The sequence below is a fragment of the Actinomadura rayongensis genome, assembly GCF_009831215.1.
GTDB classification, from domain to species: Bacteria; Actinomycetota; Actinomycetes; order Streptosporangiales; family Streptosporangiaceae; genus Spirillospora; species Spirillospora rayongensis.
Genome location: NZ_WUTW01000001.1, coordinates 1,197,423 through 1,651,346, shown reverse-complemented (window position 1 = coordinate 1,651,346; position 453,924 = coordinate 1,197,423). Strand labels below are relative to the sequence as shown.

General features: G+C 73.7%; 426 protein-coding genes, 2 tRNA genes and 2 riboswitches (1 of these 430 cut by a window edge). Of the genes, 178 read left to right on the top strand and 250 right to left on the bottom strand.

Going from position 1 to position 453,924, the window contains the following annotated elements:
* The 5 genes in view from thiO to GQ466_RS07775 are tightly spaced (at most 53 nt apart) and all read left to right on the top strand, a layout consistent with a single transcriptional unit that may run on beyond the window.
* On the top strand, positions 1–522 hold the final stretch of the coding sequence (gene thiO / locus GQ466_RS07795) for a glycine oxidase ThiO (RefSeq protein ID WP_161102021.1). 600 nt of this gene lie to the left of the window's left edge; only the last 522 of its 1,122 coding nucleotides appear in the window; its start codon lies beyond the left edge, outside the window; it ends in the stop codon at positions 520–522.
* Positions 519–719 carry a sulfur carrier protein ThiS gene (gene thiS / locus GQ466_RS07790; RefSeq protein ID WP_161102020.1) on the top strand — a complete coding sequence of 67 codons (201 nt, stop codon included), beginning with the start codon at positions 519–521 and terminating at the stop codon, positions 717–719. Before thiO ends, thiS begins: the two co-directional genes overlap by 4 nt.
* Before the next feature lie 5 nt (positions 720–724).
* A complete protein-coding gene (locus tag GQ466_RS07785; RefSeq protein WP_161102019.1) occupies positions 725–1,507 on the top strand; it encodes a thiazole synthase in 783 nt (260 codons plus the stop codon).
* Positions 1,508–1,560: 53 nt separating this feature from the next.
* Positions 1,561–3,471, top strand: a complete 1,911-nt coding sequence (pknB, locus tag GQ466_RS07780; RefSeq protein ID WP_161102018.1) for a Stk1 family PASTA domain-containing Ser/Thr kinase — start codon at positions 1,561–1,563, stop codon at positions 3,469–3,471.
* Between the two features lie 35 nt (positions 3,472–3,506).
* Positions 3,507–4,355, top strand: coding sequence for a deoxyribonuclease IV (locus GQ466_RS07775; protein ID WP_161102017.1), 849 nt, complete (start codon positions 3,507–3,509; stop codon positions 4,353–4,355).
* A gap of 350 nt (positions 4,356–4,705) precedes the next feature.
* On the opposite strand, the gene GQ466_RS07770 is transcribed toward GQ466_RS07775, so the two are convergent.
* The 3 genes from GQ466_RS07770 to GQ466_RS07760 all read right to left on the bottom strand — a co-directional run bounded on the left by GQ466_RS07770 (position 4,706) and on the right by GQ466_RS07760 (position 7,522).
* The gene (locus GQ466_RS07770; protein ID WP_161102468.1) at positions 4,706–5,473 is read right to left on the bottom strand and encodes a LytR/AlgR family response regulator transcription factor; all 768 of its coding nucleotides are present in this window, start codon (positions 5,471–5,473) and stop codon (positions 4,706–4,708) included.
* Between the two features lie 66 nt (positions 5,474–5,539).
* Positions 5,540–6,802 carry a sensor histidine kinase gene (locus tag GQ466_RS07765; protein ID WP_161102016.1) on the bottom strand — a complete coding sequence of 421 codons (1,263 nt, stop codon included), beginning with the start codon at positions 6,800–6,802 and terminating at the stop codon, positions 5,540–5,542.
* Positions 6,803–6,862: 60 nt separating this feature from the next.
* Positions 6,863–7,522, bottom strand: a complete 660-nt coding sequence (locus GQ466_RS07760) for a sulfite oxidase-like oxidoreductase (RefSeq protein ID WP_202420002.1) — start codon at positions 7,520–7,522, stop codon at positions 6,863–6,865.
* Positions 7,523–7,799: 277 nt separating this feature from the next.
* Between GQ466_RS07760 and aroF the strand changes: the two genes are divergently transcribed.
* From aroF to GQ466_RS07745, 3 genes are all read left to right on the top strand, one after another.
* Complete coding sequence (gene aroF, locus GQ466_RS07755) at positions 7,800–8,840, top strand: 3-deoxy-7-phosphoheptulonate synthase (protein ID WP_161102014.1); 1,041 nt, start codon at positions 7,800–7,802, stop codon at positions 8,838–8,840.
* A 217-nt stretch (positions 8,841–9,057) separates the two neighbouring features.
* Complete coding sequence (locus GQ466_RS07750; RefSeq protein WP_161102013.1) at positions 9,058–9,981, top strand: DMT family transporter; 924 nt, start codon at positions 9,058–9,060, stop codon at positions 9,979–9,981.
* Between the two features lie 41 nt (positions 9,982–10,022).
* Entirely contained in the window at positions 10,023–10,916 is an 894-nt protein-coding gene (locus GQ466_RS07745) for a DUF5954 family protein (RefSeq protein WP_161102012.1), read from the top strand.
* On the opposite strand, the gene thiI is transcribed toward GQ466_RS07745, so the two are convergent.
* The 5 genes from thiI to GQ466_RS07720 form a co-directional block, all read right to left on the bottom strand.
* Positions 10,913–12,151: a tRNA uracil 4-sulfurtransferase ThiI gene (gene thiI / locus GQ466_RS07740; protein WP_161102011.1), complete on the bottom strand. Its 1,239-nt coding sequence runs from the start codon at positions 12,149–12,151 to the stop codon at positions 10,913–10,915. The two genes, GQ466_RS07745 and thiI, sit on opposite strands and share 4 nt — an antisense overlap.
* Positions 12,152–12,271: 120 nt before the next feature.
* Positions 12,272–13,297 carry a 6-phosphofructokinase gene (locus tag GQ466_RS07735; RefSeq protein WP_161102010.1) on the bottom strand — a complete coding sequence of 342 codons (1,026 nt, stop codon included), beginning with the start codon at positions 13,295–13,297 and terminating at the stop codon, positions 12,272–12,274.
* Between the two features lie 124 nt (positions 13,298–13,421).
* Positions 13,422–14,060: a response regulator gene (locus GQ466_RS07730; RefSeq protein WP_161102467.1), complete on the bottom strand. Its 639-nt coding sequence runs from the start codon at positions 14,058–14,060 to the stop codon at positions 13,422–13,424.
* A gap of 29 nt (positions 14,061–14,089) precedes the next feature.
* Positions 14,090–15,268 (bottom strand): MacS family sensor histidine kinase, encoded by a 1,179-nt coding sequence (gene macS / locus GQ466_RS07725; protein WP_161102009.1) that lies wholly within the window; start codon positions 15,266–15,268, stop codon positions 14,090–14,092.
* Positions 15,255–15,971, bottom strand: a complete 717-nt coding sequence (locus GQ466_RS07720) for a lysophospholipid acyltransferase family protein (protein ID WP_161102008.1) — start codon at positions 15,969–15,971, stop codon at positions 15,255–15,257. Before GQ466_RS07720 ends, macS begins: the two co-directional genes overlap by 14 nt.
* Positions 15,972–16,325: 354 nt before the next feature.
* On the opposite strand from GQ466_RS07720, the gene GQ466_RS07715 reads away from it, so the two are divergent.
* A complete protein-coding gene (locus tag GQ466_RS07715; protein WP_161102007.1) occupies positions 16,326–17,159 on the top strand; it encodes a hypothetical protein in 834 nt (277 codons plus the stop codon).
* Here the strand turns inward: GQ466_RS07715 and GQ466_RS07710 are convergent.
* From GQ466_RS07710 to GQ466_RS07690, 5 genes are all read right to left on the bottom strand, one after another.
* Positions 17,156–17,860, bottom strand: a complete 705-nt coding sequence (locus tag GQ466_RS07710) for an endonuclease/exonuclease/phosphatase family protein (protein ID WP_161102006.1) — start codon at positions 17,858–17,860, stop codon at positions 17,156–17,158. The genes GQ466_RS07715 and GQ466_RS07710 overlap by 4 nt on opposite strands.
* Before the next feature lie 5 nt (positions 17,861–17,865).
* Positions 17,866–18,810 (bottom strand): ROK family glucokinase, encoded by a 945-nt coding sequence (locus GQ466_RS07705; RefSeq protein WP_161102005.1) that lies wholly within the window; start codon positions 18,808–18,810, stop codon positions 17,866–17,868.
* A gap of 503 nt (positions 18,811–19,313) precedes the next feature.
* Complete coding sequence (locus GQ466_RS07700; protein ID WP_161102004.1) at positions 19,314–19,751, bottom strand: SRPBCC family protein; 438 nt, start codon at positions 19,749–19,751, stop codon at positions 19,314–19,316.
* A 45-nt stretch (positions 19,752–19,796) separates the two neighbouring features.
* Positions 19,797–20,564 carry a metallophosphoesterase family protein gene (locus GQ466_RS07695; RefSeq protein WP_161102003.1) on the bottom strand — a complete coding sequence of 256 codons (768 nt, stop codon included), beginning with the start codon at positions 20,562–20,564 and terminating at the stop codon, positions 19,797–19,799.
* Positions 20,565–20,597: 33 nt separating this feature from the next.
* Positions 20,598–21,134, bottom strand: a complete 537-nt coding sequence (locus tag GQ466_RS07690; RefSeq protein WP_161102002.1) for a copper homeostasis protein CutC — start codon at positions 21,132–21,134, stop codon at positions 20,598–20,600.
* A 95-nt stretch (positions 21,135–21,229) separates the two neighbouring features.
* Here GQ466_RS07690 and GQ466_RS07685 point away from each other — a divergent pair, with 95 nt between their 5' ends.
* Complete coding sequence (locus tag GQ466_RS07685) at positions 21,230–23,017, top strand: AMP-binding protein (RefSeq protein WP_161102001.1); 1,788 nt, start codon at positions 21,230–21,232, stop codon at positions 23,015–23,017.
* On the opposite strand, the gene GQ466_RS07680 is transcribed toward GQ466_RS07685, so the two are convergent.
* Both GQ466_RS07680 and GQ466_RS07675 read right to left on the bottom strand, forming a co-directional pair.
* Positions 23,014–23,667 carry an NAD(P)H-binding protein gene (locus tag GQ466_RS07680; RefSeq protein WP_161102000.1) on the bottom strand — a complete coding sequence of 218 codons (654 nt, stop codon included), beginning with the start codon at positions 23,665–23,667 and terminating at the stop codon, positions 23,014–23,016. The genes GQ466_RS07685 and GQ466_RS07680 overlap by 4 nt on opposite strands.
* A gap of 2 nt (positions 23,668–23,669) precedes the next feature.
* Positions 23,670–24,317 carry a TetR/AcrR family transcriptional regulator gene (locus GQ466_RS07675; protein WP_161101999.1) on the bottom strand — a complete coding sequence of 216 codons (648 nt, stop codon included), beginning with the start codon at positions 24,315–24,317 and terminating at the stop codon, positions 23,670–23,672.
* Between the two features lie 67 nt (positions 24,318–24,384).
* Between GQ466_RS07675 and GQ466_RS07670 the strand changes: the two genes are divergently transcribed.
* Complete coding sequence (locus GQ466_RS07670; protein WP_161101998.1) at positions 24,385–25,569, top strand: MFS transporter; 1,185 nt, start codon at positions 24,385–24,387, stop codon at positions 25,567–25,569.
* 225 nt (positions 25,570–25,794) lie between these two features.
* On the opposite strand, the gene GQ466_RS07665 is transcribed toward GQ466_RS07670, so the two are convergent.
* The 6 genes from GQ466_RS07665 to ctaE all read right to left on the bottom strand — a co-directional run bounded on the left by GQ466_RS07665 (position 25,795) and on the right by ctaE (position 32,227).
* On the bottom strand, positions 25,795–26,586 hold the full coding sequence (locus tag GQ466_RS07665) for a hypothetical protein (RefSeq protein ID WP_161101997.1): 792 nt from the start codon (positions 26,584–26,586) through the stop codon (positions 25,795–25,797).
* A 114-nt stretch (positions 26,587–26,700) separates the two neighbouring features.
* Positions 26,701–27,828 (bottom strand): glycosyltransferase family 4 protein, encoded by a 1,128-nt coding sequence (locus GQ466_RS07660; protein WP_161101996.1) that lies wholly within the window; start codon positions 27,826–27,828, stop codon positions 26,701–26,703.
* Positions 27,829–27,895: 67 nt separating this feature from the next.
* Positions 27,896–29,521 (bottom strand): cytochrome bc1 complex cytochrome b subunit, encoded by a 1,626-nt coding sequence (gene qcrB, locus GQ466_RS07655; RefSeq protein ID WP_161101995.1) that lies wholly within the window; start codon positions 29,519–29,521, stop codon positions 27,896–27,898.
* Positions 29,518–30,618, bottom strand: a complete 1,101-nt coding sequence (gene qcrA / locus GQ466_RS07650) for a cytochrome bc1 complex Rieske iron-sulfur subunit (RefSeq protein ID WP_161101994.1) — start codon at positions 30,616–30,618, stop codon at positions 29,518–29,520. The genes qcrB and qcrA overlap by 4 nt, the downstream gene beginning before the upstream one ends.
* Positions 30,615–31,532 (bottom strand): cytochrome bc1 complex diheme cytochrome c subunit, encoded by a 918-nt coding sequence (qcrC, locus tag GQ466_RS07645; protein ID WP_161101993.1) that lies wholly within the window; start codon positions 31,530–31,532, stop codon positions 30,615–30,617. The genes qcrA and qcrC overlap by 4 nt, the downstream gene beginning before the upstream one ends.
* A 32-nt stretch (positions 31,533–31,564) precedes the next feature.
* Positions 31,565–32,227 (bottom strand): aa3-type cytochrome oxidase subunit III, encoded by a 663-nt coding sequence (ctaE, locus tag GQ466_RS07640; protein WP_161101992.1) that lies wholly within the window; start codon positions 32,225–32,227, stop codon positions 31,565–31,567.
* Positions 32,228–32,549: 322 nt separating this feature from the next.
* On the opposite strand from ctaE, the gene GQ466_RS07635 reads away from it, so the two are divergent.
* Both GQ466_RS07635 and trpD read left to right on the top strand, forming a co-directional pair.
* A complete protein-coding gene (locus GQ466_RS07635) occupies positions 32,550–32,972 on the top strand; it encodes a response regulator transcription factor (protein WP_161101991.1) in 423 nt (140 codons plus the stop codon).
* A 23-nt stretch (positions 32,973–32,995) separates the two neighbouring features.
* On the top strand, positions 32,996–34,045 hold the full coding sequence (gene trpD, locus GQ466_RS07630) for an anthranilate phosphoribosyltransferase (protein WP_161101990.1): 1,050 nt from the start codon (positions 32,996–32,998) through the stop codon (positions 34,043–34,045).
* Positions 34,046–34,049: 4 nt separating this feature from the next.
* Here trpD and GQ466_RS07625 read toward each other — a convergent pair whose 3' ends face one another.
* Genes GQ466_RS07625 through GQ466_RS07615 form a run of 3 tightly spaced genes read right to left on the bottom strand, consistent with a single transcriptional unit; the run spans position 34,050 to position 36,950 of the window.
* A complete protein-coding gene (locus GQ466_RS07625) occupies positions 34,050–34,331 on the bottom strand; it encodes an Lrp/AsnC ligand binding domain-containing protein (protein WP_161101989.1) in 282 nt (93 codons plus the stop codon).
* Between the two features lie 37 nt (positions 34,332–34,368).
* A complete protein-coding gene (locus GQ466_RS07620) occupies positions 34,369–35,118 on the bottom strand; it encodes a rhomboid family intramembrane serine protease (protein WP_161101988.1) in 750 nt (249 codons plus the stop codon).
* A 35-nt stretch (positions 35,119–35,153) separates the two neighbouring features.
* Positions 35,154–36,950 (bottom strand): DEDD exonuclease domain-containing protein, encoded by a 1,797-nt coding sequence (locus GQ466_RS07615; protein WP_161101987.1) that lies wholly within the window; start codon positions 36,948–36,950, stop codon positions 35,154–35,156.
* Between the two features lie 120 nt (positions 36,951–37,070).
* On the opposite strand from GQ466_RS07615, the gene GQ466_RS07610 reads away from it, so the two are divergent.
* The 5 genes from GQ466_RS07610 (at position 37,071) to GQ466_RS07590 (ending at position 44,097) form a co-directional block, all read left to right on the top strand.
* Positions 37,071–38,459 carry an NYN domain-containing protein gene (locus GQ466_RS07610; RefSeq protein ID WP_337193361.1) on the top strand — a complete coding sequence of 463 codons (1,389 nt, stop codon included), beginning with the start codon at positions 37,071–37,073 and terminating at the stop codon, positions 38,457–38,459.
* A gap of 169 nt (positions 38,460–38,628) precedes the next feature.
* Positions 38,629–39,657 (top strand): C40 family peptidase, encoded by a 1,029-nt coding sequence (locus GQ466_RS07605; protein ID WP_337193360.1) that lies wholly within the window; start codon positions 38,629–38,631, stop codon positions 39,655–39,657.
* 378 nt (positions 39,658–40,035) lie between these two features.
* Positions 40,036–40,199: riboswitch (cyclic di-AMP (ydaO/yuaA leader) on the top strand.
* 337 nt (positions 40,200–40,536) lie between these two features.
* Positions 40,537–40,680, top strand: a riboswitch (cyclic di-AMP (ydaO/yuaA leader).
* Positions 40,681–40,693: 13 nt separating this feature from the next.
* Positions 40,694–41,488, top strand: coding sequence for a CHAP domain-containing protein (locus tag GQ466_RS07600; protein ID WP_161101986.1), 795 nt, complete (start codon positions 40,694–40,696; stop codon positions 41,486–41,488).
* 36 nt (positions 41,489–41,524) lie between these two features.
* Positions 41,525–42,781, top strand: coding sequence for a hypothetical protein (locus GQ466_RS07595; RefSeq protein ID WP_161101985.1), 1,257 nt, complete (start codon positions 41,525–41,527; stop codon positions 42,779–42,781).
* Positions 42,778–44,097: a M48 family metallopeptidase gene (locus GQ466_RS07590; protein WP_161101984.1), complete on the top strand. Its 1,320-nt coding sequence runs from the start codon at positions 42,778–42,780 to the stop codon at positions 44,095–44,097. Before GQ466_RS07595 ends, GQ466_RS07590 begins: the two co-directional genes overlap by 4 nt.
* 39 nt (positions 44,098–44,136) lie before the next feature.
* On the opposite strand, the gene GQ466_RS07585 is transcribed toward GQ466_RS07590, so the two are convergent.
* The 4 genes from GQ466_RS07585 to ctaC all read right to left on the bottom strand — a co-directional run bounded on the left by GQ466_RS07585 (position 44,137) and on the right by ctaC (position 48,429).
* A complete protein-coding gene (locus GQ466_RS07585; RefSeq protein ID WP_161101983.1) occupies positions 44,137–45,384 on the bottom strand; it encodes a L,D-transpeptidase in 1,248 nt (415 codons plus the stop codon).
* Positions 45,385–45,552: 168 nt separating this feature from the next.
* A complete protein-coding gene (locus GQ466_RS07580; RefSeq protein WP_161101982.1) occupies positions 45,553–45,963 on the bottom strand; it encodes a cytochrome c oxidase subunit 4 in 411 nt (136 codons plus the stop codon).
* Between the two features lie 4 nt (positions 45,964–45,967).
* Entirely contained in the window at positions 45,968–47,635 is a 1,668-nt protein-coding gene (gene ctaD, locus GQ466_RS07575) for an aa3-type cytochrome oxidase subunit I (RefSeq protein WP_161101981.1), read from the bottom strand.
* Positions 47,632–48,429 (bottom strand): aa3-type cytochrome oxidase subunit II, encoded by a 798-nt coding sequence (ctaC, locus tag GQ466_RS07570; protein WP_337193359.1) that lies wholly within the window; start codon positions 48,427–48,429, stop codon positions 47,632–47,634. The genes ctaD and ctaC overlap by 4 nt, the downstream gene beginning before the upstream one ends.
* 162 nt (positions 48,430–48,591) lie before the next feature.
* Between ctaC and GQ466_RS07565 the strand changes: the two genes are divergently transcribed.
* Entirely contained in the window at positions 48,592–49,761 is a 1,170-nt protein-coding gene (locus GQ466_RS07565) for an aminotransferase class V-fold PLP-dependent enzyme (protein WP_161101980.1), read from the top strand.
* 76 nt (positions 49,762–49,837) lie between these two features.
* Positions 49,838–50,143 carry a sulfurtransferase TusA family protein gene (locus GQ466_RS07560; protein WP_103563316.1) on the top strand — a complete coding sequence of 102 codons (306 nt, stop codon included), beginning with the start codon at positions 49,838–49,840 and terminating at the stop codon, positions 50,141–50,143.
* Between the two features lie 42 nt (positions 50,144–50,185).
* Here GQ466_RS07560 and GQ466_RS07555 read toward each other — a convergent pair whose 3' ends face one another.
* Together GQ466_RS07555 and GQ466_RS07550 are read right to left on the bottom strand one after the other, a co-directional pair.
* Positions 50,186–51,163, bottom strand: a complete 978-nt coding sequence (locus GQ466_RS07555) for a PfkB family carbohydrate kinase (protein WP_161101979.1) — start codon at positions 51,161–51,163, stop codon at positions 50,186–50,188.
* Between the two features lie 203 nt (positions 51,164–51,366).
* Positions 51,367–51,726 (bottom strand): HesB/IscA family protein, encoded by a 360-nt coding sequence (locus tag GQ466_RS07550; RefSeq protein ID WP_103563318.1) that lies wholly within the window; start codon positions 51,724–51,726, stop codon positions 51,367–51,369.
* Positions 51,727–51,995: 269 nt separating this feature from the next.
* Here GQ466_RS07550 and nadA point away from each other — a divergent pair, with 269 nt between their 5' ends.
* Positions 51,996–53,165, top strand: a complete 1,170-nt coding sequence (gene nadA, locus GQ466_RS07545) for a quinolinate synthase NadA (protein ID WP_161101978.1) — start codon at positions 51,996–51,998, stop codon at positions 53,163–53,165.
* A gap of 7 nt (positions 53,166–53,172) precedes the next feature.
* Here the strand turns inward: nadA and GQ466_RS07540 are convergent, their stop codons facing one another.
* From GQ466_RS07540 to GQ466_RS07520, 5 genes are all read right to left on the bottom strand, one after another.
* Positions 53,173–53,961 (bottom strand): maleylpyruvate isomerase family mycothiol-dependent enzyme, encoded by a 789-nt coding sequence (locus GQ466_RS07540; protein WP_161101977.1) that lies wholly within the window; start codon positions 53,959–53,961, stop codon positions 53,173–53,175.
* Entirely contained in the window at positions 53,958–54,527 is a 570-nt protein-coding gene (gene pspAB / locus GQ466_RS07535; RefSeq protein WP_161101976.1) for a PspA-associated protein PspAB, read from the bottom strand. The genes GQ466_RS07540 and pspAB overlap by 4 nt, the downstream gene beginning before the upstream one ends.
* Before the next feature lies 1 nt (position 54,528).
* The gene (gene htpX / locus GQ466_RS07530) at positions 54,529–55,446 is read right to left on the bottom strand and encodes a zinc metalloprotease HtpX (RefSeq protein WP_161101975.1); all 918 of its coding nucleotides are present in this window, start codon (positions 55,444–55,446) and stop codon (positions 54,529–54,531) included.
* Positions 55,447–55,586: 140 nt separating this feature from the next.
* Positions 55,587–55,865, bottom strand: coding sequence for a PspA-associated protein PspAA (pspAA, locus tag GQ466_RS07525; RefSeq protein ID WP_161101974.1), 279 nt, complete (start codon positions 55,863–55,865; stop codon positions 55,587–55,589).
* The gene (locus tag GQ466_RS07520; protein WP_202419998.1) at positions 55,862–56,665 is read right to left on the bottom strand and encodes a PspA/IM30 family protein; all 804 of its coding nucleotides are present in this window, start codon (positions 56,663–56,665) and stop codon (positions 55,862–55,864) included. The genes pspAA and GQ466_RS07520 overlap by 4 nt, the downstream gene beginning before the upstream one ends.
* Positions 56,666–56,796: 131 nt before the next feature.
* Between GQ466_RS07520 and GQ466_RS07515 the strand changes: the two genes are divergently transcribed.
* Positions 56,797–57,375, top strand: coding sequence for a DUF3043 domain-containing protein (locus tag GQ466_RS07515; protein ID WP_337193358.1), 579 nt, complete (start codon positions 56,797–56,799; stop codon positions 57,373–57,375).
* A gap of 31 nt (positions 57,376–57,406) precedes the next feature.
* Entirely contained in the window at positions 57,407–58,408 is a 1,002-nt protein-coding gene (locus tag GQ466_RS07510; RefSeq protein WP_161101973.1) for an aldo/keto reductase family protein, read from the top strand.
* A gap of 54 nt (positions 58,409–58,462) precedes the next feature.
* Here the strand turns inward: GQ466_RS07510 and GQ466_RS07505 are convergent, their stop codons facing one another.
* On the bottom strand, positions 58,463–58,657 hold the full coding sequence (locus GQ466_RS07505) for a hypothetical protein (protein WP_161101972.1): 195 nt from the start codon (positions 58,655–58,657) through the stop codon (positions 58,463–58,465).
* Between the two features lie 92 nt (positions 58,658–58,749).
* Between GQ466_RS07505 and GQ466_RS07500 the strand changes: the two genes are divergently transcribed.
* The 5 genes from GQ466_RS07500 to sucB all read left to right on the top strand — a co-directional run bounded on the left by GQ466_RS07500 (position 58,750) and on the right by sucB (position 64,989).
* The gene (locus tag GQ466_RS07500) at positions 58,750–59,697 is read left to right on the top strand and encodes a bifunctional adenosylcobinamide kinase/adenosylcobinamide-phosphate guanylyltransferase (protein ID WP_161101971.1); all 948 of its coding nucleotides are present in this window, start codon (positions 58,750–58,752) and stop codon (positions 59,695–59,697) included.
* Positions 59,694–60,446, top strand: a complete 753-nt coding sequence (locus GQ466_RS07495) for an adenosylcobinamide-GDP ribazoletransferase (protein ID WP_337193357.1) — start codon at positions 59,694–59,696, stop codon at positions 60,444–60,446. Before GQ466_RS07500 ends, GQ466_RS07495 begins: the two co-directional genes overlap by 4 nt.
* Before the next feature lie 47 nt (positions 60,447–60,493).
* Positions 60,494–61,981, top strand: a complete 1,488-nt coding sequence (locus GQ466_RS07490; protein ID WP_161101970.1) for a leucyl aminopeptidase — start codon at positions 60,494–60,496, stop codon at positions 61,979–61,981.
* A gap of 101 nt (positions 61,982–62,082) precedes the next feature.
* The gene (gene lpdA, locus GQ466_RS07485) at positions 62,083–63,471 is read left to right on the top strand and encodes a dihydrolipoyl dehydrogenase (protein WP_161101969.1); all 1,389 of its coding nucleotides are present in this window, start codon (positions 62,083–62,085) and stop codon (positions 63,469–63,471) included.
* Positions 63,472–63,507: 36 nt separating this feature from the next.
* Positions 63,508–64,989 (top strand): 2-oxoglutarate dehydrogenase, E2 component, dihydrolipoamide succinyltransferase, encoded by a 1,482-nt coding sequence (gene sucB, locus GQ466_RS07480; RefSeq protein WP_161101968.1) that lies wholly within the window; start codon positions 63,508–63,510, stop codon positions 64,987–64,989.
* A 56-nt stretch (positions 64,990–65,045) separates the two neighbouring features.
* On the opposite strand, the gene GQ466_RS07475 is transcribed toward sucB, so the two are convergent.
* Positions 65,046–65,348: a hypothetical protein gene (locus GQ466_RS07475; protein ID WP_161101967.1), complete on the bottom strand. Its 303-nt coding sequence runs from the start codon at positions 65,346–65,348 to the stop codon at positions 65,046–65,048.
* 138 nt (positions 65,349–65,486) lie between these two features.
* Here GQ466_RS07475 and GQ466_RS07470 point away from each other — a divergent pair, with 138 nt between their 5' ends.
* Both GQ466_RS07470 and lipB read left to right on the top strand, forming a co-directional pair.
* Positions 65,487–66,227, top strand: a complete 741-nt coding sequence (locus GQ466_RS07470) for a Type 1 glutamine amidotransferase-like domain-containing protein (RefSeq protein WP_161101966.1) — start codon at positions 65,487–65,489, stop codon at positions 66,225–66,227.
* A gap of 85 nt (positions 66,228–66,312) precedes the next feature.
* Entirely contained in the window at positions 66,313–67,014 is a 702-nt protein-coding gene (lipB, locus tag GQ466_RS07465; RefSeq protein ID WP_378186513.1) for a lipoyl(octanoyl) transferase LipB, read from the top strand.
* Here the strand turns inward: lipB and GQ466_RS07460 are convergent.
* Entirely contained in the window at positions 66,981–67,478 is a 498-nt protein-coding gene (locus GQ466_RS07460; RefSeq protein ID WP_202419996.1) for a YfbM family protein, read from the bottom strand. The two genes, lipB and GQ466_RS07460, sit on opposite strands and share 34 nt — an antisense overlap.
* 175 nt (positions 67,479–67,653) lie before the next feature.
* Here GQ466_RS07460 and lipA point away from each other — a divergent pair, with 175 nt between their 5' ends.
* Complete coding sequence (gene lipA / locus GQ466_RS07455; protein ID WP_161101963.1) at positions 67,654–68,583, top strand: lipoyl synthase; 930 nt, start codon at positions 67,654–67,656, stop codon at positions 68,581–68,583.
* Between the two features lie 54 nt (positions 68,584–68,637).
* Positions 68,638–69,333, top strand: a complete 696-nt coding sequence (locus GQ466_RS07450; RefSeq protein WP_161101962.1) for a DUF4191 domain-containing protein — start codon at positions 68,638–68,640, stop codon at positions 69,331–69,333.
* Positions 69,334–69,376: 43 nt separating this feature from the next.
* On the opposite strand, the gene GQ466_RS07445 is transcribed toward GQ466_RS07450, so the two are convergent.
* Positions 69,377–69,859 (bottom strand): RDD family protein, encoded by a 483-nt coding sequence (locus GQ466_RS07445; RefSeq protein WP_161101961.1) that lies wholly within the window; start codon positions 69,857–69,859, stop codon positions 69,377–69,379.
* Positions 69,860–70,070: 211 nt separating this feature from the next.
* On the opposite strand from GQ466_RS07445, the gene glnA (GQ466_RS07440) reads away from it, so the two are divergent.
* The 3 genes from glnA (GQ466_RS07440) (at position 70,071) to GQ466_RS07430 (ending at position 73,225) form a co-directional block, all read left to right on the top strand.
* Positions 70,071–71,495: a type I glutamate--ammonia ligase gene (gene glnA, locus GQ466_RS07440; RefSeq protein ID WP_161101960.1), complete on the top strand. Its 1,425-nt coding sequence runs from the start codon at positions 70,071–70,073 to the stop codon at positions 71,493–71,495.
* 207 nt (positions 71,496–71,702) lie between these two features.
* The gene (locus GQ466_RS07435; RefSeq protein WP_161101959.1) at positions 71,703–72,107 is read left to right on the top strand and encodes an OsmC family protein; all 405 of its coding nucleotides are present in this window, start codon (positions 71,703–71,705) and stop codon (positions 72,105–72,107) included.
* Positions 72,108–72,355: 248 nt separating this feature from the next.
* Entirely contained in the window at positions 72,356–73,225 is an 870-nt protein-coding gene (locus GQ466_RS07430) for a phosphatase PAP2 family protein (protein ID WP_161101958.1), read from the top strand.
* 41 nt (positions 73,226–73,266) lie between these two features.
* Here GQ466_RS07430 and GQ466_RS07425 read toward each other — a convergent pair whose 3' ends face one another.
* From GQ466_RS07425 to GQ466_RS07405, 5 genes are all read right to left on the bottom strand, one after another.
* Positions 73,267–76,389 (bottom strand): bifunctional [glutamine synthetase] adenylyltransferase/[glutamine synthetase]-adenylyl-L-tyrosine phosphorylase, encoded by a 3,123-nt coding sequence (locus tag GQ466_RS07425; protein ID WP_161101957.1) that lies wholly within the window; start codon positions 76,387–76,389, stop codon positions 73,267–73,269.
* Positions 76,390–76,477: 88 nt separating this feature from the next.
* Positions 76,478–77,839, bottom strand: coding sequence for a type I glutamate--ammonia ligase (glnA, locus tag GQ466_RS07420; protein ID WP_161101956.1), 1,362 nt, complete (start codon positions 77,837–77,839; stop codon positions 76,478–76,480).
* Between the two features lie 280 nt (positions 77,840–78,119).
* Positions 78,120–78,923: an amino acid ABC transporter ATP-binding protein gene (locus GQ466_RS07415; RefSeq protein WP_161101955.1), complete on the bottom strand. Its 804-nt coding sequence runs from the start codon at positions 78,921–78,923 to the stop codon at positions 78,120–78,122.
* Complete coding sequence (locus GQ466_RS07410) at positions 78,920–79,747, bottom strand: ABC transporter permease subunit (RefSeq protein ID WP_161101954.1); 828 nt, start codon at positions 79,745–79,747, stop codon at positions 78,920–78,922. Before GQ466_RS07410 ends, GQ466_RS07415 begins: the two co-directional genes overlap by 4 nt.
* A 2-nt stretch (positions 79,748–79,749) precedes the next feature.
* The gene (locus GQ466_RS07405) at positions 79,750–80,559 is read right to left on the bottom strand and encodes an ABC transporter substrate-binding protein (RefSeq protein ID WP_161101953.1); all 810 of its coding nucleotides are present in this window, start codon (positions 80,557–80,559) and stop codon (positions 79,750–79,752) included.
* A 153-nt stretch (positions 80,560–80,712) separates the two neighbouring features.
* On the opposite strand from GQ466_RS07405, the gene GQ466_RS07400 reads away from it, so the two are divergent.
* On the top strand, positions 80,713–81,717 hold the full coding sequence (locus tag GQ466_RS07400; protein ID WP_161101952.1) for a terpene synthase family protein: 1,005 nt from the start codon (positions 80,713–80,715) through the stop codon (positions 81,715–81,717).
* Between the two features lie 4 nt (positions 81,718–81,721).
* On the opposite strand, the gene GQ466_RS07395 is transcribed toward GQ466_RS07400, so the two are convergent.
* The gene (locus tag GQ466_RS07395; protein WP_161101951.1) at positions 81,722–82,690 is read right to left on the bottom strand and encodes an ArsR/SmtB family transcription factor; all 969 of its coding nucleotides are present in this window, start codon (positions 82,688–82,690) and stop codon (positions 81,722–81,724) included.
* Positions 82,691–82,761: 71 nt separating this feature from the next.
* Here GQ466_RS07395 and GQ466_RS07390 point away from each other — a divergent pair, with 71 nt between their 5' ends.
* Entirely contained in the window at positions 82,762–83,991 is a 1,230-nt protein-coding gene (locus GQ466_RS07390; RefSeq protein WP_337193356.1) for an MDR family MFS transporter, read from the top strand.
* A gap of 33 nt (positions 83,992–84,024) precedes the next feature.
* A complete protein-coding gene (locus GQ466_RS07385) occupies positions 84,025–85,815 on the top strand; it encodes an NAD+ synthase (RefSeq protein ID WP_161101950.1) in 1,791 nt (596 codons plus the stop codon).
* A 7-nt stretch (positions 85,816–85,822) separates the two neighbouring features.
* Here GQ466_RS07385 and GQ466_RS07380 read toward each other — a convergent pair whose 3' ends face one another.
* On the bottom strand, positions 85,823–87,946 hold the full coding sequence (locus GQ466_RS07380) for a SpoIIE family protein phosphatase (RefSeq protein WP_337193355.1): 2,124 nt from the start codon (positions 87,944–87,946) through the stop codon (positions 85,823–85,825).
* Positions 87,947–88,181: 235 nt separating this feature from the next.
* Here GQ466_RS07380 and panB point away from each other — a divergent pair, with 235 nt between their 5' ends.
* Positions 88,182–89,030, top strand: a complete 849-nt coding sequence (gene panB / locus GQ466_RS07375; protein ID WP_161101949.1) for a 3-methyl-2-oxobutanoate hydroxymethyltransferase — start codon at positions 88,182–88,184, stop codon at positions 89,028–89,030.
* On the opposite strand, the gene GQ466_RS07370 is transcribed toward panB, so the two are convergent.
* From GQ466_RS07370 to npdG, 3 genes are all read right to left on the bottom strand, one after another.
* Positions 89,031–89,744 carry a hypothetical protein gene (locus GQ466_RS07370; RefSeq protein WP_161101948.1) on the bottom strand — a complete coding sequence of 238 codons (714 nt, stop codon included), beginning with the start codon at positions 89,742–89,744 and terminating at the stop codon, positions 89,031–89,033.
* Positions 89,741–90,157, bottom strand: coding sequence for a helix-turn-helix domain-containing protein (locus GQ466_RS07365; protein ID WP_161101947.1), 417 nt, complete (start codon positions 90,155–90,157; stop codon positions 89,741–89,743). Before GQ466_RS07365 ends, GQ466_RS07370 begins: the two co-directional genes overlap by 4 nt.
* 286 nt (positions 90,158–90,443) lie before the next feature.
* Complete coding sequence (gene npdG, locus GQ466_RS07360) at positions 90,444–91,136, bottom strand: NADPH-dependent F420 reductase (RefSeq protein ID WP_161101946.1); 693 nt, start codon at positions 91,134–91,136, stop codon at positions 90,444–90,446.
* A 99-nt stretch (positions 91,137–91,235) separates the two neighbouring features.
* On the opposite strand from npdG, the gene GQ466_RS07355 reads away from it, so the two are divergent.
* Positions 91,236–91,835, top strand: a complete 600-nt coding sequence (locus tag GQ466_RS07355; RefSeq protein ID WP_161101945.1) for a hypothetical protein — start codon at positions 91,236–91,238, stop codon at positions 91,833–91,835.
* Here the strand turns inward: GQ466_RS07355 and GQ466_RS07350 are convergent.
* The gene (locus GQ466_RS07350) at positions 91,832–92,020 is read right to left on the bottom strand and encodes a hypothetical protein (protein ID WP_161101944.1); all 189 of its coding nucleotides are present in this window, start codon (positions 92,018–92,020) and stop codon (positions 91,832–91,834) included. The genes GQ466_RS07355 and GQ466_RS07350 overlap by 4 nt on opposite strands.
* 88 nt (positions 92,021–92,108) lie before the next feature.
* On the opposite strand from GQ466_RS07350, the gene map reads away from it, so the two are divergent.
* From map to GQ466_RS07335, 3 genes are read left to right on the top strand one after another with little or no spacing between them, the layout of a single operon-like run.
* A complete protein-coding gene (gene map, locus GQ466_RS07345) occupies positions 92,109–92,960 on the top strand; it encodes a type I methionyl aminopeptidase (protein ID WP_161101943.1) in 852 nt (283 codons plus the stop codon).
* A 55-nt stretch (positions 92,961–93,015) separates the two neighbouring features.
* Positions 93,016–93,675, top strand: a complete 660-nt coding sequence (locus tag GQ466_RS07340; RefSeq protein WP_161101942.1) for a helix-hairpin-helix domain-containing protein — start codon at positions 93,016–93,018, stop codon at positions 93,673–93,675.
* Positions 93,676–93,697: 22 nt separating this feature from the next.
* A complete protein-coding gene (locus tag GQ466_RS07335; protein ID WP_161101941.1) occupies positions 93,698–94,708 on the top strand; it encodes a DNA polymerase ligase N-terminal domain-containing protein in 1,011 nt (336 codons plus the stop codon).
* Here GQ466_RS07335 and GQ466_RS07330 read toward each other — a convergent pair.
* Entirely contained in the window at positions 94,702–95,322 is a 621-nt protein-coding gene (locus GQ466_RS07330) for an NAD(P)-dependent oxidoreductase (RefSeq protein WP_161101940.1), read from the bottom strand. The two genes, GQ466_RS07335 and GQ466_RS07330, sit on opposite strands and share 7 nt — an antisense overlap.
* A gap of 88 nt (positions 95,323–95,410) precedes the next feature.
* Between GQ466_RS07330 and GQ466_RS07325 the strand changes: the two genes are divergently transcribed.
* A complete protein-coding gene (locus GQ466_RS07325; RefSeq protein WP_161101939.1) occupies positions 95,411–95,809 on the top strand; it encodes a winged helix-turn-helix transcriptional regulator in 399 nt (132 codons plus the stop codon).
* A 99-nt stretch (positions 95,810–95,908) separates the two neighbouring features.
* Positions 95,909–96,625, top strand: a complete 717-nt coding sequence (locus tag GQ466_RS07320; RefSeq protein ID WP_202419995.1) for a metal-dependent hydrolase — start codon at positions 95,909–95,911, stop codon at positions 96,623–96,625.
* A 1-nt stretch (position 96,626) separates the two neighbouring features.
* Here the strand turns inward: GQ466_RS07320 and GQ466_RS07315 are convergent, their stop codons facing one another.
* From GQ466_RS07315 to GQ466_RS07290, 6 genes are all read right to left on the bottom strand, one after another.
* On the bottom strand, positions 96,627–97,634 hold the full coding sequence (locus tag GQ466_RS07315) for a baeRF3 domain-containing protein (protein ID WP_237417788.1): 1,008 nt from the start codon (positions 97,632–97,634) through the stop codon (positions 96,627–96,629).
* A 173-nt stretch (positions 97,635–97,807) separates the two neighbouring features.
* Complete coding sequence (locus tag GQ466_RS07310; protein WP_161101937.1) at positions 97,808–98,455, bottom strand: response regulator transcription factor; 648 nt, start codon at positions 98,453–98,455, stop codon at positions 97,808–97,810.
* Positions 98,452–99,681: a sensor histidine kinase gene (locus tag GQ466_RS07305; protein WP_161101936.1), complete on the bottom strand. Its 1,230-nt coding sequence runs from the start codon at positions 99,679–99,681 to the stop codon at positions 98,452–98,454. The genes GQ466_RS07310 and GQ466_RS07305 overlap by 4 nt, the downstream gene beginning before the upstream one ends.
* Positions 99,682–99,731: 50 nt before the next feature.
* A complete protein-coding gene (locus GQ466_RS07300; RefSeq protein ID WP_161101935.1) occupies positions 99,732–101,804 on the bottom strand; it encodes a bifunctional copper resistance protein CopD/cytochrome c oxidase assembly protein in 2,073 nt (690 codons plus the stop codon).
* Positions 101,791–102,375, bottom strand: a complete 585-nt coding sequence (locus tag GQ466_RS07295) for a copper resistance CopC family protein (RefSeq protein WP_161101934.1) — start codon at positions 102,373–102,375, stop codon at positions 101,791–101,793. Before GQ466_RS07295 ends, GQ466_RS07300 begins: the two co-directional genes overlap by 14 nt.
* An 82-nt stretch (positions 102,376–102,457) precedes the next feature.
* Positions 102,458–103,756, bottom strand: a complete 1,299-nt coding sequence (locus GQ466_RS07290) for a helix-turn-helix domain-containing protein (RefSeq protein WP_161101933.1) — start codon at positions 103,754–103,756, stop codon at positions 102,458–102,460.
* Between the two features lie 105 nt (positions 103,757–103,861).
* On the opposite strand from GQ466_RS07290, the gene uraH reads away from it, so the two are divergent.
* From uraH to GQ466_RS07260, 6 genes are all read left to right on the top strand, one after another.
* Complete coding sequence (gene uraH / locus GQ466_RS07285) at positions 103,862–104,203, top strand: hydroxyisourate hydrolase (protein ID WP_103563366.1); 342 nt, start codon at positions 103,862–103,864, stop codon at positions 104,201–104,203.
* Between the two features lie 108 nt (positions 104,204–104,311).
* Entirely contained in the window at positions 104,312–105,757 is a 1,446-nt protein-coding gene (locus GQ466_RS07280) for an NCS2 family permease (RefSeq protein WP_161101932.1), read from the top strand.
* Between the two features lie 68 nt (positions 105,758–105,825).
* Positions 105,826–106,989, top strand: a complete 1,164-nt coding sequence (locus tag GQ466_RS07275; RefSeq protein ID WP_161101931.1) for a glycerate kinase — start codon at positions 105,826–105,828, stop codon at positions 106,987–106,989.
* 49 nt (positions 106,990–107,038) lie between these two features.
* Positions 107,039–108,157, top strand: a complete 1,119-nt coding sequence (gene ald / locus GQ466_RS07270) for an alanine dehydrogenase (protein ID WP_161101930.1) — start codon at positions 107,039–107,041, stop codon at positions 108,155–108,157.
* Between the two features lie 25 nt (positions 108,158–108,182).
* Positions 108,183–108,773, top strand: a complete 591-nt coding sequence (locus GQ466_RS07265) for a histidine phosphatase family protein (protein WP_161101929.1) — start codon at positions 108,183–108,185, stop codon at positions 108,771–108,773.
* A 128-nt stretch (positions 108,774–108,901) separates the two neighbouring features.
* Positions 108,902–109,201, top strand: a complete 300-nt coding sequence (locus tag GQ466_RS07260) for a metal-sensitive transcriptional regulator (RefSeq protein WP_161101928.1) — start codon at positions 108,902–108,904, stop codon at positions 109,199–109,201.
* Between the two features lie 6 nt (positions 109,202–109,207).
* On the opposite strand, the gene GQ466_RS07255 is transcribed toward GQ466_RS07260, so the two are convergent.
* The gene (locus GQ466_RS07255; RefSeq protein WP_161101927.1) at positions 109,208–109,732 is read right to left on the bottom strand and encodes a MarR family winged helix-turn-helix transcriptional regulator; all 525 of its coding nucleotides are present in this window, start codon (positions 109,730–109,732) and stop codon (positions 109,208–109,210) included.
* Between the two features lie 100 nt (positions 109,733–109,832).
* On the opposite strand from GQ466_RS07255, the gene GQ466_RS07250 reads away from it, so the two are divergent.
* Entirely contained in the window at positions 109,833–111,362 is a 1,530-nt protein-coding gene (locus tag GQ466_RS07250; RefSeq protein WP_161101926.1) for a DHA2 family efflux MFS transporter permease subunit, read from the top strand.
* 67 nt (positions 111,363–111,429) lie between these two features.
* Here GQ466_RS07250 and GQ466_RS07245 read toward each other — a convergent pair whose 3' ends face one another.
* Genes GQ466_RS07245 through ggt form a run of 3 tightly spaced genes read right to left on the bottom strand, consistent with a single transcriptional unit; the run spans position 111,430 to position 114,529 of the window.
* Positions 111,430–112,245 carry an oxygenase MpaB family protein gene (locus GQ466_RS07245; protein ID WP_337193353.1) on the bottom strand — a complete coding sequence of 272 codons (816 nt, stop codon included), beginning with the start codon at positions 112,243–112,245 and terminating at the stop codon, positions 111,430–111,432.
* A gap of 39 nt (positions 112,246–112,284) precedes the next feature.
* Positions 112,285–112,653 (bottom strand): divalent-cation tolerance protein CutA, encoded by a 369-nt coding sequence (gene cutA / locus GQ466_RS07240; protein ID WP_161101925.1) that lies wholly within the window; start codon positions 112,651–112,653, stop codon positions 112,285–112,287.
* Positions 112,654–112,711: 58 nt separating this feature from the next.
* Positions 112,712–114,529, bottom strand: a complete 1,818-nt coding sequence (ggt, locus tag GQ466_RS07235) for a gamma-glutamyltransferase (protein WP_161101924.1) — start codon at positions 114,527–114,529, stop codon at positions 112,712–112,714.
* Between the two features lie 145 nt (positions 114,530–114,674).
* Between ggt and GQ466_RS07230 the strand changes: the two genes are divergently transcribed.
* The 5 genes from GQ466_RS07230 to GQ466_RS07210 all read left to right on the top strand — a co-directional run bounded on the left by GQ466_RS07230 (position 114,675) and on the right by GQ466_RS07210 (position 119,449).
* Positions 114,675–115,469: an NUDIX hydrolase gene (locus GQ466_RS07230; RefSeq protein WP_161101923.1), complete on the top strand. Its 795-nt coding sequence runs from the start codon at positions 114,675–114,677 to the stop codon at positions 115,467–115,469.
* The gene (locus GQ466_RS07225) at positions 115,466–116,428 is read left to right on the top strand and encodes a molecular chaperone DnaJ (RefSeq protein ID WP_161101922.1); all 963 of its coding nucleotides are present in this window, start codon (positions 115,466–115,468) and stop codon (positions 116,426–116,428) included. The genes GQ466_RS07230 and GQ466_RS07225 overlap by 4 nt, the downstream gene beginning before the upstream one ends.
* A gap of 10 nt (positions 116,429–116,438) precedes the next feature.
* Positions 116,439–117,413, top strand: a complete 975-nt coding sequence (locus GQ466_RS07220) for a hypothetical protein (RefSeq protein ID WP_161101921.1) — start codon at positions 116,439–116,441, stop codon at positions 117,411–117,413.
* Positions 117,410–118,666, top strand: a complete 1,257-nt coding sequence (locus GQ466_RS07215) for an adenylosuccinate synthetase (RefSeq protein WP_337193352.1) — start codon at positions 117,410–117,412, stop codon at positions 118,664–118,666. The genes GQ466_RS07220 and GQ466_RS07215 overlap by 4 nt, the downstream gene beginning before the upstream one ends.
* A 240-nt stretch (positions 118,667–118,906) precedes the next feature.
* A complete protein-coding gene (locus GQ466_RS07210; RefSeq protein ID WP_161101920.1) occupies positions 118,907–119,449 on the top strand; it encodes a TetR/AcrR family transcriptional regulator in 543 nt (180 codons plus the stop codon).
* Positions 119,450–119,455: 6 nt separating this feature from the next.
* On the opposite strand, the gene GQ466_RS07205 is transcribed toward GQ466_RS07210, so the two are convergent.
* A complete protein-coding gene (locus tag GQ466_RS07205) occupies positions 119,456–119,752 on the bottom strand; it encodes an MTH1187 family thiamine-binding protein (protein ID WP_161101919.1) in 297 nt (98 codons plus the stop codon).
* A 44-nt stretch (positions 119,753–119,796) separates the two neighbouring features.
* Positions 119,797–120,771: a hypothetical protein gene (locus tag GQ466_RS07200; RefSeq protein ID WP_161101918.1), complete on the bottom strand. Its 975-nt coding sequence runs from the start codon at positions 120,769–120,771 to the stop codon at positions 119,797–119,799.
* 52 nt (positions 120,772–120,823) lie between these two features.
* Here GQ466_RS07200 and GQ466_RS07195 point away from each other — a divergent pair, with 52 nt between their 5' ends.
* Both GQ466_RS07195 and GQ466_RS07190 read left to right on the top strand, forming a co-directional pair.
* Positions 120,824–121,123 (top strand): PadR family transcriptional regulator, encoded by a 300-nt coding sequence (locus GQ466_RS07195; protein WP_161101917.1) that lies wholly within the window; start codon positions 120,824–120,826, stop codon positions 121,121–121,123.
* Positions 121,120–121,911 (top strand): hypothetical protein, encoded by a 792-nt coding sequence (locus GQ466_RS07190; RefSeq protein WP_161101916.1) that lies wholly within the window; start codon positions 121,120–121,122, stop codon positions 121,909–121,911. Before GQ466_RS07195 ends, GQ466_RS07190 begins: the two co-directional genes overlap by 4 nt.
* A gap of 15 nt (positions 121,912–121,926) precedes the next feature.
* Here the strand turns inward: GQ466_RS07190 and GQ466_RS07185 are convergent, their stop codons facing one another.
* The gene (locus GQ466_RS07185) at positions 121,927–122,313 is read right to left on the bottom strand and encodes a DUF7715 family protein (RefSeq protein ID WP_161101915.1); all 387 of its coding nucleotides are present in this window, start codon (positions 122,311–122,313) and stop codon (positions 121,927–121,929) included.
* A gap of 229 nt (positions 122,314–122,542) precedes the next feature.
* On the opposite strand from GQ466_RS07185, the gene GQ466_RS07180 reads away from it, so the two are divergent.
* From GQ466_RS07180 to GQ466_RS07160, 5 genes are all read left to right on the top strand, one after another.
* Positions 122,543–122,616, top strand: a tRNA-Ile gene (locus GQ466_RS07180).
* A 127-nt stretch (positions 122,617–122,743) separates the two neighbouring features.
* A complete protein-coding gene (locus tag GQ466_RS07175) occupies positions 122,744–123,448 on the top strand; it encodes an LppX_LprAFG lipoprotein (protein WP_161101914.1) in 705 nt (234 codons plus the stop codon).
* The gene (locus GQ466_RS07170; protein ID WP_202420260.1) at positions 123,448–124,980 is read left to right on the top strand and encodes an MFS transporter; all 1,533 of its coding nucleotides are present in this window, start codon (positions 123,448–123,450) and stop codon (positions 124,978–124,980) included. Before GQ466_RS07175 ends, GQ466_RS07170 begins: the two co-directional genes overlap by 1 nt.
* A gap of 84 nt (positions 124,981–125,064) precedes the next feature.
* Entirely contained in the window at positions 125,065–126,054 is a 990-nt protein-coding gene (locus GQ466_RS07165) for an alpha/beta hydrolase (protein WP_337193351.1), read from the top strand.
* A 133-nt stretch (positions 126,055–126,187) separates the two neighbouring features.
* On the top strand, positions 126,188–126,829 hold the full coding sequence (locus GQ466_RS07160; protein WP_161101911.1) for an Rv1733c family protein: 642 nt from the start codon (positions 126,188–126,190) through the stop codon (positions 126,827–126,829).
* Positions 126,830–126,836: 7 nt separating this feature from the next.
* Here GQ466_RS07160 and GQ466_RS07155 read toward each other — a convergent pair whose 3' ends face one another.
* The 5 genes from GQ466_RS07155 to GQ466_RS07135 are packed head-to-tail and all read right to left on the bottom strand — an operon-like array spanning position 126,837 to position 131,557.
* The gene (locus tag GQ466_RS07155; protein WP_337193350.1) at positions 126,837–127,265 is read right to left on the bottom strand and encodes a MarR family winged helix-turn-helix transcriptional regulator; all 429 of its coding nucleotides are present in this window, start codon (positions 127,263–127,265) and stop codon (positions 126,837–126,839) included.
* The gene (locus GQ466_RS07150) at positions 127,262–128,686 is read right to left on the bottom strand and encodes an MFS transporter (RefSeq protein WP_161101910.1); all 1,425 of its coding nucleotides are present in this window, start codon (positions 128,684–128,686) and stop codon (positions 127,262–127,264) included. The genes GQ466_RS07155 and GQ466_RS07150 overlap by 4 nt, the downstream gene beginning before the upstream one ends.
* 48 nt (positions 128,687–128,734) lie before the next feature.
* The gene (locus GQ466_RS07145; RefSeq protein WP_161101909.1) at positions 128,735–129,538 is read right to left on the bottom strand and encodes an ABC transporter ATP-binding protein; all 804 of its coding nucleotides are present in this window, start codon (positions 129,536–129,538) and stop codon (positions 128,735–128,737) included.
* Between the two features lies 1 nt (position 129,539).
* Positions 129,540–130,568 carry a FecCD family ABC transporter permease gene (locus tag GQ466_RS07140; RefSeq protein ID WP_161101908.1) on the bottom strand — a complete coding sequence of 343 codons (1,029 nt, stop codon included), beginning with the start codon at positions 130,566–130,568 and terminating at the stop codon, positions 129,540–129,542.
* Positions 130,565–131,557, bottom strand: a complete 993-nt coding sequence (locus GQ466_RS07135; RefSeq protein ID WP_161101907.1) for a FecCD family ABC transporter permease — start codon at positions 131,555–131,557, stop codon at positions 130,565–130,567. Before GQ466_RS07135 ends, GQ466_RS07140 begins: the two co-directional genes overlap by 4 nt.
* 109 nt (positions 131,558–131,666) lie before the next feature.
* Here GQ466_RS07135 and GQ466_RS07130 point away from each other — a divergent pair, with 109 nt between their 5' ends.
* Genes GQ466_RS07130 through GQ466_RS07120 form a run of 3 tightly spaced genes read left to right on the top strand, consistent with a single transcriptional unit; the run spans position 131,667 to position 134,944 of the window.
* Entirely contained in the window at positions 131,667–132,671 is a 1,005-nt protein-coding gene (locus tag GQ466_RS07130) for an ABC transporter substrate-binding protein (RefSeq protein ID WP_202419994.1), read from the top strand.
* A complete protein-coding gene (locus GQ466_RS07125) occupies positions 132,668–133,483 on the top strand; it encodes a siderophore-interacting protein (RefSeq protein ID WP_161101905.1) in 816 nt (271 codons plus the stop codon). The genes GQ466_RS07130 and GQ466_RS07125 overlap by 4 nt, the downstream gene beginning before the upstream one ends.
* A 9-nt stretch (positions 133,484–133,492) precedes the next feature.
* A complete protein-coding gene (locus tag GQ466_RS07120; RefSeq protein ID WP_161101904.1) occupies positions 133,493–134,944 on the top strand; it encodes an FGGY-family carbohydrate kinase in 1,452 nt (483 codons plus the stop codon).
* 32 nt (positions 134,945–134,976) lie between these two features.
* Here GQ466_RS07120 and GQ466_RS07115 read toward each other — a convergent pair whose 3' ends face one another.
* The 4 genes from GQ466_RS07115 to GQ466_RS30660 all read right to left on the bottom strand — a co-directional run bounded on the left by GQ466_RS07115 (position 134,977) and on the right by GQ466_RS30660 (position 140,044).
* Complete coding sequence (locus tag GQ466_RS07115; protein WP_161101903.1) at positions 134,977–135,462, bottom strand: S1 RNA-binding domain-containing protein; 486 nt, start codon at positions 135,460–135,462, stop codon at positions 134,977–134,979.
* Between the two features lie 3 nt (positions 135,463–135,465).
* A complete protein-coding gene (locus GQ466_RS07110; RefSeq protein WP_161101902.1) occupies positions 135,466–139,179 on the bottom strand; it encodes a DUF6531 domain-containing protein in 3,714 nt (1,237 codons plus the stop codon).
* A 95-nt stretch (positions 139,180–139,274) separates the two neighbouring features.
* Entirely contained in the window at positions 139,275–139,589 is a 315-nt protein-coding gene (locus tag GQ466_RS07105) for a nucleoside triphosphate pyrophosphohydrolase (RefSeq protein WP_237417615.1), read from the bottom strand.
* Positions 139,590–139,591: 2 nt separating this feature from the next.
* Complete coding sequence (locus GQ466_RS30660) at positions 139,592–140,044, bottom strand: hypothetical protein (protein ID WP_202420349.1); 453 nt, start codon at positions 140,042–140,044, stop codon at positions 139,592–139,594.
* A 92-nt stretch (positions 140,045–140,136) separates the two neighbouring features.
* On the opposite strand from GQ466_RS30660, the gene GQ466_RS07100 reads away from it, so the two are divergent.
* Complete coding sequence (locus GQ466_RS07100; RefSeq protein WP_161101901.1) at positions 140,137–142,506, top strand: ATP-binding protein; 2,370 nt, start codon at positions 140,137–140,139, stop codon at positions 142,504–142,506.
* Positions 142,507–142,515: 9 nt separating this feature from the next.
* Positions 142,516–143,532: an NAD(P)H-dependent glycerol-3-phosphate dehydrogenase gene (locus GQ466_RS07095; protein WP_161101900.1), complete on the top strand. Its 1,017-nt coding sequence runs from the start codon at positions 142,516–142,518 to the stop codon at positions 143,530–143,532.
* Between the two features lie 13 nt (positions 143,533–143,545).
* On the opposite strand, the gene GQ466_RS07090 is transcribed toward GQ466_RS07095, so the two are convergent.
* From GQ466_RS07090 to GQ466_RS07075, 4 genes are read right to left on the bottom strand one after another with little or no spacing between them, the layout of a single operon-like run.
* Positions 143,546–145,375 carry a glycoside hydrolase family 15 protein gene (locus GQ466_RS07090; protein ID WP_161101899.1) on the bottom strand — a complete coding sequence of 610 codons (1,830 nt, stop codon included), beginning with the start codon at positions 145,373–145,375 and terminating at the stop codon, positions 143,546–143,548.
* Positions 145,372–146,331, bottom strand: a complete 960-nt coding sequence (locus GQ466_RS07085; RefSeq protein ID WP_161101898.1) for a TIGR03885 family FMN-dependent LLM class oxidoreductase — start codon at positions 146,329–146,331, stop codon at positions 145,372–145,374. Before GQ466_RS07085 ends, GQ466_RS07090 begins: the two co-directional genes overlap by 4 nt.
* A gap of 44 nt (positions 146,332–146,375) precedes the next feature.
* The gene (locus GQ466_RS07080) at positions 146,376–147,065 is read right to left on the bottom strand and encodes a response regulator transcription factor (RefSeq protein ID WP_337193349.1); all 690 of its coding nucleotides are present in this window, start codon (positions 147,063–147,065) and stop codon (positions 146,376–146,378) included.
* Positions 147,062–148,192, bottom strand: a complete 1,131-nt coding sequence (locus tag GQ466_RS07075) for a sensor histidine kinase (RefSeq protein WP_161101897.1) — start codon at positions 148,190–148,192, stop codon at positions 147,062–147,064. The genes GQ466_RS07080 and GQ466_RS07075 overlap by 4 nt, the downstream gene beginning before the upstream one ends.
* An 87-nt stretch (positions 148,193–148,279) precedes the next feature.
* Here GQ466_RS07075 and GQ466_RS07070 point away from each other — a divergent pair, with 87 nt between their 5' ends.
* Genes GQ466_RS07070 through GQ466_RS07060 form a run of 3 tightly spaced genes read left to right on the top strand, consistent with a single transcriptional unit; the run spans position 148,280 to position 151,361 of the window.
* Complete coding sequence (locus GQ466_RS07070) at positions 148,280–149,197, top strand: ABC transporter ATP-binding protein (protein ID WP_161101896.1); 918 nt, start codon at positions 148,280–148,282, stop codon at positions 149,195–149,197.
* The gene (locus tag GQ466_RS07065) at positions 149,194–150,642 is read left to right on the top strand and encodes an ABC transporter permease subunit (protein ID WP_161101895.1); all 1,449 of its coding nucleotides are present in this window, start codon (positions 149,194–149,196) and stop codon (positions 150,640–150,642) included. Before GQ466_RS07070 ends, GQ466_RS07065 begins: the two co-directional genes overlap by 4 nt.
* Complete coding sequence (locus tag GQ466_RS07060; protein ID WP_161101894.1) at positions 150,639–151,361, top strand: ABC transporter permease subunit; 723 nt, start codon at positions 150,639–150,641, stop codon at positions 151,359–151,361. Before GQ466_RS07065 ends, GQ466_RS07060 begins: the two co-directional genes overlap by 4 nt.
* A 410-nt stretch (positions 151,362–151,771) precedes the next feature.
* Here the strand turns inward: GQ466_RS07060 and GQ466_RS07055 are convergent, their stop codons facing one another.
* Positions 151,772–152,101, bottom strand: a complete 330-nt coding sequence (locus tag GQ466_RS07055; RefSeq protein ID WP_161101893.1) for a histone-like nucleoid-structuring protein Lsr2 — start codon at positions 152,099–152,101, stop codon at positions 151,772–151,774.
* Between the two features lie 304 nt (positions 152,102–152,405).
* Positions 152,406–153,089, bottom strand: coding sequence for a LysR family transcriptional regulator substrate-binding protein (locus GQ466_RS07050; protein WP_337193348.1), 684 nt, complete (start codon positions 153,087–153,089; stop codon positions 152,406–152,408).
* Between the two features lie 55 nt (positions 153,090–153,144).
* Between GQ466_RS07050 and GQ466_RS07045 the strand changes: the two genes are divergently transcribed.
* Positions 153,145–153,528 (top strand): DUF5997 family protein, encoded by a 384-nt coding sequence (locus tag GQ466_RS07045; protein ID WP_161101892.1) that lies wholly within the window; start codon positions 153,145–153,147, stop codon positions 153,526–153,528.
* Between the two features lie 107 nt (positions 153,529–153,635).
* Complete coding sequence (locus GQ466_RS07040) at positions 153,636–154,868, top strand: MFS transporter (RefSeq protein ID WP_161102451.1); 1,233 nt, start codon at positions 153,636–153,638, stop codon at positions 154,866–154,868.
* A 344-nt stretch (positions 154,869–155,212) separates the two neighbouring features.
* Here GQ466_RS07040 and GQ466_RS07035 read toward each other — a convergent pair whose 3' ends face one another.
* The 4 genes from GQ466_RS07035 to GQ466_RS07025 form a co-directional block, all read right to left on the bottom strand.
* Positions 155,213–156,091: a phenylalanine 4-monooxygenase gene (locus tag GQ466_RS07035; RefSeq protein ID WP_161101891.1), complete on the bottom strand. Its 879-nt coding sequence runs from the start codon at positions 156,089–156,091 to the stop codon at positions 155,213–155,215.
* 173 nt (positions 156,092–156,264) lie between these two features.
* On the bottom strand, positions 156,265–156,561 hold the full coding sequence (locus GQ466_RS07030; protein ID WP_161101890.1) for a Rossmann-fold NAD(P)-binding domain-containing protein: 297 nt from the start codon (positions 156,559–156,561) through the stop codon (positions 156,265–156,267).
* Positions 156,443–156,775 carry a Rossmann-fold NAD(P)-binding domain-containing protein gene (locus GQ466_RS33230; protein WP_474078559.1) on the bottom strand — a complete coding sequence of 111 codons (333 nt, stop codon included), beginning with the start codon at positions 156,773–156,775 and terminating at the stop codon, positions 156,443–156,445. Before GQ466_RS33230 ends, GQ466_RS07030 begins: the two co-directional genes overlap by 119 nt.
* 469 nt (positions 156,776–157,244) lie before the next feature.
* Positions 157,245–157,317, bottom strand: a tRNA-Asn gene (locus tag GQ466_RS07025).
* Between the two features lie 152 nt (positions 157,318–157,469).
* Between GQ466_RS07025 and GQ466_RS33090 the strand changes: the two genes are divergently transcribed.
* Positions 157,470–157,721 (top strand): YtxH domain-containing protein, encoded by a 252-nt coding sequence (locus tag GQ466_RS33090; protein WP_202419993.1) that lies wholly within the window; start codon positions 157,470–157,472, stop codon positions 157,719–157,721.
* On the opposite strand, the gene GQ466_RS07015 is transcribed toward GQ466_RS33090, so the two are convergent.
* The 10 genes from GQ466_RS07015 to GQ466_RS06970 all read right to left on the bottom strand — a co-directional run bounded on the left by GQ466_RS07015 (position 157,722) and on the right by GQ466_RS06970 (position 167,243).
* Positions 157,722–158,216 (bottom strand): hypothetical protein, encoded by a 495-nt coding sequence (locus GQ466_RS07015; RefSeq protein ID WP_161101888.1) that lies wholly within the window; start codon positions 158,214–158,216, stop codon positions 157,722–157,724. It lies immediately after the preceding gene.
* 17 nt (positions 158,217–158,233) lie between these two features.
* On the bottom strand, positions 158,234–159,466 hold the full coding sequence (locus GQ466_RS07010) for an MGH1-like glycoside hydrolase domain-containing protein (protein ID WP_378186511.1): 1,233 nt from the start codon (positions 159,464–159,466) through the stop codon (positions 158,234–158,236).
* 108 nt (positions 159,467–159,574) lie between these two features.
* The gene (locus GQ466_RS07005) at positions 159,575–160,390 is read right to left on the bottom strand and encodes an HAD family hydrolase (RefSeq protein ID WP_161101887.1); all 816 of its coding nucleotides are present in this window, start codon (positions 160,388–160,390) and stop codon (positions 159,575–159,577) included.
* Positions 160,387–161,610: a cysteine protease StiP family protein gene (locus tag GQ466_RS07000; protein ID WP_161101886.1), complete on the bottom strand. Its 1,224-nt coding sequence runs from the start codon at positions 161,608–161,610 to the stop codon at positions 160,387–160,389. Before GQ466_RS07000 ends, GQ466_RS07005 begins: the two co-directional genes overlap by 4 nt.
* Positions 161,607–162,986 carry a phosphoribosyltransferase domain-containing protein gene (locus GQ466_RS06995; RefSeq protein WP_161101885.1) on the bottom strand — a complete coding sequence of 460 codons (1,380 nt, stop codon included), beginning with the start codon at positions 162,984–162,986 and terminating at the stop codon, positions 161,607–161,609. Before GQ466_RS06995 ends, GQ466_RS07000 begins: the two co-directional genes overlap by 4 nt.
* On the bottom strand, positions 162,983–164,140 hold the full coding sequence (locus GQ466_RS06990) for an HpcH/HpaI aldolase/citrate lyase family protein (protein WP_161101884.1): 1,158 nt from the start codon (positions 164,138–164,140) through the stop codon (positions 162,983–162,985). Before GQ466_RS06990 ends, GQ466_RS06995 begins: the two co-directional genes overlap by 4 nt.
* A 155-nt stretch (positions 164,141–164,295) precedes the next feature.
* A complete protein-coding gene (locus tag GQ466_RS06985) occupies positions 164,296–164,874 on the bottom strand; it encodes a TerD family protein (RefSeq protein ID WP_161101883.1) in 579 nt (192 codons plus the stop codon).
* A 35-nt stretch (positions 164,875–164,909) separates the two neighbouring features.
* Positions 164,910–166,019 carry a DUF475 domain-containing protein gene (locus tag GQ466_RS06980; protein WP_161101882.1) on the bottom strand — a complete coding sequence of 370 codons (1,110 nt, stop codon included), beginning with the start codon at positions 166,017–166,019 and terminating at the stop codon, positions 164,910–164,912.
* A gap of 44 nt (positions 166,020–166,063) precedes the next feature.
* A complete protein-coding gene (locus GQ466_RS06975; protein ID WP_161101881.1) occupies positions 166,064–166,642 on the bottom strand; it encodes a TerD family protein in 579 nt (192 codons plus the stop codon).
* Between the two features lie 25 nt (positions 166,643–166,667).
* Complete coding sequence (locus GQ466_RS06970; protein WP_161101880.1) at positions 166,668–167,243, bottom strand: TerD family protein; 576 nt, start codon at positions 167,241–167,243, stop codon at positions 166,668–166,670.
* Positions 167,244–167,414: 171 nt separating this feature from the next.
* Here GQ466_RS06970 and GQ466_RS06965 point away from each other — a divergent pair, with 171 nt between their 5' ends.
* The gene (locus GQ466_RS06965) at positions 167,415–168,650 is read left to right on the top strand and encodes a molecular chaperone DnaJ (RefSeq protein WP_237417842.1); all 1,236 of its coding nucleotides are present in this window, start codon (positions 167,415–167,417) and stop codon (positions 168,648–168,650) included.
* 8 nt (positions 168,651–168,658) lie between these two features.
* On the opposite strand, the gene efeB is transcribed toward GQ466_RS06965, so the two are convergent.
* The 6 genes from efeB to thiL all read right to left on the bottom strand — a co-directional run bounded on the left by efeB (position 168,659) and on the right by thiL (position 175,903).
* Positions 168,659–169,924, bottom strand: a complete 1,266-nt coding sequence (efeB, locus tag GQ466_RS06960) for an iron uptake transporter deferrochelatase/peroxidase subunit (protein WP_202419991.1) — start codon at positions 169,922–169,924, stop codon at positions 168,659–168,661.
* A complete protein-coding gene (efeO, locus tag GQ466_RS06955) occupies positions 169,921–171,054 on the bottom strand; it encodes an iron uptake system protein EfeO (protein WP_161101879.1) in 1,134 nt (377 codons plus the stop codon). Before efeO ends, efeB begins: the two co-directional genes overlap by 4 nt.
* 112 nt (positions 171,055–171,166) lie before the next feature.
* On the bottom strand, positions 171,167–171,637 hold the full coding sequence (locus GQ466_RS06950; protein WP_103563425.1) for a YbjQ family protein: 471 nt from the start codon (positions 171,635–171,637) through the stop codon (positions 171,167–171,169).
* A gap of 121 nt (positions 171,638–171,758) precedes the next feature.
* The gene (rpoD, locus tag GQ466_RS06945; RefSeq protein ID WP_161102447.1) at positions 171,759–172,892 is read right to left on the bottom strand and encodes an RNA polymerase sigma factor RpoD; all 1,134 of its coding nucleotides are present in this window, start codon (positions 172,890–172,892) and stop codon (positions 171,759–171,761) included.
* 70 nt (positions 172,893–172,962) lie between these two features.
* Entirely contained in the window at positions 172,963–174,837 is a 1,875-nt protein-coding gene (gene dnaG, locus GQ466_RS06940) for a DNA primase (protein WP_161101878.1), read from the bottom strand.
* A 55-nt stretch (positions 174,838–174,892) separates the two neighbouring features.
* Positions 174,893–175,903, bottom strand: coding sequence for a thiamine-phosphate kinase (gene thiL / locus GQ466_RS06935; RefSeq protein ID WP_237417613.1), 1,011 nt, complete (start codon positions 175,901–175,903; stop codon positions 174,893–174,895).
* 375 nt (positions 175,904–176,278) lie between these two features.
* Between thiL and GQ466_RS06930 the strand changes: the two genes are divergently transcribed.
* From GQ466_RS06930 to GQ466_RS06920, 3 genes are read left to right on the top strand one after another with little or no spacing between them, the layout of a single operon-like run.
* A complete protein-coding gene (locus GQ466_RS06930; protein ID WP_161101877.1) occupies positions 176,279–176,473 on the top strand; it encodes a hypothetical protein in 195 nt (64 codons plus the stop codon).
* Positions 176,474–176,521: 48 nt separating this feature from the next.
* Positions 176,522–176,917, top strand: coding sequence for a hypothetical protein (locus GQ466_RS06925; protein ID WP_161101876.1), 396 nt, complete (start codon positions 176,522–176,524; stop codon positions 176,915–176,917).
* On the top strand, positions 176,910–177,542 hold the full coding sequence (locus GQ466_RS06920; protein ID WP_161101875.1) for a class I SAM-dependent methyltransferase: 633 nt from the start codon (positions 176,910–176,912) through the stop codon (positions 177,540–177,542). Before GQ466_RS06925 ends, GQ466_RS06920 begins: the two co-directional genes overlap by 8 nt.
* Positions 177,543–177,551: 9 nt before the next feature.
* On the opposite strand, the gene GQ466_RS06915 is transcribed toward GQ466_RS06920, so the two are convergent.
* Both GQ466_RS06915 and GQ466_RS06910 read right to left on the bottom strand, forming a co-directional pair.
* The gene (locus GQ466_RS06915; RefSeq protein WP_161101874.1) at positions 177,552–178,049 is read right to left on the bottom strand and encodes an HIT family protein; all 498 of its coding nucleotides are present in this window, start codon (positions 178,047–178,049) and stop codon (positions 177,552–177,554) included.
* A gap of 335 nt (positions 178,050–178,384) precedes the next feature.
* Entirely contained in the window at positions 178,385–179,080 is a 696-nt protein-coding gene (locus GQ466_RS06910; protein ID WP_161101873.1) for an alpha/beta fold hydrolase, read from the bottom strand.
* A 177-nt stretch (positions 179,081–179,257) separates the two neighbouring features.
* On the opposite strand from GQ466_RS06910, the gene GQ466_RS06905 reads away from it, so the two are divergent.
* From GQ466_RS06905 to GQ466_RS06880, 6 genes are read left to right on the top strand one after another with little or no spacing between them, the layout of a single operon-like run.
* Positions 179,258–179,560 (top strand): urease subunit gamma, encoded by a 303-nt coding sequence (locus GQ466_RS06905; protein WP_161101872.1) that lies wholly within the window; start codon positions 179,258–179,260, stop codon positions 179,558–179,560.
* A 10-nt stretch (positions 179,561–179,570) separates the two neighbouring features.
* A complete protein-coding gene (locus tag GQ466_RS06900) occupies positions 179,571–179,876 on the top strand; it encodes an urease subunit beta (protein ID WP_161101871.1) in 306 nt (101 codons plus the stop codon).
* Complete coding sequence (locus tag GQ466_RS06895; RefSeq protein WP_161101870.1) at positions 179,869–181,590, top strand: urease subunit alpha; 1,722 nt, start codon at positions 179,869–179,871, stop codon at positions 181,588–181,590. The genes GQ466_RS06900 and GQ466_RS06895 overlap by 8 nt, the downstream gene beginning before the upstream one ends.
* A complete protein-coding gene (locus GQ466_RS06890) occupies positions 181,590–182,363 on the top strand; it encodes an urease accessory protein UreF (RefSeq protein WP_161101869.1) in 774 nt (257 codons plus the stop codon). Before GQ466_RS06895 ends, GQ466_RS06890 begins: the two co-directional genes overlap by 1 nt.
* Positions 182,364–182,373: 10 nt before the next feature.
* Positions 182,374–183,045 (top strand): urease accessory protein UreG, encoded by a 672-nt coding sequence (gene ureG, locus GQ466_RS06885; protein ID WP_161101868.1) that lies wholly within the window; start codon positions 182,374–182,376, stop codon positions 183,043–183,045.
* Positions 183,042–183,818: an urease accessory protein UreD gene (locus GQ466_RS06880; RefSeq protein WP_161101867.1), complete on the top strand. Its 777-nt coding sequence runs from the start codon at positions 183,042–183,044 to the stop codon at positions 183,816–183,818. The genes ureG and GQ466_RS06880 overlap by 4 nt, the downstream gene beginning before the upstream one ends.
* Positions 183,819–183,946: 128 nt before the next feature.
* Here the strand turns inward: GQ466_RS06880 and GQ466_RS06875 are convergent, their stop codons facing one another.
* Positions 183,947–184,435, bottom strand: coding sequence for a MerR family transcriptional regulator (locus GQ466_RS06875; protein WP_161101866.1), 489 nt, complete (start codon positions 184,433–184,435; stop codon positions 183,947–183,949).
* A 134-nt stretch (positions 184,436–184,569) separates the two neighbouring features.
* Between GQ466_RS06875 and GQ466_RS06870 the strand changes: the two genes are divergently transcribed.
* Complete coding sequence (locus GQ466_RS06870) at positions 184,570–185,427, top strand: LLM class F420-dependent oxidoreductase (RefSeq protein ID WP_161101865.1); 858 nt, start codon at positions 184,570–184,572, stop codon at positions 185,425–185,427.
* 287 nt (positions 185,428–185,714) lie between these two features.
* Here the strand turns inward: GQ466_RS06870 and GQ466_RS06865 are convergent, their stop codons facing one another.
* The 7 genes from GQ466_RS06865 to ppdK all read right to left on the bottom strand — a co-directional run bounded on the left by GQ466_RS06865 (position 185,715) and on the right by ppdK (position 193,765).
* A complete protein-coding gene (locus GQ466_RS06865; protein WP_161101864.1) occupies positions 185,715–186,161 on the bottom strand; it encodes a carboxymuconolactone decarboxylase family protein in 447 nt (148 codons plus the stop codon).
* A 64-nt stretch (positions 186,162–186,225) separates the two neighbouring features.
* Positions 186,226–187,113, bottom strand: a complete 888-nt coding sequence (sigJ, locus tag GQ466_RS06860) for an RNA polymerase sigma factor SigJ (RefSeq protein ID WP_161101863.1) — start codon at positions 187,111–187,113, stop codon at positions 186,226–186,228.
* Positions 187,086–187,547: a GtrA family protein gene (locus GQ466_RS06855; protein ID WP_337193346.1), complete on the bottom strand. Its 462-nt coding sequence runs from the start codon at positions 187,545–187,547 to the stop codon at positions 187,086–187,088. Before GQ466_RS06855 ends, sigJ begins: the two co-directional genes overlap by 28 nt.
* A gap of 73 nt (positions 187,548–187,620) precedes the next feature.
* A complete protein-coding gene (locus tag GQ466_RS06850) occupies positions 187,621–188,793 on the bottom strand; it encodes an MFS transporter (RefSeq protein ID WP_161101862.1) in 1,173 nt (390 codons plus the stop codon).
* A gap of 39 nt (positions 188,794–188,832) precedes the next feature.
* Positions 188,833–190,173, bottom strand: a complete 1,341-nt coding sequence (locus GQ466_RS06845; protein WP_161101861.1) for a deoxyguanosinetriphosphate triphosphohydrolase — start codon at positions 190,171–190,173, stop codon at positions 188,833–188,835.
* Positions 190,174–190,186: 13 nt separating this feature from the next.
* The gene (locus GQ466_RS06840) at positions 190,187–190,972 is read right to left on the bottom strand and encodes a YdcF family protein (protein ID WP_337193345.1); all 786 of its coding nucleotides are present in this window, start codon (positions 190,970–190,972) and stop codon (positions 190,187–190,189) included.
* A gap of 102 nt (positions 190,973–191,074) precedes the next feature.
* A complete protein-coding gene (ppdK, locus tag GQ466_RS06835; protein ID WP_161101860.1) occupies positions 191,075–193,765 on the bottom strand; it encodes a pyruvate, phosphate dikinase in 2,691 nt (896 codons plus the stop codon).
* A 307-nt stretch (positions 193,766–194,072) separates the two neighbouring features.
* On the opposite strand from ppdK, the gene GQ466_RS06830 reads away from it, so the two are divergent.
* A complete protein-coding gene (locus GQ466_RS06830) occupies positions 194,073–195,950 on the top strand; it encodes a glycoside hydrolase family 15 protein (RefSeq protein ID WP_161102443.1) in 1,878 nt (625 codons plus the stop codon).
* A 64-nt stretch (positions 195,951–196,014) separates the two neighbouring features.
* On the opposite strand, the gene GQ466_RS06825 is transcribed toward GQ466_RS06830, so the two are convergent.
* From GQ466_RS06825 to GQ466_RS06810, 4 genes are all read right to left on the bottom strand, one after another.
* Positions 196,015–196,320, bottom strand: coding sequence for an SCO4225 family membrane protein (locus tag GQ466_RS06825; protein WP_161101859.1), 306 nt, complete (start codon positions 196,318–196,320; stop codon positions 196,015–196,017).
* Positions 196,321–196,400: 80 nt separating this feature from the next.
* Positions 196,401–197,786 carry a glycine--tRNA ligase gene (locus GQ466_RS06820; RefSeq protein ID WP_202419989.1) on the bottom strand — a complete coding sequence of 462 codons (1,386 nt, stop codon included), beginning with the start codon at positions 197,784–197,786 and terminating at the stop codon, positions 196,401–196,403.
* A gap of 159 nt (positions 197,787–197,945) precedes the next feature.
* The gene (locus tag GQ466_RS32235) at positions 197,946–199,349 is read right to left on the bottom strand and encodes a glycoside hydrolase domain-containing protein (protein WP_161101858.1); all 1,404 of its coding nucleotides are present in this window, start codon (positions 199,347–199,349) and stop codon (positions 197,946–197,948) included.
* Between the two features lie 114 nt (positions 199,350–199,463).
* Positions 199,464–199,748, bottom strand: coding sequence for an antibiotic biosynthesis monooxygenase family protein (locus tag GQ466_RS06810; RefSeq protein WP_161101857.1), 285 nt, complete (start codon positions 199,746–199,748; stop codon positions 199,464–199,466).
* An 84-nt stretch (positions 199,749–199,832) separates the two neighbouring features.
* On the opposite strand from GQ466_RS06810, the gene GQ466_RS06805 reads away from it, so the two are divergent.
* The 5 genes from GQ466_RS06805 to GQ466_RS06785 are packed head-to-tail and all read left to right on the top strand — an operon-like array spanning position 199,833 to position 203,129.
* The gene (locus GQ466_RS06805; protein ID WP_161101856.1) at positions 199,833–200,723 is read left to right on the top strand and encodes a metal ABC transporter substrate-binding protein; all 891 of its coding nucleotides are present in this window, start codon (positions 199,833–199,835) and stop codon (positions 200,721–200,723) included.
* Entirely contained in the window at positions 200,720–201,397 is a 678-nt protein-coding gene (locus GQ466_RS06800; protein WP_161101855.1) for a metal ABC transporter ATP-binding protein, read from the top strand. The genes GQ466_RS06805 and GQ466_RS06800 overlap by 4 nt, the downstream gene beginning before the upstream one ends.
* On the top strand, positions 201,394–202,296 hold the full coding sequence (locus GQ466_RS06795; RefSeq protein WP_161102441.1) for a metal ABC transporter permease: 903 nt from the start codon (positions 201,394–201,396) through the stop codon (positions 202,294–202,296). The genes GQ466_RS06800 and GQ466_RS06795 overlap by 4 nt, the downstream gene beginning before the upstream one ends.
* Positions 202,293–202,679 (top strand): Fur family transcriptional regulator, encoded by a 387-nt coding sequence (locus tag GQ466_RS06790; protein ID WP_103563449.1) that lies wholly within the window; start codon positions 202,293–202,295, stop codon positions 202,677–202,679. Before GQ466_RS06795 ends, GQ466_RS06790 begins: the two co-directional genes overlap by 4 nt.
* A gap of 24 nt (positions 202,680–202,703) precedes the next feature.
* Positions 202,704–203,129 (top strand): OsmC family protein, encoded by a 426-nt coding sequence (locus tag GQ466_RS06785; protein ID WP_161101854.1) that lies wholly within the window; start codon positions 202,704–202,706, stop codon positions 203,127–203,129.
* A gap of 39 nt (positions 203,130–203,168) precedes the next feature.
* On the opposite strand, the gene GQ466_RS06780 is transcribed toward GQ466_RS06785, so the two are convergent.
* From GQ466_RS06780 to recO, 3 genes are all read right to left on the bottom strand, one after another.
* The gene (locus GQ466_RS06780) at positions 203,169–203,942 is read right to left on the bottom strand and encodes a TauD/TfdA dioxygenase family protein (RefSeq protein WP_161101853.1); all 774 of its coding nucleotides are present in this window, start codon (positions 203,940–203,942) and stop codon (positions 203,169–203,171) included.
* Positions 203,943–204,005: 63 nt separating this feature from the next.
* Positions 204,006–204,806: an isoprenyl transferase gene (locus tag GQ466_RS06775; protein WP_161101852.1), complete on the bottom strand. Its 801-nt coding sequence runs from the start codon at positions 204,804–204,806 to the stop codon at positions 204,006–204,008.
* Positions 204,803–205,600, bottom strand: a complete 798-nt coding sequence (gene recO / locus GQ466_RS06770; RefSeq protein WP_161101851.1) for a DNA repair protein RecO — start codon at positions 205,598–205,600, stop codon at positions 204,803–204,805. The genes GQ466_RS06775 and recO overlap by 4 nt, the downstream gene beginning before the upstream one ends.
* A gap of 147 nt (positions 205,601–205,747) precedes the next feature.
* Between recO and GQ466_RS06765 the strand changes: the two genes are divergently transcribed.
* Positions 205,748–206,773, top strand: coding sequence for a M4 family metallopeptidase (locus GQ466_RS06765; protein ID WP_161101850.1), 1,026 nt, complete (start codon positions 205,748–205,750; stop codon positions 206,771–206,773).
* A gap of 21 nt (positions 206,774–206,794) precedes the next feature.
* Positions 206,795–207,049 (top strand): protealysin inhibitor emfourin, encoded by a 255-nt coding sequence (locus tag GQ466_RS06760; protein ID WP_235828414.1) that lies wholly within the window; start codon positions 206,795–206,797, stop codon positions 207,047–207,049.
* Positions 207,050–207,053: 4 nt separating this feature from the next.
* Here GQ466_RS06760 and GQ466_RS06755 read toward each other — a convergent pair whose 3' ends face one another.
* Complete coding sequence (locus GQ466_RS06755; protein ID WP_161101849.1) at positions 207,054–207,893, bottom strand: SDR family oxidoreductase; 840 nt, start codon at positions 207,891–207,893, stop codon at positions 207,054–207,056.
* A 76-nt stretch (positions 207,894–207,969) separates the two neighbouring features.
* On the opposite strand from GQ466_RS06755, the gene GQ466_RS06750 reads away from it, so the two are divergent.
* Positions 207,970–208,515 (top strand): TetR/AcrR family transcriptional regulator, encoded by a 546-nt coding sequence (locus GQ466_RS06750; protein ID WP_161101848.1) that lies wholly within the window; start codon positions 207,970–207,972, stop codon positions 208,513–208,515.
* Between the two features lie 51 nt (positions 208,516–208,566).
* Here the strand turns inward: GQ466_RS06750 and leuA are convergent, their stop codons facing one another.
* The 7 genes from leuA to ddaH all read right to left on the bottom strand — a co-directional run bounded on the left by leuA (position 208,567) and on the right by ddaH (position 216,167).
* Positions 208,567–210,273, bottom strand: coding sequence for a 2-isopropylmalate synthase (gene leuA, locus GQ466_RS06745; RefSeq protein WP_161101847.1), 1,707 nt, complete (start codon positions 210,271–210,273; stop codon positions 208,567–208,569).
* A gap of 315 nt (positions 210,274–210,588) precedes the next feature.
* The gene (gene urtE / locus GQ466_RS06740; RefSeq protein WP_161101846.1) at positions 210,589–211,293 is read right to left on the bottom strand and encodes an urea ABC transporter ATP-binding subunit UrtE; all 705 of its coding nucleotides are present in this window, start codon (positions 211,291–211,293) and stop codon (positions 210,589–210,591) included.
* Positions 211,290–212,036: an urea ABC transporter ATP-binding protein UrtD gene (gene urtD / locus GQ466_RS06735; RefSeq protein ID WP_161101845.1), complete on the bottom strand. Its 747-nt coding sequence runs from the start codon at positions 212,034–212,036 to the stop codon at positions 211,290–211,292. The genes urtE and urtD overlap by 4 nt, the downstream gene beginning before the upstream one ends.
* Complete coding sequence (gene urtC, locus GQ466_RS06730) at positions 212,033–213,109, bottom strand: urea ABC transporter permease subunit UrtC (protein ID WP_161101844.1); 1,077 nt, start codon at positions 213,107–213,109, stop codon at positions 212,033–212,035. The genes urtD and urtC overlap by 4 nt, the downstream gene beginning before the upstream one ends.
* Entirely contained in the window at positions 213,106–213,984 is an 879-nt protein-coding gene (gene urtB, locus GQ466_RS06725) for an urea ABC transporter permease subunit UrtB (RefSeq protein ID WP_161101843.1), read from the bottom strand. The genes urtC and urtB overlap by 4 nt, the downstream gene beginning before the upstream one ends.
* Before the next feature lie 73 nt (positions 213,985–214,057).
* Positions 214,058–215,227: an urea ABC transporter substrate-binding protein gene (urtA, locus tag GQ466_RS06720; RefSeq protein ID WP_161102440.1), complete on the bottom strand. Its 1,170-nt coding sequence runs from the start codon at positions 215,225–215,227 to the stop codon at positions 214,058–214,060.
* A 178-nt stretch (positions 215,228–215,405) separates the two neighbouring features.
* Positions 215,406–216,167, bottom strand: a complete 762-nt coding sequence (gene ddaH, locus GQ466_RS06715) for a dimethylargininase (protein WP_161101842.1) — start codon at positions 216,165–216,167, stop codon at positions 215,406–215,408.
* A 267-nt stretch (positions 216,168–216,434) separates the two neighbouring features.
* On the opposite strand from ddaH, the gene GQ466_RS06710 reads away from it, so the two are divergent.
* Entirely contained in the window at positions 216,435–217,058 is a 624-nt protein-coding gene (locus GQ466_RS06710) for a hypothetical protein (protein ID WP_161101841.1), read from the top strand.
* On the opposite strand, the gene era is transcribed toward GQ466_RS06710, so the two are convergent.
* From era to GQ466_RS06695, 3 genes are read right to left on the bottom strand one after another with little or no spacing between them, the layout of a single operon-like run.
* A complete protein-coding gene (era, locus tag GQ466_RS06705) occupies positions 217,003–217,932 on the bottom strand; it encodes a GTPase Era (RefSeq protein ID WP_161101840.1) in 930 nt (309 codons plus the stop codon). The genes GQ466_RS06710 and era overlap by 56 nt on opposite strands.
* A gap of 38 nt (positions 217,933–217,970) precedes the next feature.
* Positions 217,971–221,264, bottom strand: coding sequence for an ATP-binding protein (locus GQ466_RS06700; RefSeq protein ID WP_161101839.1), 3,294 nt, complete (start codon positions 221,262–221,264; stop codon positions 217,971–217,973).
* A gap of 55 nt (positions 221,265–221,319) precedes the next feature.
* Positions 221,320–223,446, bottom strand: a complete 2,127-nt coding sequence (locus tag GQ466_RS06695; protein WP_161101838.1) for an MMPL family transporter — start codon at positions 223,444–223,446, stop codon at positions 221,320–221,322.
* A 101-nt stretch (positions 223,447–223,547) separates the two neighbouring features.
* Here GQ466_RS06695 and GQ466_RS06690 point away from each other — a divergent pair, with 101 nt between their 5' ends.
* The gene (locus tag GQ466_RS06690; protein ID WP_161101837.1) at positions 223,548–223,880 is read left to right on the top strand and encodes a cytidine deaminase; all 333 of its coding nucleotides are present in this window, start codon (positions 223,548–223,550) and stop codon (positions 223,878–223,880) included.
* Positions 223,881–223,888: 8 nt separating this feature from the next.
* Here the strand turns inward: GQ466_RS06690 and GQ466_RS06685 are convergent, their stop codons facing one another.
* The 4 genes from GQ466_RS06685 to GQ466_RS06670 all read right to left on the bottom strand — a co-directional run bounded on the left by GQ466_RS06685 (position 223,889) and on the right by GQ466_RS06670 (position 227,172).
* A complete protein-coding gene (locus GQ466_RS06685) occupies positions 223,889–225,160 on the bottom strand; it encodes a hemolysin family protein (protein WP_161101836.1) in 1,272 nt (423 codons plus the stop codon).
* A 10-nt stretch (positions 225,161–225,170) separates the two neighbouring features.
* A complete protein-coding gene (gene ybeY, locus GQ466_RS06680; RefSeq protein ID WP_161101835.1) occupies positions 225,171–225,641 on the bottom strand; it encodes an rRNA maturation RNase YbeY in 471 nt (156 codons plus the stop codon).
* Positions 225,642–226,679 carry a PhoH family protein gene (locus GQ466_RS06675; protein ID WP_161101834.1) on the bottom strand — a complete coding sequence of 346 codons (1,038 nt, stop codon included), beginning with the start codon at positions 226,677–226,679 and terminating at the stop codon, positions 225,642–225,644.
* 148 nt (positions 226,680–226,827) lie between these two features.
* Positions 226,828–227,172: a histidine triad nucleotide-binding protein gene (locus GQ466_RS06670; RefSeq protein ID WP_103563471.1), complete on the bottom strand. Its 345-nt coding sequence runs from the start codon at positions 227,170–227,172 to the stop codon at positions 226,828–226,830.
* Between the two features lie 349 nt (positions 227,173–227,521).
* On the opposite strand from GQ466_RS06670, the gene GQ466_RS06665 reads away from it, so the two are divergent.
* Positions 227,522–228,025, top strand: coding sequence for a SigE family RNA polymerase sigma factor (locus tag GQ466_RS06665; RefSeq protein ID WP_161102439.1), 504 nt, complete (start codon positions 227,522–227,524; stop codon positions 228,023–228,025).
* Complete coding sequence (locus tag GQ466_RS06660; protein ID WP_161101833.1) at positions 228,022–228,696, top strand: hypothetical protein; 675 nt, start codon at positions 228,022–228,024, stop codon at positions 228,694–228,696. The genes GQ466_RS06665 and GQ466_RS06660 overlap by 4 nt, the downstream gene beginning before the upstream one ends.
* Before the next feature lie 87 nt (positions 228,697–228,783).
* Here GQ466_RS06660 and GQ466_RS06655 read toward each other — a convergent pair whose 3' ends face one another.
* The 3 genes from GQ466_RS06655 to hrcA all read right to left on the bottom strand — a co-directional run bounded on the left by GQ466_RS06655 (position 228,784) and on the right by hrcA (position 231,727).
* A complete protein-coding gene (locus tag GQ466_RS06655) occupies positions 228,784–229,515 on the bottom strand; it encodes a 16S rRNA (uracil(1498)-N(3))-methyltransferase (protein ID WP_161101832.1) in 732 nt (243 codons plus the stop codon).
* A 64-nt stretch (positions 229,516–229,579) separates the two neighbouring features.
* Complete coding sequence (dnaJ, locus tag GQ466_RS06650) at positions 229,580–230,713, bottom strand: molecular chaperone DnaJ (RefSeq protein WP_161101831.1); 1,134 nt, start codon at positions 230,711–230,713, stop codon at positions 229,580–229,582.
* Entirely contained in the window at positions 230,714–231,727 is a 1,014-nt protein-coding gene (gene hrcA, locus GQ466_RS06645; RefSeq protein WP_161101830.1) for a heat-inducible transcriptional repressor HrcA, read from the bottom strand.
* 117 nt (positions 231,728–231,844) lie between these two features.
* On the opposite strand from hrcA, the gene GQ466_RS06640 reads away from it, so the two are divergent.
* Entirely contained in the window at positions 231,845–232,660 is an 816-nt protein-coding gene (locus tag GQ466_RS06640; RefSeq protein WP_161101829.1) for a DUF3097 family protein, read from the top strand.
* Positions 232,661–232,664: 4 nt separating this feature from the next.
* Here GQ466_RS06640 and hemW read toward each other — a convergent pair whose 3' ends face one another.
* Both hemW and GQ466_RS06630 read right to left on the bottom strand, forming a co-directional pair.
* Entirely contained in the window at positions 232,665–233,873 is a 1,209-nt protein-coding gene (hemW, locus tag GQ466_RS06635; protein WP_161101828.1) for a radical SAM family heme chaperone HemW, read from the bottom strand.
* Between the two features lie 30 nt (positions 233,874–233,903).
* Positions 233,904–234,344: an antitoxin YezG family protein gene (locus GQ466_RS06630; RefSeq protein WP_103563479.1), complete on the bottom strand. Its 441-nt coding sequence runs from the start codon at positions 234,342–234,344 to the stop codon at positions 233,904–233,906.
* Positions 234,345–234,537: 193 nt separating this feature from the next.
* Between GQ466_RS06630 and GQ466_RS06625 the strand changes: the two genes are divergently transcribed.
* Complete coding sequence (locus GQ466_RS06625) at positions 234,538–235,407, top strand: hypothetical protein (RefSeq protein ID WP_161101827.1); 870 nt, start codon at positions 234,538–234,540, stop codon at positions 235,405–235,407.
* Between the two features lie 74 nt (positions 235,408–235,481).
* Positions 235,482–236,009, top strand: a complete 528-nt coding sequence (locus tag GQ466_RS06620; protein ID WP_161101826.1) for a magnetosome magnetite crystal formation protein family — start codon at positions 235,482–235,484, stop codon at positions 236,007–236,009.
* A gap of 31 nt (positions 236,010–236,040) precedes the next feature.
* On the opposite strand, the gene lepA is transcribed toward GQ466_RS06620, so the two are convergent.
* Positions 236,041–237,879: a translation elongation factor 4 gene (gene lepA, locus GQ466_RS06615; RefSeq protein ID WP_161101825.1), complete on the bottom strand. Its 1,839-nt coding sequence runs from the start codon at positions 237,877–237,879 to the stop codon at positions 236,041–236,043.
* Between the two features lie 258 nt (positions 237,880–238,137).
* Here lepA and rpsT point away from each other — a divergent pair, with 258 nt between their 5' ends.
* Complete coding sequence (gene rpsT, locus GQ466_RS06610) at positions 238,138–238,404, top strand: 30S ribosomal protein S20 (protein WP_161101824.1); 267 nt, start codon at positions 238,138–238,140, stop codon at positions 238,402–238,404.
* A gap of 60 nt (positions 238,405–238,464) precedes the next feature.
* Positions 238,465–239,010, top strand: coding sequence for an RNA 2'-phosphotransferase (locus GQ466_RS06605; RefSeq protein ID WP_161101823.1), 546 nt, complete (start codon positions 238,465–238,467; stop codon positions 239,008–239,010).
* On the opposite strand, the gene GQ466_RS06600 is transcribed toward GQ466_RS06605, so the two are convergent.
* On the bottom strand, positions 238,946–239,476 hold the full coding sequence (locus GQ466_RS06600; RefSeq protein ID WP_161101822.1) for a hypothetical protein: 531 nt from the start codon (positions 239,474–239,476) through the stop codon (positions 238,946–238,948). The genes GQ466_RS06605 and GQ466_RS06600 overlap by 65 nt on opposite strands.
* Positions 239,477–239,546: 70 nt before the next feature.
* Here GQ466_RS06600 and GQ466_RS06595 point away from each other — a divergent pair, with 70 nt between their 5' ends.
* The gene (locus GQ466_RS06595; protein WP_161101821.1) at positions 239,547–240,407 is read left to right on the top strand and encodes a LysR family transcriptional regulator; all 861 of its coding nucleotides are present in this window, start codon (positions 239,547–239,549) and stop codon (positions 240,405–240,407) included.
* On the opposite strand, the gene GQ466_RS06590 is transcribed toward GQ466_RS06595, so the two are convergent.
* Genes GQ466_RS06590 through GQ466_RS06560 form a run of 7 tightly spaced genes read right to left on the bottom strand, consistent with a single transcriptional unit; the run spans position 240,404 to position 247,231 of the window.
* On the bottom strand, positions 240,404–241,996 hold the full coding sequence (locus GQ466_RS06590) for a bifunctional 3-(3-hydroxy-phenyl)propionate/3-hydroxycinnamic acid hydroxylase (RefSeq protein WP_161101820.1): 1,593 nt from the start codon (positions 241,994–241,996) through the stop codon (positions 240,404–240,406). The two genes, GQ466_RS06595 and GQ466_RS06590, sit on opposite strands and share 4 nt — an antisense overlap.
* Complete coding sequence (locus GQ466_RS06585; RefSeq protein ID WP_161101819.1) at positions 241,993–242,706, bottom strand: dienelactone hydrolase family protein; 714 nt, start codon at positions 242,704–242,706, stop codon at positions 241,993–241,995. Before GQ466_RS06585 ends, GQ466_RS06590 begins: the two co-directional genes overlap by 4 nt.
* Positions 242,703–243,386 carry a class II aldolase/adducin family protein gene (locus GQ466_RS06580; RefSeq protein ID WP_337193344.1) on the bottom strand — a complete coding sequence of 228 codons (684 nt, stop codon included), beginning with the start codon at positions 243,384–243,386 and terminating at the stop codon, positions 242,703–242,705. The genes GQ466_RS06585 and GQ466_RS06580 overlap by 4 nt, the downstream gene beginning before the upstream one ends.
* On the bottom strand, positions 243,383–244,480 hold the full coding sequence (locus GQ466_RS06575) for an alcohol dehydrogenase catalytic domain-containing protein (RefSeq protein ID WP_161101818.1): 1,098 nt from the start codon (positions 244,478–244,480) through the stop codon (positions 243,383–243,385). The genes GQ466_RS06580 and GQ466_RS06575 overlap by 4 nt, the downstream gene beginning before the upstream one ends.
* Positions 244,477–245,460: a hypothetical protein gene (locus GQ466_RS06570; RefSeq protein ID WP_161101817.1), complete on the bottom strand. Its 984-nt coding sequence runs from the start codon at positions 245,458–245,460 to the stop codon at positions 244,477–244,479. Before GQ466_RS06570 ends, GQ466_RS06575 begins: the two co-directional genes overlap by 4 nt.
* Positions 245,457–246,413, bottom strand: coding sequence for a TAXI family TRAP transporter solute-binding subunit (locus GQ466_RS06565; RefSeq protein WP_337193343.1), 957 nt, complete (start codon positions 246,411–246,413; stop codon positions 245,457–245,459). Before GQ466_RS06565 ends, GQ466_RS06570 begins: the two co-directional genes overlap by 4 nt.
* Positions 246,410–247,231, bottom strand: coding sequence for a fumarylacetoacetate hydrolase family protein (locus tag GQ466_RS06560; protein ID WP_161101816.1), 822 nt, complete (start codon positions 247,229–247,231; stop codon positions 246,410–246,412). The genes GQ466_RS06565 and GQ466_RS06560 overlap by 4 nt, the downstream gene beginning before the upstream one ends.
* 145 nt (positions 247,232–247,376) lie before the next feature.
* On the opposite strand from GQ466_RS06560, the gene GQ466_RS06555 reads away from it, so the two are divergent.
* Positions 247,377–247,871, top strand: coding sequence for a VOC family protein (locus GQ466_RS06555; RefSeq protein WP_161101815.1), 495 nt, complete (start codon positions 247,377–247,379; stop codon positions 247,869–247,871).
* A gap of 38 nt (positions 247,872–247,909) precedes the next feature.
* On the opposite strand, the gene GQ466_RS06550 is transcribed toward GQ466_RS06555, so the two are convergent.
* The 5 genes from GQ466_RS06550 to holA form a co-directional block, all read right to left on the bottom strand.
* On the bottom strand, positions 247,910–248,989 hold the full coding sequence (locus GQ466_RS06550; protein ID WP_161101814.1) for an ABC transporter ATP-binding protein: 1,080 nt from the start codon (positions 248,987–248,989) through the stop codon (positions 247,910–247,912).
* A complete protein-coding gene (locus GQ466_RS06545; RefSeq protein WP_161101813.1) occupies positions 248,986–250,743 on the bottom strand; it encodes an ABC transporter permease subunit in 1,758 nt (585 codons plus the stop codon). Before GQ466_RS06545 ends, GQ466_RS06550 begins: the two co-directional genes overlap by 4 nt.
* A complete protein-coding gene (locus GQ466_RS06540) occupies positions 250,740–251,867 on the bottom strand; it encodes an ABC transporter substrate-binding protein (RefSeq protein WP_161101812.1) in 1,128 nt (375 codons plus the stop codon). Before GQ466_RS06540 ends, GQ466_RS06545 begins: the two co-directional genes overlap by 4 nt.
* 197 nt (positions 251,868–252,064) lie before the next feature.
* On the bottom strand, positions 252,065–252,859 hold the full coding sequence (locus GQ466_RS06535) for an IclR family transcriptional regulator (protein ID WP_161101811.1): 795 nt from the start codon (positions 252,857–252,859) through the stop codon (positions 252,065–252,067).
* Positions 252,860–252,877: 18 nt separating this feature from the next.
* The gene (gene holA, locus GQ466_RS06530) at positions 252,878–253,837 is read right to left on the bottom strand and encodes a DNA polymerase III subunit delta (RefSeq protein ID WP_161101810.1); all 960 of its coding nucleotides are present in this window, start codon (positions 253,835–253,837) and stop codon (positions 252,878–252,880) included.
* 270 nt (positions 253,838–254,107) lie between these two features.
* Between holA and GQ466_RS06525 the strand changes: the two genes are divergently transcribed.
* Complete coding sequence (locus GQ466_RS06525; RefSeq protein ID WP_161101809.1) at positions 254,108–255,142, top strand: ion channel; 1,035 nt, start codon at positions 254,108–254,110, stop codon at positions 255,140–255,142.
* 167 nt (positions 255,143–255,309) lie between these two features.
* On the opposite strand, the gene GQ466_RS06520 is transcribed toward GQ466_RS06525, so the two are convergent.
* The 5 genes from GQ466_RS06520 to hflX form a co-directional block, all read right to left on the bottom strand.
* Positions 255,310–257,913 (bottom strand): ComEC/Rec2 family competence protein, encoded by a 2,604-nt coding sequence (locus GQ466_RS06520; RefSeq protein ID WP_237417610.1) that lies wholly within the window; start codon positions 257,911–257,913, stop codon positions 255,310–255,312.
* On the bottom strand, positions 257,910–258,587 hold the full coding sequence (locus GQ466_RS06515; RefSeq protein WP_161101808.1) for a ComEA family DNA-binding protein: 678 nt from the start codon (positions 258,585–258,587) through the stop codon (positions 257,910–257,912). Before GQ466_RS06515 ends, GQ466_RS06520 begins: the two co-directional genes overlap by 4 nt.
* Before the next feature lie 61 nt (positions 258,588–258,648).
* Positions 258,649–259,506, bottom strand: a complete 858-nt coding sequence (locus GQ466_RS06510) for a DegV family protein (RefSeq protein WP_161101807.1) — start codon at positions 259,504–259,506, stop codon at positions 258,649–258,651.
* Between the two features lie 36 nt (positions 259,507–259,542).
* The gene (hutI, locus tag GQ466_RS06505) at positions 259,543–260,757 is read right to left on the bottom strand and encodes an imidazolonepropionase (RefSeq protein ID WP_103563502.1); all 1,215 of its coding nucleotides are present in this window, start codon (positions 260,755–260,757) and stop codon (positions 259,543–259,545) included.
* 562 nt (positions 260,758–261,319) lie between these two features.
* Positions 261,320–262,726, bottom strand: coding sequence for a GTPase HflX (gene hflX / locus GQ466_RS06500; protein WP_161101806.1), 1,407 nt, complete (start codon positions 262,724–262,726; stop codon positions 261,320–261,322).
* Between the two features lie 199 nt (positions 262,727–262,925).
* Here hflX and aceB point away from each other — a divergent pair, with 199 nt between their 5' ends.
* The 6 genes from aceB to GQ466_RS06470 all read left to right on the top strand — a co-directional run bounded on the left by aceB (position 262,926) and on the right by GQ466_RS06470 (position 270,115).
* Positions 262,926–264,533 (top strand): malate synthase A, encoded by a 1,608-nt coding sequence (aceB, locus tag GQ466_RS06495; protein ID WP_161101805.1) that lies wholly within the window; start codon positions 262,926–262,928, stop codon positions 264,531–264,533.
* A 75-nt stretch (positions 264,534–264,608) separates the two neighbouring features.
* Entirely contained in the window at positions 264,609–266,060 is a 1,452-nt protein-coding gene (locus GQ466_RS06490) for an FAD-linked oxidase C-terminal domain-containing protein (protein ID WP_161101804.1), read from the top strand.
* Positions 266,060–267,247 (top strand): FAD-binding oxidoreductase, encoded by a 1,188-nt coding sequence (locus GQ466_RS06485; protein WP_161101803.1) that lies wholly within the window; start codon positions 266,060–266,062, stop codon positions 267,245–267,247. The genes GQ466_RS06490 and GQ466_RS06485 overlap by 1 nt, the downstream gene beginning before the upstream one ends.
* The gene (locus tag GQ466_RS06480; RefSeq protein WP_161101802.1) at positions 267,247–268,524 is read left to right on the top strand and encodes a (Fe-S)-binding protein; all 1,278 of its coding nucleotides are present in this window, start codon (positions 267,247–267,249) and stop codon (positions 268,522–268,524) included. The genes GQ466_RS06485 and GQ466_RS06480 overlap by 1 nt, the downstream gene beginning before the upstream one ends.
* 10 nt (positions 268,525–268,534) lie before the next feature.
* Positions 268,535–269,248, top strand: a complete 714-nt coding sequence (locus tag GQ466_RS06475; RefSeq protein ID WP_337193342.1) for a haloacid dehalogenase type II — start codon at positions 268,535–268,537, stop codon at positions 269,246–269,248.
* 135 nt (positions 269,249–269,383) lie between these two features.
* On the top strand, positions 269,384–270,115 hold the full coding sequence (locus GQ466_RS06470; RefSeq protein WP_161101801.1) for a hypothetical protein: 732 nt from the start codon (positions 269,384–269,386) through the stop codon (positions 270,113–270,115).
* Here GQ466_RS06470 and GQ466_RS06465 read toward each other — a convergent pair.
* From GQ466_RS06465 to GQ466_RS06445, 5 genes are all read right to left on the bottom strand, one after another.
* Entirely contained in the window at positions 270,112–271,767 is a 1,656-nt protein-coding gene (locus GQ466_RS06465; RefSeq protein ID WP_161101800.1) for an ABC transporter substrate-binding protein, read from the bottom strand. The genes GQ466_RS06470 and GQ466_RS06465 overlap by 4 nt on opposite strands.
* Positions 271,764–273,773 (bottom strand): dipeptide ABC transporter ATP-binding protein, encoded by a 2,010-nt coding sequence (locus GQ466_RS06460; RefSeq protein ID WP_161101799.1) that lies wholly within the window; start codon positions 273,771–273,773, stop codon positions 271,764–271,766. Before GQ466_RS06460 ends, GQ466_RS06465 begins: the two co-directional genes overlap by 4 nt.
* On the bottom strand, positions 273,770–274,594 hold the full coding sequence (locus GQ466_RS06455; protein ID WP_161101798.1) for an ABC transporter permease subunit: 825 nt from the start codon (positions 274,592–274,594) through the stop codon (positions 273,770–273,772). The genes GQ466_RS06460 and GQ466_RS06455 overlap by 4 nt, the downstream gene beginning before the upstream one ends.
* The gene (locus GQ466_RS06450; RefSeq protein ID WP_161101797.1) at positions 274,591–275,550 is read right to left on the bottom strand and encodes an ABC transporter permease; all 960 of its coding nucleotides are present in this window, start codon (positions 275,548–275,550) and stop codon (positions 274,591–274,593) included. The genes GQ466_RS06455 and GQ466_RS06450 overlap by 4 nt, the downstream gene beginning before the upstream one ends.
* Positions 275,551–275,663: 113 nt before the next feature.
* Entirely contained in the window at positions 275,664–276,626 is a 963-nt protein-coding gene (locus GQ466_RS06445; RefSeq protein WP_161101796.1) for a hypothetical protein, read from the bottom strand.
* Positions 276,627–276,728: 102 nt separating this feature from the next.
* Here GQ466_RS06445 and GQ466_RS06440 point away from each other — a divergent pair, with 102 nt between their 5' ends.
* Together GQ466_RS06440 and GQ466_RS06435 are read left to right on the top strand one after the other, a co-directional pair.
* Positions 276,729–277,340, top strand: coding sequence for a TetR/AcrR family transcriptional regulator (locus tag GQ466_RS06440; RefSeq protein WP_161101795.1), 612 nt, complete (start codon positions 276,729–276,731; stop codon positions 277,338–277,340).
* A gap of 115 nt (positions 277,341–277,455) precedes the next feature.
* Positions 277,456–279,423, top strand: a complete 1,968-nt coding sequence (locus GQ466_RS06435) for a sensor histidine kinase (RefSeq protein ID WP_161101794.1) — start codon at positions 277,456–277,458, stop codon at positions 279,421–279,423.
* Between the two features lie 202 nt (positions 279,424–279,625).
* Here the strand turns inward: GQ466_RS06435 and dapF are convergent, their stop codons facing one another.
* Both dapF and miaA read right to left on the bottom strand, forming a co-directional pair.
* A complete protein-coding gene (gene dapF, locus GQ466_RS06430; RefSeq protein ID WP_161101793.1) occupies positions 279,626–280,456 on the bottom strand; it encodes a diaminopimelate epimerase in 831 nt (276 codons plus the stop codon).
* A 16-nt stretch (positions 280,457–280,472) separates the two neighbouring features.
* The gene (gene miaA, locus GQ466_RS06425; protein WP_337193397.1) at positions 280,473–281,357 is read right to left on the bottom strand and encodes a tRNA (adenosine(37)-N6)-dimethylallyltransferase MiaA; all 885 of its coding nucleotides are present in this window, start codon (positions 281,355–281,357) and stop codon (positions 280,473–280,475) included.
* Positions 281,358–281,445: 88 nt separating this feature from the next.
* On the opposite strand from miaA, the gene GQ466_RS06420 reads away from it, so the two are divergent.
* Entirely contained in the window at positions 281,446–281,640 is a 195-nt protein-coding gene (locus GQ466_RS06420; RefSeq protein WP_202420239.1) for an antitoxin, read from the top strand.
* A 7-nt stretch (positions 281,641–281,647) separates the two neighbouring features.
* Here the strand turns inward: GQ466_RS06420 and GQ466_RS06415 are convergent, their stop codons facing one another.
* Both GQ466_RS06415 and miaB read right to left on the bottom strand, forming a co-directional pair.
* On the bottom strand, positions 281,648–282,319 hold the full coding sequence (locus tag GQ466_RS06415; RefSeq protein ID WP_161101790.1) for a class III extradiol ring-cleavage dioxygenase family protein: 672 nt from the start codon (positions 282,317–282,319) through the stop codon (positions 281,648–281,650).
* Positions 282,319–283,848, bottom strand: a complete 1,530-nt coding sequence (gene miaB / locus GQ466_RS06410; protein ID WP_161101789.1) for a tRNA (N6-isopentenyl adenosine(37)-C2)-methylthiotransferase MiaB — start codon at positions 283,846–283,848, stop codon at positions 282,319–282,321. Before miaB ends, GQ466_RS06415 begins: the two co-directional genes overlap by 1 nt.
* Positions 283,849–284,034: 186 nt before the next feature.
* On the opposite strand from miaB, the gene GQ466_RS06405 reads away from it, so the two are divergent.
* The 6 genes from GQ466_RS06405 to GQ466_RS06380 all read left to right on the top strand — a co-directional run bounded on the left by GQ466_RS06405 (position 284,035) and on the right by GQ466_RS06380 (position 290,714).
* Positions 284,035–284,829, top strand: a complete 795-nt coding sequence (locus GQ466_RS06405; RefSeq protein ID WP_161101788.1) for an amino acid ABC transporter ATP-binding protein — start codon at positions 284,035–284,037, stop codon at positions 284,827–284,829.
* A gap of 60 nt (positions 284,830–284,889) precedes the next feature.
* Positions 284,890–285,759: a glutamate ABC transporter substrate-binding protein gene (locus tag GQ466_RS06400; RefSeq protein ID WP_161101787.1), complete on the top strand. Its 870-nt coding sequence runs from the start codon at positions 284,890–284,892 to the stop codon at positions 285,757–285,759.
* Between the two features lie 83 nt (positions 285,760–285,842).
* Positions 285,843–286,541, top strand: a complete 699-nt coding sequence (locus GQ466_RS06395; protein WP_161101786.1) for an amino acid ABC transporter permease — start codon at positions 285,843–285,845, stop codon at positions 286,539–286,541.
* A complete protein-coding gene (locus GQ466_RS06390) occupies positions 286,538–287,524 on the top strand; it encodes an amino acid ABC transporter permease (RefSeq protein ID WP_161101785.1) in 987 nt (328 codons plus the stop codon). The genes GQ466_RS06395 and GQ466_RS06390 overlap by 4 nt, the downstream gene beginning before the upstream one ends.
* A gap of 53 nt (positions 287,525–287,577) precedes the next feature.
* Complete coding sequence (locus GQ466_RS06385) at positions 287,578–288,672, top strand: NAD(P)-binding domain-containing protein (RefSeq protein ID WP_161101784.1); 1,095 nt, start codon at positions 287,578–287,580, stop codon at positions 288,670–288,672.
* 89 nt (positions 288,673–288,761) lie between these two features.
* Positions 288,762–290,714, top strand: coding sequence for a S9 family peptidase (locus GQ466_RS06380; protein WP_161101783.1), 1,953 nt, complete (start codon positions 288,762–288,764; stop codon positions 290,712–290,714).
* A gap of 70 nt (positions 290,715–290,784) precedes the next feature.
* Here GQ466_RS06380 and GQ466_RS33085 read toward each other — a convergent pair whose 3' ends face one another.
* A complete protein-coding gene (locus tag GQ466_RS33085; RefSeq protein ID WP_378186497.1) occupies positions 290,785–292,509 on the bottom strand; it encodes a RecX family transcriptional regulator in 1,725 nt (574 codons plus the stop codon).
* Positions 292,510–292,658: 149 nt separating this feature from the next.
* Positions 292,659–293,780: a recombinase RecA gene (gene recA / locus GQ466_RS06370; RefSeq protein WP_161101781.1), complete on the bottom strand. Its 1,122-nt coding sequence runs from the start codon at positions 293,778–293,780 to the stop codon at positions 292,659–292,661.
* Positions 293,781–294,046: 266 nt separating this feature from the next.
* On the opposite strand from recA, the gene GQ466_RS06365 reads away from it, so the two are divergent.
* From GQ466_RS06365 to GQ466_RS06355, 3 genes are all read left to right on the top strand, one after another.
* Positions 294,047–294,907, top strand: a complete 861-nt coding sequence (locus GQ466_RS06365) for an ATP-grasp domain-containing protein (protein WP_161101780.1) — start codon at positions 294,047–294,049, stop codon at positions 294,905–294,907.
* A 61-nt stretch (positions 294,908–294,968) separates the two neighbouring features.
* Entirely contained in the window at positions 294,969–295,352 is a 384-nt protein-coding gene (locus GQ466_RS06360) for a hypothetical protein (RefSeq protein WP_237417609.1), read from the top strand.
* A gap of 3 nt (positions 295,353–295,355) precedes the next feature.
* Positions 295,356–296,507: a glutathionylspermidine synthase family protein gene (locus tag GQ466_RS06355; protein WP_161101779.1), complete on the top strand. Its 1,152-nt coding sequence runs from the start codon at positions 295,356–295,358 to the stop codon at positions 296,505–296,507.
* A 7-nt stretch (positions 296,508–296,514) separates the two neighbouring features.
* Here the strand turns inward: GQ466_RS06355 and GQ466_RS31360 are convergent, their stop codons facing one another.
* Positions 296,515–296,709 (bottom strand): DUF3046 domain-containing protein, encoded by a 195-nt coding sequence (locus GQ466_RS31360; protein ID WP_337193341.1) that lies wholly within the window; start codon positions 296,707–296,709, stop codon positions 296,515–296,517.
* A 73-nt stretch (positions 296,710–296,782) separates the two neighbouring features.
* On the opposite strand from GQ466_RS31360, the gene GQ466_RS06345 reads away from it, so the two are divergent.
* Genes GQ466_RS06345 through katG form a run of 3 tightly spaced genes read left to right on the top strand, consistent with a single transcriptional unit; the run spans position 296,783 to position 304,127 of the window.
* Entirely contained in the window at positions 296,783–301,384 is a 4,602-nt protein-coding gene (locus GQ466_RS06345; protein ID WP_161101777.1) for an ATP-dependent helicase, read from the top strand.
* A gap of 50 nt (positions 301,385–301,434) precedes the next feature.
* Positions 301,435–301,866 carry a Fur family transcriptional regulator gene (locus GQ466_RS06340; protein WP_161101776.1) on the top strand — a complete coding sequence of 144 codons (432 nt, stop codon included), beginning with the start codon at positions 301,435–301,437 and terminating at the stop codon, positions 301,864–301,866.
* 35 nt (positions 301,867–301,901) lie between these two features.
* Positions 301,902–304,127, top strand: coding sequence for a catalase/peroxidase HPI (katG, locus tag GQ466_RS06335; RefSeq protein ID WP_161101775.1), 2,226 nt, complete (start codon positions 301,902–301,904; stop codon positions 304,125–304,127).
* A gap of 19 nt (positions 304,128–304,146) precedes the next feature.
* Here the strand turns inward: katG and GQ466_RS06330 are convergent, their stop codons facing one another.
* Positions 304,147–306,540 carry a preprotein translocase subunit SecA gene (locus GQ466_RS06330; protein ID WP_161101774.1) on the bottom strand — a complete coding sequence of 798 codons (2,394 nt, stop codon included), beginning with the start codon at positions 306,538–306,540 and terminating at the stop codon, positions 304,147–304,149.
* Positions 306,541–307,026: 486 nt separating this feature from the next.
* Positions 307,027–308,241, bottom strand: coding sequence for an ROK family transcriptional regulator (locus tag GQ466_RS06325; protein WP_161101773.1), 1,215 nt, complete (start codon positions 308,239–308,241; stop codon positions 307,027–307,029).
* Between the two features lie 242 nt (positions 308,242–308,483).
* On the opposite strand from GQ466_RS06325, the gene GQ466_RS06320 reads away from it, so the two are divergent.
* From GQ466_RS06320 to GQ466_RS06295, 6 genes are all read left to right on the top strand, one after another.
* Positions 308,484–309,749 carry an extracellular solute-binding protein gene (locus tag GQ466_RS06320; protein WP_161101772.1) on the top strand — a complete coding sequence of 422 codons (1,266 nt, stop codon included), beginning with the start codon at positions 308,484–308,486 and terminating at the stop codon, positions 309,747–309,749.
* A gap of 9 nt (positions 309,750–309,758) precedes the next feature.
* On the top strand, positions 309,759–310,727 hold the full coding sequence (locus tag GQ466_RS06315) for a carbohydrate ABC transporter permease (RefSeq protein ID WP_161101771.1): 969 nt from the start codon (positions 309,759–309,761) through the stop codon (positions 310,725–310,727).
* Complete coding sequence (locus tag GQ466_RS06310; RefSeq protein WP_161101770.1) at positions 310,724–311,566, top strand: carbohydrate ABC transporter permease; 843 nt, start codon at positions 310,724–310,726, stop codon at positions 311,564–311,566. The genes GQ466_RS06315 and GQ466_RS06310 overlap by 4 nt, the downstream gene beginning before the upstream one ends.
* Positions 311,563–313,002: a glycoside hydrolase family 3 protein gene (locus tag GQ466_RS06305; protein ID WP_161101769.1), complete on the top strand. Its 1,440-nt coding sequence runs from the start codon at positions 311,563–311,565 to the stop codon at positions 313,000–313,002. The genes GQ466_RS06310 and GQ466_RS06305 overlap by 4 nt, the downstream gene beginning before the upstream one ends.
* A 101-nt stretch (positions 313,003–313,103) precedes the next feature.
* A complete protein-coding gene (locus GQ466_RS06300; protein WP_161101768.1) occupies positions 313,104–313,568 on the top strand; it encodes an RrF2 family transcriptional regulator in 465 nt (154 codons plus the stop codon).
* 1 nt (position 313,569) lies between these two features.
* Positions 313,570–314,355, top strand: coding sequence for a DNA-formamidopyrimidine glycosylase family protein (locus GQ466_RS06295; RefSeq protein ID WP_161101767.1), 786 nt, complete (start codon positions 313,570–313,572; stop codon positions 314,353–314,355).
* A gap of 48 nt (positions 314,356–314,403) precedes the next feature.
* Here GQ466_RS06295 and GQ466_RS06290 read toward each other — a convergent pair whose 3' ends face one another.
* The 10 genes from GQ466_RS06290 to GQ466_RS06245 form a co-directional block, all read right to left on the bottom strand.
* Complete coding sequence (locus tag GQ466_RS06290; RefSeq protein ID WP_161101766.1) at positions 314,404–314,871, bottom strand: Dps family protein; 468 nt, start codon at positions 314,869–314,871, stop codon at positions 314,404–314,406.
* A gap of 154 nt (positions 314,872–315,025) precedes the next feature.
* The gene (locus GQ466_RS06285) at positions 315,026–315,376 is read right to left on the bottom strand and encodes a helix-turn-helix domain-containing protein (RefSeq protein ID WP_103563544.1); all 351 of its coding nucleotides are present in this window, start codon (positions 315,374–315,376) and stop codon (positions 315,026–315,028) included.
* 117 nt (positions 315,377–315,493) lie between these two features.
* Positions 315,494–316,783, bottom strand: coding sequence for a CinA family nicotinamide mononucleotide deamidase-related protein (locus GQ466_RS06280; RefSeq protein WP_161101765.1), 1,290 nt, complete (start codon positions 316,781–316,783; stop codon positions 315,494–315,496).
* 46 nt (positions 316,784–316,829) lie between these two features.
* Positions 316,830–317,402 carry a CDP-diacylglycerol--glycerol-3-phosphate 3-phosphatidyltransferase gene (gene pgsA / locus GQ466_RS06275; RefSeq protein ID WP_161101764.1) on the bottom strand — a complete coding sequence of 191 codons (573 nt, stop codon included), beginning with the start codon at positions 317,400–317,402 and terminating at the stop codon, positions 316,830–316,832.
* On the bottom strand, positions 317,399–318,802 hold the full coding sequence (gene rimO / locus GQ466_RS06270) for a 30S ribosomal protein S12 methylthiotransferase RimO (protein ID WP_161101763.1): 1,404 nt from the start codon (positions 318,800–318,802) through the stop codon (positions 317,399–317,401). The genes pgsA and rimO overlap by 4 nt, the downstream gene beginning before the upstream one ends.
* 54 nt (positions 318,803–318,856) lie before the next feature.
* Positions 318,857–319,552, bottom strand: coding sequence for a helix-turn-helix domain-containing protein (locus GQ466_RS06265; protein WP_378186494.1), 696 nt, complete (start codon positions 319,550–319,552; stop codon positions 318,857–318,859).
* A 217-nt stretch (positions 319,553–319,769) separates the two neighbouring features.
* The gene (locus GQ466_RS06260; RefSeq protein WP_161101761.1) at positions 319,770–322,460 is read right to left on the bottom strand and encodes a DNA translocase FtsK; all 2,691 of its coding nucleotides are present in this window, start codon (positions 322,458–322,460) and stop codon (positions 319,770–319,772) included.
* Positions 322,461–322,542: 82 nt separating this feature from the next.
* The gene (locus GQ466_RS06255) at positions 322,543–324,231 is read right to left on the bottom strand and encodes an RNase J family beta-CASP ribonuclease (protein WP_161101760.1); all 1,689 of its coding nucleotides are present in this window, start codon (positions 324,229–324,231) and stop codon (positions 322,543–322,545) included.
* Positions 324,232–324,301: 70 nt separating this feature from the next.
* On the bottom strand, positions 324,302–325,240 hold the full coding sequence (dapA, locus tag GQ466_RS06250) for a 4-hydroxy-tetrahydrodipicolinate synthase (protein WP_103563551.1): 939 nt from the start codon (positions 325,238–325,240) through the stop codon (positions 324,302–324,304).
* A 195-nt stretch (positions 325,241–325,435) separates the two neighbouring features.
* A complete protein-coding gene (locus GQ466_RS06245; RefSeq protein ID WP_237417608.1) occupies positions 325,436–326,494 on the bottom strand; it encodes a glycoside hydrolase family 18 protein in 1,059 nt (352 codons plus the stop codon).
* Positions 326,495–326,661: 167 nt separating this feature from the next.
* Here GQ466_RS06245 and GQ466_RS06240 point away from each other — a divergent pair, with 167 nt between their 5' ends.
* On the top strand, positions 326,662–326,943 hold the full coding sequence (locus GQ466_RS06240) for a hypothetical protein (protein ID WP_161101759.1): 282 nt from the start codon (positions 326,662–326,664) through the stop codon (positions 326,941–326,943).
* Between the two features lie 83 nt (positions 326,944–327,026).
* Here GQ466_RS06240 and GQ466_RS06235 read toward each other — a convergent pair whose 3' ends face one another.
* Positions 327,027–327,971, bottom strand: a complete 945-nt coding sequence (locus GQ466_RS06235; protein ID WP_161101758.1) for a DMT family transporter — start codon at positions 327,969–327,971, stop codon at positions 327,027–327,029.
* On the opposite strand from GQ466_RS06235, the gene GQ466_RS06230 reads away from it, so the two are divergent.
* A complete protein-coding gene (locus GQ466_RS06230) occupies positions 327,970–329,355 on the top strand; it encodes an aminotransferase-like domain-containing protein (protein WP_161101757.1) in 1,386 nt (461 codons plus the stop codon). The genes GQ466_RS06235 and GQ466_RS06230 overlap by 2 nt on opposite strands.
* Positions 329,356–329,359: 4 nt before the next feature.
* Here the strand turns inward: GQ466_RS06230 and GQ466_RS06225 are convergent, their stop codons facing one another.
* Positions 329,360–329,707: a VOC family protein gene (locus GQ466_RS06225; protein ID WP_161101756.1), complete on the bottom strand. Its 348-nt coding sequence runs from the start codon at positions 329,705–329,707 to the stop codon at positions 329,360–329,362.
* 101 nt (positions 329,708–329,808) lie between these two features.
* Here GQ466_RS06225 and GQ466_RS06220 point away from each other — a divergent pair, with 101 nt between their 5' ends.
* The 4 genes from GQ466_RS06220 to GQ466_RS06205 are packed head-to-tail and all read left to right on the top strand — an operon-like array spanning position 329,809 to position 333,496.
* Positions 329,809–330,357, top strand: coding sequence for a CGNR zinc finger domain-containing protein (locus GQ466_RS06220; RefSeq protein WP_161101755.1), 549 nt, complete (start codon positions 329,809–329,811; stop codon positions 330,355–330,357).
* A 10-nt stretch (positions 330,358–330,367) separates the two neighbouring features.
* Positions 330,368–330,916: a GNAT family N-acetyltransferase gene (locus GQ466_RS06215; RefSeq protein ID WP_161101754.1), complete on the top strand. Its 549-nt coding sequence runs from the start codon at positions 330,368–330,370 to the stop codon at positions 330,914–330,916.
* A 58-nt stretch (positions 330,917–330,974) separates the two neighbouring features.
* Positions 330,975–332,594 carry an MFS transporter gene (locus GQ466_RS06210; protein ID WP_337193340.1) on the top strand — a complete coding sequence of 540 codons (1,620 nt, stop codon included), beginning with the start codon at positions 330,975–330,977 and terminating at the stop codon, positions 332,592–332,594.
* Between the two features lie 35 nt (positions 332,595–332,629).
* Positions 332,630–333,496: a 1,4-dihydroxy-2-naphthoate polyprenyltransferase gene (locus tag GQ466_RS06205; RefSeq protein ID WP_161101753.1), complete on the top strand. Its 867-nt coding sequence runs from the start codon at positions 332,630–332,632 to the stop codon at positions 333,494–333,496.
* 4 nt (positions 333,497–333,500) lie between these two features.
* Here the strand turns inward: GQ466_RS06205 and GQ466_RS06200 are convergent, their stop codons facing one another.
* The gene (locus GQ466_RS06200) at positions 333,501–334,184 is read right to left on the bottom strand and encodes a uracil-DNA glycosylase (RefSeq protein WP_161101752.1); all 684 of its coding nucleotides are present in this window, start codon (positions 334,182–334,184) and stop codon (positions 333,501–333,503) included.
* Positions 334,185–334,281: 97 nt separating this feature from the next.
* Here GQ466_RS06200 and GQ466_RS06195 point away from each other — a divergent pair, with 97 nt between their 5' ends.
* Complete coding sequence (locus GQ466_RS06195) at positions 334,282–335,049, top strand: substrate-binding domain-containing protein (protein ID WP_161101751.1); 768 nt, start codon at positions 334,282–334,284, stop codon at positions 335,047–335,049.
* Positions 335,050–335,133: 84 nt separating this feature from the next.
* Entirely contained in the window at positions 335,134–337,122 is a 1,989-nt protein-coding gene (ftsH, locus tag GQ466_RS06190) for an ATP-dependent zinc metalloprotease FtsH (protein ID WP_161101750.1), read from the top strand.
* A gap of 1 nt (position 337,123) precedes the next feature.
* Here ftsH and GQ466_RS06185 read toward each other — a convergent pair whose 3' ends face one another.
* Positions 337,124–337,972, bottom strand: a complete 849-nt coding sequence (locus GQ466_RS06185; protein ID WP_161101749.1) for an SCO6745 family protein — start codon at positions 337,970–337,972, stop codon at positions 337,124–337,126.
* A gap of 159 nt (positions 337,973–338,131) precedes the next feature.
* Between GQ466_RS06185 and GQ466_RS06180 the strand changes: the two genes are divergently transcribed.
* Entirely contained in the window at positions 338,132–338,791 is a 660-nt protein-coding gene (locus GQ466_RS06180) for a Uma2 family endonuclease (RefSeq protein ID WP_161101748.1), read from the top strand.
* A 1-nt stretch (position 338,792) separates the two neighbouring features.
* Here GQ466_RS06180 and GQ466_RS06175 read toward each other — a convergent pair whose 3' ends face one another.
* From GQ466_RS06175 to rimP, 15 genes are all read right to left on the bottom strand, one after another.
* Positions 338,793–339,368, bottom strand: coding sequence for a transglutaminase-like domain-containing protein (locus tag GQ466_RS06175; RefSeq protein WP_161101747.1), 576 nt, complete (start codon positions 339,366–339,368; stop codon positions 338,793–338,795).
* Positions 339,368–340,108 carry a 4-hydroxy-tetrahydrodipicolinate reductase gene (gene dapB, locus GQ466_RS06170; protein WP_161101746.1) on the bottom strand — a complete coding sequence of 247 codons (741 nt, stop codon included), beginning with the start codon at positions 340,106–340,108 and terminating at the stop codon, positions 339,368–339,370. The genes GQ466_RS06175 and dapB overlap by 1 nt, the downstream gene beginning before the upstream one ends.
* Before the next feature lie 33 nt (positions 340,109–340,141).
* On the bottom strand, positions 340,142–340,528 hold the full coding sequence (locus GQ466_RS06165; protein ID WP_161101745.1) for a phage holin family protein: 387 nt from the start codon (positions 340,526–340,528) through the stop codon (positions 340,142–340,144).
* Between the two features lie 39 nt (positions 340,529–340,567).
* Positions 340,568–341,896, bottom strand: a complete 1,329-nt coding sequence (locus tag GQ466_RS06160; RefSeq protein WP_161101744.1) for an insulinase family protein — start codon at positions 341,894–341,896, stop codon at positions 340,568–340,570.
* 98 nt (positions 341,897–341,994) lie between these two features.
* On the bottom strand, positions 341,995–344,298 hold the full coding sequence (locus GQ466_RS06155) for a polyribonucleotide nucleotidyltransferase (protein ID WP_161102431.1): 2,304 nt from the start codon (positions 344,296–344,298) through the stop codon (positions 341,995–341,997).
* Positions 344,299–344,559: 261 nt separating this feature from the next.
* A complete protein-coding gene (gene rpsO, locus GQ466_RS06150; RefSeq protein ID WP_161101743.1) occupies positions 344,560–344,829 on the bottom strand; it encodes a 30S ribosomal protein S15 in 270 nt (89 codons plus the stop codon).
* A 204-nt stretch (positions 344,830–345,033) separates the two neighbouring features.
* Entirely contained in the window at positions 345,034–345,987 is a 954-nt protein-coding gene (locus GQ466_RS06145; protein ID WP_161102430.1) for a bifunctional riboflavin kinase/FAD synthetase, read from the bottom strand.
* Between the two features lie 138 nt (positions 345,988–346,125).
* Entirely contained in the window at positions 346,126–347,010 is an 885-nt protein-coding gene (gene truB, locus GQ466_RS06140; protein WP_161101742.1) for a tRNA pseudouridine(55) synthase TruB, read from the bottom strand.
* Positions 347,007–348,119, bottom strand: coding sequence for a DHH family phosphoesterase (locus GQ466_RS06135; protein ID WP_161101741.1), 1,113 nt, complete (start codon positions 348,117–348,119; stop codon positions 347,007–347,009). Before GQ466_RS06135 ends, truB begins: the two co-directional genes overlap by 4 nt.
* Positions 348,119–348,598, bottom strand: a complete 480-nt coding sequence (rbfA, locus tag GQ466_RS06130; RefSeq protein ID WP_161101740.1) for a 30S ribosome-binding factor RbfA — start codon at positions 348,596–348,598, stop codon at positions 348,119–348,121. Before rbfA ends, GQ466_RS06135 begins: the two co-directional genes overlap by 1 nt.
* A 31-nt stretch (positions 348,599–348,629) precedes the next feature.
* On the bottom strand, positions 348,630–348,938 hold the full coding sequence (locus GQ466_RS06125; RefSeq protein ID WP_337193339.1) for a DUF503 domain-containing protein: 309 nt from the start codon (positions 348,936–348,938) through the stop codon (positions 348,630–348,632).
* Positions 348,939–349,179: 241 nt separating this feature from the next.
* Complete coding sequence (gene infB / locus GQ466_RS06120) at positions 349,180–352,224, bottom strand: translation initiation factor IF-2 (RefSeq protein WP_161101739.1); 3,045 nt, start codon at positions 352,222–352,224, stop codon at positions 349,180–349,182.
* A gap of 149 nt (positions 352,225–352,373) precedes the next feature.
* A complete protein-coding gene (locus tag GQ466_RS06115) occupies positions 352,374–352,697 on the bottom strand; it encodes a YlxR family protein (protein WP_161101738.1) in 324 nt (107 codons plus the stop codon).
* Positions 352,663–353,751, bottom strand: coding sequence for a transcription termination factor NusA (nusA, locus tag GQ466_RS06110; RefSeq protein ID WP_161102428.1), 1,089 nt, complete (start codon positions 353,749–353,751; stop codon positions 352,663–352,665). Before nusA ends, GQ466_RS06115 begins: the two co-directional genes overlap by 35 nt.
* Positions 353,752–353,776: 25 nt before the next feature.
* A complete protein-coding gene (gene rimP / locus GQ466_RS06105) occupies positions 353,777–354,382 on the bottom strand; it encodes a ribosome maturation factor RimP (protein ID WP_161101737.1) in 606 nt (201 codons plus the stop codon).
* 195 nt (positions 354,383–354,577) lie between these two features.
* Here rimP and GQ466_RS06100 point away from each other — a divergent pair, with 195 nt between their 5' ends.
* The 4 genes from GQ466_RS06100 (at position 354,578) to GQ466_RS06085 (ending at position 356,610) form a co-directional block, all read left to right on the top strand.
* Positions 354,578–355,078 (top strand): hypothetical protein, encoded by a 501-nt coding sequence (locus tag GQ466_RS06100; RefSeq protein WP_237417607.1) that lies wholly within the window; start codon positions 354,578–354,580, stop codon positions 355,076–355,078.
* Positions 355,075–355,551: a DUF4439 domain-containing protein gene (locus tag GQ466_RS06095; RefSeq protein WP_161101736.1), complete on the top strand. Its 477-nt coding sequence runs from the start codon at positions 355,075–355,077 to the stop codon at positions 355,549–355,551. Before GQ466_RS06100 ends, GQ466_RS06095 begins: the two co-directional genes overlap by 4 nt.
* 194 nt (positions 355,552–355,745) lie before the next feature.
* On the top strand, positions 355,746–356,168 hold the full coding sequence (locus tag GQ466_RS06090; protein WP_161101735.1) for a putative adhesin: 423 nt from the start codon (positions 355,746–355,748) through the stop codon (positions 356,166–356,168).
* Positions 356,169–356,391: 223 nt separating this feature from the next.
* Positions 356,392–356,610, top strand: coding sequence for a hypothetical protein (locus tag GQ466_RS06085; RefSeq protein ID WP_161101734.1), 219 nt, complete (start codon positions 356,392–356,394; stop codon positions 356,608–356,610).
* 9 nt (positions 356,611–356,619) lie between these two features.
* Here GQ466_RS06085 and GQ466_RS06080 read toward each other — a convergent pair whose 3' ends face one another.
* Both GQ466_RS06080 and GQ466_RS06075 read right to left on the bottom strand, forming a co-directional pair.
* On the bottom strand, positions 356,620–357,309 hold the full coding sequence (locus GQ466_RS06080) for an HAD-IA family hydrolase (protein WP_161101733.1): 690 nt from the start codon (positions 357,307–357,309) through the stop codon (positions 356,620–356,622).
* A gap of 38 nt (positions 357,310–357,347) precedes the next feature.
* Positions 357,348–358,442, bottom strand: a complete 1,095-nt coding sequence (locus GQ466_RS06075) for a fatty acid desaturase family protein (RefSeq protein ID WP_161101732.1) — start codon at positions 358,440–358,442, stop codon at positions 357,348–357,350.
* A gap of 229 nt (positions 358,443–358,671) precedes the next feature.
* On the opposite strand from GQ466_RS06075, the gene GQ466_RS06070 reads away from it, so the two are divergent.
* A complete protein-coding gene (locus tag GQ466_RS06070; RefSeq protein ID WP_161101731.1) occupies positions 358,672–359,841 on the top strand; it encodes a lysylphosphatidylglycerol synthase transmembrane domain-containing protein in 1,170 nt (389 codons plus the stop codon).
* 177 nt (positions 359,842–360,018) lie between these two features.
* Complete coding sequence (locus GQ466_RS06065; protein WP_161101730.1) at positions 360,019–360,594, top strand: flavin reductase family protein; 576 nt, start codon at positions 360,019–360,021, stop codon at positions 360,592–360,594.
* Between the two features lies 1 nt (position 360,595).
* Here the strand turns inward: GQ466_RS06065 and GQ466_RS06060 are convergent, their stop codons facing one another.
* The 6 genes from GQ466_RS06060 to GQ466_RS06035 all read right to left on the bottom strand — a co-directional run bounded on the left by GQ466_RS06060 (position 360,596) and on the right by GQ466_RS06035 (position 366,664).
* Positions 360,596–361,831, bottom strand: coding sequence for an ROK family transcriptional regulator (locus GQ466_RS06060; RefSeq protein ID WP_161101729.1), 1,236 nt, complete (start codon positions 361,829–361,831; stop codon positions 360,596–360,598).
* A complete protein-coding gene (locus tag GQ466_RS06055; RefSeq protein WP_161101728.1) occupies positions 361,828–362,598 on the bottom strand; it encodes an ATP-binding cassette domain-containing protein in 771 nt (256 codons plus the stop codon). The genes GQ466_RS06060 and GQ466_RS06055 overlap by 4 nt, the downstream gene beginning before the upstream one ends.
* A gap of 104 nt (positions 362,599–362,702) precedes the next feature.
* The gene (locus GQ466_RS06050; protein ID WP_237417605.1) at positions 362,703–363,986 is read right to left on the bottom strand and encodes a sugar ABC transporter permease; all 1,284 of its coding nucleotides are present in this window, start codon (positions 363,984–363,986) and stop codon (positions 362,703–362,705) included.
* Positions 363,987–363,997: 11 nt separating this feature from the next.
* Positions 363,998–364,783, bottom strand: a complete 786-nt coding sequence (locus GQ466_RS06045; protein ID WP_161101727.1) for an ATP-binding cassette domain-containing protein — start codon at positions 364,781–364,783, stop codon at positions 363,998–364,000.
* Positions 364,784–364,886: 103 nt separating this feature from the next.
* Positions 364,887–365,966, bottom strand: a complete 1,080-nt coding sequence (locus GQ466_RS06040; protein WP_161101726.1) for a sugar ABC transporter substrate-binding protein — start codon at positions 365,964–365,966, stop codon at positions 364,887–364,889.
* A 401-nt stretch (positions 365,967–366,367) separates the two neighbouring features.
* Positions 366,368–366,664, bottom strand: a complete 297-nt coding sequence (locus GQ466_RS06035) for a hypothetical protein (protein ID WP_235828429.1) — start codon at positions 366,662–366,664, stop codon at positions 366,368–366,370.
* Between the two features lie 197 nt (positions 366,665–366,861).
* Here GQ466_RS06035 and GQ466_RS06030 point away from each other — a divergent pair, with 197 nt between their 5' ends.
* Entirely contained in the window at positions 366,862–367,644 is a 783-nt protein-coding gene (locus tag GQ466_RS06030) for a hypothetical protein (RefSeq protein ID WP_161101725.1), read from the top strand.
* 3 nt (positions 367,645–367,647) lie between these two features.
* On the opposite strand, the gene GQ466_RS06025 is transcribed toward GQ466_RS06030, so the two are convergent.
* Complete coding sequence (locus GQ466_RS06025; RefSeq protein WP_161101724.1) at positions 367,648–368,316, bottom strand: aminoacyl-tRNA hydrolase; 669 nt, start codon at positions 368,314–368,316, stop codon at positions 367,648–367,650.
* A gap of 172 nt (positions 368,317–368,488) precedes the next feature.
* Here GQ466_RS06025 and GQ466_RS06020 point away from each other — a divergent pair, with 172 nt between their 5' ends.
* On the top strand, positions 368,489–369,577 hold the full coding sequence (locus tag GQ466_RS06020) for a hypothetical protein (RefSeq protein WP_161101723.1): 1,089 nt from the start codon (positions 368,489–368,491) through the stop codon (positions 369,575–369,577).
* A 4-nt stretch (positions 369,578–369,581) separates the two neighbouring features.
* Here the strand turns inward: GQ466_RS06020 and GQ466_RS06015 are convergent, their stop codons facing one another.
* The gene (locus tag GQ466_RS06015) at positions 369,582–370,172 is read right to left on the bottom strand and encodes an HAD family hydrolase (protein WP_161101722.1); all 591 of its coding nucleotides are present in this window, start codon (positions 370,170–370,172) and stop codon (positions 369,582–369,584) included.
* A gap of 58 nt (positions 370,173–370,230) precedes the next feature.
* Here GQ466_RS06015 and GQ466_RS06010 point away from each other — a divergent pair, with 58 nt between their 5' ends.
* Together GQ466_RS06010 and GQ466_RS06005 are read left to right on the top strand one after the other, a co-directional pair.
* The gene (locus GQ466_RS06010) at positions 370,231–370,884 is read left to right on the top strand and encodes a TetR/AcrR family transcriptional regulator (RefSeq protein WP_161101721.1); all 654 of its coding nucleotides are present in this window, start codon (positions 370,231–370,233) and stop codon (positions 370,882–370,884) included.
* Between the two features lie 177 nt (positions 370,885–371,061).
* Entirely contained in the window at positions 371,062–371,292 is a 231-nt protein-coding gene (locus GQ466_RS06005; protein WP_161101720.1) for a hypothetical protein, read from the top strand.
* Between the two features lie 36 nt (positions 371,293–371,328).
* On the opposite strand, the gene GQ466_RS06000 is transcribed toward GQ466_RS06005, so the two are convergent.
* Complete coding sequence (locus tag GQ466_RS06000) at positions 371,329–371,628, bottom strand: Dabb family protein (RefSeq protein WP_161101719.1); 300 nt, start codon at positions 371,626–371,628, stop codon at positions 371,329–371,331.
* Positions 371,629–371,724: 96 nt separating this feature from the next.
* On the opposite strand from GQ466_RS06000, the gene GQ466_RS05995 reads away from it, so the two are divergent.
* The 3 genes from GQ466_RS05995 to GQ466_RS05985 all read left to right on the top strand — a co-directional run bounded on the left by GQ466_RS05995 (position 371,725) and on the right by GQ466_RS05985 (position 375,295).
* Positions 371,725–373,365 carry a phosphatidylglycerol lysyltransferase domain-containing protein gene (locus GQ466_RS05995; RefSeq protein ID WP_161101718.1) on the top strand — a complete coding sequence of 547 codons (1,641 nt, stop codon included), beginning with the start codon at positions 371,725–371,727 and terminating at the stop codon, positions 373,363–373,365.
* Between the two features lie 77 nt (positions 373,366–373,442).
* Complete coding sequence (locus GQ466_RS05990) at positions 373,443–374,606, top strand: serine hydrolase domain-containing protein (protein WP_161101717.1); 1,164 nt, start codon at positions 373,443–373,445, stop codon at positions 374,604–374,606.
* An 11-nt stretch (positions 374,607–374,617) separates the two neighbouring features.
* Positions 374,618–375,295 carry an endonuclease V gene (locus tag GQ466_RS05985; protein ID WP_161101716.1) on the top strand — a complete coding sequence of 226 codons (678 nt, stop codon included), beginning with the start codon at positions 374,618–374,620 and terminating at the stop codon, positions 375,293–375,295.
* On the opposite strand, the gene GQ466_RS05980 is transcribed toward GQ466_RS05985, so the two are convergent.
* A complete protein-coding gene (locus tag GQ466_RS05980) occupies positions 375,275–376,675 on the bottom strand; it encodes an amidase (protein WP_161101715.1) in 1,401 nt (466 codons plus the stop codon). The genes GQ466_RS05985 and GQ466_RS05980 overlap by 21 nt on opposite strands.
* 69 nt (positions 376,676–376,744) lie before the next feature.
* Between GQ466_RS05980 and GQ466_RS05975 the strand changes: the two genes are divergently transcribed.
* Positions 376,745–377,299 (top strand): TetR family transcriptional regulator, encoded by a 555-nt coding sequence (locus GQ466_RS05975; RefSeq protein WP_161101714.1) that lies wholly within the window; start codon positions 376,745–376,747, stop codon positions 377,297–377,299.
* On the opposite strand, the gene GQ466_RS05970 is transcribed toward GQ466_RS05975, so the two are convergent.
* Genes GQ466_RS05970 through GQ466_RS05955 form a run of 4 tightly spaced genes read right to left on the bottom strand, consistent with a single transcriptional unit; the run spans position 377,296 to position 380,910 of the window.
* Positions 377,296–378,312, bottom strand: a complete 1,017-nt coding sequence (locus GQ466_RS05970) for a PrsW family glutamic-type intramembrane protease (RefSeq protein WP_161101713.1) — start codon at positions 378,310–378,312, stop codon at positions 377,296–377,298. The two genes, GQ466_RS05975 and GQ466_RS05970, sit on opposite strands and share 4 nt — an antisense overlap.
* Positions 378,309–378,845 (bottom strand): hypothetical protein, encoded by a 537-nt coding sequence (locus GQ466_RS05965; RefSeq protein ID WP_337193337.1) that lies wholly within the window; start codon positions 378,843–378,845, stop codon positions 378,309–378,311. Before GQ466_RS05965 ends, GQ466_RS05970 begins: the two co-directional genes overlap by 4 nt.
* A complete protein-coding gene (locus tag GQ466_RS05960; RefSeq protein WP_161101712.1) occupies positions 378,842–380,233 on the bottom strand; it encodes a sensor histidine kinase in 1,392 nt (463 codons plus the stop codon). Before GQ466_RS05960 ends, GQ466_RS05965 begins: the two co-directional genes overlap by 4 nt.
* Positions 380,230–380,910 carry a response regulator transcription factor gene (locus GQ466_RS05955; protein ID WP_161101711.1) on the bottom strand — a complete coding sequence of 227 codons (681 nt, stop codon included), beginning with the start codon at positions 380,908–380,910 and terminating at the stop codon, positions 380,230–380,232. Before GQ466_RS05955 ends, GQ466_RS05960 begins: the two co-directional genes overlap by 4 nt.
* A 55-nt stretch (positions 380,911–380,965) precedes the next feature.
* Here GQ466_RS05955 and GQ466_RS32230 point away from each other — a divergent pair, with 55 nt between their 5' ends.
* Positions 380,966–381,451: a DUF4870 domain-containing protein gene (locus tag GQ466_RS32230; RefSeq protein ID WP_337193336.1), complete on the top strand. Its 486-nt coding sequence runs from the start codon at positions 380,966–380,968 to the stop codon at positions 381,449–381,451.
* Here the strand turns inward: GQ466_RS32230 and GQ466_RS05945 are convergent.
* Positions 381,426–382,109, bottom strand: a complete 684-nt coding sequence (locus GQ466_RS05945; RefSeq protein WP_378186628.1) for a cyclase family protein — start codon at positions 382,107–382,109, stop codon at positions 381,426–381,428. The genes GQ466_RS32230 and GQ466_RS05945 overlap by 26 nt on opposite strands.
* A gap of 23 nt (positions 382,110–382,132) precedes the next feature.
* Between GQ466_RS05945 and GQ466_RS05940 the strand changes: the two genes are divergently transcribed.
* A complete protein-coding gene (locus GQ466_RS05940; protein WP_161101708.1) occupies positions 382,133–382,960 on the top strand; it encodes a HipA family kinase in 828 nt (275 codons plus the stop codon).
* Positions 382,957–383,334 carry a DUF3037 domain-containing protein gene (locus GQ466_RS05935; RefSeq protein ID WP_161101707.1) on the top strand — a complete coding sequence of 126 codons (378 nt, stop codon included), beginning with the start codon at positions 382,957–382,959 and terminating at the stop codon, positions 383,332–383,334. The genes GQ466_RS05940 and GQ466_RS05935 overlap by 4 nt, the downstream gene beginning before the upstream one ends.
* A gap of 1 nt (position 383,335) precedes the next feature.
* On the opposite strand, the gene GQ466_RS05930 is transcribed toward GQ466_RS05935, so the two are convergent.
* The 9 genes from GQ466_RS05930 to dxr all read right to left on the bottom strand — a co-directional run bounded on the left by GQ466_RS05930 (position 383,336) and on the right by dxr (position 395,360).
* Complete coding sequence (locus GQ466_RS05930) at positions 383,336–384,256, bottom strand: hypothetical protein (RefSeq protein WP_161101706.1); 921 nt, start codon at positions 384,254–384,256, stop codon at positions 383,336–383,338.
* 112 nt (positions 384,257–384,368) lie between these two features.
* Positions 384,369–385,202 carry a helix-turn-helix domain-containing protein gene (locus GQ466_RS05925; protein WP_161101705.1) on the bottom strand — a complete coding sequence of 278 codons (834 nt, stop codon included), beginning with the start codon at positions 385,200–385,202 and terminating at the stop codon, positions 384,369–384,371.
* Between the two features lie 19 nt (positions 385,203–385,221).
* On the bottom strand, positions 385,222–386,064 hold the full coding sequence (locus tag GQ466_RS05920) for a GNAT family N-acetyltransferase (RefSeq protein WP_161102424.1): 843 nt from the start codon (positions 386,062–386,064) through the stop codon (positions 385,222–385,224).
* 90 nt (positions 386,065–386,154) lie between these two features.
* Positions 386,155–387,693, bottom strand: coding sequence for an alpha/beta fold hydrolase (locus GQ466_RS05915; protein WP_161101704.1), 1,539 nt, complete (start codon positions 387,691–387,693; stop codon positions 386,155–386,157).
* Between the two features lie 127 nt (positions 387,694–387,820).
* Entirely contained in the window at positions 387,821–389,401 is a 1,581-nt protein-coding gene (locus GQ466_RS05910) for an alpha/beta hydrolase (RefSeq protein ID WP_337193335.1), read from the bottom strand.
* A gap of 216 nt (positions 389,402–389,617) precedes the next feature.
* Positions 389,618–391,261 carry an alpha/beta fold hydrolase gene (locus GQ466_RS05905; protein ID WP_161101703.1) on the bottom strand — a complete coding sequence of 548 codons (1,644 nt, stop codon included), beginning with the start codon at positions 391,259–391,261 and terminating at the stop codon, positions 389,618–389,620.
* A gap of 320 nt (positions 391,262–391,581) precedes the next feature.
* A complete protein-coding gene (gene ispG / locus GQ466_RS05900; protein ID WP_237417600.1) occupies positions 391,582–392,769 on the bottom strand; it encodes a flavodoxin-dependent (E)-4-hydroxy-3-methylbut-2-enyl-diphosphate synthase in 1,188 nt (395 codons plus the stop codon).
* 119 nt (positions 392,770–392,888) lie between these two features.
* Positions 392,889–394,085, bottom strand: coding sequence for a M50 family metallopeptidase (locus GQ466_RS05895; RefSeq protein WP_161101702.1), 1,197 nt, complete (start codon positions 394,083–394,085; stop codon positions 392,889–392,891).
* Positions 394,086–394,124: 39 nt separating this feature from the next.
* Positions 394,125–395,360, bottom strand: a complete 1,236-nt coding sequence (gene dxr / locus GQ466_RS05890; RefSeq protein ID WP_378186639.1) for a 1-deoxy-D-xylulose-5-phosphate reductoisomerase — start codon at positions 395,358–395,360, stop codon at positions 394,125–394,127.
* Between the two features lie 203 nt (positions 395,361–395,563).
* Between dxr and GQ466_RS05885 the strand changes: the two genes are divergently transcribed.
* Positions 395,564–395,848: a hypothetical protein gene (locus GQ466_RS05885; RefSeq protein ID WP_161101700.1), complete on the top strand. Its 285-nt coding sequence runs from the start codon at positions 395,564–395,566 to the stop codon at positions 395,846–395,848.
* 210 nt (positions 395,849–396,058) lie between these two features.
* On the opposite strand, the gene GQ466_RS05880 is transcribed toward GQ466_RS05885, so the two are convergent.
* Positions 396,059–397,285, bottom strand: coding sequence for an extracellular solute-binding protein (locus GQ466_RS05880; RefSeq protein ID WP_161101699.1), 1,227 nt, complete (start codon positions 397,283–397,285; stop codon positions 396,059–396,061).
* Between the two features lie 354 nt (positions 397,286–397,639).
* Positions 397,640–398,002, bottom strand: coding sequence for a hypothetical protein (locus GQ466_RS05875; RefSeq protein WP_161101698.1), 363 nt, complete (start codon positions 398,000–398,002; stop codon positions 397,640–397,642).
* Between the two features lie 363 nt (positions 398,003–398,365).
* On the opposite strand from GQ466_RS05875, the gene GQ466_RS05870 reads away from it, so the two are divergent.
* Complete coding sequence (locus tag GQ466_RS05870) at positions 398,366–399,112, top strand: SDR family oxidoreductase (RefSeq protein WP_161101697.1); 747 nt, start codon at positions 398,366–398,368, stop codon at positions 399,110–399,112.
* Between the two features lie 45 nt (positions 399,113–399,157).
* Here the strand turns inward: GQ466_RS05870 and GQ466_RS05865 are convergent, their stop codons facing one another.
* Positions 399,158–399,670: a helix-turn-helix transcriptional regulator gene (locus tag GQ466_RS05865; RefSeq protein ID WP_161101696.1), complete on the bottom strand. Its 513-nt coding sequence runs from the start codon at positions 399,668–399,670 to the stop codon at positions 399,158–399,160.
* 136 nt (positions 399,671–399,806) lie between these two features.
* On the opposite strand from GQ466_RS05865, the gene GQ466_RS05860 reads away from it, so the two are divergent.
* The 8 genes from GQ466_RS05860 (at position 399,807) to GQ466_RS05825 (ending at position 409,737) form a co-directional block, all read left to right on the top strand.
* Positions 399,807–401,018 (top strand): hypothetical protein, encoded by a 1,212-nt coding sequence (locus GQ466_RS05860; protein ID WP_161101695.1) that lies wholly within the window; start codon positions 399,807–399,809, stop codon positions 401,016–401,018.
* A 62-nt stretch (positions 401,019–401,080) separates the two neighbouring features.
* Positions 401,081–403,342 carry a serine/threonine-protein kinase gene (locus tag GQ466_RS05855; protein WP_272917924.1) on the top strand — a complete coding sequence of 754 codons (2,262 nt, stop codon included), beginning with the start codon at positions 401,081–401,083 and terminating at the stop codon, positions 403,340–403,342.
* A complete protein-coding gene (locus tag GQ466_RS05850; protein ID WP_161101693.1) occupies positions 403,339–404,364 on the top strand; it encodes a protein phosphatase 2C domain-containing protein in 1,026 nt (341 codons plus the stop codon). The genes GQ466_RS05855 and GQ466_RS05850 overlap by 4 nt, the downstream gene beginning before the upstream one ends.
* Complete coding sequence (locus GQ466_RS05845; protein WP_161101692.1) at positions 404,357–405,658, top strand: vWA domain-containing protein; 1,302 nt, start codon at positions 404,357–404,359, stop codon at positions 405,656–405,658. Before GQ466_RS05850 ends, GQ466_RS05845 begins: the two co-directional genes overlap by 8 nt.
* Positions 405,658–406,248 (top strand): FHA domain-containing protein, encoded by a 591-nt coding sequence (locus GQ466_RS05840; RefSeq protein ID WP_161101691.1) that lies wholly within the window; start codon positions 405,658–405,660, stop codon positions 406,246–406,248. The genes GQ466_RS05845 and GQ466_RS05840 overlap by 1 nt, the downstream gene beginning before the upstream one ends.
* Positions 406,245–407,678, top strand: coding sequence for a hypothetical protein (locus GQ466_RS05835; protein WP_161101690.1), 1,434 nt, complete (start codon positions 406,245–406,247; stop codon positions 407,676–407,678). The genes GQ466_RS05840 and GQ466_RS05835 overlap by 4 nt, the downstream gene beginning before the upstream one ends.
* 20 nt (positions 407,679–407,698) lie before the next feature.
* Entirely contained in the window at positions 407,699–408,517 is an 819-nt protein-coding gene (locus GQ466_RS05830; RefSeq protein ID WP_161101689.1) for a glutamate ABC transporter substrate-binding protein, read from the top strand.
* Between the two features lie 113 nt (positions 408,518–408,630).
* Positions 408,631–409,737 (top strand): hypothetical protein, encoded by a 1,107-nt coding sequence (locus tag GQ466_RS05825; protein WP_161101688.1) that lies wholly within the window; start codon positions 408,631–408,633, stop codon positions 409,735–409,737.
* Here GQ466_RS05825 and GQ466_RS05820 read toward each other — a convergent pair.
* The 3 genes from GQ466_RS05820 to GQ466_RS05810 are packed head-to-tail and all read right to left on the bottom strand — an operon-like array spanning position 409,698 to position 411,839.
* Complete coding sequence (locus GQ466_RS05820) at positions 409,698–410,306, bottom strand: hypothetical protein (protein ID WP_161101687.1); 609 nt, start codon at positions 410,304–410,306, stop codon at positions 409,698–409,700. The two genes, GQ466_RS05825 and GQ466_RS05820, sit on opposite strands and share 40 nt — an antisense overlap.
* A gap of 40 nt (positions 410,307–410,346) precedes the next feature.
* Positions 410,347–411,012 (bottom strand): hypothetical protein, encoded by a 666-nt coding sequence (locus GQ466_RS05815; RefSeq protein WP_161101686.1) that lies wholly within the window; start codon positions 411,010–411,012, stop codon positions 410,347–410,349.
* Complete coding sequence (locus GQ466_RS05810; RefSeq protein ID WP_161101685.1) at positions 411,009–411,839, bottom strand: ATP-binding cassette domain-containing protein; 831 nt, start codon at positions 411,837–411,839, stop codon at positions 411,009–411,011. The genes GQ466_RS05815 and GQ466_RS05810 overlap by 4 nt, the downstream gene beginning before the upstream one ends.
* 150 nt (positions 411,840–411,989) lie before the next feature.
* On the opposite strand from GQ466_RS05810, the gene GQ466_RS05805 reads away from it, so the two are divergent.
* Positions 411,990–412,409 carry an HIT family protein gene (locus GQ466_RS05805; protein WP_161101684.1) on the top strand — a complete coding sequence of 140 codons (420 nt, stop codon included), beginning with the start codon at positions 411,990–411,992 and terminating at the stop codon, positions 412,407–412,409.
* 300 nt (positions 412,410–412,709) lie between these two features.
* The gene (locus GQ466_RS05800) at positions 412,710–412,952 is read left to right on the top strand and encodes a type II toxin -antitoxin system TacA 1-like antitoxin (protein WP_161101683.1); all 243 of its coding nucleotides are present in this window, start codon (positions 412,710–412,712) and stop codon (positions 412,950–412,952) included.
* Between the two features lie 916 nt (positions 412,953–413,868).
* Here the strand turns inward: GQ466_RS05800 and GQ466_RS05795 are convergent.
* From GQ466_RS05795 to rlmN, 4 genes are all read right to left on the bottom strand, one after another.
* Positions 413,869–414,387: a PH domain-containing protein gene (locus tag GQ466_RS05795; protein WP_337193334.1), complete on the bottom strand. Its 519-nt coding sequence runs from the start codon at positions 414,385–414,387 to the stop codon at positions 413,869–413,871.
* 1,746 nt (positions 414,388–416,133) lie between these two features.
* The gene (locus GQ466_RS05790; protein WP_161101682.1) at positions 416,134–416,919 is read right to left on the bottom strand and encodes a DUF1963 domain-containing protein; all 786 of its coding nucleotides are present in this window, start codon (positions 416,917–416,919) and stop codon (positions 416,134–416,136) included.
* A gap of 61 nt (positions 416,920–416,980) precedes the next feature.
* Positions 416,981–417,496 (bottom strand): DivIVA domain-containing protein, encoded by a 516-nt coding sequence (locus tag GQ466_RS05785; RefSeq protein ID WP_161101681.1) that lies wholly within the window; start codon positions 417,494–417,496, stop codon positions 416,981–416,983.
* Between the two features lie 379 nt (positions 417,497–417,875).
* Positions 417,876–419,021: a dual-specificity RNA methyltransferase RlmN gene (rlmN, locus tag GQ466_RS05780; protein WP_161101680.1), complete on the bottom strand. Its 1,146-nt coding sequence runs from the start codon at positions 419,019–419,021 to the stop codon at positions 417,876–417,878.
* A 132-nt stretch (positions 419,022–419,153) separates the two neighbouring features.
* Here rlmN and GQ466_RS05775 point away from each other — a divergent pair, with 132 nt between their 5' ends.
* A complete protein-coding gene (locus GQ466_RS05775; RefSeq protein WP_161101679.1) occupies positions 419,154–420,293 on the top strand; it encodes a suppressor of fused domain protein in 1,140 nt (379 codons plus the stop codon).
* 17 nt (positions 420,294–420,310) lie between these two features.
* Here the strand turns inward: GQ466_RS05775 and GQ466_RS05770 are convergent, their stop codons facing one another.
* The 5 genes from GQ466_RS05770 to rpsB form a co-directional block, all read right to left on the bottom strand.
* The gene (locus GQ466_RS05770; RefSeq protein WP_161101678.1) at positions 420,311–421,198 is read right to left on the bottom strand and encodes a phosphatidate cytidylyltransferase; all 888 of its coding nucleotides are present in this window, start codon (positions 421,196–421,198) and stop codon (positions 420,311–420,313) included.
* A complete protein-coding gene (frr, locus tag GQ466_RS05765) occupies positions 421,198–421,755 on the bottom strand; it encodes a ribosome recycling factor (protein WP_161101677.1) in 558 nt (185 codons plus the stop codon). The genes GQ466_RS05770 and frr overlap by 1 nt, the downstream gene beginning before the upstream one ends.
* A gap of 52 nt (positions 421,756–421,807) precedes the next feature.
* Positions 421,808–422,584, bottom strand: coding sequence for a UMP kinase (gene pyrH, locus GQ466_RS05760; RefSeq protein WP_161101676.1), 777 nt, complete (start codon positions 422,582–422,584; stop codon positions 421,808–421,810).
* A 55-nt stretch (positions 422,585–422,639) separates the two neighbouring features.
* Positions 422,640–423,476, bottom strand: a complete 837-nt coding sequence (gene tsf, locus GQ466_RS05755) for a translation elongation factor Ts (RefSeq protein ID WP_161101675.1) — start codon at positions 423,474–423,476, stop codon at positions 422,640–422,642.
* Between the two features lie 75 nt (positions 423,477–423,551).
* Entirely contained in the window at positions 423,552–424,466 is a 915-nt protein-coding gene (rpsB, locus tag GQ466_RS05750) for a 30S ribosomal protein S2 (RefSeq protein WP_161101674.1), read from the bottom strand.
* A gap of 296 nt (positions 424,467–424,762) precedes the next feature.
* On the opposite strand from rpsB, the gene GQ466_RS05745 reads away from it, so the two are divergent.
* Positions 424,763–425,455: a murein hydrolase activator EnvC family protein gene (locus tag GQ466_RS05745; protein ID WP_202419981.1), complete on the top strand. Its 693-nt coding sequence runs from the start codon at positions 424,763–424,765 to the stop codon at positions 425,453–425,455.
* Between the two features lie 494 nt (positions 425,456–425,949).
* On the opposite strand, the gene GQ466_RS05740 is transcribed toward GQ466_RS05745, so the two are convergent.
* A complete protein-coding gene (locus GQ466_RS05740; RefSeq protein WP_337193333.1) occupies positions 425,950–426,876 on the bottom strand; it encodes a tyrosine recombinase XerC in 927 nt (308 codons plus the stop codon).
* Between the two features lie 204 nt (positions 426,877–427,080).
* On the opposite strand from GQ466_RS05740, the gene GQ466_RS05735 reads away from it, so the two are divergent.
* From GQ466_RS05735 to dprA, 3 genes are all read left to right on the top strand, one after another.
* Positions 427,081–427,449, top strand: a complete 369-nt coding sequence (locus GQ466_RS05735; protein ID WP_161101671.1) for a YraN family protein — start codon at positions 427,081–427,083, stop codon at positions 427,447–427,449.
* A 584-nt stretch (positions 427,450–428,033) separates the two neighbouring features.
* Entirely contained in the window at positions 428,034–429,581 is a 1,548-nt protein-coding gene (locus tag GQ466_RS05730) for a YifB family Mg chelatase-like AAA ATPase (RefSeq protein WP_161101670.1), read from the top strand.
* Positions 429,578–430,729, top strand: coding sequence for a DNA-processing protein DprA (gene dprA / locus GQ466_RS05725; protein ID WP_161101669.1), 1,152 nt, complete (start codon positions 429,578–429,580; stop codon positions 430,727–430,729). The genes GQ466_RS05730 and dprA overlap by 4 nt, the downstream gene beginning before the upstream one ends.
* A gap of 450 nt (positions 430,730–431,179) precedes the next feature.
* Here the strand turns inward: dprA and GQ466_RS05720 are convergent, their stop codons facing one another.
* Both GQ466_RS05720 and GQ466_RS05715 read right to left on the bottom strand, forming a co-directional pair.
* On the bottom strand, positions 431,180–431,494 hold the full coding sequence (locus GQ466_RS05720; protein WP_161101668.1) for a DUF2469 family protein: 315 nt from the start codon (positions 431,492–431,494) through the stop codon (positions 431,180–431,182).
* A 1,149-nt stretch (positions 431,495–432,643) separates the two neighbouring features.
* Positions 432,644–433,027, bottom strand: a complete 384-nt coding sequence (locus tag GQ466_RS05715; RefSeq protein WP_161101667.1) for a winged helix-turn-helix transcriptional regulator — start codon at positions 433,025–433,027, stop codon at positions 432,644–432,646.
* A gap of 101 nt (positions 433,028–433,128) precedes the next feature.
* On the opposite strand from GQ466_RS05715, the gene GQ466_RS05710 reads away from it, so the two are divergent.
* Positions 433,129–433,779: an NAD(P)-dependent oxidoreductase gene (locus GQ466_RS05710; RefSeq protein WP_161101666.1), complete on the top strand. Its 651-nt coding sequence runs from the start codon at positions 433,129–433,131 to the stop codon at positions 433,777–433,779.
* A 49-nt stretch (positions 433,780–433,828) separates the two neighbouring features.
* On the opposite strand, the gene GQ466_RS05705 is transcribed toward GQ466_RS05710, so the two are convergent.
* From GQ466_RS05705 to GQ466_RS05670, 8 genes are all read right to left on the bottom strand, one after another.
* The gene (locus GQ466_RS05705; protein ID WP_161101665.1) at positions 433,829–435,298 is read right to left on the bottom strand and encodes an MFS transporter; all 1,470 of its coding nucleotides are present in this window, start codon (positions 435,296–435,298) and stop codon (positions 433,829–433,831) included.
* Between the two features lie 168 nt (positions 435,299–435,466).
* Positions 435,467–435,724: a ferredoxin gene (locus tag GQ466_RS32225; protein ID WP_202419980.1), complete on the bottom strand. Its 258-nt coding sequence runs from the start codon at positions 435,722–435,724 to the stop codon at positions 435,467–435,469.
* Entirely contained in the window at positions 435,721–436,923 is a 1,203-nt protein-coding gene (locus tag GQ466_RS05695; protein ID WP_161101664.1) for a cytochrome P450, read from the bottom strand. Before GQ466_RS05695 ends, GQ466_RS32225 begins: the two co-directional genes overlap by 4 nt.
* A 26-nt stretch (positions 436,924–436,949) precedes the next feature.
* Entirely contained in the window at positions 436,950–437,306 is a 357-nt protein-coding gene (locus tag GQ466_RS05690) for a nuclear transport factor 2 family protein (protein ID WP_161101663.1), read from the bottom strand.
* 31 nt (positions 437,307–437,337) lie between these two features.
* Positions 437,338–438,555: a cytochrome P450 family protein gene (locus tag GQ466_RS05685; RefSeq protein ID WP_202419979.1), complete on the bottom strand. Its 1,218-nt coding sequence runs from the start codon at positions 438,553–438,555 to the stop codon at positions 437,338–437,340.
* Positions 438,540–442,427, bottom strand: coding sequence for a type I polyketide synthase (locus GQ466_RS05680; protein ID WP_161101662.1), 3,888 nt, complete (start codon positions 442,425–442,427; stop codon positions 438,540–438,542). The genes GQ466_RS05685 and GQ466_RS05680 overlap by 16 nt, the downstream gene beginning before the upstream one ends.
* Positions 442,428–442,458: 31 nt before the next feature.
* Complete coding sequence (locus tag GQ466_RS31345) at positions 442,459–450,903, bottom strand: type I polyketide synthase (RefSeq protein WP_237417599.1); 8,445 nt, start codon at positions 450,901–450,903, stop codon at positions 442,459–442,461.
* Between the two features lie 36 nt (positions 450,904–450,939).
* The coding region (locus GQ466_RS05670; protein WP_161101661.1) for a type I polyketide synthase at positions 450,940–453,924 on the bottom strand (2,985 nt) is incomplete at its 5' end.

Here is a 453,924-nt window from a genome sequence, read left to right as displayed (position 1 = left end):
CTGCTCGCCGCCGGGCCGTGGTCGGGCGGGATCGGCGGGCTGCCGCCGGGCGCGGTGCCGCCCGTCCGGCCGGTGAAGGGGCAGGTGCTGCGGCTGCGGACGTCCGGGCCGTTCCTGACCCGCACCTTGCGCGGCCTCGTCCGGGGCTCGGCGGTGTACCTGGTGCCGCGCGCGGACGGCGAGGTCGTCGTCGGCGCCACGCAGGAGGAGCTGGGCTTCGACACGCGGGTCACGGCGGGCGGAGTCTGGGAGCTGCTGCGCGACGCCCGCGACCTCGTCCCCGGCATCACCGAGCTGGAGTTCGCCGAGGTCACGGCCGGATTGCGGCCCGGGTCTCCGGACAACGCGCCGCTGCTCGGTCCGGCGGCGCTGCCGGGGCTCGTCCTCGGCACCGGCCATTACCGCAACGGGATCCTCCTCGCCCCGGTCAGCGCGGAAATCCTCACCGCCGCGCTGCTGGACGGCGAGGTCCCGGAGATCGGCCGCCCGTTCGTCCCGGACCGCTTCGAGGTGCGCGCATGAAGATCATCGTGAACGGCGAGCCCCGCGAGCTGCCGACCGGCGCGACCGTCGCCGACGCCGTCGCGCTCGTCACGGCGGCCCCGTCCGGGGTGGCGGCGGCGCTGAACGACGAGGTCGTCGGCCGCTCGCGGTGGACGGCGACCGCGCTCGCCGACGCCGACCGCCTGGAAGTGCTGACCGCCGTGCAGGGAGGGTGACGACCATGGCGAACCCACGGGAAGACCCGCTGGTCATCGCGGGCGAGGCGTTCGGCTCGCGGCTCATCACCGGCACCGGCGGCGCGCCGAGCCTCGCCGTGCTGCGGGACGCGCTGACGGCGTCGGGCACCGAGCTGACCACGGTCGCGATGCGGCGCGTGGACCCGTCCGCGCACGGCTCGGTGCTGGACGTGCTGCGCGACTGCGGCGTGCGGGTGCTGCCCAACACGGCGGGCTGCTTCACGGCGGGCGAGGCGGTGCTGACCGCCAAGCTGGCCCGCGAGGCGCTCGGGACGTCCTGGGTGAAGCTGGAGGTCATCGCCGACGAGCGGACGCTGCTGCCCGACCCGATCGAGCTGGTCGACGCCGCCGAACAGCTCGTCGCCGACGGGTTCACCGTCCTGCCGTACACCAACGACGACCCGGTGCTGGCCCGGCGGCTCGAACAGGTCGGCTGCGCGGCCGTCATGCCGCTCGGCTCCCCCATCGGCTCGGGTCTCGGAATCCGCAACCCGCACAACATCGAGCTGATCGTGGAGGCGGCGGGCGTCCCGGTGATCCTGGACGCCGGGATCGGCACCGCCAGCGACGCGGCGCTCGCGATGGAGCTGGGCTGCGACGCGGTGCTGCTCGCCACGGCCGTCACCCGCGCGCAGGAACCGGCGCTGATGGCCCGCGCGATGCGCCACGCCGTCGCGGCCGGGCGCCTCGCGCGGCTGGCGGGCCGGATCCCCCGGCGCCGCTACGCGCAGGCGTCGTCGCCCTTCGAAGGACGGACCGGCACCTGAGTCATCCTCAGGGGTGATGAGAGGTTTTCGGGATCCCGCATAAACTCGGTCCGATGGATACCTCGACCGCGGACCCCCTCGTCGGGAGCGTGCTCGACGGGCGGTACCGCATCGAGTCGCGGATCGCCCGCGGCGGCATGGCGACCGTCTACGTCGCGCGCGACCTCCGGCTCGACCGGACGGTCGCGATCAAGGTCATGCACCCGCACCTGGCCGCCGACGAGGAGTTCGTCCGCCGCTTCATCGGCGAGGCCAAGGCCGCCGCCGCGCTGTCGCACCCGAACGTCGTCGCCGTCTACGACCAGCGGACCGACGGCGAGCACGTCTTCCTCGTCATGGAGCTGGTCCACGGCCGCACGCTGCGCGACCTGCTCACCGAGCGGACCCGGCTCGGCCCTCGTGAAGCGCTGGAGATCATGCAGCCGGTGCTGGCCGCGCTCGGCGCCGCGCACCGGGCCGGGCTCGTCCACCGGGACGTGAAGCCGGAGAACGTCCTGATCGCCGCCGACGGGCAGGTCAAGGTCGCCGACTTCGGGCTGGCCCGCGCCGAGACGGCGGGCAAGATGACCCGCACCGGGCTGATCATCGGGACGGTCGGGTACCTCGCGCCCGAGCAGGTCCTGACCGGGCACGCCGACGTCCGCAGCGACGTGTACGCGGCCGGGGTCATGCTGTTCGAGCTGCTGACCGGGCGGCTCCCCTACGAGGGCGACACGCCGCTCGCGGTCGCCTACCAGCACGCCAACGGGACCGTCCCGGCGCCGTCGGAGTTCGTCCCGGGGCTGCCCGCGCCGGTCGACGCGCTCGTCGCCCGCGCCACCGCCCGCGACGCCGCCGAGCGCCCGCAGGACGCCAACGCCTTTCTCGCGGCCGTCGCCGAGGTCCACGGCGGGCTCGCGCCCGACTTCGACGCGCGGCTGGCCGCGTCCGGGCCCCGTCCGACCGCCGTCCTGCAGACCCCGGCGCCGCCGGGCGACGGGCGCACCGCCGTCCTGGACCCGACGGACGGCACCCCGGCCGGGCCCCCGCCGCGCGGCGGGGCGTTCGGCGGGTCCGGCCGCCGCTGGGCGATCGTCGCGGTGGCCGCCGTCGCCGCGATCGTGCTCGGCTGGGCCGTCTGGTACCAGTTCTCGGGGCAGTACGACCACGTCCCCGAAGAGATCATCGGGATGAAGCCGGCCGCCGCGACCAAGGAGCTGCGCGGCCACGGCCTCGCGGTGCGGCAGGGCGACACGGTCTACAGCGACCGCGTGGACAAGGGCGAGGTCGCCGCGACCGACCCCGCGCCGGGCGCCCGCGTCTCCCAGGGCATGACGATCACGCTGCACGTGTCGAAGGGGCATGTGCCGCGCGAGGTCCCGGACGTCAAGGGCCGCACCGAGTCCGACGCCCGGAACCTGCTGGAGAGCAAGGGCTTCCGCGTCGGCGGGGTCAGCTCGCTGCCGTCGGAGACCGTCGCGAAGGGCCGGGCGATCCGGACGAAGCCGACCGCCGGGACGAAGGTCTCCACCGACCAGCCGATCGCGCTGGTCATGAGCAGCGGGATGACCGTCCCCGACCTCACCGGCTGGTCCACCGGCGACGCGAAGAACGCGCTGACGTCGATGGGCCTGGACGTGAAGACCCAGGACCGCAAGCAGGACGGAAAGCCCGGCGGGACCGTCGTCGGCCAGGACCCCGCACCCGGCTCGGGCGTCTCGCGCGGCGACCAGGTCACCCTGTACGTGACGCCGCGCGACTGCCTGATCGGCAACTGGTTCTGCAACGACGGCAAGGGCGACGAGGGCAACAAGATCCCCGTCCCTTCGGTGATCGGCAAGTCGTTCGACGACGCGCGCCGCGCCATCGAGAGCTCCGGCTTCCAGATGCGGATCGGCACCCGCGTCGGCGACCGCGTGATCGGCCAGACGCCGATCCCCGACGCACAGGCCAAGCGCGGCAGCGTGATCACGGTCTACGGCTGAGGCTGCCAGGGCGAGCGGCTAAGCTCGCCGACGCTATGACCTCACCTTTCAGCCCCATCGGGGGCCATGTGCCGGTGGCGGGCGGGCTCGCGTCCGGCGGGTTGAAGTACGCCGCCGAGATCGGCGCGGAGGCCGTCCAGGTGTTCGTGGCGAACCCGCGCGGATGGGCGCTGCCCGCGGGCAAGCCCGCCGAGGACGCCCGGCTGCGCGAGGAGGGCCTGCCGGTCTTCGTCCACGCGCCCTACCTGGTGAACTTCGGGTCGCCGAGCGCCGAGACGCTCGCCAAGTCCATCGCGACCGTCCGGCACTCGCTGGAGCGGGGCCGGGCGATCGGGGCGCGCGGCGTCGTCGTCCACACCGGGTCGGCGGTCAGCCAGAGCTACGAGGCGGCGATGGACCAGGTCCGCGCGCACGTCCTGCCGCTGTTGGACGAGATCCCCGACGACGGCCCGGACCTGCTGCTGGAGCCGATGGCCGGGCAGGGCGCGATGCTGTGCGCCCGCGTGGAGGACCTCGGCCCGTTCTTCGAGCGGCTCGACCGGCATCCGAAGCTCGGCGTGTGCCTGGACACCTGCCACGCGTTCGCGGCGGGCCACGACCTGGCCGCGCCCGGCGGCGTCGCGGCGACCGTGGACGCGCTCGTCGCGACGGTCGGGCCGGGACGGCTCAAGCTCGTCCACGCCAACGACTCCAAGGACGCCTGCGGCTCGGCCAAGGACCGGCACGAGAACATCGGCGCCGGCCAGATCGGCGCCGAGCCGTTCGGCGCGCTGCTGCGGCACCCGGAAGTGGCGGGCGTGCCGTTCGTCATCGAGACGCCGGGACGCGGGGCCGAGCCGCACCGCGCCGACATCGACGTCCTCAAGCGCCTGCGCGTCGCCTGACCGCGGGCGGGGCGCGAAGAAGAAGGCCCAGGCGCCGCTGAACAACCCCCCGACTGTTCAGCGGCGGCCTGGGCCGCGAGGTCACCGCATCCCACCCCCCCGGTACGGAATGCGGCGACTGATCCGGCGTGATCGCTCACGGCGCGGATCTCCAGTTTTGTCCTGTGCGGGGCGCCGCAGCACCGGAGTGACCTCCCGTGGCGACTGCCGCCACTGAGAACACTAGAGGGAGACGGATACCGATCGGGACCCTTGCACCACAAGGCTCGGTAAACGGTGGGTAGTCATCGCTATACGTTCCGTAGCCGCACGACGAGCGGTCGATTTCGCGCGACGAACGGTCGTCCCGCTCAGCCGTCCAGGTCGCCGGCCGGCTCGGCGGCGCGGAATCCGCGCACGAGCAGGTCCCGGACCTGGCGGGTGTGGCGGCGGCTGACGGGCAGAAGTTCGTCCCCGACCTGCACGAGAGCCCGGCCGCCGTCGAACCGCAGCTCGGTGATGTGCGCGGACGACACCAGCGTGCTGCGGTGGATGCGCACGAACCCGGCCTCCTCCCAGCGGCGCTCCAGCGACGCCAGCGGCATCCGCACGAGATAGCGCGCCTCGGCGGTGTGCAGCCGCACGTAGTCGCCGTGCGCGACGACGTGGGTGACGGTCCTGCGGGGCACCAGGCGCGTCCGGCCGCCGAGGTCGACCGGGATCAGCTCGTCGTCGTCCTCGCCCGGCGGCCCGTCCGCCGCGCCGACGGCGTCCGCGACGCGCCGCACCGCCTCGGCCAGCCGCTCGGGCCGGACGGGCTTGAGCAGGTAGTCCACCGCGCCGAGTTCGTAGGCGGTGACGGCGAAGTCGTCGTGCGCGGTCACGAACACGACCTTCGGCGGCGCGGCGAACCCGGTGAGCAGGCGGCTGAAGTCCAGGCCGTCCAGGCCCGGCATCCGGACGTCGAGGAACACCGCGTCCAGCCGCTCCCCCGCCGCGAGCATCCGGCTGAGCCCGCGCAGCGCCGCCGCCGCCTCGCTCGCCCCGGTGACGTCCCCGATGCGCGGGTCCTCCCGGAGCAGGTACGTCAGCTCCTCCAGGGCGGGGACCTCGTCGTCGACGGCCAGGACGCGCAGCATGGAAAGAGATTGCACCGATCACGTTCCGTTCGCAATCGGTTCCACCACGTAAGCGGTCGGATCGCCTCAGGCGGGAAACATCGCCGGGCGGAACTTGGGCACCCGCAGCCGCACCCGCGTGCCCGCGCCCCGGGCCGTCTCGACGACGAGGCCGTACTCGTCGCCGTAGACCTGGCGGAGCCGCTCGTCCACGTTGGCGAGGCCGATGCCGCCCCCGCCGCCGCGCTCGCGCGTCCCGCCCGCCAGGATCTCGCGGAGGCGCCCCGGCTCCATGCCGACGCCGTCGTCCTCGACCGTGATCGCGGCCTCGGACCCGGCGTCGCGGGCGACGATCTCGATGTGGACGGTCCCGGACGCCCCGTGCATCCCGTGCCGGATCGCGTTCTCCACCAGCGGCTGCAACGACAGGAACGGCACCTCGACCGGCAGCACCTCCGGCGCGACCTCGACCGTGAAGTGCAGCCGCTCCCCGAACCGCGCCCGCTCCAGCAGCAGGTACCGGTCGATGGAGCGCAGCTCGTCGGCCAGCGTGGTGAAGTCGCGCGGGTTGCGGAACGAGTAGCGGGCGAAGTCGGCGAAGTCCACCAGCAGCTCGCGCGCCCGCTCGGGGTCGGTCCGGACGAACGAGGCGATCGTCGTCAGCGAGTTGTAGACGAAGTGCGGCGAGATCTGCGCCCGCAGCGCCCGCATCTCGGCCTCGGCGGCGCGCGTCCGCGCGCGGTCCAGGTCGGCGAGTTCGAGCTGGTTGCCGAGCCAGCGCGCGACCTCGCCGACGGCGCGCACCCGGCCGGGCGCGGCGGTCCTGCCGTAGACGGCGAGCGCGCCCGCGACCCGGCCGTCCACCGCGATCGGCGCGATGACGCCGACGCGGATCCGGCACAGCGGGACGTCGCAGTCCAGCGCCTCGGGCGGCAGGACGCGCGGGCGGCCCGACCCGAGCACCGGCAGGGCGTCGGCCAGGACCTCGCCCGCGTGCAGGTGGGCGCCGGTGCCGTCCCAGACGAGCAGCCGACCGCCGCCGGAGCCCCCGCCGTCGCCGTCGTCGGGCTCGGCGTCGCCGTCGGGCGGCACGCCGACGATCGCGACGGCCTCCGCGCCGAGCAGGTGCCGCAGCGGCCGGGCGGCCCGCCGCGCCGACGCCCGGGTCAGCCCGGAGCGCAGCGGCGGCGCGGCGCGCAGCAGCGTGTGCAGCGCGGCGGCGGTGGCGTCGTCGGGCGCCGGGACCGGGGGGCGGCGGACGCGGCGGCGCAGCGCGCACCGGCCGAGCGCGCCGCCGCCGAGCAGCGCGGCGCCGTACCCGGCGAGGTCGAGGACGGACGGTGCGACCATGACGACCGACCGTAACCCCACCGGACCCGGCTTCGCAGGCGATCTCGCCGCGCTCCGGGATCAGGGCGGCGGCGCGTCGTCCGGATCCTCCTGGTAGGAGTAGCGCTGCTCCGTCCACGGGTCGCCGACGTTGTGGTACCCGCGCTCCTCCCAGAACCCGCGCCGGTCCCCGATCATGTACTCGACGGCCCGCACCCACTTGACGCTCTTCCACGCGTACAGGCGCGGCACGACGAGCCGGACGGGGTACCCGTGGTCGGCGGTCAGCCGCTCGCCGTCGCGGTGGGTGGCCAGCAGCGTGCCCGCGTCGAGGAAGTCGCTCATGCGGATGTTGGCGCTGTAGCCGTACTCCGCCCACACCATGACGTGCGTGACGTCCGGGTGCGGGGGCGCCAGCTCGGCGAGCGCCGTGCCCGGGACGCCGTCCCACCGGTTGTCGGGGATCGTGAACTTGGTGACGCAGTGGAAGTCGGCGACGACGGTCGTGCGCGGCAGGGCGTCGAACTGCTCCCACGTCCAGGCGTACTGCCCGCCGGTCGCGGTGGCGCCGAAGACCCGCAGGTCCCACACGTCCGGGCGGAACTTCGGCACCGGGCCGTAGTGCAGGACGGGAAAGCCGCGCGGGACGTACTGGCCGGGCGGGAGGCGGTCGTCCACGCCGGACTCGCCGCCGGACCCGTCGCTCGGTCCGTCGCTGGGAGGCTCATCGGAGGGCGCCATGTCGCGCGCCATCCTGCCATCCGGGGTGAGCTGAGCCATATTCGGCCCCCGGTCCCCCGCCCCCGCCGCGATCGGCTACGCTGAGGCGCATGCGCAACGCGAGCTATTTCTTTTGGCACGACCGGTCCGGCGGGCTGGTCTGCCAGACGCTGCGCTGACAGACCACCAAGGCGAGAGCCCCGGGCCACGCGGCCCGGGGCTCTCGTCGTTCCGGGACCGCCCCCGGCATCCACCCCGCGCGCGCCGCTCCGGCGCGCGCAGAGAAAGAGGAACCAGCATGGTCGTCGTCATGGCCCCGGGGGCCACCGAGGCAGACATCCAGGGCGTCGTCGCGCTCGTCGAGCGGGCGGGCGGGGACGCCTTCGTCAGCCGGGGCGTGGAGCGCACCATCGTCGGGCTGGTCGGTGACGTGACCCGGTTCGGCACGCTCAACCTGCGCGGCCAGCGCGGCGTCGCCGACGTCGTCCGGATCTCCGCGCCGTACAAGCTGGTCAGCCGCGAGCACCACGCCGAGCGGACGGTCGTGCGGGTGGGCGGCGTCCCGATCGGACCCGGCACGATGACGCTGATCGCCGGCCCGTGCGCGGTCGAGACGCCCGACCAGACCCTGGCCGCCGCGCAGATGGCGCAGGCGGCGGGCGCGACGCTGCTGCGCGGCGGGGCGTTCAAGCCCCGGACGTCGCCGTACGCGTTCCAGGGCCTCGGCGAGGCGGGCCTGAGGATCCTCGCCGACGTCCGGACCGAGACCGGGATGCCGGTGGTGACCGAGGTCGTGGACGCCGGGGACGTCGAACTCGTCGCGTCCTACGCCGACATGCTCCAGATCGGCACCCGCAACGCGCAGAACTTCGCGCTGCTCCAGGCGGCGGGCGAGTCCGGCAAGCCGGTCATGCTGAAGCGCGGGATGAACGGCACGATCGAGGAGTGGCTGATGGCCGCCGAGTACGTCGCGCAGCGCGGCAACCTCGACATCGTGCTGTGCGAGCGCGGCATCCGGACGTTCGAGAAGGCGACCCGCAACACCCTCGACATCTCCGCCGTCCCGGTCGCGCAGCGGCTCGGGCACCTGCCGGTGATCGTGGACCCGTCGCACTCGGGCGGCAGCCGCGACCTCGTTCTCCCGCTGACCCGGGCGGCCATCGCGGTCGGCGCGGACGGCGTGATCATCGACGTCCACCCGCACCCGGAGACCGCGCTGTGCGACGGCCCGCAGGCCCTCGTGAACGGCGACCTGCGGGAGCTGGCCAAGCTCGTGCGGACGCTGCCGCCCGTCGTCGGCCGCACGCTGACGACCGCCCCGGACGGCGTCCCGGCCTGACGCGCCGCCCCGCGCCGCACCGGGCACCGGTGCGGCGCGGGTATCGTCGGGGCATGGACTACTGGACTCCGAACTGCGGACCGCCGAGCCCCTGACCCGGGGTGCGGTCCTTTCGGCCTCGCGCGCGTCCGCGCCGACGGCCCGTCGAGTCCTGCTCTGAGACCCGCCCCGGACACGGATCACCCTTCCGATTCGAGTCCAGGAGTCAGGTCTCTCCATGCTCAGAAGTTCTTTCGCGCTGCCCCGCGGGGCCGCCGAGATCCTGCTCGCCGCCTGCCTGTGGGGCACGGCCGGGCCGGTGTCCACGCTCGCGCCCGCCCACACCTCGCCGGTCGCGGTGTCGTGCCTGCGGGTCGCGCTCGGCGGGCTGGTGCTGCTCGCCGTCGCCGCCACCGGCTCCCGCCGCGCCGCGCTCGGCGCCCTGCTGCGCCGGGGCGGGCGGACGCGGGCGACGCTCGTCCTCGGCGTCGTCTGCACCGCCGGGTACCAGACCGCGTACTACACCGCCGTCGGACGCACCGGCGTCGCCGTCGCGACCGTCGTCGCGATCGGCAGCGCACCCGCGTTCGCGGGCCTGCTCCAGCGGCACGGGCTGACGGGCCGCTGGTACGCGTCCACGGCGGGCGCCGTCGCGGGCTGCGCGCTGCTCGTCGGCGCGGGCGCCGGGGCGGGCGCCGAACCGGTGGGCGTCGTGCTCGCGCTGCTGTGCGGGCTCGTCTACGCCGGCTACACGACGATCATCAGCCGCCTGGTCGGGGCGGGCGCCGACGACCGGGCGGTGACCGGCGTGCTGTTCGGCGGTGCGGCGCTCGTCCTGCTGCCCGCGCTCGCCGTGCAGCGCCCGGCGTGGCTGCTGTCGGGGACGGGCCTCGCCGTCACGGCCTACCTGTCGCTGGTCACGATCGCCGTCGCGTACACGCTGTTCGCGCGCGGCCTGCGCGCCACCCCGGCCGCCGCCGCGACGACGCTGACGCTCGCCGAACCGGCCGTCGCGGCGCTGCTCGGCGTCGCCGTCCTCGGCGAACGGCTCGGCGGCCTCGCGCTCGCCGGGCTGGCGCTGCTCGCGGCGGGCCTGGTCGTGCTGGTGGTGCCCGCCCGGCGCCGCCCGGGCGATGGCCGAATCCGACCGGAATTGGTCTGAACCACTCGCCAAACCGGGCCCCGGCGGGGATGATGCTCGGCATGACCACAGGCGACGGCGACGCCGGCGGCAGGCTCTTCCCCGACGACCTCGACCGCCTCGATCCCGTCGGGGCGGTGCGGTTCGCCGACGCGTGCCGGTCCGCCGTCGCCTACCCGGACCTGGTCGCCGTCGGGCCGCTGTTCGCGCCCGCCGAGCGGACCGGGGACGGGTGGCGGATCGTCGGCGCGTGCGACCCGCTGCCCGGCGGCGCCCGCGAAGTGCTCGCCGACGTCCTCGCCGACCGCGCCGCGCTCCTCGGGCTCAGCTACGAGGAGGCGACCGCGTACCTGGCGGCGGCCCGGCACCTGCGCGCGGCGCCGGACGACGAGATCGGCGCGGCGGGGTCGCGGTTCCGGGTCGTCCGGGTGGAGCAGTTCGTCCGGACCGGCCAGGACGGCCCCGAACCGCCCCGGCCGAGCGACCCCGACCCGCGGCCCGAGGTGTTCCCGGTCCCGCCCGCGCGGCCGTGGGACGTGCTGCGCGACGACCCCGGCGCCGACGATCTGCGCGGCCCGCTGCTCGCCGCGCTGTCGCGGGCGGGCCGCGAGCCGTCCCGGGCGTACCGGACGCCGGTCCCGCTGAGCCCGATGTTCACCGTCGCCGAGCGCCGCGCGGACCGCTGGCACCCGAGCGGGCGCCTGCACGACCTGCCCGGCGGGGCGCGGACGGCCCTCGCGACCTACTTCCGGCACGTCGTCCCGGCGATCGAGGCGCCCGACCCGACGGCGCGGGCCGAGTACGCCTACGCCGCCGCGCTGCTGGACGACGGCAGCCGCCGCAACGGCGTCGAGGCGGCCGGGCGGCGGTTCCGGATCGTCCGGATCGAACGCGTCGCGCTGGCGGGACCGGACGGCCCCGAGCCGCCGCGCCCGGCCGACGCCCGGATGCGTTAAGCGGCGCCCGCGTCGCCGTAGACCGGCCGGTGCTCCTGCACCGACGCGGCGAGCTGCTCGGCGAGTTCGCCGACGTCCAGGCGCTTCTCGATCTGGCGCAGGTCGTCGATCTTGGCGCGGGTCTCGGCGCGGCGCGGCGCGAGCATCGTGCAGCAGTCCTCGTCGGGCAGCTCGGAGATCTCCAGGGTGCGGACCCGCCGCGCCTGCTCGATGATCTCGATCTTGTCCATGCCGACGAGCGGGCGCAGGATCGGCAGCTCCACGGCGTCGTCCAGCGCGGTGATGTTGGCGAGCGTCTGGCTGGACACCTGGCCGAGCGCGTCCCCGGTGATCAGCGCGCCGCCGCCGAGCCGCCGGGCGAGCAGTTCGCCGGTGCGCAGCATCAGCCGCCGCTGCGCGATCACCGCGAGCCGGTCCGCGCCGGACGACTTGATCTGCTGCTGCGCCTTGCCGAACGGCACGACGAACAGCCGCGACCCGCCCTGGAACTTGTCCAGCTCGCGGACCAGCGCGTACGCCTTGTAGATCGACTCGGGGCCGGTGAACGGCATCCCGGAGAAGTGCAGGTAGTCGACGCGCAGGCCGCGCCGCATCATCCGGTAGGCGGCGACCGGCGAGTCGATGCCGCCGGACATGAGGACGAGCGCGCGCCCGCTCATGCCCACCGGCAGCCCGCCCTGGCCGGGCAGCCCGCCGGAGAAGACGAACACCTCGTCCCGGTCGACCTCGATGGACAGCGTGTGGTCGGGGTTCTTGAGCCGGACGGGCTGGCCGTAGGCGTCGGCGATCCGCCCGCCGACGTGGCGGTCCAGCTCGGTGGACGTCATCGGGAACCGCTTGTCGCGCCGCCGCGACCGGACGGCGAACGAGCCGGTCAGGCCGTCCATCAGCTCCAGCGCGGCGCGCTCGACGCTCGCGACGTCCTTGCCGACACGCCAGGCGCGATGGGCCCAGACGATTCCCATCACGTCGCTGATGCGGGCGGCGAGCCGGTCCACGGTGGCGACGTCGGCGTCCTTGGTGCGGACGATGAACACGCCGTGCCTGCGGATCACGTCCACCCGGGCGATCGGCCGCACGGCGGCGCGGACGTTGTCGGCGAGGCGCCGCTCGAACAGCTCGCGGTTCTTGCCCTTGAGGACGACCTCACCGAGCTTGATCAGGACGCACGGCTCACCGTCGACCGGCGCGTTCTCCCGCACCGCGTCGGCGGGCGCCGTGTCGAGCGTCGTCATGGGGAAATCCTCCAGCGGGACCGGAAAGGGGGCAGGGGTCCAGTGTGGCCCACTTCCCCCAATGCCGCGACCGGCGCGGATGTTCCCCGCCGGGCGCGCGGCCCGGCGGGGACCCGCCGCTCAGCCGAAGAACACCTCGGACTCGGCGTACCGCTCCGGCGGGACGGTCTTCAGCTCCTTCACCGCCTCCTCCAGCCCGACCCGGACGATGTCGGTGCCGCGCAGCGCGACCATCGTCCCGAACGCGCCCTCGCGGACGGCGTCGATCGCCGACAGCCCGAACCGGGTGGCGAGGACGCGGTCGAACGCGCTCGGCGTCCCGCCGCGCTGGATGTGCCCGAGCACGGTCGCGCGGGCCTCCTTGCCGGTGCGCTTCTCGATCTCGTCGGCGAGGCGCTGCCCGATCCCGCCGAGCCGGACGTGCCCGAACGCGTCCAGCTCGCCGGTCTGGATCTGCATCTGCCCGTCGATCGGGTGCGCGCCCTCGGACACGACGATGATCGGCGCGTACCGGGTGCGGAACCGGCTCTCGACGTACTCGACGACCTGCTCGATGTCGAACGGCCGCTCGGGGATGAGGATGACGTTCGCGCCCGCCGCCATCCCGGCGTGCAGCGCGATCCAGCCCGCGTGCCGGCCCATGACCTCGCAGATCAGCGCGCGGTGGTGGCTCTCGGCGGTGGTGTGGAGCCGGTCGATGGCCTCGGTGGCGATGTTGACGGCCGTGTCGAAGCCGAACGTGTAGTCGGTGGCGTTGAGGTCGTTGTCGATGGTCTTCGGGACGCCCACGACCTGGACGCCGTTCTCGTGCAGGTGCTGGGCCACGCCGAGGGTGTCCTCGCCGCCGATCGCGATCAGGGCGTCCACGCCGAGCCCGGCGAGGTTGTCCTTGATCCGCTCGATGCCGCCCTCCACCTTGACCGGGTTGGTGCGGGACGAGCCGAGGATCGTTCCACCGCGCGGCAGGATCCCGCGCACGGCCGGCACGTCGAGCGCGATCGTGTCGCCCTCCAGCGGGCCGCGCCAGCCGGACCGGAAGCCGACGAACTCGTATCCGAAGACCTGGACGCCCTTGCGCACGACGGCGCGGATGACGGCGTTCAGGCCGGGGCAGTCCCCGCCCCCCGTCAGCACTCCGACGCGCATGCCCTCTCCCTCTCCAGCCACCGTGCTCCCTCCTCGAAAGTGGTGCCCGTCACACAGCCCCTCGTCTGGACGATAGTGCGTGAACGAGGGAAGGGAAGGGAGTACGAGCCGGTAGGAAGCCGGATCAGCCGTCCTGGTCGAGGCCGCGTTCGATGGCGTACCGCACCAGCTCGACCCGGTTGTGGAGCTGGAGCTTGCGCAGCGTGTTCTGGACGTGGTTCTGGACCGTCCGGTGCGACAGGACGAGCCGCGCCGCGATCTGCTTGTAGCTCAGCCCCTTGGCGACGAGCCGCAGCACCTCGGTCTCGCGGTCGGTGAGGCGCGGCGTGTCGGCGTCCGGCCCGGCGGGCGCGGCGGCCAGGCGGCGGTACTCGCCGAGGACGAGCCCGGCGAGCCCGGGGGTGAACACGGCGTCGCCGGCGGCGGTGCGGCGGACGGCGTCCAGGAACTCGTCGCGGCCCGCCGACTTCAGCAGGTAGCCGGTGGCGCCCGCCTTGACGGCGTCCAGGACGTCCTGCTGCTCGCCGCTCGCCGACAGCACGAGCACCCGGACGGGCGGGTCGGCGGCGGCCAGGTGGCGCGTGACCTCGACGCCGCTGATGTCGGGGAGCTGGAGGTCCACGACGGCGACGTCGGGCCGGGCGGCGGCGGCGATCCGGACGGCCGCGCGGCCCTCCCCCGCCGTCGCGGCGATCTCGTGCCCGGCCTCGGCCAGGTCGCGGGCGACGGCGTCGCGCCACATCGGGTGGTCGTCCACGACCATGACGCGCAGCGGGCCGGGGGGCAAATCGGTCACGGCCCCACCTTACGGGCGAGATCGCGTCCATGCCGGGGCACGCTGATCTCGATCTCCGTCCCGGCGCCGGGCGCCGACGCGATCTCGACCGTGCCGCCGAGGTCCCGGACGCGGCCGACGATCGACTGGGCGACGCCGAGCCGTCCGGCCTCCTGCGCGGCGGCGAGGCGACCGGGCTCGATGCCGGGGCCGTCGTCGCGGACGCTGACGACGACGGCGTCCGGGTCGTCCTCCAGCAGCACCCACGCGGGCGCGGACGGCCCGCAGTGCCGGGCGACGTTGTCGAGCGCGGCGGCGACGGCCGCGTCGATCTCGCGGGCGACGGCGGCGGGCAGCGGGACGGGCGTGGCGGGCGCCGCGACGGACACGGTCGTCGAGCCGTGCGCGGCGAGCAGCGCGCCGAGGTCGGCGGTCCCGGCGGGCGGCGCGGGCGCGGCGGCGCCGATGAGGGCGCGCAGCGCGGCCTCCTGCTCCCCGGCGAGCCGGCCGAGCCCGGCGGCCTCCCCGCCGAGTTCGGCGCCCCGGCGGCGGACCATCGCGAGAACCTGGAGCACCGAGTCGTGGATGCCGCGCGCGAGCCGTTCCCGCTCGCGGGTGGCCGCCTCCAGCTCGACGGCGCGGGCGAGGCGCGCCTCGGCCTCGCGGGCGAGCCGGACGACGTGCCCGACGACCAGCCCGGCGAGGAACAGCAGCACGATCCCGTTGAACATCGCGGTCCCGTGCGTGCCGTCGGACCCTGCGAGGACGTGCAGCAGCGCGTTCCCGGCGGCGAGGACCCCGGCGCCCGCGACGCCCCACCGCCGTCCGCCGTGCACGGCCCAGGCCAGCACGGCGGCGGCGACCCAGGAGACCGGGAGGGTGGGCCGTCCGGCGGCGATCCCTTCGGGCGTCTCGACATAGGCGGTGGCCAGCAGGCAGCCGAGCGCGACGGCCATGTCGGCGGCGAGCAGCGCCGGGCCGCGCCGCCGCGCGTCGGCGAACAGGGCGGTCGCGGCGGCCGTCCAGACGGCCATGACCGCGAGCGCGGCCCAGCCGCCCGCCGGACGCGCGTACTCGCCGTGGTTGCGGACGATCATCACGGCGGCGTACGCCAGCGCCAGCCACCGGTACACCGCCACGGCCCGCCACAGCGCGGACTCCAGCCCGCCCGGCGCGCGGGCGTCAGTCGTCGTCATCGGAGGGGCGCGGCGTCCGGCCCTCCAGTTCCGCCTTGACCTCCGCCGCGTACCGGTCGACGTACTCCTGGCCCGACAGCGCGCGGATCGCCTGCATGATCTCGTCGGTGATCTTGCGCAGGACCTCGCGGTCGTCCTCCTGGCCGTAGTACCGCGAGAAGTCCAGCGGCTTCCCGAACCGGACGCCCGGCCGCACGCCCACCTTCGGCGCGCGGCTGCCGGGCGGCATCAGCTCGAACGTGTTGATCATCGCCATCGGGACGACCGGCACCCGCGACTTCAGCGCCAGCCGCGCCACGCCCGTCTTGCCCCGGTACAGCCGGTTGTCGGGGGCGCGCGTGCCCTCGGGGTAGATGCCGAGCAGCTTGCCCTCGCGCAGGATCCGCAGGCCCGTGTCGAGCGCGGCCTCGGCGGCGCTGCCGCCCGTCCGGTCCACCGGGACGACGCCGACGCCGGTGAAGAACGCCTTGCTGAACAGGCCCTTCACGCCCTTCCCCGTGAAGTAGTCCGCCTTGCCGATGAAGAAGATCCGGCGCATCACCGGGAGCGGGCCGAAGAAGTGGTCGGCGAACGACAGGTGGTTGCTCACCAGCAGCGCCGGGCCGCGCTTCGGAACGTTGCCGACGCCGGCGTTCCTCGGCCGCCACACGACGTACAGGATCGGCGACAGGACGATCCTCAGCAGGATCCAGAACCACAGCATTCCGACACCTTCCTCCGTCCGCCCGGGGTCGCGGCGCACACCGTCACGGCCCCCCGCGCGCCAGGGGGTTGCGGGACATCTTCCCATCCCCGTCCGCGCGCTCCCAACGGCCTCCGCCCGAGCGCTCACCAAGGCGCTCACCAAGGCGCGCACCGAGGCGCGCGGCGTTCGCCGTCCCGGCGGGCCGCGCGGGAACGTAGGCTCGGAGAGGACGCGGCCGTGCGTTCGTCGCCCCGGGGGGTTGTCCCCGGCGGCTCAGCGCATACCGTGGGACTCATCTTTTCTGTGCGGAGCGGAGGGCCGAACCATGCCGGTGCTGGCGGTCGCCGCGGAATCGACGGAGGAACCGGCCCCGTGAATCGCCGAGGCAACGGACTTACCGCGGACGCCTACGCGCCGCTCGTCGATCTCGCGCCGCACCTGGCCGACGCGATGCTGACGGCGCTGCGCGACGCGGGCGTGGCGGCGTACGCGACGGGCGGCGGCGCGGGCGACCCGGACGCGGCGCTCGGCGCCCTGCCGGACGTCGCGCCGGACGCCCCCGAGCCCGGCGACGGCGAACCGCTGGACCGGCTGTTCGTAGACGTCGCGATGAAGCCGACGGCCGAGGGCGTCCTGCGCGTCCATCTGACCCGGCTGCGCGACGCGGGCGGTGGCGAGCCGCCCGAGCCGGCGGGGGCGCTGCCCGCCGCGCCCGAGCCCGCGCCCGATCCGAAGACCGAGCCCGAGGGCGGCGCGGCCGTCCGCGACGAGGACGCCATCTGGGCCGAGATCGTCGCGGGCTTCGACGCCGAGGTGCCCGAGGGCGAGCGGGTGCCGTGGCCGGACGAGGAGAACCTGCGCGAGCCGTCCGGCCCGCCCGGCGACGACCGCGCGGGCCGCCTCCCGCGCGCCCGCGTGCTCGATCCCGCCGACGAGGACGAGGACGAGTTCCCGCCCGCCGACGACGAGGGCCACTACGTCCCGCCGCCCCCGGCGCCGCTGCCGCAGGCCGACCCGGTGACCAAGGGCGCGTGGATCGCGCTCGTCGGCGGCCCGCTGTACCTGCTGGTGACCGTCCTGCTGGACTGGGAGGTCCCGGGCTGGGCGGCGTTCCTCGCGGTGGCCGCGTTCATCGGCGGGTTCGTGACGCTCGTGCTGCGGATGGGCGACGAGCCCCGCGACCCCGACGGCGGCGCCGTCGTCTAACCGGGGAGCGTGAGGTCGGCCAGAACCGGCCGGTGGTCGGTCGCGCGCGGGTAGTCGCGCGCGAGCGCCGGGTCGCCGGGGACGCCGCAGCCGGTGATCCCGAACGGCGCGGCGGCGAAGATCCCGTCGATGCGCCGGTGCGGGTCGCGCGCCGGGAACGTCGCGCTCTCCCCCGCCGGGGCGACGGCGTGCGCGTCGCGCAGGTCCGCGCTCAGCAGCGTCCAGGACGGTCCGCCGGGCTCCTCGTTGACGTCCCCGGACAGCACGACGGGCGCGTGGTGGACGTCCGCCGCCCGGTCCAGCAGCCGGAGCACCTCCCGGACGTGCGCGAGCCGCGGTTCCGGCCGCAGGTCGAGATGGGTGCTCGCGGCGGCGAACCGCGCGCCGTCCACCTCCAGCACCGCGACGGCCAGCCCGCGCCGGTGCAGCCCCGGGACGCGCGTCAGCAGGTGGAACTCGCGCGCGACGCGACGGACGCGCGGCGCCGCCAGCACCGCGAGCCCGCAGGCGCGGCGCCCGGCGGCGACCCGCATCCCGCAGGCGCGCGCCAGCCGGCGGCGCCGCACCCGCCAGTCGCCGAAGCGCGGAACCTCTTGGAGGCACGCCACGTCCGGGTCCAGGGCGCGGATCACCCGCGCGACGGCGTCGGCGTCGTCGCGCAGGGACCGCACGTTGTAGCCGAGGACCCGGACGGACGGCACGCCGGTCAGATGCGGGCCAGGTCCGCCGCGCCGACGATCCCGGCGGCGGGCCCGAGTTCGGCGATGCGGATCTCCGGCAGCGGCCGGTGCCCGCGGCCGGTGAGCGCCGCGCCGAACGCGTCCCGGACGGGGTCGAGCAGCAGGTCCCCCGCCTCCGACAGCCCGCCGCCGATGACGAACGCGCCCGGATCGAGGATCGCGCTGAGGTCGGCGAGGCCCTGCCCGGTCCACTGCGCGACGGTCTTGAAGCACTCCAGCGCGGCGGCGTCGCCCTCCCGCGCCGCCTGCGTGATCTGCGGGCCGTGGATCCGCTCGGGGCTGCCCTCGCCGAGTTCCAGCAGCCGCCCGGCCATCGCGGGCGCCACCCGGGCGAGGTCGCGGGCCTCGTGGACGAGCGCGTTCCCGCTCGCGTACTGCTCCCAGCAGCCCCGGTTGCCGCAGCCGCAGCGGCGCCCGTCGGGCACGACGCGGAAGTGGCCGAACTCCGCGCCGATCCCGAACCGGCCCCGGTTCAGCTCGCCGTCGACGATGATGCCGCCGCCGATGCCGGTGCCGAGCGTGATGCAGACCATGAAGTCCTGGCCGCGTCCGGCGCCGTAGCGGGCCTCGCCCCAGGCGGTGGCGTTGCCGTCGTTCTCCACGACGACCGGGAGCCCGACGAGCCCTTCGACCTTCTTCTTGATCGGCTCGTCGCGCCAGGCGAGATTCGGCGCGAACAGCACCGTGGAACGGTCCTCGTCGACGAACCCCGCGGTCCCGAGGCCGACCGCCGAAACGTCCGGGTACTTGCCCTTGAGAAGGTCCACCACCTCGGCGATGACGTGCGCGGTCTCCTCCGGGTCGGTGGAGGGGGTCGGACGCCGCACCTTCTCCACAATCGCGCCGTCGTCGTCGACCACTCCCGCGGCCACCTTCGTTCCGCCGACGTCGACACCGATCGTCAGGCCCATGGACGCTCCTCCTCCACTGTGTTCTCCCCAGCGGATCGGCGCACTGTCCGGTCATGGGGAAGCCGTCGCGGGGCGCGGCGGCGCGCGGGCCGCCCCGCCGGATCCGCGCGGAAGGCTCCGCCGGACCGGGCGCCCGACCGCCCCGGGTCCGCTCGAACGCGGCGGCGACGCCCGGCGCCGCCGCTCGCCGCGACCGGCACACCGCGCGGACGGTCCGCCGCGCGGCCCCGCGCGCGACGGGGCAGTATCGGCATGCGGACGCCCCTGTCGCGATGCGCGGCGCCCCCGCGGCGGTCAGGCTCCGCACGTCACCGGCGACGGCCGGGCCGGCTCGCGCCGCCCGCGCACCGCCGCCGCAGGACGTGGAGGGGCCGCTCTGCCGCTCCGGGGACGTCGCCTGGCTGCTGCTCGGTCATCAGAACATTTTCCACGTGTCGACGCCGCGAAACGGTATCGACCCATGCCGGTAACGAAGCTCTTACTCGCGGCGGGCCCGCGGCGCGCTATGCGCTCTCGATGTGGCGCTTCAGCCCCTTGAGCGCCGAGTCGATGATCCGCTTCTCCCCCTTGCGCTTCACCATGCCGATCATCGGGACCCGGACGTCCACCGCCAGCTCGTAGGTGACCTCGGTTCCGCCGCCCGAAGGGACGAGCGTGTAGGAGCCGTGCAGGCCCGTCACGACCGTGCCCGAGTCCACCAGCCGCCACGTCACCGACCGGTCGTCGTCCCAGGTGTACTCCAGCCCGACCGTGTCGCTGAACGGTCCGCCGTCGAAGGTGAGCCGGGCGCGCTCGGCCCGTCCGTCCGCGCCGGTGGCGTCGATCTCGACGCTCCGGATCCCGCTCGCCCACGCCGGGTAGTCGCCGAGATCGGCGATCACCGCCATGATCGTCTCGGGCGCCGCGTCGATCAGGATCGTGGACTTCGTCCGCTCCGCCATTGCCTGCCGTCCCTCCGGCCTCGTCGCCTGTCGGGGTCCTATCTTTCACACCGAGAGCGCGAACGGCATCCCGCGGGCGCGGAAATGGCCGACGTTGACGCACTCGGTCCGCCCGATCCGCCGCCGCCGGGCCAGCGGCTGGTGGACGTGCCCGAACAGCGCGTACCTCGGCTGCGTCCGCTCGATGAAGTCCAGCAGGGCCCGGCTGCCGCGCTCGAACCGCCGCGCGACCGTGTCGTACAGCAGGTCGGGGACGTCCGGCGGGATGTGGGTGCACAGGACGTCCACCGGGCCGAGCGCCTCGACCTTGGCCGCGTAGGCGTCGTCGTCCAGCTCGTAGGGCGTGCGGTACTCGGTGCGCAGCCCGCCGCCGACGAACCCGAACCGCAGCCCGCCGATCTCGGTGACCTCCCCGTCCAGGACGCGGTGGCCGGGCCGCAGGTGCTCGGCCCACAGGCCGGGGACGTCCACGTTCCCGTAGGTGAGGTACGCGGGCTCGGGCATGGCCTCGAACAGCCGCTTGTACTGTTCGCGGACGGCCCGTTCGATGTGCGGCCAGGCGTCCCCGCCGAGCGACGCCCACCGCTCCTCGGAGAACGCGCGGGCCTCGGCGAACCGCTTGCCGGTGCGCAGCTCGATGAGCCGGTCGGCGGCGTCCTGGCCGAACAGATCGGCGAAGATCCCCTGGGCGTGGTCGTCGTAGTCGAGGAACAGGATGAGGTCGCCGAGGCAGATGAGCGCGTCGGCCCCGTCGGCGGCGCGCGCGAGCGCGTCGGCCCGCCCGTGGACGTCGCTCACCACATGGATCCGCATGATTCGAATGTAGTGCGCGCGCGGGCGTCCGGTTCACCCGCCGGTCGCCGCGCGGACCAGCGCCCGCCACTCGGCGACCAGCGCGGCGTCGGCCGGGGCGCCGGTGGAGCCGTCGCGGCGGACGGCGGTCCCGGCGTGGAACGCGGTGATCCCGGCGGCGGCGAGGGCCGCGACGTGCCGCCGCCGCAGTCCGCCGCCCGCGAGGATCGGCGCCGCCGGGCGCTCGGCGGCGCGGCGGGCGAGGACGGGCAGGCCCGCGTCCACGCCGCGCGGCGAGCCCGCCGAGCGGACGGCGTCCGGCGCGGTGCCGGGCACGCGGACGAGCGCGCACACCTGTTCCCAGGCGCGGGCCGGGTCGGCGGCGTGGTCCAGGACGCGGTGGAACGTCCACGGCCGGGGCGCGACGGCGGCGGCGAGCGCGGTGACGGCGGCCACGTCCACGAGGCCGTCCGCGCCGAGGAAGCCGAACGCGAACCCGTCCGCCCCGGCGGCGGCCAGGGACGCGGCGGCGCGGCGCAGCCGGTCCAGCTCGGCCGGGCTGGTGCGCAGGCCCGCGTTGGCGCGGAGCACCGCGCGGACCGTTTGCTACTCGCGGGTACCATCGGCCAGTGAGGAACCGGTACCGTCTTCCCCGCCCCGCAGTGACAAATCCTTGAGGAGTGGCCGTGCGCGAGTTCAGCGTCCCCGCCCTGGCGGAGGTGCCCGGCACCACCAACCTGACCGACTCGCCGTTCGCGCGGGCCGCCGCGACACCCGGCGCGATCGTGCTGCGCCGCCGGACCGCGACGGGCTGGAGCGCCGTCACCGCGCGCGAGTTCGCCGCCGAGATCACCGGGCTGGCCAAGGGCCTGATCGCGGCCGGGATCGAGCCCGGCGACCGGGTCGGCCTGATGTCGCGCACCCGCTACGAGTGGACGGTCCTGGACTACGCGATCTGGACGGCCGGCGCGGTCGTCGTCCCGATCTACGAGACGTCCTCCGCCGAGCAGGTCGAGTGGATCCTCGGCGACTCCGGCGCCCGCGCGGTGTTCACCGAGACCGAGCAGCACCGCACGACCGTGGCCCAGGCCAGCGACCGGCTCCCGGGCCTGGAGCACGTCTGGACGATCGACGCGGGCGACCTCGCCGACGTGGCCGCGTCCGGTGCGGAGATCGCCGACGCGACCGTTGAGGAGCGCCGCCGGGTCGCCGCCTACGACGACCTGGCCACGCTCGTCTACACCTCGGGCACCACCGGGCGTCCCAAGGGCTGTGAGCTGACCCACGGCAACCTCGTCGCGACGTCCAGGAACGCCATCCAGGGCGCGATCTCCGAGGTCGCCGTCGAGGGCAGCTCGACGCTGCTGTTCCTGCCGCTCGCGCACGTCTTCGCCCGGCTGATCGAGGTCGCGACGATCGAGGCGGGGATCGTCCTCGCGCACAGCGACATCCCGAGCCTGCTGCCCGACCTCGCGTCCTTCCGGCCGACGTTCCTGCTCGCCGTCCCGCGCGTGTTCGAGAAGGTCTACAACGGCGCCGAGCAGAAGGCCGCCGCCGAGGGCAAGGGCAAGATCTTCCACGCCGCCGCCGAGACCGCGATCGCCTACAGCCGGGCGCTCCAGGACGGCCGTCCGGGCCTGGGACTGCGCGCCAGGCACAAGGTGTTCGACGTGCTCGTCTACGGCAAGCTGCGCGCGGCCGTCGGCGGACGCGTCCAGTACGCGGTGTCGGGCGGCGCGGCGCTCGGCGAGCGGCTCGGGCACTTCTTCCGGGGCGTCGGGATCACGATCCTGGAGGGCTACGGCCTCACCGAGACCACAGCGCCCGCGACGGTGAACCGTCCGAGCGCGCTGCGGATCGGAACCGTCGGCCAGGCCATCCCCGGCGTGACGATCCGGATCGCCGACGACGGCGAGGTCCTGGTCCGGGGCGTCAACACGCTCAAGGGCTACTGGAACAACGAGACCGCGACCAAGGAGGCCGTCGAGGACGGCTGGTTCCGCACCGGCGACCTCGGCGCCCTGGACGACGACGGCTACCTGCGGATCACCGGCCGCAAGAAGGAGATCCTCGTCACGGCGGCGGGCAAGAACGTCGCGCCCGCGCCGCTGGAGGACCGCCTGCGCGCCCACCCGCTGATCAGCCAGTGCCTCGTCGTCGGCGACGGCCGCAAGTTCATCAGCGCGCTGATCACGCTGGACGAGGAGGCGCTCGGCCCGTGGAAGGAGCGCCACGGCAAGCCCGCCGCGATGACCGTCGCCGAACTGCGCACCGACCCGGACGTCATCGCCGCGATCGACGCCGCCGTCGCGGACGCCAACAAGTCCGTCTCGCACGCCGAGGCGATCAAGAAGTACCGGATCCTCGGCGTGGACTTCAGCGAGGAGGCGGGCCACATGACGCCGAGCCTCAAGGTCCGCCGGCACGCCGTCATGAAGGACTTCGCCGACGAGATCGAGTCGATCTACACCTAGCCCAGGGCGACGACGGCCTCGTCGATCGGGGTCTCGCCGTTCAGCAGGTCCAGGGTGCGGTGGCGGACGGGCGACGGGAGCAGCGCGGCGACGACGGCGGCCACGTCGTCGCGCGTCACGTCGCCGCGTCCCACGTCCGGGTCGGCGAGCGTGACGCGGCCGGTGCCGGGGTCGTCGGTGAGCCGGCCCGGACGGACGATCACCCAGTCCAGGTCGCGGGAGCGCAGGTCCACCTCGGCGGCGTGCTTGGCGGCGACGTAGGCGGCCCACTGGTCGTTCGCGTCCGGAGCCGGCGCCCGGTCCACGCCCATCGCGGAGATCTGCACGAGGCGCGGCACCCCGGCGCCCTCGGCCGCCTCGGCGAGCAGGACGGCGGCGCCCCGGTCCACGGTGTCCTTGCGGGCGACGCCGCTGCCCGGCCCGCCCCCGGCGGCGAAGACGGCCGCGTCGGCGCCCTCGACGCGCTCGGCCAGCTCGTCGGCCGGGATCTTCTCCAGGTCCGCCACGACGGGCTCGGCGCCGGTCGCGGCGACGTCCCCGGCGTGGTCGGGGTTGCGGATGAGACTGCGCACGGTGTCCCCCCGGGCGGTCAGCAGCCGCGCCAGCCGCAGCGCGATCTTGCCGTGCCCGCCCGCGATCACGATGTCCATGGTCACGATCCTACGGACCGGTCCGCGGCGTCCCCGGAGGCGGGCAGGGAGGCGGGCGCGGTGAGGGCCGCGCGGGCGAAGGCGGTGAGGGTGTCGCGCATCGCGGCCAGCTCGTCGGGGTCGTCGTCCAGGCCGAGGCCCATCAGGTCGGCGAGCCGGGGCAGGGCGAGCGGGATCAGCGCGAGGCCCTTCAGCGTCAGGAGCAGGCGCGCGTCCTCCGGGGACGGCTCCCGGCCGAGCCGCGCCCCGATCTCCGCCGCCTTGTCGCGGCAGCGCTGCCCGCGCCAGCTCTGCTCGGGCAGCGACCCGTCGCGGTGGTGCAGTGACTCCCACATCAGCAGCCGGACGAGGTCGGGACGCCGCAGGTACACGTCGAACATGCCGCCGACGTACTCGACGGGGTCGTCGCCGGCTGACGCCGCGACCTCGGCGACCTCGTCCAGCGCGATCTGCATGACGGCGTCGAACAGCTTCTCCTTGCTGCCGAAGTAGCCGTAGATCCGCTCCTTGTTGACCCCCGCGCTCGCGGCGATCCGGTCGACGCGGGCGCCGGCGACGCCGTGCTCGGCGAACTCCGCGCGGGCGGCGGCGAGGAGCGCGGCGCGGGTGGCGGCGGCTCCGGTGAGCGGCGGTTCGGTCTGGTTCGGCATGGGCCGAGTCTACCGCTGCCAACTGGTTGGTTGACTTCCAACCGGTTGGTTGGCTACGGTTCCCGCCATGACCACCACCGCGCCCCGAAGGGCCGCCCCCCGCCCGGCGGCCGTCGCGCCGTTCGGGCGCACCGCCGCCGTCCTCGCCGCCACCGCCCTGCTCGCCACTTCCCAGCTCTACGGCGCGATCCCGCTGCTCGGCGCCGCCGCCGACGACTGGGGCACCCGCCCCGGCCCGCTCACCTGGCTCGTCACCGCGTTCGGCCTCGGCTACGCGGCCGGGTTCCTGCTGTTCGGCCCGCTCTCGGACCGGCTCGGCCGCCGCCGCGTCATGGTCGCGGGCGTCGCCGCGACCGCCGTCACCACCGCGCTCGTCGCGCTGGCGCCGGGGCTCGCCGCCGCGCTCGTCCTGCGGGTCCTCCAGGGCGTGACGATCGGCGCGTTTCCGCCCGTCGCGATGGCCTACGTCGGCGAGCGCGTCGCCCCGCACCGCCGCCTGCTGACGGTCACCGCGATGACCACCGGGTTCCTGTCGTCCGCCGTCGTCGGGCAGCTCACCGCGCAGGGGATGCTCGCGCTGCTCGGCTGGCGCTCGTTCTTCGGCCTCGGCGCCGTGCTGTTCGCGGTCGCCGCGCTGGCCCTGCGCGCGCTCCTGCTCCCGGACGTCCCGCGCCCCGGCGTCTCCCCCGCCGCCGCGTACCGGGCGATGCCGCGCCTGCTCGCCGCGCCCGGCCTGCGGACGCTCTACCTCGCCGTGCCGGTCGTCCTCGGCTCGTTCGTCGCGATCTACACCGGGCTCCAGCTCACCGGGACCGACGGGCTGCTCGGCCTGCGCGCGAGCGCACTCCCGGTGATCCTCGCGATCCCGTTCGCGACGCCCCGGCTCGCCCGGCTCGACCCGGTTGCCCGCACGGCCGCCGCGCTGGTCCTCGCCGCCGCGGGGACGGCCCTGATCGGCCTGCTCGCCCCCGGCACGACCCTCCTCGCGCTGCTGCTCATGGCCGTCACCGCCGGGATCGGCGTCACCGCGCCGGGGATGATCGACCTCATCGGGTCACGGGCGGGCGCGCACCGCGCCCCGGCCATCTCCCTGTTCACCGCGCTCATGTTCGTCGGCGCCAGCGCGGGGCCGCAGCTCGCCGCCGCGCTCGCCGGCCGGGGCCTCACCCTCATCGCGTTCGCGCTCGCCGCGCTGCTCGCCGTCGCGGCCGGGCTCGTGCGCGCCGCGCGGCGCGGGCTCAACGGCGCCTGATGACTCCCTTAACGGGGCCTTAAGAGGCTCGGCGTCCGCGCGGACCGGGCCTAGCGTCGGAACCGGACCGGCCGCGACGGAGCCGGGCTCCCCGGCCGCCCGAGCGACGGTCACGGGTCGGCCCGATCCGGCTCCCCGCAGACCCCGCCCTGCGCCGCCCGGTCCGCGGAAGCCGTGTCCGGCGTCTCGGACGCCGGACACGGCTCGGCCGTCACACCGCTCCCGTCACACCGTCCAGGGCAGGCGCAGCGCCTCCAGCTCGGGATCGGCGAGCAGGTCCTCGATCAGGGCGCGCGGGCCGACGACCTTCGTCCCCCACAGGTCCCAGTCGCAGTAGACGACCCAGGACCGGTCCGCCGCCCACAGGTTGGACGGGCAGCTCGTCATCGCCGGATGGTCGTACAGGTCCGCCGCGTCGCCGACCCGTCCGGCGTACACGGTCTCCCGGTCCCAGTCGGCGGTGACGAGCGGGCAGTAGTAGGCCAGGCAGCGCGTGTCGGGGCCGTCCGGGCTGTGCCGGGCGAGGACGCCGGTCAGCCGCCGCCAGCCCTCCCGGTCCAGGCAGCCCTCGGCGGGCGGCTCCACGGCCGCCGACCAGCTCCCGGTCGGGTGCGCCTGGCGCAGGCAGCGGTGGCCCGGGTACTCGCCGTCCGGGACGACCGGACCGCCGAACCCCGCCGCCAGCTCCGACCAGCGCAGCCGCCGCCAGCCCGTCCCCGGGTGCCCGCTGCGGCCGAGCCTGCTGCCGGTGACGACGGCGTCCTCCAGCAGCTCGCCGACCTCGGCCTCGGTTCCGTCGGCGCCGGCGAGGCCCGCCGCGCGCACCGACCGGTAGACGTCGTCGTGGGTCGTCGTCACCAGGCCGTCGCGCCACACGTACATCGCGTGCAGCAGCCAGACGGAATCGGGCCGTCCCGGGGGCTCGAACCCCGAGTAGCAGTGCTCCGGATCCATCTCCGCGAGCCAGCCGACCGCCTCGCCGGCGACCGGCCGCCACATGTCCTCGACGTCCGCCATGCCTCGCATCCTGCCACCCGTGCGGCACCGATCCGGCGACGGGAGCGCCCATCGGCGCGCTCCGGCCAGGGCCGCGGGGAACAAATCGGTATATAAAGCCCAGACGGGGATGAGTCAGTCGGAGAGCAGTGCGCCGAGCCGCGCGGCCTGCAACTCCCAGCGCCATTCGCGCTCCACCCACGCCCGGCCCGCCGCGCCCATCGCGCGCGCCCGGACGGGGTCGTCGAGCAGCCCGGCCACCGCGTCGCCGACCGCCTCCGCCGAACGGCCCGGCACCACCACGCCCGTCGTGCCGTCCAGCACCGCGTCCGGCGCGCCGCCCGAATCGCCCGCCACCACCGGCAGGCCCGTCGCGGACGCCTCCAGGTACACGATGCCGAGGCCCTCCACGTCCAGGCCCCGGCGGCGCGTCCGGCACGGCATCGCGAAGACGTCGCCCGCGTCGTAGTGCGCCGGCAGCTCGTCCCACGGGACGGACCCGGTGAACACCACCGACGACCGGACGCCCGCCGCGTCCGCCAGCCGCTCCAGATCGCGCCGGTACGGGCCGCCGCCGACCAGCAGCAGCACCGCGTCCGGCACCGCGCGGCGCACGCGCGGCCACGCCCGGATCAGCGTGTCCTGGCCCTTGCGCGGCACCAGCCGGGACACGCACACCGCCACCGGACGGCCCGCCAGCCCGTGCCGCTTGCGGATCTCCGCGCCGCCCGCGCCCGGCGCGAACAGCGTCTCGTCCACGCCCGGGGCCAGGCGCGCCAGCCGCGCGGCGGCGTCCGCCGACAGCGCCCGCGCCAGCCGCGACCGGGTGTACTCGCCGAGATAGGTCAGCGCGTCCGTCCCGTCGCCGATCCGGCGCAGCAGCCGCCGCGCGACCGGCAGCGCCGCCCAGCCCGTCTCGTGCCCGTGGGTCAGCCCGACGAGCCGCCGCGCGCCCCGCGCCCGCAGCGCCGGGGCCAGCAGCCCGAGCGGCGCCGCCGCGCCGAACAGCACCGAGTCGCAGTCCTCCGCGCGCAGGATGTCCGCCGCGCGCCGCAGCACGCCCGGCTCGGGCAGCATCAGCGACGTCGGATGCCGCACCACCGGGAACGGCTGCGCCGCGTCGAACGCCGCCGCGCCCTCCCACGCCGGCGCGTACACCACCACCGACCCCGCAGGACGCCGCACCGCGAGGTTGTGGACGAACGCCTGGATGCCCCCCGGACGCGGCGGGAAGTCGTTCGTCACGACGAGAGTCCTGGTCATCGGCCCCCCCAGAATACGGCGAGGCCCGCCACCGGAAGTCCGGTGGCGGGCCTCGTCCGCGACGGCGTCAGTGCTCGATCTGCTCGGGCTTCCGTCCGCCCTCGACCTCGTCGTGGCCGTGCTCGTGCTCCTCGACCGGGATGTCGTCGAACGTCCAGGCCCGCTGGAGCCGCGACCGCAGGTGCCCGACCGGGCCCTTGGTGCTCGGCGCCGGGATCCCGTTGGCGTCCACCGCCGGGGCCTCCGGACGCGCGTTCTCCTTCGACAGCAGCACCGCGCGCTGCTCGTCGCGCATCGGCTCGTGCCGCTCGGAGAACTTGCCGTCCGGCGACATGAGGATCGTGCCGCTCTCCACCCCGTGCGCGACGGTCTCGGCGTCCTTGCGCTGGAGGCCGAGGCAGACGCGCTTGGTGATGATGTACGCGATGACCGGCCCGACGAAGAACGTGACCCGGAAGAACCAGGTGGTCGCGTACAGGGACACGTGGAACTTGTCGGCGACGACGTCGTTGGCGCCCGCGACCCACAGCAGGCCGTAGAACGTCACGGCGGCCATGCCGACGCCCGTGCGGACCGGGGCGTTGCGCGGCCGGTCGTTGACGTGGTGCGGACGCTTGTCGCCCGTCACCCACGCCTCGATGAACGGCCACAGCGCGGCGCCGGTGAAGATGATCCCGAGCGGGACCAGCGCCGGGATCAGCACGTTGAGGCTCAGCGTGTGGCCCCAGGCCGTGATCTCCCAGTTCGGCATGATGCGCAGCGCGCCTTCGAGGACGCCCATGTACCAGTCCGGCTGGGAGCCCGCGGAGATCGCGCCCGGGTCGTACGGGCCGAACAGCCAGATCGGGTTGATCTGCGCGAACGTGCCGAGCAGCGCCAGGACGCCGAAGGTGAACAGGAAGTACGCGCCCGTCTTGGCCATGAAGACCGGGTAGAACGGGTAGCCGTACACCTGCTCCTCGGTCTGGTTCTTGACCGGCATCGCGGTGTGCTTCTGGTGCCACATGATCATCATGTGGGCCGTCACCAGGCCGAGGATCAGGCCGGGGATCAGCAGGATGTGCAGCGTGAACAGCCGGGGCACGATGTCCTGGCCGGGGAACTCCCCGCCGAACAGGAACATGTACCCGTACGTGCCGACGACCGGGATCGACTCCAGCACGCCCTGGGTGATCCGCAGACCCGTGCCCGAGAGCAGGTCGTCCGGCAGGGAGTAGCCGAACAGGCCCTCCAGCATGCCGAGGACGAACATCGTGATGCCGATGAGCCAGTTCAGCTCGCGCGGCTTGCGGTACGCGCCGGTGAAGAACACCCGCAGCATGTGCGCCAGGATCGACGCCATGAACAGGATCGCGGCCCAGTGGTGGATCTGCCGCATGAGCAGTCCGCCGCGCACGTCGAACGTGATGTGCAGCGTCGAGGCGTAGGCCTCCGACATCTTCACGCCGTTGAGCTTGGTGTACGACCCGTCGTACACGACCTCCATCATGCTGGGCTTGAACCAGAGCGTCAGGAACGTCCCGGTCAGCAGCAGGATGATGAAGGAGTAGAGGGCGATCTCGCCCAGCATGAACGACCAGTGGTCCGGGAAGACCTTCTTGAGGTTCCGGTTGAGGAACCCGGTGGACCCCAGGCGGTCGTCCAGGAAGTTCAGCGGTCCTTCGACCGCCTTCGGGGCTGTGGCCTCGCTCATCCGCGCTCCCAGAAGCTCGGGCCGATCGGCTCGGTGTAGTCCGAGGTGGCCACGAGGTAGCCGTCCTCCACGCTCAGCGGGAGCTGCGGCAGGGGACGCGCCGCCGGGCCGAACACGACCCGCGCCCCGTCGGTGGCGTCGAACGTGGACTGGTGGCACGGGCACAGGATGTGGTGCGTGGTCTGCTCGTACAGGGCCGCGGGGCAGCCGACGTGCGTGCAGATCTTGGAGTACGCCACGATCCCGTTGACGTGCCAGTTCTCCCGGCCCTTGACGGGCTTGAACTCGTCGGCCGGGATGTTCAGGAGGATGGTGACGACCTTGGCGGTCTGCGTCAGCACCTCGTCCTCGGGCAGGTTCTCCTCGATGCCCTCGGGCAGGACGGTGATCATCCCGCCGGGGCTGGCGAAGTCGCTGACCTTGAGCGGCTGGTTGGTGCCGTCCACGACGAGGCGGACGCCCTTCTTGCCCTCCGCCTTCGCCTTGCGCACCGCGTCGGCCCAGTAGGTGTGCCGCAGCTTCTTCTCCGGCAGCGGGCCGAGGTCGCGCAGCAGGAACAGCGGCGCGATGCCGAGCGGCGCGGCGGCCAGCAGCAGCGTGCGGCGCAGCAGCGGGCGCTTGGTGATCCCGCTGTCCTCGGCGCCCTCCAGGAAGGCGGCGGTGAACGAGGCGCGGTCCTCCGCGCCGACGTTCATGGCGTGCCGCTCCTGGACGATCGGCTTGCTGGTCATCAGGCGCCGCACCCAGATGGTGACGCCGAAGGCCATCGCGAGGAACGACAGCGCCATCAGGCCGCCGAACCACAGGTTCGACTCGCGCGCCCGGTCCACGCCGTGCATGCCGCCGTGCCGGCCGCTCCAGCCGATGAAGTAGACCAGGAACCCGACGCTGGCGGCGAAGGCCAGCAGGAAGAACGTGGCGACGATGCGCTCGGCGCGCTTGGCCGCCTGCTCGTCGATCTCCTCGCCGATCCCGGCGGGCGCCGAGATGTCGTCCTGCGCGAGGAGCCGCGTGTCCTGCGCGGGCGACGGCGTCGCGCCGGTCCGCAGCGGCGTGGTCCCCTCCGGGACGGGCTCGGTCTCGTTGTTGTCGCTCATGACTTCTTCAGCTTCTTCGGCTTCTTCGCGGTGATCCACATGGCGGCCAGCACCAGCAGGCCGATCCCGACCAGCCAGCCCGCGAGGCCCTCGGTCACCGGGCCGATGCGGCCGAGGCCGCTGCCGCCCGGGTTGGGCTCCTCACGCGTCTGGACGAGGTAGGCGATGATCGCCTGCTTGTCCTGCGGGGTGAGCGTGGTGTCGTTGAACACCGGCATCGCCTGCGGGCCGGTCAGCATGGCCTCGTAGATCTGGGTGGGCGTGACGTCGCTCTTGGCGAGTTCGGGCGCGTACTTGCCGCCCGTCAGCGCGCCGCCCTGGCCGGTGAAGTTGTGGCACTGGGCGCAGTTGGTGCGGAACAGCTTGCCGCCGAGCGCGACGTTGCCCTTGCTCGGGTCCACCTCGGAACCGGCCGGGACACCGGGGCCGGGCTGGGCGCTCAGCGAGGTGATGTAGTTGCGCAGGTCCGCGAGGTTCTTCTCGGCCCGCGCCTTCTGCTCCTCGGCCGCCCTGCGCTTGGCCGGGTCCTCGTAGTCGGTCTTGATCGTGGTGTCGAAGTCCGTGATCGGCCTCTTACGAGGAATCTGCGCGCCCGGGTTCATCGCGGGCATGCGGCCGGTGGAGACCTGGAAGTCGACGGCCGCGGCGCCGACGCCGAGCAGGCTCGGCGCGATCGCGTGCCCCTTGGCGTCCTTGGTGCCCTCGGCGTTCAGGCCGTGGCAGCTCGCACAGTTCTTGTTGAAGAGCTGCTGGCCGTTCTTCAGGTCCGCGGCCGCCTGGGTCGCGTTCGCCGCCTCGGCGCGGTCGGCCCGGGGCGAGAAGCCGGCGTAGATGACGCCGATCGCCGCCAGGGCCGCCAGCACGACGGCGTAGCCCGCCCAGGGGCGCCGTCGCCATGCGGTGAACCTTTTCACGGAAATCCCCGTTCGGGTCATGTCGTCGTTGGTCAGTGGAGGTCGAGCAGGTAGATGGTCGCGAAGAGGCCGATCCAGACCACGTCCACGAAGTGCCAGTAGTACGAGACCACCACGGCACTGGTCGCCTGCTCGTGCGTCCATCGCTTGGCGGCGTAGGTGCGTCCCAGCACGAAGAGGAACGCGATGAGCCCGCCGGTCACGTGAAGCCCGTGGAAGCCGGTCGTCATGTAGAAGACCGTCCCGTACGCCGAGGACGACAGCGTCAGGCCGTCCTTGGTGACGAGCGAGTAGTACTCGTACGCCTGCCCGGCGACGAAGTACGCGCCCATGAGGAACGAGAGCACGTACCACTCGCGCAGGCCCCAGCGCTTCACGTTGAGGAGGCCGCCGTCGCGCCCGACCTTGCCGTTCTCCGCCTTGAACACGCCCATCTGGCATGTCACCGAGGACAGGACCAGGATCGTGGTGTTCACAGCGGACAGCGGGAGATTGAGGTCCGCCCCCGGCCATGCGTGGGAGCCGTCCTGGCCGATCGTCACGGAGCGGATCGTGAAGTAGATCGCGAACAGCGCCGCGAAGAACATCAGCTCGGACGACAGCCAGACGATCGTCCCCACGCTGACCAGGATGGGACGATTCTCCCGAGCGTGCGGTGTTGTCTCTATCGCGGATGCCGTTGCCACGGGCAGCATTATTACGTCACCCGGTCGGCGACCCGCGCATGACCCCCCTCCAGCGCACCTCGAGCGTGTCCGCGCGGTCGCCGCGCGGAGCCCCGCGCGGGGGCCGGGAGGGCCGTCGCACCAGCGGTTCCCGGCTGCGACGGGGTGGCTTCGAGGCGGGCCCGGACGGGCAGGGCACGATTCGGACACGGCGGCGGGCCGCCCCTGCGGCGGCGCGGCGCGGGACGGGACGGACGTCGGCGACATCAACCGGTATATCCGAAAGGCGCCGCTTGTTAACACGTGAATCGCATCTCGTGCGGGCGACACCGCTCCGGTACTCTTCGGTGCCATGAGCACCGCCCCGGAGAGCCCGATGAAGGTCCTCGTCTACAGCGACGACGCGAACGTGCGCGCGCAGGTGCGCCTCGCGATCGGGCGCCGTCCCGCCGCGGACCTCCCGGCCGTCGAGTACGTCGAGGTCGCGACCCAGCCCGCCGTCGTCGCGCGGCTGGACGAGGGCGACATCGACGTCGCGGTGGTGGACGCCGAGGCGCAGCCCGCGGGCGGGCTCGGCGTGTGCCGGCAGGCCAAGGACGAGGTCTACGACTGCCCGCCGGTGCTCGCGATCATCGCGCGCCGCGACGACGGCTGGCTCGCCACCTGGTCGCGCGCGGACGCGGTCGTCGCGCTCCCGCTGGACCCGATGGCCGTGGCGCGCTCGGTCGCCGACCTCATGCGGCGCCGCGCGGCGAGCCGTCTGCCGGTCCTGTAACGATTCCCGGGAGGACCACGCACATGGACGCGCGGACGACGTGGCCCGCCCTGCTCGGCGCCCTGATCGACGGCGACTCGCTGTCGAGCGAGGAGACGTCCTGGGCGATGCGCCAGATCATGTCGGGCGAGGCCACGGACGTGCAGATCGGCGGCTTCGCGGTCGCCATGCGCGCCAAGGGCGAGACGGTCGCGGAGGTCTCCGGCCTCGCCGACGGGATGCTCGCGCACGCCACGCCGATCACGGTGCCAGGACCCATCGCCGACCTCGTCGGCACCGGCGGCGACCAGGCGCACACGGTGAACATCTCGACGATGGCGGCGGTGGTCGCGGCGGCGTCGGGGGTGACGGTCGTCAAGCACGGCAACCGGGCGTCGACGTCGTCGTGCGGCGCGGCGGACCTGCTGGAGGAGCTGGGCGTCCCGCTGGACCTGGCGCCCGAGGCCGCCGCGCGCGTCGCGACCGAGGTCGGCATCACGTTCTGCTTCGCACCGCTCTACCACCCGGCGTTCCGGCACACGGCGCGTCCGCGCAAGGAGCTGGGGACGCCGACGGTGTTCAACTTCCTCGGCCCGCTCACCAACCCGGCGCGTCCGTCGGCGCAGGCGGTCGGGGTGTTCCATCCGCGCATGGCGGGGATCGTCGCGGGCGTGTTCGCCGAGCGCGGGAACAGCTCGCTGGTGTTCCGCGGCGACGACGGCCTGGACGAGCTGACGACGACGGGCACGTCCACGGTCTGGGTCGTGCGGGACGGCACCAGCGTCGAGACCGTGTTCGACCCGGCCGACCTCGGCATCGCGCCCGCCCGTCCGGGCGACCTGCGCGGCGCGGACGCGACCTACAACGCGCGGGTGGCCCGCGAGGTGTTCGAGGGCGTGCCCGGCCCGGTGCGCGACATGGTGCTGCTGAACGCGGCGGCGGTGATGGTCGCGTTCGAGGGCGTCCCGGCCGCGCCGGACCTCACGGCCGCGCTCGGCGACGCCTACGGCCGCGCGGCGGCGTCGGTCGACTCCGGCGCGGTGTCGGCGCTGCTGGACCGCTGGGTGTCGACGGCGCGGGCGCTGCGCGGCTGAGCGCTCACTCGGGCAGGCCGAGCGAGAACGCCGCCTCCAGGTCGTGCTGGGAGTAGGTGCGGAACGCGATGTGGGTCTCGGTGCCGCGGATGCCCGGGACCTGGTTGAGACGGCCGGGGATGACGTCGTTCAGGTCGTCGTGGCGGCGGACGCGGACGATCGCGACGAGGTCGTGCTCGCCGGTGATCGAGTAGACCTCGCTGACGCCGTCCAGCGCGGCGATCGCCTCGGCGACCTCGTGGATGCGCGCGACCTCGGCCTTGACGAAAACGATGGCGGTGACCACGGACGGCCCTCCCCGGTAGACGGATCCGTCCGAGACTCTAGCCGCGGGCGAGGCCGACGGCGCGCCGGGACGGCCCCGCGCGGCGCGCGAGCAGCCCGAACAGGGCGCCCGCCACGAAGCCGTAGATGTGCGCGACGAACGCGACGTTGCTCTCCTTGTCGCCGAGCGACAGCCATTGCAGGCCGAACCAGGTGCCGAGCAGCACCCAGGCGGGCAGCCGCACGACGATCGGCGGGACGAGGCTGACGATCCGTCCGCGCGGGTTCAGCACGAGGTACGCGCCGAACACGCCCGCGATGGCGCCGGACGCGCCGATGAGCGGCACGCCCGAGTCCGGCGAGGTGTAGGCGAACCCGTAGACGGCGACGAGCCCGAACAGCAGGTAGCTGAGCAGATAGCGGAGCCGTCCGAGCCGGTCCTCGACGCCCATGCCGATGACGAACAGCGCGACGAGGTTGCCGAGCAGGTGCAGCGCCCCGGCGTGCAGGAACATCGAGGTGAACGCGGACGTCCACGGCCGCTTGGCGAAGGTCGTCTCGCCGCAGCGCTGGACGACGTCGGCGGGCGCGGGCTGCTGCTTCCCGGTCGTCAGCTCGTGCGGGATCGCGCCGTAGTGGAGGGTGAACTCGGTCGCCCGGCACTCGCGGACGCCGCTGTCGCCGCCGTACCAGGTGGCGAAGCTGGCCATCGGCGTGAACAGGTACACGACCACGTTGACGGCCACCAGCAGGTACGTCGCCCAGGGCACCCGGCGGGCGGGCTGGCTGTCGTACAGCGGCAGCGCCATCTGGGACGTCCTCCCCCATCGACGGATTTATCCCGTCACCTTAGTGGGCGCCGGGGCCGGGGCGCGGACGGCTCGACCGGCGCGTACGCCCGGTCGATGCGGGCCCGCAGCCGCTCGGCGCCGTGGACGGGGCACGTCCAGACGCCGTCCAGTTCGACCAGGCGGGCCCCGGGACCGTCCAGCCAGCGCAGGACGCACTCCATCTCCTCCGCGCCCGCACCGCCCGACTCCGCCCCGGCGGGGATGGCGTCCGGGCCGGCGCCCAGCTCGGGCAGGACGGTCTCGGCGGTCGCGATCAGGGCGTCCACGTAGGGCCGCGGGTGGGCGCCGCGCGGAACGGCCCCGGCGGCGGCGAGGCGGCCGTGCCGGACCACGGACACCTCCCAGCCGCCGCCGGGGGCGGGGCGGGCCGCGACGAGCTGCGCGCAGCCCGCGAGCGCGCCGAGCCGCTGCGCGCGGGACGCGGCGCGGACGAACGCGGCGAGCCGGTCGCGCTGCGCGGCGGCCTCCTCGTAGCGCAGCTCGACGGCGAGCCGGTCGATGCGGGCGGTGGCGGCGGCGACCACGGGACGCACGTCGCCCGCGAACACCGACCGTACGGCGGCGGCGTGCGCGGCGTACCGCTCGGGCGTCTCGTCCCCGGTGCAGGGCGCGCCGCAGCGGCCGAGGTCGGCGAGCGCGCAGGTCTGGGCCTTGCCGCGCTCCACCAGCGCGGGCGTGAGCCGCTGCGTGCACTGGCGCAGCGGGACGGCCTCGTGCAGCGCCGCCCGCGCCTCCTCGGCCTGGCGCCGCGAGCCGAGCGGCCCGAGGTAGGCGGCGCCGTCCGGGCGGCGCTCCCGGACGATCGACAGGCGCGGGAACGGCTCGACGGTCAGCTTCAGCCACACGACCCGCTCGGGGAACTTGGACCGCCGGTTGTAGCGCGGCTTGTGCGCGGCGATGAGCCGCAGCTCGCGGACCTCGGCCTCCAGCGCCGTCGCGCACACGATCGGCCGGACGCGCTCGGCGAGCCCGACCATCTCGCGGGCGCGCCAGCGGGTCTCCGAGCCGGTGAAGTAGTTGCGGACGCGGCTGCGCAGGTCGCCGCTCTTGCCGACGTAGAGCACCTCGCCGCGCGCGTCCTCGAACAGGTAGACGCCGGGCGCGCTCGGGACGTCGTCGGCCAGGTGCCGTTTGCTGCGCTGCTCGGGCGTCGGCGCCTTGGCGAACCCGCGCAGCTCCTCCAGCGACGTGACGCCGAACGAGCCGAGCCGCTCGATGAGGCCGTGCAGGACGTCGACGGTGGCGCGGGCGTCGTCCAGCGCGCGGTGGTTCGGGGTCGTCGCGGCGCGGAAGTGCCGGGCCAGCGTCTCCAGCTTGCAGTTCGGAACCTCGTCGCGGGTGAGGACGCGGCGGGCGAGGTCCACGGTGTCGACGACGGGGAAGCCCGGCCACGGCCGTTCCCGTTCCGCGCACGCGGCCTTCAGGAATCCGATGTCGAACGGCGCGTTATGGGCGACGAGAACGCAGCCCTGCGCGAATTCCAGGAATGCGGGAAGGACCTCGGCGATGCGCGGCGCGGCGTACACCATCTGCTGGGTGATGCCGGTGAGCGCGGTGATGAACGGCGGAATGGGCGCGCCCGGGTCGACCAGCGTGCCGAATTCCCCGAGTTCCACGCCGCCGCGCACCTTCACCGCGCCGATCTCGGTGATGGCCGAGTCCCGCGCGGATCCCCCGGTGGTCTCCAGGTCGACGACGACGAACGTGACGTCGGCGAGGGGGGTCCCGAGGTCGTCCAGAGTGCCCTGGACGCCGCTCGGCGCGGGAGGAACGGCTTTGGCAGGCGGCATGACGGCGACGGTAAAGGACGCCACCGACAAACGGCCGTCCATGCGGCGCGGCGGGGCGCCGACATGCGGAATCGGGGGTCGCCGACGGCGGCGCTAGGGTGTTCACTTCCCGGTTAGCAGGTGCCACCGCAGGGAAGTGCTCTGCGTACCGGTGGCGGGTCCGAGAGGAGCGGGATCATCGACAGCGGTCCGGATGCGGAGGGACGGCTGGACCGTCCGCTGCCCGACGCCGTCCGGCAGCGCGTCGTGGAGGCCGCGGCCGAGGTCCTCGGCGCCCTGCCGGCCGACGCGGTCCCGGCGCGGCTGCGCCCGTTCGCCCGGTTCGAGCGCCGCAAGCGCCGCAAGCTCGGCGGGTCGGCGATCGCGGCCGTCCTGGACGCCGACGCCGACTTCCGGGGCCGGGTCGCCGAGGCGCTGCGCGGCGCGCAGCCCGAGCTGGTCGCGGCGGTGGAGGCCGGGGAGCGTCCGCCGGCGGCCGATCCGGTGCAGGTCGCGATGCTGGCGTACCTGCTGCGCCCGGCGGACTGGACCGAGGCGGTCGACGCCGTCCACGCCGAACTGGCGGCGTCCCGGGACGAGTCGCGCGAGCGGGCGGCGGCGCGCGAGCTGCAGGCGCTGCGCGACGAGCTGGCGGCGGCGCGCGCCGAGCGGGCCGCCGAGTCCGAGCGGCTGCGCGCCGACCTGCGCGCGGCCAAGACCGAGAACGCCGACCTGCGGCGGCGGCTGCACGAGACGCGGCTGCGGCTGAAGTCCGAGCAGGCGCGGGCCGAGACGCTCGCGGCGGAGGCGGGCGCGGAGCGGGCGACGGCGCGCGACGCCGCGACGTCGGCCGACAAGGAGCTGCGCCGGATGCGGGTGCGGACCGAGCGCGCCGAGGCGGCCGTGGAGGCGGCGCGGCGCGCGGCGCGCGAGGGCCGCAACGCCGACGACGTGCGGCTGCGGGTGCTGCTGGACGCCCTGGTGGACGCCGCGCAGGGCCTGCGCCGGGAGCTGGCGCTGCCGACGATGATCGAACGTCCCGCCGACGCCGTGCGCGGCCTGGACCCGGGTCCGCCGACGCCCGCGTCGCTGCCCGGCCGCGCCCTCGCCGACGACGATCCGCAACTGCTCGACCGGCTGCTCGCGCTCCCCCGCGTCCATCTGGTCGTGGACGGCTACAACGTCACCAAGACCGGTTACGGCGGGCTGCCGCTGGCCGACCAGCGCGCCCGGCTGCTGTCGGGCCTCGGCGGCCTCGCCGCGCAAACACGCGCCGAGGTGACCTGCGTGTTCGACGGGGCGGACCTCGACGCGCCGGTGCCGATCTCGGCGCCGCGCGGGGTGCGGGTGAAGTTCAGTCCACCCGGGACGACGGCCGACGAGCTGATCGGCGAACTCGTCCGCGCCGAGCCGCCGGGACGGGCCGTCGTGGTGGTCTCGGCGGACCGGGAGGTCGCGGACGCGGCGCGCCGCGCGGGGGCCCGTCCGGCGCCGTCTCGGCTGCTCCTGCACCGCCTCGGCCGGGCCTGACCGCTACCGTGTTCGAGCTGCGGATCGTCACTTCAGGTGATCATGTGCTCACCACTCGCGGACAATTGGCTTGATTTTTGGTTATTAGTGAGGAATCGGTTGTAGGTGGTGTGGGGTCTCGCTAGGGTCGGCCGCTGACGTCGTGGATCGAGAGGGGCGAAGCCGAATCGTGGCCGAAGACGATCTCACCCGGGGCTCCGTGGTGACGCGGAGCGCGCCGGACGTACGCCGGAGAGGCCGCAAGCGCCGTCTGACGGCCGCCGTCTGTCTGACGGTCGCCTTCTCCCTGCCGCTTCCGATGACCGCCCAGGCGGCGCCGAAGCCCACCGAGGCCGAGACGAAGAAGAAGATCGAGAAGCTCAACGAGAAGTCCGACGCGGCCGTCGAGCGCTACAACCAGGCCACCGAACGGCTGAAGGCCGCGAAGAAGAAGCTCGACGCGGCGCGCAAGGCGAGCAAGGCCGAGGAGCAGGCGTTCGAGAAGGAGCGCCAGCACATCGCCGAGCTGGCGGCGACGGCGTACAAGAACAGCGACACCGACGGGCTGGCCGGCTTCGTGGGGAGCAAGGACCCGCAGGCCATCCTGGACCAGTCGTCCATCCTGACGCACCTGTCGCAGAACCGCGACGCCGAGCTGGCCCAGTACGTCGCGGCCGTGCAGCGCCTCAAGCGCGAGCAGGAGCAGGCCCAGCAGGCGTACGACGACTACACGGCCAAGACGAAGGACGCCCGCCAGCAGAAGCAGAACGTCGAGAAGCAGCTCGCCCAGCAGAAGAAGATCCTGGCGAAGTTCGGCGTCAAGAACGACAAGCCCGGCACCGGGGCGGGCGGGACGTACACCGGACCGGCGTCCGGCAGCGCGCGGGCGGCCCTGAACTTCGCCTACGCGCAGCTCGGCAAGCCGTACGTGTACGGCGCCGCGGGCCCGAACTCCTACGACTGCTCCGGCCTGACGATGCGGTCGTGGGGCGCGGCGGGCGTCAACATCACCCGGACGACGAACAGCCAGTGGGCCGCGACCAAGCGCGTCTCGCAGAGCGACCTGCAGCCCGGCGACCTGGTGTTCTTCAACAGCCTCGGCCACGTCGGCATGTACGTCGGCGGCGGGAAGATCATCCACGCGCCGCACACCGGCACCGTGGTGAAGATCGTGCCGCTGTCGTCCATGTCGGGCTACTACGGCGCGGGACGCCCCTGACGGCACCGCTTCCGGACGACCGACGGCCCAGGCGCTCTGACCTGGGCCGTCGTGGTTTTTGTGGAAGATTTGCCTTTCCGGGGGCGTTTGGTACCTTGAGTGCGACTTGTCGGTGTCAGCCAGTCATCGGCGCAGGTCACGACACGTCCCACGTGCCGCGGCCCCGGTGCGGCGCCTCCCAGCCGTCGCGCCCCGCAGGACGGCCGGCCCGGCCGCGTGCGCACGCCCGACGCGTGCATGGCGCCGAGAGCGCGCCACGACGGCCAGCAACGGGATTCCGGCCCGGACGGTTCAGCGCCGTCCACGACCACATGTCAGCGCCGCTCGCCCCCGCAGCAACCTGCGGACCGCACGGGCCCCATCACGCCCCACAGAGGCGAAGCGGCAGCGCCGAATCCGCGATGGCGGAACCGGGGACCCATCCGCCGCGCACCCGAGCAGGGACAGCGCGGCACGGGGTGAATCGGCCCTTTCGAGGGCCGTAGGGCAGCTTCCACGCCCGAACCCGACAGCTAACCCGGCAGGCGTCTGGAAGAAGGAGCGACCCTGTCCAGCAGAGCCGTCACCATGTCCCGCCGTGCACCGATCACGGCACCGTCCGACCCCTCCCCCAGACCCGCCGCACCGGCGGGCACCGCGCTCCCGGCCGTGCCGGGAACCGGAGTCCATGAGCGGACCGCAGCGCGCGGCTCCGTCCACGGGACCACCGGCGCGGACTGATCCCACCGCCCCGCGAGGGGCCGTGCGCAGACCGCGCGTCCCGTGACGCGACAGCGCATCCTCATCCGGGGCCGTTCCCGGCCCCCCTCCCGGCGACCGACGCCCGGAGGAAAAGCCCAGAACCATCATCGGGCGCGCACCGGCGCGCCCACCGCCGAGTCCGCGGGAACGCCCGTCCGGCGTTCCCGCGGAGCCGGGGACCCACTGTGTCCTCATCCGGGGTGAATCGGCCTTCACGGGCCGTAGGGCGGCTTCCACGCCCGAACCCGTCAGCTAACCCGGCAGGCGGTCATGGAAGCGAGGAGTACACCCGCTCATGAACGGCAAGCATCGCAAACCCCGTCCGCTCACCGTCGCGGCGCGCACGACCGGCGCCCTGGTGGCGGGCGCCGCGCTCGTCGGCACCGTCGCGGCGACCGCGCAGGCCGCCGTGCCGGTCCCCGGCAAGGACGCCCCGCAGGGCGCCCTGTCGGTCGCCGGGACGGCCGTCCAGCCCAAGGGCGGCCCGGTGGACCTTCCGCGCGAGCTGAAGGTCCAGCGGGACGAACCGAAGACCGACGCACCGAAGGCCGACGTTCCGTCCAAGAAGGGCGACGGCGGCACCGACGCGCCGAGCACCGGACGGCCCACCGCGCACGACGCCATCCGGCTCGCCGAGTCCCAGGTCGGCATCTCCGAGAGCCGCCACGGGAACACCAAGTTCCAGGACTGGTACATGACCACCGACCGCGCCCGCGAGACCGTCCGCCGCGACGGCGGCTCGGTCGGCGCCTACCGGGGCGCCAACTGGTGCGACATGTTCGTGTCCTGGGTCGGCGAGAAGATCGGGTTCTCCGACCAGTTCGGGTCGGACGCGTGGACCGTCGAGCACGCCGACTGGTTCAAGGAGAACGGCCGGTGGGGCACCAGGCCCAAGCCCGGCGCGATCGTGTTCTTCGACTGGAGCGGCGGCGGCTCGATCAACGGGATCGAGCACGTCGGGATGGTCGTCAAGGACAACCGGAACGGCACGATCGACACCGTCGAGGGCAACGCGGGCAACGCCGTCCGCAAGGAGACCCGCGACACCGGTTCGGTGGTCGGCTACGGCTACCCGAACTACCGGCGGTGAGCCGGACCTTCGGTGAAGCTCACTAGGATCGCCCGCATGACGGACGATCCCGGCGACGATTCCGGCGACGGAGCCCCGCGCCCGGCGTCCGCCCGACGGCGGATCGCCCTCGGCGCGGGGCTCTGCGTCGTTTTGTGCCTGCTCGCGGCGTACGCGTTCGCCGTGCGCGGGCACGATCGCCCGGCGCCGGTGGCCGCGCCGAGCCCGGCCGCCGCCCGCGCGCCGCGTCCGGCCGACGTCCGGACGGTCCTCGCCGACCGGGCCGCCGCCGTCCGGGCCGGGGACCGCGCCCGCTTCCTCGCGACCGTCGCGTCCGCGCCCGCCGCGTTCCAGGACGCCCAGGGCCGCGTCTTCGACAACCTGCGCCGCCTCCCGCTCGCGACCTGGGGCGAGCACTACGAGAGCGCCGACGGGACGACCGTCGCGATCACCGTCCGGTACCGGTTCGCGGGCTACGACCACGCCGACGTCGTCCGCGAGCGCCATCTGAGGTTCGCGTTCCGCTCCGGCGCGTGGGTGATCGTCGGGTCCGGCACGGGCGACGCCCCCGAGATCTGGGACGGCGGCCCGCTCACCGTCGTGCGCGGCGCGTCCAGCCTCGTCGTCGGGGACGCCCCCGGGCTCGACCAGATCGCCGGGCTGCTCGACCGCGCCGTGCCCGCCGTCACCGCCGTCACCGGCCGCGACTGGGCCCGCCGCGTCGTCGCCCTCGCCCCCGCCCGGCCGGCCGTGGCCGCCGCGCTCGCCGGGGACGACCAGGACCTCGGCCAGATCGCCGCGCTCGCGACCGTCGCGCCCGGCGACGACGGGTCGCCGGGGAACGACCGCGTCCTCATCTCGCCCGGCACGTTCGACCGGCTCAACCCGCTCGGCCGCCGCGTCGTCCTCACCCACGAGCTGACGCACGTCGCGACCGGCGGCGCGCACGACGGCCGCACCCCGCTCTGGCTCATCGAGGGCTTCGCCGACTACGTGGGGTACCGGGACGCGAAGGTCTCCGTCCGGGCCGCCGCCGGAGAGCTGGCCGCCGACGTCCGCGCCGGGCGCGTCCCGGCCGCCCTCCCGTCCCGCGCCGCGTTCGGCTCCGGCTCGGACGGCCTCGCGCAGGCGTACCAGGAGGCGTGGCTCGCCTGCCGCATGATCGCCGAGCGGTACGGTGAGGCGACGCTCGTCCGGCTCTACCGGGCCGCCGGACGGCACGACGAGGGCGCCGCGGTGCGCGACGTCCTCGGGACGAGCCGGGCGAAGCTCACCGCCGCCTGGCGCGACTACCTGCGGAGGGAACTGCGTTGAGCGAACCGGACCCACGCCGTCCCCGGATCGCCGCCGCCGTCTCCGCCGCCCTGCTGCTGCTCGCCGTCGCCGCCGTCCTCGCCGCGACCACGCCGTGGCGGACGCTGCCCGCCGGAGCGCCGCACGTCCGGCCCGACCCCGCGCTGGACTTCTCCGCCCCCGAGATCGCCCGCGCACGCGCGTTCGACGCCGCGATCAACCCGCCCGCCTACCTCGCGCTCGGCCTCGGGCTGCTCGCGGTGCTCGTCCTCGGGCTGACGCCGCTCGGCGCGCGGCTGCTCCGCGCGACGGCCGCCCGCGTCCGCCCGTGGCCGCTGCGCGTACTGCTCGGCGTGGTCGTGCTGACGACCGTCCTGCGGCTGATCGGGCTGCCGTTCCGGCTGTGGAGCCACGACGTCCTGGACCGCTACGGGCTGTCGACCCAGGCCGTCCCGGCGTGGCTCGCCGACCAGGGCAAGTCCCTCGCCGTCACCTGGGTGATCTACACGGTCGCGCTGCTGCCACTGTTCGCGCTGCTGCGGCGCTTCCCGCGCTACTGGTGGACGGGCGCGGCGCTCGGCGCGTTCCTGCTCGTCGTCGCGGGCTCGTTCGCCTACCCGGTCGCCGTGGAGCCGCTGTTCAACTCCTTCCACAAGCTCCCGGCCGGGGAGCTGCGCACCGACCTCATGGCGATGGCGGCGCGGGACGGCGTGCCGGTGAAGGACGTGCTCGTCGCCGACGCGTCCCGCCGCACCACCACGCTCAACGCCTACGTCTCGGGGTTCGGGTCGACGCGGCGGATCGTCGTCTACGACACGCTGCTGGCGTCGCCGCCCGCGCAGGTCCGGTCGATCGTCGCGCACGAGCTGGGGCACGCCGAGCACGGCGACGTCCTGTACGGGACGCTCGTCGGCGGGCTCGCCGTCGCGGGCGGCGTGTGCCTGCTCGCGGTGCTGCTGTCGTCGCCGCGCCTGCTGCGCCGCGCCGGGCTCGACCCGCCCGCGCCGGGCCGGGCCGCCGCCGATCCGCGCGCCCTCGCGCTGGTGCTCGCGCTCGTCGCGGCCGGGACGCAGCTCGCCGCGCCCGCCGAGAACCTCGTCAGCCGCCGCATCGAGGCCCGCGCCGACGCGCACGCCCTCGACCTCACGCGCGACCCGGCGACGTTCGTGGAGATGCAGCACGAGCTGTCGGTCCGCAACATCGACGACCTGCGGCCGGACGTGCTCGAACGGCTGCTGTGGATGACGCACCCGTCCGGCGCCGAGCGGATCGCGATGGCCCGCTCCTGGTCCCGGCTGCACCGGCACACGGAACCGCCCCCGCTCGCCCACCGCTGAACGCGGGCGAACGGGGGCGGCCCCGGACAGTGCGTCGGCTCAGGCCGGGGGACGCGACACCGCGCCCGCCTCCGACCCCGCCGGCGTCCCGCCGCCGCCCCCGGCGTTCGCGCCCGCCTCCGCCGCCGGCGCGCCCGCGCGCGGGCCCGTCTGCGACGACTTGTTGAGCGCGCTGCCCTTCAGCCACTTCGTCCAGGAGAGCTGCCAGTAGCCCCAGCCGTTGTCGGGCTCCAGCTCCCGGCTCGTCCCGGTGATCGTGTACGGGTCGCCGCGGTAGGAGAACTTGTAGAACCAGGCCGCATTCTCGTCGCTGGCGTTGACGCAGCCGTGGCTGACGTTGCTGTTGCCCTGGGACCCCACCGACCACGGCGCCGCGTGGACGTATTCGCCGCTGTTGGATATGCGCACGGCCGAATACACCGTCTGCCGGTAGTAGCCGGGGCAGCCCGGCCCGCAGCCCGTCGTGGACGAGTCCATGATGACCGGGTTCGCCTTCTCCATCGTCAGGTGGACGCCGTTGGTCGTCGTGTGCTCCCGCGACCCGCCCATTCCCATGCTCACCGGAATGCGGCGCACCTTCCGGCCGTTCTTCATGACGACCATGTAATGGCTTTTCGCGCTCGCCTTGCTGATGTGCTCGTCGCCGACCCGGAACCGCACGGTCTGGTTCTTGCCGCCCCACAGGTTCTTGGCGACGCGGACGCCCGCCAGATGCGTGCGGAACGTGACGTCGGTGTGCGCGGGCCAGTACCGGCGCGTGCGGAACACGACGGTCTGGTCCCCGAACCAGTGCCAGGCGCCTTCCGCGGGCTTGCTGGACTGGATCTCCAGCCCGCGTTCCACGGCCGCCCTGTCGGTCACCGGGCTCGCGAAGTTGAGGATGACCGGCATTCCCACGCCGACCGTCTCCCGGTTGTTCGGCGCCTCCAGCGAGGACGCCAGCGACGGCCCGGCCTTCGCCGTCCGGAACTTGCTCGTGATGGTGCGGGTCCGCCCGTCACGGCCGAGGCCCGTCACCGTGACCTGGTAGTCCGCGCTCGGCGTCAGCGTCCACCGCGACTGCCAGCTCGTCCGGTCCGGGGACGCGTCCCCGATCATCTGCTCGCCCGCCGACGTGACGGTCACGTTCTGGACCGTTCCGTTCTTGGCCCGCACGGTGATCGGACGGTCCGGCGGAACCGCCGCGCCGCCGTTCTGCGCGGGCGACACCGCCAGTTCCAGCAGATCGCCCCGGACGACCTTCGTTCCCGCGCAGCCGGCCGTCCCCGCCACGAGAACGCCCCCCATCGCCGCCGCGGTGGCCCAGCGGCCTTTTCCCTTTCCTGCTGAGACGCCGACTCGCACCGTCAACTCCCCCGTTGTCACCCCTTGGTGCCAGCGATCTTGCCCAGCAAGAAGGGGGCCGATGCTCGCGAAGAACGCGAAACACCGGCCCCCTGGGAGTGTCTTTGCCGACTAGTGGGCGAAGTGTCCCCGGTAGTACTCGAAAACGAACCCGATGGTCGACATCAGGATCGCCGCGACGCCGAGGAACACCAGCCACCAGCCGAACACGACGCCGAGCGCGATCGCCGCCGCCGACAGCCCGACGAACAGCGGCCACCAGCTGTGCGGGCTGAAGAAGCCCAGCTCGCCGGCCGCGTCCGCGATCTCGCCCTCGGGGTCGTCCTCGTAGAGCGGGCCGCCGTTGGAGTTCTCCAGCCGCCGGATCGTGAAGTGGATGTAGAACCCGATCAGCCCGGCGAGGCCGACCGCGAGCGCCATCGCCGTGGTGCCCGTCCAGTCCCCCGACCACAGCCAGTAGACGACGTCGGTGACGAGGAAGAAGATCGCGCACCCGTAGAACATGAACGCCTGAACGCGCATCGGACTACTCTCCCTTCGTCCCGGCCGTCACGGACTTCGCCCCGACGTGCGGGTGGTGGAGGTCGAACGCGGGCCGCTCGGAGCGGATCCGCGGGATCGAGTTGAAGTTGTGCCGCGGCGGCGGACAGGACGTCGCCCATTCGAGCGAGTTGCCATAGCCCCACGGGTCGTCGACCTCAACGCGCCGGCCCTTCTTCGCCGTGATGTACACGTTGTAGAAGAACGGCAGCAGGGAGACCGCCAGGATGAACGAGAACACGCTGGACAGCTCGTTCAGGCCCTGGAACTCCTTGGCGTAGTCGGCGTACCGGCGCGGCATGCCCTCGGCGCCCAGCCAGTGCTGGACGAGGAACGTGCCGTGGAAGCCGATGAACAGCAGCCAGAAGTGCACCTTGCCGAGCGTGTCGTTCAGCATCTTCCCGGTGAACTTCGGCCACCAGAAGTAGAAGCCCGCGAACATCGCGAACACGACCGTCCCGAACACGACGTAGTGGAAGTGCGCCACCACGAAGTAGGAGTCCGAGAGCTGGAAGTCCATCGGCGGCGACGCGAGGATGACGCCGGTCAGGCCGCCGAACAGGAACGTCACGAGGAACCCGATCGACCACAGCATCGGCGACTCGAACGTGAGCTGCCCGCGCCAGATCGTGCCGATCCAGTTGAAGAACTTCACGCCCGTCGGCACCGCGATCAGGAACGTCATGAACGAGAAGAACGGCAGCAGCACCTGGCCGGTGACGAACATGTGGTGCGCCCACACGGTGATCGACAGGCCCGCGATGCTGATCGTCGCGAACACCAGGCCGACGTAGCCGAACAGCGGCTTGCGGCTGAACACCGGCAGGATCTCGGTCACGATGCCGAAGAAGGGCAACGCGATGATGTACACCTCGGGATGGCCGAAGAACCAGAAGAGGTGCTGCCAGAGCAGCGCGCCGCCGTGCGAGGCGTCGAACACGTGCGCGCCGAACTTGCGGTCGGCCTCCAGCGCCAGCAGCGCCGCCGCGAGGACGGGGAACGCCAGCAGCACGAGGATCGAGGTCAGCAGGATGTTCCAGGTGAAGATCGGCATCCGGAACATCGTCATGCCGGGGGCGCGCATGCACAGGATCGTCGTGATGAAGTTGACGGCGCCCATGATGGTGCCGAAGCCCGACATCGCGAGGCCCATGACCCACATGTCGCCGCCGATGCCCGGCGAGCGCACCGAGTCCGACAGCGGCGAGTAGGCGAACCAGCCGAAGCTGGCGGCGCCGCCCGGCGTCAGGAACCCGGCGATGACGATGATGCTGCCGAACAGGAACAGCCAGTACGCCAGCATGTTCATGCGCGGGAACGCCACGTCGGGGGCGCCGATCTGCAGCGGCATGATGACGTTGGCGAAGCCCGCGAACAGCGGCGTCGCGAACATCAGCAGCATGATCGTGCCGTGCATCGTGAAGAGCTGGTTGAACTGCTCGTTGCTGAGGAACTGCAGCCCCGGCTTGAACAGCTCGACGCGCATCAGCAGCGCGAGCACGCCGCCGATCAGGAACATCACGAACGACGTGATCAGGTAGAGATAGCCGATCACCTTGTGGTCGGTGGACGACATCCAGGAGGCGATCAGGCGCCCCTTGGTCGTCCGCGACGCGGCGATCGGCGCGCTCGGTGCGTGACTGACCGCTGTCACTGGGCACCCCCCGCGGCCTTGGCCTGGGCCTTGGCATTGTTGATGTACGACTGGTACTGCGCGGGCGTCACGACGCGGAGCTGGAACAGCATCCGGCTGTGGTCCACACCGCACAGTTCGGCGCAGCGGCCCTCGTAGGTGCCGGTCTTCTTCGCCGTGAACTCGAACTCGTTCGTGAAGCCCGGCATGACGTCCTTCTTGTACAGGAGCGCCGGGACCCAGAACGAGTGGATCACGTCGTTGGAGTGGAGCCGCACGCGGACCGTCTCACCCGTCGGAATGGTCAGGACGGGCTTGCGCGGCGCGGGACCGTTGGGGTTCACCGGGGTGCCCACCACGGACGCGACCGTCTGCTCCTGCCCGCCGACCTTCTCCTTGTAGTCGAACTGCCAGCTCCACTGGAAGGCGGTGACGTCGACCGTGACCTGCGGGTTCTTCGTGGTCTTCTCGACGTAGTTCTCGTCGCGCGCGGTGTAGAAGAAGAGCACGCCGATGATGACGAACGGGACCGCCGTGTAGAGGATCTCGATCGGCAGGTTGTACCGCACCTGCGGCGGGAGGTCCTCCGAGCGCTTGCGGTGGAACAGCACCGCCCAGATGATCAGGCCCCACACGACCGCGCCGACGCTGAACGCCGCGATCCAGGAGCCCTGCCACAGCTTCAGCATGCGCTCGGCCTGGTCGCTGATCGGCTCGGGCATCCCGAGACGGGACGCCTCGCCGCTGCAGCCGGTGGCGGTCAGCGCCAGCAGGCCCAGCGCGCCGGCGCCCTTCAAAGCGCGGCGACTGCGCACAGGCGTACGCCGCTCCCTAGAGCGGGTCGGACTCACGGATTGCCTTCCCCACGGATGAACGCCCGGTCGTCCGGGCGGAGAGATCAGTTGTCACACGTGCGAGGGACACACTAGCGCGAGGGTCGCGCCGAGCCCCGATCGGGTGCCGGTTAGTGTTCTCGCGTGGCTACACACGGCCCGCACGCCGACCGGCCGGGCGTCTACCTGGACGCGGCGTCGAGCGAACCGCTGCTCCCCGCCGCCCGCACCGCGCTGCTCGGAGCGCTGGACGGCGCGTGGGCCGACCCCGCGCGGCTGTACGGCGCGGCGCGCGGGTCGCGGCTCGCGCTGGACCGGGCGCGGGCCGACGTCGCCCGCGTTCTCGGGACCCGCCCGGACGAGATCGCGTTCACCGCGTCCGGCACGCAGGCCGTCCATCTCGGGATGCTGGGCGCGCTCGGCGGACGGCGGCGCGTCGGACGGCACCTGGTCGTGAGCGCGGTCGAGCACTCCAGCGTCCTGCACACCGCCGAGCGGCACGAGGCCGACGGCGGCGAGGTCACGGTCGTCGGGGCGGACCGGCTCGGCCGGGTGGACGCGGACGCGTTCGCGGCGGCGCTGCGGCCCGACACCGCGCTCGCGTGCCTGCAGTCGGCGAACCACGAGGTCGGGACCGTCCAGCCGGTCGCCGAGGTCGCGGCGGCGTGCCGCGCGGCGGGCGTGCCGCTGCTGGTGGACGCCGCGCAGTCGGCCGGGCGTGTCGACGTCCCGGCCGGGTGGTCGCTGCTCACCGCGAGCGCGCACAAGTGGGGCGGGCCGCCGGGCGTCGGCGTCCTCGCCGTCCGCAAGGGGACGCGGTGGCGCTCCCCGCTCCCCGACGACGAGCGCGAGGCGCGCCGAGTGCCGGGCTTCGAGAACGTGCCGGGCGCCGTCGCCGCCGCCGCCGCGCTGACGGCCCTGGACGCGGCGCGCGCGACCGAGGGGCCGCGCCTGTCCGCGCTGGTGGAGCGCATCAGGACCGAGGTGGCGCGTACGATCGAGGACGTGGAAGTCGTCGGGGATCCGGTCGCGCGCCTGCCGCATCTGGTGACGTTCTCCTGCCTCTATGTGGCGGGCGAGGCGCTGCTGACCGAACTCGACCGGCTGGGATTCGCGGTTTCGTCGGGAAGTTCGTGTACGGCCGATACGCTGCGACCGAGTCACGTGCTGGAGGCGATGGGAGTGCTCACCCACGGGAACGTCCGGGTGTCGCTGCCGCACGGCACGACGGCCGGCGACGTCGACCGGTTCCTGGCCGTCCTTCCCGGTACCGTGACCCGCCTGCGCAGGTCGGCGGGGGTGGGCGGCGCATGAGCGCGGTCCGCCGCCGGGGCCGCGCGGTCCGCGCCGACGCCCCGTTCCACGCCGACAGAGGGAGGCGGACGCTTCCATGAGGTTCCGAGGCCGCACGCGCCGGGAGGCCGCCGAGCCGCTCCCGGCCCCGGTGCCGGAGGCGCCGGCCGGGCCGCCGCCGGCGCTCGTCATCGACGCGCTGGGCCGCAAGTGCCCGATCCCGATCATCATGCTGGCCGAGCGCATCCGGGAGGTCCCGGTGGGCGCGATCATCGCGGTGCTCGCCGACGACGTCGCCGCGCGCACCGACGTGCCCGCGTGGTGCCGGATGAAGTCGCAGGACTTCGTGTGGGAGGAGACGCTGCCGCGCGGCTGGGGCTTCCACATCCGCCGCACGTACTGACCCGGTGCCCCGGGCGGGCACGCCGCCCGGGGCCCGGGGCCGTCAGGCGGGCAGGTGCGGGGCGACCTCGGCGGCGGCGTCCGCGCCGTACGCGCCGGTCAGGCGGTCGAGGAACCCGTCCCGCGTGATCGTGTACTCCTGCGGGCCGGCCGTCTCCAGGACGTAGGCCGCGACGACGTTGCCGACCTGCGCGGCGCGCTCCAGCGGGAGGCCCCAGTGGACGGCCGACAGGAACCCGGCGCGGAACGCGTCGCCGCCGCCGGTCGGGTCGACGACGTTCTCGACCACCACGGCCGGGACGTGGACGCCCTCCTCACCGGCCCGGTCGATCTGCGCGCCCTTGGCGCCGAGGGTGGTGATCCGGACGCCGACGCGCGCCAGCACGTCCGCGTCGGACCAGCCGGTCTTCTCCTCGCAGAGCGCCTTCTCGTACTCGTTGGTGAACAGGTAGGCGGCGCCGTCCACGAGCCGGCGGACGTCCTCCCCGCCCACGCGGGCGAGCTGCTGGGACGGGTCGGCGGCGAACGGGATGCCGCGCGTCCGGCACTCGTCGCTGTGCCGCAGCATCGCCTCGGGGTCGTTGGGGCTGACGAGGACGAGGACGAGCCCGCCCGTCCGGTCGGCGATCGGCCCGATCTCGATGTCGCGGGCCTCGCTCATCGCGCCCGCGTAGAACGTGGCGATCTGGTTCTGGTCGTCGTCGGTGGTGCACAGGAACCGGGCGGTGTGCTTCAGCTCGGACACGTGGACGGACTCGGTGTCCACGCCGTGGCGCTCCAGCCAGGACCGGTAGTCGGCGAAGTCGTCGCCGACCGACCCGACGAGGACGGGCCGCAGCCCGAGCACGCCCATCGTGAAGCAGATGTTCGCGGCGACGCCGCCGCGGCGGATCACCAGTTCGTCGGCCAGGAAGGACAGGGAGACGCGGTCGAGCCGGTCGGGCATGAGCTGGTCGGTGAACCGGCCCGGGAAGGTCATCAGGTGGTCGGTGGCGATGGAGCCGGTGACGGCGATGCGCACTGCGTCGCTCTCCTCGTCGGCGGGTCGGGGTGACGGACGCGTACAGCGTAAGCCCCGGCCTGCGGGGCTCGCCTAGCGGCTCGCCCCGCAACCGTGCCTTTGCGAGTGCTGCATCGCTTCGCGATCTTCCCGCCCGGGGACTCGCCTCCGGCGTCGTCCCCGGGCGCTCAGTTAACGCACTCGCGCGACGGCTGAGGTCGACCTCAGTTGAAGGAGTCGCCGCAGGCGCAGGAGCCCGACGCGTTCGGGTTGTCGATCGTGAAGCCCTGCTTCTCGATCGAGTCCACGAAGTCGATCGTGGCGCCGGTCAGGTACGGGGCGCTCATCCGGTCGACGCGGACGTTCAGGCCGTCGAAGTCCTGGACCTGGTCGCCGTCCATCTCGCGCTCGTCGAAGAAGAGCTGGTAGATCAGGCCGGAGCAGCCGCCGGGCTGGACCGCGACGCGCAGCGCCAGGTCGTCCCGGCCCTCCTGCTCGAGAAGGCCCTTGGCCTTCTCGGCGGCGGCGGCGGTGAGGATCACGCCCTGCGCGGTGTCCTGCGTCGTCTCGCTCGAAACCGTCATTGTTCAGCTCCCGGGTCTCGCTGCGGGCCGCCCGCCCGGGCGGCGCCCTGTCTGTTCGTGGGACGCGTGGCCACGCCTCTTCTCGAAGAACAACGTACCTCGCAGTACGCCCATTCCCTTCGTCCACCAGTGTTTCACGTCGCGTTCGTCCCCGTCGCGGGCCGGGTGTGGGCGGGCGCACACCACCCCGCCGGGCGGGACATCCCGTTTCGTGTGCTTTGATTAGTCGTCAGAGCGACGATAAGTCACGTCGCAGGAGGGAGACTCCCGTGACCACCCCCGTGCAGGACCCTCGCCCTGTAGACCTCCCGCTGCTGCTTCTCGGGACCGGCGCCGACCCCGCGAGCGAGCGCGGCGTCGACTGCCCCGGCGAGCTGCCGCCCGCGTCCGACCCCGATCTCGTGGAGCGCGCCAGGGCCGCCAAGGCCGCCCTCGGCGACCGCGTGTTCGTGCTCGGCCACCACTACCAGCGCGACGAGGTCATCCAGTTCGCCGACGTGACCGGCGACTCGTTCAAGCTGGCCCGGCTCGCCGCCGACCGGCCCGAGGCGCCCTACGTCGTGTTCTGCGGCGTCCACTTCATGGCCGAGTCCGCCGACATCCTCACCGCCGACCACCAGCAGGTCGTCCTGCCCGACCTCGCCGCCGGGTGCTCGATGGCCGACATGGCGACGTTCGACCAGGTCGAGGAGTGCTGGGAGGCGCTGGAGGACGCCGGGATCGCCGACGACGTCGTCCCGGTCACCTACATGAACTCCTCGGCCGACATCAAGGCGTTCGTCGGACGGCACGGCGGCGTGGTCTGCACCTCGTCCAACGCCAAGCGCGCCCTGGACTGGGCGTACGCGCGGGGCTCGAAGGTCCTGTTCTTGCCCGACCAGCACCTCGGCCGCAACACCGCCGTCCTGGAGCTGGGCTTCGCGCTGGAGGACTGCGTCGTCTACAACCCGCACCGGCCGAACGGGGGCCTGCCGGACGGGGCGCTGCGCGACGCCCGCATGATCCTGTGGCGCGGGCACTGCTCGGTCCACGGCCGGTTCTCGCTGGACTCGGTGAACGACGTCCGCGCGCGGGTGCCCGGCGTGAACGTGCTCGTCCACCCCGAGTGCAAGCACGAGGTCGTGACGGCCGCCGACCTCATCGGCTCGACCGAGTTCATCATCAAGGCGATCGAGGAGGCCCCGGCGGGCTCGTCGTGGGCGGTCGGGACGGAGCTGAACCTCGTCCGGCGGCTGGCGAACGCCCACCCGGACAAGAACGTCATGTTCCTCGACAAGACGGTCTGCTTCTGCTCCACGATGAACCGGATCGACCTGCCGCACCTGGTCCTGTCGCTGGAGTCGCTGGCGCGCGGCGAGGTCGTCAACCGCATCGAGGTCGACCCGGAGACCGCGCACTACGCCCGCGCGGCCCTGGACCGGATGCTCGCCCTGCCGTAAGGCGGGTCTACTGGACGGCCGCGTTCCCGGCGAACAGCGCCACGAGCGCGGCGTCCCCGGTGAACGCGAGCGCGGGGTCGCCGGGCGCGCGGCGGCCCCACGCGAACAGGTAGAGGTCGGCGGCGGCGCCCGTGACGGACGCCGTCGCGTCGGCGGGGGCGGGGCCGTCCGCGCGCTCGGCCGTGAAGCCGTCGGCGGTGAACCGCACGTTCCAGCGGGCCCCGGCGTCGGCGGCGGCGAACGTCAGCGTCCCGGCGCCGCGCAGCTCCTTGACGTTCGGGCTGAACGCGGCGGCGGCGCGCAGGTTGGCGAGCAGCTCGCCGACGCCGTCGACCGCGACCCCGGCGGGGACGCGCGCCGCCCGGCCGAGCGCGAGGTCGAGGTCGCAGCGGTGGACGGCCGTCTCGTGCAGCATCCGGCGCGCCCACCATCCGGCCGTGCCGCCGTCGCCCCACGTCCAGACGGGCTCGTCGGGGCCCGCGTCGCGCAGCGCGGTGAGCAGGTCGCGCCCGCCCTCGGCGAACCACGGGCCGAGGTCGGCGTCGTCGTCCGGCCAGGTCACGCCCATCTCCCGGCGTCCGGCGGCCTCCTGCGCCCGGGTCGCCACGAGGCCGCGCGCCCAGCGGTGGACGCCGCCGAGGTGGCGGGTCAGCTCGGCGGCCGTCCAGCCCGGGCAGGACGGGACGTCCACGCCGGGCGGCGCGTCCGCCAGCGCCGCCGCGTACGCCGCGATCTCGGCCTCGGCCGCGGCGCAGTACGCCTCGTGCGGCCAGTGCGGCCCGTCCCGGAAGCTCACAGGCCGGGGGCTCCCCAGACGGGGAACCAGCGGCCGAGGTCGTCCTCGAACGGCAGGTCCGCGCCGACCGCGCCGCGCACCTGCAGTTCCAGCGCGTTGTCGCGGCGGTCGCCGGGCAGCGGCGCGAACGGGTAGAACGTGCCGCGCTTGTAGAGGTAGACGAGCCCGAGGCGCCGCCCGTCCGGCCCCCGGAACCCGACGAGCGAGCACAGCAGGTGCGGCCCGAACCCGTTGGTCTCCAGCGTGGAGTTCACCGCGTGCAGGTCGGTGACCAGGCCCGGCACGTCCGACGGGTCGTGCGTCGCGAGGATCCAGGTGTAGCCGTAGGAGTCCTCGCTGATCTCCACGCGCGGGCCCTGGTCGGCGTCCAGCAGGTCCTGGACGTCGCGCTGGAGCCGGGCGAACGCGCCGCCCTCGGCCGCCCGGAAGCTCACCGAGCCGAGCCCGGTCGGGGTGAACCCGGTCGCGGCCTCCAGCGTCACCGCCGCCGTGGACAGCCCGAACAGCCGGTCCAGGTCGGGCTTGGCCGGCTTGGACCGGCCGAGCAGCGCGTCCAGGAACCCCATGTCACTCCCCTCGGCCGAGCTGGCCCGAGATCTTCTGCAGTTGCGCGAGCCGCTTCTCCAGCGACGGGTGCGTGGAGAACAGCGTCGCGACGCTGGCGCCCTTGCTGAACGCCGGGGCGAAGAAGAACGCGTTGAACGGCTCGGCCGAGCGCAGGTCGCGGCTCGGGATCCGCGCCATCTCGCCGGTCACCTTGGTCAGCGCGCTCGCCAGCGCGGACGGGCGGCCGGTCAGCAGCGCCGCCGCCCGGTCGGCCGACAGCTCCCGGTACCGCGACAGCGCGCGGGTCAGGACGAAGCTGATCGCGTACGCCACCGCGCTGACGGCGACGACCGCGAGCAGGATCAGCCCGGTGTTCTGGTCGTTGTCGCGCCGGTTGAAGCCGCCCCACAGCCCGGCCTCCAGGCCGAACCGGGTCAGCAGCCCGGCGCAGACGCCGAGGAACGACGCGATCGTCATGACGGCCACGTCCCGGTGCGCGACGTGCGCCATCTCGTGCGCGAGGACGCCCTCCAGCTCCACCGGGTCGAGCCGCCGCAGCAGCCCGGTCGTCACGCAGACGACGGCCTTCTTCTGGTTGCGCCCGGTCGCGAACGCGTTCGGCACGTCGGTGTCGGCGACGGCCACGCGGGGCTTGGGCGCGTCCGACAGCGCGCAGATGCGGTCGATCACGCCGTGCAGCTCGGGCGCCTCCTCCGGCGTCACCACGCGGCCGTGCATCGCGAAGATCGTCAGCTTGTCGCTGAGGAAGTACTGCGCGAACAGGAACACGGCGGCGACGACCAGCGCGATCACGCCCCACTTCGGCACCAGCACGAAGAAGGCGCCGACGAACGCGACGTACACCAGCCCCAGCAGGAACATCGTCACCAGCATGCGGGACGTGAGCCCGCGGTCCGGCGCGTAGCGGGTCCGTGCCATCCCTCATCCCCCCTTTCGCGGTCCCCGCGTCCGCGTGGGACGGGGGCCGCCCGCGGCCTGCCGCGCGCCGGGACGACGGGCGTCCCGGCGACCGCGCGGGCCGCGTCGTTCCGCCGGCGCGGGGCCGGCGGGTCCCCGGTTCAGTCCGGGATCAGTCCCTCGTCGCCGAGCATCTGCCGCACCTCGTCGATGGCGGCGTCCACCGGCGGGAGGATCAGCTCCGACGGCTCCAGGCTGTCGGGCGGCAGCGGCTTGCCGACCGTCCGGACGTTCTCCAGCAGTTCTTTCAGCGCCGTGCGGAAGGTCGACTCGTCGCCGCTGTCGATGGCGGCCTCGAGGCGGTCGTCCAGCGCGTTGAGCGCCGCGAGGTCGCCGTCGGCGACGTCGAGCTGCCCCTCGCCCATGATCCGGACGATCACTGCCCACCCCCGGGCTGCTGCGGCCACTGCACCTGCTGCGGCGACGCCGCCTGCTGGCCCGGGGCCTGCTGCTGACCGGGGTTGAGCTGCTTGGGCGCGGGCGCCTGGCCGAGCTCGGCCTTCAACCGCTCCAGCTCCAGGTCGACGCCGGGGCCCGAGCCCATGCGGTCCAGCTCGGCCTGGATGTCGTCGCGCGGGCCGGAGAAGTCCTCCAGGGCGCCGGATTCCAGCAGTTCGTCGATGGCCCCGGCGCGGGCCTTCATGTTCTCGGTCTTCTCCTCGGCGCGCTGGATCGCGAGGCCGACGTCGCCCATCTCCTCGGAGATGCCGGTGAACGCCTCGTTGATCTTGGTCTGCGCCTCGGCCGCCGTGTAGGTGGCCTTGATCGTCTCCTTGCGGGTGCGGAAGGAGTCGACCTTGGCCTGCAGCCGCTGCGAGGCGAGGGTCAGCTTCTCCTCCTCGCCCTGGAGCTGCTGGTACTGGGCCCGCAGGTCGCCGAGCTGGGAGTCCAGGCCGGCGCGGCGCGTCAGCGCCTCGCGGGCGAGGTCCTCGCGGCCGACCTGGAGCGCCTTCTTGCCCTGCTCGGTCAGCTTGTTCTGCTGCTGTTCGAGCTGGTTGATCTGCAGTTCCAGCCGCTTGCGGGAGGTGGCCACGTCGGCGACGCCCCGGCGGACCTTCTGGAGCATCTCAAGCTGGCGCTGGTAGGAGTAGTCCAGTGTCTCGCGCGGATCCTCCATGCGGTCCAGGGCCTTGTTGGCCTTGGACTTGAAGATCATCGACATTCTCTTCATCACGCTCATCGCGCCGGCGCCGGTCCCTTCGTGTGCTGCCCAGTCGCAAACTGGGCTCAATGGCCACTGCTGGGCTTCTATCACCCTACGCGTTAACGCGCGAGGCGGTCACGGAGTTCGCAGCCGGTAGGCTGATCCTCGTGTTCGGACGTCGTACCCAGGAAGCCCCCGAAGATCCTCCTCAGGTAGCAAAGCCGGGAGGCAAGGGGCGCCCCACGCCCAAGCGGTCGGAAGCGCAGAAGAAGCGGCTCCAGCCCATCACCGCGCCGCCCGCCGACCGCAAGGAGGCGTACAAGCGCGTCCGCGAGCGGCAGGCCGCCGAACGCTCCCGCATGCGCGAGGGCATGGCGCGCGGTGAGGAGAAGTACCTCCTCAAGCGCGACAAGGGCCCGGTGCGGCGCCTCGCCCGCGACTACGTGGACTCCCGGCGGACGATCGGCTCGTACCTGATGTACGTGCTGTTCGCGATCGTCGTCCTCAGCCTGCTGCCGATCCCGGCGGCGCGGCTGTTCGGGCTGTTCGCGCCGCCGGTGCTGCTGCTCGCGGTCTTCGTCGAGGGCTTCGTGCTGAACGTGGGCGTCAAGCGGCTCGCGGCGCAGCGCTTCCCGAACGAGAGCACCCGCGGCGTCGGCATGTACGCGGCGCTGCGCGCGATGCAGATCCGGCGGCTGCGCCAGCCGCCGCCGCAGGTGAAGCTCGGGGAGCGTCCCGCCGCCTGACGTCCCGCGCCGGAGTTCTAGGGTGCGGTCCATGGAGTTCCGACACCTGGGCCGCAGCGGCCTCAAGATCAGCGAGATCGCCTACGGCAACTGGCTCACCCACGGCTCACAGGTCGAGGAGGACGCCGCGCGCGCGTGCGTCGCGGCGGCCCTCGACGAGGGCATCACGACGTTCGACACGGCCGACGTGTACGCGGGCACCCGCGCGGAGGAGGTCCTCGGCCGGGCGCTCGACGGGCAGCGGCGCGAGGGCCTGGAGATCTTCACCAAGGTGTACTGGCCGACCGGCCCCGGCCCGAACGACCGGGGGCTGTCGCGCAAGCACATCTTCGAGTCGATCCACGGGTCCCTGCGGCGGCTGCGCACCGACTACGTGGACCTCTACCAGGCGCACCGGTTCGACCACGAGACCCCCCTCGAAGAGACCCTGCGCGCCTTCGACGACCTCGTCCGGCAGGGCAAGGTGCTGTACGTCGGCGTCTCGGAGTGGCGGGCCGAGGAGATCGAGCGGGCGCTGAAGATCGCCGACGAGATGGGCTTCGACCGGATCGTCTCCAGCCAGCCGCAGTACTCGATGCTGTGGCGGGTGATCGAGGACGAGGTCGTCCCGCTGTGCGAGCGGGAGGGCATCGGGCAGATCGTGTGGTCGCCCATCGCGCAGGGCGTCCTGACCGGCAAGTACCTGCCGGGGCAGCCGCCGCCCGCCGGGTCGCGGGCCACCGACGAGAACGGCGGCGCGACCTTCATCCGCCAGATGCTGGACGACGAACTGCTCACGCGCGTGCAGGACCTCAAGCCCGTCGCGGCCGACCTCGGGCTGACGATGGCGCAGCTCGCGGTGGCGTGGACGCTCCAGAACCCGAACGTGTCGGCGGCGATCGTCGGCGCGTCGCGTCCCGAGCAGGTCCGCGACAACGTGCGCGCGGCCGGGGTGAAGCTGGACGCCGACGTCCTCGCCCGCATCGACGAGATCCTCGGCGACGTCGTGATCCGCGACCCCGCCAAGACGGTCAGCCCGCGTCAGCGGCCCTGACCCGGCCCTGATCTGGACCGCTCCGGCCGGGCGGACGCGCCGCCCGGCCGGGGCTCAGGCCTCGTCCAGGGACATCGTGTAGACGGCCGCGCCGTCGTCCAGCAGCACGACCCGCTCCACGCCGTCCGCCCGCAGGTCGCGCCAGTTCTCCCCGAGCCACGACTCGGCGTCGGACCGGGTCGGGAACGTCTCCTCCGCCGCCCCGGCGTCCTGCCCGTCCGCCTTCTCCAGCTTCCAGCTCCAGGCCATCCCGCCGCCTCCGCTCGATCCGCCACCCCGTCGCGGTGAGACTAACCGTTCGTCCGCCGGGCGGGCGCACCCGCCTAGAGTCTCTGATCACCATGCGAATCGAGGTTCTGGGGGACGCCGCCCCCGGCGGGTGGCCGGCGGCGGGCTGCCGCTGCGCGTCGTGCGCGGCGCTGCGGACGTCCGGCGCGGCGCGCGCGCTGCTGAACGTGCTGGTGGACGGCGTGCCGCTGGACGATCTGCCGCGCCGCGCTGTGCCCGGCGGGTTCGAGGCGGGCGCCCCCGGTGGCGGGGTGCTGCTCGTCGCCGCCGGTCCCGGCGCGGTGCCCGAGCCGTCGCCGGGGACGGTCTACGGGGCCGTCCTGCTCGATCTGGCGGACCGTCCCGACCACCTCGGGCTGCTGCGCCGGACGGGCGCGGTGACGGCGGCGACGCGGGTCCTGGCCGTCCACCGCGACCACCGGACGCGCTCCCCCGCCGAGCTGGACCGCCGCCTGCGGCACTGGCTGGACCCCGCGCCCGCGCCGCACCGGACGCTGCTGCTCGGCGGCGCCCGGTCGGGCAAGTCGGCGGAGGCGGAGCTGCGCCTCGCCGCCGCGCCGGACGTCACCTACGTCGCGACCGGCCGCACCGGCGCCGACGACCCCGAGTGGGCCGCGCGGATCGCCGCGCACCGCGAGCGCCGCCCGTCCTGGTGGACGACCGTCGAGACCGGCGACGTCGCGGCCGTCCTGCGGTCGGCGCGGGGCGCGGTGCTCGTGGACGGCCTCGGCTCCTGGCTGACCGGCGCGATAGACGCGGCGGACGCCTGGGACGACCCCGCCCCCGCCGCCGCCCCCCGCGTGGACGAACTGGTCGCGGCCTGGCGGGACACGGCCGCGCGGGTGATCGTGGTCAGCGACGAGGTGGGCCTGTCGGTGGTGCCCGCGACCGCGTCCGGACGGGCCTTCCGCGACCTGCTCGGCGCCCTGAACCGGCGGCTGGCCGACGCGTCCGAGGACGTCGCCCTGGTCGTCGCGGGCCGCGTCCTGGAGTTGCCGTGAGCAGTGGGTTGCGGTTGGCGGTGACGTTGCTGACGGTCGTCCCGGTGCGGGCGGGGCGGGTCGACCGGGACGCCGCCCGGGCCGCGATGCTGTTCGCGCCGCTCGTCGGGCTGATCGTCGGCGGGGGCGCGGCGCTGGTCCTGCTGGTCGCCGAACTGGCGGGACTGTCGCGGCTGCTGGGCGCCGTGCTCGCGGTCGCCGCGTCGGCCGCGCTCACCCGCGCGCTGCATCTGGACGGTCTCGCCGACCTCGCCGACGGACTCGGCAGCGCCAAGCCGGCCCCCGAGGCGCTGGCGATCATGAAGCGGTCCGACATCGGGCCGTTCGGCGTCGTGACGCTGGTCCTCACGCTCGGCGCGCAGACGGCGGCGCTGGCGTCGGCCCCGCATCCGGCCGTCGCGGCGCTCGTCGCGGCCGTCGCGGGACGGCTTGCGCTGCCGTGGGCGTGCCGGACGGCCGTCCCGTCGGCGCGGCCGGGCGGGCTCGGCGCGCTCGTCGCCGGGACGGTCCGCACCCGCGCCGCGCTCGCCGTGTCCGGCGCCGTCCTCGCCGCGGCGGTCGCGACCGGGCTCGTCGCGGGCCGTCCGGTCCACGCCGCGCTCGCGGTCGTCGCGGCGGTGGGCGCGGCGCTGGCCGTCCTCGCGCACGCCCGGCGGCGGCTCGGCGGCGTCACCGGCGACGTCCTCGGCGCGCTCGTGGAGATCGCCGCGACCGTCGCCCTCGTGACGCAGGCCGCGGGCGGACCTTGATCCCCGAGGGCGAAACGGGACGCCGGGTGGGACTAACATCAACCCACGTGACCAGCATCAGCCTTGACAGCGAAGCTTCGGCCGACCTCGACGTCGACGCGATCGTGATCGGCGTCACCCCCGGCGACGCGCCGGACGCGGCGCGGCCCGCCGGGCATCCGGCGGCGGACGCCCTCGACGCGGCGCTCGGCGGCCGGCTCGCCGCGGGCCTCACCGCCCTCGGCGCCACCGGCAAGGCCGGGGAGCTGACCCGGCTGCCGACGCTCGGCGCCGTCCCGGCGCGGCTCGTCGTGGCGGCGGGCCTCGGCGCCGATCCCGACGCCGAGGCGCTGCGGCGCGCGGCGGGCGCGGCCGTGCGGTCGCTGGCGGGCGTCCGGCGCGTCCTCGTCGCGCTGCCCGCGAGCGGCGCGGCCGAGACCGAGGCCGTCGCGACCGGCGCGCTGCTCGGCGCCTACGCGTTCACGACGTTCCGGACGGGCGAGACCAAGGACCCCGTCGCCGAGATCGTCGTCGCGGGCGACGCGGACCACGCGGCGTCCGTCGAGCGCGCCCGGGTCCTCGGACGGTCGGTGGCGCTCGTGCGGGACCTGGTCAACACCCCGCCGTCCCACCTGTCCCCCGACGACTTCGCCCGCAAGGCCGCCGAGATCGCCGCCGAGACGGGCCTGGCCGCCGAGATCCTGGACGAGCGGGAACTCGCCGAGGGCGGCTTCGGCGGCATCACCGGCGTCGGGCAGGGCTCGGCGAACCCGCCCCGGCTCGTCCGGCTCGCCTACACCGCCCCCGGCGCGACGCGGACGCTCGCGCTCGTCGGCAAGGGCATCACGTTCGACTCCGGCGGCCTGTCGCTCAAGCCCGCCGAGGGCATGGACTGGATGAAGTCCGACATGGGCGGCGCGGGCGCGGTGCTCGGCGCGCTCGCGGCCATCGCGGCGCTCAAGCCCGCCGTGAACGTCGTCGGCTACATGGCGATGGCCGAGAACATGCCGAGCGGCACCGCGCAGCGGCCCTCGGACGTCCTCACGATCTACGGCGGCACCACGGTCGAGGTGCTCAACACCGACGCCGAGGGCCGCCTCGTGCTGGCCGACGCGCTCGTCCGCGCCGCCGAGGACGACCCCGACCTCATCGTGGACGTCGCCACGCTCACCGGCGCGCAGCTCGTCGCGCTCGGCACCCGCACGACGGGCGTCATGGCCAACGACGACGCCGTCCGCGAGGGCGTCGTGGCCGCCGCGGGCCGCGCGGGCGAGGCGGCGTGGGGCATGCCGCTCCCGGCCGAGCTGCGCAAGGGCCTGGACTCCCCCGTCGCCGACCTCGCCAACATCAGCGGCGAGCGCTGGGGCGGGATGCTGGTCGCGGGCGTGTTCCTCAAGGAGTTCGTGCCGGACGGCGTCCGCTGGGCGCACCTGGACATCGCCGGGCCGTCGTTCCACAAGGGCGAGCCCTACGGGTACACCCCGAAGGGCGGCACCGGCGCCGCGACGCGTACGTTGGTACAGATCGCCGAGGACGTGGCCGCCGGAATCCTCTGAGGGCCCCGGCGGGTGCCCCGTGCGACGTTTCCGGTCCCGCACGGGGTTCCGAGCCCATAGGTTGAGCGCGGATACCGGGAGAAACTGAGGGGGTCTGCTCGGTGGTGGACGGCGGCGCCTACGACATCGTGGTCCTGGGCGGCGGCAGCGGCGGGTACGCGTGCGCGCTGCGCGCGGCCGAACTCGGGCGTTCCGTGGCCTTGGTGGAGCGCGACGCGCTCGGCGGGACGTGCCTGAACCGCGGCTGCATCCCGACCAAGGCGCTGCTGCACGCCGCCGAGGTCGCCGACCAGACGCGCGAGGCCGCCGCCGTGGGCGTGAAGGCCGTGTTCGAGGGCGTCGACATCGCGGCCGTGCACGCCTACAAGGACAAGGTCGTCTCCAGCACCGTCAAGGGCCTCACCGGGCTGATCAAGAGCCGGGGCATCGACGTCGTCGCCGGCACCGGGACCCTCACCGGGCCCACGACCGTCCGGGTGACGGGGGCCGACGGCGACCGCACCCTCACCGCAGGGCACATCGTCCTCGCCACCGGGTCCGAGCCGCGCTCCCTGCCGGGCCTCACGATCGACGGCGAGCGGGTCGTCTCCAGCGACCACGCGCTGCGCCTCGGCCGGATCCCGGCGTCGGTGATCGTGCTCGGCGGCGGCGTCATCGGCGTCGAGTTCGCCAGCGTCTGGAAGTCGTTCGGCGCGGACGTCACGATCGTCGAGGCCCTGCCCCACCTGCTCCCGCTGGAAGAAGAATCGTCGTCCAAGCGGTTGGAACGCGCCTTCCGCAAGCGCGGCATCGGCTTCCACCTCGGGACGAAGGTCTCCGGCGTCAAGCCCACCCCCGGCGGCGTCTCCGTCGCGCTGGAGGACGGCACCGCGCTCGACGCCGAACTGCTCCTCGTCGCGATCGGCCGCGCGCCCCTCTCCGCCGGAATCGGCCTGGAGACGGCGGGCGTCGCGACCGACCGCGGCTTCGTCACCGTGGACGAGTTCTGCCGGACGAACGTCCCCACCATCTCGGCCGTCGGGGACCTCGTCCCGACGCCGCAGCTCGCGCACGTCGGCTTCGCCGAGGGCATCCTCGTGGCCGAACGGCTCGGCGGGCTCAGCCCGCGTCCGATCGACTACGACGGCGTGCCGCGCATCACCTACTCCGACCCCGAGGTCGCCTCGGTGGGACTCACCACCCGGGCGGCGCGGGAGCGCGGACACGAGATCAACGAGGTGGCCTATGACCTCGCCGGCAACCCCCGGAGCAAGATCCTCGGGACGCAGGGCGAGGTCAAGGTCGTCGCGGCCGTGGACGGTCCCGTCCTCGGCGTGCACATGGTCGGGGCACGTGTCGGCGAACTCATCGCGGAAGGGCAGCTCATCTACAACTGGGAAGCCCTGCCGAGCGAGGTCGCCTCGCTGATCCATCCCCATCCGACCCAGTCCGAAGCGGTCGGCGAGGCACACCTGGCTCTCGCCGGCAAGCCATTGCACGTGCACGGCTGAACGCCGGCACAGTAATTGAAGGAGTCGCAGAGAGCCATGCCGGTCTCCGTCACCATGCCCCAGCTCGGCGAGAGCGTCACCGAGGGCACCGTCACCCGCTGGTTGAAGAAGGAGGGTGAGCGCGTCGAGACCGACGAGCCGCTTCTCGAGGTCTCGACCGACAAGGTCGACACCGAGATCCCCTCGCCCGCCGCGGGCATCCTGACCAGCATCACCGTCGCCGAGGACGAGACCGTCGAGGTCGGCGCCGAACTGGCGGTCATCGGGGACGAGGGCGACGCCCCGTCCGGCGGCGGCGCGCCCGCCGCCGAGTCCGCCGCCGAGGAGGCGGCGCCCGTCCCGGCCGCGCAGCCCGAGCCGGAGCCCGCTCCGGCCCCGGCGCAGCAGGCCCCGCCGCCGTCGGCGTGGCCGCCCGCGCAGCCCGCCCCGGTGCAGCAGCCCGCGGCGCCCGAACCCGCCCCGGTCGCGCAGCGTCCGGCCCCGGCCCCGGCCCCGGCTCCCGCGCCCGCCCCTGCGGCGCAGGCTCCGAAGCCCGAGGCCCCGTCCGGCGACGGCCCGTACGTCACGCCGCTGGTGCGCAAGCTCGCCGGCGAGCACGGCGTGGACCTGAGCACGGTCGAGGGCACCGGCGTCGGCGGACGGATCCGCAAGCAGGACGTCCTGGAAGCCGCCCGCGCGCGGCAGCAGGCGCCCGCCCCGGCCCCGGCCGCCCCCGCTCCGGCCGCCGCGCCCGCGGCGCGTCCGGCGCCGTCCGCGCCCGCCCCGGCGGCGGCGCCCGCCGAGCAGCTCGCGCTGCGCGGCACGACCGAGAAGATGTCGCGGATCCGGCAGACGATCGCCCGCCGGATGGTCGAGTCGCTGCAGGTCTCGGCGCAGCTCACGACGGTCGTCGAGGCGGACATCACCCGCATCGCGCGGCTGCGCGACCGCGCCAAGGCCGACTTCGCGGCGCGCGAGGGCGTCAAGCTGTCGTTCCTGCCGTTCTTCGCGCTGGCGGCGATCGAGGCGCTGAAGACGCACCCGAAGCTGAACGCCGTCATCAACAGCGAGACCGACGAGGTCACCTACCACGACGTCGAGAACCTCGCCATCGCGGTGGACGTCCCCGAGCGCGGCCTGATGGTCCCGGTGATCCACAACGCGGGCCAGCTCAACCTGGGCGGCCTCGCGCAGCGGATCGCCGACGTCGCCGAGCGGACCCGGACCAACAAGGTCAGCCCGGACGAGCTGTCGGGCGGCACGTTCACGCTGACCAACACCGGCAGCCGGGGCGCGCTGTTCGACACGCCGATCCTCAACCAGCCGCAGGTGGCGATGCTCGGCACCGGCGCGGTCGTGAAGCGCCCGGCCGTCATCGACGACCCGGCGCTGGGCGAGGTCATCGCGGTCCGGTCCGTGGTCTACCTGGCGCTGACCTACGACCACCGGCTCATCGACGGCGCCGACGCCGCCCGTTTCCTCGGGACGGTCAAGCACCGCCTGGAGGAGGGCAACTTCGAGGCCGAGCTCGGCCTCTGACGAGTCCCGTACGACGCCCCCGCCGGCCTCCGGCGGGGGCGTCCGCGTCCGTGCGGTCAGGCCCGGCGGTCGGCGACCGCGTAGGACGCCCCCGCCGTCACGGCCGCGACGCCGAGCACGGCGGGCCACGCGCCGACCTTCTTCGCGAGCGGGTGCGACCCGCCGAATCCCGCGAGGTACACCGTCAGCAGCCCCGCCGCCCCCTTCGGCCCGGCGGCGCGTGCCCACTCGCGCGCGCACCACGCGCCGGCCGCGGCGAGCACGACCCCGCCCAGCTCGCGCCGGCGGGTGAAACGGGCGGCGGCATAACCGCCGATGAGACCGGAGGCGGCGACGGCCGCCGAAGGGATCTTCGCCATGCCCCGAGCGTAGCGGCGGGGCGGTCCCCGGGCGCGTCCGGCGTTCTCTTCCAAGAATTCCTAAAGGCGGACACGTCCGGGCACGACGGTCCTAGCGTGACGCCTGACCCACGGCACCACAGAAATGGAGCACCACGGATGAGCACCGACGGGCAGCCGCACATCCTCGCCATCGGCGGGGGCTCGTTCCGCAGGGACGAGCGCGAGGGCATCTGGCCGAGCCCGCTGCTGCGGTACGCGGCGGACCTGACGGGCCAGGACCGGCCGCGCGTCTGCTTCCTCGCGACCGCGATGGGCGACGACGACCGGGTGCTCGGCACCTGCTACGAGGCGTTCTCCCGGCTGGACGCCGAGGTGAGCCATCTCGCGCTGTTCCCGATGCCGAACTTCGCCGACGTCCGGGCGCACCTGCTCTCCCAGGACCTGGTCTACGTCACCGGCGGCAGCGTCGCGAACCTGCTGGCGCTGTGGCGGCTGCACGGCCTCGACGACGTCCTGCGCGAGGCGTGGGAGCGCGGCGTCGTGCTGTCGGGGCAGAGCGCGGGCGCGCTGTGCTGGCACGAGGGCGGCAACACCGACTCGTTCGGCCCGGAGCTGACCGCCCTCACCGACGGGCTGGGGTTCCTGCCGTACGCGTGCGGCGTCCACTACGACAGCGAGCCGCGCCGCCGTCCGCTGCTGCACCGGCTCGTCGGGGACGGGACGCTGCCCGCCGGGTACGCCGCCGAGGAGTCGGTCGCGCTGCACTACGTCGGGACGGAGTTCGTCCAGGCGGTGTCGTTCCGCGACGAGGCCCGGGCGTACCGGATCGAACCGGACGGAACGGGCGGCGCGAAGGAGACGCCGATCGTTCCGCGCCTGCTCACGGGCGGGGCATAGTCTGGACGTCGTGACACAACTGGACGCACGCGAGACGGCCGGGCGACCCCCGGCCTCCGCCGCCGAAGATCTCGCCGAAGACCTCATCGTCGTCCACGCCGGGTTCGGGGACGCCGCCGTCCCGTACGAGGACGGCTGGGCCCTCCAGCGCCGCACCCACGCGCTGCGGGCCGACGACCTGCTGCCCGACACCGTCCTGCTGATGGAGCACCGTCCGGTCTACACGGCCGGCAAGCGCACCGAGGCGGCGGACCGGCCGTTCGGCGACGCGGGCGCGCCGGTCGTGGACGTGGACCGCGGCGGCAAGATCACCTGGCACGGGCCGGGGCAGCTCACCGGGTACCCGATCGTCAAGCTGCCCGACCCGGCGGACGTCGTCGCCTACGTCCGGCTTCTGGAGCGCATGATGATGGCGGTGTGCGCCGAGTTCGGGCTCGAGACCGTCACCGTCGAGGGCCGCAGCGGGCTCTGGGTGCCCGGCACGCCGGACCGCAAGATCGGCTCCATCGGGATCCGGGTGTCGCGCGGCGTGACCATGCACGGCTTCCAGCTCAACTGCGACAATGACATGAGCTGGTTCGACCGGATCGTCCCGTGCGGGATCCGGGACGCGGGCTCCACCAACCTCACGCGCGAGACGGGCCGCCGCGTCCCGGTCGCCGAGGTGCTGCCGGTGGTGGAGCGCCATCTCGCCGCCGTCCTCGGCGCGGCCGGGACGCTGCACCGCACCGTCGCGCAGGTCGACGCCGCCGCTCAGCGCGCCGAGCGCTCCTCCATCGCCTTGTAGACGGCCTCGCCCGCGTCCGCCGCCTGCCGGAAGAACCGGCCGAGCGCGTCGTAGGCGGGCGCCAGCACGCGGTCCAGGACGCCGTCGTCGAACGCGTCGGCGTCCTGGACGTGCGCCGCCTTCATCGCCGTCAGGTCGAACCGTCCGGCGATCGCGCGGAACGGCGTCGCCGCCAGGTACGCCGCGATCGGCGCGACCCGCGCGGGCTCCAGGTAGATGACGTCGCGGCCGAGTTCGTCGGCGCCGTCCTCGGTCAGCAGCCGGCCGCCGCACACCACGTCGCCCTCGGGCTGCGGGCCGTCCCACGGGTCGCCGGTGAGCAGGTAGTGGACGGCCTGCCACGCTCCGCCGAGGTCCAGCGCCGTCGCGGCCGGGCGCGCGCCGCCCGCGCCGAACAGCCGCCGCGCGACGACGGCGGGGTCGGCCGCGCCGTCGAGCACGGGCGGCACCCTGAGAAACGACATGGCAAGGCCCACGGTGGTCCTCCTGCGGCGTGGAATAGCGGGGGTCGGCGTGACGACAGGGAGTCACCCTAGAGAGATCCACGGTGTTCAGGGGAGAAAAGCGGCCAATCGAGTCCCCATCGGTACATGACGGCCGCCGTGCCGGTGACCTCGGCGGGCGACGTAGTCTGGAGCGGTGACGACGGCGACACCTGAGGGGCGCAAACTCCTCCGCATCGAGGCCCGCAACAGCCAGACCCCCATCGAGCGCAAGCCGGACTGGATCAAGACGCGGCTGAAGACCGGCCCGCAGTACCGCGAGCTGACGCGCCTGGTGAAGTCCGAGGGCCTGCACACCGTCTGCCAGGAGGCGGGCTGTCCCAACATCTACGAGTGCTGGGAGGACCGCGAGGCCACGTTCCTCATCGGCGGCGACCAGTGCACGCGGCGCTGCGACTTCTGCCAGATCGACACCGGCCGTCCCGCCGCGCTGGACCGCGACGAGCCGCGCCGCGTGGCCGAGTCGGTCGCGTCGATGGGCCTGAAGTACGCGACGGTGACCGGCGTCGCCCGCGACGACCTCGAGGACGGCGGGGCCTGGCTGTACGCCGAGACCGTCCGGCAGATCCACGCGGCGATCGACGGCTGCGGCGTCGAACTGCTCATCCCCGACTTCAACGCCGACCCGGCGCAGCTCGCCGAGGTGTTCGGCTCCCGTCCCGAGGTGCTCGCGCACAACGTGGAGACCGTGCCGCGCATCTTCAAGCGGATCCGCCCGGGGTTCCGGTACGAGCGTTCCCTGGACGTCATCACGCGGGCGCGCGCGGACGGCCTGGTGACCAAGTCCAACCTCATCCTCGGCATGGGCGAGACGCGCGAGGAGGTGTCCGAGGCGCTGCGCGACCTGCACGACGCCGGTTGCGAACTGATCACGATCACGCAGTACCTCCGGCCGTCGCCGCGCCACCACCCGGTGGAGCGCTGGGTGAAGCCCGAGGAGTTCGTGGAACTGTCCGCCGAGGCCGAGAGCATCGGGTTCGCGGGCGTCATGTCCGGTCCGCTGGTGCGGTCCAGCTACCGCGCGGGACGGCTCTACCAGCAGGCGATCGCGGCGCGCGAGGCCTGACCGGGGGACGGGCGGCGGCGCTGCGCGGGGCGGCGCGCGACTATCCTTGGGCGCATGTCGAAAAAGCCCGTGGACGGGGTTCAGGAGAATCCGGGACGCCTGCAGCAGATCCGCATGGTCGTCAAGATCCTGCGCCAGACGGACCCCAAGGCCCTGCCGATCGTCGTCGCCGCCGCTCTCGGCACGCTGGCCGTCGTCGTCCTCATCGGGCTGCTGGTCGGACAGCTCTGGCTGTTCGTCCCGCTGGCGCTGCTCGCGGCGTTCGCGGTCGGCGTGGTCCTGTTCGGCCAGCTCGCGCAGCGCGCGCAGTACAAGGTGATCGCCGGGCAGCCGGGCGCCGCCGCGGCCATCCTCAACAACATGCGGGGCGGCTGGACGGTCACCGAGGCCGTCGCGGGCAACCGCAACCTCGACATGGTGCACCGGGCCGTGGGCCGTCCGGGCGTCGTGCTCGTCTCCGAGGGGCCGCGCAGCCGCGTGGGCGCGCTGCTCGGCGCGGAGAAGAAGCGCATCGCCCGCGCCGCCCAGCAGGTGCCGATCTATGACATCCAGGTCGGCGACGACGAGGGCCAGATCCCGGTGGACAAGCTCCAGCGCCACCTGATGAAGCTGCCCCGCAACCTCACCAAGCCGCAGGTGGCGGAGCTGAACGGCCGTCTCCAGGCGCTCCCCCGCTCGATGCAGATGCCGAAGGGCCCGATCCCCAAGGGCGCCCGGATGCCGCGCGGCCCGAAGCCGAAGACGCGCTGACCCGTCCCGCGCGGCAACGCCGCGCGGCGCGGTCGGTGTCGCGTCAGAGGCGGACGACGACGGTGTTGGCGGCGCGGTCGTGCAGGCCGCGCTGGTCGCGGTCCCAGATGAGCGCCGGGACGACCGCGATGAGCAGCACCGCGCGGGCGAGGCCCCAGCCGAGGCCGAGCGGACGCCCGTCCAGCCGCGCCACCCGGACGCCGAACAGCCGCTTGCCGATCGTGACGCCGAGCAGGCCGGTCAGCAGCCACGCCTGGACGGCGAACACCGCGAGCGTCACGAGGCTGCGCTGCGACGGGTCCAGGTCGAACGCGCGCGTCAGCAGGGTCGCGACGAGCAGCGACAGCGCCCAGTCGACGAACAGCGCGCCGAGCCGGCGGCCGTATCCGGCGGCCGAACCGCTCCCGCTCGCGGGCAGCCCGAGGCGTTCCCCGGGCTCGCCGAGGTCCACGCCCGCCGACCGGGTGCCGGTCAGCCAGGTCTGCGTCCATCGCGGCGTGGCGCCGCGCCGCCCGTCACTGCTCATGGGAATACGCTATCTGCTCCGGGGTATGGGTGATTCGCGCCCGGCGCGGACCGGAGCCCGCCGTCCCTTCCCGCCGTCGTTTCTTGGGCGGAGTGGTCGTGATCGAAGTCACGACGTGATATGTAACACAGGGGATACACATCAGACACGGCCGGGAAACGGCGGCGCGCCTAGCCTGGGACCCAGCCCAAGAGCGCCCCAAGGAGGCTGAATGTTCAGCAGTGCCGATGAGGTCCTGAGCTTCATCCGCGACGAGGATGTTCGGTTCGTCGACTGCCGGTTCGTCGACCTGCCGGGCAAGATGCAGCACTTCACGTTCCCCGTGGAGAGCTTCGGCGAGAACGTGTTCACCGACGGGCTGATGTTCGACGGTTCGTCCGTCCGCGGGTTCCAGGAGATCCACGAGTCGGACATGCTCCTGCTGCCTGACCCCGCGACCGCCGTGGTGGACCCCTTCCGCCAGCACAAGACGCTGAACCTCAACTTCTTCGTGCACGACCCCCTGACCGGCGAGCCCTACAGCCGCGACCCCCGCAACGTCGCCCGCAAGGCCCAGGACTACCTGCGCGGCACGAACATCGCCGACACCGTCTACTGCGGGCCGGAGGCGGAGTTCTACATCTTCGACGACGTCCGGTTCGAGACGAAGCAGAACGCGGGCTACTACTTCCTCGACTCGATCGAGGGCGCGTGGAACACCGGGCGCGAGGAGGAGGGCGGCAACCTCGGGGCCAAGCCGCCGTACAAGGGCGGGTACTTCCCCGTCCCGCCGATGGACCACTACACCGACCTGCGCTCGGAGATGGTCACCCAGCTCCTCAACGTGGGCATCCACGTGGAGATGCAGCACCACGAGGTCGGGACGGCGGGCCAGTCGGAGATCGACTTCCGGTTCGACACGCTGCTCAAGACCGCCGACAACCTCATGCTCTACAAGTACGTCGTGAAGAGCGTGGCGCGGGCGGCGGGCAAGGCGGTCACGTTCATGCCGAAGCCGATCTTCGGCGACAACGGCTCGGGCATGCACGTGCACCAGTCGCTGTGGAAGGACGGCTCGCCGCTGTTCTACAACGAGGTCGGCTACGCGGGCCTGTCGGACAACGCGCGGTACTACATCGGCGGCCTGCTGCGCCACGCGCCGTCGCTGCTGGCGTTCACGAACCCGACGGTGAACTCCTACCACCGGCTCGTCCCGGGCTACGAGGCGCCGGTGAACCTCGTGTACTCCCAGCGCAACCGCTCGGCGTGCATCCGGATCCCGATCACCGGGTCCAACCCGAAGGCCAAGCGCGTCGAGTTCCGCGTGCCGGACCCGTCCTGCAACCCGTACCTGGCGTTCTCGGCGATGCTGATGGCCGGGCTGGACGGCATCAAGAACAAGATCGAGCCCGCCGAGCCCGTGGACAAGGACCTCTACGAGCTGCCGCCGGAGGAGGCCCGCGCGATCCCGCAGGTGCCGGGGTCGCTGGAGGCCGTGCTCGCGGCGCTGGAGGACGACCACGACTACCTCCTGGAGGGCGGCGTGTTCACGCCCGACCTCGTGGAGACCTGGATCGGCATGAAGCGCGAGTTCGAGATCGACCCGATCCGGCTCCGCCCCCACCCGCACGAGTTCGAGATCTACTTCGACGTGTGATCCGCCGGCGGACGGCCCGGGCCCGAAGGTCCGGCGCGTCCGGCCGAGCCCGGGGCCGTCGGGCCGTCCATCGCGGACGGCCGGCGGCCCTTCCGCGTCTTCGGGGCGTGAACGGCCGGGGGTGACGAAGGGAACACCGGCCGTCCGGCGGGAAGATCACGCGGCGGGGACGCGTTGTGCCGGGGCAGGACGATCAAGGGAGATCTCATGGCCGGCGTGGAAGTGCGGCGCACCGAGGACGGTTTCGAGGCCGTCAACGACCGGGGCGCGCGGGTCGCGATCGGCGCGCCCGACGAGGCCGGGGTGTTCAGCCCGGTCGAACTGCTGCTCGCCGCGCTCGGCGGCTGCGAGCTGGTCACCGTGGAGCCGCTGACGGCGCAGCGCGGCCACCGGATGGTGCGGCTCGCGGCGACCGTGTCGGCGGAGAAGGTGGCGTCCAACCGGCTCGGGACGATCACCCTCGCCTACGACGTGGAGCTGCCGGAGGGCGACGAGAAGGCCGCCGAGGTGCTGGCGGCCGTCGCGCACCGCGTCCACGACCGGTACTGCACGGTCGGCACGGCGCTGCGCGAACCGACGACGGTCGAACAGGTCCTCCCGGCCGTCTCCTGACCCGCGACCGTCATGATCGACGACGGACCGGGTAGGGGCCGGACGCCGCCGCATCCCCCCGCGGCGGCGGAGGGAGCCGCGTGAGCACCGCGTTCGCCGGGCCGGGGACGGCCCGCCCCACCGACGGTTCTAGACCGCCTCCACCGAAGGTCCGGACGCCGCCTCAGGGACCTACTACTCAAGGCTGAGATGAAGACCGTCCGTCGCGGTGATCTCAAGCCGGTGACCTCACGGCAAAGATAGGTAGCATGGCCCAAACCGCCCCAGCACCCCCCAGAGGCCAGCCTCGGCCCGGCGGTCGCGACCGCGACGCCCGGCCCGGCCCGGCCACCGCTCCCGCCGTCTGGCGCGAGCTGCTCCTCATCGTCGTCTTCTACACGGGCTACACGCTGACCCGGCTCGTGCTCGTGTCGGACGGCACCGCCCCCGCCTTCCGGCACGCCGAGCAGATCCTGCGGTTCGAGCGGTTCCTCGGGATCGACGTCGAACTGGGCCTCAACCAGACGCTGCTGCACGTCCCCTGGCTGGCGCGCACCGCCAACGTCTTCTACGCCACCGCGCATTTCGTGATCACGATCGCGGTGGTGGTGTGGGTGTGGCGCTGCCGTCCGGCCGAGTACCGGTGGCTGCGGACGTCGCTGATCACCGCGACGGCCGTCGCGCTGCTCGGCTTCTGGCTGTACCCGCTCGCGCCGCCGCGCTTCCTGCACGCCGAAGGCTTCGTGGACCCGGTGACGGCCCTGCACTCGCTCGGGCTGTACGCCAGCGACGCGTCCGGCACGCTCACCAACCAGTACGCGGCGATGCCGTCGATGCACGCGGGCTGGGCGCTGTGGTGCGGGTTCGTCGTCGCGCGGCTGGCCTCGCGCCGGTGGGTGCGGGTCGCGGCGCTGCTGTATCCGGCGACGACGCTGTTCGTGATCCTCTCGACCGCCAACCACTACGTGCTGGACGCGGTCGTCGGGATGGGCCTCATCGGCGCGTCGCTCGGCCTGGCGTGGCTCGCCTACCACCGGTGCCCGGCGCGCTGGTCGGGGCTGCCGGGCAGGGCGCTGGCGCGGCTCCGCCAGCAGCACGCCTCGGCTCCGGGCACGCCGCGCGAGTCGTCGGCGGCCTGAGACACCGGGCGCCCCGGGGCTCTCCCCGGGGCGCCCGTCGCCTATTCGACGCCGTAGAAGACGCGGTCCACGACCGCGCGGGCGTGGCGGGCGCGGCGCCGGTAGTCCTCCAGCAGTTCGCCGGTGGCCGCGTAGCCGAGCATCTGGGTGATGGACGTCCGCTCGTTGTGGTGGTCGGTCGGCAGCAGGTCGGACGCACGTCCGCGCACGAGCATCATCGCGCCGCGCAGCCGGGACGCCAGCCGCCACGCGTCCGCCAGGGCCTCGGCGTCGGACGCGTCGAGCAGGTGCGCGGCGACGGCGGCGTCCAGCGCGGCGAGCGTCCGGGTGGTGCGCAGCGCGGGCACCTCCCAGGCGTGCTGGAGCTGGAGGAGCTGCGCGACCCACTCGACGTCCGACAGGCCGCCGGGGCCGAGCTTCATGTGCAGGCGGCGCTCGACGCCGCGCGGCAGCCGCTCGGACTCCATGCGCGCCTTCAGCCGCCGGATCTGGCGCAGGGCGTCGTCGTCGATGCCGTCCTCGGGCCAGCGGATCGGGTCGATGAGGGCGCGGAACTTCTCGTTCAGCTCCGCGTCCCCGATGAGCGGGTCGGCGCGCAGCAGCGCCTGGCTCTCCCAGGGCGCCGACCAGCGCGCGTAGTAGGCGGCGTAGGACGCCAGTGAGCGGACCAGCGGCCCCTGCCGTCCCTCCGGGCGCAGGTTCGGATCCAGTTCCAGCGGCGGGTCGGCGGCGGGCAGCGCCAGCAGGCGGCGCGTCTCCTCGGCGACGGCGTGGGCGGCGCGGCCCGCGTCCGCGTCGTCGGCGCCGGGCAGCGGGTCGTGGACGAACATGATGTCGGCGTCGCTGCCATAGCCCATCTCGTGGCCGCCGAACCGGCCCATCGCGACGATGGCGAGCCGGGTCGGCAGCGGCGTCCGGCGCTCCATCTCGATCTTGCTGGTGGCGGCCTGGAGCGCGGCCTCCAGCGTGACGGTCGTGATGTCGGTCAGGGACTCCCCGACCGTCTCGATCTCGGTGAGGCCGAGCACGTCGGCGACCGAGACCCGGAACAGCTCGCGCCGCCGGACGGCCCGCGCCGCCGCGACGGCGTCCTCGGCGGGCAGCGCCCCGCCCTGTTTGGCGACGGGCTGCCCGTCCGACCCGGTGTGCCGGCGGACGCCCGCCAGGACCTCGCTGCGCAGCGCCGCGAGCGGCCGGGGCGTCAGCTCCGCCTTGCTGCCGAGGATCGTGACGGCCTCGGGCGCGCGCAGCAGCAGGTCGGTCGCGTACCGGCTGGTGCCGAGGACGCGCGCCATCCGCTCGGCGACCGTGACCTCGTCGCGCAGCAGCCGCAGGTACCAGGGCGTGGCGCCCAGGGCGTCGCTGACCTTGCGGAACGCCAGCAGCCCGGCGTCGGGGTCGGGCGCGTCGGCGAACCAGCCGAGCATGACCGGCAGCAGCGTCCGCTGGATCGACGCGCGCCGCGACACCCCGGACGTCAGCGCCTCGATGTGCCGCAGCGCGCCCGCCGGGTCGTGGTAGCCGAGCGCGACGAGCCGCGTCCGCGCCGCGTCGGGCGTCAGCCGGGCCTCCTCGCCGGGCAGCTTGGCGACGGCGCGCAGCAGCGGCCGGTAGAACAGCTTCTCGTGGATGCGGCGGACCTCGCGGGCGTGCCGCCGCCACAGCGCGGTGAACTCCCCGACCGGTTCGGCGCGCAGCCCGAGCGCGCGGCCGAGGCGCCGCAGGTCCGCCTCGTCGTCCGGGACGAGATGGGTGCGCCGCAGGTGGTGGAGCTGGACGAGGTGCTCGACGCGGCGCAGGAACCGGTACGCGGACGCGAGCGCCGCGGCATCGTCGCGCCCGACGTAGCCCCCGGCCGACAGGGCGTCGAGCGCGTCGAGCGTGGTGGGGCTGCGCAGCGACTCGTCGGCGCGGCCGTGGACGAGCTGAAGAAGCTGCACCGCGAACTCGATGTCGCGCAGCCCGCCCGGGCCGAGCTTGAGCTGCCGTTCGGCCTCGGCCGAGCGCCGATGCAGGTCGGCCTCGACCCGGCGGCGCATGTCCTGGACGTCCTCGACGAACTTCTCGCCCTCGGCGGCCTTCCACACCAGCGGCGTGATCGTGGCGAGGTAGCGCTCGCCGAGCCCGGGGTCGCCCGCGAGCGGACGGGCCTTCAGGAGCGCCTGGAACTCCCACGTCTTGGCCCAGCGCTCGTAGTACGCGCGGTGGCTGTTCAGGGACCGGACGAGCGGCCCGGCCTTCCCCTCGGGCCGCAGCGCCGCGTCCACCTCCCACAGCGAGCCCTCGACGGTGCTGGCCGAGCACGCCCGCATCATCGCCGACGCGAGCCGGGTGGCGACGCGCAGCGCGGCGTCCTCCTCGACGCCGTCGGCGGCCTCGGCGACGAAGATCACGTCGACGTCGCTGACGTAGTTCAGCTCCCGGCCGCCCGCCTTGCCCATGCCGATGACGGCGAGCCGGCAGGACGCGTGCTCGGGCACCTCGGCGCGCGCGACGGCGAGCCCGGCCGCCAGCGCGGCGGCGGCGAGGTCGGCGAGGTCGGCGGCGACGCCGGACACGTCGGCGGCGCCGGTGAGGTCGAGTCCGGCGAGGGCGAGGAGCTGGCGGCGGTACTCGGCGCGCAGCGCGACGAGCGTGTCGCCGCCCGAGCCGGCCGCGACGGGGTCGGGGGCGGCGGGGTCCGCGCCGACGGCCCGCAGCAGCGCGGCCCGCAGTTCGGCGGCGCGCAGCTCCCGCGACGGCTCCACGTCTTCGTCCCCGGGCAGCGCGCCCTGGCCCGCCGTCGCGGGGAAGTCGGCGGGCGTCGCGCGCAGGACCGTCCAGTGCCCGGGGTGACGGGCGAGGTGGTCGGCGAGCGCGTCGCTCACGCCGAGGACGGCCAGCAGCCGGTCCCGCACGTCGGGCTCGGCCCCGAGCGCGGTGCGCAGCGCGGCGCCGATGCCCCGCTCGTCGGCCGCGGCGAACAGCCGCAGCAGGCCGCCGAGCGCGAGGTCGGGGTCGGCGGTGCCGCCGAGCGCGCCGATCAGCTCGTCCCCCGGCAGCGTGCCGGGGCCGCGGTCGGCCTCGGCCAGCAGCCGCTCCGCCCGGGCGGCGTCGGTGAAGCCGAGCCGCGCCAGGCGACCGGTCAAAGAGGGGCGGCGTTCAGATGTCCACGACTCGCTCACGGCGTCAACCGTAAACCCGCGAAGCCCCGTACGGACGGCCGGACGGCCTTACGAGCCGATCTCAAATCGGCCCGATCCGGCCGCGCCGTCAAAGGATGCTGATCAACCGCTTGCGCTCGAACTGGGTCACCTCGCGCCGGTACTCCTCCCATTCCTGCCGCTTGTTGCGGAGAAAGAAGTCGAAGACGTGCTCGCCGAGGACGTCGGCCATCAGCTCGCTGTGCTCCATCGCGTGGATGGCGTCGTCCAGGTCCTGCGGGAGCGGCTCGATGCCGAGCGCGCGGCGCTCGGCCGGGGTGAGCGCCCAGACGTCGTCCTCCGCGCCCGGCGGCAGCTCGTAGCCCTCCTCGATGCCCTTGAGCCCGGCGCCGAGCATGGCCGCGAACGCGAGGTAGGGGTTGGCGGCGGTGTCGAGCGAGCGGAACTCCACGCGCGTCGCGTGGCCCTTGTGCGGCTTGTACATCGGGACGCGCACGAGCGCGGACCGGTTGTTGTGCCCCCAGCAGATGTAGGACGGCGCCTCGCCGCCCGCGCCCGCCGTGGACCCGACGCCGCCCCACAGCCGCTTGTAGGAGTTCACCCACTGGTTGCAGACGGCCGTGATCTCGGCGGAGTGCCGCAGCAGGCCCGCGATGAACGCGCGGCCGACCTTGGAGAGCTGGAACTCGGCGCCGGGCTCGTAGAACGCGTTGCGGTCGCCCTCGAACAGCGACATGTGGGTGTGCATCCCCGACCCGGGGTGGTCGGTGAACGGCTTCGGCATGAAGGACGCGTACACGCCCTGTTCGAGCGCGACCTCCTTCATGACGAGCCGGAACGTCATGATGTTGTCGGCGGTGGTGAGGGCGTCGGCGTAGCGCAGGTCGATCTCCTGCTGGCCGGGCGCGCCCTCGTGGTGGCTGAACTCCACCGAGATGCCCATGGCCTCCAGCATCGTGATCGCGTTGCGCCGGAAGTCGTGGGCGGAGCTGTGCGGGGTGTGGTCGAAGTAGCCGCCCGAGTCCACCGGGGTGGGCTCGCGGCCGTCCTCGGGCCGGTCCGACAGCAGGAAGAACTCGACCTCGGGGTGGGTGTAAAAGGTGAAACCGAGGTCGGCGGCGCGGGCCAGCGTCCGCTTCAGCACGAACCGGGGGTCGGCGAAGCTCGGCGTGCCGTCCGGCATGAGGATGTCGCAGAACATGCGGGCGACGCCGGGGCTCTCGCTGCGCCAGGGCAGGACCTGGAACGTCGACGGGTCCGGCTTGGCGATCATGTCGGCCTCGTAGACGCGCGCGAAGCCCTCGATCGCCGACCCGTCGAAGCCGATGCCCTCGCCGAAGGCGCCTTCGAGTTCCGCGGGCGCGACGGCGACGGACTTCAGAAAGCCGAGCACGTCGGTGAACCACAGCCGGATGAAGCGGATGTCGCGCTCCTCCAGCGTGCGGAGCACGAACTCCTGCTGACGGTCCAATGCCTTCTCCCTCGGTGGTGCGGTGCCGGCCGGCGCTCACCGGTCCCCCGGCCCCTTCCCGCGCGGCCTCCGGGCCTAACGCGGGGCCGGGACCCCCGATGACGTGGCGCTGGTGCCGACAGGTACGCCTCGCTTGCAGTATGCCCCGCCGCTGTTACCGCGACGTTACGTCCGTTCCGGCGGCCCGGGACCGCCCCACGGGACGCGGTGCGCAACCCGGGCGCGACTAGGACAAACTTTGCCATACGAACGGCCCGCGCCACACCGGCGGTCGGGTGCGTCAGTCCTTACCGGGGCCGGTTCCGCTGTCAGCGGACGAGTCGGACGCGCGTCCCGGATCCACCGCCGACGCGGGGTCCAGGACGCGGGCGAGGAACTCGCGGGTGCGCGGCATCCGGGGTTCGGCGATGACCTGAGCGGCGGGTCCGGACTCCACGATGACGCCGCCGTCCAGGAACACGACGCGGTCGGCGACCTCGCGGGCGAAGCTCATCTCGTGGGTGACGACGAGCATGGTCATCCCCGCCTCGGCGAGCTTGCGCATGACGCCGAGGACGTCGCCGACGAGTTCGGGGTCCAGCGCGGACGTGGGCTCGTCGAACAGCATGACGTCCGGCCCCATCGCGAGCGCCCGCGCGATCGCGACGCGCTGCTGCTGGCCGCCCGACAGGCGCCGGGGGAACGCGTCGGCGCGGTCGGCGAGCCCGACGCGGGCGAGATGGTCGCGCGCGATGCGCTCCGCGTCGTCACGTGATCGTCGCAGAACCTTCATCGGCGCGACCATCACGTTCTCCAGGGCGGTGAGGTGCGGGAAGAGGTTGAACTGCTGGAAGACCATGCCGATGCCGCGCCGCAGGGCGTCGAGGTCGGCGTCGGGGTCGGTGATCTCGGCGCCGTTGACGAGGATCGTCCCGGCCGTCGGCTCCTCCAGCACGTTCACGCAGCGCAGCAGCGTCGACTTGCCCGACCCTGACGGGCCGATGACGCACACGACCTCGCCCGCCGCGACGGTCAGGTCGATCCCGCGCAGGACCTCCTCGTCCCCGAACGCCTTGCGCAGCCCGGTGATCTCGATCGCGTTCATCGCGCCTCCCCGCGCCGCCGTGTCTCCAGCCGCCGGGCGAGGTGGCCCAGCGGGATCGTGATGAGCAGGTAGCAGAGCCCGGCGACGACGATCGGGGTCGTGTTGCCCTTCTCGCTCGCGAGGTCCTGCCCGAACTTGGCGAGTTCCCGCTGGCCGAGGGAGACGCCGATGAACAGGGCCAGCGACGAGTCCTTGAACAGCAGGACCAGCTCGTTGGTGAGCGGCGGGATGACCGTCCGGAGCGCCTGCGGGATGATGATCGTCCGCATCGCGCGGCCGTGCGACATGCCGAGCGAGCGGGCCGCCTCCATCTGGCCGCGCGGGACGGCCTCGATGCCCGCCCGGATCGTCTCGGCCATGTACGCGGCCGAGACGAGCGCGAGCGCGAGCCCGGCCTGCCCGTAGACGCCGCCGGGCAGGTTCGTCCCGGGGAAGGCCAGCGGGACGCCGACGCCGACGAAGATGAAGATCAGCAGCGCGGGCAGCCCCCGGAACACCTCGACGTACGCGACGGCGAACCAGCGGTACGGCAGCACGCTCGACAGCCGCATCAGCGCGATGAGCAGCCCGGCGGCCAGGCCGAGGACGAACCCGATCGCCGTGTAGAGGACGGTGTTGCGCAGCCCGACGGTGATGATGTCGGGGAACAGGCCGCCGATGACGTCGGTGTTGAAGAAGTTCGTCCGCAGCGAGCCCCAGTCGGCGAGGACGGCGAGCGCCGCGATCACGGCGGCGAACACGGCGTACTCCGCGCCGCGCACGAGACGCCGCCGCCGGCGCCGCGCCGCCCCCGCCCGCAGGGCCGTGGTGGGTCCGGTGGCCACGGTCAGCTCCCCGCGGGCATCGGGCCGATCCACTTCTCGTAGATCCGCTTGTAGGAGCCGTCGGCGCGGGCCGTGGCGATCACCTGGTTGATGATCGTGACGAGGCCGGGGTTCTGGTCCTTGCGGACGGCGAACCCGTACTTCTCGCCCGTGTCGAAGTTGCCGTCCAGCGCGTAGGCGGCGTTGGCCGGGTCCTTCAGCCAGCCCTGGATCACCGGGTAGTCCTCGATGATCACGTCGACGCGGCCGGTGCGCAGGCCGTTGAGCAGCGACGCCGAGTCCTTGAACGAGACCGTGTCGACCTTCTGCGAGCGCGCGTACTCCTCGCCCGTCGTGGACGCCTGGGACCCGACCTTCACGCCCGCGTCCTTGACCTCGGCGAGCGTGCCGTACCGCTGCCCCTTCTTGCCCATCAGCGCCTGCGTCGCGGTGAAGTACGGCGCGCTGAAGGTGATGAACCGGGCGCGGTCGGGCCGGATCGTCATGCCCGCCGCCGCGAGGTCGCACTTGCCGGCGTTGAGCGCCGAGCCGGTCTTGATCGTCTCGAACGGCGTGTCGACGATCTTCTGCTTGACGCCGAGCTTCTTGGCCACCAGGTCGATGAGGTCGACGTCGAAGCCGACGATCTTCCCGCCCTGCTCGGACTGGAACGGCGGGTAGGGCAGGTGCGTGCAGGTGGTGAGCGCGCCCTTCCTGACGAGGTGCGCGCCCTGGACGGTGGCGGAGTCGTCGCCGCAGGCCGTGGCGGCGGCCAGGGTGAGCGCGGCGAGGGCCGCGCAGAGCGCGGTGCGGACGGGTCTGCGTCCGGGCATCGGGAGCCTCCTTCGGTTCACGAAGATCAACGCACTCTGCCACGGTCCGTGGCGGAAGGCGAAGGGCGGGGGCCGCGGGGCCGCCCGTCCCCGGTTCCCTTTCCCGGAACTTGACGTGGCGATCGCGGCGCCGGTCCACGACCGCTCCTTACCATGATCAACATTGTGGACGTCTCCTCCTTGCTGCACTCGCTCGGCGACCGCGTGACCGCACCGGCCGGTCCGGTCGTCCCGCGCGCCGACGCGCACGCCCTGGCCGAGCGCCTGGAGGACTGGACGCGCGCCCGCGGGCTCGGCGCGGGCGTCCGGTCGCTGTCGCGCTGCGAACGGCTGGCCGTCCGGCTGTTCCCGGCCGCGCCCGCCGACCGCGTCGAGCTGTTCGCGCGCTGGACGGTCTGGGCCTTCGCCCTGGACGACATCACCGACACCGACCCCGTCGGCCGCAGCGCCAACGCGGTCCACTCGCTCTACGCCGACCTGCTCGGCGCGCTGCGGCGCGGCGCGGCCCGGCCCGGCGCGCGTCCGCTGGAGGAGTCGCTCGCCGAGCTGTGGCGCGCGACCGGCCCGCTGATGAGCCGGACGTGGCGACGCCGCTTCGTGTCCCATCTGGAGGACCACCGGACGGGCTGCGCGCAGGAGGCCGTCGACCGCCGGATGGGCGACGTGCCCACGCCGCGCGCGTACCCGAAGCTGCGGCGGCGCGCCGCGGCGCCGTTCCTGTTCGACCTGATCGAGCCGGTGCTCGGCGTGGAGCTGCCGCGCCCGGTGCTCGGCACGCCGTGCTGGACGACGCTGATCGAGGGCACGGCCGACGTCCTGGCCTGGTGCAACGACGTCGCGTCCTATCCGCGCGAGAGCCGGGACGGCGACGTCCACAACCTCCTGACCGTCCTGGCCGCCGCGTACGGGCTCGGCCCGGAGGAGGCGGGCGCGGCGGTCGCCGACCGCATCGAGGCGCGGACCGAGCAGGTCGCGCGGGCCGCGCGCGGGATGCCGGGCACGCTGGACGTCGTGGGGTGCGCGCCGGAGGACCGCGCCGCCGTGGAGCGCGTCGCCCGCGTCCTGCGCGAGGCGCCCCGCGCGCATCTGGACTGGCTCGGCGAGTCCGGCCGGTACCTGGACTTCCTCTGGGCGGACCTGTCGTCCGCCGCGCTCTGACGGCTCAGCCCCCGGCCGCCGCGAGCGCGTCGCCCGCCGCCGTCCGCGCGTAGAGGACGCGGCGGCCGAGCCGGTGCCCGGTGACGAGCCCGCAGGCCCGCAGGACGCCGAGGTGCTGGCTGACCGCACCGGGCGTCACGCCGAGGCGGCGCGCGATGTCGGTCGTCGCGGCGGGCGTCGCGACCGCCGCGAGGACGGCCGCGCGGCCCCGGCCGATCAGCGCGGCGAGCGCGTCCGGGGGCGCGGCGGGCGCGGTCTCCCAGAGCGTCCCGACGCCGACCGGCGGGTAGCTGAGCATCGGCTGGTAGGGCGGGATCATCACCGACACCTGCGGCCAGACGAACGCGCTCGGCACGAGCAGCAGGCCCCGGCCGAGCAGCGGAACGCGGTAGTCCCACTCGCGGTCGACGGTGAGGACGCCGTCGCGCCACGCCACGCCCGGGTGCAGGTCGGCGAACACGCCCTCGGCGCCGCGCACGCCGAGCGCCTGGGTGCGGCGCAGGACGTCGCCCTCCAGCAGGTCCCGGACGCGCTCCCAGGACGGCGCGAGCGCGATCTCCCAGTACCGCTCCAGCAGCCCGGTCACACGGTCGAGCGTCGCGGCGGGGTCGGCGGCGAGCGCGGCGCGGGCGGCCCGCGCGCCCCGGACGGGCTCCAGCTCGCCGATCTCCTCCGCGACCGTGGCGGGCGGCGTGGCGGCGACCGTGGCCAGTTCGGCGGCGAAGTCGGGCAGCGGGCTCCCCGGCGGCGGGGTGAGGAAGTCGGGAATGTACCCGGTCGGCGGGATCAGGGCGCGCAGCGGCGCGAGGTCCAGGCCGCGCAGCTTCGGCGCGACCGTCCGGACCCACGGCAGGTGCAGGGCGTGCCCGGACGGGTCGGCGAGCACGCGCAGGCTCCGCACGGCCTCCCAGAGCGGGGAGAACGCGAACCGGACGCGCGCCACGTCCCCCGGCGCGAAGCCGAACTCGATCAACCCGACCTCCTCCTTTCAGTCCAGGCTAAATCAGTTGGGCGGGCGCCCGGCCGTCGCGCAGGATCGCGGACGTGGCCTCCCTCGACTCCCCCGCCGCCTCGCCCGGCCGGTTCGCCGCGTTCCTCGCGCCCCGGATCGGCGGGCTCCCGCGCGTCTTCTGGGTGCTCTGGGCCGGGACGCTGATCAACCGGCTCGGCACGATGGTCGAACCGTTCCTCGGGCTCTACCTCGTCACCACGCGCGGCCTGTCGGTCGGCGCGGCGGGCGCGGTCGTCGCGGTGCTCGGCGTCGGGTCGCTCGCCGGGCAGCTCGCGGGCGGGTACCTCGCCGACCGCATCGGCCGCCGCGTCACGCTGACCGGCGGGACGGTCGGCGCGGGCGCCGCGATGCTGGCCGTCGGCTACGCCGGCAGTGTCCCGGCGATCATCGTCGCGGCGCTGGCCTGCGGGTTCTTCCTCGACATGCACCGGCCCGCGTCGGCGGCCGTCGTCGCCGACGTCATCGGGCCGGGCGACCGGCCGCGCGCGTTCGGGCTGCTGTTCTGGGCCGTCAACCTCGGCTTCGCGACCGCGATGGTGCTCGGCGGCGTGCTGGCCGCGCACGGCTACCTGCTGCTGTTCTGGATCGACGCGCTGACCTGCGCGGCGTACGGGCTGCTGGTGTGGCGGGCCGTCCCGGAGACCCGTCCGGAGCGGACCCGCGACGACGCCGGCGGCGGCTTCGGCGACGTGCTGCGCGACCGCGTCCTCGTGGCCTACGTCGGGCTGTCCGCGGTCTACGTGTTCGTCATCCTCCAGAGCATGACGACGATGCCGCTGGCGATGCGGGCCGACGGTCTCGGCCCCGGCGCGTACGGGGCGGCCGTCGCGGCGAACGGCATCCTGATCGTCGTCGTGCAGCCGCTGGTGAACACCTGGCTGGCGCGCCGCGACCACTCCCGGGTGCTGGTCGCGGGCAACGCGCTCGCCGGGGTCGGGATCGGGCTGACCGCGCTCGTCGGCTCGCTGCCCGGTTACATCGTCACCGTGCTGCTGTGGACGTGCGGGGAGATCATCTCCTCGGCCGTCCTTCAGGCGGTCATCGCCGACCTGGCCCCGCCGCACCTGCGCGGCCGGTACAACGCCGCGTACGGCGTCGCGTGGGCGGGCGGCTACCTGATCGCGCCGCTCGGCGGCACCCAGCTCCTCGGCCTCGGCGCGCCCGTGCTGTGGCTGACCTGCGGCGGCCTCGGCCTGGCCGCCGCGCTCGGCCAGCTCGCGCTCGCCCCGGCGATCCGCCGCCGCCACTTCTCGTCAGTTTGACGATACCGGGGGCCGGTGATCTAGGCTGATCGTGTGCCTCAGCTCAGGATCGCGCTCGCGCAGGTGAACCCGACCGTCGGCGACCTCGACGGCAACGCCCGCCTCATCGTGGAATGGGCGAAGCGCGCCGCCGACCGCGGCGCCCACCTCGTCCTGTTCCCCGAGATGATGCTCACCGGCTACCCCGTCGAGGACCTGGCGCTGCGCGGGTCGTTCGTCACGGCGTCCCGGCGGGCGCTGGAGCGGGTCGCGCGGCGGCTCGCCGACGAAGGGCTCGGCGACCTCCCGGTCGTCACCGGCTACCTGGACCGCCGCGCCGACGCCACCGGCGGACGCCTCGGCCAGCCCGCCGGGGCCCCGCTCAACGCCGCCGCGTGGCTGCACCGGGGCGAGGTCGCGGTGCGGTCCGCCAAGCACCACCTGCCGAACTACGGCGTGTTCGACGAGTACCGCATCTTCGTCCCCGGCGACCGCCTGCCGGTCGTGCGGCTGCACGGCGTGGACGTCGCCACGATCGTCTGCGAGGACCTGTGGCAGGACGGCGGCCCGGCGAGCGCCGCCGGGGCCGCCCGCGCGGGCCTGCTGCTGGCCCTCAACGCCTCGCCCTACGAGCGGAACAAGGACGACGTCCGGCTCGACCTGTGCGCGACGCGGGCGCGCGAGGCGGGCTGCGCGCTCGCCTACGTCAACGCGGTCGGCGCCCAGGACGAGCTGGTCTTCGACGGCGACTCGGTCGTCGTCGGCCCGGACGGCGCGCTGCTCGCCCGCGCGCCCCAGTTCGTCGAGCACCTGCTCGTCACCGACCTGGACCTGCCCGCCGCGTCCGGCGACACGACCGCGAGCGCCCACGACGACAGCGACGGCACGACGATCACCATCGACCGGTACGCGCTGGACGCCGCCGCGCCCGGCGCCGCGGGCCCCGAGCCGGCCGAGGTCTTCGAGCCGCTGGACGACCTCGCCGAGATGTACGGCGCGCTCGTGACCGGCACCCGCGACTACGTCCGCAAGAACGGCTTCCGCTCGGTGATCCTCGGCCTGTCCGGCGGGATCGACTCGGCGCTGGTCGCGACGATCGCCGCCGACGCGATCGGGCCGGAGAACGTCCACGTCGTCCTGCTGCCGAGCCGGTACTCCACCTCGCACTCGGTGAGCGACGCCGAGGAACTGGTCAAGCGGCAGGGCCTCAACGCCCGGACGGTCGCGATCGCCGACATGGTCGCGGCGTTCGAGGCGCAGCTCGACCTGCACGGCCTCGCCGCCGAGAACCTCCAGGCCCGCATCCGCGCGAACGTCTGGATGGGCCTGTCCAACGAGCACGGCCACCTCGTCCTCACCGGCGGCAACAAGAGCGAGCTGGCGACCGGCTACTCCACCCTCTACGGCGACTCGGCGGGCGGCTTCGCGCCGATCAAGGACCTCGTCAAGACGAACGTGTGGGCGCTCGCGCGGTGGCGGAACACGGCCGTCGGGACGGACGTGCCGTTCCTGCACCCGTTCCCGGTCGAGCCGATCCCGGACGAGATCATCGTCAAGGAGCCGTCGGCGGAGCTGCGGCCCGGCCAGCGCGACGTCGACAGCCTGCCGCCCTACGACGAGCTGGACCCGCTGCTCGTGGACTACGTCGAACGCGACCTCGGCCACGACGCGCTCATCGACGCCGGGCACGACCCGGACCTCGTCGACAGGATCATCCGGCTGGTGGACCTCGCCGAGTACAAGCGCCGCCAGTACCCGCCGGGGCCGAAGATCACCCCGAAGAACTTCGGCCGCGACCGGCGGCTCCCCATCACCAACCGGTGGCGGGAGCCGTCCGCGCAGTGACCCGCCGCTACTCGCGGTGGTGGTTCTCGCCGGGCCAGGACGGGACGGGCTCGTCGGCCTTCTCGTCCTGCCCCGGCACCACCTGCTCGCACCACACGACCTTGCCCGCCGCCGTCCGGCGCGTGCCCCACCGGTCGGCGAGCTGGCTCACCACGAGCAGGCCGCGCCCGCCCTCCTCGTCGTCGTCGGCGTGCCGGAGCCGGGGCAGCGCCGCCGACCCGTCCAGGACCTCGCAGACGAGCGACCGCTCGTAGAGCAGCCGCAGCTCGATCGGGCCCTTGGCGTCCTTGGCGTACCGCATCGCGTTCGTGATCAGCTCGGTGGCCAGCAGCTCGGTGCTGTAGACGAGGTCCGACAGGCCCCACGCGTCGAGCTGCGTCCGGACGAACCCGCGCGCCCGGCGCACGGCGGCGGGCTCGGAGGGCACCACCCACGACGCGAACCGGTCCTCGGGCAGCCGCCGCAGCCGCGAGATCAGCACGGCGATGTCGTCGCGGTGCTGGTCGGCGTAGACGCCCGCGAGGATCGCCTTGGCCATCTCCTCCATCGGCCGCGTCGCGGTGTCGGCGCCGAAGATTCCGCGCAGCCGGGCCAGGCCGTCGTCGATGTCGCGGCCCCGGTTCTCGACCAGGCCGTCGGTGTAGATGACGAAGACGCTGCCGTCCTCGACCGCGAACTCGCGGCTCTCGATCGTCGCGCCGCCCGCCACGCCGAGCGGCGGCGCGGGCGGGATCGCCAGGTACTCGTTGGTGCCGTCCGGCGCGACCAGCAGCGGCGGCAGATGGCCCGCCGAGGCGATCTCCAGCGTCCCCGACGTCGCGTCGTACACCGCGTACAGGCAGGTCGCGAAGTGCGGCTCCTGCTCGCCCAGCTCGATCATCAGCTCGTGCATGACGTGCAGCGCGTCGGCCGGGGGCAGCTCCAGGTTCGCGAGCGTGTGCAGCGCGGTGCGCAGCCGTCCCATCGTGACGGCGGCCTTCACGCCGTGGCCCGCGACGTCCCCGACGATCAGCGCGACCCGCGCGCCCGGCAGCGCGATCGACTCGTACCAGTCGCCGCCGACCTCGACCAGCTTGCTGCCCGGCAGGTAGCGGTGCCGGACCTCGACCGGCGACGGCGCCGACAGCCCGGTCGGCAGCAGGCTGCGCTGGAGCGCGAGCGCGGTGGCGCGCTCGCGGCTGAACCGGCGCGCGTTGTCGACGACGATCGCGGCGCGGTTGGCGAACTCCATGCCGATCTCGACGTCGTAGGCGTCGAACCGGCGGAAGCCCGGGATCCGCGAGCAGGCGATGAAGCCGAGCAGCGTGTCCCGCGCGACGAGCGGCAGCAGGACCATCGACACGCCGGTCAGCAGCTCCTCGGCGGGCGCGCGGCGCCAGCGTCCGGCGATCTCGCGGGCCGCGTCGGCGTCCAGGACGGGCAGGTGGACGGGCCGCGCGGTCTCCAGCACCTCCCGGTACGGCGTGCCGTCCGGAAAGACCAGGACCTCCCCCTCGGGGAATGTCGCGGTCCACAGCTCGTTCCCGTCGTCGGACGTGACCGCGAGGCGCCGCAGCACGGCCGCGCCGCTCTCGGCGTGGACCTCGTCGGCCGCGACCAGGCTCTCCAGGACCAGGACCTCGGCGTAGGTGCAGTAGTGCGGGACGACGACGTCCACGAGCCCGCGCGCGCTCTGGTCCAGGTCCAGCGAGGCGCCGAACCGGGTGAGCTGGTCGTCCATCAGCGCGCGGCGCATCCGGGCCGGGTCCTGGTAGCGCTCGCTCGGCGGCAGCGCCACCCGGACGAACAGCAGCCCCGACGGCGCGCCGCCCGCGTCCTCGGCGACCATCGGCTGCGCGGTGACGACCGCGTCGGTCGTGCCCGCCTCGCCGCGCCGCACGGACAGGACGGCGGTGCGCTCCTGGCGCGCGCCGATGCCCTCCAGCAGCGCCTCCAGGTCGTCCTTGGCGTCCCCGTCGACCAGGTCGGCCGCCGGGCGGCCGATCAGCTCCGCCGGTCTGCGCCCCACCACCTGCTCGGCGTTCGGGCCGCACTGGACGATCCGGCGCTCGCCGTCGACGCCCAGCACGAGCGTCCGCGAGGCCGAGTCGTCGGTGGGCGCATCGCCGCGCGGGGCCATGACGGATTTCACCTGACGCGCTCCCACAGCCAGTCGTCGGACCTGTCCTCCGCGTCAGTATGGAGCATCTGGCGGGCGGAGGGGAGAAGACCACGCTTACCGCCCTGGAAGCACGCGTTTACGGGCTTTTGTGAACCCTCGGATTGCCTTCCTGGAATCGCCGGGGGTACCCGAATCGTTCTGTTAGTGGCACGATCGTTCAGGTCTGGGTACGCCACCGTGGCGCCTCAAGACCGGAGGTATCTTCATGTCTTCTGCAACCGGCACCGGCCAGCCGTCCGCCCTCTACGGCGGGACGGGCGGACGGCGCGTCACCGTCCGCGACATCGCCCTCGCCAAGCAGCGGGGCGAGAAGTGGCCCATGCTCACCGCCTACGACGCGCAGACCGCCCGCGTGTTCGACGCGGCGGGCATCCCCGTCCTGCTCGTCGGGGACTCGGCCGCGATGGTCGTCTACGGCTACGACTCCACCATCCCGGTCACCGTGGACGACCTGATCCCGCTCACCGCCGCCGTCGTGCGCGGGTCGAAGCGGGCGCTCGTCGTCGCGGACCTCCCGTTCGGCTCCTACCAGGCGGACGTCCCGACGGCGCTGACCAACGCCGCGCGGTTCCTCAAGGAGGGCGGCGCGCACGCCGTCAAGCTGGAGGGCGGCCGGCGCGTCGCCCCCCAGGCCGAGGCGATGGTCGCGGCCGGGATCCCCGTGATGGGGCACGTCGGCCTGACCCCGCAGTCGGTCAACGTGTTCGGCGGCTACCGCGTCCAGGGGCGCGGCGAGTCCGCCGCCGAGCTGCTGTCGGACGCCAAGGCGCTGGAGGCGGCGGGCGCGTTCTCGGTCGTCCTGGAGTGCGTGCCCGAGGAGGTCGCGCGGGAGGTCACCGCCGCGCTGTCGATCCCGACGATCGGGATCGGAGCGGGCGCGGGCACCGACGCGCAGGTCCTCGTCTGGCAGGACATGGCCGGGCTGACGCCGCACACGGCCAAGTTCGTCAAGAAGTTCGCCGACGTGGACGCGGTGCTCGCCGCCGCCGCCACCGAGTACGCGCGCGAGGTCGTGGCCGGGACGTTCCCCGGCCCCGAGCACGCCTATCACTGATCAGGGCGCGGGCGCGGGGAGCTGGCCGGCGGGCCGCTCCCCGTCCCGCGGCCCCGGGACCTCCGGTTCCTCGGGCGGTTTCCTGATCTCGTCGGCGAGGGTCCGGACGGCCGCGCGCAGCACGTCCGGCCCGGCGATGTTCATCAGCAGCAGGCCGAGGTTGAGCGCCTTCTGCCGGTCGGTCATGTCGCTGCCCGCGAGGGCGTCCACGGCCGTGCGCAGGGCCTGCTGGTCCTCGGCGGACACGTTCTGCAGCAGGCCGAGGCAGTACGTCGGCAGCGCGAGCTGCGCCAGCTTGAACGAGACGCCGCGCATGATCTGCCCGGCGACCTCGGCGCGCGTGCTCGCCTGCATCCGGTCCACGCCCCGGTCGGCGGCGGCCAGCAGCGACGTGAGCAGCGTGCTCGGGCCGACGGCGACGTCCTCGTCCCCGACCCGGACGGTGAACACCGCGCTGCGGAACACCATCATCGAGCCGAGGCTCGCGACGAGCACCTGCGTGGCGCCGACGACCGACGGCGAGTGGACGCCGAACTTCCAGCCGTAGGTGCGCATGAGCAGCAGCGACGCGGCCCCGGCGCCGCCGTTGATCAGCACGTAGACCCAGGTGCTCACGACGCGCAGCAGCGCGACGGGACGGTCCCGGTACCGGCTGACCAGCTCGGCGACGCCGACCAGGCAGCTCAGCGAGATCGTGACGAGATAGCCGGTCATCCCGCGGCGCGGCCCCGCACCATCCGGACGACCTCGTCCGCGGCGGCCGGGCCGCCCGTGTGGCCGCCCGTGTGCTCGACGGTCACGACGCCGTCGTCGCGCAGCCGCTCGACCGCGTCGGCGACGTCCAGCAGGCGCAGCCCGGTGCCCCGGCAGATCTCGGCGAAGGTCTGCGGGCCGTGGCCGGACGCGAGCTGGTCCAGGACGCGGCGGCGGGATTGTGCGGGGTCGGGGTCCTCCGGTCTCGGGCGCGACCCGCCCGACGCGTCGGACTCGCCGCCCTCGCCGCGCGGACCGCCCGGTTCGCCCGGTTCGGACCGCGAGACACCGGTGGCGCCCGACGCGAGCCCTTCGCCGCGCCGCCGCGGCGCGAGGAACGCGCTCCACGGATCCGCCGAATGGTTATGCCTCATGGGTCACCTGTCCCCTGTCCCTGTCCGACCGGTCGATCGTAGGCCGCGAGGGCGGCCGGTGGGCGGCGGAACACCGATGGGATCCCCGGATCCGCGACCGGGGCGGCGTCGCCGGACGCGGAGGGCGCGTCCTTCCCCACACCACCACTCTGACGCGTGGAAGTCCGCTGGCGCTCCCGTTACTTCCCCGTTACACACGGACGGACTCCCCCTTCCTTCGCATGAATGAAAGGCGACAAACGCGGCAAACACCAGTGAACCACGCTCGCGTCCGGTCGGCGCGGGATCAGACGTCCGTCACGCGCAGTCCGGCGTGCGCCTTGTAGCGGCGGTTGATGGAGATGAGGTTGGCGGTGAACGCCTCCACCTGGTGCGCGTTGTGGAGTCTGCCCCCGTAGACGCCCCGCATCCCCGGAATTCGGCCCGCGAGCGCCTGGACCGTGTCTGTTGCGTCACGGTCGTCGCCGAGGACGAGGACGTCCAGGTCCATCGCGTCCACGCCCGGGTCCAGCAGCAGCACGGCCGAGACGTGGTGGAACGCCGCGACCACCCGGCTGTCGGGCAGCAGCGCGGCGGCCTGCTGCGCGGCGCTGCCCTCCTCGACCGGCAGCGCGAACATGCCCTTGCCCTTCTCGAAGCCGAGCGGGTTCACGCAGTCCACGACGATCTTCCCGGCCAGCTCGGCGCGCACGGACTCCAGCGTCGCGCGGTGGCCGTCCCACGGCACGGCGATGATCACGACGTCGGACTCGCGGGCCGCGACGGCGTTCTCGGCCCCGCGCACCGGCAGGTCGCCGCCGAGGTCGTCGGCCGCCTCCTGCGCCCGCTCGGCCCGGCGCGAGCCGATGAGCACGCGGTGCCCGGCGAGCGCGAACCGGCGGGCGAGGCCCTTGCCCTGGTCGCCGGTGCCGCCGAGGATGCCGATCGTCAGGCCGCTCACGTCCGGCAGGTCGTGGGGGGACTTGCGCTGCTCAGTCATGATCCCGAGTCTGCCAAACCTTCCTCACCCGCAGGACAGGCGACCCCGCCGCCCGGGGTATCGCGAAACCGCCGTGGCGGGACGTTCCGGTACGGCACCATGGGGTCCGTGGACGGCGACCAGGTCATGATGTTGCGCGAAGTGCTCGCGGCCACCGGCTGGCTCGGCCGCGCCCGCGAGTTCGGCCGGGCCCTGCGCGGCAGCGCCCGCACGCCCGGCGGCCTGCTGCTGGTCGGCACCCCAGCCGGCGAACCCTGGCACCTGGCCGCCCACCTGGACGACGAGAGCCGCCTGAACGACCTGCCGGGCCTGTCCCCCACGCTCGTGCGCTGGTCGCCGCCGCCGGACGCGCCCGCGCACCTGCGCGTCGGGCTGGAGCGGCTGGAGGCGGCCCGACGCGGCGAGACGCTGTTCGTCGTCGCCGCCGGGGAGGCGCCCGTCCCGCTGCTGGAACGGGTGGACGACGCGCGCCGCACCGGGGCCACGATCCTCGCCCTGGACGACGGCGACCGGGAGCTCGGCGGGCTCGCGCACGAGGCGCTGACCGTCCCGTCCGACCAGCCGATGCTGACCTTCGACGGCGCCCAGCACCTCGTCAGCGCCGCCGCCGGGGAGGCCGCCCCGGCGCGGCGGCCCGGCCTGCGCGACCGTCTCGCCCGGCTGCTGGAGACCGTCAGCGGGCCGACGGTCGGCGACTAGTCGTCGTCGGCCGCGTTCCACGACTCGTTGCGGCGGCGCGCCTGCTCCAGCGCGCCCGCGGCGTCCGCCTCGGTGCCGTAGGGGCCCATCCGGTCCTTGTCCGGGCAGCCGGGCCCGTGCTCGACCTTCATGTGCCGCAGGCAGAACCACCAGTCGCCGTCGTCGGCTCCGGTCTGCTCGCTCACTGGGTCCTCCGATCGCGCCGTTGATCACGCGGGCACAGCCATTCGTGCCCCGTCCATCGCCGGTCCATGCTGACTACACTCCATGACCATGACGACGCACCTTCTCCGGCCCGGCCGTGTCTCCCCCCTGCGGAAGGTGCCCGCGCACATCCCGCGGCCGGAGTACGTCGGGAAGAAGACTCCCAGAACCGGTGAGCCGGACGTCAAGACCCCCGAGACCATCGAGCGGATGCGCGTCGCGGGCCGCATCGCCGCGCAGGCGCTCCAGGAGGTCGGCAAGCACGTCCGGCCCGGCGTCACCACCGACGAGCTGGACGCGATCGGCCACGAGTTCCTGCTCGCCCACGACGCCTACCCGTCGACGCTGGGCTACCGGGGCTACCCCAAGTCGCTGTGCACGTCGATCAACGAGGTCATCTGCCACGGCATCCCCGACGACACGGTGCTGCGCGACGGCGACATCATCAACGTCGACATCACGGCGTTCGTCGACGGCGTCCACGGCGACACCGACGCCACGTTCCTGTGCGGCGACGTGGACGAGGAGTCCCGGCTGCTGGTGGAGCGCACGCACGAGGCGATGATGCGCGGGATCCGGGCCGTCCGGCCGGGGCGGGCGCTGAACGTCATCGGCCGCGTCATCGAGTCGTACGCCAAGCGGTTCGGGTACGGGGTCGTCCGCGACTTCACCGGCCACGGCATCGGCACCACGTTCCACTCCGGGCTCGTCGTCCCGCACTACGACGACCCGCGCGCCACGAAGATCATCGAGCCGGGCATGACGTTCACGATCGAGCCCATGCTGACGCTCGGCTCGTTCGACTACGACATGTGGGACGACGGCTGGACGGTCGTCACCAAGGACCGCCGCCGCACCGCGCAGTTCGAGCACACCCTGGTCGTGACCGACGACGGACACGAGATCCTCACGCTGCCCTGACCGGCCGGGGAACGTCGCCGTCGGACATTCGCCCCGTCCCGCCCGGGAGAGCATCGTGAACGTTCCGGAGCCCTACGAGCCGCGCGTCCCGTCCGACAGCATGTCGGAGGGGCGGGCGGCGCTCAGCGTCACCTGGGCGGCGCTGCCGTTCCTGTCGCTCGGCTTCCTGACGCCGTTCACGTTCGGGGCGGCGCTGCTGTGGCGGCGCACCGCGCACCTGCTGGTGTCCACGGCGGTGTACGGGACGGTGTTCGCGCTGATGGTCCTGACGGGGACGCTGCTCGGCCCGTTCACGTTCCTGCTGTCGATCGTGGGCTGCGCGCACGCGTTCCTGATCCGGCGGCAGGTGTTCGACCCCGACGGCCTCGCCGGGGTCGGCAACGACGCGGTGGTGGAGCGCGTGCGACGGCAGCGGATCCTGCGCGACAAGGCGCGGGAGCTGGCGGCGTCCGACCCCCGGCTGGCGCGCGAGCTGCGCATCGGCCGGCCCGACCTGCCCCGGCAGTACAAGGACGGCGGGCTCATCGACGTCAACCACGCCCCGGCCGAGGTGCTGACGCTGCTGCCGGGCGTGACCGCCGAACTGGCCGAGCGGATCGTCCGGGTGCGGGCGGAGACGGGCGGGTTCATGTCGGCGGAGGAGATGGCGGCCGTGGTCGCGCTGCCGCCCGCGATCACCGAGGACGTCGCCGAGTACGGCCTGTTCCTGCGGTGATCGGCCGGGTAGGACCCGGCGGGTGACGAAGAACGACCGGCTGGCGGAGTACCGGCGCCGCCGGGACGCGGGGCGCACCCCCGAGCCCGTCCCGGACGAGGCGCCGCTCCCCCACGGCGACGACGACACGTTCGTGATCCAGGAGCACCACGCGCGCAGCCTGCACTGGGACCTGCGGCTGGAGCGCGGCGGGGTGCTCGTGTCGTGGGCGGTGCCGAAGGGCGTGCCGTCCGACCCCGGGGAGAACCGGCTCGCCGTCCACACCGAGGACCATCCGCTGGAGTACGCGGCGTTCGAGGGCGAGATCCCGGCGGGCGAGTACGGCGCCGGGAAGTCCCTGCTGTGGGATCGCGGGACGTACGAGACCGAGAAGTGGACCGACCGCGAGGTGAAGGTCGTCTTCCACGGCACGCGCGTCCAGGGCCGCTACGTGCTGTTCCGGACGCGCGGCGACAACTGGATGATCCACCGCATGGACCCGCCCGCCGACCCGGACGCCGTGCCGCCGCCCGAGGGCCTGCGCCCGATGCTCGCTCAGGAGCGCAAGCGGCTGCCCAAGGACGAGGACGCGTGGGCGTACGAGTTCGCCTGGGGCGGCCGGCGGCTGCTGGCGCGGATCAGCGGCGGACGGACGCGCTGCACCGACGCGGCGGGCCGTCCGGCCGAGGCCCCGCCGGGCGTCGGGTCGGCGCTCGGCGGGACGCTCGGCGTCCGGACGGCCCTGCTGGACGGCGAGGTAGCCCGCGTCGCCGGCACCGAGGTGTACCTGATCTTCGACCTGCTGCACCTGGACGGCCGCCCGCTGCTGGACGTTCCCTACCGCGAGCGCCGGGAGCGCCTGGACGCGCTCGGCCTCGACGGCGCCCGGCACCGGACCGCGCCCTGGTTCCCCGGCGGGGACGACCCGGGCGCGGCGGTGCTGGACGCCGCGCGCCGGGAAGGGCTCGCCGCGATCGTGGCGAAACGGCTGGACTCCCCTTACCGTCCGGGCAAGGCGTCCGCCGACTGGCGGCTGCTTCCCGCCGGTCAGTAGGCGAACGTGATGCGGCCCCGGTGGGCCTGGCCGGTCTCCAGCTCGTCCACCAGCGCGAGCGCGAAGTCCTCGGCGCTGATGCGGCTGTTGCCGTCCGCGTCGACGATCAGCTCGTCGCCGCCGCGCCGGTAGTGGCCGGTGCGCTCGCCCGGCGCGATCTCGGCGGCGGGCGAGATGTACGTCCAGTCCACGCCGTCGGCGTCGGCGCGGATCAGGTCGAGAAGGTCGGCGTGGGCGGTCGCCTCGGCGTAGTAGATCTCCGGGAAGTCCGGCGCGTCCACGAGGCGGAGGCCCGGCGCGACCTCCAGGCTGCCCGCCCCGCCCACGATGACGAGCCGTCCCGAGCCCGCCGCGCGCACGCCGCCGAGCAGCGCGCGGCCCACGGCGAGGATGTGCGGGGCGGGCGGCGTGCCGTCGCGGGGCGGGGTGACGGCGACGACCACCGCGTCCTGGCCCTTGGCCGCCTCGGCGACGGCGGCCTCGTCGGCGGCGTCGAGGACCACGCCGTCCGTGCCGCTCCGCGTCGCGCCGGTGACCTCGTGGCCCCGGTTCCGCGCCTCGGCCGCGATGCGCGACCCGATCACGCCGGTGGACCCGATCAGCAGGATCTTCATGACCATCTCCTTAGAAAGCGCTGCTGAGCTTGACGGTATCCATCGGATACTGATTACCTCAACGTGCCGAGAGCACCTTGGAGAAACCATGGACGTCAACGGACTGACGGGCGACGCCTTCGACCCCGACTGCCCCACCCGGCTGGTCCTGGACCGCATCGGGGACAAGTGGTCGGTCCTCGTCGTGCTCCTGCTGGCCGACGGGCCGCTGCGCTTCACCGTCCTGCGCGACCGGATCGGCGGCGTGACCCCGAAGGTCCTCACCCAGACGCTGCGGGTGCTGGAGCGCGACGGGCTCGTGGCCCGGGAGGTCTTCGCCGAGATCCCGCCGCGCGTCGAGTACCGCCTGACGCCGCTCGGCCGCTCGCTCCGGGCGCCGATCCGGGCCGTCACCGACTGGGCCGAGGCGAACGTCGGCGCGGTGCTCGCCGCCCGCGACCGGCACGACGAACAGGCGGGGAACCCGGGGGTCGGAGCCGCCGTCTGATCCGTGCGATCCACCATCGGCGCGCCGCCCGTTGCGCAGCCTTTGCGCGGGCTAGAGTCCGGCGTGGCCGGATCGGGGCGAAAGCGGTGATCGACACAGATGATGGGAAAGACCCACGCGCTCAGCGGCGCGCTCGCATGGCTGGCCGCCGCGCCGGTGCTGGGGAGCGAGAAGCTGCTCGGCAGCCATGCGGTGGACCTGTCCCCCAAGCAGCTCCTCGCGGGCGCGGTGGTGTGCGCCGGGGCCGCGCTGCTGCCCGACATCGACCACCACAACGGCCGCATCGCCAACACGTTCGGCCCGATCACCAAGGTGTTCTGCAAGTACGTCGGCAAGGTCTCCGGCGGGCACCGGCAGGGCACCCACTCGATCCTGTTCGCCGTCCTCATGGGCTTCGCGATGACGTGGCTCGCCACCAACTTCGTCTACGGCTGGTGGGCGGCGCTGTTCGTCATCGTCGGGTTCGGGCTGCGCGGCATCGGGCTGGACTTCGAGGGCAAGGAGCCGCAGTCGGCCATCGCCGACTGCGTCCTCGCCGGGCTCGCCGTCTACCTCATGCACGACCTCGACATGGGGTTCGCGGGCTACGCGGTCGCGCTCGGCTGCCTCGCCCACCTCGCCGGGGACTGCCTGACGCCGCGCGGCTGCCCGCTCCTGTGGCCGATCCCGTGGCGGCTGGACATTCCGCTGGTCCCGACGACCGACGGCAAGGTGGAGCGCTGGGTCGTCGCGCCCGTCCTGACGCTCGGCGTCGCGGTCCTCGCGATGCGGTCGGTGCTCGGCGACATCGGGGCGCGCTGGCTGACGCGCGGCTGAGCTAGAACCGGACCACCGCCGCGATCCGGTCGTGGTCCACGAGGAAGCCGTCGGAGACGAACGTGACCTCGCCGCCGTACTCCAGCGTGGTCTCGATGAGGTCGTCGACCAGGTCGTCCACCACGTCCGCGCCGCGCAGCGCGCCGGGCGGGCCGTCGACCGGGACGACCTCGCCGTCCGTCCGCACCGCCGGGGCGTAGTAGCCGCGCTCCACGACCAGGTGTTCGGCGCGGCCCGCCTCGACCAGCCGCGCGACCTCCTGGAGTCCGGCCGCGTACCGCTGGAGCCCGCGCGCGGCCTCCAGCTCGGCGAGGACGGCGACCTCCCGCAGGTCCTCGTAGGCGTGCAGGACGGGCCGCGCCAGCTCGGCGAGGACGGCGGCGGGCGTGCCCTCGTGCGCGCCGTCCACCCGGCCCGCGATCGTGATCTGCGGCCCGGCCAGCTCGTCGAACAGCGCCTGGTGGCGGGTGACCCCGGCGACGAGCACGGGCCGGGCGTCGCGCGTCAGCACGGCCTCCAGCCGGTGGACGGCGTCCCGGACGACCTGCCGGTGCCGTTCCTCGGCGGCGCCGGACCGCTGCTCGTCGGGCGCGGCGGCGTCGAGCGGGAACCCGTCGCCGGTGTGCTCGGCCAGCTCGCCGTCGCGGCCGTCCCACAGCCGGGCGCACCGGTCCGACAGGGACAGGATCCAGTAGCTCGGCCGCCGGGCGTCGGCGGCGAGCAGGTCGCGGGTCGCGAACGTGGTGTCCACGACGACCCGCTCGTCCACCGGCTGGTCGATCATGAACGCGTGGTGCTCGCCGTCCGGCGTCGCGAACAGCACGAGCCCGTCCTCGGCGTGCCGCAGGTCCGCCTCCCCGGCGGCGGCCTCCAGCCCGCGCACGACCTCGTCCACCGCGTCGGGCGCGACGCGCGCGTCCGCCTGGAGACGGCGCCGGACCTCGGTGAGCAGGTTCCGCAGCCGGATCTGGTCGGCGCGGGCGCCGCGCGCCCCCCGGTGCGTGGGCATCAGCACCGAAACGGCCGGAAACGTGCGTGGTTTTCGCAGGTCGGACAGGGTTACGGCGTTCATGGTCCCCCGATCGAGTCGTCCCTCACTGCTGTCACCTTTGTAACGAGCCCGAGGTAAATGGTGCGTAAGAGCCGATCGAGGATCGCGGGCTGATCCGGCCGGGCGACGGCTCAGCCGGGCACGACGAAGCCCGTTTCGTAGGCGAGGATCACCGCCTGGGTGCGGTCGCGGGCCTGGAGCTTGGCGAGCAGATTGCCGACGTGCGTCTTCACCGTCTGGGGGCTGACGAACAGCTCGGCGGCGATCTCGGCGTTGGACCGGCCGCGCGCCATGAGCCGCAGGACGTCGGCCTCGCGCTCGGTGAGTTTGGCGTGCCAGGCGGCGGCGTCGCCGCGCGGGGCGTGCGCGGCGGCCAGGGCGCGGATCGCGGCCGGGAACAGCAGCGTGTCGCCGCCCGCGACCATCCGGACGGCGTGCAGGATCTCGTCCGGGCGGGCCCGCTTGAGCAGGAAGCCGTCCGCGCCCGCCTTGAGCGCGTCGTAGACGTACTCGTCGTTCTCGAAGGTCGTCACCACGATGATCTTGGGCGGGTCCGGGACGGCCGCGAGGATCCGCCGGGTGGCCTCGATGCCGTCCAGCCGGGGCATCCGGACGTCCATCAGCACCACGTCCGGCCGCAGCCGCCGGACGGCGTCCAGGACCTCGGCGCCGTCGTCGGCCTCGCCCGCCACGGTCAGGTCGGGCTCGGCGCCGATGATCGCGGCGAGGCCCGCGCGGATGAGGCGTTCGTCGTCCACCAGCAGGACCTTGATCGTCATGCGTGCGAACCTACCGGCAGCGAGACGGCCACCTCGAAGCGTCCGTCGGCGGGCCCGGCGGTGAGCGTGCCGCGCAGGACGGTCACGCGTTCGCGGATTCCGGCGAGGCCCCGTCCCCCGGACGCGCCCGGACGGTGCCCGGCGTCGGCGAGCGGGTTGCCGACCGCCAGCTCCAGCCGGTCCCCGCGCAGCTCCAGCCGGAACCGGACCGGCACCGGCCCGGCGTGCTTGAGCGCGTTCGTCAGGCACTCCTGCGCGATGCGGTAGGTCTCGCGGGACACCGCCGCCGGGACGCGCGCGAGGTCCGGATCGACGTGGGCGTCCAGCGTCACGCCCGCGATGCGGGCCTGCTCCAGGAGCCGGGGCAGGTCGTCCAGCGTCTTCTGCGGCGCGGTCGCGGCGGGCCGGCCGTCCTCGCGCAGCAGGCCGAGGACGTGGTCGAGGTCCTCCAGGGCCGTCCGCGCGGACTCCTCGATCGCGCCCAGCGCCTCCTTGGCGAACGCCGGGTCGGCGGCGAGGACGCGGCCCGCCGCTGCCGCCTGGAGCGTCACGACGCTCAGCGCGTGCCCGACCGAGTCGTGCAGCTCGCGGGCCAGCCGGTTGCGCTCGGCGAGCCGGACCGCCGCCGCCTCCAGGTCGGCGAGCCGCTCGGCGGGCGACGGGCCGAGGAACCGGGGCGCGAACGCGGCCGTCAGCCGTCCGGCCACGACGATCACCGCGAGGACGCCCGCCAGGAACGCCAGCCCGATCGGGACGAGCAGCGGTCGCAGCGGGCCGCCGCCGAACGGGCCGAGGTAGTTCCGCAGGTCCCAGTCGACGAACGCCGTGAGCAGCAGGGCGCCCCCGAACGGCGGCACCGCGAGGCTGAGCCCGGACACGGCGAACCCGGTGAACAGGTGCAGCGTGAACCACGCGCCGGTGCGGACGCGGGTGCCCGTCGACCGCGCGGCCGACGGCGGCAGCGCGACCAGCGGCCCGCCGACCAGCTCCCGGACGGCCGTGCCCTCCAGCAGCCGCACCGCCGGGACGAGCCCGGTCACGAACGCCCCCGCGACCGGGCAGGCGAGCAGGACCAGCACCGTCTTCGGGAGATCGGCCATCGGAATCGGGCCGAGGACCGTCATCGCGAGCATGAAGTAGGGCAGCAGCAGGGCCCCGCCGACGACGAGGTAGGCCCACCGCCGCCACGTCTCCCGCGCCACGACGCTCCGGAAAACCCGACGCATGCCGCTATTTTCGCAGATCGGACGGCAGACGCCCTCCCCCGCGCGGGGGATCAGCGCTCGCGGTCCCGCTCGGCCAGCCGGGCGAGCCGCGCGTTGTAGGCGGCCAGCTCGTCGTCGGCCGGGTCGCCCCCGGCCTCCTGCGCGCGGTCGGCCCTGCGGTCCTCGCGGCGCGCGCGGCGCTGGTCGTCGAAGAACCACTGGAACGCCAGGATGATCAGGACGATGAACGTCGGGATCTCCCCGAAGCCCCACGCGATCGCGCCCGCCGTGTGCTCGTCCTTGAGGATCGACGTCCCCCACGCCGGGTGCACCGCCGTGTACCAGGCGCGGGCGAGCGGTTCGCCGAGGTTCATGAGCGCGATGCCGAAGAACGCGTGGAACGGCATCGTGACGAACAGCAGCAGGATGCGTCCCGGGTAGGGCAGCGTGCGCGGCGCCGGGTCCACGCCGATCAGGACCCAGAAGAACAGCAGGCCCGTCAGCAGGAAGTGCGTCATCATCGCGATGTGCCCGAGGTGGCTGCGCATCAGCGTCTCGAACAGCGGCGTGAAGTACAGGACGAACGTGCTCGCGACGAACAGGATCGTCGCCACCGCCGGATGCGTGATCAGCGCGGTGAACCGGCTGTGCAGCGCGATCGTCAGCCACTCGCGCGGCCCCCGGTCGCCGCGCACCCGCGCGGGCTTCAGCGCGCGCAGCGCCAGCGTGACCGGCGCGCCCGCGACGAGGAAGATCGGCGTCAGCATGTTGAGGACCATGTGCTGGGCCATGTGGACGCTGAACAGGATCGGCGCGTACCGTCCGACGCCCGTCTGCGTCACCGCGAGGATGCTGACCAGCCCGACCAGCCACGCGGCCGTGCGCGGCAGGGACCAGCGGTCGCCGCGCCGCCGCAGCCGCACGACGCCCGCGAGGTACAGGCCGCCGAGCGCGAGGACGAGCGCCGCGAAGAACAGGTCGAAGACGCCGAGCGTGACGAGCCGGGACGCGGTCACGTGCGGCGGCATCGCGTAGCCGAGCAGCGTCTCGACGGCCGACTCCTCGGTCGTCGGCGCGGGCGGCGCGGAGCGGGCGAGCGCGACGGCCAGCCCCATCGTCGCCGCCATGATCGCGACCTCGGCGACGGCGAGCCGGGCGAACGCGCGGGGCCGGCCGGCCTCGACCGCCGGGACGGTCCTCTCCCGGTGGTACCAGCCGACGACGCCGAGCAGCGCGAACGCGACGATCTTGCCGAGGGCCAGCCGCCCGTAGCTGGTCGTGACGAGTTCGGCCGGGTCGGGCAGCCGGGCGATCACGTTGACCATGCCGCTGGCGCCGACGACGACGTAGCACCACAGCGCCATCCGGCTGAACCGCGCGGTCATGACGCCGAGCCCGGCCCGGCCGGTCAGCGCGTGGACGCCCACGATCGCGAGCCCGCCCACCCACGGCGCGATCGCCACGACGTGCAGCGCGACGCCGGTCGTGGCGACCTGGTGGTTGGCGGCCGACGCCGAGTGCCCGGTGAGCGGCGGCGGCAGCACCGCGACCACCGCGAGCGCGAGCAGCCCGGCCGCCGCGCCGGGGGTGGTGGTCGTCCAGGCCAGCAGCGCCACGACCACCGTGAGCAGGACGACGAGCATGAGCGCCCGGCCCTGCGTCAGCGACCCGACGTAGCTGCTCAGCTCGCTGCCGGTGAGGACGTCCAGGACCGGCTGCCCGAGCACGTCGGCGACCGTGAGGACGAGCGTCGCGCCCGCCGCCGCCGCCCACGTCGCCGCGAACCAGGACGCGGCGCGCAGGTAGCCGATCGCGTCGGCGGTCAGCGGCGCGGCGCCCGGCTCGGCGGCCTTGCCGCGTTTGCCCGCGCGGCGGGCGTTCATCGGCAGCAGCACGACGGCCGCGAGCAGCGCCCCGACGGTCAGCGTCGCGGCCAGGTTCATGACGAGCCGCGCGAACGGCAGCCCCCAGCGCGTCGTGGCGCCCGCGTCGCCGAGGCCGGGGACGACCTTCTCGGTGACCGCGCCCCCCGCCAGCAACGCCACGACCAGCGCCGCGACGGCCGCGGCGGAGGCCAGCGCGGCGGCCCGCACGACCGCCGGGACGCCCTCGCGCGCCGCCGCCGGACGGCTAGTCGTCGCCATCGCCGCGGCCTCCCGCGTCCACCGGGTGCCGGCGCTTGGCGCGCACGACGATCCCGACGCCGATGAGGATGCCGAGCAGGCCGCCGCCCACGATCCACGCCCAGCTCGGGCCGCCGGAGTCCTTCGCCTTCGCGGCGGGCCGGGCGGCGACGGGCTGCCCGGTGCTCTCCGCCGGGCTCAGTTCGAGCGGCGCGTCCCCGCCGGCGACGGTGAAGGTCTGCGCCTCGGCGGTGATCGGGTGCCCGTCCGCCCCGACGACCCGGTACGCGACCGTGTAGAGGCCCGGCGGGACGGCCGCCTTGAGCTTCTGCGCGACCGTCGTCTTCGACCGGGTGGCGGCGCCGTCCTGGACCTGCGTCCCGTCGGCGCCCTTGACCACGACCTTGGCGACCCGGATCTCGTCGCTGAACGTCAGCGTGACCTGCGCGGGCGCGGCCACGGACGCGCCTTCGGCGGGCGTGCTGGACACCAGCCGGGTGTGCGCGGACGCCGGGGCCGCGAACGCGACCCCGGCCCCCGACAGCGCGGCGGCGGACAGACCGAGCGCGGCGAGACGGCGCGGACGGGGCATGCGAGAGATCATGGAAGGGCCGGATTTCTTCGGTGGAGACAGAGGCGCCTCCACCCTACTGAGCCCTTCCGGCTGGTCGGTTTCAGATCCCTGCCGAGGTCAGCGCGCGGCGGTAGGCGTCCAGGCGGGGCGTGTCGTCCGCGCCGGTCTCGGCGAGCAGTTCGGCGAGGTCGAACCACGTCCGCGCGGCCTCCCGGGACGACTCCAGCCGCTCCAGGTGCTCCGCCGCCCGCGTCAGGACCTCCACGGCCCGGTTGCGGCGCCCGAGCCGGACGCACGCCTCCCCGAGGACGGTCAGCGCCCACGCCGTCGCGCGGCGCGGCGTGTCCCCGAGCAGGTCCAGGGCCTCCTCGGCGAGCGCGACGGCCTCGTTCGGGCGGCCGAGCGCGGTCTCGGCGCGGGCCAGCTCGGTCAGGCACGCCGCGACCAGCGCCTCCCCCGACTCCCCGACGCCGATCTCGCCGCGCACCTTGGCGAGCAGGTCGCGGGCCTGCGCGGCCTCGGCCGGACGGGCCCGCAGCAGCAGCGACGCGTAGGTGATCCGGACGCGGGCGACGACGCGCGGGTCCTCCTCCTCGCCCGCGCTGAGCAGCGCCCGCTCGGCGAGCGCGACCCCGGCCTCGTAGTCCCCGCGGATCTCGGCGACGTGCGCGGCCTCCCGGTAGGCGGCGAGCCGGGCGCCCGGCCCGCCCACCCGCTCGGCGCGCTCCACGAGCTGGTCGGCGAGCTGCCCGGCCCGCACCAGGTCGCCGCGTTCCACGAACGCCGCGAGCAGCGCGGCGCCGAGCCGGACGGCCGCGTCGGTCGAGTCGGCCCCGGCGGCGATGAGGCGGCGCAGCGCGTCCTCGGCGACCCGGACGCCCTCGCCCAGCTCGCCGCGCTCGCGCAGGCACCGGCTCAGCGCGACGTGCAGCCGCGACCACTGCGCGAGGTCGCCGTCGACCGGCAGCTCGTCGGCGAGGGACCGCAGCTCCTCGACGGCGGCGTCCAGCTCCCCGGCGGCCTCCAGCGCCAGCGCGTGGCCCCACCGGGCCTGCCGCAGCATGTCCGGGAGCGCGACGGCGTCGCTGCTGGCCAGGACGTCGGCGAACCGGGCGCGGGCCTCCCCCGGCGCGCCGTTGCGCAGCGCGATCTCGGCGTAGTCGAGCGTGACGCGCAGCTCGTCCACGACGTCCTCGCTGACCCCGCTGACGAGGTAGGTCGCCGAGCAGTTGAGCTTCCCGGCGAGGAGGTCGACGACGCTCGGCGCGGGGATCCGCTTGTCGCTCTCGATGAGCGAGATGTAGCTGTCGGACAGCTCGGGATAGGCGAGCTGAGCCTGGCTGATTCCCTGCCGGATCCGCAGCGCGCGGATGCGCTGCCCGAGGGTCTCCCGATCCATCCGTGGCCCTTCCGTCGTCTCTCACATACGCACCACCGAAGGCTATAGCGGACGGGTCGTCGGCGGCAGTCGGATCAACACCCTGAGTGCTGCTGTACTGGCGCCATGACCGTTTCCACGCACGTGCTCGACACCCGGAGCGGGCGGCCCGCCGCGGGCCTGCCGGTCCGGCTCGATCGTTACGACAATGACACCTGGGAGCCGGTGGCGGAGGGCGCGACCGCCGAGGACGGCCGGTGGAGCGCCGCCCCCCGCGATCCGGACGCCGGGACCCCGCCCGGCACCTACCGCCTCCGGTTCGGGTCGGGGGCGTACTTCGCCGAGCTGGGCGAGCCGACCTTCTACCCCGAGATCGGGATCATCTTCACGGCGGCCGACGGCGGCGAGGACCACCACGTCCCGCTGGCGCTCGGGGCCCACGGCTACTCGACGTACCGGGGCGGGTGACCTGCGGGTTCCGGCCGGACGGGAACGGGGACGCCGGTTCGGCCGGAACCCGGCACGGGCAGTTACTGTGTGCCGGTTCTTTCCCGACTCTGCCCTGGAGCGCTCCCGATGTCCCAGCCCAGCGCGGCCAAGCCGCCGTCCCTCGGCGCACGCGGCCCGGTGGACCGCTTCTTCGAGCTGACGGCGCGCGGCACGACCGTGGCCCGCGAGATCCGCGGCGGGATCACGACGTTCTTCGCGATGGCGTACATCATCCTGCTGAACCCGCTGATCCTCGGCGGGGCGAAGGACGTCCACGGGCACGTCCTGTCGATCCCGCAGCTCACGACGATGACCGCGCTGTCGGCGGCGATCGCCACGGTGATCATGGGCCTGGTCGGCAACGCGCCGATGGCCGTGGCCGCCGGGCTCGGCATCAACGCGGTCGTCGCGTTCCAGGCCGCGCCGCACATGACGTGGCCGGAGGCGATGGGCCTGGTCGTGCTGGAGGGCCTGGTGATCGTCCTGCTGGCCGTCACGGGCGTCCGGGAACTGATCATGAACGCGATCCCGCTGGCGCTCAAGCACTCGATCGCGGTCGGCATCGGCGCGTTCATCGCGCTCGTCGGGATGGTGGACGGCGGGTTCATCACGTCCAGCGCGACCAGCCCGCCGCTCACGCTCGGGCTCGGCGGACGGCTCGCCACCTGGCCGTCGGCGGTGTTCGTGCTGGCGCTGCTGCTGATCATCGTCCTGTACGTGCGGCGGGTGCCGGGCGCGATCCTCATCGGGATCATCGTGGCGACGGTCGTGGCGGTCATCATCCAGAAGAACGCGCACATTCCCGCCAAGGGGCCGGGCTCCTGGGGCACGGTGACCCCCGACCTGCCCGACCGCTATTTCTCCGCGCCCGACTTCGGGCTGTTCGGCAAGGTGGACGTGTTCGGCGGCTTCGCCGAGGCGGGCGTCCTCACCGCGCTCGTCGTTCTGTTCACGCTCGTCCTGTCGGGATTCTTCGACGCGATGGGCACGATCCTCGGCATCAGCGACGAGGCCGGGCTCGTGGACGAGCGCGGCCAGGTGCCCCGGCTCGGCCGGATCCTGTCGGTGGACGGTCTTTCGGCCGCGCTCGGCGGCGTGACCAGCTCGTCGGCCAACACGGTGTTCGTGGAGTCGGCCGCCGGGGTCGGCGAGGGCGCGCGGACCGGGCTGGCGAACCTCGCGACCGGCGCGCTGTTCGCGGCGACGCTGTTCCTGACGCCACTGGCCGCCGTCGTCCCCGCCCAGGCCGCCGCGCCCGCGCTCGTCCTGGTCGGCGCGCTGATGATGACACGGGTCGCCAAAGTGGACTGGTCCGACCTCGGGTTCGCGATCCCGGCGTTCCTGACGATCGTCGTGATGCCCTACACGTACTCGATCACCAACGGCATCGGCGCGGGCATCGTCTCCTACACGCTCATCAAGATCGCCCGGGGCCGGCCGCGCGAGGCGGGCGCGCTCCTGTGGATCGTCTCGATCGTTTTCATCCTCTACTTCGGTTTGAACATCGTGGAGCAGGCCCTGGGTGTGGAATAGCACCGAGATGACATAAACGGAGGGAAGGCGTTCACGCCATCCCTCCGCTCGGTGCGAAAGGCTGTGGTGTGGCGTCCGCGGACAACACTCCCGGACCCGGTGGCCGCGGACACGTCCTGCTGGCCTCCGACCGTTTCAAGGGCTCGCTGTCGGCCGCCGCCGTGACCCGGCATCTGGCCGCCGGGCTGCGCCGGGTCCGGCCGGACGTCCCGGTGGTCGAACTTCCCGTCCCGTCGTCGGGCGACGGCCTCGCCGAGGCGGCGGTCGCGGCGGGCTGGCGGCGGGTGGAGGCCGAGGTCAGCGGGCCCGTCGGACGTCCCGTGCGGGCCGTGCTGGCCGTGGAGCGTGACACGGCCGTCGTGGACCTCGGCGAGGCGTGCGCGCCGCGCCTGCTCCCCGGCGGCCGGCCCCGGCCGCTCACCGCGACGAGCCTCGGCGCGGGCCAGCTGCTCGGGCACGCGCTGCGCGGCGGCGCGCGGCGGATCGTCCTCGCGCTCGGCGCGAGCGCCGCCGCCGACGGCGGCGCCGGGCTGGTGCAGGGCCTCGGCGGACGGCTGCTGGACGCCGCAGGACGCGACCTTCCGCCCGGCGGCGCGGCCCTGCGGTCCCTGCACGCCGTGGATCTGCGCGGCCTGCCGGACCTGTCGCGGGTGGAACTCGTCCTCGCCGGGGACGTGACCGGGGCACTGCTCGGCCGCGCCGGGACGCCCGCGGCGGCGCGCGAGGCGGGCGCGGACGCCGACGCGGGCCGCGACGGCGTCCGGACGCTGGACGCGGGCCTGCGGCGCTGGGCCGACGTCGCCGAGGCCGCCGTCCGCCGGTCCGCCCGGGACCGGCCCGGCGCGGGCGCGGGCGGCGGGGCCGGGTTCGCGGCGCTGGCGCTGCTCGGCGCGACGCCGCGTCCGGGCGCGGGCTTCCTGCTCGACCTGCTCGGCTTCGCCGGCCGGGCGCGCGGCGCGCGGCTCGTCGTCACCGGCGAGGGCGCGCTCGACACGCGGACGCTGCGCGGCCGGACCCCGGCGGGCGTGGCGCGGTCGGCGGCGCGGTCGGGGACGCCCGTCGTCGCGGTCACCGGACGGCGCGGCCTCACCGGGGAGCAACTGCGCCGCAGCCGGATCCAGGCCGTCTACGCGCTCGCCGACATCGAGCGGGACGTCGGGCGCTCCATGCGGCACGCCGGTCCCCTGCTGGAACAGCTGACCGTCGCGATCGCCGACGAGTGGCTGCCCTGACTGCCCGCCGCCGTCCCGGGGCATAGTCCGGGAGACGGTTGGAGGGGTCATGAAGATCGGCGTTCCGCGCGAGATCAAGAACCACGAGTACCGGGTGGCGATCGCCCCGGCGGGGGTCCACGAGCTGACGCGCCACGGGCACGAGGTGTTCGTGGAGCGCGGCGCGGGCGCGGGCTCGGCGGTCGCCGACGCCGAGTTCGCCGGCGCCGGGGCCAAGATCGTCGACGGGCCGGACGAGGTGTGGGGCGAGGGCGACCTGATCCTCAAGGTCAAGGAACCGATCGCGCCCGAGTTCCACCGGATGCGGCCGGGGCAGACGCTGTTCACCTACCTGCACCTGGCCGCGTCGCGGGAGTGCACGGACGCGCTGCTGGCGGCGGGCGTCACGGCGATCGGGTACGAGACCGTCCAGTTCGCGGACGGCTCGCTGCCGCTGCTCGCCCCGATGTCGGAGGTCGCCGGACGGCTCGCCGCCCAGGTCGGCGCCTACAACCTCATGAAGTTCAACGGCGGCCGGGGCGTGCTGCCCGGCGGGGTGCCCGGGGTGGCGCCCGCGCGGGTCGCGGTGATCGGCGGCGGGGTGGCGGGGCTGAACGCGGCGCGGATCGCGGTCGGGATGGGCGCGTCGGTGACGATCCTGGACGTGAACGTCAACCGGCTGCGCGACATCGACGCCGCCTACCAGGGACGTCTCGGGACGCTCACGTCCACCGCCTACACGCTCGACCGGGAGGTCCGCGAGGCCGACCTGGTGATCGGCGCGGTGCTGATCCCGGGCGCGAAGGCGCCGAAGCTCGTGTCCAACGACCTCGTCGCGCACATGAAGGCCGGATCGGTGCTCGTGGACATCGCGATCGACCAGGGCGGCTGCTTCGAGGACTCGCGTCCCACGACGCACGACGACCCGACGTACCGCGTCCACGACTCGGTGTTCTACTGCGTGGCGAACATGCCGGGCGCGGTGCCGAACACGTCCACCTACGCGCTCACGAACGTCACGCTGCCGTACGCGCTGCGGATCGCCGACCTCGGCTGGCGGGACGCGCTGCGCGCCGACCCCGCGCTCGCCCTCGGGCTCAACACCCACGCGGGGCGGATCGTCTACGGTCCGGTCGCCGACGCGCACGGGCTGGAGCGCACACCGCTGGAGGTGGTGCTCGCGTCGTGACCGGCGCGCCCTAGAGTGGTGCCCCATGGGCGAACTGATCCTCCTCCGGCACGGCGAGACCGCGTGGAGCCGGGACAGGCGCCACACCGGGCGCACCGACGTCCCGCTCACCGAGCGCGGCGAGGAGCAGGCGCGGTCGCTGCGCAAGGCCCCGGGGCTGGACGCGGTCGTCCGCGTGGTCGCCAGCCCGGCCGGACGCGCCCGCCGGACCGCCGAGCTGGCCGGGCTCGCCGTGGACGCCGTCGACCCCGATCTGTGGGAGTGGGACTACGGCGGCTACGAGGGCATCACGACGGCTCAGATCCGCGAGACGCGTCCCGGCTGGTACCTGTGGGACGACGGCGTGATCCCCGGCGACGCCGACCACCCCGGCGAGACCGTGGAGCGGGTCGGGGAACGGGTGGACGCCGTCCTCGCGCGGTGCCGTCCGGTGCTGGCCGACGGGGACGTGGCGCTCGTCGCGCACGGGCACGTCCTGCGGATCCTCACGGCGCGCTGGCTCGGCCTGGACCCGGCGCTCGGACGGCTGTTCGCCCTGGACACCGGCACGGTCTCCCGGCTCGGCGCCGAGCACGGACGGCCGGTGATCGCGTCCTGGAACGTCCCGCCGGGCTGACCCCGGCGGGTCTTCGCGATCAGCGGGAAACCGGGCGGAGCCGCATAGGATGACGGCGGTGGCGACCGGCGGCGAACCCGACGGCAGTGGGCGCGCACGGCCCGCCCGGCACGATTGCGAGGACGACGATGACGACCGGCCAGACCCCGATCCGCGGCTACACCGCCACCAAGGACCAGCTCCAGACGCGGCTGCGCCGGATCGAGGGCCAGGTGCGCGGCATCGAGCGCATGGTCGACGACGACCGGTACTGCATCGACGTCCTCACGCAGATCTCGGCCGTCCAGGCGGCGCTGGACAAGGTGGCGCTCGGGCTGCTGGACGGGCACGTCCGGCACTGCGTCGCCGAGGGCGCCGAAGAGGGCAAGGGCGACGAGATGTCCACCGAGCTGATGGCGGCCGTCGGGCGGCTCATGCGGCGCGGCTGACCGCGCTCACGCCCGCGGGTCCGGCAGCGGGTCGGCGGTCGGGGCCTCGGCGAGGATCTCGTCCTGCGCGTCGGCGAGCAGCCGGAGCCCGCGCAGGAAGTGCTCGCGCTCGATCGGGGACAGGGCGTCGATCGTGCGGCGCGCGGCGGTCAGCTTGGTCCGCGCGAAGTCGTCGACGACCGGGCGCCAGGGCTCGGCGACGCTGATCACCGTGCGGCGGCGGTCCCGCTCGTCGGCCTCCTTGGTGACGAGCCCGGCGCGCTGGAGTTCGCCGACGAGCTGGCTGGTGGTGGCGGGTTCGAGGCCGATGCGCCCGGCCAGCTCCCCGACGGCGGCCGAGCCGAACATCGCGAGTGTGACCATCACCGGGATGTGCCGGGGCGCGAGCCCCGCGTCCCGCGCGCGCTGGAGGAGCTCCGGCGGCCCGCTCGGCCCGCCGTGCTTCTTGACCCCCTTGACGATGCGGCCGAGCAGCCGCATCAGCGTCACGACGTCCTCGTCGGGCGGCGGGGAAGAATTCGGTGGGCTCATGACTTGAAGTTCAACATATTTCGTGGTGCACTGCCAATACCTTGAAGTTCAAGGCTTCCCCTCCGGGGGATCACGGGGCGCACTGAAAAGGGGGCTCACCATGTCCGAAAGCCCACCCCCGCCGCAGGCCGGGTCGGACCGGCTCGATCGCGGCGTCCTCGTCCTCGGCCTCGTCATCGTCGCCGGGACGATCATGGCGATCCTCGACACCACGATCGTCAACGTGGCGCTCCAGACGCTCGGCAAGGACTTCGACACCGGCCTGTCCACGATCCAGTGGGTCGTCACCGGCTACATGCTCGCGCTCGGCACGGTCATCCCGCTGACCGGCTGGGCCATCGACCGGTTCGGCGGACGGCGGGTCTGGATGACCTCGATCGTCCTGTTCGTGGCCGGATCCGCGCTGTCGGGGGCGGCGTGGAACATCGAGTCGCTCATCGTGTTCCGCGTCCTGCAAGGGCTCGGCGGCGGGATGCTCATGCCGACCGGCATGGCGATCCTGTCCGTCGCGGCCGGTCCGCGGCGGATGGGACGCGTCATGAGCATCGTCGGCGTGCCGATGCTGCTCGGCCCGATCCTCGGCCCCGCGCTCGGCGGCTGGCTGGTCGACAACACCGACTGGCGCTGGATCTTCCTCGTCAACGTGCCGATCGGCGCGCTGGCGCTGGCGCTCGCGTGGTGGCGCGTCCCGGCCGGCTCCGGGGGATCGAACGGACGGTCCAAGCTCGACCTGCGCGGCATGTTCCTGCTCCCGCCGGCGTTCGCGCTGCTCATCTACGGGCTGTCCAACGCCAGCAGCCACGGCGGGTTCGGGAACGCCGCCGTCCTCGGCTGGGTCGCGGCGGGAGCGGTGCTCATCGCGCTGTTCGTCGCGCACAGCCTGGCGCGGGGCGAGCGGGCGCTGATCGACGTCCGGCTGTTCGCCGACCGGACGTTCGCCAACGCCTCGCTCGCGGTCCTGCTCGTCGGCGTCGCGCTCATCGGCTCGCTGCTGCTGCTTCCGCTCTACTACCAGACGGCGCGCGGCGAGAGCGCGTTCGCGGCGGGCCTGCTGATCGCGCCGCAGGGCATCGGGGCGGCGCTCGCGATGCCGTTCGCCGGGCAGCTCACCGACCGGATCGGGGCCGGACGCGTGGTCCCGGTCGGGATCGTGCTGCTCGTCCTCGGCACGATCGGGCTCACGCAGGTGTCGGACCACACGTCCTACGCGCTGCTCGCGGCCATGCTGTTCGTGCGGGGCCTCGGCCTCGGCTCGACCATGATGCCGACGATGAGCTCGGCCATCGCGACGCTCCCGCAGCGCTCGGTGGCCCGGGCGACCAGCTCGCTGAACATCCTCATGCAGCTCGGCGGGTCGTTCGGCTCGGCGCTGCTGGCCGTGCTGCTGTCGCGCGGGATCGCCGACCGCATCCCGGGCGGGGGCGGCGAGGGGTTCGGCGCGGTGCCGGACGCGGTCCGCGAACGGATCGCCCCGCTGCTGTCCGAGGCGTTCCACACGCCGTTCTGGGTGGCGCTCGCGCTGACGGCGGTGCTGATCGTCCCGGCGCTGCTGCTCCCCCGGCGCGGCACGCGGCCCCTCCCGGAGGAGGCCAGGGCCGAGACGTTCGCCGAGATCACGGCCGACGTCTGATCCGTCCGACGGCGGGCGCCCCGCGCGCCCGCCGTCAACGCGCCCGGGACAGCCCGCACGCCCGCGGTCAGCGGGCGCGGGTCAGCTCGCGGGCGCGCCGGGCGTCTGGGGAGTAGCGGTAGCGCTCGGGGACGACCCGCGACGTCCGGTACAGCCCCTTCAGCGCCAGCGTCGCGGCCAGGTCGGACGTGGGCAGCCCCGGCAGCCCGTACATCCGGCGGGCCCAGCGCGGCAGCGTCGAGACGATGAACGTCCCGAGCGGCGGGCCCGCCAGCTTCAGCGGCAGCATCCGGCGCGGCACCGCCGGGTTGAACATCCGGCGGAGCCCGGCGCGGGCCTCGTCGCACGCGAAGATGTGGCCGCGCATCATCGCGTAGTAGTCGCGCATCTCGGCGACGCTCGCCGGGACGTCCGCCGGGTCGAGTCCGACGACGGCGGCGGCGCGGCGCTGCTCGTCCACGAACCGGTCGGCGTCGGCGGTCGTCAGCGGCACCCCGGCGCGGCGCGCGATGTCCAGGTAGGAGTCGACCTCGCCGAGGTGGACCCACAGCAGGTTCTCCGGCTCGTCCACCCGGAAGGTCGCGCCGGTGCGCGGGTCGACGCCGGTGAGCCGGGAGTGCAGGTTCCGGACGCGCCGCCCGATCCGGTCGACCTCGGCGGTCGTCCCGTAGGTGCGGACGCGGACGAACTCGACCGTCCGCGCCAGCCGCGCCCACGCCGCGCTCGGGTCCATCAGCTCGGAGTTCTGCGCGGTGCCCCACATCGTCCGGGGGTGCAGCGCCTGGAGCAGCAGCGCGCGGATCCCGCCGACGATCAGCACCGGCTCGCCCATGACGTGCCAGGTCACCGATCCGGGACCGAACAGCCCGTAGTCCTCGTCCACCCGTTCACGGTAACCGATGACTTACTGCGGCACCACCGGTCACTCGGGGACGGGCAGGGGCGTGCCGTCCTCGTCGTCGCCCGGCGCCTGCTCGGTCTGCTCGGCGATCCAGGCGAGGTAGTCCAGGCTGCCCGCCGAGATCGGCGTCGCGATGATCTCCGGGCTGTCGTAGGAGTGGACCTCGGTGATGAGGCTCGCCAGCTCGTCGAACCGGTCGGCGGTGGTCTTGAACAGCACCAGCCACTCCTCGGCGGACTCGATCGCCCCCTCCCACCAGTAGGTGCTCGCGATCGGGCCGACGAGCTGCGCGCAGGCGGCGAGCCGTTCGGCCACCGCCGAGCGCGCCAGCTCCGCCGCCTCGCCCCGCGAGTCGGTCGTCGTCGTCACCTGTACGTACGCCCGTGCCATGCCGGGAGTCCTTCCCCTCCGGCGCGACCCGAAGCCGCACCGGAGGGCCCGGCCTCCGTCACCGCGCCGGATGGACCACCAGGGCGCTTCCGCCGCCGCGCCGCGTCGGCTCGGCGACGGCCTGCACGACGCCCGGGCGCAGGAACTCCAGGCCGGTCGCGGCGCCGATCGTCCCGACGGGCGGGCTCGGGTAGAGCTGCACGTCGTGGCCCAGCGCGGCCAGCGCCTTGCCGTACCGGTCGATGAACGCGGGCTCGGCGAAAACCTGCGGGGTGTTGCGCTGCGTCGCGCGGGGGGCGGCCAGCGCCTCGGGGAGGGCCATGCCGAGGTCGAGGCGGTTCAGCAGGATTTGCAGGACGGTCGTGATGATCGTGGATCCGCCGGGCGTGCCGACGGCGAGCTTGGGCCGGCCGTGGTCCAGGACGATCGTCGGCGCCATGCTGCTGCGGGGGCGCTTGCCGGGGCCGGGCAGGTTCGGGTCGGGCGCGGCGCCGGGGGCGGGCGGCTGGAGCGAGAAGTCGGTCAGCTCGTTGTTGAGCAGGAACCCGCGGCCGGGGACGGTCAGGCCGCTGCCGCCGAACTGCTCGATCGTCACGTTGTAGGCGACCACGTTCCCCCACTTGTCGGACACGACGAGGTGGGTGGTCTGCGGGCCCTCGTAGGTGAGCGCGGCCTTCTGCGCCGCCGGTTTCGCGCAGCCGCCGTAGGCGCCGTCCGGGGTGCCGGGCGCGACGGGCGCGGGCGCCGCCTTGGCCGGGTCGATGAGGCAGGCGCGTTCTTTCGCGAAGCCCTTGGACAGCAGTTGCTTCAGCGGGACGTCCACCTGCGCCGGGTCGCCGACGTAGCGGCCCCGGTCGGCGAAGGCCAGCTTGGACGCCTCCAGGTACGCGTGCAGCGCGGCGACCGGGTCCTTCGGGCTGAGCTTGAAGTTCTCCAGGATGTTCAGCGCCTCGCCGACCGTCGAGCCGCCGGACGACGACGGCGCCATGCCGTAGACGTCCAGGCCCCGGTAGGTGACGTGCGTCGGGTCCTTCGCGAGGGCCCGGTACGCGGCGAGGTCGGCCGTCGTCATCAGGCCGGGGCGGACCTTGCGCGTCGCCTTCGGGTCGACGGGCGGGTTCGCGGCAGTTGCGGCGATCTCGCGGCCCAGCTCGCCGCCGTACAGCCAGGACGGCCCGCGCCGCGCCAGCTCACGGTAGGTCGCGGCCAGCTCGGGGTTCCGGAACGTTGTTCCGATTGCGGGCGGCTGACCGTCCGGCAGGAACAGCTTCCGCGTCGGAACGATGTCGGCGAACCGCGCCTGGTTGATCGCGGTCTGGTCGTGGAACTCCTGGTCCACCGTGAAGCCGTGCTCGGCGACGCGGATGGCGGGGCGCAGCAGCGTCCCGAGGCTGCGGGAGCCATAAGCGCGCAGCGCGCGGTCCCACTGCGCGACCGTGCCGGGGACGCCGACGCTGAGCCCGCTCGTCACGGCCTCGTCGAACGGGAGGGCCTTGCCGGTCGCGGGGTCCACGAACGCGTCCGGCCCCATCGCGCGCGGCGCGGTCTCGCGGCCGTCGAACGTGTGGACGGTCCGGGTCCGCGCGTCGTAGTACGTCAGGTAGCCGCCCCCGCCGATCGCGGCGACGAACGGCTCGGTGACGCCGAGCGTCGCGGCGGCGGCGACGGCCGCGTCCACGGCGTTCCCGCCCTGTTTCAGGACCTCCAGCGCGCTGCGGCTGGCGTCGAGGTCGACGGTCGCGACCGCGCCGCCGTAGCCGGTCGCGACGGGCTGCTTGTCCGGCGCCCGGGCGGCGGACGGCGCGGCGAGCGCGGCGGCCAGGACGGTTCCGGCGGCGAGGGCGAGCGCCGGGAGTCGAAGCGTACGAAGGGACACGCGGTTCCTCCTGGAAAGTACGGCCTGCGGCGTCTCCACCGTGTCATTGATCTTGGGCCGCCGCCAGCGGGGAACGGACTGGACATCCGTCACACCCGGCCGCTATGTTGTTCTCAGTTCGAGTTAGACTCAAGGAGAGAACGACATGGACGAGGCGGACTTCCTCGCGTCCTACGACCCGCGCGCCTACGACCCCGTCGCGGTGACCGTGGACGTCGTCGCGCTGACGATCCGCGACGGCGCGCTCGCGGTGCTGCTCGTCCGGCGCGGGCACCCGCCGTTCGCCGGCCAGTGGGCGCTGCCGGGCGGGTTCGTCGTCGCCGACGGCGAGGACCTGCCGGACGCGGCCGTCCGCGAACTCGGCGAGGAGACCGGCCTCGCGGCGGGCGACGGCGCCCTCGCCCGCGTCCACCTCGAACAGCTCGGCACCTACGGCGCGCCGGGCCGCGACCCCCGGATGCGGATCGTGTCCGTCGCCTACCTCGCGTTCGCGCCCGAGCTGCCCGGCCCGGCGGCGGGCGGGGACGCCGCCGACGCCGCCTGGACGCCCATCGCCGACCTCCGCCTCACCGAGACCGGCGCGCAGCCGCCCGGCACCACGCGCAAGCTGGCGTTCGACCACGCGCGGATCCTCGCCGACGGCCTGGAGCGGGCCCGCGCCAAGCTGGAGTACACGCCGCTCGCGACCGCGTTCTGCGCCCCCGAGTTCACGATCCCCGAGCTGCGCGCCGTCTACGAGGCGGTGTGGGGCGAGGAACTGCACGCGGGCAACTTCCACCGGAAGGTCCTGTCCGTCCCGGGGTTCGTGGCGGGCACCGGCGGCACCTCGGACGCCCCCGGACGGCGCGGCGGGCCCCGTCCGCGCCTCTACCGCGCGGGCGACGCGCGGCTGCTGCACCCCGCGCTGCTGCGGCCGGGCCGGGAGGACGAGGTCCGATGACCGTCCCCGAGGCGCTGCGGCTGCTCGACCACGACCCGCGCGAGGTGTTCGGCGCGGACGAGGCGGAGGCGGCGCGCGTCTACCGGCGGCTGGCCCGCGTCCTGCACCCGGACGCGCCCGGCGGCGGCGACCGGCACGGCTTCGTCCGGCTCGGCGATCTGTGGCGGCGCTACCACGGCGAGGTCCTGACGACCCCGAAGCGGACGTACCGGCTGGGCCCGCTCGCCGCGCGCGGCGACCTGTGCGCGCTGTACGAGGCGGACGACGTCCTGCTCAAGATGCCGCGCGACCCGGCCGACTCCGACCTGCTGGAACGGGAGGCCGACGCGCTGCGCCGCCTCGCGCGCGGCGAGCGCAAGTACCGCGCGTACGTGCCGCGCCTCGTCGAGTCGTTCCGGCACCGCGACGCCGCGACCGGCGCGGACCGCCGCGTCAACGCGCTCGCCCGGCTGGACGGGTTCGTCACGCTTGCCGACGTCCGCACCGCTCACCCCGGCGGCCTCGACGCCCGGGACGTCGCGTGGATGTGGCGGCGGCTGCTCGTCGGGCTCGGGTTCGCGCACCGGACGGGCGTCGTCCACGGCGCGGTGCTGCCCGAGCACGTCCTCATCCACCCGGCCGACCACGGCGTCGTGCTCGTGGACTGGTGCTACAGCGCCGCGGACGGCGACCGCATCCCGGCGCTCGTCGCCCGCTACGCCGATCGGTACCCGCCGGAGGTCATCGGGAAGCTCCCCGCCGGTCCCGCCACCGACATCTACCTCGCCACACATTGCATGACCGAACTGATGGGCGACGCGGCGCCGGACGCGCTCGTCCGGTTCGCGCGCGGCTGCACCCTGCCCGCGCCCACCGCCCGTCCGGACGACGCCTGGCGCCTGCTCGGCGAACTGGACGACGTCCTCGAACGGCTCTACGGCCCCCGCCGGTTCCGCCCGTTCACGATGCCCGGAAAGTAAGGAGACCCCCATGGGAAGCGGACACTGGTCCACCGACGTCTACACCGCCGCCGAGAACTACCGCCGGTCCACCGGCGCGAGCGCGTTCGCCTACAGCGACTCGGGCGCGGCGCGCACCCACCCGTCGCTCGACCCGAAGGGCGTCGTCCTGCGCGAGAGCCGCGACTCCGACGACCACCCCGAGTCGCTGGCGATCGGCGTCCTGTTCGACGTGACGGGCTCGATGGGCGCCGTCCCGCGCGCCCTCCAGCAGAAGCTGCCGGGGCTGCTCGGCCTGCTGCTACGCAAGGGCTACGTCACCGATCCGCACATCCTGTTCGGCGCGGTCGGCGACGCGACCTGCGACCGCGCGCCGCTCCAGATCGGCCAGTTCGAGGCCGACAACCGCATGGACGACGACCTCGGCCGCATCCTGCTGGAGGGCGGGGGCGGCGGGCAGATGCGCGAGTCGTACGAGCTGGCGCTGCACTTCATGGCCCGGCACACCGCGCTGGACTGCGTCGAGAAGCGCGGGAAGCGCGGCTACCTGTTCCTCATCGGGGACGAGCTGGCGTACCCGCAGGTCAAGGCGCGCGAGGTGTCCAAGCTGATCGGGACGCGCCTCGGCGCCGACATTCCGATCGAGGAGACGATCCGCGAGGTGCAGCGTCTCTACGACCTGTACTTCATCATCCCCGAGGGCGCCTTCCACACCGACGACCCGCGGTTGCGCGACTTCTGGCAGGACTTGCTCGGGCAGAACGTCCTCTACCTGGACGATCCGGAGGCCGTCTGCGAGACGATCGCGCTGACCGTCGGGCTCGGCGAGGACGCCATCGACCTCGCGGCGGGCCTCGACCACCTCGCCGAGCAGGGATCGGCAGCGGGTCCGGCCGTGTCGCGGGCGCTGGCGCGGCTGGACGCGTCGCGGGCGCCGGTCGTCCGGTCGTCCGCGCCGCCCGGGCTCGACCCCGACGCCGGCCCCGCCGCGACGACCCGGCTGTGACGCGGCACGTCATCGTCGTCGACCTCGGGTTCGGCGACGCCGGGAAGGGCACCGTCGTGGACCGGCTCTGCGCGACCGGGCCGGTCACGGCGGTGGTCCGGTTCAACGGCGGCGCGCAGGCGGCGCACAACGTCGTGACGCCGGACGGACGGCACCACACGTTCGCGCAGTTCGGCTCGGGGACGTTCACGCCCGGCGTCCGGACGCACCTGTCGCGGTTCATGCTGGTCGATCCGCTGGCGCTGGCCGCCGAGGCGGCGCACCTGGCGTCCGTCGGCGTCCCCGACGCGCTCGACCGGCTGACCGTCGACGCCGCCGCCCTGCTCACCACGCCGTACCACCGGGCGCTGAACCGGGCGCGCGAGACGGCGCGCGGCGCGGGACGGCACGGCTCCTGCGGCATGGGCGTCGGCGAGACCGCCGCGTACGCCCTGGCCGCCCCGGACGACGCGCCGCGCACCGCCGACTGCCGCTCCCCCGCCCGGCTGCGCCGCCTGCTGACCCTGCTGCGCGACCGGTACTTCGCCGAGTTCCCCGGCGGCGCGCCCGTCCCGCCCGTCGAGGACTGCGCGGCGGCGTTCCAGGCGTTCGGCGCCCGCGTGCGGCTGGTGGACGCGTCGTTCCTGACCGGGCTGCTGCGCTCGGGACCGGTGGTGTTCGAGGGCGCGCAGGGCGTCCTGCTGGACGAGCACCACGGCTTCGACCCCTACACGACGTGGTCCACGACGACGTTCGCGAACGCCGAGACCCTGCTCGCCGAGGCGGGCGCGGACGCCGTCCGCCTCGGCGTCCTGCGCGCCTACGCGACGCGGCACGGCCCGGGCCCGTTCGTCACCGAGGACCCGGCCCTGACCGCCGGGCTCCCCGACCCGCACAACGGAACGGGCCTCTGGCAGGGCGTCTTCCGCGTCGGCCATCTGGACGAGGTCGCGCTGCGCTACGCGGTCACGGCCTGCGGCGGCGTGGACGCGCTCGCCGTCACCCACCTCGACGTCGCCGCCCGCCGCCGCGACCTGCTGCGCTGCACCGCCTACACCTGGCCCGGCCCGGACGGCCCCGAACACGTCACCCGCCTCCCCGCGCTCCCCGCGCGGGAACTGACGGCGCGGCTGCTGCGGGCCCGTCCGGTGTACGCGGCGCTCGGCGACCCGGCCGAGGCTGCGTCCGCCGTCACGGGCGCGCCCGTCGCGCTGCGCTCGCACGGCCCGACACGGCACGACAAACAGGTCGCGGCGCCGCTCCCCTGCGGCTGACCCCGCTAGCGCGCGGACGGCACGGCGCCCGTCGCGCTGCGCTCGCACCGACACGGCGGGACAAACGGCTCGCGGCGCCGCTCCGGTGCGGCTGAGCCCGGTAGCGCGCGGATGACACGGCACCCGTCGCGCTGCGCTCACGCCGACATGGCGGGACGAACAGCTCGCGGCGCCGCTGCCGGGCGGGTGCGCCCGGCGCCGCGACGCAACGTTGCGTGGCGTTCTCGCTAGGCTGCGGCCATGCCGCCACGCAACGCCTCGGCGATCTTCGACGCCGTCCTCGCCCTGCTCGCCGAGCGGGGGTACGCGGGCCTGACGATCGAGGGCGCCGCCGCGCGCTCGGGCGTCAACAAGACGACGATCTACCGGTGGTGGCCGTCCAAGGCGGCGCTGGTCGGCGCGGCGCTGGACCGCGAGATGCCGCTGGACCTGCGCGTCCCCGACGCGGGCTCGCTCGCCGCCGACCTCGCCGCCCTGGCCCGCGCCTTCCTTGACCTGCTCACCACGCCGCCCGCCGCCGACGCGGCCCTGGCGATCCTCGGCGCGGCGGCCGAACATCCCGAGCTGGCGTTCCACGTCCGCGCCTTCTTCGCGACGCGCCTCGGCCCCGAGCACCCCGTCTTCGCCCGCGCGGTGGCCCGCGACGAGCTGCCGCCCGCCGCCGACCCGCTCCTGCTGGCCGACGCGGTCATCGGGACGATCTGGTCCCGCGTGGTCTTCCGCGGCCTCCGCCCCGACCCCGACTTCCCCGCCCAGCTGACGAACCTGCTCCTGCCCGCCTGACGCGGGTCAGGAGCCGGCGAGGTGGCGTTCGATCGTGGCGACCTTGGCGTCGAGGGCGCCGGTCGTCCCGGGCCGGAGGTCGGCCTTCACGACGAGGCTCACGCGGGGCGCGCGGGCGGCGACCGCGTCGGTGGCGGCCTTCACGACGGCCATCACCTCGTCCCATTCGCCCTCGATCGTGGTGAACATCGCGTCCGTGCGGTTGGGCAGCCCGCTCGCGCGCACGACCCGCACCGCCTCCGCGACCAGTTCGCCGACGTCCTCGCCGGTGCCGAGCGGGGTCACCGAGAACGCGACCAGCATCCGCCCGCCTCCTTCCGTCCCGGGTCAACGCCCCGCACTGTACGTCACGCCCGGCGGCCCGCCCGGGGCAGGACGGACGCCGCCGCGAACGCGAGCACTCCCGCGCAGGCGGCGCCCACGACGGTGACCGCCGCGAGCTGAGCGGGCGTGTCGACCGGCCCGTGGAGCCCGGCCGCCGCGCGCAGCGGGTCCCGCAGCACGGCCGCGCCGGGCAGGGCCAGCAGGGCGGCGACCGCCGCGACCGCCGGTGCGCGCCTGGCCGGGGCGGTCGGCCGGACGAGCCGCAGCACCCGGTTGACGAGCAGCGCCGCGCCGGAGAACCCGCCGGTCCCGATCGCGACGAAGGTGAGGAAGAGGACCGGGGTCGTCCCGTGCTCGCCGACCGCCTGGGCCGTCGCCGCCGCGAGCCCGCCCGCGAACCCGGCCGCGACCGCGAGCCCGGCGGCGTGCGCGCGGACGAACCGGAGCGCGCCGGGGCGGCCCAGCCCCACGACCGGCGCCCGGAGGACGCGCGGCACGCGCGGCGCGACGAGGGCGGTCAGCGCGGGCAGGTCGTCGAGCCAGTCGCCGTCGTCCGGACCGTCCGGCACCCGGAGCCCCGCCACGACACCGGCCACGACCAGCGCGGACAGCACCGCCAGGGCGGCGACCAGCCACGGCGTCACGCCGTTCCACAGGGCGCGGTCCGCGCGGAGCGCCACCGCGATCCAGTCGACGGCGACCGTCGCGCCGGCCAGCGCCGACGCGACGATCCCGGCCCGCACGAGCTGCCGGAGCCGCGCGCCCGGCCGCGGGTCGCCGCTACGCAGCAGCGCCCGCGCCCCCGCGAGCGCGACCAGGACCGGAACGAGGAACTGGGTGAACGCCACCACGCCGGTGTAGGGGTCGTCCCGCCACGGGCTGCCGGCCCGCACGGCGTCGACCTGCGTCGTGGCGACGGCGAACGCGGTGAAGGCCAGGGCGGTGACGAGCTGGATCAGGAGCGCGCGGACGGCGCCGCGCGGCGAAGTCTCGACCATGCCCGCCATAGTACACGGCGCGTAGTACTTGGCGCGTAGTAACATCGTCGCCATGCAGATCAACGACGCGCAGACGCTCGTGCTGTGCGTGCTCGCCGACGGCCCGCGCCACGGGTACGCCGTCAACACCGCGATCGAGGAGCTGACCGGGCGGCGGCTCGGGCCGGGCAGCCTCTACGGCGCGCTGACCAGGCTGGAGGCGAAGGGCCTGGTGGAGGCGCTGGACGGGGACGGACGCCAGCGGCCCGTCCGGCTGACCGACGCCGGCCGCGGCGTCCTGGAGGAGGAGCTGCGCGCGATGGCGCGCGTCGCGGCGGCCGGGCTCCGCAGCCTCGGCGTGGCGCCGTCATGACCGCGGGCATGACCCCCGCCCGGCTGCTCGCCGCGCTCTACCCGCCGCCCGTCCGCGAGCGCTGGGGACCCGGCCTGGAGGACGAGATCCGCGCGGCGGGCCGCCGCTCCTGGCCGGACGCCCTGCTGCGCGCCGCCGACCTGTGGCTGCATCCGGCGGTCTGGCCCGCGCGGTCGCCCGCCGAGCGGCGGCTGCGCGCGTCCGCGATGGCCGTGACGGTCACCGCGCTGTGCTGGTTCGTCACGCACGTCGCCACCGAGACCGACGACGCGCTCGGCGGCACCGGCCGCTCGGCGGCGCTGACCGCGAGCACGCTGGGCATGGCGGCGGGGCTCGCGCTGATCGTGCCGCTGCCGCGTCCCGCCGCGCTCGCCGCCTTCGCCCGGCACGCGACCGTCCGGGGCGCCCCGCCCGCCGCGCTCGCGGCCCTGGCCGTCGCGGTCGTCCACACGTCCGGCCCCACGGCCGGCCACACGGCGGGCGTGCCGGGCTGGGCGCGCGGGGCCGTCCTCGCGTGCTGGTGGACGGCGCTCGCCCTCGGCGCCCTGCAGTGCTGCCGCCTCGTGACCGTGCTCGGCGCGGACGCCGTCGTCGCGCCCCGGCCCGCCCGGCTGCGGCTCGGCGTGCTCGTCCTGCTCGCGGCGACCGCCGCCGACGCCGGAGCGGTCCTGGCCCATGTCGCGGGCGCCGGGCCCGACCCGTCCGCCGCGCTGGCCGGAGCGGCGCTCGCTCTGCTGGCGCCGCTCCTGCTCACCCCGCTGCGCGACCTACGCCGCGCGACGACCTGACGGTCAGGCTGACGATCAGGGACGGGCGACCTGGCGCACCACGATCTCGTCCAGCCGCCGCTCCACGATCGCCCCCACCGGCCAGTCGCGGACGAGCGCCCGCAGCCCGGCCGCCTCGTGCTCGGCGTTGGACGCGTCGTACCCCTGCTGTTCGAGGCTGCTGCGCACCGCCTCCGTATAGTCCTCCTCGGTGAACCCCGGCACCTCCCGGACCATCGCGGTCGTCGTCGCGCGATGGGAGTTGAGCCCCGCGAACGCGCGCCCGCACCCGCAGCCGCCGTCCGGATCCCCCTCGTCCCGCGCGCACACGACCCCGATGTGGACGAGCTCCCCCTCGACGCACCAGTCGAAGTCGTTCTGCCGGTACCCCTGCGTGATCTTGGTAGCGGTGAGCAGCTTCAAGGCCGGCCCCCTTCCCCTGAACCCCGCGTACCACGGTACGACGAGGGTCGGACACTTTTTCCGTCCTCTGGTGCGCAATAGCCGGGATCCGCCGAATGGCGCCTGCACGTTCCGGTCTCCTAGACTCGGCGCGAGCCCTCGGGGTTCGAAATACTGTGCTCGCTCACCCGTGTTCCTCGGCGCGACGGCGGCCCGTCGCTCTGTCCGCACAGGTCAGAGAACAGTTGCTGGGGCGGTAGCTCAGCCGGTCAGAGCAGCGGACTCATAATCCGCCCGTCGTGGGTTCAAGTCCCACCCGCCCTACGTCGCGGAGCGGCGGGCTTCCGGGCCCGCCGCCTCCGCCCGGCCGCCGGGTAGCCCTTGAGGATGACCCCGCATCGTCCTTCACGCGGAGTGACGCGGGACACGACCGGCCGGTAAGGTCCCGGCCATGTCGAGACTCCGAAGCCGCTTCGCCGGCGCCGCCGCACTGATGATCGCCCTGGTCACGGTCACGTCCTGCTCGGACGGCGGCGACGGCGGGAACGCCACCGCGAACGAGCCGGACGCGTCCGGGACGCTGCGGCAGGCGGCGCAGACGATGTCCGGACTGTCCAGCATCGGGTTCAAGCTGACGACGGACGGCGAGCCGCAGGTGATCGTCCGGGGCGGCGAGATGAAGCTGCTCAAGAACGGCGACGCGGACGGCACGCTCCAGATCGCCCAGTCGAGCCAGGTCGTCGAGATGCGGATCGTGTCCGTCGGCCAGAGCTTCTACCTGAAGGCCGTCACGGGCGGCTGGCGGACGGTCCCGAAGACGATGGCGGCGTCGCTGTACGACCCGTCGGCCGTCCTGGACCCGAACCGCGGCCTGGCCAAGCTGCTCACCTCCGTGACCGCGCCGAAGGAGGAGGGCACCGAGAAGGTGAACGGCGAGCAGGCGCACCGGGTGCGGGGGGCGCTGCCGAAGGGCGTCCTCGCGGGCCTCATCCCGGGCATCGACAAGGACGTGACCGGCAAGCTCTGGATCGGCGACGGCACCCACCGCCTCCTGCGCATCACGGGCGACCTGCCCGGCGCCAAGGGCGGCACCGGCAAGCTCACGATCGACTTCACCGAGTTCGACAAGCCGTACAAGTTCACGGCGCCCAAGTGATGGAGCGGCGGCGGCTGGCGATCGGCGTCGGCGGCGCGGTGGTCCTGGTCGCCGCGCTGGACGCCTACGTCGTCACGACCATCCTCGTCACCGTCCTGCGCGACCTGAAGCTCCCGGTCGACCACCTGGAGCGGATCACGCCGGTCGTCACCGGGTTCCTGCTCGGCTACGTCGCCGCGATGCCGCTGCTCGGCCGCCTGTCGGACCGGCTCGGGCGGCGCGGCGTCATCGAAGCCTGCCTGGTCGTGTTCGCGGCGGGCTCGGTGGTGACCGCGCTGGCCGCGGCGCCGCACGGCGTGCTCGTCATGACGATCGGACGCGCCGTCCAGGGCATGGCGGGCGGCGCGCTGCTGCCGGTGACGATGGCGCTCGCGGGCGACCTGTGGGAGGAGAAGCGCCGTCCGGTCGTGCTCGGCGCGATCGGGTCAGCGCAGGAGCTGGGCAGCGCGCTCGGCCCGCTGTACGGGGCGGCGCTGGCGAGCGCGGCGAGCTGGCGGCTGATCTTCTGGATCAACGTGCCGGTGGTCGTGCTGGCGCTGGTCGCCGTCCACTTCACCGTGCCGAACGGACGGCCCGCGCCCGCCGACCGGCCCGGCATCGACGTCGTCGGCGGCGTGCTGCTCGCGGCCGGGCTCGGCCTGCTGGTCGTCGGCGTCTACAACCCCGCGCCGGACGAGTCCGCGCTGCCGTCCTGGGGCGTCCCGACGCTGGTCGCGGGCGCCGTCGTCCTCGCGCTGTTCGTCCTGTGGGAGATCCGCGCCCGGACGCGGCTGCTCGACCTGACCGGCACCCGGCGCGGCCCGCTGTTCGCGACGCTCGGCGTGAGCTTCCTGTCCGGCGCGGCGCTGATCGTCACGCTGGTGGACGTGCAGCTCGTCGCGCAGACGCTGCTGGACGAGGACGCGCTCGGCGGCGCGCTGAGGCTGGCGTGGTTCCTCGGCGCGCTGCTCGTGGCGGCGGTGCTCGGGGGCCTCGTGACGGCTCGGATCGGCGAGCGCACCCCGCTCGTCGTCGGGATGGCCGTCGCGGCGGGCGGGTACGCGCTCATCGCGAACTGGCCCGCCGACATGACGGCCGCGTCCTACGGCCCGCTCCCCCGCATGGCGGTCGATCTCGTCGTGACCGGACTCGGCCTCGGCCTGGTGATCGCGCCGGTGTCCTCGGCCGTGCTGCGGACCGTCCCGGCCGCCCAGTTCGGGATCGCGTCGGCGGCGGTCGTCGTCGCGCGGATGATGGGGATGCTCCTCGGCATTTCCGCGCTCACGGCGTGGGGCCTGCGCCGGTTCCACACGCTGACGGCCCATCTGCAGCCGCCGCTGCCGCTGTTCATGTCCAAGAGCGAGTACAACGCCGCGCTCGCCGTCTACACGCAGAAGCTCCAGGACGCGCTGCGGACCGAGTACCAGGAGATCTTCTGGATCTCGGCGGCGCTGTGCGCGCTCGGCGCGGTGGTCGCGCTGGCCGCACCCGGCCGCCGCGCGGAGGTCCCGGCGCCCCGGCCGTCGGCCGATCAGCTCTTGACAGGCCCGTGACAGCGGGTTCAGGCTTGCGATCCGGCTGACCGAGGGGTCAGTCGGCCCGTCCGCTCACGGGGGAGAACGCCGATGGATCCGCTCGTGGAACACAGGCCGGGGACGACGGTCCGCGCCCGGCTGACCGCTCGCGGGCTGAAGCTCACGGCCGCCCCCGTCCTCGCGCTGTGGCCGCTCGGGCAGCGCGGGCTGCGCCCGGCGTTCGCCCTCGACCTCGCCGCCCCGGTCGCGCTGCCGACGCCGCGCTGGGCGCGCGTGGAACGTGTCAGGGCCGGGGACGTGCGCGCCGAGTGGGTGCGGGCGCCGCGCGCCTCCGACGACCGGGTCGTCCTGTACTTCCACGGCGGCGGCTTCTTCTGCTGCGGGCTGCGCACGCACCGGCGGATGGTCGCGCGGATCTCGGCGGCGGCGGGCGCGTCCGCGCTGTCGGTCGCCTACCGGCAGCTTCCGGCGGCGCCGCTCGCCGTGTCGGTGCGGGACTGCGTGGACGCCTACCGCTGGCTGCTGGAGCAGGGCCACGACCCGGCGCGGATCGTCGTCGCGGGCGACTCGGCGGGCGGGTTCCTGGCGTTCGCGGCGACGCTGCGGGCCATGGACGAGGGCCTGCCGCGCCCGGCCGCGATCGTCGCGATGGCGCCGCTGACCGACCTGGACCACACGGCCAAGGCCGCGCACCCGAACGCGCGGACCGACGCCTACCTGCCCGCGCGCCGGGTGCGGCGGCTCGCCGAACTGCTCACCGAGGGCGTCGTGCCGCTGGACCCGGCCCTCTCGCCGGTGAACGCCGATCTGTCCGGGCTGCCGCCGGTGCTGATCCAGGTGGGGTCGACCGAGATGCTGCTGCCGGACGCCGAGCTGATGGCGGCGAAGCTGTCCGCGGCGGGGGTGCCGTGCCGGCTCCAGGTGTGGGAGGGGCAGGTCCACGTCTTCCAGGTGTTCGCCGATCTCGTCCCCGAGGGGCTGGCGGCGCTGCACGAGGTCGGCGCCTTCGTGCGGGAGCACACCGTCCCGGCGGCCGTTCCGGCGCCGAGAGTACGGCGCCGCCGCCGGATCCGCCGTACCGCCGCCGCCTGACGCGCGCCGGTGCGTCACGTTCCGGGCACGGTCCCCTGTCCGCTGGGCCTGTTCGTTCGGCGCCGGCCGGAATACTCTGGGAGAAGAAGGCAACATGCCTCTTACCGGGAGACTCCCCGGGGAGGTGAGGGCGATGCGTTTTTCCGGTGACGGCCCGGAGCGGCGCCGCGCGCGGCGGGCGCTGCGGCGGGTCCGGCGCGGACGGTTCCGTCGCGCTCTCGGGTTCACCCGCAACCCCCTGCTCCGCCACATCGACCGCGTCCAGCAGTACTGCGCCGCCGGGCTGCTGCTGTTCGCGCTCGTGATCGTCCCGGCGACGGCCGTCTGGCTCGGCGGCTGGGCCTACGTCGCGGGCCGCGACGCCGAGCGGGCCGAGCGCGCGGGCCGCACCCGGGTCCCGGTGACGGTCACCGCGACGGGCGGGCTCGGCACGACGGGCGACCGGTACGTCCACGAGACCGTGCAGGGCGTCTGGACGGGTCCGGACGGGCAGCGCCGCACCGGCACGCTCCCCGCCTGGAAGGACGCCGAGGTCGGCGAGCGCCGCCTGGTCTGGATGGACCGGGACGGAATGCCGACCGTCCGGCCGCGTCCGCACAGCCGCACGGTGACCGACGCCGCGTACGCGGGGGTCGTCGGCGGGCTCGGCGCGGTGGTGCCGGTCGGGCTGGCGTACTGGGCGCTGCGGGCGCGGTGCGACCGCGTCCGGTACCGGCTGTGGGAGGCCGACTGGGCGCGGATGGACACCGACGCGGGCAACAGCCGCCCGTCCTGACGCGCGGTCAGTCCTCGCCGACGAGCCGCGCGGCGATGCGGTCGAGCGCGGCCAGGTCCTCGGGCGGCAGGGCGCGCAGCGCGGGCGGCGGGGTGCCGAGGATCTCCTCGGCCCGGGCCGCGACCGCCCGGCCCGCCTCGGTCACGGTGACGATCTTGGACCGGCCGTCGGCGGGGTTGGGCCGCCGCTCGACCAGGCCGCGTTCGGCGAGGTCGTCGACGAGCAGCGTCGTGTAGGGCCGGTCGGTCGCGAGTTCGACGGCGAGGTCGCGCAGCGTGCGGGGTTCGCTCGCGATGCGGCGCAGCGCCTTGATCCGGAAGAAGCTCATGCCGAGTTCCTCGGTCACCTCGCGGCGCATGTCGTTGCGCTCGTGGAACAGGACGCGCAGGTTCCGCCACGCGCGCGTCGCGGGGTCGAGGTCGTGCGGATCGGTCACGGGGCCTTCACCGGGATCGGGGACGGTTCGAACAGCGCGGCGGTGCGGGCGGCGGTGCGCTCGGCACGGCGTCCCGTCGTGACGGTGCCGAGGACGAGGACCGCGGTCGCGCAGCCGGCGAGCACCCAGTATGCCGGGCGGGCGGCGGCGGCGAAATCGGCCGACACGCCGCCCGCGACCGCGCCGACGACCGCGACGCCGAGCGCCTGGCCGACCTGGCGGCTGGTGGACGCGACGGCCGCCGCGACCCCGGCCTGCGAGCGCGGCATCCCGGCGACGGCGGTGTTGGTGATCGGCGCGTTGAGCATCCCGAACCCGATCCCGAACAGGACGTTCGCGGTCAGCAGCAGCCCGGTCGTCGCGGCGGCGTCGAACACGGCGAACAGCAGGCCGGACGCGAGCAGGGACACGCCGGCGATCTGGAGCGGGAGCCGGGGGCCGCGCGTGCCGACGAGCCGTCCCGACAGCGGGGCGAGCAGCGCGCTCAGCGCGGCCATCGGCAGCAGGTAGACCCCGGCGTGCAGCGCGGACATGCCCCGGACGCCCTGGAGGTACAGGTTGCTGAGGAACATGAACCCGGCGAAACCGGCGAACCCGAACACGGCGATGAGCGTGGCGCCGCTGAACGGCAGGCTGCGGAAGAAGCGCGGGTCGATGAGCGGTTCGGGCGCGCGGTGGGAGTGGACGACGAACGCGGCGAGGGCGGCGAGCGCGGCGACGGCGGCCCCGAGGACGCGCGGGTCCGTCCAACCGAGGCCCGGCCCCTCGATGATCGCGTAGGAGAGCCCGCCGAGCAGGACGATCGCGCCCAGCTGGCCGAGCGGGTCGGCGCGGCGCGGCTGCTCGGCGCGGGACTCGGGGACGAACCGCCCGGTCAGGAAGAACGCGGCGATCCCGATCGGCAGGTTGAGCCAGAAGATCGCGCGCCAGCCGACGCCGTCCACCAGCAGCCCGCCGACGATCGGCCCGGCGGCCATGCTGACGCCGACGACCGCGCCCCACACGCCGATCGCGCGGGCGCGTTCGCGCGGTTCGGCGAAGACGTTGGTGATGATCGACATCGCGACCGGGTTGAGCATCGACCCGCCGACCGCCTGGACGACGCGCGCCGCGACGAGCCAGCCGAGGCCCGGCGCGAGGCTGCACAGCAGCGACCCGACGGTGAACAGGACGAGCCCGGTCCGGAAGACGCGGCGGCGGCCGACGCGGTCGGCGGTCGCGCCCGACAGCAGGAGCAGGGACGCGAGGACGATCAGGTAGGCGTCGATCGTCCACTGGAGCCCGGAGATCGAGGCGTCGAAGTCGCGGCGCAGCGCGGGCAGCGCGGCGTTGAGGATCGTGTTGTCGAGGCTGACGATCAGGAGGCTGGAACAACACAGGGCGAGGACGAGCAGGCGGCGGCGCGGGCTGAGGTCGGGCATCGGCGCTCCCTAGATGGTTTTATTCACATAACCATCGTACTCCTACAACTATTTCGCCGGGGCCGCCGACCGCCGCCGCGCGGCCGGGACGACCAGCGGCGTCCCCGTCTCCGGGTCGTCGATCACCTGGCACGGCAGCCCGAACACGTCCTCCACCAGCGCGGACGTGACGACCTCGGCGGGCGGCCCCGCCGCGACGACCCGGCCGGAGGCCATCGCTATGAGATGCGTCGCATACCGGGCGGCGTGGTTCAAATCGTGCAGGACGGCGACGACCGTCCGGCCCTGTTCGTGCAGGTCGGCGCAGAGATCGAGGATGTCGATCTGGTGGGCGATGTCGAGGAACGTGGTCGGCTCGTCCAGCAGCAGGATCGGGGTGCGCTGCGCGAGCGCCATCGCGATCCACGCGCGCTGGCGCTGGCCGCCCGACAGCTCGTCCACGGACCGGTCGGCGAGCGCGGCGACGCCGGTGGCCGCCATCGACTCGGCGACGACCGTCTCGTCCTCGCGCGACCACTGCCGCAGCAGGCCCTGGTGCGGGTACCGGCCGCGCGCGACGAGGTCGGCGACCGTGATGCCCTCGGGCGCGATCGGCGACTGCGGCAGCAGGCCGAGCGTGCGGGCCAGCTCGCGCGCGGGCCAGTCGGCGACCGCGCGCCCGTCGAGCAGGACGGCGCCCGCCGCGGGCTTCAGCACCCGGGCGAGCGCGCGCAGCAGCGTCGACTTGCCGCACGCGTTCGGGCCGACGATGACGGTGAACGAGCCGTCCGGGACGGCGACGTCGAGGTTCTCGGCGATCGTCCGCCGGTCGTAGGCGAGGGTCAGCGCCTCGCCGCGCAGCCGCGCGTTCATGTCAGATCCTTCCGGACTTGCGTTGGATGACCAGCAGCCAGACGAGGTACCCGCCGCCGAGCAGGCCCGTCACGACCCCGACCGGCACCTGGTGGCCGGGCACCGCGCGCTGCCCGGCGAGGTCGCTCGCCACCAGCAGCAGCGCGCCCATCGCCAGCGACGCGACGAGGTTCGGCCCGGCCGAGCGGGTGAGGCGGCGCGCGAGCGGCGGCGCGGTGAGCGCGACGAACGCGACCGGCCCGGCCGCCGCCGCCGCGAACGCGACGAGCAGCACCGCCGCCGCGAGCGCCCCGCCCCGGACGGCCCGGACCCGCACGCCGAGCCCGCGCGCCGCGTCGTCGCCCATCTCCAGCATCCGCAGCGGACGCGCGCCGAACGCCAGCACGAGCGGGACGAGCACCGCGAGGGCGACGAGCAGGGGGCCCGCGTCGCCGAGGTCCCGGCCGTCCAGGCTGCCGGTGAGCCACAGCGCGGCGCGCGCGGCGTCGATGATCTGCGCGCGGGTGATGAGGTAGCCGTTGACGCCGGTCAGGATCCCGGCGACGCCGATGCCGACGAGGACGAGCCGCTGCCCGTGCAGTCCGCCGCGTCCGGCCAGCAGCGCGATCGCGATCCCGGCGAGCGCGCCGCCCGCCGCCGCGCCGCCCGCGACCGCGAGCCCGCCCGCGCCGGTCAGCACGATCGTCGCGAGGACGCCGGTCGCCGCGCCCTGCCCGAAGCCGAGGATGTCCGGGCTGCCGAGCGGGTTGCGGACGAGCGACTGGAACACCGCCCCGGCGAGGCCGAGGGCGGCGCCGACGGCGAGCGCGGTGACGGCGCGCGGCAGCCGCAGCTCGCGGACGATGAACGCGTCCGCCGGGTCGCCGTGCCCGGCCAGCACCCGCACGACCGCGCCGAACCCGATCGGGTAGTCGCCGCTGCCGATCATGACGATCGCGAGGACGGCCGCGCCCGCGAGACACAGGACCGTCACCGCCAGGGCACGCGGACGGAACCGGACCGCGACGTTTCCGGTGCGCAGGACGGTCATGTGCGCCGCCGGACGAAGTAGAGGAAGAACGGCCCGCCGGCGACGAGCATCACGACGCCGACCTGGAGTTCGGAGGGCCGGGCGGCGACGCGTCCGAGGACGTCCGCGCCGAGCAGCACGGCGGGCGCCAGCACCGCGCAGTACGGGAAGAGGCGGCGCAGGTCCGGCCCGGTCAGCGCGCCGACGAGGTGGGGCACCATCAGGCCCGCGAACACGATCGGCCCGCACGCGGCCGTCGCCGACCCGCACAGCAGCGTGATCGCGACGATCGCGGCGAGCCGGGCGCGGCGGGGGTCGGCGCCGAGGCCGCGCGCGGTGTCGTCGCCGAGCGCGAGCGCGTTGAGCGGCCGGGCGAGCGCCAGCGCCAGGACCGTTCCCGCCAGCACGAACGGCAGCACCCGCCAGATCGTCGAGCCCTGCGCGGCGGCGAGGGAGCCGACCGTCCAGAACCGCATCTTGTCGAGCGACGCGGTGTCGAGCAGTTCGACGGCGTTCACGTACGAGTACAGCGCGGCGTTCAGCGCGGCCCCGGCGAGCGCGAGCCGGGCGGGCGTCGCGCCGCGTCCGCCGCCGACCGCGTAGAGCAGGACGGCGACGATCCCCGCCCCCGCGAACGCGAACCACACGTACCCGAGGAAGGACGTCACGCCGAGCAGCGAGATCGCGCTGACGACGGCGGCGGACGCGCCCGCGTTGATCCCGAGCAGCCCCGGGTCGGCGATGGGGTTGCGGGTGAGCGCCTGCATGACCGCGCCGCCGAGGCCGAGGGCCGTCCCGGCGAGCAGGCCGAGCAGCGTGCGCGACAGTCGCATGTCGTGGACGACGGTGTACGCGGGCGACGCCGGATCGGTGAGGCCCGCCCACACGTCGCCGGGCGAGAGCGGGCGCGCGCCGACCGCGAGGCTCAGCGCGACGACCGCGGCGAGCGTCGCCAGCGCGGCGGCGGGTCCGGCGGCGGGGGCGCGCACGGACGGGACGAGGGACGACATGGTGCTCCGAGGGGGCTGCCCGTGGTGATCAGATTTAGGTTAGGTTAACCTAACTCGCCATCCGGGGTCCGCACCGGGCCCCGGGATCGGCACGAGATTGGAACGCACCATGCCCGCACACCTCACCCGCCGCGGCCTGCTGTCCGCCGGCGGCGGCCTGACCCTCGCCGCCCTCCTCGCCGCCTGTGGTGACGGCGGCTCCGACGCGTCCGGCGGCGCGGGCTGGACGTTCACCGACGACCGGGGGACGAAGATCTCGCTCAAGGCGCGGCCGAAGCGGGTCGTCGCCTACGTCGGGGCCGCCGCCGCGCTGCACGACTTCGGCGTCGTGGACCAGATCGTCGGGGTCTACGGCCCGGCCAAGCGCAAGGACGGCAGCCGCGACCCGCAGGTCGGCGAGGTCGACGTGAACAAGGTCACGATCATCGGCAACGCGTACGGCGAGTTCAACATCGAGAAGTACGCCGCGCTGCGCCCCGAGCTGCTGGTCGACCACGTGTTCGTCCAGCCGGACCTGTTCTACGTCCCGGCCGAGAGCAAGGACAAGATCTTCAAGCTGGCGCCGTCGGCCGGAATCGCGACCGGCGCGGTGCCGCTGCCCACCCCGATCGAGCACTACGCGGCGCTGGCCCGCGCGCTCGGCGCCGACACCAAGTCCCCTGCGGTCACCGCCGCCCGCGCGCGGTTCGACAAGGCCGTCCAGGCGGTGCGGGACGCGGTGCGCGCCAACCCCGGCGTCAAGGTCCTCGCGGCGTCGGCGAGCCCCGACCTGTTCTACGCGTCCAACCCCGGCAAGAACAGCGACCTCCTCTACTACAAGCAGCTCGGCGTCGAGCTGATCCAGCCCGACCACGTCGGCAAGGACGGCTACTTCGAGGACCTGAGCTGGGAGAACGCCGACAAGTACAAGGCCGACGTCGTCCTGCTCGACGCGCGCACCCAGGCCCTGCAGCCGAAGGACCTCGGGTCCAAGGCGGCGTGGAAGCGGCTGCCCGCCGTGCGCGCCGGTCAGGTCGTCCCGTGGGACGCCGAGCCCCGCTTCTCCTACGCGGGCTGCGCGCCGCTGCTGGAGCGCCTGGCCACGACCATCCGCAACGCGAAGAAGGTGGCATGACGTACGCGTTTTTTGATCTACGGGTGCTGCGGAGCGTCCGGCTCGGGCCGACGATGCGGCGCGTCACGTTCGGCGGCGCCGGGGTGGACGGCCTCGCGTCCGGCGGCCGGGACCAGCGGATCAAGCTGTTCCTGCCGCACCGGCACCAGGCCGCCCCTCTCGTGCCGGTGGCCGAGGAGGACTGGTTCGGGGCGTGGCGCGGGCTCGATCCCGGCGAGCGGGCGATCATGCGGACGTACACCGTCCGCGCGCAGCGGCCCGGCTCTATCGACGTGGACTTCGCGCTGCACGGGGACACCGGCCCCGCGTCCCGGTGGGCGTGCCTGGCGCAGCCCGGCGACCGCGTGACCGTGCTCGGGCCGACCGAGCGCGACAACGCGGGGGTGGACTTCCGTCCGCCGCCGGGCGCCGCGCGGATCCTGCTCGCGGGCGACGAGACGGCGCTGCCCGCGATCGGCGGGATCCTGGAGCACCTGGCCGCCGGGACGGCCGCCGACGTGTGGATCGAGGTCCGCCACGCCGACGACCGGCAGGAGCTTGTGACGCGCGCGGACGCGTCCGTCCGGTGGCTGGTGCGCGGCGCGACGGACGCGCTGGTCGAGGCCGTCCCCGCCGCCGCGTTCGCCGTGCCCGACTACGCGTGGATCGCCGGCGAGTCCGGGACCGTCCGGGCGTTGCGCCGCCATCTCGTCGGGGAGCGCGGGCTGGACCGGCGGACGGTGACGTTCACCGGCTACTGGCGCAAGGGCGACTCCGAGGAGGACCTGCTCGCCGAGGTCGCCGCCGGGAGGTCGCCGCACACCGAGGAATAATCGGGCGCGATGGACGTCTTCCTCGGCGTGGACGTCGGGACGCAGGGCGTCCGGGCGGTCGCCGTCAGCCGCGCGGGCGCGCTCGCCGGACACGGCGCGGTGCCGCTGACCGGCTCGCGCGACGGCCCGCGCCACGAGCAGGACCCTGCGGCGTGGTGGACTGCTTCTGTCGAGGCGTGCCGTCTCGCCCTGCGTTCGGTGCCCGCGGGTTCGGTGCGTGCGGTGGCCGTGGACGGGACGTCCGGGACGATCCTGCTGACCGACCGCCACGGCCGTCCGCTGACGCCCGCCCTGATGTACGACGACACGCGGGCGACCGCGTACGTCGAGCGCGTCAACGAGGTGGGCCGCGCGGTGTGGGATTCGCTCGGGTACCGGCGGATGCACGCCGCGTGGGCGCTGCCGAAGCTGCTGTGGCTGCTCGACCGGCACCCGTCCGGTCGCGCGGCGCACCCGGTGGACGTCGTGAACCGTCGTCTCGTGGGCCACGCCGTGCCGACCGACGTCAACAGCGCGCTGAAGACGGGCGCGCACACGCGGGACGTCCGCTGGCCGCACGAGGTCCTCGACGCCCTCGGTGTGCCCGCGTCGGCGCTGCCGGACCTGGTGCGCCCCGGCACCGTGATCGGCGCGGTCGGCGCGGCGGGCTCCGCGGCCACCGGCCTGCCGCCCGGCGTGCCCGTCGTCGCCGGAACGACGGACGGCTGCGCGGCGCTGCTCGCGTCCGGACGGGTCGGCGCGGGCTCGTGGAACTCCGCGCTGGGAACAACGCTCGTCCTCAAGGGCGTGACGACGGACCCGGTGCAGGACCCGTCCGGGATCGTCTACTCCCATCGCGGCCCGGACGGCGGCTGGCTGCCCGGCGGGGCGTCCGGCGCGGGCGGCGGCGTCCTCGCCCGCGACTTCCCCGGCCGCGACCTCGCCGCCCTGGACCGGCGCGCGTCGCTGCACGAGCCCGCACGCGCACTCGCCTATCCGCTGACGGCGTCCGGGGAACGGTTCCCGTTCGCAGCACCGTCCGCCCGCGGTTTCGTCCTCGGCGACTTCGGCCCGGACGACCGTTACGCGGCGCTACTCCAAGGCGTCGCCTACATCGAGCGTCTATGTCTGGACTACCTAGACCTCCTAGGCGCCCCCATCGACGGCGCCCTCACCTTCACCGGCGGCGCCACGGCAAGCCCGTACTGGTGCTCCTTGCGAGCGTCGATCCTCAACCGCCCGGTGACGCTGCCCACTCGTCCAGAACCAGCGCTAGGCGCAGCAATACTCGCCGCATGGGCCCTCTCCCCCACCCACCGACTAGCCGACGTAGCAGCCGAAATGGTGCGCATAAGCGCAACGATCGACCCGCACGCCCCCGGCCGATTCGACGCAACCTACCTACAACTGGTGGACGAGTTAGCATCACGCGGCTGGCTCCCCACCACCCTGGCCTCCCACGCACACCAACGCCTCGCCTGATCCGCCGAGATCAGAACGCCCTTAAAAAAGGCTCACCTGTCGGCCGGCGCCAGAGAAACGCGACGATCTTCCGTGTTCACGTCAACGATGCGAACCTGGACCTCGCTGCCGACCGGCGGAGGCACTGCATCGCCGATGCGAGGCAACAGCCCCTCCACGTCCTTCTCGAGCGCCACGAAAACTCCGATCGGCGCAGCTTTGGCCACCGTCCCGACCACTACGTCACCGACGCGCTCCGCGAGCGCGAGCAGGGGATCACCGTCCGGATCCTTGAGCGAGAGCGAGATGCGCCGCCGGGAGACGTCAATGTCCAGCACTCGCACCTTCACGCGCTCGCCCACGGACACCACCTCCGACGGATGCCGGAACCTGCGCCACGCCAGATTGACGACGGACACCACGCCTTCGACGGGTCCGCCAAGGTCGATGATCGCCCCGAAGCTCTCCGTCCGCACCACCGTCCCCGACCGCTCCTCGCCCACCCTCAATGACGCGAGGAACTCCTCGTCGGCCTGCACGACCTAGTCCTCCCATGAATATCCCTGGCGATAGTTCCACCAGCGCGTTCTATCGTGGTCGATATAAGAATTAAACTGCGGAATCTTCTCCCGGGGGATGATCCACTGATACTCCCCCGGCTTGTTGTCATGGGTGCGGAAGTATTCATCGCGCGGGAATGCGTCTTCGAACCCATGCTTCATGGTGTACTCATAGTATCCGTCTTCGTGCGTACCCTGTTCCGCGTATTGCTGCGCGACCTTGGGACTATTGCCCAAATGCACGTCGCTGCCGTGTCCCTGATGATTCGCCGGGTCCGGGCCATAACGCTCGGCCTCCCGGTTGCCGTGACCGGGTGCCCGGTAGAGCTTGAGGCGTCCGTCCTCGTCGCGTTCGTCGTGGCAGTTGAAGAGGCCGAGGGGGTCGATCCATCGCATCGGGTTGGGCACATAGCCGTGTGGGTTCGGCCCGGCCGCGAACCCCAGTGGGTCGGCGGACAGGTACGCGCCGGTCGCCGGGTCGTAGTAGCGATGGAGGTTGTAATGCAGTCCCGTTTCAGGGTCGGCGTACTGCCCGGGGAACCGCAGCGGACATCCGATTCCGGCGCCGCCCGACCACAGGGGAGTCTGACGGCCGTGCTCTACGGTGCCATCGACGTGCACAAGCTCACGCGGCGTTCCGACAAGGTCGGTGATGACCGCCGCAACACGGCGGACGACGTGAGTCCGCGCGCCATCGACCGGCGAGACAGCCGTTTCCTGTGCCGCCACACGACGCGAGCCCGGTAGGAATGACCAGGTCGTCACGACCGTGTTCCAGCCGGCCGCTCCCTGATCCCACGTCCGGTGCGTCTCCTCCACCAGGCGGGTGTCGTCCCAGGTGTAGGTGTAGGTCTGGTGGGCGGTTCGGCCGTCGGGGGTGAGTTGTTGTTTGGCGGTGCGGCGGCCCAGGGCGTCGTAGTGGTAGCGCCAGCGGGTGTTGTCGGGGGTTTCGACGCCGATCAGGCGGTCGTCGGCGTCCCAGTGGAAGTGCCAGCGGCGGCGCTTGCCGGAGAGGGTGACCTGTTCGCGGAGGACGATGCGGCCTTGGGCGTCGTGTTCGTAGCGGGTGCGGCCGGCGTTGCGGATCAGGGTTCCGGTGAAGGTGCGCGGGCCGGTTTCGTCGGCGGCGTCCGGTGCAGTGGGCCAGTCGGCCTGGGTGACGTTTCCTGCGTCGTCGTAGGCGTAGCGTTCGGTCCAGTTCTGGGCTGAGACGTTGGTGACGCGGCCTCGTGCGTCCAGCGTGTAGGTGCGGTTCCCGTTGAGACGGTCGTTTGTTGCGGTGAGGTGGCCGTCGGGTCGGTAGGTGTAGGTCCGGTGCTGGAGGAGCCGGGCCTGATCTTCCGGACGGCTCGGCGCGCCCCACAGCGACTGGGCGGTGAGGCGGTCGTTGACGTCCCACTGCTGGGACAGGATCGTGTCCGTTCCGATGCGGCGTTCGGTTTCGCGGCCCAGCGCGTCGTGGGTGAACGTGAGGGTCTGCCCGGCCGTTTCCAGGCGGGACGGTCGGCCCGTCGCGTCGTACGTCCAGTGGCTCTCCGCGCCGGACGGCGTGCGGCGGGCGGTGACCCGGCCGGCAAGGTCGCGGGTGAGCGTCAACGTCGCGCCGTTGCACGTCTCGGCGATGACACGGCCCGCGGCGTCGTGGGAGAACGCCAGGTCGGCGTCGGCGTTGACCGCGCGGGTCATGCGTCCCATCGCGTCGTAGGCGAACGTGGTGGTCTGGGTTCCCGCGCGCTTCTCCAGCGTGTTGCCCAGGGCGTCGCGCGTGTAGGTCGTGGTCTGGCCCGCACCGTTCGTCCGCGCCGTCAGACGGCCCGCCGCGTCGGTGGCGTAGCGGAGGACGCGGCCGTTGAAGTCCGTCTCGGCGACCAGGCGACCCGCCGCGTCGTGCTCATAGCGCCAGGTCAGGCCGCCGGACGTCGTCACGGCGGTCAGCGTGAGACGGGCGTCGTGCGTGAACGTCAGGTGCGACCCGTCCGGACGGGTCCGGGTGGTCGGCGTGTCGAACGGCCCGTACTCGGTACGCGTCACCTGGCCCAGCGGATCGGTGTAGGCGACCTCGTTGCCTTCGGGGTCGTACTCCCAGCGTTCGGTCGCGCCGTCCGGCAGGGTGCGGAACGTCTGGCGGCCTTCCACCGTCCAGCCGAAGCGCACGTGGTTCCCCGCCGCGTCGGTGTACGTGGTCACGCGGCCGAGAGCGTCGTAGGCGTAGCGCTCGACGGCGCCGCGCGCGTCGGTCACCGCGACCGGCAGGCCGTTGGCGTCGTTCTCGGCGCGCGTGACGGCACCGAGCGGGTCGGTGACGCCGGTCCGCGCGCCGCGCTCGTCGTAGGTCAGCGCGGTGACGGCGCCGAGCGGATCGGTGAGCCGGACGAGGTTGCCGCGCTCGTCGTACTCCTGCCGCCAGACCGTCCCGTCCGGACGCGTGATCTCGACGGGCAGATTGCGGTCGTCGTAGACGGCGGTCGCGGTCGTGCCGTCGGCGTACGTCGTGGACGTGAGGTTGCCGTGCTCGTCGTAGGTGTGGCGGGTCGTCGCGCCGAGCTGGTCGGTCCGGGACAGGAGGCGGTCGAAGCGGTCCCACGTCGAGCGGATCACGCCGCCCAGTGGGTCGATCTCCTCGATGACCTGGCCGGAGTCGTTGTAGCGGTACTCGGTGGCGTGGCCGAGGGCGTCGGTCAGGACGGTCCGGTTGTTCTCCGGGTCGTACGACAGGGTGCTGTCGAGGAAGCCGTCCGAGCCGGTTCCGCGCACCGCGCGGCCTTCGTCGTCGTACTCGTACCGGTACCAGAAGCCGTTGCGGTCTTCCCAGCCGGTGAGGCGGTCCTCGTCGTCGTAGCTGAGCTTCAGCGGCAGGCCGGACGAGTTGTAGACCTCGCTGAGATTGCCCTCGGCGTCGTATCCGAAGCGGACGAGCGTCACGTCGTCCAGCCGGAGGGCGGTGACGCGCCGCTCGCCCGTGTCGTCCAGCGGCGCGGTGTCCACGGTGATCCGGTGGCCCGCCGAATGGCGGATCTCGGTGAGGACCTGGTCGGCGTAGACGAAGTCGATCCGGTTGCCGTTGCGGTCGGTGATCGCCGTGACGGGCAGCCGCGTCCAGCCCGTCGTCTCGCCCGGCGCGGGGAAGTGCAGCGCCGTGCCGGACTGCGGGTCGGTGAGGCGGTAGCCGCCGTCCGACGTCAGGACGAGCGGGTGCTGCGGTCCCGCCGTCGGGCGGAACTCCACGTTCGGCAGCAGGACTTGTGGATAACGCCGGACGGTCGCGTCCTCGCCGAGGAAGTGCGCGCCCGCGCTGTCGATCTCCAGCGCCTGGTCCAGCGTGGACGCCCACCGGCGGCCGAAAAGCCCGCCCGCCGCGTACGACGAGTTGTGCGTCCGGCGCAGGAGCAGCGGCAGGACGCCGGGCAGCGACACGTCCGTCTGCGTCAGCAGCACCTCGCCGGTGACGACGTCGATCGGGTCGTCGGACGTGGACTTGACGTCGTTCGGCCGCGCCTGCGACTGCTCCGTCCCGCCGCGCCGCCGTCCGCGCCGGGGTTCGGCGCCGCGCCGTCCGCCGGGGCCGCCGCCGTGGCCGCCGTGCCGACCGCGCCCGCCGGACGGGAACAGGTGCCCGGCCATCTTGCCGAAGACGCCGCCCGCGCGACCGCCTCCGTGGCCGCCCTTGCCGCGACGGCCGAACCGGCGCTTGGTCAACGGGAGTCTCCGATCATGGACGGGGGCGTCCGTCCATGATCGTTAAAACGGCGACCGCGCTTCCACTCCCGATTTGACCGGATTCGGCCAGGCGGTCAGGGGCGGTTGCCCGTCCAGACGGTGCGGGCGGTGAAGGCGCCGCGGGCGGCGGACTTGGCCGCGCGGATCTCTTCCAGGCGGGCCGGGGTGAGGCCGTGCGCGGCGGCGAGAGCGTGGACGACCTCCAGGACGTCCGCGAGTTCGCCGGGCAGGTCGCTGGGGTCGGCCGCGCAGGCTTCGGCGGTCTCTTCGCGGAGTTTGTCGCGCAGGCGCTGCCGGTATTCGGTCTCGTCGGCGATGTAGGTGACGGGTTCGGCGCCGGACGCGCGGATGATCTCCGGGATGCGGTCCCGGACGAGCTTGCCGTCCACCGTCAGGACGCTCGGGTGTAGCGCACGTCGAAGTCCTTGGTCCAGGCCGTCCCGTCCGGCGAGGTCTCCCAGGCGCCCTCGATCGTGCGGCCGTCCGCGGCGAACGTGGCGGAGAAGCGCTGGTTGAAGCCGGCGGCGTCCCGGCTCATCGTCCAGACGCCGCCGCGCACGTCGAACCGGTAGACGCGGAACACCTCGCGCGCGTCGGCATAGAGCATCGTGAACGCGTCGGCGGTGTCGTCCAGCCCGATCAGCGCCGTCACCGGCAGCGGCGAGTGCGCCGCCCAGTCCGCGTCGAACGACTCGGCGTCCTCGGTGCGCTGGCGCAGGAACGCGCCGTCCTCGGTCCACGCGAACCGCGTGGCGGCGATGCCCATCGACCGTCCGCCGACGATGGCTTCCGTCCGCCACTCGCCCAGCAGAGGCTCCAGGCGCCCGAACGCCGGATGTCCCATGTCACGCTCCCCTCGTCCGCCATGATCGTGGCACGGCGTCCGGCCCTGGCCAATCGGCCGTGCCGGGCTGTGGATCTTCCTAGGGTTCCGCCATGGAGGGCAACAGGTTCGAGGGCGTGGCGACCGGGCCCGTCATCCAGGCGCGGGACGTCACGCTGCGGCTGCCGGCGACCGTCCCGGCGGGGCTCGGCGGCGTGCGGGCGCGCGGCGCGGAGTTCGTCGGACGCACGGCCGTCCTCGCCGAGGTGCTGGCGCTGATCGACCCCCGCGACGGCGGCGCGGGCGTCGTGCGCGTGTCCGCGGTCGCCGGGATGGGCGGGGTCGGCAAGACCGAGCTGGCGGTGCAGGCCGCGCACGCGGCGACCGAGCTCGGCTGGTTCCCCGGCGGCGTCCTGATGATCGACCTGCACGGCTACGACCCGCGGCAACGGCTGGACGAGGCGCGGGCGCTGGCGAGCCTGCTGCGCGCGCTCGGCGTCCCCGACGAGCACATCCCGCCGGGCGACGACGAGAAGGAGCGGCTGTACCGGACGGTCCTCGGCGCGTACGCCGAGCGCGGCCGTCCCGTCCTCGTCGTCCTGGACAACGCCGCGCCCGCCACGCCGGTCGACCGGCTGCTGCCCGGGCGCGGGCCGGTGCTGGTGACGTCCCGGCATGCGCTGGCCGAGCTGCCCGGACGGCTGCTGGACCTGGACGTCCTGGACGACGACGACGGCGTCGAACTGCTCCGCCGCCTCATCACGCTGCGCCGTGGCCCCGCCGACACCCGCGTCGCCGACCATCCCGGCGACGCGCGGCGGATCGCGGGCTTCTGCGGCGGGCTGCCGCTCGCGCTGGAGATCGTGGCGGCGCTTCTGGCCGCCCGTCCGGCCAAGCCGCTCGCCGAGCTGGCCGAGGAGCTGGCGGCCGAGCACACCCGGCTGAGCACGCTGGAGTACCGGCGGCGGGCCGTGCGCGCGGCGTTCGACCTGTCCTACCGGGCCCTGCCGGACGGGCAGCGGCGCCTGTTCCGGCTGCTCGCGGTGAACCGGGGGCCGCGCGTGTCCACGGCGGCGGCGACCGTGCTCGCCGGGACGGACGAGCGCTCCACCCGCCGCGACCTGGAAGAACTCGCCGAGGCGCACCTGATCGAGCCGTGGACCACGCCCGGCTGGTGGCGGATGCACGACCTCGTCCGGCTTTACGCCGCCGAGACGGCCGGCGCGCACCGCGCCGAGGACGGCGCGGCCGGCGCCTGGGACCGTCTCCTCGACCACTACCTGACGACCACCGAGAAGGCGCTCGCCCACGTCAACCCGCTCGCCGCCGACGATCCCGGCGCGCAGGGCTTCGCGTCCCGCACTGAGGCGTTCGCCTGGCTGGACGCGGAGCTGCCGAACCTGTCGGCCGCCGCGTTCGCCGCGTCCGCACGCAAGCCGTCGTTCGCGCTGCTGCTCACGCTGAACCTGGCCCGCTACCTGGAACGGCGCCGGCTCCTCGCCGAGTGGGAGGCGCTGGCGGTGCTGGCGCGCGACACGGCCGAGCGGGTCGGCGACCGGCACCACGAGGCGGTCGCGACCACCAGCGTCGGGCTCGTCCTGGACGCGACCGGACGGTCCGCCGAGGCCGTCGCCGCCTTCCGCCGGTCCGCCGAACTCGCCCGCGCGAACGGCGACGACCTCGGCGAGCGGACGGCGCTCAGCAACCTCGGCGGCGCCCTGCAGCGGATCGGGCGCGTGGACGAGGCCATCGGCGTCTGCCGCGAGACCGTCCGGCTGTGCCGCGCCGCCGCCGACCGGCAGGGCCACGCGCTCGCGCTCGGCAACCTCGGCGCGGCGCTGGACGAGGCCGGCCGGACGGACGAGGCCGTCGCCGTCCACCGCAAGGCCGCCGAACTGCACGGGCGCATCGGCGACCGGCACGGCGCGGGCGCCGCGCTGTCGAACCTCGGCGTCGCGCTCGGGAAGATCGGCCGCCATGCCGAGGCGGTCCGCGCGTGCGAGGAGGCGGTCGCGGCGTGCCGGGAGACCGGCGACCGGTACCGCGAGGGCATCGTGCTGGGCAATCTCGCGCTGGCGCTGCGCGGGACCGGGGACGAGGCGGCGGCCGTGCGCCGCTACGTCGAAGCGGTCGAGGCGCTGCACGACTCCGGTGAACTCTCGGCGGAAGCGGTCGCCCGGTTCGAGTGGGGGCGCACGCTGATCGCCGCCGGGAACCGGGACGAAGCGCTGACCGTCCTGCCGCGGGCCGCCGCGCTGCACCGGGAGGCCGGGAACCGGCACGGCGAGGCGTCCGCGCTGCACGCGCTCGGCCTCGGTCTCGTCGACGCGGGCCGCCTGCCGGACGCCTGCGCGGCGCTCGCCCGGGCCGCCGACGGATTCGCCGGGATCGACGAGGAGAGCCGCGCGCTCGCCGCGTCCGCGCTGGAGATGACGCGGAAACTGGCCGCGCTGGAGCGTTTGGACGGCGACGCGGCCGGTTAGGCGACGTCCATGCAGGACGTCACGCGGGCCGCGGTGCTCGGCGCGGGGTCGTGGGGGACGGCGTTCTCCCTGCTCCTCGCCGAGGCGGGCTGCGCGGTGACCCTGTACGGCCGCCGCGCGGAGATCGTCGCGGCGATCAACGAGCGGCGCGAGAACCCCGCGTACCTGCCGGGCGTCGCGCTGCCGGACGGGATCACCGCGACGACGGACCCGGCGCGGGCGCTGGACGGCGCGGCGCTCGTCGCGCTGGCCGTCCCGGCGCAGACGCTGCGCGGCAACCTGGCCGGCTGGGCGCCGCTGCTGCCCGCCGACGCCGTCCTGATCAGCCTGATGAAGGGCATCGAGCGCGGCACCGGACGGCGCATGTCCGAGGTGATCGGCGAGGTGACGGGCGCGCCGCCGGGACGGATCGCCGTCGTCTCCGGCCCGAACCTGGCCCCCGAGGTCGCGCGCGGGGAGCCGGGCGCGGCCGTCGCGGCGTGCGCGGACGCGACGACGGCCCGGCGGGTGCAGGAGGCGTGCATGACGTCGTCGTTCCGCGTCTACACGGTCGAGGACGTCGTCGGCTGCGAGCTGGGCGGCGCGGTCAAGAACGTCATCGCGCTGTGCGTCGGCGCGACCGTCGGCCTCGGCCTCGGCCACAACACGCAGGCGATGCTGATGACGCGCGGCCTCGCGGAGATGGCGCGGCTCGGCGCGGCGCTCGGCGCGGCCGAGCACACGTTCGCGGGCCTGGCGGGTCTCGGGGACCTCGTCGCGTCGTGCGTGTCGCCGCTCGGCCGCAACCGCACGTTCGGTGAGAACCTCGGCCGCGGGATGAGCGTGGACGAGGTCGTCGCGGTGACCCGGCAGACCGCCGAGGGCGTGACGTCGGCGGGCTCGGTCCTGGCGCTGGCGCGCGAGCACGACGTGGAGATGCCGATCACCGAGACGGTCGCGGCGGTCGTCAACGAGGACCTGGACGTGCGCGAGGCGGCGGCGGCCCTGATGTCCCGCTCCCCCAAGCCCGAACGCTACGGCGTCTGACCGGGCGCGGCGCTCACTCCGCATCGCGCGCCCAGGCGTGGAGGGCCTCGGTGCGGCCGGCCTCGTCGAGGTTCAGCGCCGCCTCGATCAGCGCCAGGTGCGTGAACGCCTGCGGGTAGTTGCCGAGCATCGTGCCGTCGCCCGTCATCTCCTCGGCGAACAGGCCGAGCGGGCCGCCGCGCGGGCACAGGGCGGCGAAGCGGCGGCGCGCCTCGTCCGTCCGGCCCGCGAGGACGAGCGCCGACACCATGTCGAACGAGCAGAGCAGGAACGCGCCCTCCGGGCCGTCGAGGCCGTCGCCGGTGGCGCGCGGGTCGTAGCGGTGGATCAGCCGGCCGCCGCCCGCGAGGGGTTCGCCGAGCCGTTCGTCGATCCGGTCGAGGGTGGCGCGGACGCGCGGGTCGCGGCCGTCGAGGAACTGCAGCAGCGGCAGCCGCAGCAGGGACGCGTCCAGCTCCGGTTCGCCGTAGACCTGCGTGAACGCGCCGACGCCGGGATGGTAGCCGTGGGCGAGCAGGCTCGCGCGGACGGCGTCGCGTTCGCGCCGCCACCGGTCGAGCGGCGGACGTTCGTCGCCGAGCGCGGCGGCGAGCCTGATGCCCCGGTCCAGGCAGACCCACGCGTACATTTTCGAGCTGGTCCAGTGCCGGAGCCGGGTCCGCACCTCCCAGATGCCGTGGTCGGGCTCGCGCCACCGGGCGCAGGCGGCGTCGACGACGGCGAACAGCCCGGCGGCCTCGTCCGGGGTGAGGTCCCCGGCGACCTCCTGGTAGACGAGCGCCGCGTCCAGCACCTGCCCGTAGACGTCGAGCTGGACCTGATCGAACGCCTCGTTCCCGATCCGCACCGGACGGGACCCGGCGTACCCCTCCAGGTGGCCGAGCGTCTCCTCGGCGACGCGCGTCCCGCCGTCCAGCGTCAGCATGGGCCGCAGGTGACCGTGCTCGGCCGACCAGTTCCGCAGCAGGAACCGCAGGTAGCGGCCCGCCTCCTCGGGATGGCCGAGCCGCAGCAGGACGAGCACGACGAGCGCCGCGTCCCGGTGCCACACGTACCGGTAGTCCCAGTTGCGCTCCCCGCCGGGCCATTCGGGCAGCGACGCGGTGGGCGCCGCGAGCAGCGCGCCGCTCTCGCTGTCGAGCAGGCCGCGCAGGACGACCGCGCTGCGCCGCACGTCCTCGGCGCCGACGCCGTCGTAGCCGGAGCGGGACGACCACGCGTCCCAGGCGTGGCGCGTCGCGTCCAGCAGGGGCCCGGCGGGGGCGCGGGCGAGCGCGGGATCGCCGTGGGCCAGCCGCAGTTCGGCGACGTCGCCCTCGGTCAGCTCGGCGTCCAGGCACGGTTCGCCGCGCAGGACCGGCGCGGGATCGCCGCCGAGCACGAGCCCCGACACGCTTTCGGCCAAGGCCCCGTCCACGGCGGCCCAGCGCGGCGGGGTGCGGGCGTGGTCGGGCGTCGCGCGCACCCGCGCCCGGATCCGCGCCGTGCCCCGCTCGCACGTCACCCGCCGGACGAGCACGCCCACCGGCACGATGCCGCGCTCGTCCCCGGCCTCCGGGGCGCGGACGGCGAGGAAGTCGTGCGCGACGACCGTCCCGGACGGGCCCGTCCACCGGCTCTCCAGCACCAGCGACGCGCCCGTGTACCGCCGCGCCGGCTCGTCCGCGCCCTCGACCAGCAGCTCGAACGCCCCGCCGATCCGCCGGTCCAGGATCCGGTTGAACACCGCGGGCGCGTCGAACCGGGGCGCGCACCACCACTCGACGGCGCCGTCCGGGCCGAGCAGCGCGGCCGTGCGGCAGTCGGACAGGAACGCGTAGGCGCCGAGGGGCGGGGGGCTCATGACGTCAGCTCCGGCAGGACCCACGTCCCGAACGCGTCGATGAACCCGCGCTGGTCTCGTCCGACCTGGTGGATCATCACCTGGTCGAACCCGTGCGCGGCCTGGGCCGCGAGCCACGCGGCGTGGGCCGCGAGGTCCGCCGAGACGTGCACGTACGGCCGCAGCTGCTCCGGGTCGACGAACTGCGCCGCCTCCGCGAACTGCTCGGGCAGCGGGATGTCCCAGCCGACCGTGCTGCCGAAGATCGCCTCGCGCCACTGGTCGTGCGCGTTGGCCAGCGCCTCGTCCTCGGCGTCGGCCCAGCTCACGTGCGCCTGGAGGGTCGCGGGGCCGCGCCCGCCCGCGTCCCGGTAGGCGCGCAGCGCGTCGGCGTGGGCGTCGCCGGGCTGGTTGACGGTGATGAACCCGTCCGCCCAGGACGCCGTCCACGCGGCCGTCCGGGGCGTGACCGCCGCGCCGACCAGGGCGGGCGGCGTCTCCGGCAGCGTCCACAGGCGCGCCCGGTCCACCCGGACGAGCCCGTCGTGCGAGACGGTCTCGCCGTCGAACAGCGCCCGGACGATCGCGACGCACTCGGTCAGCCGCCGCTCCCGCACGTCCTTGGCGGGCCACGGGTCCCCGGTGATGTGCTCGTTGAGCGCCTGCCCGGTGCCGAGCGCGACCCACAGTCGTCCCGGGTACATTTCGGCGAGCGTCGCGGCGGCCTGCGCGAACACGGCCGGGTGGTAGCGCTGGCCGGGGGCGGCGACCACGCCCATCGGGAACTCCGTCAGGGCGAGCGCCGACCCGAGCCACGCCCAGGCGTGCCCGGAATGTCCCTGCCGGGCGCTCCACGGCGCGAAGTGGTCCGAGCACATCGCGGCCGTGAAACCCGCCTGCTCGGCGGCGCGCACGGCGTCGAGCAGCTCCCCCGGCCCGAACTGCTCGTGCGAGGCGTGGAACCCGAAGCGGGTCACCGCGACACCCCCGTCGCTCGAAGCGATCTTCTGGTCACTCCAAGCTACCGAGCCCCTCCGACATTTTCGTCGGCCGCCCCGAGGACCCGGTAGCCGACGCCCGGCGTCGTCCTGATCACCGGCGGCTCGCCGAGCTTGCGGCGCAGGCGGCCGACGGTCACCGTGACCGTGTTGGTGAACGGGTCGGCGTTCTCGTCCCAGACCTGTTCGAGCAGGTCCTCGGTGCTGAGGAACGCCGGGCTCGCGCGCAGCAGCGCCTCCAGGACGGCGAACTCCTTCACCGACAGGTCCAGGTGGCGCCCGTCGCGGGTCGCGACGCGCCGCAGCGGGTCCAGCTCGATCCCGGCCGCGCGCAGCGTCCGGGACCGCGCGGACGGCTGGCGCCGCGCCAGCGACCGGACGCGCAGCACCAGCTCGGGGAAGTGGAACGGCTTGGTGAGGTAGTCGTCGGCGCCGAGACCGAGCCCGCTCACCCGGTCCCCCGGCGACGCCGCGGCCGTCAGCATCAGCACCATGACGCGCTCGTGTCGTTCGGTGATGATCCGGCAGAGGGCGTCGCCGTGGATTCCGGGCAGGTCTCGGTCCAGGACCACCACGTCGTAGGCGTTGACGTCCAGTTTCGCGGCGGCGTCCAAACCGTCGTGGGCGACGTCCACGGCCATGCCCTGGTCGCGCAGGCCCTCGGCCACGACGTCGGCGAGCGTCCGCGCGTCCTCGACCACGAGCACCCTCACGCGGACGTTCCGGGCAGCGCCACCTCGGCGCGGAGCCCGCCGCCGGGCCGGGCGCGCAGCTCCAGCGCGCCGCCGTGCGCGGCGGCGACGGCGCGGACGATCGACAGCCCGAGCCCGGTGCCCGCGCCGATCCGGTCCCCGCCGAGGCGCCGGAAGGGACGGCCCAGCGCGGCGACCTGCGCGGGGTCCAGTTCGGGTCCGCCGGTCTCGACGACGAGGACGGCTTTCGTCGCGTCGCCGTTCACAGCGACCCGCATCCAACCGCCCGGGTCGTTGTGCCGGATCCCGTTGTCGATGAGGTTGTCGGCCATGCGGAGCAGGAGCGTGCGGTTACCGCGGACGCGCACGTCGTCGCCCGTGGCGTGGACGTCCAAGCCGCGTGCCGCGATTTCGTCCGCGCGGGCATCGAGCGCGCTGGATACGACCCGGCCCAGTACGACGGTCGCCCGTTCCGGCAGTTCGCCGTTCTGCGCGCGGGCCAGCACGAGCAACCCTTCGAGCAGCCGGTCCATGTGGTCGAGTTCGGTGCGCAGCCGGTCGGCGAGGGCGACGGTCTGCGGGGCCCGGTCCGGTTTCGCGGCGGCGACGTCCAGCGACGCCCGCATCGTCGCCAGCGGGGTCCGCAGCTCGTGGGACGCGTTGGCGACGAACCGGCGCTCGGCCGCGAACGCCCCCTCCAGCCGGTGCAGCAGCGCGTCGATCGTGTCGGCGAGGCCCTTGACCTCGTCGTCGGGGCCGCGCACGGCGAGCCGTTCGTGCAGGTTGTCGGCCGAGATGCGGCGGGTCGCGGCCGTCATCGCGCGCAGCGGGCGCAGGACGCGGCCCGCGACGAACCGGCCGAGCACGATCGACGCCAGCGCCATCACGGCCAGCGCGACCACCGAGCCGACGAGGAGCCGCCGGGCGGTGTCCGCCTCCTGCGCGTTGAGCTGGGCCTGCAACGTGGCGATCTGGGCCTGCGCGTCGGCGAGCTGGACGCTCGGCACGGACGCGGTACCGTCCGGTGCCGTCCGCACGGCGGCGGATCGGTTGGACGCCACCACGTTCGCTATCAGCAGCAGCACCGCCGCCGAGCCGAGGAACACGGTGCTGTAGAGCGCGGTGAAGCGCTGCCTGACCGTACGCATGGTGTCCAGAATGCACCGATGCGCCTAACAGCGGTGTGACGGCCGTCGTTCGGCCCGCGTTACGACGCCCGCGCGAATGTCTGCGGCATGAACGACGCGACCATCACCGTCACCGATCTGCGCAAGCGCTACGGGCGCACCCTCGCGCTGGACGGCATGACCTTCGCCGTGGCCCCCGGACGGGTCACCGGCTTCGTCGGCCCGAACGGGGCCGGGAAATCCACGACACTGCGCGCGATCCTCGGGCTGGACACCGTGGACGCCGGGACGGCCCTGATCGGTGGGCGGCCGTACCGAAGCCTGCCGCGTCCGCTGACGCACGTCGGTGCGCTGCTGGACGCCGGAGCCCTCCAGCCGAGCCGCCGCGCCCGCGACCACCTGCTGTGGCTGGCGCACTCGCAGGGCCTCGGCGCCCGCCGGGTGGACGAGGTCCTGGCGCTCGCCGGGCTGACCGACGTCGCGCGGCGCCGGGCGGGCGGCTACTCGCTCGGGATGCGCCAGCGCCTCGGGATCGCCGCCGCGCTGCTCGGCGATCCGGCCGCCGTCCTGCTGGACGAGCCCTTCAACGGCCTGGATCCCGAGGGCTTCGTGTGGATTCGGGGGCTGCTCGCGCAGCTGGCCGCCGAAGGCCGCGCGGTGCTGGTGTCCACGCACCTCATGGGCGAGTTGCAGGGGATCGCCCAGCATGTCGTGGTCGTCGGACGCGGCCGGGTCCTCGCCGACGCCGGCGTCGCGGACCTCCTCGCGGCGGCCGGCGGCGGGCGCGTCCTCGTGCGCACCACGGCGGCGACGGACGCGGCGCACGCGCTGGAGCGCGCGGGGGCCGCCGTGACCGTCCGGGACGGCGCGCTGTCGGTGGCGGACCTCGCGGCGGAACGCGTCGTGGCGGTGCTCGGCGCGGAGCGGGTGCCGTTCTCCGAGGTCGCCGAGCACCGCGCGACGCTCGAAGAGGCGTACATGGCCCTCACCCGCGACGCCGTGGAGTACTGGGGGGCCGCGCTGTGACGGTCTTCGCGCAGCTCCTGCACGCCGAGTGGACGAAGTTCCGGACCGTCCGGGGCTGGGTCGTCGGCGCTCTCGTCGCCTTTCTCGCGACCGTCCTCGTCGGGCTGCTCGGCACGGGCGGCACCAAGCTGCCGCACGGCTCGGCGGAGCCGCTGCCGGTCGGGCCGGGCGGGGAGGCGGTGAGCGACACGTTCTTCTTCGTCCACCGGACGCTCACCGGTGATGGAAGCCTCACCGTGCGTCTCGCTTCTCTCACCGGGGCGGACGGCGCGGGCCTCACGCCGTGGGCGAAGGGCGGCATCCTCGTGAAGGCGGGGACGCGTCCGGGGTCGTCCTACGCCGCCGTCCTGCTCACCGGCGCGCACGGCACGCGGATGCAGCACGACTTCACCCACGACCGGGCCGGGCGGCCCGGCGCCGGGTCGCGCTGGCTGCGGCTCGTCCGGACGGGGTCGGTCGTCACCGGGTCCGAGTCCGCCGACGGCGTGCACTGGACGACGATCGGTACCGCGCGGGTCCGTTCGGGCGCCGTGGGGGCCGGGATGTTCGCGACGTCGCCGGCGTCCTTCCACACGAGCGGACGTTCGGTCACCGAGAACCCGGCCGTCGCCACCGCCGTCTTCGATCACGTCTCGGTGCGCGGCGGGTTCGGCGGCGCGTGGCGCGGCGAGCAGATCGGCGGCGCCCCTTACGGCCCGGAGATGCGGCCGGGGTTCCGGACGGCGGGCGGGACGTTCGCGCTGACCGGCGCCGGGGACATCGCCCCGCTCGTCGGCGGCCCGGCGCTCGGCAACGCCTTCCCGGTCGAGGCGTTCCTCGTCGGCGCGTTCGCCGGGCTGATCGCGCTCGCCGTCCTCGGGGCGACGGCCATGACCGCCGAGTACCGACGCGGCATGATCCGCACGACGCTCGCCGCGACGCCGCATCCCGGCCGGGTGCTGGCGGCGAAGGCCGTCGTGCTCGGGGCGGTCGCGTTCACCGTCGGGACGGCCGCCGCGCTCGTCGCGGTCCGGATCGGGGAGAATCGCGTCCGCGCCGACGGCTACGCGATCTTCACCGTGCCCGCGCTCACCGAACTTCGGGCCGTCGCGGGCACCGGGCTGCTGCTGGCCGCCGCCGCGATCCTCGCCCTCGGAGCCGGGACGATGCTGCGGCGCGGTGCCGTCGCGGTGACGGGCCTCGTCGTCCTCATCGTCATTCCGTACATCCTCGCAATGAGCGCCGTGCTACCGGCCGGGGCCGCGAACTGGGTGCTGCGGGTCAGCCCTGCGGCGGGGTTCGCGATACAGCAGACGCTTCCCCGCTATGGGCACGTGTGGAGCGAGTACACGCCCGCCACCGGTTATTACCCGCTCGCCCCGTGGGCGGGGTTCGCGGTGCTCTGCGGGTGGGCGGCAGTGGCTTTCGGGTCGGCGGTCGTCCTGCTGCGCCGGAGGGACGCATGAGGCGCGCCGTGCACGCGGAGTGGACGAAGCTCCGCACCGGCGGCGGGATCCTGCTCGCCCCGCTCGTGCTGGCCGTGGCGATCGTGGGACTCGGCGCGGTCGCCGCCGGGACGGCGAAGGCGGGCGCCGACCCGGGCCGCGCCGCCCTCGCCGGGCTCGACCTCGGGCCCGCGATCGTCGCGCTCCTGGTCGCCCTGCCGGTCGGCGCCGAGTACGCGACCGGCATGATCCGCACGACGCTCGCCGCGACGCCGCGCCGTAGTGCCGTGCTCGCCGCCAAGGCAGTCGTGCTCGGCGGGCCGGTCGCGCTGGCCGGGGCGGTCGCGGCGGCGGGCGCGCTGCTCGCCGGACGGTGGCTCGGGCTCGATCTCGGGCCGTCCGGCGCGGTGCTGCGGGCGGCGTTCGGATCGACGCTCTTCCTGGTGCTGGTCGCGCTGCTCGCGCTCGGGATCGCCGTCGCGGTGCGGGACGCAGCGGCGGCGTCGGGGGTCGTACTCGGGCTGTTCTATCTGTCGCCGGTGCTCGTCCCGCTCGTCCGGGACCCGGCCTGGCGGCGGCATCTGGAGCAGATCACGCCGATGAACGCGGGCCTCGCCGTGCGGTCGCTGCACGTGGACGGCCTGCCGATCGGGCCGTGGAAGGGACTCGCCGTGCTCGCCGCGTGGGCCGCCGCCGCCCTCGCCCTGGGCGCGTTCGCCCTGCTCCGCCGCGACGCCTGACGACTCGGCGGGCGGTCCCTGTTGATCACGTGTCATGGATTACACATGGGACCGAGCGCACTGTGTGGTACAAATTGTGACTCAGGCAGTGGTACGGCGGTGTGACGACGCCTTCCGTCCCGTCCTGCCCGAACCCGGGACGGTTCTCCGGAAACCCCGAGCACGGCGTGTCACAGCGCCGCCGGGGAGCCGTCCCGGCCGGGCGCAAAGGCGCACACTCTCCGGTGCGGCGCCCGCATGAACGCAATCGATGAATGAGCCGGCCGCCGGATCCGGCAATACTCCGGAACGCCCGCGCAACGCCGGCCGGTGATCGCGCCATCGTTAGACGGCTCGATCACCGCCGGGCGACGCCCTCAATTCGGCGGGACCGGCCGCCGGACGACCGGCGGCCAATCTACCGGCCGACCCTAATGGGCGTTTTCGTACTGCTCGATCACGGTCGCCGGGATACGGCCGCGATCGTTGACCTGGATGCCGCGCGACCTCGCCCACTCGCGGATCTCGGCGGACCGGTCGCGGTTCGACTGCGTCCGCGCGGGCCGCGCACCCTGGGCGTTCTTGGGACGCGCCCGGCGCGCGTGCCGGACGAACGGTTCCAGGAGGTCGCGGAGTTCGGCGGCGTGCTTGTCGCTCAGGTCAATTTCGTACAGCGCGCCGTCCAGCCCGAAGCCGACGGTCTCATCCGCCTCTCCTCCGTCGATGTCGTCAACGAGGAGGACTTTGACCTTCTGTGCCATGCGGAAATCCTTCCGAGCGGGGTTCGATCGCAGCATAGACGGTACGCGCCGTGCTGGCGATACATTCATTCCGCAAAGACTGTCACGAAAATCTCACCCTTCAGAAGCAAGACTCCCCGCGCACACCACCGGCGACCGGAAAGGGCCGTGGGCAACTCCCCGAACCGATGAAAGCGTTCACGAGCACGCCCGATTGGCCCCGACCGAAGAGAGCCCGAGCACCGGGGACCAGGGCGTTGCGCGCCGCAGCGTCGGCCGACGGAGGATCATCGCGGCGCGGGATACAAGGCGAGCAGGACGCTCGTCATTTCCGGCGGCGCTTTTGGGGGCGGTGTTTGGAGGTCGGGCGTTGTTGCGGTGGCTTCTTCGGTGTCGGCTGTTGCCGGGGGGCGCGGCCACGGGAGCTGTTGGGGGTGCGACCGCGGACGATGCCGATCAGTTCTTCCATGAGGTCGGTCGTTTCGGCGTCGAGCCAGGCCAGGCCGATCTGGGACTGGGGCGCGTCCGTCACGGTCCGGTAGGTGAGGTCCTTGCGGTGGTGGAGGCGGGCCAGAGACTGCGGGAGCAGCAGGACGCCGGCTTCCGACGCCACCAGCTCGATCGCGGCGGCGGTGCTCTCAGGACGGGTGAAGGCAGGTTGGCCGGGCCGGTCGTCCCAGGTCAGGACGTCGTCGAGAGGATCGAAGACGTCCTCGTCAGCGAGATCGGCGAGCACCAGCTCCTCCACTGCGGCCACCGCGTGATCCTTGGGCACCACGACCACGGTCATTTCCGTGTACAGCGGGATCACGTGGAGGGCTTCGCGGTCGACGGGCAGGCGCACGAACGCGGCGTCCGCACCGCCGCTCCGCAGCAGGGGGACGATCTCCGCCGCCGACGTCTGCAGCAGCCGGAGCGGCACCTCCCGGACCCGCTCGGCCCACACCCCGGCCCATTTCCCGGGCGTCACCCCCGGCACGTAGGCCAGCCGGAACTCACCGTCGGTCACGCCGCAACCCTAGTCACGTCCGGGGAGTCCCCCACAACTGACTACCCTTGAGGCCATGGGCACGTCCAAAGCAAAGACCCCGCAGACCATGAAGCCCGCGACCGCGGCCAAGAAGCTGGGGATCCTGCTGTCGGCAGCACCCGCCGAGTTCCAGGAAGGCTTCGTCTCCCGGGACGAATTGAACGCGCTCCAAGCCGACCCGCCCGCATGGCTCACGACCCTGCGCCGCGAGGGCCCCCACCCCCGCCAGGTCGCCGCCGCCAAGCTCCGCGTCTCCGTCTCGGGCCTGGCCCGCGCCGGAATCACGGACTTCCTCACCACGGCCGAGATCGAGAAGCTGAAGGCCGAGAAGCCCGACTGGCTGGAACGCGAGCAGGCCGTCCAGGCCGACGTCCGCAAGGAAGAACTCCGCCTCAAGGAGCAGCGCGCCAAAGCCTGACGCCCCCGCCTGCTCATGGTCCGCAACGTCCCGCCAGCCAATGCTGATCGAGGAATGCGGCCGTATCATGAGTCCGGTCGTGTCCGGCGCGGAGGCCGAGGAGGCATCTGATCGCACGGGGAGTCGACGGTCGACCGGATCGGTTAACACCGCTGCGCCGCAACCGCGATTTTCTTCTCCTCTGGTGCGGTCAGACGGTCTCCGTGCTCGGATCGCGGGCCTCGTCGGTCGCCTTCCCGCTGCTCGTCCTCAATGAGACCCAGTCGGCGGGCAAGGCGGGAGTTGCCGGTTTCGTCGCCACGCTGCCGTACCTGCTTTTCTTCCTGCCCTCCGGGGTCGTCGTCGACCGGTGCGACCGCAGGCGCCTCATGTTCCTCTGCGAGGCGAGCCGCGCAGTGGCGCTCGGTAGTATCCCCGCCGCCTTGTTCCTGGATCGCCTCACCTTCGGCCAGATCCTGCTCGTGGGATTCGTGGAGGGCACGGCGTTCGTGTTCTTCAGCGTCGCGGAAAAGGCGTCCCTGCCCATGATCGTGCCGGCGGCCCAGATACCCGGGGCGCTGTCGGTCAACGAGGCACGCGACCGAGCCGCGGGATGGGTCGGCCGCACGCTCGGCGGGTGGATGTTCAGTCTTTCGCGCAGCGTGCCGTTCCTCGTCGACGCCGTGTCGTACGCGGTATCGCTGCTCACGCTGGCGGCGATCAGGTCACGCCTCGGGCCTCAACGCGAGGACAGATCGGGCACACCGCTCCATGAACTCGCCGAAGGCATGCGGTTCCTGTGGCGGCAGCCCTTCATCCGCCTTTCGGTGTTGCTCGTCGGCATCGTCAACATCGTCTTCGAGGCTCTCACCCTGGTGCTGATCGTCCTCATGCGCGACCGGGGAGATTCGGGCGGAGTCATCGGACTGGTCCTCGGCTGCCTCGGCGCGGGGGGCATGGCCGGCGCTTTCGCCGCACCGTCGTTCCAGCGCCGGGCCCGTCCGGGAACCATCGTCATCGGCGCCACCTGGGGGTGGACCGCACTCCTCGTCCTCCAGTTCACCTTCTCGCATCCGCTCGCACTCAGTGCGCTCGTCTTCATGATGGCGTTCGTCGGAACGCTGTGGAATGTCGTCGTCGTCAGCTATCAATACACGATCATTCCCGCCCGCCTCCTCGGCCGAGTGAAAAGCGGCATTCTGCTCGTCGCCTGGGGGACCATTCCCCTGGGATCGATTGTCGCGGGCTGGCTGGTGGAATCGATGGGCGCCGAGCCAACCCTCGCCGCGCTCGCCGCGACGATGCTCTGCGTCGCGATCCTCGCGACCTCCAGCAGCACAGTCCGCAGCGCGTCCAAATAAGCCTTGTCCCGAAGGTTCTCGTCAGCACGGCAAGGCGGAGGTCTTGATCCGTGTGCTGCTCATCGGCCCGCATGGTCGGGGCACACGCGAACTCCACGGCGTGGGTGACCGCTTGAGATCCCTACCGGCATCCTCGGTAAGGCGCTCAGCGGTGCGAGAGGTGGCTATGCCTCGGGCCGTCGCGAGATCGGCGAGTTCCGCGCGCAGCGGTCCCGCCCCTACCGCTTCCCCTATTCTGCGGTGCCCGCCATCGCTATATCCATGCCGGGTTTCACATCCTGCCCGGCACCCACCCCATCACCCCGGGCGTGAGAGGACGTCAGCCGCGCGTCAGTTCTGCATCCCTACCTGCTGAGTGCAGCGATCGAGTCGTCGGTGCAGGTGTCCCAGAAGGCGCCCGCGACGTCCTCGACCTGGGCGAGGGAGTCGGCGGCGAACAGGTGGTCCTGGTATTTGGTGATGTCGTAGTGCGTCGAACCCATGATCTTGAGGTCGAGCGGGTGGATGTGCATGTGCCGGAACTCCTCGATCTCGCCGTACGACGACAGGATCCCCGCACCGTAGGCGCGCAGCTCGCCGTCCTCGTACAGCACGCCGAACTCGAGAGTGAACCAGAAGACCTTGGAGACGAACTCCAGGGCCTCGGTCGTCTCGACGCGGCGGGCGGCCCCTCCGGCGGCGCGGTAGAGGGCGGCGAACCGGTCGGACGCCAGGGCGTTGCCGTGCCCGATCACCTCGTGGATCACGTCCGGCTCGGGCGTGTAGAACGGGACGCTGTGGTGCCGGATGTACTGCGTGGAGTGGAAGTAGGAGTCCGCCAGGGACCCGTAGAAGTCGCGGAGCGGGACCAGCCCGGCGGCCGGCAGGTAGCGGAACCCGGTCAGCGGCTCCAGCAGCCGGGACACCTCCTCCAGCTGCGGCACCCGGTCGGCGGGCACGTCCAGGCGGTCCTTGGCGTCCAGGTACTCGGCGCAGGCGTAGACCTCGTGCTTGGCCTTCAGTTCGGCCGAGACGAGCCGCCACACTTCATGCTCCTCGGCGGTGTAGCGGGCTTGCCGGATCGGCTCGCCGCGCCGATGGTTGAGTGCGAGATGAGCGATCTGGTTACGGCGCTCACGGTAGACCGGGTCGGCGAAACCCGGGTGAGTCTGCGCCAGCTCTACCGTCACCGCCCCGTGTTCGTCCCGCGTCACAGGAGCGAAGTACTGGGCTTCCTCGAACAATTCAGTCCTCCTTGTCGACTGTCTGCTTCTGCGAGGGTCCACCGAGCGGCGCTCCTAGGGAAGCCCCGCGCCTTCGGCATGCTCAACGGCGCGGCCTACGGCGACCCGACCGTAACGCCCCAGCCCGTCGCGCCTTGGGCGCGACGGGCGAGAGCAGGCACTTGACGTGATCGCTAGTACACGGCCCGCGCCGGCAAGGGGCGGGGGCTCAGCCGGCGCATGGCCTCGATGCGCTGCTCCGCCATGCGATCGGCGACCTCCTCCGGCGGCAGGTCCTGCTCGCGGGAGGTTCGCCAGACCTTGGTCAAGGTTTCACCGATCGCCATGATCCGGCGCGCGGCCGTGGGAAGGTCATGACCCCGCAGCTCCTCGGCGAGGTAGATGATCCCACCGGCGTTGGCCGCGTAGTCGGGCGCATAAAGGACTCCCCTGCGGTGCAGCTCCACGCCGTGTTCCGGCGCGGCGAGCACGTTGTTCGCCCGCCGCCTCTGCCCGCACGTCGCTGATCACCAGTTCCGCGCCATCACGTGCCAGCAGCCGGGCGAGCGCCTCGCCGACATGCCCGACACCCTGCACGGCTGCTCGCACACCCGTCAGATCGCGGGTGCCCCGCAGATGGCAGACCGCAGCGGTGATCGCCGCGTAGACGCCAAGAGCGGTTTGCGGCGAGGGATCTTTTCCCACGCAGGAGACCCGTTCGGCTTCCAGGCCGATCACCCGCAGGTCGTCTTGGGTGGTCCCGCTGTCAAAGATCGCTGGTGCGATTGGCCTTCGAGCTGTACGCCACCGGCGACTGGACGCTCGCCGACCTGCCGGGAGGAACTCTACGACTGCGGCCTGCGCACCCGGCCGCGCAACGGCGCCGCCAAGCGGGTGGGAGTGAGCAAGCTGTCCCAGCTCCTCCAAGAGCCGTTCGCCAGCCTCCACGCGCTGCAGGACGACAGCCAAGACTCGCCCCCGCCGGACGCCGACACCAAGCCCGTCCCGTCAGCGCCCAGCGCTTCCCGGCGCCGCGCACGAACCGGCAGCAACACCACACACCACACGAACAGCAGCAGGCCCCTCCCTGGTCACAAGGAGAGGCCTGCTCATGGTCTGCACGCCCTGCCAGCCGATGTCCGTTCGGGCAAAAGTTCCAGTAGTGCGCATGGGGCTCCCGCGATTGGACTCGAACCAATAACCTGCCGGTTAACAGCCGGCTGCTCTGCCAATTGAGCTACGCGGGATCGCTTCTGCCTGCGGGACCTGCGGTCCCCTGCGGGCAGGATTAGGTTAGCGCATCCGGCGAGCGGTTCGCGCACGCATATCCGGCGGGCGCGGGATGGAGCGCGTCGGGGCGGGTAGGGACGGCTGGGCAGGCAGTCGAGCGGAGGTGGACATGAAGATCCGCACCACGTTCCTCGCCGGAGCCGCCGTCGGGTACGTCCTCGGGGCCAAGGCGGGGCGCGAGCGGTACGAGCAGATCAGGGCGGGCTGGGCGAAGTTCTCGGGCAGCCCGGCCGTCCGGGAGAAGGCGGAGACGCTGAAGGAGCGCGGCGCCGGCCTGGCCGGGGCCGCGAAGGAGAAGGCGGACGCGCTGCGGCGCCGGAACGAGGACGCCCCCGGTCCCGTCGCGGTGCCGCCGAACTGATCAGAGGCCGGTGCGTTCGCGCAGTTCGGTGAGGATCTGCTCGGCCTGGGCGCGCAGGCCCGGGTCGTCGGGGTCCGCCCCGGCGTCGAACTGGAGCGACCACCGCACCTCTCCCCCCGTCGCCGGGCGGCGGCCCGCGATCCGCACCGAGCCGCCGCCGGGCAGCGGCGCCTGGTGGTTCACGACGACGGTGGACGTCACGCGCTCGCGGACCGTCTCGGGCACCGAACCGGCGTCGGTGAGCCCGATCTCGTGCGCCGGGCCGCCCAGGATCTCCTGGACGCGCAGCCGCCCGTCCCGCCACGACGCCTGCTCGATCCGCTCCCACGGGATCCGCGCCGTCCCGCCGGCGACGACCGGCACGTGCAGGGCGGTGGACGTCGCGACGACGTGCGAGCCGCCGAGCGTGGGCGCGAACGCCAGCACGCGCTCCCCCCGCTCCAGGGCGAGGGAGTCGCGGGCGGACGCGGGCAGACGGTGCCGGGACAAGCGCATCCCACCACGGTAGGCGATCACCGCGCGCCGAGCAGATCCAGGACGAGCGCCGCCGACCAGCTGTGGTCGTGGCCGCCGCGTCCGGTCCCGTCGAACGGGTCGAAGAACTCGCGGAACCCCGACTGCCGGACGAGCCGCAGCGTCGCCCCGCGCAGCAGGTCCGCGACGACCGGCAGGTCCTGGAGGCACGCGCCGTGCCAGACGAGCCAGTTGGTGTTGATCCACGTCGGCCCGCGCCAGTACCCGCCCCGGTCGAACGCCGGGGCCTGGACGTCGCACGCGGGCACCGGATACCCGGCGGCGCCGGCGAACCGCGAGGACAGCAGCAGGTCCGCCAGCCGCCGCAGGATCGGCGCGGGCAGATCCGGGTCCAGCAGCGGCCCGAAAGTGGCGATCGTGACGACGGGCAGCGGCCGTCCGCCGCGCAGGTCGTACGCGCGGAAGCACCCGGTGGCCGGGTCCCACAAGCGTTCCAGCAGAGCGGCGTGGACGCGTTCGGCCGCCTCCCGGTGCGGGACGGGATCGGCGCCGACGAGCGCCGCGATCTCCGCGAGCGCGTGCAGCGACGCCAGGTACGCCCCGTTGACGAGCGGGTCCTGCACCGCGAACGGATGCTCGTCGCGCAGATGGCCCGCCGAGTACCCCGCGTCCCGCAGGACGGCCGCGAGCCACGCGTACCGATCGTGGTCCTCCCCGGTGGCGGGGCCGTGCAGCGGATGGGACGGCGCGTACGCGGCGGGCGGCGGACGCAGGTCCCCGAGCGGACGGTCCCACGCCGGGCTGTTGTCCTGCCCCGACTCCCACGGGTGGCAGATCGCGATGAGCCCGCTGTCGTCCAGGTCCCGGACGGACGCGAGGTAGCGATGATGGGCCGCCAGCGCCGGGTACAACCGCGCGAGGAACGAACGGCCGCGCTCGCCGTCGTACAGGCGCAGCGCGGCGAGGGCGTGCAGCGGCGGGTTGATCAGCCCGGACGTCCGGACGGCGTGCGGCGCGCGCGGGTCGGCGGCGCTGCGCCACAGCTCGGGACCCGGGTAGTAGGCGTCGCGGGGCAGGTCGTCGTTGAACACGATGTGCGGGACGAACCCGTCCGACCACTGGCCCGCGAACAGCGACAGCAGCTCCCGCTCGGCGCGGTCGCGGCGGTGCCGGGCGAGGCCGAGGGCGACGAACAGCGAGTCCCAGCCCCACTGGTGGGGATAGAGGCCGGGGGACGGGACGGTGGCGCGTCCCGTCCAGTTGGCGTCCAGAACCCGCGCCGCGGCGTCCCACAGCGCGGTCTCGTCGCCGATCGGCCGGACGTCCCTGAACAGCGCGCGAACCCCCGTTCGACCTTCCGGATGATTTACCGCGATTCTCTACGGATCGCGCGTAACGCGCGAGTCCCTTCGGGCGATCTCCCGGGCGGCGCGCGTCCGGAACCAGCCGACGATCTCCTCCCCGGCCCGGATTCCGGCGGCGGCGGTGACGTCGGCGCCCGTCCAGCCGGCGGTGTGGAGTTCGCCGTGGGCGGGGCGGACGGCGGCGTCCGCGCTGTCCAGAAGGTCACGGTCGAGAAGCGAATCCCCGGCCGCGAGCGTCACCGTCGCGCCGGTGCGGCGGGCGACCTCGGCCGCGGCGGCGGCCTTGGTGAGCCCGGCGGGCAGGCAGTAGACCTTGCGGCCCTGGAGCGAGGTGCGCCAGTTGCGCTCGGCGCACCAGCCGGCGAGGTCGTCGATCCAGTCGGCGGGGAGCGCGGCGCGGTCCACGACGGCGTAGGCGAACAGGTCGGACGCGGTGCGCCGCCGCAGCACGAAGTCCCCGCCGGACAGCCGCGCGGCCACCTCGGCGAGCGGGGCGGCCCCGTCGGTGACGCGGGACCGGACGGCGGCGGACCAGGCGGCGTCGTCCACCCCGTCCACGAGCAGGTGCCCGCCGTTGGCGCAGATCGCGTAGGCGGGCGCGACGGGCAGCCGGACGCGCCGGTACTGCTCGGGCGTGCGGGTCGTGACGGGCACGAACACGGTCTCGGCGGCGAGCGCGGCCAGTTCCCGGACGGCGTTCGCGGTCATGTGGGACAGCGGCGCGCCGTCGTAGATCTCCACGCACTCCAGCTCGGGCAGGGGGCCGGGGCCGAAGGCGGCGGCGGAGTAGATGAGCGTCCGGTCCAGGTCGGAGCACACGAGGACGGTCACTGCGCCGCGCCGCCCGCGAACCGCGGATGGATCAGGCCCGCGCAGGCGTACGGGAGCGCGTCCGGCGGGACCTCGACCACCGGGACGCCGCGTTCGTCCGCCAGCAGCCGGATGTGCGCCAGCTCGGCCCCGGCGTCGGCGCGCGCGAGGACCTTCCACGGGACGCGCCGCAGCAGCACCCGCGTCGTCTCCCCCACGCCGGGCTTGACGAGGTTGAGGTCGGGCACGTCGTACTCGGCCGCGATCCGCCGGACGGCCGCCCAGCCCGACCAGTCCGCGGACCGGTCGGCGGCGAGCAGCGCGGGGGCGTCGGCGGCGACCCGGTCCGCGACGGCCGGGAAGCGGGCCGCGACGGCGTCGAGGAACCGGGCCGAAACGTCCTCGGCGGCCAGCTCGGCGTAGAACTTGGCGCCGTGGAAGTCGCCCGGGCCGATCAGGGAGCGGTTCAGGACCGTCCGGCTGACCAGCCCGGACACGGTCGAGTTCAGGCACGCCGACGGGACGAGGAAGTCGTCGCGGGTGCCGTGCAGCGGCGTGCAGCGCCCGGGGTCGGCGAGCACGGCCAAGTCCGCCCGGAACATTGTTCCGCTTAGTGCGGCGGCCAGCTCGCGCGCGATGGCGCCCTTGCCCGTCCAGCCGTCCACGAAGATCACCGACGCCGGGTCGTGATGCGCGGCCAGGTAATCCAGCGCGACCGCGTCGATCCCCCGGTCCCGGACGATGCTGATCGCGTAGTGCGGCAGGTCGAGCCCGTGCGCGAACCGCGCCCAGCGGCGCAGCAGGATCCCGACGGGCGTCCCGGCGCGCGCCAGCGACACGAGCACGGCGCCCGGCCCGCGCGCGGCCAGCACCAGCTCGCCGACGAGGCCGACGGCGTGCGCGAGCCGGTCCGCCGACGCGTCCAGCGCCTCCTCGAACAGCTTCCGGTACGCGGCGCCGGGCCGGTACTCGATCGGCAGCGACTCGGCGTAGTGGGCGCGGCCCGCCTGGATCGCGGCCTCGCGATCCTCGGTCGGCGCCTCCAGCGCCGCGCCGGACAGGTCGGTGAGCAGCCAGCCGACGTCCTCGGCCGCGTAACTCCCGAACTCCGGCCCCCGCAACACCCGCTTCACGCCCGCGCCCCCGGGCGGACGCGGCCCCCGCGACGCCCGCTTCAGGCCCGCGCCCCCGGGCGGACGGGTCACGCGCTCGCCGGGATCGCGGTCGGGCGGACGGTTCATGCGCGGGCTCCGGGGAGGGCGGCGAGGACGACGGGGGCGAGGGTGCGCAGGACGGCGAGCAGGCCGTCCACGAGGTCGGGCGTGTCGCCCTGGTCGTCGACGAGCAGCACGATCGCGTCGAAGGCGCGGGACGGGTCGCCGCCCGGGTCGACGTTGTAGGCGTACCGCTTCGTCGCGCCGTCCGGCGGGTTGTCGTGCGCGGGGAACACCAGGCGGGTGCGGATGGCGTAGCCGGGGTCGTCCACCGCGAGGACGGGCGAGCGCGTCGTCGTCGAGAACCGGACGGTCGTCCACGGCAAGGCGTCCGCCAGCGCCTCGGCGAGCCGCAGCGGCACGTACATGAACTCCTCGGTGCCGAGGACGAGCACCCGCGACGCCCCGTCCGGCAGCGCGGACGCGAGGACGGCCGCCATCGGCGCCAGCTCCTTCTCCAGCCGCCGCCGGTCGGCGGGCGTGAAGCCGTGCCGTCCGCCCTCGGGCAGCCCCGGCGGCCAGCCCAGCCCGACGCGCACCGCGCCGTGGTCCACGCGGTAGTCGATCTCGCGGTCGCGGCCGGACATCTCCGCCACGACGGCCTGCGCGGCGTCCAGCACGCCGGGCGGCAGCTCCACCCGGCCGGTCGCGAGCGTGACGACGTCGATGCCCGCGTTCAGTTCCCCGGCGAGGTTGCGCATCCGGACGCGGTCCGCCTCGCCGCGCACGTCCACCAGGGAGGCCAGCACGTACCGGTCGCGCGGCCGGACGGCGTGCAGCGCCCGCAGCGTGTTGAACGCGGTCCGCCCGGTGGACATCTCGTCGTCCACAAGGACCAAAGGAACATCCCGGTCCAGAACCGACGGGTCGGACGGCAGCAGCAGGTGCCCGGTCGCGTGGCTGTGCTCCTCCTCGAACCCGCCGTACGGCACGACGCCCGGCACGTGGCGACGCGTCGAGTGCAGGTAGGTCGCGCCGCCCAGCGCGTCGGCGGCCGAGTGCCCGAGCGCGGTCGCGGTCTCGGCGTACCCGAGGACGACGGCGTCCACCGCGCCCTTAGGCTCGCGCAGCCGGTCCCGCAGCGCCGCCGCCGACCCGCGCGTGCCGTGCAGCGCGTTCGCCAGCAGCGCCCCGTACGGCCCCGCGGTGCTCTCCCGGCCGCGCAGCCGCAGCCGGACCAGCTCGCCGAGCAGCAGGCCAGCACCGTGGACGATCCGGGGATCGGCCGGGACGTGCTTGCCGAGCACCCCCGACACGAGCAGGTGCGCGCGGCGCGGGTTGCGGCGGACGGCGAGCCCGGTCAGCGCGCCGAGCCGGACGCCGCCGGGCGCGGCGCCGTCCACCGTCCGCACGCCGAGCCGGTGCGCCACCCACTCGCCCGGCCACCGGCCGCGCCCGCTCACCGGCTCCCCGCCGCGTCGAGCAGTTCCACGAAGGTGACCCCCTCCGCCGCCACGCCGAACACCCGCGCGCGCAGCATCAGCCGCTCGGCCCACGCGCGGTGCGGTTTGGCCTCGTTCATCTTGTTGGCGTACGCGCTGGCCATCGCGCCGCCCCCGGCGACGCCGAGGATGTCGGCGGCGTCGCAGTACTCCTCGTGCGTCACGACCGACAGGGCGTGGACGGGCGACACGTGCGACGGGTGGATCACCGTCTTGCCGGTCAGCCCGTTGGCCTTGTCGAGGTGGACCTCGCGGATGAGGCCGTCCACGTCCGACACGATCAGGCTGCGGCGCAGCGGCGCGGCGCGCTGGGCGAGGAACGGGGACTCGCGGAGCTGCGGCTTGAACATCCGCTCGCCCGCCGAGAAGTACTCCCAGACGGGCCCGGTGACGACGAAGCCCGTCCCGTCGGCGCGGCCGAGCACGTTGACGATGTCGGAGATCGCGCCCGCGACCGGCGCGATGTCGTAGATCGACAGGTCCGGCGGGCGGCGCAGCCCGTACGCCGACGACAGGTCGGTCGCGCCGATCCGGACGGCGAGGACGAGGTCGCGGTGCTTGGCGAGCAGTTCCGCGACGTCCCCCAGCATCGCCCGGCGCGTCTCGACGTGGACGGCGTCACGGCTCTCGATCACCGGCATGGCCAGCAGCCGCCGTCCGCTGCGCTCCCCCGTCTCGGCGAGCACGTCGAGGTAGGCGCCGCCGGTCGCGGCGGTGAACTTCGGCAGGACGAACCCGGTGATCAGCTCGGCCGCGGCGCCGAGCCGGACGGTGAGGTCGCCGATCTGGCACGGGTTCCGGACGCGCAGGAACAGCAGCGGCGCCTCCGCGCCCCCCGCGTGCAGCGCGCGGAGCTGCCGGACGGCGTTCTCCTCGGCGGCGGGCAGGTCCGCGTCGGCGATGGAGTCCTCCAGGCACACGACCAGGCTCGTCACCCCGGCGCGGGCCGCCTTCCGGATGTCGTCCGCCAGGTTCGGCCGGATGGCCGGGCTGTAGAGCGTGGCGCCGAGGGCGACGGCGAGGACGGCCGGATCGTCGTGCCGGTCGAAGCGTCGGGGATGCCGGAAGAACAGGTGCTTGCGCAGCGCCGCATCAATATGGTCAAAGTGCCGCATGCACGTGGGTCCCCCCGGGTCGAACGCTCCCGCCCTGATCGGGCAGGTATCAGGGTAAAGGTGCCGAGGACGAGGTCAGGCGCCCGGCGGCCCCCGGAAACGGGGAGCGCCGGGCGCCGCCCCGGCCGTCCGCCGGGACCCGTCGCGCCCGATCGCTACAGGTGCGCCGACACCGCCGGGAGGAGGTCCTGGAACGTGCGGCCGGTCGCGGTGGCCCCGATCGCCGTCATCGCCCAGCCCGCGCCGTCGCGCGTCACCTTCGCCATGATCTGCGCGTTGTGGCGGCCCGCGCCGGTGAGGTCGTAGCGGGCCAGCTCCTGGCCTGTGGTCTCGTCCACGAGACGGCAGAACGCGTTGGCGATCTGGGAGAAGTCCTGGCCGGTGAAGGAGTTCACGGTGAACACGAGCTGCGTCACGTTCTCCGGCAGGGACGGCAGGTCCACGTTGATGACCTCGTCGTCGCCCTCGCCCTCCCCGGTCAGGTTGTCGCCGGTGTGCAGCACGGACCCGTCCTTGCTGCGCAGCTGGCGGAACCAGACCGCGTCGGCCAGGTTGCGGCTCGCGTCGAACAGCAGGCAGGACGCGTCCAGGTCGATGTTCTGCGACTTGCCCTTGCCGAACAGGCCGCGCCTGGCGACGGCGTCCCAGCCGAGGCCCATCCGGACGCGGCTCAGCGTGCCGCCGCCGGGTTTGGCCAGCGACACGCGCTGGCCCTTCTGCAGCGAGATCGACATCATCGGCTCCTTCGCTCGCGGGGGGATCGGCGGGGTCAGACCCCGGTCGAGTGCAGATTGTCCTCGTCGGCGTCGCGGCCCGGGCCGACCTCGACGGTCGGGGTCTCCCCCGACGTCCGGTTGCGCAGCACCGAGCTGACGAACGCCGCGATGATCAGGCCCGCGCCGAGCCCGCCGGTCAGCCACTCGGGGACGTGGTGGGCGATGCTGACGAGCATGCACGCCGCGAGCGCGCCGATGGCCCAGTGGGCGCCGTGCTCCAGGTAGACGTACTCGTGGAGCGTGCCCTTGCGGACGAGGTAGACGGTCAGCGACCGGATGTACATCGCGCCGATGCCGAGGCCGAGCGCGATGATGATCGGGTCGGTACTGATCGCGAACGCGCCGATGACGCCGTCGAAGGAGAACGACGCGTCCAGGACCTCCAGGTAGAGGAACAGGAAGAAGCCCGCCTTGCCGGTCGCGAGCGCCAGCGCGCTCGGCCCGCCCGAGCGGGCGTCGGCCGCCTCGTCCGCGACGTCCTCGGGCTCGGAGAACAGCTCGCCGAGGCCGTTGACGAGGATGTAGGTGACCATGCCGAGGACGCCGGAGATCATCACCTCGCCGGAGTGCTCCGCCCACAGGCCCGCGACCAGCGCGAGCGAACCGCCCGCGACGACGACGGGGAGCTGGTCGAGCTTCCCGATCCGGGCGAGCGGCCTCTCCACCCATTCGAGCCACCGGACGTCGTGCTCCTCGAACACGAAGTCCAGGAAGAGCATCAGCAGGAACATCCCGCCGAACGCCGCGATCATCGGATACGCGTCGTTCATCAGGTGGTGGTAGCGCGACGGGTCGTTCAGCGCGAGGTCGAACGCCTCGACCGGGCCGAGCTTGGCGGTGACGCCGACGATGACGAGCGGGAACAGCAGCCGCATCCCGAACACGGCGACCGCGATGCCGACCGTCAGGAAGATCTTCTGCCAGAACGGCGCCATCCGGTCGAGCACCTTGGCGTTGACCACGGCGTTGTCGAAGGACAGCGACACTTCGAGGATCGCCAGGACGGCGACGAGCGCGAGCCCGCTCCCCTTGTCGTACACGAAGGCGACGGCGAGGCCGACGAGGGTGAGAAGGAACGACCACCGGAAGGTGCGAAGGATCATGGCCTTGGTTTCTGTCGATGCGGGGCGGGCTGCGCGGCCGGCGGTCAGCCGACGTTGACGCCGAAGTCCAGGGCGATCCCGGCGAGACCGGAGGCGTACCCCTGGCCGACGGCGCGGAACTTCCACTCGCCGCCGTGCCGGTACAGCTCGCCGAACACCATCGCGGTCTCGGTGGACGCGTCCTCGGTGAGGTCGAACCGGGCCAGCTCGTTGTCGTCGGAGCGGTCGACGATCCGGATGAACGCGTTGCGGACCTGGCCGAAGCTCTGCCCGCGGTTCTCCGCGTCGTAGATCGAGACCGGGAAGACGATGCGCTCGCACTCGGCCGGCACACCGGACAGGTCGACGTTGATGGACTCGTCGTCGCCCTCGCCCTCACCGGTGAGGTTGTCGCCGGTGTGCTCGACCGAGCCGTCGGGACTGCGCAGGTTGTTGAAGAACACGAAGTGGTGGTCGGAGATGACCTTGCCGGAGCCGTTCAGGAGCAGCGCGGACGCGTCCAGGTCGAAGTCGGCGCCGGTCGTCGCCCGGACGTCCCAGCCGAGCCCGACCGACACGCGGGTCAGGTTCGGGGCGGCCTTGGTCAGCGAGACGTTGCCGCCCTTGGCGAGCGATACTCCCATGATCGACTCCTGTCGCTCGGTCCGGTCAGAGGTTGACGCCGAAGTCGGTGGCGATGCCGGCCAGACCCGAGGCGTACCCCTGGCCCACGGCCCGGAACTTCCAGTCGCCGGTGCTGCGGTACAGCTCGCCGAACACCATCGCGGTCTCGGTGGACGCGTCCTCGGTGAGGTCGTAGCGGGCCAGCTCGGCGCGGTCGGTGCGGTTCACGACGCGGATGAACGCGTTGCGGACCTGCCCGAAGTTCTGGCCGCGCGCGTCGGCGTCGTAGATGGACACGGCGAACGCGACCCGCTCGGCGTTGTCGGGCAGCGCGCCGAAGTTGACGTTGATCTGCTCGTCGTCGCCCTCGCCCGCGCCGGTCGTGTTGTCGCCGGTGTGCTCGACGCCGCCGTCCGGGGAGCGCAGGTTGTTGAAGAAGACGAAGTGCTGGTCGGTGAGGATCTTGCCGGACGCGTCCAGGACGAGCGCGGACGCGTCGAGGTCGAAGTCGGTGCCGGTCGTGGTGCGGAGGTCCCACCCGAGGCCGACCGTGACGGCCGCGAGGCCCGGCGCCTGCTTGGTGAGCGAGACGTTTCCGCCCTTGGTCAGACTGACACCCACTGTGCCTCCATGATGACGTGACGTACGGTACGCCAGGCGGCGTCCCTCTTGTACCGACGTAGCAGTGATGGTATCCGTTCCCGTCCGCGCCGATCGGCTGCCCGGACAAGCCCGCCGGTGCCCGCTCCCGCCCGGTTGCGGAAGACTGGAGGCGGCAGAGAGGAGACCGGAGTGCGGGGCGACCGGCGGAACCGGGTGTCGCCCGCCGAGACGGCGGCGAACACGGCGAAGGAGGCGGCGGCGACCGCCTTCTACGACATGGACCAGGCCGAGCGGTACCTGCGCGGGCGGCTGACGGTGTTCGCCGACCTCGACAAGGCCGCCGCCGCGCCCGCCGAGCGGGAGTTCGCGGCGCTCGGCGAGGCCGCGACGGCCGCGTCGGCGTCCTACATCGCCGTCGTGGACGCGCATCCGTTCGACGGCCGGCCGCGCTCCCCCGCCGAGTGGGACGGCGTCGCGCGGGCGTTCCGGGCCGTCACCGACCGCATGACGGAGATGAACGCGCGGCTGGAGCGCTTCGGTTCGACGATCGCCGCGTCGCTGTCCCGGCTGGAGGCCGCGCTCGACCGGCTCCCGCCCCGTCTGACGGCCGCCCGCGACGCCACCGCCGCCGCAGAGGCCGCCGTCGCCGCGGCCCGCGACGCAGGACTGGACGCGAGCGCCGAGGAGGCCGAGCTGGCGGCCGTCCGCGCGGACCTCGCGCGGCTCGGCTCGGCGGGCCTCGGCGGGCTCGGGCTGGACGGCGCGCTGACCGCCGCCGAGGACGTCGCCCGCCGCGCCGCCGCCGTCCGGGAGGCCGCCGAAGACCTGCCGAAGGAGGCCGAGCGGACGCGCAACGCGCTCGCGTCGGTGCGGACGCGGGTCGAGGTCGTCGCGGGGCGGTCCGGGCCCGTCCGGGACGCGATGCGGACGCTGCTGCGCGAGTACGCCGAGGGCTGCTGGCGCGACCTGAAGGGCGCGCCGGAGGCGATCGAGGCGGGCGTCGCGCGCGCCCGCGAGCGGCTGGACGAGGCCGCCGGGCAGGTCGCGGCGGCGCGCTGGCGCGACGCCCAGCGGTCGCTGACCGCCGCGCGCACCGAGCTGAACGCCGCCGACCGCCGCGCCGGCCAGGTCACCGGACGGGTCGCCGAGCTGGCCGCCGTCGCCGCCGACCCCGAGGGCGCCGCCGAGACCGCGCGGTTCGCCGTCCGCGACGCGCAGCGCCTCGCGATGGCCCAGCCGGGCGGCGCCGCACCGCACCACGCGCGGGTCCTGGACGGCCTCGTGGAGCGGCTGGAGCGCGCCCCGTCCGGCCTGCGCGGCGCCCACCCCGACTACTGGGCCTATCTCACCGAGCTGGAGGCCGTCCGGACGGCGGCGGGCGACGTGGTCGCCCGCATCCGCTCCGAACGCGCCGGTCAGCACTGAGCGTCCCGTCAGGAGAAGAGGGTCTCGCCCCAGTAGCCGCCCTTGCGGACGCCCGGCGGGCACGCGAAGATCCCGGACCCGACGTGCTGGATGTACTCGTTCATCGCGTCGGACGCCAGCGACTGCTGGATCCGGACGAAGCCCGTCCGGGGGTCGCGCTGGTAGGCGAGGAAGAACAGGCCCGCCTCCAGGCGCCCGAGACCGTCGGTGCCGTCGGTGAACGAGTAGCCGCGCCGCAGGATCCGCGACCCGCCGTTGCTGCCGGGATGGGCGAGCCGGACGTGCGAGTCGCGCTTCAGCCGCTCCAGCACGACCGGGTCGTGCTCGCGGGCCGCGCCCGCCGGGGCGCCCTCGCCCTTGTCGCGGCCGATGATGTCCTCCTGCTCGCCGAGCGGCGTGCGGTCCCAGATCTCGATGTGCATCCGGATGCGCCGCGCGACGAGGTAGGAGCCGCCCGCCATCCACGGCGCGCCGTCGCCGCGTCCGGCCCAGACGTGCTTGCCGAGCAGGTCGGCGTCGGTGCCCGCGATGTTCTCCGTGCCGTCCTTGAACCCGAAGAGGTTGCGCGGGGTCTGCGCGTCCGGGGTGGTGGACGAGGTCTTGCCGAACCCGAGCTGCGACCAGCGGATCGCGACCGTCCCGAACCCGATGCGGGCGAGGTTGCGGATGGCGTGGACGGCGACCTGCGGGTCGTCCGCGCACGCCTGCACGGCGATGTCGCCGCCGCTGCGGGCCGGGTCGAGGTTGTCGCCGGGGAAGTGCGGCAGGTCGACCAGCGGCGCGGGGCGCCTGGCGCGCAGGCCGAAGCGGTCCTTGCCGTCCTTCTCGAACAGGCCGGGGCCGAAGCCGATCGTCAGCGTGAGCCGGGACGCGGGCAGGCCCAGCGCCTCGCCGGTGTCGTCGGGCGGGGCGACCGACAGGCCGCCGACCGCGCCGTCGCCGACCGGGCGGCCCGCCGTCATCGCGGCGGCGGCCTCGGTCCACTCCTTCAGCAGCCGGACGAGCTTGGCCCGGTCCTCGGTCATGACGTCGAACGCGGCGAAGTGCAGCCGGTCCTGGACGGGCGTCGCGATGCCCGCCTGGTGCGCGCCGTAGAACGGGACGGCCTCGGCGGAGACCGGGCGTCCCTCCTTGGCGAACGCGGTGCGGTCCAGGCCGACGCCCGCCGCCGCGCCCGCGATCAGGCCGGTGCCCGACAGGCCCAGCATGGACCGGCGCGACATGCGTTCGCGCCGCCGTTCGTTGTCGGTGCCGTTGTCGGTCTCGCCGGTCATCCCGCCACCACCTTCGCGAGCTTGGACAGCGGCTCGCCGAGCGCGTTCACCGCGTCGGAGAGCTTCTTGCGGTCGGCCTCGCCGACCGTGTCGTAGGAGACGTAGGACCCGTTCTTCTCGTGCCGCGCCAGCAGGTCGTCGACGGTCTTGAACCCGGCGTCTAGGTCGGCGGCCAGCGCGGCGTCGCGCTCCTGGACGATCGGCTTGAGCAGCTCGTAGACCTTCTTGGCGCCGTCGACGTTGCCCTTGAAGTCCACGAGGTCGGTGTGGCTGAACGCCTCCTCCTCGCCGGTGACCTTGCCGGTGGCGACCTCGTCCATGAGGCTCTTGGCGCCCGCCGCCATGTCGTTGACCGGGTCGAGCGTGAGCGTGTTCAGGCGCGTGCGGACCTCGCCGAGGTCCTTCAGGAGCTGGTCGGCGTACTTCTCCTTGCCCTTGACCGAGCCGTCCTTCCAGAGCGCCTTCTCCAGCAGGTGCCAGCCGGACCAGTTCTTGCGCTCCTCGGGCTTCAGGTCGGCCTCGCGGGCGTCCATGCGCGGGTCGAGGTCGCCGAACTTCTCCGCGACGGACTCGATCGACTCCCAGCCGAGCCGCGACGGCGCGTACAGCTCCTTGGCCCTGGCGACGTCGCCCGCCTTGACGGCCGCGACGAACGCCTCGGTGCGCGTGTAGCTGTCGTTGATCTGGGCGAGGACGTAGGTCTTGTACTCGGCGGCGGCCTTGGCGAGGCGCGGGTCCCCGGCGCCGGCGGACGCGCCGGTCACGGTCACGGTCGTCGTCGGCCCCTTGCCGGTCTGGCCCGCGCTGCACAGCAGCGTGTAGGAGCCCGGGTTCAGCTTGGTGACGAAGTCGGTCTTGGTGCCGGGGCCGATGTTCTCGCGCTCGGCGAGGATGGAGCCGTCCGGGCGCAGCACCTCGAACTCGTTGACCTCCGAGCCCTTGTTGGTGATCTCGAAGGTGACCTTGCCGGCCGTCAGGTCCGTCTTGGCGACGGTGCAGGACTTGTCGGTCGCGGTGACGGCGATGGCGCCCGCCGCGGTCTTCCCCCCGTCACCGTCCCCGCAGGCCGCGAGCAGGGTCATCGAGACGGCGGCCACGCCGGTGGCGGCGAGGAAGGGGGCGACGCGCATGGGGGACTCCAGGACGGGTGAGGAACAGCCGAGCCAACTTAGCCAAGGCTAACCTCACCGCGTCAAGAAGTGGGCATCGTGAGCTATGCCACCTACGAGGAGTTCGTCCGCGTCAGCGGGGCTGGTCGTGCAGCCCGATCGTCAGGTTGCGGGCGGCCATCGGCGGCCCGCCCGGCTGCGGCTCGGTGTACTGCACGTTCTGGCTGTGGTGCGAGTAGTTCTGCTGGTGCTGCGGCGGCTGCTGCTGCGCGGGCGGGGCGCCGTGCTGCGGCTCGGCCCACACGGCCGTCCCGTACGCGCACACCTCGTGGCCGCCGCCCGACAGCGGGACCGTCTCGAAGCACATGCCGACGACCGCGTTGGCGCCCTTGCGGTGCGCGTCCTCGGCCAGCCGCTCGACCGCCGCGCGGCGCGTCCCGCCGAGACCCTCCCCCGCGACGCGGAACGTCGCGCTGCTCGGGGAGCCGGGCGGCGGCGTGGGGGCGCCCGGACCGTGATCGACATGGACGGACGTTCCCAGCGCTTCGCCGAGCACGTTGCGGATGACGTAGCCGGCCAGCCCGTCGGTCGTGACGATCAGCATGCGCCCACGGTAATCCCTCGCGGAGCGCATCGCCATGCTGGGACGGGTTTGTGCCGTTGTCGGCCAGGGTTCGGCACGGACCGGTCCACCGGCCCGTCCGGCGCCCGGACGGGCCGGGCCCTCAGTCCAGGTACTCGCGCAGGAGCTGCGCGCGGGACGGGTGGCGCAGCTTCGCGAGCGTCTTGGACTCGATCTGCCGGATCCGCTCGCGCGTCACCCCGAACTCCCGGCCGACCTCCTCCAGCGTGCGCGGATGCCCGTCGGCCAGCCCGAACCGCAGCCCGATCACCCGCTGCTCGCGTTCGGACAGCGTCTGCAGGATGTCGCCGAGCTGGTCCTGGAGCAGGATGAACGCGGCGGCCTCGATCGGGACGACGGCGTCGGAGTCCTCGATGAAGTCGCCGAGGTCGGAGTCCTCCTCGCCGATGGGCGACTGGAGCGACACCGGCTCCTGCGAGATCCGCTGGATCTCCGCCACCCGGGCGGGCGGCAGCCCCATCTCCCGGCCGATCTCCTCGTGCGTCGCCTCGCGGCCGAGTTCCTGGTGCAGGGCGCGCTGCACCCGGACGAGCTTGTTGATCGTCTCGACCATGTGCACCGGAATGCGGATCGTCCGCGCCTGGTCGGCGATGGCGCGCGTGATCGCCTGCCGGATCCACCAGGTGGCGTAGGTGGAGAATTTGAAGCCCTTCGTGTAGTCGAATTTCTCGACCGCGCGAATGAGCCCGAGATTCCCCTCCTGGATCAGGTCGAGGAACAGCATTCCCCGGCCCACGTACCGTTTCGCGATGGAGACGACGAGCCGCAGGTTCGCCTCGACCAGCCGCTGTTTCGCGCGGTTCCCGTCCCGGGCGAGCTGCTGGAGCTCCACCCGTTCCTCCGGGGACGCGACGGCGATGTGCGCCAGCTTGTCCGCGGCGAACAGCCCCGCCTCGATCGACTTCGCCAGTTCCACTTCCTCTTCTGCCGTCAGCAGCGGAACGCGGCCGATCTCCCGCAGGTAGATCCGGACCAGGTCGCTGGTCGGCGCCCGTCCCTCGCCCGCGCGCGGGGCGTCCTCGACCTCGGGTGCGGCTTCGAGGACGTCCACCCCCTGTTCCGCGAGCAGGCGGACGACGCGCTCCAGCGAGTCGTCCGGCAGTTCCGAGCGGTCGATCGCGGCAGCGACGTCCTCGACGGTGACACCGCCCTGTTCCCTGCCACGCGCGACGAGATCCGCCACCTGGTCGAGAGATGGCGCCTCGCTAGGCAGCACCGAAAGGCCCACACCACTAGTCTGCGCGATGAAGGGACCAGATCACAGGCCCATTTCGGAGTCCCTTGCCTTACTGGCTTCCAAGCCCGCGCTCGCGCAACACCCGTCTCTGCTGCTCAAGCGCCACAAGATCACCGAAGAGGCGGTGGTAATCGTCGGGACGCTCGACCGGATTCAGCCGCCCGAGTTTAGCCTTGACGTCGCCGATCTGCCGGGTGAGCTGGCGTTCCTGGATTCGGGCCAGCAGCTCGACGGCATATCGGTCGTCCGAATCCTGAGAGCTGTGCACGGGCTCCACCGCGAGCTGCGTGATCAGCTCTCTGACCTGGTCGTTCGGCGCGATGTCGCGAAGCCGGGCGCCCCAGTCGGCGGGGTCGGCGGCGGCGGCCGAGCCGCCCGCGGTCGCGATCACCGCGCGCACCGCCTGGTGCGGCGGGGCGAGGAACGCGTCCGCGGGGAGCCCGTCGAACAGCGGGCCGAGCACCGCCGGACGCTGCAGCGCCAGCTTCAGCAGCTCCCGCTCGCGCAGCACCTCGGGATCGTTCGGGTCGTACTCCGGACGCGGCGGCGGGGGCGCGGCGGCCGTCTCGGGGGCGCGCGCCGCCCGCGCGTTCTCCCGCACCGACAGCTCCCGGACGCGGCGCAGCACGAACTGCTCGTCCATGATCCCGAGCCAGCGGTCCAGGCTGACCGCGTACATCTGGCGCAGCGACCGGTCCTTGATGCCCGCGACGATCGGCGCGGCGGCGTCCAGCGCGGCGAGCCGTCCCTCGGCGGTGTCCAGGTCGTACTGCTCGATGCGGGCGCGGACGGCGAACTCGAACAGCGGCGTCCGGGACGCCACCAGGTCGCGGACGGCCGCGTCGCCGTGCCGGATCCGCAGGTCGCACGGGTCCAGGCCGTCGGGCTGGACGGCCACGAACGTCTGCGTGACGAACTTGTGCTCGTCCTTGCTGGCCCGCAGCGCGGCGTTCTGGCCCGCCGAGTCGCCGTCGAAGGTGAAGACGACCTCGCCGCGGAACTCGTCCTGGTCCATGAGCAGGCGGCGCAGGATCTTGATGTGCTCGTCGCCGAACGACGTCCCGCACGTCGCGACGGCGGTGGTGACGCCCGCGAGGTGGCACGCCATCACGTCGGTGTAGCCCTCGACCACGACGGCTTGGCGGCGGCGCGCGATCTCCTTCTTGGCCAGGTCGGCGCCGTACAGCACCGAGCCCTTGTGGAACAGCGGCGACTCGGGGGTGTTGAGGTACTTCGGGCCGTCATCGTCGTCGAACAGCTTGCGCGCGCCGAACCCGATGACGTCGCCGGACAGGTCCCGGACGGGCCAGATCAGCCGGCCGCGGAACCGGTCCATCGGGCCGCGCCGCCCTTCGCGCACCAGCCCGCCGGTGATCATCTCGCGGTCGGTGAAACCGTGTCCGCGCAGGTGGCGGACCAGCGCCTCCCACTCGCGGGGCGCGAACCCGACCCCGAACCGCGTCGCGTCCGCGGCCTCGAAGCCGCGCTCGGACAGGAACCGGCGGCCGATCTCGCCCTCGGGCGACGCGAGCCGCCCGGCGTAGAACTCGGCCGCGACGCGGTGGGCCTCGATGAGCCGCGCGCGCTGCCCGCCGTCCTGCCGCTGGGTGTAGCCGCCCTCCTCGTACCGGAGCCGGATGCCCGCCTTGGCCGCGAGTCGTTCGACGGACTCCCCGAACGACAGGTGCTCGATCTCCTGGACGAACTTGATGACGTCGCCGCCCTCGCCGCAGCCGAAGCAGTAGTACAGGCCGCGTCCGGGCGTCACGTTGAACGACGGGGACTTCTCGTCATGGAACGGGCACAGCCCCTTGAGGTTGCCGCCGCCCGCGTTGCGCAGCTGCAGATGCTCCCCGATCACGTCGGCGATCGACGACCGCTCGCGGACGAGCGCGATGTCCTCATTGCGAATCCGGCCTGCCACGACCACGGAGTCTAATGTCGCGGGCCGACACTCCCGCCCGTCCGACGGGGAGCGGTCACACCTCGTGCCGCCACGGGACGCCGGGCAGGTCCTCGACCGTGCCGTCCCGGCGCCGCAGAACGACCGCGCGCTCCTCGGTGGCGTGCCCGATCTCGTGGAAGGCCAGGTCCTCCGGGAGGCGCGCGAAGCCGTCCGGCGGGACGGTGAAGACGAGCTGGAAATCGACCGAGTCCCCGAGGACGGTCGCGGTGACGTCGCCGCCGGTGAGCGCGGCGACCTCGGCCACGAGGCCCGCGACGGGCAGCGCCTCCTCGTCGACCACGAACCCGACGCCGCTCGCCGCCGCGAGGGACTGCACGCCCGCCTTCAGGCCGTCGGAGGTGTCCTGGCAGCTCGTCACGACGCCGCTCGCGCTGAGCGCGCGGCCCTGCGGCACGAGCGCGCGGGGCCGCCGCCAGGACGCGATCAGCTCGTCCTCCCGTTCCGCCGCGAGCGCGCCCGCGCCGGGCCCCGCCGCCCCGAAGTAGCGCTGCGCGGACGCGGCGAGGCCGGTCGGCCCGGTGACGCACAGGCGGTCGCCGGGCCGCGCGCCGGTGCGCAGCAGCGCCCCGCCGGGCTCCACGATCCCCACGGCGGACCCGGACAGGATGATCCGCTCGGCGGTGCCGATGTCGCCGCCCACGTTCACCGTGCCGACCGCGCGGCACGCGGCGTCGATGCCCGCCATGACGGCCGCGAAGTCGGCGTCGCTCAGCGAGCGCGGGTACCGGACGACCGTCAGCAGCGCGATCGGCAGGGCGCCCATCGCGGCGATGTCGCTGAGATTCGCCGTCGCGAGGTAGTAGCCGATGTCGAAGTTCGACAGATGACCCGATTCGTACAACTGGAACTTCGGGCCGCGAACGTAGTCCGAGCCGACGACGATCTCCATCGGGCCGGACGCGCGGAACACGGCGCAGTCGTCCTGGGCGTCGGCACCGGCGACCAGTTCCGCCGTGGCGCCGTCGAGCAATTTCCCGATCCAGCCGGACTGCCCGGCGAACATCGGGCCGATGACCGTGCGCAATCGCGTCGGCTTCGGACACGACCTGCCCGAAACTCACGTAATGGATGTTGGAAACGAGCAGTAAATGCCCTTCGGCCAGCGGTGACATGTCGGCGAGGAGGCTCACCGCGCGTCCGCGGGCGATGGTCCGGGTCGGCGGGACGCCCGCGTAGACGCGATGGAAGGCGGTATCGGTCCGGCCGGCGAGTTCCTGGCAGAAGTCGGCCCCGGAGCAGAAGGCTTGGTGGTCCGGCACTGGTCACCTCGACCGTTATCCGATCAGCACGATTCCCGTTCCTGCGAACGACCGCAAGGCGCGGGGCGGGGTGGCTGACGATTCCCCGATCACACGCTGCCCGCACTCTGGGAAGAATCGGGGAGAGGCCGCATTCCTCCGTGCTGATCTGCCTGATCGTCATCGCCGGGCTGTTCGGCCTCGCGACGCCCTTCGAGGCGCTCTCCCAGCGCGTGCGCATGGAGCGGCGCGTCGTCCTGCGGCGCCACATCCTGACCGCCTTCGGACAACTTCTGGAGATCTGCGCGGCGATCAGCCCGCCGAGCGCCGCGAGCGATCCCGGCCTACATTTCTGACAGAAGAAGAGGACGTTACGGCACCCGGTCCGCGGTGAACTCGCGCGGGTGGCCACCTACCGGCTCGGCGTCTCCCCCGTGACCCGGAAACTGCGCCCGGCGCGCGGCGTCGGCGTCGTCGGCCTGTGCTGGAAGCATGATCGCGAGTTCGGGGTGAACGTCGAGAGGCTCGTCGCCGGGCTGCTTGACGAGGCCGCTTTCGACGCGTACCGGGAGAAGGAAGACGCGGACGCCGTCATGGGGTTCAGTTGGGTCGAATTCCAGCGTTACGCCCATCGCGGAGCGGTCTTCGCGAGTCCCGTCCGGAACGCCCGGTCGCGGTTCACGGGTTGCGTCAGCTTCGACGTCGCGCACGGCTACGATGACCTGGACGTGCAGCGGGTCTGGCACGTGCTCAATTCCCTGAGTTTCGTTCTCGGCCAGGACGGATTTGAGAATGCCTGACTCCGTCGCGGAGATCACCGGCGCGACGTGCGCCGTTTATGACAACGCCGCCGAGGCCTATGGCGAAAGCTCCGAGGATTACGCGCGGTTTCCCGGGCTGCGGGACGAGGTCGCCGACTTCGCGCAGCGTGCGCCCGCCGGCCTCCCGGTGCTCGACCTCGGCTGCGGGGGCGGGCGCGACAGCCGGCTGCTCGCGGCGCTCGGCCGGACGGTCGTCGCGGGCGACTACGCGGCCGGGATGCTCGCCTGGGCGCGCGACCGGTCCGCGGGTGCCGGGCGCGCGCCGCGCTTCGTGCGGATGAACGCGCTCGCGCTGCCGCTGCGGGACGCCTCGATCGCGGGCACCTGGGCGTCGGCGAGCCTGCTGCACCTGCCGCTGGCCCGGATGGACGAGGCGCTGGCGGAGATCCACCGCGTCACCGTTCCCGGCGGGATCACCGCGATCAGCATGCGCGACGGCGCGGGCGAGGGCTGGCGGGAGGGCGGGTCGCTGGCCGGGACGCGCTGGTTCACGTTCGTGGAGCCGGACGCGTTCGCCGGGCGCCTCGCGGCGGCGGGCTTCACCGGCGTCCGGATCCGCCGCGCGGGCCGTTCGGGCTGGTTCGTCGCGCTCGGCGCGCGCTGACGGCCCGGTTCACCGCCAGGCGTCGGGGTCGCAGTTGGGCGCGGCCCGGCGGATCCCGCCGCGCGGGTCGTCCACGTCGCCGTGATGCCTCGGGATGAGGTGGATGTGCAGGTGGTCGATCGACCGCCCGGCGGCCTTTCCTTCGTTGACGCCGATCGTGTACGCCTCGGGAAAGTACTTGTCGTCGAGCCGCAGTTTGGCCTCGCGCAGCAGCGCGTAGGCGCTCACGACCTCGCGCTCGTCCAGGTCGAAGAACGATTCGACGTGCCGCTTCGGCACGATCTCGACATGGCCGGGATTGGCCGGGAAATTGTCGTAACGCGCGTAGAACGATTCGTTCTCGCACATCACCGTGTTGATCTCGGGGTCGTCCTGCCGGCAGAAGATGCAGTCGGCGGGCCGCACTCCGGTGTGCGCGTCTCCCGGCCTTTGGCGGCGGCGTCGCAACCGGCCGAGCAGATTCCGCACGCCGTTCGATGTCCCGCCCGGATCTTTCGCGATGAGCATTCTCTCCCCTGACGCCAGGCATTCGGGTGGCACGCGGTCACCGGCGCGCGGGCGACGTCGGCCACCGCGCCCCAGATCCTAGTGACCCGTCCTCGCCGTCCGAACGCGAACGGTTACATCACGGCAGCGGATCCGCAGATCAGCGGGGATTTCCCCGGTGTCACAACTGTCGTTTTCCACCTACCTTGCCACCGTACGACCCTGGCGTTTCGGACGGCAAGACGGAACGCGACCGCACGGCCGGTAACTTTTTCCCGTCGGACGCGCGGAGCGAGCATTTCTCCGAACCTTCCCGGCGGCGGAAGATGTCCCGAGTTTCCCGGTCTCGTCGCCGGTCAGGCGACCAGATTCGTCCGGTACGCCTCCAGTCGTTCCACGAGTTCGGCGGGACGCGCCAGCGCCGGGAGATGCCCGCCGTCCATCTCGTCCGGGACGATCCCGAGCCGCTCCCGGACGACGCGGCGCTGGAACGCGGCGGGGAACATCCGGTCGTCGCGGCAGAGCAGGAACCGCGTCGGGACGTCCGGCCAGCGCTCCAGCGGCCACGGATCGTGGAACGGCCGTCCGGCCTGGCCGCGCTCGGGCCGCGCCAGCACCTCGGCGCGCACGTCGGGCGGAAGGTCGTGCAGGAAGCCGGTCTCGATGTCGAACGGGGCGTCCGGGTCGCGGCCGGAGCGCTCGTCCGACGCGCGCCGCGCGGCGGGCTGGCCGGTGTTCTCCCACCACTCCCCGGCCGTCTCCCCCGGCGCGGGCACCATCGCCGCGACCAGCACCATGAGGTCCACCGGCACGCGCTCGCAGACGAGCGGCGCCGTGAAACCCGCCATCGACTGCGCGACCAGGACCAGGCCGGTGCGGTCGCCGATCGCGTCCACGACCGCGTCGGTGTACGCGGCGAGGCCCGCGGTCTCGTCGTCGGACGGCAGGTCCGGCGCGACCACGGCGTGGCCGCGCGCCCGCAGCAGCGGAGCGACCCGGTTCCAGTACCAGGAATCCGAGGAGGCTCCGTGGATCAGTACGTACGTCGTCATCATCACTCCTTACCCCGCTGTTCACGACCTTCCGGCGGGGCGGAAATCATCGCTACGCTGCACGTCGTCCGGGTGCTGGAGCGTCCGAATGACAGTCGTGTTTCCGATGTGAAATGCCTGTTAAATAGGCGGTCGCGCCATTCCCGCCGCAGGTCAGGGCGCACTAGCGTCGGGCGGGTGCTGATCTCACCCCACGAGCAGGAGCGCCTGCTGATCCACGTGGCCGCGCGCGTGGCCCGGGAGCGCCAGGCGCGCGGGCTGCTGCTGAACCATCCCGAGGCCACCGCGATCATCGCCGTCCACCTGCTGGAGGGCGCCCGCGACGGACGGTCGGTGGCCGAGCTGATGGAGTCCGGCCGCACCGTCCTCACCCGCGAGGACGTGATGGAGGGCATCCCGGAGATGCTCGACTCCGTCCAGGTCGAGGCGACGTTCCCCGACGGCACCAAGCTCGTCACCGTCCACCGGCCGATCCCGTAAGGAGCGCGGCATGGTTCCAGGAGAGATCGTGACGGGGGACGCGCCCGTCGAGCTGAACCCCGGACGCCCCCGGGTGACGCTCACCGTGACCAACACCGGCGACCGGCCCGTCCAGGTCGGCTCGCACTACCACTTCGCCGCCGCGAACGCCGCGCTGGAGTTCGACCGGGACGCGGCGCGCGGCACCCGGCTGGACGTCCCGGCGGGCACCGCCGTGCGGTTCGAGCCTGGCATGACGGCGGAGGTCGCGCTCGTCCCGCTCGGCGGGCGCCGCGTCGTCCCGGGCCTGCGCGCGGGCGGTGGCCTCGATGGCTGAGCTGACGCGCGCCCGGTACGCCGAGCTGTACGGCCCGACCGCCGGGGACCGGATCCGGCTCGCCGACACCGACCTGTTCGTCGAGGTCACCGAGGACCGCAGCCGCGGCCCGGCGGGGGCGGGCGACGAGGCGGTGTTCGGCGGCGGCAAGGTCATCCGCGAGTCGATGGGCCAGGCCATGGCGACCCGCGCCGAGGGCGCCCTGGACCTCGTCATCACCGGCGCGGTCGTCCTGGACCACTGGGGGATCATCAAGGCGGACGTCGGGATCCGCGACGGGCGGATCGTCGCGCTCGGCAAGGCGGGCAACCCCGACACGATGGACGGCGTCCACCCCGATCTGGTCATCGGCCCGACCACCGAAGTCCTCGCGGGCAACGGGCGGATCCTGACGGCGGGCGCGGTGGACTCGCACGTCCACCTGATCGCGCCGCAGCTCCTGCCCGAGGCGCTCGGCGCGGGCGTGACGACGATCATCGGCGGCGGCACGGGACCGGCCGAGGGCACGAAGGCGACGACGGTCACGGGCGTCTGGTACCTGCACCGCATGCTGGAGGCGCTGGACGGCTGGCCCGTCAACGTCGCGCTGCTCGGCAAGGGCAACACCGTCTCGGCGGACGCGCTGTGGGAGCAGCTCCGCGCGGGCGCGTCCGGGTTCAAGCTGCACGAGGACTGGGGGTCGACGCCCGCCGCGATCGACGCGTGCCTGCGCGTCGCGGACGCGTCCGGCGTGCAGGTCGCGTTGCACTCCGACACGCTGAACGAGGCCGGGTACGTGGAGTCGACGCTCGGTGCGATCGCCGGACGTTCCATCCACGCCTACCACACCGAGGGCGCGGGGGGCGGGCACGCGCCGGACGTCATCACGGTCGCGGCGCATCCGAACGTGCTGCCGTCCTCGACGAACCCGACGCGTCCGCACACCGTCAACACGCTGGACGAACACCTCGACATGCTCATGGTGTGCCACCACCTGAACCCGTCGGTGCCCGAGGACCTGGCGTTCGCCGAGTCCCGGATCCGGCCGACGACGATGGCGGCCGAGGACGTCCTGCACGACCTCGGCGCGATCTCGATCATCGGCTCGGACTCTCAGGCGATGGGCCGGATCGGCGAGACCGTCCTGCGCACCTGGCAGACCGCGCACGCGATGAAGCGGCGGCGCGGGTCGCTGCCCGGCGACGGCCCGGCCGACAACCTGCGCGCCCGCCGCTACGTCGCCAAGTACACGATCAACCCGGCGATCGCGCACGGCCTGGACGGCGAGATCGGCTCGGTGGAGCCCGGCAAGCTCGCCGACCTCGTGCTGTGGGACCCGGCGTTCTTCGGCGTCCGGCCGCACGTCGTCCTGAAGGGCGGCATGATCGCGTGGGCGGCGATGGGCGACGCGAACGCCTCGATCCCGACGCCGCAGCCGCTGCTGCCGCGCCCGATGTTCGGGGCCGCCCCCTCGGCCGCCGCCGCGACGTCCCTGCACTTCGTCTCCCCCGCCGCCCTGGACGACGGCCTGGCCGAGCGACTGCCCGAGGTCCGCCGCGCGTTCGTCCCCGTCAAGGACACGCGCCGCCTGGGGAAAACCGACCTCCCCCTGAACGACGCCCTACCGGACATCCGCGTGGACGCCGACACCTTCACCGTCACGATCGACGGCGACGAGATCGAACCCGCGCCCGCCGCCGAACTGCCGATGGCGCAGCGGTACTTCCTGTTCTGATGGACGCCTCCCTGCTCCTGCTGGCCGACGCCCGCCTCCCGGCCGGCGCCCACGCCCACTCCGGCGGCGTGGAGCCGGCCGTCACGGCGGGCGCGATCACCGACGTCCCGACCCTCCTGGCGTTCCTGCACGGCCGCCTGACAACGTCCGGCCTGGTGACCGCCGCCCTGGCCGCCGCCGCGAACACCCACGCCACCCACGAACTCGGCACAAGGACGCCGGACGCCACCGCGTCCAACACCATCGCCGCTCACACCCACTCCGGGTGCGGACGCCGCGCGGCGGCGAACGTCGCTGCCGGCGCGGGGGTCGGTGGCGGGTGGGAGGTGTTGGACGGTGAGGCGGACGCGCGGACGCCGTCGCCGGCGCAGCGGCGCGCGTCGCGGGCGCAGGGACGGTCGCTGCTGCGGGCGGTGCGGGCGGCGTGGCCGTCGCCGGTGCTGGACGCGCTGGTCCCGCTCGGGCCGCACCATCCGGTCGTGCTCGGCGCCGCGACGGCGGTGGCGGGCGGCGGGCCGCGTGAGGCGGCGTCGGTCGCGGTGTTCGGGACGGTGAGCGGGGGCGCGTCGGCGGCGGTGCGGCTGCTCGGTCTCGACCCGCTCGCCGTCCATGCGGCGCTGGCCGGGCTCGCGGACGTCATGGACGCCGTGGCGGCCGAGGCCGCCGGGTACGCCGGGCGGCCGTGGGCGGAGTTGCCCGCCGCGTCCGCGCCGGTGCTGGACCTGGACGCCGAGCGGCACGCGCGCGCGAACCTGCGACTTTTCGAATCCTGAGGAGGACGTTATGGGCGGACATTTCGGACACGGACACGACGTCCACGACGCCGCGCCCGTGCGGGGGCGCGCGCTGCGGCTCGGCATCGGCGGCCCGGTCGGCAGCGGCAAGACCGCGCTGACCGCCGCGCTGTGCCGGGCGCTGCGCGACGAGCTGGACCTCGCCGTCGTGACCAACGACATCTACACGACCGAGGACGCCGACTTCCTGCGCCGCGAGGCCGTGCTGTCCGACGACCGGATCACGGCCGTCCGGACGGGCGCGTGCCCGCACACCGCGATCCGCGACGACATCTCCGCCAATCTGGACGCGGTGGACGCGCTGGAGGCCCGGCACCCCGGCCTGGAGCTGGTGATCATCGAGAGCGGCGGCGACAACCTGACCGCGCTGTTCAGCCGGGGCCTCGCGGACCGGCAGATCTTCGTGCTGGACGTGGCGGGCGGCGACGACGTCCCGCGCAAGGGCGGCCTCGGCGTGGCCGCCGCCGACCTGCTGGTGATCAACAAGACGGATCTGGCCCCCTTCGTCGGCAGCGACCTGGACCTCATGGCATCGGACGCGGCGCGGGTGCGCGACGGGCGCCCGGTCGTCCTCAACTCGCTGCGGACGGACCCGGCCGCGACCGAGATCGCGCACTGGGTCCGCGCGGCCGTAGGCGCGGCACACGCGGCGGCCTCATGACCCGCGGCTACGCACCGCGCGCCGCCGTCACCGCCGAGGCGGACGCGTCCGGCCGCACCCGGCTGACACGGCTGCGCTCGGACGGCCCCCTCGCCGTCCGAGCCACGCCCGACGCCGTCTACCTGGTAGGCGCGGCAGCGAGCCCGCTCGGCGGCGACGACCTAAAACTGGACCTGACCGTCGGACCAGGCGCCGTCCTAGCGATCCGATCGTCAGCGACAACCCTGGCACTCCCCGGCGCGGGCGAGTCGCACATGACCGTCCACGCGTCGGTCGGCGCAGCCGGCCGACTCGACTACGCACCCGAGCCGACCGTCGCGGCGCGCGGCTGCCGACACCGCGCAACGGCCGTGGTCGACCTGGCGGCGGACGCCACGCTGCGCTGGCGCGAGGAACTGATCCTCGGCCGACACGGCGAGGCGCCCGGACGCCACATGAGCCGTTTCGACGTGACGTGCAACGGCCGCCCACTGCTGCGCCACGAACTCATCCTGGACGACCCGGCCGTGTACAACTCGGCAGCCGTGCTGGCCGGCGCCCGCACAGTCGGCAGCATCCTGCTCGTCGACAGCAACCTGCGCCGCGAACCCCACACCGAAGACGGCCTGGCAGTGCTACCACTGGCGGAACCAGCCGTCCTGATCACAGCAACGGCACCGGACTCAACCCTCCTCCGCCGCAGACTCCACACAGGCGAAACGATCGCCCGCACGCAAACCCCACCCGACACCCCCGCCCCCACACTGGCGACCATCGCCGCACACCCGGGCTAGCACCCCCGCGCTCGCACCTCTGCTCAGATCGCTGCCGACGCCTCACCGCAGTCTCCGCGACGCACAAAGCCGACGCACGGGCCAGCGCGCGCTCACACCCGGCTAGTACCCCCGCGCTAGCACTGCGTTCAAACCCCGGCTGACGCGCCCGCAGGCGTCCCCGCCGACGCTCCTGCGGGGGCTCCTGCCTGCGCGCCTGCGGGGGCTTTCGCCGGTGTCTCGGCGGGCGGTGGCGTGCGCTTGGGTGAGCAGGCGCCTTCCAGGGTGCCGCTGTAGAGGGTGATCTTCCATTGGATCTGGCGCTGCTGGGCGCGGAGCTTGGCGATCTCCGCCTCGACGCGTCGGTCGTGGTCCCGTAGCAGTTCCAGCCGGTCGGCGACCGTTCCTTCGCCGCCGCGCGTCAGCTCCGCGTACCGGACCATCTCTGCCAGCGGCATTCCGGTCTCGCGCAGGCAGCGGATCATGTGCAGCCAGCTGAGGTCGTGGTCGGTGAACACGCGGCGGCCGGCCGTGTCCCGCGCGATGCCCGAGAGGAGGCCGATCTTCTCGTAGTAGCGCAGCGTGTCGAGGGAGAAGCCGCTCTTCTCTGCGGTCTCCCCCGGGGTGTAGGACGTCACGCGCCCACCTTTGTGCTGGAGTGCGCTCCAGGTCAAGCGGGAAGGTCCACGGGCGACGGACTTGACCTGGAGCGCGCTCCAGGTCGCAGAGTGGAGCCCGTCAACTCACGTCGGCCGTTCAGAGAGGAACGCGCATGCGCGTCGGTCTGCAAGTGCCCAGCTTCACCTCCTTCGGCGACCGCATCGGCCCGGAGTTCGCCCGCATCGCCCGCGACGCCGACCAGGGCGGGCTGGAGTCGCTCTGGGTCATGGACCACTTCTTCCAGATTCAGCAGGTCGGGGCGGCGGACGAGCCGATGCTGGAGGCGTACACCACGCTCGGCTACGCCGCCGCCCTGACCGAGCGGATCAAGCTCGGCACGATGGTCACCGGCGTCATCTACCGCAACCCCGCGCTGCTGGTGAAGACCGTCACGACGCTCGACGTCCTGTCCGGCGGACGCGCCTACCTCGGCATCGGCGCCGCGTGGAACGACGAGGAGTCGCGCGGCTACGGGTTCGAGTTCCCGCCCGTCGCCCAGCGCTTCGAGCAGCTCGAAGAGGCGCTGCGCCTCGCCCACCAGATGTGGAAGGGCGACGAGAAGCCGTTCGAGGGCGAGCACTACCGCGCGGACCGCCCGCTGAACGTCCCGGCGGCGGTGTCGAGCCCGCACCCGACCGTCCTCATCGGCGGCTCCGGCGAGAAGAAGACGCTGCGGTTCGTCGCCAAGTACGCCGACGCCTGCAACATCTTCGACTCCGAAGAACTGCCCCGCAAGCTCGACGTCCTGCGCGCCCACTGCGACACCGAAGGCCGCGACTACGCCGACATCGAAAAGACCTCCCTCTCCATCACCGACGGCTCGGTGCAGCACGCCGTGGACACGATCGGCCGCCTCGCCGAGGCCGGCATCGACCACGTGATCTTCTCCCAGGCCACCGGCCAGGACCTCGCACCCGTCCTCGCCGAGGCCCACGCCCAGGTCAAGGACCTCGTCCCCACCGGCCGCTGACCCACCCCACCCGGACCGCCACTCGCTCCCGCCGACACACGCCGAAGCGCTCCCGCACAAGCGTCCGGCATCCGCCGCCGGGGCTCACGCACTGGCCGGAGCCCCGCCCCGCGCAACCGCGCGGCGCCCGGTGCCCGGGGGCAGGTACGGGACGGGGCCGTCCCGCCCGCCCGTGCGGCGTCCGCCGCCGGGGGGCGCGTATGGGGCGGAGTGGTGTCTCGTGTGGGCGGGCCGCGTCCAGTGCTGGGGTGGGTGCGGGCCGAGCGCCTTTCCGTGTGCGGTGTGGGTCAGGTGCGGATTGGGGGGCGGTTCTGGGTGGGGACGCTGATGCGGTTGAAGGCGTTGATCAGGGCTACCGCGCCCACCAGGGCGCCGAGTTCTTTTTCGTCCAGGTGGCGGGCTGCTTCGGCCCAGACGTCGTCCGGTACGCCGTCGTCGCCCAGGCGGGTCGCGGACTCTGTGTAGGCGAGGATCGCGCGTTCTCGGGCGTCGAACAGTTCGGACTCGCGCCAGGCGACGAGTTGGAACAGTCGGTCGTCGGTCTCGCCCATCTCCTTGAGTTCGTACACGTGCATGTCCACGCAGAAGACGCACTGGTTGATCTGTGAGGCGCGGAGTTTGGCCAGGTGGTAGAGGCGGGTGTCGAGTGGGCCTTCGCACAGTGCGCGGTCGGCCTGGATGAACGCGCGGTACACGTCGCCCGCGGCGTGGCCGAAGTCGAGCCTTCGTCCCATCGTTCTCCTCCTTCAAGGTGGTCTCACCTTGAAGACGACACAGGCCGCCCGAATGTGAGGTCCCTCAGCGAGAAAGATGCCCCAGCTTCGCCGGGTTGAGGACGCGCCGGTAGGCGACGATCCGGCCGTCCGCGACGGTGACCGTGTCGACGCCGATCACGCGCCCGTTTCGGACGATCAGGAACCCCGGCTCGCCGTTGACCTCCGCCGGGGTGAGGGTCAGCGTGTTGCGTCGTGTCACCCTCACCAGCACTCGTGCGACGCGCTCCATTCCGGAGATGATCTTGCGGGCGGCGAACAGGCCCTCGGCGGCGCCGCCGTCGGTGGTCAGCGTCGCGTCCGGGTCCAGCAGGGCGAGCATCGCGGTCTCGTCGCGGTTCTCGTAGGCCGCGCGGAACTGCGCCAGCACCCGGTCGCGCTCGGCGGCGGGCGCGGCCGGACGGTGCCGCGCGGCGACCTTCCGCCGGGCGCTCGCGGCGAGTTGGCGGCACGCGGCGGCGGACCGTCCGAGCACCGCACCGATCCGCGCGTAATCGACCGCGAACGCCTCGTGCAGCACGAACGCGACCCGCTCGGCAGGGGTCAGCTCCTCCAGGACGACCAGCATCGCGGTGCCGACCGTCTCGTCCAGCAGGACGGGTTCGGCGGCGTCCGGCCCGGTCAGCAGCGGTTCGGGCAGCCACGGCCCGACGTAGTCCACCCGGCGCGCGCGGGCGGACGTCAGCACGTCCAGGGCGCGGCGCGCGGCGACGGTGACGAGCCAGGCCCGCAGGTCGCGGACGTCGCCGAGGTCGCGGGACGCGGCGCGCAGCCAGGTGTCCTGGACGACGTCCTCGGCGTCCGCGACACTGCCCGTGATGCGGTATGCGGCACCGAACACGGCCGGTCGGTGCGTCGGCCACTCGCGTTCCAGCCGCGGGTCCGTCACGCGACGGCCGGAGTGAAGATCCATTTCCGGTAGGACCAGTAGCGGAACCAGGAACCCAGCGCCATTCCGCCGACGAGCGCGGCGTTGTACGAGACGCTGCCGTGCAGGTTCAGGACGTAATAGGTGAAGCCGGTGCAGAGCACCTGGATGACCATGCCGACGCCGTTGAGGCCGAAGAACAGGGCGAACTCGCGTCCGGTCCCGTCACTGTCGCGGTGCCGGAAGGTCCAGTGCCGGTTGAGCAGGTAGGACGTGATCGTCGAGACGACGGTCGGGACGATCACGCTCGTCAGCGGCCCGCCGCCGAGCACGTGCCGCAGCACGTTCGCGCCCCCGATGGTGATCACCGTGCCCAGGAACCCAACGAAACCGAACGTCAGGAGTTCACGGGCGAATGTCCGGTAATCGGACAGCGTTTTGACCGTTTTGACCGGTCTCGACCGCTGCAGGGTGCTCACTCGCCCAGACCTTACCCGAGCGGCGGAGGCGCCCGAGAGGTTACCCCGGGGAAAAAACGATCAGTACGGAAGGTCACCGCCGGGCGGACGAAACGGCGCCCGCGAGCACCGCGATCGTCCCCGCCAGCACCACCGGGACACCCAGCGCCCACCCCAGCCCGACCCCTTCGGCGACGAACCCGATCACCGGCGGACCGCCCAGCAGCCCGAGATACCCGAGCGCCGTCACCCGCGAGATCCCGGCGGCGGCCGGCACGCCCGGCAGGTTGCCCGCCGCGCTGAACGTCACCGGCGCGACCACCGCGACGCCCAGCCCGAACAGGGTGAACCCGGCGACCGCCGCGACCGGATGACGCGCCAGCAGCCCCGCACCGAGCCCGAGCGCCGCCACCAGAGAGCCCGCACGCAGCACCGCCACGGCGCCGAACCGCGCCACCACCCGGTCCCCCGCGACGCGGCCCAACGTCATCGCGACCGCGCACCCGGCATACCCGAGGCCGGCCGCCCCAGGGCCCGTCCCGAGCGTCTCGCGCAGGTAGACGGCGCTCCAGTCGCCCATCGCGCCCTCCCCCACGAACGAGCAGAGCGCGATGACGCCGAGCACGAACAACGCCGCCCGATGCGTCCGCACAGAACGCGGCGGCCCGGACGCCACGGGCGACACCTCGGCGGAACGATCCAAAAGCGGACGGCAGAACGTCCAGAGCAGACAGAGGATGACCGCCGACGCCACCGCCAGATGCAGCGGCACCGGCACCCGCGCCTGCGCGGCGGCCGACCCCGCGAGCGCCGACGCCAGCGCCCCGACGCTGTAGGACCCGTGCAGCCCGGACATGATCGGCCGCCGGTACGCCCGCTCGACCGCGACGCCCTGCGCGTTCATCGCGACGTCCATCAGCCCGAGGGACGCACCGAACAGCAGCAGCGCCGCCAGCAGCCACCCGAGGTTCCCGCTCAGCGCGACCAGGAACGGCGCGACGGACGCGACCGACCCGGCCCCGAGCACCACCGCCCGGCTCCCCCACCGCGCCACGCACCAGCCCGCCGCGCGGACGGCGCACGCCACCCCGAGCGGCGCGCCGAGCAGCGCCACGCCGAACACCCCGGCGCCCAGCCCGAGGTGCTCCTTGATCTGCGGAATGCGCGGCAGCCACGCCGCCGAGATCAGGCCGTGGACGGCGAACGCCGAGGTCACGGCGCCGCGCGCCCGGCGCGGCACCGTCGTGGAGATCGTCCGGGCCACCATCGTGACCGACGGTACCCGCCCGCGAAACGGACGAACGACTCAGGGCGCCGCGATGATCGTCGCGTTCCGTCCGGCCGTCAGCGCGGCGTGCCGGGCGATGGCCGAGGTGTCGGTCAGGGACGCGATCTGGTCGATGACGGCCCGCAGCCGCGCCGCGTCGTCCGCCGCGCCGGTGAACGCCTCCCGGAACGCGGGATCGAGCGTCGCCGGGGCGCCCGCGAGCATCAGGTCGGCCAGCTCCAGCACCAGTTCCCGCTGGCGCGCCCGCTCCCGCTCGTGGCTGATCCAGACGTAGTGCGCCGTGATCCCCTTGAGCACCGCGCACTCCAGCCGCTGCGCGCGCGGGACGATCAGCTCCGCCCCGTACCGCGTCAGCCGCCGGTCGCCGAACTCGTGCCGCGTCGCCTTCTCCGCGGCCAGGCAGAACCGGCCGATCAGCGAGCTGGTCAGGTTCTTCAGCGCGGCGAGCGAGCGGGCGGTGCCGTCGTAGCGCACGGGCCAGTACGGCTCGGCGAGCAGCGCCGTGAACCGCTCCTCCAGCTCGGCGGGCTCGGCGACCAGCGGGGACGCGGCCCGCTCGGGACGCCGGGCGCGCGGCACCGGGTGCTCGCCGGACCGTTCCGTGCAGTACAGCTCGACGGCCGTCGCCGCGACGGCCCGGCGCTCGGCGGGGTCGGCCAGCAGCGCGACGTCGATGTGCCCGGCGACGAACGCGTCCTCCAGGTCGTGGACGGAGTAGGCGACGTCGTCGCTCCAGTCCATGACCTGCGCCTCGAAGCAGGTGCGGTCGTCGGGCGCGCCCTCCCGGATCCACCCGGCGTAGTCCATGTCGTCCTGGTAGACGCCGAATTTCCCATTCACGGCGTTCGCCTGGGACCACGGGTACTTCATCGCCGCGTCCAGCGACGCGCGCGTCAGGTTGAGCCCCACGCTGCGGCCGTACATCGGCGGACCGTCCGGCGCGAACGACTTCGGCTCCAGCCGCGTCAGCACCCGCAGGCTCTGCGCGTTGCCCTCGAACCCGCCGCAGGCGCGCGCGACCTCGTCCAGTGCCGCCTCGCCGTTGTGCCCGAACGGCGGATGCCCGATGTCGTGCGACAGGCAGGCCGTCTCGACGACGTCGGGATCGCAGCCGAACGAGCGGCCCAGCTCCCGCCCGATCTGGGCGCACTCCAGCGAGTGCGTGAGCCGCGTCCGCAGGCTCTGGACGTTGTTCTCGGGCTCGGCGCCGGGCGAGGCGACCTGCGTCTTGGCGGCGAGCCGCCGCAGCGCGGCGCTGTGCAGCACCCGCGCCCGGTCCCGCTCGAACGCGCCCCGGCCCCGCCGCTTCGGCGGTTCGGGCGCCCAACGCCGCCGGTCGCGGTCGGAGTAGTCGTTCATGGTCCTGCCCAGCCTAGCGGGGCCGGGGCGACTGCTCCGCGGGGTCGGTGATCGGCGCGTTCTCGATCGTCTCGCCCGGCACGCGGACGCTCTTGCCGAGCAGCACGTACGACAGGTACGCGCCCGTCTCGCGGACGATGTAGTGGAACTGGGTGTCGCGCGTCTGGACGCTCGGCCCGCTGCGCGTCGGCGAGGACGCCGCCGTGATCCCGTTGTCCTCCGCCATCTTCTTGGAGCGCAGCCCGTGCCACGGGTCGGTGACGATCACGCCGGACGACCAGTGCCGCTGCTTGTAGACGCGCCCGAGCGCCTGGAAGCTCTGCAGCGTGTCCCGTCCGGACGGCACCGCCACCACCTTGTCGGCCGGGACGTGCCCCTTCTCGACGAGCCAGCGCCGTCCCGACTCCGCCTCGGTGTAGTTGTCGCCGGGCGCCTTCCCGCCGACCGTGACGATGCGCGGCGCGACGCCGAGCCGCCACAGGTCCAGCGCGTGCTGGAGCCGCCACTTCAGCGTCGGCGACGGGACGCCGTTGTACTGCGCCGCGCCCAGCACGATGATCGTGTCCGAGCGGGGCCGCTCGTCCTGGCGGGCCTGGTACCAGACGCGCCAGCACACCGCGAGCGGCGTCAGCACGACCGTCGCGAGCACCGCCGCGATGATGATCATGCTGATGCCGAACACGCGGGACCGCGGTCGCCGCCGCCGCTTGCGTCCGCCGTCGTCGTCGGAAGGGCCGGATTCGTCGTCCCACCGGTCCGGGTCCGGTGTCTCGATCTCCATCGTCATCGCACTCGCCACGGTAGTCAGACGAGCGCCGGACCGTTGCCGGTTCACGCGTGCGGGCACCCGGTTCGACCGGATTGTGTCACCCGGCCGCCGGAGCGGCCGGGTGACCGACGCTCAGCGGTGGTCGCTGCCGACCGCCTCGATCGCGGCGCGGCCCGCCTCCAGCCGCGCCACCGGCACGCGGAACGGCGAGCAGGACACGTAGTCCAGGCCGACCTCGTGGCAGAAGTGGACCGAGTCGGGGTCGCCGCCGTGCTCGCCGCAGATGCCGAGCTTGATGCCCGGCCGCGCCCGGCGCCCCTCCTCGGCGGCGATCCGGACGAGCCGTCCGACGCCGTCGCGGTCCAGGGTCTCGAACGGGGAGACGCCGAAGATCCCGAGGTCGAGGTAGCGGGAGAAGAACGCTGCCTCGACGTCGTCGCGGGAGAAGCCCCACGTCGTCTGGGTGAGGTCGTTGGTGCCGAACGAGAAGAACTCGGCGGCCTCGGCGATCTGCCCGGCGGTCAGCGCGGCCCGGGGCAGCTCGATCATCGTGCCGATCAGGGCCGGAACGTCCACGCCGGTCTCTTCCGCGACGTCCGCGAGGACCTTCTCGGCCTCCTCCCGGACGGCCTCCAGCTCCTGCACCGCGCCCACTAGCGGGATCATGATCTCCGGCCGTGGGTCGCCGCCCGCCTTCCGCCGGTCGGCCGCGGCCTCGGCGATCGCCCGCACCTGCATAGCGAAAAGTCCGGGAATCACCAAACCGAGCCGCACACCTCGCAAACCCAGCATAGGGTTCTGCTCGTGCAGCCGACGGACCGCCTCCAGCAGCCGGCGGTCCTTCGGGTCGGCCGCGTCGCCCGCGAGGGCCAGCTTGACCGCCAGGTCCGTCAGATCGGGGAGGAACTCGTGCAGGGGCGGGTCGATGAGCCGGATCGTCACCGGCAGCCCGTCCATCGCCGCGAAGATCCCCGTGAAGTCCTCCCGCTGGAGCGGTTCGAGGGCGTCCAGCGCGGCCTGCCGCTCCGCGCCGTCCTCGGCGAGGATGAGCTGCTCCACGAGCTGCCGCCGGTCGCCGAGGAACATGTGCTCGGTGCGGCACAGGCCGATGCCGCGGGCGCCGAAGCGGCGCGCCCGCGCGGCGTCCTCGGGGGTGTCGGCGTTGGCGCGGACGCTCAGCCGCGCCGCCGCGTCCGCGTGCGCCATGAGCCGGTCGACGGACGCGACCAGCTCGCCGCCGTCCTCGGCCGACAGCTCGCCCTCGAAGTACTGCACGACCGGCGAGTGCTTCACCGGCACCTCGCCGAGGTAGACGTCGCCGGACGTCCCGTCGATCGACACGACGTCGCCCTCCCGGACGACGACGCCGCCGGGCGCGGTGAGCGTCCCGGCCTTGACGTCGACCTCCAGCTCCTCCGCGCCGCACACGCACGTCTTGCCCATGCCGCGCGCGACCACGGCGGCGTGCGAGGTCTTGCCGCCGCGCGAGGTGAGCACGCCGCGCGCCGCGACCATGCCGGCCAGGTCGTCGGGGTTGGTCTCGCGGCGGACGAGGATGACGTCCTTGCCCTGAGCGGCCAGCTCCACGGCCCGCTCGGAGGTGAAGACGGCCGTGCCGACGGCCGCGCCCGGCGAGGCGTTCATGCCGCGGGTGAGTCGGGTGACGCCGTCGAGCCGCGCGTCGTCGAAGCGCGGGAACATGAGCTGCGCGAGCTGGTCGCCGGTGACGCGCTGGGCGGCCTCGTCGGCGTCGATGAGCCCCTGGTCCAGGAGCTGGCAGGCGATGCGGAACGCCGCGGCGGCGGTCCGCTTGCCTACTCGGGTCTGGAGCATCCACAGCTTGCCGCGCTCGATCGTGAACTCGATGTCGCACATGTCGCGGTAGTGGTTCTCCAGCGTCTCCATGATCTGGAGCAGCCGGTCGTAGGACGCCTTGTCGATCGTCTCCAGCTCGGTCAGCGGAACCGTGTTCCGGATGCCCGCGACGACGTCCTCGCCCTGCGCGTTCTGCAGGTAGTCGCCGTAGATGCCCTGCTGGCCGGACGCGGGGTCGCGCGTGAACGCCACGCCGGTGCCCGAGTCCAGGCCGAGGTTGCCGAACACCATCGAGCAGATGTTCACGGCGGTGCCGAGATCGACCGGGATGCGCTCCTGCCGCCGGTACAGGATGGCGCGCTCGGCGTTCCACGAGTCGAAGACGGCCTTGACGGCCAGGTCCATCTGCTCGCGCGGGTCGGACGGGAACGCGCGGCCCGCCTCGTCTTGCACGATGCCCTTGAAGGTCGCCACGAGGCCGCGCAGGTCGTCGGCGGTGAGCCCGGCGTCGTCGGTCGTGCCGCGCGCCTTCTTCGCCGCCTCGATCGCGTCCTCGAACAGCTCGCCGTCGATGTCCAGGACGGTCTTGCCGAACATCTGGATGAGGCGCCGGTAGGAGTCGTAGGCGAACCGCTCGTCCCCCGCCTGAGCCGCGAGGCCGAGGACGGAGTCGTCGTTCAACCCGATGTTGAGGACGGTCTCCATCATCCCCGGCATGCTGAACTTCGCCCCGGACCGCACGCTCACCAGCAGCGGGTCGGACGGGTCGCCGAGCCGCTTGCCCATCGACGACTCCAGCGCGGCCAGGTGCGCGTCGATCTCGTCCTGCAGTCCGGACGGAACGGTCCCGTGCTCCAGGTAGTGCCGGCACGCCTCGGTCGTGATGGTGAAGCCGGGGGGAACCGGCAGGCCCAGGTTGGTCATCTCGGCCAGGTTGGCGCCCTTGCCGCCCAGCAGGTCCTTGAGGTCTTTGTTGCCCTCAGTGAAGTCGTACACGAACTTTGGCACGGGGAGCTCCTTCTCGCTCCGATGATGACCAATCGGGGGGACGGGAAACCCGCGTCCGGCACGCCGCCTCATCGCGGCCGGCCGGTCGCGGACCTCGTCTCCCGTTGGCGGGGACTGTACCCGCGTGGCGGTGATCTTCCGCCCGCCCCCCGCCCCAGGCTGAAAAAGACCAGGTCAGACCACCTGTAGTGGTCTATTCCACTAGCGGCGATCCGCGACCGGACGGGGCACAGATCACGTCCCGGGACGGAGTGCGCATCGCCATCGAAAGGGAATGATGGATCAAGGAGGTGAGGTTGTGAGGCCGATGGTCGCCGGTGGCCGGGCGGGGGATCCGTTCGCCCCGATCGCCGATTACGGGTTCCTGTCCGACTGCGAGACGACGGCCCTGGTCGCGCCGAGCGGGAACATCGAGTGGATGTGCCTGCCGAAGATGGACTCGCCGAGCGTGTTCGGGTCCATCCTCGACCGTGACGCCGGATACTTCCGGCTCGGTCCCGCCGGTGTCGAGGTGCCCGCAGCCCAGCGCTACATCCCCGGCACGATGGTGATGGAGACCACGTGGTGGCTCCATGGCGGGTGGGTCGTCGTGACCGACGCGCTGCTGATGGGTCCGTGGCACCACGAGACGGAGCGGTCCCACACGCACCGGAGGGCGCCGACGGACTACGACGCCGACCATGTGCTGCTGCGCATGATCCGGTGCGTGAACGGCCAGGCGCAGATCCGGCTGGACTGCATGCCGGTGTTCGACTACGGGCTCACGCCGGCCCGCTGGGAGCACACCGGGCAGGGCTACCACGAGGCCGTGGCGCGCGGGAACGGGATCAACCTGCGGCTCAACACCGACCTGAACGTCGGGTTCGAGGGGTCGCTGGCCACGTCGCGGACGCTGCTCAAGCAGGGCGACGCGCGGTTCGTCGCGCTGTCGTGGAGCGAGCACGCGCCGCCCGCCGACTACGCCGAGGCGCACGAGCGGCTGGTGTGGACCGTCCACCACTGGCAGCACTGGCTGGACCGGGGCCAGTTCCCCGACCACCCGTGGCGCAGCCACCTGCAGCGCAGCGCGCTCACGCTCAAGGGCCTGACGTTCGGGCCGTCCGGCGCAGTCGCGGCGGCGGCGACGACCTCGCTGCCCGAGACGCCCGGCGGTGACCGCAACTGGGACTACCGCTACACGTGGATCCGCGACTCCACGATGGCGCTGTGGGCGTTCTACACGCTCGGATACGACTGGGAGGCCAACGACTTCTTCTACTTCATCACCGACGTCGCCGAGGCCGCCGAGGGCAAGCTCCAGATCATGTACGGCCTGGACGGACGGGAAGAACTCCCCGAGTCCACGCTCGACCACCTCAGCGGGTACGACAACGCCCGTCCGGTGCGCATCGGCAACGAGGCGTACATGCAGGCGCAGCACGACGTGTGGGGCGCCATCATCGGGTCGATCTACATGTTCGTGCGCAAGCGCGACCGCCTCGACGACCGGCTCTGGAAGATCGTCGTGAAGCAGGTCGAGGACGCGCTGGAGAACTGGCGGACGCCCGACTGCGGCATGTGGGAGGTGCGCGGGGAACCGCAGCACTTCACCTCGTCCAAGGTGTTCTGCTGGGTCGCGGCCGACCGGGGCGCGCGGCTCGCGCGGATCCGCGGCGACCACGGCCGCGCCGAGCGCTGGCAGCGCGCCGCCGACGAGATCCACGCCGACGTCCTCGCCAACGCGGTGGACGAGCGGGGCGTGTTCGTCGCGCACTACGGCGCGGACGCGCTGGACGCGTCGGCGCTGCTCATCCCGCTCCTCGGCTTCCTGCCCGCCGACGACAAGCGCGTTCGGGAGACCGTCCTCGCCATCGCCGACGAGCTGACCGAGGACGACCTCGTCCAGCGGTACCGGGCCACCGAGACCGACGACGGGTTCGAGTCGGAGGAGGGCACGTTCACCATCTGCTCGTTCTGGATGGTGAGCACCCTCGTCATGATCAACGAGCTGGACCGCGCGCGGACGCTGTGCGAGAAGCTGCTGTCCTACGCCAGTCCTCTCCAGCTCTACGCCGAGGAGATCGACCCGCACACGGGCCGCCAGCTCGGCAACTTCCCGCAGGCGTTCACCCACCTCGCGCTCATCAACGCGGTCATGCAGGTCATCCGGGCCGAGGAAGAGGAGCGCCGTCCCGGCCTGATGTAAGAACGCGTCCCCTGTCCCACCCCGACAGACGAAAGCGCTGGGGCTTCCCCCACAAATGGAAGCCTCAGCGCCCCCGCCGATTCCACCGCCCCCCGATGAGAACCCGCAGCAGCCCCGCCTGCACGAACCCGCTCGCCACCAACATCAGCACCGGAAGCCCGGGCTTGAGGCCGTCGAGGGAAGCACCGAAAAGGGAGTCCGTCACCCCGGTCACGACCGCGCCCAGCGGCAGGGTGACGAGCAGCAGCCAGAGGGCGCTGAGCCCGGAATCATCGGTTCTCAGCTCGATCACCGCGTCGACCGCCACGGCGATGACCACCACCGCGTAGCCGCCCGCCACCAGGGCCGCCGCCCGCGCGCGCTTCGTCATGAGGACAAGGCTGGCGGACGGCGTTCCCGGTCGCCTGAGTACGCGTACTCAAATCCGGGGCGTCCGTGGACGCCCCGGATTCAGCAGCCGACGAGCTGGGCGGCGAGGAAGCCCTCGACCTGCGAGATCGCGATGCGCTCCTGGCTCATCGTGTCGCGCTCGCGGACGGTCACGGTGTCGTCCTCCAGCGTGTCGAAGTCGACGGTGACGCAGAACGGGGTGCCGATCTCGTCCTGGCGGCGGTAGCGGCGGCCGATGCCGCTCGCGTCGTCGAACTCGACGTTCCAGTTGCGGCGGAGCTGCGCGGCGAGGTCGCGGGCCTTCGGGGACAGGTCGGCGTTGCGCGACAGCGGCAGCACCGCGACCTTGACCGGGGCGAGGCGCCGGTCGAGGCGCATGACGGTCCGCTTCTCCAGCTTGCCCTTGGCGTTCGGGGCCTCGTCCTCGGCGTAGGCGTCCATCATGAACGTCAGCGTGCAGCGGTCCACGCCCGCCGCCGGCTCGATCACGTACGGGACGAACCGCTCGCCGGACTCCTGGTCGAAGAACGACAGGTCCGTGCCGGACGCCTTGGAGTGCGTCGTCAGGTCGTAGTCGGTGCGGTTCGCGACGCCCTCCAGCTCGCCCCATTCGCTGCCGATGAAGCCGAAGCGGTATTCGACGTCCACCGTGCGCTTGGAATAGTGCGACAGCTTCTCGGCCGGGTGCTCGAACAGTCGCAGGTTGTCCTTGGTGATGCCGAGGTCCAGGTACCACTGGTAACGCTCGTTGATCCAGTACTGGTGCCATTCCTCGTCGCTGCCCGGACGGACGAAGAACTCCATCTCCATCTGCTCGAACTCGCGCGTCCGGAAGATGAAGTTGCCCGGCGTGATCTCGTTGCGGAACGACTTGCCGATCTGGCCGATGCCGAACGGGACCTTGCGGCGCGCGGACTGCTGCACGTTGAGGTAGTTGATGAAGATGCCCTGCGCGGTCTCGGGACGCAGGTAGGCGAGGCCCGACTCGTCCTCGACGGGGCCGAGGTAGGTCTTCAGCATGCCGTTGAACATGCGGGGCTGGGTGAACGCGCCCTTCACGCCGCAGTTCGGGCAGGTGATGTCGGCGAGCGCGGCCGGGGCGCGGCCGTGCTTCTCCTCGAACGCCTCCTCCAGGTGGTCGGCGCGGAAGCGCTTGTGGCACGACTGGCACTCGGTCAGCGGGTCCACGAAGGCGTTGACGTGGCCGGACGCCTCCCACACCTCGCGGGCGAGGATCACCGAGGAGTCCAGGCCGACGATGTCCTCGCGGCCCTGCACCATCGACTTCCACCACTGGCGCTTGACGTTGTTCTTCAGCTCCACGCCGAGCGGGCCGTAGTCCCACGACGCGCGCAGACCGCCGTAGATCTCGCTCGACGGGTAGACCAGACCCCGGCGTTTGGCGAGGTTGACGATCGCGTCCATCACGTCGGAACGGCGTGCCATAACGTGTTCTCCATCCAACTGGCGGTCGGCGGGACTGTCGGTGGTCCCCGCGGGCGCGGGGCGAGTTCCATCCCCGGTCGGGCGTCGACGCGGACGCGGCCGTGCCTGCGTCCGGTGGCCCGGTGCCCAGCTTAGGGCACCCCGGAACGCGGACGCTCCTCAGTAAACGCGGCCGTCCACCGCGTTGCTGTCCACCCGGAGCGCCACACCTCCGTGGCGTTCGCGGTGCGATCCCCGGTACTGCTTGATCCGGCGGTGCGGCGGCCACCACGCGGGGTTCAGGTAGCGGCTGTCGTAGACCGACGGGCGGCCGTCCCAGTGCCCGAACCAGACCACGGGCGGCTTGGCCCTGCTGCGCGGCGCCCGTCCGAGGTCCCGGATGCCGGACGCAGCGCTGCTGTACAGGCCCGCGACGTAGTGGCGGGTGCGCAGCGCGCGCGTCCAGGACTCGACGAAGTCCAGCGCGGCGGCCCGGCAGGACGCGTTTCCGCTGTCGTAGTCCTCCAGGTCGGCGTAGATCGGGCTGCCGGCGGGGATGCCGAGCGCCCGCGCCCGGCGGACGGCGTCGGCCGCCGCCCGCGCCCCCTCGGCCCGCGCGTCGTGCCGCGTGAACCGCGCGCGGTAGCGCGTGCAGGGCGCCTGCGGCCCGACGTACGTGGGGATCAGCCGGTAGCCGAGCGCCCGGACGTTCCGCACCCAGCCGCGCGTCAGATGCGGCTGCGCGCACCCGCGCGACACGCCGCCGATGTAGATGTTCGCGATGCGATAGGCCGACCGCCAGGCGCGCATGGTGGCGAGACCCGGCGCCGCGCACGTGTCGAACGCCCGTCCCCGGACCCAGTGCGGACGCGCGCTCTCCCGCACCGGCTCGCCGACGGCCTTCACCGCCCCACCACCCTGCACGCCACCCCCGCCCGCACCGGCAGGCTTCCCACCCGACGCGACTCCCGGCCGGGCGACAGGCTTCTGCGACGACGTCACGGCAGGCTTGCCGCTCGATGCGGCGGTTGGCGTCCCGTGCGGGGCGGTGGTGGGGCTTGGGGAGGGTTGCCAGGACGGAGTGAGGCGCGTGCGGCGGATGGCGTCCTGGAGGGAGGCGGGGTCGGTGCCGTAGACGCCGGACAGGGTGACGCCCGCCTCGGGGAGAACCACCTGGGTCCGGTGCTCGGGTGTGGCGCGGACGGCGTAGTGCGCGAGGCGGTCGGGGCGGACGGGCGTGCGGCGGCGCTCGGCGGCCGTGTCCAGCGGCTCGACGTGAAGTGCGGTGGCGCCGCCGATGACGCGGGCCGGGCAGTCCGGCTCGGCGGACGAGCTGGAACGCCCCACGTAGACGGCGTTCACGTCGTAGCGCACGCAGCGCGTCGGCTCCCGGTCCAGCCGGTGGACGCTCCAGCCCGCCGGGACCGGCACCCGGACGCCCCGGTAGGCGACGACCGTCGCGCGCGCGGCGGGGTTCAGCGCGGCGGACGCCCCGCCCGGGGTCCCCGCGGCGGACGGCCCGAGCCCGACGACGAGGGCCGCTGCCACGCTGCACGCCGCTCCGAGGACCACCGCATTCCGCATCACGTCTCCCTGGCCATCCATGATCAGCTAGGGCGGTGATCACCGACGGCGCACCGGGGCAAACGGGCGGACGCGCGTCTTTCCCGGCCATTGACCGGTCCGGGACGCGCCCGCTCAGGAATACGCGACGACCTCGTACGCTCCGGGTTCGTCCACCGCAAGCGCCGACAGCGGGATGAACCGGGCGCGCAGGCCGGGGGCGCCGAGGGCCCTGCGGTAATATCCGGCGCCGTCCCATTCGGTGACGAGAGCCCAGAGCGACGGATCGTCCACGGTCCGCGCGAGCCGTCCCGAGCGGTGGCCGGGGCAGGCGGCGAGGGTCTCCAGCACGGCGGTCATCTCGGCGGCGAAGCCGGGCGCGTCCGCCTCGGGCACGCGGTAGCGCGTGATCGCGATCATCCGGCCATCCTCCCGCACGGACGCGCGAACGCCCGGTTTCGCCTGATTTTGACAACCATTTTCATCTTCGTCCATACTGGAGGAATGCCCGCCTTCCGCTCCCGTCCCGCCGTGCTCGCCGCCGCCCTGGCGCTGGCCGCCGCCGGGCTGACGGCGTGCGGCGACGGCGGCACCGGCGGACGCGCGGACGTGCTCGCCTCCTTCTACCCGATGGCCTTCCTCGCCTCCCGCGTCGGCGGCCCGGACGTCCAGGTCAGCACCCTGACCAGGCCCGGCGCCGAGCCGCACGACCTGGAACTGACGCCGAAGCAGATCGGCCACGTGAAGAAGGCCCGCCTCACGGTCTACGTCAATGGCCTCCAGCCCGCTGTGGACGACGCCGTCCGGCACCAGGCCGGGCACCGCGCGCTCGACGCCGGCGCGCTCGTCCCGCTGCTGCCCGCGACCGAGGGCCCCGGCACCGACCCGCACCTGTGGCTGGACCCGAGCCGCATGGCCGTCCTCGCCACCGCGCTCGGCGACCGACTCGCGAACACCGATCCCGCGCACGCCGCCGCCTACCGGGAACGTGCCAGGACCCTCGCCGGACAGCTCACCGCCTTGGACGCCGCGTTCAAAGCGGGCCTGAGAAAGTGCGCCCGCACGACGATCGTCACCGCGCACGCCGCGTTCGGCTACCTCGCCGCCCGCTACGGCCTGCGGCAGGTGCCGGTCGCGGGCGTGGACCCGTCCGCCGAGCCGTCGCCGCGCCGCCTGGCCGACCTCGCCGCGCTCGTCCGCGAGACGGGCGCCACGACCGTCTTCACCGAGACCCTGGCCAGCCCGAAGGTCGCCGCCGCGCTCGCCCGCGCGGCCGGGGCGAGAACGGCCGTTCTGGACCCGCTGGAGGGAATCCGGAAGGGGTCCGGCGACGATTACCTCTCCGTGATGCGCACGAACCTGACCGTCCTCCGCGCCGCCCTGGGGTGCCCATGAACGACGTACCGTTCGCCATGACCGGCGGCGTCGTCCGGCGCGAGGGCCGCGCGGTCCTGGACGGCGTGGACCTGCGCGTCGCCGCCGGGGACGTCGTCGCGCTGCTCGGCCCGAACGGCGCGGGCAAGTCCACGCTGGTCAAGGCCCTGCTCGGCCTGCTGCCGCTCGCCGCCGGACGCACCGAGATCTACGGCACGCCGCCCGCGAAGTTCCGCGACTGGCGGCGCGTCGGCTACGTCCCGCAGCGGCTGCCGATGGGCGGCGGGGTGCCCGCGACGGTCCGCGAGGTCGTCGCGTCGGGCCGCGTGGCCCGCCGGTCCCGCTGGCGCCCCGCCGACCGGACCGAGGACCGCGCGGCCGTCGACCGCGCGCTCGACGCCGTCGGCCTCGCCGACCGCGCCCGCGACTCGGCGCACCTACTGTCGGGCGGCCAGCAGCAGCGGGTGCTCATCGCCCGCGCCCTCGCCGGGGAGCCGGACGCGTTCGTCCTGGACGAGCCCACCGCCGGAGTCGACGCGGGCAGCCAGACCGCCCTCGCCAAAGTGCTCGCCGAGCTCGTCGCGGGCGGCCGGACGGTCGTGCTCGTCGCGCACGAACTCGGCCCGCTCGCCCCGCTCGTCACCCGGACCGTCCGCCTGGAGCACGGCCGCGTCGCCGCCGAGGAGACCGCCTGATGGAGATGTTCCAGCTCGACTTCATGCGGATCGCGTTCGCGATGGCGGTCCTCATCGGGCTCACCGCGCCCGTGATCGGGACGTTCGTCGTCCAGCGGAAGATGTCGCTGCTCGGCGACGGCATCGGCCACATCGCGCTCACCGGGATCGGGCTCGGCCTCGTCACCGGGTCCTCGCCCGTCCTCGCGGCACTGGTGGTGTCGGTGCTCGGGGCGGTCGCGATCGAGGCCCTGCGCGCCCGCAGCCGCAGCGGCGCGGACGTCGCGCTCGCCGTGCTGTTCTACGGCGGCCTCGCGGGCGGCGTCGTCCTCACCGGCCGCGAGGGCGGGCAGGTGAGCCTCCAGTCGTACCTGTTCGGGTCGATCAGCAGCGTCACCGCGACCGACCTGTACATCGTCGCGGGTCTGTCGGCGGCCGTACTGCTGATCCTCGCAATCTTCGGCCGGGAGCTGTTCCTGCTCTGCCAGGACGAGGACCTGGCGCGCGCCGCCGGGCTGCCGGTCCGGTTCCTCAGCGTCCTCATCGCCGCGACCGCCGCCGTGACGGTCGTGATCTCGATGCGGGCGATCGGGCTGCTGCTGGTCAGCGCCCTGATGATCGTGCCGGTGGCCGCCGCGCAGCAGGTCGCGCGGGGCTTCCTCGGCACGATGCTGACCGCGATGGCCGCCGGTGTACTGTCGGCGGTGACGGGACTGGCGGGTTCGTACGAGTACGATCTTGCGCCGGGGCCGTCCATCGTGCTGCTCGCCCTCGCGGTCTTCCTGGCCGCGGTGGGCACGGGGACCGTCCTGCGCCGCCGCCGCACGGCGTCGGCCGCCGCACGGGACGCGCGCGCCGCGAGGCGCGTGGACGTCCGGGACGTGAGCATGGACGCCGAACCGGAGGTTCTGGGGGGATGACGACGACCCGCCGCGACGCGGTACGGCAGGCGCTGGCCGACCGCGAGGGCTTCCGCAGCGCCCAGGACATCTACGCCGACCTGCGGGCCGACGGCTCCAAGATCGGCCTCACCACCGTCTACCGGGCGCTCCAGGCGCTCAGCGACGCCGGCGAGGTGGACGTCCTGCGCACCGACGACGGCGAGGCCGTCTACCGGGCGTGCCGCAGTGAGGAGCACCACCACCACCTGGTGTGCCGCGAGTGCGGCCGGACGGTCGAGGTCGCCGGGCCCGCCGTGGAGTCCTGGGCGGACGCGATCGGCGCCGAGCACGGCTTCGTGGAGATCACCCACACCGTCGAGGTGTTCGGGACGTGCGGGGAGTGCGTCGCGCGCCGTTCGTGACCTGCGATGCGGGAGAATCGGAGCATGGCTACGACACGCACCGCGAACGCGCACTGGGAAGGGCCGCTGATGGGCGGCGAGGGGAAGGTCTCACTGGACTCGTCCGGGCTGGGCGTGTACGACGTCACGTGGGCGTCGCGCGCCGAGGACCCGGCCGGCCGCACCAGCCCGGAGGAGCTGATCGCGGCGGCGCACTCGACGTGCTACTCGATGGCGCTGTCGCACGCGCTCGCCGGGGCCGGCACGCCGCCGGCGTCGGTGGACACGCGCGCCGACGTGACGTTCCAGCCGGGCGAGGGCATCACCGGGATCGTCCTGACCGTCCGGGCGAGCGTCCCCGGCATCTCCGCCGAGGACTTCGCGGCGGCGGCGCAGGGCGCCAAGGAGAACTGCCCGGTCAGCAAGGCCCTCACGGGCACGACCATCACGCTGGACGCGGAACTCGTCTGACCCTCGCGGCGGGGCGGTCCACGCCGTCCCGCCGCCCGATCAGCGGCGCGGCGGCCGGGCGCGGACCGGCCCCGGCGTCTCCCCCGCGAGCGTGATCCGGCGCAGCCGCCGGGGCGCGTCGCCGAAGTCCCGCACGACGCGGACCTGCGTGGCGCGGTTGTCGGCGAGCGCGACGTCCCCCGGCGCCCACCGCCACCGGACGGTGTTCTCCAGCCGGACGACCTGGTCCTGGAACAGCCGGATCAGCGCCTCGGAGTCGGCCTCCGCGCTGAGCCCGGCGATGGCGCGCGCGAACCCGCCGAGCAGCAGCGACCGCTCCCCCGTCGCCGGATGGACGCGCACGAGCGGGTGCTCGGCCTCGCGTCCGCCGCGCGCGTGCCGCGCCCACAGCCGGTCGGCGACGTCGCGCAGTTCGGCCGGGAGCGCGTCGTAGGCCGCGACGGTGTTGGCCCAGACGGTGTCGCCGCCGTGCGCGGGGACGTCCAGGGCGTGCAGCACGACGGCCTTCGGCGGACGGGACGCGTACGACTCCTCGGTGTGGAACGCGGTGCCGCCCGGCTCGGCGTCCGCGATCGTCTCCGGGGTGCCGAGCAGGGCGGCGAACGCGGTCAGCCCGGCCTCGTCCAGGTCGTCCTGGCCGCGGAAGAACAGCACGCGGTGGCGCAGCAGCGCGTCGCGCAGGACGGCGACGGTCGCGCGGTCGTGCCGGCCGGCCAGGCGCAGCCGACAGACCTCGGCGCCGATCAGGCCGGCGACGGGCTTGATCCGCGGGGACCGCGTCCGGCGGACGGGGTCCAGCACCGGTGACGTCATGTGACGAACGTATGCAGCGCGCGCCCGAAAAGCAAACTATTCAAGTAGGAATTAACGGTTGAGTCAGGGTCGCGCGGCCGACGGCTCGACCGGATTGGGCACCGCTCCCCCGTAGCGCCGGTCGCGGGACGCGTAGATCTCGCACGCGTGCCACAGGTGGCGGCGGTCGAAGTCGGGCCAGAGCGTGTCAAGGAAGACCATCTCGGCGTAGGCCGACTCCCAGAGCAGGAAGTTGGAGATCCGCTGCTCGCCGGACGAGCGGAGAAAGAGATCGACATCCGGAATGTCTGGCTCGTCCAGATAACGGGCGAAAATCTTTTCATTGAGGCGGTCCGGGTTGAGCTTGCCGTCCCGGACGTCGCGCGCGATGGCCGCCGCCGCGTCCACGATCTCGGCCCGGCCGCCGTAGTTCACGCAGAACTGCAGCGTGAGGACGTCGTTGTCGCGCGTCATCTCCTCGGCGGACTCCAGCTCCTTGATGACGCTGCGCCAGAGTTTCGGCCGTCGGCCCGCCCAGCGCACCCGCACGCCCGCCTCGTGGAGCTGGTCGCGGCGGCGGCGGATGACGTCCCGGTTGAAGCCCATGAGGAACTTCACCTCGTCCGGCGACCGCCGCCAGTTCTCGGTCGAGAACGCGAACGCCGACAGGTACGGGACGCCCAGCTCGATCGCGCCCATGATCACGTCGAACAGGGCGTCCTCGCCGCGCCGGTGCCCCTCGGTGCGCGGCAGCCCCCGCTCCTTCGCCCAGCGGCCGTTGCCGTCCATGACGATGGCGACGTGGCGCGGCACCAGCTCGGCGGGGATCTTCGGCGGCTGGGCGCCGTCCGGATGCGGGTACGGCGGCGAAACGGCCCTTCTCACACAGGCTCCCGGTCGTTCGGATCGTCATCGGTCGTCCCGCGTCCCGGCCGGGACGCGGCGGAGTCCTCCGGCTCCACGTGGCGCAGCGAGCGGATCCCGTGCTCCAGATGCCACTGAAGATAGGCGGCGACGAGGCCGCTGCACTCGGCGCGGTGGCGCGGCTCGCTGTCGTCGGCGTACTCCCAGTCGCCGCGCAGCAGCGCCAGCATCAGCGCGAACGTCGGCGGCGCGGGCGTCGCCGCGCCCGGCTGGCGGCACCGCGCGCACACCGCGCCGCCCGCCGCGATGGCGAAGCCGCGCAGGCCGCCCCGGTCGCCGCAGCGGCAGCACTCGTCCAGCGCGGGCGCCCAGCCCGCCACCGACAGCGACCGCAGCAGGAACGCGTCCAGGACGAGCCGGGGGTCGTGCGCGCGCTCGACCAGCGTGCGCAGCCCGCCGACGAGCAGCAGGAACTGCCGCAGCGCGGGCTCGCCCTCCTCGCTGGTCAGCTTCTCGGCCGTCTCCAGCATCGCGGTGCCCGCCGTGTAGCGCGGGTAGTCGGTGACGAGGCCCTCGCCGTACGGACGCAGCGTCTCGGCCTGCGTGATGAGGTCCAGGGACCGCCGCTCGTAGAGCTGGAGGTCGACGTGGGTGAACGGCTCCAGCCGCGCCCCGAACCTGGACCTGGTCTTGCGGACGCCCTTGGCCGCCGCGCGGATCCGTCCGCCCCGGCGCGTCAGGACCGTGACGATGCGGTCGGCCTCGCCCAGTTTCTGGGTGCGCAGGACGACGCCTTCGTCGCGGTACAGGGTCACGGTTTCATTCTCGCGCACTGATCCCGATGGATGATCCCGGGCACACCCGGCGAAACACGCTGACGATCACGTTAGGTGACCGGTACAGGACGTGCGAGTGAGCGCGAGTCGCTGGCCGGTGTCAGGCGAAAGTGTCAACGTGGAGCCATGAGATGCACCATCGTGCCGCCGCACATCCTGGACCGCGTCGCCTCCGCCGGCGACCCCGAACTGCGCGACATCGCCCGTCGCACGCTCGTCCTCAGCTCGGGCGCGCGCACCGAACGGCGGATGTTCCCCGCCGAGGCCGCCGCTCCGAACGAGGACTTCGTCCCGAACCGGACGATCGCCGACGCCGGGCACCGCGAGGAGACGCCGGGCAAGACCGTCCGCACCGAGGGCGGTCCCCCGACCGGCGACAAGTCCGCCGACAACGCCTACGACTGGCTGGGCGTGACGTTCGACTTCTACGAGGCCGCCTACCGGCGCAACTCGATCGACGGCGCCGGGCTGAAGCTCCTGTCGACCGTCCACTACGGCAAGGACTACGACAACGCCTTCTGGGACGGCTCCCAGATGGTCTACGGGGACGGCGACGGCCGCCTGTTCAAGGACTTCACCGGCCCCCTCGACGTCAGCGCCCACGAGCTGACCCACGGCGTCACCCAGTACACCGCGAACCTGGAGTACTACGGGCAGTCCGGCGCGCTGAACGAGTCGCTGTCGGACGTGTTCGGATCGCTGGTCAAGCAGTGGCACCTCAAGCAGACCGCCGACCAGGCCGACTGGCTCATCGGCGAGGGGCTGCTCGCCGACGGCGTCCACGGCAAGGCGCTGCGGTCGATGAAGGCGCCCGGCACCGCCTACGACGACCCGAACCTCGGCAAGGACCCCCAGCCCGGCGACATGGCCCACTATGTCGAGACCTACCGGGACAACGGCGGCGTCCACATCAACTCCGGGATCCCCAACCACGCCTTCTACCTGGTCGCGACCGCCATCGGCGGCAACGCCTGGGAGAAGGCGGGGAAGATCTGGTATGAGACCCTGACGGGAGGGAAACTGTCGAGCACGGCGGACTTCAAGGCGTTCGCCCGCGCCACCTCGGCCACGGCCGCCCGTCTCTACGGCGACACCGCCGCCGAGACCAAGGCCGTCAAGGACGGCTGGTCGAAGGTCGGCGTGCGCATTTGACCCCGGGGGCGAGGAGGCGTCGTGAAGGTGCGGGTCGTGCGGAGCGGAGGCTTCGCGGGCATCGAACGGCACGGCGAATCCGACAGCGCCCGTGATCCGGTGCTGGCCGGGCTGGTGGACCGCGTCGACCTCGGCGCGCTGTCCCCGCCCGGCCGGATCCCGGACCAGTACCAGTACGACATCGACATCGACGGCACGAGCGCCACGGTCGGCGAGAGCCAGCTCAGCGGGCCGCTGCGGGAACTCGTCCACCACGTGCTGAACCGTCCGCGCTGACGGCTCAGGCGGCCAGGAAGTCGTCGAAGTCCCGGGGCGGACGGCCGGTCAGCGCGCGGACGGTGTCGGTCACCGTGTCCTGCGCGCCCGCGGCGACCTCGGCGAACAGCGCGGCCACGTCGGCGGCGAACGCGGCGGGCAGGCCCTGGCGGGTGAGGGTCGCGGCGAACTCGTCCGGCGGCAGGTCGACGTAGCGGACCGTCCGGCCGTGCGCGCGGCTCAGTTTCTCCGCGATCTCGGCGTGGGTGAGCGCTTCGGGGCCGGTCAGGACAAACGTGCCGGTGCGGGACGGGTCGCGCAGCAGCGCCGCCGCGCAGTCGGCGATGTCCCGGCAGTCGACATAGGACACGCGGGCGTCGCCGTACGCGCCGAGCAGGTCGCCGTCGGCGGTGAACGCGCCCTCGCCCGTCCGGAAGTTCTGCATGAACCCGCCCGGCCGCAGCACCGCCGCCGGGATGCCGGACGCCGCCAGATGCCTTTCGATCTCCCAGTGCGCGCCCTGGGCGAGCCGTCCACCCTCCCGGGCCCCCAGTACCGACACCTTGACGATCCGGCGGACGCCGGCGCGCCGGGCCGCGTCGATCAGCGCCTTCTGCTGGCCGACCATGGGCTGCTCGCCGTCGGCGGGGACGGCGCCGCCCGCGTTGAGGAACACCTGCTCGACGCCGTCCAGGGCGGGCGGCAGCGTCTCGGGGACGTCGAAGTCGCCGATGACCTGGGCGCAGCCGAGGTCGGCGCCGCGCGCGGGGTCGCGGACGAGCGCCCGGAAGGGCGCGCCGTCCGCCGTGAGCCGCCGGACGAGATGCCGTCCGATGGAGCCGGTCGCTCCGGTCACAAGGATCATGGGAATGCTCCGTCGCTAAACTGAGGGTGCCTCGGGAAACATATCGAGGGACCCTCGACTTAACAAGGGACAGCCCATGCCCGCTCGCCGCGCCGACGCGCGCCGCAACGTCGGCAAGCTCCTGGACGCCGCCGACGCCGCCTTCCGCGACCACGGCACCGGCGCCCCGCTGGAGCCCATCGCCCGCCGCGCCGGCGTGGCCATCGGCACGCTCTACGGACACTTCCCCAACCGCCGCGCCCTCGCCCGCGCACTGCTGCGCGAGCGGCACGACGCGCTGTTCGCGCGCGGCGACCGCCTCGCCGAGGATCCGCCCGGTCCCGCGCTGGCGGCCTGGATCCGGGCCGTGGCCGAGCACGCCGCCGTCTACGGCGGGCTGGCCGAGATGCTGGCGGCCGGGCTGGACGACGAGGCGTCGGAGCTGCACGACGACTGCGCCCGCATGTCCGCGCTGACCGACCGCCTGCTCGCCCGGGCGCACGCGGCCGGGGCCGTCCGCCCCGAGGTCACGTCGTCCGACGTGCTCACCCTGACGACCGCCGCCGCCTGGACCCGCGCGCAGTCCGCCGCGCAGGCCGACCGCCTGCTGGACCACGCCCTGCGCGGGATGCTGGCCCCCTGAAACGCGTCGCGCCCGGCGAGCACGTAGCTCGCCGGGCGCCGGGGTTCAGCGTCAGGAGGTACGGGCCACGCGGTTGACGGCCGACAGGATCGCCTTCAGGGACGCGGTGACGATGTTGCCGTCGATGCCGACGCCCCACACCGACGTGCCGTCCACGTCGCACTCGACGTAGGCGGCGGCGCGGGCGTCGCCGCCGGCGCTCATCGCGTGCTCGGCGTAGTCCAGGACGTGGACGCGCACGCCGATGCCCGCGAGCGCGTCCTCGAACGCCGACACCGGGCCGTTGCCGACGCCCTCGATCTCGCGGATCTCGCCGTCCACGCGGACGTCGCAGCTCAGCGCGTCCTTCTCGTCCACGCGGGACGTCGTGCGGTGCGCCAGCAGGCCGATCCGGGGGCCGCCCACCAGGAACTCGTCCTCGAAGATCTCCCACATCCGCTCGGGCGTGACCTCGCCGCCCTCGCCGTCGGTGTACTGCTGCACGACGCGGGAGAACTCGATCTGGAGGCGGCGCGGCAGCTCCAGGGCGTGCTCGGTCTTCATGATGTACGCGACGCCGCCCTTGCCGGACTGGCTGTTGACGCGGATGACCGCCTCGTAGGTGCGGCCCACGTCGTGCGGGTCGATGGGCAGGTACGGGACCTCCCACGCGAACTCCTCCACCGGCACCCCGGCGGCGTCGGCGTCCCGGCGCAGGTGGTCGAAGCCCTTGTTGATCGCGTCCTGGTGGGAGCCGGAGAACGCGGTGTAGACGAGGTCGCCGCCGTAGGGGTGGCGCTCGTGGACGGGCAGCTGGTTGCAGTACTCGACCGTCCGGCGGATCTCGTCGATGTCGGAGAAGTCGATCTGCGGGTCCACGCCCTGCGTGAACAGGTTCAGCCCCAGCGTGACCAGGCAGACGTTGCCGGTGCGCTCGCCGTTGCCGAACAGGCAGCCCTCGATGCGGTCCGCGCCGGCCATGTAGCCCAGCTCGGCGGCGGCGACGGCGGTGCCCCGGTCGTTGTGCGGGTGCAGGGACAGGACGATCGAGTCCCGGTAGGCCAGGTTGCGGTGCATCCACTCGATCGAGTCGGCGTAGACGTTCGGCGTCGCCATCTCGACGGTCGCGGGCAGGTTGACGATGACCTTGCGGTCCGGCGTGGGCTTCCACACGTCGTTGACGGCGTTGCAGACCTCGACCGCGTACTCCAGCTCGGTGCCGGTGAACGACTCCGGCGAGTACTGGAAGTAGATCTCGGTGTCGCCCATGTCCTCGGCGAGCTTCTTGCACAGCTTGGCGCCCTCGACGGCGATGGCGGTGATGCCGTCGCGGTCCAGGCCGAACACCACGCGCCGCTGCAGCGTGCTGGTCGAGTTGTAGAGGTGGACGATCGCCTGCTTGGCGCCGCGCACCGCCTCGAACGTCCGCTCGATCAGCTCGGGCCGGGCCTGCGTCAGGACCTGGACGACCACGTCGTCCGGGATCCGGTCCTCCTCGATGATCTGCCGGACGAAGTCGAAGTCGGTCTGGCTGGCCGCCGGGAACCCGACCTCGATCTCCTTGTAGCCCATCCGGACCAGCAGCTCGAACATCCGCAGCTTGCGCTGGGGATCCATCGGGTCGATCAGGGCCTGGTTGCCGTCGCGCAGGTCCACCGCGCACCAGCGCGGGGCCTCGGTGATCACCTCGTCCGGCCAGGTGCGGTCCCGGAGGGCGACCGGCGTGAACGGGCGGTAGCGCTGGAAGGGCATGCCGGACGGCTTCTGCTGCGGATACATGGGTGGAATTCCCTCTGCTCGGATCCTGCGGCCGACGACCACGTCACGGCAGGTTGCGGTCCCGCAGCGAGGGGGCCGGCCGGTTATGGACCCCCGCTGCGGCCACTAAGGAGGAGCAGCTCGCGCAACACAACCGCAAAACTAACAGACGCGGACCGGCGCGCGGTAACGCCGTCCGGAATTTGAGACGCCGGGACCGCGGGCCGTCGCACAACAGAACGGCCGGGAGGGCATCGCCTCTTCCCGGCCGTTCGCACGTTGGCGGGCCCTGCCGCCCGTACCGGCGACGGACCCAGATGTGACCTTAGCCACTTTTCAGACGGCGAGCAAGCGCTTCACCTCGTCGTCGTGCAGGTCCTCGGCACCGCCCGCCCGCCGCACCACACCGCCCTCGATGATCACGAAGGCGTCGGCGAGGCGCAGCGCCAGCTCCAGGTACTGCTCCACCAGAAGCACCGCGAGGCCGTCCTCCTGGTGCAGCCGCTCGATCGCCGCCTCGATCTCGGCGACGATGGACGGCTGGATGCCCTCGGTCGGCTCGTCCAGGATCAGCAGCCGGGGCCGCGTCACCAGCGCCCGCGCGATCGCGAGCTGCTGCTGCTGGCCGCCGGACAGGAACCCGGCGCGGCGGCCGAGGAACTCCTCCAGCCGGGGGAACACGTCCAGGGCCGCGTCGATGGCCGACCGGTCGCGGTGCTTGGTCGCGTCCAGCGTGACCTGGAGGTTCTCGGCGACGGTGAGCTGCGGGAACGTCTCGTGGCCCTGCGGGACGTAGCCCATGCCGCGCCGGACGCGCTCGTGGGTGGGCAGCCGGGTGACGTCCTCGCCGTCGAAGATCACCCGTCCGCCCGTCGGCGGCAGCACGCCCATGATCGCGTTGAGCAGCGTGGTCTTGCCGACGCCGTTGCGCCCCATGACGCACAGCAGGCTGCCCGCCTCGACCTCGGCGTCCACCCCGAACAGCACCCGCGCCCGCCCGTACGCCGCCTCCAGTCCCGTGACCTGCAAGAGCGCTGTCACGCGGCCTCCTTCTTGGTGCGGCCGAGGTAGACCTCCTGGACGCGCGGGTCGGCCTGGACGGTCGCGACGTCGCCCTCGACCAGCACCTTCCCCTCGTGCAGGACCGTCACCTGGGACGCGTACCGGCGCAGGAACTCCATGTCGTGCTCCACCACGACGACCGTGTGGTCGCGGGCGATCTCGGTGAGCAGTTCGCCGGTGCGGTCGCGCTCGTCGCGGCTCATGCCCGCGACGGGCTCGTCCAGCAGCAGCAGGCGCGGCTTCTGGGCGATGAGCATCCCGATCTCCAGCCACTGCCGCTGCCCGTGGGACAGGACGCCCGCCGGACGGTCCGCGAGGTCGCCGAGCCCGATCGTGTCGAGCGCCGCCGCGACCGTGTCCGACACGCCGCGCCGCTGCCGCAGCAGCGTCGGCAGCGGACGGCGGAACCCGGCGGCGAGGTCGAGGTTCTCCACGACGGTCAGTTCCTCGAACACCACCGAGGTCTGGAACGTCCGGCCGATCCCCAGCCGGACGATCTTGTGCTCGCGCAGCCCGCCGAGTTCGGTCCCGGCGAACCGGACCGTTCCGGACGCGGGCCTGGTCAGCCCGGTGACCACGTCGATGAGCGTGGTCTTGCCCGCGCCGTTCGGCCCGATGAGGAACCGCAGCTCCCCCTGCTCGACGGTCAGGTCGACCCCGCCGAGCGCCCGGAACCCGTCGAACACGACTTCCAGGCCACGAATCTCCAGCAATGCACTCATGCGGGCACCTCCGAGGCGGTCGGCGGAGCGGGGACGGGCTTGCGGCGGCGGGCGATCGCGTCCCTGACCTGCTCGTACACCCCGACCGCGCCGCGCGGCGCCAGGGTCATGACGCCGATGAACAGGGCGCCCTCCAGGTAGAGCCAGCCGTCCGCCCACTGCTCGCTGAACGACGTCTTGGCGTAGTTCATGGCCACCGCGCCGAGCACCGCGCCCGCCAGGGTGTACCGGCCGCCGATCGCGACGGCGACGACCAGCTCCAGGGACGGCACGACGTCCAGCAGCGACGGCGAGATGATCCCGACCACCGGGACGAACAGCGCGCCCGCGATGCCCGCCATCCCCGCCGAGATCGCGAACGTGATCGTCTTGACCGTGGCGGGGTTGTAGCCGAGGAACCGCACGCGGTCCTCGCCGTCGCGGACGGCCACGAGCAGCCGTCCGAAGCGGCTCTTCACGAGCTGCCGCGCCAGCAGGTACAGGACGCCGAGCACGATCGCCGTGACGAAGTACGTCGTCCGCTGCGTGCTGTCGGCCTCGGGGTCCTGGCCGAAGAAGTCGTAGAAGTTGGTCAGCCCGTTCGTCCCGCCGGTGAGGCCCTGCTGCCCGACCAGCAGGATCACGAACGCGGCGGCGAGCGCCTGCGTGAGGATCGCGAAGTACGCGCCGCGCACCCGCTGGCGGAACACGAGGACGCCGAGCAGCGTCGCGATGACGACCGGCACGACCACGACGGCCGCGAGGGCGAACACCGGGTTCCCGAACGGCTTCCACAGCGCCGGGAGCTTGTCGACGCCGCTCCACACCATGAAGTCGGGCAGGTCGCCGCCGGCGTCGTGGAGCTTGAGGTACATGCCCATCGCGTAGCCGCCGAGGCCGAAGAACACGCCCTGTCCGAGCGTGAGCATCCCGCCCTGGCCCCAGGCGAGGCCGATGCCGAGCGCGGCGATGGCGAAGCACAGGTACTTGGCCAGCTCGTCCAGCCGGAAGGCGGGCAGGGCGAGCGGCGCGACGACGAGGAACAGCGCCGCGACGCCGGCGAAGAGCGCGTAGCCGCGCAGCCGCGCGCTCATGTCAGCGCCCGCGAGCGGAGGACGAACAGCCCCTGCGGACGGACTTGCAGGAACCCGACGATGACGACGAAGACGATGACCTTCGCCAGGCTCGCGTCCGTCCAGAACTCGCCGTAGGAGTTCAGCATGCCGAGCGCGAGCGCCGCGATCACCGCGCCGCGGAGCTGGCCGAGGCCGCCCGCGACGACGACGAGGAACGCGTCCACGATGTAGTAGGTGCCGAGCGACGGCCCGACCGGGCCGATCAGCGTCAGCGCGACCCCGGCGACGCCCGCGAGGCCCGAGCCGATGAAGAACGTGAGCTGGTCCACGCGGCCGGTCGCGACGCCGCTGACGGCGGCCAGCTCGCGGTTCTGCATGACGGCCCGCATCCGGCGGCCCTGCCGGGAGCGGTTCATGTAGGCCCAGATCCCGACGACGCACGCGGTCGCGAGCCCCATGATGAACAGCCGCGCGTAGGGCAGGTTGCCGCCGAGCAGCTCGACCCGTCCCGACAGCCAGGACGGCGCGGTGACCTGCACGTTCGGGGCGCCGAACAGGTCCCGCGCGGCCTGCTGCAGGACGAGGCTGACGCCCCAGGTGAGCAGCAGGGTGTCGAGCGGACGTCCGTAGAAGTGCCGGATCGCCGCGCGCTCCAGGATCCAGCCGAGCGTCCCGGCGACCACGAAGGCCACCGGCAGCGCGACGATCACGGCCTGGCCGTGGAACCAGTCCTGGAGCATGTAGGCCGTGTAGGCGCCGGCCATGATGAACTCGCCGTGCGCCATGTTGATGACGCCCATCTGGCCGAACGTGAACGTCAGGCCGAGCGCGATCAGCAGCAGCACCGCACCGATGCTGAGGCCGACCGGCAGTTGGTTGAGCAGTGATTCCATGCCGCCTCCTCGAACGCGCCGTGGGTGGTCCTCGCCGCGGGCCCCCGGCGGGTGCGCCGGGGGCCCGCGCCGGTCAGGACAGCCCGGTCGCCCAGGGGTAGGTCTTGAGGTAGGGGTCCGGCTTGATCGGCTTGCCGGACGACCAGACCTCCTTGATCAGCCCGTCCGGCTGGATCACGCCGATCCGCGCGGTCTTGTAGACGTGCTGGTTCTCACCGTCGATCGTGACCTTGCCCTCGGGGGTGTCCAGCGAGATCCCGGCGGCGGCCTTCTTCACGGCGGCGACGTCGGTCGTCCCGGCCTTCTGGACGGCGGCGGCCCACAGGTGGACGGCGTTGTACCCGGCCTCCATCGGGTCGGAGGTGACGGCGCCCTTGTACTTGGCCTGGAAGGCCTTCACGAACGCGTCGTTCACCGCGCCCGGGGTCGTCTCGTAGTAGTTCCAGGCGACGAGCTGGCCCTGGACGTTGGCGACGCCGATGCCCTTGACCTCCTCCTCGGCGATGCTCACCGACATCACCGGGAGTTTGGCCGCGTCGAATCCGGCGCTCTTGAACTGCTTGAAGAACGCGACGTTGCTGTCGCCGTTCAGCGTGTTGAAGACCGCGTCCGGCTTCGCCGTGCCGATCTTGTTGACGAGCGTGCTGTATTCGGTGTGGCCGAGCGGGGTGTACTCCTCACCGACGATCGTCATTCCGTTGGCCTTGGCGTACGCCTTGATGATTTTGTTCGCGGTGCGCGGGAAGACATAGTCGCTGCCGACCAGGTAGATCCGCTTCTTGCCCTTTTCCTTGAGATAGTCCAGGGCCGGGACGATCTGCTGGTTGGTGGTCGCGCCGGTGTAGAAGATGTACGGGCTGCTCTCCAGTCCCTCGTACTGGACGGGGTACCACAGCAGCGCCTTGTTCCGCTCGAAGACCGGGAGCATCGCCTTGCGGCTGGCGGACGTCCAGCCGCCGAACACCGTGGCGACCTTGTCCTTCTTGATGAGCTTCTGCGCCTTCTGCGCGAAGGTCGGCCAGTCGGACGCGCCGTCCTCGACCACCGGCTGGATCTTCTTGCCGAGTACGCCGCCCTTGGCGTTGATCTCGTCGATGGCCATGAGTTCGGAGTTCTTGACCGTGACCTCGCTGATCGACATGGTGCCGCTCAGCGAATGCAGGATCCCCACCTTGACGGTGTTGCCGCCGGCGCCGCCGCCGGACGATCCGTCCTTGGAATCCCCGCCGCACCCCGTGAGCATTGCCACGGGCAGCAGGAGCACTGCGGCCAACGGGCGCAGAAATGGCTTGCGCAACTATCGACTCCTCACAGAACAGTCCCGGTCGGATTGTTTCCTGTGCCAAGTCTCCGGAAAAAGATTTCCGCGTCGCGACCGCGTTGTTACGAATGCATGACGAAAGGCTCACCGCGACTGCGGGTCAGGGAACGAGCACCGAAAGGCAGGTGACACAACCGTCAAGGGCTTCGAATTCGCTGATGTCGACGGTCGTGACGCGCAATCCGTCGGCGGCGAGCCGGGCGGCGGTGCGCGGCGCCGAGGCGGCGAGCAGGACGTGGTCCGGCCCGAGGACGACCAGATGCGCGCCGGCCGGGTCGGGCGCCACCCGCAGGTAGGGCAGGGCGGTGGCGTCGACGGCGTCGGGCAGGCCGATGAGGGACCCGTCCGGCAGCGCGGTCACCGCCGACTTCAGGTGCAGCGCCCCGGTCACCCGGACGGGCACGACCGGACGGCCGCCGAGCAGCCGCGCGAGCTGGCAGATGCCGTCCTCGTTGGTGCGGGTGCTCAGCCCGACGTAGACGGCGCGGTCGGTCTGCAGGACGTCCCCGCCGTCGAGCGTGCCCGGCGGCTCGATGCGCTCGACGCGCAGGCCGAGGTCGCGCGCGGCCCGGTCGGCGCCCGCCGCCTCCCCGGCGCGCGACGGCGCGGCGGCCCGGCCGAGGACGGCGACGTCCCCGCACACGACCAGCGCGTCCTCCACGAACACCGCGTCCGGGCAGGCGTCGGCGGGCGGGACGGCGCGCACGGTCCAGCCCGCGGCGCGCAGCGCGGCCGTGTAGGCGTCGTGCTGACGGCGGGCGAGGCCGACGTCCACCGGCCGCCGCGCCGCGAAGGACACGAGCCCGTCGGCCAGGCGCGGGCCGGGCGCGCGCACGAGCGCCGTCCGGCGCGCGGCGCTCACCGGCCGCCCGCGCGGGTGCAAGGGGCACCGCGCCGGGGAAGCGTGAAGGAGTGAGCGCGTGCCATCGGCCGTTCCCTCCTGCCGGTCCCGCGCCGGGCGGGTTCCCGGCCTACCGAAGCGTAGCCCCGGCCGCGCGGAGAGCGCGGGTCGCGCGCTCACCGTCCGTGCCGCATCGGGCACAATACGTCAGAGCCGGGCCGCGCGCCGTCCCGCCGTCTCCTCTCGTCCGCGCGGGCGCCCGGCCCGCCCGTCCCGGCAAGGAGTGCCATGACCGGTGATCTCGCGCCCCCGGAGCGGCCCGAGTTCCTGCCCCCCGAGGAGCCGCACGGCCCGTGGCCCGCGCCCGCCGGCGTGCGGGAGGCGCGGCCGGAACCGGCCCGTCCGCCGCGCGGGTCCGTCGTGTGGCCGGTGCTCGCGCTGGTCGCGGCGGCGGTGATGCTCGTCGCGGCGTTCCTGCCGTGGGTGACCGCGACCTACAGCGTCGACTTCTTCGGGCGCGAGATCCGCCGCGACGCGGGCACGGCGGCGGGCATCGACGCGGACGGCACCGTGCTCGTCATCCCCGTCCTCGCGCTCGCCGCCGTCCTCATGATCGCGTGGGGGCTGGCGGGCCGGGACACGCGGATCGGCGCGCTCGCGACCGTTCCCGGCGCCCTGTCGGCGCTCGGCTGCCTGCTGTTCGTCCTGCGGCTGGACCGAGCGCGCCGCGACCTGCTCCACCGCGACTCGCTGTTCGGCTCCTACACCGTCGAACTCGGCTACGGCTGGTACCTGGCGCTCGGCGCGGCGGTGCTGCTGGTGCTGTTCGCGTCCGTGCGCCCGCTCGGCGAGCGGTTCAGTCGTCGAAGCCGAGACGGCGCAGATGCTTCGGATCGCGCTGCCAGTCCTTGAGGACCTTGATGCGCAGGTCCAGGTAGACGCGGGTGCCGAGCAGCGCCTCGATCTGCCGCCGCGCCGCCGCGCCGACCTCCTTCAGCCGCGCGCCCTGGTGCCCGATGACGATGCCCTTCTGGCTGGGCCGCTCGACGTACAGGTGCGCGTAGACGTCCACGAGGTCGTCGCGGCCCGCGCGCGGCTCCATCTCGTCCACCAGGACGGCGATGGAGTGCGGCAGCTCGTCGCGGACGCCCTCCAGCGCGGCCTCGCGGATCAGCTCGGCGATGAGGACCTGCTCGGGCTCGTCGGTCAGGTCGCCCGCGGGGTAGAGCGGCATCCCCTCGGGGAGGCGGCCGATGAGCAGGTCCGCGACCAGGCCGACCTGGAAGCCGTCGCGGGCCGAGCACGGGACGATGTCGGCGAACGTCCCGAGCCCGCCGACGGCGACGAGCTGTTCGGCGACGCGGTCGCGGGACACGAGGTCGGTCTTGGTGACGATCGCGACGACCGGCGTCTTGCCCACGTTGGCCAGCTCACGGGCGATGAACGTGTCGCCGGGGCCGACGGGCTGGTCGGCGGGGACGCAGAAGCCGATGACGTCCACCTCGGTGAGCGTGGAGCGCACCAGGCTGTCCAGCCGCTCGCCGAGCAGCGTCCGCGGCTTGTGCAGGCCGGGGGTGTCCACGACGACGAGCTGCGCGTCCGGCCGGTGGACGATGCCCCGGATCGCGCGGCGGGTCGTCTGCGGGCGGCTGCTGGTGATCGCGACCTTCGTGCCGACGAGGGCGTTCATCAGCGTCGACTTGCCCACATTGGGCCGTCCCACGAAGCAGGCGAACCCGGAACGGAAGCCGGCGGGCGTCTCGGTGATGTCTCCCAGCGCTGTCACCTGTCAATTGTCGCCCACGCCGGTGGACGCGTCGTCCATCAGGCCGCCGGAACGCCGAGCGCCCGCAGCGCCTCGGCCGCGTCGCGCTCCCAGCGCGCCGATCCGACGGCCGCCGAGACGCACGCGGCGGCGCGGTAGTGACCTGCGGCCTCGTCCGGGCGGTCCAGGAACGCGGCGAGGTCGCCGAGGATCTGCGCGGCGGGACCGATCGCGACGACCGCGCACGCGCCGCCCGCGAGCTGGTCCCGGTAGGGCAGCAGATCGGCGTGGACGGCCGCGGCCGTCGCGCGGTCGCCGAGCGCGAGCGCCCGCAGGCCGCGCAGCCCGAGCGACAGGTCCCGCAGGTAGTCGTGGCGGATGCGGCCCGCCCGCGCGGCGACGCGGTGCGCGTCGGCGGTCCGGCCGCGCGCGTGCAGGGCGAGCGCGTGGATGTCGGCGACGGCGCCGACGTGCGGCCACTCTTCGGCGAGCCAGCCCGCCGCGTCGGCCGTCTCGGCGACGCGGCCCTGGACGAGCCGGATCCCGAACAGCGCGGCCATCTGCATCCCGCGCGCGCTGTTCCACACGGTGCTGCGGGAGGTGTGCTCGCCGGTGCGGACGTACTCGCGCTCGGCGTCGTCCAGGCGTCCGGCGACGACGTGGGCGAGGCCCCGGTGCCAGCCGCCGAGCGCCTCCAGCAGCGGCAGCCCGTACTCGCGCGACAGGCGGCGGCCCGCGGCGGCGTGCTCGGCGGCGGCGGCGAGGTCGAGCCGGGCGACGGCGGTCTGGTGCAGCAGCAGGTGCGCGAGGCTCTCGTAGGCGGGCAGCCCGTGCCCGGCGGCGAGCGCCCGCAGCTCGGTCGCGATCTCCCACCGGTCCTCGCGCTGCGCGGCGTCCTGGTAGCAGTTGAGGTACTGCCCGTTCAGCGCGACGGCGAGCAGTTCTGGGTCGCCGAGGTCGCGGGCGAGCGCGACGGCCTCGCGGGCGGCGCGCGGGCCGGTGTCGCCGGGCTCGCCCTCGGTCTCCATCGCCAGGACCGTGAGCAGCCGGACGCGCAGGGCGCCTTCGGCGGCGGGCAGCGCGTCCAGCGCCCGGCCGACGGCGGCGACGATCTCGGTGTCGACCGTCCCGTAGACGTGGGTCGTCCACAGGGTCGGGGTGACGAATGCGACGAGGACGCGGGCGAGGACGACCGGGTCGCCGAGCGCGAGCGCGGCGGGCAGCGCGGCCTGCCGCCGGGCGCGGGCGTCCTCGACCTTGCCGGCCAGCGCGGACGCGCGGATCGCGGCGGCCTCCAGGTCGAGCCGGTCGCGGACGTCGCCGGGCAGGTCGGCGGCGCGGCACCACAGGTCGGCGGCGGCGGCGTGCGCGAACCGCGCCTCGGCGGCCTCGGCGGCCAGCCGCGCGTGGCGGACGGCGCGGCCGGGGTCGCCGCCCCAGGCCAGATGGTGGTGGGCGAGCGCGGCGGCGTCGCCGGGGCGGCGGCGTTCCAGCGCGGCGGCGAGCACGCCGTGCAGCCGGGTCCTGCGCGCCTGGGACAGGCCGGTGAGCAGCGTGTCGCGGACGAGCGCGTGCGCGAACCGGACGCGTCCCGGCCCCGGTTCGGTGACGAGCCCGGCGGCGAGCCCGGCCTCGACCGTGTCGATCACCGCGTCCTCGTCGGCGTCGCACGCGTCGGCGAGGACGTCGAGGTCGGCGTCCCGGCCCGCGACGGCGGCGACGCGCAGGACGTGCTGGGCCGCGTCGGGCAGCCGGGCGATGCGGCGGCGCAGGACGTCGCCGACCCCGGCGGGGACCTCGCGGGCGGCGGCGTCCGGGCCCTCGGCGTCCAGCAGCCGGGCGGTCTCGCGGGCGAAGAACGGGTTGCCGCCGGTCCGCTCGGCGATGGCGGTCACCGCGGCGGCGTCCAGCCGGGTCGCGCACGCGGCGCGCAGCAGTTCGGCGGTCTCCCCCGCCGACAGGCCCGCGAGGTCCAGCCGGTGCGGCTCGTGCCGGGCGAGGGCGGCGAGCGCGGTCGCCAGCCGGGCGGGGATCTCGGTGCCGCGGTAGGCGCCGACCAGCAGGACGGGACGGTCCCGCAGCCGTCCGGGCAGCTCGGTGAGCAGCGTCAGCGTCTCCTCGTCGGCCCAGTGCAGGTCGTCCAGGACGAGCAGCAGCGGCGTCCGCGCGGCGAGCCCGCCGAGGTAGGCGGCGACGGCGAGGTTGAGCCGGAACCGGCCGGTCTGGGCGTCGCCGCCGGACGGGACGTCGTCCAGCAGCGGCGCGAGCCGGGCCGCGAGGTCGTCATCGGGCGGCGCGCCGGCCGCGAGCGACCGCAGCAGCTCCGCCCACGGCCACGCGGCGGGCGCCCCGCCGGTCTCGGGCGCGCGGCCGAACGCCCGCGTCCAGCCGGTCAGCGTCCCGGCGAACCGCTCGGTGAGCGCGGTCTTGCCCATGCCCGCGTCCCCGGCGACGAGCACCAGCGTGCAGCGGCCCGCGCGGGCCTGCTCGGCGGCGTCGGCGAGCCGGTCGAGTTCGGCGGCGCGGCCGACGAACGTCGCGTCCCGGCGGACGGTCTCGGTGACGACGGTCAGCGCGGGCCGGGCGGGCGCCAGCTCCGGCGACTGCGCGAGGATGTCGCGCTCCAGGTCGCGCAGCGCTGGCCCGGGGTCCACGCCCAGCTCCTCGGTGAGGACGGCGCGGGCGCGGCGCAGCGCGGCGAGCGCGTCGCCCTGCCGTCCGGCGCGGTAGAGGGCGAGGCCGAGCAGGCGCCACGCGTCCTCGCGCAGCGGGTGCGCGGCGGTGTGCGCCTCCAGGTCCGGGACGGCCTCGGCCGCCGACCCGACGGCCAGCAGCGCCCCCGCCCGGCGCTCCACGGCCAGCAGCCGCAGCTCCGCCAGCCGCGCCGCCTCGGCGGCGGCCCAGGGCAGGTCGGCGAACTCGGCGTAGGCGGGGCCGCGCCACTCGGCGAGCGCGGCGCGGGCGGCGCGCAGGGCCGCGTCGCCCTCGCCCGCCGCGAGGTGCGTCCCGGCCCGGTCGGTCAGCGCGGCGAACCGCCACGCGTCCACCTGGTCGTCGGGGAGCCGCAGCGCGTAGCCGGGCGGGGCGGTGACGAGGACGCGGGCGGGCGTGCGCGGCGGCCGGTCCGGCTCCAGCGCCCGCCGCAGGTGCGACACGAACGACTGGAGGCCGGCGGCGGCGCGCGGCGGCGCCTCCCCCGGCCACAGATCGGCGATCAGCCGGTCGGCGGTGACCAGGTCCCCGCCCGCCGCGACGAGCCGGGCCAGCACCGACCGCTGCCGGGGGCCGCCGAGATCGGCCCGCGTCTCCCCGACCGTCGCCTCGAAGGGCCCGAGCACGCGCACGTTCGCCATGACGCGGCCAGCCTACGACGCCCGAGGCGGGCCGCGTCCCGTGCGGCGAGGGATCTCACACCGGCGAGGGTTCCGGCGCGGCGGGCGCGGGCTCGGCGGGGCCGCCGTGCGGGTCGAACTCCGGCAGGATGCGGGCCAGCGGCGCGGGCAGCCACCAGTTCGCGCGGCCGAACAGCGTCATCGTCGCCGGGACGAGCACGAGCCGCACGACGGTCGCGTCCAGCGCCACGGCCACCGCGAGCCCGAGGCCCATCTGCTTGATCACCAGCGACGGGTCGGCGGCGAACCCGAGGAACACCGCCACCATGATCAGCGCGGCGCTGGTGATGACGCGGCCGGTGGAGGCGAGGCCGGTCCGGACGGCGCCGCGCGCGTCGCCCGTCCGCTTCCACTCCTCCCGGACGCGCGACAGCAGGAACACCTCGTAGTCCATCGACACCCCGAACAGCACCGCGAACATCAGCAGCAGGATGAAGCTGGACACCGGCACCCCGTGCGGCAGGCCGAGCAGCTTCGCGCCCCAGCCCCACTGGAACACCGCCGTCAGGACGCCGTAGGCCGCGCCGATCGACAGCAGGTTCAGCACGGCGGCCTTGAGCGGCGCGAGCAGCGACCGGAACACGATCAGCAGCAGGACGAACGACGTCGCCACGACCGCGCCGATCACCGGCCACAGCCGGTCGCCCAGCACCCGGCTGAGGTCGGCGTAGACGGCGGTGAGGCCGGTGACGTCGGCGCCCGACGGCAGGACGTCCGCGCGGATCCGGTCCACGAGGCCGGTCATGCGGGCGTCCTGCGGGCCGTACCGGGGCGTGACGACGATGACGGCGGCGGTGCCGTCCGGTGACGTGCGGGGCGGCGCGACGGACGCGACGCCCTGCACGCGGGCGAGCCGCGCGTCCAGCCCGTCGACGGCCGTCCGGCCGGTGCGGTTCAGGTCGACCGCGACGAGCAGCGGCGCGTTCGCGCCCTCCCCGTACCCGGCCGCGACGAGGTCGTACGCCTTGCGGACGGTGCTGGACTCCGGCTCGCTGCCCGCGTCGCTCGGCCACGTCCGCATCCCGAGCGCGGGCGCGGCGAGCGTCAGCATGAGCGCGCCGCCCGCGATCAGCCAGACGAGCGGACGCCGCCCGATCCGGTCCGCCCAGGCGCGCACCCAGCGGGCGTCCGCGCCGGTGACCGTCCCGGCGGCGCGGTCGCGGCGGCGCAGCACCCGGCGGCCCGCCAGCCCCAGTACGGCGGGCAGCAGGGTGAGCGCGCTCGCGACGGTCGCGGCGACGACGAGGCCCGTCGCGAAGCCCATCGTCATGAACACCGGCACGCCCGACAGGACGAGCCCGCACAGCGCCAGCAGCACGGTGAACCCGGCGAACAGCACCGACAGACCGGCCGTCGCGTTGGCGCGGCCCGCCGCCTCCGGCGCGTCCAGCCCGGCGCCGAGGCCCTCGCGGTGCCGGGTCAGGATGAACAGCGCGTAGTCGATGCCGACGCCGAGGCCCGTCATCACCGCCAGCGTCGGCGCGGTCGTCGCGATGTCGGTGACGGCCGCGAGCAGCGAGATCCCGGTGACGCCGACGCCGAGCCCGGTCAGCGCCACCACCAGCGGCAGCCCGGCCGCGACCACCGACCCGAACGCCAGCAGCAGGATCACCAGCGCGGCGACGATCCCGACGATCTCCGCGACGCCGTTCGGGGCCGTCACGTTCTCGGGGACCTGGCCGCCGAACTCGACCTGGTCGCCGGCCGCGCGCAGGTCCACCGTCGCGCCCTTGAGGCGGTCCAGTGTCTCCTTGGGCTCCAGATCGGTCACCTTGCGGTCGTAGCGGACGGTCACGAGCTGCGTCCGTCCGCCCGGCGCGGGCGGCGCGACCTCCACCGACGACACGTGCGGCAGCGTCGCGATCCTCTTCTGCGCCGCCGCGACGCGGGCCGCGTCGACCGTGCCCGTCCGCGCGTGGACGACGACCCGGGCGTCCGCGCCCGACAGCGCGGGGAAGCGCTCGGCCAGCAGGTCCGTCGCGCGCTGCGAGCCGGTGCCCGACAGCCGGTAGTCGTCGTGCGTCGCGCCTCCCACGGCCGCCGCGATCCCGGCGACGGCCCCCACGACGAGCACCCAGCCGATGACGAACCGCCAGGGCCGCAGCGCGGCGGCCCTCCCGAGGCGGTACAGCAGACCCGACATGTTGATCCTTCCGGCGTTCCGTTGACGCCGGAATCGTCACGCCGGGCGGTTGGCGGGCACTTGCGAGCGACTTGCGGACCCGGCCCGTCTAGGCTTGTCCCGTGAGCGAGCTTTCCGCCGAGGACACCAAGATCATCACGTTGGCCCGGTCCGCGCGGGCGCGCACGGGCGCGGCCGAGGGCGCGGCCGTCCGCGACGAGACGGGCCGCACCTACGCCGGGACCAGCGTGGACCTGCCGTCGCTGAAGCTGACGGCGCTGCAGGTCGCGGTGGCGATGGCGGTGTCCAGCGGCGCGGACGACCTGGAGGCCGCCGCGCTCGTCACCGCGGCCGACGCGCCCGCCGAAAGCGACGTCGCGGCCGTCCGCGACCTCGGCCCCAAGGCCCCCGTGCTCGTCGCCGGCCCCGACGGCGCCCTCCGCACGACCGTCTAGGCGTCGGACTAGGCGTCGGGGAGGCGCCGGACCAGGACGGTCCCGATCCGGTTGCGGCGCCCCGCGATGCTCTCGGCGCGCAGCGACAGCCCCGCGACCGTCGCCGTCGCGCCCTCGATCGGGACGCGGCCGAGCGCGTGCGCGAGCAGCCCGCCGACCGTGTCGACGTCCTCGCCCTCGATCTCGACGCCGAACAGCTCCGCCAGGTCCTCCACCGGGAGGCGCGCGGTGACGCGCACCGCGCCGTCGGGCAGCTCCTCGATCCGGGGCGACTCGACGTCGTACTCGTCGGCGATCTCCCCGACGATCTCCTCCAGGATGTCCTCGATCGTCACCAGGCCCGCCGTGCCGCCGTACTCGTCGATGACGATCGCCAGATGCGTCTGCTTGGCCTGCATCTCGCGCAGCAGCTCGTCGATGGGCTTGCTGTCGGGGACGAAGCTCGCGGGCCGCATCACCGACTCGACCCGCTCGGTCAGCTCGCCGTCGCGGTTCTCCTGCGTCCGGCGGACGATGTCCTTCAGGTAGGCGAGCCCGATCACGTCGTCCTCGTTCTCGCCCACCACCGGGATGCGCGAGAACCCGCTGCGCAGCGCCAGCGACAGCGCCTGCCGCAGCGTCTTGCCGCGCTCGATGAACACGATGTCGGTGCGCGGCACCATGACCTCGCGGACGAGCGTGTCGCCCAGCTCGAACACCGAGTGGATCATCTCGCGCTCGTCCGGCTCGATCAGGCTGCGCTGCTCGGCGAGGTCGACCAGGTCGCGCAGCTCCGCCTCGGTCGCGAACGGCCCCTCGCGGAAGCCCCGGCCGGGCGTCAGCGCGTTGCCGAGCAGGATCAGCAGCCGGGGCAGCGGCCCGAACACCCGGCTCACCGGACGGATCAGCGCCGCGCCCGCCAGCGCCACCCGGGGCGCGTGCTGGATCCCGAGCGTCCGGGGGCCGACGCCGATCGCGACGTAGCTGACCAGCACCATGATCGCGGCGGCCACGACATAGGCGCGCCAGGTGTCGTCCAGCCACTCGATGCACAGGTCCGCGACGGCGACCGTCGCGACGACCTCGCACCCGATCCGCAGCAGCAGGAACATGTTGAGGTAGGGCGCCGGGTCCCCGACGACCTCGGCCAGCCGGTCCGCGCCGCGCCGTCCCTCGCGCACCAGCTCGGCCACGCTGACCCGCGACACGCGGATCAGCGCCGTCTCCGCGCTCGCCAGCAGGCCCGCCAGCCCGATGAGGACGACGGCCAGCACCACCAGCCAGCCCTGTGCGGTGTTCATGCGGTGTCGTTCACGGCCGCCGCCGCGCCTCCCGCCACGACGCCAGCAGCTCCGCCTGCAACCCGAACATCTCCTTGTGCTCGGCGGGCTCGGCGTGGTCGTAGCCGAGCAGGTGCAGGATGCCGTGGACGGTCAGCAGCTCCAGCTCGTCGGCCGTGGAGTGGCCCGCGTCGGCGGCCTGCCGGGCGGCGACCGACGGGCAGAGCACGACGTCGCCGAGCAGCGCGGGATCGTCCTCGTCGTCCTCGTCGGGGGCGTGGCCGGGGCGCAGCTCGTCCATCGGGAACGACAGCACGTCGGTCGGGCCGGGCTCGTCCATCCACTTGACGTGCAGCTCGGTCATGACGTCCTCGTCGACCAGCAGGATCGACAGCTCCGCCAGCGGGTGCACCCGCAGCGCGTCCAGCGCGTGCCGGGCCAGCTCGCCGAGCCGCTTCTCGTCGGCGTCGGCGCCCGACTCGTTGAGCACCTCGATCGTCACCTAGCGCCCCCGCCTGCGCGCGGGCGGCCGGTTCAGATCGGGCAGCCGCGTCTCGTCGTACCGGTTGTAGGCGTCGACGATCTCGGTGACGAGCTTGTGCCGCACGACGTCCTGGCTGGTCAGCCGACAGAAGTCGATGTCGGGCACGCCGTCGAGGATGTCCTGGACGACCGACAGCCCGCTCTGCTGCCCCGACGGCAGGTCGACCTGCGTGACGTCGCCGGTCACGACGACCTTCGAGCCGAAGCCGAGCCGGGTCAGGAACATCTTCATCTGCTCGGGCGAGGTGTTCTGCGCCTCGTCCAGGATGATGAACGAGTCGTTGAGCGTCCGGCCGCGCATGTACGCCAGCGGCGCCACCTCGATCGTGCCCGCCGACATCAGCCGGGGGATCGAGTCGGGGTCGACCATGTCGTGCAGCGCGTCGTACAGCGGGCGCAGGTACGGGTCGATCTTCTCGTAGAGCGTTCCGGGCAGGAAGCCGAGCCGCTCCCCCGCCTCGACCGCCGGCCGGGTGAGGATGATGCGGTTGACCTTCTTGTCCTGGAGCGCTCGGACGGCCTTGGCCATCGCGAGATAGGTCTTGCCGGTGCCCGCCGGGCCGATCCCGAACACGATCGTGTGCCGGTCGATGGCCTCGACGTAGCGCTTCTGGTTGAGGGTCTTCGGACGGATCGTGCGGCCCCGGCTCGACACGATGTCGAGGGTCAGCACCTCGGCGGGGCGCTCGCCGCCGGTGTCGCGCAGCATCGCCACGCTGCGCTCGACGGCGTCGGGGGTGAGCTGGGTGCCGCTGCGCAGGAGCTCGATCAGCTCGGCGAACAGCCGTCCGACCAGTTCGGTCTCGGCGGCCGGGCCGGTCACGGTGATCTCGTTGCCGCGCACGTGGATGTCGCTGCTGAAGGCGCGCTCGACGGTGTGGAGCAGTTCGTCCCGGGAGCCCAGCAGGCTCACCATCGAATGGTCGTCCGGCACCACGATCTTGAGCTGCGAGCGCTCGCCGGCGCGGTCGTCGCGCCTGTGAGTTGAGTGGACCATCAGCCGGCCTTGCGGCCTCTCCGACCTGCCTTCTGTGCTGGAGGAACGCCTGTCGCCTCCATGCTACCGGGCGGGGACGGCCGCGCGCTTTCGCGTTTTCGCGGCGCGCGGCCGGGGACGCGGCACCGGAACGGCGGTCGGCCGGCGCTCAGCCGGGAGGCCAGTTCAGGCCGCGCCCGCCGAGCACGTGGGCGTGCACGTGGAAGACGGTCTGCCCGGCCTCGGGCCCGGTGTTGAACACGATCCGGTAGCCCTTGCCCGCGACGTCCTCGTCGACCGCGACCTCCTGCGCCAGGTTCACGACGGCGGCCAGGGACGCGGGGTCGGCGGCGGCCAGCGCGGCGGCGTTCGGGTGGTGCTCGCGGGGGATGACGAGGACGTGCGTCGGCGCCTGCGGGTTGATGTCGCGGAACGCCACGGCCCGCTCGGACTCGCGGACGATCTCGGCCGGGACGTCCCCCGAGACGATCTTGCAGAACAGGCAGTCCGTCATCCCTCTCCTCCCACCGGATACACGCGGATCCTAGCGGCGGGCGCGGGCGACGGACCTCGGTCCCCTTCAGGACACGTGGATCAACCTGCGGCGGTTGGCCCGCAACACGGGTCCTGACCCTTTAGGGTTGGCAACCCAGACGTTCCCCCCGGCTCGTCGCCGTCCCGCCTGAACCGGTAGGGAACACCCATCCACGATGTGGCTCCGACCGTCCGGACGCCGCGTCTGAAGCGGCGGACAGGTGACCGAGGCTAGGCAGGAGATGCCCTTCCGTAAACCGGACGACGAGGGCGCGCGTCCCACAGACGTGACCGAGACCCTCGTGGCCAGGGGAACGACGACGGGCGCGATGTCCGTCGTCTGGGACGCCGACCAGGCGGTGACCGCGCTCTACAGCGCCAACTACCGCGCCCTGGTTCGGCTCGCCGCCATGCTCGTCCGGGACCTCGGGACGGCCGAGGAGGTCGTCCAGGACGCCTTCGTCGCGATGCACGGCGGCTGGCGCCGCCTGCGCGATCCCGACAAGGCGCTGTCCTACCTGCGCCAGTCGGTGGTCAACCGGTCGCGGTCGGTGCTCCGGCACCGGGCGGTCGTGGAGAAGTACGCGCCGAAAGGGCTGCCCGACGCGCCGAGCGCCGAGGCGGGGGCCATCGGCGAGCTGGAGCGCTCGGCCGTCGTGGACGCGCTGCACCGGCTGCCCGCCCGCCAGCGGGAGGCGCTGGTGCTCCGGTACTACGCCGACCTGTCCGAGGCGGAGATCGCCCAGTCGATGGGGATCTCCCGGGGGGCCGTCAAGAGCCACACCGCGCGCGGAATGGCCGCGATGCGCAACGTACTGGAGCAGTTCACATGACCACCGACCGCGACGACGAGCTCGGCGAGATCCTGCGCCGCGCCCTGCAAGCGGAGGCGGAGGAGGTCGAACCGCGCGGTGACGGGCTGGAACGCGTCCGGGAGCGGATCAACGAGCGGCGGCTCCGCCGGTTCGGCCTGCCGTGGCTGGCGGGCGGCTGGGTGCGTCCGGCGATCGCCGTGGCGGCGGCCGTCGCGGTCGCCGGGTTCGGGGTGACGGCGGCCCCGCAGACCATCGGGTTCATCCAGGCGGGCATGAGCGGTCCCGCCAAGCACGGCGGCAACGCGGTCCGGGACGGCGTGGTGCCCGGTCAGGTGCCGGGCTCGCCGGGGACGTCGCTGGTGCCGTCCGACGGGCAGACCGCGCTCGGGACGCCGAGCTTCACCGGGCCGCCGACGACGGCCTCGTCCACGGGCGCGCCGACCTGCCCGCCGGTGCCGCCGCCGACGCCGACCGTCGACCCGGCGAAGAAGACCCGCGCGGAGAAGACGGCCAAGCCGCACCGCGCGACGTGCCCGACGCCGACCCCGGTCCCGCCGACGACGCCGCCGACCACCCCGCCGGCGACGCAGACGAGCCCGCCGCCCGCGACGCCGACGCCGACGACGGCGCCGTCCGAGCCCGCGACCAGCAACAACGATGGGGCGGGCGGCGCGCCGAGCGCGCCCTGACGCCCGGCCGACGACCCGCGAGACGGGTCCCCCCGAAACCTGTCGGCGACCCGCGCGGGCGAGGGTGTGCTGACGCCTGGCGGGCTCCTACCAGCGGCCGGTGAGCGCGGCGAGGACGGCGAGCGCCGCGACGCCCGCCGTGGACGTCCGCAGGACCGTCGGGCCGAGCCGCACCGGGTCCGCGCCCGCCGCCGCGAACGCCGTCAGCTCGGTGTCGGCGATGCCGCCCTCCGGGCCGACCACCACGACGATCTCGCCGTCGCGCGGGGGCGCGGCGGCGCTGAGCCGCGCGGCGGCCTCCTCGTGCAGGACGACGGCGGCCGACGCGCGGTCGAGCCGCGCGGCGACGTCGGCGGTGGTCGCCAGGTCGGCGACGGCGGGCAGCCAGGCGCGGCGGGCCTGCTTGGCGGCCTCGCGGGCGGTCGAGCGCCACCGGCCGAGGGCCTTGTCGCGGCGCTCGGCCTTCCAGCGGGTGACGCACCGCTCGGCCGCCCACGGGACGATCTCGTCCACCCCGGCCTCGGTCATGGTCTCGACGGCCAGCTCGCCGCGGTCGCCCTTGGGCAGCGCCTGGACGACGACGAGCCGGGGCACGGGCTCGGGCACGGCCCGCCGGACGTGGACGTCGACGGTCAGCGCGTCCTTGGCCACCGCCGCGACGACGCCCTCCACGAGGATCCCGGCGCCGTCGGTGAGGTCGACGCGCTCCCCGGCGCGCAGCCGCCGCACGGTGGCCGCGTGGCGGCCCTCCGGACCGTCCAGCACGACGCGGTCGGCGTCGAGCATCCCCGCCTCCGCCAGGAAAACCGGAGCCGTCACGGCCGTCCCCCCTCGTGCGCGCGGCCCGCACCAACGGCGGGCCGCGCGGCCGTTCAGTACCGACTCAGTGCTGGTTGAAGACGTCCTTGAGGCGGGAGAAGACGCCGCGCTGGGCGGGGGCGAACTTGCCCGGGGGCCGCTCCTCGCCGCGCAGTTCGGCGAGGCGCCGCAGCAGGGCCTCCTGCTCGTCGTCCAGCCGGTTCGGCGTCTCGACCGTGACGTGGAGCTTGAGGTCGCCGCGGCCGTTCTCGTCCAGGTGCCGGACGCCGCGCCCGCCCAGCGTGATGACCTGCCCGGACTGGGTGCCGGGACGGATGTCGATCTCCTCGGCGCCGTCCAGGGTCTCCAGCGTGACCGACGTGCCGAGCGCCGCCGCCGTCATCGGGATCTCGACCGTACAGTGCAGGTCGTCGCCCTCCCGGTCGAAGATCGGGTGCGGCTTCTCGACGATCTCCAGGAACAGGTCGCCGGGCGGGCCGCCGCCGGGGCCGACCTCGCCCTCCCCGGCGAGCTGGATGTGCATGCCGTTCTCGACGCCGGCCGGGATCTTGACCTTGACCGGACGGCGCGTGCGGACCCGTCCGTCGCCCGAGCACTCGGGGCACGGGTGCCGGATGACGCTGCCGAAACCGCCGCACGCCGGGCACGGCCGGGCCGTCATGACCTGGCCGAGGAACGAGCGCTGCACCTGCTGCACCTCGCCGCGTCCCTGGCAGGTCGCGCAGGTCTCGGGGTGGGTGCCGGGCGCGGCGCCCTCGCCGCGGCAGGTGCCGCAGGCGACGGCCGTGTCGAGGTTCAGCTCCAGCGTGGTGCCGAACGCGGCCTCGGCCAGCTCCAGCTCGACCCGCAGCGTGGCGTTCCGGCCGCGCCGGGCGCGGCTGCGCGGTCCGCGCTGGGTGGCGGTGCCGAAGAAGGCGTCCATGATGTCGCTGAACGGGAACCCGGCGCCGCCGAACCCGCCGGGGCCCGCGCCGCCGCCCCGCGCGAACGGGTCGGCGCCCATGTCGTACATCTCCCGCTTCTGCGGGTCGGAGAGGACCTCGTAGGCCTGGGTGACCTCTTTGAACTTCTCCTGGGTCTCCGGATCCGGGTTGACGTCCGGGTGGAGTTCCCTGGCGAGCCGGCGATAAGCCTTCTTGATCTCGTCCGGACTGGCGTCCCGCCGGACGCCGAGGGTCGCGTAGTAGTCGTTGGCCACTTACGAGCCCGCCAGGATCTGTCCGACGTAGCGTGCCACTGCCCGTACCGCTCCCATCGTGCTGGGGTAGTCCATCCGTGTCGGCCCGAGCACTCCGAGCCGGGCCAGGGTGATGTCGCCCACGCCGTAGTCGGCGGCGACGACGGAGGTCGAGCGGAACCCCGCGTCGGGGTTCTCCGTGCCGATCCGCACGGTAACAGTAGAGGAGTCGCCGGCCTCGCCGAGCAGGCGCATGAGGACGACCTGCTCCTCCAGCGCCTCCAGCACCTCGCGCAGGCCCTGCGAGAAGTCCATGTGCGCGAGGTTGGCGGCGCCGCCGAAGACGATCTTCTCGTCGGCCTTGTCGACCAGGGTCTCCAGCAGCACCGACAGGACGCCCGCCGCGAGCGGGCGCTCGTTGGCCGGGAGCTGGTCGGGCAGGTTCGCCACGGCGTGCGCGACGTCGCCGAGCCCGCACCCGTCCAGGCAGGTGTTGAGCAGGGTCCGCAGCCGCCCGATCGACTCCTCGGCCGTCACGCCGTGCGCGTCGATCACCCGCTGCTCCACCCGGCCGGTGTTGGTGATCACCACGAGCAGCAGCCGGTTCTCGGCGACCGGCACGAGTTCGACGTGCCGGACCGTCGAGCGCGACAGCGACGGGTACTGCACGACCGCGACCTGGCGGGTGAGCTGCGCGAGCAGCCGCACCGTCCGGCCGACGACGTCGTCGAGGTCGTAGGCGCCGCCGAGGAACGTCTCGATCGCGCGGCGCTCGGCCGACGACAGCGGCTTGATCGTGGACAGCCGGTCGACGAACAGCCGGTAGCCCTTGTCGGTCGGGACGCGGCCCGCACTGGTGTGCGGCTGGGTGATGTAGCCCTCGTCCTCCAGGACGGCCATGTCGTTGCGGATGGTCGCCGACGACACGCCGAGGTTGTGGCGGTCCACCAGAGCCTTGGAGCCGACCGGCTCGTTGGTGGAGACGTGGTCCTCGACAATGGCCCGCAGGACCGCGAGTTTCCGGTCGTCGAGCACGTGGTCACCTCCCCTGCCCCCGTACTGGCACTCCTTACCTTGGAGTGCCAAGTGTACGGCCCGCGCGGGGTCGACCGAAGGTGCCGGGGCGTCTCGTCCTCGTTAGAGTGCGGATGCGTGCGGAGCAGAGACTACGGCGACGACGTCCTCGCGGGCGACTGGCGGCTCCCCCGCAAAGGCCAGATTCCCGAGATACCAGCGGAGATCGGGCTTGTCGCGGAGGATCCGGACAGCGGCTTCTGCGGTGCCGTCGTCGGCTGCGACAAGCTCGGCGTCACGCTGGAGGACCGGTTCGGCAAGCGGCGCGTGTTCCCGCTCACCAAGGCCGGGTTCCTCATCGACGGACGGCCGGTCACGCTCGTCCGGCCCGCGCCGGGGCCGGCGGGCACGGCGCGGTCGGCGTCCGGGTCGGTCGCCGTCCAGGGGCTGCGGGCGCGGGTGGCGCGCGAGAGCCGCATCTACGTCGAGGGCCTGCACGACGCCGAGCTGGTCGAGAAGATCTGGGGCCACGACCTGCGCGTCGAGGGCGTCGTCGTGGAGTTCCTGCGCGGCGTGGACGACCTGCCCGCCATCGTGGACGAGTTCGATCCCGGCGAGGGCCGCCGCCTCGGCGTCCTCGTGGACCATCTGGTCGCCGGGTCCAAGGAGAGCCGGATCGCGGCGCAGATCACGTCGCCGGACGTCCTCGTGACCGGCCACCCGTTCATCGACATCTGGGCGGCCGTGAAGCCGTCCGCCGTGGGGATCCGCGCGTGGCCGGACGTGCCGCGCGGGATCCCGTGGAAGGACGGCGTCGTCGCCGCGCTCGGCTGGGGCGACGACACGGGCGCGGCGTGGAAGCGCATCCTCGGCTGCGTGTCGGACTACACCGACCTGGAACCGGCGCTGCTCGGCCGTGTCGAGGAGCTGATCGACTTCGTGACGGCCCCGTGATCGTCTAGGTGAGGTCGCGGACGACGGCGTCCGCGAGGAGCCGCCCGCGCAGCGTCAGGACGGCCCGTCCGCGCTCCCACGGCCCGGGCTCGATCAGCCCCGCCCCGATCGCCCGGCGCACCGCCGCCGCGTCCAGCAGCTCGGCCGGGCAGCCGGTGGCGAGCCGCAGCTCCAGCATGATCCGCTCCAGCCGCCGGTCGTCGCCGGTCAGGATCTCGCGGGCGTGCGCGGGCGTGCCGCCGCCGGCCAGCCGCGCCGCGTACGCCGCCGGGTGCTTGACGTTCCACCACCGGGTGCCGCCGACGTGCGAGTGCGCGCCGGGCCCGACGCCCCACCAGTCCGCGCCCGTCCAGTACAGGACGTTGTGGCGGCAGGCGGCGTCGTCCGACGCGGCCCAGTTGGAGATCTCGTACCAGGTCAGGCCGTGCTTGCTCAGCAGCTCGTCGGCGAGCAGGTAGCGGTCGGCCATCGCGTCGTCGTCGGGGGCGGCGATCTCGCCCCGGCGGACGCGGGCGGCGAGCCGGGTGCCGTCCTCCACGATCAGCGCGTACGCCGACACGTGGTCGGGGCCGCAGGCGAGCGCGGCCTCCAGCGAGGCGCGCCAGTCGTCGTCGGTCTCGCCGGGCGTCCCGTAGATCAGGTCCAGGTTGACGTGCTCGAACCCCGCCGCGCGCGTCCACTCGACCACCTGCGGGACGCGGCCGGGCGTGTGCGTCCGGTCCAGGACGCGCAGGACGTGCTCCCGGGCGCTCTGCATCCCGTACGAGACGCGCGTGAAGCCTTCCGCGCGCAGTTCGTCCAAGTAGCGGCGGTCGACCGACTCGGGGTTGGCCTCGGTGGTGACCTCCGCGCCGGGCGCCAGCCCGAACTCGGCGTCGATCGCGGCGAGGATCGCGCCGAGGTCGCGCGGCGGCAGCAGCGTCGGGGTGCCGCCGCCGACGAACACGGTCGAGACGGGCGGCGCGGCGTCCCCGAGGACGCGGCGGGCCAGCCGCACCTCGGCCGCCGCCGTCTCCGCGTACGACTCGCGGGTCGCTCCCTCGCCCAGTTCGGTGGCCGTGTAGGTGTTGAAGTCGCAGTAGCCGCACCGGGTGACGCAGAACGGGACGTGGACGTAGAACGCCAGCGGCCGGGAGCCGAGGCCGTCCAGCGCGGCGGCGGGCAGCTCCCCGCTCGCGGGCACGGCGTCGCCGTCGGGAAGGGTGGCGGGCATCCCCCCAGTCTGCCGTGCGGCGACCGGTGGTCAGGACCCGGCGAGGCGGGCGCGCAGCCAGCCGGGGATGTGCTCGGCCGCGCGCGGGAAGCGGTCCAGGTCGAGGCGGTAGACGTCGCCGGTGAGCGGGGGCGAGAAGTCCGGCTCGCCGTCGTAGTCGAACTCGGCGCTGAACCGTCCGGAACGTTCCACGTCCAGCCGGGCGGTGAACCACGCGCCCTTGCCGCGCCGGTACATGCGGCGGCGCAGCTCGTCCATCTTGCCGACGGCCTGTCCCGGCGGCATCGCGGTCCGGCTGCGGCCGTGGGCGTCGCGGATCTCGAACAGCACGCTGTCGATCACGACCGTCGCGCGGAACTCCAGGCCGAGCCGCTCCCACCCGAACGGCGCCGCGGCCCGCAGCGCCCGGACGGCCGCGCCGACCAGCTCCCGTTCACGGGCCGAGCGCAGCACCTGGTCGGCGGACGTCATCGCGGGCACCTCCCGGGCAGTCAGGCGGCATCGGCCGCGGTCCGGTGTCCGACCGTACCCGGAGGTCCGCGCGCGGGACGGGACGTGCGCCGTGTCGCGTCCGCACCCCCCGACGATCCGGGACACACCGGACGTTCGCCCCAGGTTTCGTGTCCGGCCCGGCACGGCGCGTCTCGCCGGATAAGGTCACCGGGTGGATTTCGGAGCACCCCGGTACGGACGGGTACCGGCGCGGGTTCTGCTGCTCGGGCGGGACGACGGCTGGCACTGCGAGATCATCGACGACAAGGACGGCCGCGACCGCCTCCCCCTGGCGGGCTCCGGCGTCACCTGGAACGGCCCGCACGGCCGCGAGCCCGCCTGGTGGCGGGGCCGCCTCGCCGCCGACGCCGCCGCCCTCCGCGAGCGGGTGGAGCAGGCCGTCACCGATCGCGCCTTCACCGATCTCGGCGTCGAGGCCGACGTCGCGTGGTTCGCGGTGGACGACCCGGTCTCCTGGGAGGGCCTGGTCACGCTGCGCGAGCCCGATCCGGCCCGGTATCCGGGGAACGTCCCGCCGTACGTCGTGACGCTGGAGCCCGAGCGCGGCGCCGTCCTGCCCGAGGCGGACGTCCTGTTCACCGCCGGGCCCGACGAGGCGTGGTGCGCCCTGGACGCGGTCGCCGCCCGGCTCGGCTCCCCCGCCCCGGCGGGCGCGTTCATCTGCGGGTACAGCGGCTACCGGTCCGTCCGGATCGGACGCGGGCATCTCGGCGTCGGCTGCATGCGGGACCCGGACGGCACCGAGCGCGTCCGGACGATCTTCGGCAACCGGCCGGCGGGCTGGGGCGGCAACCCCGAGCTGCGGTTCCGCCTGGACGGCATCGACCTCCTGCACGAGCCCGCCGCCGACGTCGTCACGCTGTTCCGCGACCTCGGGCACGACGTCGCCGAGCGGCACGCGCAGGTGCTGCTGCCCGGCCTCGGGCTGAGCCTCAGCCGCTCCGGCGACGACACGCGGCACTTCGCCGGGCTCACGCTGGAGCATCCCGACCCGTCCGCCGCGCCGTGGCGCTTCTTCTAGCCGCGAACCATCGCGCGCGGTGAACCGTCATACTCGTACCGGACATCCCGGCCACCCCAGAGAGGACGTCGCGCATGGCCTACGGGCCTCCTCCGCAGCCCGGCCCCGGCCCCTGGCAGCAGCCCCCGCAGCAGCAGCAGTGGCAGCAGCCGCACCAGCAGGCGCCGCAGCAGTGGCAGCAGCCTCCACAGCAGCAGGGCTGGCAGCAGCAGCAGCCGCCCCAGCAGCAGCCGGGCTGGCAGCCCCAGCCGCCCCCGCCCGTCGACCAGGGACCGGCCGACGCCCACGAGCTGAACTGGGCGCTCATGGCCTACATCGGCCAGTTCGTCATCGGCGCGCTGGCGCCCGCGATCGTCTACTTCGGCCGGATCCGCAGCCCGTTCGTCCGCCGGCACGCCGCGCAGGGCCTCAACATGGGCGTCGCGGGCGCGGTCGTCTGGATCGTGGGCCTGCTGCTGTCCCAGTTCGTCGGCATCCTGGTCTGGATCCCGGTGGTGTTCACCGCGGCGCTGTTCGTGTTCCTCGTCTACGCCGGACGGGCCGCGAACAAGGGCGAGTTCCGGCGCGTCCCGGCCGTCCTCGCCTGGCCGCTGCTGAAGTGAGACTCCCCTCCCGGCGCGGGAGGGGACTCCGTCACTTCTTGGTCTTCTCGGCGGGCTCGGTCGTGGAGAGCGCGGCGACGAACGCCTCCTGCGGGACGTCGACCCGGCCGATCGTCTTCATCCGCTTCTTGCCCTCCTTCTGCTTCTCCAGCAGCTTGCGCTTGCGGGAGATGTCGCCGCCGTAGCACTTGGCGAGGACGTCCTTGCGGATGGCGCGGATGTTCTCCCGGGCGATGATCCGGGCGCCGACGGCCGCCTGGATCGGCACCTCGTACTGCTGCCGGGGGATCAGCTCCTTGAGCTTCGACGTCATCATCAGCCCGTAGTCGCGGGCCTTCTCCTTGTGGACGATCTGGCTGAACGCGTCCACCGACTCGCCCTGCAGCAGGATGTCCACCTTGACGAGGTCGGACTCCTGCTCGCCGCTCGGCTCGTAGTCCAGCGAGGCGTACCCGCGCGTCCGCGACTTGAGCTGGTCGAAGAAGTCGAAGATGATCTCGGCGAGCGGCAGCGTGTACCGGATCTCGACGCGGTCCTCCGAGAGGTAGTCCATGCCGAGCAGCGCGCCGCGCCGGCCCTGGCACAGCTCCATGATCGCGCCGATGTGCTCGCTCGGGGACAGCAGCGTCGCCTTCACGACCGGCTCGTAGACCGTCCCGATCTTGCCCTCGGGGAACTCGCTCGGGTTGGTGACGGTGTGCTCGGTGCCGTCCTCCATCACCACCCGGTAGACGACGTTCGGCGCGGTGGAGATCAGCGTCAGGCCGAACTCGCGCTCCAGCCGCTCCCGGACGATCTCCATGTGCAGCAGCCCGAGGAAGCCGCAGCGGAACCCGAACCCGAGCGCCGCCGACGTCTCCGGCTCGTACACCAGCGCGGCGTCGTTCAGCCGCAGCTTGTCGAGCGCGTCGCGCAGGTCCGGGTACTGGTCGCCGTCCATCGGGTAGAGGCCGGAGAACACCATCGGCTTCGGGTCGCGGTAGCCGCCGAGCGCCGTCGCGGCCCGCCGGGACGCGCCGGTCACGGTGTCGCCGACCCGCGCCTGCCGGACGTCCTTCACGCCGGTGATGAGGTAGCCGACCTCGCCGACGCCGAGCCCGCCCACGGGCTTGGGCTCGGGCGAGATGACGCCGACCTCCAGCGTCTCGTGCGCGGCGCCGGTCGACATCATCAGGCTTTTCTCGCGGCGCGACAGGTTGCCGTCGATGACGCGGACGTAGGTGACGACGCCCCGGTAGGTGTCGTACACCGAGTCGAAGATCAGCGCGCGGGCCGGTCCTTCGGGGTCGCCGACCGGGGCCGGGACGGTCTCGACGATCCGGTCCAGCAGCTCGCGGACGCCCTCGCCCGTCTTGCCCGAGACGCGCAGCACGTCCGCCGGATCGCCGCCGATGATCCCGGCCAGTTCCTCGGCGTACTTCTCCGGCTGCGCGGCCGGCAGGTCGATCTTGTTGAGGACCGGGATCAGGTGGAGGTCGGCCTCCAGCGCCAGGTACAGGTTCGCGAGCGTCTGCGCCTCGATGCCCTGCGCGGCGTCCACCAGCAGCACCGCGCCCTCGCACGCCGCCAGCGACCGCGACACCTCGTAGGAGAAGTCGACGTGGCCCGGCGTGTCGATCAGGTTCAGGATGTGCTCGCGGTCCCCGTGCGTCCAGGGGAGCCGGACGGCCTGGCTCTTGATCGTGATGCCGCGCTCGCGCTCGATGTCCATGCGGTCGAGGTACTGAGCGCGCATCTGGCGTTCCTCGACGACCCCCGTGAGCTGGAGCATCCGGTCCGCGAGCGTCGACTTTCCGTGGTCGATGTGCGCGATGATGCAGAAGTTGCGGATGATCGCGGGGTCGGTCGTGCTCGGCTCAGGCGCTGCCACCGGGTTCCGTTCGCAAAATCACAGATGGGATTGGGGTCGCGGCGGCACAGGCCGCCGTTCTCCATAGTCCCACGCGACCCGGGATGCTCCGTGCAGCGGCTCCGGTTCGAGTTAAGCGTCCGCCATTGGTAGGCTGTGCGTCTGCGTGTGGCGTAGTCGTGCCCTGGGGGGCACCGTCCGCCCCCGTTCTCATTCGTTGGATGCCTGCCCGGCGCCAGCGGCAGGCGAAACTCACGACCAAGGCTGAGGCACTACGACGTGGCTAACATCAAGTCCCAGATCAAGCGGAACAAGCAGAACGAGAAGGCTCGGCTGCGCAACAAGGCCGTCAAGTCGGAGCTGAAGACGGCCATCCGCAAGTTCCGCGAGGCCGCCGACGCCGGTGACGTCGAGAAGGCGGTCGCCGCGCAGCAGTACGCCGCCCGCAAGCTCGACAAGGCCGCGAGCAAGGGCGTGATCCACAAGAACCAGGCCGCCAACCGCAAGTCGGCCATCGCCAAGCAGGCCGCCGCGCTGGCGAAGTAGGCGCTTCCGGCGAAGCCGCGGCCCGCGGGCCGCGGCTTCGCCGTTTCCGAAAGAGGCGCCGTGGACGACCGGACGGTCGCGATCTCCCGCTTCCTCGCCCGCCATCTCCGGCACCGCCCGGCGGCGATCGGGCTCGTCCTGGACCCGGCGGGCTGGGCGGACGTGGACGCGCTCCTGGCCGCCGCCGCCCGGCACGGCTTCCCCGTCACCCGCGCCGAGCTGGACGCGGTCGTCGCCGCCGACGCCAAGGGCCGCTATGCGCTGGACGCGGCGGGCCTGCGGATCCGCGCCAACCAGGGGCACTCGGTGCCGGTCGAGCTGGGCCTGCCGGTGGCCGCTCCCCCGCCCGTCCTGTTCCACGGGACGGTCCGGCGCGCGCTGGACGGCATCCGCCGCGACGGCCTGCTTCCCATGGGACGGCACGCCGTCCACCTGTCGCCCGACCGGGCCACCGCCGAGCGGGTCGGCGCCCGCCGGGGCCGTCCGGTGGTCCTCACGGTGGACGCGGCCGGGATGGCGGCCGACGGGCACGAGTTCCGCGTCAGCGCGAACGGCGTGTGGCTGGTGCCGGCCGTCCCGCCGCGCTTCCTCGCACCGCCGCCGTGATCATCTCTTCGGCGTCTGACCAGGTCAGCGGGTTGGGCAGCGCGGACGGCCCGCGCTGCGGCCCGAACAGGTAGCGGTGCGGGACGATCCCCTCCAGCGCCCGGTGGACGTCCGGACGGTCGTCGATCATGTGCGTGATCCCGAGCCGCGCGCAGTGCACCGCCTTCTCCGGCCGCTTGCGGCAGAACCGGACGTTCCCCGGATCCAGCCCCGTCCGGGCGTAGAAGTCGTGCCGGTCGAGCCACGCGAGCGTCCGCTGCCGGATCCGGTCGCCGCACTTGGAGATGATCCAGGCGCGTCCGTCGAACAGCGCGACGAGGCGCGGCACCGCCTCCCACATGCCCGGCATGGCGGGCGAGGCGAGGGCGTCCTCCAGGGTGCCGTCGAGGAAGACCGTGTCCTGCTCGCCGGTGACGTGCACGCCGCCCATGATCACGCGGCCGAAGTCGATTCCCAGTGCGTTCATGGCGTCCAGCGTCGCGGGCCGAGGACTCGAAGAGAACTAGATAAAGCCCCACAAGCTATAGGCTCAGCCTATGGAACTGGAGCGGGTGTCCACCGACGCGCTCGCCGCGTTCGCCGTCTTCGCCGAGCACCGCAACTTCACGCGGGCGGCGGCGGAGCTGTCGATCTCGCAGCCGTCGCTGCACGCGAAGGTGGCGCGGCTCGCGGCGTCGCTGGGCCGTCCGCTGTACATCCGGCGCGGGCGGACGCTCACGCTGACGCGCGAGGGCGAGCAGGTCGCCCGGTTCGCGCGCGAGCTGGACGCGCGGGTCGGCGGGTTCCTCGCCGAGCTGCGCGGCACCGCCCCGGCCCGCCGCCCGGTGCTCGCCGCAGGCGAGGGCGCCTACCTCTACCTGCTCGGCGAGGTCGTGCGGGCGGTGCCGGGGCTGCGGCTGCTGAACGGCGACCGGGCGCGCACGCTCGCCGCCGTCCGGACGGGCCGCGCCGACGTGGGCGTCGCGGTGCTGGACGTCCTGCCCGCCGACCTGGAGACCGTCCTGCTCGCCCGGTACCCGCAGGTGCTCGTGGTGCCGCCGGACCACCCGCTGGCCGCGCGCGCCAAAGTGGAGCTGCGCGACCTGGCCGGGTCGGCGCTGGTCGTCCCGCCCGCCCCGGGACCGCACCGCGTCGCGCTGGAACGCGCGCTGCGCGCCGCCGACGTGCCGTGGACGGTCGCGGTCGAGGCCGCGGGCTGGCCGCTGCTGCTCCACTTCGCCGCGCTCGGCGTCGGCCCGGCCGTGGTGAACGGCTGCGTCCGGACGCCGCCGGAGCTGGTCCGGCGGGAGATCACCGATCTTCCGCCGGTCCCGTACCACGCCGTCCACGTCCCCGGCCGGACCGATCCCGCGTGCGCGGACCTGCTCGCCGCCGTCCGCGCGCACGTGCCGGGCTAGCCGGCGCGGCGCTCCGCGTCGGCGGCGTCCCGTGCGCACAGGGCGAGCAGCGGCGCGGCCACGCTCGCCTGGAGCGGGGAGAACACCGCCGCGATGTACCGGTCCGGCTTGACGAGCACGAACCGGCCCCGGGCGCTCGCCAGCGCGGCCTGGAGGCGTCCGTCGGCGTCCGCGACGGCGCGGCGGCCGGGGTTCGGGCGGGGCAGCCGCTCGTCCAGCGCGACGTCCACCAGGGTGAGGCCGTCGAGCGGGAGGTCGCGCGCGACGCGGTCCCACGCCGCCGCCGGAACGTTCACCCCGAGCAGCGCGAGCCCGTCGCCGAGCACCTCGTCCAGCGGACGCGGGTGCAGGCTCGGCGGGACGAGCACGCGCGGCTGCGGGAGCTGCGTCCCGGTGAGCCGGTGCCCGCCCGCGACGAGCCCGGCCTCGTGGACCGCGCGCGGCCGGAACCGCATCTCGCGCAGGTAGCGGCGGCCCCACGGCGTCGCCAGCAGCGCCCGGACGGTCGCGTCCCGCAGCACGCCCCGCGCCGGGCTCGTCGTCATGACGACCCGGCCGAGCCGCTCGGAGAACGCGACCATCGCGGTGGCGTGCGGGCGGCGCTCGGGCTCGTAGGTGTCGAGCAGCGCCTCGTCCGCGCGGCCGTGCCAGACCTCGGCGATCTTCCAGACGAGGTTGGCGGCGTCGCGGACCCCGGAGTTGAGGCCCTGCCCGGCGAACGGCGGCATCATGTGCGCCGCGTCGCCGAGCAGGAAGCATCGTCCGTCGCGCCAGCGGTCGGCGACGACCGCGTTGAACGTGTAGTTCGTGCAGCGCTCCACCTGGTCCGGGGTGATGGACCGGTAGGGACGGACGAGCCGTTCGATGGTCGCGAAGTCCGGCCGGGTGCCGCCGTCGCCCTCGCCGGGGTGCAGGCGGAACTCGTAGCGGCAGCGGCCGTCGCGACCGGGGACGATCACGGTGGGCCGGTCGGGCCGCCCGTGGTGCATGCCGTAGCGCTCGTCGTGGGCGTCGCCGGTGGTGTCGGCGACGAGCCAGACGTCGCGGTGGCTCGTCCCCGTCATGTCGATGCGCCGGAGTTCGCGGATGGTGCTGCGCCCGCCATCGCAGCCGAGGACCCAGCTCACGTCCAGGCTCACGTCGCCGTCGGCGGAGCGCAGCGTCGCGGTCGCGCCGTGGCCGGAGTCCTTGACGTCGACCAGCTCGGTCGCGAACCGGACGTCCACGCCGGGCCGGCCGCGCAGCGCGTCCAGCAGGACCTTCTCCAGCTCGGGCTGGGCGAACTGGTTCTTGAACGGGTAGCCGAGCCGGTAGGGCTCGGGACCGCGCGCGTGGAACAGCGGACGGCCCTTGCGGTCGTAGTAGCGCGTGCCGGTGCCGGGGACGACGATCTCCAGCACGGTCTCGGCGAGCCCGGCGGCCTGCAGCGTGCGCAGCGACTCGTCGTCCAGGCTGATGGCCTTGGCCTCGTCGCTGGTGGCGGGGTTGCGCTCGACGAGGACGAGCGGGACGCCGCGCGCCGCGAGCAGGTTCGCGGCGGTCAGCCCGACCGGCCCCGCGCCGACGATCAGGACGGGCGGTGGCGTCATCGGGTCACCCGGAGGCGCTCGGCGAGGAACGTGTGCGTGCGGTCCCAGGCGGTGGCGGCGGCGTCCGCGCGGTACATCGCGGGGCGGGCGTCGCAGGCGAAGGCGTGCCCGGCGGACGCGTACACGTGCTGCTCGTAGTCCACGCCCGCCTTGTCGAGGGCGGCGTCGATGGCCTGGACCTGCTCGGCCGGGATCGTCGGGTCGTCCGCGCCGACGTGCAGCAGCAGCGGCGCGGTGATGGACGCGGCGCGGTCGAGCACGGCGAACGGTCCGGCGGCGATGCCGGGGCCGTAGAACACGACGGCGGCGCCGAGGGCCGGCAGCGCGGTCGCGGCGGTGAACGCGGCGCGCCCGCCGAAGCAGAACCCGACGACGGCGATGTCGGGGCGGGCGACGTCCTCGGTGCTCTCCAGCCGGTCCACGACGGCGCGGACGTCGGTGATGGTCTGGTCCGGGCCGAGCGCGCCGATGAGCCCCATCGCCTCGGCGTGCTGGTCGTAGCCGATCTCGCCGGTGTTCGTCCGGTGGAACAGGTCGGGCGCGACGGCGAGGTAGCCGCGCTCGGCGAACCGCTGTGCGATGTCGCGGATGTGGGCGTTGACGCCGAACGCCTCCTGGAGGACGACGACGGCGCGTCCGTTGGGCGTGTCCGGACGGGCGACGTAAACGTCCATCGGCCCGTCGGCGGTGGTCACGGTGATGGCGGTCATCGGGAGGAGCCCTTTCGGTCGAGGTAGTTCCAGCCGGCGTCGAGTTGCCCCGGCGGCCAGCACTGGAGGCGTTTGGCGGCGGCCTCCGCCGCGTCGGAGAAGACCCGGACGGGCCCGGCGGCCATGGCCATGAGCTGGGTCTGGCACGCGCGGTCGAGCAGGACGGCGTGCATGACGGCCGCGCCGACCTCGGTGCCCGCCGCGACGAGGCCGTGCTTGGGCATGAGCGCGGCGGGCGCGTCGCCGAGCGCGTCGGCGAGCGCCCGGCCGAGGTCGGGGTTCTCCACCAGGCCGCCGGTGCGGGTGAAGCGCGGGACGTCCGCGCCGCCGAACAGCGCGCCCTCGTGGGAGATCGGGAGCAGCGGCGTGTCCAGCGCGGCGAACGCGACGGCCGCCTGCGCGTGGGTGTGGATCGTGCAGACGACGTCGGGCCGCCGCCGCATGATCTCCAGGTGGATGTGGCACTCCTTGTGCGGCTTGCCCTCGCCTTCGAGGACGTCGGCGTCGAAGGAGACGAGCTGGACGCGGTCGGCGTCCACCTCCTCCAGTCCCCAGCCGGGCGCCTTGATCCAGATGCCGCGCCCGTCCGGATCGCGGACGGCGGCGTGGCCCCAGACCATGTCGGCCTGCCCGGCGGCGGCGAGCGCGCGGGTGGCGCGGATCGCGAGGTCGGCGGTCACGGGTGCACCACCGCCATCCAGATCGGCTCGGTCCGGTCGGTGAGCGCGGTGAGCGCGGCGTCGACGTCGGCGAGCGGGAACCGGTGCGTGATCAGCTCGTCGGCGGTGAGCGCGCCGGAGCCGAGCAGGTCCAGGACGGCGGCGGTGTCGGCGCGGGTGCAGCCGCGCGTCCCGGCGACGCGCCAGCAGTGGTGCTGGAGGTCGCGGGCGGTGTGCGGGAACGGCGAGCGGTTGCCGCCCATCGCGACGAGCGTCGCGCCGGTGGCGAGGGCGGCGGTGGCCTGGCCGGTGCCCGCGCCGTGCGGGAGGTAGTCCACGACGGCGTCGGCGCCGCCGGGCGCGAGGTCCAGCAGCCGCCGGGTGAGCCCGCCGGACGTCTCCCAGTCCGCGCCGAGGTCGTCCAGCGCGACCGTCCGAGCGGGCAGCGGGCTGATCGCGGCGACGGCGGCCAGGCGCTCGGCGGATCGTCCGACGAGGATCAGCCGGGACGCGCCGAGGTGCGGGGCGAGCTTGACCGTCGCGGTGCCCATCGTGCCGGTCGCGGCGGTGACGACGAGCGTCCCGCCGGGCGGCAGGTCGGCGGTGCGGACGGCGCGCAGCGCGTTGCCGAAGTCCTGCACCTTCGCGGCGACGTCGAAGCCGACGCGGTCGGGCAGGACGTCCACGAGCCAGGCGGGCGCGCGGACGAACTCGGCGAGCCCGCCGTCGTGGTACCGCTCGTACAGCGGCATCGGCCCGGTGCCGTGCGCGCCGGACCCGAGCATCGCGGCGGACGCGCACATCTGCTCGCGGTCGGTGCGGCAGTAGACGCAGTCCCGGCAGGACAGGCCGGGGTGGACGCGCACCCGCTTGCCGACGAGCGAGGCGTCGGCGTCCGGGCCGACGGCGGCGACGGTCCCGGCGATCTCGTGGCCGGGCGTGCTCGGCAGGTACCGGAACGAGCCGCGCGCGAGCAGCTTCATCAGGCTCGGCGCGAGCCCGGCGGACGCGACGCGGACGAGCACGTCCCCCGGCCCCGGCTCGGGCACCGGGATCTTCTCCAGCGCGAGCGCGTCCGCCCCGGCGTGCGCGCGGGCGGCGAGCATGGCGGTCATCGCAGCGCCTCGATCGCGGCGACGTCCAGCCGCTCGGCGGTCCGCGCGGTCTCGGCGACCTGCGGCAGCTCGCGGCCGGACACGAGCGTGATGTGCGCGCTCGGCCCGTCGTGGATGCTCGTGGCGGCGACGCCGACCGGGATCCGCACGAAGTCGCCCGGCTCCAGCCGGACCGTTCCACGCTGCGTGACGAGGTGCCGGTGCCCGCTGATCTGGTACTGGATCTCCTCGGCGTTGCGGATGCGGCGGTAGGTCAGGCCGTCGCCGGACGCGGCGTAGGTCCGGCCGATCCACACGTCCCGCGAGGTGTAGAGCCAGGTCGTGCCGGGCGCGGTCGCGTCCGGGTGCAGGACCTGGAGCCGTTCGCCCTCGTTCTTGCCCTGCTCCAGCAGCATCAGCTCGTCCACCGGCGCCATGACGATGTCGTGCCCGGTCCCGCCGAGGCACTCGGTGATCAGCTCGTTGGTGATCACCGGCTCCCAGCCCTCGAACGGCGGGATCACGACCTCGGCCGTCCGGGCGGGCGGCAGCGCCTCGGCCACCGGCGCGGGGACGTAGAACAGGATGTGGATGTCCTCGCGGCCGTAGTTGTCGTGCGCGACGCCGACCGGGAGCCGGGAGAAGTCGCCCGGGTGCAGGTCGATGCTCCCGAGGTCGGTCATCAGCGTCCGCACGCCCGTGACCTGGTACGACATCTCGTCCACGTCGCAGTTGCGGTGGTAGAACGGCTGACGGTTGTTCATCGTCTGCCACTCCAGCCGCAGGAACTCGCTCTCGTAGACGCCGCGCGGGTGCGCGAACGGCTGGGCGATGTACTCCGGCGGGAAGTGGACGACCTGGAGCGGCGGGTGGTCGCGGTGCCGCTTGCGCCCGTCGGCGGACGGGATCGGCTCGGCGAGCAGCAGGTCCTCGCGCCGCTCGAAGATCCGGGCCGGGACGTCGAACGGGAACGTCTCGAACCGCTCGCGGACGTTCGTCATGTCAGTGCTCCTTGCTCGCGGTAGTACGCCTCGGCGCCCGGGTGCAGCGGGACGGGCAGGTCACGGCAGCACTCGCGCAGGTTCACCGGGCTCGTCAGCGGACGGGTCGGGCCGGTGAACCGCGCCGTGATCGCGCCCTTCTGCTCGTCCAGCGCCCGGACGGCGAGGTAGGCCAGCTCGTCGGGCAGGTCGTCGGCGCAGTAGAGGACCCAGCCGGAGAAGTCGATCGCCGGGACGTCGGCGTCCACGCCGCGCAGCCGGTCCTTCTCGATGACGCCGGCGGGCATCCCGATCTCGGCGCAGTGCGCGAGGACGTCGTCGTCCAGCGGCAGGAACCGCAGGTCGTACTGGGTCGTGAGCTTCTGCCACCGCATCGTCATGATCGCCTCGTCGAAGACGGCGTCGAACGACGGGTCGGCGGGGACGACGTCGGGGGCGTTCTGGGCGCGCGGGCGGTCGTCCAGGCGCGTCCCGCCCCAGCTCACCAGGTCCTCTTCGGAGAAGCCGTACTGGGCGAGGATCTCGTCCATCACCCAGCGCGCGGGGTGGCCCATCTCCCGGCCCGGCATCGAGACCTTCAGCGGCAGCCGCTTCTCGGCGATCTCGTGCAGGCTCGTGATCCCGGTCTCGCGGCGGACGGCCAGGGCGAGCCGGTCGTCGTGCGCGAACGCCGCGACGGCCTTCACCGGCAGCGGCTCGGCGTACGGGCCGCGGCCGAGCCGCGCCATCGCGAGCGCCCAGGTCGGCGTGGTGATCCCGAACTGGTAGCGGCCCTCGGCGACCAGGCGCGGGCCGTCCATGCCGAGCAGCGCGGGCGGCGTGCCGGTGACGGCGGCGATCGTGGAGCCGTCCGGCAGCGGGCTGCGGTAGCCGCCCATCCCGTTGGCGAGCAGGCTGCCGATGTTCATCCAGTTGTTCCCGGGACACAGGATCCGGACGTCGACGGGGTTCACGCTTCGGCCTTCACCGTGTTGCGCAGGACGCCGATGCCCTCGATCTCGACCTCGACCACGTCGCCGTCGGCGAGGAAGACCTGCGGGTCGCGGCGGAACCCGACGCCGCCCGGCGTGCCGGTGAGGATGACGTCGCCCGGCTCCAGCCGCGTGAACTGCGACGTCACCGCGATCAGCTCGGGGATGTCGAAGATCAGCCGGTCCGTGGTGGACGCCTGCATCTCCTTGCCGTTCAGCCGCAGGGAGATCGCGAGCTTGCCCGGGTCCAGTTCGTCGGGGGTGACGAGGACGGGTCCGAGCGGGGTGGAGTCGTCCCACGCCTTGCCCTGCGTCCACTGGTGCGTCTTGTACTGGAAGTCGCGCATCGTCACGTCGTTGCAGATCGTGTAGCCGAGGACGTGGTCGAACGCGTCCGCGCGCGCGATCCGGCGACCGCCCTTGCCGATGACGACCGCCAGCTCCGCCTCGTAGTCCACCTGCGACGACTCGGGCGGCAGCAGGATCGCCGCGTCGTGGCCGATGAGGTTGGACGCGAACTTCGGGAACAGCACCGGGTAGGTCGGCAGCTCGCGGCCGGTCTCCTCGATGTGCGACCGGTAGTTCAGCCCGACGCAGAAGATCTTGCCGGGCCGCGCGACGGGCAGCAGCTCCAGGCCGTCCAGGCGCGTGCCCGCGTCGTCGGCGGACGCGTCCCGCAGGCCGTCGGACGTGACCTCACGGTCGATCCGGCGCACGCCGTGCAGCCGGTGCACCCGGTCCCCGTCGAGCCTGCCCAGCGCCTCGGCGCCGTCCTGGTCCCGATACGCAACGAATCGCATCCCCGACTCCTTGTCTCTGTCCTGATTTGCAGAGCATACATCCTGTTATTCGCGACACGCCAGCTCTGGATCACCCGCGTTGGCTCGACTAGGCTTGTCCCATTAAGCAGGATCACGTTCCTGAAAAACGAGACAAGGAGCCAGCATGGCCATCACCGGACTCGGCCACACCGGGCTGTGGGTCTTCGACCTGCCCAAGATGCGGGACTTCTACGAACGCGTCCTCGGCCTGACCGTCACCGACGAGGACGCCGGCCTCGGGATCGTCTTCTTCAGCGCCCGCCCGGACGAGGAGCACCACGAGTTCGTCCTGCAGAAGGGCCGCACCGCCGAGCCCGGCGCCAAGCAGCAGCACCAGATCTCCTGGCGCGTCCAGTCGCTGGAGGACATCCGCGCGTTCCACCGCCGGTTCCAGGAGGAGGGCGTCGAGGTCCAGCAGGAGGTCACCCACGGCAACGCCTTCGGGATCTACTTCTTCGACCCCGAGGGCAACCGCAACGAGGTCTACCTGCGCGTCGAGCGCGACGTCCGGCAGCCGTTCCGCAAGTCGATCGACTTCGGGCTGCCCGCCGAGGAGATCTACGCCGAGGCCGACCGCCTCCTGCGCGACGGCGGCCCGGACTACCAGCCGGTCCAGTGACGGAACGGCCCGGGGCCGTGCGCCCCGGGCCGTCACCGTCAGGCCAGCACCGCGATCTTGTCGGCCGGCAGTTCGAGCCACACCTCGTCGCCGGACACGGCCGCCAGGTGCGGGTCCTGCCGGGTGACCCAGACGGCGTCGCCGACGCGGATGTGGCAGTCCACCGCCTCGCCGACGAACATGACCCGGTCCACGCGCCCGCGCACCACGTTCGGCGTCCCGGACGGCTCGGACAGGTGCAGCAGCACCGACTCGGGACGCACCGCGAGCAGCACGTCCTCCCCCGCCGCGTGCGGCGCGTCCTTCACCGCGAACTCGCCGACCTCGGTCGTGATCCGCGCGCCGTCCGCGCCCCGGCCGGGCAGGAAGTTCGTCGTCCCGACGAAGTCCGCGACGAACCGCGTCTCCGGCCGCTGGTAGATGTCGCGCGGCCGGCCCTCCTGGACGATCCGGCCCGCCTGCATCACCGCGATCCGGGACGACATGCTCAGCGCCTCGTCCTGGTCGTGCGTGACGAACAGCGTCGTGATGCCGGTCTCCTGCTGGAGCGACGCCAGCTCGGCCCGCATCGCCTGGCGCAGCTTGGCGTCCAGGTTGGACAGCGGCTCGTCCAGCAGGAGCAGCTTCGGCCGCCGCACGAGCGCCCGCGCGAGCGCGAGCCGCTGCTGCTGGCCGCCGGAGAGCTGGGTGGCGTTGCGTCCCTCGAAGCCGCCCAGGTGCACGGCGGCGAGCGCGCTCTCCACCCGCGCCGCGATCTCCTTCTTCGGCACCTTCGGCCGCGCCACCCGCAGCGGGAACGCCGCGTTCTCGAACACCGTCATGTGCGGCCAGATGCCGTAGCTCTGGAACACCATGCCGATGTCGCGGCGGTTCGGCGGGACGAACACGCCGTCGCCGGTCACGGCCGTCCCGTCGATGACGATGCGGCCCTCGTCCGGGCGCTCCAGGCCCGCGACCGCCCGCAGCGTGGAGGTCTTGCCGCAGCCGGACGGGCCGAGCAGCGTGTAGACCTCCCCCTCCTTCACCTCGAACCCGACGTCGTCGATCGCCTTCACGACGGTGTCGCGATCGGCGAACCCCTTGCGCAGTCCCTCGACCGCCAGCGGCGTGCCCGTCATACGGGGGCCTTCCCTTCGTTCTTGCGGGTGAGCAGGAGGAACAGGACGACCACCGGCGCCATGAACAGGATCATCAGCAGCGTCAGCGCCGACGACGCCCCGACCTGGCCGCTGTTGAACAGCGTCCAGGACGCGACCGACAGCGTGAGCGTGTCCTGTCCTCCGATGAGGGTCGGGACGGTGAGGTCCCGCAGGCTCAGCAGCGCGAGCCAGAGCCAGGTGTAGGTGACGACCGGGCGCAGCAGCGGCAGCGTGACGCGACGCAGCGCCGTCCACGACGACGCCCCCGACATCGCCGCCGCCTCCTCCAGCTCCACGTGGATCTGGAGCAGGCCCGCGTTGAACATGCGGGTGCCGAACGCGATCTGGACCAGGGCCGTCACGCCGACGAGCAGCGCGAGCGTCCCGTACAGGCCGTACCAGCCGCGCGTCCAGTACAGCGCGGCGATCATCGCGCCGAACGCGAAGACGGTGGTCGGCACGGCCTGCGGCAGGAACGCGACGAGGTCGTAGACCATCCGGTAGCGGCGGCGCGCCCGGACGACCACGAACGAGAACGCGAGGCTCATCAGGACGGCCAGCGTCGGCGCGATCACCATCAGCTTGATCGTCGTGGTCAGGCCGCGCTCCACGAACGACCAGTCGAGCTGCCGGTAGTTGTCCAGCGACGCGACCTTGAACGCCGCCGCCGACGGCTTCTGGACGAACGGCAGCAGCGAGATCCACACGACCATGAGGACGGGCAGGATCGTCGACCACAGGAAGTACCCGCCGACGAACAGCCACGCGGCCCACCGCCAGCGGCCGAGCCGGATCCGCGCGGGCCGGTGGCCCTTGCCCGCGACGACCTGGTACTTCCGCCCGGACCGCAGCACGCGCTGGTACCAGAGCGTGAACGCGACGCCGAGCAGGATCATCACGGCGCTGAACGCCGCCGGGACGCCGTACTCGGGCGTCCCAGCGGACGGGTTCGTCGCGACGTACAGGTAGCTGCTGAACACGTACGTCCGGTTGGACAGGCCCATGATCAGCGGGATGTCCAGGGACGACACCGCGATCGTCCCGGCGAACAGGCCCGCGCCGAGCAGGCCGGGCCGCACCAGCGGCAGCGTGACCCGGAACAGCACCCGCAGCGGTCCCGCGCCGGACGCCCGCGCGGCCTCCTCCAGCGACCCGTCGAGCGCGCCGAGGCTCGCCGACACCATCCCGAACACCAGCGCCGACAGCGCCAGGCCCTCGACGAACCCCATGCCGACGAGCGACACGATGTTCACCGGGGCGTGCCCGAGGTGGAACCACTCCATCAGCCACTGGTTGACGGCGCCGATGCGCGGGTGGAACAGGAAGATCCAGCCCATCGCGGTGAAGAAGCCGGGGACGAGGATGCGCAGCACCATCGCGGTGGCGATCGTCCGTCCCCAGCCGAAATCGGAACGCTCCACGAGCAGGGCGAGGGCCGTCCCGAAGAACAGCGCCACGCCCACGGTGACCAGCACGTACACGACCGTGTTGCGGACGACCGACCAGACCTCGGCGTCGCCGAACAGGACGGTGAAGTTGCTCGTCGTCAGCGCGCCGTCCGGCGTGCCGTGGGCGCGGAACCCCAGGTAGACGACCACGCCCAGCAGCCCGACGATCACCAGTGCGGGGACCGTGATGACGACCGCGAGGAGGCCCGTCGCGGCCGGCCGCCGCCGCTGCCGCACGGGCTCGGCGGCGACGGCGGGCGGCTCCCGCAGCGCGGTCGCGGTCACTTGCCCGTCAGGAGCTTGATCAGCTCCCCCTTGAAGCGGCCGTCGTACAGCTCGGGGTTGGCGGCGGCGAACTCGTAGTCCAGCTTGATGAACTTGGTGCCCTGCGCCTCGTACCCGGCGATCTGCTTGGCGGTCTTGCTGCCCGGCAGGCGCATGTTGTCGTTGAAGTCGCCCTTGTACATGATCTGCTGCGCCTCGGGGGTGAGCAGCCAGGTCGCCCACAGCTCGGCGGCGTTGGGGTGCGCCGAGTTCTTCGGGATGCCGATGTAGCGGGTCGAGATGATCGCCGCGTCCTTCAGGACGGTCGTCGCGACCGGGGCGCCCTGCGCGGCGAAGATGTCGCCGATGTTGACGCCGCAGGAGACCCACAGGGCCGCGAACTCGCCGGACGCGATCCGGTTCAGCTCACCGCAGCCGAGGTAGCCCTTCGGCTTGAAGCTGCGCAGGTAGGACCGGACGCCGTCGATGCCCATCGCCTGCTTGGAGCCGAGCGCGTTGAACTGCGCCGCGTAGGGCGTGCTCGCGATCGGCTTGGTGAGCTTCAGGACGTCCTGGGCGGTCTTCGGGACCTCGTTCTTCGGGATCAGCGTCGTGTTGTAGGTGAAGCCGGGGATCTGGTCCACCCAGGTCAGCGCCGTGTTGTCGGAGTTGGCGAGGCCCTTGGTCCACGGGGCCGTCTTCGCCCAGTCGATCGTCTTCAGGGCGTTCTTGCCCTTCGGGCCGACGCCGAACGTCGACTCCGGGTTCCCGAGGAAGGCGTCGGTCGAGGAGGGCTTGCCCGCCTGGTACTCCTGCGCCAGCTTGCCGGCGTTGGTCGGCATGTTCTGCTGCGGGGTCAGCGTGACCTTGATGTTCAGGCCGTACGCCGTCTTGAAGGCGTCGGTCAGGTTCTTGAGGGTGCTGCGCCCGTCCAGTCCCCAGTTGAGGTTGAGCGCGCCCTCCTTGTTCGCGGCGGCGACCATCGCGCTCAGCGCCGGGTTGTTCGCCAGGCGGGTCTTGGCGGCCTCGGCGGCCTTCGTGGCGGACTCGTCCGTCCCGCCCGAACCCCCGCAGGCCGCCGCGACCCCGGCGACCAGTGCGACCGCCAGGGCCGGCTTCCACTGCTGCAACAGACGGAGCCCCATCTGATCCTCCTCCTCGGACACTGTCCCGATAACTGGGACAGTGGTCCTGAATTATGCAAGTCGGAGCAGGTCAGGGCAAGGCTTGCAAGTTAGCTACCTCACAGTCCTACTTTGAAGAACTCACTTCCTAACATACGAGACATGCTCTGACCTGGGAAGATGTCCGGATTCGGAGGTTCGGGGGCTTCGGTAAAAAATCAGGAGGCGAGGACGGCCAGGCGGTCGGTGATCCGTCCGGCGGTCCGCCGGACGGCGGCGACGACCTCGGGGACGCGCTCCTCCGGCACCCGGTGCGACAGCGCCGCGATGCTGACCGCCGCGACGACCGCGCCGTCCACGTCCCGGATCGGGGCGGCGACGCCGAGGACGTCGGCGTCCAGCTCGCCGCGCGTCACCGCCGCGTCGTCGGTGCGAATCCGGGCCAGGCGCTCGCGCAGCACGCCCTCGTCGGTGACGGTCGCGCCGGTGAACCGGGGCAGGCCGTGCTTGGCGACGACGTCGGCGACCTCCTCGTCCGTCGCCCAGGCCAGCAGGACGAGCGCCGACGCGCCCGCGTTGATCGGCAGGACGTGCCCGCGCTCGTAGGAGAGCCGCACCGGGTGGCCCGTCTCCTCGCGCTCCAGGCACACGACGGACGCGCCCGCGCGGCGGGTCAGCAGCACCGTCTCGCCGACCTCCTCGACCAGCTCGCGCATCAGCGGCCGGGCGATCTCCGAAAGCCCGAGGCCCTTGCGGGCGAGCCTTGCCAGCTCGAACACGCGCGGGCCGAGCCGGTAGCCGGCCGGGCGGTGCTCCTCGATGAAGCCCGCGGCCGAAAGGCTCTGGAGGTAGCGGTAGGCGGTGGACCGTGCGACGCCGAGCGCGTCGGCGACCTCCTGTCCGCCGACGACGAGCCGGTCGTCGTCGAAGAGCTGCAGAATGTCGAGAGCCCGCTCCGCCGTGGAGTTCCGCTCCCGGTAACCGCTCGACTTTTGCGATCGCTGTCCTGTCATGCAGGAAGCATAGGCGGCTCAGCGGGCGTTGCGGGCCGCCACGATGGTCGAGACGGTCCGCTCCAGCGCGTACGCGGGGTCCGCGGCGCCGCCCTTGACGGCCGCGTCCGCCTCGGTGACGGCCGTCATCGCGCGCGCCACGCCGTCCCCCGACCAGCCGCGCAGCTGCCGCTGGACCCGCTCGATCTTCCACGGCGGCATGCCCAGCTCCTTGGCGAGCCCCGCCGCGCGGGCGCCGCGCGGCGCCCCGCCGACCTTGGCCAGCCCCCGGACGCCCTGCGCCAGCGCGCTCACGATCAGCACCGGCGGCACCCCGGTCGCCAGCGCCCAGCGGAGCTGTTCCAGGGCCTCGCCGAGGTTGCCCTCGACGGCCTTGTCGGCGACGGTGAACCCGCTGACCTCGGCGCGGCCCTGGTAGTAGCGGGCGACGGAGGCGTCGTCCACCCGTCCGCCGGTGTCGGCGACGAGCTGGCTGCACGCGCCCGCCAGCTCGCGCAGGTCGTTGCCGACGGCGTCCAGCAGCGTGCGGGCGGCGTCGGGGAAGATCTTCCCGCCCGCCCGGCGGATCTCGTTGCGGATGAAGTCGATCCGCTCGCCCGCCTTGGTGACCTTGGGGCACGCGATCTTGCGGGCGCCGGCCTTGGCGAGCCCGTCCGCGAACGCCTTGCCCTTGGCGCCGCCGTGGTGCACGGCGACGAGGTAGACGTCGTCGGCCGGGTTCTTGGCGTACTTCAGGACTTCGGCGGACAGGTCCTTGCCGAGGTCCTGCGCGGCGCGCAGCACGATGACCTTGGCGCCGCCGAACAGCGAGGGCGAGGTCAGCTCGGCGAGCCGTCCGGGCTCCAGGCCGCCCGCCCCGAGGTCGACGACCTCGGTCTCGGCGTCGACCGCGCGCGCCGCCGCGACCACCTCGCCGACGGCCCGGTCCACGAGCAGTTCCTCGTCCCCGACGATCAACGAAAGAGCCTCCGGCGCCATGCCCCCAGCATGCCACGCCCGCCCGCCCGCCCCGCACGCTCGCCCTGCACGCTCGCCCCGCACGCCGCCCTGCACGCTCGCCCCGCACGCCGCCCTACACGCCGCCCTGCACGCCGGCCCGACCCGAGCGCGTCGTCCTCGCGCATCAGGGTGATCCCGCGCTGCTCCGTGGGGCGTTCGGGCTGGTGGGGACGGGGATGTTGTCGCGAATCTGGGGACTTGTGGGGATTCGTCCCGCTAGGGTGTCGGAACTTGGAAGTGGGAGGCGCTGTGCTGGTCCTGGTGACCCGACTGTGGGCGCGCGTTCGGGGCCGGGTCTCGTGGTGGACGCCGGCGCTCGTCTTCGGCGGCGTGTTCTGCGCGAGCTGGCCGCTGATGGCGCTCGCCGAGCCGGCCGGGAGCGAGATCGTCCGCCCGGAGACCTACTGGTGGTACTTCGTCGTCACCGCGTCGACCGTCGGGTACGGCGACGTCTCGCCGTCGTCGGCGGCCGGACGGGTGGTCGGCGTGCTCGTGATCGTGGGCGGGATCGCGGCGCTGACGACGGTGTTCGCGCGGCTCGCGACGCTGCTGGAACAAGCGAGGGGACGCAGGATGCAGGGCGCCGTCACGGTGGACGTCTCGGACCATTTCGTCGTGCTCGGCTACACGCCGGGCCGGACCGAGGCGATGGTGGACGAACTGCTCGCCGACCACGCGCGCAAGGTCGTCCTGTGCGCGTGGGACGACGTCCCGGCGCACCCGATGCCGGACCGCGACGTCCTGTTCGTCCGGGGCGATCTGACCGACGACGACGTGCTGCGGCGCGCCGGGGTGCAGCGCGCCCACAGCGTCCTGATCGACGCCCGCGACGACAACGAGGCCCTGGCCGTCGCGGTGACCGCCGACCACGTCGCGGCGGGCGCCCACATGGTCGTCGCGCTGCGCGACATCTCCCGGGCGCAGCAGATGCACTACGTGGACGAGAAGCTCCAGTGCGTCCAGTGGCACAGCCCCCGCATGATCACCGAAGAACTGAAGGACCCGGGCCTCTCCGAGGTCTACACCGAGCTGATGAGCCACGGCGGCGCGGACACCTACTCGGTGCGCCTGCCCGAATCCCTTGGAGCGGTCCCGGTCGAGCACTGCCAGACCGTCCTCGGCCGCACCTACGGCGCCACCATGCTCGCCGCCCGCGCGGGCGACGTCCTGCTGGTCAACCCGAGCTGGCAGACCGACATCCCCGCAACCTCGATCATCTACTACGTCGGCCCCCGCCGCCTCACCCCCACCGAACTGGCCAAAACCCTCCGCACCCCCTCCTGACGATCCGCCGCCCCGCTCCAGACGGCCGCGCCGGACACCGCCGTCGCGCTCGTCGGCGACGAGGGCGGCGACGAGCTGCTCGCCCGCGCCGAGGCGGCGGCGACGCCGTAGGCGTACTGGCGCACGCGCCCGAGCGGCGCGGCGGACGGCCCGGCGTGGGGTGCGGCTCAGCGTCGGGACACCTCGACTAGTCCTGAGTTCGCGCGGGCTATGGCGATGTCTCCTTCCCGGTCGGTGCGGTAGGTGCGGACGTGCAGGTCGCGGAGCAGGTTCATGGTCGTGGGGGCCGGGTGGCCGTAGTCGTTGTCGCGGCCTACGGAGATCAGGGCGAGGCGTGCCCTGGCTGCGGCCAGGAAGGTGCGGTCCTGGCTGCGGGAGCCGTGGTGCGGGACTTTCAGGACGTCGACGGGTGGGATCGCGGGAGCGAGGGCGTGTTGGGCGTCTTCTTCGATGTCGCCGGGGAGGAGGGCGCTGAAGTCCGGGCTGCGTGCCAGGAGCACGACGCTCGCATTGTTGATCGTGGTTCCGTCGTCGGACGGGAGCAGGGGCGGGTCGGCGGACGTGGGCGCCAGGACGGTCAGGGTCAGGTTCCCGATCCGCCAGATCTGGCCGGGCATCGCCCTTGTCGTCGCCAGCCTGCCGGTGAGCCTCGCTGTGCGGCCCGGGTCGCGTGGGGTGGTCAGGAGTAGGTGCGTCGTTCGTCCTGCTCGGACGCCTGGGATGCCGTCGATGTGGTCGGCGTGCGGATGGGTGATGACGAGTAAGGGGACGTCCTTGATGCCCAGGCGGTCGAGACAGCCGTCCACCGCGCGGGGGTCGGGGCCCGCGTCGATCACCACTGCGCGGGACGGGCCCGCCGCAAGGGCGAGGGCGTCGCCTTGGCCGACGTCGCATGCGACCATCCGCCAGCCCGGCGGCGGCCAGCCTGGCGACACCAGGCGCAGGAGGATCACGCCCGGGAGGAGGCCCGCCGCGATTCCGGCTGCGGCGACGCGGAGCCTGGGTGAGCGGATCACCAGGACGCCTGCCGCCATCGCGGCGACCAGGCTGGCCGCGCCCGCCAGGCCGTCCGGCCACGGGATGGACGCGTGGGGCAGGCGTGCGGTCGTGCGGGCGACGAACGCGACCCAGCCGACCGCGAACCCCGCCGGGACGACGATCAAGCGCGCTATGGGCAGTGCGATCGGTGCGGTCAGGGCCGCCATGGCGCCGAGGAGCGTCGCCGGTGCGACGGCCGGTGCGGCGAGCAGGTTCGCCGCGACCGACAGGACGCCCAGCTCGCCCGACATCAGGACGAGCACCGGCGCGACCGCCGCCTCGGCCGCCGCCGCGACGGCCACCGCGTCCGCGATGGGCGCCGGGAGGCGTCGGCGCAGCCGGTCGCGCCAGGCCGGCGCGAGCACGAGCAGTCCCGCCGTCGCGAGGACGGACAGCGCGAACCCCGCCGACCGGCCGAGCGACGGATCGAGCAGCACCAGCAGGATCACCGCCGCCCCCAACGCTGGGAGTCCCTGGCGGCCTCGGCCGCCGAGCAGTGCGACCAGGCCGACCATGCCCATGACCGTCGCGCGCAGGACGCTCGGCTCCGGACGTGCCACCAGCACGAACAGCAGCACGGCGCCCGCGGCCAGGACGGGCGCGACACGGCGGCCTAGGCCGGCCAGGCGGCAGAGGGCGAGGACCGCGCCGATGACGATCGCCAGGTTCGCGCCGGACACGACGAGCAGGTGCGTCAGCCCGGCCGTGCGGAAGTCGGCGGCGAGCCGTGGATCGAGGCCTGACACGTCCCCGACGACCATGGCGGGGAGGATGCCGCGCTGGTCGGGCGGCAGCCGGGCGACGGCCGCGCGCAGGCGGGAGCGGATCGTCCCCGCGAAGCGCTGCGGCGGGGACGGTCCGCGCAGCACCGTGGGCGGCCCCCGGACGATCACGACCGCCGCCGTCAGGTCGCCGCCGCGCGGCTCGGTGAACCGTCCGGCCAACCGCACCCGGACGCTCGGCCCCGTCCGCGCCCAACGCGCGTCCGTCGCGAGGAGCAGCACCGGAACGCGCACCCGCACCCGACGTCCCTCCCGCGCCACCGGCTCGGCGCGGGCTAGCGACCGACGTCCGTCCCACGCCACGGGCCCGGCGCGCACCCGCTCGCGACGCCCATCCTGCGCCACGGGCCCGGCGCGAGGATGCACACGACGTCCATCCCGCGCCACGGGTTGGGCGCGGGCTTCCGCGCGACGTCCGTCCCACGCCACGGCCTTGGCGCGGGCTGGCACGCGACGTCCGTTCACCACAACGGCCTCGGCGCGGGCGCGGACGACGAACGTCACCCGTCCCGGACGCCGCCGCTCGACCGGGTCGCTCGTGATGACGGCGTCCACGACGGCCCGCTCGCCGTGCCGCGCCAGGTCGCGCACCGGCCCGGAGCGGACGGCCGTGACCCGCACGCCCACCCCGGCCGCTGATGCCGCCACGCAGACGAGCAGCGTCCCGGCCGTTAACCGTCCCGCCCGGCGTCCCCGGACGAGCAGCACTGCTCCCCCGGCGACCGCGACCACCGCAAGGCTCCAGATCACCGCGACGGCCGCCCCGAGTGTCAACGCCGCCGTGCCCCATACGGCCAGCGCCGGAAGCACCAGACGCACGTCCGTCCCGCTGGACGTGGCACCGTCCGCCGGTGCGGTCGGCCTGGCGTCCTGTCCGGTCGGCGGGATGGCGGGCATTGCGGCTGGGGTGTCGCCCACCACGGCGTCGGGCTGGTCAGCGAGTCGCTTCATGTTCGGACCTGGGATTTCAGGTCGGCGAAGCGGCGCGGCCCGATGCCCGAGACCTCTTGGAGTTGGTCGACCGAGCGGAAGGAGCCGTGTTCGGTTCGGTAGGCGAGGATGCGGGCGGCCAGGACGGGGCCTACGCCGGGGAGGCGTTGCAGGTCGTCGGACGTCGCCGTGTTGAGGTTGACCGGGGCGTCCGAGGGGGCGGCGCCTGGTGGGGCGGGACCGGAGGCGAGTGGCAACGGGGACGCTCCCGCGACGCCCACGGGAATCTGTTCGCCGTCCACCACCGGACGGGCCAGGTTCAAGGCTCCCGTCGTCGCGCCCGGACGTGTCCCCCCGGCGGCCCGGATCGCGTCCGCCACCCGCGCGCCCGCGGGCAGCGTCACCAGGCCGGGGCGCCGCACCTTGCCGAGCACGTGGACGAGCAGCCCCGCGGGCGACGACGGCGCGGACGCCACCAGCGCCACCGACGACACGGCGACCGGCGGCGCACGGTCCGGTTCCGCCCGAGGACGCGCCAGCCACAGGTACCCGCACGCCACCGCCACGGCCAGCACCCCGGCCACGATCAGCACCCGTGCGCCGCCGGGCCCGAGCGCGCGTCCCGGCGGCTCCGGCCCCGAGCGCAGCAGCCCGGATGGAGGAAGCGCCGATCGGAGACGTTCAGAGAGTCGCATGCCCAGCACGCTAAGTAGCCGGACCAGCGCGACGCCACCGCGCGGAAGAACTGTGGATAACTCAGAGCTGAGGCGCGACCACCACGCCGAGCATCCCCGGCCCCACGTGCGCCCCGATCACCGGCCCGACCTCGCCGACGTAGATGTCCTCGACCCCCGGCAGCCGCGCCCGCAGCCGCGCCGCCAGCGCCTCAGCGCGCGAAGCTGCGGCCAGATGTTGCACCCCAAGGTCCACCCGCCGGTCCCCGGCCTCGGCGACCACCAGCTCCTCCAGCCGCGCCAGCGCCCGCGCCGACGTCCGCACCTTCTCCAGCGGCGCGATCCGCCCGTCCTCGATCCCGAGCAGCGGCTTCATCATGAGCGCCGAGCCGAGCAGCGTCGCCGCCGCGCCGATCCGCCCGCCGCGCCGCAGGTGCTCCAGCGTGTCCACGTAGAACAGCGAACGCGACTCGTCCGCCCGCCGGAGCGCGGCGGCGGCGGCCTCGGACGCCGACGCGCCGCGCAGTGCGGCGGCGGCAGCGGTCAGGGCGGAGAGACCGAGGCCGAGGCCGATCGTCCCTGAGTCCACGACCTGGACGGGCACCGGCGCGGACGCGGCGGCGAGCCGCGCGGCCTCCACCGTCCCCGACATCTCCGCCGACAGATGCACCGACACGATCGCCGAGGCACCGCCCTCCCCCACCGAACGGTAGGTGTCGGCGAACCGTTCGGGCGCCGGACGCGACGTCGTCACCGGCCGCCACTCGCGCAGCGCCTGCGCGGCCTCGGCGGTCGTGATGTCGTTCTCGTCGCGCACCGTGCCGCCCACCGCGATCTGCAGCGGGACGACCGTCACGCCGTGCCGCTCGGCGAGCCCCGGCGGCAGGTAGGCGGTGGAATCGGTGATGACGGCGACCCCGGTGCGCCGGGCACTTCCCATGCAGGGAGCGTACCCAAACCGGAGATTTCCGGCTCGTTACGGTTGGACCGGAACTCCGCCGCGCCACACCCGCAGGGCCCGCAACCCGAACGACCAGGCGAAAGCGCCCTCGTGGTCGGCGTCCCACAGCACGATGTCGGCCATCATCCCGGGCGCGAGCGACCCGCGGTCCCCGGCGTGCAGGGCCGCCGCGCCGCCGAGCGTCGCCGCCCGCAGCGCCTCGGTCACCGACATCTGGTACCGCGCGACGGCCAGGCCGATGACCAAAGGCATCGACGTGATGCCGCACTGGCCGGGGTTGTGGTCGGTGCCGAGCGCGACGGTCACGCCGCGGTCGAGCATCGCGCGCACCGGCGCGGGCGGACGCGAGGTGTTGAGCCCGCTGCCGGGGCAGACGGTCGCGGTGACCCCGGCGTGCGCGAGCGCCTTGATGTCGTCGTCGGTGGCCTCGGTGAGCAGGTCCGCGGACGCGCACCCGACCTCGGCCGCGACCTGCGCGCCGCCGACGCGCTCGTGGGCGCAGGCGTGCATCCGCGCCTTCAGCCCGGCGCGCTTGCCGGTGAGCAGCAGCGCGCGGGCCTCCTCCGCGCTGAAGTGGCCCTCGTCGCAGTAGACGTCGATGGAGTCCGCCCCGGCCTGCGCGGCGTCGCCCGCCCACAGCCGGACGGCCTCGATGTAGTCGCGGCGCCGGCCGAAGAACTCCGGCGGCAGGATGTGCGCGGCGAGGAACGTCGCGTGGATCCGGGGCATCGACGGCTCGCTCTCCAGCGACCGGAGCATCCGGATGTCGGCCAGCTCGCCGTCGCGGGTGAGGTGGTAGCCGGTCTTGGCCTCGACGGTCGTGGTGCCCGCGAGGATCCACTGCCGCAGCCGCTCCCGGACGCCGTTGCACAGCGTCCACGGGTCCGTTCCGCGCGTCACGGTGACGGTGGAGTTCACGCCGCCGCCCGCCGCGGTGATCGCCGAGTTGGACGACCCGCTGGTGCGCATCGCCAGCTCGGCCCAGCGGTTGCCCGCGTAGACGGGATGGGAGTGCGCGTCGATCAGGCCCGGCGTGACGAGGCCGCCGCCGAGGTTCTCCACATGGTCGACGTCGACGATGTCGTCGATGATGCCGGGGACGCTCTGCGGCAGGTCCGACGCGGGCCCGGCCCAGACGATCCGGTCGTCGTGGATGAGGACGGCGGCGTTGCTGCAGACGTCGGTGCCCGTCCAGAGCCTGCCGATGTTCGTCAACAGCCGTACCGTCATGTCATCACCGGCCGGAGGGAGGCAGGGCGCCGCGGCGCGCGGTGGACGTGACCGGCGGGAGGTGGAGGACGCCGCCCGCTCTCGATCCTGGACCTGCCATGAGAGGGCCACCTGCTCTCGATCCGGAGCGCCGACTGGGTGCCGGCGAACCACCACTGGAGGGACGGGTGGTCGGCCGACCACCACGAGCAACGAGACCGTAGATATCGGTTTCGTCACGGTAGTGTACTGAGGGCCTGGCCGACAACCTCTGGCCGGAGAACGACCGCGCGAGAGCGCGGGTTCCCGGCCCGGAGGACCGCGCGCGCCGCGAGGAAGGGTGCCGGAACCGGCGACGCGGCGTGACCTTCACGGGCTACCTTCCTCATCACGGGCCGCCCCGCCCGGTGGGACGGAGGGCACCGGCCGCGAACGGGTGAGGTGACCACCACGACGACCGTGCGGAATCCGTTGTTCACCTTACGGAGGGCCGTCGCGGGGTCAAGCGGAATCGGGAAGATGTCACCGATCGGAAACAGGCCCGGCTCGGGGAAAAACCGGGCCGGGCCGTTCCGTCCGCGGGTCAGGTCGCGGCGAGCGCCTCGTAGGGCGCCAGTTCGGCCGCGAGGGCGGCCGGGACGCGCGCGTGCAGCGCGGTCCCCTCGGCGAGGTGCTCGGCCGAGTGGACCTCACCGCGCTCGTGGACGCGCGCGACGAGGTCGCCGCGCCCGTACGGCACGAGCACGTGCATCTCGTGTTCGAGGCCCGGCAGGTTCTCCTCGATCGCGGCGCGCAGCTCCGCGATGCCCGCTCCGGTCCGCGCGGACACGACGACGCAGCCCGGCTCGCGCCGCCGCAGCCGCGCGATCGTCAGGTCGTCGGCGGCGTCGGCCTTGTTGACGACGACGAGTTCGGGCAGCCGGTCCGCGCCGATCTCGCGGAACACCTCCCGGACGGCGTCGAGCTGCGCCTCGGGCTCGGGGTCGGAGCCGTCCACGACGTGCAGGACGAGCCCGGCGTCGGTGACCTCCTCCAGCGTCGAGCGGAACGCCTCGACGAGCTGGTGCGGCAGGTGCCGGACGAACCCGACGGTGTCGGCGAGCGTGTAGGCCCGTCCGCTCTCGGTCTCGGCGCGCCGGACGGTCGGGTCGAGGGTGGCGAACAGCGCGTCCTCCACCAGGACCCCGGCGCCGGTGAGCCGGTTGAGCAGGGACGACTTGCCCGCGTTGGTGTACCCGGCGATCGCGACGGCCGGGACGGCGTTGCGCCGCCGCTCGCCGCGCTTGGTGTCGCGGGACTTGGACATCTCGGCGATCTCGCGGCGCAGCTTGGCCATGCGGGTGCGGATGCGCCGCCGGTCCAGCTCGATCTTGGTCTCACCGGGGCCGCGACCGCCGATGCCGACGCCGCCCGCCGCGCGTCCGCCGACCTGGCGCGACAGGTTGCCGCCCCAGCCGCGCAGGCGCGGGAGCAGGTAGTCGAGCTGCGCCAGCTCGACCTGCGCCTTGCCCTCGCGGCTCTTGGCGTGCTGGGCGAAGATGTCGAGGATGAGGGCGGTCCGGTCGATGACCTTGACCTGGACGACGTCCTCCAGGTGGCGGAGCTGGCCGGGGGCCAGTTCGCCGTCGCAGATGACGGTGTCGGCGCCGGTGGCGATGACGACGTCGCGCAGTTCGGCGGCCTTGCCGGAGCCGATGTAGGTGGCGGGGTCGGGCCGGGTGCGGCGCTGGACGAGGCCCTCCAGGACCTCCGAGCCGGCGGTCTCGGCGAGCAGGGCCAGTTCGCGCAGCGAGTTCTCGGCCTGCTCGGCGGTGCCCTCGGTCCAGACGCCGACGAGGACGACGCGCTCCAGCCGCAGGGACCGGTACTCGACCTCGGTGACGTCGGTCAGTTCGGTGGAGAGCCCGGCGACGCGGCGCAGTGCGCGGCGGTCCTCCAGGTCCAGCTCGCCGGTCAGGGGCTCGAGGTCTTCGTTGAAAGTCTGAGTCATATGTCCTCTGGTAACGCCGCGGGGCGGCTGTCTCTTCCCCCGGATGGTCTCACGCGGGGGTGACGCCGGGCCATCCGATTAGCGGCCGGACGTGCGGGGAGGTCCCGGACGGATGGGGGCCTTTGACCCCGCCGCACCGCCCCGAGTACCGTTCTCCACATAACAGAAGTGGAATTTCGCGATACGAAAGGGCAGGCAGATGGCTGCACGCGACGGGCTTGAGGTCACCGGCCCCCTCGGGGAGCGCTACGACGAGATCCTCACCCCCGAGGCGCTCGACCTGGTCGCCGTCCTCCACCGCGAGTTCGGCGCCCGCCGCAAGGAACTCCTGAAGGCGCGCGCCGAGCGGCAGGAGCGCCTGTCGGCGGGCGGCACGCTGGACTTCCTGCCCGACACCGCCGCGGTCCGCGCCGACGACTCCTGGCGCGTGAACGAGCCCGGCCCGGGCCTGGAGGACCGGCGCGTCGAGATCACCGGTCCCACCGACCGCAAGATGACGATCAACGCGCTCAACTCCGGCGCGAAGGTCTGGCTGGCCGACTTCGAGGACGCCAACACCCCGCTCTGGAACAACATGATCGAGGGCCAGCTCAGCCTGCGCGACGCCCTCGACCGCACGATCGACTTCACCGACCCGAAGTCGGGCAAGTCCTACGCGCTCAAGGCCGACGAGGAGCTGGCGACGATCGTCGTCCGGCCGCGCGGCTGGCACATGGAGGAGAAGCACGTCCTGGTGGACGGCGAGCCGATCTCCGGGTCGCTGTTCGACTTCGCGCTCTACTTCTTCCACTGCGCGCGCCGCCAGCTCGCCAAGGGCAAGGGTCCGTACTTCTACCTGCCGAAGATGGAGAGCCACCTGGAGGCGCGCCTCTGGAACGACGTCTTCAACCTGGCGCAGGACGAGCTGGAGATCCCGCGCGGCACGATCCGCGCGACCGTCCTCATCGAGACGATCCCGGCCGCGTTCGAGATGGAGGAGATCCTCTACGAGCTGCGCGACCACTCGGCGGGCCTGAACGCGGGCCGCTGGGACTACCTGTTCTCGGTCATCAAGAAGTTCCGGGACCGGGGCGCGGACTTCGTCCTGCCGGAGCGGAACGCGATCACGATGACGGCGCCGTTCATGCGCGCCTACACCGAGCTGCTGGTCCGCACCTGCCACAAGCGCGGCGCGCACGCGATCGGCGGCATGGCGGCGTTCATCCCGTCCCGCAAGGACGCCGAGGTGAACAAGGTCGCGCTGGAGAAGGTCCGGGCGGACAAGACGCGCGAGTCGGGCGACGGCTTCGACGGTTCGTGGGTCGCGCACCCCGACCTCGTCCCGGTCTGCCGCGAGGTGTTCGACGGCGTCCTCGGCGACAAGCCGAACCAGCGCGACCGGCTCCGCGAGGACGTCAAGGTCTCGGCGGCCGACCTGCTGAACATCAAGGCCACGCCGGGCGACATCACCGAGGCGGGCCTGCGCGGCAACGTCGACGTGGCGCTGCGCTACCTGGCCACCTGGCTGGACGGCGCGGGCGCCGTCGCGATCCACAACCTGATGGAGGACGCGGCGACCGCCGAGATCTCCCGCTCGCAGGTCTGGCAGTGGATCTACAACGGCGTCGCGACCGCCGAGGGCCAGAAGATCACCAAGGAGTGGGTGGAGCAGATCCTCGACGAGGAGCTGGCCAAGATCCGCGCCGAGCTGGGCGACGCGTTCAACGAGCCGCGCTACAACCAGGCGGTGGCGCTGTTCAAGGAGGTCACGCTCGCCGACGAGTACTCCGAGTTCCTCACGACGCCGGCGTACGTGCGGTTCCCGTAACGCCGAGCCGCACCCGGCCGCCCGGCCGCCCCGTCGCGGGCGGCCGGGCGCCCGCAAGCCCCCCGGAAGGCGAGCATGAGCACTTCGCTGGATCGGCTGGCCGCGCGGTGCGCGGCGCTCCTCGGCCCGGACGCCGTGATCGGCGATCCGGTGCGGCTGCGCACGTATGAGTGCGACGGACTGACGACCCACCGGGCGGCGCCGGGCCTGGTGGTTCTACCGGAGTCGGCGGACCAGGTGGCGGCGGTCGTGCGGGCGTGCGCGGCCGAGGGCGTGCCGTACGTGGCGCGCGGGTCGGGGACGGGCCTGTCGGGCGGCGCGCTCCCCCGCACCGACGGCGTCCTGATCGTGACGTCCCGGATGCGCCGCATCCTGGAGATCGACATCCCGAACCAGCGCGCGGTGGTCGAGCCCGGCGTGATCAACCTGGACGTGTCGAAGGCCGTCCGGCCGCACGGGTACTACTTCGCGCCGGACCCGTCCAGCCAGCAGATCTGCTCCGTCGGCGGAAACGTCGCGGAGAACTCGGGCGGGGCGCACTGCCTGAAGTACGGGTTCACCGCGCACCACGTGACGGCGTGCGAGGTCGTCACGCCGGACGGCGAGATCGTGAAGCTCGGCGAGGGGCCCGGCTACGACCTGCTCGGCGTGTTCGTCGGCGCCGAGGGCACGCTGGGCATCACCACCAAGATCACGGTCAGGCTGACGCGGGTGCCCGAGACCGTCCGGACGCTGCTGGCCGCGTTCGACTCCATCGAGTCCGGCGGGACGGCCGTGTCGGCGATCATCGGCGCGGGCGTGGTGCCCGCCGCGATCGAGATGATGGACGCGCTCGCGATCGAGGCCGCCGAGGCCGCCGTCGGCTGCGGCTATCCCGCGGGCGCCGGGGCCGTGCTGATCGTGGAGCTGGACGGCCCGGACGGCGAGGTCGCCCACCAGTTCGACCAGGTCGAGCGGCTGTGCCGGGACGCGGGCGCGTTCGAGGTCCGGGTCGCGGCCGACGACGCCGAGCGCGCGCTGATCTGGACGGGCCGCAAGTCCGCGTTCGCCGCCGTCGGCCGGATCAGCCCCGCCTACCTCGTCCAGGACGGCGTGATCCCGCGCACCGCGCTGCCCGGCGTGCTCGCGCGGATCGACGCGCTGTCGGCGGCGTCGGGCGTGCGCGTCGCGAACGTGTTCCACGCGGGCGACGGCAACCTGCACCCGCTCGTCCTGTTCGACGACGCCGAAGAGGGCGCCGCCGAGCGCGCGGAAGAGGTGTCCGGCGCGATCCTCGACCTGTGCGTCGAGCACGGCGGGTCGATCACCGGCGAGCACGGCGTGGGCGTGGACAAGGCCCGCTACATGCCGCGCATGTTCACCGCCGAGGACCTGGACACGATGCAGATGGTCCGGTGCGGCTTCGACCCGACGGGCCTGTGCAACCCCGGGAAGGTGTTCCCGACGCCCCGGCTGTGCGGGGAGGTCCCGGGCGTGCGCAAGGGACCGCATCCGCTGGTCGCCGAGGGGAAGGCGGAGCTGTTCTGATGGACGCGCTGGACGCGCTGGCCGGGGCGTGCGCCGACGTCCGCCCCGCCGAGCCCGAAGAGGGCGTGCTCGGGGTCGCCCCCCGGTACGTCGCCGCCCCCGCGACGGTCGAGGAGGCGTCGGCGCTGCTGCGCGCGGCGGCCGGACACGGACTCGCCATGGTCGCGCGCGGCGGCGAGACCCGCCTGGACTGGGGTCCGCCGCCGACGCGCTGCGACCTGCTCGTGGACACGCGGCGCCTCGACCGGATCGTGGAGCACGCGGCGGGCGACCTGGTCGCGACGGCCGAGGCCGGGGTGCCGCTGGACGACCTGAACGCGGCGCTCGGCGCGCACGGCCAGCGGCTCGCGCTCGACGGTCCGCCGGGGAGCACGGTCGGCGGGACGGTCGCGGCGGGCGCCGCCGGGCCGCTGCGCCTGCGCTACGGGACGCCGCGCGATCTCGTCATCGGGCTGACGATCGTCCGGGCGGACGGGACGGTCGCGCGCTCGGGCGGGAAGGTCGTGAAGAACGTCGCGGGCTACGACCTCGGACGGTTGTTCGCGGGCTCGTTCGGCACCCTCGGCCTCATCGTGTCCGCGACGTTCCGGCTGCACCCGCTGCCCCCCGCGCGTGCGTTCGTCTCCCAGACCTACGGGAGCGCGGCGGAGGCTTACGACGCCGTCCACGCGGTGCTGCACAGTCAGGCCGACGCGGCGGCGATCGAGTGCGCGACGGCGCCCGGCGCGGGGCACCGCGTGGACGTCCTGCTGGAGGGCGTCGCCGAGGCGCTGCCCGCGCGCTCCGACCGCGTCGCGTCCCTGATCGGCGGGACGGTCGCGGAACAGGCCCCGGACGGCTGGGGCGCGTACCCGGACGGCTCCGCGCTGATCGAGACGTCCGTCCCGCCCGCGTCGCTGAAGGACCTGCTCACCGGCCCGCACGCGGCGACCGCCGCGCTGACCTGGTCGGCGAGCGGCCACGGCTGGGCCGCGCTGCCCGCCGGAACCCCGCCCGAACGCGTCGCGGAAGTTCTGGCGGCACTGCGGAGCATCGGCGGGGCCGTCGTGCGGTTCGCGCCCGAGGACGTCCGCGCCGCCGTGGACGTCTGGGGCCCCGTCCCGGCGCTCGCGCTGATGCGGCGCGTCAAGGACCAGTTCGATCCGGAGCACCGGTTGTCGCCGGGGCGTTTCGCGGGAGGAATCTGATGGTCGCCGAGACGCCGCGCGATAGGCAGAACCTGCTGGGCGACTGCGTCCACTGCGGATTCTGCCTCCCGACGTGTCCCACGTACGTGCTGTGGGGCGAGGAGATGGACTCCCCGCGCGGGCGCATCCATCTCATGGCGCAGCGCGAGGAGGGCGCGCCGCTCGCGCCGATGGTGCAGCACTTCGACCAGTGCCTCGGGTGCATGGCGTGCGTGACGGCGTGCCCGTCCGGCGTCCAGTACGACCGGCTCATCGAGACGACGCGCGCCGAGGTGGAGGACGAGCACCCGAGGCCGCTGCGCGAGCGCGTCCTGCGCGAGGCGGTGTTCCGGCTGTTCCCGTACCGGCGGCGGCTGCGGGCCGTGCGCGGGCCGCTGCGCCTCTACCAGCGGTCGGGGCTGCCCGCGCTGGTGCGCCGCAGCGGCGTGCTGGAGCGGATCTCGCCGACGCTGGCCGCGATGGAACGGCTCGCGCCGCCGCTCGGCCCGGCGCCCCGGCTGCCCGAGCGCGTCGCGGCGCGCGGCGGTCGGCGCGCGACCGTCGGGATGCTCACCGGCTGCGTGCAGGGCGAGTTCTTCCCGGGCGTCAACGCGGCGACCGCGCGCGTGCTCGCGCTGGAGGGCTGCGACGTCGTCATCCCGCGCGACCAGGGCTGCTGCGGCGCGCTGTCGCTGCATTCCGGACGCGCCGAGGAGGCCGCCGCGTTCGCCCGCGCGACGATCGAGACGTTCGAGTCCGTGGACGTCGTCGTCGTGAACGCGGCGGGCTGCGGGTCGTCCATGAAGGAGTACGCGGACGTCCTGGCCGACGACCCGGCGTGGGCGCGGCGCGCGGCGGCGGTCGCGGCCAAGACCCGCGACTTCGCCGAGTTCGTGGACGAACTCGGCCCGCGCGCCGAACGCCACCCGGTTCCCGCGACCGTCGCCTACCACGACGCGTGCCACCTGTCCCACGCGCAGCGGATCCGGAGCCAGCCCCGGCGGCTGCTCGCGGGGATCCCGGAGCTGACCGTCCGGGAGATCGCCGACCCGGACGTCTGCTGCGGCTCGGCCGGGACCTACAACCTGTTCCAGCCCGAGGCCGCCGCGCAGCTCGGCGACCGCAAGGCCGGGACGGTCCGCGCGACCGGCGCGGAACTGCTCGTCGCCGCCAACCCCGGCTGCTCGCTGCAGATCGCGACCGCGCTGCGCCGCCAGGGCACCGACATCGCCGTCGCGCACACCGCGCAGGTGCTGGACGCGTCGCTGCGCGGTCTCGGCCGCGCGGCGCTGCTCTGAAAGGGCGCACGTGGAACCGAAGGAGATCGACGTCGTCCTGTTCGACGTCTTCGGCACGCTGACCGACTGGTGGACGAGCGTGAGCGGCGAACTCGCCGACGCCGGGGCCGCCGCCGGGATCGACGCCGACTGGCCCGCCGTCACGACCGCGTGGCGGCGGCACTACCGGCCCGCGATCCACCGGGCGCTCGCCGGGGACCTGTCGCTGCGCTCCACCGACGCCCTGCACCGGTTCACGCTGGACGCGGCGCTCGCCGACCACGGCGTGACCGGCTTCGGCGACGCCGACCGCGCCGGGCTCGTCCGGGCCTGGCACCGGCTGCGTCCATGGCCCGACGCCGCGCCCGGCCTGGAGCGGCTGCACGCGGGACGGCTCGTCACCGGCACGCTGTCCAACGGCGGCGTCGGCCTGCTCACGCGCCTGGCCAAGCGCGCGGGCCTGCGGTTCGACTGCGTGCTGTCGGCGGAGCTGGCCGGGACGTTCAAGCCCGACCCGCGCGTCTACCGCCGGGCCGCCGAACTCCTGGACGTCGAGCCGCGCCGGATCCTGCTGACGGCCTGCCACCCCGACGACCTCGAAGCGGCGGCCGGGACGGCATTCCGCACCGCCTACCTCCCGCGGCCGTACGAGTGGGGACCGGACGCGCGTCCCGTCGACCCGCCCGCAGGCGTCGACCTCATCGTGTCCGATGTTCTGGCGCTCGCCCGCGCCCTGGCCGACTGACCGGCGCTTTCATCCCTGGACACGAAGAATCGCCGCCGTATTTATCACATAGCAGCACTTGGCCCACCGATCCGTACTTCCGGTATCGTGTCCAGCCCTGTTCCGGACGCCAGTTGAGGGAGCACGGGAACCACCATGCCCACGCCGACCACCCCCGGCCCCCGCAGTTCCCACCGCCGTCGCAAGCAGGGCGGCGGCGCCGGACGCCTCGGCCTCGCCGGCGCGGTCACCGGCGTCGTCGGCATCGCGGCGGTCGCGGGCGCGATCGTCTGGCTGCGGCCGGGCGACGACGCGGGCCCGGCGACGTCCCCGCCCCCCTCGCTCGCCGGGCAGGGCTCGGGACCCGGCGGCCTCCCGGCGGCGCGCAGGCCCCGCACGGGCCCGGCGCAGACCTTCAACACCCCCGAGGGCTACGGCTACGCGCTCGGCGCGGCGCGCGCGGGCGTCACCGCGACGCCGCCGAAGACCGCAGAGAAGGCCGCCCGGGGCGCGCGCTACGCCTACGCCGAGTACGTGCTCACCAACACCCAGCGCCGTCCCGTCCTGCTGGACTACCCCGCCGACCTGTTCCTGCCGCGCTCGCAGGTGGACGCGCGGTACCGCTCCCGCTGCATGCCGCAGCCGGGCATCCCCACGTCGATGTGCACGCTCCCGAACCACAGCGCGGTCACCGCGCGGCTCGGCGACGCCCCGGCCCCGCACGCCGAGGACGGCGACACGATGATCCCCGCCGGCGCCTCCTACGTCGTGCGGATCGCGACCGACCTGCCCGTCCGCCCCGGCCTGCGCCCGGACGAGATCCGGCTGTACGTCTGGAACGCCCGCTACACCAGCGACCGCAAGGGCGTCCCGCTCGACTTCCCCTAGGGACGCGTGAAGCCGATGTCCTCGTAGGCGGGCTCGGAGAAGCCGTTCGCGCCGAGGTTGGCCAGGCCGCGCCGCACCACGACGATCTGCGGGCGCTGGTAGAGCGGCAGCACGGTCGCCTCGCGCCACAGCAGCCGGTCGGCCTTGTCGAGGAGCGCGCGGGCGCGGCGCGGGTCTCCGGCGGCTGAGGCCGCGCGGTCCATCGCCCGGTCGATGGCGGCGGTGCCGTGCCGGGCGTAGTTCTGGAGCAGGCCGCCGCCGGACGGACGCGCGAACGCCGAGCGCAGCGCCGAGGCGGGGAACGCCGTCCCGAGCCAGGTGAACGGGACGATGTCGAACGCGCCCGGCGCCACGTACCGGTCGAACAGATCGGCCACGGGGACGATCCGGACGTCGACTCCGATCCCGACGTTCCGCAGCATCGCCCGCGTCAGCTCGGCCTCCGGCTTGGCGCCGGGCACGCCCGCCGGGAGGACGAACCGCAGCACGAGCGTCCGTCCGCCGCGCGTCCGGTGGCGGCCGTGGAGGCGCCAGCCCGCCGCGTCGAGCAGGCGGCGCGCGGCGGCCGGGTCGTAGGGCGGCGCGTTGTCGCGGTAGCCGGGACGGCCGGGCACGACGAAGTGGTTCCCGAGCGGGCGGACGGGCCAGTCCAGCCCCGCGAGGTCGGCCCGCACGAGCGCGGTGCGGTCGAGGGCGGCGAACACCGCGCGCCGCACCCGGACGTCCGCCAACGCCGGACGGGCCGCGTTCAGCGTCAGGTGCCGCCAGTCCGGCCCGGCCGCCCGCCGCACCGCCGCGCTCGGCGCCGCCGCGGCGCGCCGCAGCGCCGCCGCGTCCGTCCCGACGTCGATCAGGTCGATCTCGTCGGCGGCGAACGCGCCGGGCAGCGCGGCGCCGTCCAGCGCGCGGAACACGATCCGGTCGAGCCGGGCGGGGCGGCCCCACCAGGCGGAGTCGCGGACGAGCGTCACGGTCTGCTGCATCCGGTCGATCCGCGCGACGCGGAACGGCCCGGCGGTGACGGGGATCCGGTTCGTCCAGGCCCGGTTGAACGCGTCGGGCGCCGCCGTCCGCGACGCCGGGTAGAGCGGGCTGAACAGGCCGCGCCAGTCGGCGTACGGGCGGGCGAACACGACGCGCACCTCGCCGGGCGCCGTCCCCGCCTCGACCCGCGCGATCTGCCGGTACCCGGTGACGGTCGCGACGCGGAAGCGCGGGTCGGCGCCCGACAGCGCGCGGGCCTGCGCGGCGAAGTCGGCGACGCCGAGCCTGCGGCCGTCGGACCAGCGCGCCGCCGGATTCAGCCGGTACGTCACGACCTGCCGGGGACGCAGCCGCGTCACGCGCGCCGACAGCAGGTACTCCGGCACCGGATGCGCGACCGCGCGGGCGTCGGCGCGCATCAGCACCGGCAGGACGGCCCGGACGACCGTCCCGACCGCGCTCCGGCTCCCGTCGGCGTGGTTCACGTTCCACTGGACCGGGAACTCCGGCAGCGGCCAGCGCAGCGTCCCGCCCGTCCGGACCTCGGCGCGCGGGGCCGGGTTGACGTCGGCCGGCGGCGGGACGGGCGGCGGCCCGGCGGCCTCCCCGCAGCCGCCGGGCGGGGCGACCAGCAGCGGAGCGACGGCCAGGAGGGTCCGGGCCCTCACCGGGGCACGCGGTGGCAGGCCGCGTCCTGGTCCGTTCCGGGGACGACGGGCAGGGCCGGCGGTTCCTCCCGCTCGCACCGCCGCCGCGTCGCGGCGTCCAGCGCCGGGAACGCCGGGCAGCGCGGACGGAACCGGCAGCCCGCGACGGGAGCGGACGGGTCGGGCGGATCGCCGCGCAGCGTCCGCTGCCGTCCGTCGGCCCGGTCCCGCGCGGACGGGTCGGGCACCGGCACCGCGTCCAGCAGCGCCCGCGTGTACGGGTGCGCCGGGGATCCGTACACCGCGCCGACCGCGCCCTGCTCCACGATCCGCCCGTTGTACATGACGGCCACCCGGTCGGCCATGCGGCGCACCACCGCGAGGTCGTGCGACACGAACACGTACGCGAGGCCGAGCCGGGCCTGGAGGTCCTGGAGCAGGTCCATGATCTGGGCCTGGACGGACACGTCCAGCGACGCGACGGGCTCGTCCAGCAGCACGAGCCGGGGCTCCAGCGCGAGCGCGCGGGCGATCGCGACCCGCTGCCGCTGGCCCGACGACAGCGCGCCCGGATACCGGTCCGCGAGCGCGGGCTCCAGCCCGACGAGGTCCAGCAGCTCGGCGACGCGTCCCGGCACGGCGGCCCGCGCGACGCGGTGGGTCCGCAACGGCTGGGCCAGGATCGCGCGGACGCGCATCCGGGGGTCCAGGGACGACAGCGGGTCCTGGAACACGACCTGCAGATCGCGGCGCAGCGCCCGGCGGTGCGACGCCGTCAGGGTCGCGGTGTCGCGGCCGAGGACGGTGATCCGCCCGTGCTGCGGCCGGTCCAGCCGCAGGATCTCCATGAGCACGGTCGTCTTGCCGCAGCCGGACTCGCCGACGAGCCCCAGCGTCTCGCCCGCGCGGACCTCCAGCGTGACGCCGTCCACCGCCCGGACGGGCCGGCCGCGCGGCCGGGTCCGGCGCGGCGGGAAGTGCCGGACGAGCCCCGTCACGCGCAGCACCGGCGGGCGCCGGTCGCCCGGCGGACGCGGCGGCGCGGCCGGAGCGGGCGGGAACACCCGGGACGGGTCGAGCGTCGCGGCCGGGTCCGCGCAGGCCACACGGTGCCCGACGCCGACGAGCACCGGCTCGGGCGGCGCGACGTCGCAGGCCGGGCCGCCGACCGGGCAGCGCGGCCGGAACGCGCACGGCGCGGGCGGTCCCCCGGCGGGCGGCGGGGCGCCGGGGATCGGCGCGGGCCGGCGGGCGCCGTCCAGGCGCGGCAGCGACCCGAGCAGCCCGATCGTGTACGGCATCCGGGGGCGCCGGTACACGTCGCGGACCGGCCCGGACTCGGCCTCGCGTCCCGCGTACAGCACGACGACGCGGTCGGCGACCTCGGCGACGACGCCGAGGTCGTGGGTGATGAGGACGATCGCGGCGCCGGTGGCGTCCCGCGCGGCGCGCAGCAGGCCGAGGATCTGGGCCTGGACGGTCACGTCGAGCGCGGTCGTCGGCTCGTCGGCGACGATCGCGACCGGGTCGTTGGCGACGGCCATCGCGATCATCACGCGCTGCCGCATCCCGCCGGAGAACTCGTGCGGGTACGCGCGGGCGCTGCGCGGCGCGTCCGGGATCCCGACGAGGTCGAGCAGTTCGACGGCGCGGGTGCGGGCGGCGCGGCGGGTCGCACCCGCGTGCAGCCGGATCGTCTCGGCGATCTGGTCGCCGACCGGGTGCGCGGGCGTGAGCGCCGACAGCGGGTTCTGGAACACCATCGCGAGGTCGCGGCCCCGCACCCGCGCCAGTTCCGCGTCGGACCGGCCGAGCAGTTCCGCGCCGCGCAGCCGCACCGACCCGCGCACCCGCGCGCCCGGCGGCAGCAGGCCGAGGACGGCGAGCGCGAGCGCCGACTTGCCCGACCCGGACTCGCCGACGACGCCGACGATCTCGCCGCCCGCCACGGTCAGGTCGAGCCCCCGGACGGCGGGCAGGTCCGGCGGGTAGGTGACGTGCAGGTCCCGGACGACGAGGACGCTCACGAGCACCTCGCGATCGCGGGGTCCAGGGCGTCGCGCAGGCCGTCGCCGAGCAGGTTGACGGCGAGGACGATCAGCACGAGCGGCCCGGCCGCCGCCGCGAACAGCCACGGGTAGACGGGCGCGGCGGCGCGGGCGTCGGCGATGAGCGTGCCGAGCGAGACGTCCGGCGGCTGCGCGCCGAACCCGAGGTAGGCCAGGCCGCTCTCGGTGAGGATCGCGAGGCTGACGTTCAGCGCCGCGTCCACGATCAGCAGCGACGCCAGGTGCGGCAGGATGTGCCGGACGACCACCCGGACGGGCCCGACGCCGAGGTACCGCGCGGCGCGCACATAGTCGCGCCGGTTCAGCGACAGCGTCATCGCCCGCACCATCCGCGCGGTGATCATCCACAGGAATGCGGCGATGAGCGGCACCAGCCCCGGCCCGCCGCCGAGCGACGGCGCCAGCGCCGCGACGGCGAGGAACGACGGCAGGACGAGCAGCAGGTCCGCGCCGAACATGAGCAGCCGGTCCGCCCAGCCGCCGAGCACCCCGGCGGTCATCCCGACGGCGGCGGCGAACCCGGTGGACAGCACGGCGACGAGCAGCCCGACGAGCAGCGACGTGCGCATGCCCTGGAGCGTGAGCGCGAGGACGTCGCGTCCGCTCTGCGTGGTGCCGAGCCAGTGCGCGGCCGACGGCGGCGCGCGGAACGCCGCGTAGTCGATGCGCTCGCCGTCCCACGGCGCGACGAGCGGGCCGAGGAACGCGGCGAGGAACAGCGCGGTCAGCAGCACGGCCCCGGCCGTCGTGCGGCGGTTGCCCGGCAGGCGGCGGGTCACGGCGCCGGAGTCCGGACCCGGGGGTCGAGCAGGCAGCGCGCCGCGTCGGACGCCAGGCCCGCGAGGACCACCGCGACCGCCGCGACGCAGTTGGCGGCGGCGACGACGTTGACGTCCCCGCGCACGATCGCCGCGACGACCCACTCGCCGAGCCCGTGCCAGCCGAAGACCTGCTCGGTGAACACGCCGGTGAGCAGCGCGAGGCCCGCCGTGTAGGCGAAGTAGGTGGTCATCGGGACGAGCGCCGCGCGCAGGCCGTGGCGCAGCAGCGCGTCCCGGCGGCGCAGCCCCTTGGCGCGGGCGGTGCGGACGTGGTCGGCGCCGAGGACGTCCAGCGTCACCCCGCGCTGGTAGCGGCAGTACACCGCGAGCTGCGACAGCGCGACGACGGCGGTGGGAAGCGCGAGGTGGCGCAGGCCGTCGGCGGCGCGGCCGAGGGCGCCGAACGTCCCGCCGGGCTCCCCGGCCCACGCGACGACCCGGACGCCGGTGGCCTCGTCCAGTTCCGCGGCGGCGATCTGCGCGAGCACGGCGAGGACGAACACCGGCACGGCGAGCAGCAGGAACGTCCCGGCGGTGATGATCCGGTCGGGCGCGGCGTCGCGGCGGACCGCCGCGTACACGCCGAGCAGGACGCCGCCCGCGCAGCCGAGGACGGTCCCGGCGAGCAGGAGCCGCGCGCTGACCCACAGGCGCCGCCACAGCTCGCCCGCGACGGGCTCGCCGTCCAGCGTCCGGCCGAAGTCGCCGTGCAGCACGCCGGTCGCCCACGCGCGGTAGCGCCCGGCGAGCGGTTCCCCGGCGCTCCGGCACGCGCCGGCGGACGCGGCGGCCGGCGGCGGCGCGGGCGGCTCGCACGGGTGCAGCGCCGCCGCCGCGAGCAGGTAGGCGAGGCTCACGGCCACGAGGGCCAGCACCGTGTGCCCCGCGAGCCGGCGCAGCAGAAAGCTCCCCATCCCTCCCCTTCACCCACAGGACGGTAACGAAATGCTACCGCCTGGTCACGGAATGATGGGGTGGATCGCTGGACTGCGTAAAGACCGTCCCGTCCGGCCGCGCGCCGTGCCCGTCAGACCGCGAGGACGGGCGAGCGCTCGGCGACGGGAACGCGGCGCCTGCCGACCCGCACGGCCCCGGCGGCGAGCAGGAGCAGTCCCGCGACCGTCCAGCCCGCGAGGATCGCGAGCGGACGGCCCGCGCCGCTCCCGTCGAAGAACGCGACCGAGCGCAGCAGCGTGACGGCCGCGCCGGGCGGCAGCCACTGGCCGATCGCGCCCCACGGCGCGGGCAGCAGCTCGGGCGCCGACGCCGCGCCGGACAGCGGGTTGCCGAGCAGCAGGAACGTCAGCGCGCCGACGCCGAGCCCGGCGCGGCCGAGGGACGCCAGGCCCGTGATCGTGCCCGCGACGGCGGCGACCGCGAGGACGGTGCAGGCCGCGACCGGCGCGTACGACCCGGGCAGCACGCCGAGCCAGCCCTGCGCGAGCGCGATCGAGCCGAGCCCTCCGGCGACCGCGAACACCGCGACCCCGGCCGCGCGCCACGCGGCCGACCGCAGCAGGAAGGTGAACAGGACCGAGGCCCCGATGCCCGACATGACGAGCGGCAGGACGAGCGCGCTGAACCCCGCGCCGCGCGGGTCGCTCGCCGGAAGCGGCGCGAGGTCTTCGACGTGCGCGGGCGCGCCCTGCGCGATCTGGGCGAGCTGCTGCGCCACGACGGGCGACGCGCCGGACGCGACGAGCACCCGCACGCCGGACGGCCCGGTGACGAGCGCTCCGTAGGCGTCGCGGCCGGTCAGCGCGGCGCGGGCGGCGGCCTCGTCCCGGACGGTCGTGACGTCGAACGCGCCGGGCCGCTCGCGTTCCAGCCGCTGCGCGACGGCGGCGGCGCCCGGCCCGGCGGCGACGAGCGGGACGTCGCGCGGGGCGGTGCGCGCGGCGGGCCAGGCGAACGCGATCACCATGACGATCTGCAGGACGGCGCCGAGGAGGCCGACACCGACGGCCCGCACGACCGGGGAGGACTGCATGGCCACTCCAAAAAAGCGAACGTTCCTTCTCTTTACCGTCGCAAGCGTGACACCGGCCGGATCGGCTTGTCAAGAAACGGACGCTCGTTCTACATTCCGCTCATGCCCAAGGTCAGCGCCGCGCACCGCGAACGCCGCCGGCGCCAGATCCTGGACGCCGCGCTGGCCTGCTTCCTGCGCAAGGGCCTGCACGAGACGTCGATGCAGGACATCTTCGCCGAGTCGGGCCTGTCCGCCGGGGCGGTCTACCGCTACTTCCCGAGCAAGGACGAGCTGATCAAGGCCATCACCGCCGAGGCCAGCGCCGCGATGAACGCCACGCTCGGCCCGCTCATCACCCAGGACCCGCCCGCGCCGTTCCCCGAGGTCATCGCCGCCGTCGCGCCGCGCATCGCCGAGCTGGCGCGCGACGGAGGGCCGCTGTGCCTCGCCCCGCAGGCGTGGGCGCTCGCGCTGTCGGACCCCGGGCTCGGCGACCACGTCCGGGAGACGATGGCGATGATCCGCGACCTGTGGATCGGCTACGCCGCGCGGCTGGCCGAAACCGGCGCGCTGCCGCCCGGAACCGATCACGTCGCGGTCGGCAAGGCGATGTTCGGGCTGATGCCCGGATTCCTGCTCCAGACGGTCGTTCTCGGCGACATCACGCCGGACGAGCTGGCGACGGGCGTCGGCGCGCTGGTGCGTCCCGACCTCCGCGCCGCACGCGGCTGACCCCGTCCCGTACGCCACATCACGCTGTCCTGTCCAAGGGCGGACGCCCGCGACGACCACGGCACCCGGCTGCAAGCTTTACGATTCATTTACTTTTTTCTTTCGGGGAGCGCGCATGGGCACCGTGGTCGACCGATCGAGGGCCGCACGCGCGGCCCGGGTCATCGCCGCCGCAGCCGTCGGCGCCGTCGCGGCGGCGCTCGTCCTCGGCCACTGGGTCGAGGACCCGCGACGGCTCGTGTGGTGGCATCCGGAGATCGTCGTCGCGGTGTTCTGGACGCCCGTCGCGGCGGTCCTGCTGCGCCACCGGCCGAACCTGCGCGTGGGCTGGCTCATGCTCGGCTCGGGCCTGTGCGCCGCGATCTACGTGCTGCTGCTGAACCTCGCGCCGTTCCTGGCCGAGCACCACGTCCCCGGCGCCGGGTTCGTCCACTGGGTGAGCACCTGGCTGTGGGCGCTCGACACCTACGCGCTCACGCTCGTCCTGCCGCTGATCTTCCCCGACGGACGGCTCGTCTCCCGCTGGTTCCGGCCCGTCCTCGCCGTGGCCTGCGCGGTCCCGGTGATCGTCTGCGTCCACCTGACCGTCCACCCGGGCGTCCGGCAGTACGACCACGGCGTCTGGGTCTACCCGTTCCAGGACCTGCCGTTCCTCATCAGCGCGGCGATCCTCGGGCCGCTCGCGCTCGGCTTCCTCGCGCTCGGCATCCGGTTCGTCCGGTCCACCCCGGACGTGCGGCGGCAGATCGCCTGGGTGATCTACCCCGGCGTCTTCGCGCAGGGCATCACGTTCATCGGCGAGGCCGTCCCGATCGGGGACGCGACGCGCGACTTCGTCATCGCGGCCGTACCGCTGTGCATCGCCATCGCCATCACCCGGTACCGGCTGTACGACATCGACCTCGTCTTCAGCCGGACGCTCGTCTACGCCGGCCTCGTCGCCGTGATCACCGGCGTCTACTTCGCGCTGGTCGCCGTCGCCAGCCACGTCGCCGCCGACCACCTGCCCGTCGCGGGCCTGGTCGGCGCGATCGCGGCGGGCGCGGTGTTCGAGCCCGCCCGGCGGCGGCTCCAGCGCGCCGTGGACCGGCTCATGCACGGCGAACGCGACCCCTACCGCATCGCCGACCGGCTCAACCGGCGGCTGCAGAGCATCTCCGACCCGCGCGCCGCGCTCGCCACCGCCGCGACGACCGTCAAGGAGGCCCTGCACGCGACCGGCGTCCTGCTGGAGGTCGTGGACCGCGACGGGCACACGGTCTCGGTGACCTGCGGCGATCCCGGCGAGCGCGCCCAGTCGGTGCCGCTGGTCTGGCACAGCGAGCCGGTCGGGCGGCTCGTCGTCGGCGTGACGCGGCGCAACGATCCGCGCATCGCGGCCGTCCTCGCCCGCAACCTCGCCGAACTGGCCAGCGCGACCCGGCTCGCCATCGACGTCCAGCGCTCCCGCGAGCGCATCCTGCGCACCCGCGAGGAGGAGCGGCGGCGGCTGCGCCGCGACCTGCACGACGGCCTCGGCCCCACCCTCGCCAGCATCGCGATGACCGTGGACGCCGCCCGCATCACGCTGCGCACCGATCCCGACGCCGCCGACGGGCTGCTGGAGGACCTGCGCACCACGATGGGCCAGGCGATCGGCGACATCCGCGACCTCGTCTACGGCCTGCGCCCGCCCGCGCTGGACGACCTCGGCCTCGCCGGGGCGATCCGCGCGCTCGGCGGCGTCGTCTCGACCGGCGACGGCCCGCGCGTGGACGTCCAGGTGGACGGCGACCTCGACCGGCTCCCCGCCGCGGCCGAGGTGGCGGCGTACCGGATCGTCCAGGAGGCTCTGACCAACGTCTACCGGCACGCCAAGGCGGACAAGGCGGTCGTCCGGCTGAGCCTCAACGGCGACCTGCACGTCTCGGTGGGCGACGACGGCGTCGGCGTCCACGGCCGCTCCCGCGCCGGGGTGGGCATGTCCTCGATGCGCGAGCGCGCGGCCGAACTCGGCGGCTCCTGCACGATCGGGCCCGCTCCCGGCGGCGGCACGCTCGTCAGCGCGCGGCTCCCGCTCAGCGGCCTTCCCCTCGCGGGCTGACCGGACCCTCCCGCCGGTGGCAGGAGGGTCGGTGGCCGCCCCCCGCCAAGAAGGTCGCCACCGACCCTCGGCTCCGCCGGAACCCGGGGCTCCCATCCCGTGTTCCGGGGGCCTTCCACCAGAGGGTGTGCACGAATGAAGTTACGCGGTCCGGGTCCCGGGGCGGAGGGACCGAGGTCCCGTCTCTGCCGGGACCTCCGTCTCAGCTGGTGGACAGGGCCGCCGGATCGACCTCGCCCTCGGCCACGAGAACCGCCGGACCTGCGAGAAAGGCCGTCTCCCCGGTCAGCGTGACGGTCACCCGGCCGCCGGGGACGTCGACCGTCCAGCGGCCCGGCGGGACCGGTTCGGCGCCCGCAAGCCCGAGCGCCGCCGCGACCGCGACCGCGACCGTCCCGGTGCCGCAGGACCGCGTCTCGCCCGCCCCGCGCTCGTGGACGCGCATCTCGACGTGGTGGTCGCCGACCGGGCGGAAGAACTCCACGTTCACGCCGTGCGGGTAGACGGCCGGGTCGAAGCCCGGGGCCGTGCCGAGGTCCAGGACGGCGACGGGCTCGTCCACGCGGCACGCCAGGTGCGGGTTGCCGACCGACACGCTGACGCCCGGGAACTCCCGGTCGCCGAGGGTCGCGACGCTCGTCCCGAAATAGTCGGGGACGCCCATGTCCACGCGGACGTCGCCGTCCGCGCCGAGCGCCACGGGGCGCGGGCCCGAGCGCGTCGCGACGTTCCACTCGCCGGGCTCGGCCAGGCCCGCGTCGACCAGGTACCGCGCGAACACCCGGACGCCGTTGCCGCACATCTCCGCGACGCTGCCGTCGCCGTTGCGGTAGTCCATGAACCACTCGGCGTCCTGGCCGGCGGCCTCGGGATCGGCCTTCGCCCGGACGGCGCGCAGCACGCCGTCCGCCCCGATCCCCGCCCGGCGGTCGCACAGCCGGGCGACGAACGACGGCGTCAGCTCCAGCTCGCCGTCCGGGTCGGGCAGGATGACGAAGTCGTTCTCGGTCCCGTGGCCCTTGAGAAAGCGCATGTCCCGATCGTAGGCGTCAGGCGGCGGCCAGGGCGCGGTCCACCAGGTCGGGGGCGTCGTAGGGCAGCCACCGGACGCGCGGGTCGCGCCGGAACCACGACTCCTGGCGGCGCGCGAACCGCCGCGTGAGCCGGATCGTCTCGTCCTTGGCCCGTTCCTCGCTCCACTCGCCCGCGAGGAAGCGCAGCACCTGCTGGTAGCCGAGCGCGCGGCTCGCGGTGACGCCCCGGCGGAGGCCTGCCTTCTCCAGCCGCCGGACCTCGTCGACCAGGCCCGCGTCCCACATCCGGTCGACGCGCAGCGCGATCCGCTCGTCCAGCTCGGGACGCGGGACGCTCAGCCCGATCTGGACGGCGTCGAACCGGTACCGGTGCGCGGGGAGCGTCGCGCTGAACGGGCGTCCGGTGATCTCCACGACCTCCAGCGCCCGGACGACGCGGCGGCCGTTGCCGGGCAGGATCGCGTCCGCCGCCGCCGGGTCCACGCCGCGCAGCCGCTCGTGCAGGACGCCCGGGCCGTGCTCGGCCAGCTCCGCCTCCAGCCGCGCGCGGACGGCGGGATCGGTGCCGGGGAACTCCAGATGGTCCAGCGCGGCGCGGACGTAGAGCCCGGAGCCGCCGACGAGGACCGGCGTCCGGCCGCGCGCCCGGACGTCCTCGATCACGTCCGCCGCGAGCTTCTGGTACTCGGCGACGCTGGCGGTCTCGGTGACGTCCCACACGTCCAGCAGATGGTGCGGGACGCCGCGCGTCTCGGCCGGGGTGAGCTTCGCCGTGCCGACGTCCATGCCCCGGTAGAGCTGCATCGAGTCCGCGTTGACCGCCTCGCCGCCGAGGCGCAGCGCCAGCTCGACGGCCAGATCGGACTTCCCGGACGCCGTCGGGCCGACGACGGCGATCACCTCAGATGCTGCCACGCGCTTAATTGTGACGCCATCGGGGAGGGGACGGACCGAACGGACCCGACGATCGGAGGACCACGTGTCGTTCATGGACAAGGTCAAGGAGATGCTCGGGAAGAACGCCGCCAAGGCCCGGCAGGGCGTGGAGCGCGGCGGCGACATGTTCGACCGGAAGACCGGCGGCAAGTACGCCGACAAGGTCGACAAGGCCCAGAACAAGGCCAACGACTACATCGGCACCCAGGAGCGCTCCCGCAGCGGGTCCGACCCGCGCGGCACCTGACGCCCGCTCAGGACGTCCAGGACGCGACGAGGTACGTGACGTCGTAGGGCGCCGTCGCCGCCAGCAGCTCGCCGTGGAAGCGCGCCGCGCCGGCCGCCCCGGCGAGGACCTGCCAGGCGGCCCGGCCCGCCGACCGCACCGCCCGGGCGGTCGCGGGGTCCAGGGCCGCGAGCGCGGCGGCGTCGGCCGAGCCGAGCGCCTTCGCGACGGCGTCGTCGAACGGCGCGGCGCGTCCCTCGGCGTCGCCGAGCGCCAGTTCCCACCGGCTGGCGGACGCGTCGCCGAGCACCAGCAGCGCGACGCGGGCGCCGCGTCCGGCGAGGTCCGCGCCCACCCGCAGGCACTCGCCGGGCGGCGCGTCGAACGCGATCTCCTGGTAGAGGTCGGGCGCGCGGCCGAGCAGCCAGCGGCCGACCGTCAGCGACAGCGGCAGCTCCGGCGTCGCGGCGTCGCCGAGGACGAGGTCGAGCCCGTACGGGCGCAGCGTCCCGGACGCGCCGCCGTCGTGCGCGCGCGTCCGGTCGCCGCCGCCCACGACGACCAGGACGTCGCCGGACAGGCGGGCGACCGCGTCCCGGCACGCGGCGCGCAGCGCGGGCAGGTCGTCGCCGGGCGCCGCGCCGGACAGTTCCGGGACGAGCAGGGGCGGATGCGGGCAGATCGCCGCCGAGGCCAGCATCAGGGGCAGGTCGAGCAGCCGGCGGCGGGCGCCGGCGCCGGACGGCCCACCGACGGCATCCCGAGCGCGACGCCCTGCGGCGCGGCCCGGCGCGCCTCCCACGCGTCGCCCGCCCGCGTCCGCCGGACCCCGGCGGCGGGCTTGTCGGCGACCAGGTGGTGCGGCGCCGCGTAGGTGATCTCGGTGGTGACCATGTCGCCGGGCCGGACGGGCTCGTCGGGCGCGCGGAAGTGGACCAGCCGGTTGTCGGCCGCCCGTCCCGACAGGCGCCGCGTCTCGCCGTCCTTGCGCCCCTCCCCCTCGGCGACCAGGACCTCCAGCGTCCGGCCGAGCAGCCGCCGGTTCTCCGCCCAGGAGATCTCCTCCTGCAGCGCGACCAGCCGCTCGTACCGCTCCTGGACGACCTCCTTCGGCACCTGCCCGTCCATCGTCGCGGCGGGCGTGCCGGGGCGCTTGGAGTACTGGAACGTGAACGCGCTCGCGAACCGCGCCTCGCGCACGACGTGCAGCGTCTCCTCGAAGTCGGCGTCGGTCTCGCCGGGGAACCCGACGATGATGTCCGTGGTGATCGCCGCGTCCGGGATCGCCGCGCGGACCTTCTCGATGATGCCGAGGTAGCGGTCCTGCCGGTAGGAGCGGCGCATCGCGCGCAGCACCGCGTCCGACCCGGACTGCAGCGGCATGTGCAGCGACGGCACGACGTTCGGCGTCTCGGCCATCGCGGCGATGACGTCGTCGGTGAAGTCCTTCGGGTGCGGCGAGGTGAACCGGACGCGCTCCAGCCCGGGGACGTCCCCGCAGGCGCGCAGCAGCCCGGCGAACGCCGACTGCCCGCCGGCCGTCATCTCCCGGACGTCGTCCGGCGCGGCGGCCAGGGCCCCGAACCCGCTGCCGTAGGCGTTGACGTTCTGCCCGAGCAGCGTGATCTCCAGGACGCCCTCGGCGACGAGCGCGCGCACCTCGGCGAGGATCTCCCCCGGCCGCCGGTCGCGCTCCTTGCCGCGCAGCGACGGGACGATGCAGAACGTGCAGGTGTTGTTGCAGCCGACCGACACCGACACCCAGGCCGCGTAGGGCGACTCGCGGCGCGTCGGCAGGGTCGAGGGGAACGTCACCAGCGCTTCCTCGATCTCGACCTGCGCCTCGTCCTGGACGCGCGAACGCTCCAGCAGGACGGGCAGGGCGCCGAGATTGTGCGTGCCGAACACGACGTCCACCCAGGGCGCGCGGGCGACGATCGCGTCCCGGTCCTTCTGCGCGAGGCAGCCGCCGACGGCGATCTGCATCCCGGGCCGGCCGGCCTTCACCGGGCGCAGCCGCCCGAGGTTGCCGTACAGGCGGTTGTCGGCGTTCTCGCGGACGGCGCAGGTGTTGAACACCACGACGTCCGGATCGGAGCCGTCGCCCGCGCGGACGTAACCGGCGTCCTCCAGCAGGCCGGACAGCCGTTCGGAGTCGTGGACGTTCATCTGGCACCCGTAGGTACGGATCTCGTACGTGCGGGGGCCGCTCTCGACAGGGGCACTCATGACCGGTCCAGGGTACGCGGCACGGCGGCCCGGGCGCGCCCCGGTCATCCCCCGGCCAGAACACCAAGAAATCGTAAAGTGTCTCTCTTGAATACACGATGAAGGGCGCCGACGTGCAGATTTGTGATCGGATCGGGACCCCTTGGTGGCCTGGCCGGTAATACCCGTCCCGTAGAGTCACGCGGCATGACGGACAGCAAAGGCGGGGCGGAACCGTCCGTGCCCGGCGGCACGGACCGGGCGGACGGCCCCCTGGTCGAGGTCAGGGACGTCAACAAGCACTTCGGGGAACTGCACGTCCTGCGGGACGTCAATCTCACCGTCGCCCGGGGCGAGGTCGTCGTCATCATCGGCCCGTCCGGCAGCGGTAAATCGACCCTCTGCCGGTCGATCAACCGGCTGGAGCCCATCGACTCCGGCACCATCCTCGTCGACGGAAAGCCCCTTCCGCAGGAGGGCCGCGATCTCGCGCGGCTGCGCGCGGACGTCGGCATGGTCTTCCAGTCGTTCAACCTCTTCGCCCACAAGACGATCCTGGAGAACGTCACGCTCGGGCCGCTGAAGGTGCGCAAGGAAAGCAGGGAGACGGTCGAGAAACGGGCCATGGAACTGCTCGACCGCGTCGGGATCGCCAATCAGGCGCAGAAATACCCGGCGCAGCTCTCGGGCGGGCAGCAGCAGCGCGCGGCGATCGCCCGCTCGCTCGCCATGCGTCCCAAGGTCATCCTGTTCGACGAGCCGACCTCGGCCCTCGACCCCGAGATGATCAACGAGGTCCTCGACGTCATGACCGGGCTCGCCCGCGACGGCATGACGATGATCGTCGTCACCCACGAGATGGGTTTCGCGCGGCGCGCCGCGCAGCAGGTGGTCTTCATGGCCGACGGTCAGATCGTGGAGGCGAACTCCCCGGAGGAGTTCTTCACCAATCCGCAGAGCGACCGCGCCAAGGACTTCCTGTCCAAGATCCTCACCCACTGAGCCCGCGAAGCCCCCGCGTGACTCGTCGGCAAGCCGACAGAAGTGAAAGGTAGCGAAAGCATGCGACTTCGTCGTTTCGGCGCCCTCATCGGCGCGGCGACCGCCCTGTCGTTGGCCGTGACCGCCTGCGGCAGCGACTCGGAGAAGACGGACGCCAAATCCGTCGTCCAGAAGGCCAAGGACTCCAAGAAGATCACGATCGGCATCAAGTACGACCAGCCCGCCCTCGGGCTGAAGAAGCCGGACGGCACCTTCGAGGGATTCGACGTGGACGTCGCCCGGTACATCGCCAAGCAGCTCGGCGTCCCGGAAAGCGGCATCACGTTCAAGGAGGCCCGGTCGGAGAACCGCGAGGCCTTCCTCGGCGGCGGCCAGGTCGACCTCGTCATCGCGACCTACTCCATCACCGACGCGCGCAAGCAGCAGATCACGTTCGGCGGCCCGTACTACATCGCGCACCAGGACACGATGGTCCGCGCGGACGACAACACGATCACCAAGCCGCAGGACCTCAAGGGCAAGAAGCTCTGCAAGGCGGCCGGGTCGAACTCGTTCCGCCGCGTCACCGAGCCGCCGCCGGACGGCAAGCTCAACATCAAGGGCGTCAACCTCGTGGACGCGTCGGGCTACTCCGAGTGCGCCGCCAAGCTGAAGACCGGCGCGGTCGACGCCGTCAGCACCGACGACCTGATCCTCGCCGGGTTCGCGAGCCAGCAGAAGGGCTCGTTCAAGGTCATCAACCAGCCGTTCACCGACGAGAAGTACGGCGTCGGGATCAAGAAGGGCGACACCGCGACCTGCAAGGCCGTCGACGACGCCATCACGAAGATGTACTCCGACGGCACGGCCAAGACCCTCCTGGACAAGTACTTCGGCGGGACCGGCCTGAAGCCGGTGACCACCGTGCCTCCGTTCGAGACCTGCGCCTGATCCGGAACTGAGGCCCGCCGCCCCGGCGCGCCCCGCCCGACCCGCGGGCGCGCGCCGGTGCGGCCTTCACCCGCTGGAACGCCATGTCACTCTCCGACCTGCTCGATTTCGGCCCGTTCTTCGACAACATCGACGCCATCCTCCGGGGCTTTTGGGCGACGATCCGCCTGGCCGCGCTCGCCGGGGTGTTCTCGCTGGTCATCGGGACGGTCCTGGCGAGCCTGCGCGTCTCGCCCGTCCCCGTCCTGCGGGCCGCGGGGACCGGTTACGTCAACATCGTCCGCAACACCCCGCTGACGCTCGTGCTGATCATGTGCTCCCTCGGGCTGAACGACACCCTCGGGCTGACGTTCTCCGACGACAGCGGCACGACGTACTACTGGTGGGCGGTGCTCGGCCTGTCCGGCTACACCGGCGCGTTCGTCTGCGAGGCGCTGCGGTCGGGCATCAACACGGTCCCGATCGGCCAGGCCGAGGCGGCGCGGTCGATCGGCCTGACGTTCTCCCAGTCGCTGCGGATGGTCATCCTGCCGCAGGCGTTCCGGGCCGTCATCGCCCCGCTCGGCAGCGTGTTCATCGCCATGATCAAGAACACGACGGTGGCGACCGCGGCGAGCTACTCCGAGGTGGTCACCGAGATGAAGACGCTGCTGGACCTGCCGTCCTTCACCAGCGGCGCGATCCCGCTGTTCCTCGGGGTCGCCGCCGGGTTCCTCATCCTCGTCCTGCCGACCGGGTACTTCTTCGGCTGGCTGGCCAAGCGAACGGCGGTGGCCCGATGAGCGCCGGAGTCCTCTTCGACGTCCCCGGGCCGCGCGCCCGCGCGCGCAACCGGATCATCACGGTCGTCGCGTCGCTGCTGCTCCTCGGCCTCGCCGCCCTGTTCGTGTGGCGGATGAACGCCAAGGGGCAGTGGGCCGGGGAGCTGTGGAACCCGTTCCTCAAGGGCCAGATCTGGCGCAACTTCATCCTGCCCGGACTCAAGAACACGCTGGGCGCGGCGGCCGTCGCGACCGTGCTCGCGCTGATCTTCGGCGCGCTGTTCGGCATCGGACGGCTGTCGGACCACTGGTGGATCCGCGTTCCCTGCGGCGTCATCGTGGAGTTCTTCCGCGCGATGCCGCTGCTGATCATGATCTTCCTGGCGTTCTTCCTGCCCAACAAGATCAGCCCGGTGATCGCCGAGTCGTCGTTCGGGACGCTGCAGCGGGTCCTGGTCGACAACTTCTTCTCGATCTTCGGCGTGGAGATCAACGCGGGGACCGTCACCGTCCCGGCGTTCGCCGCCGTGGTGTTCGGCCTGGTCATGTACAACGGCTCGGTGTTCGCCGAGATCGTCCGGGCCGGGATCAACGCGGTGCCGAAGGGGCAGGCCGAGGCGGGGTACGCGATCGGGCTGCGCAAGAGCGGCGTGCTGCTGCGGATCCTGCTGCCGCAGGCCGTGACCGTGATGATGCCCGCGATCGTGGCGCAGATCGTCGTCCTGCTCAAGGACACCGCGATCGGCGTGATCATCGCGTACCCGGAGCTGCTGAAGCAGGCGTTCCGCGAGATCCCGCCGAACTTCCACAACAACATCCTCCAGGCCGGGATCGTCGTCGGCGCGATCTACATCGCGCTGAACCTGGCGATCAGCCGACTGGCGGTCTGGCTGGAGCGGCGCAGCCGCGGCAGCCGCCGGACGGCCGCCCCGACGATGGGCGCGGGCGGGGCGCCGCCCGCGCCGGGCATGTCCGCGACGGGCACGGCCACCGGAGCCGACTGAGCCGTGGGGCGCCGCCGGGGAATCCGGCGGCGCCCCGTGCGGTTCTGGCCGACATGAACGTGGACGTCGCGGTGATCGGCGCCGGGCAGGCCGGGCTCTCGGCGGGTTATTTCCTGCGCCGCACGGACCTGTCGTCGGTCGTGCTCGACCACGCGGACGGCCCCGGCGGCGCGTGGCGCCACCGCTGGCCGACGCTCACGCTCGGCCGCACGCACCACATCCACGATCTTCCGGGCCTGCCGCTCGGCGTGCCCGATCCGTCCCGGCCCGCCGCGGACGTCGTCGCCGAGTACTTCGGCCGGTACGAGCGGGAGATGGGCCTCGACGTCCGGCGCCCGGTGGACGTCTCCCTGGTCACGAGCGAACCGGACGGGCGGCTGCTGCTCAGCACGTCCGGCGGGCCGTACCGCGCCCGCGCCCTGATCAACGCGACCGGGACCTGGGAGCGGCCGTTCTGGCCCTACTACCCGGGCCGCGAGACGTTCCGGGGCCGTCAGCTCCACACCGCCGACTACCGGGGGCCGGACGCGTTCGCCGGACGGCGCGTGGTCGTCGTCGGGGGCGGCGCGTCCGGCGTCCAGGCGCTGCTGGAGATCGCGGGCGTGGCCGCCGCGACCGCGTGGGTCACGCGCCGTCCGCCGGTGTGGCGGGACGGGCCGTTCGACGCCGAGGCGGGCCGCTCGTCGGTCGCGCGCGTCGCCGAGCGCGTCCGGGCCGGGCTGCCGCCGGGCAGCGTCGTCGGCGCGACCGGGCTCGCGCTGACGCCCGAGGTGCGGGACGGCATCGAACGCGGCGTGCTCGCCCGGCGGCCGATGTTCGCGCGCGTCGTGCCGGACGGCGTCGTCTGGGCCGACGGCACCGCGTTCGACGCCGACGTGATCCTGTGGGCCACCGGGTTCCGCGCCGCGCTCGACCACCTCGCGCCGCTCGGCCTGCGCGGGCCGGGCGGCGGCGTCGCGCTGGACGGCGCGCTCACCACTCGCGTCGCCGCCGACCCGCGCGTCCACATGCTCGGGTACGGGCCGTCGGCCAGCACGATCGGGGCGAACCGGGCGGGTCGCGCGGCCGTGCGCGAGATCGCCGCCATGCTCGGCGGCGCGCTCGGCGGGACGCGCGCGCCGGGTGCGGAGATCGTCACGGGAGTCTGAGACCCTCCCGCTCGCGAGGCTTGTTTCTTTTGGAGGTCAACTGCCCCGTCATGGCCCCAACCGATCCCTCGATGCGGGACCATTCGCATATGACCGCTCGTGCGACCCTCCCCTACGGCTCCTGGCCCTCCCCCATCTCCGCCGCCGACGTCGCCCGCGCCCGGGTGCGCCTCAGTTTCCCCACCGTTTCGGGTCCCCACGTGTGGTGGCAGGAGACCCGTCCCGCCGAGGGCGGCCGGACCACGGTCATGCATTTGGCCGCGGACGGCCGTCCGGTCGAACTCCTGCCCGCTCCTTGGAACGCCTGCACGCGCGTCCATGAATACGGTGGCCGCTCTTATCTTCCGATCGCGTCCGAGTCGGGCCATTCCCTCGTCTTCTCGCACGCGGACGACCAGCGGTTGCGGTTGCTCGCCCCCGGTGACGCCGAACCGCGCCCGTTGACGCCCGAACCGGCCCGTCCGGCCGGCCTGCGCTACGCCGACTATGTGCTGTCGCCCGATGGGACCGAGATCTGGTGCGTCTGCGAGGGCCACACGCCCGACGGGATCCGGCGCGCGATCGTCGCGGTGCCGCTGGACGGGTCCGCCGCCGAGAACCCCGGCGCGATCCGCGAACTCGTGACCGGCGCGCACTTCTTCGCCTCCCCGACGCCGTCGCCGGGCGGCGGGCACCTCGCCTGGGTGCAGTGGAGCCACCCCCGGATGCCGTGGGACGGCACCGAGGTCCGCGTCGCCGCCATCGAGGACGGCAAGGCCGTCACGCCGCGCACGGTGAAGGGTGGCCTCACCGAGTCGGCGCTCGCGCCGGTGTGGGCGAGCGACCAGGCGCTTTACGTCGTGTCCGACTGGCCCGGCTGGTGGAACGTCTACCAGGTCGGCCTGTACGGGGAGTCGCCGCAGGCGCTCTACCCGGCCGAGGAGGAGTTCGCCGACGCGCCGTGGCAGCTCGGCGGCAAGCCGTACGCGCTGCTGGCGGACGGCCGGCTCGCCGTCCTGCACGGCGAGGGCGACCAGCGGCTCGGCCTCTACGACCCCGACACCCTCGACCTCGAAGACCTGGACCTCGGGTACGACGACTGGGCGCCGTCGCTGTCGGCGTCCGGCTCGACGGTCGTCGGGATCGGCGGCGGGCCGGGGGTCGCGACGTCGCTCGTCCGCGTCGACACCGCGACCGGGACGGCCGAGGTGCTGCGCAGCGAGCTGGACGAGCTGCCCGACGCGGGCTACCTGCCGCCGCCGCGCGAGGACCGGCTCGACGGGACGTTCGGGCGCGCCGTCCACGCCTACGTCTACGAGCCTGCCAACCCCGTCGTCGACGGGCCCGCGGACGAGCGTCCGCCGTACATCGTGTTCGTGCACGACGGTCCCGCGCGGCGCGCGTCGCGGCGGCTCGACCTCGTCCGCACCTACTTCACGAGCCGGGGCATCGGCGTCGTGGACGTCAACTACGGCGGTTCGACCGGCCACGGCCGCACCTACCGGGAGCGCATCCGACGGCAGTGGGGCGTCGTGGACGTGGAGGACGCCGTGTCCGCCGCGCGCGCCCTCGCCGACGCCGGGTTCGCCGACCCGGGCCGTCTCGCGGTCCGCGGGTCGGGCTGGACGGCGCTCGCCGCCGCGACCGCCACCGACGTCTTCAAGGCCGCGACCGCCTACGCCGGGATCGGCGACCCGAAGGACCTCGCCGCGACCACGCACGACTTCGAGTCCCAGCACCTGTTCGGGCTGATCGGGCCGCTGCCGGGGTTCGAGCGGGCCTACGACGAGCGGTCGCCGCTGCAGCGCGTCGAGTCGAACGCGTGCCCGATCCTGCTCCTGCACGGCGCGGACGACCCGGTGGTGCCCGCCGCCCAGTCCGAGACGTTCGCAGCGGCCCTGGCCGACAAGAAGGTGCGCCACGCCCGGCTGACGTTCGCGGACGAGACGCACGTCTTCCGGCGCGCGGAGACCGTCCGGGCCGCCCTGGAGGCCGAACTGTCCTTCTACGGGCAGACGCTCGGCTTCGAGCCCCGCGACGTCCCCGCCCTGGACCTCGGCTGACGCACCGCAGCACCGGCTCCCGGACCCCACCGCCCCGGCCCGGGACCGGCCGCCGACCTCGTCGCCCCGGTCAGTCGAGGTGGTCGAGGCCGTCCGGCACGTCCGCCCCCTCGGCCTCCAGCGCCTCGCGGACGACGCGATAGGCGGTGCCCGGCGGGTATCCCTTGCGGGCGAGCATCCCGACGAGTCGCCGGGTGCGCTTCACCGGGTCGACGTCACGGGTCGTCCTCAGCTTGCGGTCGACCAGGGCACGGGCCGTGCGCGCCTCCTCGTCCGGATCCAGCTCCTCGACGGCCTCGCCGACGGTCTCGGAGTCGACGCCGCGCCGCCGCAGCTCCGCCGCCAGCGCCCGCCGCGCGAGCCCCCGCCCCGCGTGCCGCGAACGCACCCACGCCTGCGCGAACGCCTTGTCGTCGATCAGCCCGACATCGGTGAACCGGCCGAGCACACGCTCGGCCACGTCGTCCTCGACGTCCTTGCGCCGCAACGCGTCGGCGAGCTGCGCCCGCGTACGCGGCGCGGCGGCGAGCAACCGCAGACAGACCTCCCGCGCCCTCGCCTCCGGATCAACCGGCGCCCCCCGCCCGGTCCCCCGCCCGCCGCCATCACTCCCACCGTCCCGCGACCCCTCGCCATCACCCCACCCGGCACCACGCCGAGCCCCGCCGCCGCGCCGCCGCCCGGCGCCACCCTCACGCCCGGCGCCCTCCTGGAACCGGTCGGTACCGTCCTGCGCCCCGGCATCGCGTTGCCGCTCGGCGTCACCCTGCGTTCCGGCGACGCTCGGAGATCCGGCATCGCTCCGCGGCCCGGCGGCGCGCCGACGCCCGGCGCCGCGCGGGGACGCGTGCCCGCCTCGGCCTCGGGGCTCGCCGTCGCGCGGGGGCGTGCGCTCGCCTCGGCCTCGGGGCTCGGCGCCGCGCGGGGGCGTGCGCTCGCCTTGGGCGTCGCCGTCGACCAGGTCTCTCACTGGAGATCGGCCGTCGGCTCCGACGCGGTCAGCGGCGGCAGGCCTGCCCCGGGACTCGTCCAGGTCTCCGGTCTCGCCTCCGGCCGGGCCTCGGGTCCGGGCGTCGTCCCCGGCCTTCTGGCGCGCGGACGATGCGCGGCGTTCCCCGGAACGCTTCCGCGTACCGGCGCCGCGTTGCCCGCGTCCGCCCGCGCTGAAGGAGGCGCCGCCGCGCGGCGCCAGACGGCCGAACGGATTTTCCGCCCCGCGGCGGGCCTTCTCCTCCGCAGAGCGCAGATGCTCGAACGGCCCCGCACCCACTGCTCCGGGCTCCACGGACGACGACGCCTCGACGCCCGTCCCGGAGGACGGGGACGCAGACGGCTCAGGCCCCTGGGACGCGGACGCCTCGGCGCCCCCGGGCACGGACGGCTCGGCACCCGTCCCAGAGGACGGGGACGCAGACGGCTCGGCGTTCTGGGGCGCGGACGGCTCGGTGCGTTCGGGCGCGGGCGGCCCGGCCGCGCCGGTCAGGTGCGCGAACGGGTTCGTGGACGAGTCGGGGCGCTCACCTGCGGGCTTCGCCAGATGCGCGAAGGGCGACTCGGCGCCCGTCCCCGGGCGGGACGGCGGCGCCAGGTGGCCGAACGGGTTCTCCGCCGGGCGCGTGCCGGGACCGGCCAGATGAGCGAACGGGCTTTCGGCCGCTGCGGCCCATTCCGCGTCCCCGGAGACCGAATCTCGCGAACGCGCATCGCGCGCGGTCGCGTCCGGCCCGGCTGTGTTCGCGGCGGGGCGGGGCTTCGAGGGCGGGTCGTCGGGGACGGGTGGGTCGTCGGTCGTCATGGGCGTGTCCCGGGGACGTCGTGAGGGGCGGCGCCTTCGGGGAAGGTCCGGCCGCCGCCCACGCGGGACCGGGAAGGGCGCCGCCGCCCCACATCAGGGATCATCGCTCAGCCGACCGTCGGACGTCACCCTTCCCGGTGGATCGGCCGTCAGGATTCGACCGCGGCGGCCTTGGCGGCGCGGCTCTTGCGGCCCGTGGCGGGTGCGGGCGCCGGGACGGCCGGGGCGTCGACCGGCTTGGCGGCCTCGGCGGTCTCCGTCGCCTCCTTGTCCACCTTGGGGCCGATCCCCAGCTTCTCCTTGATCCGCTTCTCGATCCCGTCGGCCATGTCCGGGTTGGCCTTGAGGAAGTTGCGGGCGTTCTCCTTGCCCTGACCGAGCTGGTCGCCGTCGCAGGTGTACCAGGCGCCCGACTTGCGGACGAAGCCGTGCTCGACGCCGAGGTCGATCAGGCCGCCCTCGCGGGAGATGCCCTGGCCGTAGAGCAGGTCGAAGTCGGCGACCCGGAACGGCGGGGCCATCTTGTTCTTCACGACCTTCACCCGGACGCGGTTGCCGACCGCCTCGGTGCCGTCCTTCAGCGTCTCGATGCGGCGCACGTCCAGCCGGACGGACGCGTAGAACTTCAGCGCCTTGCCGCCGGTCGTGGTCTCGGGCGAGCCGAACATCACGCCGACCTTCTCGCGGAGCTGGTTGATGAAGATCACGGTGGTCTTGGTCTGGTTGATCGCGCCGGTCAGCTTCCGGAGCGCCTGCGACATCAGCCGGGCCTGGAGGCCGACGTGGCTGTCGCCCATCTCGCCCTCGATCTCCGCGCGGGGAACGAGCGCCGCCACCGAGTCGATGACGACGACGTCGATCGAGCCGGAGCGGATCAGCATGTCCGTGATCTCCAGCGCCTGCTCGCCCGTGTCCGGCTGGGAGACCAGCAGGGCGTCGATGTCGACGCCGAGCTTGCCGGCGTACTCGGGGTCCAGCGCGTGCTCGGCGTCCACGAACGCCGCGATGCCGCCCTTGCGCTGGACGCTCGCCACCGCGTGCAGCGCGATGGACGTCTTGCCGGACCCTTCCGGCCCGTAGACCTCCACGATGCGCCCGCGCGGCAGGCCGCCGATGCCGAGCGCGATGTCGAGGGAGATGGCGCCGGTCGGGATGACCTCCACCGGGGCGCGCGCCTCCTGGCCCATCCGCATGACCGAGCCCTTGCCGAACTGCCGCTCGATCTGGGCGAGGGCGGTTTCGAGAGCCTTCTCCCGGTCGTTCGCTGCCATGTCTGCCCCTTCGTCTGATGCTGTCGCCGGCCCGGTGGCTCTCGCCCCGCCCGTGGCGGCGGTGTCGGAAGCGACGTTACGAGGAGCCGCCGACAGTTTCGAGTCGACGGGGCGGTTGTGGATAACGCCGCGCGCCGGGACCAGCGTACCGAACATTCGTTCGACCATGGCCGCGTGTACCGATTCCGCCGGGAATCTCCGTGCATCGGAGAGTCCGACGCCGTACGCTGGCGCAGTCCGGCGCGGTCCCCGGGGGGTTCCGAAACATGACGCTGACCGTCCTCTTCTGCGGCGATCCGCTCCGCCCCCGGGTCGTCGACCGGCACTTCGCCCGCGAGGCCGGCGCCGTCCGGGACCACTACGGCGAGATCGCCCTCATCGACCACGACGCGCTCGTCCGGGGCGACGCCGGGGCCGCCGTCCGCGCGGTGCCGCGCGACCTCGGTCCGGCCTGGTACCGAGGGTGGATGCTGTCGGGCGACGCGTACGCCGCCCTGGCCAAGGCCCTGCGCGAACGCGGGACGACCCTGCTCACCCATCCCGACGACTACCGGCGCGCGCACGAGCTGCCGGGCTGGCACGACACGTTCGCGGGCATCACCCCGGCCAGCGTGTGGCGTCCGCTGTCCCCCGGCGGCGACGTCGGCGACCTGGCGGACCTGGTGCGTCCGCTGCGGCCCGGGCCCGCGGTCGTGAAGGACTACGTCAAGTCCCGCAAGCACGAGTGGGAGGCGGCGTGCTTCGTCCCGGACGTGAAGGACGTCGCGGCGCTGCGCGCGGTGGTGACGGAGATGGTCGCGCTGCAGGAGGAGTTCCTGGCGGGCGGCGTCGTCGTGCGCGAGTTCGAGGAGTTCGACGGCGCGGGCGAGTCGCGCGTGTGGTGGGTGGACGGCGAGCCCGTGCTCGTGGGGCCGCATCCCGACAGCCCCGGAGTCGAACCCGAGCCCGACCTGATGGACGTGGCGCCGGCCGTCCGGGCGCTCGGCTGCCGGTTCATCACCACCGACCTGGCACAGCGCCGGGACGGCGCGTGGCGCGTCGTGGAGGTCGGCGACGGTCAGGTCAGCGATCTGCCGGTGACGGTCGATCCGATGGATCTGTACGCTCATCTGCCCGTTCCGGAATGAAACCGGAACGGGGTCCGGCCCCGTCGAAGGGACCACGTCCCCTCGCAGTAAGGAACGTCCGTTGCCCCCTGAACAGGATCCGGCCCGCAGGCTCAGCTCCCGCGCCGTGAAGATCGGCATGGTGAGCGCCCTCTCTCTGACGCTCGTGGCCTGCAGCTCGAAGTCCACGACCGCGTGGTGCGTGGACCGCACGTCGAGCGGTGGGTTCACCAATACCAAGAGCGGCTACCGCACCGTCCCGGATTCGTACTGCAACCGTTCGGACATCGACAACGGGACGGTCGGGTACGGCCGCTACTTCTGGTACTACGGCGGCCGGCGCGGGAGCAACGGGTTCGTCACGGGCGGCAGTGTGCGCGGGCCGAGCGGCGGCAAGATCAAGTCCGGGTCGGGGACGACGCTGAGCCGCGGCGGGTTCGGCGGCCACGGCAAGAGCGGGAGCTGACCGATGCGGCGCGAACGGTCGGTCCCCCGTGAGGGCTGGGCCGAGAAGGTGGAAGAACACGGTCTGGCGTTCCACGAGACGGCCCATCCCCCGCACCTCACCCGTCCGTACTGGGACGAGTCGGTGAACTACGTCTTCTCCATGGACGAGGTGCTGGCGCTGGAGGAGACCGTCGAGGAACTGCACCGCATGTGCCTCCAGGCGGTGGAGCACGTCGTCACGACCGGCCGGTACCACGTCCTCGGCATCCCGGACTGGGTGGCGCCGCTGGTGGAGGCGTCGTGGCGGCGCCGCGACCCGCACCTGTACGGCCGGTTCGACCTCTGCTACGACGGCTCGGGCCCGGCGAAGCTGCTGGAGTACAACGCCGACACCCCGACGTCCCTGGTCGAGAGTTCGGTCGTCCAGTGGTACTGGCTGCAGGACGTCCATCCGGGCGACGACCAGTGGAACTCGATCCACGAACGGTTGGTGGACCGGTGGAAGGAGATGTCCTTGGGCCCGGGTCCCGTCCACTTCGCGTGGACGACCGAGGACGAGACCGGCGAAGAGGTCATGACGATCGCCTACCTCCAGGAGACCGCCGAGGAAGCGGGCCTGACGGGCACGGGCATCGCGATGGAGGACATCGGCTGGCACGCGGGCCGGGGCCGGTTCGTGGACCTGGCCGAGGACGAGATCCGCACGCTGTGCAAGCTCTACCCGTGGGAGTGGATCGTCGCCGAGCCGTTCGGCCGCAACGTCCCGCACGCGCCGACGGCGTGGATCGAGCCGATCTGGAAGATGGTCCTGTCGAACAAGGCGCTGCTGGTGCTGCTGTGGGAGTTGTTCCCCGGCCACCCGAACCTGCTCCCCGCGTACCTGAACACGCCGGGGAACCTCACGTCCTACGTCCAGAAGCCGCTGCTGGGCCGGGAGGGCGCGAGCATGCGGATCGTGACGCCGGACGGACGCGAGCAGCGCACCGACGGCGAGTACGGCCACGAAGGCTACGTCTTCCAGCAGTTCCATCCGCTGCCGGACTTCGACGGTGAGCACCCGGTGCTCGGTGCGTGGCTGGTGGCCGACGAGGCGGCGGGCCTCGGGATCCGCGAGACGGCGGGCCTGATCACCGACGACACGTCGTCGTTCGTCCCGCACCGCATCACGGGCTGAGCGGGCGTCAGCGCAGCTCGTACGGCACGTCGAAGGACGCCACGACGGCCGCCCAGATCGTCTTGGCCGATTCGCCGTCGGCGAACGCCTGGTCGACCGTCCGGCCGCCCAGCTCGGCGAGGACGTGGTCCTTCGCGACGCTCCGGGAGTAGGTCGCGCCGAACTGCCGGTCCATCCGTTCCCAGAACTGTGTGAGGCGCACGGCCCCACCGTAGCCGAGGGCGGGGACCGCCCCGTCCTGCCGTTCTGTCGGACCCGCGAGGCAGGATGGGGGCATGACGGCTGACGTGCTCGAACGCTTCTCCCCCGCGACCCGGGCGTGGTTCGCGGGGGCCTTCGCCGCGCCCACGGCGGCGCAGGAGGGCGCGTGGACGTCGGTCGCGGCGGGCGAGAACACGCTCGTGGTCGCGCCGACCGGGTCCGGCAAGACGCTCGCGGCGTTCCTGTGGTCGCTGGACCGGCTGGCGTCCGCGCCCGTCCCGGACGATCCCCGGCACCGGTGCCGCGTCCTGTACGTGTCGCCGCTCAAGGCGCTCGCGGTGGACGTGGAGCGCAACCTGCGCGCCCCGCTCACCGGCATCCGGCAGGCCGCGCGGCGCCTCGACCTGCCCGAACCGGACATCACGGTCGGGATCCGGTCCGGCGACACCCCGGCGGACGAGCGGCGGCGCATGGCGACCCGTCCGCCCGACATCCTGATCACGACGCCGGAGTCGCTGTTCCTGCTGCTCACCGCGCAGTCGCGGGAGGCGCTGCGGGGCGTGGAGACGGTGATCGTGGACGAGGTCCACGCCGTCGCGGGCACCAAGCGCGGCGCGCATCTGGCGCTGTCGCTGGAGCGGCTGGACGCGCTGCTGGAACGCCCCGCGCAGCGCATCGGCCTGTCGGCGACGGTGCGTCCGGTGGACGAGGTGGCCGCGTTCCTCGGCGGCGCCCGCCCGGCGCGGACGGTGCAGCCCCCGGCGGACAAGGAGTTCGCGCTCGACATCGTCGTCCCGGTGGAGGACATGGGCGAGATCGGTGCTTTCACCGACGACACCGGCACCGCCGACCCTCGGCAGCGGAGCATCTGGCCGCACGTGGAGGACCGCGTCCTCGACCTGATCGAGCAGCACCGGTCCACGCTGGTGTTCGCGAACTCGCGGCGGCTGGCCGAGCGGCTGTGCGGACGGCTGAACGAGCTGGCGTTCGAGCGCGCGGCGGCCCCCGAGGGCGAGGGCCTGGCGAAGATCGGCCCGGACGACGTGGCGCGCGCCGTCCGCTCCCCGGCCGAGACGATGGCGCAGGCGGGCGCGGCGCGCGGCGTCCCCGCCGAGATCGCCCGCGCCCACCACGGCTCGGTGTCCAAAGAGGAGCGGGCCGGGATCGAGGACGCGCTGAAACAGGGCCGGCTGCCCGCCGTCGTCGCGACGTCCAGCCTGGAACTGGGCATCGACATGGGCGCGGTGGATCTCGTCGTCCAGGTGGAGTCGCCGCCGTCGGTGGCGAGCGGGCTCCAGCGGGTCGGCCGCGCCGGGCACCAGGTCGGCGCGGTGTCGCGCGGCGTGATCTTCCCGAAGTACCGCGGCGACCTGGTGCAGACCGCCGTGGTCGCCGAGCGGATGCGCTCCGGCGAGATCGAGGAGCTGCGCTACCCGCGCAACCCGCTGGACGTGCTGGCCCAGCAGATCGTCGCGATGGTCGCGCTGGACGAGTGGACGGTCGACGAGCTGGAGACCGTCGTGAAGCGCGCCGCCCCGTACGCGACGCTGCCGCGCTCGGCGCTGGAGGCCACGCTCGACATGCTGGCGGGCCGGTACCCGAGCGACGAGTTCGGCGAGCTGCGCCCCCGCCTCGTGTGGGACCGGGTGACGGGCGTCCTGCGGGACCGTCCGGGCGCGCAGCGGCTCGCGGTGACCAGCGGCGGGACGATCCCCGACCGCGGCCTGTTCGGCGTGTTCCTGGTGGGCGAGAAGTCCTCGCGCGTGGGCGAGCTGGACGAGGAGATGGTCTACGAGTCGCGCGTCGGGGACGTGTTCGTCCTCGGCGCCAGCTCGTGGCGCATCGAGGACATCACGCCCGACCGGGTGCTCGTGTCGCCCGCGCCGGGCCAGCCGGGCAAGCTGCCGTTCTGGCACGGCGACGCGCAGGGCCGTCCGGCGGAGCTGGGCCGGGCGCTCGGCGCGTTCACCCGCGAGCTGGCCGGGCTGCCCGAGCAGCAGGCGCGGGAGCGCGTCGCGGCGGCGGGCCTGGACGAGCGGGCCGCCGGAAACCTCGTCGCCTACCTGGCCGAGCAGCGGGAGGCGACCGGCCACGTCCCCGACGACCGGACGCTCGTGGTGGAGCGCTTCCGCGACGAGCTGGGCGACTGGCGGATGGTCGTCCACTCCCCGCTCGGCGGCCGGGTCCACGCGCCGTGGGCGCTCGCGATCGCGGGCCGGCTGCGCGAGCGCTACGGCGTGGACGCGCAGGCGATGCACGCCGACGACGGGATCGTCCTGCGCATTCCGGACATGGACGAGCCGCCGAGCCTGGACCTCGCAGTGTTCGACCCCGACGAGATCGAGCGGATCGTGGTGGACGAGCTGGGCGGTTCGGCCCTGTTCGCGGCCCGGTTCCGCGAGTGCGCGGCCCGGTCGCTGCTGCTGCCGCGCCGCCGTCCGGACCGGCGGATGCCGCTGTGGCAGCAGCGCCAGCGGGCGGCGCAGCTCCTATCGGTCGCGAGCCGGTACCCGTCGTTCCCGATCGTGCTGGAGACGATGCGCGAGTGCCTCCAGGACGTGTTCGACGTCCCGGGCCTCGTCCACGTCCTGCGGGACCTCGCGGGCCGCAAGGTGCGGCTGGTCGAGGTGGAGACGCCGCAGCCGTCGCCGTTCGCGCGGTCGCTGCTGTTCCACTACGTCGGCGCGTTCATGTACGAGGGCGACTCGCCGCTCGCCGAGCGCCGCGCGCAGGCCCTCGCGCTGGACTCGGCGCTGCTGGCCGAACTGCTCGGCCAGGCCGACCTGCGCGAGCTGCTGGACGCGGAGGTCGTCGCGGACACCGAGCGCGAGCTGCAACGGCTCGCCGAGGACCGCCGCGCCCGCGACCTGGAGGGCGTCGCGGACCTGCTGCGCGCCCTCGGCCCGCTGACGACGGCGGAGGCGGCGGCGCGGTCGGCCGCCGATCCGGCGGCGTGGCTGGTGGAGCTGGAGGCGTCCCGGCGGGCGATCCGGGTGCGGGTGGGCGGCGCGGAGCGCTGGACGGCGATCGAGGACGCCGGACGCCTGCGGGACGCGCTCGGCGCCCCGCTCCCGGTCGGCATCCCCGAAGCGTTCCTGGAGGTCGTGGACGACCCGCTGGGCGATCTGGTGTCCCGGCACGCCCGGACGCACGGCCCGTTCCGCGCCGAGGAGGTCGCCGAGCGGTTCGGGCTCGGCGTCGCGGTCGTCGTCGAGACGCTGCGGCGGCTGGCGGGCGCGGGACGCGTCGTCGCGGGCGAGTTCCTGCCCGTGGAGGCGGCGCGCGGCCCGCTGACCGGCGAGTGGTGCGACGCGGGCGTGCTGCGGACGCTGCGCCGCCGGTCGCTGGCCCGGCTGCGCGCCGAGGTGGAGCCGTCGCCGCCGGACGCGCTCGGCCGGTTCCTCCCGGTCTGGCATGGCGTGTCCGGGGGCTCGCGACTGCGCGGGATCGACGCGCTCGTGCAGGCCGTCGAGCAGTTGCAGGGCGCGGCGGTCCCGGCGTCGGCGCTGGAGTCGCTGATCCTGCCGTCCCGGGTGCCCGGCTACACCCCGGCCCTGCTGGACGAGCTGACGTCGGCGGGCGAGGTCGTCTGGGCCGGTCAGGGCGGCCTGCCCGGCGGGGACGGCTGGGTGGCGCTGTACCTGGCGGACACGGCGCCGCTGCTGCTCCCCGATCCGGGCGAGATCACGCTGACGCCCGTCCACCAGGCGGTGCTGGACATTCTCGGCGAGGGCGGCGCGCTGTTCTTCCGCGCCCTGTCCGAGCGGGTGCAGCCGCAGGTGAACGACCAGGAACTGCTGGCCGCCCTGTGGGATCTGGTGTGGGCCGGACGCCTCACCAACGACACCCTCGCCCCGCTGCGGGCGGCGATCGGCGCGGGACGTCCCGCGCACCGCGCCCGTCCGTCCCGGCGCGGGCGGCCGGTGCTGCCGTCGCGGACGGGCCCGCCGACGGCAGCCGGACGCTGGTGGGCCGTCCCGGAGCGGGCGACGGCGGCGACGCCGCGCGCCCACGCGCTCGCCGAGGCGCTGCTGGAGCGGTACGGCATCGTGATCCGGGGCGCGGTCGCGGCCGAGCGGACGCCGGGCGGGTTCGCGGCCGTCTACCCGGTGCTGCGCGCGTTCGAGGACAGTGGCCGCTGCCGCCGCGGCTACTTCGTGGAAGGACTCGGCGCGGCGCAGTTCGCTCTGCCCGGCGCGGTCGACCGGCTGCGCGCCCTGCGTCCGGCCGCCGAGACGGGGCCGCCCGCCGACATCGGCGTCCTGTGGGAGACGCCGGCCGACCCGCCCGGCCACGCGGCCCGCCGCGCGTTGGTCCTGGCCGCCGCCGACCCCGCGAACCCCTACGGCGCGGCGCTGCCGTGGCCCGAGCGGGCGGGCGAGGCCGTGTCCGGCCACAAGCCGGGCCGCAAGGCGGGCGCGCTCGTCGTGCTGGTGGACGGACGGCTCGTCCTGTACGTCGAACGCGGCGGCAAGACCCTCCTGACCTGGACCGACGACCGGGAGACCCTGCAACCGGCGGTGGACGCGCTGGCGCTGGCCGTCCGGGACGGCGCGCTCGGCAAGCTCACGGTCGAGCGCGCCGACGGCACGTCGATCAACGACTCCCCGCTCGCCGGCGCGCTGGAGAGCGCCGGTTTCCACCCGACGCCGCGCGGACTGCGGCTGCGCGGGTAAGTTCACCCCGTTTTCTTGACTCATTCAAGATTATGACGCAGGCTGGGGTCATGGCCACGACCTCGGACTTCGAGCGGATGCTGCGCTCGGCGGCGCTGCGGGTGACCCGTCCCCGGGTGGCGGTGCTGGGCGCGGTGGACGCCCATCCGCACGCCGACACGGACACGATCATCGCCGCCGTGCGCAGGCATCTGCCGAAGGTCTCCCACCAGGCCGTGTACGACTCCCTGCACACGCTGACGGAGGCGGGGCTCGTCCGGCGCATCCAGCCGAACGGCTCCCTGGCCCGCTACGAGGCGCGGGTCGGCGACAACCACCACCACGTCGTGTGCCGGTCGTGCGGCGCCATCGCCGACGCGGACTGCGCGGTCGGCGCGGCGCCCTGCCTGACGGCGTCGGACGACCGGGGCTACTCGATCGACGAGGCCGAGGTCATCTACTGGGGCCTGTGCCCCGACTGCTCCACACCGCGGGACTCCTGACCCGCGACCACCCCCGCCCCCGGAAGGGAAACGGCATGTCCGAGAACGAAGGCGACGTTTACCAGACGAACACCGACAGCGCGGGCGGCTGCCCGGTCGCGCACGAGCGCGCCCCCGAGCCCGTCCAGGGCGGCGGCAACCGCGGCTGGTGGCCGAACCGGCTCAACCTGAAGATCCTCGCCAAGAACCCGGCGGTCGCGAACCCGCTCGGCGCGGACTTCGACTACGCGACGGCGTTCAGCGGACTCGACCTGCCCGCCGTGAAGCGGGACATCGCCGAGGTCCTGACGACGTCCCAGGACTGGTGGCCCGCCGACTTCGGCCACTACGGCCCGTTCATCATCCGGATGGCGTGGCACAGTGCGGGCACGTACCGCATCGGCGACGGACGCGGCGGCGCCGGATCCGGCCAGCAGCGCTTCGCCCCCCTCAACAGCTGGCCCGACAACGGCAACCTCGACAAGGCACGCCGCCTGCTGTGGCCGGTCAAGAAGAAATACGGCCAGAGCCTCTCCTGGGCGGACCTGATGATCCTCGCGGGCAACGTCGCGCTGGAGTCGATGGGCTTTCAGACCTTCGGCTTCGCGGGCGGACGCGAGGACGTGTGGGAGCCCGAGGAGGACGTCTACTGGGGCCCGGAGACGACGTGGCTCGACGACGAGCGCTACTCCGGCGACCGCCAGCTGGAGAGCCCGCTCGGCGCCGTCCAGATGGGCCTGATCTACGTCAACCCCGAGGGCCCGAACGGCAACCCCGACCCGGTCGCCGCCGCGCGCGACATCCGCGAGACGTTCCGCCGGATGGCGATGAACGACGAGGAGACCGTCGCGCTGATCGCGGGCGGCCACACGTTCGGCAAGACGCACGGCGCGGGGCCCGCCGACCACGTCGGCCCCGAGCCCGAGGGCGCCCCGATCGAGGAGCAGGGCTTCGGCTGGAAGAACTCCTACGGCACCGGCAAGGGCGCCGACGCGATCACCAGCGGGCTGGAGGGCATCTGGACGCCCACCCCCACGACCTGGGACAACAGCTTCTTCGAGACGCTGTTCGCCTACGAGTGGGAGCAGTTCAAGAGCCCGGCGGGCGCGTGGCAGTGGCGGCCGAAGGACGGCGCGGGCGCCGGGACCGTCCCGGACGCGCACGACCCGTCCAAGACGCACGCCCCGACGATGCTGACCACGGACCTCGCGCTGCGGTTCGACCCGGTCTACGAGCCGATCTCGCGCCGGTTCGCCGCCGACCCCGCCGCGTTCGCCGACGCGTTCGCCCGCGCCTGGTTCAAGCTGACGCACCGCGACATGGGCCCGGTCGTCCGCTACCTCGGCCCCGAGGTCCCGTCCGAGACGCTGATCTGGCAGGACCCGCTCCCCGAGGCGGACCACCCGCTCGTCGACGACGCCGACGTCGCGGACCTCAAGTCGCGCGTCCTCGCGTCCGGCCTCACGGTGTCCCAGCTCGTCAAGGCCGCGTGGGCGTCGGCGTCGACGTTCCGGGGCGGCGACAAGCGCGGCGGCGCCAACGGCGCGCGGATCCGCCTCGAACCGCAGAACGCGTGGGAGGTCAACGACCCCGACGAGCTGGCGGTCGTCCTCCGCACGCTGGAGGGGATCAAGGACGCGTTCGACGCCGCGCAGACCGGCGGCAAGAAGATCTCGCTCGCCGACCTGATCGTCCTCGCGGGCGCGGCGGCCGTCGAGCAGGCCGCGCGCGACACCGGGCAGGACGTCACGGTGCCGTTCACGCCCGGCCGCACGGACGCGTCGCAGGAGCAGACCGACGTCGAGTCCTTCGCCGCGCTCGAACCGGCGGCGGACGGCTTCCGCAACTACCGCGGCAAGGACCAGCGGCTGCCCGGCGAGTACCTCCTGGTCGACCGGGCGAACCTGCTGACGCTGAGCGCGCCGGAGCTGACCGTGCTCGTCGGCGGCCTGCGGGTCCTCGGCGCGAACCACGGCGGGTCGTCGCTCGGCGTGCTCACCGACCGGCCCGGCGCGCTGACGAACGACTTCTTCGTCAACCTGCTGGATCTCGGCACGACGTGGCGGCCGGTGGCCGGGGACGCCGAGACGTTCGAGGGCGTGGACGCGTCCGGCGCCGTCCGCTGGACGGGCAGCCGCGCCGACCTGGTGTTCGGCTCGAACTCCGAGCTGCGGGCGCTCGCCGAGGTCTACGCCAGCGACGACGCGCGGGCGAAGTTCGTGACGGACTTCGTCGCCGCGTGGGACAAGGTCATGAACCTCGACCGGTTCGACCTGCGCTGACCCGCCCGTCCGGGGCCGCTCAGGACGAGCGGCCCCGGCGGCCGGTGAACATTGCGACGAGGCCGCGGAAGGCCCGTTCGTCCAGCGTGCCGAACGGGTTGTCGTGCGCGATGTACGTCCACGTCGCGGTGGGACGCCGGACGCCCGCTGCCGTCAGGTCCACGTCCGGGGGCAGGGCGTTGAACGCCTCGACGGCGGCGTCCCGCGCGTCGGCGAGCAGGCGCTTGCCCGCCGGGACGGCCTCGCGGTTGAACTCCACCAGCGGGTCCAGGCCCCGGCCGAGCGACCGCAGGTGGATGCCTTCGCGCAGGTCCGCCAAGTAGGCCAGATGGCGCGACCAGGTGCGGTCGAGGTGGAACAGGACGAGCTGGCGGGCCGCCGCCGCGACCGCGTCCTCCCCCGCCGCGTCCGTCAGCTCGCGGTGGTGCGCGGCGGCGCGGTCGCGCATCAGGGCGTCCCCCGCGTCGCCGCGCAGGACGCGGTCGCGCTCGGCGAGGACGTCTTCGCGCTGCAGCCCGATCAGGTGGTTGTAGCGCCACGTGTTGCGGTGGATCTCCAGGTCGACGCCCTCGGCGACGCGCTGGGCGTGGCCGGCGATCCAGTGCGCGCCCTTGTCGGTGACCAGGCCGTCGTCGGCGGTCGGGCCGTCGTAGGTCTGGTCGGGCGCGTAGCGGGTGACGAGGTCGTCGGTCAGCGCGGTGAGGAACACCGAGCCGCCGGGATCGCCCTGGCGTCCGGCCCGGCCGCGGAGCTGATCGTCCAGCCTGCTGCTGTGGTAGTGGCCCGTTCCGACGACCAGCAGGCCGCCCGCCTCGGCCGCCCGGTCGCGGTCGGCGCCGTCCGCGCCGCCGAGCCGGATGTCGGTGCCGCGCCCCGCCATCTGCGTGGACACGGTGATCGCCCCGTACGCGCCCGCCTCGGCGATGATCGCGGCCTCGGCGGCGTCGTTCTTGGCGTTGAGGACGACCGGGTCCAGCCCGGCCCGGCGCAGCCGCCGCGCGAGCCGTTCGGACGCCGCGACGTCCGGCGTCCCGGCCAGCACGGGCCGTCCGGCGGCGTGCGCGTCGGCGATGACCTCGACGACGGCGACGTCGCGGTCGTCGGCCGTGGCGTAGAGGCGGTCGGGCTCGTCCACGCGGATGCGCGGCCGGTTCGGCGGGACGACGACCACGTCCAGCTCGTAGAACTCGCGCAGCTGCCCGGCGACGGCGAGCGCGGTGCCCGTCATGCCGCACCGCACCGGATAGCGGCCGATCAGTTCCTGGACGGTGATCGAGTCCAGGATCTCCCCGCCGGGCGACGCCGCGAGCCGCTCCTTGGCCTCGACCGCCGCGTGCAGGCCGTCCGGCCAGCGCTGGAGCAGCGCGACGCGGCCCCGGGACTCGCTGATCAGCTTCACCGCGCCGTCCCGGACGATGTAGTCGACGTCGCGGTGCAGCAGCGCCTCGGCGTGCAGGGCGAGGTTGACGGCGGTCAGCGTCGGCAGGTGCGCGGGCGCGTACAGGTCGATGCCGCCGAGCGCGCGTTCGACCTCGCGGGCGCCGGCCGGGGTGAGCTGGACATTGCGCGCCTCCTCGTCCGTGGTGTAGTCGCGGCCGGGCCGCAGCCGCCGCACCAGCTCGGCGTGGTCGCCCGGGAGGTCGGTCGGGGTCGGTTGGTCGGGGGATACTGCGAGGTCGGTCGGGGTCGGTTCGTCGGGGGACACTGCGGTATCGGTGGTGGGTTCGTCGTCGGCGTTTCCGGCGAGGACGAGCGGGACCATCGCCTCGTCCACCAGCACCGAGTCCGCCTCGTCGATGAGCGCGACGCCGGGCTCGGGCAGGACGAGCGCGTCCGGGTCGGTGGCGAGGCGGTCGCGCAGCAGATCGAAGCCGACCTCGCTGACCGGCGCGTACGTGATGTCGGCGGCGTAGGCGGCGCGGCGCTCGTCCGGCGCGGACTCCTGCACGACCCAGCCGGACGTCATGCCGAGCAGCGCGTGCAGCGGGCGCATCCACTCGGCGTCGCGGCGGGCGAGGTAGTCGTTGACCGACAGGACGTGGACGCGCCGTCCGCGCAGCGCGTGGCCCGCGGCGGCGAGCGCCCCGGCCAGCGTCTTGCCCTCGCCGGTGGCCATCTCGGCGACCCGTCCCGACAGCAGCGCGAGGACGCCGACGAGCTGCACGTCGAACGGCCGCTCGCCGAGCGCGCGCCGCGCCGCCTCCCGGCCGAGCGCGCAGAACGCGGCGAGGTCGGCGTCGGCGCGCAGGCCCGTTTCGCGCAGCTCGGCGACGGCGGCGGTGAGGGCCGCGTCGTCGAGGGCGCGGACGTCGTCCTCACGGCGTCCCGCCTCGGCCACGACGGCCTGGAGCGGGCCGATGTCCGCGCTCCCCGGCCGCTGCGCCAACCTGCGCAGGCGCTCCCGCAGGGCCATGCGTCCTCCTCGCCGGGTTCCAGGGCCTCCCGCGCGGCGCCGCCGGGAGGGCGGACGAGCCGCCGCCGGCCGCGCGGACTCGCCCCGCCCCGAAGGTAACGCGCGCGGCCGGCGCCCGCGCGTTCCGCCCCCGGGGCGTCGGCCGAAGGTCGCACCGCGAATTCGTCCTCTGGGTGGATCCGGCGTGCCAGACGGGGCTGGGAAGATGAGGTCATACGGGGTTTGCGGCGGGACGGGGAAAGCCCGCCGCGGAAATCAGGAGTCGCCATGACACCGACGGCACGTTGGGCCGCCGCGCAACGACGCAAGCGCGAAATCATCAACCGGACCGTCCTGGACCGTGCCCTGCACGACCCGCGACGCGTCCCACCGGTCGCGGCCACGGCACCGCAGCCGCAGAAGTAACCCGCGCGCCGCCGCCCCCGCACGGCGCAGGGCGGCTGCGCGGTGCGGGTTCGGGGGCCTGGGTGTGGGAGGTCGGGCGGGTCAGGAGGCGAAGACCTCGTCGCGGGCCTGTTCGACGGCGGCGTGGAGGGCGCCGCGCAGGACGGGCGGGCCCTCCACCTCGCTGACCGCCACGGCGGGGCGGGTCGGGCTGATGCGTCCGACCACGCCCTCGATCCGGGTGGCCAGCGGACGGCCGCCGGCGACGCCGAGGCGGCCTGACAGGACGACCAGGCCCGGGTCCAGCACGATGTTCACCGAGGTCACGCCGTAGGCGATGCGGTCGGCCAGCTCGTCCAGGAACGCGGCGCCGCGCGACTCGTCGGCGGCGGCGGCCCGGACGCAGGCGACGGCGGTCGGCTCGGTGAAGCCGTGCGCGTGGGCGAGGCGGCGCACCGCGTCCGCGCCGACCAGCGAGCCGTAACCGCCCGCCAGCGCGGGAATGCCCCACGAGGTCGACTCGGTGACGCCCTCGGCGGCGTCGGGGGCGCGGCGCGCCGTGCCCACCGGCAGCGGCGCGCCGGGCACGGGCAGGTAGCCGATCTCGCCCGCGCCGCCGAACCGTCCCCGGTGCAGCCGTCCGCCGAGCATCACCGACAGGCCGATGCCCCGGTCCAGCCACACCAGCGCGAAGTCCTCGGCGGACGCCGCCGCCCCGTAGGCCCGTTCGGCGAGCGCGGCGAGGTTGACGTCGTTCTCCAGCGTCACGGGCGCGCGCAGGTCCGACCGCAGCGCCGCGAGCACGCCCGCGTGCCAGCCGGGCAGGTCGAACGCGAACTGCACGTCCCCCGACCGCGGGTCCACGACGCCGGGCGTCCCGATGACGAACGCGCTGAGCCGCCCCACCGCGACGTCCGCCGACGCGCACGCCTTGACGACGGCGTCGTGGACGAGCGGCGCGGGCGCGTCCGTCCCGTTCGGGTCGACGGTGACCCGCGCGACGACCCGGCCCGTGATGTCGGCGACGCCCGCCGTCACCCCGTCCGGCCCGACCTCCAGCCCCGCCACATAGGCGCTCGACGGCACGACCGCGTACAGCGCCGCGTTGGGCCCCCGGCCGCCCGCCTGCTCGCCCGCGACCTCGACCAGCCCGCGCTCCTCCAGCCGCGCGAGGAGCTGCGACGCGGTGACCTTCGACAGCCCCGTGTGCTCGCCGATCTGCGCCCGCGTGAGCGGTCCCCGGCTGAGCAGCAGGTCCAGCGCCGCGCGGTCGTTCAGCTCGCGCAGCAAACGCGGTGTTCCGGGCCGTCGGGTCATGCTTCGACCACCTCGATGTCTCAATCCGCTAACGAGCCGTTTTAAATAGGAAACTTTCTTGTTAGTTTACGCCCCAGGCGCCCGACCCGGTCCCCCGGGGGAGGCGCACCGAGCGCCACTGGCGAGCAGGGCGCCCGCGAGCGGTGCGACGGCGACCACGGCATGGCTGGACCCTACGGGTTCTCCGCGTCGGGGCACGAAGCACTGCAGGCCGGGCGGGCGATGCCGGAAAGGAACCCCCAGTGAAATACACCAGGATCGCGGCGACGACGGTCGCGATCGCCCTGGCCGCCTCGGCCTGCGGCGGCGACAAGAAGGACGGCGCGGACGCGGGCAAGGACCCCGCGCAGCTCAAGGTCTGGATGATGGGCGACGGCACGCCCGAGCAGACCAAGTTCCTCGACCAGGTCGAGACGGAGTTCCGGCAGAAGCACCCGAACACCGACGTCCAGGTGAAGTACGTCCCATGGCCGCAGGTCGCCACCACGTTCCAGAAGGCCGCCGCCGGCGGCGAGGGGCCGGACGTCACCGAACTCGGCAACACCGACGTCCAGTCCCACATCGAGCAGGGCAACCTCCTCGACATCACCGACCAGGTCGCGGGCTGGGCCGACGCGGGCAAGCTCAACAAGACCGCCCTGGAGAACGACAAGGCGGACGGCAAGACCTACGCGCTCCCCTGGTACGGCGGCGTGCGCGGCGTCTGGTACCGCAAGGACTGGTTCGACAAGGCCGGCATCACCGCGCCCAAGACGTGGGCCGAGCTGACCGCCGCCGCCAAGAAGGTCCAGGACGCCCAGAAGGTCCCCGGCATCGGCGTCCCGACCGACCAGACCAACGCGCTGCTCAGCTTCGTCTGGGGCGCGGGCGGCGACATCGCGGCCAAGCAGAACGGCAAGTGGGTCGGCCAGTTCACGTCCCCGCAGGTCAAGGACGCCGTGTCGTACTACACGGGCCTGATCACGACGGACAAGGTCGCGCCGGAGAAGTACGTCGGCAAGAACGAGCTGCAGGGCCCGCAGACCGACTTCGCGCTCGGAAAGCTCGGCATGTACATCGACGGCAGCTGGGCCTTCGCCCAGATGAAGAAGATCGCTCCGAAGAACGCCGACAAGTGGGCCGTCTTCCCGATCCCGGCGAAGAACGGCGGCAACGCCCCGGCGCTCGCGGGCGGCTCGGACGTCGCCGTCTGGAAGGACACCAAGGCGCCGAAGGCCGCGTTCGACTACGCCACCGTCCTGAACAACGCCAAGAACGCCGCCGCGTGGGCCGACATCAGCGGCTTCTCCTCGATGCGCTCGGACGTCCGGTTCTCCGACCCGAGGCTCGCCGTGTTCACCGACATCGCCGCGAACACCAAGTTCGCGCCGATCAGCTCCGGCTGGGGCGAGTTCGAGCAGAGCAAGAAGGTCGTCCCGAACATGCTGAAGGCGATCGTCCAGGGCAAGCCGATCGACGACGAGCTGAAGAAGGCCGACGAGCAGGCCAACACGCTCCTCAACCCGTAAGGGGACGAGATGCTCGACACCGCGTCCGCGGTGGGGAAGGCGCCGGACCGGGGCGATCCCGGTCCGGCGCGCTCCCGCCGCCTCCGCCCCGGGCCGTATCTGCTGATCCTGCCCGCGCTGGCCGTCATCGCCGTGCTGATGCTGTGGCCGATCGGCCAGATCGGCGTCATGTCGCTGCAGAAGATCGGCAACCGGCAGCTCCGCGGCGAGCCCGCCGAGCACGTCGGCCTGGAGTACTTCCGGACGATCTTCGCCGACCCGTTCTTCTGGCAGACGCTCCGCCACACCGTCCTGTTCGCGGCCGTCGCCGTGACGCTGACGATGACCGTCGGCACGCTCATCGGCCTGCTGCTCAACCGGCTCGGCCGCCGCATGGCCAACCTGGTCGCGGGCGGCGTGCTGGTCGCGTGGGCGACGCCGCCGGTCACCGCCGCGATCATCTTCTCCTGGCTGTTCGGCACGACCGGCGGCCTCGTCAACTGGCTGCTGGACCGCCTCCCCGACGCCCTCGTCGGCGGCGGCTGGCCCGACCACAACTGGTTCGCGACCCCGCTGTCCACCTACACCGTGCTGACGGTGTGCGTGGTCTGGCAGGCGTGCCCGTTCGTCGCCGTGTCGGTGCTGGCCGGGCTCAAGAGCGTCCCGAGCGAGCTGTACGAGGCGGCGCGCGTGGACGGCTCGGGCCCGTGGCGGTCGTTCTGGACGATCACCGTCCCGCTCCTCAAGCCGATCTTCATGGTGCTGATCGTCATGTCGGTGATCTGGGACTTCAAGGTGTTCACCCAGCTGTTCGTCATGTCCGGCCTCGCCAACCGCGACGCCTTCAACCTGTCGCTCTACGCCTACTCCGAGGCGTTCGGCTCGCTGAACCCCAAGCTCGGCATGGGCTCGGCCATCGCGGTGGTGCTCACGCTGATCCTGCTCGTCGTCACGGCGGTGTACGTCCGCGTCATGGTCCGGCAGGGGGAGACGGCATGAGGCACCGGAAACTGCGCGCGGCGGGGTTCAACGTCCTCGGGCTCGCGGTGTTCGCGCTCGCGGTGTTCCCCGTCTTCTGGATGGTGTCGACCGCGTTCAAGCCCGACGACGCCATCTTCAGCACGACGCCGAAGCCGATCACGCTGCACCCGACGCTCAGCCACTTCGGCGACGTCCTCGGCAACCCGGTCGCGGAGGTGTCCTTCTGGACGTACTTCCGTAACAGCCTGGTGCTGGCCCTGGTGACCGTCGTGGCGTCCGGCCTGCTGGCGCTGCTCGCGGCGACGGCCGTCGCCCGGTTCCGGTTCCGCTTCCGGACGACGTTCCTCGTGCTGCTGCTGATCGTCCAGATGGCGCCGCTGGAGGCCCTGGTCATCCCGCTGTTCCTGGACCTGCGGCGGCTGGACCTGCTGAACAGCCTCAGCGGCCTCGCCCTCGTCTACATCGGGTTCTCGGTGCCGTTCGCGGTGCTGATGCTGCGCGGGTTCGTCGCGGCGATCCCGAAGGAGTTGGAGGAGGCGGCGGCGCTGGACGGCGCCGGCCCGGTGCGGGTGTTCTTCAGCGTCCTGCTCCCGCTCGTCGCGCCCGGACTGGTCGCCACCAGCATCTTCTCCTTCATCACCGCCTGGAACGAGTTCCTCTTCGCGTTCACGTTCCTCGACGACCAGGACAAGGCGACCCTGCCGATCATGATGCAGTACTTCTTCGGGCACAGCGGGAACGCCTGGGGCTCGATCATGGCCGCGTCCACGCTGCTCACGCTCCCCGTCATCGTGTTCTTCCTCGCGATCCAGCGCCGCATGGTGTCCGGGCTGACCGCCGGGGCGGTGAAGGGATGAGCGACGAACTGTCCCGGCTGGCCCGCGCCGCGCTGCTGCCGGGCTTCGCGGGCGCCACCGCCCCGCGCTGGCTCCTGGACGAGCTGGACCGCGGCCTCGGCGGCGTCACCCTGTTCGCGATCAACGGCAACGTCCCCGGCCCGGACGCGCTCGCGGCGCTGACCGCCCGGCTGCGCGAGGTCGCGGCCCCGATCGTCACGATGGACGAGGAGGGCGGCGACGTCACCCGCCTCGGCGGCCACCTCGCGGCCAGCCCCTACCCGGGCAACGCCGCGCTCGGCGCCGTGGACGACCCGGACCTGACCCGCCGCGTCTACCGCTCGCTCGGCGCGGAGCTGGCCGCCGTGGGGGTGAACGTCAACTTCGCGCCGTCGGTGGACGTCAACACCGCCGCCGCCAACCCCGTCATCGGGACCCGCTCGTTCGGTTCGGACCCCGAACTGGTCGCCCGGCACGCCGCAGCCGCCGTCGCCGGGACGCAGGAGGCGGGCGTCGCGGCCTGTGCCAAGCACTTCCCCGGCCACGGCGCGACGGTCGAGGACTCCCATCTCGGCGTCCCGATCGTGGACGCCGACCTGGACCTGCTGGACCGGCGCGAGCTGGTGCCGTTCCGCGCGGCCATCGCGGCAGGCGCCCGGGCCGTGATGACCGCCCACCTGGACCTGCCCGCGATCACCGGCGGCGTGCCCGCGACCCTCTCCCCCGCCGTGATCACCGGGCTGCTGCGCGAGCATCTCGGCTACCGGGGCGTGATCGTCACCGACGCCCTGGACATGAAGGGGGCGAGCGGCGCGATCGGGATCCCGGAGGCGGCCGTCCGGGCGCTGCTGGCGGGCGCGGACCTGCTGTGCCTCGGGCCGCGCGAGCACGCCGACTCCGTCCGGGCCGTCCTGGCGGCGATCACCGGGGCCGTCCGGTCCGGGCGGCTGCCGCTGGAACGGCTCGCCGACGCCGCGTCCCGCACCGAGGCGCTCCGGCGTCCGCCCGGCACGCCGGACGTCCGGCCGGACCGGGCCGCCGGGCTGGACGCCGCCCGCCGCGCCCTCCGCGTCACCGGGACGCTCCCGGTCTTCGCCGCGCCGCCGCTCGTCGTGGAGCTGTCGGCGGACGGCAACATCGCGGTCGGGCCGACGCCGTGGGGGCTCGGGCCGTACGCGCCGGACGCCGTCCGGGCCGACGGCTCCCCCGCCGAGGCCGCCGGCCTGGTGGAACGTGCCCGGGGGCGCGGGCTGGTGATCGTCCTGCGGGACGCGCACCGGCACGCGGGACAGCGCGCGCTCGCTTCCGCGCTGCTCACGGCCCGTCCGGACGCCGTCCTCGTGGAGATGGGACTGCCCGTCTGGCGGCCGGAGGGGGCCGTCCACGTGGCCACCTACGGGGCCGCCGCCGCGAACGCGCGCGCCGCCGCCGAATTGCTCGAACTTACCGCCGCGTAAAGCCCGCTGACCTGCGGTCCGGCCACGGGGGCGCCGGACCGCACCGGCCCTTGGCGGGGAGGTAAGCCAGACCAGTCAGATCGACAAGGGATAATACGAGCATGCGATTGTCCGCCCGGGTCGACTACGCCCTGCGCGCCGCCGCCGAACTCGCCGTCGCCGGAGACCGTCCGGTGACCGCGGTCCAGCTCGCGGAAGCGCAGCAGATTCCGCCCAAGTTCCTCGAGAACATTCTCGGCCAGCTCCGCCGGTCCGGCCTGGTGCGCAGCCAGCGCGGCCCGGAGGGCGGCTACTGGCTCGCCCGGCCCGCCGGGGACATCATGCTCGCCGACATCATCCGCGCCATCGACGGGCCGCTGCTCGGCGTCCGGGGCGAGCGCCCCGAGCACGTCGGGTACGAGGGTCCCGCCCGCTCGCTGCAGGAGGTGTGGATCGCGCTGCGCGCCAGCGAGCGCGGCATCCTGGAGACCGTGTCGCTCCAGCACATCGCCGAGGGGCGCCTGCCCGATCCCGTCCAGAAGCTGACCGAGGACCCCGCCGCCTGGGAAAGCCCGTCCTTCCTCTGACGTGCCCGAAGGCGACACCGTCCGGCTGACCGCCGCGCTCCTGGACGCGGCGCTCACCGGGCACGCCCTGACGCGCGCCGAACTGCGCGTGCCGCGCCACGCCACCGCCGACCTGCGCGGGCGGACGGTCGTGTCCGTCGCCTCGCGCGGCAAGCACCTGCTCATCCGGGTGTCGGGCGGGCTGACGATCCACGTCCACCTGCTGATGGAGGGGCGGTTCCACGTCGGCGCGGCCGGCGCCGCGCCGCGCGGCCACCGGGTACGGCTGGTGCTCGGCACCCGCGACGCGCTGGCCGTCGGGACGTCGCTGGGCAAGCTCGACCTGCTCCCGACGGCCGAGGAGTCCCGCGTCGTCGGGCACCTCGGTCCTGATCTGCTCGACCCGTCCTGGGGCCCTGAGTTGGCGGACGAGGCCGTCCGGAACCTGCGCGCCGCGCCCGAGCGCGCGATCGGCGAGGCGCTGCTGGATCAGCGGGTGCTGGCCGGGATCGGGAACGTCTACAAGTCCGAGATCCTGTTCCTGCGCGGCGTGAGCCCGTGGACGGCCGTCCGGGACGTCCCGGACCTCCCGGCCGTCGTGGACCTCTCCCATCGCCTCCTGGACGCCAACAAGGCCCGCCACGGCCACATCACCACCGGCGACCGCCGGCCGGGCCGCGAACACTGGGTCTACGGCCGCGGCGGACGCCCCTGCCGCCGCTGCGGCACGCCCGTCCGCCGCGCCGACCAGGCGTCGGACGTCGGCGAACGCGTCACCTTCTGGTGCCCCGCCTGCCAGCCGTCCTGAACAGGACGGCCCCGGCCCTGTCCGGGCCGGGGCCGTGCGAGTCGATGATCAGGACTGGGCCTGGAACATCCAGTGCTGCTTTTCGAGGCTCGCGGTGATGCCGATCAGCAGGTCCTGGGTGATCGGGTCGGGCTCGTCGGTCGCCGCGACGCGCTCCCGGAAGCGCGCGATGATCTGCGCCAGCGCGTCGGTCACCGCCGCCACGACCTTGTCGTCGTCCAGATAGCCCGATTCGAGCTGCGGGATCTCGGTGCGGTCGGCGACGGTCCGCGCGCGGCCGTCGGGGTTCACGCCGATCGCGATCGCGCGCTCGGCGACGTCGTCCTGCGCCTGCCGGGCGAGATCGACGATCTCGTCCAGGTGCTCGTGGACGACCTTGAAGTTGCGGCCGGTGAGGTTCCAGTGCGCCTGTTTGGCGTACAGGGACAGATCGATCAGATCGACCAGCGCCCCCTGCAGCGCGTCCCCCGTCACCTTCTGCGCCGACTCGCTCAGCGGGCTCTTGATCGCCGCCATCGTGGGACTCCCTCCGTCGTAACCGGTCCGTCCGTTATCAACGTCAGACCTGCCCGCATATGCCGCGCATACGCGTGAAACCGCCCACAGGGCGGGACGGACCCGGGCGACGGCGCACGACGCACCGTCCCGGGTACCCCACGTGCGACCGCCGTCAGGCGGCCACCATGTCGGCGCGGAACTCGCCGGTGATCTCCTCGGGCGTGGCCGGGATCTTCTCGGTGAGCCGCTCGTGCTCGGGCGCGCCCGCCATCACCGGCTCGTGCTGCAGCTCGGCGAGGGCCAGTGCGTCCGCGACCTCGCGCAGGACGTGCGACAGCGGCACGCCCAGCGCCTTGCAGATCGACGCGAGCAGCTCCGACGAGGCTTCCTTCTGCCCTCGCTCGACCTCGGACAGGTATCCGAGGGAAACCCGTGCCGCCGCGGACACCTCGCGGAGGGTGCGTCCCTGGCGCAGCCGCAGCTGCCGCAGTACGTCACCGAGCAGCTGGCGAAGCAGGACCATCGTCTCGCTCCCTCCCTCAGTTCGGACCATCTACCGCTTCCACCGTACCCGCCCGGAGGGCGGGCATGGCAGACCGGCGATTTCGTGTTCGCTCGGAACGTAACGCTGTAATCAGCCCTACTCTTCCGGATCTTTACGAGCGTGCTGGGTTCCCGGCTCGGCGTCAAGCCCGAGAATCGTGCGCCGGAGCAGTTCAAGGGCCTGGACGACCGTCATCCGGCGCACGACGCCCCGCGCCTCCGGCCCACCGGCGGCCACGGGGAGTCGCGGACTGATCACGACGGGTTCGGTGCCGGGTCCGGCCACGCCGACGTGGACCGTGCCGACCGGCTGCCCGTCCTGGGGGTCCGGACCGGCCACGCCGGTGACGGCGAGGCCATAATCCGCGCCGATCCGGTCCCGGACGCCGACGGCCATGAGCGCGGCCACGTCCGGGTGGACGGCCCCGTGCCGCTCCAGCAGCTCGGCGGGGACCCCGAGCAGCCGGTGCTTCAACTCCGTCGCGTAGACGACCTCGCCGCCCGCGTAGGTCGCCGATGAACCGGGCATCTCGGTCAGCTCCGCCCCGATCAGCCCGCCGGTCAGCGACTCGGCCGTGGCGACGGTCGCGCCGCGCTCGGCCAGCAGGCGGTGGACGACCCGGTCGAGAGATTCGTCGCCCGTCCCGTAGACGGCGTCGCCGAGCAGGTCCCGCGCGGCCCGCTCCGCCTCGGCGAGCAGAGCTTCGGGGTTCTCGCCCGCCGCCGTGATCCTGATCCGGACCTCGCTCGGGGACGGCAGGTACGCCAGCCGCACGCCGTCCATGCGCTCCACCGGGGCCAGCCGCGTCGCGACGACCGACTCCCAGATCCCGGCCGTCCGCAGCGTGCGCCGCGCGACCGCGGGCAGCCCGGCGCGCTCCTCCAGCTCGGGCAGGACGGTCGCGTCCATGAGCGTCCGCATCTCGTACGGGACGCCCGGCAGCGCGTACACCACGCCGCCGCGCAGGTCGAACCGCAGCCCCGGCGCGCTGCCCTCGGAGTTCGGCAGGACGCGGGCGCCCTCGGGGACGTCGGCCATGCGCAGCGCCATCGGCTCCAGCGTCCGTCCGGCCGCCGCGACGCGCTCGCGCAGCCGCCGCTCCAGCGCCGGGTCGCGGACGAGCGCCGCGCCCGCCGCCTTCGCCAGCGCGTCCCGCGTGAGGTCGTCGTAGGTGGGGCCGAGGCCGCCGGTGGTGATGACGACGTCGGCCCGGCTCAACGCGCTCTCGACGGCCGCGACGATGACGTCCAGCTCGTCGCCCACGACCACGCTGCGCGTCACGTCCACGCCGTGGTCGGCGAGCCGCCGGCCGAGCCAGGCGGCGTTGCCGTTGACCACGTCGCCGATCAGCAGCTCGTCCCCGATCGTGAGCAGTTCGACGCGCATCGGCACTCCCGCCTGTCGGTGGTCCTCAGGCGTCGAAGATACGCCGTCAGGCGGCGCGGGCGGCCCGGCGCAGCCGCCACGCCTGGACGAGGTAGTCCGCGCCCGTCACCGTCGTGACGACCACCGCCGCGCCCATCAGGACGAACCGGACGGGGTCCAGCGGCCCGGGCAGGATGAAGAACCCGATCGCGAGGACCTGCAGCATCGTCTTGAGCTTGCCGCCCTTGCTCGCCGGGATCACCCCGTAGCGGATGACGACGAACCGCAGCAGGGTGATACCGATCTCCCGCACGAGGATCACGATCGTCACCCACCACCACAGCTCGCCGAGCACCGACAGCCCGATGAGCGCCGCGCCGGTCAGCGCCTTGTCGGCGATCGGGTCGGCGATCTTGCCGAAGTCGGTGACGAGGCCGTGCTTGCGCGCCAGATCGCCGTCGATCTTGTCGGTGACGGACGCGACCGCGAACACCGCGAACGCGGCGAGCCGCCAGCCGGTGCCGTCCTGGAGCAGCAGCCACAGGAACGGCGGCACCAGGGCGATGCGGACGATCGTGAGCAGGTTGGCGACGTTGTAGAGGCTGGGCGGATCGTCCGGCCGGGGGGAGCCCGGCGTCACGCGAGGTCCGCGACCAGATCGACGCCGTCGCTGCCCGTCACCCGGACGGTCGCGAGGTCGCCGAGCGCCAGCCCCGTGCCCCGCACGAGCACCGTGCCGTCCACCTCGGGCGCCTGGTGCTCGCCGCGGCCCTCGAAGGCGCCGTCGTCGGTCTTGTCCTCCACGAGGACGCGCAGCTCGGTGCCGACGCGGTCCTCGGCGCGCTGGGCGGTCAGCTCGTCGGCGAGGTCGGTCAGCTCGGCCGTGCGGCGCGCGACCTCGTCGGGGTCGACCTTGCCGGGCAGGGACGCGGCCTCGGTGCCGTCCTCGTCGGAGTAGCCGAACACGCCGATCGCGTCGAGCCTGGCGTCCTCCAGGAACGCGGCCAGCTCGGCGAAGTCGTCCTCGGTCTCGCCGGGGAACCCGACGATGAAGTTGGACCGGACGCCCGCCTCGGGCGCGAGGTCGCGGACGCGGTCCAGCAGCTCCAGGAAGCGCGGACGGTCGCCGAACCGCCGCATCGAGCGCAGCACCGGGCCGCTCGCGTGCTGGAACGACAGGTCGAAGTAGGGGGCGACGCCGGGCGTCCCCGCGATGACCTCGATCAGCCCGGGCCGCAGCTCGGCGGGCTGGAGGTAGCTCACGCGGACGCGCTCGATCCCGTCCACCGCCGCGAGCTGCGGCAGCAGCTTCTCCAGCGCGCGCAGGTCGCCGAGGTCCTTGCCGTAGGACGTGGAGTTCTCGCTGACGAGCACGACCTCCCGCACGCCGTGCCCGGCCAGCCAGCGCGCCTCCTCCAGCACCTCCGCCGGGGGCCGCGACACGTACGCGCCGCGGAACGCCGGGATCGCGCAGAACGTGCAGCGCCGGTCGCAGCCGGACGCGAGCTTCAGCGGCGCCACCGGCCCGCCGCCGAGCCGCCGCCGCAGGACGCGGGGCCCGGACGCGGGCGCCAGGCCGTCCGGCAGCTCGCCGTGTCCCGGGACGGCGACGTCGGACGCGCGCCGCTCCACCGGGCTGATCGGCAGCAGCGTGCGGCGGTCGCGCGGGGTGTGGGCGTCCCGGCGGCGGCCCGCGAGGACGTCGTCCAGCCGCGTCCCGATCTCGGCGTAGTCGTCGAAGCCGAGGACCGCGTCGGCCTCGGGCAGCGCGGCGGCCAGCTCGGCGCCGTACCGCTCGGCCATGCACCCGGCGGCGACGACCTTCGCCCCGGAGTCGTGCGCGGCCAGCAGGGTGTCGATGGAGTCCTTCTTCGCGGCCTCGATGAACCCGCAGGTGTTCACCACCACGACGTCGGCGCCCTCGGCGGACTCGGTGAGATCCCAGCCGGCGCCCTCCATGCGGGCGGCCAGCTCTTCGGAGTCGACCTCGTTGCGGGCGCAGCCGAGCGTGACGAGGGAGACGGTGCGGCGTGTGGGCATGCCCCCTAAGGTAACGGCCCCGCGCCGCCGGACGGACCCGAGCCCGCCCCTACCTCACGCGGCCTCGGGGTCGGACGGCGTGAAGTCCAGGTGGACGACGTTCCCGCTCTGCCCGGGCGTGCCGAGGTCCTTGCCGTTCACCGTCAGCCGGACGCCGCCGCCGTTGCCGATCAGGATGCTGATCTTCTTCTTGGCCTTCCACTCCCGGACGGTCCCGCTGCGCAGCGTCCCGCTGAAGAGGGTGCGGCCCTTGTCGCCCCGGACGTTCACCCACGTCGCGCGGCGCGCCTTCAGCCGCAGCTCGACGTTCTTGCGCGGCGCCGCCGCCACCGGGTCGCCCGCGCGCCGCGGCTGCTGCTGGTGCGGGGACGCCGCCGCCTGCGCGGGCTTCTCCGCGACCTGCCGCGCGGCGTGCTGGCCGCCGCGCCCGCCGAAGAACTGGACGCCCGCCACGACGACCAGCGCCGCGAACGCCATCGCCATCGCCGCGCTCCAGTTCGGGCTGCGGCGCTCGCGGAACGGCACGAGCGGACGGTCGGTCTCCCACGGACCGCCGGTCGCCGACGAGGGCTGCGGCGCGCCGCCGTGCGCGTCGTCGAACGCGCGGACGAGCGGTTCGGGGTCGACGCCGACGACGCGGGCGATGGTGCGGATGTGGCCGCGGGCGTAGAAGTCGCCGCCGCAGGGCGCGAAGTCGTCGCGCTCGATGCCGCGGATCACGCTCTCGCGGACGCGGGTCCGCAGACTCACCTCGGTGATCGTGAGACCGGCCTGCTTCCGCCCCTCCGCCAAGGTCTCACCGATACCCACGCGAGTTCTCCCTCCCGGCACTCCGGTTGGACTCCAGTCTAGAAACGGCCATGCCCGCTGCGCGACGCCCGACACGTTCTGGACCGGCCAAGATTTCGCATCAATCCGCCCACGGGCGTACCGACGGAACATGTCCGCCGTGCGTCGGGACGGCGTCTCAGGCCGAACCGCGCACGTCGGCGAGCACGCCGGGCAGCTCGTCGGGCTTGACGAGGACGTCGCGCGCCTTGGAGCCCTCGCTGGGGCCGACGATGTCGCGGCTCTCCATGAGGTCCATGAGGCGCCCGGCCTTGGCGAACCCGACGCGCAGCTTGCGCTGGAGCATCGACGTCGAACCGAACTGGGTGGACACGACCAGCTCGATCGCCTGCAGCAGCAGGTCGAGGTCGTCGCCGATGTCCTCGTCGATCTCCTTCTTCGGGCCGGACGTCTCGGTGACGTCCTCCCGGTAGACCGCCTGCATCTGCGTCTTGCAGTGCTCGACGACCTCGTGGATCTCCTTCTCCGACACGTACGCGTTCTGCAGCCGCATCGGCTTGCTCGCGCCCATCGGCAGGAACAGCGCGTCGCCCTGCCCGACCAGCTTCTCCGCGCCCGGCTGGTCGAGGATGACGCGGCTGTCGGCCAGCGAGGACGTCGCGAACGCCAGCCGGGACGGCACGTTCGCCTTGATCAGCCCGGTCACGACGTCCACCGACGGGCGCTGCGTGGCGAGCACGAGGTGAATTCCGGCGGCGCGGGCGAGCTGGGTGATGCGGACGACCGAGTCCTCGACGTCGCGCGGCGCGACCATCATGAGGTCGGCCAGCTCGTCCACGATGACCAGCATGTACGGGTACGGGGTGTAGACGCGCTCGCTGCCGGGCGGCGCGGTGAGCTTGCCCGCCCGGACGGCCTTGTTGAAGTCGTCGATGTGCCGGAACCCGGACGCGGCCAGGTCGTCGTACCGCCGGTCCATCTCCCCCACGACCCATTCGAGGGCTTCGGCGGCCTTCTTCGGGTTGGTGATGATCGGGGTGATGAGGTGGGGGATGCCCTGGTACATCGTCAGCTCGACGCGCTTGGGGTCCACCAGGATCATGCGGACCTCGTCGGGCGTCGCGCGCATGAGCACGGACGTGATGAGCCCGTTGATGCACGTCGACTTGCCCGCGCCGGTCGCGCCCGCGATGAGGATGTGCGGCATCTTCGCGAGGTTCGCCACGACCGTGCGGCCCTCGACGTCCTTGCCGAGTCCGACGACCATCGGGTGGTGCTCGCCGGTCGCGGCGGGCGAGCGCAGCACGTCGCCGAGGCTGACGATGTCCTTGTCGACGTTCGGGATCTCCACCCCGATCGCCGACTTGCCCGGGATCGGGGAGATGATCCGGACCTCGGAGCTTTTCACCGCGTAGGCGATGTTGCGGGTCAGCGCGGTGATCTTCTCGACCTTGACCGCCGGGCCCAGCTCGATCTCGTACCGGGTGATCGTCGGGCCGCGCGTGAAGCCGGTGACCTGCGCGTCGATGTTGAACTGCTCCAGCACGCCGGTGAGCGAGTTCACGACCTGGTCGTTGGCCTTGGTGCGCGGCTTGGCGACGCTGCCGGGACGCAGCGCGGACGGCTCGGGCAGCTCGTAGATCTCCCCCGACGACGACAGCGGGAGCTGCTCGCTGCGGCGCGGCGCGGGCGTCGGGTCCGGGACGGCCGGCTGCGGCGGCGGCGCGTCGTCCACCGGATCGGGCGGCAGCAGGTCGGCGGGCGGTTCGGCGGGCGGCTCGGGCGGCGGACCGAACGGGTCCGGCTCGAACAGGTCGTCGGCGAGGTCGCGGGAGGCGCCCGGGCGCGGCGCGTCCTCGTCCAGCAGCGGCGTGTCGTAGGGGCGGGAGTGCTCGCCGCGCTCGACGCCCTCCTCGCCGCCCTCGGCTGCGCGGGACCGGCGGCGGCGCTTGGGCTTCGGCTCCGCGTTCTCGTCGGTCTCGGCGGGCGCGCCGGTGCGGCCCTGGAGCGTCGCGACGGCCCACAGGTCGGCGAGGCGTTCGGGGACGCGCGCGATCGGCGTCGCCGTCACCACCAGCAGCCCGAACCCCGACAGCAGCAGGAGCAGCGGCACCGCGACCCACGTGCTCAGCGCGGCGGCCAGCGGCGCCGACACGAGCCAGCCGATCACGCCGCCGCCGTCGCGCACGCCGGTCATGTCGTCGGCGGGCGACGGCAGGCCCGAGCCGATGTGGACGACCCCGACGACGCCGACGAGCAGGGCGGTCAGGCCGATCGCGACGCGTCCGGTGTCCTCGTTGGTGTCGGGGTGCCGCAGCGTCCGCCACGCGAGCACCGCCAGCACGACGGGCACGCCCATCGCGAGGATCCCGATCCCGCCGCGCACGACCTGCTCCAGCGCCCTGGTGACGACGCCGCGCGGCGTCCACCAGGTGACCGACGCGAGCACGATCGCCGAGCCGAGCAGCGCCAGCCCGAGGCCGTCGCGCCGGTGCTCGGTGTCGAGGTTGCGGGCGCCGTTGCCGAACGCGCGGAACAGCGACCCGACCGCGACGGCGGCGAGGTGGTAGAGCTTGAACAGCAGGCCGAAGAACGCGAGGAACAGGTTCGGCACCGGATCGGGCGCGGGCGGGCGGCCCTTCGCGGGCGCCTTGCGCGGCGCGCCGCCCTTGCCACCGCCCTTGCCGCCGTTCTTCGCCGGGGCCTTCTTGGGCGCGGCGCCGCGGGCGGCGGGCTTCTTGGCCGCCGCCTTCGTTCCGCCGCCGGTGCGGCGCGGTGCGGGCGGCCGGTCGCCGCCCGTTCTGCCCCGGGCCTGCTCGGCCCCGGCACGCGAGGAGGATTTCGCCCCACCGGACGCACGTGTGGCCATGCTGCCGAGCCTAACCAAGAGACACGCCGGTTCGGCGGCAGGACGCGCGCCCCGGGCGTGTCGTACGCCCGGGGCGCGCGGCTCAGACCTCGACCACCGCGGGGATGATCATCGGGCGGCGCCGGTAGTTCTCGCTCACCCACTTGCCCGCCGTGCGGCGGATGATCTGGCTGACCTGGTGCGGGTCGTTGACGCCCTTGCCGCCGGCGTCCGCCAGCGCGGCCTCGATCCGGTCGATGACCTCGTCGAAGTCCGCGTTGCCGATCCCCGCGCCGCGCGCGTGGATCTCCGGCCCGGCCACGACCTTGCCGCTGGAGGTGTCGATCCCGACGACGATCGAGATGAACCCCTCCTCGCCGAGGATCCGGCGGTCCTTCAGGGACGTCTCGGTGACCTCGCCGACCGACAGGCCGTCCACGTACACGTACCCGGCCGGGACGGCGCCGACGATGCTCGCCTGCCCGTCCACCAGGTCCACGACGACGCCGTCCTCGGCGATGACGATGTTCTCGTCCGGGACGCCGGTCGCCGCCGCGAGCTTGGCGTGCGCCCGCAGGTGCCGCCACTCGCCGTGGATCGGCATGAAGTTGCCGGGCTTGGTCATGTTGAGCACGTACAGCAGTTCGCCCGCCGACGCGTGCCCCGACACGTGGACCAGCGCGTTGCCCTTGTGGACGATCCGCGCCCCCCACCGCGTCAGCCCGTTGATCACGCGGTTCACCGCGTTCTCGTTGCCCGGGATCAGCGACGACGCCAGCATGACGGTGTCGCGGTCGGTGATGCGGATCTGCTGGTGGTCGCGGTTGGCCATCCGCGACAGCGCCGACATCGGCTCGCCCTGCGACCCGGTGCAGACCAGTACGAGCCGGTCCGGCGGGACGTTCTCCAGGTCCTTGACGTCGACCATGATCTCGTCCGGCACCGACAGGTACCCGAGTTCGCGGGCGACGCCCATGTTGCGGACCATCGAGCGGCCGACGAAGCAGACGCGCCGCCCGTTGGCGACGGCCGCGTCCAGGACCTGCTGCACGCGGTGGATGTGCGACGCGAAGCACGCGACGATCAGCCGCTCCTTCGCGGTGCGGAACACCTCGTCCACGACCGGGCCGATGTTGCGCTCGCTCGTGACGAACCCCGGCACCTCCGCGTTCGTGGAGTCCGACATGAGCAGGTCGATGCCCTCGGCGCCGAGCCGCGCGAACCCGCCGAGGTCGGTGAGCCGGCCGTCCAGCGGCAGCTGGTCCATCTTGAAGTCGCCGGTCGCGAGCACCAGCCCGGCGGGCGTGCGGATCGCGACCGCCAGCGCGTCGGGGATCGAGTGGTTCACCGACAGGAACTCGCAGGAGAACGGCCCGAAGTCCCGGGTCTCGCCCTCCACGACCACCTCGGTGACCGGCTTGATCCGGTGCTCGGTGAGCTTGGCCTCCAGCAGCGCCAGGGTCAGCTTCGACCCGACCAGCCGGATGTCGCGCCGCTCCCGCAGCAGGTACGGGACGGCGCCGATGTGGTCCTCGTGGCCGTGCGTCAGGATGACGGCCTCGATGTCGTCCAGGCGGTCCCGGATGTACTCGAAGTCCGGCAGGATCAGGTCGATGCCCGGCTGCTCGGTCTCGGGGAACAGGACCCCGCAGTCGACGATCAGCAGCCGGCCGCCGAACTCGAAGACCGTCATGTTGCGGCCGATCTCGCCGAGGCCGCCGAGCGCGACGATGCGCAGTCCCTCCGGCGGCAGCGGTGGCGGATCGGGCAGTTCGGGGTGCGGGTGGCTCACGCGCGTCCCCCCGCGGGGACGGCGGGAACGGTCCCGTCCCCGTACCGACGCGGCGCCCGCCGCGCGGCGGTCACCTGTCGACCTCCGGAATGCTCGACTCGGGCACTTTGACTCCCCCCATCATCAGGTCTTCACGCAGGCGCGCCGCGAACTCCGGCGGGGCCTCCACGAGCGGCGCGCGCACGGCGCCGCCGCCCGGCAGGCCCAGCAGGTTCAGCGCTGCCTTGACGGCGATGGCGCCCTGCGTACGGGTCATGATGGCGCCGACGACCGGCAGCAGGCGCCGGTGGATCGCCAGCGCCCGCGCCACGTCTCCGGCGCGATAGGCGTCGATCATCTCATGCAGGTCGGCCCCGACGACATGTCCGACGACGCTGACGAATCCGGCCGCCCCCACCGACAGCCACGCCAGGTTGAGCAGGTCGTCGCCGGAGTAGAAGGCGAGATCGGTGCCCGCCATCACCTGCGACGACTCGAACAGGTCGGCCTTGGCGTCCTTCACCGCGACGATCCGCGGGTGCTCGGCCAGGCGGCGCAGCGTGTCGCCCTGGATCGGGACGCCCGCGCGGCCGGGGATGTCGTAGAGCATGTTCGGCAGGCCGGTCGCGTCGGCGACGGCCGTGAAGTGCCGGACCAGGCCCTCCTGCGGGGGCTTGTTGTAGTACGGCGTCACGACGAGCAGCCCGTGCGCTCCGGCGGCCTCGGCCTGCCGGGCGAGCTGGAGGCTGTGCTCGGTGTGGTTCGTCCCGGCGCCCGCCACGATCACCGCGCGGTCCCCGACGGCCTCCACGACCGCGCGCAGCAGCCGCTCCTTCTCGGTGTCGCTCGTCGTCGGCGACTCGCCCGTCGTGCCGTTCACGACGAGGCCGTCGTGGCGCTGCTCCTCGACCAGGTGGGTCGCGAGCCGCGCCGCCCCGTCGTAGTCGACCCCGCCGTCCGGCAGGAACGGGGTGACCATCGCGGTCAGCATCCGCCCGAACGGGGCGTCCGCGGTTGTGCTCGGTGCCATGCACCGAACGGTACCGGTCCGGACGCATGCCGGGGACCCTCAGCCCGTGCGGAGCGGACCAGAACATGGGAAGGTCGCCGCCATGCTCGGGGGGACACGACGGCGACCCTCTCCTCAGCCATCGGTCGTGGTAAAGCCTTCGTTACCGGTCATCCCGACGGGATGGCCCGGGCAAGCCCGCGCCGGCGCCCCGGCTCAGCCCTGTTCCTGCGCCGCGCGGCCCGCGGGCGCTTTCGGCGGCCATTCCTTTCGGTAGTCTTGCCAATCTTTTTCGGACGTCGTCCAGTCGGCGTATATGCCCACGCCGAACGGCTTCTTCGGCTGCCTTCCGAGGGCGTCGATTCCTTTTCGCACGCCGCGGAGCGCGGTCGGGAGGTCTTCCGCCCAGCCGGTCGACGACCGGTAGGTCGGGACGCCGAGGAACACCGTCGTGCGGTCGCCGATCAGGTCGAGGGTCCACTGCGCGTGTTTCGCGAAATGTAGCCCGACCAGGGATTTCGTCCAGAGTTGCGTGTCGTAGGCCATGATGGCGACCTGGTCGGCGCGGGCGGCCAGCGCGCGCAGGAACGTCGCCGTCGGACGGGCCGGGTAGCGGAAGCCGCCCGTGCGCGGCAGCAGCGCCTTGAAGATCGGCTGGGCGGCGTCCACCAGGGTTTTCTGCTCGATCGCCACCGACAGGAGCTTTCCCCTGGATTTCGTCAGCGCGCGCGTGTCGTCCAGGAGGGCCAGGAACGCGGCGTCGTCGGGATAGATGGGCTCGAAGTCGTAGTGGACTCCGGCGAATCCCAGGTCGAGGAACGTTCGGTCCGTCGCCAGGACGTTGGTGCGGACGTTGCGGTCGTCCAGGTCGATGATTCCGTGCCCGTCCACTTTCCGGATCTGGCCCAGGTACGCCTGCGCCCGGACGGTCGGGGCGTAACGGTGGAGGGCGGCCAGCAGTGCGGGGGCGTTGCGATAAAGGTTCGCGGGGACGGTTCCGTCCGCCTCGAACGGGCCGGCGTGGAAGTAGACGTCGGTGATGCGGTTGCGGCGGAGTAAGTCCGCGAACGATCGGTACTCGGCGTCCGTGTGCGGCTCCCCCACCCACTGGTGGCGCGCCCACAGGGCGTTCACGTCGGTGCCCGGCGCGGACGGCGGAGTCTGCCACCACATCCACGCCCCGGACGGGACGAGCAGCACCAGTCCGAGCACGTACACGGCGGCCCAGGCGACGCCGCGCAGGATCCGCCGGCGCCGTTCCCCCCGTCCCCGCATCCCGCGATGATCCCAGGCGCATCCCAGGACAGGGAACCCGAACGATCAAGAAACGGTCATTGTTCCGGACGTCGCCCACCGAACCGGACACGCAGGGTGTTCACTTGGTCGCAGACGGAACCCGTTCAATGTCGGGATCTCCGTTAGGGATGGAGGTCGTCAGACCAATGCGAGGACCGAACCAGACCGAGGCGCGCCGGACGGGCCGGCGCGCCGAGCACCGGCGGACCGTCCGCCGGGACGAGATCCGGGGCCGCGCGTCGCGCGGTCGCCGTCCGATGCGACGGCCGGCGGGCGATCCGGCGCCGCTGTTCAGTACCCGCGCCCTGGTCATCCTGCTGGCTGCCGTGGGCGCGGCCGTCTTCTCCGTCGTCAGGCCCGGCACCGCGATCCCGATCGGGACCGCCGTCGGCGTCGTGACGCTCCTCGCGCAGATCGTCCGCGACTGAGAAGGGCGGCCTCCGGGCCGCCGGGACGGGAACCGAAAGGAGGCGGCGGGGTCCGCGAGCCCCGCCGTCGTCAGGCGGCATCGTCAGGCGGCGACGTCGAGCCGTTCCGCCGGGGCGGGGACGGGCGCCCGCCGGATCCGCGCCCGCTGCGTGACCCCGACGCACACCAGCACCGCGACCGCGACCCCCGCCGTGAGCGCGTCCACGTGCTCGCCGAGCAGCAGCGCCGACCAGGCGAGCGTCAGCAGCGGCTGGACGAGCTGGACCTGCCCGGCGCGCGCGATGCCCGTCCGGGCCATCCCCGCGTACCAGGCGAAGAACCCGAGGAACGACGAGCCGAACGTCAGGTACGCGAAGCCGGCGACGGTGCGTCCGGTCCAGTGCGGCCCGGCGTCGGCGAGCATCGCGAACGTCGCCGGGAGCGCGACGGGCGCGGCGAGGACGAGCGCCCAGGAGATGACGCGCGGGCCGCCGAGCGTCCGCGCGATCCGGCCGCCCTCGGCGTATCCGGCGGCGCCGACGACCAGCGCCGCGAGCAGCAGCAGGTCGGCGGCGCCGAGCCCGCCGCCGCCCCGGACCAGCGCGAACCCGGTGACGCAGACCGCGCCCGCCGCCGCGGCGAGCCAGAACGCGCGCGACGGCCGCTCGCCGCCGCGCGCCAGCGCGCACACGGCGGTCGCGCCGGGCAGCAGGCCGATGATGACGGCGGCGTGCGCGCTGGACGACCCGTGCGCGAGCGCGAGCGACGTCAGGACCGGGTAGCCGAGCAGGACGCCGCCCACGACGACGAGCAGGCCCGCCCAGTCGCCGCGCCGGGGCGCCGGGCCGGGGACGGCGAGCAGCAGCAGCCCGGCGGGCAGGGCCGCGACGGCGCAGCGGCCGACGCCGATGAGCGCGGGCGGCAGCCCGTCCAGCGCGAGGACGTTGGCCGGGAACGTGAAGGAGAACGCGAGGACGCCGAGCGCGGCGAGTCCGGTCCCGGTGACCGCTATCCGGCCGTCATCGGTAGCGCTATCATCATTCTTCATGAAAAACGATAGCAGTGGGGCATCTCTGGCCGAAGCACTGCGGGTCGAGATCCGCGCGCTGCGTCCGGGCGCCCGGCTGCCGTCGAGCCGCGCGCTGATGGAACGGCACCGCGTCAGCCCGGTCACGGTGACGCGGGCGATCGGGCAGCTCGCCGCCGAGGGCCTGGTCGTGACGCGGCCGGGCAGCGGCGCGTTCGTCGCCGAGCGGCCCCGGCCGCGCGCCGACCCGCCCGACTTCGGCTGGCAGGCCGTCGCGCTCGGCGACCGGACGGTCGACGCGAGCACCGTGCGCGAGCTGGTCAGCCCCGTCCCGGACGGCATGATCCGGCTGAGCGGCGGCTATCTGCACGCCTCGCTCCAGCCGTCCCGCGCGCTCGCGACCGCGATGGGCCGCGCCGCGCGGCGCCCGGACGCCTGGGAGGCGCCGCCGCCCGCCGGGCTCGCCGGGCTGCGGACGTGGTTCGCCCGCGCCACCGGCCCCGACCTCACGCCCGACGACGTGACCGTCACCGGCGGCGGGCAGCAGTCGCTGGCCACCGTGCTGCGGGCGCTGCTGCCGCCGGGGTCGCCGCTGCTGGTGGAGTCCCCGACGTATCCGGGCGTGCTGGCGCTCGCGCGGATGATCGGGCTCCAGCCGGTGCCGGTCCCGGTCGATACCGACGGCCTGCGCCCTGACCTGCTCGCCGAGGCGTTCGGCGTGACGGGCGCCCGGGCGGTCTACTGCCAGCCGACGCTGCACAACCCGACGGGCGCGGTCATGCCGTCACAGCGACGCGAGCGGGTGCTCGCGGTGGCGCGGGCGGCCGGGGCGTTCGTCGTGGAGGACGACTACGCGCGGCACTTCGTCGCCGAGCCCGTCCCGCCGCCGCTGGTCACCGCCGACACCGAGGGGCGCGTCGTCCACATCGCCTCGCTCACCAAGGTCACCGCGCCGAGCGTGCGGATCGCCGGGGTCATCGCGCGGGGGCCGGTCGCCGAGCGGATCCGGTCGGCGCAGCTCGTCACCGACTTCTTCCCCGCGCGCCCGCTCCAGGAGGCGGTGCTGGAACTGGTCGGCGCGCCGGGCTGGACGCGGCATCTCGCGGCCGTCCGCACGGCGCTGACGGCCCGCCGCGACGCGCTGCTCACGGCCGTCGCGCGCGAGCTGGGGGCGGCGCCGCGTCGGCCGTCCGGCGGGCTGCACGCCTGGGTGCCGCTGCCCGCCGGGACCGACGACCGCGCGGTCGCGGAGGCGGCGGCGCGCGCCGGGGTGCGGGTCAGCGCGGGCCGCCCCTACTTCCCGGCCGAGGCCGACGGGCCGTACGCGCGGCTGAGCTGGGGCGCGGCGGCGTCGGAGGCCGAGATCGCCGAGGGGGTGCGGCGGCTCGCGGGCGTGCTGCCCTGACGCCTCACTCGGTGCAGAAGCAGAACTCGTTGCCCTCCGGGTCGTACCAGACCTGGAACGGACGCTCCGGGTTCTCGCCCATCGGCTCGCTCGCCGGGGTCGCGCCGAGCGCGCGGGCCCGCTCCCCCGCCACCGCGATGTCGGGGACGTCGAGGTCAAGATGGACGCGGTTCTTGACCGCCTTGCCCTCCGGGACGAGCTGGAACGACAGCACCGGGCCGTCCTTGCCGAGCGGTTCCAGGTCCAGCCAGCCGTCGTCGCGCTGCGTCGTCTCCAGCTTCAGCAGCGCGCCCCAGAACCGGGCCACGACGTCCAGGTCATTGCAGTCGAACACCACGTGCGTCACCTTCATGCGTCCGTTCCTACCACGGACGACACCGGTGAAACCAGAACGATGGTGTCGGAAACCGTCGTTTCCGGATGACCGGTGTCTCCGCTGGTAGTGTCGGGATGATGACGGCCCATGACGCCGCACTGCTGCTGCGCGACTTCGTCAACACGCTCGACGCCGAGACCGGCACCGACGAGCTGGCCGCCCCCGACCGGCTCACCGCCTGGCTGCGCTCCCAGAACCTCCTGCCGTCCGGCGCCGTCGCCGGGCGGGCCGACCTGCGCACCGCCGTCGCGCTCCGCGAGGGCCTGCGGGACGCGCTGCGCGCCCATCACGACGACGCCGCCCCCGGACGCGCGCTCGACGGCGTCCTCGCGGGCCTGCCGCTGCGCGTCGCGGTCGTCCCCGGCGCGGACCCGGTGCTGGTCCCGGCCGGGCACGGCGCCGCCGCCGCGCTCGCCCGCCTCGCCGCCGCCGTCATGGCCGCGGTCGCCGACGGCACCTGGCACCGGCTCAAGATCTGCCCGGCGTGCGCGTGGGCGTTCCTCGACACGTCCCGGAACCGGTCCCGGACGTGGTGCTCGATGCGGGTCTGCGGCAACCGGACCAAGACCCGTGCCTACCGCGCCCGCCGCGCCGCTCCGGACGGCGCCGCGCCGGACCGCCGCTAGGGTGGGCGCCATGCCCCAGACGCCCGTCCGGCCCGATGTGGGCGTGCGGCCCGCGCGCCGCGCCGACGCCGCCGCGATCGCGGAGATCCAGGTGCGGTCCTGGCGGAACGGCTACCGGGAGCTGCTGCCCGCCGCCGTCCTCGCCGAGGTGACCGGCGACGCGGCACAGGCGGCGTGGCGCGAGCGCTGGGCGGAGTCGATCACGGGACCGCCGTCCCCGCGCCACCGCGTGCTGGTCGCGGTCGCCGAGGGGCTCGTCACGGGCTTCGCGGCGCACGGCCCGGCCGAGGACGCGGGCGGCGACCCGTCCGTCGCCGAACTGCTCGCGCTGCACGTCGACCCGCTCCACACCCGCGCCGGGCACGGCAGCCGCCTGCTCGCCGCCACCGCCGACGTCCTGCGCGAGGACGCCGTCACCACGCTGCTGACCTGGGCGTTCGAGGGCGACACGGTCCTGCGCGGGTTCCTCGTCTCGGCGGGCTGGGCGCCCGACGGCGCGGCCCGGACGCTCGACATGGGCGAGCCGGTCCGCCAGGTACGGCTGCACACGGCGCTCTAAAGGGGAGGAAACGCGGGGTCGGTGAGGGGCACGGAAGGCCCGGCCGTACTGTGGGGACGTGCCCGAGACGACCCTGACACCGCCCGCCGCCCCGGTCGCGCCGCCCTCCGGCCGCCGCTGGCTCGGGGTGTGCGTGATCAGCCTGGGCGTGTCGCTGATCATCGTGGACGCCACGATCGTCGGCGTCCTCCTCCCCCAGATGGTGGACGGCCTCGGGCTCACCACGGCCGGCGCCGAGTGGATCACCTCGGTGTACGCGCTGGTGTTCGCGGCGCTGCTCATCCCGGCGGGCCGCGCGGGCGACCTGTTCGGCCGCCGCCGCCTGTTCCTGCTCGGCACCGTCGTCTTCACGCTCGCCAGCCTCGGCGTCGCCGCCGCGCAGAGCGGCGGCGCGCTGGTCGCGGCGCGGGCGGTCCAGGGCGTCGGCGCCTCGATGATCATGCCCGCCGCGCTGTCCACGCTGAACACGCTGTTCACCGGACGCGACCGGCACGTCGCGTTCGGGATCTGGGGCTCGATCCTCAGCGGCATGGCCGCGCTCGGCCCGCTGCTCGGCGGCGCGCTGGCGACCGGCGGCGGTTGGCGCTGGGCGTTCTGGCTCAACCTGCCGCTCGGCGCCGCGCTGATCGCCGGGGCGTTCGCGCTCATGCCCGAGACGCGCGGCCGACCCGCCACCGCGCGCGGCCCGCTCGCCGAGATCGACTGGACGGGCGGCGCCCTGTCGGCCCTCGGCCTCGGCGCGCTCGTCTGGGGGATCATCGAGGGCCAGACCTACGGCTGGTGGACGGCCGTCGCCCCGCACCGCGGGCTGTCGCCGGTGCCGGTCGCGCTCGTCCTCGGCGCCGTGCTCCTCGTCGCCCTGGTGCTCGTGGAACGGGCCCGCGCGGCGGCCGGACGGCCCGTCATGCTCGACCTCGCGCTGTTCCGCGTCCCGAACTTCCGGCACGGCAACCTGGCGTCCGCGCTGGTCAACGTCGGCGAGCTGGGCATCGTGTTCGTCCTGCCGCTGTTCCTGCTCGGCGTCCACGGCACGTCCCCGGTCCAGATCAGCCTCGCGCTGCTGCCGCTCGCCCTCGGAGCGTTCCTCTCGGGGGCCGCCGCCGGGCGCTTCGGCCGCCGGGTCGGCCCGCACCGGATCGTGCAGGGCGGCATGGCGCTGGAGGTCGCGGCCGTCCTCGGGCTCGCGGTGACGCTGTCCCCGTCCACCGGCGGGCTCGGCGTCGCGCCCTGGATGCTGCTCTACGGCGTCGGGCTCGGGCTGACCGCCGCGCAGCTCACGAACGTGTCGCTCGCCGACGTGCCGCCGGAACGGTCCGGGCAGGCGTCCGGGACGCAGTCCACGGCCCGGCAGATCGGCGCCGCGCTCGGCATCGCGCTCATCGGGACGGTCTTCGCCACGAGCCTCGGGCGGACCGTGACCGCGCGGCTCGCCGACGCGGGCGTCCCCGCCGCGCACGCCGCCGCCGTCGCGCACGAGCTGCGGCACAGCGCCGGGACGTACGCGCGGGACCTGCACGCCGACCCGCGCCGCGCCGTCGAGGCCCGCGCCGCCGACCGCGCCCTGGCCGCCGCCGCGCGGGACGCGTCCCTGGTCACGGCGGCGATCCTCGCGGGCGGCCTCGCCCTGTCGCTGCGGCTGCGTCCGAGCCGTCCCGGGCGTCCGGAAGAATCGGCGTAGTTCCCCTGTCGTCCCCAACGAAACAAGCGGTAACTGTGGCCACGCTCTCCCAGTGGGTCGCCGGTTCGCGGCCCCGCACCCTCCCCGCCTCGCTCGTCCCCGTCGTCGTCGGCACCGGCGTCGCGGTCGGCGCGGGCGGCGCCGTCTGGTGGCGCGCCGCCCTCGCGGCCGTCGTCTCGCTGATCCTCCAGGTCGGCGTGAACTTCTCCAACGACTACAGCGACGGCGTGCGCGGCACCGACGCCGACCGGGTCGGGCCGCTGCGGCTCGTCGGCTCCGGCGTCGCCAAGCCCAAGCACGTGCTGGCCGCCGCGCTGGCGTGCTTCGGGATCGCGGCCGTGGCGGGGCTCGTCCTCGCGGCCGTGACGACGTGGTGGCTGCTGCTCGTCGGCGCGTTCGCGATCCTCGCCGCGTGGTTCTACACCGGCGGCAAAAAGCCGTACGGCTACCGGGCGCTGGGCGAGATCTCGGTGTTCGTGTTCTTCGGGCTCGTCGCGGTCGTCGGGACGGCCTACGTCCAGCTCGAACGGCTGCCCGCCGAGGCGTGGGCGGCGGCGGTGCCGATCGGGCTGCTGGCGTGCGCGATGCTCGTCGCCAACAACGTCCGCGACATCCCGACCGACGAGATCGCGGGCAAGCGGACGCTCGCGGTCGTGCTCGGCGACCGCAACACCCGCATCCTCTACGCGATGTGCACCGCGCTGCCGTACCTGTTCGTGGTCGCGCTGTCCGTCGTCCACCCGTGGGCGCTGATCGCGCTGCTCTCGGCGCCGCTGTCGGTGCCGCCGACGCAGAAGGTGCTCCAGGGCGCGAACGGCCCGTTCCTCATCCCGGTGCTCGGCGAGACCGGCCGCCTCCAGATCGCCTACGGCGCGCTGCTCGCGGTCGGCCTCGCCCTCTGAGCCGTCAGCGTCCGAGGCTCCAGTCGATCTCCGGCTCGCCCGCGTCGGCCAGCGCCTTGTTGACCGCGCTGAACGGACGCGTCCCGAAGAACTTCTTCGCGCTGAGCGGGCTCGGGTGCGCCGACTCGATCACGGTGTGCTGCGGCCCGGTGATCAGCTTGGCCTTCTTGCGCGCGTACGCGCCCCACAGCACGAACACGACGCGCCGCGGCTTGTCGTTGAGCGCCCGGATCGCCGCGTCGGTGAAGTCCTCCCAGCCCTTGCCCGCGTGCGAGCCCGCCTCGCCCGCCCGGACGGTCAGCACCGCGTTGAGCAGCAGGACGCCCTGGTCCGCCCAGGGGATCAGCTCGCCCGTCGTCGCGGGCGGGACGTCCAGGTCGGCGGCCAGCTCCTTGTAGATGTTGCGCAGCGACGGCGGCAGCCGCACCCCCTCCCGGACGGAGAAGCTCAGCCCGTGCGCCTGCCCCGGCCCGTGGTAGGGGTCCTGGCCGAGGATCAGCACGCGGGCGTCGTCGAACGCGCAGTGCCGGAACGCGCTGAACAGGTCCTCGCGCGGCGGGTAGACGGTCTGCTGCGCGTACTCCTGCTCCACGAACGCGCTCAGCGCGGCCGTGGAGATCGGGTCGAGCAGCGGTTCGAGCCGTGCGCGCCAGTCGGCGGGCAGGGACTCGACGAGGTCAAGCGTCATCGGGGGGCCTCCGGAACGTTTCGGACCAGCGGCATCGACCCTAGCGACCCCCACCGACACGACGGGTCCTTTCGCGGAGCCTCTAGGATGCCGCCATATGCCGGATTCCCCCCTCCGTCGCCGGACCGCCCTCGTCCTGCTGCTCTGCGGGCTCTCCTGGGCCGTCCAGGGATGCGGGTCTTCGGGGCCGACGACGCTGACCGTGTTCGCGACGTCGTCGCTCACCGAGGTGTTCGGCGAGCTGGGCGCGCGGTACGGGCAGACGCATCCGGGCGTCCGGATCGACGCGCGGTTCGGCGCGTCGGCGGACGTCGCCGGGCGCGTCGCCGACCGCGAGCCCGCCGACCTGCTCGTCACCGGCGACGAGACGGCGCTGAACGCCGCCGAGAACCGCCTCACCGGCCGCCGCCGGATCATCGCGCGCACCGGCCTGACGATCGCGGTCGCGCCCGGCAACCCGCGCCGTCTCCAGGGCCTGGCGGACCTGACCCGGCCGGGGCTGCGCGTGGTCGTCGGCGCCGCCGTGACGCCCATCGGACGCTACTCGCGGCAGGTGTTCACCCGGTCCGGCCTGCCGGTGCGGTGGACGGCCGAAGAGGTCGGCTCCCGGGCCGTCCTGGACCGCGTCCGGTCCGGCATGGCCGACGCCGGGCTCGTCTACGTCACCGACCTGCGCTCGGCGGGCGCGGCGGCCGACAGCGTGCCGATCCCGGCGGCCGACAACGTCGTCGCGGCCTTCGCCGCGTCGGTCGTGAAGGGCGGCCACGAGGACCGCGCGGCGGCGTTCCTCACCTGGCTGACCGGCACGGACGCGGCGCGCCTGTTCGCCGAGTACGGATTCTCACCGCCCGGCGCCGTCCACTGACGGAGCGTTTTCGCCCGGCATCGAGCGGGCACGTTCCCGATCATCCGGTCGGGGGTGTTCGTGCCGGGTACGGGGGAGTTCGAGGTGCCGTCCACGCCACCGCGGGATCAGGAGAAGCGCCGGCCGGCGCCGCCGGACCGGCGGCCCGAGCGCCCGTGGCGGTCCGAGGGCGTCCCCGGCGGCGGGGACCGGCCGCCCGACGGCCCGCGCGGACGCGGCTACCGGCCCAACCGCACGGTGTTCTTCTGGCTGCTGCTCGCCGTCGTGTTCGGGCTCAGCTACCTGTCGATGCACCTCACCGGGCGACACGAGCGCCAGAGCCTGCCGTACACGGTGTTCACGCAGCAGGTGGCGGCCGGGAACGTCCGCGACGTCTACACCAAGGGCTTCCAGATCCAGGGCCGGTTGAAGCACGCTCGACAGGTGCCCGGTCAGAACGACCCTCACGTCACCTATGACAGCTTCGAGACGCTGCGGCCCGCGTTCGCCAACGACGACGTCTACGGGCAGATGGTCGCCAAGGGCGTCGTGGTGGAGGCGCGTCCGGTCAGCCAGGACCGGGGGCTGCTCGCGAACCTGCTGCTGTCGCTGCTGCCCGTGCTGCTGTTCGTCGGGCTGTGGGTGGTCGCGCTGGTCTGGATCCAGCGGCGCATGTCGCGAGGCGGCGGCGCGGGCGGCCTGATGGGCGGCTTCGGCCGGCAGCCGCGGCCCGTCACGCCGGACGAGAAGCGCGCCACGTTCGCCGACGTCGCCGGGATCAACGAGGTCGAAGAGGAGCTGACCGAGATCGTCGACTTCCTCCGCGACCCCGGCAAGTACCGCAAGATGGGCGCGCGGGTGCCGCGCGGCGTGCTGCTGACCGGCGCGCCCGGCACCGGCAAGACGCTGCTGGCGCGCGCCGTCGCGGGCGAGGCGGACGTGCCGTTCTACTCGGCCGCCGCGTCGGAGTTCATCGAGATGGTCGTCGGCGTGGGCGCGGCGCGCGTCCGCGAGCTGTTCACCGAGGCCCGCCGGACGGCGCCGTCGATCATCTTCATCGACGAGATCGACACGATCGGCCGGACGCGCGGCAGCGGCGCCTCGGTCGGCGGCCACGACGAGCGCGAGCAGACGCTGAACCAGGTGCTGACCGAGATGGACGGGTTCTCCGGGTCCGAGGGCGTCGTCGTGATCGCGGCGACGAACCGTCCGGACATCCTCGACGCGGCGCTGCTGCGGCCCGGCCGGTTCGACCGGACGGTCTCGGTGTCCCCGCCCGACCTGGACGGACGCGTCGAGATCCTGCGCGTCCACACCCGCGACGTGCCACTGGACCCCGAGCTGGACCTCACCGCCGTCGGCCGGATCACCCCGGGCATGACCGGCGCGGACCTCGCCAACCTCGTCAACGAGGCGGCGCTGCTGGCCGTGAAGCGCGGCAAGGACCGCGTGGACATGACGGACTTCAACACCGCGCTGGAGAAGATCCAGCTCGGCACGCGGCGCGCCCTGGTCATGCCGCCGGACGAGCGGCGCCGCACGTCGTACCACGAGTCGGGCCACGCGCTGCTGGGGATGCTGCTGCCGGGCGCGGACCCCGTCCGGAAGGTCACGATCGTCCCGCACGGCCGCGCGCTCGGCGTGACGGTCTCCACGCCCGAGGCCGACCGCTACGCCTGGGACGAGACCTACCTGCGCGGCCGGATCATCGGCGCGCTCGGCGGGATGGCGGCCGAGGAACTGGTGTTCGGCGTCGTCACGACCGGCGCCGAGTCCGACCTGGAGCAGGTGACGCGGATCGCGCGCGGCATGGTCGGCCGCTGGGGCATGTCCGACCGCGTAGGCCCGCTGTCCGTGCTCCCCGGCGAAGGCGCCGACCCCGGCGCGCAATACGCCGCGCAGGGCACGCTCGACGTGGTGGACGAGGAGACCCGCCGCATCGTCGAGGACTGCTACGCCGAAGCCCTGCGCCTCCTCCGGGCGAACCGCGAAAAGCTGGAATCGCTCGCCCAGACCCTCCTCGACCAGGAGACCCTGGACGAGGAGGCCGCCTACGAGGCGGCCGGCGTCCCCCGCACCGCCTCCCCGCCCTGACTCACGCCGGACGCGTCACGCCCACCGGATTCGGGAACGGGATCTCGCCGGTCGCGATGACCGCCTCCGCCACCGGCAGCAGCGCGTCGTACAGGGCGGACGGGTCGTCCAGCACCCGGTACGGCCCGGCCGCGCGGGAGTCGGTGCGGTCCTCGATCGCCTGCCGGAAGACGCGGCCCTCTTCGGTCGCGGTGCCGTCGGACGCGAGCAGCCCGCGTTCCACCAGCGCGGCGTGCGCGGCGTCCCACTCGTCGTCGGAGTAGCCGCGCGAGTCCTTGAGCCACTGCCCGGGCGAGCCCATGACGGCCGACGCGAGGACGTTGGACTGCGGCCCGTCCAGGCCCTCGGCGGTCAGGATCGCGACGTGCCCGTCCCCGCGGTGCTCGCGCAGCGCCGTGACGGCCTGCCACAGCGCCTCCACCGGGTCGTCCGGGGACGGCAGGTCGCGGTTCCCGGCGAACAGCGGACGGCCCGTCCCGTCGGCGGCGTCCACGGCCCGCCGCAGCAGCTCGGTGATCGGCGGCGCCATCCCGTCGATCTCCGGCAGCGCCCGGCGCAGCGCCGCCGCAGCCGCCGCCGAGCGCGCCGCAAGCACGTCAGCGTGCGCGGCGAACGTCCAGGCGTCCGGGATGGCCCGCCGCACGCGCTTCGGATGGAACCCATGGAACGTCGCTTCCACCACCCCCGGCCCGACCGGCCCGAGCGGCGCAGCGCGCATCGCGAAATAACCCATCCAGTAGCCACGCAGCCCGATCTCCTTGGCCGCCGCGACACTCTCGGGAGCGAAGTAGCTGATGATGTGCACCGGTTCGATGACCCGCCAGAGGGTGCGGGCATAGGAAGCGTCCATCCCGGCATTGTGACCGCCGCACCCCCACCGCCGACATGGCGGGGCATGGAGTTGCCACGCCGTGTGAAGGTTCGCCGGGAGTTGTGCCGTTCCGGGTACGCTGAGTCAGGGCGGTCCCTACGATGATGGGAGCTGATCGTGAGGGAAGGAACACCCGAAGTGAGCATCCTTGCCGTGGCTCGCACCTATTACACGCTCCCCGACACCCCGTACAACCTGTGGATGCGCGACGAGCTCGCCACGGCGATGGACCTCCCGAACGACGGTACCCGCGTTGAAATCATCGGTGGAGAGATCGTCGTGTCGCCAACCCCCCTGTTCGAGCACAACGCCGTCGTCTGGGAGATCCAGAAAGGGCTTCACGCCGCGCAGATCGCCCAGCCGGATTTCAGCTGGGAATGCGTCACCGGTCAGGACCTCGCGCTGAGCGACCTCCACAGCGGGTACATCCCGGACCTGTGCGTCCTTCCCCGCGATGCCTACGTGAACGCCATGCGCGACAAGGTCCGCAAGCTCCGGCCGGAACACCTGGAGCTGGTGGTCGAGGTGACCTCTCCGACGAATGCCCCTACCGACCGCCGCTCCGGTCCCCGGCGCACCGCACCGACCAAGTGGCACGAGTACGCGCGCGTCGGTGTCCCGTTCTATCTCCTGGTGGACCGCGATCCGAAGGTCGCGACGGTGACGCTGTTCTCCGAGCCCGACCGGGCGGCCGGTGAGTACGGTGACGCGATCGAGTGGAAGTTCGGCGAGAAGGTCGAGCTGCCCGCGCCGCTCGGATTCTCCTTCGCCACCGACGAGTGGGACACCTGGAACTGATTCAGAGTTCGCCGGGGAGGCCGGAGGCGGCGAGGGCCAGGGCGTCGTCGGACGAGCGCAGGGCGTCCAGCACGACGGGGTGCGGGGCGGCGTGGACGGTCGGGTAGGTGCGCTCGCCCAGCGCGGCGTCCGGGACGAAGGCCAGACGGTCCTCGTCGGCGGAGAACTCTACGTCGATGCCCGGCTTGTTGCCGCGGACGTCCAGGAGCACCCAGCGGTCGTCTATGAGGGCCGCCGCCAGGCCGTGCAGGACGAATCGGTCGCCGTCGCGTAGTCGCTGGTAGGCCAGGCCCGCCTGGATGCCGCCCGCCCGCAGCAGCGCTACGAACGCGTGCGCCTTGGCGTAGCAGAAGCCCGTGCCCTGTTCCAGGACGTCCGAGGCGCGCCAGGTGACCCGGCGGTCCCCCGCGTCCACGCAGTGCGTCACCTCGTCGCGGACGTACCGGAACGCCGCCTCGGCGAACGCCCGGTCGTCGCCCGTCCGCAGTCGCGCCGCGAGCGTTTGGACGACCGGGTGCTCGACGTCGACGGCCTCGTCCGCGCCGAGGTAGTCCCACGGCTCGGCGTCGAAGTCCATCAAAGGTCGAGCAGCGACTCGATGCCGACCGTCAGCCGGTCCGGCAGGGACGCGACCCGCCGCACGCCGAGCAGCACGCCCGGCATGAACGACTCGCGGTTCATCGAGTCGTGCCGGAGGCTGAACAGCTCGCCGTGCCCGCCGAGCAGCACCTCCTGGTGCGCGATCGCGCCCGACAGCCGCACCGCGTGCAGGCGCACGCCGTCCACGTCCGTGCCGCGCGAGCCCGGCAGCTCCGACTCGGTCGCGTCCGGCGACTTCGGCACGCCCTTCTCGGCGCGTGCGGCGGCGATCAGCTCGGCCGTCCGGTACGCGGTGCCCGACGGCGCGTCCTTCTTGTTCGGGTGGTGCAGCTCCACGATCTCCACGGACTCGAAGTAGGGAGCCGCGCGCCGCGCGAAGTCCATCATCAGCACCGCGCCGATCCCGAAGTTCGGCGCGATCAGCACGTTCGCGCCCGGCGACGCGGTCTGCCACGACCGGACGGCGTCCAGCCGCCCCGGGTCGAACCCGCTCGTCCCGACGACCGCGTGCAGGCCGTGCTCGACGCACCAGCGCAGGTTGTCCATGACGACGCCGGGATGGGTGAAGTCGACCACGACGTCGGCGGCCTCCAGCGCGTCCAGCGCCTCGCCGTCGTCCACGGTGGCGGCCAGCTCCAGGTCGTCCGCGCCCTCGACCGCCCGGCAGACCTCGGCGCCCATCCGGCCCCGCGCGCCCAGCACCCCGACCTTGATCACTTCGTCCTCCCGACCTCGGATCCGGGGACGAGCCTACCGGTCGTCCCGGTCGTTCTCGGGCACCAGGAGGCCGAGCAGCCAGCTCACGACGCCGACGATGATCGCGCCCCAGAACGCGGGCCAGAACCACTCCACGTGGAAGGGAACGTCCAGCTTTCCGGCGATCCAGCTCGTCAGCATCAGCAGCGCCGCGTTGACGAGCAACGCGAACAGCCCGAGCGTCAGCACGTAGAACGCGCAGCCGAACACCTTGATCAGCGGTTTGAGCACCGCGTTGACGACGCCGAAGATCACCGCGACGACGAGCAAGGTCAGCGCCCGCTTGGCGCCGCTGCCCGCCGTCACGTCCACTCCGGCCACGACCGCCGTCGCGACCCACAGCGCGACGGCCGTGACCACGACCCGGATGAGAATCCTCATGATCACCGCCTACCCGGCGGCGGAGCGGATACGCGGGGATCAGAGCGTGAAGTCGCGGTCCCCGAACGGTCCGATGACCGTCAGCGCGCCCGGACGGGTCAGAACGTCCCGGCCGACCTCGCGCACGTCGTCCAACGTCACCGCGTCGATCTTGGCGAGGACCTCGTCCACCGGCAGCAGCGACTCGTACACCAGCTCGCTCTTGCCGATCCGGCTCATCCGCGACCCGCTGTCCTCCAGCCCGAGGACCATCCCGCCCCGGAGCTGGCCCTTGCCGCGCTCCAGTTCCTCCTCGGTCAGCGACGTCTCGGCGACGCGCGCGACCTCGTCCCGGCAGATCGACAGGACCTCGTCGGCCTTGCCGGGCTGGCAGCCCGCGTACACGCCGAACAGGCCCGTGTCGGCGTACTGCGCGGTGTAGCTGTACACCGAGTACGCCAGGCCGCGCTTCTCGCGGACCTCCTGGAACAGCCGCGACGACATGCCGCCGCCGAGCGCCGCGTTGAGCACGCCGAGCGCGAACCGGCGGTCGTCGGTGCGGCACAGCCCGGCCGTGCCGAGGACGATGTGCGCCTGCTCGGTGTCCTTGTCGACGACCCGGACGGTCGGCGCGGTCGGCACCGCGGGGCCGCCGATGCGCGGCTCGGCGGGCAGGTCGCCCTCGACGCCGGGCAGCTCGGCGAACGCCGTCGTCACCAGCCGCACCACGGCCTCGTGGTCGACGTTGCCGGCCGCCGCCACGACCAGCCGGGACGGGACGTAGTGCCGCCGGTAGTAGGCGTGGATCCGGTCCCGCGACAGCGCGTTGATCGAGTCGACGGTGCCGAGGATCGGGCGGCCGATCGGCACGTCCCCGAACAGCGCCGTGGAGAACTCGTCGTGGATGAGGTCGCCCGGGTCGTCGTCGCGCATGTGGATCTCTTCGAGGATCACGTTGCGCTCGGCCTCGACGTCTTCGGGACGGTTCAGCGACGCCGCCACCATGTCGCTGACGACGTCCACCGCGATCGGCAGGTCGGCGTCCAGCACCCGCGCGTAGTAGCAGGTGTACTCCTTGGCGGTGAACGCGTTGAGGTCGCCGCCGACCGCGTCCAGCGCCGCCGAGATCTCCAGCGCCGACCGCCGCCGCGTGCCCTTGAACAGCACGTGTTCGAGGTAGTGGCTCGCGCCCGCGTCCTCGGGCGTCTCGTCGCGCGAGCCGACCCCCGCCCAGATCCCGAACGACGCCGACCGGGTCGACGGGATCGCCTCGGTGATGATCCGCAGGCCGCCGGGCAGCACCGTCCGGCGGACCGCGCCGGAACCGTCGTCACCGGGGTGCAGCGTCACAGTGGTGCCGGGCTCCTGCGCCCGCGCGGACTGCGTCACGTCGTTCTCGCAATCTCGAAGGGATCGGCGGAAGGGGAGAAACGGGCCGACCGGCCCGTCCGGTTGCGGACGGGCCGGCCGATCGTCGCTCGCGGCGGTCAGGAGTTGCGCTGCCCGCCGTCGTCGGCCGGACGGCGCGTGCGGCGGCGGCGCGGCGCGCGCGCCTCACCGCCGTCCTCGGCCTCGGGGGCCTCGGCGGGGGCGTCGCCGCCGTCCGCCTTGGCCGCGGCCTCGCGCTCGACCACCTCGACCGGCACCAGCGAGAGCTTGCCGCGCTGGTCGATCTCGGTGACCTCGACCTGGACCTTGTCGCCGACCTTGATGAAGTCCTCGACGTTCTCGATCCGGACGCCGCCGTGCAGCTTGCGGATCTGCGAGACGTGCAGCAGGCCGTCCTTGCCGGGCAGCAGCGACACGAACGCGCCGAACGTCGTGGTCTTCACGACGGTGCCGAGGAACCGCTCGCCGACCTCGGGCATGTGCGGGTTGGCGATCGCGTTGATCGCCTGCCGCGCCGCCTCGGCGGACGGGCCGTCGGTCGCGCCGACGTAGATCGTGCCGTCGTCCTCGATCGAGATGTCGGCGCCGGTGTCGTCCTGGATCGAGTTGATCATCTTGCCCTTGGGGCCGATGACCTCGCCGATCTTGTCGACCGGGACCTTGATCGTGATGATGCGCGGCGCGAACGGGCTCATCTCGGCGGGCGCCTCGATGGCCTCGTTCATCACGTCCAGGATCGCCAGCCGCGCGCCCTTGGCCTGCCGCAGCGCCGCCGCCAGCACCGAGGCGGGGATGCCGTCGAGCTTGGTGTCGAGCTGGAGCGCGGTGATCAGGTCCCGGGTGCCGGCGACCTTGAAGTCCATGTCGCCGAACGCGTCCTCGGCGCCGAGGATGTCGGTCAGCGTGACGTACTCGCCGCCCTCGTGGATCAGGCCCATCGCGATGCCCGCGACCATCTGCTTCAGCGGGACGCCCGCGTCCAGCAGCGACATCGTGGACGCGCACACCGACCCCATCGAGGTGGAGCCGTTGGACCCGAGCGCCTCCGACACCTGCCGGATCGCGTACGGGAACTCCTCGCGCGTCGGCAGCACCGGGATCAGGGCGCGCTCGGCGAGCGCGCCGTGCCCGATCTCGCGCCGCTTGGGCGAGCCCACGCGGCCCGTCTCCCCGGTGGAGTACGGCGGGAAGTTGTAGTTGTGCATGTAGCGCTTGGTCTTGTCGGGGTTGAGCGTGTCGATCGTCTGCTCCATGCGGAGCATGTTGAGCGTGGTCACGCCCAGGATCTGCGTCTCGCCCCGCTCGAACAGCGCCGAGCCGTGGACCCGCGGCAGCACGTGCGCCTCGGCGGTGAGCTGCCGGATGTCCTTCACGCCGCGGCCGTCGATGCGCAGCCCGTCGCGGACGACCCGCTCGCGGACCAGCTTCTTCGTGACGGCGCGGAACGCGGCGGAGATCTCCTTCTCGCGGCCCTCGAAGTCGCCCGCGAGGCGCTCGGCGGCGGCGGCCTTGATCTCGTCCAGCCGGGACTCGCGCTCCTGCTTGCCCGCGATCGTCAGGGCCTCGGCGAGGTCCTTGCTGACGGCGGCGGTGACGGCCTCCAGCACGTCCTCCTGGTAGTCCAGGAAGATCGGGTACTCGGCGGTCTCCTTGGCGGACTCGGCGGCCAGCGCGCTCTGCGCGGCGCACAGCGCCTGGATGAACGGCTTGGCCGCCTCCAGGCCCGCGGCCACGACCTCCTCGGTGGGGGCGGTGGCGCCCTCGCCGACGAGCTTGATCGTGTCCTTGGTGGACTCGGCCTCGACCATCATGATCGCGACGTCGCCGTCGGCGAGCGTGCGGCCCGCCACGACCATGTCGAAGGTCGCGCGCTCCAGCTCGGGGTGCGTCGGGAAGCCGACCCAGCGGCCGTCGATCAGCGCGACGCGGACGCCGCCGATCGGGCCGGAGAACGGCAGGCCGGCGAGCTGCGTGGACATCGACGCGGCGTTGATCGCGACGACGTCGTACAGGTGGTCGGGGTGCAGCGCGAGGATCGTCCCGACGATCTGGATCTCGTTGCGCAGGCCCTTGACGAACGACGGGCGCAGCGGCCGGTCGATCAGCCGGCAGGTGAGGATCGCGTCCTCCGACGGACGGCCCTCGCGGCGGAAGAACGAGCCGGGGATGCGCCCGGCGGCGTACATCCGCTCCTCGATGTCGACGGTGAGCGGGAAGAAGTCCAGGTTCTCCTTGGGCTTCTTCGACGCGGTGGTGGCCGACAGGACCATCGTCTCGTCGTCGAGGTAGGCGACGGCCGAACCGGCCGCCTGACGGGCCAGCCGGCCCGTCTCGAAGCGGATCGTGCGGGTCCCGAACGGGCCGTTGTCGATCACTGCCTCGGTGCTCAGTGCGCCTTCGATGCGCGGAGCTTCTGTCACGGGAAACCTCCTTGGTTCCTGGTGTTCCCGCGGCCGTTGCCCGTGGCTTTCTCGCAGTGCCGGTCTTCGATCGAAGCACCCGGATCGTCGTGATCCGGACGCCACTACCGAGGACCGGCCGCACCAACGGTGTCCGCGGGGTCTGGTCGTTCAGTTGTCCGTCCCCGGCGTCCCGCCGGGGACGTATGCCCTACCGGGACATACGGAAAGGGGGAGCGGTCCGGCGACCACTCCCCCGGTGCGTCAGCGACGCAGGCCGAGCCGCTCGATGAGCGCTCGGTAGCGGTTGATGTCCTTGTTGGACAGGTACTTCAGGAGCCGACGACGACGGCCGACCAGCAGCAGGAGGCCGCGGCGGCTGTGGTGGTCGTGCTTGTGCTCCTTGAGGTGCTCGGTGAGGTCGTTGATCCGCCGAGTGAGGAGCGCGACCTGGACTTCCGGGGAACCGGTGTCACCCTCAGTGGTCGCGTACTCGGCAATGATCTTGTTCTTCGTGGCGGTGTCGAGCGACACGTGGCTCCTTCGATGAGATCGTCACCCGCAGATCGAGACCTGCCACGGGCAGGCCGTCCGCATGGTGCGTGGGGAACGGACGAGCCGCATGAGGGTGCAGCTCATCGCAACCGGACCCGTGCCCGGTGATTCTTCACCGTACCACGGGGCCCGAGCCGAGCGGACCGGCCGGCGCACGGACGGTGACGGCCGCGTCGTGCCTGGTCAGCTTCCGTTCCCGGCCGTCAGATCGCGGGCCCGCGCCACGTCGCGGTGCATCTCCTCGACCAGCGCGTCGACCGAGTCGAACTTCAGCGTGTCGCGGATGCGGGCGAGGAAGTCGACGCCCATGTGCTCGCCGTACAGGTCGAGATCGTCACGGTCCAGCGCGTACGCCTCGACGGTGCGCTCGGCGGGGCCCTCGAAGGTCGGGTTCGTGCCGATCGAGATCGCGGCGGGCCACCGGCAGGCGGGGTAGCGCGCCGAGTCGCACACGAGCCAGCCCGCGTAGACGCCGTCGGCCGGGATCGCGGCGTGCGGCGTCGTCTCCAGGTTCGCGGTCGGGAAGCCGAGCGCCCGGCCGCGCCGGTGGCCGCGCACGACGACGCCCTCGACCCGGTGCGGCCGGCCGAGCGCCGCCGCCGCGCCCGCGACGTCGCCCGCGTCCAGCCGGGCGCGGATGAACGTGGACGAGATCGTGTCGCCGTTCGCGACGAGCGGCACGCCCTCGGCCGTGAAGTCGTACTTCTCGCCCAGTTCCTTGAGCAGCGGGACGTCGCCCTTGGCCTTGTGCCCGAACCGGAAGTCCTCGCCGACGATCACGTGCGCGGCGTGCAGCCGGTCCACCAGGACGGACTGGACGAACTCGTCCGGCGGCATCTGCGAGAGCCGGTGCGTGAACGGCACGACGACGACCGCGTCGGTGCCGAGGCCCTCCAGCAGCTCGATCCGGCGGCGGGTCGTGGCGAGCAGCGGCGGATGGGTGCCGGGCCGCACGACCTCGTCCGGGTGCGGATCGAAGGTGATCACCACGGACTTCAGCCCGCGCTCGCGCGCCAGGTCGGCCGCGGCCCCGACGATCCGCTGGTGGCCGCGGTGCACGCCGTCGAACACGCCGATGGTGACGACCGACCTGCCCCAGTCGGCGGGAACCTCTTCGAGGCCGTTCCAGCGCCGCACCATGTTCTCCCTGTGTCGGACTGCTGCCGTGTGTCGGGTTCCAGACTGCCATGCGCGGCCCGGGACGCCGAGTGAGGGGGTCGCCCGAAGACCCCGCGCCACCGGATTTTACTCGTCGGTAACGTGGTGCCCGCGGCCTCAGCCCGCGAAGACCGCGAGGGGCCTCGCGCCGTGGCCCTGCTCCTCGACCAGCGCGAGCAGCGTCCCGTCCGGGCCGAACACCCCGACCGGGCCGGGGCCGAGGCCCGCCGCCGGGAGCTTGCCGCCGTGGACGACCTTGCGCGCGTCGTCCTCGGACACGTCGCGGCGCGGGAAGGCCGCCGCGACCGCGTCCCCGATCGGCAGGACGGCGAGGTCGGCGGCGAGTTCGTCCAGCGTCCGCGCGCCGTCCAGGATGTAGGGGCCGACGCGGGTGCGGCGCAGCGCCGTCAGGTGCCCGCCGCAGCCGAGCGCGGCGCCGAGGTCGCGGGCGAGCGCGCGGATGTAGGTGCCGGACGAGCACGCGATCGACGCGTCCACGTCCACGAAGTCGCCGGTCCGGCGGACGGCCGTGACCGTGAACGCCGACACGGTCACCGGACGGGCCTTCAGCGCCACGTCCTCCCCCGCCCGCGCCCGCTTGTACGCCCGCTCGCCGTTCACCTTGATCGCGCTGACCTGCGGCGGGATCTGCTCGATGCGTCCGGTCAGCGCCGCGACGCCCGCCGCCAGCTCCGCGTCGCCCACCCCGGCCGCCGAGGCGGTCGCGGTGATCTCGCCCTCGGCGTCGTCGGTGTTGGTGGACGCGCCCAGCCGGATCGTCGCGTCGTACCCCTTCTCGGTCAGCGCGAGATGCCCGAGCAGCCGCGTCGCCTTCCCGATCCCGACGACGAGCACGCCCGTCGCCATCGGGTCGAGCGTGCCCGCGTGGCCGACCCGGCGCGTCCGCGCCAGCCGCCGCACCCGCGCGACGACGTCGTGGGAGGTCCAGCCGCCGGGCTTGTCGACGATGACGAGGCCGGACGCGGTGTCGGGGTCGGTCACGGGGTGTTCTCCGGGGGGTGGGTGTCGTCGGCGGTGCGCAGCGCGGACCGCAGCCGGTCGATGAGGTCCTCCGGTTCGCCGGAGGCGGTGTAGGCGGCGGCCTCGCGGTGCCCGCCGCCGCCGAGCAGGGCGCACGCCCGCCCGACGTCGACCCGGCCCTTGGACCGGGTCGAGACGTACCAGTCGCCCGCGTCGTCCTCCTTGAGCACGACGGCGACCTCGGCCTCGTCGGTGCGGCGGAGCTGGTCGATGACGCCTTCGAGCTGGTCGTAGGGGACGTCGCGGGCGTCGCGGTCGGCCTGCCCGATCGTCGTCCACACCAGGCCCATGCCGCCCGCCGCGTCGCGCTCCAGCCGGGCCCGGGTCAGCGCGCCCGCGAGCACCTGGAGGTAGCCGAACGGGGCGCGGTCCCACAGTTCGCGGCTGACCTCTTCCGGCCGGACGCCGACCGCCAGCAGCCGACCCGCCAGATCATGGACCTGCGGGGTCGTGCACGGGTACTTGAACGAGCCGGTGTCGCTGGCCAGCCCCGCGTACAGCCCCTGGGCGATGGCCGGGGTCAGCGGCGCGCCGAGCCGGCGGATCAGCTCGTCCACCAGCACCGCCGTCGCCGCCGAGGACGGGTCGACGAGCCGGACCGTCCCGAAGTCCGCGCCGGTGGCGTGGTGGTCCACGACGATGAGGTTCGCGGCGGCGCGCGCCGGACGGGCCAGCGAGCCCAGCCGCTCCGGGCCCGCCGAGTCCAGCGCGATCATCAGCCGGGGCACCGCGGGAACCCGCGACGGCTCGGCCAGCAGCTCCTGGCCCGGCAGGAAGCGCAGACTGTGCGGGACGGTGAACGGCTCGCCGAACGACGCCGTGCAGCGCTTGCCGAGGCCCCGCAGCGCCTGCGCGAGCGCCAGCATCGAGCCGAGCGCGTCACCGTCGGGCACCACATGGCACGCCAGCACGATCTCGTCGGCGGACCGGATCAGCCGGACCGCGCCGTCCCAGTCCAGACCGGGACGGCGGGCGCCGTCGGGGCGGTGCGGCCAGCTGTTCGCCCCGCCGCCGGCACCGCCCGGCGCGGCGGCGTGCATCCCGCCGCAGCCCGGCATCGTGCGGCGCATCAGGACCGGTGTTCCGCGGGGCCGTCCGCGTCGTCCCCGTCGTCGTCCAGGCCGTCGGCGTCCGCCGGCTCCTTGTAGGGATTGGCGTCGCCCGCCGGGCTCGCGCCCCGCGCCGCCGCCGCGACCTCCTCGTCCCGCGCGCGGGCGCGGGCCAGCAGGTCGTCGATGTGCGCGGCGTTCTCCATCAGCGCGTCCAGCGTGAACGTGATGCTCGGCGTGTGCCGGACCCCGGTCCGCTTCCCCACCTCGGTGCGGATGACGCCCTTCGCGCTCTCCAGCGCCGCCGCCGTCTCCGCCCGCTCGGCCTCCGACCCGTACACGGTGTAGAACACCGTCGCGTCGCGCAGGTCATGGGTGATCCGCGTGTCGGTGATGGTCACGAAGCCGAGCCGCGGGTCCTTGATCCGCCGTTCGAGCATCTCGGCGACGATCTGCTGGATGCGGTCGGCGAGCTTGCGCGCCCGCGCTGCGTCCACCATGATCGCACTCCTTCTCTCGGTCTCGCAGAACCTAGTCCTCGCCGGTGTAGAGGCGGCGGCGCACCGACAGCACCTCGATCTCGGGGCGTCCGGCGACCGTCCGCTCGCACTCGTCCAGCACCTCGGAGCAGTTGGCGGCGGTGGCGGAGACCACCGCGATCCCGATCTCGCCCCGGCGGTGCAGGTCGTTGGCCCCGGTCTCGGCGACCGCCACCCCGGGGAAGCGCTTGCGCACCTCCGCGATGACGGGCCGGATCACCGACCGCTTCTGCTTGAGCGACCGCACGTCGCCGAGCAGCAGGTCGATGGTCAGCGCACCCACGTACACCTGGCGGATCACCTCGGGTTCCGTCTCGTCAATGAGAACGACGGCGGGGACGCCGCCTGTTCCCGCGCACCGCGCCGGACGGTCACGGAACGCGGTCACCGGCACGGGCGGACCGTCCCGCCCGTGCCGGAACCCCGGAGCCGTCCGGGGAGCGCCGCGGGCACCGCCCGCGGCCGGCGGGCGCCGTCGCCCACCGGTTTCGATCAGCCGAACGGGTCCCGGCCGCACGCGGCCGGAACCCGTTCACCGTGCGTCAGGCGCGGGGCTTCTCCCGCATCTCGAAGCACTCGATGACATCGCCGAGCTTGATGTCGTTGTAGCCGACGCCGATACCGCACTCGAAGCCCTCGCGGACCTCGGTGGCGTCGTCCTTGAAGCGGCGCAGCGACGACACCGTGAGGTTGTCGGACACCACGACCCCGTCCCGGACGATCCGCGCCTTGGCGTTGCGCTGGATGATGCCCGAGGTGACCATCGAACCGGCGACGTTGCCGATCCGCGGCACCTTGAAGATCTCGCGGATCTCCGCCGTGCCGAGCTGGACCTCTTCGAACTCCGGCTTCAGCATGCCCTTGAGGGCCGCCTCGACCTCCTCGATCGCCTGGTAGATGACCGAGTAGTAGCGGATGTCGACGCCCTCGCGGTCGGCCAGTTCCTGCGCGTTGCGCTCCGGCCGGACGTTGAAGCCGATGATGACCGCGCCCTCGGACGCCAGCGAGAGGTTGACGTCGTCCTGCGTGATCGCGCCGACACCGCGCCGGATGACCCGCAGGCTGACCTCGTCGCCCACGTCGATCTTGAGGAGCGAGTCCTCCAGGGCCTCCACCGAACCGGACACGTCGCCCTTGAGGATGAGCAGCAGCTCGTCCCGCTCGCCGCGCTCCAGGTCCTTGAACAGCTCTTCCAGCGAGCTGCTCTTGCGGCTGCGCAGCAGTTCGGCGTTGCGCTTGCGCGCGGTCCGCTTGTCGGCGATCTGCCGGGCGACCCGGTCGTCGTCGACGACCAGGAAGTTGTCGCCCGCGCCGGGAACGGCCGTCAGACCGAGGACGAGCACCGGACGCGACGGACCGGCCTCCTCCAGGTTGTTGCCGTTCTCGTCCAGCATCGCCCGGACGCGGCCGTGCGCCACGCCGCAGACGATCGAGTCGCCGACCCGCAGCGTGCCGCGCTGCACCAGGACCGTCGCGACCGCGCCCCGGCCCTTGTCCAGGTGCGCCTCGATGGCGGAACCCTGGGCGGGCATGTCGGGGTTGGCCTTGAGGTCCAGCGCCGCGTCGGCGGTGAGGACGATCGACTCCAGCAGGCCGTCGATGTTGATGCCCTCGCGGGCGGACACGTCGACGAACTGGGTGTCGCCGCCGTACTCCTCCGCCACCAGGCCGTACTCGGTGAGCTGGGCCCGCACGCGCTGCGGGTCCGCGCCCTCCTTGTCGATCTTGTTGACGGCCACGACGATCGGCACCCCGGCCGCCGTGGCGTGGTCGATCGCCTCGGTGGTCTGCGGCTTCACGCCGTCGTCGGCCGCGACCACCAGCACCACCAGGTCGGTGGTGTCGGCACCGCGGGCGCGCATGGCGGTGAACGCCTCGTGACCCGGGGTGTCGATGAAGGTGATCTTGCGCTCCTCGCCGTCCACCTCGGTCTCGACCTGGTAGGCGCCGATGTGCTGGGTGATGCCGCCGGCCTCGCCCGCGACCACGTTGGCGTTGCGGATGGCGTCCAGCAGGCGCGTCTTGCCGTGGTCGACGTGACCCATGACGGTCACGACCGGCGGACGCGCCACGAGGTGCTCCTCGCCGCCCTCGTCCTCGCCGTACTCGATGTCGAACGACTCCAGCAGCGCGCGGTCCTCGTCCTCGGGGCTGACGACCTGGACGTCGAAGTCCAGCTCGGCCCCGAGCAGCTGCAGGTCGTCGGTGTCGACGGACTGCGTCGCGGTGACCATCTTGCCGAGGTGCATCATGATCGCGACGAGCGACGCCGGGTTGGCGCCGATCCGCTCGGCGAAGTCGGTCAGCGTGGCGCCCTGCGGGAGCCGGATCGCCCTGCCGTTGCCGCGCGGCGCGGAGATGCCTCCGGCCGCGGGCGCCTGCATGTTGTCGAACTCCTGGCGCCGCTGCTTCTTCGACTTGCGACCGCGCGTCGGACGTCCGCCGGGACGGCCGAAGGCGCCCTGCGTGCCGCCGCGACCGCGACCGCCGCCGCCGGGACGGGGCCCGCCGAAGCCGCCGGGACGACCGCCACCGCCGCCGCCCGCGCCCGCGCGGGCACCGCCGAAGCCGCCACCGCCGCCGGGACGACCGCCGCCGCCGGGACCGCGACCGCCGCCGCCACCTCCGGGACGACCGCCGCCGCCGGGACCGCGACCGCCGCCGGGACCGCCCGCACCGCGCCCGGGGGCGCCCGCGGGCCGCGAGGACGGCATGTTCATCGGGCTCGGCCGCGGACCGCCCGCCGGACGGGGCGGCATGCCGCCGGGGCTCGGCCGGGGACCGCCGGGACGCGGGCCGCCCGCGCCGGGACCGCCGGGACCGCGGCCGGCCGCGGGACGCGGACCGCCGGCGCGCTCGCCGCCGGGCCGCTCGCCGCCGGGACCGGGCCGGGGGCCGGGACGCGGACCGGGCTTGGGCGCCTGGCCCATGCCGGTGTTGGTCGAGCTGAACGGGTTGTTGCCGGGACGCGGAGCGCCGCCGCCGCGACCGCGCTCGCCCGCCGGACGCGGGCTGGGCCGCGGGCCGGGCTTCGGGCTGCGCGGGCCCGGCTTCGGACCGCCGGGCGCAGCCGCGCCGCCGCGGTCGCCGCCGCGCTCACCACCGCGCTCGCCGCCGCTCGGCCGAGGCTGAGCGGGCGGGGCGGGCGGGGCCGCGGGCGGACCCGCCGCCGCGGCCGGGGTCGCCGGCATGCCGGGCGCGGGCGGGACCGGACGCGCCGGACCCGGACGGGCGCCGCCCGCCGGACCCGGCTTGGGCCCGGGCGCGCCGCCGGTCGGGGCGGCCGGACCGGACGGGCCGGCCGGCCGGGGCGCCGGGCGCGGCGCCGGACGTGCTCCCTCGCCGCCGCCGGGCGGACCGGGGCGGGGGGCGGCCGGACGCGGACCCTGCGGTCGCTTCCCGGCCTGCTTCCCTCCGGCCTTGCCGGAGGACGTGTTGAAGGCTTCTGTCAGTCTGCGGACGACCGGCGCCTCGATCGTGGAGGACGCCGAACGTACGAACTCGCCCATCTCCTGGAGCTTGGCCATGACGACCTTGCTCTCGACACCGAACTCCTTGGCGAGCTCGTATACCCGGACCTTGGCCACTGCACTCCCTACTGGTCCGGGGGTGGGGCCTCCGGACCGTCGTTACCTTGCCGTACTCATAGCGGCGTGCTCATCGAGTGCTCATCGCAATCTCGACCTGCTTCCGGCTAGACGTCGCGGAACGCCCCGCGAGCGCGGGGAACTTTCGGTCAGCCATCCTGCTGCCGTGCGGCTGTCGCCGCAAGCCGGGCCCGAACCGGACCGGCGTCGAGGGGACCCGCCAGGCGGAACGCCCGGGGGAAGGCCCGTCGCCGCTCGGCGAGTTCGAGGCACTCCAGGGCGGGGTGCAGGTGTGCGCCCCGTCCCGGCAGCCGCCCATCGGTGTCGGGGACGATGACGCCCTCGACCACCACCAGGCGCAACAGCTCGGTTTTGGCCGTGCGTGCCCGGCAGCCCACGCAGGTACGCTGCGGGACCGCACGGCCACGTGAGTCGAGTCTACCGCGCCGAGGCGTCGGCGGGACCTGTCGCATGGTCTCCCGATGTCGTTGATCGTGTTTCGCCTGGTTCGACGGCCGCGTCCGCTGTGCCCGAAGTGCCCGGCGTGTCGGACGCCGTCCCGCCGTCGTCCGGCGCCTCGGTGTCGGCGCGGATGTCGATCCGCCAGCCGGTGAGCCGGGCGGCGAGCCGGGCGTTCTGGCCCTCCTTGCCGATGGCCAGGGAGAGCTGGTAGTCCGGCACGATCACGCGGGCGACCCGCGCGTCCGCGTCGACGACCTGCACGGCCGACACGCGGGCGGGCGACAGCGCGTTGCCGACGAGTTCGGCCGGGTCGTCCGACCAGTCCACGATGTCGATCTTCTCACCGTGCAGTTCGGCCATCACGTTGCGGACGCGGCTGCCGAGCGGGCCGATGCAGGCTCCCTTGGCGTTCACGCCCGCCTTGCGGGACCGGACCGCGATCTTGGTGCGGTGGCCGGCCTCGCGGGCGATGGCCGAGATCTCGACCGTCCCGTCGGCGATCTCGGGCACCTCCAGCGCGAACAGCTTGCGCACGAGGTTCGGGTGCGTCCGGGAGAGCTGCACGGACGGGCCGCGGTGGCCCTTACGGACCTGCACGACGTAGGCGCGCAGCCGCTCGCCGTGCTCGTACCGCTCGCCGGGCACCTGCTCCTGCGGCTGCAGGATCGCCTCGATGCGGCCGAGGTCGACCAGCACGTTGCGCGGGTCTTTGCCCTGCTGGATGACGCCGGAGACGATGTCGCCCTCGCGGCCCGCGTACTCGCCGAACGTCAGCTCGTCCTCGGCGTCGCGCAGGCGCTGCAGGATGACCTGCTTGGCCGTCGTCGCCGCGATGCGTCCGAAACCGCTCGGCGTGTCGTCGTATTCCCGGACGGCCTGGCCCTCGTCGTCCAGCTCCGTCGCCCACACGGTGACGTGCCCGGTCGCCCGGTCCAGCGCGACGCGGGCGCGCGGGGCGGCGCCCTCGGTGCGGTGGTAGGCGATCAGCAGGGCGTCTTCGATCGCCTTCACGGCCACGTCGAGCGAGATGTCCTTCTCGCTCTCCAGGCTCCGCAGGGCGGTCATGTCGATGTCCACGAGGTTCCCCCCTCTAGTCCGGCTCGGCCGGAGAACGCGTTGCGGCGGCCTCGTCCGCGGGCTCGTCCGCCTCGTCCGGTTCGTCCGTGCGGCGGAACTCCACCTGGACCCGGCCCCGGCCGAGCGCCGCGTAGTCGAACGCGCGGCGCTTGGGAGCGGCGCCCTTGCGGGCCGGGACGACGTCGAGGACGACCGACGCGTCGTCGGCGCTCACCACCCGTCCCTCGACCTGGCCGCCGTCGGTGAGCGGCGCGACGACGAGGCGCCCGGTCGCGCGGCGCCAGTGCCGCGGCTCGGTGAGGGGACGGTCCACGCCGGGCGAGGTCACCTCCAGCACGTACGGCGAGGTGCCCATGACGCCGGACGCGTCGAGCGCTTCGGAGGCGGTGCGGCTCAGCTCGGCGACGTCGTCGAGCGCGACGCCGCCGTCGGCGTCCACGACGACGCGGACCAGCCGGCGGCGCCCGGCGGGCCGGACGTCCACCTCCTCCAGATCGAAGCCCGCGGCCGTGACCGCGGGCTCCAGCAGGCGGGTGATCTCGGCGGCGGCCTCGTCCCGGGTGGGACGGCCGCCGCCGCGGCCCCGCTGAGCGCGGTCGTCGCCGGAAGGGGCGCTCATGGGACCTCCTCAAGTCCGTCGGGCGTTCAGATGTGTCGCTGGCCGGTCGTGACCGGCCCGTCAAGACTATCGACCCGCCGAGACCCCGTCGGTCTTTCCGGCGCGTCCCCGGCGCGGCGGGTGTGGAATGCTGGGGACGGCCCGTGCGGCGCAGCGCCCCGGGCCGGTCCCGTACCCGCCCGACGAGGGGAAACCTTGCCGCACGCGAGCGTCCCGATGGTCCGCCGCGCGGTCCTCGGCGCCGGGCTGGCGCTGCCGCTGGCGGCCTGCGCGCCGCGCGAGCCGGAGCGTCCGGCGGCGGTGCGGGCGGAGGTCACGGTGCTCGTCGGCGCGATCGCGGCCGAGCAGGATCTTGTGGCGCTTTATGAGGCGGCGCGGAAGGCGGGCGCGCTGCCCGCCGCGCGCCTGGACCCGATCCTGGCCCATCACCGCGCCCATCTGGCGGCGTTGCAGAAGCTGTACGTGCCGGGCTCGGGGAGCCGGGCGGGCGAGGGCGGGGTCGTGCCGTCGCCGTCTCCGAAGACCGTGCCGTCTGGACGGTCGCGGGTGCTGGCGGAGCTGCGCGCGGCCGAAACACGGGCCGCGCGGGACCGGCTGGCCGCGGTGGCGCGGGCCGATCCGGGCCTGGCGCAGGTGCTGGCGTCGATCGGGGCGTGCGAGGCGGGCCACGCGGCCGTGCTGGGGAGCCCGGCGTGAGCCTCGCGGACGAGCTGGGCGCGGCGCTGGAGGCCGAGCACGCGGCCGTCTACGGCTACGGGGTGCTCGGCGCGCGGCTGAGCGGCCCCGCGCGCGTGACGGCGGTCGCGGCGTGGAACGCCCACCGCGCGGCGCGGGACGCGCTGGCGGCGCGGCTCACGGCGCTCGGGGCGCGGGCGCCCGCCGCCGCCCCGGCGTACGCGCTGCCGGTGAAACCCGCGTCGCCGACGGCGGCGGCGCGGCTCGCGGCGCTGCTGGAGGACGGCGTGGTCGCCGGGTACGCGGGGCTCGCGGGCGCGTCCGACCCCGCGGTGCGGACGTTCGCGGCGGGCGCCATGCAGGAGGCGGTGCGGCGCGCGGTGCGCTGGCGGCGCACGGCGGGCACGACGGCCCCGCCGGCGGCGGCGTTCCCGGGGCTTCCGCCCGCGTCGCTCGCGCCCAAGCCGCAGCCCGGCGGCGAACCCGACGCCTGACCGCGCGGCCTTTTCCGGCCATTGACGCGTTATTCGCCCGATGTTATGGCGACGCCCGAAGAAAGATCGTCAGTTCCTTTTCGCGAGAAATAGCCGGTCGGGATATTGCCGGGGCGTGGGCGCGCGGGGATACTCGCAACCGACCGGGCGCGCGCAGGGAGCCGTGCCGCCGGTCGCCGAGGACGGGAGACAGCATGGGGACTTACATCATTTCTTCGCACGGCGAGCCGAAGTGGGACAAGAAGACGACGATTCCGCAGGGCGTCAGCGTCCGGTTCTACCAGAAGTTCGGCGTGGGGATGGACATGGACGAGGCGTTCCGGCTCCAGAGCGCCCTGACGGACCCGACCCACGTGGACGCGAAGCCCATCCTCGACCGGAACCCGCAGCGCGCGCTGTGGAACGGCCCGTACACGCAGCAGCCCGAGATCGAGCTGACGGCGGACGCGAAAAAGACGTTCAAGAGCGGCATCGTCCATGCCGAGTCCCGGGAAATCGTGGCCGTGATCGAACTGGGCTCGCCGGTCACGCTCAGCGCCGCCCTCCAGACCATCGCGGCGCACGCGGCGGCCAAGAAGTCGCAAGAATCGGTCGTGCACTGCCTCTTCTGCCTCTGACCGAAATTACGGAATGACGATGCGCCGCGTTCCGGACGCGGCGCATCGCCCCGGCCCGGACATTCCGGGCGCCTTTTTCGGAAAAAGGGACGAGCCCGTGCCGCGCCCCGTCCCGGCGCTCCCCCGCCCGCAAAGCCTGCGCGCCGCGCGGCGGGCCGGGAACCATGCGGTCCCCGCCGCGAGTTAATGTCGAGGGAAGGGACTTCGGGGGAGGGACCACCGCATGGCGATGGGAGAGGCACGCGCGCTCGACGAGCTGCGCGACGCGTACCAGGCGCAGATCGCCCGGCTCCGGTCGGAACGGGACGAGGCGCGGCGGCAGGCGCTCGCCGCGCGGGCCGCCGCGTCGGTGGCGCGGGCGGACCTGGCGCGGGTCGCGGCGAAGGTCGAGGAGCTGATGCGGGTCGCGGGCCGGCCGCGCGCGGACGGCCCGCGGGACTGACGCGGCGGGTCAGGCCGACCAGCGGTCGACGTGGCCGAGCAGCTCGCCCAGCTCGGCGATGACCGCGTCCGGCGTGCAGTCCCAGGCGGGGACGCTGCTGTGCGGGACGAGCACCCCGCGCATCCCGAGCTGCTGGGAGCCGTGGACGTCCTCGTACGGCCGGTCCCCGACGAACACGCACGCCGCCGGGTCGGGTCCGCCGACGGCGTCCAGCGCCGCCTGGAACGCCTCGCGGTGCGGCTTGGTGTAAGGGATCTCGCTGCTGTAGACGGCGCCGTCGATCAGCGGCAGGACGCCGTCGCGCTCGAAGACCCGCTCGTGCCAGTCGCGGGACCGCAGCGTGTTGGACAGGATGCCGACGCGGATGCCGCGCTCGCGCAGGGCGCGCAGCAGCGGCGGGGCGGCCGGGTCGATGAAGGTGTGCGGCGTCCAGGCGTCGAAGTCGGCGGCGAGCAGGGCCTCGGTCGGCTCGACGCCGGCGAGCGCGAACACCTCCTCCAGCGTGCCGCTGCGGTGCTCGGACACCGAGCGCCGCCAGACCTCGTCCTCGGCGGCGTGCAGCTTCGCCGCGACCTCCTCCAGCCGCTCGGCCGAGAGGCCCGAGGACGCGCACGCGCCGCGCCACAGGGCCGCCACGTCGACGTCGTGCCACGGGGTGAGCGTGCCGCCCCAGTCAAAGATCACCGCTTCGATCGCCACGCCCGGGATCGTAACCCGGGTATACCCGGCGGCTCCTCCTATTTTCCGCGTCTCGCCCGCCAGGCGCCGGGCGGCGGCGCCGACAGCTTGATGATCTTGGTCCAGGTACTCGCGACCTGCTTGGACAGCCGTCCGGTGTTGTACGGGAGGTCGTACTTGGCGCACAGCGCCCGGACGCGCGGCGCGATCTCGGCGAGCCGGTTGCTCGGCATGTCCGGGAAGAGGTGGTGCTCGATCTGGTAACCGAGGTTGCCGTTGAGGACGTGGAACAGCCGTCCGCCCTCGATGTTGGACGAGCCGGTGAGCTGCCGGACGTACCACTCGCCCTTCGTCTCGCCCGCCAGCCGGTCCTCGGGGAACACCTCGACGTCGCCGGGGAAGTGCCCGCAGAAGATGATCGTGTGCGCCCAGACGTTGCGGAGCACGTTCGCGGTGAGCGTCCCGAGCAGCGCGGGCACGAACCCCCGGCCCGCCAGCAGCGGGAACACCAGGTAGTCCTTGGCGGCCTGGCGGCCGAGCTTGCGCCTGATCTCGCGGACCTGGCGGTCGAACTCCTCCGGCGACTTCTCCCCCGCCTCGACGGCGTCGGGGTCGAGGTCGTAGACGGCGATCCCGTACTCGTACGTCAGCGCCAGCAGCACGTTGTAGAGCGGCTGCGCGAGGTGGGCCGGGTGCCATTCCTGCTCGGGCGTGACGCGCAGGATCGTGTAGCCGACGTCGCGGTCCTTGCCGAGCACGTTGGTGTACGTGTGGTGGACGACGTTGTGCGAGTGCTTCCACTGGGACGACGGGCACACCGCGTCCCACTCCCACGTCGTGGAGTGGATCTTCGGGTCGCGCATCCAGTCCCACTGGCCGTGCATGACGTTGTGCCCGATCTCCATGTTCTCCAGGATCTTGGCGACCGCCAGCGCGGCCGTCCCGGCGATCCACAGCGGGCGGCGGCGCCCGCCGAGCAGGAGCACGCGGCCCGCCGCGTCCAGGCCGCGCTGGACGGCGATGAGCCGCCGGATGTAGGCGGCGTCCCGGGCGCCGAGCGACGCGGTCACCTCCCGGCGCAGCGCGTCCAGTTCCTCGGCGATGCGCTCGTGGTCGGCGCGGGTGAGGCGGCGTTCGCGGCTGAGCGTCGGCATGGCGGCGGCTCCGATCGGGGGACGGGGCCGTCCACGCTACGCACCGCCGCCGGATCCGGCCCTGTTCCGGACGCGCGAGATCCGCGCCGCCTCTGTCAGCCCGCTGACAACGTGAGCTACAGCACGTCCCCGGCACCCTGAACGTGACGATTTCTTGACCGCCGAACGGGAATGACCACATTCAGGCAGGGGTTGCCGTCGTCGGGCGAGCGTGCGAGGTGACCGGACCATGACCGAGACAACACTGACGGCCACCCCTACTTTGACGGAAGCTCCCGTGACGACCCCCGCGCCCCGGCGCCGGACGTCGCGGTTCACCCGCGTCCTGCACTGGACGATGATCGCGGGCCTGCTGGCCGCGCTGCCGTTCGTGTACGAGGAGCTGCCCGACGTCGGCGCGACCTGGTCGGCCGCGACCCGCGCCCGCCCCGGCTGGCTGCTCGTCGTGGTCGCCGGCTCGCTCGCCTCGATGGGGATGTTCGCGCGGCTCCAGCGGCGCATGCTGCGGATCGGCGGGCTGCGGATCTCGCTGCGCCGCGCGGCGGCGATCACCTACGCGGGCAACGCGCTGTCCACGACGCTCCCGGCGGGCCCGGCGGTCAGCGTCGTCTACACCTTCCACCAGTTCCGGCGCGGCGGCGCGCCCGCGCGGCTGGCCACCGCCGTGATCATCCTCGGCGGGATCGTCACCACGACCGCGTACACGATCATCGGCCTGGTCGCGCTGGTCGCCGAGCCGCACGCCCGCGCGTTCGCCCTCGCGGGTCTGGCCGGCCTCGGCGCCGGCGCGGTCGCCGTCGGGATCGCGCTGTGGCGGCCCCGGTCGCGCGCGCTGCTCGCCGCGCTCGCCGGACGGGTCTGGCGCGCCGCGACGTCCCACCCCCGCGTCGCGCCGTGGGCGGCCCGGCTGCGCGACGGGTTCCAGATGCTGCGGCCCACCCGCTACGACTGGGGCGCGCTGCTGGTCCTCGCGCTGCTGAACTGGGCGTTCGACATCCTCGCGCTGTACGCGGCGGCGCGCGCGGTGGGCGTGCCGGTGTCGCCGGAGGCCGCGACGATCGTCTACTTCGCGGCGCAGGCGGCGGGCAGCGTCCTGCCGGTGCTGCCGGGCGGGCTCGGCGCGATCGAGAGCAGCATGGCGGCGTCGCTGGTGGCGCTCGGGGCGGCGCTGGCCCCCGCCGCCGCGGCCGTCGCCGTCTACCGGGTCGCGTCCTACTGGGCGATCGTCGCGATCGGGTGGGGGGCGTGGCTCGTCCTGCACGAGGGGCCGCGGGTGCCCGCACGGGTGCGGGCGGTGTCCGGACGCGCCGCGCAGGCGTTGTGCGCGGCGCTCGCCGACCTCGGCCGCACGCAGCTCTGCGCACCGGTCGCGACCTCGGCGGACGTCCGCCGCCCCTGACGCGCCTCGGTCGCTGGACCGAGACGGACCGCGACTTTGGTCCCATATTCCGGCATACCGGTAAGGAACCCGGTGAAAGACCGGTTTAGATGGTCAAGCTTCAATGGTCACGACGGACACCGGCGACGGACCGCCCGCACGTCCGGGCACGGGCCGACGAGGAAAGAGGGCAGCGACATGGCCGACGGCGGGACGGCGGCGACGGCGAGCGACGCGACCCCCGCGCCCGGCCCCGACGACCGGACGGGCGACCGGACGCGGGCCTCGGTGACCGCGATCGACCAGGCGCGCTTCCGCGCGATCCTCGGCCGGTTCGCCACCGGCGTCGTCGCGATCACCGGCGTGGACCCCGCGACGGACCGTCCGACCGGGCTCGCCGCCAACGCGTTCACCTCGGTGTCGCTGGACCCGCCGCTCGTCGCGTTCTGCGTCGCGCACACCAGCTCGACGTGGCCGAAGCTGCGCGCGGCGCCGACGGTCTGCGTCAACATCCTCAGCGACCGGCAGGAGCACGTCTGCCGCCAGCTCGCGGCGCGCGGCGCCGACAAGTTCGACGGCCTGACCTGGGACGGCGCGCCCGGCGGCAGCCCGGTCATCGACGGCGCCATCGCCTGGATCGAGTGCGCGGTGGAGCAGGAGCACGTCGCGGGCGACCACATGATCATCGTGGCGCGCGTGCTGGAGCTGGACCGGCACCACGACGGCGCCCCGCTGATCTTCTACCGGGGCGGCTACGGCGGGTTCGCCGGCTGACTCACGGGACGGGCGCCGTCTCCTCCGGCTCCCGCAGCCGCGCGAGGACCTGGAGCGGGTCGGCGAGCACCTCGGCGAACGCGAACTCGGCCGCGCCGGTGAGCGTCGCGTCGTCGCCGAGTTCGGCGGTGCGCAGCTTCACCCGGTCGCGCGGCGCGGCGAGGGCGCCGGTCGCGACCATGCTGCGGATCTGGGCGGCCGAGCCGAGGTAGACGTCCCGCAGCGTCCCGCCGAAGATCACCATGCCGGGGTTGAACACGTTGACGAGGTTGGCGACCGCGAAGCCGAGCCACGTCCCGACGCGGTGCAGCGCCTCGCGGGCGGTGACGTCGCCCCGGTCGGCGGCGTCCACGACCGCGCGGACGGCGTCGCGCCCCGTCTGGCCGTCCGGCTGCACGCGGCCCGCGTAGTCGAGCAGCGTCCGCTCCCCCACCTCGCTGTCCAGGCAGCCCCGCGACCCGCACGCGCAGGCCCGGCCGCCCGGGTTGACGATCATGTGGCCGATCTCGCCGCCGAAGCCCTCCTCGCCGCCGAGCAGCCGCCCGCCGACGATGATCCCGCCGCCGATGCCGACGTCGCCGTGCAGGTAGACGATGTTCTCGCAGCCGACACCCGCGCCGCGCAGCTGCTCGGCGAGCGCGCCGAGGTCGGCGTCGTTGCCGACCGTCACCGGCACGCCGAGCGCGAGGCGGCGGGCGAGCATGTCGCCGAGCGCGACGTCGTACATCTTGATGTTGGGGCCGAACACGACCCGGTCGTCGGACCGGCGGACGATGCCGGGGAACGCGACCCCGGCGCCGACGCACACCGCGTCCCGGCCCGCCTTGCGGACGAGCGTCCGGGCCGCCCCGGCGAGCGCGTTGACCAGCTCGGCGGGGTCGACGGGGCCGTGCGGGAGGTCGGCGCTGCGGCGGTCCAGGACCGTTCCGCCGAGCCCGACGCGCGCGACCGACAGCCGGTCCACGCCGACGTCGAACGCCAGCACGTACACGCGGGTGGACTCGGGCCGCACGACGAGCGACGGGCGTCCGGCGCGGCGGCCGGGACGGCGCGGCAGCTCCTCGCGGACCAGCCCGGCGGCCGTCAGGTCGGCGGTCAGCGCCATGATCGTGCTGCGGTTCAGGCCCAGCGACTCGGCGAGGACGGCGCGCGACGCGGGCCCGCGCAGATGCACGAACCGCAGCAGCGTCCCGAGGTTGTGCCGGCGGATCTCCTCCGGCGACGGCCCGGCCTTCATGCCGGCAGCCCGAGGTCCCCGGTGCGCCCGGAGGTGATCAGCTCGACGACCTGCCGGTGCGTGACGTCGGCGGTGCGGACCTGCGCGGCGGTCCGGCCGAGGTACAGCGCGACGATCCGGTCGGAGACGGCGAACACGTCGTTCATGTTGTGCGACACGAGGATGACCGCGAGGCCCTTGTCGGCGAGCCGCCGGACGAGTTCCAGCACCTGCTGCGTCTGCGCGACGCCGAGCGCGGCGGCGGGCTCGTCCAGCACGACCAGGCGGCTGTCCCACAGGACCGCGCGGGCGATCGCGACGGTCTGCCGCTGCCCGCCCGACAGCTCCGAGACCCGGCGGCGCACCGACCCGACCGTCCGGACCGACAGGCCCGCGAGCGTCCGCCGCGCGGCCTCCTCCATCGCCGTCTCGTCCAGCGCGAGGCCGTTGCTGCGCTCCCGGCCGAGGAACATGTTCTCGACGACGTCGAGGTTCTCGCAGAGCGCGAGGTCCTGGTGGACGACCTCGATCCCGAGCGCGGCGGCGTCGCGGGGGCTGCGCGGCCGGACGGGCTCGCCGTTGAACCGGTACTCCCCCGCGTCGAACCCGTGGACGCCGCCGATCCCCTTGACGAGCGTGGTCTTGCCCGCGCCGTTGTCGCCGACGAGCGCGGTGACCTCGCCCGGGTGGGCGGTGAGCGCGACGTCGTGCAGCACCCGCACCGGCCCGAAGCTCTTGTCGATGCCGCGGAGCTCCAGGACGGGGCGCACTGCCGTTGCGTGTGACATTCCGAGGGGCTCCCACCGTGCCGCACGATCCTGGCCGGTGAGCCTAGCATCGGGGGGTTCGGGGACGGATCGGGCCGATCCGTCCCCGAACCGGGCGGCCCGCACTACCGTCCCGTGGACGAGCGGCGCCGGCGCGCGGTGGCGTCGATGCTGGCCGCGAGCAGCAGGACGACCCCGGTGATCAGGAAGTTCGCGTACGCCTTGGTACCGAGCAGCCCGAGCCCGTTGTCGATGATCGCGATGACGAGGCCGCCGAGGACGGCGTCCCGCGCCCGGCCGCGTCCGCCGAACAGGCTCGTCCCGCCGATGACGGCCGCGCCGACCGCGTACAGCAGCGTGTTGCCGCCGCCGGAGTCGGTGGCGACCGAGTTCAGCCGCGACGCCGCGACGACCCCGCTGATCGCCGCGAGGGCGGACGAGATCATGAAGACCGCGACCTTGATCCGCGTGACGTTGATGCCCGCGCGACGGGCGGCCTCGGCGTTGCCGCCGACCGCGTAGATGTGGCGTCCGAACGACGTCCGGCCGAGCACGAACGTGCAGATGATCAGCAGGACGGCCACCAGCGGCACGCCCCACGGGATCCCGGCGAGCGTGACGAGCGGGCTCGGCGCGCGGTCCAGGCTGAGCAGGTACGTCCCGGCCAGCAGCACGACCGCGACGACCGCGACGCGCGCCGCGACCAGTTCGATCGGGCTGGCCGCCAGGCCCCGCGACCGCTGCCGCTGCCAGCGCCGGAGCTGCGTCGCCGCGTAGCCGGCGGCGCACACGACGGCCGCCGTCCAGCCGAGCCACAGCGGCATGTTCTTGTTGGCGAGCGCGACGATCACGTCGTCGTGGACGGGCACCGTGCCGCCGTCCCCGATCAGCCGCAGCGTGATGCCCTGCAACCCGAGGAAGAACGCGAGGCTGACGACGAACGACGGGATCCGCACGACCGCGACGAGCCAGCCGAGCACCGTCCCGATGACGATGCCGATGGCGATGGCGGCGAGCACCGCGACGTACCAGGGCTGCCCGGAGTCCACGATGAGCTTGGCCATCACCGCCGCGCACACGCCGCTCGCGACGCCCGCCGACAGGTCGATCTCGCCGAGCAGCAGGACGAAGACCAGGCCCATCGCGAGGATCGTCACCGGCAGCGCCTGCGTGGACAGGTTCGCGAGGTTGCCCTTGCTGAGGAACGTGTCCGGCCGCAGCGCGGTGAACAGGACGATCAGCCCGGCGAGGCCGAGGATGGCCGGGATGGCGCCGAGGTCGCCGGACCGCACCCGCAGCCAGTAGTCGCCGACCGCGGTCCGCACGTCGGTGCTGCGGTGGTCGGCCGCGAAGTCGGAGTCGGCGAGCTTCACGCCGGACCCCTTGCTCGCAGGGAGGTCAGTGGACATCGCGTCCCCCATCAGATGGTCTCTGCGGCGGTGGCCGGGGCGAGTCCGATGTCGCCCGACCGTCCCGCGGTGATCAGCTCCACGACCTGCCCGGTCGTGACGTCCTCGCGCCGGACCTCCGCCGCGACGCGGCCGAGGTAGAGCGCGGTGATCCGGTCGGCCACCTCGAACACGTCGATCATGTTGTGCGAGATGAGCACGACGGCGTGGCCGGTGTCGGCGAGCCGCCGGACGAGGTCGAGGACCTGCCGGGTCTGCGCGACGCCGAGCGCGGCGGTGGGCTCGTCCAGGATGACGACCTTGGAGTCCCACAGGGCGGCCTTGGCGATGGCGACGGTCTGCCGCTGCCCGCCCGACAGGCTCGCGACCTGCTGGCGGACCGACTTCACGGTCCGGACCGACAGGCGCGCGAGCGTCTCGCGCGCGGCCTTCTCCATCGAGTCCTCGTCGAGGACCAGGCCCCGCGTGCGCTCGCGGCCGAGGAACATGTTCTGGACGATGTCGAGATTGTCGGCCAGCGCGAGGTCCTGGTAAACGACCTCGATGCCGAGGTCGGCCGCGTCGCGCGGGCTGCCGATCTGGACCGGGCGGCCCTCGAACTCGACGGTGCCGCCGTCGATCGGGTGGATGCCCGCGATGCACTTGATCAGGGTGGACTTGCCCGCGCCGTTGTCGCCGACGAGGGCCATCACCTCGCCCTGGCGCAGCGTGAAGTCCACGTCGTGGAGCACGTGGACCGGCCCGAAGCTCTTGTTCACTCCGGTCAGGCGCAGGACGGGTTCGCCGTTCTCTGCCACGGATCCTCCTTGCGGTCCGGTGGGGAGCCCCGCCCGGCGGACAGGTCCGCCGGGCGGGGTCGTCACCGGTGAGCGCGGGCGGGCGCGCTCACCGGCGGATGGGTCACTGGATCCCGGCGTCCGCGCACTTCTTGGCGTAGGCGCCCTTGCACAGGTCGGCCTTGTTGACGAAGCCGTCGCCCACGACCTTCTTGACCCCGTCCTTGAAGGTGGGGATCACGGGGATGAACACCGACGGGACGTCGCGCTTGCCCTGCGGGTCGTTGATCGTGCTGTTGGTCTGGGCCTTCTCGCCCTTCAGCAGCGACAGCGCCAGCTTGGCGGCGGCGTCGGCCTCCTGGTTGACGGGCTTGTAGACGGTCATGCACTGCGTGCCGTCGAGGATGTTCTGCAGGCCCTGGAGGCTCGCGTCCTGGCCGGTCACCGGGACCTTGCCCGCCTCGCCGTTCTTCTTCAGGATCGAGATGGCCGAGTTGGCGAGGCCGTCGTTGGCGGCCAGCACGCCGTCGACCTTGCCGCCCTGCTGGGTGTAGATCTGCTCGAAGATCGTCGCGGCCTTCTGGTTGTCCCAGTCGGGGACGGCCTGCTCGGCGACCTTGGTGTAGTTCGGGACCTTGTCCAGGATGTTGTGCGCGCCCTGGGCGAACAGCGTCGCGTTGTTGTCGGTCGCGGCGCCGTTGAGGTAGGCGATGTTGGCCTTCTTGTCGCCGAGGCACTTCTGGAGGCCCTTGCCCAGTTCCTCGCCGACCTTCGTGCTGTCGAACGAGACGTAGTAGTCGGCGACGCCGCCGAGGGTCAGCCGGTCGTAGTCGATCGTCTTGACGCCCTGCGACTGCGCCTTGCGCTGGACGGCGGCGGCGGAGTTGGAGTCCAGGCCGTCCACGAGCAGGACGGTCACGCCACCGGTGATCATCTGGTCGGCGATCGTCTGGAAGCGCTGCGTCGAGCCTTCGGCGTTCTGGATGTCGTACTTGACGCCGGCGGCCTTGAACGCCTTCTCCAGCAGCGGGCGGTCGAAGCTCTCGTAGCGGACGGACGACTTGGTGTCGGGCAGGATCACGCCGATCTTGCCCTTGGCGGCGGCGTCCGACCCGGAGCCGGAGCCCTTGTCGTCTCCGCAGGCCGTGAGCGAGAGGGCGGCGGCCACCGAGACGGCCGCGAAACCGAGGATCCCCTTGCGCATGATCCCGGGTCCTTTCTGGGGGCGACCGCGGAGCGCGGCCGGAGGGGGTGGGACCGGCCGGTGATCGAGATCACATCGGCCGTATGTTGTACCCGGCAACATATGTCGCCCGTCGGCGGATTGCCAGAGTCCGAACCGACCAATTTGTTGTCGGCAGTAACAATCCAGTAACAGGCCTGTCACCTGGGCGAAGAGGTCGTACGCCTGCCACGGTACGTCGCGTGCGGGCATGGGCGAGCCGGGCGGGGCGACGGGCGGGCGACCCCGGATATGTTCGCGGAGCCAACGATTGCCGGATCCGGACGGCGTCCGGCGGGCCGGGGATCAGCGGCGGGCGGCGGCCGTGATCATGCAGCTCCCGTCCCGGGACGGACCGGAGCGTCGCTGCATGATCACGTCGTTCACTGGACGGCGAGCACCAGTGCGACCCGTTCGGCCGCGACGGTCACGTCGGCCGCGGGCGCGATGCGCTCCGCCCACGACCACCAGAACCACCAGCCGTCCGGCCCCTCCTCGGCGAGGATGTTCTCCGAGAGGGCCGACGCGTCCGGATTGGTCACGTGCAGGCTCGGCGCCTGGTCGCGGGGCAGGGTGATCCGCACGCGGAACCCGCGCCCGGCCAGCTCGGCGCCCAGCATCTCCAGATACTCCATCCGCGACTTCAGCAGCGCGGCTGTTCCCGTTTCGTCAGGCGTCATCCCTCGTCGCTCCTGTGGAATCCGCATGGCCCGACAACGGCTCAGCCTCCCCCCTGGCCGGGCTCCACGCAAGCACTTCCGGCAGGTCAGCGGCGGTTCGGCAACCGGTTCGCCCGATCTGGCCGAGACAGGGCATTCGATTCGGTGTGGTTCGCGGTAAGTTGCGCGTACTGACGTACACGGAGGATGGGGGCACGATGACCGTGGGCGCCGGCGGGAACCCGGAATGGACCCGGCCCGACCAGCCGCTGCCGGCGCGGCCTTCCGCCGCGCCGCCCGCCTATCCCGAGGCCCCGGCCTACCCCGAGCCGCCCGCCGACGCCGCGCCGCCGGCGCCGCCCGGCAAGGAGGCGGCGAACTGGCACCGCTTCCACTACCCGGTCGGCGTCTTCCTCGCGGCGTTCGGCATCGGCACGCTCGCGACGACCGCGCTGGACGTCGCCGGGCGCCGCGCCGACCTCGCCGCCTACGTCGGGTCCGGGCTCGGGCTGCCCGCGCTGGTCGTGGTGAAGGCGGTGCAGTTCGCGCTCGTCCTCGTGGCCGCCGCCGCGCTGGCCCGGCGCCGGGACGTGTGGTTCCTGCCCGCGCTCGCCGCCTGGGCCGCCGGGTACGGCGTGTTCGCCGCGCTGGACGTGATCCGCGGCAAGTGGCTCGCGCTCGGCCTGCACCTGGTCTACCTGGCGGGGTTCGTCGTGGTGCTGCTGATCTCCTACAGCCTCAGCGTGAAGGCGCGCGCGGCCGGGTCGTCCGGGCAGCAGGAGCCGCTGCCGGTGCTGCCCGGACGCACGCAGGAACTCGCGCTCGCCGCGATGAACAAGTGGCGCCAGCAGCGGCCCGCGCCGGAACCCGCGCCCGCGCCGGAGGACCGGACGATGCCGCATCCGCTGCCGTCCAACGACCCGGCGCCGACCCGGCCGCAGGCGCTGCCGCCGCGCCCGTCGCCCGACGAGACGCTGCTCGACCCGCCGCAGCAGCCGTAACGGTCAGGTCTCCAGCCAGGCCACGGCCGTCATCGTGCCGGGCGCGACCTCGGTGAACCCGCCGTCCCGGACGGCGACCAGCGAGCGCTTCACGGACGTCTCCCACGGGACGCCGTGCACGATGCGCACATTCGACCCGGCGTCCGTCCAGGCCCGCTGCTTCCGGCCGGGCAGGGCGCGCAGCAGGAGCTGGGCGGCGTGCCCGCACTGCGCCGCCGCCTTCCCGGTCGTGATCGTCACGCCGGGGTTCAGCGCGATCGCCGCGTAGGGGACGGCCGGGACGGGCGGCTCGTCGTCGGCCGCGAGGTCCAGCCCCGCCACCTGGAGCTTCGCCAGCTCGGGCGGCACGTCCGCGACCGGCGACGGCACGAACGCGCGGACCTCCGCGCCGCCGTACGCCACCGTCACGCCGGGCAGCCCCTGCGCCTCCGGCCAGCGGACGCCGCGCGCCCGCCGGGTGACCTTGCGGATCCGCCGCGCCTCCCACTCGGCGACGGCCGCATGCCACTCCCCGTCCGGCGCGGCGGCGCGCGGGTCGGTGAGCAGCCGCGCGACGGCCGTCGCGGCGGCGGCGCACACCGCGTCGTGGCCGGGCGGGTCCGCCTTCTCCACGCGGACGATGAGCTGCATGGCCCACGGCGGGTCGTCGCGGGGGTCGTGTTCGGGTCGCACGGGGGGAGTATTCCACCCCCGGTGAGCGGCGCCACGCCGGACGGACGGGGCGGGAACCGCGACCGTACGGCCCGGAGATGGACAATGGCGGAGACAGCGCGCGACAACGGGCCTTCCGGAGGGGGCGGCGGATGACGCGGCAGCGAGCAGGCGACCCGGCCGGGGGCCGGGCATGACGGCGGCGGCGCCCGGGGAGACGGTGCCGGGCATCGGGACGTTCTTCGTCGGGATCGACGTCGCGCCCGGCCGGTACCGGTGCGCGGAGGCCAAGGGCGGCTGGTGGGTGCGGTTCACCGGGCCGGGCGGCGGGGAGCCGGTCGGGTCGTGGCCGCTGCCGCCGGGCCCGGCCGAGGTCGACATCTCCCCCACCGACTTCGCGTTCGAGACGCACGTGGCGTCGCACTGGGAGCGGGTGGGCGCGCCGCTCGGGCCGCCGGCGCGGGCGCTGCCGGGCGAGGCGCGTCCGGTCGCGGACCCGACGCTGCGCGCGGACCTGGACAGCATCGTGCGGCGCGGCCGTCCGCTGGTGTGGCTCGGGCCGCTGGCGCTGCTCGCGCTCGGCGCCGGGGCGGCGGCGCTGCTCGGCATGTGGCTGGTGCCGGTGGCGCTGGTCGGGGCGCTGCTGTGGGCGATCGTACCGGGCGTGACGCTGGACGCCCGCCGCGCCCGCGAGCTGGACCGGCGGCGGGACCGGTACGTCGTCCCCGAGGACCTGGACGCCCCGGCGCGGGCGCTGCTGGCGCGGGCGCAGCGGGCGATCGACACCGTCCTGACCGCCGAGGTCCACCGGGAGGGGCTGCTCGACGCGATCGACAACACGGTGACGCTGCCCCGCCAGGAGTGGGAGATCGCGCAGATCCTCGCCCGGCAGGCGCGGCTGCGGACGGCGCGCGACGCCGACGCCGTCGAGGACGAGCTGCCCGAGGTCGAGGCGGCGCTGCGTCCGCTGCGCGAGAAGCTGGACCGGTCGGTGGCGGCCGTGACGCGCCGGGTGGAGGCGCTGGAGCGCTACGCCGAGCGGGCCGTCGCGGCGGACGAGGCGCTGCGCGCGCAACGCCGGCTGGAGGCGCTCACCCGGGACGCGCACGAGTACGACGCGCTGCTCGCCGACGCGACGCGCGACGAGCTGGCGATCCCGGCCATCGAGCGGCTGACCGAGCAGGGCGACGCGCTGGTGCGGGCGCTGCGCGAGCGGCTGGCCGCGGCGGCGGAGGCGGGCGGCGACCTGCCGCTGCCCGTCGATCCCCCGGCCGAGCCGTGACGGGTCAGGCGCCGACGAGCGCGCGCACCTGCTCGGGCGAGGCGAAGACCTCGGCGCGCATCCCCGCGCGCCGGGCGCCCTCGACGTTCGCCGGGGAGTCATCGAAGAACAGCACGTCGGCGGGGTCGGCGCCGAGCCGCCGCGCGGTGATCGCGTAGGCGCGCGGGTCGGGCTTGGCGACGCCGATCCGGCACGAGTACACGCGCTCGGCGAAGTGGCCGAGCCAGTCGCCGTGCAGCGCCTCGAAGCGCGGGACGAGGTCGGCGATGATGTTGGACAGCAGGCCGAGCGTACGGCCCTTCTCAGCGAGGTCGGCGACGAGTTCGACCATGCGGTCGTCCACGCGGGTCCAGCTCGCGAGGTCGGCCTCGATGAGCGCGGAGACGTCGGCGAAGGCGACGCCGAGCCGGTCGGCGACCGTCGCCCAGTAGGCGGCGCTCTCCTGGCCCGCGTCGTAGTCCGGGCGGCACGTCCAGTAGGCGTCCCAGAACCGGGCGCCGCGGACGCCCGCCAGGTCCTCGATCGCGCGCACGGCCGCGTCGGACTGCGTGCGGGCGATGACTCCGTAGAGGTCGAACACGATCACGTCGGGCATGCTCCCGACTCTAGGACCCGCGTCGCGGACGCCGGAGCGCCCGGTATGCCCGGGCATAATGGCGCGGGTGACCACTGCGAACTCCGGGCGTCCCGGCACGGCGCGGCGCCGCCGGGGACGCGGCGACGCGGCCCTCGCCTCGCGCCGCCGCGAGCACCTCGTGCGCCTGGCGGCCGGCCTCTTCGCCGAGAAGGGCTTCCAGGCCACGACGGTCCGCGACATCGCCAAGGAGGCCGGGATCCTGTCCGGCAGCCTCTACCACCACTTCGACTCCAAGGAGTCGATCGTGGACGAGCTGCTGACGGCGTACTTCGCGGAGACCGCGGCGGCGGCGCGGGCCGCCGTGGAGGCGGGCGAGGACGCCCGCGCGACGCTCACCGCGCTCGTCCACGCGGCGTTCGCGTCGCTGGAGCCGCACCGCGCGGCGATCACGGTGCTGCAGAACGACTGGAACCATCTGCGGAGCACGGCGCGGTTCGCCTACGTCGCGCGGTCGGAGGCCGAGATCGAGGCGCTGTGGGTCGAGACGATCCGCCGGGGCCAGCGGGACGGGCAGTTCCGCGCCGACCTCGACCCCGAGCTGACCCACCGGATGATCCGCGACGCGGTGCGGGCGGCGGTGCGCTGGTCCGGCCGGGGCGAGCGCACGGACGCCGCGCGGCTCGCCGAGCACCACCTCGGGATCATTCTCGACGGCGTCCATGCGCGCTGAACCGTCCGCCCGGTCCCGAGCGCCGTCGTTCTCCTGCTGTTTCGCCGCTTTTCGCGGCGTCCTGCCTGCACGGGCGGGCTCGGGATGACATCGTGTCCTTCGTCACATTTCGCCGATCAGCGGTGACGTTTCGGGTCCGGATCACGCTGTTACCTAGAGGCACACGGGGGAGGCGACATGACGGCTGAGCGGGACACGGCGGGTCTCGACGACGAGCCCACCGCCGCCGCGACGGCGGCGGCGGTGCGCGGGCTGCAGGAACAGTTCCCTGGCGTCCGCGTCTGGTACGGCAAGGCCACCCGGTCGTGGTGGGCGCTCGTCCCGCTGGGCGGGGGCTCACGGCTGCTGGAGGCCGCCGCGCCGCAGACGCTGCGCGACGCGATCCTGAACGCGCGGGCGCTCGGCTGAGCGCCCGCGCGCGGGTCAGTGTCGGGCCAGTGCCGACTAGAACGCGTACTGGACGGCCGCCCGGTCCTTGGTGATCGGCGCGACGAACTCGTCGAGGACCGCCCGGTGCGCCGGGTGGTCGCGGTACACGAGGTAGGCGTCGCGGTCGGCGAAGTCCGCGACGACCGCGAAGTCGTAGCTCGTCGCGTTGACCCCCGCGTCCAGACCGACGGAGTACGCGGCGATCTCCGGGATCGCGTCCGGGAGCGCGCGCAGCCGCCGCGCCAGGTCCTCCTGCTGCTCGACCGTCGTCCCTTCGTTCCACCGGAACACGACCACATGCCTGAAACCGCTCATGGGATCACCGTAGCGGCCCGAACAGACGCGACTTAACGTACGAAACGGGGAATGAGTTCCCGGAGATCATGGTTGCGCGGGTCGGAGGTGTCTCTGGTGGAGCATGCGAAGCCGCCCGGACCGGTCTGGCCCGTCGGCGCGGGGACGGGAACGGTGGCCGCGCTCCTCGCCGTCCCGGCGGTCCCGGGCTCGCCCGGCTGGCTGCGGCGGGCGTCGGTGCTGGTCACCGGGGAGCCGCTGGCGCCCGCGCACGCCGTCGTCCTCGCGCTCGCGCTGCTGCTCGTCGCGCGCGGGATCCTGCTGCGCCGCCGCGCCGCGCTCGTCGGCGTGCTCGCGCTGACCGGTCTCGGCCTCGTCGCGGTGCTCGCCGGGGAGGACGCCCCGTGGCGCGGCCCGCTGCTCGCCGCCGCGCTGGTCGCGCTGTGGCTGCGGCGCGGCGACTACCCGGTCGGGCCGCATCCGGCGCGCGTCCGGACGGCGGCGGTCGTCGGCGGCGCGCTCATCGTCGTCGCCGCCGTCGGCTCGGTGCTGCTCGGGGGCGTCGCGGTCGGGAGCGTGGGCCGCGACCTGGCGTCCGGGCTCGGCGCGACGGGCGCGCACATCGAGGGCGCGGACTGGCTGCCCGGCGTCCTCGCGACGCTCGGCGGGGCCGGGCTGCTCGCGCTCGTCCTGACCCTGCTCGCGCCCGACCCGGCGCCCGCGCCCGGCGACGACGCCGAGCGCCGCCGCGTGGCACTGCTCGTCGCGCATCCGGGATCGGACACGCTGGCGCCGTTCGCGCTGCGCCGCGACAAGTCGTACGTGTTCAGCCCGGACGGCCGCGCCGCGATCGGGTACCGCGTGCTGTTCGGCATCGCGGCGGCGGGCGGCGACCCCGTCGGCGACCCCGCGTCGCACCGCGCGGCGATCGACGCGTTCCTGGAGCTGTGCCGGACGTCCGGCTGGCGCCCGGCGGTGCTCGGCGCGCGGCCCGAGCTGGTCCCCGCGTGGGACGGCCTGCGCTCGATCGGCATCGGCGACGAGGTGCTGCTGCGGCCCGCCGGGTTCGCGCTGGCCGGACGCCGGATGCGCAACGTCCGCCAGGCCGTGCAGCGGTCGGTGAACGCGGGCGTCGTGACCGAGGTGCTGGCCGAGCGGGACCTGTCCCCCGAGCTGCGCGCGAAGCTGCTGGACGTCGCCCGCTCGTCCCTCGGCGGCGCCGCCGAGCGCGGCTTCTCGATGAACCTGGACGAGCTGCTGACCGGCCGCCACCCCGGCACGGTCGTCGCCGTCGCCTACGACCGCGCGGGCGAGCCGGTCGGCTTCCAGCGCTACGCCCGCGCCGGGAACGCGCTCAGCCTGGACGCGATGCGGCGGCGGCCCGGCGGCCCGAACGGCGTCAACGAGCGGCTGATCGCCGAGACCGTCGCGTACGCGGCGGACCGGGGCCTGGACGTCGTGTCGCTGAACTTCGCGGCGTTCCGCGAGCTGCTGGAGACCGACGACCGCGGCCCGCTGGAGCGCGCCGGGTACCGGGCGCTGCACCTGCTGGACCCGTGGATCGCGGTCGAGTCGCTGTTCCTGTTCAACCGCAAGTTCCGGCCGGACTACCAGCCGCGCTGCGTGCTGTTCCGCGCCTGGACCGATCTCGTGCCCGTCGCGGCGGCGCTGCTCGCGCTGGAGTTCGGGCGGACGCGGCCGGGCCACGTCGCGCCTCTCCCCGAGCCCGAGCCCGCCGGACGGCTCGGACATCTCTGAGGCCGACCCCGCGTCGTCCCGGCGGACGCCGATCGAGCATGATTCGGTTTCGACCCTCCAGAGAGGACGGACCGGACATGTCGCCAGTCACGGGATTCTGCGATCCGGCCTTCGCGGCGGTGCGGGACGCGTTCGAGCGCAACTTCGCGGCGGGCCGCGAGCTGGGCGCGGCCGTCGCCGTCTACGTCGGCGACCGCAAGGTCGTGGACCTGTGGGGCGGCAGCGCCGACCGGCGCACCGGCCGCGCCTGGGAGGAGTCGACGCCCTGCTTCGCGTTCTCGTGCACCAAGGCCGTCACGGCGACGGCCGCGCTGCACCTGGCCGAGCGCGGCGGCCTCGACCTGGACGGCCCGGTGACGGCGTGGTGGCCGGAGTACGGGCAGGGCGGCAAAGACGGCACGACCGCCGCGCACCTGCTGTCGCACCAGGACGGGCTGCCCGCGTTCGCGCGTCCGGTGAGCGCCGAGGAGGCCGCCGACGCGGACACGGCGTCGGCGATCCTCGCGGCGCAGGAGCCCGAGTGGACGCCCGGCACGGCCCACGGCTACCACCCGCTCACGTTCGGCTGGCTGGCCGGGGAGATCGTCCGGCGCGTCGCGGGGCTGCCGGTCGGCGCGTACGCGCGGCGCGAGTTCGCCGGGGCCCTGGACCTGTGGGTCGGCGCCCCGGACGACGTCATCGGGCGGGCCGCGCGGCTCGCGCCGGGCGGCAAGGAGAACGCAGGACCCGTCGTCCCGACCGACGACCCGGAGATCCTCGCGAAGCTGCGCGCGGCGATGACCGACCCGGCGAGCACGTTCGTGCGGGCGCTCAGCGCGCCCACGCCCGGCAAGGGCGGCTTCAACAACCCGGTCGTGCTGCGGGCGGGCTGGCCGTCGGCGGGCATGATCGCGACGGCGCGGTCGCTGGCCGCGTTCTACCGTGACCTCGCCGCCGGGCGGATCCTCAAGCCGGACACGCTGGCCGAGGCGCTGCGCCCGCGCGTCCACGGCCCGGACCGGACGCTCGTCGTGGACTCCGCGTTCGGCCTCGGCTACATGCGCCCCGCGACGATGCTGCCGGTCCCGGCGGCGGGCCGCGCGACGGCGTTCGGGCATCCGGGCGCGGGCGGCTCGCTCGGGCTCGGCGACCCGGCGGCCGGGCTGGCGTTCGCCTACCTGCCGAACCGGATGGGCGCGCAGCTCGCCGGGGATCCGCGCGCGGTCGCGCTGCTGGACGCCGCGTACTCCGCGCTGGCGTAACGTCCCGGGGCATGGAGATCGCCGAGCCGCCGGGCTGGCCGCGCACGCCCGCCGAGGCCGAGGCCGTCCAGGACGCGCTGCGCCCCCGCCTCGACCTGCGCGGTCCCGGACCGCGCTCCCCCGCGACGGTCGCCGGGCTGGACGTGTCCTACGCGGGCGACGGCGACGGCGCCCCGCTCGCGGCGGCGGCCGTGGTGCTGGAGACGGCGACGCTGGAGGTCGTCGCGTCGTCCGTCGCGACCGGCACGGCCGCGTTCCCGTACGTGCCGGGCCTGTTCGCGTTCCGCGAGGTGCCCGCGCTGCTCGCCGCGCTGCGCGGTCTTCCGGCGGCGCCGGACGTCCTCGTCTGCGACGGCTACGGGCTCGCCCATCCGCGCCGGTTCGGGCTGGCGTGCCACGTCGGCGTGCTCACCGGGCTGCCCGCGTTCGGCGTCGCGAAGACCGCGTTCGTCGGCGACTGGGAGCCGCCCGGCGAGCGGCGCGGCGACAGCGGGCCGCTGCTGCTGGACGGCGCCGAGGTCGGCCGCGTCCTGCGCACGCGGGACGGCGTCAAGCCGGTGTTCGTGTCCGTCGGCCACCGGATGGACCTGGACACCGCGTGCGCGCTGACGCTCGCGCTCACGCCCCGGTACCGGCTGCCGGAGACGACGCGCCGCGCGGACCGGCTGTCACGCGACGCGCTGCGCTGATTCGGGCGGGCGCAGCGCCGTCCAGCCCTCGGCGCGTTCGAGCTGCCCGGCGAGCGCGATCAGCAGGGCCTCGCCGGAGTCGGGGCCGAGGAGCTGCGCGCCGATCGGCAGCCCGGCGTCGCTCAGCCCGGCCGGGACGTTCACGCCGGGCCAGCCGAGGACGTTCCACGGCCACGCGTACGGGCACGCCGCCGCGACGCCCGACTGCGTCCGCCGGTAGCCCGCGCCGTCGAACGCGCCGACCTTCAGCGGGAGCCGCGCGGTCGTCGGGGTCAGGACGACGTCGGCGTACCGGAAGATCCGTCCCGCGCGCCGCCGGAAGGACGGGTCGAGCCGCCGCGCGAGCGGGAGCATCCGGCGGCCGACGATCCGGCCGAGCCGCGCCTCGGCGGCGGTGCGGGCCTCGGGACGGGCGCCGGTGAGGCCGTCCAGCCAGTCCGCCGCACCCGCCGTGCCGCGCGGGACGAGCCCGAGCCCGACCAGCCCGTAGTCCGGGTCGGCGGGGAACACGTGGTGGCCGAGGTCGGCGAGGCGCCGCGCGATCCGCTCGACGGCCGCCCGGATCTGCGGGTCCAGCCTCCCGCTCACGCCGAACGCGGTCGTGAACGAGACCGCGACGCGCAGCCGTCCGGGGTCGCGGCGCGCGGCGGCGGCGAACGGCGCGGCCGGCGGGTCGAGGCGGTGGACGTCCTCCGGGTGGCTGCCGGTGAGGACGTCCAACAGCAGCGCCGCGTCCTCGACGCTGCGCGCCAGCGGCCCGTGGACGGTGATGCCGTGGAACTGCTCGCGGTGCGGGAACCCCGAGACGCGCCCGCGCTGCGGCTTGATGCCGACGAGGTGCGTCCACGCGGCGGGGATGCGGACGGACCCGGCGCCGTCCGACCCGACGGCGGCGGGCACCATCCCGGCCGCGACCGCCGCCGCCGACCCGCCGGACGAACCGCCCGGCGAATACTCGGGGTTCCACGGGTTGCGGGCCGCGCCGAAGCCGGGCGACTCGCTGAACGGCCACAGCCCGACCTCGCAGGTCGTCGTCTTCCCCACGATGATCGCCCCGGCGGCGCGCAGCCGGCGGACGAGTTCGGCGTCCTCGGTCTTCGGCCGGTGGTCGGCGCGGATCGCGAACGGGGTGGTCTCGCCCGCGACGTCGGTGTCGTCCTTGACCGCGACGGGGACGCCGAGCAGCGGGAGCCGTTCGCCGTCCGCGCGCCGCCGGTCGGCCTCCGCGGCCTCGGCGGCGGCGCGCTCGCGGACGACCCGGAACGCGCCGAGCCCGGCCAGCGCGTCGATGCGCTCCAGCGACGCCGTGACCAGCTCCTTCGCCGACACCTCGCCGCGATCGAGCAGCTCCGCCTGCGCGGCCAGCCCCAGCCCGTCCATGCGCCCTCCCGGTGTCGTTCGTTCGTACGAACGATAGACCGGGCGGGACGCGAATGGAAGACTGGCCGGGTGAAGCCCCGCGACCGCATCCTCGCCTCGGCGCTGCGCCTCATCGGCGAGCAGGGCGTCGGCGCCGTGACCAACCGCGCGGTCGCCCGCGCCGCCGGGGTGTCGCTCGGCTCGCTGACCTACCACTTCCCGAGCCAGTCCGACCTGCTGCGCGAGGCGCTGCGGACGTTCGTGGACGGCGAGATCGAGCGCATCCGCGCCCATGTGGAGCAGCTGCGCGCGAGCGGCGCCGACCCCGCGCACGCCGCCGAGGAGGTCGAGAAGGCGATCGTCGAGTTCGCCAACGGCCCCGAGCAGATCGCCAACCTCGAACTGCACCTGCACGCCGCGCGCGACCCGGCCGTCCGGGAGACCTCGGCCCGCTCGGTCGCCGCCTACGACCGGCTCGCCACCGCCGTCCTCACCGCGCTCGGCGTGGCCGAGCCCGAGCGGCACGCGCCGGCCGTCGTCGCGCTGCTCTACGGGCTCGCGGTGCGCCGCCTGGCCACCGGCGAGGGCGCGGCGGGCACCGCCGACGCCGTCCGGCTGCTGCTCGGCGATGCGATGAAGGCCTAGACGACGGCGTGCGTGCGGCCCGGCCGCGTCCGGTCGATCTGCGCGAGCCGCCACTCCTGGTAGGCGGCCAGCCGGGCGCGGATCGGCCCGGTCGGCGTCTCCCGGCGCGCCCGCCGCCGCGCGCGGCGCGTGATCAGCGACCCGCTCTCCCCCGGCGGCAGCACCCGGCGCGCGTGGACGCGGTACCCGTGCCGGACGGCGAAGTACAGCGCGACCGCCGCGACGAAGTTCACGGCGACCTTCGCGATCGTCCCGGCGAAGAACGCCAGGAACGGCGCGTCGAACAGCCAGTGCATCGCGATCGCGGCGAGGATCAGGCCCGCGCCCGTCCAGCGCCGCCCGATGAGCGCGTAGCCGACGCCCGCGCCCGCGACGGCCGACATCGTCCAGTGCGAGCCGAGCCCGGTGACCAGCACCCGGCCGAGGAACGACTGCACGACCGCCGCGCCCTGGTCCACGCCGCCGCCGGACGGCACCGCCTGGAGCCCGTAGATCACGTTCTCGGCGGCCTGGAACCCGAGCCCGGCCAGCGCGCCGAAGATCATGCCGTCCACCGGCCCGCGCACGGCGTGCGGGACGGCGAGCGCGAGCAGCGCGATCCCGGCCGCCTTCAGCAGCTCCTCGTTCAGCGGGGCCGACAGCGCCGCGCCCCACGCCGAGGAGAAGCCGAGCGTCCCGACCTTCGCCCACACCGCGAGCAGGCCGTCGTTGGCGATCACCGACGCGCCGCTCGCCGCCGTCGCGCCCCACACGAGCGCGGCCAGGGACGTCCCGAACGGTGGCGCGTGGATCGGGCGCAGCCGTCCCAGCAGCGTGAACCCGATCACCACGACCGCGCCCTGGAGCACGACGCCCAGCACGAACGCGCCGGGGAACACCGTGATCGCCCCCGCGTACAGCGACCAGAGCGCGACCACGCCCGCCGCCGCGAGGACGCCGAAGACGACGTGCGCGACGACCGACGCCCCGTCCGGCCGGGACGCGCGCCGCAGCGGCACGGCGGGCGCCGTCACCGCGCCGCCCCGGTGAAGCGCAGCGACCTGACGACCCGCGCGGCGGCGTCCAGGTCGTCCGGGGTTCCGCCGAGCACGGTCGCCTCGACGGCCGCCGTCCCGTCGGGATTCGGCAGGACGGTCGCGGAACCGAGGTTGGCGCCGACCTGCAGCGGCCCGCTCAGCCCGTTCCGGAACGGGCGCGGGACGCCGAGCCGCGCGTCCGGGTCGCCGATGCGCACGACGTCGCGCAGGCCCTCCCAGAGCCGGACCGGGCTCGTCCCGGCGGGCGGCGCGACGAGCGAGATCGCGAGGTCGGTCCCCGCCCGCTCCAGCTTGTAGGACTGCGCGGGGTCGCTGCCGGACTTGCGCAGCGACCAGCCTGGGCCGACCGCGAACCGCGCCTCGGCCGACCCGGAGCCGAGCGTCAGCCGCGATCCGTCGCGCAGCGGCTCGGCGGACGAGCCGAGCGCGCGGCTCAGCAGCGGCCAGCCGACGACGAGGACGGCGCCGGCCGCCAGCAGCGCGACCAGGCCGCGAGCGCGTGGGTTCACATGTGCTGGGGTGTCCCGCCCGAAGGACGGTCATGCCCATGTCTTCCCCAAAACGCCGTCCAGCGTCCGGGCCGCCGCGCCGCGACCGACCCGGTCCGCAGCGCCAGCCGCACCTGCGCGCCGCCGAGCGCGGACCGCTCGACCGTGAGCCGGCCGCCGGTCGCGGCGGCGGCGCGGCGGGCGATGTCCAGGCCGAGGCCGGTGGAGCCGCCGCCGCTGCTGCCGCGCCGCAGCGCCGCGCCCGGGTCGGCGATGCCGGGGCCGCCGTCGGCGACCGTGATCGCGACGCCGCCGGGGCCGCGCCCGAGCGCGACCGCGCAGGCCGTGCCCTCCGGGGTGTGCCGGAAGACGTTGCCGAGCACGGCGTCCACGGCGGCGGCCAGCTCGGCGGCGGGCAGCGGGACGGGCGCGGACCCCGACGCGCCGGTCAGCGCGAGCGGCCGGCCCTCGTCCTCGGCGAGCACCGACCAGAACGCCACGCGGTCGCGCAACACCGCCGCCGCGTCGCAGTTCCCGCGCGCGGTGGGCCGCCGGACGGCCCGGATCACCTCGTCGACCTCCCGCTCCACCCGGTCCACGGACGCGCGGGCGCGGGCGGCGTCCGGGCCGTCCCCGAGCGCCTCGGCGTTGAGGCGCAGCGCGGCGAGCGGGGTGCGCAGCCGGTGCGACAGGTCGGCGGCCATCTCGCGCTCGGCGGCGAGCAGCCGGACGACCTGGTCGGCCATCGCGTTGAACGCCAGCGCCGCCTCGACCACCTCGGGCGGACCGTCGGGGTCGACGCGGACGCCGAGGTCGCCCGCCCCGAACGCGGTCGCGGCGCCCGCGAGCCGCCGGGTGGAGCGGATCATCCGGCGGCCGAGCCGGTCGGCGACCGCGACGGACCCGGCGACCAGCGCCACCGCGACCGTCGTGATCACCAGCCAGGCCGCCGGGACGCCCTGCGACGCCGTCGCCGCCGGAACGAACACCTCGACCACGGCGGTGCGGCCGTCGGGGAGCCAGACCGGGTCCAGCACGGCGTACCCGCCGCGCACCCGGACGGTGTCGGCGACGCCCGCCCGGACGACCGCGTCGAGCGGCGCGGCCCCGGCGCGTCCGCGCACGTCGGCGGGGACCGTCCGGCCGCCCGGCAGATGGACGACCGCGTGCCGCGCCGCGCCCGCCCGCGTGTCCGCGACGGCGCGGGCGAGGGCGGCGCGGTCGGCGGTCCCGGTGCCGCCCGACCAGGCCGCCGCGACCGGACGGCGCAGCGCCCCCGCCTCCCGCACGGCGTCGGCGAGCGCCCGGTCCCGCGCGATCTCCCGGACGGTCAGCGCCAGCGGGATGAGGAACGCCAGCGCCACCATCGACGTGACGGCGAGCGAGACGAGAACGAGCGTCCGCCTCATGACGCGGGCGCCGCCAGCCGCACCCCGACCCCGCGCACGGTGTGCAGGTAGCGCGGCGCGGCGGCGGTCTCGCCGAGCTTGCGGCGCAGCCACGACAGGTGGACGTCGATCGTCTGGTCGCCGCCGTAGGTCTGCCGCCACACCTCGGCGAGCAGTTCGCGGCGCGCGACGACCTGCCCGGGCCGCGCCGCCAGGTACGCGAGCAGGTCGTACTCGCGGCGGGTCAGTTCGAGCGGGACGCCGTCCAGCGACGCCTCCCGCCGGTCGGGGCGCAGCAGCAGGCCGCCGACGCGCAGGTCGGCGGCGGCCCCGGCGCGTCCGGTGCGGCGCAGCACGGCGGCCAGCCGCGCGACCAGGTGCTCGGCGGAGAACGGCTTGACGAGGTAGTCGTCGGCGCCCGCGTTGAGCAGCCGCACCATCTCGGGCTCGTCGTCGCGGGCGGTCGCGACGACGACCGGCACGTCGGACACGCCGCGCAGCATCCGCAGCGCCGCGCCGCCGTCCAGGTCGGGCAGGCCGAGGTCGAGCACGACGACGTCCGGCGGGCTCCCGGCGACCTCGCGCAGCGCGTCCACCGCCGTCCCGGCGCTGCGGACCGCGTGGCCGCGCGCGGTCAGTTCGCGGATGAGGGCGGCCCGGACGTCCGCGTCGTCCTCCACCACCAGCACGGTCGCCATGGCCGAACGTTATGCCACGATCGTCGGACATGTCCCCTTGTGGAAGGACTCCACCGTGCACGACCCCGAACCGCCGCCGGGCGAGACTCCCCCGCCCTGGTACTCCTACGGCTCCCCGCAGGGCTACGACCCGCGCTACGGCTACGGCCCGCCCGGCAACCCCGGCGGCCCGCGCGGCACGGTCGCGGGCGACGACGTCAACTGGGCCCTCGGCGTCTACATCGGCTCGCTCGTCATGGGCTTCATCGCGCCGCTCGTCATCTACTTCGTCAAGCGCCGCGAGTCCGGATTCGTCCGCTTCCACGCCGCGCAGGCCCTGAACTACCAGCTCACGGTCACGATCCAGCTCCTCGTCCCGCTGATCGTCCTGATCCCGCTGGCCATCGTCATGGACGCGCCCGCGCTGGTCCTCCTCCTCATCCCGCTGTTCCTCTTCCACATCATCGCCCAGTACGTCTTCCTCATCCTCGCGGCGGTGAAGGCGGGCCGCGGCGACTACTGGCGCATGCCCACCTTCACCTGCTGGAGGATGATCCGCTGAGCCGGGCGACCGCGCGAACCGGGGACCCGTCGGCGGCCAGGCTCAGCGGGAACAGCAGCGCCTCGGCGCCGCGGCCCGCCGCCCGCGCCGCCGCGACGCGCTCCACCCGGGTCAGGTTCTCGGCGATCACCGCGCCCGCCCCGCACAGGACGCGGTGCGCGGCGAGGTCGAAGGAGTCGTCGCCGGGCGGCGGGGTGCGGTCGACGCTCAGCGCGTCGATCCCGACCGTCCGGACGCCCGCCGCGACGATCGCCGCCGCCGTCTCCGGCGTCAGGTAGGGGTGGGCGAGGTAGCGGTCGGTGCCCCAGTGCTCCGCCCAGCCCGTCAGCACGAGCAGCACGACCCCCGGCCGCAGCCCGGCGGGCAGCGCGTCCGGGCCGATCGGCGCGCGGGGCTCCCGGCCGCGCGCGTCCAGCACCTCCGCCGGGCCCGCGAACCGCTCCAGCGGGAGCTGGTCGAGCCGGGGCAGCGCGTCGTCGATGTGGAACGGCGCGTCCACGTGCGTCCCGGACTGCGAGCCGAGGTGCAGCCGCTGCACGTTGACGCCGTCGCGCGCGACCGTCAGCGCGGTCTCGACCGCCACCTCCGGATCGCCCGGGTACACCGGCATCCCCGTGCGCAGCGGGACCGACAGATCGACCAGCTCGGCGGCTTCCACCCGCCGCACGATAGCGTGCAGGCGTGCTGCCGCTCGTGACCGCTGTCCGGTACGTGACGCCCCTGCGCGAGGGCGGATCGCTGCCCGGCATCGTCGAGGCCGACGACCTCGGCACCTATGTGATGAAGTTCCACGGCGCCGGGCAGGGCCGCAAGGCGCTGGTCGCCGAGGTGATCGCGGGCGAGCTGGGCCGCCGGCTCGGGCTGCGCGTGCCGAGCCTCGTCGTCATCGACCTCGATCCGCTGATCGGACGGCACGAGCCCGACCCCGACGTCCAGGACCTGCTCAAGGCCAGCACCGGCTGGAACCTCGGCGTGGACTACCTGCCGCGCTCGTTCGGGTTCGACCCGCTCGGCTGGGAGGTCGACGCGGCGTTCGCGTCCCGCGTGCTGTGGTTCGACGCGTTCATCGGCAACGTCGACCGGAGCTGGCGCAACCCGAACCTGCTCGTCTGGCACGGCGACGTCTGGCTCATCGACCACGGCGCGAGCCTCATCTTCCACCACGCGTGGGCGAACGCGGCGCGGTTGTTCAGCGGCCCCTACGACGTGGACGACCACGTCCTCACGCCCCGCGCGACCGAGCTGGCGGCGGCCGAAGCCGAGTTCGCGCCGCGCGTCACCGAGGACCTGCTGCGCGAGATCGTGGCACTCGTCCCGGACGCGTGGCTGGACGGCGAACCCGGCTTCGACGGACCGGACGCCGTCCGCGACGCCTACGTCGAGATCCTGCTGAAGCGGGCCGCCGAGCCCCGCGTGTGGCTGCCGTCCCTGGACGTCGCCGTGAACCGGCCCCGAACGGCGTCCCGGCGCGGCGCGAACCGTCCCGGCTGGCTCGGGGGCCCGGCGTGAGCACCGTCTTCGAGTACGCGGCGCTGCGCGTCGTGCCGTGCCAGGAGCGCGGCGAGGGCGTCAACGTCGGCGTCGTCCTGTACTGCCGCGCGCTGGACTACCTCGCGTGCCGCGCGGAACTCGACCGGGACCGGCTGCGCGCCCTGGACCCCGACCTGGACCTCGGCGCCGTCCACCGCTCGCTGGACGGCGTGGACGCGCTCTGCCGGGGCGGCGACGCGGCCGGGCAGGCCGCCGCCGAGCCCCCCGGCGCGCGGTTCCGCTGGCTGACGGCCCCGCGCAGCACCGTCGTGCAGCCAGGCCCGGTCCACGCGGGCCTCACCGACGACCCGGCCGCCGAGCTGGACCGGCTGCTGGCGCGGCTCGTCCGGTGACTCAGTCCCACTCCCAGCGGATCCCGTGGTACCCGGCGGGCATCCCGAACTCGATGAAGTGGACGCTGCGGTAGCTCGACAGCCGCAGCTCCGCGTCGTCGCGCAGGTCGGAGCGCCCGTCGGGGCGCCAGCTCCGGTAGCAGCGGGCGGGCAGCATCGCCGGATGGAACCGCACCTCGATCAGGTACTCGTGCTGCGGCGTGTGGAAGCCGCGCCCCTCCTCGGTGATCGGCGGCCCGGTCTCCTCGAACCCGAACCCGTACTCCAGCAGGTAGGTCTCGCCGCGCCGCAGCGCCCGGTCGAACAGCAGCTCGGCCGCGATGAGGCCGCTGGTCTCGTCCACGCGGACGCGCCCGAACCGGCAGCCGCGCGCCCACCGCGACGACGGGACGGCCCCGTGCGGGTGGTGGTAGACGGCGACCCACCGGTCCACGCCGCGCTGCTGCGCCTGGAACACGACGCGGGTGCGGTTCTCGGCGAGCTGCCGGTCCCGGCCGAGGGTGTACTGGTCGTGCAGGCTGAGGCCGGTGACGCCGCGGTCGCCCCGGTCGCCGATCTCGTCCAGCAGGTCCCGGACGACCGGCTCGGGGCACAGCTCCTCCAGCGACCGCCAGCTGCCCGTGCTGCGCTCGGGCACCGGCCGCAGCAGCGTCACCAGCGAGTGGCGCGGGAGGTCGAGGATGGTCTCCAGGCCGCGCACGGCGCGCAGCGAGTCCGACCGCTCCGGCCGGGTCCGGCCGCGCTGCCAGTAGCTGAGCGTGGACAGGCTGACCGCGACCCCCTCGGCGGCCAGCCGGCGCCGGACGGCCTCCAGGCTGAGCCCGCGCGCCTGGATCGCGGCGTGCAGCGCCGCGTTGAACGGGCCGTGCCGCAGGGCCTGCGACAGGTCGTGCGACAGGTCGTGCTCGCTGGTGGCGTGCATCTTCGGCCTCCGGATCGGGTCCGGCCGGCCCCCGTGACGGCCCCTGACTTCTGATCTTGCTCCGTCGACACTCACTGTAAGTCGGCGGTCTGCGGAAACCAAGCGAATGCGGTCAATCCCATTCCCACTCCAGCCCGGCGACTCCCCGCCGGACGTCGGCGAGCGCGAGGTGGGCGCTGCCGGACGTCCCGATCCACAGCTCGCCGAGCGGGTGCCGCGCGCGCCCGTCGGCGCCGGTGAAGCCGTAGCAGCGGGCGGGCAGCACCGCCGGGTCGAACTGGACGATCGCGAGGTAGTCGCGGACGGGTCGGGGGAACACGCGCCGGTAGCGCCGCGCCGTCCCGCCGCGCCCGCCCGGGCCGGACGGCCGCAATCCGTACTCGACCACCGCCGTCTCCCCCGGTCCGAGCACCCGATCGAAGATCAGCTCGAAGCCGAGCAGGCCGCCCGCGCCCCGGACGCGGCCCGGCCGGCAGTACCGCAGCCCGGTCAGCTCGGCGCCCGCCGCCGGGACGGGATGGACGCAGACGACGCGGTCCACGTCGTCGCCGGTGGAGCGCAGCACCTCCCGCACGGTCAGCCCGGCGGCGCGCCGGTCGGGGCCGAGCCGGTGGACGTCGTGGACGCTCAGCCGCTCCAGGCGCCGGTCCCCGGACCGGTCGAACTGCGCGACGAGCCGGGTGTAGCCGTCCGGATCCGGCCAGAGCCCGGCCGAGTCGGGCGCGGGGTCGTCCAGCCGGGCGGTGAGCGTGCCCGCCTCCACCCCGAGGATCTCCTCCAGCGCCGCGACGACCGGACGGGACCGGGGCCGGGTGCGTCCGCGCTGCCAGTGGCTGAGCGTCGCGACGCTCACCGTCAGGCCGCGCCGGGCCAGCCGGTGCCGGATGCGCTCCAGGGTCAGCCCGGACTCGTGGACGGCGTCGCGCAGTGCTGCGGGGAAGTCCACGGCCCGGACGTTACCCCGATCAGAACAGGACGGACATGAACGTGCCCGTCTCGCGCAGCCCGACGCGGCGGTACGCGGCGCGCGCCCGCGTGTTGTAGTCGTTGACGTACAGGGAGACGGTCGGCGCGACGGTCCGCAGCGCCTCCCCGATCAGCGCCGCCATGCCCGCGACCGACAGGCCGCGCCCGCGCAGCTCCGGCGGCACCCACACGCCCTGCACCTGGCAGGCGCGCGGGGTGACGGCGCCGATCTCGGCCTTGAACATGACGCGGCCGTCCTCGATCCGGGCGAACGCGCGGCCCGCGCGGATCAGCTCGGCGACCCGCGCCCGGTACAGCACGCCGCCGTCGCCGACGTTCGGGGAGATACCGACCTCCTCGGTGAACATCTTCACGCAGGCCGGGTAAATAAGGTCGAAGTCGTCCATCGTGACCCGGCGGAGCGCCGGATCGCCCGGCACCGGCGGCGGGCTGGACGTCGCCATCACCGGCTGCGCCGCCCGCACGGCCCGCGCCGGCCCCCAGTACGGACCGAGGATCTCCCACATCTCCCCGACGGCGTCCACCGGCCCGACGATGGACGAACAGCGGCGGCCCTGCGCGTGGGCGCGCTCGGCGAACGCCCGGACGGCCGCGAGCCCGGCGTTCACCGGGATGAGGTTCGCGCCCGCGTAGCAGACCGCCGTCAGCCGCCCTTCGCGCAGGTAGCCCCACATCTGCGCGCCGAGGCGCCGCGGGTCCAGCCCGGCGGCGTGGACGCGCGACCCGACGAACACGTTCGCGACCGGGTCGGCGTCCAGCAGCGCGAGCACGTCGTCGCGGTACCGGTCGTCGAGGAGCCGCACCGGCGGCGACCCCAGCATCCGCATCGTCACCGGCTCCGGCGGAGCCGAGGCGCGTGCGGCCTCAGCGCTGTCATGACCACGACGTCAAGCCTATGACGTCGGCGATCGTCAGTGCGCGACGGCCCGGCTCGCGGCGGGCGGCGGCCCGGCCGTGCAGGTGGCGTCCACGCCGGGACCGGCCGGGGGCAGCGTGCCGTCGCGCAGGTAGGCCGCGACGGCGCCGTCCACGCACCGGTCGCCGCCGAGCGTGACGCCGTGGTCGCCGCCGCCCGCCTGGACGAGCAGCCGCGAGTTCGGGAACAGCCGGTGCGTCTCCAGCGCGCCGTCGTAGGGCGTGGCGGCGTCGTCGGACGCCTGGACGAGCAGCGGCGCGGCCGTCCCGCCGACCGCCGGCGCGGGACCGCCGGTCAGGGGCCAGTAGGCGCACGGCGCGTTGTACCAGGTGTTGCCCCACGTCTCGAACCGGTAGCCCTGCCGGAACTGCCGGGCGCTGTCGCGGTGCCAGACCCGCCAGTCGCGCGGCCAGGCCGCGTCGCGGCACTGCGTGGCGGTGTAGACGGCGAAGTTGTTCTGGTCGAGCCGGGACGGCGGCTTCCACTCGCGCCGCAGCCCGGAGGTGTCACCGCGCAGATAGTCCGCCAGGGCGCGCGCGTGGCGGCTCCAGGTGGTCTGGGTGTAGCCGTCGTTGAGGAACAGGTCGTCCAGCTCCGACGGCCCGACGAGCCCGAACGCGGGCCGCGCCTTCAGCCGCGCCCGCGCCTTCTCGTAGGACGCCCGGACGGCCCCGGCGTCCCCGCCGAGCCGGTAGACGTCCCGGTTGCGGGCGATCCACGCGAAGAACTGCCCGATCCGCTTCTCGAACGCGACGTTCTGCCCGAGGTTGTCGGCGTACCAGACGCCGCTCGGCTTGACGACGCTGTCGAGGACGAAGCGCCCGACCCGTCCGGGGTAGCGCGACGCGTACACCGCGCCGAGGTAGCTGCCGTAGGAGTAGCCGAGGTAGTTGACGCGGGACGCGCCGAGCGCGGCCCGGATCGCGTCCATGTCGCGGACCCAGTCGGCGGTGCCGAGGTGCGGGAGGTAGCGCGCGTAGCGGCGCGCGCAGTCGCGCGCGTAGGCGCGGGCGCGGGCGCGCCAGGCGTTCTCCTCGGCGGTGCTCGCCGGACGCGTGTCCGCGCGCGGCTTGCCCGGATTCAGGTAGGACGTGTCGCAGACGAGCGCGGGCCGGCTCGCGCCGACGCCGCGCGGGTCGAAGCCGATCCAGTCGTAGGCCGCGACGACGTCGGGCGCGAACGCGGCGCGGAAGTCGGCGGGCATGTCGCGGCCGTGCGCGCCGGGACCGCCCCGGTTGAGCAGCACGACGCCCCGGCTCCGCGCGGCGGTGTGCCGGAGCCGGGTCAGCGCGAGGGTGATCGTCGCGCCGCCGGGACGGGCGTGGTCGAGCGGCACGCGCAGCGTCCCGCAGTCGAGGCCGCGCAGCCGGGCGCCCTCGACGGGGTCCTGGTTCGGGCACGGCGCCCACGCCACGGCGGGCGGGGCGCCGGCGGCGGCCGTGCCGTCCCGGGCCGGGAGGCTGGAGGTGAGGGTCGCGGCGGCGAGGCAGGCGGCGGCGCCCCCGAGGGCGCCCTTGCCGAGGGTGGTCAGCACCCGTCGATTACTACCGGTGGACGCTCCGGATCCCCGTCCAGGCGGCGAGTCCCGCGATTCGCGACAGATGCGAAGGAAACAGAACGGGCCGGTCACGGCTTCCCGTGACCGGCCCGCACCGGGGACCTTACGGACGTCCGATGAGCAGGTTCTTGCTCGGCGCGCCCGCGACGGCGGCCTTGGCCGTCGCGCCCGGCACCGGGTCGTTCAGCGCGGGCAGCGCCGCGCAGACGAGGTCGGCGGTCCGGCCCGGCTTGCGCGCCGGGAGACTGCCGTTCGTCAGGTACGCGGCGACGCGGTCGTCGAGGCAGGCGTTGCCGTTCAGCGTGTTCGCGTGGGTCTTGCCGCCCTTCTCGGCGATGAGCCGCGCGGACGGGAACAGCGAGCGCATCTGCGGGCCGCCCGGGTACGGCGTGGCCGCGTCCAGCGTGGACTGCACGAGCAGGATCGACGGGGCCTTCTTCGACCCGACCGGGAACGTCTTCTTGCCCTGGTAGCGCCAGTAGTGGATCGGCGCGTTGAACCAGGTGTTCGACCACGAATTGAACCGGATGCCCGACGCGTACTGCCGCGTCGCGTCGTCATGCCAGGTCTTCCAGCTCGCGGGCCACGGGGCGTCCACGGCCTGGACGGCGTTGTAGACCGCGAAGCCGTTGTCGCCGCCGCCCTCCGACAGCCAGTCCAGCAGCGGGGCGGGGTCCTTCTTCGTCGCCCACGCCGACAGCGCCTCGGCGAACGGGATGTAGTACCCGGTGTTGTAGCCGGCGCTGAGGACGGTGTCGTCCAGCTCGTCCGGGCCGATCTTCTTGCCGATCGGGCTCTTCTTGGCCGCCGCGCGGATCGCGTAGTACTTCTTCTCGACGGCCTTCTCGGACGCGCCCAGGTGGTAGAGGGAGTCGTACTTGGCGACCCAGCCCCACCAGAGCTTCATGTTGCGCTCGAACGCGACGTTCTGGCTGAGCTGGCCCTTGTACCAGACCTCGCGCGTGTCCACGTTGCCGTCCAGCACCATGCGCTTGACGTGCGTCGGGAACAGCGTGGCGTAGGTGGAGCCGAGGTAGGTGCCGTAGGAGAAGCCGTAGTAGCTGATCTGCTTGGCGCCGAGGGCCACGCGGATCGAGTCGATGTCCTTGGCGGCGTCGGTCGTCCGCATGTACGGCAGCAGCCAGCCGTACTTCTTCGCGCACGCGTCCGCGTACTTCTTCGAACGCGCCAGCCAGACCTTCTCGTCCTTCACGCTGGACGGCACGTAGTCCGGACGGACCGGGTCGGAGTAGTTCGGCACGCAGGACAGCGCCGGCTTGCTCGACTCGACGCCGCGCGGGTCGAAGCCGATGATGTCGTACTTGGCCGCGACGTCCGGCGGCAGCCAGGCCGCGAGCCCGCCGGACAGGTACAGCCCGGAGCCGCCCGGCCCGCCGGGGTTGCCGAGCAGGACGCCCTGGTAGTCCTTCGCGGTGTGCTTCACCCGCGACACCGCGACGGAGATCTTCTTCCCGTTCGGCTTCCGGTAGTCGAGCGGGACGGTCACCTGGCCGCACTCGGCGTTCTTGAGATAAACGCCGCCCGTCACATCGGTGGGACAGGCCGACCACGCCACCTTCCCGGCCTGGACCGGGGCGCCCGCGGGCGCGGCGGCGGTGGCGACGGCGGCCGTGCCGCCCACCGCGACCGCCGCGGCGGCGGTGATCACTACGAGCCTTTTCACGAAACCCCCTTGTCGGCGGGCGCCCGGGACGAGCGGGGGCCGGACGCGCCGCGGACGCTGATAGTGCGCAAACCGAGAGGATTGTGGCGAGTTGGGCAGTTCACCCGAAGGGTCCTGCGGCAAGCGATGCGCAATCGTGACGAACTTCGTGAAACTTTGTGATCTCCGGGAACGTTTCAGGGCCCCGGGATGACCCGGGGCCCTGACTCGTGACTCCTAGCGCAGAACGTCCAGCTTCGGCGGGAGCGTCGCCGTCCTCGCCGCCGACTTCGCGGTCGCCGAGGCGCCCGGCGGGACCGGGTCACCGAGCTGCGGCACGTGCACTGTCCGCCGGTCCGGCCGCTTCCCGGTCAGGAAGTAGGCGTCGAAGTAGGCGTCCACGGCCGCCGAGCCCCGGTGGACGATGCAGTGCGTGCGGTCGCCGTCCTGCACGACCAGCCTCGCGTCCGGGAGCCGCCGCTGCATGTCCAGCGCGCCCGCGTACGGGGTCGCCGCGTCGGCCGTCGCCTCGAACATCAGGATGTTCTCGGGGAAGTTGCGGACCTTGCCGATGTCCACCGGCGTCCGCGCCTTGCCCTGCCAGTAGAGGCACGGCGCGTTGAACCACGCGTTGCTCCACGTCAGGAACGGGTGCCTGCGGTTGATGCGGTCGTTGTCGCGCTGCCACTTCTTCCAGTCCAGCGGCCACTGGACGTCGGTGCACTGCGTGGCGAGGTACATCGCCCAGCCGTTGTCGTCCGCGCCGCCGGTCGTGCCCGCGCCGAACGTGCCGGCGAACGTCTCCAGGTCGCCCGCCTTGTAGGCCGCGAGGCCCGCCGCGTAGGTGCCCCACACGGCCTGGCTGCGCCGGTAGGCCGCGTTCTGCACGACGTCGTCCAGCTCGTCCGGGCCGACCGCGACCTCCTGGCCGTCGAGCGTCTGGCGGACCGGGTCGGTCGCGAGCTTCTTGCGCAGGCCGTAGTAGAACGAGCGCACCTCGGCCTGCGTCGAGCCCAGGTGGAAGAGCGAGTCGTACTTGGCGATCCAGCCGAAGTAGTAGTCGATGTTCTTGTCGAACGCGACGTCCTGGTCGAGGTTCGCCTGGTACCAGACGCCCTTCGGGCCGACGACGCCGTCCATCACCATCTTGCCGACCTTGTCGGGGTACAGGGTGGCGTAGACCGCGCCGAGGTACGTCCCGTAGGACGCGCCGTAGTAGTCGAGCTTCTTGTTGCCGAGCGCCTTGCGGATCGACTCCACGTCGCGCGCCGAGTCGATCGTCGTGACGTGGTTCAGCAGCCCGATCTTGTCGGACGCCGCGCACTTGGCCGCGTAGTCCTTGGACCGCTTCAACCAGATGTCGACCGACTTGGGGTCCCCGGTCCCGTACGCCGGGCGCGGCGCGTTGTAGGTCTCGGGGTCGCAGCTCAGCGCGGGGACGCTGCTGCCGACGCCGCGCGGGTCGAACCCGATGACGTTGTAGGCGGCCTTCATCGCCGGGGAGTTCTGCGCGAACACGCGGGCGCCGAAGGGGGCGCCGCTGCCGCCGGGACCGCCGGGGTTGACGACGAGGTCGCCCTTGGCCGGGCCGGAGCCGGTGTGCGGCGTCCGGGTCACCTCGATCGTGATCGTGGTGCCGTTCGGCCGGGAGTAGTCCAGCGGGACCTTCAGCTCCGCGCAGCGGATGGTCTCGGAGACCTTCACATCGCTCAGCGCGTCGTACGGCTTGACGGCGGCGATGATGTCCGCGGAGCACGAATGCCAGGCGAGTCCGGCCGCGGGTTCGCCGCCCGGAGCCGCCAGGGCTGGTGACGCGGCGGCCCCGGCGAGCCCGGTGAGGCTCAGCCCCGCCACCGCCGCGGCGCTGACGAACTTCTTCACGAATCCTCCTCCTGCGCGGTCCCCGAGCGAAGGGACCTCGATGCGCATTCCGGGAGGATCCTTGTCATTCCGGCATTTGTGGCGGCAGAGGCCGGAAGGAAGGGATGCGGGATCGTGACCCGACGGAGTCCGTTCCGTGAGGCGCGCGTCCGGCGCCCACGGAAACGGCCCCCGGGCGGACCCGGGGGCCGGACGGCGCGACCTGCGCAAACGCGAAAGGCTCCGGCATCACCGTCCGTTGCGGACGATGGCACCGGAGCCTGCGCCGATGACCTCGGAACGAGGGAACGTTCCGGACGTACGGTGCGACGGCGGGCGGATCAGCCCACGGTCACCTCCGCGCCGGGACCCGACACCGAGCCGTCCTCGCCGACCTCGATGCCCATCTCCTCGGCGATCCGCATCGCCTCCTCGATGAGCGTCTCCACGATCAGCGCCTCCGGGACGGTCTTGACGACCTCGCCGCGCACGAAAATCTGGCCCTTGCCGTTGCCGGACGCGACCCCGAGGTCGGCCTCGCGCGCCTCGCCCGGGCCGTTCACCACACAGCCCATCACCGCGACGCGCAGCGGCACCGGGAAGCCCTTGAGCCCGGCCGACACCTCTTCGGCGAGCGTGTAGACGTCCACCTGCGCGCGCCCGCACGACGGGCACGACACGATCTCCAGCCCGCGCTGCCGCAGCCCCAGCGACTCCAGGATCTGCGTGCCGACCTTGACCTCTTCCACCGGCGGCGCCGACAGCGACACCCGGATCGTGTCCCCGATGCCCTGCGACAGCAGCGCGCCGAACGCGACGGCCGACTTGATCGTCCCCTGGAACGCCGGGCCCGCCTCGGTCACGCCGAGGTGCAGCGGGTAGTCGCAGGCGGCGGCGAGCTGCCGGTACGCCTCGATCATCACGACCGGGTCGTTGTGCTTGACCGAGATCTTGATGTCGCGGAAGTCGTGCTCCTCGAACAGCGAGCACTCCCACAGCGCGGACTCCACCAGCGCCTCGGGCGTCGCCTTGCCGTACTTCTCCAGCAGCCGCTTGTCCAGCGAGCCCGCGTTCACGCCGATGCGGATCGGGACGCCCGCGTCCCGCGCGGCCCGCGCGATCTCGCCGACCTTGTCGTCGAACTTCTTGATGTTGCCCGGGTTCACCCGGACGGCCGCGCAGCCCGCGTCGATCGCGGCGAACACGTACTTGGGCTGGAAGTGGATGTCGGCGATCACCGGGATCGGCGACTTGCGCGCGATGGCCGGGAGCGCGTCCGCGTCGTCCTGCGAGGGGACCGCGACCCGGACGATCTGGCAGCCGGACGCGGTCAGCTCCGCGATCTGCTGCAGCGTGGCGTTGACGTCGGCGGTCAGCGTCGTGGTCATGGACTGCACCGAGACCGGAGCGTCACCGCCCACCGGCACGCTGCCGACCATGATCTGACGGGACGCGCGACGCGGAACCGAAGGCCCCCTCGTGCCCTCGCTCTCGCCGCGCACCGTCGGAATACCCAGTGAAACGCTCATCCCTCTCCTCCGATCGCCCCTTCAACCCTAAGCTCCCCGCCGGCGTGACATGACGCGGACGCCCGACCAATGGGGTGACATCACGGAAACGTACAGTGACCGATTACGGTCCCTTGGGGTCACCCGGGCACCGTCAACGGGTTCACGAGGTCCGCGATGATCAGCAGTACCCCGAGCCCCACCAGCACGATGACCGCCAGGTACGTCAGCGGCATGACGCGCCGCAGGTCGACCGTCCCGGAGTCGGGGCGGCCCCGCGCGCGGTTCACGGCGGCGCGGATCCGCTCGTAGCCGACGACCGCGAGGTGCCCGCCGTCCAGCGGCAGCAGCGGGACGACGTTCAGCGCCCCGAGGAAGACGTTCACCGACACGACCAGCGACAGGTAGAGCGCGATCTTCTCCCGCCACGAGCCGTGCGCGGAGAAGATCTGCCCGGACGCCTGCGTCGCGCCGACCACGCTGCCGACCTGGCCGCCCGGCGTCCGCGCCCGCTCCGGCGAGAACAGGCGCGGCAGCGCGTTCGGCAGGTCGGCGAGGGCCGTGCCCATCGCCCGGACGGTGCCGCCGACGCCGTCCGCCGCGAACTCGATCGCGCCGATCGGCCCGCGCCGGTCCCAGCCCGCGCCGACGACGCGCGCCGACATCCCGAGGAACGGCGCGCCCGCGACCGCCGCGAGCCGGGGACGCAGCGTCAGCGTCCCGGCGCCTTGGCGCTGCACGACCACGGGCACCGTCTGGCCCGGCCGCGCGGCGCCGATGGCGGCGCGCAGGTCCGTCCAGTCCGCCACCGGCCGACCGCCGAACCGGACGACCCGGTCCCCCGCCCGCATCCCCGCCGCCAGCGCCGGCGACGGCGGACGCCCCGGCCCGCACTTGCCGGACAGGTCGGCGGGCACGCACGTGCTGATCGCGTCGGCCGTGGCGGTCGCCGTGCCGGGATCGCGGACGCCGACCGTCATCGCCATCACCATGAGCAGCACGAACGCGAACACGAAGTTCACGACGACGCCCGCGCCGATGACGACCGCCCGGCGTCCCGGCGGCTGCCGGAAGAACGCGCGGTCCCGGTCCTCCGGCGGGACGTCCTCGAGCGGCGTGTAGCCGACGATCCGGACGAACCCGCCGAGCGGGACCGCCTTCACGCCGTACTCGGTCTCCCCGCGCCGCCACGACCACAGCGTCGGCCCGAAGCCCACGAAGTACTGCGTGGCCTTCATCCCGAACCGCTTGGCGGTCAGCAGGTGGCCGCCCTCGTGCAGCATGACGGTCACGAGCAGCGCCACCACGAACGCCACCGCGCCCAAGAAGTAGGCCATCGGGCCTCCCCCGTCGTGGACGGACGGCGCGGCGCCCGGTCAGCCCGCCCCGGTCAGCTCCCCGGCCCGGGTCCGCGCCCAGGCGTCGGCGGCGAGCACGTCGTCCAGCGACGGCGACGGCTCCGCGCCCGTCCGCCCGGCCTCATGCTCCTCCACTACCCGCGCGACGGTGTCGACTATCCCGGTGAACGGCAGCCGTCCCGCGCGGAACGCCTCCACGCAGACCTCGTTGGACGCGTTGTAGACGGCCGGGAACGTCCCGCCGAGCCCGCCCGCGCGGCGCGCCAGCGCCACGGCGGGGAACGCCTCGTCGTCCAGCGGGAACAGCTCCCAGGTGTGCGCGGACGTCCAGTCCAGCGACGGCGCGGCGTCCGGGACGCGGTCCGGCCAGTCCAGGCCGAGCGCGATCGGGAGGCGCATGTCGGGCGGGCTGGTCTGGGCGAGCGTGGACCCGTCGGTGAACTCCACCATCGAGTGGATCACCGACTGCGGGTGGACCATGACGCCGATCCGGTCCATCGGGACGTCGAACAGCAGGTGCGCCTCGATGACCTCCAGGCCCTTGTTGACCAGCGTCGCCGAGTTGATCGTCACGACCGGCCCCATGTCCCAGGTCGGGTGGTTCAGCGCCTGCTCCGGCGTCACCCCGGCCAGCTCGGCGCGGGTCCGGCCGCGGAACGGGCCGCCGCTCGCCGTCAGGACGAGCCGCCGCACCTCCTCGGCCCGGCCGCCGCGCAGGCACTGCGCGAGCGCCGAGTGCTCGGAGTCCACCGGGACGATCTGCCCGGGCCGCGCGCGCTCCTTCACCAGCGGGCCGCCGACGATCAGGGACTCCTTGTTGGCGAGCGCGAGCGTCCGTCCGGCGTCCAGCGCCGCGAGCGTGGACGCGAGCCCGAGCGCCCCGGTCACGCCGTTCAGCACCACGTCGCACGGCAGCGTCGCGGCCTCGGCGACGGCGTCGGGACCGGCGACGATCTTCGGGATCGGGTGGTCGCCGGTCGCGTAGCCGCCCTTGCTCGCCGCCGCGTAGAACGCGAGCTGGAGGTCCTGGGCGGCGGACGCGCGCGCGACCGCGACCACGTCCGGGCGGAACTCCAGCGCCTGCTCGGCCAGCAGGTCGACCCGGCCGCCGCCCGCCGCCAGCGCGACGACGCGGAACCGGTCGGGGTTGCGGCGGATCACGTCCAGGGCCTGGGTGCCGATGGAGCCGGTCGAGCCGAGGACGACGACGTCGCGGGGAGCGCGGCGGGGGCCGCCCTGCGGCGCGGGGGTGATGCCGGCGGCGCGGTCGGCGCTGAAGTCGGTAGGAGACGTCACGATGCCCATTGTCGTGCACGTCACCGGCCGCTGTCCCCGCCGCGCGGCCCGCCGCCCGCGACGGTGGACTTTGCCGGAGCTTGTACGGGCCGTAACAGAGGTAACACTTGGGGCGACATATAAAGGAAACCACTGACAGCGTCGGCGAGAGGAGGGGACGGATGGCCGCAGCGTACGAACCGGGGTTCGACCCGGCCGGGCTGGACGCCGCGCAGCGCCACGGCGACGCCTGCGTCGTCTGCCGCAAGCGCTGGCCCCGGCCGCGCGTGCGCGTGGGCCACGTCCCCGGCGGCGGCGGGGTGTTCGCGTGCGACGAGTGCGCGACCATGCTGCCCGGCCGCACCGTCCGGCGTCCCGAGCGCGGCCCCGACGAGCCGTCCGTCGCGGCGGGCCGGGTGCCGGTCCGTCCCGGCGAGCGCGGCGGGCGGTCGCGCGACGGGCGGTGACCCCGCGCGGTCAGCGGACTTTCCTGGAAGAAGGGTGATCCGGGCATTCGGGGGGAGGCCCGGAGCCACCCGTGCGGTACACCGGCTGGGGGCGGCCGGTCGTGCCGAGGCGGGCTCCGGCGCTCGCCGGTCCAACGGGACCGGCCGCGCCGGAGCCCGCAATGCTTCCCCAGGGGGACGCCCCCTGGACCCCCGCAGTGTTTCCCAGGGCTACTTCGCCAGTTTGGTGGCCTCGATCCAGACGCGCGTCCACTCGATGTAGTCGGTGCACTTGCGCTCGCCCTTGTCGGGGCCGCCGCCGCAGACGGCCGTGGGCGTGCGGGCGAAGACGATGCGGTCGAGCCGGTCGCGGTCCCCGACGCGGTAGGCGACGCAGAAGCCGGACTTGGCGCGCTCCCCCGAGCACGCCTGCGGGTTCGCCGGCGCCACGCCGGACCACTCGGCGACCTGCTGCTGGACGTCCGGCGTCGCCGTCCACCGCAGCCACTCGTACATGCAGTTCGGGTGCGCCGCGCGGGCGCCGATCATCCACGCCGTCGCCCAGCCGGTCACGCCCTCGGCCGGGTCGGCCGTGCGGACGCCGTGCCCGGCGCGTCCGAGCACGTCCGCCTGGTAGGGCGACCCGACGCCGAGCACCGCGCCGTCCGCCGCGAACGCCGACACGGCCTGCGCGGGGGTCTTCCAGTACGCGCGGACGCTCGGCCGCTGCTTCTCCAGGATCCCCCGCACCGCCGCGAGCTGCCGCGGCGACAGCGCGTACACGTCCTTGATCTTCAGCTCGCGGTCGTGCTGCTTCAGGTACAGCGCGACGTCGGCGACGCTGAGCGGGGTGTCGCGCATGACGAGCTTGCCCGCGTACCGCCGCGCCTGGCCCGGGTCGTACACCGCGCCCCAGCTCGACGGCGGCGCGACCGTCCGCGCGTCGTACATCAGGACGTTGGACCCCCACGTGTAGGGGACGCCGTAGACCTTCCCGTCCTGGCGCAGCAGGCTCCGCAGCTTCGGTTCGAGCTTCTTGTAGCCGTCCACGAGGTCGGTGTTGACCGGCGCGGCCTGGCGGCCCGCGACGAGCCGTCCCGCGACCTCGGGCGGGGCGAGGACGCCGTCGTAGCGCCGCGCCGGGTTGCTCACGAGGTCGGTCATCTCCTGGGCGTCGCGGGCGGTGCGCCAGCTCACCGTGCAGCCCGTCCGCTCCTGGAACGGGGTGACCCAGTCGACGCGGCGGTCGGTGCCGCCGTTCTCGATGTCGCCGGGCAGCACGACGAGGTTCAGTTCGCCCTCGCCGCCGCCGACCGTCCCGGCGACGGGCGCGGCGTCCGCCTTGCGCGCCTCGCCGCCGCCGCATCCGCCGAGCGCCAGGACCAGCGCGGCCAGCCCCGCCGCCGCGCCCGTCCGGCGCCCCCCGCGCGCGGCGCCCGGCCCGACCTTCAGCCGCATGTCGCTCCCGCTCCGTTCCCCCGGATCCCCGCGTCGATCCGCCCCATCGGCGCAGCGTAGCGCCTTCCGGCCCGCGCGGTTCCGGCGCCCCCGGGACCCGGTCCGACCGAAATGCCGGGCGGAAGCGCGGCGATGACCCGGGTAAAAGCGGAAAGGGACCGTTCCGGACGCATTTTCCGGCACCCCGTGCACTCTTTATCGGATGTGCCCTTTATGAAGCGGCCGTCACGGCCCGGGTGGACGGTGGGTGCCGGCGTCCGCGCGGCGTTCCGTGCGCTGGAGGGGAACGCGGCGGGTGCCCGGCCCCGGGCCGTGACGGCTATCCGGTGGCGGTGGCGAGGTGGGGAACGGCGGTCACCTCTCGGTGCTGCCCGGCCACGCGACCACCGGGACCCGGGGAGACTGCGGCGGTGTGACTCCCTCGATGCGGAGGAGGTTCGAGGGACGCCGCTCGTCCCGCCGGGGGTCGGCGGGCGGACGCGCCTGGACCTGCGCGTCCGGTGCACGGGGCCGGTCCACGGAGCCCGCCGTGGACGCGGTCCCTTCGATCCTGGCGATGAGATGCTGCGGGGTCGGAGCCTCCACGAAGGTCCGGTCGGCGCTCCCACGGGGCGGCAGCGCCCACCAGTGGCCCGTGTAGGGGCCGTACCAGACGGCCCATCCGGGGAAGCGGCGACGGAGTGCCTCGACCTCCGCGGCGTGCTCGTCTGCGGTCATAACAGGCTCCCCTGCGGCGGGCCGGCACGGCCCTTTATCTTTTTCGCCACATTTAATTGGAACAATCAGATTGTGTCGCCCGACACAGAGTCAGTCAATGGCCGTGGCGATGATTTGTCGATACCATGAAGACAACGATTAACGACAAAAACCAACAACGGTAAACATTCTTCAGAAACCCGACGAACAGGGCATTTTCACAGCGCGTCCACTGATCGCCACCGACGGTGAGCGAACGAAATTTGTCCAGTTTTGAGAGTTTAGTCCACTTGTGAATTGACGCCGATTCGACCGGCCGCGGTCCCGGCGCTGATCAGGCCGTCCCTTAGGATTCCGGGACGATCTCCGAAGGGACGCACCGGCATGGATCTCGGACTGGACGGCCGCCGCGCGGCGGTCGCGGCGGCGTCGGGCGGCCTCGGCCTGGCGAGCGCGCGGGCGCTGCTCGCCGAGGGCGCGCAGGTGGCCATCTGCGGCCGGGACGAGGCCCGGATCACCGCGGCGGCGGCCGGACTCGGCCACGGCGCGCACCCGATCGTCGCCGACGTCGGCACCCCGGAGGGCGCGACCGCGTTCGTCGACGCGGCGCGCGCCGCGCTCGGCGGGATCGACGTCCTCGTCGCCAACGCGGGCGGCCCGCCCGCCGGGGGCTTCGCCGCGACGCCCGTGGACGCCTACCGCACGGCGCTCGACCTCAACCTGATGTCGGTGGTCGCGATGTGCCACGCGGCCGTCCCGGAGATGCGCGAGCGCGGCTGGGGCCGGATCGTCGCGATCACCTCGGTGGCGGTGCGGCAGCCGAACCCGAACCTCATCCTGTCCAACACCGCGCGGGCCGGGGCGACGGCGTTCCTGAAGACGCTCGCGCGGGAGGTCGCGGCCGACGGCGTCACGGTGAACTCGCTCCAGCCGGGCGCGCACGCGACCGACCGGCTGCGGCAGCTCCACAACGGCGACCTGGCGGCGGCGGCCCGCGAAGTCCCGGCGCGCACGACCGGGTCGGCGGAGGACTTCGGCGCGTTCGTCGCCTACCTGTGCTCGCGGCAGGCCGCGTTCGTCACCGGCGCCGCGATCCCGGTGGACGGCGGCCAGTACGCCGGCCTGCTCTGAACGCCGGAGCCCCGGCCCCGCGCGGGGCCGGGGCTCCAGAACCCGTCAGGCCGCCCGGCGGCCCTGGAACGGCAGGTAGTGGTCGGCGCGGCGCGGCCGGGCGGGCAGCCCGGTGGACTCGACCGCGAGGATCCGGTCGAACCGGAACGCGCGGATGCCGCGCCGCATCCGGCACCACCCGACGAGGTACCAGTGGTCGCGGTGGACGAGGCACGTCACCGGCTCGACCTCGCGGATCGTGACGTTCGCGCCCGCGTCGCCGTAGCAGAGCCGGACGACGCGGTGCTCGGTGATGGCCGACGCGACGACGCGGGCGCGGTCGGCGGTGGCCGCGTCCTGCGCCGTGGTGAGGGTGTCGAGGGTCTCGGCGGCGACCGCGTCGAAGCCGTCCTCGGCGTCGAGGAGGGCGCGCAGGGCGCGGCGCGCGGTCGCGGCCTGCGGGCCGGCGCCGAGGTGGGCCAGGGAGAGCGCCAGCGCGGCGATCTCGGCGGCGGTGAGCGCGTTGTCGTTCACCCGGCGGGCGGCCGGGTCGGAGGGGTGCGTCGCAACGTTCGCCATGGTTCGATTATATGTTCGAGTACTGACATTTCCCAGGCCGTGGACGGCCTACTTGAGCAGATCACGGCCGTACGGGACACTGACCCACTAAAATCCGCAAATCTGCGCAAGACGGGGTTCGACGGGGGTGTGTCGCGTGAGTGAGGCCGCCGCGCGCCCGCCGATGGACCGCGACGCCGTGGACGCGGCGCTGCGCGTCCAGCGCGACGAACGCGACCGGGTGAGCGCGGCCCTGCTGGACCTGGAGGCGCAGCCCGGCTACCGGCTGCTGGCCGGGGCGTCCGTCACCGGCGCGACCGCCCGCGCGCGCGACGAGGTCCGCGCGCACGCCGCCGAGCTGTGGGACTGGTTCGACCGGTACACCCGGACGCTGAGCGCCGCCGAGGACCTGCGCGCCCGGCACGGCCGTCCGGGCCGCGCCGAGCTGGCCGAGCTGACGCGGCTGCTGACCGGGCCGGCCGTCGCGCCGCCCGAGCGCGAGGTCCCGCTCGCCGACCGGACGCTGCTCGCCGCTCCCCCGCCCCCGCTCACCCTGGCGGCCGTCGTCGCGCGCATGACCGCGCTGTACGAGGACGTCGTCCGGCGCGTCGCGGCGGTGGACGGCGCGTGGTCGGCGCTGCTGCCCGCGCTGGAGCACGCCGAGGCCGCGCGCCGCGAGGTCGGCGCGCTGGACTGCGAGCTGGGCGGCGACGACCCCGAGGCCGTGCGGCTGACCGACGCGCTGGACCGCGTCGCCGCGACCGTCCGCGCCGATCCGCTGGCGACCGAGCCCCCGGCGCTGGTCCGGCTGGGCGCCGACCTCGCCGCGCTGCGCGACCGGCTGCGCGCCGCCGTCCGGATGCGCGACGAGGCGGCGGCCCGGCTCGCCGCGCTGGACGAAGCTGTCGCGCTCGTCCGCACCGAAGAGGACGCGGCCCGCCGCACCCGCGCCGACGTCCTCGCCAAGGTCTCCGCTCCGCCGCCGCCCGACGTCCCGGCGCTCGCCGTCGCGCTCGCCGACCGGTGCGCGGCCGTCCGCGGGCTCGGCACGGCGGGCCGCTGGCGCGAGCTGGCCGACCGCGTCGCCGGCCTGGAGGACGCCGCCGCCGACGCGCTGCGCCGCGTCCGCGAGTCCCGCGAGCTGGCCGCCGGGCTCACGGCGCGCCGCGACGAGCTGCGCGGACGGCTGGAGGCGTACCGGGTGAAGGCGGCCAGGCTCGGCCACGCCGAGGACGCCGACCTCGCCGGACGGTACGCGGAGGTCCGGGAGCTGCTGTGGTCGGCGCCGTGCGACCTGCGGCGGGCGACGGTGGCGCTGTCGGGCTACCAGGAGGCCATCTCCGCGCGGGCGAAGGGATCGGATCGTTGAGTCGCTGCACCCAGCCGGGTTGTCCGGGCAACATTGAGGACGGTTACTGCGTCATATGCGGTATGCCTCCTTCCTCCGGCACTCCGGCGCCGCCGACGACGCGGTCCGCCCCGTCCGGCGCGCAGCGCTGCACGGTCCCGGGCTGCGCGGGGACGATCGTCGACGGCTACTGCGACGTCTGCGGAATGCCGCCCGGCGAGGGCTCCGAGCCCGCGCCGCCGACGGTGGTCAGCACGCCCGCGAGCGGCGCGTCCCGGGGCAGCCGGGGCACCGGCTCGGTACGGACGGGCAGCGCGCGCACCGGGTCGTCGCGCTCGTCCGGACGGCGCGGGATGCTCGGCGCGGGCCTGGTGGAGGTCCCGCGCGTCCCCTACCGCGACCCGTCCACGGCGGTGCTCGCGGACGCCGAGGTCGCCGAGAACAAGCGGTTCTGCGGCAACTGCGGCGAGCCCGTCGGCCGGGGGCGCGGCGACCGGCCCGGCCGCGCCGAGGGGTTCTGCGCCAAGTGCGGGACGCGGTTCTCGTTCACGCCGAAGCTCGTCCCGGGCGACCTGGTCGGCGGGCAGTACGAGGTGCTCGGCTGCCTCGCGCACGGCGGGCTCGGCTGGATCTACCTCGCCAAGGACCGCAACGTCAGCGACCGGTGGGTGGTGCTGAAGGGCCTGCTGGACACCGGCGACGCGGACGCGGCGGCAGCGGCGGCGGCCGAGCGCGCGTTCCTCGCCGAGGTCGAGCACCCCAACATCGTCAAGATCTACAACTTCGTGCAGCACGCGGGCGACGGCTACATCGTCATGGAGTACGTCGGCGGCCGGTCGCTGAAGGAGATCCTGTCGGCGACGCGCGCGACCGGCGCGGACTCCCTCCCGCTCGGCCAGGCCATCGCCTACGCGCTCGAAGTGCTCCAGGCGTTCGGGTACTTGCACGCGCAGGGCCTGCTGTACTGCGACTTCAAGCCCGACAACGTCATCCAGTCCGAGGAGCAGCTCCGGCTGATCGACCTCGGCGGCGTCCGGCGCGTGGACGACCAGTTCAGCGCGATCTACGGGACGGTCGGCTACCAGGCGCCGGAGATCTCCGACGTCGGGCCGTCGGTCACGTCCGACCTCTACACCGTCGGGCGGACGCTCGCGGTGCTCAGCTTCCCCTTCCGCGGCTACACCGGGAAGTACGCGACGAGCCTCCCTCCGCGGGCCGAGATCCCGCTGCTGGTGCGGCACGAGTCGTTCGACCGGTTCCTGCGCCGCGCGACGCACCGCGACCCGGCCGAGCGGTTCCAGGACGCCGCCGAGATGGCCGAGCAGCTCACCGGCGTGCTGCGCGAGGTGCTGGCGGTGGAGGACGGCCGGCCGCGTCCGGCGCCGTCCGGGCTGTTCGGCCCGGAGCGGTCGGTGCCGGGCACCGAGGGCGACGCGGGGACGGCGCTGCCGCCGGTGACGCCCGCCGAGGCCGCCGCGGCGCTGCCCGTCCCGCTGGTGGACGGCGCGGACCCGGCGGCCGGCTTCCTCGCGGGCCTGACCGCGCTCGAACCCGCGCAGCTCGCGGCGGCCGTCGCGGCGGGCCCCCGGCAGACGCCCGAGGTGCGGCTGACGCTGGCCCGCGTGAAGATCGAACTGGGCGACGCGGCGGGCGCGTGGACGGCCCTGGACGAGGTCGCCGACGAGCTGCCCGGCGACTGGCGCATCGAGTGGTACCGGGCCGTCGCACTGCTGGCGGCGGGCCGCCTCGCCGAGGCCGAGCCCCGCTTCGACCGGCTGTACGGGCTGGTGCCCGGCGAGGCCGCGCCGAAGATCGCACTCGCCCACTGCCGCGAGGTCTCGGCGCCGCGCGACGCCGCCCGCCTCTACGACCTCGTGTGGCGCACCGACCAGGGCCACATCAACGCCGCGTTCGGCCTCGCCCGCGTCTACCTGCGGGCGGGCGACCGGACGTCGGCGGTCGCGGTGCTGGACTCGGTGCCGCGCACGTCGATCCGGCACGTCCACGCGCAGGCGGCGGCGGTCGCGACGGCCGTGCGCGGACGGCCCGACGGCGAGCCCGCGCCCGCCGAACTGATCGGCGCGGGCGACCGGCTCGCCGCGCTGGACCTGGACGAGCGGCGCCGCGACCGGCTCGCCGCCGAGGTCCTGGAGGCCGCGCTCGGCACCGTCCGGCGCGGCGGGACGGCGCAGGGCTCGGTCCTCGGCGTCCCGCTGGCCGAGCAGCCGCTGCGCCGCCGCCTGGAGGAGACCTACCGGGCGCTCGCCCGGCACACCCGCGACCGCGAGGACCGGCGCGCGCTGATCGACGCCGCCAACGCGGTCCGGCCGAGGACGCTGCTGTGACGGAGGACGAGGGCATGGGCAAGACGGCGGACGCGCTCTGTCCCGCCTGCGCGGAGGTCGTCTACTCCGGCGACGAGTTCTGCGAGGCGTGCGGGCACCGGCTGGGCGGCGCGGCGGCGCCCCCGGCACCGGCCGCGGCGGGCGCGTGCGCGGGCTGCGGCGCGCCCGCCGTCGACGCCGAGGGCTACTGCGGCGTGTGCGGGCTGAAGCAGCCCGCCGCGCGCGACCACTTCGAGGTCGAGGTGCCGGGCGCGGCGGGCGTCAGCGACCGGGGCCGCCGGCACAGCCGCAACGAGGACTTCCTCGCGCTGGTTCCGTCCCCCGGCGGGTTCGCGGCGGTCGTGTGCGACGGCGTGGGCTCGTCCCCCGACCCCGACCGGGCGTCCCGGGCCGCCGCCGAGGCCGGGTCGGCGGCGCTCGCCGCGCGGCTGGCGGCGGGCGAGGACCCCGAGGCCGCGACGCGCGCGGCCGTGCTGCGCGCCGCCGAGGCCGTCGCGGCGCTCGCCCCGTCGCCGCAGGAGGCGCCGTCCTGCACCTACGTGTCGGCGGTGACCGGCCCCGGCACGGTGACGGTCGGCTGGGTCGGCGACAGCCGCGCCTACTGGCTCGCCTCCGGCGGCGGACCGGCCGCGGACGGCGTGCTCGGGCCGTCCCGGCAGCTCACCGACGACGACTCGTGGGCCGCGATCATGGTGGCGCGCGGCGCGCTGACCGAGGCCGAGGCCGAGGCGCACCCGAACGCCCACGTGATCACCGGCTGGCTCGGCGCGGACGCCGAGCAGGTCACCCCGCACGTGCGGACGTTCGCCGTCGACCGGCCGGGGACCGTCCTCGTGTGCAGCGACGGCCTGTGGAACTACGTCCCGGCGGCCGACGGACTCGCGGCCGTCGCCGGTGACGCCGCGCCCCTGGAGGCGGCCCGGACGCTCGTCCGGCACGCGCTGGAGGCCGGCGGACGCGACAACATCACGGTGACCCTGCTGCCGGTCACCGTCGGGAACGGAGCGGGTGGCCATGTCTGAGCCGCGGTTCGACGTCAGCGTCGACCAGAACAAGTACCTGCCGGCGGGCGGGACCGAGGTCCACGCGATCGTGTCGGTGGAGGCGAGCGGCGGGGCGGTGGCCGCGCCGCCCGGGGCCGCCGCCGAGGTGATCATCATCGACACGTCCGGGTCGATGTCCTATCCGGCGACCAAACTGCGGTCGGCCGTGGACGCGGCGGTCGCGGCCGTGGACACGCTGCGCGACGGCGTCCACTTCGCGATCATCGCGGGGAACGACACCGCGCGGATGGTGTACCCGGCGTCGAACGAACTGGTGACGGCCAGCGACGCGACCCGCGGTAAGGCTCGCGCGGCCCTGCGCAAGCTGAAGGCGTTCGGTGGGACGGCGATCGGTTCCTGGCTGCGGCTCGCGGACGAGCTGTTCGACGCGCACCAGGACGGCGTCCGGCACGCGATCCTGCTGACCGACGGCAAGAACCAGCACGAGACGGACGAGGAGCTGGACGCCGTCCTGTTCCGCTGCGGCGGGCGGTTCGTCTGCGACTGCCGGGGCGTCGGCACCGACTGGAAGGTCGCCGAGCTGCGCCGGGTCGCGTCGGCGCTGCTCGGCAGCGTGGACATCGTCGCCGACCCACAGGACCTCGTCGCCGACTTCCAGGCGATGACCGAGGCGGCGATGGGCAAGGCCGTCGCGGACGTCCTGCTGCGCGTGTGGACGCCCCAGACCGCGACGCTGAAGTTCGTCAAGCAGGTCATGCCGTCGGTGGAGGACCTGACCGGGCGGCGCGTGCAGTCCGGCCCCCAGGCGGGCGACTACCCGCTCGGCGCGTGGGGCGCGGAGAGCCGCGACTACCACCTCTGCGTCGAGGTGGCGCCGAACGAGGTCGGCAAGGAGCTGCGCGCGGCGTGGGTGAAGCTCGTCGTGCCGGGCGGCGCCGGGCAGGAGGAACGCGTGCTGGCGTCCGGGAACGTCCTCGCCGCGTGGACCGACGACGAGGCCGAGTCCACCCGCATCAACGCCCGCGTCGCGCACTACACCGGGCAGGCCGAACTCGCCGACGTCATCCAGCAGGGCCTGCGCGCCCGCGAAGAAGGGGACCTCGCGACCGCCACCGCGCGGCTCGGCCGGGCCGTCCAACTCGCCGACGAGGCGGGCAACGACCCGATCACCGCGCTGCTGCGCAAGGTCGTGGACGTGGAGGACGCCGCGACCGGCACCGTCCGGCTGAAGCGCGACGTCGCCAAGGCCGACGAGATGTCGCTCGACACGCGGTCCACCAAGACCGTGCGGACGCGCGGCGGCGGGGCCTGATGGCGGTCTGCCCCGCCGGCCACGCGTCCGCCGCCGCCGACTACTGCGACGTCTGCGGCGAGCTGATCGGCGCCGCGCCCTCCCCCGCCCCGGTCCCGGTCTGCCCGGACTGCGGCACGCCGGGCGTGGACCGGTTCTGCGAGGTGTGCGGCTACGACTTCGCGACCGGCCGGGGCGCTCCCGCCCGCACCGCCGGATGGGTCGCGGTCGTCGCCGCCGACCCCGCCTACTTCGCGACCGTCCGCGCCGGGGACGGCCCCGACACCGGCGGCCTCGCCTTCCCGTCCCACGCCCCGGAGCGGACGGTCCCGCTGACCGGCCCCGAGGTCCGCATCGGACGGCGCGGCGGCTCCGACACCCCCGAGATCGACCTGCGCGAGCCGCCCGGCGACCCCGGCGTGTCCCGCCGGCACGCGGTGCTGCTCGCCCGGCCCGGCGGCTGGACGCTCGTCGACCGGGGCTCCACCAACCGGACCTGCGTGAACGGATCGGTCGACCCGGTCCCGTTCCACACCGAGGTCCCGGTCGGCGACGGCGACCGCATCCATGTGGGCGCCTGGACCACGATCACGCTCCGGGAGATCCGATGACGGCCGTCCAGCAGGCACCCCCGACCCGGCAGGAGCCGCGCCGCCGCCCCGGGCCGCGCCGGTTCGCGCCGCGCACCGCCGCCGCGCGGATCCGGGCGCTCGCCGCGCTCGTCGTCGTCGCGCTGGCCGCGACGCTCGCGGCGATGTGGATCGCCGTGTCGGACGCGCGGCACGGCATGCGTGTCATCGGGCACGACGCGGGCCCGCAGGTCGTCGCGACCAGCGACCTGTACTTCCAGCTCACCGACATGGACGCCCAGCTCGCGACCGCGCTGCTCATCGGCGGGTCCCAGGGTCTCGGCGTCACCCGCGACCAGGCCCTCGCCCGCTACGACGAGGACCGCGCCAAGGCCGCGGCGGCGCTGCTGCAGGCCGCCAAGCTCGCCGACGAGCCGTCCGAGGCCGCGACCGCGCAGGCCGTCGTCATGGCGCTCGGCTCCTACGAGCGGATCGCCGGGCAGGCGCTGCTGCTGGACCGGCAGGCCGGGCACACCGCCGGGCCGCCGTCGTCGCGCGTCCTGGACCTGTACCGGCAGGCGACCGACCTGATGAAGCTGGACGTCCTGCCGAAGGCGTACAACCTGACCCTGGACGACGGCACGCTCGTGCGGCACACCTACGAGGACGAGCGCGCGGCCGTCCGCAACGGAATCGTCGCGGTCGTCGTGACGGGCCTGCTGCTGGTGGCGCTGCTGGTCGTCCTCCAGGTCTTCCTCACGCGGCGGTTCCGGCGGGTGCTCAACCCGGCGCTGGCGCTGGCGACGCTCGTCGCGCTGGCGCTCACCGGGACGGCCGCGGCGGTCCTGTCCGGCCAGGCCGCGGACCTGCGGCGCGCCAAGGTGGACGGGTTCGACTCCGTCCTCGCGCTGTCGCGGGCGCGCGCGATCGGCAACAGCGCCAACGCCGACCAGACGCGCTTCCTGCTCGACCCCGAGCGCGCCGACACCTACGAGCAGCAGTTCATGACGAAGGCGCAGTCCGTCCTGTACCTGAAGGCGGGCAACCTCGCCGCCTACAACCAGGCCGTCCAACGGCAGGCGGCGCGCACCGGGTTCCTCGGCTTCCTCGGCGCGGAGGCCGCGCGGCGCGGCGTCCCCGGGCAGGAGGCGGCGTTCGGCTCGGTGCTGACGACCTACAAGGCGTACCAGGCCGACGACCGCCGCATCCGGGACCTCGTCACGGCGGGCCGCCGGGACGAGGCCGTCCGCGCCCGGCTCGGCGCGGCGGCGGGCGCCTCCTCGGGCGACTTCGCCACCTACGACCGGGCCCTGGTGAAACTGATCGGGATCCACCGGGCGGCGTTCGACGACGCCGTCCGCGACGGGGACGGCGGCACCCGGCACTGGGACGCCGGGCTGCCCGTCGCGGGCCTGGTGATCGTGGCGCTCGTCCTCGCGGGCGTGCGGCCCCGGCTGGCGGAGTACCGGTGATGACGTTGCGGAGGAGACAGATGCGGATCACGGCGCTCGTCCTGGCGGCGGGTGCCGCGCTCGCCGGCTGCGGGGTGGCCGGCGCCGACGGCGACTCGATCACCCGCAAGGACGCGCTGGTCGTCGGCGTCAACGCCGACCAGCCGGGCCTCGGCCTGCGCACCGGCGGCACCTACAGCGGCTTCGACGTGGACGTCGCCCGGCAGATCGCGCGGCGCCTCGGCGTCACGACGGTGACGTTCAAGCCGATCACGTCGGCGACGCGCGAGAGCGTGCTGCGGTCCGGCGCGGTGGACATGGTCGTGGCCAGCTACTCGATCACGCCGGAGCGCAAGACGAAGGTGATCTTCGGGGGGCCGTACTACGTGGCGCACCAGGACATCCTGGTCCGCAAGGACGAGAGCGGCATCCGTAACGTCCGGGACCTCAAGGGCCGGCGGCTGTGCGAGGTGCCCGGCTCGGTGTCGTTCCCGCGCGTCACGCGCGAGCGCGGCGTGGCCGCGGTGTCCGTCCGCGCCGACACCTACGGCGCGTGCCTGGCGAAACTGCGGTCCGGGGAGCTGGACGCGGTCTCCACCGACGACCTCATCCTCGCCGGGCTCGCCGCGCAGGCGGCCCGCGACGGGGGCGCGCCGCTGCGGATCGTCGGCGCGCCGATCTCGGACGAGCCGTACGGCGTCGGGTTGAACAGCGCGGACATCGACGGCTGCGAGGCCGTCAACAAGGCCATCACGACGATGTACCAGGACGGCACGGCCGCGCGCCTGCTGCGGACCTGGTTCGGTCCGGTCGGGCTGCGCGCGACGACGACCGTGCCACAGTTCGAGGGCTGCGACTAATACCACGGACCTTTTCGACTTAACGGTCACTGTTATGAGGCTGTTCCGTAAGTACCGGACGTCACTCAAGATCGTTAGCGTCGCGACCATCAACCGGGTTCCGAGGGAGCGGCATGACGACCATCGTCCTGGTGATGATGTGCGTCGCGGTCGGGGCTCTCGAGCTGTACGCCGGACGGCAGGGCCGCGACCGCGAGCGCGCGTACGTCCGGCGCATCGACGCCCTCCAGGACCAGGTCACCCGGCAGAACGACGCGCTCGCGACCGTCGGTGAGCAGCTCACCGCCGAGCTGGCGCGGGTCCAGCGCGACGTCCTGCCCGGCATGGAGACGCGCGTCAACGACACCGCCGGGCGGGTCGCCGAGCTGGCCGACCTCGTCCGGCAGGCCGAGGCGTACGTCCGCGCGCAGGCGGGCCGGATGCACGACCTGGAGCAGCAGCGCGTCACGCTCGCCGCGCTGCGCCGCAAGCTCGGCGAGGTGGAGGGCGCCGTGCGCGCGCTGGACCGTGCCGGGACCGGCGTCGTCGAGGGCAAGGTCGACACCGCGCTGGACCGGCTCGCCGACCTCGCCCGGGGCGGCGGCGAGATCCTCGACCTCCAGCGCACGCTGACCCGGACGCTGGAGGAGGTCGAGGACGTCGTCGCCGAACTCCTCCGCCTCACCGAGGGCGAACTGGACGACGCCGTCGCGGGCGCGGTCACCGGCCGCACGCCCGCCGCCGCGCCCGTCCGCGCCACCGGACGCCTCTGGACCCGCGACGACCAGGTCCGCGACATCCTCGCCGAGGTGTACGAGCGGGCCGTGCGCGCGAGCGGTCTCGAGGTCCGGTTCCGCGCCGACGCCGCCGAGCGCCGCCGCTACTTCTTCGGCGGGCGCCGCGTCGAGGACCTCGGTGGAACGTTCACCGCGCTGCTGATCTCGACCGGCGCGGACCTGCGCTCGGGCGGACGCCCCACCGGCCCGGCGCCCGAGGACGAGGCCGCGCTCAAAGCCCTGCTGCGCACGGTGTTCGAGTGCACGGGCGCGGTCGCGCAGATCGGGCCGCTGCTGGCCGTCCGGACGCGCGACGAGCTGCTGTGCGCCGTCCTGACGCCCGACCAGGGCCTGGAGCTGGAGAACGACGAGCTGTACTTCGACCCGGCCGCCGCCGCGCAGCGCCTACGGCTCCTGCCGCCGCATCAGGTCTGGGACCTGACGGCCTGGGGCGCGAGGGCGTAGGCGCGCACCGTCCGGTCGTGCGGCGGCCCGATCCTGAGGAACACCGGACACGACGGGATGCCCGTCCGGACGTCCACCTCCGCGCACAGCCCGACGCCCGCCGCCCGGTCCAGCAGGACGACGTTCTCCACCGCGCGGGCGGCGCGCACGGCGTACGGCACCGAGTCGGCGTCGTCGGCGCGGACGAGTTCCTCGAACGTGAGGCGGCGCGCGAACCGCACGAGCGCCCGGGCGTCCACGATGCGCGTCCCGGCGGCCTCGGCGGGGCCCGCGATGACGATCCCGAAGCTCGGATCGTCGCGGCCCCGCACGAAGATCTCCCGGTCCGGCTCCAGCCCCCGTGCCCGCCTTGCGAGCTGCACGCCGAACCCGTCCTCGGTGCGGAACGCGGGCGGCCCGGCGCCGCCGTCCGGCACCCGCACGGCCCCGGCGGGCGGTCGCCAGCCCGGCAGGTACACGCCGAGCCCGCGCAGGAGCAGCCGCCAGACGGGACGGCCCGTGACGTCGGGGACGAACTCGCCGCCGGACCCCCGGGCGCCGCGCGGCAACGACTCCTGCGTGCCGTTCATGCGCCCATCTTCCGTCCCGTCCCCCGTCGGCACAAGACCATCAGGGACGCGCGCGGACGGCGACCAGGTACGCGGCGGCGACGACCGCCGTCCACAGGGCGAGGTGGAGCGCGATTCCGGGGAACGCTCGCGTGAAGACGTCCGCGCCGTCGTGGGCGGCCTTCTCCCAGGCGAGCACGGGGACGGCGAGCGGGCGCAGCCTGCCGAGCCCCAGCAGGATCGCGGCGGTGAGCAGCGCCAGCAGGCTGACGAGCCCGGCCGCCGGGCTGGGCAGCACGACGCGGGCCGTCCACGCGCCGAGAGCCGTCGCCGCCGCGCAGGCCAGCGCCGCGAGGGCGGCCCCGGTGAGCATCGCCTCCGCCGGCACTCCCGCGTTCATCGCCTGCGCCATCGGCACGACGAGCACGAACGCGCCGAGGGCGAGGTTGGCGAGCAGGGCCGCCGCGAGATCGGCGACGTGGCGTTGCCGGACGGCCAGCGCCGCCAGGTCGCGCTGACCGTCCGGCTGGGTGTCGATGAGGGTGCGCGCCGTCCAGGCCCAGAGCGGGAACAGGAAGGCCGGCACGTCGCCGAGCGCGCCCGTGTCCGGGCCGGAGGGCCCCTGGGTGAGCACGACGAGCACGAGCAGCAGCGCCGGGACCAGCGCGTAGAGGATCCGCGACGAGCGCAGATAGCCGCTGAGGACGAACCGGACGAGGGCGATCACGGCAACCTCCGCACCCGGTGGCCCGCCGCGCGCAGCCCTTCTTCGAGTTCCTTCGCCTCGGCGACCTCGACGGTCACTTCAAGCCGCGCGAACCGTCCTCGGTCCTCCCCGGCTCCGGGAGGACCGACGCTGGAGGACCGGATCGTCGCCCAGTCGCGAGGAACCTCCCCGGCTCCGGAGGACCGGATCGTCGCGCAGTCGCGGGGAACCTCCCCGGCTTCGGGAGGGCCGAGGACGCTGATCGTCCGATCGGCCACCAGGAGGCGGTCCCGGTCGCGGATCGGGCCGAGCACGCGCTGGTGATCGCTGACGACGACGGTCGCTCCCTCGGCGGCCCGCTCGGCGATCAACGCGGGCAGCTCGTCCCGGGTCCTCGCGTCGAGCCCGGCGAACGGCTCGTCCAGGATCAGCAGGTCGGGCTCGTGCAGGAGCGCCTGCGCCAGCCCGACCTTCTGAGCGCTTCCCTTCGACAGCTCGGACAGCCGGACATCCAGAAGGTGAGCAAACCCGAGCCGTTCCGACCAAGTACGGACGACGTCGCCCCGCCGTCCGTGCAGCGCGGCCATGTGCGTCAGATAGGCCCGGACGGTGAACGGCTGAGCGGCAGGAAACCGTTCCGGCGCGTAGCCGATGCGGCCGGGACGCCCGGTCACCCTCCCGCGCCGTGGCCGCCGCAGCCCGGCCGCCAAGCGCAGGAACGTCGATTTGCCCGCGCCGTTCGCGCCGGTCACCTCGACGACCCGTCCCGGAGCCAGTTCGAGCGTCACGTCGCGAAGAATCCACGGACCGCGCCGGTGGTAGCGGAAGCCGACGTCATCGAGGCGCATAGTCCCCGGACGCTAACGACGCCCGCGTAAGCGGATCATCAAGCCCGCACCGACGACCGTCCGCGTCCGCAACAACCACCAGCTCCCACAATGGTCCAGCCCCGGCGTGGATGCGGGCGGCGGAGCACGCGAAGGCGGAGAATCCGGATCATGAGCGGTTGTGTGTTCTGCGAGATCATCCGGGGAGAGCGACCCGCCCACCGAGTCCTGGACGCACCCGACGCGGTCGCGTTCCTGGACACGCGCCCCCTGTTCAAAGGCCACACGCTCCTCGTGCCGAGGACGCACTACGAGACGCTGATCGACCTCCCGGAACCAGAGATAGGCCCCTTCTTCGCCCACGCGAGAAGGCTGGCCGCCGCGATGGAAACGGCCCTGGACGCGGCGGGATCGTTCGTGGCCGAGAACAACCGGATCAGCCAGAGCGTCCCGCACCTGCACGTCCACGTCGTCCCGCGCAACCCGAAGGACGGCCTGCGAGGCTTCTTCTGGCCCCGCCACAGGTACGCGTCCGAGGCCGAAGCCGCCGAATACGCCGAACGCCTGAGCACCGCCCTGAACCACCCCTGACCCCGCCGACCAGGCCCCAGCACAAGAAACGCCGACCAAGACGAGCCGGGATCTCGGAGCACCCCCCGAACGTTGTCAGGACGGGGAAACGCGCATGACGGCGGCATGACGGGGAAGGCAGTGCCGAAGCCATCGGCGGCAGGGGGAAGGACGAGAGCGGCCACGCCCGCGGGCACACGATCCGGCGGTCAGCGACCCGGCCACGCACGTATCCCTTGAATCGCCGCACGGTGTCCTGGCGGGGATTGGCTCCTGTCATTCACCCGTCGTATTTTGGTGCTGCCAGGAAGGAGACCGGCCATGTCCGAGTCGGTTCCCGCTTTCCACCCCGACGAGTCCGTCGAGTTCCGCCTCTCCGCCGAACAACACGTGGTGCTCAGCGAGGCCGCCGCACTTCTCGGGTGGACCGTACCCGAGTTCATTCTCTGCACCGCCCTGGACCGCGCCGAGCGCGACCTCCACGCCCAGGCCGCAACCGCCACCCCAACGGGCGAGGACACGACCCACGCCCCATTCACGGTCTTTCTCACAACCAACCCATAACCCCAACTCCCCCAAGACGGACACGCACCAAGAGAACCCACCACCCCACCCCAACAAGCCAACGCACCGCCCGCTCCCAAGAGACCGAACAGCAAAGCACCCAGAAACCCTCACAACCCGTCGAACCCCCACCCAAATAACACCGCCCCAGCAGCTCCAGCCGCCCAACCCACGCGGCCCGAGCACCCGCCCCAGCACCCATAAGCCACCCCAGCCGCCCGCCCCCGCACAGGCCGCACACCACCCCCTGCACGCGCAAGCCGCCCAGCACGAGCGCACCGCGCACCCTACCGACGCCACCTCGAGCCCAGAGACGCCACCGCGAGCCCGGCGACGCCACCGCGAGCCCAGGCGCGACGCTACGGCTCAGGCGCGACGCTACGGCCCAGCGCGCCGCCACGAGCCCAGCGACGTCGCCACGAGCCCAATTGCGCCGCCGCCCGCCCCACAGCACCGGAGAGCGACGAGCGACGAGCGACGAGCGACGAGCGACGAGCGACGAGCGACGAGCGACGAGCGACGAGCGACGAGCGACGAGCGACGAGCACAACCAACCACGAGACCGCGTAAACGTCCGCAAGCTGTCAGCCACGACAAACGAACCGCCGCAGCCCGCCCTCGCCACCGTCTCCAGCCCGTCCCCGCCCACAGCCCGCCTCCGCCACCACCCGTCCGCCGCGCCCCGGCGACGCCCCCGGGGCGCGGCGCCGGTCACTCACAGACGCCTCACGCGCCCGCACCCTCTCATCCAGCCGAGAGAAGAACCGACAAGGGCGTGACATCCCGCGAAACAAGAGCGCCCGCCGCGACCACCTCGACATCGAGCCACGACGCGGCGGCCCACACGACCCGACAGCGCAACCCCATACGCACCCGGAAGAAGGGCGGCAAGCCCGCCCGACCGAGAGAAGGACGATCAGTCCGGCGAGCCGTCCACCGCCCCGAAGATCACCGAAGACACCTCAAGATAAAGCTGCTCGGGATACGGAACATACCCAACCGCCTTGAGCGCCTGCCACTGCCCGGCGGTCTCCAGAACGAAGTCCCCATACCCGAGGATCCGCCCAAGCGGAGTCCGCTCCAACGTGATGTCAGTGACCTTGCTGAGCGGAGCCATCCCAACGTTCCGATTCAAAATCCCCGAAACAGCCATGACCCGATGCTCAGTAACAAGAAAGAAGTCGATCGACCACCCAAGAACACGCCAGACAAGATGCCCGAGCGACAACAACCACAACCACCACACGAGCCAAAGCCCAGTGAACGCGGACACCGCAGCACAAACCAACAACGACCCCACCGCGCCGGACGCAGCAGGCAACAGCACCGCCGGATGCTTACGCACCGCGATGACCCGACCCTCATACGACATCAGATACTTGTCGATGACCCGCGACCGGGAGTCCCGGTAAACGATCATCTCCTGCAGATTCACGGTGGCGGCATCCTCGTCATGATCCGTGGACTACCACCGTAGCCGAACCCCGCCAACACGGGGAGACACCAACCAGCCACACCCACCCCCAACCCACCCGCAAGCCCACACCCCCAACCCCCCACCACACCCGCCCACCAACGCCACACCCACCCTCCCGCCACAACCACCCAACAACTAACCAGCGCACACCGCCCAGCGCCCACCGCCCAACGGCCAGCACCCACCGCCCAACGGGTACCGCCCAACAGGCAGCACCCACCGGCCACCGGCCACCGGCCACCGCCCAGCGCCCACCGCCCAACGGCCAGCACCCACCGCCCAACGGGTACCGCCCAACAGGCAGCACCCACCGGCCACCGGCCACCGGCCACCGCCCAGCGGGCAGCGCCCAACGGCCAGCGCCCAACGGCCAGCGGCCAGCGGCCAGCGGCCACCGGCCAGCGGCCACCGGCCAGCGGCCACCGGCCAGCGGCCACCGGCCAGCGGCCACCGGCCAGCGGCCACCGGCCAGCGGCCAGCGGCCAGCGGCCAGCGGCCAGCGGCCAGCGGCCAGCGGCCAGCGGCCAGCGGGCAGCGGGCAGCGGGCAGCGGGCAGCAGCCAACGGGCAACAGCCAACGGCCGAATCGGCACCTGTTAGATGCCTTGACCAGTTGAACCGCCGCGGCGCGAGCCTCCGGCGAAGCAAGCCCTGCGCTTGCCTGCGCGCACGTCCTTGCTCTGCCAGGCATCGCGCGATGCACCTTTCGCGCGACTCAATGCTCCTTCCCAGATCAGCGGCGCGTCGGATGACTAGTGGTGGCGTGCTTGGCCGCGGAGTCCTCATACGTACGAGTCGGCACCGGCCGGAGGCCGCTACGCAGGGTCGTGCCAGCCTCGCCCAGCCCTGTATCCGTGCCCGCGGTTCGTACTCGTGTCCGTGCCTGTGGCTCGTACCCGGGGCCCGTACCCGTGGCTCACAACCATGGCGCATGGCCGTGGCTGTGGCCCGTGGCCGTGGGCCGTGGCCGTGGGCCGTGGGCCGTGGCCGTGGCCGTGGCCGTGGGCCGTGGGCCGTGGCCGTGGCGCGTGGCGCATGGCCGTGGCCGTGGCGTGTGGCGGCCGTGGCCCGTGGCGCGTGGCCGTGGCGCGTGGCCGTGGCGCGTGGCCGTGGCGCGTGGCCGTGGCGCGTGGCCGTGGCGCGTGGCCGTGGCGCGTGGCCGTGGCGCGTGGCCGTGGCGCGTGGCCGTGGCGCGTGGCGGCCGTGGCGCGTCGCCGTGAGTCGTCGCCGTGAGTCGTCGCCGTGGGAAGCCTTGTGCCGCCCGGACGGCTCGTGCAGGCTCGTTGCGCCCTGGGTCCGTCGCCGCGCAGGCAATCCTTCGTTGTGTGTGCCGGCGTATGGATTGCCCGCGCGGCGTTGCGTCGTGCTCGGGGATGACGGTTGCCCGACGTGTTAGGTCTGCGCGACGTCCGGTGATAGCCCGGTCCGATGCGCGACTGCGCCGGACGGGGTGTGCGGTGTTACGTCGGGCCTCGCGTCTCTGACGTTGGAGCGTCGGTCCTGGCGGTCCCATGGGTGGCGGTGAAGATGTACGGCGTGCGGGTCGGGTTATGGGTCATCGGTCGTCCTTTCGGGCCTTGGCATCGGCTGCTTGCCGTGTTCGTGGCCGGTGGTTGGGAGACTGGCTGGCTTGGGTCGGCTTGAGGGGCGGGGGTAGACGGGGGTTTGCGGTTGGTTGGTTTGGTCGGTCGTGTGCTGGGTAGGGTCAGCTAGTGGTCTTCTTCCGGCGGCGGGGGCGGGGGTTGTAGTCGGACTGGACGGTCAGCCACGCGTCGGTCAGGTCGTCGTTCGTGGCGCTGTGGAAGAACAGGCGGCCGGGCTCGCCCCAGAACCAGGCCAGGCGCGGGTCGCTGTCGAGCTGGAGGAGGAGCTGCCGGTCGTCGGGGCCGTCCGGACGGCGCAGGAAGCCGCTGTCCTCGACCAGGGCGGGCCAGCCGCCGAGCTGGTGCGCGGGCTCGTCGTACCAGAGGCTGCGGTGCCACGCCTTGTGCAGTTCCTCGTAGACGGGTGCGAAGCCCACGTAGACCTTGTCCAGGCTGCGGACGACCGGCTCGCGGGGTGAGGGCAGGGACAGGAACGGCATGACGCCGAACGAGAGTGACGGCGCGGACGACTCGTCCCCCACGGCCAGGGCGCCGGTGAAGATGCGCCAGCCGTCGCGTTCCTCCGGACGTCCCCACGGGCGCGGCGGCGCGCCCCGGAAGTAGAAGGACGCCGACCCGTTCGCCGGAAGGCCCGGCAGGCGCGCGACCGGCGCCAGTGCAGCGCAGTCCAGGGTCGCGAGGTGGTCGAGCGGGCGCCCGTCCGACACCGGAGGGAGCACCCCGGGCGGCAGGGACGGCGCGCCGCCGAACCGCACGGCCGTCCCCGCCCCGGCGCGGAGCCGCAGCGCGGGCCGCGCCAGGGACAGGACGATCGCCACGACCTCGGGGACGAGATGCAGGGAGAACAGCCGGCCGAGCCGCCGGCGCTGAGCGGTGATGTGGTCCATGCCACTCAGCGTTCAGCAGCCGAGCACCCTCCGCCAAGCGCCCGCCGAACCTGTGGATAACTCAGTGAGTCTCCAGCGCGTCCGCGAGCTGCGCCAGGAAGCGGTCGACCTCCTGCTCGTCGTAGCTCGGCAGCAGCCGGACGGCCGGGAACTTCGTCTCCCGCACGTCATGCGGGGACAGCGGAGGCTTCGCCCCCTGCAGCCCGGCGATGACCCGGTCGAGGAACGCGTCCACGTCGCGCACGTCGTAGCCGCCGCGCACCCGATGGCCCGTGAACCGGATGTTGTGGATCCACTTCACCAGCGAGGCCGGCTCGATCACGGCGCGGCGGGGCCGGCCGGAACCCGAGGCCGGTCCGCCGCCCAGCTCCGTCGCGCACTCGACGAGCAGCGCCTCGACCGCGCGCCGGTCGTATCCGCGCACGACGACGTCGAACCGGGCCGCGCGCACCTCGTCGGCGGCCATGGTCCTCTCGCCCCGCAGCGCACGGGTGATCCGCTCCAACAAAGCGTCGACCTGGGCGCGGTCGTAACCGCGCATCACCACAGGCAGGCGCTTTCTCGCTATCGCCGTCATCCGGCTCCTCAGCAGTGTTCGCCTGATTCAGCGGTGGCCCCGTACACCACTTTCCGTCGTCCGAGCGGGCGACGGGAACAGCCTTGCGTGACGCGGACCACCCGTGCAAGCGAACTCACGGATCTCGGCGGCGGCCGTTCATGGGCAAACCCACGATCTGTGAGGCGTTACACGCGGATCGCATGCGGACGGCTCCGGCACGGCGTTTTCACCGCCCCCGGACGGCCCGGACGGCCACCGAACGAGATTCGTCACATGGCCCATGACCTGGGGAAACAAGCCCCACTTTGGGCTCATTGACAATTCTTCAAGGTGCCCGTCACCGTTTTTAGGCTGACCGCATCCGGCCAGTGGCGCGACAGAACCGGCGGCCGATGCGTCAGCCCGACTGTGCGGCGAGCTGCCCGCAGGCCCCGTCGATCTCCCGTCCGCGCGTGTCGCGCACCGTGACCGCGACGCCGTGCGCTTCGAGCCGGCGGACGAACTCCCGCTCGTCCTCGGGGCGCGACGCCGTCCACTTCGACCCCGGCGTCGGGTTCAGCGGGATGAGGTTGACGTGGACGAGATGCCCGCGCAGCAGCCGTCCGAGCAGATCGGCGCGCCACGCCTGGTCGTTCACGTCCTTGATCAGCGCGTACTCGATCGACACGCGCCGGCCGCTGCGCTCGGCGTACGCCCACGCCGCGTCGAGCACCTCGGCGACCTTCCACCGGTTGTTGATCGGGACGAGGTCGTCGCGCAGCTCGTCGTCCGGCGCGTGCAGCGACACCGCGAGCCGGACGGACAGGTCCTCGGCCGCCAGCTTCTCGATCGCCGGGACGAGCCCGACCGTCGACACCGTCACCGACCGCTGGGAGATCCCGAGGCCCGCGGGCGCCGGGTCGGTGATGCGCCGGACCGCGCCGAGCACCGCCTTGTAGTTCGCCAGCGGCTCGCCCATCCCCATGAAGACGATGTTGGAGACGCGTCCCGGACCGCCCGCGACGCGTCCGCGCGCGAGCGCCCGCGCCCCCGCCGCCACCTGCTCCACGATCTCGGCGGTGGACAGGTTGCGGGTCAGCCCGGCCTGGCCCGTCGCGCAGAACGGGCAGTTCATCCCGCATCCGGCCTGCGACGAGACGCACATCGTGGCGCGGTCCGGGTAACGCATCAGGACGGACTCGAACAGGACGCCGTCGAACGCCTTCCACACCGTCTTGAGCGTTCGGCCGTCGTCGCAGGCCAGTTCACGCACGGAGTCCAGCAGCGGCGGCAGCAGCTCGCCCGCGAGCCGTTCCCGCGCGCTCGCCGGGAGGTCGGTCATCTCGGCCGGGTCGTTCACCAGGCGCGCGAAGTAGTGCCGCGAGAGCTGGTCCGCGCGGAACGGCTTCTCGCCGAGTTCGGCGACGGCCGCGCGGCGCTCGGCGAGGCTGAGGTCGGCGAGGTGCCGCGGCGGCCTGGCCCGCCGGGGCGCGGCGAACACCAGCTTGGCCGGGGTCTTCGCGGGCGCGGCGGACTCGCCGGAGGGTTCGGTGAGGGAAGACATGGTCCTCCCAGTGTCGCAAACGCGCGCCGATGCCCGCGCCATCGCCCGCCCCGCCGGGAAAGGCCGTGCCAACGGCCGGGACCGGTCACGTTCCGGCACCCGCGGGCCTCCGGGCGGGCTAAGGTCTCGATCATGTCGGTATTGCGCAGGGGATCCGCTTCGGCGCGGCGCACGACGGCGGGGGCCGTCCGGACGGAGACCAGCCCGTACGGCGCCCGTCGGCTCGTGATCCAGAGCGACGGGATCGTCACCTCGGCGTCCCTTCTGGACAAGCAGGACAAGGTGGTCGGCGCCGTCTGGGTCGCCAACCACGAAGAGGCACCCGCGAGCCCCGACCAGGTCCGCCTGGACGCCGGATCCGCCCCGCTCATGCCCGCCACGCACATCCGGTCACGCGCGGGACGCGACCCGCTCGCCGCCGACGACCTGGAGGTCGTCTGGTTCGAGGAGGGCGACGGCGTCGCGGTGCTGGAGGACGGCGCGCTCCTGTTCGTCATCCCCGGCTGGTCTGACATCGGCCGCGGCATCCCCGGTTACAGCCGTGACGCGACGGCGCAGAGCCCGTACGCCTTCCCGCTGAGCGACGAGATCGACGCGTTCGAGGCCAGGATCGAGCGGGCCCGGCGGCACTGGGACGACGTGGCGTCCGACGAGTCCTGGGCCGACTTCCAGCAGTCGGTGCTCGGCCACCTCCTGCAGCGCCTCGGCCCCGGCGGGCACTACTGGCACGACGTCGGACGCGGGCTCACCGGCGGCGGCACCGCCCCCACGGTCGGGCTCAGCGAGCGTCCCCCGCAGCACGGCCGCGACCACGCCGTGCTGAGCACCGTCGGGATGAGCCGGCAGCGGATGCCCACGATCGAGCTGTACGAGGACGACGTCTCCCCGCACGCGCGCATCGAACTCGCGGTGGCGACCTCCCTCCCCACCCGGCGTGCGGGCAGCATCTTCCCGTGGCTGGCGCAGTACCCCTGGCGCTCGGTGACGTGGTTCGCCCCGGGCGACGTGGTCAAGTGGTACCACGAGGCCCGGACATTCCCGCTCGGCGGCGAGGACACGGCATGGGAGGGCGTCCTGCTCCTGGACGACCCGAGCCGCCTCGCCGGGCCCGTCCCGTCCGGCCTGACGGGCCTGTCGTTCGACGGCGACCCCGTCCAGTGGCTGTGGCTCGTCCCCATCACCGGGGAGGAGCACCGCTACGCCAAGAACGAGGGCTCGGAGGCGCTGATCCGCCGGCTCGCCCAGCAGGGACGGTCCTGGATAGTTTCCTGACCCGCAGGCCACAGAAATCAGGCGGGGACGAACAGCTCCAGCAGCAGCCACACCACGGGCGCGGTCGCGATCAGCGAGTCCAGCCGGTCCATGACCCCGCCGTGGCCCGGCAGCAGGTTGCCCATGTCCTTGATGCCGAGATCGCGCTTGATCACCGACTCCATGAGGTCGCCGACGGTCGCGGTGACGACGGCGGCGAGCCCGACCAGCACGCCCGGCCACACCCGGTGGTCGTCCAGCAGCCACCACAGCAGCCACGTCGCGACGAGCATGCAGGTGAGCGCCGAACCGCTGACGCCCTCCCAGGTCTTCTTCGGGCTGATCTTCGGTGCGAGCTTGTGCCGTCCGAGATACGTGCCCGCGAAGTACCCGCCGATGTCGCTCGCGACCGTCGTGGCGATGAAGATGACGATCCGGTGGTCGCCGTCGTCGGGCCGCATCAGCAGCGCGACGATCCCGCCCATCAGCACGAGATAACCGGTCACGAACACACCGGCCGTCATGTCCCGGACATAGCCGTCGCTTCCCGCGAGCATCCGCGCGATCATCACCGCGAGGACGGTCAGCGCGACGACCGCCACCAGTCCTCTCGCGCCCCAGAAGTACGCGGCCAGCGGCGAGGCCGCCATCCCCGCCACGATCGGCGGGAACGGCACCTGGATCTCGCGCGCCTTGAGGGCGTCGGCCAGCTCCCGCGCCCCCAGGCACAGGAACACGATCATCACCGCGAGGAAGATCTCCTTCACGGTGTAGAGGGAGACCAGGACCAGCCCGCCGAGCGAGATCCCGACCGCGAACGCGATCGGGAGGTTCCGCCCGCCGCCCTTCTTCGGCGCGGGCGCCTTGTCTCCGTCGTCCGGCCCGGCCGGGGTCGTCACGAGGTCACCGGTCTTGTCGACGTCCATCAGACTTCGAGCAGCTCGGCCTTCTTGTGCTCCAGAAGCTCGTCGATCTGCGCCACGTACCGCTGCGTCGCGTCGTCGAGCTCCTTCTCGGCGCGACGGACGTCGTCCTCGCCGGCCTCGCCGTCCTTGGCGAGCTTCTCCAGCGTGTCCTTGGCGCGCCGCCGGATGTTGCGGACGGACACCTTCGCGTCCTCGGCCTTGGACCCCGCGACCTTGATGAACTCGCGCCGGCGCTCCTCCGACAGCTCGGGGAACACCACGCGGATGACGTTGCCGTCGTTGGTCGGATTCACGCCGAGGTCGCTGTCGCGGATCGCCTTCTCCACCGCGGCGGACGACGACTTGTCGAAGACCTGGACGACGACCATCCGCGGCTCGGGCAGCGTGAACGACGCGAGCTGGTTGACCGGCGTCGGCGTGCCGTAGTACTCCGCGGTGATCTTGTTGAACATGGCGGGGGTGACGCGTCCGGTGCGGATGGTCTGGAAGTCCTCCTTGGCGACCGCGACCGCCTTCTCCATCTTCTCCTCGGCTTCGAGGAGGGTCTCGTCGATCACTTCGACTCCCGGTTCACCTTAGGTCGTCCGTTAATGTCCCGCTCGTACGCGGTCAGCCGTCCGCCGGGCTGACCAGTGTGCCGATCTTCTCACCGCGGACGGCCCGGACGATGTTGCCCTGCCCCATCAGATCGAACACGACGATGGGCAGCGCGTTGTCCATGCACAGGCTGATGGCCGTGGCGTCCATGACCTTCAGTCCCCGCTGCAGGACTTCACCGTAGTCCAGGCGGTCGAACTTGACGGCGTCCGGATTCTTCCGCGGGTCCGCGTCGTACACGCCGTCCACCTGCGTCGCCTTCAGCACCGCCTCCGCACCGATCTCCAGCGCGCGCTGCGCGGCGGTGGTGTCGGTGGAGAAGAACGGCTGGCCAAGGCCCGCGCCGAAGATCACGACGCGGCCCTTCTCCAGGTGGCGCATCGCGCGGCGCGGAATGTACGGCTCGGCGACCTGGCTCATCGTGATCGCCGTCTGGACGCGGGTGTCGAGGCCCAGCTTCTCCAGGAAGTCCTGCAGCGCCAGGCAGTTGATCACGGTGCCGATCATGCCCATGTAGTCGCCGCGGCCCCGGTCCATGCCGCGTTCGGCGAGCTGCGCGCCGCGGAACATGTTGCCGCCGCCGCACACGACGGCGACCTGCACGCCGTCCCGGACGGCCTCGGCGACGGCCTCGGCGACGTGCTGGACGACCGCCGGGTCGATCCCGAGCGGGTCGCCCCCGGCGAACGCCTCGCCGGACAGCTTCAGCAGAACGCGCTTCCAGCCCGCACGCGGGGCATGGGCGGACGGCGGGGCCGCCGCCGTGTCAGTGGTGGTCTTCTCCGGCACGTCGGCGGCCTCCCTGTCGCGTCCTGAAATACTCGGTCCCGGTTGTTTCGGGGACCTAGGCCTGGCCGACCTTGAAGCGGGCGAATCGGACGACGTTGACACCCGCCTCGCCCAGAACCTTGGCGATGGTCTTCTTGCCGTCCTTGACGAACGCCTGCTCCAGCAGGACGAAGTCGCGGAAGTAGGCGTTGACCCGGCCCTCGACGATCTTCGGGATCGCCTGCTCGGGCTTGCCCTCGTCGCGGGTGAGCTGCTCGGCGAGCGCCCGCTCCTTCTCGATCGCCTCGGCCGGGATGTCGTCCCGGGTGAGGTACTTCGGCGACATCGCGGCGACCTGCTGCGCGACGTCCTTGGCGACCTCGGGGTTCTCCTTGTCCAGCTCGACCAGCACGCCGGTGGTCGGCGGCAGGGACGGGTCGGACTTGTGCAGGTAGCTCGCCACGTACGCGCCCTTGAAGTGCGCGAGGCGGCCGATCTCCAGCTTCTCGCCGATCTTGGCGCTGGCCTCCTGGACCAGGGCCTCGACGGTCTTGCCGGGCTCGATCTCGGCGGCCAGCAGGGCCGCCGCGTCCGCGGCGCCGCTGGTGGACGCGAACTCGACGATCCGGTCGGCGAGCGCGATGAACTCGGCGTTCTTGGCGACGAAGTCGGTCTCGCACTTGACCTCCAGCAGGGCGCCGTCGCCCTGGTTCTGGAAGTACTGCGCGATGAGGCCGTTGGCGGCGGTGCGCTCGGCGCGCTTGCCGACGTCCTTGGCGCCCTTGAGCCGCAGGATCTCGACGGCCTTGTCGAAGTCGCCCTCGGCCTCGGTGAGAGCGTTCTTACAGGCCATCATGCCGGAGCCGGTCAGTTCGCGGAGCCGCTTGACGTCGGCGGCGGTGAAGTCAGCCATCGTTCTTTCGTCTCTGTGTGGTGGAAGGACTGCGGGCGACCGGTCCCCGGGATCGCTCCCGGGGACCGCGGGTCGTCAGGACTGCTCGGCGGCGCCGTCGGCGGCCTGCGCGGCGGGCTGCTCGGCCTCGACCTCGGCCTCAGCCTCGGCCGGGGCGGCCGGGGTCTCGGCGGCCGGCTCCGCGGGCTGCTCGGCGGCGGCCTGCTCCTTGTTCTCCAGCAGGTCGCGCTCCCACTCGGCGAGCGGCTCGGCGCCGGCGCCCTCGGCGGGCTTCTCGTCGCCGCCGGAGGCGGCGCCCGCGCGGGCGATGAGGCCGTCGGCGACGGCGTCGGCGACGACCCGGGTCAGCATGCTGACGCTGCGGATCGCGTCGTCGTTGCCCGGGATCGGGTAGTCGACCTCGTCGGGGTCGCAGTTGGTGTCGAGGATCGCGACGACCGGGATGCCGAGCTTCTTGGCCTCGTTGACCGCGATGTGCTCCTTCTTGGTGTCCACGATCCAGACGGCGCTCGGCACCTTGGCCATGTCGCGGATACCGCCGAGGGTGCGCTCCAGCTTGTCCTTCTCGCGGCGCAGGCCGAGAAGCTCCTTCTTGGTCATGCCGGAGCCGGCCACGTCGTCGTAGTCGATCTCCTCCAGCTCCTTGAGCCGCGTGAGCCGCTTGTGGACGGTGGAGAAGTTGGTGAGCATGCCGCCCAGCCAGCGCTGGTTGACGTACGGCATCCCGACCCGCGCGGCCTGCTCGGCGATGGCCTCCTGGGCCTGCTTCTTCGTGCCGACGAACAGGATCGTGCCGCCGTGCGCGACCGTGGCCTTGACGAACTCGTAGGCCCGGTCGATGTAGGACAGCGACTGCTGCAGGTCGATGATGTAGATGCCGTTGCGCTCGGTGAGGATGAAGCGCTTCATCTTCGGGTTCCACCGACGCGTCTGGTGGCCGAAGTGGACGCCGCTCTCCAGGAGCTGCCGCATCGTGACGACGGGTGCCATGTCCCGTTGTTCCTTCCTGAGGCCCGGGTCGTGCTCCCGGGCGGTTCGGTTAGGTCTGCGCTCCGGCACGACCCCACCGCGCTGGGCGGACCGAGGGATCGCACCCCACCGGCTCTCGGAACCAGGTGACGTGTGAGCGCGTGGATTCGGCCGCCCGGGTCTGGACCCACGCAGCCGTATTTCGATTCTATGGGATGAGCGCCGTGCGAGTGGAATCAGCCGGGTCGGGAGGCGGGTTATCCACAGATCGGTCTTGCGGTGGCGGGGGCGGGAGGGGGCTCGGCAGGCTCGGCGGCATGACTTCGTTCGCGTTGCTCTTCCTGGTCCTGCTGACCGCGTCGCCCGGCTCTCCGGCCGACGCCGGTGGGTGGCGGTGGCCGCTCGGTCCGCCTGCTCCCGCGGTCGTGTGGGGGTTCTCGCCGCCGGCTCTTCCGTGGGGCGCCGGGCATCGGGGGGTCGATCTGGCGGCGCGTCCCGGGTTGCCCGTGTTCGCGGCCGGAGCGGGACGGGTGTCGTACGCGGGGCGGCTCGCCGGGCGCGGCGTCGTCGCGATCAGCCATGGGGAGTTGCGGACGACGTATCTGCCGGTCGTCCCGTCGGTGCGGGTGGGCGGTGTCGTCTCGGCGGGGTCGCGGATCGGCGTCGTCGAGGATGTGGTGCCGCCGCATTGCGCTTTGGCCTGCCTGCACTGGGGGCTGCGGCGTGGGGCGGTGTACCTGAATCCGCTCGATCTGGTGCAGCGGCGGGTGCGTCTTCTGCCGCGCTGGTCGGCGCCTCGGACGCCGGACGCCGTCGCGGCTGCCGGTCCCACCCGGGCCGGGCTGCGGGCGGCGACGACCGGGGGCGCGTTGGTGACGGGGATGGTCCTGGCGTTCGTTCTGTTGTTCGTGTGGCGGCAGGTGCGGCTCCGGGGCCTGTTCGTCCGGCGACGCGCCCCCGCCCAGGTGATCGACCTGGCCCGCGAGCGGCGCCTGCGCCGAGCCCGCTGAGCGTCAGGCATCATCCGCGCCGCCGAGTCCCGTGGATTCGCGTGAAAAGAGGCCCGTGTGCGGAGACACGCGAGCGGAGGCACGCGAGCGGAGGCACGCGAGCGGAGGCACGCGAGCGGAGGCACGCGAGCGGAGGCACGTGGATTCATTTGTGCAGCTGGTGCAGCGCAGCGCGATCGCGCGATGCAGCGCAGTCGGGCAGCCGGTCGGCATGACGTAGACGACCGTCCGGCATGACTTGGCCGAAGTGCCGCTCCGCCAGCGCCTCGGCGGAGCGGCTCACGTTAGAAGCCGCACGACGGTGGTTGGCCCATCGCACGGCGACGCGCCACGAGTGAGCCGCGCGCAACAACAACCGCTAGCGAGAAGGCCGGGAACGTCGCGCCGCCGGCACAGCTCCTCGAGGACGACCGCCGGGGAGAGGGATGCGCTCTCGGGATCGCCATGGCGAGGACTGCGATCCCGGGCGAGCCCGCGCAGGCCGCCGGGAACGATCACGAGTCCGCCGCGCCCCTCGGGTGTGCCTGCCGGTGGACCTTCTTGAGGCGTTCGACGGACACCTGCGTGTAGAGCTGGGTCGTCCGGAGCGATGAGTGCCCAAGGATCTCCTGGACGCTGCGCAGGTCGGCGCCGCCTTCCAGCAGATGGGTCGCGGCGCTGTGCCGCAGCCCATGCGGACCGAGGTCGGGGACGTCGTCGGCCGCCGCGATCCGCGCGTGGACGATCCGGCGCGCGATCGACGCGTGGAGCCGTCCGCCGCGCGCTCCGAGGAACAGCGCGTCGCCGCTGTGCTCGGCGGCGAAGACGGGACGTCCCACGCGCAACCACTCCTCTACCGCCTGGACGGCGGTCTCCGCGATCGGGACCGTCCGTTCCTTGTCGCCCTTGCCGATGACGCGCACGGTTCTGCGTCCGGTGTCGAGGTCGCCGACGTCCATGCCGCAGAGTTCGCTCACCCGGACACCGGTCGCATAGAAGACCTCTAGGATGGCCCGGTCCCGCAATCCCTCCGGCCCTTCGGCGTCCACCGTGTCCAGTAGGTGCGCGGCTTGGTCCTGGGACAGCACCGAAGGCAGTTCCCGGGTCAGGCGCGGCGTGCCGAGCAGCACGCCCGGGTCCTCCGCGAGGACGCCTTTCCGGTGCAGGAAGCGGGTGAAGGAGCGGGCGGCGGCCGTCCGCCGCGCGAGCGTCGCCCGTGACATGCCCTCGGCGTGCTGCCGCGCGAGCCAGGCGCGCAGGACGGCGACGCCGAGTTCGTCCGGGCCACCGAGCCCCACCGCGTCGGCGTGCCGGGCGAGGTCGCGAAGATCGCCGAGATACGCGCGCAGCGTGTGCGGGGACAGTCCGCGCTCGGAGCGGAGATGGCGCTCGAACTCCCGCAGCTCCCGGTCCAGCGGTCCAGCCTCGTCGTCGGTCGTCACAGGCCCACGCTGAACTTTCCGGCCACCGATTGCAAGCGCCGACACCATCCCCCACCGCCTTGCCGGGTGCCGCATCACACGCGACGTCCAATCCCACTCATAGACCTATATTTCGACCACCTCAGGGCCGAGTTATCCCCAGAATCATTTTCTATTCGAGACCCTGCGCGGGATTCGGAAGGGTCGGTGGCGGAGGTGAGAGCGATGCCAACCAAGACCAATGCCGCGCACGTTCTGGGAGCACGCGGAGAGGTCGCCGCCGTGCGGCACCTGACGCGACTCGGCTGGACCATCCTCGACCGCAATTGGCGGTGCTCGGAAGGCGAGCTGGACATCATCGCCCACGACGGGCGGCGCTACGTGGTCTGCGAGGTGAAGACGCGCAGCGGAGCGCGTTTCGGCCATCCGCTGGAAGCGATCACGGCCGGCAAAGCCGAACGGCTGCGCCGCCTGACCCAGCGCTGGGCCGCCGAGCACCAGGTGCCCATCACGCAGGTCCGGATCGACGTCCTCGGCCTGCTGCGCGCGGACGACGACGGCTTCCTGATCGACCACGTCCAAGAGATCTGCTGATGCACTCGCCCGTCCCGTCCAACGACGACCCCCATCAGCGCACGGCCATGCCGCCCTGACAACCCGCCCTCACACGCACCAAGACCACGCCCAGTCCAGACAGGATCACGCACGACGTCTGGGCACGCGGGCCCGCACATACGGACCGCGTCCGCGGGCGAAGTTCGAGCGTGATTCGCGGACCGAACGCGAAGCGCGACGTCCAACGCGCAGCGCAGCGCGAATCCAGGCACTGAGTCGGCGCCCTGCGTCAACGCGCTGAGCCGGGCGCTGAGCCGGGCGCTGAGGCCCGGCGCTGAGGCCCGGCGCTGAGGCCCGGCGCTGAGGCCCGGCGCTGAGGCCCGGCGCTGAGCTACGGGCCGGGCCTTGTGCGGGGCCTAGGTGTGCAAGCCGCGCGGCAGGCCACGTGTGGGGATTTTCTCGGAGCGCGGTCTGTCGCGGGGCGCCACACCCCATGCGGTCTGTCGCGGGGTGTCAGGCCCCACGCCGCAGCTTCGCGGACGGTCTTGCGGTTGCTCGCAGGCCCGGTTGCGCGGATTCCGCGATCAAGTTCGCCGGTTCCCCTACAAGATCAAGGAGTTTTCATGACGCTCGCCAGAACACGATCGGTGTCCCTCCTCGGCGTCGAGGGTTTCGTCGTGGACATCGAGGCCGCGATCACCAGCGGCATTCCCGGCATGCATCTCGTCGGCCTGCCCGACACCGCGCTGAGCGAGTCGCGCGACCGCGTCCGCGCCGCGATCTTCAATTCGGGCGAGGAATGGCCCAACCGCCATGTCACCGTCTCCCTTTGCCCCGCGAGTAAGCCGAAACGCGGCTCGCTCTTCGATCTGGCGATCGCGCTGGTGCTGCTCGCCGCCGCCGAGGCGGTTCCGCCGCGCTCGTGCGCGGATCTCGTCGTCATCGGGGAGCTGGGGCTCGACGGCCGTGTCCGCTCCGTCCCGGGCATCCTGCCCGCCCTGCTGGTCGCCGCGAAGGGCGGTTGCCGCACCGCGGTCGTCCCGAAGGCGAACCAGGCCGAGGCGGAGTTGGTGCCGGACCTGGAGGTCATCGGGGTGTACACCTTGCGGGGGCTGCTCGCCGTCCTGCGGGACGAACCGCCGCCGCCCGAAGAAGCGGAGTCGTTCCCGGCCGTCCCGAACGGCATGCCGGCGCGCCCGCCCGATCGGCGTCCGAGCGTGGATCTCGCGGACGTCCGGGGCCAGGCCGAGGGGCGCCGTGCGCTGGAAATCAGCGCTGCCGGCGGTCATCACCTCTACTTCTCCGGGCCGCCGGGCTGCGGGAAGACCATGCTGGCCGAACGGCTGCCGACCCTTCTTCCACCGCTGGAACAGGACGCCGCACTGGAGGTGACGGCGATCCACTCCGTGGCGGGCACCCTGCCGCCCGGGCAACCACTGATCACCCGTCCGCCGTTCCACGCGCCGCACCACACCGCGAGCGAGGCCGCACTGGCCGGCGGCGGGTCAGGCCGCTCGCTCCAGCCGGGAGCCGCGTCGCTCGCGCACCGCGGGGTCCTGTTCATCGACGAGGCGGCGGAGTTCAAGCAGGGCGTCCTCGACGTCCTGCGGCAGCCGCTGGAGGACGGCGAAGTGCGAATCGCCCGAGCGGAAGGGACGGCGCGGTTCCCCGCACGGTTCACGATGGTCCTCGCGGCCAACCCGTGCCCGTGCGCGGCGGCGCACCGGCGGGACTGCACCTGCGCGCCCGCGTTGCGCCGCAAGTACCAGACGCGATTGTCGGGGCCACTGCTGGACCGCGTCGACCTGAAGCTGGAACTCTCGCCCGCCAGTCGCGCCGAGCTCCGCTACGACCTGGACTTCGCCGAGAGCAGCGAGGTCGTCGCCGACCGCGTGGCGGCGGCACGGGACCGCACCGCCAAGCGCCTCGCGGACACCCCGTGGCGCTCGAACTCCGAGATTCCCGGACCCGAACTGCGGCGCCGCTTCACACCGTCCGCCGACGCCATGCGCGCGATCGACGACGCGCTGCAGAACGGAAGCCTCAGCGCGCGCGGCATGGACCGGGTCCTGCGCGTCGCGTGGACGATCGCGGACCTGGCGGACCGCGACGAGCCCGACGCCGACGACGTCGGCGGAGCACTGGCACTACGGATGGGACACGGCACATGAACGAGCGCATCGCACGAGCCGCGCTGACGGCCCTCGCCGAGCCCGGGGACCGCCTGCTCAACCGCCTCATTGACTGGAGCGGACCGCCGGGCGCGCTCGCGACGATCCGGGACGGGACGCTCCCCGACGGCATCGCGCAGACCCGCGAAGAGAAGGACAAGGCGGCGACGCGGCTCGAACACTGGCGGCGCCGCCTGCCCACCGTGGACACCGAAGCGGACGTGACGATCGCCGAACAGCTCGGCGTCCGGCTGGTGTGCCCCGGCGATCCCGAGTGGCCGACGACGCTGGAGGACCTCGGCGACGAACGTCCCTACGCGCTCTGGCTGCGGGGCCCCGGTGACCTTCGCAACGGGTGTCTGCGGTCGGTCGCGATGGTCGGCGCCCGAGCGTCCACGCCGTACGGAACGCGCATCGCCGCCGAACTCGCCGCGCGCCTCGCCGAGAAGGACTGGACGATCGTCTCCGGCGGCGCGCTGGGCATCGACGCGGCGGCGCACCGCGGCGCGCTCGCCGCCGACGGATCGACGCTCGCGGTCCTCGCCAACGGCGTGGACATCCCCTATCCCGCCCTACATGAAGGACTGTTCGCCGAACTGGCGAGCCGCGGTCTGCTGGTGAGCGAGTCACCACCCGGAACGACGCCGCGCCGGTCCCGCTTCCTGGTCCGCAACCGGGTCATCGCGGCGCTCACGCGAGGCACGGTCGTAGTCGAGGCCGCGTGGCGGAGCGGAGCGCTGAACACCGCGTCCTGGGCACGACGCCTCGGCCGCGAGGTGATGGCCGTCCCCGGCCCGGTGACGTCCGGCGCGTCCGAAGGCTGCCACCGACTGCTGCGCGACTCACCACCCGCGCTGCTCGTCACACGCCCCGAAGAAGTGATCGAGGCCCTCGGCCGCCTCGGCGCCGACCTGGCTCCCCCACCGCGCGACCCCGTACTCCCCCGCGACCGCCTGGACCCGATCACACGAACAGTCCTCGAATCCCTGCCCGCCCGCGGCGCCGCAGGCCCCGCCCAGCTCGCCGCACGCGCAGGCCTGGACCTGCCCGCCGTCAACGCAAAACTAGGCCTCCTCGCCGCAGGCGGCTTCGTAGAACGAACCCACGGAGGCTGGCGCCTCACCCCTCTGGCCAAAGACCGCTCCTAGCCACCCACAACACTCCTTCCCCGCAACCACTCCACCCTCGAGCAGGAAGGCCATTCGTGCCGAAGAATCCGAGAAGGACCCGCACGTCCCTCACCGGCAGCCGCACCACCCACCCCAGGCATCCCCGTCCTCAGAACGTGAAGGCCCTTTCACTCACCCCACCACAGCTGTCCCAACTAAGGCTCGTTGCCCGACCGCCTCCACCCGACCAAGAGCAGACCCCCAAAGCCTTGTTCCGCGAGCACCGCCAAGCCGACAGGGAGGTAAACGGCCTAGCGACATCTGACCTCGTGCTCGTCCGGTCCGGCCAAGCCCTGCCGGACTGAAGGGTGACCGGCCTCGGGGTGGGTTCGCGGGTGCGCGCGCGTACGGCGAGGAGGGTCTTGGCGTTGGCGTTGGGGCGCTTAGTGTCCGCCGGGAGGTGGGGGTGGACTTGGGGCCTGTGGCGGGTCAGTCGGTGGATGGGAGTTCGAAGTCGCTCTTGGCGATCTCTTCGACGTTGACGTCCTTGAAGGTGACTACGCGGACGTTCTTGACGAAGCGTGCTGGGCGGTACATGTCCCAGACCCAGGCGTCCTGCATCGCTACCTCGAAGAAAACCTCGCCGTTGTCGGTGTTGCGGACCTGTAGGTCCACCGAGTTGGTCAAGTAGAAGCGGCGCTCCGTCTCGACCACATAGCTGAACAAGCCCACCACGTCGCGGTACTCGCGGTAGAGCTGCAGCTCCATCTCGGTTTCGTACTTCTCAAGGTCTTCAGCAGACACACTTACCTCCTGGGAGAGCGTACAAGGCCGCTCTCCCAGGGATCCTGCCCTCCAGCAGTCTTCCTACATCTCGTGGGGTGGTCGGGCCGCGCGGAGCTTGGTTTCGGGTCGGATCTTGGCTCTGTGGGAGGCGTCTTGTCCGTGATGCCAGGGCTTGTGTGGGCGGTGGCGCGGCCGGGTGCCTGGTCAGGGGCACCTGCAGCGCCGGTTCGGCTGGCGTTGCGTTGGAGGGTGTTGCTCCCGTGTGCGCGCTTTCTGGTGTCAGGGAGCTGCGTGGGCTGGAATGCGGGGCCGCAACGTGTCCTCCGCGCTCCATAGCCGTGCGAGTCGTCCGGACGTGGGGCTGGAGGTGTTCTGCCGTCCGGTTCCCTTGCCTGGCTCCGCGCTTCGCGGGTGTTCGCCTCGGCTGTGCTCTTCGCGGGTGCGCTCATCGACTGTTCGGCCAGGGCCGTCGCGGCGGCCGGGGGCGGGTTTGCAGACGGTGCGAGATCGGGCTGGCAGGGAAAGCACCTTCTGGCAGACCCGTGAAAGCGGTCTGACGTTTTCTCGGCGGGTGACCTGGGAGTTCCGGTACAGGGTTTTTGGGGGTTTCTGCGTAGCTCGGGGTTGCGTAGCATCGGCGCACGTTCCCTTGCCCTTGCGGTTCTGGGTGGAACGGCCCCATCTAGAGAGGGCGCGGGATCCGAGGCTTTCTGTCCCGTCGCGAACAGAGCGTGGTTCGACTGCCACCCACTGCTTGGCGGAGCTACGAGTGTCCGTCCGCCACGCATTGACGGATTTATTGTCGCCCGCTCGCGGTGCCGCCTTCTCGGCGAGCTGGTCTTTTCGCTCCAGTGTCCGTGGCATTGCTGCGGGGGTCCGAGAAACTGCACGAACGTTCCGGACTCGCCGGGTGACCTCGTGCACGCGCTCGGAGGTCGCCTCGGTGCGGCCTGCGCCTGCGGTGGGAGTGGGGCATGGTCAGCCAGCGGCTCAGCTTGGTCGTCGTGTAGCGATGACGCGGTGCCGGGGCGCGGACGTCAGAGTTCGTCGTGCCGTCCGCCGGGGCGGTGCGCGGTGTGGCCGGTGTGTGCTGCGGCCAGTGGTTGTCGGGGGCGCGCCCGGGGATGGCTGGGTTGCCATGTTGTGGGACGGGGTGACGGGTGGGCGTCAGCTCGCGTTGAGGTCGCGGAGGTCGCCCTCGGCCTCCATCCGGGCGCGCAGCAGCTCGTGCACGTGGGCGTCGACCCATTTGCACCAGACCTCGCGGGGTTCGCGCAGGGAGCGGCCCAGCTCGGTCAGCTCGTATTCGACGCGCGGCGGCATGCCGGGATATGCGATACGCGTGATCATTCCGTCACGTTCCAAGGCGCGCAGCGACTCGGCGAGCACCTTGGGCGTGATCCCCTTCAGCGGGATTTGCAGTTCGGAGTACCGGCGTCGGCCGTCTTCGAGGCACAGGAGGATCTTGCCCATCCACTTGTTGCGGAACCGGATGGGCAAATCAATGTCGCTGCATCCGTCGAACATGGCTGGATCAAGCGGCTCGGTCACCCTCCGAGCCTACACGACTATCGTTGCGGAAACTAGGGCGCCCGGAACTACCGTTCGTCCGGCAGCCCTTCTGATGAGGGCTTTTCGGACGGAGGTTTTTCATGAGCAGGATTGTCGTCTTCGGGGCCGGCGGCCGGGCCGGCCGGCGCGTGGTCGCCGAGGCCGCCGGGCGGGGTCACGAGGTCACCGCGGTCGTGCGGGACCACGCCGCGCATGAGGATCTGGCCGGGGAGAACGTCACGGTCGTGTCCGGGAACGCCCTGGACGCCGAACGCATCGCGGAGGTGTCGGCGGGGCACGACGCCGCCGTCCAGGCCGCCTACCAGCAGGACCTACCGGTGGAGGAGTTCTTCCCGGACTCGGCGCGCGCCCTGCTGCGCGGCCTCGGCGAGAGCGGGGTGCGGCGGCTCGTGCTCGTCGGGATCGGCACCAACCTGGAGGCGGAGCCGGGCCTGCTCGTCCAGGACACGCCCGGCTTCCCCCCGGAGGCGCGCGCGTTCTCGCTCGGCCATCTGGCGGAACTGGAGGTGCTGCGCGCCGCCGACACCGAGATCGACTGGCTCGTCCTCGCGCCGCCGCCGGTCGCGCTGGACACCGAGGCGGAGGCGACCGGGAAGTACCGGATCGGCGACGAGCGGGCGCTGCCTGTGGTCGAGGGCGCGCCGGTGTTCTCCTACGCGGACCTGGCGGTCGCGCTGATCGACGAGATCGAGTCCCCCAAGCACCATCGGGGGATCGTCGCGATCGGCTGAGGCCGTCGGCGCGCGGAAGCGGGGCCGTCGGCGCGGCCCCGCTTTCGCGCTACTCCTTGCGGGGCAGTTTCGTGTTGACGGCGACGACGGCGATCAGGGCCCCGGCGATCGCGATGGCCGCGCTCCACCGGGACGACAGGATGAACCCGTGGATGGACGCGGCGACCGCGTCTCCGCGTCCGTCGCGGACGAAGGCCGCCGCCGCGCTGACGGAGATGGTGTTGAGCAGCGCCGCGCCGACCGAGCCGCCCGCCTGCTGCATCGTGTTGACGATGGCCGCGACGACGCCGGAGTCGCGCGCGTCGGCCTCGGCCATGACGGTCGCCACGATCGGGACGGTGAGGATGCCGACGCCGATGCCCATCAGCGCCATCGGCGGGAAGATGTCGACCCAGTACGACGAGCCGACCGTCAGCCGGGTGACCAGCAGCAGCGCCACCGCGTACAGGACGAGCCCGAGCGCCATCATGACGCCGGGCCGCAGCCGGGTGACGAGCCGCCGCCCGATCTGAGTGGACGACACCACCGCGGTGCCGACGAAGCCGATGAACGCGAACCCGGCCTTCATCGGCGAGTAGTTCAGCACCGTCTGGAGCTGGTAGGTCATCCCGAGCATCATGCCGAACGTGCAGAACGCCGAGATCATCATGGCGAGGAAGGACGCCGAACTGCTCCGGTGCAGGACGACGCGCAGCGGCAGCAGCGGGCTCGCCGTGCGCGCCTGCCAGGCCGCGAAGGCGGCGATGAGCGCCGCCCCGGCGATCAGGGCGCCGATGGTCTTCCCCGAGTCCCAGCCCGACTCGCCCGCCTCGGCGAGCCCGTAGATGAGGCCCACCATCCCGACCGTGACCAGGACGGCGCCCGGGATGTCGAGTTTGAGGCCGGGGTGCCGGGGCGGGCTGGCCACGGTGAACAGCGTCCCGAGCGCCACGACCGCGGCGATCGGGATGTTGACGTACATGCACCAGCGCCAGCTCAGATAGTCGGTGAGCGCGCCGCCGACGATCAGGCCGACGCCGCCGCCGGCCATCGCGGTCGCGGCGTAGACGCCGAGCGCCCGGCCGCGTTGGCGCGGCTCGGTGAACGTGGTGCTGATCAACGCGAGCGCGGACGGCGCGATGAGGGCCGCGAACGCGCCCTGGAGCGCGCGGGCGCCGACGAACATCGCGGCGTTCACCGCGGCGCCCGCGACGCCCGAGACGACGGCGAACCCGATCGCGCCGATGATCAGCGCGCGTTTGCGGCCGATCAGGTCGCCGAGACGGCCGTTGAGCAGCAGGAGGCTGCCGAAGGCCACCGTGTAGCCGGTGACCGTCCAGGCCCGCGCCGCGTTGGTGAGCCCGACGTCGGGCTGGAGGGTCGGCAGCGCCACCGACACGATCGTCGAGTCCAGGGTGATCATCAACTGGGCCATCGCGAGCGGAATCAGCGCGAGCGCGATGCCGGCCGGTTTCCCGGGTTCCTGCGCCGCGGCGCCGGTCTCCGTATCGGTGCCGGTGTCGGGGGGCGAATTCGTCATCGCCAATTTCCTTTACGAATCGACTTCTCGGACGAACCGCGGGACGAAAGGAAAGGGACCCCCGTCCGCGACCGCATGCCGAGACGCTAACTCGCAGGACCACAGTTCCCGCAACGATAGTGCGGCGCCGGCGCCGCGATTGCCCAGATCAGTGCTGTTTTGCCGCTATCACCCGCCGTCCGCGTCGTCGGGCGCGATCACCGTGCCCGTCCCGGCCTGCCGGACGGTGATGGCGAGCGCGGGGCAGTTGAGGGCCGCGTCGACGATCAGGTCGTCGGCGGGGACCCCGTTCTCCCGGACGGCGCGGGCACGGCCCGACTCGATCCGGAACAGCCCGGGCACGGTGCCCGCGCACACCCCGGACCCGATGCACACGGCCCGGTCGACCTCGACGTCCCACGGCCCGGCGGTCACGTCCGCGCTCACCAGTCGACCACCAGCCCGGCCGGTCCCCGCAGCGTCACGCCGGAGCGCCAGGGGATCTCCTGGTCGGGCACCAGCCGCAGGCCGGGGAACCGTTCCACCAGCCCGTGGATCATGACCTGGAGCTGGGTGCGGGCGAGCTGGGAGCCGAGGCAGTGGTGAATGCCGTGGCTGAAGGCGAGGTGCGGGTTGTTCGCGCGGGTGAAGTCGAGGCGGTCCGGGTCCTCGAAGACCGATTCGTCCCGGTTGGCCGCCATCAGGGACGCGAGGACGGTCTCCCCCGCGCGCACGAGCGTCCCGCCCAGCTCGACGTCCACGACCGCCCGGCGCGGGAACATCGCCGAGACCGTGAACGGGGTGTGCCGCAGCATTTCCTCGACGGCCGGTTCCACGAGGTCCGGACGTTCTTTGAGCTGCCGGAAATGCTCGGGCAGCGTGAGCAGGAGATAGGCGGAGTTGGCCATCATGTTGGTGGTGGTGCCGATGCCCGCCAGCAGCACCGACCAGGCCAGGCCGATGACGTCCTTCTCCGTCAGCGGGTCCTCGCCGTCCTGCGACTCGACGAGGACGGTCATCAGGTCCTCGCCCGGCTCCTCCCGCTTGCGCGCGGCCAGTTCGCCGAGGTAGGCGCGCAGCTCGGCGTCGGCGCGCGCGATGTCCTCCGGCGTGGTCCCCGCCGACGCCGTGGACGCGAGCGTCACGCCCCACTGGTGGAACGCGTGGCGGTCCGCGAAGTCCGCGCCGAGCAGTTCGCAGATGACCATCGTGGGCATGCCGCGGAACAGCGACTCGAACAGGTCGGCCGGGCCGCCCTTGTCGCGCAGCTCGTCGAACAGGTCGTCGGCGATGGCCTGGATCCGCGGCCGGAGCCGTTCCATGCGGCGCTGGGAGAACGCGCGGGACACGACGCGGCGCAGCCTCGTGTGGACCGGGGGGTCGAGGTTCAGCAGCGTGTCGGGACGGTGGGTGTAGGCGAGGACCCGCGCCTCGTCCTCGCCGAGGGCCTGCTGCCGGCTGAACCGGGTGTCGGACAGCATGCTCTTGACGTCCTCGTACCGCGTGACGAGCCAGGTCGGCTCGCCGAACGGCAGCTGGACGCGCGTCAGGCCGTCCCGGGCGCGCGCCTCGGCGTAGCCGGGGTCGAACTCCAGGCGCTCGACCTTGTTGAACGGGTAGTTCAGGGGTTCGGGGAGAGCGGTCATGGGGGACCTCCTGCGTGGGTGGGCGGTCACTCCTTGCTGAAGACGTCCTTGACGACGATCTTTCCGTCGCGCAGCTTGAAGACGTCCACGAAGCGGCGGATCTCGGTGCCGTCGGCCTGGTTGACGGTCGCGGCGAGGTAGACCCAGTCCTCGTCGCCGGCGACGGCCTCGACGGCCTCGCTGTAGTTGACCGTGACGCCCTGCGCGTTGAACTGGTGGAGCAGGTCGATCTGCTGGACGAGGTAGGGCTCGATCGCGTCGCCCTGGTAGACCTTGCCGGCCGGGTCGATCCAGACGCCGCCGTCGGCGAACAGGCCGAGGGCGGTCTCCAGGTCGGACTTCTCGCTGGCCTCGATGAACAGTTCGACGATCTTCTTGGACATTCCTTGCTCCTTCGGTGACGGGGTCGTGCGGTCAGGACAGGCGGACGGGAAGCCGTTCCAGCCCCCGGAACTGCGCGCTGTACTTCCAGCGCAGCTCGGCGGCGGGGACGGCCAGTTCCCAGGTCGCGAAGCGGGTGACGAGCCGGCGGAAGACGATGTCGCCCTCCATGCGGGCCAGCGGGGCGCCGATGCAGTGGTGGATGCCGTGGCCGAACGACAGGTGGCTCCGGCCGGTGCGGGTGACGTCGAACCGGTCGGGGTCCTCGAACGCGGCGGGGTCGCGGTTGGCGGCCAGCAGCGCGACGAAGACGATCTCGCCGGCGGGGATCGTCACGTCGCCGACCTCGACGGGATCGGCCGTGTAGCGGATCGTGGACATGTTGAGCGGGCTCTCGTAGCGGAGGAACTCCTCGACCGCGCCGGGCACGAGACCGGGGTCGCGGCGCAGCAGCTCACGCTGGCCGGGGTTGCGCAGCAGGGCCAGCGCGCCGCTGCCGATCATGTGGGCCGTCGTCTCGTAGCCGGCGTTCATCAGCAGGAACGTGGACGACAGCAGCTCGTCGTCGGCGATCCGGCCGCCGTCGTCCTGGGCGGCGATGAGCGCGGAGACGATGTCGTCGCCGGGGTCGCGGCGCTTCTCGGCGATGAGGTCGGTGAGGTAGGCGAACGTCCGCCGGTGCGCCTCGACCTTCTCGGCGGCGGTGGTGTGCAGGCTGGCCAGCGTGCCGTTCCACTCCCGGAAGTCGTCGTGCCGTTCCTGCGGGACGCCGAGGAGGCGGCCGATGACGTAGGTCGGCAATGCCATCGCGATCCGCTCGACGAGGTCGAATTCCTCGCCGGGCGGGACGGCGTCGAGAAGGCCGTCGGTGGCTTCCTCGATCCACGGGCGCAGCCGCTCGACGCGGCGCATCGTAAAAACGTTGCCGAGCAGTTTGCGCAGGCGCGTGTGGTCGGGCGGGTCGCTGAAAAGCATGCTGCGCGGGGTCCGGGCGATGGTGTCGGCGGGGTTGACGGCGTTGGCGGTCATGACCTCGCGGAGCCGTTCGACGTCCTTGCCGAGCCGGGGGTCGGCCAGCAGGGACCGCGCGTCCTCGAAACCGGTCACCACCCACGCGTTCAGTTCGGTGGCGAGCGTTTTCACGACGTGTTTGCGCACGCCGGGGTCCGCGCGCATCTCGGTGTAGCGCAGATGCGGGTCCTGGGCGAATTCCCAGCTCAGCAGGTCGACGTCGCTCACAGTGTCGGACAAGGCGCGTTCCTTTCCGCCGTTCCGGACGGGACGGGCCGCCCGGTCAGCCACCGGGCGACCGCCTCGGCGGTGGCGTCCGCGTGGTCTTCGATCATGGTCGTGTGGCTGCCCGGCACCGGGACGGCGTGCTGCGGCAGCGGCCAGCTCGCCGTGCTTCCGTCTGCGGTGACGAGCAGGGTCGGTGCGGTGATCTCCTGCGGCGTCCAGTCCGCGAACAGGGCGAGGTAGCGGCCCATCGCGGCGAGTTTCGCGTCGTCGACGAGGCCGAGCAGTTCCTCTTTGCCGACGAGTTCGCGGTAGATCCTGCTCTGGAGTTCGGCCATTCCCGGGTCGCCGGGGACGTAGGTGTCCAGCAGGACGACGTTCTCCGGCCCGTTTCCCGCGCGTTCCAGAGCGTGGGCGACCGCGTGGGCGAGCCAGCCGCCGGACGAATATCCGACGAGCGTGAAGGGATTGGTCCCGGCGGTCCGCCGGACCGCCTCGGTGTGGATCTCGATCGCGTTTTCCAGGGTTTCGGGAAGGTGTTCGCCCGGGCGGTATCCGGTAGGGGCTAGCGCGGTGACGTCCCTGGCGTCCCGGAACGTCCCGGCGAAGCGCGCGTACTGGTAGGGGGTGGCGGGAGCCACGAGGGACGGCAGGCAGACGAGGCCGGGCGCGGCCCCCCTTGCGAGGCGCACGGGCTCCGGCGGCCCGGCCGACGCGGGTTCGCGCAGGTCGGCGGCTGCGGCGAGCAGGTCCAGGCCCTGCGTGATCCGGCCCGCCGCGCACGCCCGGGCGAACATCGCGACGAGCGGCGCGTCGCCGCTCGGGCGATCCCGGTCGGCCAGGCCTTGGTCGAGCTGTTCGGTGACGTGTCGGGTGAGGGCGGGGACGGTCGGGTGGTCGAAGATCTCGGCGGTGCGCAGGCGGAGGCCGGTGGCCTTGTTGAGCCGGGTGCGCAGTTCGGCGGCGGTGAGGGAGGTCAGGCCCAGGTCGCCGAACGCCCGTCCGGTGTCGAGGTCGGCGGCGGTGAGGCCGAGGACTGCGGTGAGCGCGGCGCGGACGCGGTCCTCGACCAGCCGCGCGCGGTCGGCGGCGGTGAGATCGGGGGCGTGTAGTGCGGGGGTCTCTTCCTCGGTGTCGAGTGCGGGCTTGGGGCGCGGACGGTTCGCCGGTGTGTCGAGCCAGTAGCGGCGGCGTTGGAAGGCGTAGGTGGGCAGGTCGACGGGCTGGGGCGCGGCGTCGGCGAAGTACGCCGTCCAGTCGGGCGCGGCGCCGCGGACGTGCAGTGCGGCGAGGGCCGTGAGCGCGGCGCGGGGCTCGTCGCGGTCGGCGCGCAGGACGGGGACGGCGAGGATGCGTTCCGGGTCGTCCGTGCACTCGGCCGCCAGGCCGGACAGGACGGCGTCGGGACCCAGTTCCAGGAGGGTCGTGACGTTCTCGTCCTCCAGGGTGCGGACGGCGTCGAGGAACCGGACGGGTTCGCGGACGTGCCGGACCCAGTAGTCCGCCGAGCCGATCTCGTCCGGATCGGCGAGCCGCCCGGTCACCGCTGACACCAGCGGTATCGCGGGCCGGTCGAACGCGATGCCTTTCAATGCGTTCTGGAACTCCGCCAGCATCGGGTCCATCAGCGGGGAATGGAACGCGTGGCTGACTGTCAGCCGTTTCACCCGGCGGCCCTCGGCGCGCAGGCTTTCTTCGATTTCCGCGATGACCGTCTCGTCGCCTGAGAGCACGACCGCCGCAGGCCCGTTCACCGCCGCGACGCCGACCCGGTCACGGCCTTCCAGAAGGGCCGCGATCTCGTGCTCGCCCGCCGCGACGGCCAGCATCGCGCCGCCTGCGGGCAACTGCTGCATCAGTTCGCCGCGTGCGACGACCAGCCGGACGGCGTCGTCCACGCCGATGATCCCCGCGACATGGGCGGCGGCGATTTCGCCGATCGAATGGCCCGCCACGAAATCGGGCCGGGCTCCCCACGACTCGACCAGGCGGAACAGCGCGACCTCGACGGCGAACAGCGCCGGTTGGGTGAACCGGGTCTCCCCCAGCTCGTCGCCGGAAGCGATCACCTCGCGCAGGGAGCGGCCGAGCAGCGGGTCCGCCCGTTCGCACACGTCGTCCAGGGCTGCCGCGAAGACCGGGAACGTCTCGGCGAGCCGTTCGCCCATGCCGGCGCGCTGGGAGCCCTGGCCGGTGAACACAATGCCGAGCCGGCCGTCGACCACGGATCCCGACACGATGTTCGGTGCGGCCTCGTCCGATGCCAGGGCGCCGAGCCCGGCCAGGAGTTCCGGACGGTCCGCGCCCACGACGACGGCGCGGTGCTCGAACGCGGTCCGCCGGTTCGCCAGGGACCAGCCGACATCGACCGGTCGGACGTCGTGCGCGGTGACGAACTCGGCGAGGCGCGCCGCCTGCGCACGGACCGCCGACTCCGTCCGGCCGGACACCGCCCACGGGATCAGGGCGGGCGCGTCGCCCGCGACGGCGTCGGGTTCGGCGGGTTCGCCCTGCTCCAACACGACGTGGGCGTTGGTTCCGCTGACGCCGAACGCCGACACCGCGCACCGCCGAGCGGTCCCGGTCTCGGGCCACTCCTGCGCTTCGGCGAGGAGTTCGACGGATCCGGCAGACCAGTCCACATGCGGGGTCGGCTCGTCCACGTGAAGCGTCCGCGGCAGGACGCCGTGCCGCATCGCCATCACCATTTTGATCACGCCTGCCACACCGGCGGCGGCCTGGGTGTGACCGATGTTCGACTTCACCGATCCCAGCCACAGCGGACGATCCGCCCGCCCCTGCCCATAGGTCGCCAGCAGGGCTTCGGCCTCGATCGGATCGCCCAACGTCGTTCCGGTGCCGTGTGCTTCCACCGCGTCGATGTCGGCGGTGTCCAGTCCGGCGTTGGCGAGCGCTTGGCGGATCACGCGCTGCTGCGACGGGCCGTTGGGCGCGGTCAGGCCGTTGGACGCGCCGTCCTGGTTGACCGCCGAGCCGCGCACGACCGCCAGGATCTGGTGGCCCAGGCGCCGCGCGTCCGACAACCGTTCCACCAGCAGGAGCCCGGCGCCCTCGCCCCAGCCGGTGCCGTCGGCCGACGCCGCGAACGCCTTGCAGCGGCCGTCCGCGGCGAGCCCGCCCTGTCGGCTGAACTCGATGAACCCCGCGGGCGACGCCATGATCGTCACCCCGCCCGCGAAGGCCAGATCGCATTCGCCCGACCGGAGCGCCTGGACCGCCAGGTGGAGAGCGACCAGCGAGGACGAGCAGGCCGTGTCCACGGTCAGCGCCGGGCCGATCAACCCCAGCTGGTACGCGATCCGGCCCGAGGCGACGCTCGCCGCGTTGCCGGTGAGCACGAAGCCCTCGACCTCGTCGGGTGCGGTCGTGAGCAGGTGCAGCGGGTGGTCCTGGCCGTTGCCGCCGACGAACACGCCCGTCCGGCTGCCGCGCAGGGACGCCGGGTCGATCCCCGCCCGTTCCACCGTCTCCCACGCGATCTCCAGCAGCAGCCGCTGCTGCGGGTCCATCGCGAGCGCCTCACGCGGCGAGATGCCGAAGAAGCCCGCGTCGAACTCGGTCGCGTCGTAGACGAAACCGCCTTCCTTGGTGTTCGTCCGCCCGGGCGCGGCGGGATCGGGATCGTAGAGGTCGGCGGGCCAGCCCCGGTCCGCGGGGAAGGACGCGACCGCGTCGCCGCCGTCGGCGACGAGCCGCCACAGGTCCTCCGGGGACCGGACGCCGCCGGGAAAGCGGCACGCCATCGCGACGACCGCGACGGGCTCGACCGTCGCCGCGACGAGCCGCCGGTTCTGCTCCTTCAGCCGTTCGATCTCCTTGAGCGACGATCGCAGGGCCTGGACGTACTGGTCGGTGGACGCGGTCATGGTGTCTCCCTTCGCACGGCGTGCGTCGTCATCAGGCCCCCGAGCCTTCGATGGCGAGCTTCAGCAGGCTCTCCTCGTCCAGCTCGTCGATGGCGGACGGCGCTCCGGCGTCCGGCGCGGCGGTGCGCGGGTCGGTCTCCGGGTCGGCGTCGGCGAGCTGGAGGACCATGTCCAGCAGGCCCGCCCGGCGGAACCGGCTGACCGGGATGCTCGTGAGGATCCGGCGGATCCGGGTCTCCTCGTCGCTCTCGGGCGGCCCGTCCGGCAGGACGCGGGTCCCGAGGTAGTCGGCGAGGGCGTCCGGGGTCGGGTGGTCGAAGGCGAGGGTCGTGGGCAGCGGCAGGCCGGTCGCGGCGCGGAGCCGGTTGCGCAGCTCGACGGCGGTCAGCGAGTCGAACCCGAGCGCCTGGAACTCCCGGCCGCCGTCGACGAGCCGGGCGTCGGGATGCCCGAGCACCGCCGCGACCTGCGTGCGGACGAGGTCGGCGAGGACGCGGCGGCTCTCGTCGCGGGCGAGGCCGGCGAGCCGGGTCCGCAGGTCAGGGCCGCCGTCGCCGCCGCCGAGCGTCACGGCCGCGCGGCGCACGACCATCGGGCCCGCGACGCCGCGCAGCAGCGGCGGAAGGTTCGCGCCCTGCGCGCGCAGCGCCCGGACGTCCAGCCGCGCGGGCGCGAGGACGGCCCGGGACGACGCCGTGGCCGCGTCGAACAGGGCCATGCCCGCGTCGTCGGCCAGCGGCTGGATCCCGGCCCTCGCCATGCGGCGGAAGTCGGCCTCGGCCAGGCCGCCGAGCATCCCGCCGGCCCGTCCCCACAGGCCCCAGGCGAGGGACACGGCGGGGAGGCAGCGGGCGCGGCGGTGCTCGGCGAGCGCGTCCAGGAACGCGTTGGCCGCCGCGTAGTTGCCCTGGCCGACGCCGCCCAGCAGGCCCGCGACCGAGGAGTAGAGGACGAACGCGGACAGGTCGCGGTCCCGGGTGAGTTCGTGCAGGTGCCACGCGGCGTCGACCTTGGGGCGGAAGACGGTGTCGAGGCGGTCGGCGGTGAGGGAGCCGAGCACGCCGTCGTCCAGCACGCCCGCCGTGTGGATCACGGCGGACAGCGGGACGTCGGCCAGGAGCGCGGCCAGTTCGTCCCGGTCGGCGACGTCGGCCGCCGCGATCGTCACCCGGGCGCCCAGCGCCGTCAGCTCGTCGCGAAGGTCCCCGGCGCCCGGTGCGTCCGGGCCGCGTCGGCTCACCAGCAGCAAGTCCCGCACGCCGTGTTCGGTCACCAGATGCCGTGCCGCGAGTGCGCCGAGCCCGCCGGTGCCGCCGGTGATCAGGACCGTGCCGTCGCCCCACTGCGGCGGGGTGCCGGGTTCCTCCGTCTCCCGCGCAAGGCGGGGGACGAGGATCGTCCCGGCACGGATCATCGTCTGCGGTTCGGCGACGGCGCGCAGGGCGCGGACGGAGCGGTCGTCGTCGTCCACGTCGGCCAGCGCGAACCGGCCGGGGTTCTCCGCCGCCGCGCTGCGCAGCAGGCCGTGGACGGCCGCGCCCGCCGGATCGGCGGCGGCGTTCCGGGTGACGACGAGGAGCCGCGCGTCCGCGAACTCCCCGGCGTCCAGCCAGGTCTTCGCCTGGTCGAGGACCGCGCCCGCCGCCCGGCGGACGTCCGCGGGAACGTCGCCGGACGCCGGTGCCGCGACGGGCAGAACCACAGTTTCGGGCACCTCCCGGCCGGCCGTCGCGGTGAGCAGCGCGCCGAGGTCGGCGTACGCGTCGGCGTCCAGCGCCGCGGCGAGCGCGGTGTCGCCGAGGACGGCCCAGTTCGCGGGTCCGGACGGCGCGGCGCTCTCGGACGCGGGCACCCAGTCGAGCCGGAACAATGTTCCGTTTCGGTCGGGGCGCGCCTCCTCGGGCGTGACCGCGCGCAGGCGGACCGATCCGGCCGTGACCACCGGCGTTCCGGTGTCGTCCGCCGCCGTCAGCCGGACCGTGTCCGGGCCGGCCGGTTCCAGCCGCAGGCGCAGCCGGGACGCGCCGGTCGCGAGCACGCTGACGTCGGTGAAGGCGGCGGGCAGCCCGCGCGGCAGGAGCGGCTGCGCGAGCCCGTCCCACAGCGCCGGGTGCAGTAGGTAGGACGCGGCGCCGGGCTGCTCGGCGTCCGGTTCCGGGAGCGCGAGTTCGGCGAAGGTCTCCTCGCCGCGCCGCCAGATCCGGCGGACGGCCGCGAAGGCGGGTCCGCGCCCGTGGCCCTGTTCGGCGGCGCGCGCGTAGAGGTCGTCCACGTCGGACTCGCGGGCGTCGGCCGGGGGCCACTCGGCGAGCGGCGCGGCCGTGGCCGGCGTCTCGGCGAGCAGGCCGGAGGCGTGGAGCGTCCAGGCGTCCCGGTCGTCGGTGCGGGAGTGGATCTCCACGGTGCGGCGGTCCGTCCCGTCCGCCGGGCCGACGACGACCTGGAGCCGGACGTCGCCCTGCTCGGGGACGGCGAGCGGCGCGGCCAGCGTGAGGTCTTCGACGCGGCCGTATCCGACCCGGTCGGCCGCGGTGACCGCCAGCTCCAGGAACACCGTGCCGGGGACGGTGATCGTGTCCAGGAGCGCGTGGTCGGCCAGCCAGGGATGGGTCTTGAGCGACACGCTGCCGGTGAGGACGAGGCCCTGGTCGGCGGCCAGTTCGACGGCCGCGCCGAGCAGGGGGTGGTCGACGTCGTTGAGTCCGGCGGCGGTCACGTCTGCGACGGCGCGGGGGCCGGGTTCGAGCCAGAACCGCTGCCGCTGGAAGGCGTAGGTGGGCAGGTCGACCCGTCGGCCGGCCGCGCAGACCTGCGGCCAGTTCACCGCGACGCCGTGGGTGAACGCTTGTCCCGCCGAGGACAGGAACGTGTCCCATCCGCCTTCGTCGCGGCGCAGCGACCCGATCGTCGCCACGGTCCGGTCGAGCGCTTCGGCGGTCTCCTGGATGCCGACGCCGAGGACGGGGTGGGAGCTGACCTCGATGAACGCCGAGAAGCCGTCCTGGATCAGGGCCGTGGTCGCGTCCTGGAAACGGACGGTCTGCCGCAGGTTCCGATACCAGTACGCGCCGTCCAACGGCGAGTCACCGAGCCAATCGGCCGTCACCGACGACAGCATCGGGATACGCAGCTTTTGAGGTTCGAGATCCCCTAGAACGGTCAGCAGATCGGTCTCGATGGCTTCCACCTGTGCGGAGTGGGAGGCGTAGTCGACCGGGAGGCGGCGGACGCGTGTCCCTTCGGACTCCAGCGCCGTCAAGACCGCTTCCAGCTCGGTGGGATCCCCGGCGACGACGACCGAGCCGGGGCCGTTGACGACCGCGATCTGCACCGACCCCGACAGCCGTTCCTGCACGTGATCGGCGGGCGACGCGACCGACGCCATCGCGCCGCGACCCGCCAGGACGGCCGCGATCAGCTGGCTGCGGAGGACCACCACGCGTGCCGCGTCCCGGAAGGTCAGCCCGCCCGCCACGCAGGCAGCGGCGATCTCGCCCTGCGAGTGACCGATGACGGCGTCCGGGGTGACGCCCAGCGACTCCCACAGGCGTGCGAGCGCGACCATGACCGCGAACGAGACCGGCTGCACGACGTCCACCCGATCCATCGACGGGGCATCCTCAACCTGGCGGATCACGTCCAGGACCGACCAGCCCGCGAACTCCTGCACGGCCGAAGAGATCTCGGCCAGCGCCTCGGCGAACACCGGGGACTGCTCCAGAAGGTCCGCGCCCATCCCCGCCCACTGCGCCCCCTGGCCCGGGAACACCCACGCCACGCGGCCGGTGGACGCGGCCGTGCGGACGGGCGTCGCACCCGACGCCAGCGCGTCCAGGCCCGCGAGCAGTTCCCGCCCGTCGGCGCCCGTCACGACGGCGCGATGGTCGAAGACCGACCGGCCCGACGCCAGCGACCACGCCACATCGACCGGCCGCAGCCCGTCGTCGGCGCGGACGAACGCGGCGAGACGCGACGCCTGCGCCCGGACCGCCGCCTCCGACCGCGCCGACACCACCCACGGCACGATCTCCGGCGCCTCGCCGGAGATCGGCGCGGCGTCCGGCTCGGCCTGTTCCAGGATCACGTGGGCGTTCGTCCCGCTGAACCCGAAGGACGAGACGCCCGCCCGGCGGGCGCGGCCCGTGTCGGGCCAGTCGCGCGGCTCGGTCAGCAGTTCGACGGCCCCGGCGGACCAGTCCACATGCGGCGTCGGCTCGTCCACGTGGAGCGTCCGCGGCAGGACGCCGTGCCGCATCGCCATCACCATCTTGATCACGCCCGCCACGCCGGACGCGTGCTGGCTGTGGCCGATGTTCGACTTCAGCGACCCGAGCCAGAGCGGACGGTCGTCCGCCCGGTCCCGCCCGTACGTCGCGAGCAGCGCCTCGGCCTCGATCGGGTCGCCGAGCGTGGTCCCGGTGCCGTGGGCCTCGACCGCGTCCACGTCCCCGGCGCCGAGACGCGCGTCGGCCAGCGCCTGCCGGATGACGCGCTGCTGCGACGGGCCGTTCGGCGCGGTGAGCCCGTTGGACGCGCCGTCCTGGTTCACCGCCGTCCCGCGCACCACCGCCAGGACGCGGTGGCCCCGGCGGCGCGCCTCCGACAGCCGCTCCACCAGCAGCAGCCCGACGCCTTCGGCGAAGTCCGTGCCGTCCGCCGACGCGGCGAACGCCTTGCAGCGGCCGTCCGGGGACAGGCCGCGCTGCCGGGAGAACTCGATGAACGAGCCGGGCGTGGACATGACCGTCACGCCGCCGGTCAGGGCCAGGTCGCACTCGCCCGACCGCAGGGCCCGCACCGCGAGGTGCAGCGCGACCAGTGACGACGAGCACGCGGTGTCGATGGTCAGGGCGGGGCCGGTGAACCCGAACTCGTAGGCGACGCGGCCGGACATGATGCTCGGCGCGTTGCCGGTCAGCAGCCGTCCCTCGACGCTCTCGGGGGCGTCCTGGAACTGCGGCCCGTACGCCTGCCAGGACGCGCCGACGAAGACGCCGGTCGGCGTGCCGCGCAGCGCGGCCGGGTCGATGCCCGCCCGTTCGAACGTCTCCCACGCCGTCTCCAGCAGGAGCCGCTGCTGCGGGTCCATCGCCAGCGCCTCGCGCGGCGAGATGCCGAAGAACGCCGGGTCGAACTCGCCCGCGTCGTGCAGGAACCCGCCCTCGCGCGTGTACGCCTTGCCGGAGCGCTCGGGGTCGGGGTCGTAGAGGGAGTCGACGTCCCAGCCGCGATCGCCGGGGAACGGCGTGACGGCGTCGACCCCGTCCGCGACCAGCCGCCACAGTTCCTCGGGAGACGTGGCGCCGCCGGGGTAGCGGCAGGACATGCCGACGATCGCGATCGGCTCGTCTTCGTCGGCCGTCCGCGCGACCGGGCCGTCCACGGCGGGGTCCGCCCCGGCCAGCAGGTGCTTCAGGTGCGCGGCGACGTCCCGGGTGGTCGGCGCGTCGAAGGCGAGCGTGGCGGGGAGCTTCAGGCCGGTCGCGGCGCCGAGGCGGGTGCGCAGCTCGACGGCGTTGGCGGAGGTGAGGCCGAGTTCGGCGAAGGCGCCGCCGGGGTCGAGGTCGCCGGGGTCGCCGTAGCCGAGCACGGCGGCGACGTACGGGCGGACGAACTCCAGCAGCGCCCGGTCCAGGTCGGCGCCCGCCAGGCCGGCGATCCGCTCGTGCAGCGCGGACGCCGGTTCGGGCTCCGGTTCCGCGGACGGGCCGTCGGGGACGTACGCCGTTCCCGTGCGCGCGGCGGTCTCGGGGGCGTCGAGCCAGTAGCGGCGGCGCTGGAAGGCGTAGGTGGGCAGGTCGACGGGGCGGGGTGCGGCGTCGGCGAAGTACGCCGTCCAGTCCGGCGCGATGCCGCGGACGTGCAGCGCGGCGAGCGCCGTGAGCGCGGCGGCGGGCTCGGCGCGGTCGGCGCGCAGGATGGGAACGGCGGACACGCGTCCGGGGTCGTCCACGCAGTCGGCCGCCAGGCCCGACAGGACGGCGTCGGGACCCAGCTCCAGCAGCGTGGTGACGCCTTCGGCTTCCAGCGTGCGGACGGCGTCCAGGAACCGGACGGGTTCGCGGACGTGCCGGACCCAGTACTCCACCGAACCGATCTCGTCCGGTTCCGCGAGCCGCCCGGTCACTGCCGACACCAGCGGAATCGCGGGCCGACCGAACGCGATGCCTTTCAGTGCGTTACGGAAGTCCGCCAGCATCGGGTCCATCAGCGGCGAATGGAACGCGTGGCTGACCGTCAGGCGCTTCACGCGGCGGCCCTCGGCGCGCAGGTTTGCCTCGATTTCCGCGATGACCGTCTCGTCACCCGAGAGCACGACCGCCGCAGGCCCGTTCACCGCCGCGATCCCGACCCGCTCACGGCCGTCCAGAAGGGCCGCGACCTCGTCCTCGCCCGCCTCCACGGCCAGCATCGCGCCGCCCGACGGCAACCGCTGCATCAGTTCACCGCGCGCGGCCACCAGCCGGACGGCGTCATCAAGCCCGATCAGCCCGGCCACATGCGCGGCCGAAATCTCGCCGATCGAATGGCCCGCCACGAAATCGGGCCGGAGCCTCCACGACTCGACCAGGCGGAACAACGCGACCTCGACGGCGAACAATGCCGGTTGGGTGAACCGGGTCTCCCCCAGCTCCGCGCCCGAAGCGATCACCTCGCGCAACGAGCGCCCCAGCAACGCGTCTGCCCGTTCGCACACCTCCTCGAGCGCCGCCGCGAACACCGGGAACGCGTCCGCCAGCCGCGCGCCCATCCCGGCGCGCTGGGAGCCCTGGCCGGTGAAGATGATGCCGAGCCGACCGTCGACCACCGATCCCGTGACGACGTTCGCCGCGGGACCGCCGGCCGCCAGGCTCTCCAGTCCGGCCCGGAGTTCGTCCCGGTCCGCGCCCACGACGACGGCGCGGTGCTCGAACGACGACCGCTCGGTGACGAGCGACCACGCCACGTCCACCGGGCGGACGCCGTCGTCCGCGAACGCGGCGAGCCGCGCCGCCTGGGCGCGCACCGCCGCCGCCGAGCGACCCGACACGACCCACGGCACAAGGGCCGGGGACGCCCCGGGCTCCGGCGCGGCGGGCGACGGCTCGGCCTGCTCCAGGATCACGTGGGTGTTGGTCCCGCTGATGCCGAACGCCGACACCGCGCACCGCCGGGGCCGGTCGGCGTCCGCCCGCCAGTCGCGCGCTTCGGTCAGCAGCTTCAGCGAACCGATCGACCAGTCCACGTGCGGGGTCGGCTCGTCCACGTGCAAGGTCTGCGGCAGGACGCCGTGCCGCATCGCCATCACCATCTTGATCACGCCCGCCACACCGGCAGCCGCCTGCGTGTGACCGATGTTCGACTTCAGCGACCCCAGCCACAGCGGACGGTCCTCCGCCCGCCCCTGCCCGTACGTCGCGAGCAGCGCCTCGGCCTCGATCGGGTCGCCCAGCCGGGTGCCGGTGCCATGGGCCTCGACCGCGTCCACGTCGGCCGCCGCGACCCGCGCGTTCGCGAGCGCCTGACGGATCACGCGCTGCTGCGACGGGCCGTTGGGCGCCGTCAGCCCGTTGGATGCGCCGTCCTGGTTCACCGCCGACCCGCGCACCACCGCCAGCACCCGGTGGCCCAGACGCCGCGCGTCCGACAACCGCTCCACCAGCAGCAGCCCGACGCCCTCGCCCCAGCCGGTGCCGTCCGCCGACGCGGCGAACGCCTTGCACCGCCCGTCCGCCGACAACCCGCGCTGCCGGGAGAACTCGATGAAACCGGCGGGCGTGGACATCACCGCGACGCCGCCGGCGAGGGCCGCCGAGCATTCGCCCGACCGCAGCGCCTGCACCGCGAGATGCAGCGCCACCAGCGACGACGAGCACGCCGTGTCCACCGTCACGGCCGGGCCGACGAACCCCATCTGGTAGGCGATCCGGCCCGACATGACGCTCAGCGTGCTGCCCGTCAGCAGGGTGCCCTCGACGATCCTCGGCGCGGCCTGGACGCGCGGCCCGTACTCCTGCGCCGTCGCGCCGATGAACACGCCGGTGTCGCCGCCGCGCAGCGTCGCGGGGTCGATGCCCGCGCGTTCGAAGGTCTCCCAGGCCGTCTCCAGCAGGAGCCGCTGCTGCGGGTCCATGGCCAGCGCCTCACGCGGCGAGATGCCGAAGAAGTCCGCGTCGAACTCGGCCGCGTCGTAGAGGAACCCGCCGTCCCGGGCGTAGGAGGTGCGGGACGTCTCCGGGTCGGGGTCGTAGAGGGTGTCCAGGTCCCAGCCGCGGTCGCCGGGGAACGGGGCGATCACGTCCCGGCCGTCCGCGACCAGGTCCCACAGGTCCTCCGGCGACCGGACGCCGCCGGGGAACCGGCACGCCATGCCGACGATCGCGATCGGCTCGCGTCCGCCGGACTCCATCTCCTCGATGCGCCGGTGCGCGCGGCGGAGGTCGGCGGTGACCCGCCGCAGATACTCGACGACCCGTTCCTGCTGCTGTTCCGGCATCACTGCACTTCCTCGTCGGGCTGGACGGGCGGGGGGCTACGAAAGGTTGAACTCCTCGTCGATGAGGTCGAGAAGGTCCTCGACGGGCGCGGTCGTGATGTCGTCGGCCGCGCCGGTTGGCTTCTTGCGCGCCGTCCCGCGCAGCCGCACGACGATCTGCTCCAGCCGGTCGGCGATCTCGTCGTGGTCGGAGATCCCGGCGGGCGCCGACCACAGCGACGCCTCCCACCGCGCGATCTCCTCGGCGGGCGAGGAGCCGCCGGTGGCGGGGAACTGGGCGGCGAGATGGCCCGCGACGGCGTGCGGGGTCGGGTGGTCGAAGACGAGCGCGGCTGGGAGGCGCAGCCCGGTCAGGGCGTTCAGCCGGTTCCGCAGCTCGACCGCCGTCAGCGAGTCGAAGCCGAGTTCCTTGAAGGCCCGGTCGCGGCCCACCGCGTCCCGTCCGGCGTGGCCGAGGACGGCGGCGGCCTCGGCCCGCACGAGATCGGTCAGGTGGTGGACGCGCTCGTCGGCGGTCAGGCCGGCGAGGCGTTCGGCGAGCGACGGGCCCGGCGCGGGACGGCCCGGCGCGGCGGTCCGGCGGGACGCGCCGTGGACGAGTCCGCGCAGGATCGCCGGGACCTCGCCGCGCGCCCGCAGCCCCGCGACGTCGACGTGGGCGGGCGCGGCGAGCGCCCCGTCCAGCGCCAGGGCGCGGTCGAACAGGTCGAGGCCGCGCCGCGACGGCAGCGGGACGATGCCGTCACGGGACAGGCGCCGCCGCTCCACCGCGCCGAGGTGGCCGGTCATCCCGCTGGACTCCGCCCAGAACCCCCAGGCGAGGGACGTCGCGGGCAGGCCCAGCGCGCGGCGGTGCTCGGCGAGGGCGTCCAGGAAGGTGTTCGCCGCCGCGTAGTTGGCCTGCCCGGCGGAGCCCAGCACGCCCGCGAACGAGGAGTAGAGGACGAACGCCGACAGGTCCGCGTCCCGGGTGAGCCGGTGCAGGTTCCAGGCCGCGTCGACCTTCGGGCGGAACACCGCGGCCAGGCGGTCGGGGGTGAGGGAGCCGAACACGCCGTCGTCCAGGACCCCGGCCGTGTGGACGACGGCCGTCAGCGGGCGGTCCTCCGGGATCGTCGCCAGGATCATCGACAACTCGTCGCGGTCGGCCACGTCGCCCGCCGCCACGGTCACGGTCGCGCCGAGGCCCCGCAGCTCGTCGCGCAGGTCCGCCGCGCCGGGCGCGTCCAGGCCCCGGCGGCTGACCAGCAGCAGGCTCCGCACGCCGTGCTCGGCGACGAGGTGCCGGGCGGTCAGCGCGCCGAGCCCGCCCGTCCCGCCGGTGATCAGGACGGTGCCGTCGGCGCGCCACGCCACCGGCTCGCCCGGCGCCGAGGCGCGCGCGACGCGCGGGACCAGCGCGGCGCCGCCGCGCAGCGCGAACTGCGGTTCGCCGGTCGCCACGGCCGCCGGGAACGCGTCCCACGACGCGTCGTCCACGTCCGCGAGGACGATCCGGCCGGGGTTCTCGGTCTGCGCGGTCCGCAGCAGGCCCCAGATCCCGGACGACGCCAGCTCCACCACGTCGGCGTCCGACGCGCGGACCGCGTTCCGGGTGACGACGACCAGGCGGGAGCCGGTGAACCTTTCCTCGGCCAGCCACTCCTGCACCAGCGCGAGGACGCCGGACGTCACCGACCGCACGTCCGAGGCGACGTCCCGCCCGGGAGCGGCGGGGGCCGCGGCGATCACCCAGGCGGGGACGGGGTCGGGCAGCGCCGCCAGGTTCTCGTGGCGGCGGGCGTCGGGGAGGCCGTCCAGGGAGCCCGCGCCGAGGACCGCGATCGCGGGCCGGTCGGCGGACGGCTCGCCGAGCGGCGCTGCGACCCAGGTGACCTGCAGCAACGCGTCGTCGGAGGTGGTCGCGGCGCGCTGGAGCGCCGTGATGTCGACGGGCCTGGAGAGCAGGGAACCGGCGGTGACGACGGGCGCGCCGGTCGCGTCGGCGGCGTGCAGGGCGTGGCCGTCGGTTCCGGTGGGGGTCAGGTGGACGCGCAGGTGGGTGGCGTTGGTGGCGTGGACTTGGACGTCGGACCAGGCGAACGGGAGGCTGAGGTCCCGGTCTTTTCCTGCGATGCCGGGGAGGAGCGGGTGGAGGGCGGCGTCCAGGAGGGCGGGGTGGACGGCGAACGCGTCCGCTGGTTCGTCCAGCGCCACTTCGGCGAAGATTTCGTCGCCGCGCTTCCACACGCGTTGGAGGCCCTGGAACGTCGGGCCGTAGTCGTAGCCGCGCTCGGCCACATGGGCGTAGTCGACGTCGAGTTCGATCGCGTCCGCCGGGGGCCACTGGGTCAGCGCGGGAGCGCTGTTCGGCTCCTGGGCCAGGACGCCGGACGCGTGCAGCGTCCACGGAGCGTCGGCGTCGTCGCGGGAGTGGATGGAGACCTCGCGGTGGCCGGTCTCCCCCACCGGGCCGACGACGACCTGGATCTGGACGTCCCCCTGCTCGGGGACGGCGAGCGGCGCGGAGAGCGTCAGGTCTTCGACGCGGGCGTATCCGGCGCGGTCGGCGGCGGTGATCGCCAGTTCCACGAACGCCGTGCCCGGCAGCAGGACGGTGCCCAGCACCGCGTGGTCCGCTAGCCACGGGTGCGTCTTGCGGGAGACGCTGCCGGTCAGGACAAGTCCGCCCTGGTCGCCGGCCAGTTCCACGACCGCGCCGAGCAGCGGGTGGTCGACCTGGCCGAGCCCGGCCGCCGTCACGTCGCCTGCGGTGCGGGCGGCGGGTTCGAGCCAGAACCGCTGCCGCTGGAACGCGTAGGTCGGGACGTCCGTCCACCGGCCGCCCGCGCAGGCCCGGGACCAGTCCACCGCGATGCCCCGGGTGAACGCTTCTCCCGCCGATGACAGGAACTTGTCCCAGCCGCCTTCGTCGCGGCGCAGCGACCCGACGGTCATGACGTTCCGGTCGAGCGCTTCGGCGGTCTCCTGGATGCCGACGCCGAGGACGGGGTGGGAGCTGACCTCGATGAACGCCGAGAA

Coding starts and splice junctions, on each gene's coding strand:
- GQ466_RS07220 (WP_161101921.1), top strand. CDS start 116,439: ATGGGAAGCGGACACTGGTCCACCGACGTCTACACCGCCGCCGAGAAC.
- GQ466_RS07305 (WP_161101936.1), bottom strand. CDS start 99,681: ATGCGTCGGGTTTTCCGGAGCGTCGTGGCGCGGGAGACGTGGCGGCGG.
- GQ466_RS06300 (WP_161101768.1), top strand. CDS start 313,104: ATGCGATTGTCCGCCCGGGTCGACTACGCCCTGCGCGCCGCCGCCGAA.
- GQ466_RS07430 (WP_161101958.1), top strand. CDS start 72,356: ATGGCCCAAACCGCCCCAGCACCCCCCAGAGGCCAGCCTCGGCCCGGC.
- GQ466_RS06450 (WP_161101797.1), bottom strand. CDS start 275,550: ATGGGGAGCTTTCTGCTGCGCCGGCTCGCGGGGCACACGGTGCTGGCC.
- GQ466_RS07325 (WP_161101939.1), top strand. CDS start 95,411: ATGGACGTCAACGGACTGACGGGCGACGCCTTCGACCCCGACTGCCCC.
- GQ466_RS06865 (WP_161101864.1), bottom strand. CDS start 186,161: ATGGGACGAAGGCTCGACTTCGGCCACGCCGCGGGCGACGTGTACCGC.
- GQ466_RS07730 (WP_161102467.1), bottom strand. CDS start 14,060: ATGGTCGTGGACGACCACCCGATGTGGCGCGACGCCGTCGCCCGCGAC.
- dapA (WP_103563551.1), bottom strand. CDS start 325,240: ATGGCACCGAGCACAACCGCGGACGCCCCGTTCGGGCGGATGCTGACC.
- GQ466_RS07745 (WP_161102012.1), top strand. CDS start 10,023: ATGACCACAGGCGACGGCGACGCCGGCGGCAGGCTCTTCCCCGACGAC.
- GQ466_RS06510 (WP_161101807.1), bottom strand. CDS start 259,506: ATGGGAAGTGCCCGGCGCACCGGGGTCGCCGTCATCACCGATTCCACC.
- miaB (WP_161101789.1), bottom strand. CDS start 283,848: ATGAGTGCCCCTGTCGAGAGCGGCCCCCGCACGTACGAGATCCGTACC.
- recA (WP_161101781.1), bottom strand. CDS start 293,780: ATGGCAGCGAACGACCGGGAGAAGGCTCTCGAAACCGCCCTCGCCCAG.
- efeO (WP_161101879.1), bottom strand. CDS start 171,054: ATGCGCGTCGCCCCCTTCCTCGCCGCCACCGGCGTGGCCGCCGTCTCG.
- GQ466_RS06345 (WP_161101777.1), top strand. CDS start 296,783: ATGACGGCTGACGTGCTCGAACGCTTCTCCCCCGCGACCCGGGCGTGG.
- GQ466_RS07210 (WP_161101920.1), top strand. CDS start 118,907: ATGCCGCCACGCAACGCCTCGGCGATCTTCGACGCCGTCCTCGCCCTG.
- aceB (WP_161101805.1), top strand. CDS start 262,926: ATGGCTGCACGCGACGGGCTTGAGGTCACCGGCCCCCTCGGGGAGCGC.
- GQ466_RS07135 (WP_161101907.1), bottom strand. CDS start 131,557: ATGTCGTCCCTCGTCCCGTCCGTGCGCGCCCCCGCCGCCGGACCCGCC.
- GQ466_RS07015 (WP_161101888.1), bottom strand. CDS start 158,216: ATGCGCTTGTCCCGGCACCGTCTGCCCGCGTCCGCCCGCGACTCCCTC.
- GQ466_RS06515 (WP_161101808.1), bottom strand. CDS start 258,587: ATGCGACTCTCTGAACGTCTCCGATCGGCGCTTCCTCCATCCGGGCTG.
- GQ466_RS06700 (WP_161101839.1), bottom strand. CDS start 221,264: ATGGCGAACGTGCGCGTGCTCGGGCCCTTCGAGGCGACGGTCGGGGAG.
- GQ466_RS05785 (WP_161101681.1), bottom strand. CDS start 417,496: ATGACGGCGATAGCGAGAAAGCGCCTGCCTGTGGTGATGCGCGGTTAC.
- GQ466_RS06020 (WP_161101723.1), top strand. CDS start 368,489: ATGACGGCGGCGGCGCCCGGGGAGACGGTGCCGGGCATCGGGACGTTC.
- rlmN (WP_161101680.1), bottom strand. CDS start 419,021: ATGTCTTCCCTCACCGAACCCTCCGGCGAGTCCGCCGCGCCCGCGAAG.
- GQ466_RS07705 (WP_161102005.1), bottom strand. CDS start 18,810: ATGGGCCTGACGATCGGTGTCGACGTCGGCGGAACGAAGGTGGCCGCG.
- GQ466_RS06810 (WP_161101857.1), bottom strand. CDS start 199,748: ATGATCGCGATCACGCGCTACCGCGTGCCCGAGGCGGACGCGCCCGGC.
- GQ466_RS07310 (WP_161101937.1), bottom strand. CDS start 98,455: ATGACGATCAAGGTCCTGCTGGTGGACGACGAACGCCTCATCCGCGCG.
- GQ466_RS06750 (WP_161101848.1), top strand. CDS start 207,970: ATGCCCGCTCGCCGCGCCGACGCGCGCCGCAACGTCGGCAAGCTCCTG.
- GQ466_RS06365 (WP_161101780.1), top strand. CDS start 294,047: ATGACGCTGACCGTCCTCTTCTGCGGCGATCCGCTCCGCCCCCGGGTC.
- GQ466_RS07280 (WP_161101932.1), top strand. CDS start 104,312: ATGTCCCAGCCCAGCGCGGCCAAGCCGCCGTCCCTCGGCGCACGCGGC.
- ureG (WP_161101868.1), top strand. CDS start 182,374: ATGGGCGGACATTTCGGACACGGACACGACGTCCACGACGCCGCGCCC.
- GQ466_RS05855 (WP_272917924.1), top strand. CDS start 401,081: ATGCCTCCTTCCTCCGGCACTCCGGCGCCGCCGACGACGCGGTCCGCC.
- GQ466_RS06870 (WP_161101865.1), top strand. CDS start 184,570: ATGCGCGTCGGTCTGCAAGTGCCCAGCTTCACCTCCTTCGGCGACCGC.
- GQ466_RS07330 (WP_161101940.1), bottom strand. CDS start 95,322: ATGAAGATCCTGCTGATCGGGTCCACCGGCGTGATCGGGTCGCGCATC.
- GQ466_RS07505 (WP_161101972.1), bottom strand. CDS start 58,657: ATGGCCTGGAGCTGGAAGCTGGAGAAGGCGGACGGGCAGGACGCCGGG.
- GQ466_RS07060 (WP_161101894.1), top strand. CDS start 150,639: ATGAGGCGCGCCGTGCACGCGGAGTGGACGAAGCTCCGCACCGGCGGC.
- GQ466_RS07175 (WP_161101914.1), top strand. CDS start 122,744: ATGTCGAGACTCCGAAGCCGCTTCGCCGGCGCCGCCGCACTGATGATC.
- GQ466_RS06395 (WP_161101786.1), top strand. CDS start 285,843: ATGTCACTCTCCGACCTGCTCGATTTCGGCCCGTTCTTCGACAACATC.
- GQ466_RS07500 (WP_161101971.1), top strand. CDS start 58,750: ATGCGAATCGAGGTTCTGGGGGACGCCGCCCCCGGCGGGTGGCCGGCG.
- GQ466_RS07160 (WP_161101911.1), top strand. CDS start 126,188: ATGCGTTTTTCCGGTGACGGCCCGGAGCGGCGCCGCGCGCGGCGGGCG.
- GQ466_RS06200 (WP_161101752.1), bottom strand. CDS start 334,184: ATGACGCTTGACCTCGTCGAGTCCCTGCCCGCCGACTGGCGCGCACGG.
- ctaE (WP_161101992.1), bottom strand. CDS start 32,227: ATGCTGCCCGTGGCAACGGCATCCGCGATAGAGACAACACCGCACGCT.
- GQ466_RS07000 (WP_161101886.1), bottom strand. CDS start 161,610: ATGAACCGTCCGCCCGACCGCGATCCCGGCGAGCGCGTGACCCGTCCG.
- GQ466_RS07560 (WP_103563316.1), top strand. CDS start 49,838: ATGAGGTTCCGAGGCCGCACGCGCCGGGAGGCCGCCGAGCCGCTCCCG.
- qcrB (WP_161101995.1), bottom strand. CDS start 29,521: ATGAGCGAGGCCACAGCCCCGAAGGCGGTCGAAGGACCGCTGAACTTC.
- GQ466_RS06235 (WP_161101758.1), bottom strand. CDS start 327,971: ATGAAGAATGATGATAGCGCTACCGATGACGGCCGGATAGCGGTCACC.
- GQ466_RS06220 (WP_161101755.1), top strand. CDS start 329,809: ATGACGGCCCATGACGCCGCACTGCTGCTGCGCGACTTCGTCAACACG.
- GQ466_RS07415 (WP_161101955.1), bottom strand. CDS start 78,923: ATGAACGCGATCGAGATCACCGGGCTGCGCAAGGCGTTCGGGGACGAG.
- GQ466_RS06400 (WP_161101787.1), top strand. CDS start 284,890: ATGCGACTTCGTCGTTTCGGCGCCCTCATCGGCGCGGCGACCGCCCTG.
- GQ466_RS07250 (WP_161101926.1), top strand. CDS start 109,833: ATGTCCGAAAGCCCACCCCCGCCGCAGGCCGGGTCGGACCGGCTCGAT.
- GQ466_RS07045 (WP_161101892.1), top strand. CDS start 153,145: ATGGGCACGTCCAAAGCAAAGACCCCGCAGACCATGAAGCCCGCGACC.
- GQ466_RS05835 (WP_161101690.1), top strand. CDS start 406,245: ATGACGGCCGTCCAGCAGGCACCCCCGACCCGGCAGGAGCCGCGCCGC.
- GQ466_RS05880 (WP_161101699.1), bottom strand. CDS start 397,285: ATGCGGCTGAAGGTCGGGCCGGGCGCCGCGCGCGGGGGGCGCCGGACG.
- GQ466_RS07095 (WP_161101900.1), top strand. CDS start 142,516: ATGCAGGACGTCACGCGGGCCGCGGTGCTCGGCGCGGGGTCGTGGGGG.
- GQ466_RS07695 (WP_161102003.1), bottom strand. CDS start 20,564: ATGCGGATCCATGTGGTGAGCGACGTCCACGGGCGGGCCGACGCGCTC.
- GQ466_RS06445 (WP_161101796.1), bottom strand. CDS start 276,626: ATGCAGTCCTCCCCGGTCGTGCGGGCCGTCGGTGTCGGCCTCCTCGGC.
- GQ466_RS07295 (WP_161101934.1), bottom strand. CDS start 102,375: ATGCCCCGTCCGCGCCGTCTCGCCGCGCTCGGTCTGTCCGCCGCCGCG.
- GQ466_RS07120 (WP_161101904.1), top strand. CDS start 133,493: ATGGACGTCTTCCTCGGCGTGGACGTCGGGACGCAGGGCGTCCGGGCG.
- GQ466_RS07150 (WP_161101910.1), bottom strand. CDS start 128,686: ATGCCCGACCTCAGCCCGCGCCGCCGCCTGCTCGTCCTCGCCCTGTGT.
- GQ466_RS06000 (WP_161101719.1), bottom strand. CDS start 371,628: ATGAGCGGTTTCAGGCATGTGGTCGTGTTCCGGTGGAACGAAGGGACG.
- GQ466_RS07750 (WP_161102013.1), top strand. CDS start 9,058: ATGCTCAGAAGTTCTTTCGCGCTGCCCCGCGGGGCCGCCGAGATCCTG.
- GQ466_RS06910 (WP_161101873.1), bottom strand. CDS start 179,080: ATGACGACGTACGTACTGATCCACGGAGCCTCCTCGGATTCCTGGTAC.
- GQ466_RS06830 (WP_161102443.1), top strand. CDS start 194,073: ATGGTCGCCGGTGGCCGGGCGGGGGATCCGTTCGCCCCGATCGCCGAT.
- GQ466_RS07075 (WP_161101897.1), bottom strand. CDS start 148,192: ATGCGTACGGTCAGGCAGCGCTTCACCGCGCTCTACAGCACCGTGTTC.
- pknB (WP_161102018.1), top strand. CDS start 1,561: ATGGATACCTCGACCGCGGACCCCCTCGTCGGGAGCGTGCTCGACGGG.
- GQ466_RS07660 (WP_161101996.1), bottom strand. CDS start 27,828: ATGACCAGGACTCTCGTCGTGACGAACGACTTCCCGCCGCGTCCGGGG.
- GQ466_RS06590 (WP_161101820.1), bottom strand. CDS start 241,996: ATGACGCCACCGCCCGTCCTGATCGTCGGCGCGGGGCCGGTCGGGCTG.
- GQ466_RS05990 (WP_161101717.1), top strand. CDS start 373,443: ATGTCGCCAGTCACGGGATTCTGCGATCCGGCCTTCGCGGCGGTGCGG.
- GQ466_RS06315 (WP_161101771.1), top strand. CDS start 309,759: ATGCTCGACACCGCGTCCGCGGTGGGGAAGGCGCCGGACCGGGGCGAT.
- GQ466_RS06260 (WP_161101761.1), bottom strand. CDS start 322,460: ATGGCCACACGTGCGTCCGGTGGGGCGAAATCCTCCTCGCGTGCCGGG.
- GQ466_RS07315 (WP_237417788.1), bottom strand. CDS start 97,634: ATGCCCACGCACCGGGGGGCGCGCGGCGCCCGCGCCGACCAGATCCGG.
- ispG (WP_237417600.1), bottom strand. CDS start 392,769: ATGAGCGTTTCACTGGGTATTCCGACGGTGCGCGGCGAGAGCGAGGGC.
- macS (WP_161102009.1), bottom strand. CDS start 15,268: ATGACGACGACTGACGCCCGCGCGCCGGGCGGGCTGGAGTCCGCGCTG.
- GQ466_RS06055 (WP_161101728.1), bottom strand. CDS start 362,598: ATGTCACACGCAACGGCAGTGCGCCCCGTCCTGGAGCTCCGCGGCATC.
- GQ466_RS05885 (WP_161101700.1), top strand. CDS start 395,564: ATGGCCGCAGCGTACGAACCGGGGTTCGACCCGGCCGGGCTGGACGCC.
- GQ466_RS32235 (WP_161101858.1), bottom strand. CDS start 199,349: ATGCGGAATGCGGTGGTCCTCGGAGCGGCGTGCAGCGTGGCAGCGGCC.
- GQ466_RS07200 (WP_161101918.1), bottom strand. CDS start 120,771: ATGGTCGAGACTTCGCCGCGCGGCGCCGTCCGCGCGCTCCTGATCCAG.
- GQ466_RS33085 (WP_378186497.1), bottom strand. CDS start 292,509: ATGACGACCGACGACCCACCCGTCCCCGACGACCCGCCCTCGAAGCCC.
- GQ466_RS06165 (WP_161101745.1), bottom strand. CDS start 340,528: ATGAGGATTCTCATCCGGGTCGTGGTCACGGCCGTCGCGCTGTGGGTC.
- GQ466_RS05730 (WP_161101670.1), top strand. CDS start 428,034: ATGACGCTCGCCAGAACACGATCGGTGTCCCTCCTCGGCGTCGAGGGT.
- GQ466_RS33090 (WP_202419993.1), top strand. CDS start 157,470: ATGAAGATCCGCACCACGTTCCTCGCCGGAGCCGCCGTCGGGTACGTC.
- GQ466_RS07785 (WP_161102019.1), top strand. CDS start 725: ATGGCGAACCCACGGGAAGACCCGCTGGTCATCGCGGGCGAGGCGTTC.
- GQ466_RS07470 (WP_161101966.1), top strand. CDS start 65,487: ATGAGCACCGACGGGCAGCCGCACATCCTCGCCATCGGCGGGGGCTCG.
- GQ466_RS05845 (WP_161101692.1), top strand. CDS start 404,357: ATGTCTGAGCCGCGGTTCGACGTCAGCGTCGACCAGAACAAGTACCTG.
- GQ466_RS06405 (WP_161101788.1), top strand. CDS start 284,035: ATGACGGACAGCAAAGGCGGGGCGGAACCGTCCGTGCCCGGCGGCACG.
- GQ466_RS06890 (WP_161101869.1), top strand. CDS start 181,590: ATGGACGCCTCCCTGCTCCTGCTGGCCGACGCCCGCCTCCCGGCCGGC.
- GQ466_RS05710 (WP_161101666.1), top strand. CDS start 433,129: ATGAGCAGGATTGTCGTCTTCGGGGCCGGCGGCCGGGCCGGCCGGCGC.
- GQ466_RS07635 (WP_161101991.1), top strand. CDS start 32,550: ATGAGCACCGCCCCGGAGAGCCCGATGAAGGTCCTCGTCTACAGCGAC.
- katG (WP_161101775.1), top strand. CDS start 301,902: ATGTCCGAGAACGAAGGCGACGTTTACCAGACGAACACCGACAGCGCG.
- GQ466_RS07400 (WP_161101952.1), top strand. CDS start 80,713: ATGATCAACATTGTGGACGTCTCCTCCTTGCTGCACTCGCTCGGCGAC.
- GQ466_RS06280 (WP_161101765.1), bottom strand. CDS start 316,783: ATGCGCGTCGAACTGCTCACGATCGGGGACGAGCTGCTGATCGGCGAC.
- GQ466_RS06185 (WP_161101749.1), bottom strand. CDS start 337,972: ATGGACGCTTCCTATGCCCGCACCCTCTGGCGGGTCATCGAACCGGTG.
- GQ466_RS06065 (WP_161101730.1), top strand. CDS start 360,019: ATGGCCGACGGCGGGACGGCGGCGACGGCGAGCGACGCGACCCCCGCG.
- GQ466_RS05930 (WP_161101706.1), bottom strand. CDS start 384,256: ATGCACGCCACCAGCGAGCACGACCTGTCGCACGACCTGTCGCAGGCC.
- GQ466_RS07205 (WP_161101919.1), bottom strand. CDS start 119,752: ATGCTGGTCGCGTTCTCGGTGACCCCGCTCGGCACCGGCGAGGACGTC.
- GQ466_RS06040 (WP_161101726.1), bottom strand. CDS start 365,966: ATGCGCAAGGGGATCCTCGGTTTCGCGGCCGTCTCGGTGGCCGCCGCC.
- GQ466_RS05865 (WP_161101696.1), bottom strand. CDS start 399,670: ATGGCGAACGTTGCGACGCACCCCTCCGACCCGGCCGCCCGCCGGGTG.
- GQ466_RS06570 (WP_161101817.1), bottom strand. CDS start 245,460: ATGACGAACGTCCGCGAGCGGTTCGAGACGTTCCCGTTCGACGTCCCG.
- GQ466_RS06290 (WP_161101766.1), bottom strand. CDS start 314,871: ATGGCGGCGATCAAGAGCCCGCTGAGCGAGTCGGCGCAGAAGGTGACG.
- GQ466_RS06575 (WP_161101818.1), bottom strand. CDS start 244,480: ATGACCGCCATGCTCGCCGCCCGCGCGCACGCCGGGGCGGACGCGCTC.
- rpsB (WP_161101674.1), bottom strand. CDS start 424,466: ATGGCACCCGTCGTCACGATGCGGCAGCTCCTGGAGAGCGGCGTCCAC.
- GQ466_RS06920 (WP_161101875.1), top strand. CDS start 176,910: ATGCCTGACTCCGTCGCGGAGATCACCGGCGCGACGTGCGCCGTTTAT.
- GQ466_RS06485 (WP_161101803.1), top strand. CDS start 266,060: ATGGACGCGCTGGACGCGCTGGCCGGGGCGTGCGCCGACGTCCGCCCC.
- GQ466_RS06595 (WP_161101821.1), top strand. CDS start 239,547: ATGGAACTGGAGCGGGTGTCCACCGACGCGCTCGCCGCGTTCGCCGTC.
- GQ466_RS05810 (WP_161101685.1), bottom strand. CDS start 411,839: ATGCGCCTCGATGACGTCGGCTTCCGCTACCACCGGCGCGGTCCGTGG.
- GQ466_RS06355 (WP_161101779.1), top strand. CDS start 295,356: ATGCGGCGCGAACGGTCGGTCCCCCGTGAGGGCTGGGCCGAGAAGGTG.
- GQ466_RS07720 (WP_161102008.1), bottom strand. CDS start 15,971: ATGCTGTGGTTCTGGATCCTGCTGAGGATCGTCCTGTCGCCGATCCTG.
- GQ466_RS06915 (WP_161101874.1), bottom strand. CDS start 178,049: ATGCTCATCGCGAAAGATCCGGGCGGGACATCGAACGGCGTGCGGAAT.
- GQ466_RS07195 (WP_161101917.1), top strand. CDS start 120,824: ATGCAGATCAACGACGCGCAGACGCTCGTGCTGTGCGTGCTCGCCGAC.
- GQ466_RS06215 (WP_161101754.1), top strand. CDS start 330,368: ATGCCCCAGACGCCCGTCCGGCCCGATGTGGGCGTGCGGCCCGCGCGC.
- GQ466_RS06115 (WP_161101738.1), bottom strand. CDS start 352,697: ATGCGACAGGTCCCGCCGACGCCTCGGCGCGGTAGACTCGACTCACGT.
- GQ466_RS07435 (WP_161101959.1), top strand. CDS start 71,703: ATGGCCGGCGTGGAAGTGCGGCGCACCGAGGACGGTTTCGAGGCCGTC.
- GQ466_RS07130 (WP_202419994.1), top strand. CDS start 131,667: ATGCCCGCACACCTCACCCGCCGCGGCCTGCTGTCCGCCGGCGGCGGC.
- GQ466_RS07770 (WP_161102468.1), bottom strand. CDS start 5,473: ATGCTGCGCGTCCTGGCCGTCGACGACGAGGTCCCCGCCCTGGAGGAG.
- GQ466_RS06005 (WP_161101720.1), top strand. CDS start 371,062: ATGACGGCTGAGCGGGACACGGCGGGTCTCGACGACGAGCCCACCGCC.
- GQ466_RS06845 (WP_161101861.1), bottom strand. CDS start 190,173: ATGAACGACTACTCCGACCGCGACCGGCGGCGTTGGGCGCCCGAACCG.
- GQ466_RS06880 (WP_161101867.1), top strand. CDS start 183,042: ATGACCCGCGGCTACGCACCGCGCGCCGCCGTCACCGCCGAGGCGGAC.
- GQ466_RS07300 (WP_161101935.1), bottom strand. CDS start 101,804: ATGGCGACGACTAGCCGTCCGGCGGCGGCGCGCGAGGGCGTCCCGGCG.
- GQ466_RS05870 (WP_161101697.1), top strand. CDS start 398,366: ATGGATCTCGGACTGGACGGCCGCCGCGCGGCGGTCGCGGCGGCGTCG.
- GQ466_RS07255 (WP_161101927.1), bottom strand. CDS start 109,732: ATGAGCCCACCGAATTCTTCCCCGCCGCCCGACGAGGACGTCGTGACG.
- GQ466_RS06435 (WP_161101794.1), top strand. CDS start 277,456: ATGGGCACCGTGGTCGACCGATCGAGGGCCGCACGCGCGGCCCGGGTC.
- GQ466_RS06440 (WP_161101795.1), top strand. CDS start 276,729: ATGCCCAAGGTCAGCGCCGCGCACCGCGAACGCCGCCGGCGCCAGATC.
- GQ466_RS07550 (WP_103563318.1), bottom strand. CDS start 51,726: ATGACGGTTTCGAGCGAGACGACGCAGGACACCGCGCAGGGCGTGATC.
- rimO (WP_161101763.1), bottom strand. CDS start 318,802: ATGCCCACACGCCGCACCGTCTCCCTCGTCACGCTCGGCTGCGCCCGC.
- GQ466_RS06560 (WP_161101816.1), bottom strand. CDS start 247,231: ATGCGATTCGTTGCGTATCGGGACCAGGACGGCGCCGAGGCGCTGGGC.
- GQ466_RS07405 (WP_161101953.1), bottom strand. CDS start 80,559: ATGCCCGGACGCAGACCCGTCCGCACCGCGCTCTGCGCGGCCCTCGCC.
- GQ466_RS07665 (WP_161101997.1), bottom strand. CDS start 26,586: ATGGCGGACGTCGAGGACATGTGGCGGCCGGTCGCCGGCGAGGCGGTC.
- urtB (WP_161101843.1), bottom strand. CDS start 213,984: ATGGAATCACTGCTCAACCAACTGCCGGTCGGCCTCAGCATCGGTGCG.
- GQ466_RS06800 (WP_161101855.1), top strand. CDS start 200,720: ATGAACGACGTACCGTTCGCCATGACCGGCGGCGTCGTCCGGCGCGAG.
- GQ466_RS05960 (WP_161101712.1), bottom strand. CDS start 380,233: ATGAGGCGGACGCTCGTTCTCGTCTCGCTCGCCGTCACGTCGATGGTG.
- GQ466_RS07125 (WP_161101905.1), top strand. CDS start 132,668: ATGACGTACGCGTTTTTTGATCTACGGGTGCTGCGGAGCGTCCGGCTC.
- GQ466_RS06985 (WP_161101883.1), bottom strand. CDS start 164,874: ATGTCGATCTCGCTGCAGAAGGGCCAGCGCGTGTCGCTGGCCAAACCC.
- GQ466_RS06325 (WP_161101773.1), bottom strand. CDS start 308,241: ATGACCCGACGGCCCGGAACACCGCGTTTGCTGCGCGAGCTGAACGAC.
- GQ466_RS05745 (WP_202419981.1), top strand. CDS start 424,763: ATGACTTCGTTCGCGTTGCTCTTCCTGGTCCTGCTGACCGCGTCGCCC.
- GQ466_RS05895 (WP_161101702.1), bottom strand. CDS start 394,085: ATGGCCTACTTCTTGGGCGCGGTGGCGTTCGTGGTGGCGCTGCTCGTG.
- GQ466_RS05690 (WP_161101663.1), bottom strand. CDS start 437,306: ATGTCCAAGAAGATCGTCGAACTGTTCATCGAGGCCAGCGAGAAGTCC.
- GQ466_RS06015 (WP_161101722.1), bottom strand. CDS start 370,172: ATGCCCGACGTGATCGTGTTCGACCTCTACGGAGTCATCGCCCGCACG.
- cutA (WP_161101925.1), bottom strand. CDS start 112,653: ATGGCACGGGCGTACGTACAGGTGACGACGACGACCGACTCGCGGGGC.
- GQ466_RS07520 (WP_202419998.1), bottom strand. CDS start 56,665: ATGAGCGTGATGAAGAGAATGTCGATGATCTTCAAGTCCAAGGCCAAC.
- ald (WP_161101930.1), top strand. CDS start 107,039: ATGAAGATCGGCGTTCCGCGCGAGATCAAGAACCACGAGTACCGGGTG.
- GQ466_RS06225 (WP_161101756.1), bottom strand. CDS start 329,707: ATGAAGGTGACGCACGTGGTGTTCGACTGCAATGACCTGGACGTCGTG.
- GQ466_RS05980 (WP_161101715.1), bottom strand. CDS start 376,675: ATGGACGGGCTGGGGCTGGCCGCGCAGGCGGAGCTGCTCGATCGCGGC.
- holA (WP_161101810.1), bottom strand. CDS start 253,837: ATGGCGCCGGAGGCTCTTTCGTTGATCGTCGGGGACGAGGAACTGCTC.
- rbfA (WP_161101740.1), bottom strand. CDS start 348,598: ATGGTGGACGCAGCGCGGGCGCGCAAGCTCGCCGACCGCATCCAGCAG.
- GQ466_RS06070 (WP_161101731.1), top strand. CDS start 358,672: ATGACCGAGACAACACTGACGGCCACCCCTACTTTGACGGAAGCTCCC.
- GQ466_RS06010 (WP_161101721.1), top strand. CDS start 370,231: ATGGCGCGGGTGACCACTGCGAACTCCGGGCGTCCCGGCACGGCGCGG.
- GQ466_RS07225 (WP_161101922.1), top strand. CDS start 115,466: ATGACCGTCCCCGAGGCGCTGCGGCTGCTCGACCACGACCCGCGCGAG.
- sigJ (WP_161101863.1), bottom strand. CDS start 187,113: ATGGATCTTCACTCCGGCCGTCGCGTGACGGACCCGCGGCTGGAACGC.
- GQ466_RS06895 (WP_161101870.1), top strand. CDS start 179,869: ATGGCTGAGCTGACGCGCGCCCGGTACGCCGAGCTGTACGGCCCGACC.
- GQ466_RS06670 (WP_103563471.1), bottom strand. CDS start 227,172: ATGACGGACTGCCTGTTCTGCAAGATCGTCTCGGGGGACGTCCCGGCC.
- GQ466_RS07595 (WP_161101985.1), top strand. CDS start 41,525: ATGACGGACGATCCCGGCGACGATTCCGGCGACGGAGCCCCGCGCCCG.
- aroF (WP_161102014.1), top strand. CDS start 7,800: ATGGTCGTCGTCATGGCCCCGGGGGCCACCGAGGCAGACATCCAGGGC.
- hemW (WP_161101828.1), bottom strand. CDS start 233,873: ATGCCCGCCACCCTTCCCGACGGCGACGCCGTGCCCGCGAGCGGGGAG.
- sucB (WP_161101968.1), top strand. CDS start 63,508: ATGCCGGTCTCCGTCACCATGCCCCAGCTCGGCGAGAGCGTCACCGAG.
- GQ466_RS07670 (WP_161101998.1), top strand. CDS start 24,385: ATGACCACCACCGCGCCCCGAAGGGCCGCCCCCCGCCCGGCGGCCGTC.
- efeB (WP_202419991.1), bottom strand. CDS start 169,924: ATGACCGGCGAGACCGACAACGGCACCGACAACGAACGGCGGCGCGAA.
- GQ466_RS06975 (WP_161101881.1), bottom strand. CDS start 166,642: ATGGGAGTATCGCTCGCCAAGGGCGGCAACGTCTCGCTGACCAAGGCC.
- GQ466_RS06415 (WP_161101790.1), bottom strand. CDS start 282,319: ATGCTGGCCTCGGCGGCGATCTGCCCGCATCCGCCCCTGCTCGTCCCG.
- GQ466_RS05790 (WP_161101682.1), bottom strand. CDS start 416,919: ATGGACCACATCACCGCTCAGCGCCGGCGGCTCGGCCGGCTGTTCTCC.
- thiS (WP_161102020.1), top strand. CDS start 519: ATGAAGATCATCGTGAACGGCGAGCCCCGCGAGCTGCCGACCGGCGCG.
- GQ466_RS06285 (WP_103563544.1), bottom strand. CDS start 315,376: ATGGTCCTGCTTCGCCAGCTGCTCGGTGACGTACTGCGGCAGCTGCGG.
- GQ466_RS05840 (WP_161101691.1), top strand. CDS start 405,658: ATGGCGGTCTGCCCCGCCGGCCACGCGTCCGCCGCCGCCGACTACTGC.
- GQ466_RS06245 (WP_237417608.1), bottom strand. CDS start 326,494: ATGCGGGGACGGGGGGAACGGCGCCGGCGGATCCTGCGCGGCGTCGCC.
- GQ466_RS06665 (WP_161102439.1), top strand. CDS start 227,522: ATGTCCGTCGTCTGGGACGCCGACCAGGCGGTGACCGCGCTCTACAGC.
- GQ466_RS06240 (WP_161101759.1), top strand. CDS start 326,662: ATGCGAGGACCGAACCAGACCGAGGCGCGCCGGACGGGCCGGCGCGCC.
- GQ466_RS06780 (WP_161101853.1), bottom strand. CDS start 203,942: ATGACGTCACCGGTGCTGGACCCCGTCCGCCGGACGCGGTCCCCGCGG.
- GQ466_RS06390 (WP_161101785.1), top strand. CDS start 286,538: ATGAGCGCCGGAGTCCTCTTCGACGTCCCCGGGCCGCGCGCCCGCGCG.
- GQ466_RS06310 (WP_161101770.1), top strand. CDS start 310,724: ATGAGGCACCGGAAACTGCGCGCGGCGGGGTTCAACGTCCTCGGGCTC.
- GQ466_RS07585 (WP_161101983.1), bottom strand. CDS start 45,384: ATGGGGGGCGTTCTCGTGGCGGGGACGGCCGGCTGCGCGGGAACGAAG.
- trpD (WP_161101990.1), top strand. CDS start 32,996: ATGGACGCGCGGACGACGTGGCCCGCCCTGCTCGGCGCCCTGATCGAC.
- GQ466_RS05775 (WP_161101679.1), top strand. CDS start 419,154: ATGTCGGTATTGCGCAGGGGATCCGCTTCGGCGCGGCGCACGACGGCG.
- GQ466_RS06470 (WP_161101801.1), top strand. CDS start 269,384: ATGCCCACGCCGACCACCCCCGGCCCCCGCAGTTCCCACCGCCGTCGC.
- GQ466_RS05920 (WP_161102424.1), bottom strand. CDS start 386,064: ATGCTGGGGTCGCCGCCGGTGCGGCTCCTCGACGACCGGTACCGCGAC.
- GQ466_RS07765 (WP_161102016.1), bottom strand. CDS start 6,802: ATGGTCGCACCGTCCGTCCTCGACCTCGCCGGGTACGGCGCCGCGCTG.
- GQ466_RS06385 (WP_161101784.1), top strand. CDS start 287,578: ATGAACGTGGACGTCGCGGTGATCGGCGCCGGGCAGGCCGGGCTCTCG.
- GQ466_RS06660 (WP_161101833.1), top strand. CDS start 228,022: ATGACCACCGACCGCGACGACGAGCTCGGCGAGATCCTGCGCCGCGCC.
- GQ466_RS06030 (WP_161101725.1), top strand. CDS start 366,862: ATGACCGTGGGCGCCGGCGGGAACCCGGAATGGACCCGGCCCGACCAG.
- GQ466_RS07700 (WP_161102004.1), bottom strand. CDS start 19,751: ATGGCGGAGCGGACGAAGTCCACGATCCTGATCGACGCGGCGCCCGAG.
- GQ466_RS06805 (WP_161101856.1), top strand. CDS start 199,833: ATGCCCGCCTTCCGCTCCCGTCCCGCCGTGCTCGCCGCCGCCCTGGCG.
- GQ466_RS07580 (WP_161101982.1), bottom strand. CDS start 45,963: ATGCGCGTTCAGGCGTTCATGTTCTACGGGTGCGCGATCTTCTTCCTC.
- GQ466_RS06535 (WP_161101811.1), bottom strand. CDS start 252,859: ATGACAGGACAGCGATCGCAAAAGTCGAGCGGTTACCGGGAGCGGAAC.
- glnA (WP_161101960.1), top strand. CDS start 70,071: ATGTTCAGCAGTGCCGATGAGGTCCTGAGCTTCATCCGCGACGAGGAT.
- GQ466_RS07365 (WP_161101947.1), bottom strand. CDS start 90,157: ATGAGGCATAACCATTCGGCGGATCCGTGGAGCGCGTTCCTCGCGCCG.
- GQ466_RS05985 (WP_161101716.1), top strand. CDS start 374,618: ATGGAGATCGCCGAGCCGCCGGGCTGGCCGCGCACGCCCGCCGAGGCC.
- GQ466_RS07320 (WP_202419995.1), top strand. CDS start 95,909: ATGATGGGAAAGACCCACGCGCTCAGCGGCGCGCTCGCATGGCTGGCC.
- GQ466_RS07760 (WP_202420002.1), bottom strand. CDS start 7,522: ATGGCGCCCTCCGATGAGCCTCCCAGCGACGGACCGAGCGACGGGTCC.
- GQ466_RS06620 (WP_161101826.1), top strand. CDS start 235,482: ATGGCCTACGGGCCTCCTCCGCAGCCCGGCCCCGGCCCCTGGCAGCAG.
- GQ466_RS06305 (WP_161101769.1), top strand. CDS start 311,563: ATGAGCGACGAACTGTCCCGGCTGGCCCGCGCCGCGCTGCTGCCGGGC.
- GQ466_RS07100 (WP_161101901.1), top strand. CDS start 140,137: ATGGAGGGCAACAGGTTCGAGGGCGTGGCGACCGGGCCCGTCATCCAG.
- GQ466_RS06060 (WP_161101729.1), bottom strand. CDS start 361,831: ATGAAGGCCGGGCCGTCGCCGGAGGAGATCCGCCGGCACAACCTCGGG.
- GQ466_RS05805 (WP_161101684.1), top strand. CDS start 411,990: ATGAGCGGTTGTGTGTTCTGCGAGATCATCCGGGGAGAGCGACCCGCC.
- GQ466_RS06980 (WP_161101882.1), bottom strand. CDS start 166,019: ATGATCCTTCGCACCTTCCGGTGGTCGTTCCTTCTCACCCTCGTCGGC.
- GQ466_RS06820 (WP_202419989.1), bottom strand. CDS start 197,786: ATGGCACGCCGTTCCGACGTGATGGACGCGATCGTCAACCTCGCCAAA.
- GQ466_RS06555 (WP_161101815.1), top strand. CDS start 247,377: ATGGCCATCACCGGACTCGGCCACACCGGGCTGTGGGTCTTCGACCTG.
- GQ466_RS06330 (WP_161101774.1), bottom strand. CDS start 306,540: ATGGCCCTGCGGGAGCGCCTGCGCAGGTTGGCGCAGCGGCCGGGGAGC.
- GQ466_RS06685 (WP_161101836.1), bottom strand. CDS start 225,160: ATGAACACCGCACAGGGCTGGCTGGTGGTGCTGGCCGTCGTCCTCATC.
- GQ466_RS07445 (WP_161101961.1), bottom strand. CDS start 69,859: ATGAGCAGTGACGGGCGGCGCGGCGCCACGCCGCGATGGACGCAGACC.
- GQ466_RS06900 (WP_161101871.1), top strand. CDS start 179,571: ATGGTTCCAGGAGAGATCGTGACGGGGGACGCGCCCGTCGAGCTGAAC.
- hutI (WP_103563502.1), bottom strand. CDS start 260,757: ATGACGGTACGGCTGTTGACGAACATCGGCAGGCTCTGGACGGGCACC.
- GQ466_RS06050 (WP_237417605.1), bottom strand. CDS start 363,986: ATGTCCACTGACCTCCCTGCGAGCAAGGGGTCCGGCGTGAAGCTCGCC.
- GQ466_RS05875 (WP_161101698.1), bottom strand. CDS start 398,002: ATGACCGCAGACGAGCACGCCGCGGAGGTCGAGGCACTCCGTCGCCGC.
- GQ466_RS06075 (WP_161101732.1), bottom strand. CDS start 358,442: ATGCCGACGCTCAGCCGCGAACGCCGCCTCACCCGCGCCGACCACGAG.
- GQ466_RS07145 (WP_161101909.1), bottom strand. CDS start 129,538: ATGAACGCGCGGCTGCGCGGCGAGGCGCTGACCCTCGCCTACGACCGG.
- map (WP_161101943.1), top strand. CDS start 92,109: ATGACGACGCACCTTCTCCGGCCCGGCCGTGTCTCCCCCCTGCGGAAG.
- GQ466_RS06480 (WP_161101802.1), top strand. CDS start 267,247: ATGGTCGCCGAGACGCCGCGCGATAGGCAGAACCTGCTGGGCGACTGC.
- GQ466_RS07290 (WP_161101933.1), bottom strand. CDS start 103,756: ATGGATCGGGAGACCCTCGGGCAGCGCATCCGCGCGCTGCGGATCCGG.
- GQ466_RS07475 (WP_161101967.1), bottom strand. CDS start 65,348: ATGGCGAAGATCCCTTCGGCGGCCGTCGCCGCCTCCGGTCTCATCGGC.
- dapF (WP_161101793.1), bottom strand. CDS start 280,456: ATGCGCTTTCTCAAGGGCCACGGGACCGAGAACGACTTCGTCATCCTG.
- GQ466_RS06825 (WP_161101859.1), bottom strand. CDS start 196,320: ATGACGAAGCGCGCGCGGGCGGCGGCCCTGGTGGCGGGCGGCTACGCG.
- GQ466_RS06755 (WP_161101849.1), bottom strand. CDS start 207,893: ATGATCCTTGTGACCGGAGCGACCGGCTCCATCGGACGGCATCTCGTC.
- GQ466_RS06175 (WP_161101747.1), bottom strand. CDS start 339,368: ATGGACTTCGACGCCGAGCCGTGGGACTACCTCGGCGCGGACGAGGCC.
- GQ466_RS06230 (WP_161101757.1), top strand. CDS start 327,970: ATGAAAAACGATAGCAGTGGGGCATCTCTGGCCGAAGCACTGCGGGTC.
- dprA (WP_161101669.1), top strand. CDS start 429,578: ATGAACGAGCGCATCGCACGAGCCGCGCTGACGGCCCTCGCCGAGCCC.
- GQ466_RS06765 (WP_161101850.1), top strand. CDS start 205,748: ATGAGATGCACCATCGTGCCGCCGCACATCCTGGACCGCGTCGCCTCC.
- GQ466_RS05825 (WP_161101688.1), top strand. CDS start 408,631: ATGACGACCATCGTCCTGGTGATGATGTGCGTCGCGGTCGGGGCTCTC.
- GQ466_RS30660 (WP_202420349.1), bottom strand. CDS start 140,044: ATGGGACATCCGGCGTTCGGGCGCCTGGAGCCTCTGCTGGGCGAGTGG.
- tsf (WP_161101675.1), bottom strand. CDS start 423,476: ATGGCTGACTTCACCGCCGCCGACGTCAAGCGGCTCCGCGAACTGACC.
- GQ466_RS07775 (WP_161102017.1), top strand. CDS start 3,507: ATGACCTCACCTTTCAGCCCCATCGGGGGCCATGTGCCGGTGGCGGGC.
- GQ466_RS06490 (WP_161101804.1), top strand. CDS start 264,609: ATGAGCACTTCGCTGGATCGGCTGGCCGCGCGGTGCGCGGCGCTCCTC.
- GQ466_RS06990 (WP_161101884.1), bottom strand. CDS start 164,140: ATGCGGCACTTTGACCATATTGATGCGGCGCTGCGCAAGCACCTGTTC.
- GQ466_RS07140 (WP_161101908.1), bottom strand. CDS start 130,568: ATGACCGTCCTGCGCACCGGAAACGTCGCGGTCCGGTTCCGTCCGCGT.
- GQ466_RS07355 (WP_161101945.1), top strand. CDS start 91,236: ATGGGGTCCGTGGACGGCGACCAGGTCATGATGTTGCGCGAAGTGCTC.
- GQ466_RS07675 (WP_161101999.1), bottom strand. CDS start 24,317: ATGCCGAACCAGACCGAACCGCCGCTCACCGGAGCCGCCGCCACCCGC.
- GQ466_RS06675 (WP_161101834.1), bottom strand. CDS start 226,679: ATGGTCCACTCAACTCACAGGCGCGACGACCGCGCCGGCGAGCGCTCG.
- GQ466_RS06195 (WP_161101751.1), top strand. CDS start 334,282: ATGCCGGATTCCCCCCTCCGTCGCCGGACCGCCCTCGTCCTGCTGCTC.
- GQ466_RS06785 (WP_161101854.1), top strand. CDS start 202,704: ATGGCTACGACACGCACCGCGAACGCGCACTGGGAAGGGCCGCTGATG.
- GQ466_RS06135 (WP_161101741.1), bottom strand. CDS start 348,119: ATGCGCCGCACGATGCCGGGCTGCGGCGGGATGCACGCCGCCGCGCCG.
- GQ466_RS07510 (WP_161101973.1), top strand. CDS start 57,407: ATGGAGTTCCGACACCTGGGCCGCAGCGGCCTCAAGATCAGCGAGATC.
- nusA (WP_161102428.1), bottom strand. CDS start 353,751: ATGACCGCCCTGCGGAGCCTGGAGAGCGAGAAGGACATCTCGCTCGAC.
- GQ466_RS06600 (WP_161101822.1), bottom strand. CDS start 239,476: ATGAACGCACTGGGAATCGACTTCGGCCGCGTGATCATGGGCGGCGTG.
- GQ466_RS06520 (WP_237417610.1), bottom strand. CDS start 257,913: ATGAAGCGACTCGCTGACCAGCCCGACGCCGTGGTGGGCGACACCCCA.
- qcrA (WP_161101994.1), bottom strand. CDS start 30,618: ATGAGCGACAACAACGAGACCGAGCCCGTCCCGGAGGGGACCACGCCG.
- GQ466_RS07680 (WP_161102000.1), bottom strand. CDS start 23,667: ATGGACATCGTGATCGCGGGCGGGCACGGCAAGATCGCGCTGCGGCTG.
- npdG (WP_161101946.1), bottom strand. CDS start 91,136: ATGACTGAGCAGCGCAAGTCCCCCCACGACCTGCCGGACGTGAGCGGC.
- hflX (WP_161101806.1), bottom strand. CDS start 262,726: ATGACTCAGACTTTCAACGAAGACCTCGAGCCCCTGACCGGCGAGCTG.
- urtC (WP_161101844.1), bottom strand. CDS start 213,109: ATGAGCGCGCGGCTGCGCGGCTACGCGCTCTTCGCCGGCGTCGCGGCG.
- urtA (WP_161102440.1), bottom strand. CDS start 215,227: ATGCTCACGGGGTGCGGCGGGGATTCCAAGGACGGATCGTCCGGCGGC.
- GQ466_RS07090 (WP_161101899.1), bottom strand. CDS start 145,375: ATGAGCCCCCCGCCCCTCGGCGCCTACGCGTTCCTGTCCGACTGCCGC.
- GQ466_RS05800 (WP_161101683.1), top strand. CDS start 412,710: ATGTCCGAGTCGGTTCCCGCTTTCCACCCCGACGAGTCCGTCGAGTTC.
- GQ466_RS07620 (WP_161101988.1), bottom strand. CDS start 35,118: ATGGCGCTGCCGCTGTACGACAGCCAGCCCGCCCGCCGGGTGCCCTGG.
- GQ466_RS06340 (WP_161101776.1), top strand. CDS start 301,435: ATGGCCACGACCTCGGACTTCGAGCGGATGCTGCGCTCGGCGGCGCTG.
- thiI (WP_161102011.1), bottom strand. CDS start 12,151: ATGACGACGCTCGACACGGCGCCCGCCGACGCGGTGCGGGAGAACGCG.
- GQ466_RS05695 (WP_161101664.1), bottom strand. CDS start 436,923: ATGACCGCTCTCCCCGAACCCCTGAACTACCCGTTCAACAAGGTCGAG.
- GQ466_RS06695 (WP_161101838.1), bottom strand. CDS start 223,446: ATGTCGGGTCTGCTGTACCGCCTCGGGAGGGCCGCCGCGCTGCGGCCC.
- GQ466_RS06380 (WP_161101783.1), top strand. CDS start 288,762: ATGACCGCTCGTGCGACCCTCCCCTACGGCTCCTGGCCCTCCCCCATC.
- GQ466_RS05955 (WP_161101711.1), bottom strand. CDS start 380,910: ATGGCGACCGTGCTGGTGGTGGAGGACGACGCGGACGTCCGGGCCGCC.
- urtD (WP_161101845.1), bottom strand. CDS start 212,036: ATGAGTGCATTGCTGGAGATTCGTGGCCTGGAAGTCGTGTTCGACGGG.
- GQ466_RS06085 (WP_161101734.1), top strand. CDS start 356,392: ATGGCGATGGGAGAGGCACGCGCGCTCGACGAGCTGCGCGACGCGTAC.
- GQ466_RS06585 (WP_161101819.1), bottom strand. CDS start 242,706: ATGACCGCCATCACCGTGACCACCGCCGACGGGCCGATGGACGTTTAC.
- GQ466_RS06850 (WP_161101862.1), bottom strand. CDS start 188,793: ATGGTGGCCCGGACGATCTCCACGACGGTGCCGCGCCGGGCGCGCGGC.
- GQ466_RS06090 (WP_161101735.1), top strand. CDS start 355,746: ATGGGGACTTACATCATTTCTTCGCACGGCGAGCCGAAGTGGGACAAG.
- leuA (WP_161101847.1), bottom strand. CDS start 210,273: ATGTATCCGCAGCAGAAGCCGTCCGGCATGCCCTTCCAGCGCTACCGC.
- GQ466_RS06950 (WP_103563425.1), bottom strand. CDS start 171,637: ATGCTGATCGTCACGACCGACGGGCTGGCCGGCTACGTCATCCGCAAC.
- GQ466_RS07265 (WP_161101929.1), top strand. CDS start 108,183: ATGGGCGAACTGATCCTCCTCCGGCACGGCGAGACCGCGTGGAGCCGG.
- GQ466_RS07260 (WP_161101928.1), top strand. CDS start 108,902: ATGACGACCGGCCAGACCCCGATCCGCGGCTACACCGCCACCAAGGAC.
- GQ466_RS07170 (WP_202420260.1), top strand. CDS start 123,448: ATGGAGCGGCGGCGGCTGGCGATCGGCGTCGGCGGCGCGGTGGTCCTG.
- panB (WP_161101949.1), top strand. CDS start 88,182: ATGTCTTCTGCAACCGGCACCGGCCAGCCGTCCGCCCTCTACGGCGGG.
- GQ466_RS07460 (WP_202419996.1), bottom strand. CDS start 67,478: ATGTCGTTTCTCAGGGTGCCGCCCGTGCTCGACGGCGCGGCCGACCCC.
- GQ466_RS07600 (WP_161101986.1), top strand. CDS start 40,694: ATGAACGGCAAGCATCGCAAACCCCGTCCGCTCACCGTCGCGGCGCGC.
- GQ466_RS06540 (WP_161101812.1), bottom strand. CDS start 251,867: ATGGGGCTCCGTCTGTTGCAGCAGTGGAAGCCGGCCCTGGCGGTCGCA.
- GQ466_RS06710 (WP_161101841.1), top strand. CDS start 216,435: ATGACCGGTGATCTCGCGCCCCCGGAGCGGCCCGAGTTCCTGCCCCCC.
- GQ466_RS06630 (WP_103563479.1), bottom strand. CDS start 234,344: ATGACGTCCGCCGACCAGGTGCTGCGCTCGGCCCGTGAACGGGAGCTG.
- GQ466_RS06790 (WP_103563449.1), top strand. CDS start 202,293: ATGACGACGACCCGCCGCGACGCGGTACGGCAGGCGCTGGCCGACCGC.
- GQ466_RS07370 (WP_161101948.1), bottom strand. CDS start 89,744: ATGACCGGCTATCTCGTCACGATCTCGCTGAGCTGCCTGGTCGGCGTC.
- uraH (WP_103563366.1), top strand. CDS start 103,862: ATGACCGTTTCCACGCACGTGCTCGACACCCGGAGCGGGCGGCCCGCC.
- GQ466_RS05770 (WP_161101678.1), bottom strand. CDS start 421,198: ATGGACGTCGACAAGACCGGTGACCTCGTGACGACCCCGGCCGGGCCG.
- GQ466_RS06420 (WP_202420239.1), top strand. CDS start 281,446: ATGGACAAGGTCAAGGAGATGCTCGGGAAGAACGCCGCCAAGGCCCGG.
- GQ466_RS06550 (WP_161101814.1), bottom strand. CDS start 248,989: ATGACGGGCACGCCGCTGGCGGTCGAGGGACTGCGCAAGGGGTTCGCC.
- GQ466_RS07190 (WP_161101916.1), top strand. CDS start 121,120: ATGACCGCGGGCATGACCCCCGCCCGGCTGCTCGCCGCGCTCTACCCG.
- GQ466_RS07450 (WP_161101962.1), top strand. CDS start 68,638: ATGTCGAAAAAGCCCGTGGACGGGGTTCAGGAGAATCCGGGACGCCTG.
- GQ466_RS06035 (WP_235828429.1), bottom strand. CDS start 366,664: ATGACGCCTGACGAAACGGGAACAGCCGCGCTGCTGAAGTCGCGGATG.
- GQ466_RS05820 (WP_161101687.1), bottom strand. CDS start 410,306: ATGAACGGCACGCAGGAGTCGTTGCCGCGCGGCGCCCGGGGGTCCGGC.
- GQ466_RS07055 (WP_161101893.1), bottom strand. CDS start 152,101: ATGGCACAGAAGGTCAAAGTCCTCCTCGTTGACGACATCGACGGAGGA.
- pspAB (WP_161101976.1), bottom strand. CDS start 54,527: ATGGGGTTCCTGGACGCGCTGCTCGGCCGGTCCAAGCCGGCCAAGCCC.
- GQ466_RS07735 (WP_161102010.1), bottom strand. CDS start 13,297: ATGCGCGTCGGAGTGCTGACGGGGGGCGGGGACTGCCCCGGCCTGAAC.
- GQ466_RS05705 (WP_161101665.1), bottom strand. CDS start 435,298: ATGACGAATTCGCCCCCCGACACCGGCACCGATACGGAGACCGGCGCC.
- GQ466_RS05680 (WP_161101662.1), bottom strand. CDS start 442,427: ATGACCGCGTCCACCGACCAGTACGTCCAGGCCCTGCGATCGTCGCTC.
- GQ466_RS05830 (WP_161101689.1), top strand. CDS start 407,699: ATGCGGATCACGGCGCTCGTCCTGGCGGCGGGTGCCGCGCTCGCCGGC.
- GQ466_RS07615 (WP_161101987.1), bottom strand. CDS start 36,950: ATGCCGCCTGCCAAAGCCGTTCCTCCCGCGCCGAGCGGCGTCCAGGGC.
- htpX (WP_161101975.1), bottom strand. CDS start 55,446: ATGGCACGGACCCGCTACGCGCCGGACCGCGGGCTCACGTCCCGCATG.
- GQ466_RS07070 (WP_161101896.1), top strand. CDS start 148,280: ATGAACGACGCGACCATCACCGTCACCGATCTGCGCAAGCGCTACGGG.
- GQ466_RS31345 (WP_237417599.1), bottom strand. CDS start 450,903: ATGCCGGAACAGCAGCAGGAACGGGTCGTCGAGTATCTGCGGCGGGTC.
- GQ466_RS05735 (WP_161101671.1), top strand. CDS start 427,081: ATGCCAACCAAGACCAATGCCGCGCACGTTCTGGGAGCACGCGGAGAG.
- GQ466_RS07230 (WP_161101923.1), top strand. CDS start 114,675: ATGGACGAGGCGGACTTCCTCGCGTCCTACGACCCGCGCGCCTACGAC.
- rimP (WP_161101737.1), bottom strand. CDS start 354,382: ATGAGCGCCCCTTCCGGCGACGACCGCGCTCAGCGGGGCCGCGGCGGC.